This is a genomic window from Aeromonas sp. 19NY04SH05-1, from assembly GCF_040581895.1.
In the GTDB taxonomy this organism is placed as follows: Bacteria; Pseudomonadota; Gammaproteobacteria; order Enterobacterales; family Aeromonadaceae; genus Aeromonas; species Aeromonas enteropelogenes.
On sequence record NZ_CP095328.1, the window covers coordinates 1,947,930 to 2,409,302 of the forward strand.

The 461,373-nt window shown below is 59.4% G+C and carries 385 protein-coding genes, 1 tRNA gene, 1 other RNA gene, 1 pseudogene and 1 other annotated feature (2 of these 389 running past the window's edge); of the genes and pseudogenes, 193 read left to right on the forward strand and 195 right to left on the reverse strand.

Annotated elements, in window-relative coordinates:
• Both trxB and ald read right to left on the reverse strand, forming a co-directional pair.
• Positions 1–59, reverse strand: the 5' portion of a protein-coding gene (gene trxB / locus MRK42_RS09085; protein WP_026456807.1) for a thioredoxin-disulfide reductase. It extends 892 nt beyond the left edge of the window; the window shows 59 of its 951 coding nt (coding positions 1–59); it begins with the start codon at positions 57–59; its stop codon lies off the left edge, out of view.
• 184 nt (positions 60–243) lie between these two features.
• Complete coding sequence (ald, locus tag MRK42_RS09090) at positions 244–1,359, reverse strand: alanine dehydrogenase (RefSeq protein ID WP_042069613.1); 1,116 nt, start codon at positions 1,357–1,359, stop codon at positions 244–246.
• 149 nt (positions 1,360–1,508) lie between these two features.
• Here ald and lrp point away from each other — a divergent pair, with 149 nt between their 5' ends.
• The 15 genes from lrp (at position 1,509) to MRK42_RS09165 (ending at position 18,355) form a co-directional block, all read left to right on the forward strand.
• Complete coding sequence (lrp, locus tag MRK42_RS09095) at positions 1,509–2,000, forward strand: leucine-responsive transcriptional regulator Lrp (RefSeq protein ID WP_005300047.1); 492 nt, start codon at positions 1,509–1,511, stop codon at positions 1,998–2,000.
• Between the two features lie 202 nt (positions 2,001–2,202).
• Entirely contained in the window at positions 2,203–4,707 is a 2,505-nt protein-coding gene (locus MRK42_RS09100) for a DNA translocase FtsK 4TM domain-containing protein (RefSeq protein WP_338612214.1), read from the forward strand.
• Between the two features lie 73 nt (positions 4,708–4,780).
• Positions 4,781–5,389, forward strand: coding sequence for an outer membrane lipoprotein chaperone LolA (lolA, locus tag MRK42_RS09105; RefSeq protein WP_338612215.1), 609 nt, complete (start codon positions 4,781–4,783; stop codon positions 5,387–5,389).
• A complete protein-coding gene (locus tag MRK42_RS09110) occupies positions 5,389–6,726 on the forward strand; it encodes a replication-associated recombination protein A (RefSeq protein WP_042029213.1) in 1,338 nt (445 codons plus the stop codon). The genes lolA and MRK42_RS09110 overlap by 1 nt, the downstream gene beginning before the upstream one ends.
• Positions 6,727–7,030: 304 nt before the next feature.
• Positions 7,031–8,326, forward strand: coding sequence for a serine--tRNA ligase (serS, locus tag MRK42_RS09115; RefSeq protein ID WP_338612216.1), 1,296 nt, complete (start codon positions 7,031–7,033; stop codon positions 8,324–8,326).
• Positions 8,327–8,513: 187 nt separating this feature from the next.
• Positions 8,514–9,002: a CvpA family protein gene (locus MRK42_RS09120; RefSeq protein ID WP_042069609.1), complete on the forward strand. Its 489-nt coding sequence runs from the start codon at positions 8,514–8,516 to the stop codon at positions 9,000–9,002.
• Positions 9,003–9,023: 21 nt separating this feature from the next.
• Positions 9,024–10,544, forward strand: a complete 1,521-nt coding sequence (gene purF / locus MRK42_RS09125; RefSeq protein WP_338612217.1) for an amidophosphoribosyltransferase — start codon at positions 9,024–9,026, stop codon at positions 10,542–10,544.
• A 184-nt stretch (positions 10,545–10,728) separates the two neighbouring features.
• Positions 10,729–11,487, forward strand: coding sequence for a tRNA isopentenyl-2-thiomethyl-A-37 hydroxylase MiaE (miaE, locus tag MRK42_RS09130; protein WP_338612218.1), 759 nt, complete (start codon positions 10,729–10,731; stop codon positions 11,485–11,487).
• Between the two features lie 300 nt (positions 11,488–11,787).
• On the forward strand, positions 11,788–12,432 hold the full coding sequence (gene adk, locus MRK42_RS09135) for an adenylate kinase (protein WP_042029209.1): 645 nt from the start codon (positions 11,788–11,790) through the stop codon (positions 12,430–12,432).
• Between the two features lie 93 nt (positions 12,433–12,525).
• Positions 12,526–13,500: a ferrochelatase gene (gene hemH / locus MRK42_RS09140; protein WP_216992176.1), complete on the forward strand. Its 975-nt coding sequence runs from the start codon at positions 12,526–12,528 to the stop codon at positions 13,498–13,500.
• A 40-nt stretch (positions 13,501–13,540) separates the two neighbouring features.
• A complete protein-coding gene (locus MRK42_RS09145; RefSeq protein WP_042029207.1) occupies positions 13,541–13,927 on the forward strand; it encodes an MAPEG family protein in 387 nt (128 codons plus the stop codon).
• A gap of 186 nt (positions 13,928–14,113) precedes the next feature.
• Positions 14,114–15,418, forward strand: a complete 1,305-nt coding sequence (locus MRK42_RS09150; RefSeq protein WP_026456414.1) for an inosine/guanosine kinase — start codon at positions 14,114–14,116, stop codon at positions 15,416–15,418.
• A gap of 154 nt (positions 15,419–15,572) precedes the next feature.
• Positions 15,573–17,204, forward strand: coding sequence for a methyl-accepting chemotaxis protein (locus MRK42_RS09155; RefSeq protein ID WP_338612219.1), 1,632 nt, complete (start codon positions 15,573–15,575; stop codon positions 17,202–17,204).
• A gap of 112 nt (positions 17,205–17,316) precedes the next feature.
• Positions 17,317–17,679: a DUF2750 domain-containing protein gene (locus MRK42_RS09160; protein WP_026456412.1), complete on the forward strand. Its 363-nt coding sequence runs from the start codon at positions 17,317–17,319 to the stop codon at positions 17,677–17,679.
• Positions 17,680–17,860: 181 nt separating this feature from the next.
• Positions 17,861–18,355: a hypothetical protein gene (locus MRK42_RS09165; protein ID WP_026456411.1), complete on the forward strand. Its 495-nt coding sequence runs from the start codon at positions 17,861–17,863 to the stop codon at positions 18,353–18,355.
• Here the strand turns inward: MRK42_RS09165 and MRK42_RS09170 are convergent.
• Entirely contained in the window at positions 18,318–19,958 is a 1,641-nt protein-coding gene (locus MRK42_RS09170) for a GGDEF domain-containing protein (protein ID WP_042029203.1), read from the reverse strand. The two genes, MRK42_RS09165 and MRK42_RS09170, sit on opposite strands and share 38 nt — an antisense overlap.
• Before the next feature lie 192 nt (positions 19,959–20,150).
• Here MRK42_RS09170 and glgC point away from each other — a divergent pair, with 192 nt between their 5' ends.
• Entirely contained in the window at positions 20,151–21,425 is a 1,275-nt protein-coding gene (gene glgC, locus MRK42_RS09175; protein WP_061475333.1) for a glucose-1-phosphate adenylyltransferase, read from the forward strand.
• Positions 21,426–21,498: 73 nt separating this feature from the next.
• On the opposite strand, the gene MRK42_RS09180 is transcribed toward glgC, so the two are convergent.
• Both MRK42_RS09180 and MRK42_RS09185 read right to left on the reverse strand, forming a co-directional pair.
• Positions 21,499–23,496: a hypothetical protein gene (locus tag MRK42_RS09180; protein WP_338612220.1), complete on the reverse strand. Its 1,998-nt coding sequence runs from the start codon at positions 23,494–23,496 to the stop codon at positions 21,499–21,501.
• 192 nt (positions 23,497–23,688) lie between these two features.
• Positions 23,689–24,240: a lipoprotein gene (locus MRK42_RS09185; RefSeq protein ID WP_026456621.1), complete on the reverse strand. Its 552-nt coding sequence runs from the start codon at positions 24,238–24,240 to the stop codon at positions 23,689–23,691.
• A 197-nt stretch (positions 24,241–24,437) separates the two neighbouring features.
• On the opposite strand from MRK42_RS09185, the gene MRK42_RS09190 reads away from it, so the two are divergent.
• A complete protein-coding gene (locus MRK42_RS09190; RefSeq protein WP_338612462.1) occupies positions 24,438–25,172 on the forward strand; it encodes a hypothetical protein in 735 nt (244 codons plus the stop codon).
• Between the two features lie 14 nt (positions 25,173–25,186).
• Here the strand turns inward: MRK42_RS09190 and MRK42_RS09195 are convergent, their stop codons facing one another.
• The gene (locus MRK42_RS09195; RefSeq protein WP_338612221.1) at positions 25,187–25,648 is read right to left on the reverse strand and encodes a DUF2919 domain-containing protein; all 462 of its coding nucleotides are present in this window, start codon (positions 25,646–25,648) and stop codon (positions 25,187–25,189) included.
• 133 nt (positions 25,649–25,781) lie between these two features.
• On the reverse strand, positions 25,782–26,729 hold the full coding sequence (gene corA / locus MRK42_RS09200) for a magnesium/cobalt transporter CorA (RefSeq protein WP_026456618.1): 948 nt from the start codon (positions 26,727–26,729) through the stop codon (positions 25,782–25,784).
• 81 nt (positions 26,730–26,810) lie between these two features.
• Here corA and MRK42_RS09205 point away from each other — a divergent pair, with 81 nt between their 5' ends.
• Positions 26,811–27,005, forward strand: coding sequence for a hypothetical protein (locus tag MRK42_RS09205; protein ID WP_156130761.1), 195 nt, complete (start codon positions 26,811–26,813; stop codon positions 27,003–27,005).
• Between the two features lie 157 nt (positions 27,006–27,162).
• Here MRK42_RS09205 and MRK42_RS09210 read toward each other — a convergent pair whose 3' ends face one another.
• Positions 27,163–28,821 carry an electron transfer flavoprotein-ubiquinone oxidoreductase gene (locus tag MRK42_RS09210; protein ID WP_338612222.1) on the reverse strand — a complete coding sequence of 553 codons (1,659 nt, stop codon included), beginning with the start codon at positions 28,819–28,821 and terminating at the stop codon, positions 27,163–27,165.
• Positions 28,822–28,958: 137 nt separating this feature from the next.
• Here MRK42_RS09210 and MRK42_RS09215 point away from each other — a divergent pair, with 137 nt between their 5' ends.
• The 5 genes from MRK42_RS09215 (at position 28,959) to aroG (ending at position 34,649) form a co-directional block, all read left to right on the forward strand.
• Positions 28,959–29,711, forward strand: a complete 753-nt coding sequence (locus MRK42_RS09215; protein ID WP_042069597.1) for an electron transfer flavoprotein subunit beta/FixA family protein — start codon at positions 28,959–28,961, stop codon at positions 29,709–29,711.
• The gene (locus MRK42_RS09220; protein WP_042069595.1) at positions 29,708–30,637 is read left to right on the forward strand and encodes an FAD-binding protein; all 930 of its coding nucleotides are present in this window, start codon (positions 29,708–29,710) and stop codon (positions 30,635–30,637) included. Before MRK42_RS09215 ends, MRK42_RS09220 begins: the two co-directional genes overlap by 4 nt.
• A gap of 224 nt (positions 30,638–30,861) precedes the next feature.
• A complete protein-coding gene (gene serC, locus MRK42_RS09225; RefSeq protein WP_338612223.1) occupies positions 30,862–31,950 on the forward strand; it encodes a 3-phosphoserine/phosphohydroxythreonine transaminase in 1,089 nt (362 codons plus the stop codon).
• Positions 31,951–32,115: 165 nt separating this feature from the next.
• Positions 32,116–33,399, forward strand: coding sequence for a 3-phosphoshikimate 1-carboxyvinyltransferase (gene aroA, locus MRK42_RS09230; RefSeq protein ID WP_338612224.1), 1,284 nt, complete (start codon positions 32,116–32,118; stop codon positions 33,397–33,399).
• 194 nt (positions 33,400–33,593) lie between these two features.
• The gene (gene aroG / locus MRK42_RS09235; protein WP_338612225.1) at positions 33,594–34,649 is read left to right on the forward strand and encodes a 3-deoxy-7-phosphoheptulonate synthase AroG; all 1,056 of its coding nucleotides are present in this window, start codon (positions 33,594–33,596) and stop codon (positions 34,647–34,649) included.
• Between the two features lie 95 nt (positions 34,650–34,744).
• Here aroG and MRK42_RS09240 read toward each other — a convergent pair whose 3' ends face one another.
• Positions 34,745–36,340, reverse strand: a complete 1,596-nt coding sequence (locus MRK42_RS09240; RefSeq protein ID WP_338612226.1) for a methyl-accepting chemotaxis protein — start codon at positions 36,338–36,340, stop codon at positions 34,745–34,747.
• 262 nt (positions 36,341–36,602) lie between these two features.
• On the opposite strand from MRK42_RS09240, the gene hutW reads away from it, so the two are divergent.
• Positions 36,603–37,979, forward strand: coding sequence for a heme anaerobic degradation radical SAM methyltransferase ChuW/HutW (gene hutW, locus MRK42_RS09245; protein WP_338612227.1), 1,377 nt, complete (start codon positions 36,603–36,605; stop codon positions 37,977–37,979).
• 86 nt (positions 37,980–38,065) lie between these two features.
• Here hutW and MRK42_RS09250 read toward each other — a convergent pair whose 3' ends face one another.
• Together MRK42_RS09250 and MRK42_RS09255 are read right to left on the reverse strand one after the other, a co-directional pair.
• Complete coding sequence (locus MRK42_RS09250) at positions 38,066–39,457, reverse strand: DEAD/DEAH box helicase (RefSeq protein WP_061475320.1); 1,392 nt, start codon at positions 39,455–39,457, stop codon at positions 38,066–38,068.
• A 162-nt stretch (positions 39,458–39,619) separates the two neighbouring features.
• Complete coding sequence (locus tag MRK42_RS09255) at positions 39,620–40,096, reverse strand: glutathione peroxidase (protein WP_061475318.1); 477 nt, start codon at positions 40,094–40,096, stop codon at positions 39,620–39,622.
• 290 nt (positions 40,097–40,386) lie between these two features.
• On the opposite strand from MRK42_RS09255, the gene MRK42_RS09260 reads away from it, so the two are divergent.
• Both MRK42_RS09260 and MRK42_RS09265 read left to right on the forward strand, forming a co-directional pair.
• The gene (locus MRK42_RS09260; RefSeq protein ID WP_338612228.1) at positions 40,387–40,995 is read left to right on the forward strand and encodes a 2OG-Fe(II) oxygenase; all 609 of its coding nucleotides are present in this window, start codon (positions 40,387–40,389) and stop codon (positions 40,993–40,995) included.
• Between the two features lie 201 nt (positions 40,996–41,196).
• Positions 41,197–42,186, forward strand: coding sequence for a D-alanine--D-alanine ligase (locus MRK42_RS09265; RefSeq protein ID WP_042069586.1), 990 nt, complete (start codon positions 41,197–41,199; stop codon positions 42,184–42,186).
• Between the two features lie 110 nt (positions 42,187–42,296).
• On the opposite strand, the gene xseA is transcribed toward MRK42_RS09265, so the two are convergent.
• Together xseA and MRK42_RS09275 are read right to left on the reverse strand one after the other, a co-directional pair.
• A complete protein-coding gene (gene xseA / locus MRK42_RS09270) occupies positions 42,297–43,664 on the reverse strand; it encodes an exodeoxyribonuclease VII large subunit (protein WP_338612229.1) in 1,368 nt (455 codons plus the stop codon).
• 282 nt (positions 43,665–43,946) lie between these two features.
• Positions 43,947–45,482, reverse strand: coding sequence for an EAL domain-containing protein (locus MRK42_RS09275; protein WP_338612230.1), 1,536 nt, complete (start codon positions 45,480–45,482; stop codon positions 43,947–43,949).
• Positions 45,483–46,015: 533 nt separating this feature from the next.
• Between MRK42_RS09275 and guaB the strand changes: the two genes are divergently transcribed.
• The 3 genes from guaB (at position 46,016) to MRK42_RS09290 (ending at position 49,793) form a co-directional block, all read left to right on the forward strand.
• Positions 46,016–47,479 carry an IMP dehydrogenase gene (gene guaB / locus MRK42_RS09280; protein ID WP_026456761.1) on the forward strand — a complete coding sequence of 488 codons (1,464 nt, stop codon included), beginning with the start codon at positions 46,016–46,018 and terminating at the stop codon, positions 47,477–47,479.
• A 70-nt stretch (positions 47,480–47,549) separates the two neighbouring features.
• Positions 47,550–49,139 carry a glutamine-hydrolyzing GMP synthase gene (gene guaA / locus MRK42_RS09285; protein ID WP_042029181.1) on the forward strand — a complete coding sequence of 530 codons (1,590 nt, stop codon included), beginning with the start codon at positions 47,550–47,552 and terminating at the stop codon, positions 49,137–49,139.
• 381 nt (positions 49,140–49,520) lie between these two features.
• Positions 49,521–49,793, forward strand: coding sequence for a hypothetical protein (locus MRK42_RS09290; protein WP_040099652.1), 273 nt, complete (start codon positions 49,521–49,523; stop codon positions 49,791–49,793).
• A gap of 195 nt (positions 49,794–49,988) precedes the next feature.
• Here MRK42_RS09290 and MRK42_RS09295 read toward each other — a convergent pair whose 3' ends face one another.
• Positions 49,989–51,710: a hypothetical protein gene (locus tag MRK42_RS09295; RefSeq protein WP_354689020.1), complete on the reverse strand. Its 1,722-nt coding sequence runs from the start codon at positions 51,708–51,710 to the stop codon at positions 49,989–49,991.
• The gene (locus MRK42_RS09300) at positions 51,694–53,424 is read right to left on the reverse strand and encodes a hypothetical protein (RefSeq protein WP_338612233.1); all 1,731 of its coding nucleotides are present in this window, start codon (positions 53,422–53,424) and stop codon (positions 51,694–51,696) included. Before MRK42_RS09300 ends, MRK42_RS09295 begins: the two co-directional genes overlap by 17 nt.
• 353 nt (positions 53,425–53,777) lie before the next feature.
• Here MRK42_RS09300 and MRK42_RS09305 point away from each other — a divergent pair, with 353 nt between their 5' ends.
• Both MRK42_RS09305 and MRK42_RS09310 read left to right on the forward strand, forming a co-directional pair.
• Entirely contained in the window at positions 53,778–55,103 is a 1,326-nt protein-coding gene (locus MRK42_RS09305; RefSeq protein WP_338612234.1) for a leucine-rich repeat-containing protein kinase family protein, read from the forward strand.
• Positions 55,104–55,354: 251 nt separating this feature from the next.
• On the forward strand, positions 55,355–56,002 hold the full coding sequence (locus MRK42_RS09310; RefSeq protein ID WP_338612235.1) for a thiopurine S-methyltransferase: 648 nt from the start codon (positions 55,355–55,357) through the stop codon (positions 56,000–56,002).
• A 308-nt stretch (positions 56,003–56,310) separates the two neighbouring features.
• Here the strand turns inward: MRK42_RS09310 and MRK42_RS09315 are convergent, their stop codons facing one another.
• Positions 56,311–59,085 carry an insulinase family protein gene (locus MRK42_RS09315; RefSeq protein ID WP_338612236.1) on the reverse strand — a complete coding sequence of 925 codons (2,775 nt, stop codon included), beginning with the start codon at positions 59,083–59,085 and terminating at the stop codon, positions 56,311–56,313.
• Between the two features lie 161 nt (positions 59,086–59,246).
• On the opposite strand from MRK42_RS09315, the gene sixA reads away from it, so the two are divergent.
• From sixA to MRK42_RS09330, 3 genes are all read left to right on the forward strand, one after another.
• The gene (sixA, locus tag MRK42_RS09320; protein WP_201978845.1) at positions 59,247–59,714 is read left to right on the forward strand and encodes a phosphohistidine phosphatase SixA; all 468 of its coding nucleotides are present in this window, start codon (positions 59,247–59,249) and stop codon (positions 59,712–59,714) included.
• A gap of 133 nt (positions 59,715–59,847) precedes the next feature.
• Positions 59,848–60,054, forward strand: a complete 207-nt coding sequence (locus MRK42_RS09325; protein WP_026457339.1) for a DUF1107 domain-containing protein — start codon at positions 59,848–59,850, stop codon at positions 60,052–60,054.
• A 140-nt stretch (positions 60,055–60,194) separates the two neighbouring features.
• The gene (locus MRK42_RS09330) at positions 60,195–61,115 is read left to right on the forward strand and encodes a DMT family transporter (RefSeq protein ID WP_216992200.1); all 921 of its coding nucleotides are present in this window, start codon (positions 60,195–60,197) and stop codon (positions 61,113–61,115) included.
• Positions 61,116–61,183: 68 nt separating this feature from the next.
• On the opposite strand, the gene MRK42_RS09335 is transcribed toward MRK42_RS09330, so the two are convergent.
• Entirely contained in the window at positions 61,184–62,809 is a 1,626-nt protein-coding gene (locus MRK42_RS09335; RefSeq protein WP_338612237.1) for a peptide ABC transporter substrate-binding protein, read from the reverse strand.
• 384 nt (positions 62,810–63,193) lie between these two features.
• Here MRK42_RS09335 and fbp point away from each other — a divergent pair, with 384 nt between their 5' ends.
• Positions 63,194–64,228 carry a class 1 fructose-bisphosphatase gene (fbp, locus tag MRK42_RS09340; RefSeq protein ID WP_061477330.1) on the forward strand — a complete coding sequence of 345 codons (1,035 nt, stop codon included), beginning with the start codon at positions 63,194–63,196 and terminating at the stop codon, positions 64,226–64,228.
• An 81-nt stretch (positions 64,229–64,309) separates the two neighbouring features.
• On the opposite strand, the gene mfd is transcribed toward fbp, so the two are convergent.
• Positions 64,310–67,771 (reverse strand): transcription-repair coupling factor, encoded by a 3,462-nt coding sequence (gene mfd / locus MRK42_RS09345; protein ID WP_338612238.1) that lies wholly within the window; start codon positions 67,769–67,771, stop codon positions 64,310–64,312.
• A gap of 47 nt (positions 67,772–67,818) precedes the next feature.
• A complete protein-coding gene (locus MRK42_RS09350) occupies positions 67,819–68,394 on the reverse strand; it encodes a PilZ domain-containing protein (RefSeq protein ID WP_026458638.1) in 576 nt (191 codons plus the stop codon).
• Positions 68,395–68,470: 76 nt separating this feature from the next.
• Between MRK42_RS09350 and MRK42_RS09355 the strand changes: the two genes are divergently transcribed.
• The 3 genes from MRK42_RS09355 to lolE are packed head-to-tail and all read left to right on the forward strand — an operon-like array spanning position 68,471 to position 71,701.
• Complete coding sequence (locus MRK42_RS09355) at positions 68,471–69,706, forward strand: lipoprotein-releasing ABC transporter permease subunit (RefSeq protein WP_042029165.1); 1,236 nt, start codon at positions 68,471–68,473, stop codon at positions 69,704–69,706.
• A 55-nt stretch (positions 69,707–69,761) separates the two neighbouring features.
• The gene (lolD, locus tag MRK42_RS09360) at positions 69,762–70,460 is read left to right on the forward strand and encodes a lipoprotein-releasing ABC transporter ATP-binding protein LolD (RefSeq protein ID WP_042069567.1); all 699 of its coding nucleotides are present in this window, start codon (positions 69,762–69,764) and stop codon (positions 70,458–70,460) included.
• The gene (gene lolE / locus MRK42_RS09365) at positions 70,460–71,701 is read left to right on the forward strand and encodes a lipoprotein-releasing ABC transporter permease subunit LolE (RefSeq protein WP_042069566.1); all 1,242 of its coding nucleotides are present in this window, start codon (positions 70,460–70,462) and stop codon (positions 71,699–71,701) included. Before lolD ends, lolE begins: the two co-directional genes overlap by 1 nt.
• A gap of 86 nt (positions 71,702–71,787) precedes the next feature.
• On the opposite strand, the gene yfbR is transcribed toward lolE, so the two are convergent.
• Both yfbR and MRK42_RS09375 read right to left on the reverse strand, forming a co-directional pair.
• Entirely contained in the window at positions 71,788–72,378 is a 591-nt protein-coding gene (gene yfbR / locus MRK42_RS09370) for a 5'-deoxynucleotidase (protein ID WP_026457100.1), read from the reverse strand.
• A 94-nt stretch (positions 72,379–72,472) separates the two neighbouring features.
• The gene (locus MRK42_RS09375) at positions 72,473–72,907 is read right to left on the reverse strand and encodes a YccF domain-containing protein (protein ID WP_026457099.1); all 435 of its coding nucleotides are present in this window, start codon (positions 72,905–72,907) and stop codon (positions 72,473–72,475) included.
• Positions 72,908–73,358: 451 nt separating this feature from the next.
• On the opposite strand from MRK42_RS09375, the gene tig reads away from it, so the two are divergent.
• The 6 genes from tig (at position 73,359) to ppiD (ending at position 81,792) form a co-directional block, all read left to right on the forward strand.
• Complete coding sequence (gene tig / locus MRK42_RS09380; protein ID WP_026457098.1) at positions 73,359–74,669, forward strand: trigger factor; 1,311 nt, start codon at positions 73,359–73,361, stop codon at positions 74,667–74,669.
• 86 nt (positions 74,670–74,755) lie between these two features.
• A complete protein-coding gene (clpP, locus tag MRK42_RS09385; protein ID WP_042069564.1) occupies positions 74,756–75,379 on the forward strand; it encodes an ATP-dependent Clp endopeptidase proteolytic subunit ClpP in 624 nt (207 codons plus the stop codon).
• Positions 75,380–75,444: 65 nt separating this feature from the next.
• The gene (gene clpX / locus MRK42_RS09390; protein WP_354689021.1) at positions 75,445–76,719 is read left to right on the forward strand and encodes an ATP-dependent protease ATP-binding subunit ClpX; all 1,275 of its coding nucleotides are present in this window, start codon (positions 75,445–75,447) and stop codon (positions 76,717–76,719) included.
• A 141-nt stretch (positions 76,720–76,860) separates the two neighbouring features.
• Positions 76,861–79,215 carry an endopeptidase La gene (gene lon, locus MRK42_RS09395; RefSeq protein WP_338612239.1) on the forward strand — a complete coding sequence of 785 codons (2,355 nt, stop codon included), beginning with the start codon at positions 76,861–76,863 and terminating at the stop codon, positions 79,213–79,215.
• A gap of 240 nt (positions 79,216–79,455) precedes the next feature.
• Positions 79,456–79,728, forward strand: coding sequence for a nucleoid-associated protein HU-beta (hupB, locus tag MRK42_RS09400; protein ID WP_005315375.1), 273 nt, complete (start codon positions 79,456–79,458; stop codon positions 79,726–79,728).
• 150 nt (positions 79,729–79,878) lie between these two features.
• Complete coding sequence (gene ppiD / locus MRK42_RS09405; protein WP_338612240.1) at positions 79,879–81,792, forward strand: peptidylprolyl isomerase; 1,914 nt, start codon at positions 79,879–79,881, stop codon at positions 81,790–81,792.
• Positions 81,793–81,946: 154 nt separating this feature from the next.
• On the opposite strand, the gene MRK42_RS09410 is transcribed toward ppiD, so the two are convergent.
• Positions 81,947–83,539, reverse strand: coding sequence for an ABC-F family ATPase (locus tag MRK42_RS09410; protein WP_042029158.1), 1,593 nt, complete (start codon positions 83,537–83,539; stop codon positions 81,947–81,949).
• A 515-nt stretch (positions 83,540–84,054) separates the two neighbouring features.
• Here MRK42_RS09410 and MRK42_RS09415 point away from each other — a divergent pair.
• Positions 84,055–84,211: pseudogene (locus MRK42_RS09415) on the forward strand (transposase); the annotation flags it as partial.
• A gap of 191 nt (positions 84,212–84,402) precedes the next feature.
• On the opposite strand, the gene MRK42_RS09420 reads toward MRK42_RS09415, so the two are convergent.
• Complete coding sequence (locus tag MRK42_RS09420; protein ID WP_338612241.1) at positions 84,403–85,599, reverse strand: MFS transporter; 1,197 nt, start codon at positions 85,597–85,599, stop codon at positions 84,403–84,405.
• Between the two features lie 414 nt (positions 85,600–86,013).
• Here MRK42_RS09420 and MRK42_RS09425 point away from each other — a divergent pair, with 414 nt between their 5' ends.
• Positions 86,014–87,690: a peptide MFS transporter gene (locus MRK42_RS09425; protein WP_338612242.1), complete on the forward strand. Its 1,677-nt coding sequence runs from the start codon at positions 86,014–86,016 to the stop codon at positions 87,688–87,690.
• Positions 87,691–88,118: 428 nt separating this feature from the next.
• On the opposite strand, the gene MRK42_RS09430 is transcribed toward MRK42_RS09425, so the two are convergent.
• Entirely contained in the window at positions 88,119–89,099 is a 981-nt protein-coding gene (locus tag MRK42_RS09430) for an IS5-like element IS5 family transposase (RefSeq protein WP_279458731.1), read from the reverse strand.
• Between the two features lie 894 nt (positions 89,100–89,993).
• Here MRK42_RS09430 and MRK42_RS09435 point away from each other — a divergent pair.
• Entirely contained in the window at positions 89,994–91,220 is a 1,227-nt protein-coding gene (locus MRK42_RS09435) for a glycoside hydrolase family 18 protein (protein WP_338612244.1), read from the forward strand.
• Between the two features lie 87 nt (positions 91,221–91,307).
• Here the strand turns inward: MRK42_RS09435 and MRK42_RS09440 are convergent, their stop codons facing one another.
• The 4 genes from MRK42_RS09440 to MRK42_RS09455 all read right to left on the reverse strand — a co-directional run bounded on the left by MRK42_RS09440 (position 91,308) and on the right by MRK42_RS09455 (position 95,797).
• Positions 91,308–92,963, reverse strand: a complete 1,656-nt coding sequence (locus tag MRK42_RS09440; protein WP_042069558.1) for a cation acetate symporter — start codon at positions 92,961–92,963, stop codon at positions 91,308–91,310.
• Positions 92,960–93,271, reverse strand: coding sequence for a DUF485 domain-containing protein (locus MRK42_RS09445; protein ID WP_026458310.1), 312 nt, complete (start codon positions 93,269–93,271; stop codon positions 92,960–92,962). The genes MRK42_RS09440 and MRK42_RS09445 overlap by 4 nt, the downstream gene beginning before the upstream one ends.
• Before the next feature lie 109 nt (positions 93,272–93,380).
• Positions 93,381–94,007 (reverse strand): 3'-5' exonuclease, encoded by a 627-nt coding sequence (locus tag MRK42_RS09450; RefSeq protein ID WP_338612245.1) that lies wholly within the window; start codon positions 94,005–94,007, stop codon positions 93,381–93,383.
• A 2-nt stretch (positions 94,008–94,009) separates the two neighbouring features.
• Positions 94,010–95,797 carry a putative nucleotidyltransferase substrate binding domain-containing protein gene (locus MRK42_RS09455; protein WP_338612246.1) on the reverse strand — a complete coding sequence of 596 codons (1,788 nt, stop codon included), beginning with the start codon at positions 95,795–95,797 and terminating at the stop codon, positions 94,010–94,012.
• 188 nt (positions 95,798–95,985) lie between these two features.
• On the opposite strand from MRK42_RS09455, the gene MRK42_RS09460 reads away from it, so the two are divergent.
• Positions 95,986–96,792 (forward strand): crotonase/enoyl-CoA hydratase family protein, encoded by an 807-nt coding sequence (locus tag MRK42_RS09460; protein WP_338612247.1) that lies wholly within the window; start codon positions 95,986–95,988, stop codon positions 96,790–96,792.
• Between the two features lie 79 nt (positions 96,793–96,871).
• On the opposite strand, the gene MRK42_RS09465 is transcribed toward MRK42_RS09460, so the two are convergent.
• Positions 96,872–98,371 (reverse strand): alanine/glycine:cation symporter family protein, encoded by a 1,500-nt coding sequence (locus MRK42_RS09465; RefSeq protein WP_216992215.1) that lies wholly within the window; start codon positions 98,369–98,371, stop codon positions 96,872–96,874.
• 323 nt (positions 98,372–98,694) lie between these two features.
• On the opposite strand from MRK42_RS09465, the gene MRK42_RS09470 reads away from it, so the two are divergent.
• Together MRK42_RS09470 and MRK42_RS09475 are read left to right on the forward strand one after the other, a co-directional pair.
• Entirely contained in the window at positions 98,695–99,132 is a 438-nt protein-coding gene (locus tag MRK42_RS09470; protein ID WP_338612248.1) for a GNAT family N-acetyltransferase, read from the forward strand.
• Between the two features lie 20 nt (positions 99,133–99,152).
• Positions 99,153–99,959 (forward strand): M90 family metallopeptidase, encoded by an 807-nt coding sequence (locus MRK42_RS09475; protein ID WP_338612249.1) that lies wholly within the window; start codon positions 99,153–99,155, stop codon positions 99,957–99,959.
• 75 nt (positions 99,960–100,034) lie between these two features.
• Here the strand turns inward: MRK42_RS09475 and MRK42_RS09480 are convergent, their stop codons facing one another.
• The 9 genes from MRK42_RS09480 to MRK42_RS09520 form a co-directional block, all read right to left on the reverse strand.
• Complete coding sequence (locus MRK42_RS09480; protein ID WP_026457598.1) at positions 100,035–100,631, reverse strand: GPR1/FUN34/YaaH family transporter; 597 nt, start codon at positions 100,629–100,631, stop codon at positions 100,035–100,037.
• A 227-nt stretch (positions 100,632–100,858) separates the two neighbouring features.
• Positions 100,859–103,777: a DUF748 domain-containing protein gene (locus MRK42_RS09485; RefSeq protein ID WP_338612250.1), complete on the reverse strand. Its 2,919-nt coding sequence runs from the start codon at positions 103,775–103,777 to the stop codon at positions 100,859–100,861.
• Between the two features lie 48 nt (positions 103,778–103,825).
• Positions 103,826–104,587: an ABC transporter substrate-binding protein gene (locus tag MRK42_RS09490; protein ID WP_225632188.1), complete on the reverse strand. Its 762-nt coding sequence runs from the start codon at positions 104,585–104,587 to the stop codon at positions 103,826–103,828.
• 37 nt (positions 104,588–104,624) lie between these two features.
• The gene (locus MRK42_RS09495; protein ID WP_224209475.1) at positions 104,625–105,035 is read right to left on the reverse strand and encodes a MerR family DNA-binding transcriptional regulator; all 411 of its coding nucleotides are present in this window, start codon (positions 105,033–105,035) and stop codon (positions 104,625–104,627) included.
• A 15-nt stretch (positions 105,036–105,050) separates the two neighbouring features.
• On the reverse strand, positions 105,051–106,007 hold the full coding sequence (locus tag MRK42_RS09500) for a hydroxymethylglutaryl-CoA lyase (protein WP_338612251.1): 957 nt from the start codon (positions 106,005–106,007) through the stop codon (positions 105,051–105,053).
• The gene (locus MRK42_RS09505; protein ID WP_338612252.1) at positions 106,004–107,974 is read right to left on the reverse strand and encodes a biotin carboxylase N-terminal domain-containing protein; all 1,971 of its coding nucleotides are present in this window, start codon (positions 107,972–107,974) and stop codon (positions 106,004–106,006) included. Before MRK42_RS09505 ends, MRK42_RS09500 begins: the two co-directional genes overlap by 4 nt.
• Positions 107,971–108,810, reverse strand: coding sequence for an enoyl-CoA hydratase-related protein (locus MRK42_RS09510; protein WP_042029139.1), 840 nt, complete (start codon positions 108,808–108,810; stop codon positions 107,971–107,973). Before MRK42_RS09510 ends, MRK42_RS09505 begins: the two co-directional genes overlap by 4 nt.
• 10 nt (positions 108,811–108,820) lie before the next feature.
• Positions 108,821–110,455 carry a carboxyl transferase domain-containing protein gene (locus MRK42_RS09515; protein ID WP_338612253.1) on the reverse strand — a complete coding sequence of 545 codons (1,635 nt, stop codon included), beginning with the start codon at positions 110,453–110,455 and terminating at the stop codon, positions 108,821–108,823.
• Positions 110,456–110,510: 55 nt separating this feature from the next.
• Entirely contained in the window at positions 110,511–111,659 is a 1,149-nt protein-coding gene (locus MRK42_RS09520) for an isovaleryl-CoA dehydrogenase (protein WP_338612254.1), read from the reverse strand.
• Positions 111,660–111,920: 261 nt separating this feature from the next.
• Between MRK42_RS09520 and MRK42_RS09525 the strand changes: the two genes are divergently transcribed.
• The 8 genes from MRK42_RS09525 to ffs all read left to right on the forward strand — a co-directional run bounded on the left by MRK42_RS09525 (position 111,921) and on the right by ffs (position 119,762).
• Positions 111,921–113,078 carry an acyl-CoA dehydrogenase family protein gene (locus MRK42_RS09525; protein WP_338612463.1) on the forward strand — a complete coding sequence of 386 codons (1,158 nt, stop codon included), beginning with the start codon at positions 111,921–111,923 and terminating at the stop codon, positions 113,076–113,078.
• A 102-nt stretch (positions 113,079–113,180) separates the two neighbouring features.
• A complete protein-coding gene (locus MRK42_RS09530) occupies positions 113,181–114,002 on the forward strand; it encodes an enoyl-CoA hydratase (RefSeq protein ID WP_338612255.1) in 822 nt (273 codons plus the stop codon).
• On the forward strand, positions 113,995–115,107 hold the full coding sequence (locus MRK42_RS09535) for an enoyl-CoA hydratase/isomerase family protein (protein ID WP_338612256.1): 1,113 nt from the start codon (positions 113,995–113,997) through the stop codon (positions 115,105–115,107). The genes MRK42_RS09530 and MRK42_RS09535 overlap by 8 nt, the downstream gene beginning before the upstream one ends.
• A gap of 47 nt (positions 115,108–115,154) precedes the next feature.
• Positions 115,155–116,075, forward strand: coding sequence for a 3-hydroxyisobutyrate dehydrogenase (mmsB, locus tag MRK42_RS09540; protein ID WP_338612257.1), 921 nt, complete (start codon positions 115,155–115,157; stop codon positions 116,073–116,075).
• Positions 116,076–116,126: 51 nt separating this feature from the next.
• Positions 116,127–116,888, forward strand: a complete 762-nt coding sequence (locus MRK42_RS09545; protein ID WP_338612258.1) for an SDR family oxidoreductase — start codon at positions 116,127–116,129, stop codon at positions 116,886–116,888.
• Between the two features lie 357 nt (positions 116,889–117,245).
• Positions 117,246–118,682: an arginine-ornithine antiporter gene (gene arcD, locus MRK42_RS09550; protein WP_338612259.1), complete on the forward strand. Its 1,437-nt coding sequence runs from the start codon at positions 117,246–117,248 to the stop codon at positions 118,680–118,682.
• A 92-nt stretch (positions 118,683–118,774) separates the two neighbouring features.
• Complete coding sequence (locus MRK42_RS09555; protein ID WP_042029128.1) at positions 118,775–119,563, forward strand: sulfite exporter TauE/SafE family protein; 789 nt, start codon at positions 118,775–118,777, stop codon at positions 119,561–119,563.
• A 102-nt stretch (positions 119,564–119,665) separates the two neighbouring features.
• Positions 119,666–119,762: signal recognition particle sRNA small type (gene ffs / locus MRK42_RS09560), an RNA gene on the forward strand.
• Positions 119,763–120,219: 457 nt separating this feature from the next.
• Here ffs and MRK42_RS09565 read toward each other — a convergent pair.
• From MRK42_RS09565 to MRK42_RS09575, 3 genes are all read right to left on the reverse strand, one after another.
• Entirely contained in the window at positions 120,220–121,137 is a 918-nt protein-coding gene (locus tag MRK42_RS09565; RefSeq protein WP_354689022.1) for an IS5 family transposase, read from the reverse strand.
• Positions 121,138–121,264: 127 nt separating this feature from the next.
• Entirely contained in the window at positions 121,265–123,421 is a 2,157-nt protein-coding gene (locus MRK42_RS09570) for a TonB-dependent receptor (protein ID WP_338612260.1), read from the reverse strand.
• Positions 123,422–124,241: 820 nt separating this feature from the next.
• Complete coding sequence (locus MRK42_RS09575; protein ID WP_338612261.1) at positions 124,242–125,237, reverse strand: LysR family transcriptional regulator; 996 nt, start codon at positions 125,235–125,237, stop codon at positions 124,242–124,244.
• Positions 125,238–125,431: 194 nt separating this feature from the next.
• Here MRK42_RS09575 and MRK42_RS09580 point away from each other — a divergent pair, with 194 nt between their 5' ends.
• A complete protein-coding gene (locus tag MRK42_RS09580) occupies positions 125,432–126,415 on the forward strand; it encodes an aldo/keto reductase (RefSeq protein ID WP_338612262.1) in 984 nt (327 codons plus the stop codon).
• 119 nt (positions 126,416–126,534) lie between these two features.
• Positions 126,535–127,563 carry an MBL fold metallo-hydrolase gene (locus MRK42_RS09585; protein WP_338612263.1) on the forward strand — a complete coding sequence of 343 codons (1,029 nt, stop codon included), beginning with the start codon at positions 126,535–126,537 and terminating at the stop codon, positions 127,561–127,563.
• Between the two features lie 119 nt (positions 127,564–127,682).
• Here MRK42_RS09585 and MRK42_RS09590 read toward each other — a convergent pair whose 3' ends face one another.
• Entirely contained in the window at positions 127,683–129,506 is a 1,824-nt protein-coding gene (locus MRK42_RS09590) for an ATP-binding protein (protein WP_338612264.1), read from the reverse strand.
• Between the two features lie 4 nt (positions 129,507–129,510).
• Positions 129,511–130,002, reverse strand: coding sequence for a molybdopterin-dependent oxidoreductase (locus MRK42_RS09595; RefSeq protein WP_338612265.1), 492 nt, complete (start codon positions 130,000–130,002; stop codon positions 129,511–129,513).
• A gap of 347 nt (positions 130,003–130,349) precedes the next feature.
• Here MRK42_RS09595 and MRK42_RS09600 point away from each other — a divergent pair, with 347 nt between their 5' ends.
• The 6 genes from MRK42_RS09600 (at position 130,350) to MRK42_RS09625 (ending at position 136,489) form a co-directional block, all read left to right on the forward strand.
• Positions 130,350–130,700 (forward strand): STAS domain-containing protein, encoded by a 351-nt coding sequence (locus MRK42_RS09600; protein WP_042029120.1) that lies wholly within the window; start codon positions 130,350–130,352, stop codon positions 130,698–130,700.
• Positions 130,697–131,113, forward strand: coding sequence for a hypothetical protein (locus tag MRK42_RS09605; RefSeq protein WP_042029119.1), 417 nt, complete (start codon positions 130,697–130,699; stop codon positions 131,111–131,113). Before MRK42_RS09600 ends, MRK42_RS09605 begins: the two co-directional genes overlap by 4 nt.
• 18 nt (positions 131,114–131,131) lie before the next feature.
• Positions 131,132–133,237, forward strand: coding sequence for an SLBB domain-containing protein (locus MRK42_RS09610; protein WP_338612266.1), 2,106 nt, complete (start codon positions 131,132–131,134; stop codon positions 133,235–133,237).
• 1 nt (position 133,238) lies between these two features.
• Complete coding sequence (locus tag MRK42_RS09615; protein ID WP_338612267.1) at positions 133,239–133,907, forward strand: CpsD/CapB family tyrosine-protein kinase; 669 nt, start codon at positions 133,239–133,241, stop codon at positions 133,905–133,907.
• 10 nt (positions 133,908–133,917) lie between these two features.
• Positions 133,918–135,405: a SpoIIE family protein phosphatase gene (locus MRK42_RS09620; protein WP_338612268.1), complete on the forward strand. Its 1,488-nt coding sequence runs from the start codon at positions 133,918–133,920 to the stop codon at positions 135,403–135,405.
• Positions 135,406–135,487: 82 nt separating this feature from the next.
• Entirely contained in the window at positions 135,488–136,489 is a 1,002-nt protein-coding gene (locus MRK42_RS09625) for a glycosyltransferase family 4 protein (protein ID WP_225632227.1), read from the forward strand.
• Between the two features lie 507 nt (positions 136,490–136,996).
• Here MRK42_RS09625 and MRK42_RS09630 read toward each other — a convergent pair.
• From MRK42_RS09630 to MRK42_RS09640, 3 genes are read right to left on the reverse strand one after another with little or no spacing between them, the layout of a single operon-like run.
• On the reverse strand, positions 136,997–137,632 hold the full coding sequence (locus MRK42_RS09630; RefSeq protein WP_201979044.1) for a sugar transferase: 636 nt from the start codon (positions 137,630–137,632) through the stop codon (positions 136,997–136,999).
• Positions 137,629–138,822: a glycosyltransferase family 2 protein gene (locus tag MRK42_RS09635; protein ID WP_338612269.1), complete on the reverse strand. Its 1,194-nt coding sequence runs from the start codon at positions 138,820–138,822 to the stop codon at positions 137,629–137,631. Before MRK42_RS09635 ends, MRK42_RS09630 begins: the two co-directional genes overlap by 4 nt.
• Positions 138,823–138,867: 45 nt before the next feature.
• Entirely contained in the window at positions 138,868–139,968 is a 1,101-nt protein-coding gene (locus MRK42_RS09640; protein ID WP_338612270.1) for a glycosyltransferase, read from the reverse strand.
• Between the two features lie 160 nt (positions 139,969–140,128).
• On the opposite strand from MRK42_RS09640, the gene MRK42_RS09645 reads away from it, so the two are divergent.
• From MRK42_RS09645 to MRK42_RS09660, 4 genes are all read left to right on the forward strand, one after another.
• A complete protein-coding gene (locus MRK42_RS09645; protein WP_042069520.1) occupies positions 140,129–141,532 on the forward strand; it encodes a GNVR domain-containing protein in 1,404 nt (467 codons plus the stop codon).
• 381 nt (positions 141,533–141,913) lie between these two features.
• Complete coding sequence (locus MRK42_RS09650; RefSeq protein ID WP_338612271.1) at positions 141,914–142,480, forward strand: hypothetical protein; 567 nt, start codon at positions 141,914–141,916, stop codon at positions 142,478–142,480.
• Between the two features lie 256 nt (positions 142,481–142,736).
• Positions 142,737–143,111 (forward strand): hypothetical protein, encoded by a 375-nt coding sequence (locus MRK42_RS09655; protein WP_338612272.1) that lies wholly within the window; start codon positions 142,737–142,739, stop codon positions 143,109–143,111.
• 68 nt (positions 143,112–143,179) lie between these two features.
• The gene (locus MRK42_RS09660; protein ID WP_338612273.1) at positions 143,180–144,250 is read left to right on the forward strand and encodes a hypothetical protein; all 1,071 of its coding nucleotides are present in this window, start codon (positions 143,180–143,182) and stop codon (positions 144,248–144,250) included.
• A gap of 110 nt (positions 144,251–144,360) precedes the next feature.
• On the opposite strand, the gene MRK42_RS09665 is transcribed toward MRK42_RS09660, so the two are convergent.
• Positions 144,361–145,218 (reverse strand): DUF1194 domain-containing protein, encoded by an 858-nt coding sequence (locus tag MRK42_RS09665; protein ID WP_338612274.1) that lies wholly within the window; start codon positions 145,216–145,218, stop codon positions 144,361–144,363.
• Between the two features lie 94 nt (positions 145,219–145,312).
• Here MRK42_RS09665 and MRK42_RS09670 point away from each other — a divergent pair, with 94 nt between their 5' ends.
• Positions 145,313–146,134 carry a hypothetical protein gene (locus tag MRK42_RS09670; RefSeq protein WP_338612275.1) on the forward strand — a complete coding sequence of 274 codons (822 nt, stop codon included), beginning with the start codon at positions 145,313–145,315 and terminating at the stop codon, positions 146,132–146,134.
• Entirely contained in the window at positions 146,118–146,570 is a 453-nt protein-coding gene (locus MRK42_RS09675; RefSeq protein WP_338612276.1) for a hypothetical protein, read from the forward strand. The genes MRK42_RS09670 and MRK42_RS09675 overlap by 17 nt, the downstream gene beginning before the upstream one ends.
• On the opposite strand, the gene MRK42_RS09680 is transcribed toward MRK42_RS09675, so the two are convergent.
• The 4 genes from MRK42_RS09680 to MRK42_RS09695 form a co-directional block, all read right to left on the reverse strand.
• Entirely contained in the window at positions 146,545–147,072 is a 528-nt protein-coding gene (locus tag MRK42_RS09680) for a hypothetical protein (protein WP_338612277.1), read from the reverse strand. The two genes, MRK42_RS09675 and MRK42_RS09680, sit on opposite strands and share 26 nt — an antisense overlap.
• 11 nt (positions 147,073–147,083) lie before the next feature.
• Positions 147,084–149,573 (reverse strand): hypothetical protein, encoded by a 2,490-nt coding sequence (locus MRK42_RS09685; protein ID WP_338612278.1) that lies wholly within the window; start codon positions 149,571–149,573, stop codon positions 147,084–147,086.
• 89 nt (positions 149,574–149,662) lie between these two features.
• Entirely contained in the window at positions 149,663–150,862 is a 1,200-nt protein-coding gene (locus MRK42_RS09690; protein WP_338612279.1) for a glycosyltransferase, read from the reverse strand.
• Complete coding sequence (locus MRK42_RS09695) at positions 150,859–151,635, reverse strand: acyltransferase (protein ID WP_338612280.1); 777 nt, start codon at positions 151,633–151,635, stop codon at positions 150,859–150,861. Before MRK42_RS09695 ends, MRK42_RS09690 begins: the two co-directional genes overlap by 4 nt.
• A 319-nt stretch (positions 151,636–151,954) precedes the next feature.
• Between MRK42_RS09695 and MRK42_RS09700 the strand changes: the two genes are divergently transcribed.
• The 15 genes from MRK42_RS09700 (at position 151,955) to MRK42_RS09770 (ending at position 168,977) form a co-directional block, all read left to right on the forward strand.
• On the forward strand, positions 151,955–153,274 hold the full coding sequence (locus MRK42_RS09700) for an oligosaccharide flippase family protein (RefSeq protein ID WP_338612281.1): 1,320 nt from the start codon (positions 151,955–151,957) through the stop codon (positions 153,272–153,274).
• Positions 153,262–154,650, forward strand: coding sequence for an O-antigen ligase family protein (locus MRK42_RS09705; RefSeq protein ID WP_338612282.1), 1,389 nt, complete (start codon positions 153,262–153,264; stop codon positions 154,648–154,650). The genes MRK42_RS09700 and MRK42_RS09705 overlap by 13 nt, the downstream gene beginning before the upstream one ends.
• A complete protein-coding gene (locus tag MRK42_RS09710; protein ID WP_338612283.1) occupies positions 154,647–155,912 on the forward strand; it encodes a glycosyltransferase family 4 protein in 1,266 nt (421 codons plus the stop codon). Before MRK42_RS09705 ends, MRK42_RS09710 begins: the two co-directional genes overlap by 4 nt.
• Positions 155,909–157,051, forward strand: a complete 1,143-nt coding sequence (locus MRK42_RS09715) for a glycosyltransferase family 4 protein (RefSeq protein ID WP_338612284.1) — start codon at positions 155,909–155,911, stop codon at positions 157,049–157,051. Before MRK42_RS09710 ends, MRK42_RS09715 begins: the two co-directional genes overlap by 4 nt.
• A gap of 832 nt (positions 157,052–157,883) precedes the next feature.
• Complete coding sequence (gene hybO, locus MRK42_RS09720; RefSeq protein ID WP_042026457.1) at positions 157,884–159,017, forward strand: hydrogenase 2 small subunit; 1,134 nt, start codon at positions 157,884–157,886, stop codon at positions 159,015–159,017.
• Between the two features lie 2 nt (positions 159,018–159,019).
• Positions 159,020–160,045, forward strand: coding sequence for a hydrogenase 2 operon protein HybA (hybA, locus tag MRK42_RS09725; RefSeq protein WP_042026456.1), 1,026 nt, complete (start codon positions 159,020–159,022; stop codon positions 160,043–160,045).
• The gene (hybB, locus tag MRK42_RS09730; RefSeq protein WP_026457707.1) at positions 160,038–161,225 is read left to right on the forward strand and encodes a Ni/Fe-hydrogenase cytochrome b subunit; all 1,188 of its coding nucleotides are present in this window, start codon (positions 160,038–160,040) and stop codon (positions 161,223–161,225) included. The genes hybA and hybB overlap by 8 nt, the downstream gene beginning before the upstream one ends.
• Positions 161,222–162,925, forward strand: a complete 1,704-nt coding sequence (hybC, locus tag MRK42_RS09735; protein ID WP_224209523.1) for a hydrogenase 2 large subunit — start codon at positions 161,222–161,224, stop codon at positions 162,923–162,925. The genes hybB and hybC overlap by 4 nt, the downstream gene beginning before the upstream one ends.
• Positions 162,925–163,455, forward strand: a complete 531-nt coding sequence (locus tag MRK42_RS09740; protein ID WP_338612285.1) for a HyaD/HybD family hydrogenase maturation endopeptidase — start codon at positions 162,925–162,927, stop codon at positions 163,453–163,455. Before hybC ends, MRK42_RS09740 begins: the two co-directional genes overlap by 1 nt.
• On the forward strand, positions 163,437–163,970 hold the full coding sequence (hybE, locus tag MRK42_RS09745; RefSeq protein ID WP_338612286.1) for a hydrogenase-2 assembly chaperone: 534 nt from the start codon (positions 163,437–163,439) through the stop codon (positions 163,968–163,970). The genes MRK42_RS09740 and hybE overlap by 19 nt, the downstream gene beginning before the upstream one ends.
• 108 nt (positions 163,971–164,078) lie before the next feature.
• Positions 164,079–165,689 (forward strand): ABC transporter substrate-binding protein, encoded by a 1,611-nt coding sequence (locus MRK42_RS09750; RefSeq protein WP_338612287.1) that lies wholly within the window; start codon positions 164,079–164,081, stop codon positions 165,687–165,689.
• Positions 165,674–166,678 (forward strand): ABC transporter permease, encoded by a 1,005-nt coding sequence (locus MRK42_RS09755; protein ID WP_338612288.1) that lies wholly within the window; start codon positions 165,674–165,676, stop codon positions 166,676–166,678. Before MRK42_RS09750 ends, MRK42_RS09755 begins: the two co-directional genes overlap by 16 nt.
• Positions 166,668–167,480: an ABC transporter permease gene (locus tag MRK42_RS09760; RefSeq protein WP_338612289.1), complete on the forward strand. Its 813-nt coding sequence runs from the start codon at positions 166,668–166,670 to the stop codon at positions 167,478–167,480. Before MRK42_RS09755 ends, MRK42_RS09760 begins: the two co-directional genes overlap by 11 nt.
• A 70-nt stretch (positions 167,481–167,550) precedes the next feature.
• A complete protein-coding gene (locus MRK42_RS09765) occupies positions 167,551–168,339 on the forward strand; it encodes an ATP-binding cassette domain-containing protein (protein WP_338612290.1) in 789 nt (262 codons plus the stop codon).
• On the forward strand, positions 168,339–168,977 hold the full coding sequence (locus MRK42_RS09770) for an ATP-binding cassette domain-containing protein (protein ID WP_338612291.1): 639 nt from the start codon (positions 168,339–168,341) through the stop codon (positions 168,975–168,977). Before MRK42_RS09765 ends, MRK42_RS09770 begins: the two co-directional genes overlap by 1 nt.
• Before the next feature lie 286 nt (positions 168,978–169,263).
• Here the strand turns inward: MRK42_RS09770 and hypB are convergent, their stop codons facing one another.
• The 20 genes from hypB to MRK42_RS09870 form a co-directional block, all read right to left on the reverse strand.
• The gene (gene hypB / locus MRK42_RS09775) at positions 169,264–170,370 is read right to left on the reverse strand and encodes a hydrogenase nickel incorporation protein HypB (protein WP_338612292.1); all 1,107 of its coding nucleotides are present in this window, start codon (positions 170,368–170,370) and stop codon (positions 169,264–169,266) included.
• A gap of 1 nt (position 170,371) precedes the next feature.
• On the reverse strand, positions 170,372–170,713 hold the full coding sequence (gene hypA / locus MRK42_RS09780; protein ID WP_026458218.1) for a hydrogenase maturation nickel metallochaperone HypA: 342 nt from the start codon (positions 170,711–170,713) through the stop codon (positions 170,372–170,374).
• A gap of 9 nt (positions 170,714–170,722) precedes the next feature.
• A complete protein-coding gene (gene hypE, locus MRK42_RS09785; protein ID WP_338612293.1) occupies positions 170,723–171,727 on the reverse strand; it encodes a hydrogenase expression/formation protein HypE in 1,005 nt (334 codons plus the stop codon).
• Between the two features lie 85 nt (positions 171,728–171,812).
• On the reverse strand, positions 171,813–172,931 hold the full coding sequence (hypD, locus tag MRK42_RS09790; RefSeq protein ID WP_338612294.1) for a hydrogenase formation protein HypD: 1,119 nt from the start codon (positions 172,929–172,931) through the stop codon (positions 171,813–171,815).
• Entirely contained in the window at positions 172,925–173,176 is a 252-nt protein-coding gene (locus tag MRK42_RS09795; protein WP_026458475.1) for a HypC/HybG/HupF family hydrogenase formation chaperone, read from the reverse strand. The genes hypD and MRK42_RS09795 overlap by 7 nt, the downstream gene beginning before the upstream one ends.
• A 143-nt stretch (positions 173,177–173,319) precedes the next feature.
• Positions 173,320–175,740, reverse strand: coding sequence for a carbamoyltransferase HypF (gene hypF / locus MRK42_RS09800; protein ID WP_338612295.1), 2,421 nt, complete (start codon positions 175,738–175,740; stop codon positions 173,320–173,322).
• The gene (gene selB, locus MRK42_RS09805; RefSeq protein ID WP_338612296.1) at positions 175,737–177,635 is read right to left on the reverse strand and encodes a selenocysteine-specific translation elongation factor; all 1,899 of its coding nucleotides are present in this window, start codon (positions 177,633–177,635) and stop codon (positions 175,737–175,739) included. Before selB ends, hypF begins: the two co-directional genes overlap by 4 nt.
• 4 nt (positions 177,636–177,639) lie before the next feature.
• Entirely contained in the window at positions 177,640–179,052 is a 1,413-nt protein-coding gene (gene selA / locus MRK42_RS09810) for an L-seryl-tRNA(Sec) selenium transferase (RefSeq protein WP_338612297.1), read from the reverse strand.
• Between the two features lie 215 nt (positions 179,053–179,267).
• A tRNA-Sec gene (locus MRK42_RS09815) sits at positions 179,268–179,359 on the reverse strand.
• Positions 179,360–179,551: 192 nt separating this feature from the next.
• Positions 179,552–180,043 (reverse strand): hydrogenase maturation peptidase HycI, encoded by a 492-nt coding sequence (hycI, locus tag MRK42_RS09820; protein ID WP_338612298.1) that lies wholly within the window; start codon positions 180,041–180,043, stop codon positions 179,552–179,554.
• Positions 180,043–180,477 (reverse strand): formate hydrogenlyase maturation HycH family protein, encoded by a 435-nt coding sequence (locus tag MRK42_RS09825; RefSeq protein ID WP_338612299.1) that lies wholly within the window; start codon positions 180,475–180,477, stop codon positions 180,043–180,045. The genes hycI and MRK42_RS09825 overlap by 1 nt, the downstream gene beginning before the upstream one ends.
• Positions 180,470–181,285, reverse strand: coding sequence for an NADH-quinone oxidoreductase subunit B family protein (locus MRK42_RS09830; protein ID WP_338612300.1), 816 nt, complete (start codon positions 181,283–181,285; stop codon positions 180,470–180,472). Before MRK42_RS09830 ends, MRK42_RS09825 begins: the two co-directional genes overlap by 8 nt.
• Positions 181,285–181,830, reverse strand: a complete 546-nt coding sequence (locus MRK42_RS09835; protein ID WP_026457491.1) for a formate hydrogenlyase complex iron-sulfur subunit — start codon at positions 181,828–181,830, stop codon at positions 181,285–181,287. The genes MRK42_RS09830 and MRK42_RS09835 overlap by 1 nt, the downstream gene beginning before the upstream one ends.
• A 9-nt stretch (positions 181,831–181,839) precedes the next feature.
• Positions 181,840–183,558 carry a hydrogenase large subunit gene (locus MRK42_RS09840; protein WP_338612301.1) on the reverse strand — a complete coding sequence of 573 codons (1,719 nt, stop codon included), beginning with the start codon at positions 183,556–183,558 and terminating at the stop codon, positions 181,840–181,842.
• Between the two features lie 80 nt (positions 183,559–183,638).
• Positions 183,639–184,592, reverse strand: a complete 954-nt coding sequence (locus MRK42_RS09845) for an NADH-quinone oxidoreductase subunit H (protein ID WP_338612302.1) — start codon at positions 184,590–184,592, stop codon at positions 183,639–183,641.
• Between the two features lies 1 nt (position 184,593).
• Positions 184,594–186,477, reverse strand: a complete 1,884-nt coding sequence (gene hyfB, locus MRK42_RS09850; RefSeq protein WP_338612303.1) for a hydrogenase 4 subunit B — start codon at positions 186,475–186,477, stop codon at positions 184,594–184,596.
• Positions 186,477–187,142, reverse strand: coding sequence for a 4Fe-4S dicluster domain-containing protein (locus MRK42_RS09855; protein ID WP_338612304.1), 666 nt, complete (start codon positions 187,140–187,142; stop codon positions 186,477–186,479). Before MRK42_RS09855 ends, hyfB begins: the two co-directional genes overlap by 1 nt.
• Positions 187,143–187,441: 299 nt before the next feature.
• Entirely contained in the window at positions 187,442–187,573 is a 132-nt protein-coding gene (locus MRK42_RS09860; protein ID WP_268884745.1) for a hypothetical protein, read from the reverse strand.
• A 511-nt stretch (positions 187,574–188,084) separates the two neighbouring features.
• Complete coding sequence (locus tag MRK42_RS09865; protein WP_152545701.1) at positions 188,085–188,879, reverse strand: hypothetical protein; 795 nt, start codon at positions 188,877–188,879, stop codon at positions 188,085–188,087.
• Between the two features lie 93 nt (positions 188,880–188,972).
• Positions 188,973–190,358, reverse strand: coding sequence for a hypothetical protein (locus tag MRK42_RS09870; protein WP_338612305.1), 1,386 nt, complete (start codon positions 190,356–190,358; stop codon positions 188,973–188,975).
• A gap of 811 nt (positions 190,359–191,169) precedes the next feature.
• Between MRK42_RS09870 and MRK42_RS09875 the strand changes: the two genes are divergently transcribed.
• From MRK42_RS09875 to fdhD, 5 genes are all read left to right on the forward strand, one after another.
• The gene (locus tag MRK42_RS09875) at positions 191,170–191,775 is read left to right on the forward strand and encodes a 4Fe-4S binding protein (RefSeq protein WP_338612306.1); all 606 of its coding nucleotides are present in this window, start codon (positions 191,170–191,172) and stop codon (positions 191,773–191,775) included.
• A gap of 44 nt (positions 191,776–191,819) precedes the next feature.
• Positions 191,820–193,964 (forward strand): formate dehydrogenase subunit alpha, encoded by a 2,145-nt coding sequence (gene fdhF / locus MRK42_RS09880; RefSeq protein WP_338612307.1) that lies wholly within the window; start codon positions 191,820–191,822, stop codon positions 193,962–193,964.
• A gap of 99 nt (positions 193,965–194,063) precedes the next feature.
• Complete coding sequence (locus MRK42_RS09885; RefSeq protein ID WP_042026502.1) at positions 194,064–194,480, forward strand: hypothetical protein; 417 nt, start codon at positions 194,064–194,066, stop codon at positions 194,478–194,480.
• Between the two features lie 369 nt (positions 194,481–194,849).
• Entirely contained in the window at positions 194,850–196,946 is a 2,097-nt protein-coding gene (locus tag MRK42_RS09890) for a sigma 54-interacting transcriptional regulator (protein WP_124238171.1), read from the forward strand.
• Positions 196,947–196,958: 12 nt separating this feature from the next.
• The gene (gene fdhD / locus MRK42_RS09895; RefSeq protein WP_216992271.1) at positions 196,959–197,774 is read left to right on the forward strand and encodes a formate dehydrogenase accessory sulfurtransferase FdhD; all 816 of its coding nucleotides are present in this window, start codon (positions 196,959–196,961) and stop codon (positions 197,772–197,774) included.
• Positions 197,775–198,037: 263 nt separating this feature from the next.
• Here fdhD and asd read toward each other — a convergent pair whose 3' ends face one another.
• The 5 genes from asd to MRK42_RS09920 form a co-directional block, all read right to left on the reverse strand.
• Entirely contained in the window at positions 198,038–199,150 is a 1,113-nt protein-coding gene (gene asd, locus MRK42_RS09900; protein WP_338612308.1) for an aspartate-semialdehyde dehydrogenase, read from the reverse strand.
• 308 nt (positions 199,151–199,458) lie between these two features.
• On the reverse strand, positions 199,459–200,736 hold the full coding sequence (locus MRK42_RS09905) for a D-amino acid dehydrogenase (RefSeq protein WP_338612309.1): 1,278 nt from the start codon (positions 200,734–200,736) through the stop codon (positions 199,459–199,461).
• Positions 200,737–201,093: 357 nt separating this feature from the next.
• Positions 201,094–201,987: a cytidine deaminase gene (gene cdd / locus MRK42_RS09910; RefSeq protein ID WP_338612310.1), complete on the reverse strand. Its 894-nt coding sequence runs from the start codon at positions 201,985–201,987 to the stop codon at positions 201,094–201,096.
• 175 nt (positions 201,988–202,162) lie between these two features.
• Positions 202,163–202,849, reverse strand: a complete 687-nt coding sequence (locus MRK42_RS09915; protein ID WP_124238175.1) for an LrgB family protein — start codon at positions 202,847–202,849, stop codon at positions 202,163–202,165.
• Complete coding sequence (locus tag MRK42_RS09920) at positions 202,846–203,202, reverse strand: CidA/LrgA family protein (protein ID WP_026457331.1); 357 nt, start codon at positions 203,200–203,202, stop codon at positions 202,846–202,848. Before MRK42_RS09920 ends, MRK42_RS09915 begins: the two co-directional genes overlap by 4 nt.
• 168 nt (positions 203,203–203,370) lie before the next feature.
• Here MRK42_RS09920 and MRK42_RS09925 point away from each other — a divergent pair, with 168 nt between their 5' ends.
• Entirely contained in the window at positions 203,371–205,080 is a 1,710-nt protein-coding gene (locus MRK42_RS09925) for a glycoside hydrolase family 36 protein (RefSeq protein ID WP_338612311.1), read from the forward strand.
• Between the two features lie 69 nt (positions 205,081–205,149).
• Here MRK42_RS09925 and MRK42_RS09930 read toward each other — a convergent pair whose 3' ends face one another.
• From MRK42_RS09930 to MRK42_RS09950, 5 genes are all read right to left on the reverse strand, one after another.
• Positions 205,150–205,650, reverse strand: a complete 501-nt coding sequence (locus MRK42_RS09930; RefSeq protein ID WP_338612312.1) for a hypothetical protein — start codon at positions 205,648–205,650, stop codon at positions 205,150–205,152.
• A 144-nt stretch (positions 205,651–205,794) separates the two neighbouring features.
• The gene (sbcB, locus tag MRK42_RS09935; RefSeq protein WP_338612464.1) at positions 205,795–207,222 is read right to left on the reverse strand and encodes an exodeoxyribonuclease I; all 1,428 of its coding nucleotides are present in this window, start codon (positions 207,220–207,222) and stop codon (positions 205,795–205,797) included.
• 335 nt (positions 207,223–207,557) lie between these two features.
• A complete protein-coding gene (locus MRK42_RS09940) occupies positions 207,558–208,328 on the reverse strand; it encodes a transporter substrate-binding domain-containing protein (protein ID WP_338612313.1) in 771 nt (256 codons plus the stop codon).
• Between the two features lie 51 nt (positions 208,329–208,379).
• A complete protein-coding gene (locus MRK42_RS09945; RefSeq protein ID WP_338612314.1) occupies positions 208,380–209,195 on the reverse strand; it encodes a carbon-nitrogen hydrolase family protein in 816 nt (271 codons plus the stop codon).
• An 8-nt stretch (positions 209,196–209,203) separates the two neighbouring features.
• Complete coding sequence (locus MRK42_RS09950; RefSeq protein WP_338612315.1) at positions 209,204–210,355, reverse strand: methionine aminotransferase; 1,152 nt, start codon at positions 210,353–210,355, stop codon at positions 209,204–209,206.
• Positions 210,356–210,470: 115 nt separating this feature from the next.
• On the opposite strand from MRK42_RS09950, the gene MRK42_RS09955 reads away from it, so the two are divergent.
• The 5 genes from MRK42_RS09955 to rplY all read left to right on the forward strand — a co-directional run bounded on the left by MRK42_RS09955 (position 210,471) and on the right by rplY (position 217,411).
• On the forward strand, positions 210,471–211,361 hold the full coding sequence (locus MRK42_RS09955; RefSeq protein WP_216992280.1) for a LysR family transcriptional regulator: 891 nt from the start codon (positions 210,471–210,473) through the stop codon (positions 211,359–211,361).
• Between the two features lie 149 nt (positions 211,362–211,510).
• Entirely contained in the window at positions 211,511–211,933 is a 423-nt protein-coding gene (locus tag MRK42_RS09960; RefSeq protein WP_042026485.1) for a CBS domain-containing protein, read from the forward strand.
• A gap of 213 nt (positions 211,934–212,146) precedes the next feature.
• Entirely contained in the window at positions 212,147–216,061 is a 3,915-nt protein-coding gene (hrpA, locus tag MRK42_RS09965; RefSeq protein WP_225632324.1) for an ATP-dependent RNA helicase HrpA, read from the forward strand.
• Positions 216,062–216,157: 96 nt separating this feature from the next.
• Positions 216,158–217,006, forward strand: coding sequence for a hypothetical protein (locus MRK42_RS09970; RefSeq protein WP_026457898.1), 849 nt, complete (start codon positions 216,158–216,160; stop codon positions 217,004–217,006).
• A gap of 117 nt (positions 217,007–217,123) precedes the next feature.
• Complete coding sequence (gene rplY, locus MRK42_RS09975) at positions 217,124–217,411, forward strand: 50S ribosomal protein L25 (protein WP_024945378.1); 288 nt, start codon at positions 217,124–217,126, stop codon at positions 217,409–217,411.
• A 106-nt stretch (positions 217,412–217,517) separates the two neighbouring features.
• Here rplY and MRK42_RS09980 read toward each other — a convergent pair whose 3' ends face one another.
• Positions 217,518–217,913: a MerR family DNA-binding transcriptional regulator gene (locus MRK42_RS09980; RefSeq protein WP_042026319.1), complete on the reverse strand. Its 396-nt coding sequence runs from the start codon at positions 217,911–217,913 to the stop codon at positions 217,518–217,520.
• 120 nt (positions 217,914–218,033) lie between these two features.
• Here MRK42_RS09980 and MRK42_RS09985 point away from each other — a divergent pair, with 120 nt between their 5' ends.
• On the forward strand, positions 218,034–219,197 hold the full coding sequence (locus tag MRK42_RS09985) for an acetyl-CoA C-acyltransferase (protein WP_338612316.1): 1,164 nt from the start codon (positions 218,034–218,036) through the stop codon (positions 219,195–219,197).
• On the opposite strand, the gene MRK42_RS09990 is transcribed toward MRK42_RS09985, so the two are convergent.
• The 11 genes from MRK42_RS09990 to MRK42_RS10040 all read right to left on the reverse strand — a co-directional run bounded on the left by MRK42_RS09990 (position 219,194) and on the right by MRK42_RS10040 (position 231,499).
• Positions 219,194–220,417, reverse strand: a complete 1,224-nt coding sequence (locus MRK42_RS09990; RefSeq protein WP_061477598.1) for an EAL domain-containing protein — start codon at positions 220,415–220,417, stop codon at positions 219,194–219,196. The two genes, MRK42_RS09985 and MRK42_RS09990, sit on opposite strands and share 4 nt — an antisense overlap.
• Before the next feature lie 117 nt (positions 220,418–220,534).
• The gene (locus MRK42_RS09995; RefSeq protein ID WP_338612317.1) at positions 220,535–221,821 is read right to left on the reverse strand and encodes an outer membrane protein transport protein; all 1,287 of its coding nucleotides are present in this window, start codon (positions 221,819–221,821) and stop codon (positions 220,535–220,537) included.
• Between the two features lie 253 nt (positions 221,822–222,074).
• Entirely contained in the window at positions 222,075–223,400 is a 1,326-nt protein-coding gene (locus MRK42_RS10000) for an outer membrane protein transport protein (RefSeq protein ID WP_042026315.1), read from the reverse strand.
• Positions 223,401–223,792: 392 nt separating this feature from the next.
• The gene (locus MRK42_RS10005; protein WP_338612318.1) at positions 223,793–224,569 is read right to left on the reverse strand and encodes a DUF3379 domain-containing protein; all 777 of its coding nucleotides are present in this window, start codon (positions 224,567–224,569) and stop codon (positions 223,793–223,795) included.
• Positions 224,562–225,161, reverse strand: a complete 600-nt coding sequence (locus tag MRK42_RS10010; protein ID WP_338612319.1) for a sigma-70 family RNA polymerase sigma factor — start codon at positions 225,159–225,161, stop codon at positions 224,562–224,564. The genes MRK42_RS10005 and MRK42_RS10010 overlap by 8 nt, the downstream gene beginning before the upstream one ends.
• 13 nt (positions 225,162–225,174) lie before the next feature.
• Positions 225,175–226,713: a hypothetical protein gene (locus tag MRK42_RS10015; protein WP_354689023.1), complete on the reverse strand. Its 1,539-nt coding sequence runs from the start codon at positions 226,711–226,713 to the stop codon at positions 225,175–225,177.
• Positions 226,710–228,158: a VWA domain-containing protein gene (locus MRK42_RS10020; protein ID WP_338612321.1), complete on the reverse strand. Its 1,449-nt coding sequence runs from the start codon at positions 228,156–228,158 to the stop codon at positions 226,710–226,712. The genes MRK42_RS10015 and MRK42_RS10020 overlap by 4 nt, the downstream gene beginning before the upstream one ends.
• Positions 228,149–229,141 carry a VWA domain-containing protein gene (locus MRK42_RS10025; RefSeq protein ID WP_338612322.1) on the reverse strand — a complete coding sequence of 331 codons (993 nt, stop codon included), beginning with the start codon at positions 229,139–229,141 and terminating at the stop codon, positions 228,149–228,151. The genes MRK42_RS10020 and MRK42_RS10025 overlap by 10 nt, the downstream gene beginning before the upstream one ends.
• Entirely contained in the window at positions 229,138–229,677 is a 540-nt protein-coding gene (locus tag MRK42_RS10030) for a DUF4381 domain-containing protein (RefSeq protein ID WP_338612323.1), read from the reverse strand. Before MRK42_RS10030 ends, MRK42_RS10025 begins: the two co-directional genes overlap by 4 nt.
• Positions 229,662–230,558 carry a DUF58 domain-containing protein gene (locus MRK42_RS10035; protein ID WP_338612324.1) on the reverse strand — a complete coding sequence of 299 codons (897 nt, stop codon included), beginning with the start codon at positions 230,556–230,558 and terminating at the stop codon, positions 229,662–229,664. Before MRK42_RS10035 ends, MRK42_RS10030 begins: the two co-directional genes overlap by 16 nt.
• Entirely contained in the window at positions 230,549–231,499 is a 951-nt protein-coding gene (locus MRK42_RS10040) for an AAA family ATPase (RefSeq protein ID WP_338612325.1), read from the reverse strand. The genes MRK42_RS10035 and MRK42_RS10040 overlap by 10 nt, the downstream gene beginning before the upstream one ends.
• 182 nt (positions 231,500–231,681) lie before the next feature.
• Here MRK42_RS10040 and fadI point away from each other — a divergent pair, with 182 nt between their 5' ends.
• The gene (gene fadI / locus MRK42_RS10045; RefSeq protein ID WP_338612326.1) at positions 231,682–232,992 is read left to right on the forward strand and encodes an acetyl-CoA C-acyltransferase FadI; all 1,311 of its coding nucleotides are present in this window, start codon (positions 231,682–231,684) and stop codon (positions 232,990–232,992) included.
• Positions 232,992–235,115: a fatty acid oxidation complex subunit alpha FadJ gene (gene fadJ / locus MRK42_RS10050; protein WP_338612465.1), complete on the forward strand. Its 2,124-nt coding sequence runs from the start codon at positions 232,992–232,994 to the stop codon at positions 235,113–235,115. The genes fadI and fadJ overlap by 1 nt, the downstream gene beginning before the upstream one ends.
• Before the next feature lie 159 nt (positions 235,116–235,274).
• Here fadJ and MRK42_RS10055 read toward each other — a convergent pair whose 3' ends face one another.
• From MRK42_RS10055 to MRK42_RS10070, 4 genes are all read right to left on the reverse strand, one after another.
• Positions 235,275–236,795 carry a SpoVR family protein gene (locus MRK42_RS10055; protein ID WP_201977539.1) on the reverse strand — a complete coding sequence of 507 codons (1,521 nt, stop codon included), beginning with the start codon at positions 236,793–236,795 and terminating at the stop codon, positions 235,275–235,277.
• A gap of 9 nt (positions 236,796–236,804) precedes the next feature.
• Positions 236,805–238,076 (reverse strand): YeaH/YhbH family protein, encoded by a 1,272-nt coding sequence (locus MRK42_RS10060; protein WP_338612327.1) that lies wholly within the window; start codon positions 238,074–238,076, stop codon positions 236,805–236,807.
• A 24-nt stretch (positions 238,077–238,100) separates the two neighbouring features.
• Positions 238,101–240,023, reverse strand: coding sequence for a PrkA family serine protein kinase (locus MRK42_RS10065; protein WP_026457556.1), 1,923 nt, complete (start codon positions 240,021–240,023; stop codon positions 238,101–238,103).
• Between the two features lie 579 nt (positions 240,024–240,602).
• Positions 240,603–242,516, reverse strand: coding sequence for a RecQ family ATP-dependent DNA helicase (locus MRK42_RS10070; RefSeq protein WP_338612328.1), 1,914 nt, complete (start codon positions 242,514–242,516; stop codon positions 240,603–240,605).
• 341 nt (positions 242,517–242,857) lie between these two features.
• Between MRK42_RS10070 and sstT the strand changes: the two genes are divergently transcribed.
• Positions 242,858–244,108: a serine/threonine transporter SstT gene (gene sstT, locus MRK42_RS10075; protein ID WP_338612329.1), complete on the forward strand. Its 1,251-nt coding sequence runs from the start codon at positions 242,858–242,860 to the stop codon at positions 244,106–244,108.
• Between the two features lie 593 nt (positions 244,109–244,701).
• Here the strand turns inward: sstT and MRK42_RS10080 are convergent.
• The 3 genes from MRK42_RS10080 to pabB form a co-directional block, all read right to left on the reverse strand.
• On the reverse strand, positions 244,702–246,003 hold the full coding sequence (locus tag MRK42_RS10080; RefSeq protein WP_026458036.1) for a serine/threonine transporter: 1,302 nt from the start codon (positions 246,001–246,003) through the stop codon (positions 244,702–244,704).
• A 217-nt stretch (positions 246,004–246,220) separates the two neighbouring features.
• Positions 246,221–246,787 (reverse strand): CoA pyrophosphatase, encoded by a 567-nt coding sequence (locus tag MRK42_RS10085; RefSeq protein ID WP_338612330.1) that lies wholly within the window; start codon positions 246,785–246,787, stop codon positions 246,221–246,223.
• A 72-nt stretch (positions 246,788–246,859) separates the two neighbouring features.
• Positions 246,860–248,143: an aminodeoxychorismate synthase component I gene (gene pabB, locus MRK42_RS10090; RefSeq protein WP_338612466.1), complete on the reverse strand. Its 1,284-nt coding sequence runs from the start codon at positions 248,141–248,143 to the stop codon at positions 246,860–246,862.
• 294 nt (positions 248,144–248,437) lie between these two features.
• Between pabB and MRK42_RS10095 the strand changes: the two genes are divergently transcribed.
• Positions 248,438–249,964, forward strand: a complete 1,527-nt coding sequence (locus MRK42_RS10095) for a fumarate hydratase (protein ID WP_338612331.1) — start codon at positions 248,438–248,440, stop codon at positions 249,962–249,964.
• A 172-nt stretch (positions 249,965–250,136) separates the two neighbouring features.
• Here the strand turns inward: MRK42_RS10095 and hisIE are convergent, their stop codons facing one another.
• The 8 genes from hisIE to hisG are packed head-to-tail and all read right to left on the reverse strand — an operon-like array spanning position 250,137 to position 257,390.
• Positions 250,137–250,772 (reverse strand): bifunctional phosphoribosyl-AMP cyclohydrolase/phosphoribosyl-ATP diphosphatase HisIE, encoded by a 636-nt coding sequence (hisIE, locus tag MRK42_RS10100; protein ID WP_338612332.1) that lies wholly within the window; start codon positions 250,770–250,772, stop codon positions 250,137–250,139.
• Complete coding sequence (hisF, locus tag MRK42_RS10105; RefSeq protein WP_338612333.1) at positions 250,765–251,538, reverse strand: imidazole glycerol phosphate synthase subunit HisF; 774 nt, start codon at positions 251,536–251,538, stop codon at positions 250,765–250,767. Before hisF ends, hisIE begins: the two co-directional genes overlap by 8 nt.
• On the reverse strand, positions 251,538–252,308 hold the full coding sequence (gene hisA, locus MRK42_RS10110) for a 1-(5-phosphoribosyl)-5-[(5-phosphoribosylamino)methylideneamino]imidazole-4-carboxamide isomerase (RefSeq protein WP_342009830.1): 771 nt from the start codon (positions 252,306–252,308) through the stop codon (positions 251,538–251,540). The genes hisF and hisA overlap by 1 nt, the downstream gene beginning before the upstream one ends.
• Positions 252,309–252,313: 5 nt before the next feature.
• Positions 252,314–252,943 carry an imidazole glycerol phosphate synthase subunit HisH gene (gene hisH / locus MRK42_RS10115; protein ID WP_338612335.1) on the reverse strand — a complete coding sequence of 210 codons (630 nt, stop codon included), beginning with the start codon at positions 252,941–252,943 and terminating at the stop codon, positions 252,314–252,316.
• A complete protein-coding gene (gene hisB, locus MRK42_RS10120; RefSeq protein WP_338612336.1) occupies positions 252,943–254,073 on the reverse strand; it encodes a bifunctional histidinol-phosphatase/imidazoleglycerol-phosphate dehydratase HisB in 1,131 nt (376 codons plus the stop codon). The genes hisH and hisB overlap by 1 nt, the downstream gene beginning before the upstream one ends.
• A gap of 15 nt (positions 254,074–254,088) precedes the next feature.
• Positions 254,089–255,159, reverse strand: a complete 1,071-nt coding sequence (gene hisC, locus MRK42_RS10125; protein ID WP_338612337.1) for a histidinol-phosphate transaminase — start codon at positions 255,157–255,159, stop codon at positions 254,089–254,091.
• Entirely contained in the window at positions 255,156–256,481 is a 1,326-nt protein-coding gene (hisD, locus tag MRK42_RS10130; RefSeq protein ID WP_338612339.1) for a histidinol dehydrogenase, read from the reverse strand. Before hisD ends, hisC begins: the two co-directional genes overlap by 4 nt.
• Before the next feature lie 12 nt (positions 256,482–256,493).
• Positions 256,494–257,390, reverse strand: a complete 897-nt coding sequence (gene hisG, locus MRK42_RS10135; protein ID WP_124240648.1) for an ATP phosphoribosyltransferase — start codon at positions 257,388–257,390, stop codon at positions 256,494–256,496.
• A gap of 29 nt (positions 257,391–257,419) precedes the next feature.
• Positions 257,420–257,544 (reverse strand) — a sequence feature (His leader region).
• A 187-nt stretch (positions 257,545–257,731) separates the two neighbouring features.
• Between hisG and MRK42_RS10140 the strand changes: the two genes are divergently transcribed.
• From MRK42_RS10140 to rnd, 7 genes are all read left to right on the forward strand, one after another.
• On the forward strand, positions 257,732–257,974 hold the full coding sequence (locus MRK42_RS10140; RefSeq protein ID WP_124240647.1) for a hypothetical protein: 243 nt from the start codon (positions 257,732–257,734) through the stop codon (positions 257,972–257,974).
• A gap of 67 nt (positions 257,975–258,041) precedes the next feature.
• Entirely contained in the window at positions 258,042–259,952 is a 1,911-nt protein-coding gene (locus MRK42_RS10145; protein WP_338612341.1) for an ATP-dependent DNA helicase, read from the forward strand.
• Between the two features lie 191 nt (positions 259,953–260,143).
• Positions 260,144–260,845, forward strand: coding sequence for a tRNA (adenosine(37)-N6)-threonylcarbamoyltransferase complex dimerization subunit type 1 TsaB (gene tsaB / locus MRK42_RS10150; protein WP_338612342.1), 702 nt, complete (start codon positions 260,144–260,146; stop codon positions 260,843–260,845).
• A gap of 119 nt (positions 260,846–260,964) precedes the next feature.
• Complete coding sequence (locus tag MRK42_RS10155) at positions 260,965–261,477, forward strand: Slp family lipoprotein (protein ID WP_223377616.1); 513 nt, start codon at positions 260,965–260,967, stop codon at positions 261,475–261,477.
• A gap of 8 nt (positions 261,478–261,485) precedes the next feature.
• Positions 261,486–262,337 carry an alpha/beta hydrolase gene (locus MRK42_RS10160; RefSeq protein ID WP_026458054.1) on the forward strand — a complete coding sequence of 284 codons (852 nt, stop codon included), beginning with the start codon at positions 261,486–261,488 and terminating at the stop codon, positions 262,335–262,337.
• 198 nt (positions 262,338–262,535) lie between these two features.
• Entirely contained in the window at positions 262,536–264,212 is a 1,677-nt protein-coding gene (gene fadD / locus MRK42_RS10165; protein ID WP_338612467.1) for a long-chain-fatty-acid--CoA ligase FadD, read from the forward strand.
• Between the two features lie 98 nt (positions 264,213–264,310).
• Positions 264,311–265,423, forward strand: coding sequence for a ribonuclease D (rnd, locus tag MRK42_RS10170; RefSeq protein WP_338612344.1), 1,113 nt, complete (start codon positions 264,311–264,313; stop codon positions 265,421–265,423).
• A gap of 231 nt (positions 265,424–265,654) precedes the next feature.
• Here the strand turns inward: rnd and MRK42_RS10175 are convergent, their stop codons facing one another.
• The 3 genes from MRK42_RS10175 to selD are packed head-to-tail and all read right to left on the reverse strand — an operon-like array spanning position 265,655 to position 268,484.
• Positions 265,655–266,299: an MBL fold metallo-hydrolase gene (locus tag MRK42_RS10175; protein WP_338612345.1), complete on the reverse strand. Its 645-nt coding sequence runs from the start codon at positions 266,297–266,299 to the stop codon at positions 265,655–265,657.
• A gap of 38 nt (positions 266,300–266,337) precedes the next feature.
• Entirely contained in the window at positions 266,338–267,450 is a 1,113-nt protein-coding gene (gene mnmH, locus MRK42_RS10180) for a tRNA 2-selenouridine(34) synthase MnmH (RefSeq protein WP_338612346.1), read from the reverse strand.
• Entirely contained in the window at positions 267,447–268,484 is a 1,038-nt protein-coding gene (gene selD / locus MRK42_RS10185; protein ID WP_042026265.1) for a selenide, water dikinase SelD, read from the reverse strand. Before selD ends, mnmH begins: the two co-directional genes overlap by 4 nt.
• A gap of 318 nt (positions 268,485–268,802) precedes the next feature.
• On the opposite strand from selD, the gene MRK42_RS10190 reads away from it, so the two are divergent.
• A complete protein-coding gene (locus MRK42_RS10190) occupies positions 268,803–269,216 on the forward strand; it encodes a GNAT family N-acetyltransferase (RefSeq protein WP_338612348.1) in 414 nt (137 codons plus the stop codon).
• Between the two features lie 27 nt (positions 269,217–269,243).
• Here MRK42_RS10190 and MRK42_RS10195 read toward each other — a convergent pair whose 3' ends face one another.
• From MRK42_RS10195 to MRK42_RS10205, 3 genes are all read right to left on the reverse strand, one after another.
• A complete protein-coding gene (locus tag MRK42_RS10195; protein WP_061477572.1) occupies positions 269,244–270,428 on the reverse strand; it encodes an acyltransferase in 1,185 nt (394 codons plus the stop codon).
• 321 nt (positions 270,429–270,749) lie between these two features.
• Positions 270,750–271,943 carry a class I SAM-dependent methyltransferase gene (locus tag MRK42_RS10200; protein ID WP_124240638.1) on the reverse strand — a complete coding sequence of 398 codons (1,194 nt, stop codon included), beginning with the start codon at positions 271,941–271,943 and terminating at the stop codon, positions 270,750–270,752.
• 113 nt (positions 271,944–272,056) lie between these two features.
• Complete coding sequence (locus MRK42_RS10205) at positions 272,057–273,487, reverse strand: methyl-accepting chemotaxis protein (protein WP_338612349.1); 1,431 nt, start codon at positions 273,485–273,487, stop codon at positions 272,057–272,059.
• Positions 273,488–273,570: 83 nt separating this feature from the next.
• On the opposite strand from MRK42_RS10205, the gene yccX reads away from it, so the two are divergent.
• Positions 273,571–273,843, forward strand: coding sequence for an acylphosphatase (yccX, locus tag MRK42_RS10210; protein ID WP_026457925.1), 273 nt, complete (start codon positions 273,571–273,573; stop codon positions 273,841–273,843).
• A 49-nt stretch (positions 273,844–273,892) separates the two neighbouring features.
• Here yccX and MRK42_RS10215 read toward each other — a convergent pair whose 3' ends face one another.
• Positions 273,893–274,528 carry a glutathione S-transferase family protein gene (locus MRK42_RS10215; RefSeq protein WP_201977585.1) on the reverse strand — a complete coding sequence of 212 codons (636 nt, stop codon included), beginning with the start codon at positions 274,526–274,528 and terminating at the stop codon, positions 273,893–273,895.
• Positions 274,529–274,719: 191 nt separating this feature from the next.
• Complete coding sequence (gene metG / locus MRK42_RS10220; RefSeq protein WP_338612350.1) at positions 274,720–276,753, reverse strand: methionine--tRNA ligase; 2,034 nt, start codon at positions 276,751–276,753, stop codon at positions 274,720–274,722.
• Between the two features lie 186 nt (positions 276,754–276,939).
• Between metG and apbC the strand changes: the two genes are divergently transcribed.
• From apbC to MRK42_RS10240, 4 genes are all read left to right on the forward strand, one after another.
• On the forward strand, positions 276,940–278,022 hold the full coding sequence (apbC, locus tag MRK42_RS10225; RefSeq protein ID WP_338612351.1) for an iron-sulfur cluster carrier protein ApbC: 1,083 nt from the start codon (positions 276,940–276,942) through the stop codon (positions 278,020–278,022).
• Between the two features lie 110 nt (positions 278,023–278,132).
• Positions 278,133–278,777, forward strand: a complete 645-nt coding sequence (gene udk / locus MRK42_RS10230) for a uridine kinase (RefSeq protein WP_026457952.1) — start codon at positions 278,133–278,135, stop codon at positions 278,775–278,777.
• Positions 278,778–278,840: 63 nt separating this feature from the next.
• Complete coding sequence (gene dcd / locus MRK42_RS10235; protein ID WP_041207718.1) at positions 278,841–279,422, forward strand: dCTP deaminase; 582 nt, start codon at positions 278,841–278,843, stop codon at positions 279,420–279,422.
• Positions 279,423–279,809: 387 nt separating this feature from the next.
• Positions 279,810–281,279 carry an inorganic phosphate transporter gene (locus tag MRK42_RS10240; RefSeq protein ID WP_338612352.1) on the forward strand — a complete coding sequence of 490 codons (1,470 nt, stop codon included), beginning with the start codon at positions 279,810–279,812 and terminating at the stop codon, positions 281,277–281,279.
• 870 nt (positions 281,280–282,149) lie between these two features.
• On the opposite strand, the gene rne is transcribed toward MRK42_RS10240, so the two are convergent.
• Positions 282,150–285,200, reverse strand: a complete 3,051-nt coding sequence (gene rne, locus MRK42_RS10245) for a ribonuclease E (protein WP_338612353.1) — start codon at positions 285,198–285,200, stop codon at positions 282,150–282,152.
• A 412-nt stretch (positions 285,201–285,612) separates the two neighbouring features.
• Here rne and rluC point away from each other — a divergent pair, with 412 nt between their 5' ends.
• Entirely contained in the window at positions 285,613–286,557 is a 945-nt protein-coding gene (gene rluC, locus MRK42_RS10250) for a 23S rRNA pseudouridine(955/2504/2580) synthase RluC (RefSeq protein ID WP_201977591.1), read from the forward strand.
• A 99-nt stretch (positions 286,558–286,656) separates the two neighbouring features.
• Here the strand turns inward: rluC and MRK42_RS10255 are convergent, their stop codons facing one another.
• A complete protein-coding gene (locus MRK42_RS10255) occupies positions 286,657–287,238 on the reverse strand; it encodes a Maf family protein (RefSeq protein WP_338612354.1) in 582 nt (193 codons plus the stop codon).
• Between the two features lie 119 nt (positions 287,239–287,357).
• Here MRK42_RS10255 and yceD point away from each other — a divergent pair, with 119 nt between their 5' ends.
• From yceD to MRK42_RS10330, 15 genes are all read left to right on the forward strand, one after another.
• Positions 287,358–287,879 (forward strand): 23S rRNA accumulation protein YceD, encoded by a 522-nt coding sequence (gene yceD / locus MRK42_RS10260; protein ID WP_042026477.1) that lies wholly within the window; start codon positions 287,358–287,360, stop codon positions 287,877–287,879.
• Positions 287,880–287,898: 19 nt separating this feature from the next.
• A complete protein-coding gene (gene rpmF, locus MRK42_RS10265) occupies positions 287,899–288,066 on the forward strand; it encodes a 50S ribosomal protein L32 (protein ID WP_026458762.1) in 168 nt (55 codons plus the stop codon).
• 9 nt (positions 288,067–288,075) lie between these two features.
• Positions 288,076–289,095: a phosphate acyltransferase PlsX gene (gene plsX, locus MRK42_RS10270; RefSeq protein WP_338612355.1), complete on the forward strand. Its 1,020-nt coding sequence runs from the start codon at positions 288,076–288,078 to the stop codon at positions 289,093–289,095.
• 7 nt (positions 289,096–289,102) lie between these two features.
• Positions 289,103–290,062: a beta-ketoacyl-ACP synthase III gene (locus MRK42_RS10275; protein WP_338612356.1), complete on the forward strand. Its 960-nt coding sequence runs from the start codon at positions 289,103–289,105 to the stop codon at positions 290,060–290,062.
• A 69-nt stretch (positions 290,063–290,131) separates the two neighbouring features.
• Positions 290,132–291,067 (forward strand): ACP S-malonyltransferase, encoded by a 936-nt coding sequence (gene fabD, locus MRK42_RS10280; protein ID WP_017788074.1) that lies wholly within the window; start codon positions 290,132–290,134, stop codon positions 291,065–291,067.
• A gap of 13 nt (positions 291,068–291,080) precedes the next feature.
• Positions 291,081–291,815, forward strand: coding sequence for a 3-oxoacyl-ACP reductase FabG (gene fabG, locus MRK42_RS10285; RefSeq protein WP_005300916.1), 735 nt, complete (start codon positions 291,081–291,083; stop codon positions 291,813–291,815).
• Positions 291,816–291,972: 157 nt separating this feature from the next.
• On the forward strand, positions 291,973–292,209 hold the full coding sequence (gene acpP, locus MRK42_RS10290; RefSeq protein ID WP_005300909.1) for an acyl carrier protein: 237 nt from the start codon (positions 291,973–291,975) through the stop codon (positions 292,207–292,209).
• A gap of 82 nt (positions 292,210–292,291) precedes the next feature.
• Positions 292,292–293,533, forward strand: a complete 1,242-nt coding sequence (gene fabF / locus MRK42_RS10295) for a beta-ketoacyl-ACP synthase II (RefSeq protein ID WP_026457724.1) — start codon at positions 292,292–292,294, stop codon at positions 293,531–293,533.
• Between the two features lie 67 nt (positions 293,534–293,600).
• Entirely contained in the window at positions 293,601–294,407 is an 807-nt protein-coding gene (gene pabC / locus MRK42_RS10300; RefSeq protein ID WP_234923345.1) for an aminodeoxychorismate lyase, read from the forward strand.
• On the forward strand, positions 294,397–295,398 hold the full coding sequence (mltG, locus tag MRK42_RS10305; protein WP_026458414.1) for an endolytic transglycosylase MltG: 1,002 nt from the start codon (positions 294,397–294,399) through the stop codon (positions 295,396–295,398). The genes pabC and mltG overlap by 11 nt, the downstream gene beginning before the upstream one ends.
• The gene (gene tmk, locus MRK42_RS10310; protein WP_042069406.1) at positions 295,398–296,024 is read left to right on the forward strand and encodes a dTMP kinase; all 627 of its coding nucleotides are present in this window, start codon (positions 295,398–295,400) and stop codon (positions 296,022–296,024) included. Before mltG ends, tmk begins: the two co-directional genes overlap by 1 nt.
• Complete coding sequence (holB, locus tag MRK42_RS10315) at positions 296,009–296,956, forward strand: DNA polymerase III subunit delta' (RefSeq protein WP_201977598.1); 948 nt, start codon at positions 296,009–296,011, stop codon at positions 296,954–296,956. The genes tmk and holB overlap by 16 nt, the downstream gene beginning before the upstream one ends.
• Before the next feature lie 21 nt (positions 296,957–296,977).
• A complete protein-coding gene (locus tag MRK42_RS10320; protein ID WP_338612359.1) occupies positions 296,978–297,757 on the forward strand; it encodes a YchF/TatD family DNA exonuclease in 780 nt (259 codons plus the stop codon).
• A 371-nt stretch (positions 297,758–298,128) separates the two neighbouring features.
• The gene (locus MRK42_RS10325) at positions 298,129–299,070 is read left to right on the forward strand and encodes a site-specific integrase (protein ID WP_338612468.1); all 942 of its coding nucleotides are present in this window, start codon (positions 298,129–298,131) and stop codon (positions 299,068–299,070) included.
• Positions 299,071–299,250: 180 nt separating this feature from the next.
• A complete protein-coding gene (locus MRK42_RS10330; RefSeq protein WP_338612360.1) occupies positions 299,251–299,511 on the forward strand; it encodes a RepB family protein in 261 nt (86 codons plus the stop codon).
• Positions 299,512–299,731: 220 nt separating this feature from the next.
• Here MRK42_RS10330 and rsmF read toward each other — a convergent pair whose 3' ends face one another.
• The 4 genes from rsmF to MRK42_RS10350 form a co-directional block, all read right to left on the reverse strand.
• Positions 299,732–301,162, reverse strand: a complete 1,431-nt coding sequence (gene rsmF, locus MRK42_RS10335; protein ID WP_338612361.1) for a 16S rRNA (cytosine(1407)-C(5))-methyltransferase RsmF — start codon at positions 301,160–301,162, stop codon at positions 299,732–299,734.
• A 141-nt stretch (positions 301,163–301,303) separates the two neighbouring features.
• Entirely contained in the window at positions 301,304–303,856 is a 2,553-nt protein-coding gene (locus MRK42_RS10340; RefSeq protein WP_338612362.1) for an MlaD family protein, read from the reverse strand.
• Between the two features lie 55 nt (positions 303,857–303,911).
• Positions 303,912–304,514 (reverse strand): paraquat-inducible protein A, encoded by a 603-nt coding sequence (locus MRK42_RS10345; protein WP_026458124.1) that lies wholly within the window; start codon positions 304,512–304,514, stop codon positions 303,912–303,914.
• Positions 304,498–305,124, reverse strand: coding sequence for a paraquat-inducible protein A (locus tag MRK42_RS10350; protein WP_042026236.1), 627 nt, complete (start codon positions 305,122–305,124; stop codon positions 304,498–304,500). The genes MRK42_RS10345 and MRK42_RS10350 overlap by 17 nt, the downstream gene beginning before the upstream one ends.
• 147 nt (positions 305,125–305,271) lie before the next feature.
• Between MRK42_RS10350 and prpB the strand changes: the two genes are divergently transcribed.
• The 3 genes from prpB to MRK42_RS10365 are packed head-to-tail and all read left to right on the forward strand — an operon-like array spanning position 305,272 to position 308,755.
• Positions 305,272–306,159, forward strand: a complete 888-nt coding sequence (gene prpB / locus MRK42_RS10355; RefSeq protein WP_338612470.1) for a methylisocitrate lyase — start codon at positions 305,272–305,274, stop codon at positions 306,157–306,159.
• Positions 306,160–306,171: 12 nt separating this feature from the next.
• Positions 306,172–307,299, forward strand: a complete 1,128-nt coding sequence (gene prpC, locus MRK42_RS10360; RefSeq protein WP_061477555.1) for a 2-methylcitrate synthase — start codon at positions 306,172–306,174, stop codon at positions 307,297–307,299.
• 10 nt (positions 307,300–307,309) lie between these two features.
• Positions 307,310–308,755 carry a bifunctional 2-methylcitrate dehydratase/aconitate hydratase gene (locus tag MRK42_RS10365; RefSeq protein ID WP_338612363.1) on the forward strand — a complete coding sequence of 482 codons (1,446 nt, stop codon included), beginning with the start codon at positions 307,310–307,312 and terminating at the stop codon, positions 308,753–308,755.
• Positions 308,756–308,878: 123 nt separating this feature from the next.
• Here the strand turns inward: MRK42_RS10365 and MRK42_RS10370 are convergent, their stop codons facing one another.
• On the reverse strand, positions 308,879–309,595 hold the full coding sequence (locus tag MRK42_RS10370; protein ID WP_201939508.1) for a hypothetical protein: 717 nt from the start codon (positions 309,593–309,595) through the stop codon (positions 308,879–308,881).
• 184 nt (positions 309,596–309,779) lie between these two features.
• Here MRK42_RS10370 and MRK42_RS10375 point away from each other — a divergent pair, with 184 nt between their 5' ends.
• Together MRK42_RS10375 and MRK42_RS10380 are read left to right on the forward strand one after the other, a co-directional pair.
• Positions 309,780–310,157 (forward strand): polyhydroxyalkanoic acid system family protein, encoded by a 378-nt coding sequence (locus MRK42_RS10375; RefSeq protein ID WP_185378040.1) that lies wholly within the window; start codon positions 309,780–309,782, stop codon positions 310,155–310,157.
• 258 nt (positions 310,158–310,415) lie between these two features.
• Positions 310,416–311,843 carry a wax ester/triacylglycerol synthase family O-acyltransferase gene (locus MRK42_RS10380; RefSeq protein WP_338612364.1) on the forward strand — a complete coding sequence of 476 codons (1,428 nt, stop codon included), beginning with the start codon at positions 310,416–310,418 and terminating at the stop codon, positions 311,841–311,843.
• 82 nt (positions 311,844–311,925) lie between these two features.
• Here MRK42_RS10380 and MRK42_RS10385 read toward each other — a convergent pair whose 3' ends face one another.
• The 4 genes from MRK42_RS10385 to MRK42_RS10400 all read right to left on the reverse strand — a co-directional run bounded on the left by MRK42_RS10385 (position 311,926) and on the right by MRK42_RS10400 (position 315,246).
• The gene (locus tag MRK42_RS10385; RefSeq protein WP_338612365.1) at positions 311,926–312,726 is read right to left on the reverse strand and encodes a hypothetical protein; all 801 of its coding nucleotides are present in this window, start codon (positions 312,724–312,726) and stop codon (positions 311,926–311,928) included.
• 25 nt (positions 312,727–312,751) lie between these two features.
• Positions 312,752–313,393, reverse strand: a complete 642-nt coding sequence (locus MRK42_RS10390) for a TetR/AcrR family transcriptional regulator (RefSeq protein WP_338612366.1) — start codon at positions 313,391–313,393, stop codon at positions 312,752–312,754.
• Position 313,394: 1 nt separating this feature from the next.
• A complete protein-coding gene (locus MRK42_RS10395) occupies positions 313,395–314,582 on the reverse strand; it encodes a patatin-like phospholipase family protein (RefSeq protein ID WP_338612367.1) in 1,188 nt (395 codons plus the stop codon).
• Between the two features lie 91 nt (positions 314,583–314,673).
• The gene (locus MRK42_RS10400; RefSeq protein ID WP_026457568.1) at positions 314,674–315,246 is read right to left on the reverse strand and encodes a phasin family protein; all 573 of its coding nucleotides are present in this window, start codon (positions 315,244–315,246) and stop codon (positions 314,674–314,676) included.
• Between the two features lie 248 nt (positions 315,247–315,494).
• On the opposite strand from MRK42_RS10400, the gene MRK42_RS10405 reads away from it, so the two are divergent.
• A complete protein-coding gene (locus tag MRK42_RS10405; protein WP_338612368.1) occupies positions 315,495–317,468 on the forward strand; it encodes an SDR family oxidoreductase in 1,974 nt (657 codons plus the stop codon).
• 57 nt (positions 317,469–317,525) lie between these two features.
• On the opposite strand, the gene MRK42_RS10410 is transcribed toward MRK42_RS10405, so the two are convergent.
• Complete coding sequence (locus MRK42_RS10410; RefSeq protein ID WP_338612369.1) at positions 317,526–318,401, reverse strand: alpha/beta fold hydrolase; 876 nt, start codon at positions 318,399–318,401, stop codon at positions 317,526–317,528.
• A 159-nt stretch (positions 318,402–318,560) separates the two neighbouring features.
• Between MRK42_RS10410 and MRK42_RS10415 the strand changes: the two genes are divergently transcribed.
• From MRK42_RS10415 to MRK42_RS10430, 4 genes are all read left to right on the forward strand, one after another.
• Positions 318,561–318,866 (forward strand): YebG family protein, encoded by a 306-nt coding sequence (locus MRK42_RS10415; RefSeq protein WP_338612370.1) that lies wholly within the window; start codon positions 318,561–318,563, stop codon positions 318,864–318,866.
• Between the two features lie 361 nt (positions 318,867–319,227).
• Positions 319,228–320,475 (forward strand): site-specific integrase, encoded by a 1,248-nt coding sequence (locus MRK42_RS10420; RefSeq protein WP_197064484.1) that lies wholly within the window; start codon positions 319,228–319,230, stop codon positions 320,473–320,475.
• A gap of 572 nt (positions 320,476–321,047) precedes the next feature.
• Positions 321,048–321,509 carry a DUF2158 domain-containing protein gene (locus MRK42_RS10425; RefSeq protein ID WP_338612371.1) on the forward strand — a complete coding sequence of 154 codons (462 nt, stop codon included), beginning with the start codon at positions 321,048–321,050 and terminating at the stop codon, positions 321,507–321,509.
• Between the two features lie 137 nt (positions 321,510–321,646).
• Positions 321,647–321,997, forward strand: a complete 351-nt coding sequence (locus MRK42_RS10430; protein WP_354689024.1) for a DUF3653 domain-containing protein — start codon at positions 321,647–321,649, stop codon at positions 321,995–321,997.
• Between the two features lie 487 nt (positions 321,998–322,484).
• Here MRK42_RS10430 and MRK42_RS10435 read toward each other — a convergent pair whose 3' ends face one another.
• From MRK42_RS10435 to MRK42_RS10465, 7 genes are all read right to left on the reverse strand, one after another.
• Positions 322,485–323,687 (reverse strand): zonular occludens toxin domain-containing protein, encoded by a 1,203-nt coding sequence (locus MRK42_RS10435; RefSeq protein ID WP_354689025.1) that lies wholly within the window; start codon positions 323,685–323,687, stop codon positions 322,485–322,487.
• Positions 323,688–324,002 carry a DUF2523 family protein gene (locus MRK42_RS10440; RefSeq protein WP_224209627.1) on the reverse strand — a complete coding sequence of 105 codons (315 nt, stop codon included), beginning with the start codon at positions 324,000–324,002 and terminating at the stop codon, positions 323,688–323,690.
• Positions 324,003–324,005: 3 nt separating this feature from the next.
• Positions 324,006–325,265, reverse strand: coding sequence for a hypothetical protein (locus MRK42_RS10445; protein ID WP_354689026.1), 1,260 nt, complete (start codon positions 325,263–325,265; stop codon positions 324,006–324,008).
• A 112-nt stretch (positions 325,266–325,377) separates the two neighbouring features.
• The gene (locus MRK42_RS10450) at positions 325,378–325,602 is read right to left on the reverse strand and encodes a Flexible pilin (RefSeq protein ID WP_354689027.1); all 225 of its coding nucleotides are present in this window, start codon (positions 325,600–325,602) and stop codon (positions 325,378–325,380) included.
• 299 nt (positions 325,603–325,901) lie between these two features.
• The gene (locus tag MRK42_RS10455) at positions 325,902–326,222 is read right to left on the reverse strand and encodes a hypothetical protein (RefSeq protein WP_342009865.1); all 321 of its coding nucleotides are present in this window, start codon (positions 326,220–326,222) and stop codon (positions 325,902–325,904) included.
• A gap of 26 nt (positions 326,223–326,248) precedes the next feature.
• Positions 326,249–327,808, reverse strand: a complete 1,560-nt coding sequence (locus MRK42_RS10460) for a replication initiation factor domain-containing protein (RefSeq protein ID WP_354689028.1) — start codon at positions 327,806–327,808, stop codon at positions 326,249–326,251.
• A complete protein-coding gene (locus MRK42_RS10465; RefSeq protein ID WP_354689029.1) occupies positions 327,795–328,046 on the reverse strand; it encodes a hypothetical protein in 252 nt (83 codons plus the stop codon). Before MRK42_RS10465 ends, MRK42_RS10460 begins: the two co-directional genes overlap by 14 nt.
• A gap of 124 nt (positions 328,047–328,170) precedes the next feature.
• Here MRK42_RS10465 and MRK42_RS10470 point away from each other — a divergent pair, with 124 nt between their 5' ends.
• The 4 genes from MRK42_RS10470 to fabA all read left to right on the forward strand — a co-directional run bounded on the left by MRK42_RS10470 (position 328,171) and on the right by fabA (position 332,854).
• Positions 328,171–328,539 carry a helix-turn-helix domain-containing protein gene (locus tag MRK42_RS10470; RefSeq protein ID WP_354689030.1) on the forward strand — a complete coding sequence of 123 codons (369 nt, stop codon included), beginning with the start codon at positions 328,171–328,173 and terminating at the stop codon, positions 328,537–328,539.
• Positions 328,540–329,054: 515 nt separating this feature from the next.
• Positions 329,055–330,071: an acyltransferase family protein gene (locus tag MRK42_RS10475; RefSeq protein WP_338612372.1), complete on the forward strand. Its 1,017-nt coding sequence runs from the start codon at positions 329,055–329,057 to the stop codon at positions 330,069–330,071.
• A 168-nt stretch (positions 330,072–330,239) separates the two neighbouring features.
• A complete protein-coding gene (locus MRK42_RS10480) occupies positions 330,240–332,216 on the forward strand; it encodes a Lon protease family protein (protein ID WP_061477546.1) in 1,977 nt (658 codons plus the stop codon).
• 98 nt (positions 332,217–332,314) lie between these two features.
• Positions 332,315–332,854, forward strand: coding sequence for a 3-hydroxyacyl-[acyl-carrier-protein] dehydratase FabA (gene fabA, locus MRK42_RS10485; protein ID WP_197460150.1), 540 nt, complete (start codon positions 332,315–332,317; stop codon positions 332,852–332,854).
• Between the two features lie 81 nt (positions 332,855–332,935).
• Here the strand turns inward: fabA and rmf are convergent, their stop codons facing one another.
• The 6 genes from rmf to MRK42_RS10515 form a co-directional block, all read right to left on the reverse strand.
• Positions 332,936–333,112 carry a ribosome modulation factor gene (rmf, locus tag MRK42_RS10490; protein WP_082032589.1) on the reverse strand — a complete coding sequence of 59 codons (177 nt, stop codon included), beginning with the start codon at positions 333,110–333,112 and terminating at the stop codon, positions 332,936–332,938.
• Between the two features lie 161 nt (positions 333,113–333,273).
• Positions 333,274–335,181, reverse strand: a complete 1,908-nt coding sequence (locus tag MRK42_RS10495; RefSeq protein ID WP_338612373.1) for an ABC transporter ATP-binding protein — start codon at positions 335,179–335,181, stop codon at positions 333,274–333,276.
• Positions 335,182–335,253: 72 nt separating this feature from the next.
• On the reverse strand, positions 335,254–335,484 hold the full coding sequence (locus tag MRK42_RS10500; RefSeq protein WP_223377685.1) for a glutaredoxin family protein: 231 nt from the start codon (positions 335,482–335,484) through the stop codon (positions 335,254–335,256).
• Complete coding sequence (rlmKL, locus tag MRK42_RS10505; RefSeq protein WP_338612374.1) at positions 335,484–337,652, reverse strand: bifunctional 23S rRNA (guanine(2069)-N(7))-methyltransferase RlmK/23S rRNA (guanine(2445)-N(2))-methyltransferase RlmL; 2,169 nt, start codon at positions 337,650–337,652, stop codon at positions 335,484–335,486. The genes MRK42_RS10500 and rlmKL overlap by 1 nt, the downstream gene beginning before the upstream one ends.
• Positions 337,653–337,789: 137 nt before the next feature.
• Complete coding sequence (gene ykgO / locus MRK42_RS10510; RefSeq protein WP_005336596.1) at positions 337,790–337,915, reverse strand: type B 50S ribosomal protein L36; 126 nt, start codon at positions 337,913–337,915, stop codon at positions 337,790–337,792.
• A 1-nt stretch (position 337,916) separates the two neighbouring features.
• A complete protein-coding gene (locus tag MRK42_RS10515) occupies positions 337,917–338,180 on the reverse strand; it encodes a type B 50S ribosomal protein L31 (protein ID WP_026457458.1) in 264 nt (87 codons plus the stop codon).
• Between the two features lie 223 nt (positions 338,181–338,403).
• Between MRK42_RS10515 and MRK42_RS10520 the strand changes: the two genes are divergently transcribed.
• The 10 genes from MRK42_RS10520 to MRK42_RS10565 all read left to right on the forward strand — a co-directional run bounded on the left by MRK42_RS10520 (position 338,404) and on the right by MRK42_RS10565 (position 348,006).
• Positions 338,404–338,772 (forward strand): response regulator, encoded by a 369-nt coding sequence (locus MRK42_RS10520; protein WP_042026474.1) that lies wholly within the window; start codon positions 338,404–338,406, stop codon positions 338,770–338,772.
• Positions 338,773–338,785: 13 nt separating this feature from the next.
• A complete protein-coding gene (locus MRK42_RS10525; protein ID WP_042069371.1) occupies positions 338,786–339,106 on the forward strand; it encodes an STAS domain-containing protein in 321 nt (106 codons plus the stop codon).
• A complete protein-coding gene (locus MRK42_RS10530; protein ID WP_354689031.1) occupies positions 339,090–339,323 on the forward strand; it encodes an Hpt domain-containing protein in 234 nt (77 codons plus the stop codon). Before MRK42_RS10525 ends, MRK42_RS10530 begins: the two co-directional genes overlap by 17 nt.
• A 51-nt stretch (positions 339,324–339,374) precedes the next feature.
• Positions 339,375–340,589, forward strand: a complete 1,215-nt coding sequence (locus tag MRK42_RS10535) for an IS256 family transposase (RefSeq protein WP_042657696.1) — start codon at positions 339,375–339,377, stop codon at positions 340,587–340,589.
• 44 nt (positions 340,590–340,633) lie between these two features.
• A complete protein-coding gene (locus MRK42_RS10540) occupies positions 340,634–342,595 on the forward strand; it encodes a chemotaxis protein CheA (RefSeq protein WP_354689032.1) in 1,962 nt (653 codons plus the stop codon).
• Between the two features lie 25 nt (positions 342,596–342,620).
• The gene (locus tag MRK42_RS10545) at positions 342,621–344,297 is read left to right on the forward strand and encodes an MCP four helix bundle domain-containing protein (RefSeq protein WP_338612378.1); all 1,677 of its coding nucleotides are present in this window, start codon (positions 342,621–342,623) and stop codon (positions 344,295–344,297) included.
• Positions 344,298–344,307: 10 nt separating this feature from the next.
• On the forward strand, positions 344,308–344,841 hold the full coding sequence (locus MRK42_RS10550) for a chemotaxis protein CheW (RefSeq protein ID WP_338612379.1): 534 nt from the start codon (positions 344,308–344,310) through the stop codon (positions 344,839–344,841).
• Complete coding sequence (locus tag MRK42_RS10555) at positions 344,841–345,701, forward strand: protein-glutamate O-methyltransferase CheR (protein ID WP_338612380.1); 861 nt, start codon at positions 344,841–344,843, stop codon at positions 345,699–345,701. The genes MRK42_RS10550 and MRK42_RS10555 overlap by 1 nt, the downstream gene beginning before the upstream one ends.
• On the forward strand, positions 345,698–346,777 hold the full coding sequence (locus MRK42_RS10560) for a chemotaxis response regulator protein-glutamate methylesterase (protein WP_338612381.1): 1,080 nt from the start codon (positions 345,698–345,700) through the stop codon (positions 346,775–346,777). Before MRK42_RS10555 ends, MRK42_RS10560 begins: the two co-directional genes overlap by 4 nt.
• Before the next feature lie 83 nt (positions 346,778–346,860).
• The gene (locus tag MRK42_RS10565; RefSeq protein ID WP_231555600.1) at positions 346,861–348,006 is read left to right on the forward strand and encodes an EAL domain-containing response regulator; all 1,146 of its coding nucleotides are present in this window, start codon (positions 346,861–346,863) and stop codon (positions 348,004–348,006) included.
• 117 nt (positions 348,007–348,123) lie between these two features.
• On the opposite strand, the gene MRK42_RS10570 is transcribed toward MRK42_RS10565, so the two are convergent.
• From MRK42_RS10570 to MRK42_RS10610, 9 genes are all read right to left on the reverse strand, one after another.
• Positions 348,124–348,660 (reverse strand): cell division protein ZapC, encoded by a 537-nt coding sequence (locus MRK42_RS10570; RefSeq protein ID WP_042069362.1) that lies wholly within the window; start codon positions 348,658–348,660, stop codon positions 348,124–348,126.
• Between the two features lie 88 nt (positions 348,661–348,748).
• Entirely contained in the window at positions 348,749–349,759 is a 1,011-nt protein-coding gene (pyrD, locus tag MRK42_RS10575; RefSeq protein WP_201977684.1) for a quinone-dependent dihydroorotate dehydrogenase, read from the reverse strand.
• 76 nt (positions 349,760–349,835) lie between these two features.
• Positions 349,836–354,674, reverse strand: a complete 4,839-nt coding sequence (locus MRK42_RS10580) for an NAD-glutamate dehydrogenase (protein WP_338612382.1) — start codon at positions 354,672–354,674, stop codon at positions 349,836–349,838.
• A 278-nt stretch (positions 354,675–354,952) separates the two neighbouring features.
• Complete coding sequence (locus tag MRK42_RS10585) at positions 354,953–355,174, reverse strand: DUF2835 family protein (protein WP_042026198.1); 222 nt, start codon at positions 355,172–355,174, stop codon at positions 354,953–354,955.
• 115 nt (positions 355,175–355,289) lie between these two features.
• Positions 355,290–357,914: an aminopeptidase N gene (pepN, locus tag MRK42_RS10590; RefSeq protein ID WP_338612384.1), complete on the reverse strand. Its 2,625-nt coding sequence runs from the start codon at positions 357,912–357,914 to the stop codon at positions 355,290–355,292.
• A gap of 130 nt (positions 357,915–358,044) precedes the next feature.
• Positions 358,045–360,060, reverse strand: coding sequence for a carboxy terminal-processing peptidase (gene prc, locus MRK42_RS10595; RefSeq protein WP_338612385.1), 2,016 nt, complete (start codon positions 360,058–360,060; stop codon positions 358,045–358,047).
• Between the two features lie 8 nt (positions 360,061–360,068).
• Positions 360,069–360,707, reverse strand: a complete 639-nt coding sequence (gene proQ, locus MRK42_RS10600; RefSeq protein ID WP_026456589.1) for an RNA chaperone ProQ — start codon at positions 360,705–360,707, stop codon at positions 360,069–360,071.
• Positions 360,708–360,810: 103 nt separating this feature from the next.
• The gene (locus MRK42_RS10605; RefSeq protein ID WP_042026193.1) at positions 360,811–361,269 is read right to left on the reverse strand and encodes a GAF domain-containing protein; all 459 of its coding nucleotides are present in this window, start codon (positions 361,267–361,269) and stop codon (positions 360,811–360,813) included.
• A gap of 93 nt (positions 361,270–361,362) precedes the next feature.
• Positions 361,363–361,824 (reverse strand): hypothetical protein, encoded by a 462-nt coding sequence (locus MRK42_RS10610; protein WP_223377706.1) that lies wholly within the window; start codon positions 361,822–361,824, stop codon positions 361,363–361,365.
• 282 nt (positions 361,825–362,106) lie between these two features.
• Here MRK42_RS10610 and ccoN point away from each other — a divergent pair, with 282 nt between their 5' ends.
• The 11 genes from ccoN to ttcA all read left to right on the forward strand — a co-directional run bounded on the left by ccoN (position 362,107) and on the right by ttcA (position 372,227).
• Entirely contained in the window at positions 362,107–363,531 is a 1,425-nt protein-coding gene (gene ccoN / locus MRK42_RS10615; protein ID WP_026456586.1) for a cytochrome-c oxidase, cbb3-type subunit I, read from the forward strand.
• A 16-nt stretch (positions 363,532–363,547) separates the two neighbouring features.
• Positions 363,548–364,162 (forward strand): cytochrome-c oxidase, cbb3-type subunit II, encoded by a 615-nt coding sequence (ccoO, locus tag MRK42_RS10620; RefSeq protein ID WP_042026191.1) that lies wholly within the window; start codon positions 363,548–363,550, stop codon positions 364,160–364,162.
• An 11-nt stretch (positions 364,163–364,173) separates the two neighbouring features.
• On the forward strand, positions 364,174–364,353 hold the full coding sequence (locus MRK42_RS10625) for a CcoQ/FixQ family Cbb3-type cytochrome c oxidase assembly chaperone (RefSeq protein ID WP_026456585.1): 180 nt from the start codon (positions 364,174–364,176) through the stop codon (positions 364,351–364,353).
• Entirely contained in the window at positions 364,353–365,336 is a 984-nt protein-coding gene (gene ccoP / locus MRK42_RS10630) for a cytochrome-c oxidase, cbb3-type subunit III (RefSeq protein ID WP_338612386.1), read from the forward strand. Before MRK42_RS10625 ends, ccoP begins: the two co-directional genes overlap by 1 nt.
• Positions 365,337–365,476: 140 nt before the next feature.
• Positions 365,477–365,965: a FixH family protein gene (locus MRK42_RS10635; RefSeq protein ID WP_338612387.1), complete on the forward strand. Its 489-nt coding sequence runs from the start codon at positions 365,477–365,479 to the stop codon at positions 365,963–365,965.
• Between the two features lie 3 nt (positions 365,966–365,968).
• Positions 365,969–368,353: a heavy metal translocating P-type ATPase gene (locus MRK42_RS10640; RefSeq protein ID WP_338612388.1), complete on the forward strand. Its 2,385-nt coding sequence runs from the start codon at positions 365,969–365,971 to the stop codon at positions 368,351–368,353.
• Between the two features lie 129 nt (positions 368,354–368,482).
• Positions 368,483–368,671, forward strand: coding sequence for a cbb3-type cytochrome oxidase assembly protein CcoS (gene ccoS, locus MRK42_RS10645; protein WP_026457736.1), 189 nt, complete (start codon positions 368,483–368,485; stop codon positions 368,669–368,671).
• Positions 368,655–369,341, forward strand: coding sequence for a sulfite exporter TauE/SafE family protein (locus MRK42_RS10650; RefSeq protein ID WP_061477537.1), 687 nt, complete (start codon positions 368,655–368,657; stop codon positions 369,339–369,341). The genes ccoS and MRK42_RS10650 overlap by 17 nt, the downstream gene beginning before the upstream one ends.
• A gap of 68 nt (positions 369,342–369,409) precedes the next feature.
• Complete coding sequence (locus tag MRK42_RS10655; protein WP_026458105.1) at positions 369,410–370,165, forward strand: FNR family transcription factor; 756 nt, start codon at positions 369,410–369,412, stop codon at positions 370,163–370,165.
• Between the two features lie 138 nt (positions 370,166–370,303).
• Positions 370,304–371,251 carry a universal stress protein UspE gene (gene uspE / locus MRK42_RS10660; protein ID WP_026458104.1) on the forward strand — a complete coding sequence of 316 codons (948 nt, stop codon included), beginning with the start codon at positions 370,304–370,306 and terminating at the stop codon, positions 371,249–371,251.
• A gap of 67 nt (positions 371,252–371,318) precedes the next feature.
• Positions 371,319–372,227 (forward strand): tRNA 2-thiocytidine(32) synthetase TtcA, encoded by a 909-nt coding sequence (ttcA, locus tag MRK42_RS10665; protein ID WP_042026184.1) that lies wholly within the window; start codon positions 371,319–371,321, stop codon positions 372,225–372,227.
• A 93-nt stretch (positions 372,228–372,320) separates the two neighbouring features.
• Here ttcA and MRK42_RS10670 read toward each other — a convergent pair whose 3' ends face one another.
• Together MRK42_RS10670 and MRK42_RS10675 are read right to left on the reverse strand one after the other, a co-directional pair.
• Positions 372,321–373,007, reverse strand: a complete 687-nt coding sequence (locus tag MRK42_RS10670) for a DUF2987 domain-containing protein (RefSeq protein WP_201939541.1) — start codon at positions 373,005–373,007, stop codon at positions 372,321–372,323.
• 16 nt (positions 373,008–373,023) lie between these two features.
• Positions 373,024–373,767, reverse strand: coding sequence for a hypothetical protein (locus MRK42_RS10675; protein ID WP_201939807.1), 744 nt, complete (start codon positions 373,765–373,767; stop codon positions 373,024–373,026).
• A 193-nt stretch (positions 373,768–373,960) separates the two neighbouring features.
• Between MRK42_RS10675 and potA the strand changes: the two genes are divergently transcribed.
• The 11 genes from potA to MRK42_RS10730 all read left to right on the forward strand — a co-directional run bounded on the left by potA (position 373,961) and on the right by MRK42_RS10730 (position 386,068).
• Complete coding sequence (potA, locus tag MRK42_RS10680; RefSeq protein ID WP_338612389.1) at positions 373,961–375,064, forward strand: spermidine/putrescine ABC transporter ATP-binding protein PotA; 1,104 nt, start codon at positions 373,961–373,963, stop codon at positions 375,062–375,064.
• Positions 375,051–375,947, forward strand: a complete 897-nt coding sequence (gene potB, locus MRK42_RS10685) for a spermidine/putrescine ABC transporter permease PotB (protein ID WP_042069341.1) — start codon at positions 375,051–375,053, stop codon at positions 375,945–375,947. The genes potA and potB overlap by 14 nt, the downstream gene beginning before the upstream one ends.
• A complete protein-coding gene (potC, locus tag MRK42_RS10690) occupies positions 375,944–376,714 on the forward strand; it encodes a spermidine/putrescine ABC transporter permease PotC (RefSeq protein WP_042069339.1) in 771 nt (256 codons plus the stop codon). Before potB ends, potC begins: the two co-directional genes overlap by 4 nt.
• Positions 376,715–376,855: 141 nt before the next feature.
• Positions 376,856–377,923 carry an extracellular solute-binding protein gene (locus MRK42_RS10695; protein ID WP_042069337.1) on the forward strand — a complete coding sequence of 356 codons (1,068 nt, stop codon included), beginning with the start codon at positions 376,856–376,858 and terminating at the stop codon, positions 377,921–377,923.
• A gap of 224 nt (positions 377,924–378,147) precedes the next feature.
• Positions 378,148–379,779, forward strand: a complete 1,632-nt coding sequence (locus tag MRK42_RS10700; protein ID WP_042069336.1) for a phosphoethanolamine--lipid A transferase — start codon at positions 378,148–378,150, stop codon at positions 379,777–379,779.
• A 393-nt stretch (positions 379,780–380,172) separates the two neighbouring features.
• On the forward strand, positions 380,173–380,592 hold the full coding sequence (gene rbsD, locus MRK42_RS10705; protein ID WP_042069335.1) for a D-ribose pyranase: 420 nt from the start codon (positions 380,173–380,175) through the stop codon (positions 380,590–380,592).
• Between the two features lie 20 nt (positions 380,593–380,612).
• Positions 380,613–382,136 carry a ribose ABC transporter ATP-binding protein RbsA gene (gene rbsA, locus MRK42_RS10710; protein ID WP_042069334.1) on the forward strand — a complete coding sequence of 508 codons (1,524 nt, stop codon included), beginning with the start codon at positions 380,613–380,615 and terminating at the stop codon, positions 382,134–382,136.
• Complete coding sequence (gene rbsC / locus MRK42_RS10715) at positions 382,133–383,101, forward strand: ribose ABC transporter permease (RefSeq protein ID WP_338612390.1); 969 nt, start codon at positions 382,133–382,135, stop codon at positions 383,099–383,101. The genes rbsA and rbsC overlap by 4 nt, the downstream gene beginning before the upstream one ends.
• Positions 383,102–383,136: 35 nt before the next feature.
• Positions 383,137–384,012: a ribose ABC transporter substrate-binding protein RbsB gene (gene rbsB, locus MRK42_RS10720; protein WP_338612471.1), complete on the forward strand. Its 876-nt coding sequence runs from the start codon at positions 383,137–383,139 to the stop codon at positions 384,010–384,012.
• Between the two features lie 113 nt (positions 384,013–384,125).
• Positions 384,126–385,058, forward strand: a complete 933-nt coding sequence (rbsK, locus tag MRK42_RS10725) for a ribokinase (RefSeq protein ID WP_338612391.1) — start codon at positions 384,126–384,128, stop codon at positions 385,056–385,058.
• Positions 385,058–386,068 (forward strand): substrate-binding domain-containing protein, encoded by a 1,011-nt coding sequence (locus MRK42_RS10730; protein WP_338612392.1) that lies wholly within the window; start codon positions 385,058–385,060, stop codon positions 386,066–386,068. Before rbsK ends, MRK42_RS10730 begins: the two co-directional genes overlap by 1 nt.
• A 49-nt stretch (positions 386,069–386,117) precedes the next feature.
• Here the strand turns inward: MRK42_RS10730 and MRK42_RS10735 are convergent, their stop codons facing one another.
• The 14 genes from MRK42_RS10735 to MRK42_RS10800 all read right to left on the reverse strand — a co-directional run bounded on the left by MRK42_RS10735 (position 386,118) and on the right by MRK42_RS10800 (position 403,040).
• The gene (locus MRK42_RS10735; protein ID WP_338612393.1) at positions 386,118–387,773 is read right to left on the reverse strand and encodes a GGDEF domain-containing protein; all 1,656 of its coding nucleotides are present in this window, start codon (positions 387,771–387,773) and stop codon (positions 386,118–386,120) included.
• The gene (locus MRK42_RS10740; protein ID WP_338612394.1) at positions 387,773–388,249 is read right to left on the reverse strand and encodes a hypothetical protein; all 477 of its coding nucleotides are present in this window, start codon (positions 388,247–388,249) and stop codon (positions 387,773–387,775) included. The genes MRK42_RS10735 and MRK42_RS10740 overlap by 1 nt, the downstream gene beginning before the upstream one ends.
• A 124-nt stretch (positions 388,250–388,373) precedes the next feature.
• A complete protein-coding gene (cobB, locus tag MRK42_RS10745; protein ID WP_061477530.1) occupies positions 388,374–389,147 on the reverse strand; it encodes a Sir2 family NAD+-dependent deacetylase in 774 nt (257 codons plus the stop codon).
• A gap of 60 nt (positions 389,148–389,207) precedes the next feature.
• The gene (locus tag MRK42_RS10750; RefSeq protein ID WP_268854509.1) at positions 389,208–389,840 is read right to left on the reverse strand and encodes a GNAT family N-acetyltransferase; all 633 of its coding nucleotides are present in this window, start codon (positions 389,838–389,840) and stop codon (positions 389,208–389,210) included.
• A 2-nt stretch (positions 389,841–389,842) separates the two neighbouring features.
• Entirely contained in the window at positions 389,843–391,087 is a 1,245-nt protein-coding gene (locus tag MRK42_RS10755; RefSeq protein ID WP_042069323.1) for a response regulator, read from the reverse strand.
• Positions 391,071–395,021, reverse strand: coding sequence for a transporter substrate-binding domain-containing protein (locus MRK42_RS10760; RefSeq protein ID WP_338612395.1), 3,951 nt, complete (start codon positions 395,019–395,021; stop codon positions 391,071–391,073). The genes MRK42_RS10755 and MRK42_RS10760 overlap by 17 nt, the downstream gene beginning before the upstream one ends.
• 53 nt (positions 395,022–395,074) lie before the next feature.
• Positions 395,075–395,371, reverse strand: a complete 297-nt coding sequence (gene ihfA, locus MRK42_RS10765; RefSeq protein WP_005300715.1) for an integration host factor subunit alpha — start codon at positions 395,369–395,371, stop codon at positions 395,075–395,077.
• Between the two features lie 3 nt (positions 395,372–395,374).
• Positions 395,375–397,762, reverse strand: coding sequence for a phenylalanine--tRNA ligase subunit beta (pheT, locus tag MRK42_RS10770; protein ID WP_338612396.1), 2,388 nt, complete (start codon positions 397,760–397,762; stop codon positions 395,375–395,377).
• 12 nt (positions 397,763–397,774) lie between these two features.
• Entirely contained in the window at positions 397,775–398,758 is a 984-nt protein-coding gene (pheS, locus tag MRK42_RS10775; protein WP_026456847.1) for a phenylalanine--tRNA ligase subunit alpha, read from the reverse strand.
• Between the two features lie 323 nt (positions 398,759–399,081).
• The gene (rplT, locus tag MRK42_RS10780; RefSeq protein WP_026456846.1) at positions 399,082–399,438 is read right to left on the reverse strand and encodes a 50S ribosomal protein L20; all 357 of its coding nucleotides are present in this window, start codon (positions 399,436–399,438) and stop codon (positions 399,082–399,084) included.
• 15 nt (positions 399,439–399,453) lie between these two features.
• Entirely contained in the window at positions 399,454–399,651 is a 198-nt protein-coding gene (gene rpmI, locus MRK42_RS10785) for a 50S ribosomal protein L35 (protein ID WP_005300673.1), read from the reverse strand.
• 86 nt (positions 399,652–399,737) lie between these two features.
• Positions 399,738–400,268, reverse strand: a complete 531-nt coding sequence (gene infC, locus MRK42_RS10790) for a translation initiation factor IF-3 (RefSeq protein ID WP_234923365.1) — start codon at positions 400,266–400,268, stop codon at positions 399,738–399,740.
• Between the two features lie 21 nt (positions 400,269–400,289).
• Entirely contained in the window at positions 400,290–402,218 is a 1,929-nt protein-coding gene (gene thrS, locus MRK42_RS10795; protein ID WP_026458172.1) for a threonine--tRNA ligase, read from the reverse strand.
• 234 nt (positions 402,219–402,452) lie between these two features.
• Complete coding sequence (locus MRK42_RS10800; RefSeq protein WP_338612397.1) at positions 402,453–403,040, reverse strand: tetratricopeptide repeat protein; 588 nt, start codon at positions 403,038–403,040, stop codon at positions 402,453–402,455.
• A 172-nt stretch (positions 403,041–403,212) separates the two neighbouring features.
• Between MRK42_RS10800 and MRK42_RS10805 the strand changes: the two genes are divergently transcribed.
• Entirely contained in the window at positions 403,213–404,268 is a 1,056-nt protein-coding gene (locus tag MRK42_RS10805) for a PA0069 family radical SAM protein (RefSeq protein WP_224209670.1), read from the forward strand.
• A 51-nt stretch (positions 404,269–404,319) separates the two neighbouring features.
• On the opposite strand, the gene MRK42_RS10810 is transcribed toward MRK42_RS10805, so the two are convergent.
• Together MRK42_RS10810 and gyrA are read right to left on the reverse strand one after the other, a co-directional pair.
• A complete protein-coding gene (locus tag MRK42_RS10810; protein ID WP_224209671.1) occupies positions 404,320–404,475 on the reverse strand; it encodes a hypothetical protein in 156 nt (51 codons plus the stop codon).
• Between the two features lie 185 nt (positions 404,476–404,660).
• A complete protein-coding gene (gene gyrA, locus MRK42_RS10815; RefSeq protein WP_338612398.1) occupies positions 404,661–407,408 on the reverse strand; it encodes a DNA topoisomerase (ATP-hydrolyzing) subunit A in 2,748 nt (915 codons plus the stop codon).
• A gap of 184 nt (positions 407,409–407,592) precedes the next feature.
• Between gyrA and ubiG the strand changes: the two genes are divergently transcribed.
• The 5 genes from ubiG to yfaE all read left to right on the forward strand — a co-directional run bounded on the left by ubiG (position 407,593) and on the right by yfaE (position 413,405).
• Positions 407,593–408,309 (forward strand): bifunctional 2-polyprenyl-6-hydroxyphenol methylase/3-demethylubiquinol 3-O-methyltransferase UbiG, encoded by a 717-nt coding sequence (gene ubiG, locus MRK42_RS10820; protein ID WP_338612399.1) that lies wholly within the window; start codon positions 407,593–407,595, stop codon positions 408,307–408,309.
• Positions 408,309–408,995 carry an HAD-IA family hydrolase gene (locus tag MRK42_RS10825; protein WP_338612400.1) on the forward strand — a complete coding sequence of 229 codons (687 nt, stop codon included), beginning with the start codon at positions 408,309–408,311 and terminating at the stop codon, positions 408,993–408,995. Before ubiG ends, MRK42_RS10825 begins: the two co-directional genes overlap by 1 nt.
• Positions 408,996–409,611: 616 nt before the next feature.
• Positions 409,612–411,879: a class 1a ribonucleoside-diphosphate reductase subunit alpha gene (gene nrdA / locus MRK42_RS10830; RefSeq protein WP_338612401.1), complete on the forward strand. Its 2,268-nt coding sequence runs from the start codon at positions 409,612–409,614 to the stop codon at positions 411,877–411,879.
• Between the two features lie 63 nt (positions 411,880–411,942).
• The gene (gene nrdB / locus MRK42_RS10835; protein ID WP_026457495.1) at positions 411,943–413,076 is read left to right on the forward strand and encodes a class Ia ribonucleoside-diphosphate reductase subunit beta; all 1,134 of its coding nucleotides are present in this window, start codon (positions 411,943–411,945) and stop codon (positions 413,074–413,076) included.
• A complete protein-coding gene (yfaE, locus tag MRK42_RS10840) occupies positions 413,073–413,405 on the forward strand; it encodes a class I ribonucleotide reductase maintenance protein YfaE (RefSeq protein ID WP_338612402.1) in 333 nt (110 codons plus the stop codon). The genes nrdB and yfaE overlap by 4 nt, the downstream gene beginning before the upstream one ends.
• Before the next feature lie 163 nt (positions 413,406–413,568).
• Here the strand turns inward: yfaE and mltA are convergent, their stop codons facing one another.
• A complete protein-coding gene (mltA, locus tag MRK42_RS10845) occupies positions 413,569–414,720 on the reverse strand; it encodes a murein transglycosylase A (RefSeq protein WP_338612403.1) in 1,152 nt (383 codons plus the stop codon).
• A 150-nt stretch (positions 414,721–414,870) separates the two neighbouring features.
• Here mltA and MRK42_RS10850 point away from each other — a divergent pair, with 150 nt between their 5' ends.
• Positions 414,871–415,122 (forward strand): DUF1289 domain-containing protein, encoded by a 252-nt coding sequence (locus MRK42_RS10850; RefSeq protein WP_216992376.1) that lies wholly within the window; start codon positions 414,871–414,873, stop codon positions 415,120–415,122.
• An 88-nt stretch (positions 415,123–415,210) separates the two neighbouring features.
• Here the strand turns inward: MRK42_RS10850 and fruA are convergent, their stop codons facing one another.
• From fruA to fruB, 3 genes are read right to left on the reverse strand one after another with little or no spacing between them, the layout of a single operon-like run.
• Positions 415,211–416,941: a PTS fructose transporter subunit IIBC gene (fruA, locus tag MRK42_RS10855; protein WP_338612404.1), complete on the reverse strand. Its 1,731-nt coding sequence runs from the start codon at positions 416,939–416,941 to the stop codon at positions 415,211–415,213.
• On the reverse strand, positions 416,938–417,927 hold the full coding sequence (pfkB, locus tag MRK42_RS10860; RefSeq protein ID WP_216992378.1) for a 1-phosphofructokinase: 990 nt from the start codon (positions 417,925–417,927) through the stop codon (positions 416,938–416,940). Before pfkB ends, fruA begins: the two co-directional genes overlap by 4 nt.
• Positions 417,927–419,027: a fused PTS fructose transporter subunit IIA/HPr protein gene (fruB, locus tag MRK42_RS10865; protein ID WP_338612405.1), complete on the reverse strand. Its 1,101-nt coding sequence runs from the start codon at positions 419,025–419,027 to the stop codon at positions 417,927–417,929. The genes pfkB and fruB overlap by 1 nt, the downstream gene beginning before the upstream one ends.
• A gap of 305 nt (positions 419,028–419,332) precedes the next feature.
• On the opposite strand from fruB, the gene cra reads away from it, so the two are divergent.
• Together cra and MRK42_RS10875 are read left to right on the forward strand one after the other, a co-directional pair.
• The gene (cra, locus tag MRK42_RS10870; protein ID WP_338612406.1) at positions 419,333–420,319 is read left to right on the forward strand and encodes a catabolite repressor/activator; all 987 of its coding nucleotides are present in this window, start codon (positions 419,333–419,335) and stop codon (positions 420,317–420,319) included.
• A 327-nt stretch (positions 420,320–420,646) separates the two neighbouring features.
• Complete coding sequence (locus tag MRK42_RS10875; protein ID WP_224209680.1) at positions 420,647–421,840, forward strand: aromatic amino acid transport family protein; 1,194 nt, start codon at positions 420,647–420,649, stop codon at positions 421,838–421,840.
• Positions 421,841–422,037: 197 nt separating this feature from the next.
• On the opposite strand, the gene MRK42_RS10880 is transcribed toward MRK42_RS10875, so the two are convergent.
• The 3 genes from MRK42_RS10880 to prmB all read right to left on the reverse strand — a co-directional run bounded on the left by MRK42_RS10880 (position 422,038) and on the right by prmB (position 425,801).
• Positions 422,038–423,444 (reverse strand): DEAD/DEAH box helicase, encoded by a 1,407-nt coding sequence (locus MRK42_RS10880; protein ID WP_201939597.1) that lies wholly within the window; start codon positions 423,442–423,444, stop codon positions 422,038–422,040.
• Between the two features lie 320 nt (positions 423,445–423,764).
• Positions 423,765–424,853, reverse strand: a complete 1,089-nt coding sequence (gene aroC, locus MRK42_RS10885; protein ID WP_225632486.1) for a chorismate synthase — start codon at positions 424,851–424,853, stop codon at positions 423,765–423,767.
• A gap of 12 nt (positions 424,854–424,865) precedes the next feature.
• Entirely contained in the window at positions 424,866–425,801 is a 936-nt protein-coding gene (gene prmB / locus MRK42_RS10890; RefSeq protein WP_026457121.1) for a 50S ribosomal protein L3 N(5)-glutamine methyltransferase, read from the reverse strand.
• Between the two features lie 65 nt (positions 425,802–425,866).
• Between prmB and smrB the strand changes: the two genes are divergently transcribed.
• Positions 425,867–426,391 (forward strand): endonuclease SmrB, encoded by a 525-nt coding sequence (smrB, locus tag MRK42_RS10895; RefSeq protein WP_338612407.1) that lies wholly within the window; start codon positions 425,867–425,869, stop codon positions 426,389–426,391.
• A 99-nt stretch (positions 426,392–426,490) separates the two neighbouring features.
• On the opposite strand, the gene MRK42_RS10900 is transcribed toward smrB, so the two are convergent.
• Positions 426,491–426,901: an SRPBCC domain-containing protein gene (locus MRK42_RS10900; RefSeq protein ID WP_338612408.1), complete on the reverse strand. Its 411-nt coding sequence runs from the start codon at positions 426,899–426,901 to the stop codon at positions 426,491–426,493.
• A gap of 281 nt (positions 426,902–427,182) precedes the next feature.
• Between MRK42_RS10900 and MRK42_RS10905 the strand changes: the two genes are divergently transcribed.
• A complete protein-coding gene (locus tag MRK42_RS10905) occupies positions 427,183–428,472 on the forward strand; it encodes a diguanylate cyclase (protein ID WP_338612409.1) in 1,290 nt (429 codons plus the stop codon).
• Positions 428,473–428,612: 140 nt separating this feature from the next.
• Here MRK42_RS10905 and MRK42_RS10910 read toward each other — a convergent pair whose 3' ends face one another.
• The 7 genes from MRK42_RS10910 to MRK42_RS10940 form a co-directional block, all read right to left on the reverse strand.
• The gene (locus MRK42_RS10910) at positions 428,613–429,740 is read right to left on the reverse strand and encodes a YbdK family carboxylate-amine ligase (protein ID WP_338612410.1); all 1,128 of its coding nucleotides are present in this window, start codon (positions 429,738–429,740) and stop codon (positions 428,613–428,615) included.
• Between the two features lies 1 nt (position 429,741).
• Positions 429,742–430,731, reverse strand: coding sequence for a cation:proton antiporter (locus tag MRK42_RS10915; RefSeq protein WP_354688262.1), 990 nt, complete (start codon positions 430,729–430,731; stop codon positions 429,742–429,744).
• Between the two features lie 4 nt (positions 430,732–430,735).
• Positions 430,736–431,950 carry an IS256 family transposase gene (locus tag MRK42_RS10920; protein ID WP_042657696.1) on the reverse strand — a complete coding sequence of 405 codons (1,215 nt, stop codon included), beginning with the start codon at positions 431,948–431,950 and terminating at the stop codon, positions 430,736–430,738.
• Positions 431,951–431,987: 37 nt separating this feature from the next.
• Positions 431,988–432,263 carry a cation:proton antiporter gene (locus tag MRK42_RS10925; protein WP_354688263.1) on the reverse strand — a complete coding sequence of 92 codons (276 nt, stop codon included), beginning with the start codon at positions 432,261–432,263 and terminating at the stop codon, positions 431,988–431,990.
• 210 nt (positions 432,264–432,473) lie between these two features.
• The gene (locus tag MRK42_RS10930; RefSeq protein ID WP_338612412.1) at positions 432,474–434,183 is read right to left on the reverse strand and encodes a beta-N-acetylhexosaminidase; all 1,710 of its coding nucleotides are present in this window, start codon (positions 434,181–434,183) and stop codon (positions 432,474–432,476) included.
• Positions 434,184–434,944: 761 nt separating this feature from the next.
• Positions 434,945–436,393: a chitinase gene (locus MRK42_RS10935; protein ID WP_338612413.1), complete on the reverse strand. Its 1,449-nt coding sequence runs from the start codon at positions 436,391–436,393 to the stop codon at positions 434,945–434,947.
• 324 nt (positions 436,394–436,717) lie between these two features.
• Positions 436,718–437,902: a methyltransferase gene (locus MRK42_RS10940; RefSeq protein WP_338609823.1), complete on the reverse strand. Its 1,185-nt coding sequence runs from the start codon at positions 437,900–437,902 to the stop codon at positions 436,718–436,720.
• Positions 437,903–438,131: 229 nt separating this feature from the next.
• Between MRK42_RS10940 and MRK42_RS10945 the strand changes: the two genes are divergently transcribed.
• The gene (locus MRK42_RS10945; RefSeq protein WP_042069286.1) at positions 438,132–438,710 is read left to right on the forward strand and encodes an alkylphosphonate utilization protein; all 579 of its coding nucleotides are present in this window, start codon (positions 438,132–438,134) and stop codon (positions 438,708–438,710) included.
• A gap of 493 nt (positions 438,711–439,203) precedes the next feature.
• Positions 439,204–440,487 (forward strand): GGDEF domain-containing protein, encoded by a 1,284-nt coding sequence (locus tag MRK42_RS10950; RefSeq protein ID WP_338609826.1) that lies wholly within the window; start codon positions 439,204–439,206, stop codon positions 440,485–440,487.
• 45 nt (positions 440,488–440,532) lie between these two features.
• Here the strand turns inward: MRK42_RS10950 and MRK42_RS10955 are convergent, their stop codons facing one another.
• Complete coding sequence (locus MRK42_RS10955) at positions 440,533–442,152, reverse strand: acyl-CoA synthetase (RefSeq protein ID WP_338609828.1); 1,620 nt, start codon at positions 442,150–442,152, stop codon at positions 440,533–440,535.
• Between the two features lie 658 nt (positions 442,153–442,810).
• Here MRK42_RS10955 and MRK42_RS10960 point away from each other — a divergent pair.
• A complete protein-coding gene (locus MRK42_RS10960) occupies positions 442,811–444,337 on the forward strand; it encodes a YfcC family protein (protein ID WP_338609830.1) in 1,527 nt (508 codons plus the stop codon).
• A gap of 53 nt (positions 444,338–444,390) precedes the next feature.
• Here the strand turns inward: MRK42_RS10960 and MRK42_RS10965 are convergent, their stop codons facing one another.
• Positions 444,391–444,579 (reverse strand): hypothetical protein, encoded by a 189-nt coding sequence (locus MRK42_RS10965; RefSeq protein ID WP_224209690.1) that lies wholly within the window; start codon positions 444,577–444,579, stop codon positions 444,391–444,393.
• Positions 444,580–445,024: 445 nt separating this feature from the next.
• On the opposite strand from MRK42_RS10965, the gene MRK42_RS10970 reads away from it, so the two are divergent.
• Complete coding sequence (locus MRK42_RS10970) at positions 445,025–445,564, forward strand: glycine zipper 2TM domain-containing protein (RefSeq protein WP_042069279.1); 540 nt, start codon at positions 445,025–445,027, stop codon at positions 445,562–445,564.
• Between the two features lie 80 nt (positions 445,565–445,644).
• On the opposite strand, the gene xdhC is transcribed toward MRK42_RS10970, so the two are convergent.
• The 10 genes from xdhC to ygfK form a co-directional block, all read right to left on the reverse strand.
• On the reverse strand, positions 445,645–446,133 hold the full coding sequence (gene xdhC / locus MRK42_RS10975) for a xanthine dehydrogenase iron sulfur-binding subunit XdhC (protein ID WP_042026115.1): 489 nt from the start codon (positions 446,131–446,133) through the stop codon (positions 445,645–445,647).
• Positions 446,130–447,008 carry a xanthine dehydrogenase FAD-binding subunit XdhB gene (gene xdhB, locus MRK42_RS10980; protein ID WP_338609836.1) on the reverse strand — a complete coding sequence of 293 codons (879 nt, stop codon included), beginning with the start codon at positions 447,006–447,008 and terminating at the stop codon, positions 446,130–446,132. Before xdhB ends, xdhC begins: the two co-directional genes overlap by 4 nt.
• Positions 447,001–449,319 (reverse strand): xanthine dehydrogenase molybdenum-binding subunit XdhA, encoded by a 2,319-nt coding sequence (gene xdhA, locus MRK42_RS10985; RefSeq protein ID WP_338609838.1) that lies wholly within the window; start codon positions 449,317–449,319, stop codon positions 447,001–447,003. Before xdhA ends, xdhB begins: the two co-directional genes overlap by 8 nt.
• A gap of 401 nt (positions 449,320–449,720) precedes the next feature.
• Entirely contained in the window at positions 449,721–451,046 is a 1,326-nt protein-coding gene (locus tag MRK42_RS10990) for an NCS2 family permease (RefSeq protein WP_338612472.1), read from the reverse strand.
• Between the two features lie 359 nt (positions 451,047–451,405).
• The gene (gene guaD / locus MRK42_RS10995) at positions 451,406–452,722 is read right to left on the reverse strand and encodes a guanine deaminase (RefSeq protein WP_338609840.1); all 1,317 of its coding nucleotides are present in this window, start codon (positions 452,720–452,722) and stop codon (positions 451,406–451,408) included.
• A 36-nt stretch (positions 452,723–452,758) separates the two neighbouring features.
• Entirely contained in the window at positions 452,759–454,261 is a 1,503-nt protein-coding gene (locus tag MRK42_RS11000; protein WP_338609842.1) for a nucleobase:cation symporter-2 family protein, read from the reverse strand.
• Between the two features lie 94 nt (positions 454,262–454,355).
• The gene (locus MRK42_RS11005) at positions 454,356–457,253 is read right to left on the reverse strand and encodes a molybdopterin-dependent oxidoreductase Mo/Fe-S-binding subunit (RefSeq protein WP_338609844.1); all 2,898 of its coding nucleotides are present in this window, start codon (positions 457,251–457,253) and stop codon (positions 454,356–454,358) included.
• The gene (ygfM, locus tag MRK42_RS11010) at positions 457,250–458,026 is read right to left on the reverse strand and encodes a molybdopterin-dependent oxidoreductase FAD-binding subunit (RefSeq protein ID WP_225632509.1); all 777 of its coding nucleotides are present in this window, start codon (positions 458,024–458,026) and stop codon (positions 457,250–457,252) included. The genes MRK42_RS11005 and ygfM overlap by 4 nt, the downstream gene beginning before the upstream one ends.
• An 80-nt stretch (positions 458,027–458,106) precedes the next feature.
• Positions 458,107–459,435 carry a putative aminohydrolase SsnA gene (ssnA, locus tag MRK42_RS11015; protein WP_338609849.1) on the reverse strand — a complete coding sequence of 443 codons (1,329 nt, stop codon included), beginning with the start codon at positions 459,433–459,435 and terminating at the stop codon, positions 458,107–458,109.
• Between the two features lie 30 nt (positions 459,436–459,465).
• Positions 459,466–461,373 carry the 3' portion of a putative selenate reductase subunit YgfK gene (ygfK, locus tag MRK42_RS11020; protein WP_338609851.1) on the reverse strand. It continues 1,215 nt past the right edge of the window, so the window shows 1,908 of its 3,123 coding nt (coding positions 1,216–3,123); its start codon lies off the right edge, out of view; it ends in the stop codon at positions 459,466–459,468.

Below are 461,373 nucleotides of genomic sequence, written 5' to 3' on the forward strand. Positions count from 1 at the left end.
GTGTAACCGGCCGGGCCGGAGCCCAGGATCAGCAGTTTGCTGTGAGTGACTTGGCTCATGATGTAGTTTCCGAGACGTAATGAGTTTGCGCGATTGTAGGTAATTCGTGATAAGGGGTCAAAGGCCAGTGAGTCGATTGTTTTAATCGTGTACGTATGAGCGGCGGGGTGGGTTTGGGAAATAAAAAAAACCGCCCATCGCGGGCGGATTCTCACTCATCGTCTCTTGGGAAAATCGAGCAGATCAGTTCAGCAGGGTCAGGGGATCCGTGTAGACAAGTCCATGGGCCACGGCGACCTCCTTGCAGGTCAGCTTGCCTTCCATCACGTTGAGACCATGCAGCAGATTGGAGTCTGCCAGCAGCGCCTGACGATACCCTTGTTGCGCCAGTTTGATGATGAAGGGCAGGGTGGCATTGTTGAGAGCCACGGTCGAAGTACGCGCCACGGCGCCCGGCATGTTGGCCACGCAGTAGTGCACCACGTCATCGACGATAAAGGTGGGATCTTCGTGAGTGGTGGGGTGGGAGGTCTCCACGCAGCCGCCCTGATCGATGGCCACGTCGACGATGGCTGAGCCAGGCTTCATGCGCGCAATGTGGTCACGGTTGACAAGTTTTGGCGCAGTGGCACCCGGCACCAGCACGCCGCCAATGACCAGATCGGCTGCCAGCAGGTGACGTTCCAGGGTTTCGCTGTTGGAGTAGACCACCTTGGCTGATCCCTGGAACTCGTTGTCGAGTCGGCGCAGGGCATCAATGTTGTTGTCAAGAATGGTGACATCCGCGCGCAGGCCGATGGCCATACGGGCCGCGTTGGAACCCACTACACCGCCCCCGATGATCACCACCTTGGCCGGTTCGACGCCGGGCACGCCACCGAGCAGCACGCCGCTACCACCGCGGGATTTCTCCAGTGCCTGGGCGCCCGCCTGAATGGACATGCGACCCGCGACTTCCGACATGGGGGCCAGCAGGGGCAAGCCACCACGACCATCGGTGACCGTCTCGTAAGCGATGCAGATGGCACCACTTTTCAGCAAGGCTTCGGTCTGTGGCAGATCCGGCGCCAGATGCAGGTAGGTAAAGAGGGTCTGACCCGGGCGCAACATGGCGCACTCGATTGGCTGGGGCTCCTTGACCTTGACGATCATCTCGGCCTTGGCGAAAACCTCGGCGGCGGTGGCCAAAATATCGGCGCCGGCAGCCATATAATCTGCATCGCTGAAGCCAATGCCGTTTCCGGCACCGCTTTGGACGAAAACAGTGTGGTTTCGTGCTGTCAGTTCACGTACACTGGCCGGAACCATGCCTACGCGATATTCATGGTTTTTTATCTCTTTCGGTACACCGATAATCATGCTATCCCTCGTCTATCGATTGGTGTTTTATGTTGCTTAAATGTTAATAACATTTGCGCCTAGTATATTCAGGTATTGACAGGATTTGTGACCATAATTATAAAATGACTGGTGATTCTTACCAAAAAATAGCCAAAGGATGGAATAAAATGATGGAAGCTAAGAGTCGGCTAAAGGATTTGGACAGGATTGACCGCAACATTCTGAATGAACTGCAAAAGGATGGCAGGATTTCGAACGTTGAGTTGTCCAAACGAGTTGGCCTGAGTCCCACACCGTGTCTGGAACGGGTTCGTCGCCTCGAGCGACAGGGTTATATCGAAGGATATGCCGCCATTCTGAACCCTCACTACCTGGATGCCTCTTTGCTGGTCTTCGTCGAGATCACCCTTAACCGTGGGGCGCCCGATGTGTTCGAACAGTTCAACAAGGCCGTTCAGGTGCTCGAAGAGATCCAGGAGTGTCACCTGGTATCCGGTGATTTCGATTATCTGCTCAAGACCCGGGTGAGCGACATGTCGGCTTACCGCCGGCTGCTGGGGGAGACCCTGCTGCGCTTGCCCGGTGTCAACGACACCCGCACCTACGTGGTGATGGAAGAGGTCAAACAGAGCAGTCGTCTGGTGATCAGCACCCGATAAAGCAGGTTATGCTATGGTGTCTTATCCATATGAGACACCATAACAGTCAGAAACGAGCGGCCGGTCCGCTCGTTTCTTCTTGTTGCACGGCGTGCAAAGATGGCATGCCCATAGCAGACACGGGCTGACAATCGGTGGGCTTTTCGGGGATACTAGCCCCCCTTATTTCCTGCATTACATGTTTTCAGAAAGGAGCCGGAGTTTGGCCGATAAAAAGCTGTTTACTCCTTTATCAGGTACACAACGGATCTTCGAAGCCGTCTTGATCGCCATCACCCTGATGGCTGCCTATCTTCTGCTTGCCCTGTTGTCCTACCACCCCGCCGATCCCGGCTGGTCCCAAACCTCCTGGCAAGGGGAGGTGAAAAACCTCGCCGGTAGCGCCGGGGCCTGGCTGGCCGATATCACCATGTTCACCTTCGGGGCCTTCTCCTACCTGGTTCCTCCTCTGGTTGTGCTGCTGGGCTGGAGCCTGTTGTGGCGCCCGAGTCGTCTGCTCGATGTGGATTACCTCACCCTGGGGGTGCGAGTCATAGGTTTCATCCTCACCGTGCTCGGCATGTCAGCCATTGCCAGCATGAATTTCAATGACATGCAGAATTTCTCCGCCGGTGGTCTGGTGGGGGATGTGATCGCCACCGCCGTGGTGCCGCTGTTTGGCGGCGTCGGGGCCAACCTGCTGTTGCTCTGTTTCGTGGCGACCGGCATCACCCTGTTTACCGGCTGGTCCTGGCTCACCATCGTGGAGCGGATCGGTGCCGCCTGCACCGGGTCAGTCGGCGCCATCTATCACTTCCCGACGACCCTGGGTCGCTGGTTGACCGGCGGCTGGCGCCAGCCTCGCAACGAGGGGCCGGATCCCTTGCTGGAAGGGAATGTCGGCAACATCGCCTTTGATGAAGAGGACGACGCCGAGCCGCACAGCAACTGGGGTCATCGTCCCAAGGGGAAACACCAGAAGGCGTCACAGGAAGAGTGGTTGCCGGAGCTCGATGACGACACCTTCGAGTTCGACCCCCGGTTTGATGATGAAGATGAACCGGCACCCAAGCCCAAGCGCAGCGTCGCCGCCAATGCCCGTCGTCAGCCCGCGCTGGCAATGGCCGATGGCGACGATGATCTCGACCTGCCCTGGGCGGAAGGGGATGACGAGGAGCCGGCCGCGCCGGTTGCCGCCACGCCCGGCAAGCCCAAGCGCCGCGTGCAGGCCAACCTGCCGCCGCTGCCGAGTCTCGAGCTGCTGGATCGTCCCCCGGCCAGAACCCAGATGATGAGCAAGGACGAGCTGGAGCGCATGGGTCGTCTGGTGGAGGCGAAACTCGCCGACTACAACGTGCAGGCCAAGGTGGTCGGCGTTTATCCGGGCCCCGTCATCACCCGTTTCGAACTGGATCTGGCCCCTGGCATGAAGGCGAGCAAGATCACCAACCTGTCCCGCGATCTGGCCCGCTCTCTGTCGGCCAGCAGCGTGCGGGTGGTGGAGGTGATCCCGGGCAAGACCTATGTGGGGATCGAGCTGCCCAACCGGGTACGCCAGACCGTCTACCTGCGCGAGACCCTCGACTGCGAAGCCTTCCGCGACAGCCACAATCCGTTGACCATGGGTCTGGGCCAGGACATTGCCGGCTCCCCCGTGGTGGTGAACCTCGCCAAGATGCCGCACCTGCTGGTGGCCGGTACCACCGGCTCGGGTAAATCGGTGGGGGTGAACACCATGATCATCTCCATGCTCTACAAGTCATCGCCTGAAGATCTGCGTTTCATCATGATCGACCCCAAGATGCTGGAGCTGTCGGTCTACGAAGGCATTCCCCATCTGTTGACCGAAGTGGTCACCGACATGAAGGACGCTGCCAATGCCCTGCGCTGGTGCGTGGGCGAGATGGAGCGTCGCTACAAGCTGATGTCGGCGGTCGGGGTGCGCAACCTCAAGGGTTACAATGACAAGGTACTGGCGGCCATCGAGGCGGGCGATCCCCTGCTGGATCCGCTGTGGCGCCCGGGTGACTCCATGGACGAAACCCCGCCCGAGCTTGAAAAACTGCCCCATATCGTGGTGGTGGTGGACGAGTTTGCCGACATGATGATGATCGTCGGCAAGAAGGTGGAAGAGCTCATTGCCCGTATTGCCCAGAAGGCGCGGGCGGCCGGTATTCACCTCATCCTCGCGACCCAGCGTCCGTCGGTGGATGTGATCACCGGTCTTATCAAGGCCAACATTCCGACCCGCATCTCGTTCCAGGTATCGAGCAAGATCGATTCGCGTACCATTTTGGATCAGGGGGGCGCCGAATCCCTGCTGGGCATGGGCGACATGCTCTACATGCCGGCCGGCACCTCCAACCCGACCCGTGTTCACGGTGCCTTCGTCGATGACCACGAGGTGCACAAGGTGGTGGCGGATTGGAAACTGCGCGGCGAGCCGGATTATATCGACGAGATCCTCTCCGGAGAGTCGGGCGGCGAAGGTGGCAGCGGCGAATATGGCGGTGGTGGCGACGAAGAGCTCGATCCCCTGTTCGACGAGGCGGTGGCCTTCGTGGTGGAGTCGCGTCGCGGTTCCACCTCCAGCGTGCAGCGCAAGTTCAAGATCGGTTACAACCGGGCGGCCCGTCTCATCGAGCAGATGGAGAACCAGGGCATCGTCAGCTCGCCGGGTGGCAATGGCCAGCGCGACGTGTTGGCGCCACCACCGGTGCGTGACTGAGTCTCATCCTACTATCCTGGCCATGCCCTCACCGGGCGTGGCCTTTTATCGAGAGCGTTTTATGAAAAGCCTGATGAAAAAACAACTGTTGATGGGAACCGTGCTGCTGGTGGCCAGCAGCCAGGCGTGGGCCGATGCGGCCAGCGATCTCAAGCAGAAACTGGCGGGGGTGAGCCTCTTCTCCGCCAAGTTTGCCCAGACCGTCTACGACAGCAAGGGCAAGGAGCTGCAAAAGGCCAGCGGTACCCTGCTGGTGCAGCGCCCCAATCGCTTCAACTGGCACACCACCTCACCGGACGAGAGCCTGATCGTGGCTGACGGCAAGGATGTGTGGGTCTATGACCCCTTCGTCGAGCAGGTCACCGCCCTTAAATTGCAAGATGCGGTGCTCAATACCCCCTTCATCCTGATCGCGGGCAATGACGACAAATTCTGGAAGAACTATGACGTGACCCGGCAGGGGGATGTCTATACCGTCACCAGCCGCAACCAGGATGAGCTGATCGCCTCCTTCCGCGTTACCTTCGATCGGCAGGACAACATCAGCCGCTTCGACGTGAAAGAGGCACAGGGGCAGTGGAGCGAGTTCACTTTGAGCCAGTTCAACCGCAAGCCGGTGCTCAAGGGCAACGAGTTCGTGTTCAAGATCCCGAAGGGGGTCGAGCTGGACGATCAACGCTGATGAGCAATCTGTCGCTGGATTTCTCGTCGGATTTTCGTCCGCTGGCGGCCCGGATGCGGCCACAAAACCTTGACCAGTATATTGGCCAGCAGCATATCCTCGGGCCCGACAAGCCCCTGCGCAAGGCGATCCTGGCGGGCCACTGCCACTCCATGATCCTGTGGGGGCCGCCCGGAACCGGCAAGACCACGCTGGCGGAGCTGGTGGCCCACTACTGCCAGGCCGAGGTGGAGCGGGTTTCGGCTGTCACCTCCGGCATCAAGGAGATCCGCGCCGCCATCGACAAGGCCAAAGAAAACAGCTGGCGTGGCGTGCGTACCATCCTGTTTGTGGACGAGGTGCACCGCTTCAACAAGAGCCAGCAGGATGTGTTCCTGCCTCATATTGAAGATGGCACCATCACCTTCATCGGTGCCACCACCGAAAACCCCTCGTTCGAACTCAACAACGCACTGCTCTCCCGGGCCCGGGTCTATCTGCTCAAAAGGCTGGAAGAGGATGACATCCTCGCCATGATCGATCAGGCGATGACGGATCCCCGTGGTCTCAATGATCCGGCGCTCACCTTCGCCCCCGGGGTGAAGGAGGCACTGGCCAAGGCTGTGGATGGGGACGGGCGCAAGTCCCTCAACTATCTGGAGCTGTTGGCCGACATGGCCGAACAGGACGCTGGCGGCCACAAGCAGATCGACAGCGCTCTGCTCGCCGCCGTGGTGGGGGAGCACGTAGCGCGCTTTGACAACAAGGGCGACCACTTCTATGACCTCATCTCGGCGGTGCACAAATCGATTCGCGGTTCGGCCCCCGATGCGGCGCTTTACTGGTATGCCCGCATGGTGAGCGCCGGTTGCGATCCCCTCTACATCGCCCGTCGCCTGCTGGCGATTGCCTCGGAAGACGTGGGCAATGCCGATCCGCGCGCCATGCAGGTGGCCCTGTCCGCCTGGGATTGTTTTCATCGCGTGGGACCGGCGGAAGGGGAGCGGGCCATCGCCCAGGCGATCGTCTACCTCGCCTGCGCGCCCAAGAGCAATGCGGTCTACACCGCCTGGAAGGCGGCGCTGGTGGATGCCAGGAATCTGCCCGATTTCGAGGTGCCGGTGCACCTTCGCAACGCCCCGACCAGGCTGATGAGCGAGCTCGGCTATGGCGCCGAGTACCGTTATGCCCACGACGAGCCCGGTGCCTATGCCGCCGGCGAGGAGTATTTCCCGCCCGAGCTTGCCGGCAAACGGTACTATCAGCCCACCGATCGCGGCCTTGAGAAGCAGATCGCCCAGAAGCTCGATTATCTCCATGATCTGGACCGACAGAGTCCCAATAAACGGCGCCCCTGACCCCTGCGGGAGCATATTGCCTGAAAATTGGCCAACCCCTTGAATAATCTGGGTCCCTTGGCGTGATCCGTCGCGAAAACGAGGCAAATAGTCCCTGTTCGGGCAGGGGGGCGGTCTGCTACACTGCCCCTCTGACCCCGTTTGTCTTGGCCTGGTGCCATCTTCCTGATTTCGACGGCCCGATCCTCCGGGTCCGATTCTGAAGACGATTGGGGTATGCCAACCGATGTTAACTTCCGGATCTGTTTCCAAGCCCGTCATGATGACCCAGGCCCAGATCCCATTTTAAAAAAGTAGGTAAACCATGCTGGATCCCAAATATCTGCGCAGCGACATTGAAGAAGCTGCCGCTCGTCTGGCGACACGTGGCTACGTTCTGGACGTAGCGGCTGTCAATGCTCTGGAAGAGAAACGCAAGGATCTGCAGTCCCGTACCCAGGAGCTGCAGGCCGAGCGCAATGCCCGCTCCAAATCCATCGGTGAAGCTGCCCGTCGTGGTGAAGATGTTGCCCCCCTCAAGGCCGAAGTGACCAAGATCAATGAGGAGCTGGAAACCAGCAAGGTCGAGCTGGAGGCCCTGCTGGCCGAGCTCAAGACCATCGCCGACATGATCCCCAACCTGCCGAGCGAGACCACCCCGGTCGGTCGCGACGAGAATGACAACGTGGAAGTGCGCCGTTGGGGCACCCCGCGCGAGTTTGATTTCCCGGTGCGCGATCACGTGGATCTGGGTGAAGCGGCCAAGGGCGTTGACTTCAAGAACGGCGTCAAGCTCTCCGGTGCCCGTTTCGTGGTGATGAAGGGCCAGATTGCCCGTCTGCACCGCGCCCTGGCCCAGTTCATGCTGGACTTGCACACCCAGCAGCACGGTTACACCGAGTGCTACGTGCCTTATCTGGTCAACCCGGACAGCCTGTACGGCACCGGTCAGCTGCCCAAGTTCTCCGAAGATCTGTTCAACACCGGCATCGGTGGGGAAGGGGAAGACGAGGGCAAGCTGCGCAAGTTCTCCCTGATCCCGACCTCCGAAGTACCGCTCACCAACATGGCCCGCGACGAGATCTTCGACGAGCAGGAACTGCCCATCAAGATGACCGCCCACAGCCCCTGCTTCCGCTCCGAAGCGGGCTCCTACGGCCGTGACACCCGCGGCCTCATCCGCATGCACCAGTTCGACAAGGTCGAGATGGTCCAGCTGGTTCACCCGGAAAAATCCTGGGACGCACTGGAAGAGATGGTCGGCCACGCCGAGAAGGTGTTGCAGCTGCTGGAGCTGCCGTATCGCGTGATGGCTCTTTCCACCGGAGACATGGGTTTCTGCGCCGCCAAGACTTACGATCTGGAAGTGTGGCTGCCGGCCCAGAATACCTACCGTGAGATCTCCTCCGTCTCCAACTGCACCGACTTCCAGGCGCGCCGCATGCAGGCTCGCGTGCGTGTCGATGGCAAGCCGCAGCTGATCCACACCCTGAACGGCTCCGGCCTCGCGGTGGGCCGTACCCTGGTGGCGGTGCTCGAGAACTACCAGCAGGAAGATGGTCGCATCGCCATCCCGGCTGCGCTGCAATCCTACATGGGCGGTCTGACCCACATAGGTTAAGTTCGCGCTGGTAACGACAACGCCATGGCCATGCCATGGCGTTGTGCATTTTGGCGCCGGTCAACCGTTTTTATCGTGAATAAATCTGCGCAACCGGCGCTTCTTTGAACATGTAACACAATTTTATCAAGCATTGCGCAATCGTTTTTGTTAGACTGCGCCGCAATTTCGCAGGACATCTTTTTCTATGGTCTGGATTGATTACGCCATCGTCGGTATCGTCGGTTTCTCTGCCCTCATCAGCCTGGTGCGCGGCTTCGTCAAGGAAGCCATGTCACTCGTCACCTGGTTTGTCGCCTTCTTCATTGCCAGCCATTTCTATCCTGATCTCGCCGTTTATTTCACCTCCTTTTCCGATGCCCTGGTGCGCAACGGCCTGGCCATCGCCGCCCTGTTCGTGGCGACCCTGATCCTCGGCAGCGTGGTGAACTATGTGGTGGGCCTGCTGGTGGACAAGACCGGCCTCTCGGGTACCGATCGGGTGCTGGGGGTCTGCTTCGGTGCAATTCGCGGGGTACTGATTGTCAGTGCCCTGCTTTTTTTCATGGATACCTTCACCAGCCTCTCCCAGAGCGACTGGTGGCAGGCCTCCAAACTGGTGCCCGAGTTCAAGCCGGTCATCCAGTGGTTTTTCGGGTTCATGCTGAACTCATCGAGTTTTCTTAAACAGGTATAGTGACTTCGAGGTAGCAAAGACATGTGTGGTATTGTCGGTATAGTAGGCACCACTCCGGTCAATCAGGCCCTCTACGACGCCTTGACGGTGTTGCAGCACAGGGGACAGGATGCCGCCGGGATCGTAACCATTGACAGTGGAAACTTCCGGCAACGCAAGGCCAATGGCCTGGTGAAGGACGTGTTTGAAGTGCGCCACATGCAGCGTCTGCAAGGGAACATCGGCATCGGTCATGTCAGATATCCCACCGCAGGCAGCTCCAGTGCGGCAGAAGCCCAACCTTTCTATGTGAACTCCCCCTACGGCATGGTGCTGGCCCACAACGGCAACCTCACCAATGCCAAGGTGCTCAAGGAGCAGCAGTTCAAGGTGGCCCGTCGCCACATCAACACCACCTCGGATTCCGAAGTGCTGCTGAACGTGCTGGCCCACGAGCTGGATCTGTGTGACAAGATGGCGCTGGCCCCGGCGGACATCTTCGCCGCAGTGCGCAAGACCCATCAGCAGATCCGTGGCGCCTATGCGGTGGTCTCCCTGGTGATCGGCCACGGTCTCATCGGTTTTCGTGACCCGAACGGTATCCGCCCGCTGATCCTCGGCCGTCGTCAGGACGAACAGGGTCAGGTGGAGTACATGCTCGCCTCCGAGAGTGTGGCGCTCGACGCCATCGGTTTTGAAACCGTGCGTGACGTCGCCCCGGGCGAAGCCATCTACATCACCGAACAGGGTCAGCTCTTCTCCGAGCAGTGCGCCGACAACCCGCAGATGAGCTCCTGCATCTTCGAATATGTCTACTTCGCCCGTCCCGACTCCTTCATCGACAAGGTCTCGGTCTACGCCGCCCGCCTCAACATGGGTCGCAAGCTGGGCCAGAAGATCGCCCGCGAGTGGGAAGATCTCGATATCGATGTGGTCATCCCCATCCCCGAGACCTCCTGCGACGTGGCGCTGGAGATCGCCCACACCCTGGATCTGCCGTACCGTCAGGGCTTCGTGAAGAACCGCTATATCGGCCGTACCTTCATCATGCCGGGCCAGACCCAGCGCAAGAAGTCGGTGCGTCGCAAGCTCAACGCCATCAGCTCCGAATTCAAGAGCAAGAAGGTGTTGCTGGTGGACGACAGCATAGTGCGCGGTACCACCTCCGAGCAGATCATCCAGATGGCGCGAGAAGCCGGTGCCGCCAAGGTCTACTTCGCCTCCGCCGCCCCCGAGATCCGCTTCCCCAACGTCTATGGCATCGACATGCCCACCGCCAACGAACTGATCGCCCACGGTCGGGAAGTGGAAGAGGTGTGTGCCCTGATCGGCGCTGACGGTCTGATTTTCCAGGATCTGGAAGATCTGGAAGCCGCGGTACGGGAGATCAACCCGGAGCTGCGCCACTTCGAGACCTCGGTGTTCAATGGCCACTATGTCACCGCCGACGTGGATCAATCCTATCTGGATCACCTGAACGCCCTGCGCAACGATGACAGCAAGGCGGTACGCGAGTGGCACGAAGGCACCAGCAACCTGGAAATTTTTAACGAAGGCAGTTAAACGTTTTCTCCGTTGCTAAAGATGATGATATGGGGGCCCTGGCCCCCATTGTTGTTTCTGCAACTTGGGAGGGCAGGGGATATCTGTTTGAAAAAGCGGCTCTTATGCGTGCAGGGGTGGGCTGTGACGGCGGGATCCGCTAGCATAGGCGCCTGCCATGTTTTCCGATCAGATGAGAGTTCAGATGGATGATCTGCTAGCCCCCGTGCGCCAGTTTTTGCACTGTGAGACCCCGGATGAGTGGGTGGAGATGGCGCGGGATCCCGCCCACCTGCCGACCCTGCTCATCGATCACGCCAACTGCGAGAACAAGGCTGCGCTCACCGCTCACAGCCTGGTGCGCCGCTACTGCCTGCCCAAGGGCAAGCGCCACCTGCTGCCCAAGCTGGAATTCTATCGCGAGCTGGACGCCATCCCCGAGAAGGCGGAGATCCTTGGCAAGCGGACCATGGGAGAGACCGATCGCACCGTGTTCGAGGAGCTCTCTCGCAATCCGCTGCTGTTTCCCATGGTGCGGCTCATTCAGGAGGAGCTGCACCACTTCGAGCAGGTGCTGGAGCTGATGGCCGCCCGCGACATCCCCTACGGCCCGGTGACCGCCTCCCGCTACGCGCGCAACCTGATGCAGCACGTGCGCACCCACGAGCCCGCCACCATAGTCGACAAGCTGATCATCGGCGCCTATATCGAGGCGCGCTCCTGCGAGCGTTTTGCCAAGCTGGCACCCCATCTGGACGAGGAGCTGGGTCGCTTCTACGTCTCCCTGCTGCGCTCAGAGGCGCGCCACTATCAGGATTATCTGGCGCTGGCCGAGCTCTATGCAGGGGAGGATATCAGCGAGCGGGTGGCCTTTTTCGGCAGGCTGGAGGCCGAGCTTATCTGCTCGCCGGATCCCCAGTTCCGGTTTCATAGCGGTCTTCCTGTCACTTCTGACAGTTGTTGACGCAACGGGGGCCAACTACTATTGCCTCGTTCCTACTACGAGCGACAAGTAGTATTCTTTGAGCGCAATTCCCGGCCCCCTAGCCGGGATTTTTTTATCTGTTTTTTTCCTCTCCATCCAGCACCCATGGTGAATGTTTAATCACTTACCTTTTGGCCTACGATTCAGCCTGGCGGCGTATGCCCTGCATTTTTAAGGCGATTAATTACTCATTCAGGCGGGGCACCCTTGTAGAAGCGGGCGAAACCGTGTACTTTTTTGCCTTCGCAAGATTTGAATAACCAATCAATAGGAGCGTGTATGCGCATTGTTCTGTTGGGGGCTCCGGGCGCCGGCAAAGGTACCCAGGCTCAATTCATCATGGAAAAACACGGTATTCCGCAGATCTCCACTGGCGACATGCTGCGTGCCGCAATCAAGGCGGGCACCGAGCTCGGCTTGAAAGCCAAGGCTGTGATGGATGCAGGTCAACTGGTCTCTGACGACATCATCATCGGTCTGGTCAAAGAGCGTATCGCCCAGGCCGATTGTGCCAAAGGCTTCCTGTTGGACGGTTTCCCGCGCACTATTCCCCAGGCGCAAGCCATGAAGGATGCCGGTGTGTCCGTTGATTTCGTGCTGGAGTTCGACGTACCGGACGAAGAGATCGTCAAGCGCATGAGCGGTCGTCGCGTTCACTCCGGCTCCGGCCGTACCTACCACGTGGTGTTCAACCCGCCGAAAGTGGAAGGCAAGGATGACGTGACCGGCGAAGATCTGGTGATCCGTGCCGACGATGAAGAGACCACAGTGCGCAAGCGTCTGGATGTATACCATCAGCAGACTGCACCGCTCATCGGTTTCTACGGCAAGGAAGCGGAAGCGGGCAACACCCGTTACGTCAAGATCGACGGCACTCAGCCGGTGGATCTGGTGAGCCAGCAGCTCGCCGCCATCCTGGGCTGAGCCCGGTCGATGACACCCTGTACCATCAGGTAATTTAAGAGAAGGGCCCTGATGGGCCCTTTTTGCATCACGACAGATAGACAGGAAGCCAATGTGACCACGAAAACAGGCATCTTGCTGGTCAATCTGGGCACCCCAGCCGCCCCCACTACCGCCGCCGTCAAAGCTTTTCTGAGCCAGTTTCTCCATGATCCCAGGGTTGTCGATCTGCCTCGCTACCTCTGGTGCCCGCTGCTTCACTGCATCATCTTGCCGACCCGTTCGCCCAAGGTGGCCAAGTTGTACCAGCAGGTGTGGACCGATCAGGGCTCACCCCTGATGGTCATCAGCCAGCAGCAGCGCACCGCGCTGGAACAGGAGCTCAAGCGGGAAGGGGTGGACGTGCCGGTGGAGCTGGCCATGACCTATGGCTCGCCCTCCATGACGGATGGCTGGCAGGCGCTCAAGGCCAAGGGGGTCAACCGGGTGATCCTGTTGCCGCTCTATCCGCAATATTCGGTGAGCACCACGGCTTCCGTGTTCGATGCCTGGGCCAAGGCGATGAAAAAAGAGCGCAACCTGCCGGTGGTGCGGCTCATTCGTGATTACCATGCTCACCCGGAATACATCCAGGCGCTGGCCATGAGCGTGCGCCGTCACTGGGAGCAGCACGGTCAGGGGGAGCATCTACTGATGTCCTTCCACGGTATCCCCGAGCGCTACGAGCAGGAAGGGGACCCTTACGGCCAGCAGTGCCGCACCACGGCCGCCCTGCTGGCGGAGGCGCTCGGGTTGGAGCAGGGGCAGTGGACGGCCAGCTTCCAGTCCCGTTTTGGCAAGGAGGAGTGGCTCAAGCCCTACACGGACGAAACCGTCGCCGGCCTGCCGGGTCGCGGCATCAAGCGGCTCGATGTGATCTGTCCGGCCTTTGCCGCCGACTGTCTCGAAACCCTGGAGGAGATCCAGGTACAAAACCATGAGGCCTTCATGGAAGCCGGTGGCGAACAGTTTGCCTATATTCCTGCCCTCAACAGCGATCAGGCTCATATCCGCATGATGGTCTCTCTCATCTGTCGCGAGCTGGCGTGAGGAGGGTAGGCAGTATGATGTATCAACGAGGAGCGATCGCATGATCCATATCACCCTGCTCTATGCAGGCTTGCTGGGGCTATTGTTTCTGCTGCTCTCCTTCTGGGTGGTCAAACGCCGGGCCCAGTTTAAGGTGATGATAGGGGAAGGGGAGGCGCCAGAGCTCCTGGCGGCGATCCGTACCCACGGCAATTTTGCCGAGTATGTTCCTTTGACCCTGCTGTTGATGGCCCTCTGCGAGCTGGCCGGGGCGGGGGCCTTGTGGCTTCATCTTGGCGGCGGCATGCTGCTGGCGGGTCGGGTGCTCCATGCCATCGGCATGCAGATCCCCAAGGCCCCCAATCTGCCGCGGTTGTTTGGCACCCTGCTGTTCTGGCTGTCCCTGGGACTCTTTTCGGTGCTGGCACTGCTGCTGTCGGCGAGTTGAAAATAGCTTCCTTGGGTACACAAAAACCACCTCCCGGCGAGGTGGTTTTTTGTTGGGCGAAGAATAAACGTTTTCCCCTGCAGCCCTTGTCTATACTGACCCCATAATTTAATCAGGGCGACTTTTCGGGACGGCTGATTGTGTTAAAATCCCGCCCCTCTTTTCCCCAGAGCACAGAACATTGCCATGAAATTTCCCGGTCAGCGCAAGTCCAAACACTACTTCCCTGTCGATCGCCGTGATCCCCTGATCTCGCAAAGCGCCCAACTCACCGAACTGGGCAAAGCCTATGTCGTGGGTATCGATCAGACCCTGGTTGACATCGAAGCCCATGTGGATGATGACTTTCTGGCTCGCTATGGTCTGAGCAAGGGCCACTCTGTGGTGATCACCGACGAGGTGGCCGAGCGCATCTACGACGAGCTCAAGGCCAACAACATGGTGGTGAGCGAATTTGCCGGCGGCACCATCGGCAACACGGTCCACAACTACTCAGTACTGGCCGACTCCCACTCCATCCTGCTGGGAGTAATGAGCCAGGATATCCGGATCGGTTGCTATGCCTACCGTTATCTGTGCAACACCTCTTCTCGCGTCAACCTCGACTATCTGCAGCCGGTGGATGGCCCCATCGGTCGCTGCTTCACCTTCATCACCGAGTGTGGCGAGCGCAGCTTCGGCATCAATGCCGGCAAGATGAATCAGCTGGACGTGCGCCACATCCCCGAAGAGGTGATCAAGGGAGCCTCCGCTCTGGTGATCACCGCCTATCTGGTACGCGGTGATGACGGTGACCCCATGAAGGAAGCGGCCATGACGGCGGTGCGTTATGCCCGTGAGGCCGACATCCCCGTGGTACTGACCCTGGGTACCCGCTTCGTCATCGACGAGAATCCCCAGTGGTGGCGCGAATTCATCGCCGAGAACGTGACCGTGCTGGCGATGAACGAGGACGAGGGCGAGGCCCTGACCGGCATCGCCGATCCCCTTGGTGCCGCCGACAAGGCCCTCGACTGGGCTGACATGGTGCTCTGCACCGCCGGCCCCATCGGCCTCTACATGGCGAGCTACACCGACGAGGATTACAAGCGCGAGACCACTCATACCCTGCTGCCGGGGGTGATCCCCGAGTTCAACATGTATGAGTTCAGCCGCCCGATGGCACGCAGCAAATGCCGCAAGCCGATGCGGATCTACTCCCACATCTCCCCCTACATGGGTGGCCCGGAGAAGATCAAGAACACCAACGGGGCGGGGGACGGTGCCCTTTCCGCCGTGCTGCACGACATGGTAGCCAACTCCTACCACCGGATGAACGTGCCCAACTCCGCCAAGCACATCTCCGAGTTCCTCACCTACTCCTCCCTGGCCCAGGTGTGCAAATACGCCAACCGGGTCAGCTACGAGGTGCTTGCCCAGAGCAGCCCCCGTCTCTCCCGCGGTCTGCCGGAGAAAGAGGACAGCCTGGAAGAGGTGTACTGGGAGCGTTGATTTTCCCACTGTATTGAATGCAAAGGCGCCATCAGGCGCCTTTTGTTTTTTCGAGATGGATCAAGTTTTTAGATGTCGTTTGCTGATGACCATGGACATGGATGAAGCCGTCAGCATACCTTGTTAACAAAATGTATTTTGTCAGGATGACGGTATGTTGAGGCAATGGAGTATTGGCCATCGCTTGATGCTGATGGTGTTGATGGTGGTCGCCGTGCTGGGCTTGTTGCTGTTCGCTTGCCTGCGCGTCTATTACCAGGGGCTGATGGCGGAGAAGAGCAACCAGGCGCGTTCACAGGTGGAGACGGCCTATAGCCTGGTCGCCAGCTATGAAGAGCAGGTACGCCAGGGCAGGCTGGACGAACAGAACGCCAAGGTACTGGCGCTGACCGCCGTGCAAAAACTGCGTTATGGCCAGAACGACTATTTCTGGATCAATGACAGCCATCCCACCATGGTGATGCACCCCATGAAGCCCGAGCTCGATGGTCAGGATCTCTCGGGGGTGGAGGACAAGCAGGGGCTCAAGCTGTTCGTCGCCTTCGTCGAGCGGGTCAAGCAGCAAAACGGGAGCGGCGAAGTGGCCTACTACTGGCCCAAACCCGGCGTCGATGAGCCGGTGCGCAAGATCTCCTACGTCAAGCAGTTTACCCCCTGGGACTGGATCATCGGCACCGGCATCTATGTGGATGATGTGGAGGCGCAATACCAGCAGGTACTGCGTACCCTGATGGGCATAGGCGCCCTGCTGGCTGTGCTGCTGCTCGCGGCTGCGACCCTGATCCGGCGCAGCATAGTGATGCCCCTGTCCCAGTCGGTGTCTGCCCTGGGTGACATGGCTAGGGGAGAGGGGGACCTGCGTTTTCGCCTGCCCGAGAGCGGCCGTGATGAACTCAGCCTGCTTTCGGCCAATTTCAATCAGTTTGCCAACCAGATGGCCCAGCTGATCGGTCGTGCCCAGCAGATCACCAGCCACAACAAGGATGCAGCCCGGCAGCTCGAGCAAGTAGTGGCACGCACCAGTGCCATCGTGACCGATCAGGAACAGGACACCCAGCGGGTGGCGGCGGCCATGGTGCAGATCACCGGAAGCAGCCGCGCCATCGGCCTCAATGCCGAGCAAGCAGCCCAGGCGGCAGAATCGGCACGCCTGCTGGCCCAGCATGGCCGCGAGATTGTGGCCCAGACCATCACCACCATAGGACAGCTGGCGGACGAGATGGAGGAGACGGTACAGGCCGTAGCCCGCCTTGAGCAGGACTCGCAGCAGATTGGCTCCGTGCTTGACGTGATCCGCGGGGTGGCCGAGCAGACCAATCTGCTGGCCCTCAACGCGGCCATCGAGGCGGCCCGCGCCGGTGAGCAGGGAAGGGGGTTTGCGGTGGTGGCCGATGAGGTGCGTACCCTGGCCACTCGCACCCACAGCTCTACCGACGAGATCCGGCAGATGATCCAGCGCTTGCAGGAGGGCGCCGGCAAGGTGGCGACCGGCATCGAACAGTTGCAGCGACTGTCGCGCTCGACGGCGCAGAAAGCCGGGGATGCGGAAGGAGCCATCGGCAATATTGACGAGGCAGTGAGCACCATATTGGCGATGAACAGCGAAATTGCCGGGGCGGCCGGTGAGCAGAGCAGTTCGACCGAGGAGATCACCCAGCGCCTGTCAGCCATTACCCAACTGGCCAGAGAGGCCCTGGTGGAGAACCGGCGTACCGGTCAGGCGGCCGGCTCCTTGTCGCAAACCAGCGATGAGTTGAGTACCCTGGTGGTGCGATATCGTACTTGATGGGGGTATCCCCCGTCTTTTTAGGGATTTGACTTGAGTCTGGGGGGCTTTTGCGACACCATCTGCCCCATTCTTGGTCCGTATTGGCCAGCCGCCTGTAAGAGAGAGCCCCATGAGCAAATTAACTGACAATCTTGACGCCAATTTCCAGCTGTTTGTTGAACAAGTCCGCGAGTCGGGTCAGGTCTGGGGTCTGCGCTACGGTGAAGACTGGGTGGTCTGCCGCTCTGCCGAATTTGAAGATGCCGATGTGATGCCGCTCTGGTCCGCCGAGGAAGATGCCCGTCTGCACTGTGTGGACGAGTGGGCCGACTATGAGCCGGAAGTGATCGACCTGGAAGAGTTTCTCGACATCTGGATCAACGATCTGGATGATGACGATGTGCTGGTTGGCCCGAACTGGAATGCCGATCTGGAAGGCCAGGAGCTGGAGCCCATCGAACTGGCCAAGGCGCTGGTTGAACTGGACGCCTGAAGGCGCCTCCATTGACGACGCCGACATCCGGTGTCGTAGCAAAGCAATGATGAGACCGGTATCCGCGAGGATGCCGGTCTTTTTTATGATCCTGTGGGCATAATGAGGGCCAAAGGGGGATTTGCCTTTGCACCCGCGCAGGCGATGGTCCATCATCAACCTTTTGCCAGGGGGGATAGCCATGTTTTTGTTCGACGTCACAGGCATAGAGGGTGGGCGGGCCAGCATCCGGATACAGGCGCTGGACTGGACACAGACCGGGCCGGTGACGTTCCAGTGCGATGACGATCAGCTGGCACTGGTGCTGCTGAGAGATTGCCGCTGCGATGCAGTGGGCTTCTTTACCCTGCTCTCCGGATGCAAGCCCCTTCATCTCGAACAATGGCTCAGCTATTTGCAGGAGAGCGGCCGCATCGGCAAGTGGAGTCATCAGATTGAGAGCCCGGCCGATGACGACTATCTTGCCCGGGCCGGGCTACCCAGCGAGGAGCTCAATGCCCTGCTGGGCCAGGTCTATCATGTGGCGGGTTTCAACCGGTTGCAGATCAACCGGTACCTCAAGCACCGCCATAACCCCTCCAGTCTGGCGACCCGTTATGATCAGAAGGAGCTGGAGCGCTACCGCCAGCTCAACGACATCATTCTGACCCTTCTGAAGCTGAAGCATCCTCACTGAACAGGCCCAACTGGCTGATATCCGGTCGTAAAGGCTGCGGCCGGGCGATCAGATAACCCTGCAGGCCATCCACATACATCCCTTGCAACAGCTGCTTCTGGCCCAGTTGTTCCACCCCTTCCGCGATCACCTGGCACCCCATCCGGTGTGACACGTCGACAATCATCCGCACAAACTGCTGGTTGGTCTGATCCTGCTCCAGCCCGGTGATGAGGGCGGGATCGAGCTTGATGTAATCGGGTTTGAGCTCGCGAAACAGGCTGAAGGAGCCGATGCCCTTGCCAAAGTTGGCGATGGCAGAGCGGCTGCCATTGCGGCGCAGCAGCTCGAACACCCGCTTGGCACCGGTCGGATTGCGCTCCAGATGCTCCTCGTCCAGCTCGAACACCAGGTTGGCGCTGGTGTTGGGATCCTTGAGCAGCTGCCTGTCCAGCCAGATCAGCAGGGCGCTGTTTTGCAGCAGATTGGGTGAGAGGTTGATCCCCCAGCGACTCTGGTTGGAGCCAAATGCCCGGTACTGGCGCATCACGTGGACGATCACCAGCTGCTCCAGCCGCATCACCATATCGAGCCGCTGGGCCATGGCAAACAGGGTGTCGGTCGGCAGGGCCGTACCATCGCTGCCGCAAAAGCGGGTGTAGATCTCGTTGTAGGCCATCATGCTGCGATGCAGAGGCTGGATGGGTTGATAGGTAAAGGTGAGACGCTCCTGGGCCAGCACTTCCCCCAGCACCTCGCGCCAGTGGTGTTGGCCCTGCAGATCGGTGATGTTGTCCTCATGCTGGATGGCCCAGCCATTGATGGTTTCGGTCTGGGCCCGCGCCAGCGCCAGATCGGCTCTGGCAAGCACGGTTTCGATCTTCTGGCCGCTGCTAAGCCGGGTAAGGCCCGAGTAGGCGGCACTCTCCAGCTCGTGCTGCTCCTGGTAATTGTCGAAGGCCACCTTCAAATCCTGCCCCAGCAGGTGAGGCGGAATATTGACCACGGGTTGCACCAGTACGGCAAAGTCGGCCCCCGAGATGCGATAGACCTGGTTCCCCGGAAAGCGGCTCACCACCTGCTTGATGAGGTTTGCCATGTCCTTGATGTAGGCATCACCGGACTGGAAGCCGCGCTGGGTATTGATCTTGCCTAGTTCGGTGGCACGGATCAGCACCAGGGTGGCGGTCTGGGTGTCCTGATCCCGCTGCAGCAGCTCCGTCACGTCACGGCGAAAGGCGTGGCGATTGAGCAACTGGGTCAGCTCATCCGTGGTGGCCAGATTGCTCAGCTCGGTCAGCTGGCGATGGGCATGCTGCGAATCACTCTCAAACTGGAGCAGTAACTGTTGCAGGGCTTCCCGGGAGGCGGGATCGTCCAGCTGTTCGGGGTCCCGCTCCGTGAGTGCCTTGACCCAGACCAGCTCCTGGTGTTGTTGCATGCCGGTCAGGGTGCGCAATGCCAGCAGCAACAGCAGCCCCATGCCAAGCAGGGTGGTCGACAAAATGATGACCAGAGTCACCGGTGTGCTTTGAAGTGCCAACCAAAACCCTTGCAGGAGCAGCAAGGGTATGCTCACTATGGTGGCAATGAGAAAGAGGGAGCGTCCAAGCTTTTGAACCATCTTGTCATCCTTGAGGTGGCTGCGGTCACTTGGGGATTCTAACCGACCCCGTTCGGCAAACCATGCTGTTCCTCGCAACTTGGTGCAAATGTGTCGTTCGGGATTGAATAAATTGTGAGTGAAACCACTTTCACGGGCTTGAAATCCGGCGAAGATGAATTCGAAATAGATCAAACGAGGCAGAGGTGAATCATGTTGTTAGAGCCAGGGAATAGTGCCAAAGCACGGCAGTTGTTGAATCAGAGTATGGCGCTGGTACTGGCGGGAGGACGTGGCAGCCGCCTGAAGCAGCTGACCGACAACCGGGCCAAGCCTGCGGTGCATTTCGGAGGAAAGTTCCGGATCATCGATTTTGTGCTTTCCAACTGCATCAATTCGGGGATCCGTCGGGTAGGGGTGGTGACGCAATACAAATCCCACAGCCTGCTGCGACATCTGCAATCGGGTTGGTCTTTTTTGCGCTACCAGATGAACGAGTTCATCGACTTGCTGCCAGCTCAGCAGCGGGTGGACGAGGTGCACTGGTATCGCGGTACTGCCGACGCCATCTATCAGAACGTCGACATCATTCGTGACTATGGTCCCAAGTACATAGTGGTGCTGGCGGGGGATCACATCTACAAGATGGACTATGCCGCCATGTTGCTCGATCACGTGCGCCTTGGCGCCAAGGTGACGGTAGCCTGTATCGAGGTGCCCCGCTCGGAGGCCTCGGCCTTCGGCGTCATGGACATCGACGAACAGCGCAAGATCCGCGCCTTCGTGGAGAAACCCGCCAATCCGCCGGCCATGCCGGGCTGCGAAGACAAGTCCCTTGCATCCATGGGCATCTATATCTTCGAGGCGGAGTATCTCTATCAGCTGCTGGAAGAGGACATCCTCAACCAGGAGTCCAAACATGACTTCGGCATGGACGTCATTCCCCGCATCGTGGGGGAGGGCAAGGCGTTTGCCCACCCCTTCAGCATGTCCTGCGTCGGGGCCAAGGAGGGGCAGAAACCTTACTGGCGTGATGTGGGGACCCTCGACTCCTTCTGGGAGGCCAACATGGATCTCGCCTCCGTGGTACCGGAGCTCGACATCTATGACGAAAACTGGCCCATCTGGACCAGCCAGACCCTGACACCGCCCGCCAAGTTCGTGCAGGACCGAAACGGCCAGCATGGCATGACCATCAACTCCATGTTTTCCGGCGGAACCATCGTCAGCGGGTCGTTTGTGCTCAACTCTGTGCTGTTTACCAATGTGCGGGTTCACTCCTTCTGCACCCTGGATCAGGCTGTGATCTTCCCCGGGGTGGAAGTGGGGGCGGGCTGCCGTTTGCGCCGGGTGGTGGTGGACAAGGGGTGTGTGCTGCCCGATGGGCTGGTGGTGGGAGAGAATGCCGACGAGGATAGCCGTCGCTTCTACCGCTCGGAACAGGGCATAGTGCTGGTCACCAAGGGAATGCTGGAGAAGCTGGCGTAAGCCCGTACCTTGCCTGACGTAATAATGAAAAGGGAGCCGTTGAGGCTCCCTTTTGCATGATGTGACCTGCGGCTTATTCGCTGATCGCGGCCTTGCTTGCCATCACCATGGCGGTACCGTGCTTGCCACCGGCGGCGGTGACCTGCGGGACGCCATCTTCATCGGTGTCACTGCCGGCGCCGGCGATGATGTTCTCACCGGAGTCACCGATCCACTCGGCCATCTGCATGCCGCCGTTGACGGTGCCACGGAACCAGCTGACGTACTGGGTGGTCAGCTTGGCCAGCTCCAGCTCGGGCGCCTTCTCGGCCCCTTCGTTGCGCAGGTTCAGCATGGCAGAGCGCAGGGCGCCGGAGATGGCGGCCTGGGTCCAGGGGGTGTATTCACCCTGCTTGCCGGCAAGCCAGGTACCTGCCTTCTGGTTGAAGTAGGCCTTGTCAGTGGCGATGAAGAGCTCACGCGCCGCGGTGCGGTACTTCACATCCTGAGTCGCCAGGAAGGCGGCGGTCAGGCCGCGAATGGCGGCAAACTGGGTCTCGACAGACTGGCCAGCGTCAACGGATCCACCCAGGGTCAGACCGTCGTGCACCAGACCATTGCTGCCTTTGAGTTTGGCGAGAATGAAGTCGGCCTGTTTGGTGATAAGCGTGAGCGCCTCCTGCCCTTGTTTGGTCTTGAGGTTCAGCTCGCCGTTGTCACCGGCGGCGTAGCCTACCGGCAGGGCATCCTGGGCGCGCTGGAAGATCTGCAGAGCAACCAGGGTGTAGGCGGCGTCGAAGGTGGTGACGTGCTTGGTCTGTTTGCCATCCTGCCAGCTGTCGACAAGGGTGCCGGCCTTGGGCTCGAAGTGCAGGGCGGCCAGGTTCTTGAAGGTCAGATTGGAGAGGTTCAGGGCCAGGGAGAAGGCGTCGTCGCCTGCCACTGCCTTGGCCAAATCATTGGTCTTGTTGGCAGCCGGCGCGGCGGCAAACGGCGCACCGTCAAACACGGCGTGGAAGGCCGGGTTCTGGTTGGTGTTGGCGCTACGCTGATCGCTGAAGGCGTAGAACTCGGAGAGCGGCCACAGCATCATCCAGGCATCGCGCAGCTGGGCGGAACCGTCGACCACTTCCAGCTTGCCGATGGCACCGACTTCGTTCTTGCTGGTCTCGGTCACCTTCACCTGATGGGGGAAGTAAATCACGCCCTTGGCCGGATCGTATTGCGGGGTGATCTTGGCGCCCAGGGCCTTGCCATCAAAGCCGAGCTGGCTTTGCAGGATGGCCAGCTTGTCGATGGACTGTTCGGTTAGCATCATGCCATTGAAGCCATCGGCGGCGGAGACCCCCAGCTTGTGCTTGCCGTCCTGATCCATGGTGGCGGAGGCGGCCTCCACCTCTTCATCGCTCTCGGCCACGTGCATGCCGCCGAGGAAGTCCTGGGACCACATCACCTCTTTGAGCAGGATGCCGCCCACGGCAGCCGGTACCAGCAGGTTGTCACTGCCGCTCCAGCGCAGGGTAGCGTAGTCGCGGAAGTAGGCCGGCACCTGGGTCTTGACGGTTTTCTCGTTGTCCTTGGCGGTCTTGATGGTGATCTGGTCACCGTTGACCGGGGTAGTGTTGACGGCCTGGGCAAACTCCGGATTGGCAGAGGCATAGGGGAAGGAGAGGGGATACATGCCCTGGGGCACTTCATCGGCCGGGAAGCCGACGGCGTCGGCCATGGCCAGCACTCGCTTGCCGAGATCTGCCAGGGTGCCGCCACGAGCCAGGTTTTGCGGCCCGTTCACCAGGTGCGGACCCATACCGGACTGGTAGTTGAGGGCGTACATCGCCTCTTCGGAGTACTCATAGGATTCGATGCCGGCGGCGAAGTCGAACGGAGTTGGCTCGTCGGCGCGGTTGGCGTCGAGCACGTCCAGATCCAGACCCAGGGCCTCGGCCAGCGGCTCGCCGGAGAGCTCGAATTCGGTGTAGGCCAGCATGTTGGCGGCGGTGTTGAATGTCTTGTCTTCCACCTTGACGGCAGCGTGCGCGGCGCTACCCAGCAGTGCGCAGGCGATCGCCTGTACCAGTACGGTTTTTCTCATGTCCCTTCTCACCATTGGTTTTATTATCAGGTTTATTGTGACGCTTCTCATGACGAATCTAAATGAGAATGGTGCGCATTATGTGTGATTTGGACGGCGTTGAGAAGTGAAAACCGCCCCGACCAGTGCAAACGACACAAGGCGGGGCGGTGATCGCGGCTATCGCGCAGAGGGCGATGGCAAGGAGCGGGCTTAGAACACCTTGAAGGGGATCACCAGGCGGCCAGGTTCTACCTTGAGGGCCTCGACCTTCTCCTTGATCCTCGCCTCATTCTGGCGGCTTGCATCGAGCCGGTAGACGGGGGTCTGGGACAGGAACAGGGAGAGCGACTGGTTGAAGGTGGGCAGCAGCGGCGTGAGCGCCGCGCCTATGTCGGCAGGTTCGGTCTTGACCGAGAGCAGCTCCAGATCGCGCAGATAGATGGCACCCTGATCCGCCAGGTATTCCGGACGGGCCCGCAGAGCAAAGCGAACCTTCATCTGCTGGTTGCCAAGGGGGCTCAGCACCTGCAGATCGCCGGCGGCATCCAGCTCGATGCGATCCGGCTGGCTGCGGCCGATGCGGCTTTGCATGTCATCGAGGCGGATCTTGCTCGACATGATGCCGGGGATCCCCAGCTGTTTTTCAAAGGAGACCTGATCCTTGAGGTATTGGTTGATTTCGGCCTCGCTGACGTTGTATTGGGTGAGCGAGCAGGCACCCAGCAGCAGGACGAGGGGGAGTAACAACAACTGTTTCAACATGAAGGGATCCGCTTGATAAAAAGATGTCGCTATCTTACGCGATAATCCGTGCTGGGCGGGAGCCCTGCTTACCCATGTATTCGGGTGGGGCGAGGGGCCATCATCAGCAAGGAGCAGGCTGCCATAGTGAAAGCGATAGATGCGGGAGCGAGGAGAGTGCGATGAACAAGATGGACAAAGGCGGTCGCTGGCTGGGGATGGTGCTCTGCGCTCTGGTCTGGCTCTGGAGTGGGTTGCTTCGCGCCGAGGTGAAGGTGATCCCGGTCTTTGATGCCGGCGCTGCGGTGCAGACTCTCAGGGAGATCTACCCGGATCTCGGGGTAAGCGCCATGGGCAACCAGCTGGTGCTGAGTGGTACCCCGGCCCAGTTGCAGGAGGCCGAGACGACCCTGGCCCAGCTCAACAAGCCGCCCCAGAGCCTGCTCATCGAATGGCGGGTCGATGGCGCGTCCAGCGGTCAGCAGCTGGGTGTCGGGGTTGGCCGCGATGAGGCCAAACGGCAATGGCTGCTGGATGGCAACGCCCAACAATACCAGCAGAGCCAAAACGACAGCTGGCAGGTGCGAGGCTTGTCGGGGCGACCCGTATTGCTGCAGATGGGATCCTATCAACCAGTGACTTTCTATCAGTGGCGCGGCGGCCAGGTGGTGGGGCTGATGCCGCTGGTCAACGGCCTCTATGCCACCGCTACCCTGATTGGCGACAGGGTACAGATAGCGCTCAGCAGCGAGCAGGCCAGGCTGGAGCAGGGCACCATCAACAGAGGGCAGAGCGCCACCGAGGTGAGCGGTGCCCCGGGCCAATGGCTGACGGTGGGAGAGCTTTCGACCAGCTCGGCCCGGCAAGGCAGTAGCCTGGGTACCCAACTGCAGGCCGGGGGTGGCAACCAGAGCGAGCGCCAGACCCTGCAGATCAGGGTCACCCGCCAATAGCCAGGAGCACTCCCTTAATGGGGCTGGTCGGCGGCGTATTCACGCAGCTGGCGACTGCGCAGCAGATACCAGAGGCTCCACAGGCTGGCGATCAGCACCAGGGCGGTGGGCCAGCTGAAGCTCCACTTCTGCAGATTGAGGCTGTGCAGCTGCATCATCAGGCCGCTTGCGGCAGAGCAGAGCAAGAGGCCCTGGCTGTGGCGCCTGAGCCATGCCCGTGCACTCTTGGTCTGTTGGTAGGTACCGCCACAGGCGAGCAGCGCCAGCATGGCGGGCACGTCGGTCAGCAGACTGAGATAGAGGCTGATCTTGTCCGGATAGAAGAGGGTGAGAATGTCGCTGCCGCTCTCCCGGCTGACCCCCGCCATCAGAAACAGCCAAACCGAGCGGGTCAGCAACAGGGCAACGGGCCAAAACCAGAGTGGGGGGCGCAGCTGGCCGTGATCGTCATATCTGTGTTCGGGGTAGAGGGTCATAAGGCCCGTGATCCGCTTGGATGAAGGATGTGGCAGATATGGGGCGGGACAGGGCCCTTTGCAAGGTGCGGGGGAGAGAGGAATTAATCGGGGGGCCATGCCCCCCAATCCGCGTTTGTCATTCAAGGTGGCGTTACAGCCAGCCCTTGCGCTTGAAGAAGAGGCCGGTGCCGAGCGATGACATCACCATCAGCACCAGGGAGAGGGGATAGCCGTACTCCCAGGCGAGCTCCGGCATGCGGCCGAAGTTCATGCCGTAGATGCTGGCGATAAGCGTCGGCGGCAGGAAGATGACCGCGGCGACCGAGAAGATTTTGATCACCTTGTTCTGCTCCAGATTGGTCACCCCCATGGAGGCCTCCAGCTGGAAGTTGATCTTGTCGAACAGGAACTGGGTGTGGGGCAGCAGGGATTCCACGTCGTGCAGCATCTCGTCGATCCACTTGTTCTGCTCCAGGCTCATGCGCTGGCGCAGGCTGCGCTTCAAAAAACGCAAGGCGCGCCGGGTATCGTGCAGGGAGAGACGGATCTGGCCGTTGGCCTCTTCCTGGGCCATCAACTCTTTAAGCATGGGGTTGATCTGATCCGGCTCGAAGATCTGGTCGGCGGTGTTTTCCAAGGTTTTGTAACCATCCTCGATAAGGTCGGAGAGGTATTCAACTTTCAGGTTCTGCACCTCCAGCAGGATGTCGAGGGCATCCTCCACCTCCAGCCTGTCCTGGCGCATATAGTGGCGCAGCAGGCGCACCAGACCGATATCATCCTCGCGGATGCTGATCAGCAGGTTGTTGCGCAGGGTAAAGGAGACGTGGACACCCTTGGTGTCACGACCGATCCGCTGGGGAAACAGGGAGTGAATGTGCAGACCGTCGGTGTCCCAGTAGAAACGGGCCGACGCCTCGATGTCGTCCAGCTCCTCCTTGTCGGGCACCTCTTCCAAGAACAGGCCCGTCAACCATTCTCGCTCCGCCGTGTCCGGTTTGTAGGCATCCAGCCAGACCGTGTTGTCAGGCACTATGTCGTCAGGCCCGAGCGTGACTATGTCCAGTACCTTGTTATTGAGAATGTAGGCGGTGATCATCTGTCCCCCCTTAAAAAGTCATGGGTAATCAGGGATGGTTGCACAGGTCATGCGGCCTTAGAGCGCGTAGAAAGCGATCCCGTGGACAAGCTGAACGGGCCGATGGAAAACCTGAATGCGGCGAACTATACAGGGGCGGGCCGCGCTTGTCAGGGCTTATTCATGCTGGGTTCAGCCTGTTCGCTCAAAAAAACAGCGAGGTCGGATCATCGGATCTGGCTGGAAAGTGGTCAGCCCGGAGGCATCTGCTTTGCCGCTTTCCGGGATGAGGGATAAGCCTCTTTCACCTTATGGGCAGTTGGGGCCATCTCCCCCTTGGGCAACAGCCGGGGGAGATGTTGAGGGGCTGGTTAGCCATGCCATCTCGGATCTGCATGCAAATGCTCCTCAACACAATATTCCACAACATTAGGCCCTGTCGTATAAGACCCTGTCACATATTGGGGTAGTTGGGCCCACTGCCCCCCTGCGGCGGTGTCCAGGTGATGTTCTGGCTGGGATCCTTGATGTCGCAGGTCTTGCAGTGAATGCAGTTGGCGGCGTTGATCTGCAGCCGTGGCTCGCGTTCAGCCTCAATGATCTCAAAGACGCCGGCCGGACAGTAACGCTGGGCGGGTTCGGCCCAGGTGGCCAAGTTGACCTCGACCGGGATCTGTTCATCCTGCAATTTGAGGTGACAGGGCTGATCCTCGTCGTGGCTGGTGTTGGCCAGATAGACGGAAGAGAGCTTGTCGAAACTGAGCTTGCCATCCGGCTTGGGATAGTCGATAGGCTCACAACGACTGGCCATGCGCAGCTGACGGTAGTCGGGCTCCCTGTCCAGCAGGGTAAAGGGCGAACCTTCCCTGAAGAGGCGGGAGTGAAAGAGTCGCTGTTCCAGCCAGTTGAAGGCGCCACCGAGCCAGGGGCCATAGCGATGCAGGGCTGCGCCGAAATTGCGCGCCGTTTTCAGCTCATGGGCCAGCCAGCTTTGCTGCAACGCATCGCCAAACTCGGCCAGATCCCGTCCCCCTTCATCCCCGCCCTTGAGACTCATGGCGACGGTCTTGGCCGCCAGCATGCCCGACTTCATGGCGGTGTGGATGCCCTTGATGCGGGAGAAATCCAGGGTGCCGGCATCGCAGCCAATCAGCAGACCGCCGGGGAAATGCATGTGGGGCAGGGAGTGCCAGCCCCCCTTGGTGATGGCACGGGCGCCATAACTGATGCGCTCGCCTCCCTTGAGTACTTCAGCGATCAGCGGGTGGTGCTTGAGACGTTGGAACTCGTCAAACGGGCTGAGCCAGGGGTTCTGGTAGTTGAGATCGACGATAAGGCCGACTGCCACCTGATCCCCTTCCATGTGGTAGAGGTAGAAGCCACCATGGCTGTGATTGCTCCCTTCCTTGCCAAGGGGCCAGCCGCTGCCATGCAACACCCGGCCTGCACGGCTCTGGCCTGACGGCAGTTGCCACAGCTCCTTGAAGCCGATGGCGTAGTGTTGCGGCTGGGCGCTGTTTTCCAGCCCGAACTGGGTGATGAGCTGCTTGCCAAGATGGCCGCGAGCCCCTTCGGCAAACAGGGTGTAGCGGCCGAGCAGAGCCATGCCGGGCACGTGATCCGCCTTGGGGTTACCGGCCCGATCCAGCCCGAGATCGCCGGTGAGCACGCCCTTGACCCGGCCATTTTCCATGATAAGTTCACTGGCGGTGAAGCCCGGGTATATTTCGACTCCCAGTGCTTCCGCCTGCCGGGCGAGCCAGCGGCAGAGGTTGCCAAGACTCAGGATATGGCAACCCGCGTTGTGCATCCGTGGCGGCACCGCCCAGTGGGGCAGTTGCAGTGCCCGGCTGTCATTTTGCAGCAGGTGCACCTGATCGTCGCTGACCGGTATGCCGAGGGGAGCCTCCTGCCAGCTATCCGGCAGCAACTCCTTGAGGGCAACGGGATCGAACAGGGCGCCGGAGAGCAGGTGGGCGCCAATTTCGGCTCCCTTCTCCAACAAACAGACCGACAGGTCGGCGTTGTGCTGCTTCAGGGCGATGGCTGCGCTGAGCCCCGCCGGGCCGCCACCCACGATGACGACATCAAATTCCATTGCTTCCCGTTCCATCTTGCCTCTGCGCTCTAGTTGGCCTAGGGTAGTGCTGGTAGTTTACGTAAACGTAAAGCTCTTGTAAGTAAAAAATCAAACAAAAAAGTGCAAGGACTGGTCAATGAATTCAACCCAAACAGATGAGGCATGACCCCATGAAGCTGCTGGTCGCGATCAAACGGGTAGTAGATTACAACGTCAAGATCCGGGTCAAGGGAGACGGCTCGGATGTTGAGCTCGCCAACGTGAAGATGGGTATCAACCCGTTTTGTGAAATTGCGGTGGAGGAGGGCGTCAGGCTGCGGGAAGCCGGGGTGGCAAGCGAACTGGTGGTAGTGACCTTCGGGCCAGAGGCAGCTGCCGAACAGCTGCGCCATACCCTGGCGCTGGGGGCGGATCGGGCCCGCCACTACGTGACGGACGAGACGCTCACGCCGCTCACCGTGGCCCGCGCCCTGCAACAGGTGTGCGAGCTGGAGCAACCGGATCTGGTACTCCTTGGCAAGCAGTCCATCGATTCGGACAACAACCAGGTAGCCCAGATGCTGGCGGCCCTCAATGACTGGCCGCTGGCCACCTGTGCCAGCGCGATCAAGCTTGAGGGGGGGGAGCTGCTGGTGACCCGCGAGATAGACAGCGGTCTTGAGACCCTCGGCATGCCGTTGCCCGCTGTCGTCAGTGTCGATCTGCGGCTCAACGAACCGCGCTTTGCTTCGCTGCCCAACATTATGAAGGCCAAGCGCAAACCGCTCGATAGCGCACCGTTTGCCGCCCTTGTCGTCGAGCCTGCCGGTCAGACCCGGCTGCTCGGGGTGATGGCGCCCCCTGCGCGCGCCGTCGGGATCCGGGTCGGCTCGGTGGACGAGCTGGTAGACAAACTCAAGAACGAAGCGAAGGTGCTGCCATGAGCGTGCTGATCATTGCCGAACATCATCAGGGCCACTTGGCCGACAACGCCGCGCAGCTGGTCACGGCCGCAGGGCAACTGGGGGGCGACATCCATCTGCTGCTCTTCGGGCAGGGGCTGAGCGAGGCGGCGGCGCAGGCCGCGCAACTGGAAGGGGTCGACAAGGTATTGCTGGCCGAGCATCCCATGCTGGCAGACGGCTTGCTGGATGGGGTCGACAAGCTGCTGGCCACTCATGCCCGAGGGTATGAACACTGCCTGATGGCGGCCAGCAGCACGGGCAAGGCGCTGCTGCCCCAGGTGGCGGCCCGGCTCGGGGTGGAGATGATTGCCGAGGTGATCGGCATCGAGAGCCGCGATACCTTCCTGCGTCCCATCTATGCCGGCAATGCCATCGCCAGGGTGGCAAGCTCGGCCCCCGTCAAGGTGATGACGGTCCGTCCGACCGCCTTTGCCAAGGCGGGGCAGCAGGGGGCGTCCGCGCCCGTCGAAGCCTTGTCGGTGCCCGAGTTCAAGTGCCGTACCCGTCTGGTCGAGCGCCAGGCCATTCGTTCGGCCAGGCCCGATCTCGCGGCGGCGCGAGTGGTGGTCTCCGGCGGGCGGGCGCTCGGCTCCAAGGCGCAGTTTGCCCTCATCGAGGCGCTGGCGGACAAGCTGGGTGGCGCTGTCGGAGCATCGCGCGCCGCGGTGGATGCGGGGTTTGTGGCCAACGATCTGCAAGTGGGGCAGACCGGCAAGGTGGTCGCCCCCGAGCTTTACATCGCGGTCGGCATTTCGGGGGCCATCCAGCATCTGGCCGGCATGAAGGAGTCGAAGGTGATCGTCGCCATCAACAAGGATAGCGAGGCCCCCATCTTCCAGGTGGCGGACTATGGTCTGGTGGGGGATCTCTTCACCCTGCTGCCGGAGCTCACCGCCAAGGTGTAAATTTGTCAGAAAAGGCAGTGACTCGCGTTTTATGCGGACTCGCGACCATTTCTGCGCATGTTCTCAGCAAGCCCTGACCCGTTCAGGGCTTTTTCTCTTCTGCCCGACGCTGCATCATGACTGAAAAGAGTGCGCCAGATCCCAAAAAGCCTTTGATCAGCAAGCCTCTCTTGTGTAAAACCTGACAAGTCATCGATCACTCTCATCCATTCACGGAAAGCGTCATGAGCAAACAGATTTACAACTTCTGCGCCGGCCCCGCCATGTTGCCGGTCGAAGTCATGGAGCGCGCCCAGCGCGAATTTTGTAATTTTCAGGGGCTGGGAGCCTCGGTCATGGAGCTGTCCCACCGCGGCAAGCCCTACATGGCAGTCGCCGAGAAAGCCGAAGCAGACTTGCGCGAGCTGCTGGCGGTACCGGACAACTACAAGGTGCTGTTCATGCACGGCGGCGGTCGCGGCCAGTTCTCCGCGGTGCCCATGAACCTCTTGGGGGGTGCCAACAAGAAGGCTGACTTTCTGCTGACCGGCGTCTGGTCCCAGAGCGCCGTGGATGAGGCCAAAAAGTATGGCGACATCCAGACCTATCAAGGGGTTGCCAAGAATGGGCAGGGCATCTCCCACCTGCTGCCAACCCCGGCGTTTCGCGCCGATGCGGCCTATGTGCACTACTGCCCGAACGAAACCATCGACGGCATCGAGATGTTCGACATCCCGGCCACCGGCGACGTGCCCCTGGTGGCGGATCTCTCCTCCACCATCCTCTCTCGTCCTCTCGATGTGAGCCGTTTTGGCATCATCTATGCCGGCGCCCAGAAAAATATTGGCCCCTCGGGCCTGGCGATTGCCATCGTGCGCGACGATCTGCTGAGCCAGGCCCGCGCCGATGTGCCTTCGATTTTCGATTACCAGCTCACCGCCAAGAACGACTCCATGTTCAACACCCCGCCCACCTATGCCTGGTATCTGGCTGGTCTGGTGTTCGAGTGGCTGAAAGAGCAGGGCGGCCTGGCAGCCATGGAAGCACGCAACAAGGAGAAGGCCGATTTCCTCTACGACTATCTCGATCAGTCGAGCTTCTATGGCAACCAGGTGGATGCCAGCTGCCGCTCCCGTATGAACATCCCGTTCCAGCTGAAAAATGCCGAGTTGGACAAGCTGTTCCTGGCCGAATCGGAAGCGGCTGGCCTGCTGGCGCTCAAGGGCCATCGCATTGTCGGTGGCATGCGTGCCAGCCTCTACAACGCCATGCCGCTGGAAGGGGTCAAGGCGCTGGTCAGCTTCATGGACGGCTTTGCCAAGCGCCACGTCTGAGTTTTTCCCTGCTGATGTCAGACGCCGGGCTGAGCCCGGCGTCTTTTTCTGCTTGTCCTGAATGCGGCGCCCGCCGCCATATTTACCCCGAAAGTACCCTTGCCGAGCTGGGCGCGGGCTGTTAACGTCCGGACAGGTGTTTTTTTGAGATAGTACAGGAAGTCTATGAATTCGTTGCGTCTGGAACCCATTTCCCGTGTGGCTGGCGAGGTTAATCTGCCCGGCTCCAAGAGTGTCTCCAACCGGGCCCTGCTGCTGGCGGCGCTGGCTCGCGGCACCACCCGTCTGACCAATCTGCTCGACAGCGATGATATCCGCCACATGCTGGCGGCGCTGACCCAGCTCGGCGTCAAATACAAGCTCTCTGCCGACAAGACCGAGTGCACCGTACATGGTTTGGGTCGCAGCTTTGCGGTGAAGGAGCCGGTCAATCTGTTCCTCGGCAATGCAGGCACCGCCATGCGTCCCTTGTGTGCGGCCTTGTGCCTCGGTTCCGGGGAGTACACCCTGGGGGGCGAGCCGCGCATGGAAGAGCGTCCCATCGGCCATCTGGTGGATGCCCTGCGCGAGGCGGGCGCCCATATCCAGTACCTGAAAAAAGATGGCTATCCGCCCCTGGTGGTGGATGCCAAGGGACTCTGGGGTGGTGACGTGCACGTGGATGGCTCCGTCTCCAGCCAGTTTCTGACCGCCTTTTTGATGGCGGCGCCCATGGCGGCCGGCGACACCCGCATCCACATCAAGGGGGAGCTGGTCTCCAAACCCTACATCGACATCACCCTGCACATCATGAAGCAGTTTGGGGTGGTCATCGAACACGACAATTACAAGGTGTTCTACATCAAGGGCAACCAGACCTATGTCAGCCCGGGCGATTTCCTGGTGGAAGGGGATGCCTCCAGCGCCTCCTACTTCCTCGCGGCGGGGGCCATCAAGGGCAAGGTGCGGGTCACAGGCATCGGCAAGCACAGCATCCAGGGGGACATCCACTTCGCAGACGTGCTGGAGAAGATGGGCGCCCGTATCACCTGGGGTGACGACTTCATCGAGGCCGAGCAGGGCGAGCTGCAGGGCATCGACATGGACATGAACCACATCCCGGATGCGGCCATGACCATCGCCGTGGCGGCGCTGTTTGCCGAGGGGCCCACCTCCATTCGCAACATCTACAACTGGCGGGTGAAGGAGACCGACCGTCTGCACGCCATGGCGACCGAGCTGCGCAAGCTGGGAGTCCTGGTGGAGGAGGGGCACGACTTTATCACGGTGACCCCGGCGGCCCAACTCAGCCATGCGGCGATCGATACCTACAACGATCACCGCATCGCCATGTGCTTCTCCTTGGTGGCGCTGTCGGATACGCCGGTGACCATCAATGATCCCAAGTGCACCTCAAAGACCTTCCCGGATTACTTCGACAAGCTGGCCAGCATCAGTCAGCGTGACTGATTGATTTGTACCCGTGAGGCCCGCCATTGTGCGGGCCTTGTTGTCTTTGGTATTCTCGATAGCATCATTTCACTAACTTGCAAGATTGCTTGGTGAAATAGTTTTGCTGTCTATGTAATTTTCTATTTACACCGCCTCTGCCGAGGGCTAGATTGAAGTTTCATTATCGCAGTCATCTAGCAGGAAGCCTTGTCATGCAGCATCAAACCGACGACGTTCGTATCAGTGAAATCAAAGAGTTATTGCCCCCGGTTGCGGTGCTTGAGAAGTTTCCGGCCACCGAGACCGCATCAAATACGGTGTTTGAATCCCGCCAGGCCATTCACCGCATTCTGACCGGTGACGATGATCGCCTGCTGGTGGTGATTGGCCCATGCTCCATCCACGATCCGGCCGCGGCGCTGGAATACGGCAAGCGCCTCAAGGCGCTGCGCGACGAGCTCAAAGATCAGCTTGAGATCGTGATGCGGGTCTATTTCGAGAAGCCGCGCACCACTGTGGGCTGGAAGGGGCTGATCAACGACCCCTACCTAGACAACAGCTGCCAGATCAACGACGGCCTGCGCTTGGGGCGCAAGCTGCTGCTGGATCTCAACGACATGGGGCTGCCGACCGCCTCCGAGTTCCTCGACATGATCACTCCGCAATACGTGGCGGATCTGATGAGCTGGGGCGCCATCGGGGCGCGCACCACCGAATCCCAGGTGCACCGCGAGCTGGCCTCCGGGCTCTCCTGCCCGGTGGGCTTCAAGAACGGCACCGACGGCACCATCAAGGTGGCTATCGACGCCATCGGCGCCGCCAGCGCGCCGCACCACTTCCTGTCGGTGACCAAGTACGGCCACTCCGCCATCGTGGCGACTGCCGGGAACCCCGATTGCCACATCATCTTGCGCGGTGGCCGCGAACCGAACTACAGCGCCGCTCACGTCAGCGAGGTGGTGAAGGGGCTGGAAAAGGCCGGTCTGCCGCAGAAGGTGATGATCGATTTCAGCCACGCCAACAGCAGCAAGCAGTTCAAGAACCAGATGCTGGTAGCCGAGGACGTGGCCGGTCAGCTGCGTGCCGGTAGCAAGGCGGTGTTCGGCGTCATGGTGGAGAGCCATCTGGTGGAAGGGCGCCAGGATCTGGTGGACGGGTGCGAGCTCACCTTCGGCCAGAGCATCACGGACGCCTGTATCGGCTGGGCCGACACCGAGAGCCTGCTGCGCAACCTGGCCGATGCGGTAGCCACCCGCAATGCAGGCTGATCTGTACCTCTGGCGCTTGCCGGCTCTATCCTGGCAAGCACCAAGGCAATAAAAAAGCGCGACCCGGGTCGCGCTTTTTGCTGCCTTCCATCGGGCTACCAGCGGTAGGTCTTGAGCAACTGCTCCAGCATCTTGCACTGCTCGACCAGCTGGCGGCTGGCCAGGTTGGCGGCATGGGCCTGGCCCAGGGTGTCGTTGGCGCTGTTGCGAATGTCGCTCACCGAGCGATCGACCTCGCTGCAGACCCTGTCCTGCTCTTCGGCGGATTGCGCCATCTGGGCATTGAGATCATTGATGCTGGCGATGCGTCCAATGATGTTCTGCATGGCCGCCAGGGTGGCCTCGGTCTTGTGAATGCTCTCGTCTGCCTTGGCTTTTGCATCCCCGATCACCACAACGGCGCTCTGCGCCTCTTTTTGCAAGGCGGCGATCATCTGGGAGATCTCCTCGCTGGCGGCGCGGCTGCGGTTGGAGAGGGCCCGCACCTCGTCCGCTACCACCGCAAAGCCGCGTCCCTGCTCGCCGGCACGGGCCGCCTCGATGGCGGCGTTGAGGGCCAGCAGATTGGTCTGATCGGCAATCCCCTTGATCACTTCCAGCACGCCGTCGACGGCGAGGCAGCGGTTATCGAGCTGCTGGATCACTTTGTCGACCCGCTCTATCTCCTCCGACATCTCGTCCATATCGGTGATGGATCGCTGGGCGAGGCGGCTGGTCTCGGCGGCATCCTTATTGGTGAGGGCGGATAGCTCGGCGCTCTTGCGGGCATGTTCGCGTACCTCGTGGGAGCTGGCGGCCAGCTCACTCACGGCGGCGGCCACCTGGGTGGTCATGCTCTCCTGCTGACGGGCCGCGCCTTCGGTGCGGGTCGCGACCTCGCTAATCTGGTTTGACTCCTGATAGAGCTGATGGGTGGCACTCTCGACGGATTGCAGGCTGTGACGAAACCCCTGCACCATGTCGCTGACGGCACGGGTCATCTGGCCCAGCTCATCCTGGCTGCGATTGATGAGGGGGAGGGAGAGATCCCGCTCCTTGGCCATGCGGGTCATATTGAGCTGCAGATGACGAACCGGGCGCTTGATGTAGCGCTGCAGCACCCACCAGAGCAGGCCAAAGCCGAGACTGAACACGGCGGCCAGGCTGCCGCTCAGGATCAGGTTGTTGCGATGGATTTCACTGAAGGTATGACTGAGATCGTAACTGATCCGCACCGCCCCCATGACGGTTCCCTCCGCCACCTGGTGGCAGGTGGTGCACTGGGTACCGCGATACTCCTTGTAGGCCTTGAAGGGTTTTATCAGGGTGAGCTGGTTGCCCTGTTGCTCGAAGATGACCTCGCCCTGCTTGATGGCGCGATCGTCCAACGCATCCGCGATTTTCTGATCCGGATGACCCGCCCCGAACAGATCGCTCACGGCGGGGGCGCGAATGACCCTGGCCTCGACGATACCCTGTTCACTCTTGAGCTTGGTCTGCACTATCTGTCGATTGGCCATGCCTCCCGTCATCATCAGGACGTTGAGCTGGTCCATGTAGGTGTTGGCGGCGCTCTCCACCTTTTCGCCCGCCAGCCGGATGGCGAGATCCCGCTGCAACCAGGCGGAGAGTTCAAAACTGAGGGCAAATGTGCAGCCGATGACCAGGGTGAGGGGGAGGAACATTTTCCAGTTGAGAGACAGGTTTTGCATCGTTGGCAGAGTCCATGCACAGGTAAGCGATCGTCAATGATTGGCATCTTTCCCCGATGAATCATGGTCGAGAGGGGGAGATGACTTTCTATCGGCACACCCTACCTCATCTTGAGTAACTTATCTGTTAATTGGATCGACATTAGCAGTTAATGACAGGTAGCAAATCAGGGCTCTCTGACCCTGAGTTGATCCAGCACAAACTTGAAGTTAATTGATATTGGTTATCATTTGTATTATTTCAGATGGTAATCCTGCAACGATGACAAGCGATCTGACGCCGACCATGATCGGCATGGCGACTCCCGATCCCCTTAAATTTGCCTTCAGTGGCAAAACCTCGGCCCATGCCAGCCGGGGCGGTGTGCGCCCCCTGTCCCTCGACGAAGCCGCCTGGCAAGCCTGGTGGCAGCAAGAGAGTGAAGCCGACGAGCGGGCCCTTTACATCCACATCCCCTTTTGTCGCAAGCGCTGCAGTTTTTGCAATTTCTTTGAAAATGGCGCCAATCCGGCGCGCATGAGCCGTTATATGGTGGCCCTGTGTGCCAGTCTGAACGCGGCTGCCGAGACCCCGTTGGGCCAAAGCAAACCTTTCTCTGCCGTCTATGTGGGCGGGGGCACCCCCACCGATATGGCGGTAGAGGATCTGGCCCGGCTGGCCAATGCCATTGGGCGCTTTCCGTTGACCCCGGATGCGGAGGTGACCCTGGAGGGGCGTCTCAACGGGTTTGACGAGGCCAAGTGGCAGACCGCTCTGGCAGGGGGCTTCAACCGTTTCTCGTTTGGCGTACAGAGTTTTGATACCGGCGTGCGCCAGCAGGCGGCCCGTTTTGATGACAGGGAGACCCTGCTGCGCCGACTCGGCGAGCTGACCCGGGACGATGCGGCCGTGATCGTGGCCGACCTTATCTTCGGTCTGCCCGGGCAGGATGACGAGGTATGGCGCCAGGACATCAGCGACGTGATGGCAAGCGGGGTGCACGGGGTGGATCTCTACCAGCTCATCGCCATGACGGGCACCAATCTCGAGCGGGCCGAGGCGAAGGGCAAGCTGGGCTGGTCGGCCGATGGTCAGCAGCGAGCCGCCATGTACGCCTATGGTGCCAGCCAGCTGGAGCAGCAGGGGTGGGAGCGCCTCTCCTGCAGCCACTGGCGACGCAGTAACGCAGAGCAGAGCCGCTACAACCAGATGGCCAAGCGCGGGGCCGAAATCCTCCCCTTTGGCGCGGGTGCGGGGGGCAGCATTCATGGTCACGGGGTGATGAATGGCCGCGATCTTGACGGTTGGCACGACGCACTGGCCAAGGGTGAGCGGGCCCCCGGCATGGTGATAAGCCGCAACCCCGACGCCCGGATAGACGGACTGCTGCGAGGCGCCCTCGATCGCGGTTGGCTGGCCCTGGCGAGCCTGCCTGCGCTGCTGCGTGCACATCTGCAGCCGCTGTTTGATGGGTGGCAGCGAAACGGGCTGGCCAGCTTGACTGACGAGCGGCTGGCGCTGACCCTGGCCGGGCGCTTCTGGAACGTCAATTTGCAGGCGGGGATGTTCGAGTTTTTGCAGCATCGCCCGCTCGATGGTAGCCAGATTGCACGTCATCCTGGCAAGCATCCCGGCGGCGTGCGCCATTCCCTGGTGTAGGGGCTTTTGCCCGATCGTCAAAAAGCACAAAGGGAGCCGAACTGGCTCCCTTTGTTTGACTCAGCAGCATGGCAACGCGGGACGAATTACTCGTCGTCGCTCTCCTGATAGCTGTCCCGCTGGGCTTTGGGCAGGCGGCGCATGGGGGCAAACCCGACGTCCTCGCCCACCACTTCCCGCTTGCGAGACTTGTTTTGAGGAGACTGAGCCGGCTTCTTGGCGCCATCGCCCTTGGCTTTGCCTGCGGCGGGTTTGCCCTTGCCACCCTTGGCATTGGCGCCGCCACGGGCACGCGGCGGGTTTTGTACCGGCTTGCTGCCGGGCAGGGTCTGGCGGCTCGGCTTGCCACTGGGCTCATACCCGTCGAGGATCTCCACCGGCAGGGACTGGCCAATCAGGGATTCGATGGCCTTGAGCTGGCCCAGTTCGTCCTGGCTCACCAGGGAGATGGCCTCGCCGCCGCGACCGGCGCGACCGGTACGACCGATGCGGTGGATGTAGTCCTCCGCCATCTGGGGCAATTCAAAGTTGATCACATGGGGCAGTTGATCGATGTCGAGGCCACGGGCGGCGATGTCGGTGGCGACCAGCACCCGCACCTTGCCTTCACGAAAATCGGCCAGCGCCCGGTTGCGGGCACCCTGGCTCTTGTCGCCGTGGATGGCGACCGTATCCAGGCCATCTTTTTGCATCTGGTGGGCGAGCCTGTCGGCAATCTGCTTGGTGCGTACGAACACCAATACCCGTTGCCAGTTGCCGCGGCCGATCATGTGGGAGAGCAGCTCGCGGCGCCGTTCCCGGTCGACCTGGATAATGCGCTGGGTCACCTGCTCGGCGGCGGTGTTGCTGGGGTCGACCTCGATCAGGGTGGGGTCGTTCAGCAGATCGTCTGCCAGCGCCTTGATGTCATCCGAGAAGGTGGCGGAGAAGAGCAGAGTCTGCCGCTCGGCGGGCAGCGCCTTCATGATGCGGCGGATGTCGTGGATAAAGCCCATATCGAGCATGCGATCCGCCTCATCCAGCACCAGCACTTCCAGCTCGTTCAGAGTCAGAGCGCCCTGGGTCAGCAGATCCAGCAAACGGCCCGGGGTAGCTACCAGGATATCGATGCCAAGCTTGATGGCGTCCAGATTGGGCTTGATGCTGACACCGCCGTAGGCGATCAGAGTACGAAACGGCAGGTGATGGGCATATTTGATGATGCTCTCGCCCACCTGGGCGGCGAGCTCGCGAGTCGGGGTGAGCACCAGGGCGCGTACCTGACGGCGGCCACGACCATGATTGGCCAGCAGGCGCTGGAGCATGGGCAGGGTGAAGCCGGCCGTTTTGCCTGTGCCTGTCTGGGCGCCGCCGAGCACATCCTGACCGGCCAGAATGGCCGGAATGGCTTGCTGCTGGATGGGGGTTGGCTGTTCGTAACCCAGCTCCTTGACGGCCCGCAGGATGTGCGGAGACAGACCCAGTTCATTGAATGACATGTTCGAGAGAAACTCCTCTGGTGAGCACCTGGCTCAACGGATGGCCGGTGCCTTGGCACCCGCCACAAGATAGAAACGATAACGGGGGCGCAATATAGCAGAAGTGCGGCCGCTGCGCAGTAGCTGTCGCACCGGCCGTCATGCCAAGCAGGCAGGTAGGCGTCAGAGCAGAGCGCGGATTTGCTCGGTCAGGCTCTCCGGCTTGGTGGTGGGGGCGAATCGGTCCACCACGTTTCCATTCCGGTCGATCAGAAACTTGGTGAAGTTCCACTTGATGTTTTCCAGCCCGAGCAAGCCCGGCTTTTCTTTCTTTAACCACTGGTAGAAGGGGTGGGCCTGCTCGCCGTTGACCTCGCACTTGGCCATGATGGGGAAGGTGACCGGATAGTCGAGGGAACAGAAGCGGGCGATCTCTTCGGCATCCCCTGGCTCCTGCTGGCCAAACTGGTTGCAGGGAAAGCCCAGGATCTCCAGCCCGGCCGGGCCCAGATCCAGATAGAGGGCCTCGAGCCCGGTGTACTGGGGGGTAAAGCCGCAGCGACTGGCGACATTGACCACCAGGATCACCTTGCCCGCCAGCTGTGCCAGCGGGTAGGGGCTGCCGTCGAGGCGTTGCAGAGTAAGGTCGGGCAGGGGCATGGCATCTTCCTTGTGTGGATTGCAAACCGGAATGGGGATTACGGTATCGGGCGACTCTGTCTGGGGCAAGTGGCTGCACCGGGCGGCGCCGAGGCATGCGGCCGTTATCACATTTTTGGCACTGGCCTTGAGTCGATGCGGGGCGGGATCACAACCGGCGCGAAAAAGGCGCGCGAAATCCGGCAGATCACGTATTGATGATGGGACTTCTCAAGATAAGCAAACCGGTTTGTGCGCCAGCTGGGAAGTCGCTAAAAAGCGCTCTCTTTTCCACTTGTTGCGAGTCAATCTTGGACTATCAAGCCGTCATGGATGCCATTTACACCCGGGGGTGGGTGATAGTGGATGATTTTTTAACCGCCACCGAGGTGGATGCCCTCAGGGCCTGTCTGCCAGACGAGTGGCAACCGGCGGGCATAGGGCGCGAAGCGCAGCATCAGGGCAACCGGGACATTCGCCGGGATCAGATCCACTGGCTGGAGCCTTCCCTCGGCGCGCCCGTGGCCGATTACCTCGCCCGGATGGAGTCCTTGCGTCTGGCTGCCAATCGCATGCTGATGCTGGGGTTGTTCGATTACGAGGCCCACTTTGCCCGCTATCGCAGCGGCGACTTTTATGCCACCCATCGCGACGCCTTCGCCGGTCGCTCCAACCGGCGGCTCACCTCCGTCTTCTATCTCAACAACGATTGGCAGCCAGAGGCGGGCGGGATGCTGCGAATGTATGACAACGACGAGCAGTTGCTGATGGATGTCTCACCCAAGGGGGGGCGGCTGGTGCTGTTTTTATCCGAAGAGTTCCCCCACGAGGTGCTGCCCGCCAATCGCGAGCGCTTCAGCATCGCCGGCTGGTTTCGGGTCAATGGCAACGGCGTGGGCCGGGTCGACCCGCCGCGCTGAGCTCTTTTTCCCCATTTTTGACACATGGTCGCTTTTTTGCGGCCAGAAAGGAGGCCGTGGTGGCCCCATCAGCTGACAAGGCTTTGTCTCCCTTGCTACACTGGCGCGCACTTATGTTCGTATCTGGCTTCGTCCGTTTTTTAATGCGACTGGATTTTAAATGGTGATGGCGAAGCCGCTTTTCCCAAGGGATCACATCTAATGAAGAACATGCATGTCTTGCTGCTGTGCGGCGGCGGTGGCTCAGAGCACGAAGTCTCTCTGCGCAGCGCCAATTTCCTCGAAAAACAACTCGGCCTGTTGCCCGGTGTCGAAGTGACCCGGGTCGAGATGTTTGCCGACCGCTGGCTCAGCGCCGATGGTCGCGAGTGCAAGCTGGGGCTGGACAAGCTGCTCTCGTTTGACAGCGTGGCCCGTCCGGTGGACTACGTAGTGCCCTGCATTCACGGCTACCCGGGCGAGACCGGTGATCTGCAATCCTTCCTGGAGCTGGCCGGTCTGCCCTACCTCGGTTGCGATGCCGAGGCGAGCAAGATCTGCTTCAACAAGATCAGCACCAAGCTGTGGCTCTCCGCTCTCGGTATCCCCAATACCCCCTATCTGTTCCTGACCGAACAGAACGAGGCGAGCCTGGCCGAGGCCAAGGCAGCCCTGGCCAAGTGGGGCAAGGTCTTTATCAAGGCCGCTTCCCAAGGCTCTTCCGTGGGGTGCTACTCCGCCAGCAACGAAGCCGACCTGGTGCAGGGCATCAAGGACGCCTTCGGTTACTCCGAGCAGGTATTGATTGAAAAAGCGGTCAAGCCGCGGGAGTTGGAAGTGGCGGTGTACCAGTACGGTGACGAGCTGGTGGCCACCTATCCTGGCGAGATCTGCGTGCCGCAGGACAAGTTCTACACCTATGAAGAGAAGTACAGCAACGCGAGCCACACCGAGACGGCCCTGCGTGCCGAAGGGTTGACCCAGGCGCAGGCTGACGCCATCCACGAGTACGCCCTCAAGGCATTCCGTCAGCTCAACCTGACCCACCTCTCTCGCGTCGACTTCTTCCTGACCGAAGAGGGGGAGATCCTGCTCAACGAGATCAACACCTTCCCGGGCATGACCTCCATCTCCATGTTCCCGAAACTGCTGGAGCATCACGGTCACAATTTTGCCCACTACCTTGAGCAGATCCTGCGCAAGGCCGGCTAAGGCAAACGCCACGCTTTACCAAAATAAAAATCCCCGCCAACCGGCGGGGATTTTTTTATCTGATAACTGACGGCGCAAGCTTCGCGCGTAAATCTCGTCAGTGGCGGGGATTACCCCTCTATCTTCTCGACCCGCACCTGCAGGCTGCCTTGTGCCAGGGTGGTGACCAGGCTATCCCCTGCGCTCACCTGGGCGGCGTTGCTAATCACCTCGCCGCGTGGGGTGCGGGTGATGGAGTAGCCGCGCCCCAGGGTGGCGAGCGGGCTCACCCCGTCGAGACGGGCAGTGAGCATGGCGAGGCGATGGCTCGCAAGATCCTGGCGCTTGGCGATCAGCGCATGGAGGCGCTCCTCGGCCAACTGGTGGCGGCGTTTGCCGGCGGCTAGCAGCCGCTCCGGACTCTTGCCCTGCAGGCGCAGCTCGAGGCTGGCGAGGCGCCGCTCCCCCTGATGCAGGCGCTGGCGCAGCAGTTGTTGCAAACGGGCAGAGAGCTCGTCGAGGCGTTGGGATTGCTGTTCCAGCCGCCGCTTGGGATCCTGATGGTCGAGCCGCTTTTGCAGCAACACAAAACCGTGGCGGGCCGCAGTCTGATGGCGGTTCATTGCCTGCACCAGCCGCTGCCTGAGATGAACGAGGCGCTGGGCGCGGGCACTTTGGTCGGGCGCCACCAGTTCGGCGGCGGCCGACGGGGTGGGGGCGCGCAGGTCGGCGGCAAAGTCGCTGATGGTGACATCTACCTCATGACCCACGGCGCTCACCACCGGAATGGCAGAGTTGGCAATGGCGCGTGCCACCGCCTCTTCGTTGAAGCACCAGAGATCTTCAAGGGAGCCGCCACCGCGACCGACGATCAGCACATCTACCTCGGCGCGGCGATTGGCCAGGGCAATCGCAGAGACGATCTGACTGGTGGCGGCGCTCCCCTGAACCTGGGTCGGGTAGATAAAGACCGGCAGATCCGGCGCGCGGCGCTTCAAGACCGTCAGCATGTCGTGCAGGGCGGCGCCGGTGGCGGAGGTAACCAGCCCCACGGCGCGCGGCTCGCGGGGGAGTGGCTGTTTGCGGCCCTCGTCAAACAGCCCCTCGGCGCCAAGGCGGCGCTTGAGCTCTTCAAAGCGCAGTGCCAGCACGCCATCTCCGGCGGGTTGCATCGATTCGATGATGAGCTGGTAGTCGCCGCGCGGTTCATAGAGGGAGACCCGCGCCTGCACCAGCACCTGCATGCCGTCTTGCGGACGAAACGCCACCCGGCGGTTGTTGCCCTTGAACATGGCGCAGCGCACCTGGGCACTGAGATCCTTCAATGAAAAATACCAGTGGCCCGAGCTTGGCATCGCCAGGTTGGAGAGCTCCCCAGTCAGCCACACCAGCCCCAGATCCTGCTCCAGGATCATGCGCACGGCGCTGTTGAGGCGGGTAACGGTAAAGACCTGCTGCTCGCGGCCATTGGCCGCACTGGATGGGCTAAATCGGTTCAAGGGGGATCCTGTGATTGTCTCAGGCCGGGCCAGAGGGAAAACAATGGTGGCTATCTTAACCTGAAACGGCCGCCGGGAGGAGCAAGAGGGGCCTGGTGCCGTGCAAATCAAGGGGGATTGGTCGCCTGTTTGCCACTTGTTGAGCAAGGGGCATCGTGAACCATATTGGTAAACACGGCGCTGCGGAAGGTGGGAACAGGGTTTACCTCAGTGGGGGAGGGGGCAGAAGAGTTGAAGCGGCGTGTCAGCAGAGGCTGGCCACGCCGCCGGGTCTGGTGGCTCTTATATCTCCTCTGCAGTTTCACCCTGATGGTCGGGTACGCGCCATTTCAGCACTTCGTCCAGCGACATGGGCTTGGCAAACACATAACCCTGGATCAGATAGACTCCATGCTCGGTGAGATAGTCCAGTTGCGCCTGATTCTCGACCCCCTCGGCGATCATCTCCATTTTGGATTGATGGCCAAAGGCGATGATGGCGTCGAGCACATTGCGCTTGAGGTCCGAGGTGCCGATGGTATCGATAAACATCTTGTCTATCTTGATGCTGCGGATACCCAGTTGCTGCAAATAGGCAAAGCCGCCATAACCGGTGCCGAAATCATCGATCTTGAAGTGATACCCCCGCAGCCCCAGATTGGCCATTTCACGAGCCGCATGCTTGACGTCCGAAATGGGCAGGCGTTCGGTGAGCTCGAAGGTCAGGCGGTCTGGATCGGGCCAGCGCAATTGTTTGAGCATGTCCTGCAGATGGGTCTGCTGCTCGACATGAGCGGCAACCAGATTGACGCTGACCCAGTGGGAGTCGGGCAGTTTTTTGAGATCCTCCACGATCTGGCGCACCATCTGGGTCGTCATCGGCAGGATCAGCCCCTGGTTTTCCGAATATTCGATAAACATCCCGGGGGAAATAAAGGTATCGCCCCGGCGCCAGCGCAATAATGCCTCATAACCCACAACTTCATTATTCAGGCTATCGACGATGGGTTGATAGAAAGGAATAAATTCTCCTCTGGTCAGCCCCATTTTCAGCAATCCGTCGAGAGAGTTTCGATAATTTCTCAGGGTCCAGTAGCCACCTACCAGCAGAAGGCCAAAGAGCAACGAAAATATCAGGCCATAATAGTAAACCTGCTGGCTGGCATAATAACGAAGTTCGTTGCCTCCCCAGATAGTCTGTTTGACTTTGTTGTATTCGTCGTAATCGGTCAGCGAGAGCGGATTGGGCTGCTGGGTGATGGCTTTATTACCGCGAGGCAATAACAGCTGCTCCATTATTGCGTCATTATCGCGGCGAAATTCCACATAGAAGCAATCCTCGCAGGGGATTGCCAATAATTCATTGGCCCAGCTGTTGTTCAATACCCAATAAGCCAGATTGCCGGCCTGCCTGGAATAGATCAGCACCTCGGGTTCACTGTTGGCAGAATGTTGGGTCGTTGCAAAATGAAGCGTTGCAGCCTGATCACTCTCCTGGACGTTGGTCAGCACGGGCAAATCAAACCCCAGGGTCGAACAGCCACCTCCCTGGCTCGGATGCAGGCCGGCGAGGCGGATATGGCGACTGTAATAATCGGGATTGCGCAGCAGGGCGACATCTTCCGGTCCGCAGTCAAACTTGAAGTGGGAAAGCTGGGCCAGAATGTTCTGCTCCAGGTTCTTGTTGCGCTCCAGCTGGTATTCCAATAGCTCCTGGCTCTTGGTCTTCAGCAGATGATAGGAGACGAAGGAGGTCAACAGGGGATTGAGCAGCAATACGAGCAGGACCGGGGTGAGCAAGAGTCCAAGGCATATCCAGACAGACGTGAATCGCGACATACATAACCTTCCTGGTAATCGAGCCAAAACGAGATGGCACAGCTGTCATCACAGACCTAGTTGTATCACGTTGGATCATCGCCCGGCAGCGAATTTTTCCTGTGAATGTGATGCCGGGCGAAGAGAGAGTGGAACCGCCGTAACGTAACACTTTTTACCGCATGTTTATGTTGGTCCAACGAGGCTTAAAGGCCATCAAACCCATCATTATTATGTTTATTATCATATAGCGTCGTCGCCTATTTACTGCCTGACGAGCGCCATCTCGTTGAATGAAGTGATGTTGTGTCATTGAGGTTGGGAAGGAGGGGAGGGGCAACAATGGCAATTTGCATAAAACAGCAAACTGATCGCTCTTTTGTCCCAGAATGGTCATTTCCAGAGTGATAATCTTGGTTTTTTGGCCTCTTGGCGCACCAAAAGAGGGCTACGCCATAAAAAATTCAAAAAACTTCTTTACCAGTGACCAATCCGTGAGTAAACTTCGTCGGCAATATTTTACACCCCCACTTCCCTAACGGTGAGATATTGCCATGCTCAGGATTGCCAAAGAAGCGTTAACCTTCGACGATGTATTGTTGGTTCCCGCCCACTCCGAAGTTCTTCCCAATACTGCCGATCTGCGTACCAAGCTGACCTCTTCCATCAGCTTGAACATTCCCATGATCTCCGCTGCCATGGACACAGTGACCGAAGCCCGTTTGGCTATCGCACTGGCCCAGGAAGGCGGTATCGGCTTTATCCACAAGAACATGTCCATCGAGCAGCAGGCTGCCGAAGTACGCAAGGTCAAGAAATACGAGAGCGGTGTGGTCTCCGACCCCGTGACCGTGCGCCCCGACATGACCATCGCCCAGATCAAGGAGCTAAGCCACAAGAACGGTTTCGCCGGTTACCCCGTGGTGACTGATGGTAACCAGCTAGTGGGTATCATCACCGGTCGTGACGTGCGTTTCGTCACCGATCTCTCCCTGACCGTCGAACAGATCATGACCCAGAAAGAGCGCCTGGTGACCGTGCGTGAAGGGGCCCCTCGCGAAGAGGTGGTTGCCCTGATGCAAAAGCACCGTATCGAGAAGGTGCTGGTGGTCAACGCCGATTTCAAACTCAAGGGCATGATCACCGTCAAAGACTTCCAGAAAGCCGAGCGCAAGCCCAACGCCTGTAAAGACGACAAGGGTCGCCTGCGGGTCGGTGCCGCCGTCGGTGCCGGTGCCGGCAACGAAGAGCGTGTCGCCGCCCTGGTGGAAGCCGGTGTCGACGTGCTGCTGATCGACTCCTCCCACGGTCACTCGCAAGGTGTGCTTGAGCGCATCAAGGCGACCCGTGAAGCCTACCCTGATCTGCAAATCATCGGTGGCAACGTAGCGACCGCCGCTGGCGCCAAGGCGCTTGTCGCCGCCGGCGTCAACGCCGTCAAGGTCGGTATCGGCCCGGGCTCCATCTGTACTACCCGTATCGTGACCGGTGTGGGTGTGCCCCAGATCACTGCCATCTCCGACGCCGTTGACGCGCTGGAAGGCACTGGCGTACCCGTGATTGCCGATGGCGGTATCCGTTTCTCCGGCGATATCGCCAAGGCCATCGCCGCTGGCGCCAGCTGCGTCATGGTGGGCTCCATGTTCGCCGGTACCGAAGAGGCGCCGGGCGAGATCGAGCTCTATCAGGGCCGCTCCTTCAAATCCTACCGTGGCATGGGCTCCCTCGGTGCCATGTCCAAGGGCTCCAGCGATCGCTACTTCCAGACCGACAACGCCGCTGACAAGCTGGTGCCGGAAGGGATCGAAGGGCGCGTACCTTACAAGGGCCGCCTCAAAGAGATCATTCACCAGCAGATGGGCGGTCTGCGTTCCTCCATGGGCCTGACCGGCAGCGCCACCATCGACGATATGCGCACCAAGGCTGAATTCGTGCGCATCTCCGGCGCCGGGATGAAAGAGTCCCACGTCCACGACGTGACCATTACCAAAGAAGCCCCCAACTACCGGATGGGCTGATGAAAGACGGGGCTGCGGCCCCGTTTTGTCACCGTTTTTTATCCCCACACCAGCATGATGCAGGAATAAAATGACTAAAAATATTCACGCTCACCGTATCCTTATCCTGGATTTCGGTTCCCAGTACACCCAGCTGATCGCCCGCCGCGTGCGCGAAATCGGTGTCTACTGCGAACTGTGGGCCTGGGATGTGACCGAAGAGCAGATCCGCGAATTCAATCCGAACGGCATCATCCTCTCCGGCGGTCCCGAGTCCGTGACCGAAGCGGGCAGCCCGCGCGCCCCCGAGTACGTGTTCAATGCCGGCGTGCCGGTATTCGGTATCTGCTACGGCATGCAGACCATGGCCGAGCAGCTGGGTGGCAAGGTGCAATCCTCCAACCTGCGTGAATTCGGTTATGCCAAGGTGGAAGTGCTGGGCAACGCCGGCAAGACCAGCGCCCTGCTGCGCAACATTGAAGATGCCATTGCCGACAACGGCAACGCCCTGCTGGATGTCTGGATGAGCCACGGCGACAAGGTCAGCGAGATCCCGGCGGATTTCGTTACCATCGCCCAGACCGCGACCTGCCCCCACGCCGCCATGGCCAACGAGGCCAAGCGTTTCTACGGCGTGCAGTTCCACCCGGAAGTGACCCACACCCGTCAGGGTGCTCGCATGCTGGAACACTTCGTCAAAGACATCTGTGGCTGCGAGTGCCTGTGGACCCCGGCCACCATCATCGACGACGCCGTTGCCCGCATCCGCGAGCAGGTAGGTGACGACGAGGTGATCCTGGGCCTCTCCGGCGGTGTCGACTCCTCCGTGGTGGCCATGCTGGTCCACCGCGCCATCGGCGATCGCCTGACCTGCGTCTTCGTTGACAACGGCCTGTTGCGCCTGAACGAAGGCGAGCAGGTGATGGAGATGTTTGGCGATCACTTTGGTCTGAACATCATCAAGGTGGATGCCGAAGAGCGCTTCCTCTCCGCCCTGGCCGGTGAAGACGAGCCGGAAGCCAAGCGCAAGATCATCGGCCGTGTCTTCGTCGAGGTGTTTGACGATGAAGCCAAGAAGCTGAAAAACGCCAAGTGGCTGGCGCAAGGCACCATCTACCCGGATGTGATCGAATCTGCCGCCAGCAAGACCGGCAAGGCCCACGTCATCAAGTCCCACCACAACGTCGGCGGCCTGCCGGAAGAGATGAAGATGGGTCTGGTCGAGCCGCTGCGCGAACTGTTCAAAGACGAAGTGCGCCGCGTTGGCCTCGAGCTGGGTCTGCCCTACGACATGCTCTACCGTCACCCGTTCCCGGGCCCGGGTCTGGGTGTGCGTGTGCTTGGCGAAGTGAAGAAAGAGTACTGCGATCTGCTGCGCAAGGCCGATGCCATCTTTATCGAAGAGCTGCGCAAGGCCGATCTCTACAACCAGGTCAGCCAGGCATTCGCCGTCTTCCTGCCGGTGCGCTCTGTCGGCGTGATGGGCGATGGTCGCAAATATGACTGGGTCATTGCGCTGCGCGCCGTCGAAACCATCGACTTTATGACCGCCCACTGGGCCCATCTGCCGTACGACTTCCTCGGCCATGTGTCGAATCGCATCATCAACGAGATCAACGGTATCTCCCGCGTGGTGTACGACGTCTCCGGCAAGCCGCCTGCAACCATCGAATGGGAATAAGCGGCGCGCGCCCTTCTGCCCATCGAGCATAAAAATGCAAAAAAGACGCCCTTGCGGCGTCTTTTCTTTTTTTAATCGTTTGCGCTGCAATTTTCTGCCGCTAGCAGCTTTGGCCGGGCTCGCTCCTGTCACATCTAACAGGAGGCGATTTCTGGCATCGGCACTAGGCTCTTTCATGCCCATTGCGACCGGCCTCTAAGTGATAAAGCGCTAGCAAGCCTTATCAGACAATGCGGGCCTCAACAGGGCCGCGATTCGGCAAAGGGGAATCAGCGTGCCAACCGGCTGCTGCCCCCGGTGGAGACCGGAAACCACTTGAATCAACGGGGCGCAGCCCGAACAGCCAAACGAGTCGGGACCATAGAGCACGGAGAGTTTGATATGTCAGAACAAGCAGTGTTGGTGGGTGGATGGACCGCATATCACAAGCTGACCGCCGAGGATCAGGCGGTATTTGACCAGGCGCTGAAAGGATTTGTCGGGGTGCAGTATGTACCCTTTGAAGTCTCCACCCAGGTGGTGGCTGGCACCAATTACCGCTTCAAGTGCAAGAGCACTGTGCCGCTCGCCCAGCCGATCCATGGCGAAGCCGTGGTGCAGATCTTCCAGTCTCTGGATGGCTCGGCCCATATTACCTCCATCACCCCGATCTGATCGGATTGCGGGGCAAGGCGGGGAGGGGGAATAGCCTCCAACCTGTTTGCTCCAAAGCCTGAAAATATGAAAGACGCCTTAGGGCGTCTTTTCTACGTTATTTTCGGAAGTGTTTCCCTAAAGGTTCGAAGCCTTGATGTTGTTGTCAACTAAAGCCTACCCATTGATTGATTCTGTCTGGGATGTTGGATGTCCTTATTTTGGTTGTTGCGCTTGTAAAAAATCTATTAACCAACTCTCAATATAATGGAAAGGAACTGGGTAACGGTAGTAGCGGCAAGCAGTTAGTAACAATGGTGATTTATTTTTTGTTACGGCGGACATTTCTCTAAAAGAATCAGAATGTTTGCACTCTTGGGCTATGTGCTCTAACGCCGCATTTCCATTCGTGGGGAAGTTAGTTGATGCAGAGCCATGTGTATCAATGTTTGAATACATACATTGTTTACTGTCTTGGTTTGGATACCAATACTGTAGCGTGCAGTGTTTTAATTCATTATTGGTAAACTGTTCCAGTTCTTGACTTATTGGATCTAATTTATACAGAGCACAAAACATGGTTAACAATGGATATAAAACACTTGCTTCCGTAGATTTATATTTATAGCTATCATCTGACTTATCTTTTTTCTTATGTTCAAGAAGTTTTTCATAAGAGTTATATATTGTTGGGTACATACCATTACTCTGGAAAGAAAATATGCACCGATGAACAATTTCAGATAGCCAACTTTGCACAAAATTATCATGCTCGGAGTTATTTGAAAGTAATATTAAAGTAAGACCTATATCAATAGCTTGTGAGTCTTTATATGGTGACAGTAGTATAGGATTGTTAATAATTAATTGTTTAATTGATTTTGTTATTGCTTTAAGGCGAGAGCGTAACGGTTCCTGTTCTCCACTCTCTCCATCGATTGGAGGGGTTTTATCATAGCTCTTTGCTAATGAGTCTAAAATCCAGAGGCCTTTGACAGACAAACGTCCTAGTACATCAAAAAGTTTAATGTTTACATCAATTGAGCAAGGTGATTTAACTGCATGGGAGAGAGCATATTTAAACTCAACATGTGGAATTAAACAGTGGTCTATATAACAATCAGTAATCTGCTGGTAAGTATCTAACATACTATCAAATGCAGTTGAAACCTTATTCCTTCCAGTGTAATAATCCTTGGCTTTATCCCATGATAAAAGCAATGCTTGTTCCGATGAAATATATGCGGACTCTAAGTTTTCACTATCTCGGCACCATGCAAAAAGAACCCATAAGCAAATGTTTACTCGAATGATACATGACATAGTAGAATCTGCATCAAGGGCATGTAACAGTATACTATCCAGCAACTGTGAGAAGTGTTTGATAGAACTATCCGGTTCTTCAAGTAATGCTAGAGATTTCCGCAATAATGCTTGATTAGAACTCGGTAATAGTTCTTCTTTTAGCAAGTGCCCTTGTATAAATTCTGAGAGTTTATCACCATTCCATTCTTCAAAGGAGATATTGTTCTTCGTATTTCGTTGTTCATAACCTGATACCTCTTGTCTAATTCCTGAGTTAACATCGCCACCAAAGCACAAGCAAATTACTATTTGTTTATCTCTATGTTGAGGTGGTAGGCGACTAGGTATAAATGAGTCTTGAATTTCATCTAGAGAAGGTCTCAGAGCTTGATCTGTATTTCCGTTCCAAGTTTCACGCGTAAGGTTGCCAGATTTAACTGAGAATAAATAAACTTTCTCTTCCTCACCATTTATCCGTCCAACGGCGGCGATATCGACACCATACTCCTTAACTCCACGTGTGGGAGAAATGAATACATTTAGCCCCATACTGCTCAGCAAATCTGGTAGTACAGCATCTAATTCAGCTCGCTCTTTTAATGAAGCTAAATATTGCTTAAGAATTAATTTCATTCTTCATTCTCTCACAACGGAAAACTCTCAAAGAATAATCCAAGGATTCAGGATCTAAAATGTTTAGTGTTGGCAGCTCAGAAGAATGGGAGAAGGAATGCATTTGCATTTCCTGTCGTGAAGACTGCTCATCCATCTGATGAACATAATAAATTGAACTGTTGCCGTACAACAATCTTTTTGGAGTGGCAATCAGCCTGAAAAAGGAATTTTTTGATGCTTCCTCGTAGGATTTTTGCATATCTTTTTCAAAATCATTCCAATATAAGTCTATGTTTTTGCTTGGGGCTGTCAGCTCTTTTAACCCAGACACTTTTAATATGTCTAAATTATGTGCCTCAAGCTTGTCAAGCAAAGGTTTGCATATATACTCTTGTTCATTATTATCTATGTATGTTTGGAAGAGTTTTTTAAGTTCACTAGGATAACTAAGAAGTAATGGATCGTATAAAATTTCTTCGAGAGTTTCGATGGTATATTGATGAGCTGATCTTGATATAGACATAATGAAACTTGCCGTAGCTACAGGTCGTGTAAATAACCAACCTATAGCCTTACGACTAACAAATACTTTCTTCTCTTCATTGTCTAGCAGTGTCATGTCTGCATGTAGTTCAAAGTCTTTTTCAGCAATGTTATGGAGTAAAATTGAAATGTTGTGACAGAGGGCTTTTTCTCCATGTAAAAACCACTTTGTAATAATATGATTGCGAAGGTTTGTATATTCACCTAGTAATTCTCTGGAGAAATAACTCAGTGATGTAATCTCTACACCGTATGATAAAATAGACTCCAAGAGCTCTATAGCAGTATCGTAGAGCTCTTTTTTTATCAAATTAACTAATAAGTAATCAATATCGCTTATTATGTGGCTCTGTTCTGGTGATATGGTGTGTAGCTGCTTAATCAGTAGTTTTTGAATGCTATCAGGGATGCTTATTTGCTGGAAGGCAATTGTGTTGGAAATTGCATGAAGAATATTTAGTGATGCTCCTTCAACAAACGAAGCTAACAGACTCTCTATATGAGGCCAGTATGATGGAAATATATTCCCGAAGTGAACTATTGACCTAAATATTGATGCTCGACAGCTATCGGCATGCTCATTGATAGCACTACTTTTTATTATGTCCCAGACACTGCTAGCCCAGTTCTCCGTGATATTTTGTCTTCCGAGTACACTATATGCTTGATTCCTTACCACTTCATTGTCGTTAGCAATCAAAGCCTTTACAATCTGTATGCGTTCAGCTATCTGCCCTGATTCATAAGCCATAATTGCGTAATAAATAAAAGGGGCATAAGAATCAAGTTCAGTTTGTTTTAGTATGAAATCTACGCTATCTTTTGGACGACTATTATCCACGCGACAAAAACATTCAAATGCCCCGTAGACTATATGGCCACTGGCTAAGTCTGTTAGTTTGGTTAAGCATGGTAAAATGTCTTCAACTTTTGCCTTAAGTGAAGGTAATGTAGTTTCAACTACACGCATAATCACATAAGGATTATTTTTGTAAGATGTATCATTAACTGCTTCAAATATTTTTAAAAGATCGATCTCACCTGTATTGTGAAGTTCAGATAGAGCCTCTGTCAAAAATATGCCTTCTGATTTTATTTGTTTTCTGTATATCTCGTTAATTAGAATGAGTAGGTTTTCTACATTTCCTCTTTCATTTAGCAATGTACATCTGGTTTCTTCTAACGACATTATTCTTTTACCTCACTACATCACTATTAAGTAAGTGGTTACTTTGTAATATATGGGAAGGTAGGTCAAATGGGAATTTCTATATTTATGAGGTGGTTCGGTAAATTTTTTGACTTTTATATCTTGTAAAAAGGTGCTCTGCAAATGGTGCAATGCGCTGCGCTTATTGCACCCAACCTGTTTCGTCAATCCGCTGGGGTGGCTGAGCGTCATGCCTTGCCAAAGCAACAAAAGGGGCGATCTGCGCCTCGAATTCTTTATAATGCCCCCCTTTAAAATCGCCGGACCCGGGTTCGGCGCGCGCTGATGGCTGGCTACGTCATCAGGCAGATCACCAGGATTGAGAAACGGTTATGCATACTCTGGAACAGCTGCGCGCGGGTGAACTGCGCGGTGCCCGCCATCTGAAGCTCTCTGAAAATCTCGCGGAGTTCCCACCCGAGATCCTGAGCCTTAAAGAGACGCTGGAGGTGCTGGATCTCACCGGCAACCAGCTAAGTACACTTCCGGACGAGCTGGCCGGGTTCAGCAAGCTGCGCATCATTTTCTGCTCCGAGAACCGCTTTACCGAGTTGCCCGAGGTGTTGGGGCGCTGCCCGGCGCTCACTATGGTGGGGTTCAAGGCCAACCGGATTGCTCGCGTGTCGGCCAAATCGCTGCCCGCGGGTTTGCGCTGGTTGATCTTGACCGACAACGCAATTGAAAGCCTGCCCGATGAGCTGGGTCAGTGCGACGGTCTGCAAAAGCTGATGCTGGCGGGTAATCGCCTTACTGCGCTCCCCGAGACCCTTGCCAACTGCCGTCGTCTGGAGTTGCTGCGTATCGCAGCCAATCGGCTAGAGGCGTTTCCCGAATGGCTGCTGTCGCTACCGCGCCTCACCTGGCTCGCCTATTCCGGCAACCCCTTTAGCGATGCGCTGGAGTCGCGCATGGCGGCGAGTGCGCAGGTGGCAGATATCCGCTGGCATGAGCTGGCGCTGGGTGAGCCATTGGGGCAGGGCGCCTCCGGCGTCATCCATGGTGCGAGCTGGAACGGGGGCGAGCGTCAGGCGGTGGCGGTCAAGCTCTTCAAGGGGGCCGTGACCAGCGATGGTTTGCCGCGCTGCGAGATGACGGCATCTCTGGCGGCGGGCAATCATCCCAACCTGGTCGAGGTGGTGGGGCGGGTGGCGGATCACCCCTCCGGCATTCCGGCGCTGGTGATGGGGCTGATAGATCCCGCGTTTGCCAATCTGGCGGGGCCGCCGAGCCTGGAATCCTGTACTCGCGATATCTATGCCGCCGACTTGCGCTTTACCTTGCCCGGGATGATGGCACTGCTGCGGGGGATAGCCTCGGTGGCGCGCCATCTGCACGGCATCGGCATCATGCACGGGGACCTCTATGGCCACAATATGCTTTATGCCACAAGGCCATGTGAGGAGGTGCGGGTGTTGCTCTCCGATTTTGGCGCGGCCTCTTTTTATGAGCGTGCCGATCAGACGCGGGCCTTCGGGCAGGAGCGGCTCGAGGTGCGGGCCTTTGGTTGCCTGCTCGAAGAGCTGCTCGCGCGCTGCGAGGCCGATGAGGCGAAGCTCGCCTCCTTGCATCGCCTCAAGGCCGCCTGTCTGGCAGAGCTGCCCGAGACCAGGCCGGATTTTGCCCACATTTGTACCGTGCTGGATGAGATCGAGCTCTAACGGGAAAAGGCGAGAGGATAAGCGCTGCGCCGACGGGAATATCGCCCCAGGCGCTGTGCTTGTCATCTTCTCCCGGGTTTGTATTCCGGCGCCGCCAAACATCATGAAAACGTTGAAAAAGAGGCCTTGTTGCCTCTTTTTGTTTGGCAGCCGGCTATCAGGCAAAAAGGGGCGGGCAACCGTGCCCGGGCTTGCACCGCGCCGGTTAAGTTGTGATATTGAAGCATCTTTAAGTAATAAGGGTAATGACGATGGAAGCTGCGTTTTGGCATCAACGTTGGGAAGAGAACCGGATTGGCTTTCATCAGGCAGATTTCAACCGCTGGCTGCAATCCTGGTGGTCGGCCCAACAACCGGATGAACTCGTGCTGGTTCCTTTGTGCGGCAAGTCCCGCGACATGCTCTGGCTCAAGGGGCAGGGGCACCCGGTCGATGGTTTCGAGCTCTCGGAGCTCGCCATCAGCCAGTTTTTCAGCGAAAACGGGCTTGTCGAAACGGTGAGTGAGGTGGGGCCCTATCAGTGCCATCAGCACGATAACCTGCGCATCTATCAGGGGGATTTTTTCGCCGCTCCGGAGCTCGGTCGCCGCTATCGGCTGGTCTATGACAGGGCGGCGCTGATCGCCCTGCCGACGGCCATGCGCCGCCAATATGCGGCCATGATGAGCCGACTGGTGGAGGCAGGGGGCCAGATCCTGCTGGTGACCTTGGAGTATCAGCCCGAGCAGCAGGTGCAGCCACCCTTCTCGGTGGGGGAGCTGGAAGTGCGCTCCCTCTTTGAGCGGGACTTCAGGGTTGAGGTGCTGGGGCGGACTGCCGAGCTGGATCACCCGCGGGTGCTCAGTGGCCAGCTCTCTTACTTCGATGAGGTGGCTTACCGGTTGATCCGTCGCGATTGAGGGTAAAAAAGAGGGGATGTGCGCCAACAAGGGAGACTGAGTTGGACTCTTTGATACCTCCTTTGACGTAGATCAACGTGAGCATGAGGGTGAGTGCCTAATATGAGGCTGTTTCTCAATCACTGTTGGCATTGCAAGGCGAGCCGAGGTTGATCCCGCTTGCCGACCATCAACTCAGTGTCTGATTTTCACGCTCATGTTCACTTTTGGCGGCTTTGGTCGCAATTGTTATGGTTTTTCCAGCCGACCCTGATGGGTCGGCTTTTTATTGCCCGCGATCTTGTCTGCAGGTGGGGGAGGAGGCCTGCTCAGGCCTCGAAGGTGGCGGCGTTGAGGCGAAATGCCTTGGGGTCGTCGATGAACTGGCCCGTGATGCGCTCGTCATGTTCGTGCCCCTGGCCATAGCTGCAGAGGATCAGTCGATCCGAGGTACGAGAGCGCAGCTGGGTGATAAAGCGCATCAGATCGGCGCGGCTTAACCTTCCCACCTCCTGACAGACCCGCTCCCGCTGATCAAAGCCGAGATCTTTGTTGCCGATGCTGACCCAGAGCCGCTGGCCGCGGCTGCGCAGATTCGCATCTCGCTCGCTGAGTTGGGCCTGCAACCCCACCTTGCTGTCCTGCCACTGTTGCTCGGTGAGTTCGAGCATGGCGAGCGGGAAGAGATCGATAAACTCCTCCACCGCATCGAGCAGGATCTGCGGCCCCGCCACCGGCGACTGGATATAGAAGATGAGGCCGGGATGACGGTTGAGAGGCAGGTTGCCGGCGCCCACCACATAGCCCAGTTGCTGGCGGGTGCGCAGCTCGTGGAAGAAGGTGGAGGACATGATGTGGTTGGCCAGGGTAAAGCAGGCGAGATCCTGCGCCCGGGTGGTGCGGGACTGGTAGTAAACCAGCAGCGCCGAGTCTTCGTGTTCACACCCCTGCTCGCGAATGAGGGTGCCCCTGTCTTGGATGGAGATAAGCGGGCGGCGGGTCTCGCTGCCGGGCTGACTGTGGGGCGCCAGGTGACGTTCCAGCAGCGCTGCCAGCGCCAAGGCTTCGGCCGCAGTCCAGTCACCGTGTACCAGGGTCTCCACATGGACTTCGCCAAACAGCCGGGCCACGAAATCCGGCATCTCGGTAAGCTCCACCGTGCGCAGATGGCGCAACAGTTGCTCGAACGGCGGGTTGTTGGGCTGCAGCAAGCTGGTGAGCTGGTTGAACAGCTGGGAGATGGGGCGCGCCTTGGACTGGTTCTCCCAGTTGCGGATGAGCTGCTCTTTTATCTCGGCAAAGCGGCGCGGATCCGGGTACCCCAGGGTGCGGTTGCCGAGGATCATGTCGAGCAGCAGGGGCTGCTTGTCGGCAAAGCCGCTCAGGTTGATGGTAAAGCCCCCCTGATGGGCATAAATCTGATAACCGAGCCCCGCCAGCTCTGTCGGGTAGGTGAGTGCGTTGAGGTGATCCGTGAGCAGCTCTACCGCGAGGCGCGCCATGGCGATGTTGCGCGGGTTTTTCACCGCATGTTCGCTGTCGATGGAGATATAGATGTTGCCCTTGGGCACACTGAACTGGTGCTCATGCAGGTGCCAGAGGCGAAAACCCGGCCGATCGATGAGGCAGGCCGGCATGTCGGCGGCAAGCTCGGGCGTGCGGGGATCGAGCCGCTCTGTGATAAAGGGGTTCGGTTTGGGCAGGGCCAGGGCCGGATCCGGCTCGCTCTGCTGCCAGTGCACTTTTTCTGATTCCGTAATGGTGGTGACGCTGTAAGGGGTCTGATACCAGCGGGCCAGCCGATCGGTGGACTGCTCCGGCGCCGTGATGGTGATGCGCAGATTGTGGGGGGTGAGCTTGGCCAGCAGACGGCGGATCAGCCCCTCGTCATACTCGCGCATCATGTAATCGCCGTAGAGCAGATCCTCCGGGGCATAACTGAACAGGTTCAACACCAGCCCGGAGACGGTATCGAGCGCCCGGCCTCGCTCCTGAAAGCGAAACGCCGATTCGAGCACTGTGCGCTTCTCGTCGTAGCGCCAGGCCTCCAGCCCCTCCCGTGCGATCAGCTTGAGGTAGCCAAACAGGGCGGCGACTATCTCGTCCACATGGGCCAGCCCGAGAGGCGTCAGGCCGAAGTTGACCCCGAAATCCTTGAAGTTGGCGCCACTGATGCCACCGCCGGCGGAGAGCTGATTGACCCAGCCCTTGCCCTTGAGCAGGGAGAGCAGGCTGCCATCCCCCTCATAACCGATGAGGTGGCTCAGGAAGGTGAGGGGCTTTTTGTCGTAGAACTCGTCCACATTGGGCAAGGGGAAGGTGAGCGCCAGTTTGCGCGTCTCCTTGACCGGCTTGATGCGGATGCGGATCCCCAGATCGTCGAGCCGGTAGAGGGGGGCCTCTAGGGTCGGTGTTCCCAGATTGCGATTCAAAATGGGAGCGAAATAGCGACGGCACCAGGCCAGCTGGGTGTCGATGGATTCGGGCGACATCATGACCAGAGCCATGCGATCTGCACTGTAATGGCTTTCGTAGAACTGGATAAGGTCGGAGCGCAGATCCCGGCCGGGCAGGTCGGCCAGGGTATCCAGGTTGCCCACCGAGAATTTGGAGAAGGGGTGCGTCTGGTTGACTGTCTCCTTGTGCACCTGATAGCTGCGCCTGATATCGTCTTGCAGCTTGAGCCGGTATTCGGAGTCGACCGCGTTGCGCTCCTTGTCCACCCATTCGGGATCGAAGGTGGGGCAGATGAAAAACTGGGAGAAGCGATCCAGCCCGGCTTCAAAGAAACCGTTGTCGATCTCGAAGAAGAAGTTGGTGAATTCGGTGCCGGTCCAGGCGTTGTTGCTGCCGCCGTGACGGCTCATGAACTGCTGGTACTCACCGGGTCTTGGGTAGGTACAGGTACCAAGGAACAGCATGTGTTCGAGGAAGTGAGCCATCCCCTGCCGGTCCACCGGATCGTCAAAATGACCGGTGTTGACCGCCAGCGATGCCGCCGATTTGTCGGTTTCGGGATCGCAAATCAACAAGACCCTGAGCCGGTTTTCCAGCTCCAGATAGTGGTATTGCCGGTGGTCGTTGGGACTGGCATATGGGCTCATTGGGGTCGACTCTTGTAGGATTTATTTGAATTTAAACATGATTATCGACCTCGCTATCCCGTCAGGCAAACCCTTTTCTGAGAGGTCGCGCAATTGTTTCCCCCGGCACGGCGGGGTAAGATCCTCCGGCTATTAAAACAGGCCCGTTGGGCGAGGTAGTAATGAAGATCTATATCATGCGTCATGGCCAGGCTGGCATGAATGCGAAAACAGATGAACAGCGTCCATTGACCGAGCAGGGGATCGAAGAGTCACTTCAGATGGCTCGTTGGTTGTCGCCTCAGCTGGCCGGTCCGTTCGATCGGGTGATCCACAGCAACTACCTGCGTGCTCGTCAAACTTGGCAGACCATATGCAGTGAATTACCAGACGCCAAGGTGGTGGAAGAGAGTGGCGATATCACCCCCTACGGGGATCCCGCTTTCGTCGCCAGCTACCTGACCGCGCTGGCCGAACAGCATGAGCAAATCTTGCTGGTCAGCCACCTGCCGCTGGTGGGGTATCTGGTGCAGAGTCTTTGTCCGGCCGCGGGGGCGCCCATGTTCGCCACTTCGGGCATTGCCTGTATTGAATGGCGCGAGGGCAAAGGAAACTTGCTCTGGCTCGAAGGGCCGCATACAATACGCTAAAAGTTAACAAATAATTAACGAATGAATTTTTAGGGAAGAGAGAAGCGATTTTTCCGGATTTTTATAGTTAGTTAACGGAATTATTTCGCAGAAGCTGCTGTCATACGGATACAACTGCAAGAGGTTGCAAACGATGAGAGTGTTCAAGAAGTACCTGCCACTGATGGTGGCAAAGCACGTCAAAACCTTCTTTAAAGGTCGGATTTACATCCATGGTCGGGGGCGGTTTGATTTCCAGTCGGGGTTGTTGTTGATGCCGAGCCAGGCTGACATCCCCCATCGCCAGACGGTGACTGAAGTCAACGAGCTCATCTCCAGACTTCACATGGATGCGGCGTGACCCGCTTCTGAATAGGTTTCTGTGATCCCATGCCCGCACTCCTGCGGGCATGTTCGTTTTCGGGCCTTGCTTATCCCCTGTCGCACCCTATACTCCACACCCGACTTATCATCTCCATCCCGCCATTTCTGGATATTGTGATGCCCCTTGCCTTTGTGTTTCCGTTCTCCTGCATTGCCATCTGGGCTGGCAATGGCATTGTCAGCAAACTGGCGGTTGGCGTGCTCTCGCCGGCTGCACTTGCCTGGTCCCGCTGGGTGGTGGCCGCCTGCATTTTGACGCCTTTTCTGGCGCGTCGGGTGTGGCGTGTACGGGACCGCCTGCGCGCTGGTTGGCTGCAACTGGCGACGTTGGCGCTGCTTGGCATGGTGCTCAACCAGACCTTCGGCTACTACGCAGCGCAGACCCTGGGGGCCACCGAGATCGGCCTGATGATGGGACTGACCCCCTTGCTCACCGTATTGCTCAGCATCTGGCTGCTGCGCGAGCGTCCAACCTGGGGCGCCGTACTGGGGGGAGTGCTCTCCCTCCTGGGCCTGGCAATCCTGCTGGGACACGGGGATCCTGCCCGGCTGTTTACCCAGGGCATCCATATCGGTTCCCTCTATATGTTGCTCTCGGCGGGCACTTATGCCCTTTACAGCGTGCTGCTGAAGAAGTGGGATCTGGGACTCGACAACTGGTCCATGCTTTACGGCCAGGTGCTCTGCAGCGTGGCGCTCCTGACGCCTTTCTATCTGCTGGTGGATGGCCAGTGGCCGGACAGTCAGGCCCTGTGGCTCATTCTCTACGCCGGTATCCCCACTTCGGCACTCTCGCCCTGGCTCTGGATGCAGGGGATCTCCCTGCTGGGGGCTAGCCGTACCGCCATCTTCATGAACCTGTTGCCCGTGATGACCGCGGGGCTTGCCATCACTCTGCTGGGGGAACACCTGACCAGTTATCACCTGATCGGCGGAGGTCTCACCCTGCTCGGTGTCTTGCTGGCGCAATTGTTGCTCAAACCCGTGGTGTTGAGGCGACGTGCTCCGCTGGCTATGGCGGCCTGTCAGGAAGATTGATCGTCAGGGCAAACACAGACTAAAAAGGAACGCCTGCACAGCTGCAGGCGTTTTTGTCAGAAGAGAGATTACTGGGCTACCAGGTAGATATCCTTGCTGTAGACGATATCTTGCGGGTTCTGGTAGGGGTAGCCCTTGACGAACGGCTTGAGCAGCCGGGATTTGACGTAGAAGTAGACGGGCGCCAAGGGGGCCTCTGCCTCGATCAGGGCTTCTGCCTGCTGATAGAGACGGTTACGCTCTGCGCCATCCTGGGAGTCGTGCGCCTTGGCCAGCAGGGCGTCATACTCCTTGTTGACCCACTTGCCGCTGTTGGCACTGCTGCTGGACGTCATGATGTCGAGGAAGGTTGAGGCATCGTTGTAATCCCCGTTCCACGAATAGCGGCTGACCCCGAAATCCCCCTCATTGAGCACCGACACCATGGTCTTCCACTCCATGTTGTTGAGCTTGGCCGTGACTCCCAGATTGTGTTTCCACATGGAGGAGATGGCCAGGGCAATCTTTTTGTGTCCCTCGTTGGTGTTGTAGAGGATATCCACCTCCAGCGGTTTGTCCGGTCCATAACCCGCTTCGGTCAGCAGTGTCTTGGCCTGCTTGATCCGCTCTTCCTTGCTCATCAGCTCGCTGGCCGGTTTTTTCAGCTCGAAGCCATCGACGATGGGGGGCGTCAGGCTAAAAGCCGGCAGCTGGCCCTGACCCAGGATCTTGTCGGTGATAGTCTCCCGATCTATGGCAAGGGACAGCGCCTTGCGCACCTTGGGGTTATCAAACGGTTTGCGCTGGGTATTGAACACATAGTAATAGGTCGCGAGGATCGGGACGTTGACCAGCTCCTCTGGGCTTTGGCTCTTGATGTGCTTGTACTGCTCCAGCGGGTAGGTGGTGTAGTGCAGCTCGCCGGTGCGATAGCGGTTGTAGGCGGCGGTCTCCGAGACGATCTCCAGATAGATCACCTTGTTAAGGACAGTGTGCTGGTTGTCCCAGTAGTGGGGATTGCGCTCGGCGGTCAGGCGCTCGTTGGGGGTCCACTCCTTGAGCACGAAGGCGCCGTTGGAGACGACATTGCCCGGTTTGACCCACTCCTTGCCATATTTGTCGATGGTGGCCCTGGGAGCCGGGAAGGTGGTGTAGTGGGAGAGGGTCTTCAGGAAGAAGGGGACCGGATTTTTCAGGGTAATTTGCAGGGTATGGGGATCCAGGGCCTTGATCCCCAGGGCGTCTGGCGTCTTCTTGCCCTGGATCACTTCGCTGGCGTTGGTGACACCGGTCAGCTCGATAAACCAGGCGTAGTTGGAGGCGGTCTTGGGATCCGCCGCCCGTTGCCAACCATAGACGTAGTCGGCCGCGGTGACGGGCTCGCCGTTTGACCATTTGGCTTCGGGTCTTAGCTTGAAGGTGTAGACGGTCCCCGTGCTGTCGAGCTCGTAGCCGAGCGCACCCGCAGGCAGGGGTTTACCGTCGCCATCCAGGGTGTAGAGCCCCTCGAACAGATCGTTGACGATGGCACTGCCCGCACTCTCTTCCACTAGTTGGGGGTCGATGGTGGTGGGTTCGGTGCCGATATTGGTCACGTAGATCTGCTGGGCATCGGGCAGCAGTTTGGTGCCGGCCGGGACGTGTGCAGCCAGCACAGGCTGGGCCGCCAGGGTGAACAAACCGGCAACCATGCCGGCAATGAGAGTCCTTTTCATTGAATATCCTTATGTTTTTTTGCTTCCAAAGCGCAGCCAGTGTGCGGGATTGAAGGCGGGATCTCAAGAGGTAGGCCGATACGGGGCCGTCATGATGGGAGTGAGTCAAAAGAGCCCTGCTTTATCGCGCCTGTGGCACGCATACTGACGGTTTTCTATCACGAATTAAGAGGCCGAAATTGGTCAGTTGACCTGGCTTTTTCGCACTCTCGACACCACTTCCTGTCAAGTTCTGGCGTTTTAATAGCCCGCTTAATTCGCTGCAAAAACAAAAAACAGACGTTACATTAGGTTACAAAACAACACGGCCGAGGATCGGCTTCTTTTTTTCTGATCTTTGCAAACGTTTTCAAAGCCAACGAGAACGACCTTAAAGGACCAACAATGCGAAACATGATCACCATGGGCGAGTTCATCGTCAAAAAGCAGGCGGATTACCCAACCGCAACCGGCGAGCTGACGTCATTGCTCAGTTCCATCCGCCTGGCGGCCAAGGTGGTGAACCGGGAGATCAACAAGGCGGGGCTGGCGGATATCATCGGCTCCGTGGGTTCCGAGAACGTGCAGGGCGAGGTACAGCAGAAGCTGGACGTGTATGCCAACGAGCGCTTCAAGGCTGCCCTCGAAGCCCGTGGCGAGGTGTGCGGCATGGCGTCGGAAGAAGAAGAGGACTTCGTCGCCTTCGATTCTCCGCTCTCCAGGAACTCCAAATATGTGGTGCTGATCGACCCGCTCGACGGCTCTTCCAACATCGATGTCAACGTCTCGGTCGGGACCATCTTCTCCATCTACCGTCGCGTCAGCCCGCAGGGGGGCCCGGTGACCCTGGAAGATTTCCTGCAGCCGGGCAACCGTCAAGTCGCTGCCGGTTACGTGGTCTACGGCTCCTCCACCATGCTGGTCTACACCACCGGCTTTGGCGTCAACGGCTTTACCTATGATCCTTCCATCGGTTGCTTCTGCCTCTCCCATGAGAACATCCGCATCCCGCAAGAGGGCAAGATCTACTCCATCAACGAGGGCAACTACATCAAGTTCCCGGACGGGGTGAAGAAGTACCTCAAATATTGTCAGGAGCGGGACGAGGCGACCCACAGACCCTACACCTCCCGCTACATCGGCTCCCTGGTTTCCGATTTTCATCGCAACCTGCTCAAGGGCGGCATCTACATCTATCCGTCCGGCACCAACTCCCCGAACGGCAAGCTGCGCCTGCTCTATGAGTGCAACCCCATGGCGTTTCTGGTGGAGCAGGCCGGCGGCAAGGCCTCCGACGGGTTTGGCCGGATCATGGACATCAAACCTACCGAGCTGCACCAGCGCACCCCTTACTTCGTCGGGTCGACCAAGATGGTTGAGCGGGCCGAGGCCTTCATGCGGGAGTTTTCCGCCCACGAGGATCCTGCCAATCAGGGCTGATGCGAGGCAAAGCGCAGCCAACTGCAAATAATAAAAACGGGAGCCGCAAGGGCTCCCGTTTTTATTGGCCAAGTGGCCAGGTTACTGGCTGTGGTTGGCGAGATCCGCCAGCAAGCCATCCACCAGTTTGAGCCGCATGGCGCGATCCTGGGTCGGTACCTGGAAGCGCAGCCGGGTCGGTCCATCCATCTTGTAGATGCGTGGTTGCTCGGAGAGGAGTTTGACCAGATAGGTCGGGTTGACCTTGGTCTCCTGGGTGAAGTCGAGATAACCACCGCGCTCGCTCATCTCCACCCGGCGAATGCCCAGCGCCGTGGCGCGCTGGCGGAAGGCGGCCAACTCCATCAGGGTTTTGGTCGCCTCCGGCAAGAGGCCAAAGCGGTCGATGAGTTCCACCTTCAACTCCCGCAGCTCCTGCTCGTCCGCCGCGCTGGCGATGCGCTTGTACATGGAGAGGCGCATGTTGACGTCCGGGATGTAGTCGTCCGGCAACAGCGCGGGCAGGCGCAGCTCCACCTCGGTGTGCTGGCTCATCAGCTGCTCGAGGGACGGCTCCTTGCCATTTTTCAGTGCCTCGACCGCCTGCTCCAGCATCTCCATGTAGAGGGTAAAGCCCACCGATTCGATCTGGCCGCTCTGATCGTCCCCCAAGAGCTCGCCGGCGCCGCGGATCTCCAGATCGTGGGTGGCCAGGGCAAAGCCGGCGCCGAGATCTTCCAGCGACGCGATGGCTTCGAGCCGCTTGGCCGCATCCTTGGTCATCAGCTTGGGATGGGGGGTGAGCAGATAGGCATAAGCCTGGTGGTGGGAACGGCCGACCCGGCCGCGCAGCTGGTGCAACTGGGCAAGCCCCAGATGGTCGGCTCTGTCCATGATGATGGTGTTGGCGCTCGGCACGTCGATGCCGGTCTCTATAATGGTGGTGCACACCAGCAGGTTGAAACGCTGGTGGTAGAAATCTGACATGATCCGCTCGAGTTCGCGCTCGCGCATCTGGCCGTGGGCGATGCCGATGCGCGCCTCCGGCACCAGCTCGGCGAGATCCGCTGCGCACTTCTCGATGCTCTCCACGTCGTTGTGCAGGTAGTAGACCTGACCGCCGCGTTTGAGTTCCCGCAGCACTGCCTCACGCACCACCGCCGGCTCGTGCTGGCGCACGAAGGTCTTGATGGCGAGGCGCTTGGCGGGCGGAGTGGCGATGATCGAGAGATCCCGCATGCCGGACATCGCCATGTTGAGGGTGCGCGGAATGGGGGTCGCGGTGAGGGTGAGGATATCCACGTCCGCGCGCAGCGCCTTGATCTTCTCCTTCTGGCGTACCCCGAATCTGTGCTCCTCGTCGACGATGAGCAGCCCCAGATCCTTGAAGGTGAGATCGGAGCCCAGCAGCTTGTGGGTGCCGATGATGATGTCCACCTTGCCCTCGGCCAGCTCCTTCATGACGGCGTTTTGCTCCTTGGCGGAACGAAAGCGGCTCAGCACCTCGACCCGCACCGGCCAGTTGGCGAAGCGATCGCGGAAGTTGTCGTAGTGCTGCTGAGCGAGCAGGGTGGTGGGCACCAGCACCGCCACCTGCTTGCCACCGTGCACGGCGACAAAGGCGGCGCGCATTGCCACCTCTGTCTTGCCAAAACCCACGTCGCCGCACACCAGCCTGTCCATGCTCTTGGCCTGGCACATGTCGCCAAGCACCGCATTGATGGCATTGAGCTGATCCTCGGTCTCCTCGAACGGGAAACCGGCAGCAAACTGGCGGTAGGCTTCCTTGTCGTGCTTGAAGGCAAAACCGGCGCGAGCGGCGCGATGGGCATAGACGTCGAGCAGTTCGGCGGCGACGTCACGCACTTTTTCGGCTGCCTTGCGTCGCGCCTTGCTCCAGGCCTCGCCCCCCAATTTATGGCTGGGCGGGTTATCCGATCCGGTATAACGGCTGATAAGGTGCAGGCTGGTGACCGGCACGAACAGCTTGTCGCCGCCGGCGTACTCCAGGGTCAAAAACTCGGTGGGCAGACCGCCGGCATCGATGGTCTCGAGCCCCAGATAGCGGCCGACACCGTGATCAAGATGCACCACCGGTTGGCCCTGGGTCAGCTCGCCCAGGTTTCGGATCACCGCATCCGAGCTTAAATTCTTGTTCTTCTCCCGCGCCCGTTTGCTGCGCACCTTGCCGCCCAGCAGCTCGCTCTCGGTGATAAGGGCCAGCTCTTCCTGGCCAGCTTCGCTGAGCAGGAAGCCACGCTCGAGCGGGGCCACCAACAGGCCGTGGCGATCCCGGCTCGCCACGAAGGCATCCAGAGACGCAAACTCTTTGGGCTGCACATTGATGCGGGCCAGCAAGTCCCCCAGCACCTCACGCCGTCCCTCGGACTCCACCGCAAACAGGGTGCGACCGGCAAACCCTTGCAGGAACTGGCTGAGCGCCAGCAGGGGCTGCTCCTTGCTGTGATCGAGTTGCAGGTCGGGCAGGGGGGCGATGGGCAGATCCCGCTGGCCGGCTTCCCCGCCGGTGGCGGCCTCCTGCAGCCGCACCGCGCCATATTGCCCCAGCTCGGCGAACAGCTGCTCCACCGGCAGATAGATCTGCTGGGGGGGCAACAGGGGCCGGGTGTTGTCCCAGCGTCGCTCCTCATAACGCTGGCCGATGTCGTTCCAGAAGCGCTGGGCGGCGGGGTAAATATCTCCCACGGTGAGCAGCAAGGTGCTCTGTGGCAGGTAATCGAACAGGCTGGCGGTTTCCTGGAAAAAGAGCGGCAGATAGTATTCGATGCCGGCCGGCCAGCGTCCTTTGCTCACCTCCTGATAGACGGAGCCCTCGGCGCGGGAGATCTCGAACTGTTCGCGATAGTGGCCGCGAAAGAGCTCGATGGCGCTCTCGTCGGTGGGGAACTCTCGGGCCGGCAACAGGCTGACCGATTTGACCGGCTCGCTGGAGCGCTGGGTCTCGGGATCAAACGGGCGGATGGAGTCCACCTCGTCATCGAAAAAGTCGATGCGATAGGGGGTGTTGCTGCCCATGGGGAAGAGATCGAGCAAGGAGCCGCGGGCGGCAAACTCGCCGTGTTCCAGCACCTGATCCACCGCCACGTAGCCCGCCTCGGCAAGACGTCCGCGCAGCTGCTGCAGGTTGAGGCGCTGGCCGCTTGTCACCATCAGGCTGTACTTGTCGAGATAGGCGCGGGGGGCGCAGCGCAGCATCAGGGTCGAGATGGGCACGATCAGCACCCCTTTGCTCATCTGCGGCAGCTTGTAGAGGGTCTCGAGGCGCTGGGAAATGATGTCCTGATGGGGAGAGAAGGTGTCGTAGGGCAGGGTTTCCCAGTCGGGAAACAGCAGCACGGGACATCCCTCATCTGCCAGCAGGTATTGCAGTTCCTGTTCGAGGCGCAGGGCGCTCGGGGTATCGGCGGTGACCAGCAGGACGGGACGGTCTGCCGCCCCCGTGATGCGGGCGGCGAACAGCGAGAGGCTGCTGCCGACCAGCTGGCCAAGCGTGATTTTTTGGCCCGCTTTGGCGGGCAAGGCGGGGAGAGTCATTGGCATCATTCGATTCTTTTAACGTTGGCGGTTGTTAGCGCTGACGTTCGTTGTGGTTAACGCTGACGCTCCTGAGCGCGCAGCTTGAGTTGTTTTGATTGCACATGCAGGCTGGCGCGTACCAGCAGCTCACGGTCATCTTCACGGATCCGCACATAGTCGAGCACCACGTGATTGCCGTGCTCGCCCCCCTCGACCTGCTTGACCTGGCCATAGCAGTAGATGGCGGCCGCCTCGTCGCGCAAGAAGATCTTGAGGCGCACTATCTGGTGTGGCTGAGGGACATCGCCATGGCCGTGGTAGGGGTGCAGATAGGTGAGTTGGCCGGCACCGAAACGCAGGGTGTGGAAGCGCTGCTCGGGATGATCCTGCAAGGAGAGGACATAGCTCATGATCATGTCGATCTTGCGGGATTGCTGATTGACGATCTCGAGGAGGTCGTGCATCGAATCATTCTGGTTGCGCAGCAAGCGGGTGGTCACCAGATCGATGGAGGTGATGGCCGAGGCGATCCGAAAGGGCTCCGGCAGCTCAGCGTCCAGCTCCTCCAGTGAAGGCAGCTGAAAGTCGGCCGGCATGGGGATCACATTGACCGGCGTGGCATGAGTGACGCTGAAGAACTGTTCCTGCATGGAGGCTATCCCTTGTTGTCATAGACGGTTTCCCTTTATTATCCGGTATCTTATTTTGTTGGCAACGTACATATCCTTGAAGACCGGACTTTTTCAGCCCCTTTCGCTGGCCATCGGCCTGCGCTATGCGGGCTCGAAGCGCAGCAACCGCTTCGTCTCATTTATCTCCCTGTTTTCCACCTTTGGCATCGCCATCGGAGTCGCGGCTCTGATGGTGGTCATTTCGGTGATGAACGGATTCGAAGGCCAGCTCAAGGGGCGCATCCTCGGGGTGATCCCTCATGTGGTGGTGACCAATCAGGCCGGCCGCATCGATGCAGCGCCCCAGGGCCTACCGGATCTCGCCAAGCTGCCCCATGTGGTGGCCACGGCCCCCATGCTCGACAGCGAGGGGATGCTGCAAAGCCCCGGCCAGTTGACCGGGGTGAGCGTGCAGGGGATCGATCCCGCCCGCTGGCCCAAGGGGGATATCCTTCACAGTCAGATGCTGGGGGGGCGCCTCGATACCCTGCAGGCCGGTCAATACCGGATCGTGCTGGGGCAGGGGGTGGCTCGTCGCCTCAACGTCTCCATCGGGGACCAGGTTCGCCTGATCCTGACCGAGGGAACCCGCTTCACCCCGTTCGGTCGTGTCCCGGCCCAGCGCCTCTTCACCGTCTCCGGTATCTTCGGGGTCGGGGCCGACGTGGACAACCAGATCGCCCTGATCGCGCTGGGGGATGCCCAGCGCCTGCTGCGGCTGCCGACAGAAACGGTCGGTGGCATTCGCCTTTGGCTCGATGATCCTTTCGCCGCCGATCAGGTGATCAAGACCCCGCTGCCCGACGGTCTGCAGTGGCAGGATTGGCGCCGTGAGCGGGGCGAGCTGTTCCAGGCGGTAGCTATGGAAAAACGGATGATGGGGCTGATGCTGGTGCTGATCATCGCGGTCGCCACCTTCAACATCCTCTCCGCCCTGGTGATGGTGGTCACCGACAAGGAAGGGGAGGTGGCCATTTTGCGCACCATGGGCATGAGCGAGGCAGGGATAGTCAAGATCTTCATGGTGCTTGGCGCCTCCAGCGGGGTGATCGGCGCCCTGTTCGGCGCGCTGGCTGGATTGGCCCTGACCCTGGGACTCAACCCCCTGCTCAATGCCCTCGGGCTCAACCTCTATATGGCGGCGGGCGGCAGTGGCCTGCCGGTGATCGTGGAGCCTGCCCAGGTCATCACCATTTTGCTTGGGGCTGTACTGCTCAGTTTCAGCGCCACCCTCTATCCTGCAGCCCGTGCGGCCAGAGTGAAGCCGGCCGAGGCGCTGCGTTATGAATGATTCATCTTCTGTTGTTACTGCCGGTGTGGTCACTGGTGTAAGTGGAGCCCCGTTTATGAATGAAGCCCTGTCCTGTGAGCCTCTGCTGCGTTGCCAGGCCCTCAACCATGTCTATAAAGAGGGCGAGCTGGAGACCCAGGTCCTCAAGGGGATTGATCTCTGTGTTGCACCCGGCGAGATGCTGGCGGTGGTGGGCAGCTCGGGGTCGGGCAAGACCACCTTGCTGCATCTGATGGGCGCGCTCGACAATCCCTCCAGCGGTGCCGTGTTGTTCAAGGGGGAGGATATCCACCGCTGGAACAGCCGTACCCAGGCGAGATTTCGCAACCGCGAGCTGGGGTTCGTCTATCAGTTCCACCACCTGCTCTCCGAATTCAGCGCGCTGGAAAATGCCGCCATGCCACTGCTCATCGCCGGTGAATCGGTGGCGGTGGCCACCGAAAAAGCGACCCGCATGCTGAGTCGGGTGGGGCTCTCCCACCGCCTGCACCATCGCCCCTCCGAGCTCTCCGGCGGCGAGCGCCAGCGGGTGGCCATCGCCCGCGCCCTGGTCAACGAGCCGAGCCTGGTGTTGGCGGACGAACCCACCGGCAACCTGGATCACGCCAGTGCCACCGCCGTTTATGAGTTGCTCTGTGAACTCAACCGCGAGCTTGGCACCGCGTTTGTGGTGGTGACCCACGATTTGAGCCTGGCGGCCAAACTCCATCGCCGGGTGACCTTGGTGAGCGGCGTGATGGCGGAGGTTGCCTGATGTTCAAACCGCTGCCCCTGTTTCTGGGCCTGCGCTACAGTCGCTCCCGTCGTCGCAACGGGTTTATCGCCTTTATTTCGGCCTCATCCCTCATCGGGATCGCCCTCGGGGTGATGGCGCTGATCCTGGGGCTCTCCGCCATGAACGGTTTCGAGCGCGAGCTCAAGAACCGGGTGCTTTCCGTGGTGCCGCAAGGGGAGCTGGATGCTGTCGAGCGGCCGTTGCCGGACTGGCCCCGCCTGCGCGATTACCTGCTGGCTCAGCCTGGTGTCGAGGCTGCGGCACCGGTGATCCGCCTCAACGGCCTGTTGGAGCACGGCACAGCCCTTAAAGGGGTGCAACTGCGCGCCGTGCTGCCGGAGCTTGAGGCCAATTTGTCGGATGCGGGCAAATACATGACGGGACGAGGCCTTCGCGATCTGCAGCCCGGCGAGCGAGGGGTCATTCTCGGCAAGACCATCGCCGACAAGCTGGGGGTTAACATTGGTGACTCGGTCGCCCTGCTGTTGCCTCAGGGCGGGGATGATGCGGGCATCAAGAATCCCAGACGGGAAGCCCTGACGGTGGTGGGGCTGCTAGAGATAGGCGGCCAGCTTGATGGCCTGCTCGGTTTCATGCATCTGGAAGATGCCCAGGCCATCACCGACATGGGTAGCGGCGTGGAGGGGTTCAGCCTGCGGGTGAGCGACGTGCTCAAGGCGCAGTCCATCACGGTGGCCGCCGCCCAGCAGTTCCCCTACCACGTCTACATTCGCAGCTGGATGAACAGCCAGGGTTACCTCTATCAGGACATCCAGATGGTGCGTACCGTCATGTATGTGGTGATGTTGATGGTAGTGGCGGTGGCCTGCTTCAATATCGTCTCCACCCTGGTGATGGCGGTGAACGAGAAGCGCAGCGAAATCGCCATCCTGAAGACCATGGGGGCAAGTCCCGGTCAGATCCGGCTCACCTTCGTGATTCAGGGCATGGTCAATGGGGTGGCGGGGGCCTTGCTGGGGGCACTGCTTGGCGGCCTGCTCTCCAGCAAGCTGACCCAGATCATGAGGGTCATCGAGAGCGTGATCGGTCATCGTTTCCTCAACCCCGACATCTACTTCATCGACTTCCTGCCCACCGAGCTGCATATGCAGGATCTGGTGATCGTGACCAGTGCCGCCATCCTGATGAGCCTGGTAGCGACCCTCTATCCCGCCTGGCGGGCGAGCGGACTGGTGCCGTCCCGCGAGCTGGGCCACTGATCCCCAGCCTGTGTGAACGAAAGTGAAAAGAGAAGGGCCCGCCGGTGCAAACCGGCGGGCCCTTTGTCTATCGGGATGCCTGATGCTCAGTGGGCGTTCAGCTCATCGAGCGGCAGGGAAAAGCTGGCCACGAAGGTGTCGATAAAGTAGCGCATCTCCTCGCTCATCCGCGCTTCCAGCATGGCCTCGAGGCGTTTTCTGGCCGGTTCGAACTCCCGGTTGCCAGCGTTGATCTCCTCCAGACACTTGGTATAGGCGCAGAGGGTATCGGCATCTTTCACCAGTCTGGCCAGTTCGCCGTCCTGGGCACCCGAGTCCAGCAGGGGGCGAAAATCCTCCACCAGTTCCGGGGGCAGCATGGCGAGCAGGCGCTGTTCGGCGGCCAGTTCTATCTTCTTGTATTCGCGGGCGATCTCGGGATTGAAATATTTGACCGGGGTGGGCAGATCGCCGGTCAGCACCTCGCTGCTATCGTGATAGAGCGCCATCACGGCGGCGCGATCCGCATCCACCTGGCCGCCAAAAAGGCGATTTTTGATGAGCCCCAGGGCGTGGGCCACCATGGCCACCTGCAGGCTGTGCTCGGCGATATTTTCGGACTGGATATTGCGCATCAATGGCCAGCGGTAGATGAGCTTCATGCGGGCGAGATTGGCGAAAAAATGGCTGGGTAACATGATGAGCCTCGGCAACGGACAATGAAAAAGGGCAGACCCTAGTCTGCCCTTTTTTTCGCTGGCAGGCATCGCCTGCTCCCGCTTTTTACCAGCTTCAGCGGATATAACGGCCCGATTCGGCCTCCTGGTTGGTCACTATCATCTGGCCGATGGGGGCCAGGCTGATCAGGGCCAGCTTGAGGTGCTGGATCCCGAACGGGATGCCGATGATGGTGACGAAACAGGCCAGCGCCGAGGCGATGTGGCCGATGGCCAACCAGACACCGATCAGCACGAACCAGAGGATGTTGCCAATCAGGCCCATGGTCCCGGTACCGATGTCACTTAGCCCCGTCATGGTCTTGCGGTTCACCGCCTGCTTGCCAAACGGGAAGAAGGTGAAGGTGCCGATGACGAAACAGGCGCGTCCCCAGGGGATACCGATGAGGGACACGAAACAGAGCAATCCGGCCAGCCACCAGGCCAGTCCCATAAAGATGCCCCCCAGTACAAACCAGAGCAGATTGAACAAGAAGCGGAAAAAGGCCATGTGGTAACTCCAGATACATCGATTTGGCAGCCACCATAGCGAGGGAGGGCAGGGGACGCAATCATTGATTGGTTTCCCCCCGGTTTGACCGGACAATTCGGGTCGTGACCGTGACAATCATCGGTTGGCGGTCTTCTATTTCCTGGAAAATGAGCAACAAATCGGCATTCGAATGAAAAAAGGTGAGCAAACGCAAAATTATTGCTCCTTGCCGGTTGAAGTCGGGCCAGGTTCTCCCCATATAAAGGACAGTTTTGCACGAATTGTGCTTGCACTCAGCCCAATCCGGGGGATGTGTGGCTCGACTCGACCAAAGTGCGCCGCTATAATGCCGCGTCATATTTTCTCATCACAAAGACATATCGTTGTCTTTATAAACAGGAAGACTCCGGGCTTTGCCCAGGGGTAATAAAGGGTCAGCACACAGTGCTGAGTTGAACGAGGTAGAAGAATGCAAGTTTCTGTAGAGACAACCCAGGGTCTGGAACGCCGTCTTACCATCACCGTACCGGCCGCTACCGTTGACGCCGCCGTGCGCAAAGAATTGAATGGCCTGGCCAAAACCCGTCGCATCGACGGTTTCCGTCCTGGCAAGGCTCCGGTTGCCATCATCAAGAAGATGTTCGGCGCCATGGCTAACGCCCGCGTTGCCGATGAAATGATGCAGAGCAACTTCATCAAGGCCATCATCGAGAACAAACTGAGCCCGGCCGGTGCCCCGACCATGGATCCGAAAGAGATCAAAGAAGGTCAGGATTTCGAGTTCACCGCCACTTTCGAAGTGTACCCGGAGTTTGAAGTTGCAGGCCTCGAGTCCATCAAGGTAGAGAAGCCGGTTGCCTCCGTGAAGGATGAAGATCTGGCCAACATGATCGACACCCTGCGCAAGCAGCACGCCACCTGGTCCGAGGTTGATGCCGCAGCCGCCAACGGCATGCGTGTCACCATGGACTTCGTAGGCTCCATCGACGGTGAAGAGTTCGACGGCGGCAAGGCCGAAGGCTTCAACCTGGTACTGGGCGCCGGTCGCATGATCCCTGGCTTCGAAGACGCCATCATGGGCAAGAAAGCGGGCGACGAGTTCACCATCGACGTGACCTTCCCGGCTGATTACCACGCCGAAAACCTGAAAGGCAAGGCCGCCAAGTTCGCGTCCAAGCTGCACAAGGTTGAAGAGCAGATCCTGCCCGAGCTGACCGAAGAGTTCGTGAAGCGTTTCGGCATCGAAAGCGGCAACGTTGAAGAGCTGAAAGCCGAAGTGCGCAAGAACATGGAGCGCGAACTGGCTCAGGCTCTGAAAAACAGCGTGAAAGAGCAGGTACTGAACGGTCTGGTTGAAGCCAACCAAATCGATCTGCCGAAAGCTGCCGTTGCCCAGGAAATCGACACCCTGCGTCAACAAGCTCTGCAGCGTTTCGGTGGCTTCCAGGGCGGCAATGCGCCGGAACTGCCGGCCGAGCTGTTCCAGGCTCAGGCCGAGCGTCGTGTACGCGTAGGTCTGCTGCTGGGTGACGTGATCCGCACCAACGAGATCAAGGCTGACGACGCTCGCGTCAACAGCATCATCGAATCCATGGCAACCGCTTACGAAGATCCGAAGGAAGTGATCGAGTACTACCAGAAGAACGAGCAGATGCTGAACGGTGTTCGTAACCTGGCTATCGAAGATCAAGCCATCGACCTGATCCTGTCCAAAGCGCAAGTGACCGAGAAAGAAGTTGCCTTTGACGAAGTGATCAACAAGTCTGGTGCCGCTGCCTAAGAACATTTGACTTAAGGTCAAGACTGTTAAGTATAATGGCTCGTGTGATCTCCACTCGGGCCATTTTATTTTAGGGACAATGCCTTATGTACAAGAACTATAACGATGTGACCGATTCTCCCAACAATGCGCTGGTGCCCATCGTGGTCGAACAGACCGCCAAGGGTGAACGTTCCTACGATATTTACTCCCGTCTGTTGAAAGAGCGGGTGATCTTCCTGACCGGTCAGGTCGAAGATCAGATGGCCAATCTGGTGGTGGCGCAGTTGTTGTTCCTTGAGTCCGAAAATCCGGACAAGGATATCTACATCTACATCAACTCTCCGGGTGGCTCGGTGACTGCCGGCATGTCCATCTATGACACCATGCAGTTCATCAAACCGGACGTCAGCACCGTCTGCATGGGCCAGGCCTGCTCCATGGGGGCCTTCCTGCTGGCCGGTGGTGCCAAGGGCAAACGCTTCTGTCTGCCCAACGCCCGCGTGATGATCCACCAACCGCTCGGCGGCTTCCAGGGCCAGGCGTCTGACATTCAGATCCATGCCCAGGAGATCCTGAAGATCAAGAATACCCTGAACGAACGACTGGCCTTCCATACCGGTCAGGACATGGCTACCATCGAACGTGACACCGATCGTGACAACTTCATGTCTGCCGAGCAGGCGGTGGCCTACGGTCTGGTTGACGGTGTCCTGAGCCAGCGCGGCTGAGCAGGGAATTCCGGTATGTTGTAAACTCAACAGGCCGTCCTCTATTGATAAAACGAGGTTGCTGAATGACAGAGAAACGCAAGGGTGAGGGTGATAAGCTGCTCTACTGCTCTTTTTGCGGCAAAAGCCAGCATGAAGTGCGCAAGCTGATCGCTGGCCCTTCCGTCTATATATGTGATGAGTGTGTCGAGTTGTGCAACGACATCATCCGCGAGGAGATCCGCGAGATCTCTCCCAAGCGCGATGGTAACGAGCTGCCGACCCCTCATCAGATCCGTGCTCATCTCGATGACTATGTGATCGGGCAGGAGTACGCCAAGAAGGTGTTGGCCGTTGCCGTCTACAACCACTACAAGCGTCTGCGCAACAGCGGCGAAAACAGTGGTGTGGAGCTTGGCAAGTCCAACATCCTGCTGATCGGCCCGACCGGCAGCGGCAAGACCCTGCTGGCCGAAACCCTGGCTCGTCTGCTGGATGTCCCCTTCACCATGGCCGATGCCACCACCCTGACCGAAGCCGGTTACGTGGGTGAGGACGTGGAGAACATCATCCAGAAGCTGCTGCAAAAGTGCGACTACGATGTGGAGAAAGCCCAGCGTGGCATCGTCTACATCGACGAGATCGACAAGATCTCCCGCAAGTCAGACAACCCCTCCATTACCCGCGACGTGTCCGGGGAAGGGGTACAGCAGGCCCTGCTCAAGCTGATCGAAGGTACCATCGCTTCCGTGCCGCCGCAGGGTGGTCGCAAGCATCCGCAGCAGGAGTTCTTGCAGGTCGATACCTCCAAGATCCTCTTCATCTGCGGCGGAGCCTTTGCCGGTCTGGACAAGGTGATCGAGCAGCGCTCCGTCAAGGGAACCGGGATCGGTTTTGGCGCCGAGGTCAAACCCAAGGATGCCAAGGCTACCCTGAGCGAGACCTTTGCCAAGGTGGAGCCGGAAGATCTGATCAAATATGGTCTGATCCCCGAGTTCATCGGTCGTCTGCCGGTGGTCGCGACCCTGACCGAGCTGGACGAGGCTGCCCTCATCCAGATCCTGCAAGAGCCGAAGAACGCGCTGACCAAGCAGTACGCAGCCCTGTTCGATCTGGAAGGGGTCGAGCTCGAGTTCCGTGAAGATGCACTCCACGCCATTGCCCGCAAGGCGATGGAGCGCAAAACCGGTGCCCGTGGTCTGCGTTCCATCGTGGAAGCCGTGCTGCTCGATACCATGTATGACCTGCCTTCCCTGGAAGGGGTCAGCAAGGTGGTCATCGACGAGACCGTGATCAAGGGGGACTCCGCGCCCCTGATGATTTACGAAAATCCCGAGACCCAGGCAGCCGCATCAGAATAACTGTCTGATTTTTAATCAAATGAAAGGGGCTTTTTGCCCCTTTCATGCTTTTTACGGTTTCGGCGATTGAATCTCGTCTAAGCGCCCCCATATACTCAGCCAAGCGCTTTGCCAACGGTATAACAAGCCGAGAGGACATATATGAACCTAGAGCGTTCAGAACGCATCGAGATTCCCGTCCTGCCTCTTCGTGACGTGGTGGTTTACCCCCACATGGTCATTCCACTCTTTGTGGGGCGGGAAAAATCCATTCGCTGTCTGGAAGCGGCCATGGAGCAGGACAAGAAAGTCCTGCTGGTGGCCCAGAAGGATGCGTCAACCGATGAGCCGACGGTGGAGGAGATCTTCTCCGTCGGGACAGTGGCCAATATTCTGCAGATGCTCAAGCTGCCCGACGGCACCGTCAAGGTGCTGGTAGAGGGGGGCCAGCGTGCTCGCCTGGAGCGGATGATCGACGACAAGGATTTCTTTGTCTGCGAGGCCCAGTACATTCCCTCAAAAGCCATTGACGACAAGGATCAGGAAGTCCTGGTTCGCTCTGCCATCGGTCAGTTTGAAGGTTATATCAAGCTCAACAAGAAGATCCCGCCCGAGGTGCTCACCTCGATTTCGGCGATCGAAGATGCGGCGCGCCTGGCTGATACCATGGCCGCCCACATGCCGCTCAAGCTCGAAGACAAGCAGAAGGTGCTGGAAATTGTCTCCGTCTCCGAGCGAATCGAATTCCTGATGGCGATGATGGAGTCGGAGATTGACCTCTTGCAGGTCGAGAAACGCATCCGTACCCGCGTCAAGAAGCAGATGGAGAAGAGCCAGCGCGAGTACTATCTCAACGAGCAGATGAAGGCCATCCAGAAAGAGCTGGGTGAGCTGGAAGACAGCCCGGATGAATTCGAAGCCCTCAATCGCAAGATTGAAGAGGCCGGCATGCCCGCCGACGCCCGCGAGAAGGCTCAGGCCGAGCTTGCCAAGCTGAAGATGATGTCACCCATGTCGGCGGAAGCCACCGTCGTGCGTAGCTACGTCGACTGGATGGTGCAGGTGCCCTGGAAGGCGCGCTCCAAGGTCAAAAAAGATCTTGGCAAGGCGCAGGAGGTGCTGGATGCCGATCACTATGGCCTTGAGAAGGTCAAGGATCGGATCCTCGAGTATCTGGCAGTACAGGCGCGGGTGAACAAGCTCAAGGGCCCGATCCTCTGTCTGGTTGGCCCTCCCGGTGTTGGCAAGACCTCCCTGGGTCAGTCCATCGCCAAGGCTACCGGCCGCAAATATGTGCGGATGGCCCTCGGTGGGGTGCGTGATGAAGCGGAGATCCGCGGTCACCGTCGTACCTACATCGGCTCCATGCCCGGCAAGCTCATCCAGAAGATGGCAAAAGTTGGCGTGAAGAACCCGCTGTTCCTGCTCGACGAGATCGACAAGATGAGCTCGGACATGCGCGGCGATCCCGCCTCTGCGCTGCTGGAAGTGCTGGATCCGGAGCAGAACAACAGCTTCAACGATCACTATCTGGAAGTGGATTATGACCTGTCGGACGTGATGTTCGTGGCCACCTCCAACTCCATGAACATCCCGGGGCCGCTGTTGGATCGGATGGAGGTGATCCGTCTCTCCGGTTACACCGAAGACGAGAAGCTCAACATCGCCAAGCAGCACCTGGTGGCCAAGCAGATCCAGCGCAACGGCCTGAAAGAGTCCGAGATCACCATCGAGGATTCCGCCCTGATTGGCGTTATTCGTTATTACACCCGCGAGGCGGGGGTACGTAGCCTGGAGCGCGAAATCTCCAAGATCTGTCGCAAGGCGGTCAAACGCATCCTGCTGGACAAGAGCATCAAACATGTTCTGGTCAACCAGGAGAACCTCAAGGAGTTCCTCGGGGTTCAGCGCTTTGACTACGGCAAGGCGACCGATCAGAACCAGATTGGTCAAGTCTGTGGCTTGGCGTGGACTGAAGTGGGGGGCGATCTGCTCACCATCGAAACCACCAATATGCCGGGCAAGGGCAAGCTCACCTACACGGGGTCTCTCGGGGACGTGATGCAGGAGTCCATTCAGGCGGCCATGACGGTGGTGCGGGCTCGCGCCGAGAAGCTTCGCATCAATGCAGACTTCTACGAGAAGCGCGACATCCACGTGCACGTGCCGGAAGGGGCGACCCCGAAAGATGGCCCGAGCGCAGGTATCGCCATGTGTACCGCCCTGGTCTCCAGCTTGACCGGCAATCCGGTTCGTGCTGATGTGGCCATGACTGGGGAGATCACCCTGCGGGGTGAGGTACTGCCTATCGGTGGTCTCAAGGAGAAGCTGCTGGCGGCCCATCGTGGTGGCATCAAGCGCGTGCTGATCCCCAAAGAGAACGAACGGGACCTCGAGGAGATCCCGGCAAACGTCAAACAAGACCTTGAAATTTATCCGGTTCGCTGGATTGACGAGGTGTTGGAACTGGCATTGCAGGACAATCCGCAAGGGTTTGAACGGGTTTCTACCCTGTAAATGTTGATGCGCCGCAAATTTGGCGCATTCAGGCGGTGGTTAAGGCTTGCATGCGTCCGGCAACGGAAGTAGCCTTGACCACCGATCGGGTACTCGTGATGAGTCGCAATGCGTTATGTGGCGCGGGTTTGCGCCAGATTGTCACTTGCAACTGGTCAGGAGGCTTGCTATAAAACCTCCACTTGTTGTGGCCAGGGAAATCAGCGCCGCAGCGGTGTTCGATAATAGGGGAAAATAAGAGTGAATAAATCTCAACTGATTGACAAGATTGCAGACGGTGCCGATATCTCCAAAGCTGCTGCTGGCCGTGCGTTGGATGCCTTCATTGATGCTGTTGGTGAAGCCCTGAAAGAGGGTGACCAGGTTGCTCTGGTTGGCTTCGGTACTTTTGCTGTTCGCGAGCGTGCTGCCCGTTCCGGCCGTAACCCGCAAACTGGCGCGACCATCGAAATCGCTGCTGGTAAAGTTCCTGCCTTCAAAGCCGGTAAGGCACTGAAAGACGCTGTTAACTAAGCCGGACGCTGATATACGTCGGCTACCGTCCTTGGTCGCAGACCAGACAAGTTAGAGAGTCTTCTCTCATACTGATTGACCAAGGCGCATCGCAATCGGTGCGCCTTTTTATTATTTACGCCCATCGAGTTCGGGAGCATAAGTACAAACATGATGTTGGATAAACTACGCGAAGGGGCGCAGGGCAAGGTAGCCAAGGTTATCTTGGGCCTGATCATTCTCTCCTTTGCCTTGGCTGGTGTAGGCAGCTACCTGAACGGCCCGGCCCGTACCGCCCCCGCTACCGTCAATGGCACGGATATCAGTGCTGCCGCACTGGAAAATGCCTACCGCAACGAGCGCGCCCGCATGGAATCCCAGATGGGAGAAGCCTTCAGCCAGCTGGCCGCCAACCCCGAGTACATGAAACAGTTCCGCCGCGGCGTGCTGGACCGTCTGATCGATCAGGCGCTGCTGGACAGCAAAGCCCATGAACTGGGTCTGCGAGTCAGTGACGAGCAGATCAAGCAGGCTATCGTCGCCATGCCCGAGTTTGCCGAAGAAGGCAAGTTCAACAACGACCGCTACCTGCAGCTCATCCGCCGCGCCGGCATGACCCCGGAGATGTTCAGCGAATCCCTGCGCCAGGACATGGTTCGCCAACAGTTGATGGGGGCCTTGGTCGGGACCGAATTTACCCTCAAGGGGGAAGCCGAGCAGATCGACAAGCTCTACAACCAGACTCGTGATCTGCGTCTGGTGCGTCTGGCTGCCGCCAACTACATGGGTGATGTCCAGGTCTCCGACAACGAGCTGGAGCAGTTCTACAAGACCAATAGCGCCCGTTTCATGAACGATGAGCAGGTCAAGGTGGACTATCTGCTGCTGGATGCTGCCAACCTCGGCAAAAACATCAAAGTGTCCGAGCAGGATGCCCAGGATTACTACGATCAGCACCAGGATCTGTTCCAGCGTCCCGAGCGTCGCCAGGTTGCCCACATCCTGATCCCGTTTGGCAAGGATGAGAAGGCTGCCGAGAAGCAGGCCGACGAACTCCTGTCCAAGGCCAAGAGTGGAGAAGACTTTGCCGAGCTGGCCAAGGCCAACTCCTCCGACACCTTCTCTGCCAAGAAGGGCGGCGAACTGGACTGGTTCGAGAAAGGGGTGATGGATCCGGCGTTTGAACAGGCTGCTTTTGCGCTGACCAAGGCTGGCGATCTCTCCAGCGTGGTGAAGAGCCCGTTCGGTTTCCACATCATCAAGCTGCTGGCGGTTGAACCGGCTCAGACCAAGCCGTTTGCCGATGTGAAAGAAGAGACCATCGCCCGTCTGCAAACCGACAAGGCCAAGGAGCAGTTCTTCGCCGAGCAGCAGAAGATGGCTGACAGCAGCTTCGAGAACCCGGACTCGCTGGATCTGACCGCCGACGCCATGGGCATGAAGGTGGTGTCTTCCGACTATTTCAGCCAGGCCACTGCCCCGGCTCCGTTGAACGATCCCAAGGTGCTCTCCGTGGCCTTCTCTGAACAGCTGCGCGATGACAACACCAACTCCGACGTGATCGAGCTCTCCGATGGCAAGGCGCTGGTGCTGCACATCACCGGTTACCAGCCGAAAGCGGCCAAGCCGCTGGCCGAGGTGAAAGATCAGGTGATTGCTGCTATCAAGCACGACAAGGCGAGCGAAGTGGCTCGCGGCAAGGCACAGGGCCTCTTGGAGAAACTGAAAGCCGGCGACGACATCAAGGCTGATCTGGCGGCGCTGGATCTGAAGGTCGAGACCCACAAGGGGATTGCTCGCTTCGATCGCCAGCTGGATCAGAACCTGGTTGCCCAGGTGTTCATGCTGCCCCATCCGAAAGATGGCAAGCCGAGCGTGGAGCTGGTTACCGAGACCAACGGCGATCGCGTGGTCGTCGCACTGGACAAGGTGAATGTCCCGGCGGCACCGTCCCAGATGGTCAGTCTGCTGCAAGGCCAGCTGGGTCAGGGTCGGGCACAGGCCGATTACAAGTCCCTGATCGAAGAGCTGCGCAAATCAGCCAAGATCGAGTACTTCACCAGCGTGGAAGCGACCGTCGAGTAATCGACAAGATACTCCCCATATTGCAAACGGCTCCTTGATGGAGCCGTTTTGTTATCTGCCATTCACCAATTGATGCAATCGGCCTACAGGCCAGCATAAAAAAACCGGCATCGAGTGCCGGTTTTGACTTTTATCTGCCGAGCAGAGGAGGGGATTATTGTACGCCCTGAGTGCGCAGGTAATCCTCATAGGTACCGCCGAAGTCGCGGATGCCGTTCTCGGTCAGCTCCAGGATGCGAGTCGCCAGGGAGGATACGAACTCACGGTCGTGGGAGACGAAGATGAGAGTCCCTTGATAGAGCTCCAGCGCCATGTTCAGCGATTCGATGGATTCCATGTCCAGGTGGTTGGTCGGCTCATCCATGATCAGGATGTTGGGGCGCTGCATCATCAGCTTGCCGAACAACATGCGACCCTGCTCACCACCGGAGAGTACCTTGACCGGCTTCTTGATGTCGTCCTGGGAGAACAGCAGACGACCGAGCACGGAGCGCACCGCCTGCTCGTCTTCGTTCTCCTGTTTCCACTGGGCCATCCAGTCGAACACGTTGAGATCGGTGTCGAAGTCTTCAGCGTGATCCTGGGCGTAGTAACCGATCTGGGCGTTTTCGGACCATTTGACGGTGCCGCTGTCCGGTGCCAGATCGCCCACCAGGGTTTTGATCAGGGTGGATTTACCGATACCGTTGGTACCCAGGATGGCGACCTTCTCGCCCACTTCCAGCATCATGTTGAGGCCCTTGAACAGGGGACCCTCGCCATAACCCTTGGAGACGCCTTCCACTTCCAGGATGTTGCGATAGAGCTTCTTGTCCTGCTCGAAGCGGATGAAGGGGTTCTGACGGCTGGAGACCTTGACGTCCTCAATCTTGATCTTGTCGATCTGCTTGAGACGGGAGGTGGCCTGACGGGACTTGGAGGCGTTGGCGCTGAAGCGTGACACGAAGGACTGCAGATCGGCGATCTGGGCTTTCTTCTTGGCGTTGTCGGCCAGCAGGCGCTCGCGCGCCTGGGTGGCGGCCAACATGTAGTCGTCGTAGTTGCCCGGGTAGACCCGCAGCTCGCCGTAGTCCAGATCCGCCATGTGGGTGCAGACGGAGTTCAGGAAGTGACGGTCGTGAGAGATGATGATCATGGTGCTCTCGCGCTCGTTCAGTACCTGCTCCAGCCAGCGGATAGTGTTGATGTCCAGGTTGTTGGTCGGTTCGTCCAGCAGCAGGATATCAGGGTTGGAGAAGAGGGCCTGCGCCAGCAGCACCCGCAGCTTCCAGCCCGGCGCCACGGCGCTCATGGGGCCGTTGTGCTGCTCCAGCGGAATGCCGACACCCAGCAGCAGCTCGCCGGCGCGGGCTTCGGCGGTGTAGCCGTCATATTCGGCGACCAGCCCTTCCAGCTCGGCAGCCTTCATGTAGTCTTCGTCGGTGGCCTCCAGGTTGGCGTAGATGGCATCGCGCTCGGCGATGGCGGCCCACAGCTCGGTGTGGCCCATCATGACCACGTCCAGTACGCGCATCTCTTCGTAGGCGAACTGATCCTGACGCAGCTTACCGATACGCTCGTTGACGTCCAGGCTCACATTACCGCCGCTGGGCTCCAGATCGCCGCCGAGGATCTTCATAAAGGTGGACTTGCCACAGCCGTTGGCGCCGATAAGGCCATAGCGGTTGCCGCCGCCAAACTTGACGTTGATGTTCTCAAACAGCGGCTTGGCGCCGAATTGCATGGTGATGTTATTGCTGCTAAGCATAGTGTGTTTGGAAATTCCTTAGTAATCAGTGCATTATTGCACTTAATGAAAATTCGGTGGTGCTATTGGGGCAAGTGTCCATTCTTTGCATTGCACTCCAGATCGAATCAACCCCATTCTGACCAGCTGATTCAATCCACTTTCCATAAACCTTCTGCAACATCTCTGCAGAATTGTGGCCCATTTGTTCGGCAATGAATGCCAAATCCCCGTGGGCAGTCATATTCCAACTGACAAAAGCACGCCGAAGTTGGTAGACCCGTCGATAGCGAACCCCCGACTGTTGGATTGCAGCCCGCCGTGGTGCCACCAGGAATACTGCGGGCTAGAAAGGTGGCTCCCCGGCACTACGTTGGTTGGGCGAAATACTGGGTGCAATGTTTGGCGCACGATCATGCCACCTGATATGTGCATGTCAATCTCTGCGTCAGAAAGTGCGCCTTTGACAGTAGTGGTCTAATCATCCTGGACACCGTTTTAGGTGGTACAGTCGTTACCCTGACCTGAGGTGTTCAATGACAAGATTGCGGTCGCTCATTTATTGCCGAATTCAAATTGGAAGCCGCATCTCTGGCGCTCGACTAGGAATATTGAGTTCCCGAAGCCAGCCGTTCACTGGATGTCGGTGAAACCGTACTTCGCCGCTGGGTTCAGCAGCTTCAATCCGAACGCCGTGTCACACTGCGGGAAGCGAAGCGGGATTTTGCTATTACCTGATGGATGACTACAACTGGTGGCGTGGTGCGGTTGCATGGAATGTTTAATAGTTGCCGTTCCGGGATTGTTGCTTTTGACTCATCTGCTGACTACTGAAGATGGGTAACATCCTCAGTGCTGCAAGAGTTATGGGCTGACAATGCCACTCATTTTCCTTTCATTGCCAAAGCTGTTTGAAGAGTGGGTTGACCGATCATCGCGACGACAACCATAGCTAGTCCTGCTGCAACGGCTACTCCGAAACCTGCCCGTGCACCATAGGTATCGATGATAAGACCCGTTATTGCTCCACCGAGCGCGATACCAAGGCTAATACCAGTTGTTATCCAGGTCAGCCCTTCGGTGAGTTTTGCCGATGGTAAAATAATGGTACTTAGATTCATTACAATGATCATGGTGGGGGCAAAAGACATACCTGCCACAAAAATTGCCCCCATCATCGTGTAAACGCTTGAAGAAAGGGCGGGTAATATAATTGTCGCTGCAGTTATTATGACGCCTACCAGAAACTGTCTTTCTAAAGGTGCGGTAATTCTAACCAAGCCGAATACTAACCCAACAATCATGGAGCCGAGTGCGTAGATGGCCAAAATAAAACTGGCAGAAGCAGGCCAGTTTTGCTCATTGGCAAAAGCAATAACTGCGACATCAAGTGCTCCCCCAATAATACCCATGCCAAGGAAAATCAAACAGACAATCTGTAGGCTGGGTATTTTTAAGGTGGAGCTGCCTTGGTGATGGACACTATCCATAACCTCTGGCTCAGTCCGGCGTTGCAGAAGAAATGCACTCATACCGAGAGTCAGCAATAATACCGCAGACAATGGCCCTGCTTCGGCGAATAGGCTAGTACTCAAGCCGATCGCCAGTGGAGGGCCAATAATATATGACAATTCATTAAGAACTGCATCGAGCGAGTAAGCAGTATGTAGTAATGGATTGTTACGATAAAGCTTTGCCCACCTCGCTCGTACCAAAGCGGTAATATTAGGTATTGAACCAGATAACATTGCAAGAATGAAAAGAAATGGTGCAGGTGCTTTCACATAAGCAGCAAATACCAGTACCAACAGCATGATCAGACTGAAGGTGGTAATAATTGGCAGTACCTTGCGTTGACCATATTGGTCAACTAATTTTGACACCTGTGGACTTATAACAGCATTCGCTAATGTAAACGTGCCTGCGATCGCACCGGCTAGCCAATAGAGGCTACCTTGCTGTAACAGCATGGTAATGATGCCTATGCTGAGCATTGCCTGTGGTAGGCGTGCTACTGAACTTGTGATGACTAATACTATGGCGTCAGAATTTGTCAGAAGTACACGATAGGGGTTGGCCATATATATTCCGCGTTATTTCTTGTTGTTCTGCCGCTCTTTGTTGCGTGATTTGTCATTTTATATGACGCACTCCCATTTTTCTTCTGATGATAGCTAAATGCTTGCCATCGGCAGGGCAGGGGGATATTTGTTTATTTGAGCCTATACAATCACCTATGAGCGTGTTTTACCAGGCATTTATTTACTGTGTTGGTGGTTAATAAAGAGGGGGAGTGATTTGTTAGACTTATTTGAAATAAGAAAAATGATAGTTAATTCTCATGTCTATATATCGTCATGCATGTGCACGCATATATAAGGCGTTGTTTTTTAGATTAATATGGCATTGATGGAGCCTATTTGCTCTGTGTTTTCAGGTCGTTTCACCCGACAAAATTAATGATGAATTATCAATCCATAATCTGATGTTACGACTTGGGTATTGAAAAAATTGACGCTTGTCACAGCTACCAGAACATACCCCAGTATAGTTGGCAAAATATCGATGAATCAAACAGTGTCAAGCAGTCCTCTACTCGTCTGAAATTATTTCAAATCAAGATGGAAGTAAGCAAAATGACATTAGAACCTCTTAAGGTAAGCAAGACACATTCATTTATGACAGTGTCACTTATCGAGTTATGGGAACGTTTCGGTTATTACGGTATGCAGGCGCTTATCGTGTACTTCATGGTACAGCGTCTTGGCTTTGGAGACAGTCGGGCCAACCTGGTGTGGAGCGCCTGTGCCGCATTGATATATGTATCGCCGGCGATCGGCGGTTGGGTCGGGGATAGGATTCTCGGTACCAAGCGCACCATGTTGCTCGGTGCCGGCATTTTGTCACTCGGTTATGCGTTGATGACAGTACCGACAGAAAACACCTGGTTTCTGTTCTTGGCCCTCGGGGTTGTCGTTGTCGGTAACGGCTTGTTCAAACCCAATGCCGGTAACCTGGTACGCAAGATCTATGAAGGGGACGACTCCAAGATAGACAGCGCCTTTACCATCTACTATATGGCGGTGAACGTCGGTTCAACCTTCTCCATGTTGCTCACTCCTTGGATTAAAGACTACGTCAATGCCAACTATGGCAACGAGCTCGGCTGGCATGCCGCCTTCGCTGTTTGCTTCGTTGGCTTGTTGGTGGGGTTGGGTAATTACGCCATGATGCGTAAAACGCTGGTCAATTATGGTTCAGAGCCGGATACCCGCCCCGTCGAGATGAACAAGCTGCTGATCATATTGTTACTGATTGTGCTGTCTGTGGTAGCGTCGGCCTTTATCCTCGAATATGAAGATGTGGCTCGCGCCTTCGTATATACAGCGGGCGTTGCGGGACTCGGAGTCTTCTTCTACCTTATCCGCAACAGTGAAACCAGTGAGCGGGCCGGTTTGATTGCCGCCTTGGTGCTGACGCTGCAAACAGTCTTCTTCTTTATTTTCTATCAGCAGATGTCTACCTCGTTGGCGCTGTTTGCCTTGCGTAACGTCGATTGGAACTTCCAGGCCCTCGGTGTACCGCTGTGGACTTGGTCACCGGCCCAGTTCCAGGCTTTGAACCCTATCTGGATTATGTTGCTAAGTCCGCTGCTGGCCTGGGTCTATGCTGCTGCCGGACGCAATAACAAGGATATTTCTATTGCCGCCAAATTCGCATTGGGCTTTGCCGTCGTGGCGCTGGGATTTTTTATCTACAGCTTTGCCGGCATGTTTGCCATCAATGGCAAGACCTCTTCCTGGGTGATGATATGGGGTTACGGTGCTTACTCGCTTGGCGAGCTGCTGGTCAGTGGTCTGGGCCTGGCAATGATCTCCCGTTATGTTCCCGAGCGCATGGGGGGCTTTATGATGGGAGTCTACTTTGTGGCTTTGGGTATTTCTCAGTATCTGGGTGGAGTGGTTGCCAACTTTGCCAGTGTGCCGGAGAACATTACAAATCCGCTTGAAACCCTGCCTATTTACACCAACCTGTTCTTCAACCTGGGAATTGCAGCACTGGTTTGTACCGTTATTGCGCTGACAGTATTACCGCTGATGCGCCGTCTGACGGAAATCCACCATTCCCACAATACCAATAACGATGTCGACAACGCTTCGGGGGAGAGTTAGCTCAGGGCAGTAAGATACAGGCGGGTGACTCTATACGCTCAAATGCTGACAATTGTCACAAGGTAGCAATACACAAGTTAACTGTGCTAATGCTGTGATTGTAATAAAGGTATTTATGGAGGTGCTGAATGAATTATGAGGTCCCCTTTACCATCCATACTATATTACTCTCAGCAACTATATTGTTTGTTGCTCCTATTGTGCTTACTTGTGGCGCTGAGTATCTTTTCACAAAGAAACTGACGCTTGGTGTGACATCTTTTGTCGTTATTATAGGTTTAGGGAAAGTGCGAATAAGCAGGTCATTTCTTCCCAAGCTGGCTCGCTGATTAAAATTTCGCGGATCCGGGCCGATTGTTCTCCCGTAAACACCTCGAATTAGCCTATTTAGGCCGTTTTTTCGCCATTCCTGGCGTTATTTCCGGTTTTTAGTGAGATCTCTCCCACTGACGTATCATCTGGTCCACCCGAAACAGGTTGGCCAGGGTGAATAACATCGCCAGTTGGTTATCGTTTTTCTGTAGCCCCTTGTATCTGGCTTTCACGAAGCCGAACTGCCGCTTGATGATGCGAAACGGGTGCTCCACTTTGGCCCGGATGCGGGCTTTCATGTATTCGATGTTGATGGCCGTTTTGTTCTTGCGTGGATGCTGTTTCAAGGTTCTTACCTTGCCGGGGCGCTCGGCGATCAGCCAGTCCACATCCACCTCGGCCAGCTCCTCGCGCTGTGGCGCCCCTTGGTAGCCGGCATCGGCTGAGACAAATTGCTCCTCTCCATGCAGCAGATTACCCAGCTGATTGAGGTCATGCTCGTTGGCCGCGGTGGTGACTAGGCTGTGGGTCAGGCCACTCTTGGCATCGACACCAATGTGGGCCTTCATGCCAAAGTGCCACTGATTGCCTTTCTTGGTCTGATGCATCTCCGGATCGCGTTGCTGCTCTTTGTTCTTGGTCGAGCTGGGTGCCTCAATGATGGTGGCATCGACCAAGGTGCCTTGAGTCATCATGACGCCTGCTTCGGCCAGCCAGCGATTGATGGTCTTGAACAATTGGCGGGCCAGTTGATGCTGCTCCAGCAGGTGGCGGAAATTCATGATGGTGGTGCGGTCCGGCAAGGCGCTATCCAGGGATAACCGGGCAAACAGACGCATGGAGGCGATTTCGTACAGAGCATCTTCCATCGCGCCATCGCTCAGGTTGTACCAATGCTGCATGCAGTGAATGCGTAGCATGGTTTCCAGCGGATAAGGTCGCCGGCCATTACCAGCCTTGGGGTAAAACGGCTCGATGACTTCCACCATGTTTTGCCATGGCAGAATCTGCTCCATGCGGGACAAGAAAATCTCTTTTCTGGTCTGACGGCGCTTACTGCTGAATTCACTGTCGGCGAAGGTGAGTTGATGACTCATGATGGCCCTCGGAAATGCGGCTCCGGATGAACATTATGATCTCATATCACAGACTTGTTCGCACCTTCCTTAGTGTTCCTCACTCTTGGTGTCATACAAATTACCACGTCGAAAGTCGTTCTTAATGATGACTCCCTGATACTGAAAAGCCTTGTTTATACCAATAAGACAATGCTTAAAGATGTTGAACTAACCTCTGGTTTACATGAGGCCTCTTTGCCAGCTAGTTTCAGGCCTGTTCTTAGATAAAATGGTGTTGGCTTGTTTGGATATAACGCAGGGACATTCACGCTAAACGATGGGACGTCGGGATTTGTTATGTTATCAAAGCCACCTTATCTTGTGCTGGGATTAAAAGGACATAGTGGAAAACTGATTTTTTCTGCTAATGCACATTTATATGAGGCACTTAAATCTCACCTTGTTAAGTTGACTTATGAAAAAAATCCCTAATGTGAAATAGGGAATGAGAATGGTTCTTTATATGAAACGTACGTCATTCATTATGCTTGAATGATAATGTTAGGGCGCTTTCCTGCTGATTAAGATGTTTTACATTACACCAGTTGCGAGCCAAGGAAGGCATGGATCTCAACAGAGGCACTCGTTGAAGAGGCAGTGTCTTGGGCGTCGCAGTAAATTGAAATTCAATGATACAGAGAGTTAGTGACAGTATATGAACTGCATGGCTAATAACCTGATCGATATATTAATGATCTTCTGTCTGTATGGACAGGAAGGACGATGCAACAAGAGCTGCGATCCTGATATTCAGGAAGACTACTTTTGTGTCGGATCATGATGACGCGAGTTTGGATAGCGATAGTGCCGTCGTGTCTGGTTTGGCGATAGCGCATTTTTAGGAGTGATGAAGAGAACAAAGGAGATAGGGAGATGCGTGATATGTCAACAATATGGTTATTATTCATTATCGTTATAGGCCTGCTTTCTGGTTGCAAGACGGACATCAGGTATGTCGATGAAAAACCGAGTTCGATTGAACTACCAGAGGCTGTTGCCGGGCCTGATGTGATAACAACACCGCGTAATATTGTGTACCTGTCAATTGGTCGTTATGAAAAGACATTTATGCAGAATATACAGGCCAGAGGAAAGGAGATAACTGATTATGTGGTCGCCTTTGTTAATCCACGAGATGCTGCTACGGGTGAGTTGGAGTCATTGACGCCAGCCCAGAAACAAGATCTGGATAAGCTGGTTGCCTATAGAAAGGAATCCAATCCGAATGCCAGGATATATATCGCGATAGGCGGTTGGAGAGGAGATGATGACGGTTTCGATCTGGTGTTTGAAGAGATAGCGCGCAATATTGAAAAACGAAAGTTATTTATCTCTGACATAATGGAACTGGTTGAAGAGTATGGTGTTGATGGTATTGATATTGACTGGGAATACCCTAGGGTGCAATTTGCAGACGAATACGCTTTATTTGTCAGAGAACTTGCCAATGAATTACATAAACGGAATAAGTATTTGTCGTCAGCAGTCATTGGTACCAGAGATAAAATGACAGATAGCGGGAATGCCGACGCATATCTGGATTCAACGTTAAGAGATTTTGATAGTATTAATCTCATGGCATACGACATGGAATTTGAAAATCACAGTACCTTTCAACATGCGATAGACAGTATTGATTACTGGGTGAACAAAAGAAAAGTACCACCGCAGAAAGTGATGTTGGGGTTGCCCGTCTATAGCCGAAACAATTGGCAAGATTGGAGCTACATCACATTACAACATCCGGATCAGGAAAATGAAGATACGTCGAGTTGGAACCAGAATGAATTTGGTGAGTTTGTCTCTCCGCAGGGCTACAGCGTTGTGAATGCATGCAGAAATAGCTTTGAATTTATACCTGATGTGGCCAAGCCAGCCGAAAACAAAACCAATTATTATAATGGGCTCCCCCTTATTATTAAGAAAACCGAGCTTGCATTATCAACGAAACTGGGTGGCGTCATGTTTTGGGAGGCGCCTCTCGATGCGGCGAAACCTGAGTATTCGCTGATCCATGCGGCCTATCAGGTCATGAGCGGCATGACGGTTGATAATATTTGCACGCAAAATCCAGCCTGGGTTGCCGACCAGGCGCAGTGAGGGTTGGGAAAACGAGTTTATGAACGGCAATGACAAGAGGAAAAGAAAAAGCCGGCACTGGGCCGGCTTGTCTCAAGACCTTGACTGTTAGTGAGAGGTCGCACCGGAGGCGCCGAGCCCGGTCTGGGAGCGGACGAACTGCGGCAGGAACTTGGCGTGTTCGTCGGCGGCAGCCTGGGACTTGTCGGTAACAGAGAAGAACCAGATCCCGACAAATGCCAGCCCCATGGAGAAGAGCGCCGGGTACTCGTAGGGGAAGATGGCCTGGGCATGACCCAACACCTTCACCCACACGGTCGGGCCCAGCACCATCAGGGTGACTGCGCTCGCCAGACCCAGCCAGCCACCGTAGACGGCGCCACGGGTGGTCAGACGGGACCAGAACATGGAGAGGAACAGCACCGGGAAGTTGCAGCTCGCCGCGATGGAGAAGGCCAGACCCACCATGAAGGCGATGTTCTGCTTCTCGAACAGGATGCCAAGACCAATGGCAACCACGCCCAGCACCAGGGTCGTCATCTTGGAGACGCGCAGCTCGTCGGCTTCATTGGCCTTGCCCTTCTTCAGCACGCTGGCATAGAGGTCATGGGAGACCGCAGAGGCACCCGCCAGTGTCAGGCCTGCCACAACCGCCAGGATGGTGGCAAAGGCGACGGCAGAGATGAAGCCCAGGAACAGGCTGCCACCCACGGCGTCGGCCAGGTGGACTGCGGCCATGTTGGTGCCGCCGAGCAGTGCGCCGGTAGCGTCCTTGAAGGCCGGGTTGGTGCTGACCAGCAGGATGGCACCAAAGCCGATGATAAAGGTCAGGATGTAGAAGTAGCCGATGAAGCCGGTGGCGTAGAACACGGATTTACGTGCTTCCTTGGCGTCACTCACGGTGAAGAAACGCATCAGGATATGGGGCAGACCGGCGGTACCGAACATCAATGCCAATCCGAGCGAGATGGCGGAGACGGGGTCGGAGACCAGACCACCCGGGCTCATGATGGCGGCGCCATTGGCGTGCACCTTGACCGCCTCGGAGAACAGGGTGCCGAAATCGAAGTTGACCGACTTCATCACCATCAGCGCCATAAAGCTGGCACCGGAGAGCAGCATCACCGCCTTGATGATCTGTACCCAGGTGGTAGCCAGCATGCCGCCAAACAGCACGTAGAGCACCATCAGGATGCCGACCAGCACCACGGCGATGTGGTATTGCAGGCCGAACAGCAGCTCGATGAGCTTACCGGCACCCACCATCTGGGCGATCAGGTAGAGGGAGACCACCACCAGAGAGCCGCAGGCGGAGAGGGTTCGCACCTCGGTCTGCTTGAGGCGGTAGGAGGCCACATCGGCAAAGGTGTATTTGCCAAGGTTGCGCAGCCGCTCCGCGATCAGGAACAGGATGATGGGCCAGCCCACCAGGAAGCCGATGGAGTAGATGAGGCCATCATAGCCCGAGGTGTAGACCAGGGCGGAGATGCCGAGGAAAGAGGCGGCGGACATATAGTCACCGGCGATGGCCAGACCGTTCTGGAAGCCGGTGATACGCCCGCCTGCTGCATAGTAATCGGAGGCCGAGCGGTTGCGTTTGGAGGCCCAGTAGGTAATGAACAGGGTCGCCGCCACGAACGCCACAAACATCACGATGGCCGGGATGTTGAGGGGCTGGCGCTGGACGTCGCCGGTCAGCGCATCGGCTGCCAGCAGGGGGGAAGAGGCCAGAGAGGCCAACAGCAGCAAAGACTTGCCTTTCATGATTGCACTCCCTTGAGGATCTTCTGGTTCAGCTCGTCAAACTCGCCGTTGGCACGGAACACATAGATGCCGGTCAGCAGGAAGGAGGCGAGGATCAGCCCCACCCCGACCGGGATGCCGCGGGTAATATTGGAGCCTTCGCTCAGCGGGGTGCCGAGCCAGGCAGGGTCAAAGGCGATGAGCAGGATAAACGCCAGGTAGAGCCCCAGCATCAAGGCCGAGAGGGCCCAGGCAAAACGCTGGCGTTTGGCGACCAGCTCCTGGAAGTTGGGATCTTGCTGGATCCTCAGATAGCTTTGCTGTTCCATTGCAGTTCTCCATGACATGAGTGTCAGCGGTGGATAAAGGGGGTTGCCCTGACGAGCAGCTTGGCTGCCCATGTAATCAAAATGTGAATTAAATGTTATTTGTGGACAATTAGACTTTGGGATAAGCCAGTGGCCCGCCCCGGATGAGGCGCAGGTAGATGAGCGCCGCCGTGATGGCGTCGGCAAGGGCATCGTGGGCGGGCAGGGCAGGCAGGGCCAGATGATGGCAGATGGCGGCCAGGTGCAGATCGATGACTGCATCCGGGTAACGCCGATAGAGGCTGTCGTGATAGAGACGGCTCACCTCTATGCCCCGTTGGGGCAGGGTCAAGCCCCATTGTTTCTGGCAGGCCAGGTTGAGGATGCGCAGATCATAGGCGATGTGATAACCCACCAGTTCGCGTGGCCCGATAAAGGCCAGCAGCTGGCGCAGCGCGGCTTCCAGCGGCATGCCCTGTTGCAGATCCTGGTGGCGCAAGCCGTGGATGGTCACGGACTGGGCGGTCAGGCTGGCGGGGGGAAGCACCTTGATGGCAAGCGCCTCGCCGGTCAGCAGCCGGTTACCCTGGAGCCGTACTGCGCCGATGGCAACGATCTCGGCGCGGGCGGGATCCAGGCTGGTGGTCTCGAAATCGAGGGCAACCAGCTCATCTTGCGGCGGCGCGGCAAAGAGCGGGGCAAACTCCCCATCCCGAAAAGCGCGGCCATACCAGTAGCGTCGCAGGCAGTCCAGCATGCTCATTGTCTCAGACGAAAGTGCAAGGTGAGCCACTGCTGGAACTTCTTCACCTGATGCAGGGCATGGCGCAGCAGATCCCGCTCGCTGTGGCTGAGCTCATTGACCTGCACCCGGCTGTCGCCATTTTTGAGCTGGCAGCGCAGGCGCAGGCGGATAAACAGCCGGAATGCCTCCGCCAGGTTGTTGCCATACTCGGCGCTGATGCGCTCGGCCGCCACCAGGGCATCGATGCGGGCCAGGGTGGCGGTTTCCAGTATGCCGGCCTCCAGCGCCAGCATGCGGATCCCGTGCACCAGCGGGAAGAGTCCGCCCCGCTTGAGATCCAACCCCTCGGCCGAACGCTCCAGCCGGCCAAACAGGGTGAGGGGAGCATGAAAGGCTACCGCCGGCCTCACCATCTCCGCCAACAGATCCCGCCTGTCTCCCAGTTGCTCCCGCAAGGTGCGGGCAATGGGGGAGAGCAGAGTGCGATCCCCGGCAATGGGATGGGCATCGGCCAGGGTGGCAAGCCAGAGCAGCTCTGCCTCACTGGCCATGGTGCAGGCGCGGGTGATGGCGCTTTGCCACTGCTCCCCCGTTTTGACCCACTCCGGGTTGTTGACCATCACCTGGCCGGGGCAGAGAGGATAGCCGAGGCGCTCCAGCAGGGCGCTGAAGGCGGCCAGATCTGCTTCTTGGCCGGGCCAGTGCAGATCGGCGGGCAGGATCAGCGCATTGTCCTGATCTGTTTTGAGGATCTGCTCGCCGCGCCCCTCCGAGCCCAGCATCAGCAGGCACACCTTCTCCTGCACTTCGGGCGGGATCACCAGGGCGAAGGCCTTGGCGATCAGCTGCTCGTTGACGGTGGCGATGAGCTTCATCAAAAAGGCGGTGTGAATGCCCTGAGCAAACAGGGAGCGGATCAGTTGCAGCTGCTCACGGGCTACCGCCTCCAGCGCAGGGAGTGTATCGGCGCGGGCGATGCGCAGGGTCAATACGTGTGAGTGGGTGGAGAAGAGCCCCAGCACCTGGGTGAGTTGCAGGATCCCGGCGACCTCTCCCTGATGCCAGATCACCAGCCGCTTGATGCGATGACGGGTCATCAGCAGCAGGGCATCGAACAGATAGCTCTCCTGCGGCAGGCCGATCAGGGGGGCTGGCGTCAGCAGGGAGAGCGGCGCCGTCAGGGGCAGCCCTTTGAGGGTCAGGGCATGCAACAGGGTCTTGCGGGTGGCAAGGCTCAGGCTGCCGTCCCGGGCGGGATAGATGAGGCAGTCGCTGCTCTTGGCCACCATGGCTTCGGTAGCTGCCAGCAGCGACAGGCGATTGTCGACGACAAGAGGCGGCTGCAGGTGTTCGGGGGCGATCCGGGTCAGGATAAACTCCGCCAGGTTCTTCTGGCCCAGTTGCTCACGCTGCTCCTGCTGGCGCTGACGCTCTGCCAGGTTGGCGGTGAAGTAGCTGGCAAAGGCGGGATCCTGCTCGCACAGGGCCAGAAAGGTCTGCCTAGGGATCAGCTGGCAGAGGGTATCTTCCAGAGCGGTGAAGGTGTGGCGGCAGTGGCCATCAAACTGGGCCCGCACATCGAACAGATCATCGCAACCATAGTCACCAAATTGATGATGGGGGGCGGACTCCTCCACCGCACCCTTGATGATGAGATAGAGACCGGGGGGCGTGTCGCCTGCGCTGAGTACCGTCTCGCCGGCGCGAAAGTAACAGATTGATAGGCTCTGCTCGAGCCGCTGGCGGGCGTCGGCGGCCAGATTGTCAAACGGTGGGCGGGCGAAGTTGAAGAGTGTTGTCATGGCGATCCCTGGCCAGTGATATGGACTCAGTCTGACAAAGTGACCGGGGGGGCAGCCAGCCGACTTTAGTCGCACTGGGCGCTCGCATGCACTCCCGGGCAGGAAAATGGCGGGCTCCCTGTACCTGATGGTAACACTCTGATAACGTTGTGGTATGACCAGTTGATACTCAGGAGAGGCAGAGGGAAATGGAGAAACCAAGGGTCAAGTGCGAGATCCGGGACGGCATCGCCGAGGTGATGTTGACGCGAGGAGACAAACTCAATGCGCTGGACAGGGCCATGTTCAGTGCCATCGACGAGACGCTCGGCCAGTTACAGCGGCACAAGGGCTTGCGGGCGGTGATCCTCCATGGTGAGGGGCGGGCATTTTGTGCCGGGCTTGATGTGAAGTCCATGCTCAAGCAGCCGGTGGCGGCCCTCGAGATCCTCAGGCGCGAGGCGGACGAAGCCACCAACCTGGCCCAGCGGGTGGCCTATGGCTGGCATCAGTTACCTGTGCCTGTCATCGCGGTGACTAAGGGGGTCTGTTTCGGTGGCGGCCTGCAGATCGCGCTCGGTGCCGATTTTCGCTTCAGCACGCCGGATTGCCGCTTCTCGGTGATGGAGATCAAGTGGGGCATCATCCCCGACATGAGCGGCAGCGTCACCATGCGTAACCTGATGGGAGTGGACAGCGCCATGGAGCTGGCCATGACGGGCCGCGAGCTGCTAGCCCCGGAGGCGAAAGGCCTCGGTCTGGTCAGCCGGGTCTGCCCGGATCCGCTGGGGGAGGCGCGGGAGTTTGCCAGAACGCTCATCACCAAGTCCCCCGATGCGCTCGCGGGGATCAAGCAGCTCTACAGCCAGGCGTGGGCGCGCAGCGACGAGGCGATGCTCAAGGAGGAGACCCGCTTGCAAAAGCAGATCCTGGGGCGCCCCAACCAGTGGCGCGCCACCCTCAACAGCCTGTTTCGCTGGCGCTTGCCGTTCGGGCCCAGACGCAATGCCCTGTGACGCAGCGACTTTCGAATAGCAAAATGTACAAAAGAAAAATGGCAGCCTGGGCTGCCATTTTGTTGTGTCATGTCTGCGTTTACTTGGCGACGGTATCCACGTCCGCTTCGAACGGGTGGCCGGTATTCTCGCGCATCAGGTTGACTTCGGCGCGGTTGTCGATCCAGTAGTCGGCATTCTTGATCCCCAGTTTTTCGGGGTGGAATACCGGGTCGAGCCCTTGTGCCAGCTGGGCTTCATAGTCCTTCAGGCAGATGAAGGCGGTTTTTTGCAGCAGCAGGATGGCGATGATGTTGAGCCAGGCCATCAGACCCACACCGATATCACCCAGACCCCAGGCGAGATCCGCCGTCTTGACGGTGCCGTAGACGGTCGCCGCCATCAGGCCGATCTTCAACAGGAAGGTGAGCCAGGGACGGTTAATCTTGCGATTGACGAACGCGATGTTGGTCTCGGCGATGTAGTAGTAGGCGACGATGGTGGTAAATGCGAAGAAGAACAGTGCGATGGCGACAAAGTAGTTGCCAAAGCCCGGCATCATGCTCTCCATGGCGGTCTGTACGTAACCCGGGCCTGCGGCCACGCCGGCGATACCGGTGTAGAGGGCGGCACCTTCCGGACCCTGTACGTTATACAGGCCGGTGATGAGCAGCATGAAGCCGGTGGCGGAGCAGACGAACAGGGTATCGATGTAGACGGAGAACGCCTGCACCAGACCCTGCTTGGCCGGGTGGCTTACCGCGGCAGCGGAGGAGGCGTGCGGGCCTGTTCCCTGGGCGGCTTCGTTGGAGTAGACACCACGTTTTACCCCCCACATGATGGCCAGACCCAGGATGGCGCCGAAGCCGGCGTCCAGACCGAAGGCGCTCTTCCAGATCAGCAGGATGATAGAGGGCAGTTGGCCGATGTTGAGGGCGATGATGACGCAGGCAACGATGATGTAGCCGAGCGCCATGAAGGGCACCACGGTACTGGCAAAGTTGGCGATCCGCTTCACGCCGCCGAAGATAATGAAACCGAGCAGCAGCGCCAGCGCGGCAGCCGTCACGTTCGGATCGATGGCGAAGGCGGTCTGCAGGCTGGAGCCGATGGAGTTGGCCTGTACGCCCGGCAGCAGGACACCACAGGCAAAGATGGTAGCGATGGCAAAGATCCAGGCGAACCAGCTCATGCCAAGCCCTTTATCGATGTAGAAGGCCGGACCACCGCGATACTCGCCGTTGAGCTTCTCTTTGTAGACCTGACCCAGGGTGGACTCCACGAAGGCGGAGCTGGCGCCGAGGAAGGCCACCATCCACATCCAGAACAGGGCACCCGGACCACCGAAGGTGATGGCGGTGGCGACACCGGCGATGTTACCGGTACCGACCCGACCTGCCAGGGTCATGGAGAGCGCCTGGAAGGAGGAGACGCCCGCTTCGTTGCCCTTGCCTTGGAACATCAGGCGGATCATGCCTTTGATGTGACGCACTTGCAAAAAACGGCTGCGCAGGGAGAAGTAGAGGCCGACCCCGAGGCACAGATAGATGAGCGCAGGGCTCCAGATTACGCCATTGATGGCATTGACGATTTCATTCATGTACAACAACTCCTTTGTTGCGCTGTCTTGGCGAGGTCTCTGCCTCGCTCCCTGTCGTTATTATGTCCAGTTTGTTAACAAGCTAGTTAGCAAACGGGATAGAGTGACACTCTGTCAGACGGTGGAAAAACCACGGTCTGCGTGGGATGTAACATATCTATTTGTCGCATTTCTGCCCAGCAAAAAAATCTGCCTTGTTGCAAATTTGTGAATTGACACCGGTGGCCGGATGATGGCAGGCAGTGATTTATGTGAGTAAAGATGACGCTCTCCTTGTTGATATGTGTAGTGAAAGCCAGACATAAGCAAACATAAGGCCAACCATGACAAATCATGTTGAAAACCTGCAATTTCGCTCGGCGCAGCCCGCTGATGGCGCAGCCCTTGCCCCCTTGTTCGTGCAATTGGGGTATCCTGCCGACGGTGATCAGCTGGTGGCGCGTCTGCTGCATCCGGACTCGGCCACTTCTGTCCTGTTGGCCATCCTGGCAGACAGTGTGGTCGGTGTGTTGGTGTGGCACCGGCTGCAACCCCTGCATGTTGCACCAGCATGGGGCCTGATCTCGGCGCTGGTTGTCGAAGAGAGGGCAAGGGGAGAGGGGGTTGGGGCCGGCTTGCTAGCGTACGCCGAGGCCCAGGCCCGGGTGGCGGGATGCAGCCAGCTGGAGCTATCCAGCAGTCTGAAACGGGAGGGGGCTCACCGTTTCTATCTGGCGCAGAATTATCAGGAACGACCCAAGCGGTTCGTCAAGCAGTTGTAACGCAAAGAGAAGGAGCAGGCGTGCTGGGATTGTTCAAATGGTTGCGTCGCCCGGCAGGGGCGCAACACCATGAAGATGCGGAGATTTGGGAGCAGGCGCTGGCAGCCGTCCCCATCTTGCAAGGGTTGCATGATGAGGAACAGGCGAGGCTCATCCGGCTGGGGCGCCAGTTGCTCAAGCGCAAGACCCTGACCCAGCTCGGGGTTGAGCTCACGGCGCGCCAGCAGGCGGTGCTGGCGCTGCAGGCGGTGCTGCCCATCCTCCATCTGGGCCTTGACTGGTATCGCGGCTTTCACGAAATCATCCTGATCCCGGAACCGGTCACCCGCCGCCAGGAGGTGCAGGACGAGTTTGGTCTGGTGAGTGAGGTGGAAGAAGAGAACGCTGGCGAGTCCTGGCCCCAGGGGCCGCTGGTACTGGCCTGGAGCGAGCTGCAGCAGGATGGGGACTGGGATGGCTTCAACCTCGTTATTCACGAGCTGGCCCACAAAATCGACATGCTGGGTGGGGAGGCCGACGGGGCGCCGCCATTGCCGGGCAAGATGAGTCATCAGCAGTGGCAGCAGGCCTTTCAGGGGGCGTTTGATGCATTGAACAGGCAGCTGGACGCGGGGGAAGAGGCGGCTATCGATCCCTATGCCGCCGAGCATCCGGCCGAATTTTTCGCCGTCTGCTGCGAGAGCTTCTTTACCGATCCGCTGTGCTTGCGCAGCGTCTATCCGGCCGTCTATCAACAGCTGGAACAGCTCTTTGGCCAAGATCCCGCGGCGCGCTTTCCGGCCACGCGCCTGTTGGCGGGAAGCCACGAAGGGGAATCGCCCGTCTGAGCCAGGCAAATACGAGAATGTACAGATAGCAAAAAGGCACCCGAAGGTGCCTTTTTCAATTCAAGCAGCGCGCAATCAGGCGGCGGCTTTGAGCTGCACGGCAGCGGCTTTCTTGTGATCGCCGATGGGCAGGATGGTGCGGCCATACTGTTCGTTCAGTACGGTGGCCATGGCCAGGTAGATGGCGCTGGCGCCGCAGATGATGCCTTCGAAACCGGCGATGGTGCCGATCAGCTCGCTGCCGGTGAAGTCACGGGCGGCCAGCAGGAAGAACAGCACGGTCAGGGAGGCGAACACGAACTGCTTCACGCGCGGGTAGTTGACGGTGCCGATCAGCATGAACAGGGTGAACACACCCCACATCAGCAGGTACCAGCCCATGTAGGCGTGCGGAGTGGCTTCGGCCAGACCCATGGTCGGCATCACCATCAGGAACACCAGGCTCCACCAGAAGGTGCCGTAGGAGATGAAAGCGGTGACACCGAAGGTGTTGCCACGCTTGTACTCCATGATGCCGGCAATGATCTGGGCCAGACCGCCATAGCACAGGCCCATGGCCAGGATCATGGCGCTGATGGGGAAGAAACCTGCGTTATGGATGTTCAGCAGAATGGTGGTCATACCGAAACCCATCAGACCCAGGGGGGCAGGGTTGGCCAATTTTTCGCTCACGTAGCGTTCTCCAAAAAATAGAGGTGGGGGTTAACAAAAGACGCGCGATTTTAGGCAGGCTGGCAGCCCATCGCAAGGGGGAAAAGAAGATAAACAGTAAAAAAATTACGTGTTTTTTTGCATGCCGGCACAATTGCTCACCAAGCTAGCCCGTTTTGTGAGCAAAAGGTGTCAAAATAGTTGATTGGCTGTATTTTTATTACGCACTGATCTCTTGCATGCCCGGCTTACTCATCCAGGGTCAGCACCACCTTGGCTTCCTTATCCTCCTCCTTGACCTGACTGTCGAGTACGAACAACCGCTCCGGTGCTATGCCCTGGTTATCGACCAGATACTCCTTGGTATTCTGGGCGCGGCGCATGGCCAGATTGCGCAGGGATTTGGCGGTGATCAGTTGCTGATCCCGCAGCAGGATCACCGCCTGGGCCCGCAGGGGAGCACTCTCTTCATCCATATGAAGGCGATCGGCCAGCTCCCCCAGATCTTCGTCAAAGCGCGCCTCGTAGGCATCGGCCAGCGCGGCCTGCATGGCGGGGTCTTGCTCCAGCAGATTGAGGTCGACCGGGTTGCCGGTGATCTTGGCCAGCACCCGCTCCAGCTTCTGGCGCTGCAATATGGGACGCTCTTCATTGAAATTGACCCTGCCACGAATGTTCAGGCTGAGCTTGGGACGCTCCTTGAGGGCCTGGGCCAGTTTGGCCAGCTTCGCCTGCTGGGTGGGGGTCAGCTCGGGGCTGCCGGGCAGGAAGGGAAGCTCGTCCAGATCTTTCGTGCCCCCAGCCAGGGAAGCCAGCAGGGAGAAGGGGGAGGTAATGGCCTTGCTCAGGGTGTTGCCGAGCACGTTCCAGAAGATGTTGCCGAGGCTGAAGTCGGGCTGATCCAGATCCCCTTTGACTTTCAGGTTCATCTGAATGACGCCGTTGGCGTCGCTCAGCAGGGCGACGGCCAGCCCCAGCGGCAGATCCTTGGCCTGCTCGCTTTTCACCTTCTCTCCCAGCTGCAACTTCTTGATGATGATGTCGTTGTCACCTTCCAGCTTGCTGCCCTGCAACTTGTAGTTGAGCTTCATGGAGAGCTGACCCTTGTCGATGGCGTAACCGGCATAGGTGGTGGAGTAGGGGCTGAAGGTGGTGAGTTCCAGATTGGTGAAGGTGACGGCCACATCCATCACCGGGTGCTCGATGAGCAGGTTGGTACCCCCGCGAATGGTGACAGGTGCGTAGCGATCCACCTTGCCGTTGAAAGAGAGCTCCGAACGTTGGCCCGGGATATTGCTGATATGGCGGCTCTGGCCGTTGAGGGAGGCAATATCTGCCACAAAATCCGAGCTCAGGCTGCGATCGGCAAAGCGCAGGTTGCCCTGCTCGGTGCGGATCTGGCCTATGGTGACGCGGGGGGCCGGGCCGCTGGCGGGCTTGTCGCCGGCAGGCTGTGGCAGCAACAGTTGCTGGAGGTTGGTGACGCGATCCTCGTTGATCTCGATGCGAGCGAAGGGCTTGCGCAGCAGGATATCCTCAATATTCACCTGCTGGCGGATGCCGTCATAGTGCAGGTCGCTCAGTTGCAGGCGCTCAATCTGCAGCAGGCGCTGGTTGTCGGCCCGATCCAGCACGTTGAGCCTCTCGATGTCGAGCCCGCCGCTCACCTCAAGTTTGCTGAGATCTCCCTTGGCATCGGTGGCCAGGGCAAGCTTGGTGTGACTGGCGAGCAGGCCGTCACGCACGCTGATGCGCAGCAGATCCTGCAGATAAGGCTGGGCCCATTTGAGGGGCAGTCCTTGTTGCTTGAGCTCCCCGTCGAGGCTGAAGGGGTCAAGGACCAGGGCGCCGTTAAACCCCAGCGAGCTCGGTTTTTTGGTGCCCTGGCTATTGAGGGTTGCCTGCAGGGTGAGGGGGCTGCGCTGAGCACGCTCGCTGCCCAGCGGGCCGAGAGTGAGATCAAGGTTTGCGAGCTCCCGCTGCAAGGGCTTGCCGCTGCTCGATTCGGTCAGCTTGAAGTTGCCCTGGGTGATCTTGCTCTGTTTGAGCGTCCACTGCCAGGGCTTGCCACCTTCGGCCTGCTTGCTTGCTTTTTTGCCTGCCGGTTTGGCGGCAGGCTGCGGGATTAGCAACGCGGCCAGATCCAGCTCCTGTTTGGCATTGAGATTGGCGGTGAGGGACGGGGCGCTCAAGGCAAGCCGCTCGGCCTTGAACGACTGTGTGGTGCCATCAAGCGCGATCCCGCTCAGGGCCAGCCGCTTGAAGCGGGCAAATTCGGCCCCTTTCGGGTGTTGCAACTGCCAGTTGTCCAGCTGCAGCTTGCCCTTGCTCAGCTGCCAGCCCAGCCCCTGTTTGCTCTGGTCGAGGCGGTAGTCAAATTCGGCACTGGCGCTCCCTTTGGCCAGATTGACCTTGAGGTAGGGAGCCCAGAGCGGGGCGAAGGGGGCCAGCGCCAGCTTGCCGAGGCTGACGCTCCCCTTGCCGGCCCCGGTCAAGAGATCGAACTGGCCGCTCGCCTTGAGCGGGCTCTGTTTGTTGAGGGTAGCGCTCAGCTGAAAGTGGTTGGAGCCCCCCGTTGCCGTCGTGAAGCCTGGCAATTGCAAGTCAATGTCACTAAGCGCAAGGGTGGGCACCCAGCCTGGCGCGCTGGACTTGCGGCTGTCCAGGTAAACGACATCTCCCTCGTGCGCCGCCAACTTATTTATTTGCAGGACGAGCGGAGTGTCACCACTGTCAGCGGTCGTTTCGCTGGGGCTCAGGACCCGGGTGAGGGCCTCGGTCAGGTTGAAGCGGACTCCCTCCTTGTTGTCGGCAAGGCGCACCAGGGTGATGGTTGGCTTGGTGAGGGTGGCATCGCTCAGGATGATGGCGCGCTGGCGCCAGCTTTCGCCGAAGGCCGGTATGACCTGCAATTGCTCGAAGGTGACGATGGGGTGTTGCTTGTCATCAAGCAGGGTCGAGGGGCCTATGGTGAGTGACGGGGAGCGCAGGGTGACGTCAATTTCCCCCAGGGTGAGGTTCAGGCCGTAGTGGGTGGCCAGCCAGTCAGGCAAGTAACGCTGGGTGAGGGTCGGCGCCTGCCAAACCAGGATGCCAAGGGCGATGAACAGGGCGGCGCACAGATAGAGGGCGTAGCGTAGAAGGCGGGTGCGCAGGGGCTTGAGCATGGGGGTCTCCAATTGATGCGCACAGGATAACAAATTGTCGAGGCACAATCATGGTGCCACTTGATGCTGCACGCCGTACTTTGTCCAGAGTTGGGTCAATTGTCCATTTTTCTCGAGTTTGTTCAGCCAGGTTTCCAGTTGATCCGTAGTGATGCTCGCCGTGGGGCTCAGCAGGGCCCTGAGCAGGTAGTGCTGATCCCATTTGTCAGAGTAAAAAAGCTGCGCCGCCTGCTCCGGGAACTGGATTCGGAACTGGTTCAGGTAGGAAAAATTGAGAATGACCACTTCACCGCGCCCCTTGAAGAGCCCTTGCAGGGCGCTGATGTTGTCCTTGACCAGGGTGATGTTGAAGCGGCGTTTGAGCTCTTCCGGAGAGGCATTCCAATCGGCGATGCCGTAGTGATAACCGCTGACGCCGATCAGTTGGCGCCTGGCGATATCCTTGAAAAAGGATTGATCCCGGTTGGGTTCCCTCAGGGCGACATACTTCTCGCCGCCCAGCAGCAGTGGCCGGGTCATGCGCACCGCGCCGGCATCCCAACCCCAGCGGATCTCTTCAAACAGGATGAGGGAGTAGCGACCAAGGGCCATGGCCCTGCTGCGGTGAACGGCGGAGGTGGGGACGAAAACAAAACGCACCTCCTGCTGGGCCTTGTTGAGCAGTGCGATGAGATCCAGCGTCAGTCCGCTATAGCGGTTTTCTCCCTCCTTGACCACGAAGGGCGCGTAGGGGTAGCCACCGACCCGGATCAGGGGATGGCCCCATGCCGTAGAGCAGAGCAACAGCAGTAACCAGCACCAGCGTGTCATGGGATGTCCCGAAAGGGGGAAATGATCCCAGATTCGGTTAATCTGCGCTGGTTTTCAAGCCGTTAAGGGAATTAACGCAGCGCTGCTCGGCCGCGTCCAGCTCGGCCATCACCATCTGGATATCTTCGAGCTGCTGGCGCAGTACCTGGCGCCTGGAATCGATCAGCTGGATCATGGAATGGAGCTGGTTTTTGCTCGAGCGGTCGGTGTCATACATGTCGAACAGCTCGCGGATCTCCGCCAGCGTAAAGCCCAGCCGCTTGCCACGCAGGGTCAACTTCAGGCGGATCTTGTCCTTGTGGCGGTAGATGCGGGATTGCCCCTCCCGGGTCGGGGTGAGCAGCCCTTCATCTTCGTAGTAGCGGATGGTGCGCGGCGTAATGTCAAATTCGTGGGCCAGCTCGGAGATGCTGTAGGTGATCTCCTTGCCGGGCAGGGCATTGGCCATGGTGATGGACTCCAGTTAGTGAGGGGATGGCTGGCAAAGCCGTGCTCGCAACCGCTCGGCATTGGCATGGAGGGCCTGACCGACCCGGGAGCCGTTGGGGCGACCGAGCCGCTCGCTCACCCACTGACCGGTGGCGGCCAGCTTGTCGAGATCCACCCCGGTACTCATGCCAAGGCCGTGCAGCAGGTAGACCACCTCCTCCGAGGCGACATTGCCGGAGGCGCCGGGGGCATAGGGGCAGCCGCCGAGCCCGGCTACCGAGCAGTCGATGGTGCGGATGCCGCGCTCCAGCGCTGGTAGCAGGTTAGCCAGCCCCTGGCCATAGGTGTCGTGAAAATGCACCGCGAGCCGGCCAGCCGGGATCTCGTGCAGTACCGCATCCAGCATGGTGGCGACCGTGCCCGGGGTGCCGACGCCTATGGTGTCGCCCAGGGATATCTCGTGACAGCCGAGATCCAGCAGGCGTTCGGCCATGGCCGAGACCCGCTTTGGTCGGGTGGGGCCGTCGAACGGGCAGGCGATCACGGTGGAGAGATAACCGCGCACCTTGATGCCAAGCTGGCGCGCCTCCTGCACCAAAGGTGCGAAGCGCACCAGCGACTCCTCGACGCTGATGCCGATATTGGCCCGGGTAAATCCATCCGAGCAGGCAGTGAAGAGGCCAATCTCGTCGGCGCGGGCGGCAATGGCCGCCTGCAATCCCTGCAGGTTGGGCACCAGGGCACCATAGCGGGTCGGGCCCTTGCGGGGCAGTGCCGCAAACAGGGCGGCGGAATCCGCCATCTGGGGCACCTTCTTCGGGGAGACGAAGGCCCCCACCTCGATCCGTTGCAGGCCGCTCTCGGCCAGCCGCTGGATAAGCTCCAGCCGCTGCACCAGGGACAGGGTATTGGCTTCATTCTGCAGGCCGTCCCGCGGCCCCATCTCCACCAGGCTGACCCTGTCGTCCCTCACGTCATGTTCCCTCGTCATCGACTGCTCTCCTGACTGTCCGTCGACTGATCCCCGGCAAATCGCACCAGCATGGCTCCCTGGCTCACCTGCTCCCCCTGCCTGCACTGCAGGGCCTCGATTATCCCGTCCCTATCTGCCCGCAAGACATGTTCCATCTTCATCGCCTCCAGCACCAGCAGGGGTTGCCCCTTATTGACGTGCTGGCCTGCCTCGACTTGCAGCGCCACCACGATGCCGTGCATGGGGGCAATCGCGCCCCTGGCGGCATCCGCACCCTGATCATGGTGGTGCTGATGGCGTTGATCATCGGCCGAGAAGCGAATGCGTTGACCGGCCAGCTGCAGCACATAATCGCCCCCGGTCAGCGAGTGGATGGGGTAGCGCTGCCAGCTCCCCGCCTGCTGCAGACGGATATGATCGGCGCCCAGCTCATAGGCGTGTGGCTCCTCTTGCCAGAACAAGGTGCCCGCACGCTCATGCAGGGTCACGACCTTGGCCTCCTCGCCAATTCGCACCGCCGCCGCAAAGCTTTTGGTCTGTCCCAGACGAAAGCCGACGGCCTGTTGCCAGGGAGAGGAGCCGGTGGGGCGACTGGCGAGCCAGAGAGCGGCGAGCGGCCAGGCGAGCTCTGGAATGACCCGTGACTCGGTCGGAATGGGCCACTGGGTGTGGTGGCGCATTGCCAGCACCTCGGGCTCTTCACACAGGCGCAGCAGCAGAGATCCATTGTGCACCAGAGGACCCAGCTCCAGCGCCGCCAGCGCGTCGGCCAGGCTGGCAAAAGCCTCGGCGCGGCTCTGGCCGTGGGCGATCAGCTTGGCGATCATGGGGTCGTAATAGGGGCTCACCGCATCGCCGGCGGCAACGCCGGTGTCGATGCGTACCCCGTTCGGCCAGTTGAGCCACTCGATGGGGCCGCTGGCGGGCAAAAAACCGGCTGCCACATCCTCGGCGTAGAGGCGCGCCTCCACCGCGTGGCCTTGCAAGCGCACCTCCTCCTGGGTGAGCGGCAGCGCTTTCCCCTCGGCTACCGCCAGTTGCCAGGCCACCAGATCCTGGCCGGTGATGCACTCGGTCACCGGATGCTCTACCTGCAATCGGGTGTTCATTTCCATAAAGAAGAACTCCTCCCCGCACAGCAGAAACTCGATGGTGCCGGCGCCCCGGTAATCGATGGCCCGGGCGGCAGCCACGGCCGCCTCGCCCATGGCGCGGCGCAGGGAAGGGGAAATGTCGGGGGCGGGAGCCTCTTCAATGACTTTTTGGTGGCGGCGCTGCAAGGAGCAGTCCCTGTCCCCCAGATAGATGGCATTGCCAAGGCTGTCGGCAAACACCTGCACCTCCACATGGCGGGCCTTGGCCAGATAGCGCTCAAGGAGCACGGTATCATCGCCGAAGGCGGCCAATGCTTCCCGTTTCACCGCCGCCAGCGACTCGTCAAAGGTCTCTATCTGCTCGACCCGACGCATCCCCTTGCCGCCGCCGCCGCTGGCCGCCTTGATAAGGAGCGGAAAGCCGGTCAGTCGCGCCTGCTCGCGCAACACCTCGGGTGACTGGTCCGCGCCGTGGTAGCCCGGCAGCACGGGCACGCCTGCCGCCTGCATCAGCGCCTTGGCGCCGGATTTGTCGCCCATGGCGAGGATGGCGTCGCCGCTTGGCCCAATAAAGCGCAGGTTTTGCTGCTCGCAGGCGTGGGCAAAGTCGCTGTTCTCCGACAAAAAACCGTAGCCCGGATGAATGGCATCAGTGTTGGCCTCTTTGGCGATGCGCAGCACCTTGGCTGTGTCGAGGTAGCTTTCGCGCGCAGGGGCGGGCCCCAGATGCCAGGCTTCGTCGGCTTCGCGCACATGCATGGCGCGGGCGTCCGCATCCGAGTAAAGGGCGATGGTATGGATGCCGAGCCGGCGGGCTGTCTTGATGATGCGCACCGCGATTTCACCGCGATTGGCGATGAGCAGTCGTTTGATGGGGCTTATATGAGTCATGTTTCATCCTTGAAACGGGGACGCCAGGCGGGGGGCCGTTTGTCGAAGAAGGCCTGCATCCCCTCCTGGGCTTCGAGACCGACCCGCACCCGGGCGATGGTCTCGACGGTTCTCTCTTCATGAAGCGCGGGCGCGTGGTGTTCGATGGCGGCCAGCAGTCGCTTGGTCTCCTTCATCGCCTCCGGGCCGTTGCGACACAGCCGCAGGGCCAGGGCCCGCCCGTCGTGCAGCAGTTGTTCCGGTTTGCTGAGCCGGTGCACCACATTGAGCCGGCAGGCGGTGATGGCATCGAACGGTTCGGCGCTCAGCATGTAGGCGCGGGCCTGGCGCATCCCCATGGCGCGTACCACGTAGGGGCTGATCACCGCAGGCACCAGCCCCAGGCTTACCTCGGAGAGGCAGAAGCGGGCATCGTCGCTCGCCAGCACCAGATCGCAGGCGCAGATAAGGCCGAGCGCCCCGCCGTAGGCGGCGCCCTGCACCAGGGCAATGGTGGGGAAGGGGAGCTCGTCCAGGGTTTGCATCAGCCGCGCCAGCACCCGGGCATCCTCCCGGTTGTGCTCGAAATCCGCGTGGGCCAGATTGCGCATCCAGTTGAGATCGGCGCCGGCGCAAAAATGTTTGCCCTCCGCCCGCAGGATCAGGGCGTGAGGTCGCTCGGCGAGGGATTGCCCGTGGCGATGGGCCAGATCGTCGAGGCAATCGAGCAGCCCCAGCATGAGATCGTCATCGAAGGCGTTGTGGCGGGCCGGACGCGCCAGGATCAGCTCGATCAGCGGGCCGTGCCGCTCCAGGCGAAAACCGGCCAGGGGGTCATTGCAGATTGGGTCGGACATGTCGAACTCCTTACATCCGGAAGATGCCGTACTGTTCCGGGCCCATCCCGGCCCCCTGGCAGGCAGCCAGTGCCAGCGCCAGCACGGTGCGGCTCTGGGCGGGGTCGATGACGCCGTCATCCCACAGGCGGGCGCTGGCGTAATAGGGGTGGCCCTGTCGTTCATACTGGTCGATCACCGGGGCGCGGATGGCGGCAGCCTCCTGCTCGCTCAACATTTTTCCTTCCGCGGCCAGCTTGTCCCGGCGCACCTGCACCAGCACCCCGGCGGCCTGCTCGCCCCCCATCACCGAGATGCGACTGTTGGGCCAGCTAAAGAGAAAGTCTGGCTCATAGGCGCGACCACACATGCCGTAGTTGCCGGCGCCAAAGCTGCCGCCGACGATCAGGGTGATCTTGGGCACCCGGCTGCAGGCCACGGCGGTAACCAGCTTGGCGCCATGTTTGGCGATCCCCTCTTTTTCCGCTGTGCTCCCTACCATAAACCCGGTGATGTTCTGCAGGAAGAGCAGCGGGATGGTGCGCCGGTTGCAAAGCTGGATGAAGTGGGCTCCTTTCTGGGCGCTATCGCTGTGCAAGACTCCGTTGTTGGCGAGGATCCCCACCTTCATGCCCGCAATCCGGGCGAAGCCGGTCACCAGGGTAGTGCCGAACAGTGCCTTGAACTCGTCAAACTCCGAGCCATCCACCAGGCGGGCGACGAGCTCGCGGGCATCGTAAGGACGCTTGAGGCTGGTACCTACCAGGCCGTATAGCTCCTCAACCGGATAGCAGGGTTCCTCGTAGGTAGGGGAGCGCGAAGCGACACCCGACACCGGGAACGGGTCTTCGCCCGGATCGCTCGCCCCCAGGTTGCGAACCAGAGTGCGGGCGATGGCCAAGGCATGGGCATCATCGCGGGCCAGGTGATCGGCGACGCCTGAGTGGGCGCAGTGCACCTCGGCGCCGCCGAGGGCTTCTGCGCTGATCTCCTCGCCGGTCGCTGCCTTGACCAGCGGCGGGCCAGCCAGAAAGATGGTGGCCTGTTCCTTGACCATGATGGACTCGTCCGCCATGGCGGGTACATAGGCGCCGCCTGCGGTGCAGAGCCCCATCACCACCGCCAGCTGGGGGATGTTCTGGGCCGACATGCGGGCCTGGTTGTAGAAGATGCGACCAAAATGATCGCGGTCGGGAAAGACCTCGTCCTGCATCGGCAGAAAGGCGCCGCCGGAATCCACCAGATAGAGGCAGGGTAGGCGCAGCCGCTCGGCGATCGCCTGGGCCCTCAGGTGCTTTTTCACCGTGAGCGGGTAGTAGGTGCCCCCCTTCACGGTGGCATCGTTCACTACCAGCATGCAGAGCCTGTCCGAGATGAGCCCGATGCCGGTGATGATGCCGGCGGCGGGCACCGGCTCGTCATAGACCTGCCAGCCCGCCAGCGCCGAGAGTTCGAGAAAGGGGGAGCCCGGGTCCAGCAACTGGTTGATGCGCTCGCGGGGCAGCAGCTTGCCGCGGGCCTGATGGCGGGCGTTGTTGGTGGCGCCGCCACCCTGGGCTATCTCCTCCAGACGGGCATTGAGATCGTCGACCAGCGCCTGCATGGCGGCTCGATTGGTCGCATATTCCGGGCTTGCGGTATCGAGGCGGGAGTGAAGTCTGCTCATGCGTCTGTTCCCAGTTGCAAATGACTGCCGATGGCTGTGACTGGATCGAGGCGGTTCATGCGTTGTCTCCCATCAGCTCGCGGCCAATGAGCCAGCGGCGAATTTCCGAGGTGCCAGCGCCAATTTCATAAAGCTTGGCGTCCCGCAGCAGGCGGCCGGTGGGGTATTCGTTGATGTAGCCGTTGCCCCCCAGCAGCTGAATGGCATCGAGCGCCATCTGGGTGGCGTTTTCAGCGGCAAACAGGATGGCGGCGGCGCAATCCTTGCGACTGGTGTGACCGGCGTCGCAGGCGCTTGCCACCGAGTAGACCAGGGCCCGGCTGCTGGCCAGACGAGTGTACATATCGGCCAATTTTCCCTGCACCAGCTGAAATTCGCCGATGGCCTGGCCGAATTGCTTGCGCTCGCGCACATAGGGCAGCACCACGTCCATGCAGGCCTGCATGATGCCAAGGGGGCCGGCCGCCAGCACCACCCGCTCGTAATCGAGGCCGCTCATCAGCACCTTGACCCCGCCATGCAATGGGCCGAGCAGGCCCTCTTGCGGAATGCGGCAGTTGTCGAATACCAGCTCACAGGTGCTGGAGCCGCGCATGCCGAGCTTGTCGAGCTTCTGGGCGGTAGTGAAGCCCTTTGTGCCCGCTTCGACGATAAAGGCGGAGATCCCCTTGGGCCCGGCGCTGGCATCCGTTTTGGCATAGATGACGAAGGTGTCGGCATCCGGACCGTTGGTGATCCACATCTTGTTGCCATTGAGTACGAAGTGATCGCCATCGCGCTCGGCCGTGAGGCGCATGCTGACCACGTCGGAGCCGGCTCCCGGCTCGCTCATGGCCAGCGCCCCCACATGCTTGCCGCTGACCAGATCAGGCAGGTAGCGCGCCTTCTGATCAGGGGTGCCGTGGCGGTGGATCTGGTTGATGCAGAGGTTGGAGTGAGCGCCGTAGGAGAGGCCGACCGAGGCGCTGGCGCGGCTCACCTGCTCCATCACCAGCACATGGGCAAGATAGCCGAGGTTCACCCCGTCATACTCCTCTGCCACCGTGATGCCGTGCAGCCCCAGCTCCCCCATCAGGGGCCAGAGATCGCGTGGAAAGGCGTTGCTCTGATCGATCTCGCCGGCCCGCGGCGCGATCACTTTCTGGCAGAAGGCCGCGACCTGCTCGGTCAGGGCGCAGAGGGTCTCATCCATCACTGCATGCATCCTTGCTCTCCTTCGGTGGGACAACTGACCTGCTGGTGTGGCTCCCCGGGAGTGGCAGCGCCAGACTGGTCAGTCCATTCGTGCCTAAGTTTACGTTAGCGTAAACGTAAATCAATTGTTAGTCTAAGGTAAAATCCAATCCGGGCGACGGCAAACCTGCTGGCCTTTCTGGTCAGGAGCGCGTGCCGGATGGATGAACGGATAGTGGCGGGCCATGCTGGTCGTGCCCATCAAGAACGTGAAAGGGAGTGCAAACAGCAGATGGACTTTACCCTGACAGACGATCAGCAGGCCTATGTCGAGGCGGCGACCGCCTTTGCCAACGAGGCGCTCAAACCCCATGCCGCCTGCTGGGATCGGGAGCACGAATTCCCCATCCCCACCATCAAGCAGGCGGCGGAGCTGGGTTTTTGCGGCCTCTACACTCAGGAGCAATATGGCGGTCTCGCGCTCTCACGGCTCGATGCCAGCCTTATTTTCGAGCGTCTCGCCATGGGGTGCACCTCCACCACGGCTTATCTCACCATCCACAACATGGTGAGCTGGATGCTGGGCAGCTGGCTACCAGCCGATGTCGCCGAGGTGTGGGTACCCAGGCTCGCCAGCGGCGAGTTGCTGGGCTCTTATTGTCTCACCGAACCGGGGGCGGGCTCCGATGCTGCGGCTCTCAAGACCCGCGCCGTGCGCGATGGGGATAGCTATCTCATTGAGGGCAACAAGGTGTTTATCTCGGGGGCAGGCAGCACGGATGTGCTGGTGGTGATGGCGCGCACCGGTGGCGAGGGGGCGGGGGGGATCTCCGCCTTTATGGTGCCGGCGGACACGCCTGGCGTGAGTTATGGCAAGGCAGAAGAGAAGATGGGCTGGAACAGCCAGCCGACCCGTGAGGTGGCCTTCAACGGCGTGCGCATCCCCGCCAGCTACCGGCTGGGCCAAGAGGGGGAAGGCTTCAGGTTTGCCATGCAGGCCCTCGATGGCGGGCGTATCAATATCGCCACCTGTTCGGTGGGCACCGCCCAGCAGGCCCTCGATGACGCGCTGGCCTATGTCCAGCAGCGCCAGCAATTCGGGCGCCCGATCAGCGAATTTCAGAGCGTGCAGTTTCGTCTGGCCGACATGGCCACCGAACTGGCCGCCGCCCGCTTGATGGTGCGCCAGGCCGCTGACAAGCTGGATCGGGGCAGTCCGGACAAGAGCGCCTGGTGCGCCATGGCCAAGCGCTTTGCCACCGATGTGGGCTACCGGGGCTGCGACGAGGCTCTGCAACTCTTTGGCGGCTATGGTTATATCCGCGAGTATCCGCTGGAACGCTACCTGCGCGATACCCGGGTACACCGTATTCTGGAAGGGACCAACGAGGTGATGCGGCTCATCATCGCCCGCCGTCTGCTGGCGGACGCCGGTCTGGCGCTGGGGTGACGGGCATGCTCCCGGTGTGCGGGATCGCTTTGTGAGCCAGACCCGGTTTGGTGCCATGCAACCCTGTCATCATGGGACAGGTTTTTTGACAAGGACAACGCAATGACAAGGATCAGGCTCGAATATCATGGCCACGTCGCCTATATCACCCTGGATCACCCCCCCGCCAACACCTGGACCCTCGCCAGCCTGCAGGCCTTCTTGCAGATGATGGTGGAGCTCGACAGTCGTCCCGATGTGGTGGCCCTGGTGATCCGCGGGGCGGGAGACAAGTTTTTCTGCGCCGGCGCCGATCTCAAGATGTTTGCCGATGGCAATGTGGAGCATGCCCGCGAGGTGGCCGAGGCGTTTGGCAAGGCGTTCGAGGCACTGACCCGGTTCCACGGCGTCAGCATCGCCGCTATCAATGGCTATGCCATGGGAGGTGGGTTGGAAGTGGCGCTGGCCTGCGACATCCGCATCGCCGAGCAGCAGGCCCTGCTGGGGTTGCCGGAGGCCTCGGTGGGTTTGCTCCCCTGCGCCGGTGGCACCCAGCGGCTCACCGAGCTGGTGGGGCCGGGTTGGGCCAAGCGGATGATCCTGTGCGGCGAAAAGGTCAATGCCACCCTGGCCTACGAGATGGGGCTGGTGGAGGAGGTGGTGAAAACCGGCCACGCCTGGGAAGCCGCCCACCAGATGGCGCAGCTGGTGGAACGTCAGAGCCCGAGCGCCCTGCGCGCCTGCAAGACCCTCATCAATCAGGGGCGCAGCGGCCCCCGAGATGCAGCCCTGCCCCTTGAGCGCAGCCTGTTTCTCGAGCTGTTTGCCGACGCCAACCAGCGTGAGGGGGTCGTTGCCTTCCTGGAGAAACGGCCGCCCCGTTGGCACTACGGTGCCTCTACCAACGTTTCACCCAATGCCCAAGATGGAGCCCCTCATGAGTGAACCGGTCAAGGTCAGTTGTTATCCCACTAGCGATGGCCGGCAGATTGGTGTGTTGACCCTCGACAGTCCCGCCTCGCTCAATGCGTTAAGCCTTGAGATGATCCAGATCCTGCAGCGCACTCTCGTAGAGTGGCAGCAGGATCCCTCCATCGTCTGCGTCTTGCTGCAAGGGGCCGGTGAGAAGGCCTTCTGCTCCGGCGGCGATATCCGCTCTTTTTATTACCGCAAGCAGGAGGCGAGCGAGTCGGCACTGTTTGGCTATGCCCGCGATTTTTTTGAGCAGGAGTATCGGCTCGATCACCTGATCCACTGCTATGACAAGCCACTTGTCTGCGTGGCGGATGGCATCTGCATGGGGGGCGGCATTGGCCTCTTTGCCGGTGCCGATTTTCGGGTAGTGACCGAGAAGAGCCTGTTCGCCATGCCGGAGGTGACCATCGGCCTCTATCCGGATGTGGGGGCCAGCTGGTTCTTGAGCCGGATGCCGGGGCGCCTCGGGCTCTGGCTCGGCCTCACCGGCGCCCGCTTCAATGGCCAGGATGCCATTGCTCTGGGGCTCGCGGATCACGCCATCGCCAGCCGTGAGCGGGAGGCGCTGCTGCCTCGGCTCGCGGCGCTCGACTGGTCCCAAGCCAGGGATCCCCGCGATCAGGTCGATCAACTGCTGCAAGGGCTATATCGCGAGGTGCTTGCCGCACTGCCCGAGCCAGTGGTTTTGCCCCATCAAGCCAGAATTGATGCCCTGCTGGCGGGGCGTACCTTGCAAGGGGTACTGGATCGCCTGTTCGATGCCCGCTTCGATCTCGAGTCCGGTGAGGGGAGTCTGGCGCAGGCACGCGATACCTGTCGCAGCGGCAGCCCCATCAGCCGCGCCATCCTGTGGCGCCAATACTGGCAGGCCCGCCGCCAGTCGCTCGCCGAGGTGTTTGCCGATGAGTTGATCCTCTCGGTCAACTGCGTGCTCAAGGGGGATTTTGTGGAAGGGGTGCGGGCGCTGCTTATCGACAAGGACAAGTCTCCCCGCTGGCAGCCAGCCCAAACGGGGGAGGTATGGCTGGATGCCTTCTATCGCTGGCCAGATGGGACCAATCCCCTGCTGCCTTAAGAGAGTGGGAAGGTGCGCCGGACAAGGGACAACGCAAGGAGCAAAGGATGACAAGAATAGGATTTATCGGACTTGGCAACATGGGGGGCCCCATGGCTGCCAACCTGGCCCGGGCGGGTCACAGGGTGCAGGTGTTTGATCTGGTGCACGAAAGCGTGAATCGGGCGATCGCCGCCGGTTGCATCGCTGCCGCAGATGCCCGGGAGGCGGTGAGCGACTGTGAGGTGGTCATCAGCATGCTGCCCGCAGGGGAACATGTGCGGGCCCTCTGGCTTGGCGAAGATGCCGGAAAGGGGGGCGGTCAGGATCTGCTGGCGGCCTTGCCGGTGGGCACCCTGGTCATCGACTGCTCCACCATAGATGTGGCCTCGGCTCGTCAGGTGGGGGAGGCAGCCAGGGCACGCGGCATCCGCTTTATCGATGCCCCTGTATCGGGGGGCGTGGCTGGGGCGGCGGCCGGAACGCTGACCTTTATCGTGGGGGGCGAGCCTGCCGATTTTGAGGCCGCCAAACCCGTGCTCGCCCACATGGGGCAGAACCTGTTTCATGCCGGTGCCCTCGGGGCGGGGCAGATCGCCAAGATGTGCAACAACATGCTGCTCGCCATCCACATGGCGGGCACCGCAGAAGCGCTGGCCCTCGGGGTGAAGGAGGGGCTGGACCCTAGCGTGCTTTCCACCATCATGGGCAAGAGTTCTGGCAACAACTGGAGTCTGGAGCGCTACAACCCCTGGCCCGGGGTGATGGAGAACGCACCGGCCTCCCGCAACTATCAGGGGGGCTTTATGACCCGGCTGATGGTGAAGGACCTGGGGCTGGCCATGGCCCTGGCCGAACATGCCCATAGCGCCGTGCCCATGGGAGCGCTCGCTCGCAACTTGTTCAACCTGCATGCGACGCAGGGGCAGGATACGCGAGATTTTTCCAGCATCGTCGAGCTTTATCTGGACAAAAAACAAGACAGCTAGCGGCGCCGTTGCCATCACCCGAATAACCCAGTGACAACACAAGGAGCATGCATGGACATCAAGCAGAAGGTCATCACCATCACGGGGGCAGGACGGGGACTTGGCCGGGCCATCGCCCTGAGTCTGGCAGAGCAAGGTGCCCAGTTGGCGCTTATCGACGTCAACCGCGCCGATCTGGAGGTGACCGAGGCCGAACTGCGCAGCCGGGATGGCCAGTGTGGCCTGTTCGTCTGCAATGTGGCGAGCGAACCCGAGGTAGAGGCGACCTTTGCCGCGATCAAGGAGCAATACGGCGCCTTGCATGGCCTCATCAACTGCGCCGGCATCCTGCGGGACGGCATGCTGATCAAGGTAAAGGAGGGAGTACTGCAAGAGAAGATGAGTCTGAGCCAGTGGCAGAGCGTCATCGACGTCAACCTGACCGGCACCTTCCTGTGCGGGCGAGAGGGGGCAGCCTTGATGGCGCAAAGGGGGCAGGGGGGCGTCATCATCAACGTCTCGTCCATCGCCCGCGCCGGCAATATCGGCCAGAGCAACTATGCCGCCAGCAAGGCGGGGGTGGCCTCGCTGGTGGTGACCTGGGCACGGGAACTCTCCCGTCACGGCATCCGGGTGATGGGGATCGCCCCTGGGGTATTTGCCACCGACATGACGGCTGCGATGAAACCGGAGGCGATGGCCCGCATGCAGCAGGCCATACCTGTTGGTGTGCTGGGGGAGGCGCGCCAGCTGGCCGAGACGGTGCAGTTCATCCTCGCCAATGACTACTTGTCGGGGCGGATGATTGAGCTCGACGGCGGCCTGCGTTTGTAACGGCGAGCAGAAAAATCCCCGGTCTGGTAGCCGGGGATTTTTTATGCAGCCAGGTCGAAACCGAGGCGACTGCATACCGCTGAATAGATAAGTTCGAGTCCCTTTTGTTTTGCCAAATTATCATAAATATCAATGGGTCTTGCTTAATTTGACTCAGCTCACAGGCACTCATGGTCAGTGCTGTAAAATTGCGCGCGGTCAAGGTGGCGCATGATTGATGGCACGAAGGATTGCGGCCGGAATAATCATGCAATATAGTTGCCGCCTTTTTCACGGGGTATGGATTTCTCGCCCCTCCCATATCGCGTGCAGTATGAATAGGGACGCTCTGCCGCCGCCTAATTAAACAGGATTGAGATGGACAAGAAACTAGGGCTGGGCGCCCTCATTTCGCTGGTGATCGGCTCCATGGTCGGCGCCGGGGTTTTCAGTCTGCCACAAAACATCGCCGCCCACGCCAGTGCCGGGGCCGTCGCCCTGGGTTGGACCATCACGGGCATCGGCATGATCTGTCTTGCGCTGGTCTATCAGAACCTCTCCATGCGCCGCCCGGATCTCGATGGCGGTATCTTCAGCTACGCCAAGGCGGGTTTCGGTGACTTCATCGGCTTCAACGCAGCCTGGGGCTACTGGCTCTGCCAGCTGCTGGCCAACGTCTCCTACGCCATCGTGGTATTCAGTGCGCTCGGCTACTTCTTCGATACGCCGGACAACGTCATCTTCGGTGACGGCAACACACCGCTGGCCATCACGCTCGCCTCCATCCTGATCTGGTCGGTGCATGCTCTGGTGCTGCGCGGGATCCAGGTTGCCGCGCTGGTCAATATCGTGACCACCATCGCCAAGATGGTGCCCCTCATCGTGTTCTGCGTCGCCATTTTGCTGGCTTTCAATCTGGATACCTTCAACCTGGATATCTGGGGGCAGGGCAATCCCGAGCTGGGTTCAGTGATGGAGCAGGTCAAATCGACCATGAAGGTCACCCTCTGGGTCTTCATCGGGATCGAGGGGGCCGTGGTGGTCTCTGCCCGTGCCCGCCATCGCAAGGATGTGGGGCGCGCCACCGTGCTGGCGCTGCTTGGTGCCCTGGCGCTCTACGTGATGGTGACCCTGTTCTCCCTGGGGGTGATGAACCAGCCCCAACTGGCCCAGCTCAAGAACCCGTCCACCGCCATGATCCTGGAAGCAGTTGTCGGTCCCTGGGGGGCCTGGCTCATCAACATCGGCTTGGTGATCTCCGTGATGGGGGCGCTGCTGAGCTGGACCGTGCTGGCGGCCGAAGTGCCCTACATCGCGGGCAAGACCGGCGTGTTCCCGGCCTGGTTCGCCAAGGAGAACAAAAACGGCTCACCCCAGGTGTCGCTCTGGTGCTCCACCTGTCTGGTGCAGATCTTCCTCATCATCATCTACTTCCAGAGCAGTACCTATCTGGCGCTGGTCAACATCGCCACGTCGGCCGCTCTGGTGCCTTATGTCTTCTCCGGTGCTTATGGCCTCAAGCTGGCACTCAAGGGCGAGACCTACGAGGGCCAGCCTCATCAGCGTAAGCGTGACATGCTGCTGGCCCTGGTCGCTACCGTATACGGCTGCTGGCTGGTCTATGCCGCCGGGGTGGAGTACCTGTTGCTGGTGGCGCTGCTCTACAGCCCGGGTATCTTCATCTACTGGAAAGCCCGTCAACACCATGCCCTGCGCCGCCTCAACCGGCTGGAGCAGGGGATGACGGCTGCCCTGCTCGGGTTTGCCGTGCTGGCCTTCTACAAGGTGATGGACGGTACCATTCCCCTCAATTAAACGGCACAATGAAGAGATGGCCTGATGGCCATCTCTTTTTTTATGCGCAGCATGAGCCAGTGCGTGGCTGCGCCGTTTCGTAAGGAATCTTTATGCTGTTTATGGGTTATCTGCTGCTGGGGGCCTTCGCCGGCATGCTGGCGGGGCTGTTCGGGATCGGCGGCGGTCTCATCATAGTGCCCGTGCTGGTACTCAGTTTTCATGCCCAGGGGGTGGCGCCCGACATCGTGACCCACCTGGCCCTCGGTACCTCGCTGCCCACCATGATTTTCACCGGCTTCAGTTCGCTTCGGGCACACCAGGAGGCGGGCGCAGTGGACTGGGTGATGATCCGCCGCCTCGCTGTCGGCATGCTGCTGGGGGCCTGGCTTGGTGGCATGACCGCCAATCTGCTGAGCGCCAGCACCCTCAACATCATCATCGGCTGCTTCGCCTGGACCATGGCGCTACAGATGGGGCTCAATCTAAAGCCCAAAGCGGAGCGTCAAATGCCGGGGCCGGTGGGCACCGGCATTGCGGGCTCCATTATCGGCTGGATGTCAGCGCTGTTTGGCATCGGTGGCGGCTCGCTCACCGTGCCTTATCTGAGCTGGAACTCGGTGCCGATGCGCAACGCAGTGGCAGCGTCTGCGGCTTGCAGCATGCCCATCGCCTTTGCAGGCAGTCTCAGTTATCTCTATGCCGGTTGGGGCAACCCGGATCTGCCCGAGTGGAGTCTGGGTTACATCTATCTGCCGGCCCTCGTCGGCATCGTGCTCACCAGCACCCAGTTTGCCCGGGTGGGGGCCAGATTGGCGCACCGCCTCTCGCCCCAGCGCCTCAAGCAGGCATTTGCCCTGTTGATGCTGCTGGTGGGGGCGAAATTTATGCTGTTTAGCTGATCTGTTCGGCAGATTGTTGAAAAATAAGGCAAACGAACTGCCGAGGTGCAGAAAGCCGTTGCATTGATACGCCAGTTTGCCTATTCTCCTCGCCGGTGGTCCTATTGGTCCTCTCGCATTGATAACCCGTCGACCTGGTCAGGACCGGAAGGTAGCAGCCAAGGCGGGGGACTCGAGTGCCGGGATGTGGCTGGTAGGGCCACCACTTGTTTCTGCAATTCAATAAGTTACAGCTAATCACCCCCTTCAGACCTCTTGGTAATCCACTTTGTGTGGATAGTTAAGCACGCTTCCTGGCGACTCTACCGTTCCCTTTGCATGATCTCTGGCAACTACCGCAAGCTGATCCAGTGGCTTCATTGTGCTCGTCGTGGTGCGAATTTGTACTTATCCAGCCGTCATTCTCCTCATTGCCCATTGCCCATTGCCGCGGTCAGTAGCACCCGCTCAACCTGGATAGTAGTCAGAACTCTGCGCTCCCTGGTTAAAAGAGAAAGCGTTGCTCAGGGGACCGATAGCTCCTGACAATCAAAAAAGCCATCGACTTGGCAAAGTACCCGGATTGAATGGCACGCGAAGATGCAAAAAAGAGTAAAACCGGGCGTTGTTTCCCAAATCAGCCAGCAAGTCATGACTTCGCCAGCCCCAGGTGACCGCTACACTCGGGGCTGTCTGACAGGTAGTTCCAGGGTATTCAGTTTGTTTATGGCGCTGACATACGCCATGACTTCTCCCACCTGGCCATTGTAGTTACGCAGACTGATTTTCCCCGTCAGCAACTGCTTGAACCGATACATCGCCGTCTCTGCCAGTGAGCGACGGTGATACCCCGATATCTTCTTCCAGTGCGCCAGCCCTTCCTTGCGTATCACCAGCACAGCGTCATTTCTTGGATGTCCTTTTTTCCATAACCCCGCGCTCTTGCGAGGCGGGATACGGGCTGTCGCCCCTTTGCGCGAGATAAGCTGATGGCTGGCCTTGCTGTCATAGGCGCCATCTGCATAAACTCGTCCCAGCTTGCGCCGTAGTGGATTGAGCAAGGTCGGCAACACCTCGGCATCATGGACATTTTCCAATGACACCTCCGCCGCCACGATATCGTGGGTTACCGGGTCTACCGCCAGATGCAACTTGCGCCAGACTCGCCGCTTCTCAGCGCCGTGTTTTCTGACCTTCCACTCGCCTTCACCAAACACCTTCAGCCCGGTTGAGTCGATAACCAAGTCGGTAATGCATCCCTTTGGGGGCTGTCGATAGGCCACTGTCACCGTACTTGCTCGCTTGCTGACACAGCTATAGTCCGGTGCGCACAACGGCACATTCATCAATTCGAACAGGGAGTCTAGTAGTCCCTGGGTTGCTCGCAAAGTGAGGTTGAAAATCCCCTTGAGCATCAGGAAGGTGGCGATGGTTTGGTCGGTGTAGAGCTGGTTACGGCCCCGCCGTCCATGATGGTCGTGGTGAAACCAGTTGCTCATGGCCTCGGCATCAACCCAGAAGGTGAGTGAACCACGATTAATCAAAGACTTGTTGTATTTAGGCCAGTTGGTGATGGGGTGAAGCGACGTGCCCATAATGCAGACTTGAAGAGGATGGTGGTGATCAGATCACCAAGTCCTCAGTTAGTTCCATTCAAGCTGTATCGATTTGGGCAACAACGCCGTAAAACCGCCCATCGGGGCGGTTTTATATGTGTGAGGTTTAGAACTTCACTTGATAGTTCAATGTGTAGGTTCGGCCACGACCCTTGTAGTCGTAGGCGGCCGGTTCATAGTGAGCCGAATAGACAATCTGGGCGCGTTGTCCCCAGATGGTGGTGTAGTCCCGGTCAAACAGGTTCTGGACGCCAAAACCCAGGCTCCCGATCGGAAGTTGGTAGCTGCCCAACAAGTCAAACACAGTGTAACCATTCAACTTGTTCTGTTCGCTGTCTTCGTAGTCAAACATGGTTTGGCTCTGCACCTTGAGCGAGAGGGCTGAACCATACCAGCCTGCCCAGGCGCTGGCTTTTGAGGTACTGGCTTCACCGGCGGTCATATCTTGCCAGTCGTTATCTCCCTTGATTTCAGAGACAACATAGTGGCCAGCTGCCCCCAACTGGATGTTGTCATGAACCCAGTAGGAAGCCATGCCTTCCAGGCCATACACGCGTTTCTTGTCTGCCAGCTCTTCGATAAGCAGGGTCTTTTTGTTGTACTCCACTGACTTGTCCGAGTTAGAGTAGTAGGCAGCAGTCTGGAAATTGAAACCACCCTGATCAAGGCGATAGCCAAGTTCAACGCTATTGGTCTTTATGCCGGACATTTTGGAGTCGTTGACGTTGATGCTCTTGTTGAGCTTCCAGTGATCGCCGACCCGGGTATATTCCCCCTGACCATAGTACTTGGCCGGATCGGCAAGATCGAAACCTTGCGAGAAGTTTGCCCATACCTGCGAGCTATCGTTCAGATGATAAATGGTGCCGAGGTTGAACAAGCCAACACTGTAGTCTGTCTCGCCCCCGGGCACGGCGTCTGCGGAAGAGCCTTTACCTGCGGCGATCCTCTGCTGCTGCTGATAACCGACAAAATCATCGATTTTATTGGTCATGTATTGATAGCGAAAGCCGCCTTCCACGATCCAGTCATCAGTGATGGCGTAGTCTGCCTGCACAAAACCGGCCACCGAGCCCACTTCAATGCCCGGATAGCGGCCGACTTGTGCATAGGTGCGGTTGAGAAGGTTCCCCGTATTATTTGCAAGGACAGGGTCATAGAGCGCCTGATTGCTTTCCAGTTTGTCCTGGTATGCATCAAGGCCATATACCAGGTTGAGTTTGTCAAATTTTTTCGCCAGTGCAGTCTTTACCGAAAAAACGTCGCTAATTTGCTGGCCCGATGAGCTGAAATAAGGGGTATAGGTCTGATCTTCCTTGCGATAGGAGGCTTCGGTGATCAGCTGGTGACCCAAAAACTTATCATCAATATAAGATGTGCTGAGCATTACCCGCGTCGTGCCATGTTCGCGATCCGAGTCGAAGCCTTTTCTTACGTCAATAAAGTCGCCATTTTCAATATATAGACCATAAGGGGAGTCCTGTTGGCTGTCATAGTATTGGGCCAGCAGGTTGAGGTGTTTGGTATCTGACAGGTTGATACCCACAGTTGTCAAGAAATCAACGGTCTGATTGAACTGCAGTGAACCTTGCGAAATATCCGGCGTAATGATCTCGCCATCGGCATCAAAAAAGCCTTGTGATTCCGAGTAAACGACGGAGGTGCGTGCTTTTACCTTGTCATTTCCTCCAGAAATAGATTGGGCGAGCTTGTAGTCAAGGTCTTCACCCGAGTTAAAGCCGGAGGTGGTGCCGACATAGGATTCAAACTCGAGTTCTTCATTCGTTGCTTTTTTAGTGACGATGTTGATCACCCCGCCAGACGCGCCGGCACCATAGATAGAGGTGGCTCCTGACAACACTTCAATGCGCTCAATGTTGAATGGATCAATAGAGTCCATATAACGGCTGATTTGACGGGATGATTGCAGGGAAATGCCATCAATCATCACCAGCATCTTGCGCCCGCGCAGGTTTTGCCCGTAATTGGTTCGTGCTCCGCTGCTGATATCCAGGGAAGGAATCGATGATGCCAGAATTTCTCCTAAGGATTTACCACCACGGTACTCCTGTTCGATTCGTTCTGAATCGATATACCAGACTGTACCGGGAATATCGCTGATGGCTTTTGGCGTGCGACTTGAGACGACGACCATTTCATCGAACGAAGTGGACTCTGATGCTAGAGCAGGGGTCGTTAGGAGTGCACTTGCTACCGCTAATGCGGCTGTGGATAAGCGCAATTTTTCATTATTGACTTTCATTTCCTTCCCTATTTTATAGTAATAAATCCGTAAAAATCAGTTTTACAATGATGATAAGCAGTGTGTTTATCTAAAAATAATTTTTGGCAGTGCCAACTCAGAGCCGTTTAAATTACCCATTCGGTTGTATTTTTAAGTTCAGGCGTTAGGTAAATAACAGACTCTATATAGGCAATGGATACCCACCTGTTTTGCAAAGTGATTATTCACAAATACGTAATTTATAAATATCCTTCCATGTCATTTGTAGGTGATTCAAAGCAAGCACATCAAATTGATTTCGAGTGAGCACTAATGCATATGAAGAGTCTTCATGAGTGCCAAATACCGGGCAGCCACTCGGTGGAATATGAATATCTCGAGCGCTCGGCAAACACACATGGATAAAAGTGACAGCCATCATTGCTGCGCATAACCGGTGCCGACTGGCGCTCCATAACTAAAATGGAGAGCAGGTGCAATCACAGATAAGGCGGAGCTAACCACATGGGTGCATGATCCGTGTCGAGCCAGTTGCTATCAGGATCCATCCTCTTTCTCATTCTCTTGCAAACGAACAAATGATATTAATTATCATTTGAGCTTTCAACGGTTTTTTGCAATTTGGTGAACGCCGTCAACAAAGCATTAACTGCTCTATCTATCAGCAAGCTGGAGAGATCCCGCTGCCAGCAGGAAATGGGCGCTGTTTGATTTCAGTCCTTCTGAAAGGGGCGCTGGCGGTGGGATAGATCCTGCTCTCGAGGGCACAAAAGCCGTGTGCTTCGCAGGAAGGGGATCACGGTTATCCATCGCAGCCATCGAAGCACCGGTCATCTCGTTAATCCCTTGTCGGCGACTCTTCGTATGGCAAGGCCGTGCCGACCCGGTGGGCCTGCTCCAGTTCATCCATGTCGAGCACATATTCCCGGTTGTCCGCGAGGCTGGCTATTGCGAGATCGATGAAATGGCGCACCCGGGCGGGCTGGGCGGCGCGACTGCCGTAGTAGAGAAACAGGCCGTGCATCTGGGCCATGTGCTTGAGCAGCAAGGGCACCAGGCGGCCAGCGCGGATATGCGCCGCCGCCGTCGGCCCGGCCAGCTGGCCGATGACGTCGCCGGCCAGCACGGCCCCCAGCTCCACCATCTCGTCGTTGGTGGAGAGTGCCGGGCGCACCGGATGCTCCTGCAGTTCGTCCCCCATCTTGACGTACCAGGGGATCAGGCGTCCGTTGCCGGCGTGGCGAAAGGCACTGCAGCGATGCAGGGCAAGATCGTGCAGGGTGAGGGGCACGCCATATTTGCGCAGATACGCGGGGGCGGCGCAGATGATGAGCTGCATGGGGAACAGGCGGCGCGCGATCAGCCCCTCCTGGGGCGAGATGCCGATGCGCAGCCCCACATCGACCCGCTCCTCCACCCAGTTGCCGACCCTGTCATCGAGCTGGATATCCGGCTGCACATCGGGATAGCGCCGGCAGTACTCTTCCAGCAGCGGCCCTATGACCGTCTGCACCACGGAGCGCGGGCCCACTATTCGCAGCGGGCCGGCGAACTCCTCACGGGTCTGGCGCGCCGCCGTCAGGGCTTGCTGCAGGCCGAGCAGGGCAGGTTGCGCCGCCTCCAGAAATCGTTGCCCCTCTTCGGTCAGCGACATGCTGCGGGTGGTGCGATGAAACAGGCGCACCCCCAGATAGCTTTCCAGCTGCCCGAGCGCCTTGCTGGCGGCCTGGGGAGAGATCTGCTGGGCCTCGGCCGCCTTGCTAAGGCTGCCCAGCTCGGCCGTGTGCACGAAGGTGGTGATGGAGCGCAATTCGTTGATCATGGTCTGGCTCATGGATTTACATCATTTGGTTGTAACTGATTCCACCATTTACCGTCTAGTTCGATGTTTATCCCATCTCTATAGTGCGTCCATCGACCGCGCCAGCCTTTAGCGCTTGACTCCCCCTTTAGTTTGGTTGAGACAAGGGGCTGTGCATCCATGGTTACCAGGGCAGTTCCGGCTGCATTGTTAGAAAAGGAGCAAGCATGCAAACACGTCAATTGGGTAACAGCGGACTGACGGTGTCCGCCATCGGTCTGGGCTGCATGGGCTTGAGCTTTGGCTATGGTCCCGCCACCGACAAGGCGGAGGCGATCGCCCTGATCCGGCGCGCCTATGAGCTCGGGGTCACCTTTTTCGATACCGCCGAGGCCTATGGCCCGGGCGACAACGAGTTGCTGCTGGGGGAGGCGCTGGCCCCGTTTCGCGACAAGGTGGTGATCGCCACCAAGTTCGGCTTCAAGCACGGCAAGGTACCCGATGGGCTGGACAGCCGGCCGGAGAATATCCGCGCCGTGGCCGAGGCCTCCCTGCGCCGGCTCAACACCGATGTCATCGATCTCTTCTATCAGCACCGCGTCGATCCCGAGGTGCCGATGGAGGAGGTGGCCGGCACCGTACAGGATCTGATCCGCGAGGGGAAAGTGCGCCACTTCGGTCTGTCCGAGGCCGGCGTAGATTCCATCCGCCGTGCCCACAAGGTGCAGCCGGTGGCGGCGCTGCAGAGCGAATATTCCCTCTGGTGGCGTGAGCCCGAGCAGACGATCCTGCCGCTGCTCGACGAGCTGGGGATAGGTTTTGTGCCATTCAGCCCGCTCGGCAAGGGCTTTCTGACGGGGGCCATCAAGGCCGATACCCGCTTCGAGGCGAATGATTTTCGCAGCATAGTGCCGCGTTTTGCCGAGGAGGCCCGCGCGGCCAACCTGCGCCTGGTGGAGGTGCTGGGGGATCTGGCCGCCAGCAAGGGGGTGACGCCGGCCCAGATTGCGCTTGCCTGGCTGCTGGCCCAGCGGCCCTGGATCGTGCCCATTCCGGGCACCACCAAGCTGCACCGGCTGGAAGAGAACCTGGGGGCCGCCGCCATCAGGATCGGCAGCCGCGAGCTGGCCGACATTGACGCCGCCGTGGCAGGCATCGAGCTGGAAGGGGGGCGCTACCCGGCGCACCTGGGAAAACTGGTGGGGCGCTAAGGGGCCCTGTTTAAAAGCGAGCCGAGCAAGGCACCCGGCCACTGCCGCGTGTCTTGGCAACGCTCGCGTCGCCCCGGTTCGCCGGGGCCCTTATGTTGTTATGACTCACAGGAGCCGCGATGGCCGGTATTATCTCGTCTGTATTGCAATCGGGTCTGCCCGAACACCAGGACTCAACCCAGTATCGGGCGGGCCGGTTTCACAATCTGGTGGCGCCTCCGGAGCGCAGTTTCTGGGAAGGGGTCGGGATTTGGCGTGACTTCCTGTTTGGCAAGCCTGCCGGCACCCTGCCTGATCGCGCCATCCCGGTGCAGGCGATGACCCTTGCAGGTGTCATGGCGGCTCCAGATTTCAGCGTCTGGCGGCTGGGCCACTCCAGCCTGCTGCTCAAATTGCGCGGCAAGTTCTGGTTGACCGATCCTGTCTTCAGCGAGCGCGCATCACCACTCTCATGGCTCGGCCCCAGGCGTTGGCACGCACCGCCCATTGCCTTGGCCGATCTGCCGCCTCTTGAAGGGGTGATCCTCTCCCACGATCACTATGACCACCTGGATCACGCCACCATAGTGGCACTGCAGGGCCGGGTGGCGCACTTCATCACCCCGCTCGGCGTCGGGGCCAGGCTCCGCGCCTGGGGCGTGCCGGCGCACAAGCTCAGGGAGCTGGACTGGTGGCAGCAGACCCGGGTCGATGGCATTGAGCTCATCGCCACGCCGGCCCAGCACTTCTCCGGCCGCGGCCTGAGCGATGGCAACCAGACCCTGTGGGCCTCCTGGGTCATTCGCAGCGATGAGTGCAAGCTGTTCTTCAGCGGCGACAGCGGCTATTTCGCCGGCTTCAAGGAGATAGGGCAGCGCCATGGCCCGTTTGACATGGCCTTCCTCGAGACGGGGGCCTACAACGAGCGCTGGGCCCATGTGCACATGTTTCCGGCCCAGACCGCACAGGCGTTTCACGATCTGCGCGCAACCTGGCTCTATCCCATCCACAATGGCACCTTCGATCTTGCCATGCACCCATGGGATGAGCCGCTGGAGCAGATCACCCGGCTGGCGGCCGAGCAGCAGATCCCGCTGACCACCCCCATGATGGGCGAGCCTCTGTCCTTCCTGTCTCCCCATGGTGGCAGCCCCTGGTGGCGGGATTGAGGCATGGCCGGCTCAAGAGTGAAAACGGGCGCCCCAGCAAGGCGCCCGTCTTGTCGAACCAAATACTGAACCATCAAGCCGCTGAGCACCGGTGCTGAATCTGGCGCAGCGGCGCTTCCTCAGGCTGGGTTGCCGATGGACATGGCGCGCTGGCGCTGGTCGCGCGCCACATATTTGTTTATCTCACCCAGCAGCGTCTCTTTGTTGATGGGCTTGGTGATATAGCCGTTCATCCCGTGGGACAAATAGTACTGCTTCGATTCGGGCATGGCGTCAGCGGTCAGGGCGATGATGGGAATGTTGGCCCAGTGCTGGCGTGAGGCACGAATATGGGTGGTGGCCGCCAGCCCGTCCATGACCGGCATCTGCACATCCATCAGCACCAGATCGAAGGTGGCTTGCGCCAGTTTGGCCAGGGCCTCTTCCCCCTGAACCGCCAGGGTGACCTGATGGCCGACGGAGTTGAGCATGGCGCCGATCACCTTGCGATTGGTGGCGTTGTCATCCACCAGCAAGATGCGATAGCTCTCCTGCACCACGGGTTTGGCGGGGAGGCAGACGATGGACGGGGTGGTGGCCTGAGCGGGCCAGGTATAGGTAAAGGTGCTGCCGCATCCCTCCCGGCTCTCGACCGAGATGTCTCCTCCCATCAGGCGGGCGAGGTTGCGGGAGATCTCGAGGCCAAGGCCCGAGCCGCCATATTGGCGGGTGATGGAGACATCGGCCTGGGAGAAGCGTTGAAACAGATTCTCTATCTGGTGCTGGCTCATGCCGATCCCCGTGTCTTGAATGGCGATGCGGATAGCGTGGCGATCCTTGTCCAGCGGCTGGCTGTCCACCCTGACATTGACCTCGCCCTGGTGGGTGAACTTGATGGCATTGCTCAGCAGGTTGAACAGGATCTGGCGCACCCGCAGGGGATCAATCATCAGCCACTCCGGTGTATCCGGGGACAGGGTCAGATTGAGGCGGATCCCTTTCTCGTCACAACTGCTCTGCATCAGTGCCCGGCTGTCTTCCAGCAGTTGGGGCAGATGGTGGGGCGCCAGCAACAGCTCAATTCGCCCCTCTTCGAGCTTGGAGATATCCAGAATGTCGTTGAGCAGCCCCAGCAGGTGGTTGGCCGATTCACGGGCCGTGTCCAGATAGTCACGCTCCCTGGGATCCATCTCGCGATCGGCCAACAGGGAGAGCATGCCGAGGATGCCGTTCATCGGGGTGCGGATCTCGTGGCTCATGTTGGCCAAAAAGCTGCTTTTCGCCCGCTTGCCCGCTTCGGCCTCGCGGTTGGCCCGGATCAGCTTCTCGTTGAGCTGCTGCATCATCTTGTGCTGCAGGAACGAAATGTTCATCTGCCGCCAGATGAGCAGGGCAAGCACGAACAATAAGGCAAATTGCAGGGTGGCGATCAGGGTGGTGGTGATGATCTGCTTGCGCACTCCATCGCGGCGGGCAACGTCGAACAGGGTTGCCTGCTCGTTGACCTCCAGGGTCAGCTGATGGAGCTGCGGGATCAGCTGTTCCAGTTGCTGGTTCAGCTGCAGACGTGCGGCCTGATCCAGCGGTTTGACCTGACCAGGTCCGAGCCAGAGATCGGCCAGGGCGATATAACGGCGGATCCTCTTGCTGGCTTGCTGGTAAATCGGGGTCTGCTGCAACAGGTTGCGATCCTTGCTCTCCAGCACCAGCTCCATCCGGCTGACCAGGATGTCGTATCTGAGCTGGAATTTGGCTTGCGAGTCATGCCGCAGCGCGTTTTGAAAGCGCAGCGCCTCGTTGTAGAGCTGGAAATAGTTCCACATGACGTTGTCTTCACCCTGGCTGGTGCTGCGCTGCAGATCCTGGAATTGCCGGTACTGGATGGTACCGATACCGGCAAAGGCCAACAGCAGGACGCAGAGCACCACGAACAGGGAGCGCTGGCTCGCAGCCATGGATCGCATGGGGTTATTCCACCTTGATCTGGCTGATCTGCCAGATGGCCCGGCCGTAGTAGAGCTTGTTGCGAAGCTCCGGGTACTGATCGAACGGATAGATCAGAAACAGCGGCCCCTTGTCACGCACCGACAGCGGCTTGCCATCTATGCTGCGGGCCAGGATCACCTCGTATTGCCTGGCATCGCTGGTGGGGACCTGGACCGAGTAGTCGTTGAGGGCGGTGATGGTCAGCAGCTTGCCGCTGGCGCCGACTTTGGCCAGCAGATCGCTCAGGCGCGGGCCGCGGAAGGTCTTCTCTTCGTCATACCAGGGGGTGTGGGTCTTGATCTCGTATTCGGGCAGTTGATCCAGCATGGCGCTGTCCCACAGGGCCAGCTGCTGGTAGTTGGGTTGGGTGATGGCGCCTTCCACCTTGAGCAGGGCGCTGTCGGGAGAGGGGGTGGCCTGCGCGGCCCCGCAGAGGGCGACCAGAAGTGGTGCCACATACAAAGTGAATCTCATACCTTCCTCCATGAATCCGTTCGAAGCTGACACCAGGGCAACGGCAAGCACCGGCAGAGAGGGTAAAGCAAGAAGCGGGCCGAACGGTCAGATCCCCTATTGGCGGGCCTTGCGAGCGAAAAGGGCGCTCATCAAACCCATTTTCATTGCACTTTGCAATGGGCCGGTCGGGTCAAGTTGCAAATTGGCAACGAAATCCGGTGCAAGGTGCTTCAAATGGAGAGGCTAACGAGGGATAACTGGGAATCTTATGGGGCCGATTTGTCCAGGCATGGCCCTTGCATTGTCCCCACTGTCGTGACAAGTGAGCCGTCCCGGCATATCTGGCAGAGACAAGGAGCGTAACCATGGAAAGCATGACCTACACCATCAACGATACCCAGGTCGTCGTTCTGGAGAGTGAACTCGATGCGATGGCCGTCACCGAACTGCGTCCCCTGTTCGAGAAACTGTCGCTGCACGGGGGCAATGTGCTCGCCGACATCAGCGATGTCCACTTCATCGATTCGTCCGGGATCGGGGCGCTGGTCTTTCTCTACAAGCGATTGATCATGAATGGGCATCAGCTGGCGCTGATTTGTGGGCCGGGTCAACCCCATGATCTGCTGGAAATGTTACATATAGACAAGGTTATCCCCTGCCATGATAGCGTGAAAGCCTATATGCGCACTCGCGGCATGATGGCGGCCGCATCATGAAGGGGTGGGGCCTGTTGCTGACCTGCCTGCTGCTCGCCGGTTGTACCCAGTGGCCGCCACAAGGGTATGGCGGGCTGGCCGAGGTCAGGCCCACCCGTTTGCCGGTGAACGAGGATGAACGTCGCCTCTGGTCAGGGTATGATGAGCGTCAACAGGAGCTCGATCAGCAACTGGCTACCCTGCAGCAAGCCCATTTGCGCGACTGTATGCCTGCCGGGCTGAAACTACTACAATCTCAACGAGTTGACATCGTACGGGATATGCATGGTCGGCTCTGGTCAGAGGTCGCCTGGCGTCAGGCCATGCTGGCACAATCATTACAACAGGTACGTTTGCAGCTGGAGCAGACAAGCCGTGAGGGCTGTCGCGCCGACTGGTCGGGACTCCCCTTGCGCCAGTGGGGGCAAACGTAGCGAACAAAAAGGATCTCTATGAATCGGGGCGCTATCAAAGGATTGATTGGTCTTGTTTTCTTGCTGTTTACCTGCCCTCTGCTGGCCAGTACCCTGCTGGCGCCCGGGGATCGACTGGCGATAGTGCAACCGGGGGAGGCGGCCTTCGATCAGCCCTTCCAGATCAACAAGCAGGGGGAGATCAAACTGCCCGAGGTGGGGGACGTGGTGGTCGGGGGCAAGACGCTCCCACAGGCTGACGCCATCATCCGTACCGCCCTCAAACCCGTCTACAACAACCTCTCCCAACTGACGGTCACGCTCCTGGAAAAACGCCTGCTCATCAGCGTCATGGGGTATGTGAAAAAGCCCGGCAGCTATGATCTCGCCCCCGACGGCAACATCCAGATGGCGCTCGATGCCGCCGGCGGCCTGGTGCCGGGGGCCCAGCTCAACAACATGCAGGTGCGCCGTGGCGACCGCGTCTCCAGTTTTGACTACAAGCGCTATCTCGATACCGGCGACGCCAGCCTGCTGCCCCCGCTGCAATCCCTTGATGTGGTGTTCGTACCCGCATCCCCCCTCATCGGCAACGTCCAGATTGATTTCGATGCGGCCACTCTGGCGGCCGGGGGCGATGGCGACACCGGCAAGGCGATCAAGGTGTTTGGTGAGGTGAACAGCCCGGGGGCCTTCAGCTTCAAGAGCGGCAACTCCATCGTGGATCTGTTGATGCGGGCCGGTGGCGTGACCCGTTTTGCCGGGGTGGAGCGGATCCGGGTGATCAACGGGGATGCCCCCGAGCTGTTCGATCTCAAGGCCTACCTCGATTCTGGCAACAACAAGCTGCTGCCCACCCTGGCTCCCGGGGCCACCATCTTTGTGCCCAAGGACGAGGAGCAGATCAAACGGGGGGCGCGCACCATCTACATCATGGGGGAAGTGTTCAAACCCGGCGCCTACGAGGGACGAGAGGGGGACTCCTTCCTCGACATCCTGGCCAACGCCGGCGGTCCGACTCGTTATGCCGAGAGCCGCCAGATCCGCTTGCTGCGCACCGATGGCACCGTCGAACCCATCGATCTGCAGGCCTATACCGAGGGGATGCAGAAGGCGCTGCCCCAGATAAGGCCGGGGGATGCCATCTTCATCCCGGAGAAGACCGACATCAACGAGAAGTCCTGGCTCAAGGTCGCGCCGGGGCGTGCCGTGATGGTGATGGGGGCGGTGCGCATTCCCGGGCGCTATGAATGGTCTGACGAGATGTCCCTGCTCGATCTCATCGCCCACGCCGGCGGCCCGAGCGAGCGGGCCGACATCGCCAAGGTGCAGATCCTGACCTCGGACGGGGGAATGGCGACGCCCACACTCTTCGATCTCGACAAGTTCCTCCATCAGGGGGGGGCCCTTGGCAGTCTGCCGAAGATCCACGCCGGTTTCACCATCATGATCCCCGAGCTGCCCACCGATCCCAGCGACAACAAATCCCAGTGGGTGCGTCAGTCACCGGAGAGCTCCATCTACATCTTCGGCCAGGTCGGTGCCCCGGGTCGCTATGCCTTCAACGATCAGATGGGCTTTATCGACATCCTCTCCGCCGCCGATGGCCCCACCGCCGCGGCGGATTTGCGCAACGTGCGCATCGCCCATCGCAACGGCAGCACGGCGCGGGTAAGCAAGCTGGATCTGGCTCTCTACTTCGAGACCGGCGACGAGACACTCTTGCCAAAAGTGTTGCCGGGGGACTCCATCTACCTGCCGGAGAAGAACCGCCCCTGGCTCGATGAACCCAAGGAGAACACCATAAGGGTGCTGGGCGCCATCGCCCGGCCCGGCCGCTATCGCTTCAACTCCTCCATGACGTTGCTGGATCTGCTGGCTGAAGCCGGCGGGCCGACCAGTTCGGCCTACATCAAGAAAATCGTGGTGATCAACATGGCGGCCAGCGGGCAGGGGGATCAGGCGCGCACCTTCGATCTGGACGGTTTTGCCAAGGAGCCCGATTTCAGCCAGCTGCCGGTGCTCAGGGCAGGGGACACCGTCTTTATCCCCGACAGCAAGAGCAGCAACTGGGCCATCTTCATGGACGGGATGCGGGACATTCTTACCACCATTTCGGTGGTCGCCCTGATAGGAACCCTGTGAGATGAGCATCCCAATCCAGTACCTGGAACTGGAGTCGCTCTACGCCTCGACCCTGGCGCGGGGGATCCGCTCCCTGGCGGTGACCTCGGCCGAGGGGGGCGAGGGGGTCAGCACCATCTGCGAGGCGCTGGCCAGGCGCGCCGAGGCGGACGGCCTCAAGACCCTGCTGGTGGATCTCAATCTCTACCATCCAGGTCGGCCCGCCCCCCTGGCCTGGGGGCCAAATGATGTGCCCGAGCCCCTGAGCCAAGGCCATGCCCTGGCAGTGCTGCCGGCGCCCGGCAAGGATCTGATGGCCTTTCGCAACAAGGAGACCCTGCGCCAGTTGTTGGTGCGCTGGCTCGAGCATTATGACGTTGTGCTGTTCGATACCTCCCCCCTCAATGCCCTCAACCGGGGCAATATCCCGGCGGATCTGGTGTGCGCCGCCTGCGAGGGGGCCCTGCTGGTGGTGCTGGCCGGGGTGACGCCGACCACCATGGTGCAAAGCGCCGTGGAGAAGTTGACCCGGGCCGAGGCCAACCTGCTGGGGGCCGTGTTCAACGACAGAGTCAATCCGGGGCTGGCCAGCGAGATCCTGCGCGAACTCAACCGGCTGCCGAGCAATCGACTGACCGAGTGGCTCAAGCGCTGGTGCCGGCGCAGCGCCCTGCTCAATTTCCGGATCTGAAGGAGACGCGATGGAAGAGTGGTTGCGATCTGCCCCCGCCACCCTGCAGTCGGTGCGCGACTTGCGCGCCCGCCTGGCGCAAGGGTTGGCGCTGTTTCAGGTGCCTCCCCGGGAGCAGGCCAACTGGCTGCTCTGCTTCAGCGAGCTGGCCACCAATATCGTGCGCCATGGCTCGCCGCCGGCGAGCCACCTCTGGCTCACCCTGCAGCAGGATGAATCCGGTCTGAGCCTGCTGCTCGATGACGACGGCGGGCCCCAGCCTGCACTGGCTGCCACGCCCCTGCCGGACGAGCCGCAGGAGGGGGGCTATGGCCTGGCGCTGGTGCACCAGCTGTTCGACGAAGTGCGCTTCAGCCGTGAGGGGGATCGCAATCGGGTGAGGCTACGGGCCCGCGGCTGTGCTAGGCAGGCGCCCGTGGTGGCGGTGATCGACGATGACAAGGTGATGCGCACCCTGCTCACCGGCTATCTGCACGACAACTATCGAGTCGAGAGCTATGCCGACCCTTGCGCCGCCCTGCAGGCGCTCGGTCGCCAGCCGCCGGCCCTGGTGCTCTCCGACATCGAGATGGAGGGGATCGACGGCTTCGCCCTGCGCCAGCAGCTGATGAAGGATCCCAAGATGCGCGGCGTCCCCTTTATCTTCCTGACCGGCCATCAGGATCAATGGACCCAGAGCCGGGCCGGCGCCCTCGGTATCGATGATTTTCTGGTCAAACCCATCACCAAGCAGGCGCTGCAGCTGGCGGTCTCCCGGGTGCTGCAACGCTCGGCCCAGCTCAAGGCCCAGTGGGGGGATCAGCTGGATCAGCGGATGACCTCGGCCTTGCGCCCCCTGCTGCCAGCCGACCGGTTGCACGGCTATCAGCTGGCGCTGCAGACCCGCGCCGCCGCCGTGGGCGGGGGGGATTTTCTGCTGGTAAGGGATCGGGTGCTCTGGCTCGGGGACGTGATGGGGCACGACGCCGAGGCCAAATTCTTCGCCCACGCCTACGCGGGGTATCTACGCGGTCTGCTGACCGCCCAGAGCGAGCAGCGATCGCCTGCCAGTCTGCTGACCACCCTCTCCACCGCCGTGCACAGCGATCCCCTGCTGGGGGCGACCCTGCTCACTACCCTCTGCATCGAGCTGGGGGAGGGCGGACGGATCCGCTGGGCCAGCGCGGGGCATCCGGCACCCTGGCTTATCGGGGTGGACGGGATGCACCAAGTGGGCGTCACCGGCCCCTTGCCCGGCCTGCGACCGGATCCCCAATTCGAAACCTGCGAGCATCTGCTTCAACCGGGTGAGCGCCTGCTGTTCTGGACCGATGGCCTGCTGGAGAGCCGGGAGCCCGCCGAGCGCCAGTTGTGGGAGGCGCAATTGCAGCAGATCTGCCTGGCCCCCGAGCCCGACCTTGCCCGGTTGGCCCAGCGCATTGCCAACTGGTTTGATGACAGGGCCGACAGCGCTCCGGACGACATGACCCTGTTGCTGGTGGCCTTTCCCGCCTCCTGAGAGTGCGCAGCCATGCCCTGTCTGGCCCGCTCTATGCAACATCCCGCTGCACCTGGTCCGGTGCCACGAGAGGAGGTTGCCCATGTTGCCCACACATCAGGTCTGGCTCGCCATCGATGCCCGCCAGGTCGGCGGGATCGAGGTTCACATCACCCACCTCGCCAGCGATCTGCTGGCAAGGGGGCTGGAGGTCACCATAGTGCTGGTGGCCGATCACGGCATGACCCCCTTTGTCGCCCTGCTAAAGCAGCAGGGGCTGCCGTATCGGGTCTGTCGCAACAGCCGGGACTTTGTGCGAGTGCTGGCGCGCCAGCCCGGCTTCGTGCTGCTGCACACCCACGGCTACAAGGCCGGGATCCTGGGGCGTCTCACCGCCTGGTGCAGCGGCAAGCCGGTGGTCTCGACCTTTCATAGCGGTGACGAGGGGGAGGGGTGGCTGAAGTTCTACAGCTGGCTCGACCGGATCACGGCGCGTTTTGCGAAGTGCATTGCAGTGAGCGAGCCCATCGCTCGCAGATTGCCTGTGCCGAGCACCGTCATCAGCAACTTCGTGCCCCTGCCCGCCGCCCCCGCAGCGGTGGCGGGCAACCGCATCGCCTTCGTCGGCCGCCTCTCTCCCGAGAAGGGGCCGCAGGCGTTCTGCCAGCTGGCTGCCCTCTGCCCCGGGGGGGATTTTCACCTCTATGGCGAAGGCCCCCTCATGGGGGAACTCAGCGTGCAATACGGGGACAGGGTGGCATTTCATGGCTTTCGCAAGATGGCCGATGAGTGGCAGCAGATCGATCTGCTCTGTATCACCTCCCGCTTCGAAGGCTTGCCTCTGGTGGCCCTCGAGGCCATGGCCCACGGCATCCCGGTCTGCACCTTCGCGGTAGGGGGGCTGGTCTCTCTTATCGACAACAAGTCCAACGGCTGGCTGGTGGCACCTGGCCAGGTGCACGACATGGCGGATATCGTCAATTACTGGCTGCGCAGTGACGAGCGGGTGCGCGGGGCCATGAGCCGGGCGGCCCGCCAGACCATAGCCCGGGGCTATAGCGTCAACCACAGGGTGAGCGATATCCTGGCGGTCTATACCGCCTGAATCTCCATCCTCTGCCAAGCAAGCAAGCAAGCAAGCGAGTGGCCTGGCCACTCGCTTTTTTATGGGCTTGGGGCAGTTATCCAGGTGCGAGCCTTGCCACGAATCACCCTCGTCCCCGGTATTTGGCAATAGCCTGAGCAGTCAGGCTGCCGGATATGCCCCGTCTTGTCCGCGATGGGCCTGACGGTTTGTGGCCGTATCGGGCAGCCGCGAAAGGATCACAGAAGAGAGCCTTGGAAAAGAAGGGGTCTGCGAAGCGTTGCTATCTGCTTGGTCTGGGGCAAACAGAGCTTGCCTATCTGTTGATATCAGCAGCAGCACCCTGATACAGACGGAGACCTGGTGAAGGGGTAATTTCTGCAAGGCCCCCTGTTGGCCAGCATTATGGGCGGCATATTTGCGGCAATTGAAACAAGGGGAGGGCGCTTTGGTGCGGGATCAACAGAGGGAAGAAAAGCATCGGGCCGCTGCCCTGGCAGTGGCCCGAGAGACGGCAGAAGGTGAGGATCAGCGTCCCTTCTTGCCCACCATGATGGCGACCGTCTTGCCGATGATGTGCACGTCCTGCAGCAGCCAGCGCCAGGGGTGGAGCAGGGCGACCGAGTAGGCCAGATCGAAGGCGAGCTTGCTGCGCACATCGTCAAGCGACTCGTCATAGCCCTGATTGACCTGGGCCAGCCCTGTGATGCCGGGGGCAATCTCATAGGTGCGCTCGATAAAGAAGGGCACCGCATCCTCCAGCCGGTTGGCGATGCCGGGGCGCTCCGGCCGCGGCCCGATGAGCGACATCTCCCCCTTCAGTACATTGAGGAACTGGGGCAGCTCGTCGAGCCGGGTCTTGCGCAAAAAGTTGCCGCAGCGGGTGATCCGGCTGTCGGCCTTGCCGCACCAGACAGGCCCGGTACCCGCCTCGGCATCGGATCGCATGGTGCGAAACTTGATCATGAAGAAGAGCTCGGTGTGGCTCGCGTGGCTGCGGCCAATGCGCAGCTGGCGAAAGAACACCGGGCCCGGACTGTCGAGGCGAATAGCCAGCATGATAAACGGCCACAGGGGCAGGGTCAGCAGCAGGCCGAGGCTGGCGCCGACCAGATCCATGGTGCGTTTAATCACCAAGGTTACTTTGGGGATGGGGTGTTTCATGCTGCTCTCTCCTGTGCGGTGGGGCGCGCCAGCATCCGCAGGCCGTAGCGCAGGGTGCCGATGCCGTTGTACCAGTGTCCGAGGACCAGATAGTGGATCTTGCGAAACAGACCGGGCCAGTTGTGCAGCGGGGTGAACTGGATCAGCATCACCAGGGCATAGCCCAGCAGTTGACCGGCCAGCAGCGCCACGAACAGGGGCGAGTGGATGGCCAGCGGAATGGCGCACAGCCAGAGCAGGGTCAGGCAGAGGGGCATCAGTACCCTCAAGCCCTTGCCACTGGCAAAGTTGAACGCCACCCAACCAAATTTGGGATGGAGCAGGGGCAGCAGGCGCAGCAGCTGCTGGGTGTTGCCCGCGCCGATGCGCTGGCGCCGCTTCGCTTCCAGCAGGGCATCGGAGACTTCCAGCTCCAGCGCGGCGCAGCGGTTGTCATAGACCGCCTTGTAGCCCTTGGCGATGGCCTGCATCGGCAGGATGAAGTCATCGTTGATGGTGTCTGATGGTAGCGGAGCCAGGCAGTCGCGGCGCATCACGTAGAAGGCGCCATGGGCCCCCAGCATGCTGCCAAGAGCGGATTCGCACAGCTTGATCTGGCTCTGGTAGTGCCAGTAGCTCTCTTCCCCCTGGGAGCCCGGCTGCCAGAAGCGATAGGCCTCGCCCACCACACCGACCTCGGGATCCTGAAAATGGGCGGCGGCCAGCAGCAGGCTGTCGATGGGCAGCAGGGCGGAGACATCGGTCAGGGCCACCAGATCGCTCTCAACACGGGCCATCGCCTCGTTGAGCACCGCCACCTTGCCGCGATTGCGCGGGTGGTCGAACAGCTGGATCTGCAGTTGTTGCAGGGCCGGATCCCCCAGTTGGCACAGCGCAATGGGGTAGCTGTCATCGGTGCAGCCATCGAAATGGAGATGCACCGCCAGCCGGTCGGCCGGGTAGTCGAGACTGGCCAGATTCTGCAGCTTGGCCGCCAGGGTCGCCGCCTCGTTGTAGATGGGCATCACCAGGGTGATGGTGGGAAGCTGGACGTCGCCGGCCTCCTCCCGAAACCCGCGCTGGCGCGGCGCCGGCTGGTGAAGCTGTGCGCGCACCCGCTTGCCGAAGTACTTGAGCAGCAGGGGGTAGCCGACATGGTGGTACACCACCAGGGCTGCGCACAACCAGAACACGATCATGATCCATTCCATGGGAGGCTCCTTTTTGCTGTCTCTTCGCGTGTCGGTGGCATCGCCTCAGCGGGCGTACAGCGCCTGATAGGCTTGAGCCATCTGGCTCAGGCTGCCCTGCTCGCAGACAAAGGCTCGGGTAACGGCGCGCAGGCCATGAGACTTGAGCAACCCCTGTGCCAGAAGTTGCGCCAGGAGGGCGGGATCTCGCGCCTCAAGCAGCTGGCCGCTGGCCGGACAGACTACTTCAGCGGCAGCCCCCACGGCGCTCATCACCACGGGCACGCCGCAGGCCTGGGCCTCCAGCACGCACAATGGCATCCCCTCCGCCAGTGACGGCAGGCAGAAGAGATCCAGCCCCTGATAGAAGCGGGGCATCTGCTCCACCAGACCGAGAAAGTGGACCCGATGGGCAATCCCCAGCTGCTGACACTGCTGCTGCAATGCATTTTGCAAACTGCCCACCCCGGCCAGTGCAAGATGCACCCCGGGAGAGAGCCGCGCCATGGCTTCCAGTAGCAGGCTGTGCCCCTTGACTGTCTCAAGGCGTGCGGCGCAGCCGATGAGCCTGACTCCGAGGGGCAAGCCCAGCGCCTGGCGCGCCAGCTCGACTGGGCCGGGGACGAAGCGCCCCTCGTCGATGCCGTTGGGAATGACTTTGGCCGAGAGGGCGCCGAGCCTCACCTGCAGCTGGTTCGCCACCGGCGCGGCATCCGCCACCAGGGTCGGTTTGAAGGTGCGCAGTCCCAGTCCCGCCAGCTTGCGTTGGCGGGGATCGTCGAGATACCAGGCATCATGCTCCGTGTGCACCAGGGTGTGCACCCGGGCCAGCCGGGCGGCGAGTCCGCCATAGAGCAGCGGGCCCAGATGATGGGTGTGCACCGCCGCCGGGCGCAGTTGGCGCAGCAGCCTTATCAGGCGATAGAGGGTGGCCAGTGACCAGCCGGCGGGCTTGTCCAGACAGTGGATCCGCGAGGCGAACGGCCTCAGGGCGGGCCAGGCGGCGAGCAGCGCCTCCTTGCTCCCCTCCAGCGAGACGATGTGCATGGGCTGGTGGCACTCGTTGGCCTGGCTGAGGTTGAGCACCATGGTCTCCAGCCCCCCGGGCTGCAGGTGCTGGACGATTTGCACGATGGCGGTGCTGGCTGACCGGGCGGTGGTGGGCATGGCGCTCTCCTCACTGTTGTCGGCCCTTCCCGGGCCCCTTGGCGGGACTATGCGAATCCTGTACCACAACGTCTGCCATGTTGGCCCGCTTGCTGGCATTACCCTTGCATTTCCCCCTCCATTCGTGGAATGCCATACCTGTCTTGAGGGGAGTGACGCCATGCCGGTCCAGTTCTACTACAACCTCTACATCATCCTCTTCGCCGCCTGGCGGCGCCGTTATCTCATCCTGATGCCGGCCCTGGTCATGCCGCTGGTGGGGGTGGGGATTGGCGTCTTGAGCCCCAAGGTGTACGAGAGCCGTACCACCTTCATGGTGCCGCAGGATTCCAACCAGACGCCGACCCTCAAGGATCTGATCACCCAGGAGAGCCTCAAGGATCGCTTCGCGGTGCTGGAGGCCATGCTGCGCAGTCGCTACGTGATGGACGGGGTGGCGCGGGACCGCAAGCTGGTGGATGACAACACCCCGCCGGCCAAGCGCGACGCCATCATGGACTGGCTCTCGGCGTCCGTCTCCATCCGTCTTATCGGGGACGAGGTGATCGAGCTGAAGGTGAAAGCCGATTCGGCCGAGAGCAGCGCCGGCCTGCTGGAGGCCGTCTCGCGCCGCTTCTTCTTCAATCTCCTGAACAAGGGGCGCCAGTCGGCCGAGTCCTCCGAGCGCTTCCTGCAAAGCCAGCTCGACAGCCGGCGCAGCGAGCTGCAGGGGGCCGAACAGCTGCTGGCAGATTTCAAGCGCGAGCATGCCAGCGCCCTGCCGGATCAGCAAAATGCCAACGCCGCCCGGCTCTACGGCCTGAAAGATCGCCACGCCGAGAGCCTGCTTCAGTTGCAGCAGGCCAAGACCCGGGTCGAGCAGCTCTCCCACGGCCAGGAGGGGGCCACGACCCGCAGCCTGGAGGAGAAGTTGCAGCAGATGCAAACCGAGCTGGCCCTGCTGCGGGTGCGCTACAGCGATCAGCACAGCGAGGTGCAGAGCCTGCGCTACCAGATTGAACAGTTGCAACAGGAGCTGGAACAGCAGAAGAGCCAACCCGGCGTGGCGGTCGGGCCAGAATGGGATCAGGCCAGGGCCCAGCTGGCCGAGGCCGAGCAGAATGCCGCCGCGCTGCAGGCCCAACTCGACGACCTGAACAAGGTGGTGGCCTCCCAGGGCGAAACGGAGAGCCAGCTGGCGGAGCTGGAGCGGGATCTCGAGGTCAAGCGCTCCCTCTATCAGGATCTGCTGCTGCGCTACGAGAAGGCCAAGGTGACCGGGGCGCTCGGCAGTTTTGAGCCCGGCGAGCGGATCAAGGTGATCGACAGGCCCTTCGCCCCGAGCAAGCCCAGCAACTACCCGCTCTGGCTGTTTCTGATCGCCGGCATGGTGGGGGGCTTCGGGCTCGGCTGCGGCCTGGCGCTGCTGATTGAACTGGCGGATACCAGCCTGCGCCGCACCGATCAGCTGGCAGCGCTTATCAAGGCGCCTGTGCTCAGTCGCATTCCCTATTGCGAACCGGTGCATGCACACAGCGGCCAGGCGGCCCATGCCCAGCCGCCACTGGTGGAGGTGCCGGGTTGATATTTGCCCATGGCCATCAAGGAAGGCCACCACTATGAACCCGAATATTTCTGATAAGGCCTCGTAATGAGGCCTTTTTTTATGTCACTCAGATAGCGCCTTGGCCAACGACTATGGTCTGCGTTCAATTTGGATGTGATTGCAAGGCTAAGGTCTGGTGGCAGTTTCTTATTTCGCTTATTGACTGTGGTTTTATCCAGTGGTACAAGTGGATCTTGTATAGGGTGTTGATAACAAGGATATAAATCAGTTGCCAACACAATGGTTTTAAAATGATTTATTGGTTGTGATGACGAGCGCTAGGGCGGATTTAGATGGAAGACTATATTAAAGCGTTAGTTATGTCTTTCAACTAATTAATGTTGGCTCTCAAGGAGATGCATGGATAATTATAAGTATTTCGTAGATGCATTATCTTCTACAGCAGCATTAATCGCAATAATTACTGTCTTGTGGAGTTGGTTTAAGAATTCTCAAATGCCTTTAACAATTGACAGATTAGTTGTCCACAATAAAGAAAGTGAAAGTACATATATTATTGTTATAAAAAACAGGAAAGCATACCCGGTAAAAATAAAGTCGACATCTTGTTATGTTAAAGCTTCATACAAAGTTGAGAAAAAGAATAATCAAAAACCAGAATATATGGATACATTATCCCTTTCAGATAGCTTAATTATTAACAATGATACTTTTGAGATAGGCGCAAATGGTCATACCGATATTCGTATTTCTGGGAAGAATTTATCCAAGGAGATAACAAAGCTGTTGTTCTCTATCCAAACTTCGCATGGTTATCATCGAACTTGGTGTAACAAAATTATAATAGTGGATATGACTGGTAAAACACAAACTTTTGGCATGGAGAAAATGTATGATTTTGACTCTAAAATTAAGGCTAAAATAAAATACTATTGGTTAAGGCTTTTATACTTATTTCAGAAGTGAGAGCTTGTAGGTTCGATTAGCCGATAGGTGTAATTGGTGCTCACGATGAAACTAACTATTAATGTAGTAAGTACGTTCTGTCAAGTTCTTTTAATTTCCTGTTAGTTAAAGTGTTTTTTTTTTGGGGGGGGGGGGGGGAGTGGTTGGATGGTGGCGAGTTAAAGGAATATTTTACAGAGAGATTGCGAATGTCTGCTTACGCTTCGTTAATCGAAACTATGGCCCTAACTTTCACGCTTAATATTAAAGGTAAGTCATGAAAAAAAGTCTCAGGAAAGGATATTTTCACTTAGAGCTAAACCATGAATACGGTTTGGACACGATCGGGGCCGAAGCGGCAGAAGTAGAACTTAAAGAGGGTGTGGCTATTTTTAGAGCAAAGCTAAAGCCTGCAAGTGAAAATCAGATTTTAGATGTTGTTGATTGTAAGAAGCAAAGTTTTAAAAATGTAGAATGTTTTTCCTTTATAGATGAACACATTCGGAAAGGTATATCATCTTTCGTAAAGACTAATAAGGCCAAAATTAAAAGTTGGTGCATAGAAATTGACTATGAAAAAAAGTATAACTTCTCTTGTGAGATTCAGCCTATGAATCCTGATGGGGTAATATTCCATGTTGTAAGTTCGTAGGTTATATTACGATTTCGCTAGTCGATCCTACGGCTCTGGGTATTATTTGATTAAGTGGATGTGTGAGAATGAAAGTTTTATATACTTTCCCTGAATATTTAGAAAGCATCATCAATAATTTGATTGATAGAGACTGGGTTGTTCATAATTTCAACTTGGTTGATGACTCAGATGTATATAACGTCTCTAACTATCTATATAATAAGCAAGTTAATTCTGTTACTTACACTATACATCTTGATTTAAATGTCTACCAATTCATTTTGAATGCATTTAAGAAAAATAAGCCTAAGCAAGAGTTTCGTGACGCAATTGCACTTGTTGCTTTTTGTCAGTGTGCCGAGATAGAATTAGACCCGACTTATGCCGTATATGAAAAAATAAACTATAGAAATGATGATGAAGTTCTTGATGAAGTTTTATCTGACTTGGAATTGTTTCACCGCATCAACAATATAAATAACTCATCAATAATAGATTTTGCATTGGGTGAGATAGACACAATAACTCCTGCAGATTATTATGCTATGGATGCACCCTTTATCAGGAGCAATCTCATTAAATATAGGCGCCTACGTGAGTGGGATTCACTATATTTAATTGTTTTGTATATTATCTATGTATCTCATATTCCAAATATTAGCCGACTGGATAAGCTAAAAAAAGTGGTTGAGTGGATGATTACCGAGTTTATGTTATCTCTTGTGGGTATTACTTTTGCGGCTATTTATTTCAGTGAAACACCCATGAAGCGAATGATGAAATATAAAGTGTCAGATGACCCATATTCAAAACAACGCAGTGCATTTAATATGACATGGGACTTATATAATTTAAATCGTTACTTCAGAATGTGGACTGAGCGAGAATCCGAGCAAGAGGGTATGTTTGCCAGTGGTGATAAAGTATTCAATTCAGTGCTAAGAAACTCAATTAAGGTACAACAAACGGGTTGCTTAGATAGTTTTATGAATTTCCTCCCACAAGATATAGTTCTTTATTTGGAGAAAATTACTCTTCAGCCAAATAAATATTTTGAAAGAGCCTGTCATTCGAAGGAGTGGTCTCCTTCATATAGAGATGAGTTAATCAGAAAATATGAATCACTAACTGATATAAAATACAGTGGAGAAAAATGAGTCAATTAAACGATCAAATCTGATGCTGTAGGAAATATATACGTACAGATAAAAAATCAGGGAGCCATGGCTCCCTGTGTGAGGAAAGTTATTCAACAAGGAATAACAAACTAACCGATGACCGGCATTCGTTGCCATCCAGCGTTCTGCTGGTTCCCCTGATTAAGGCCTTGAGTGCGGCGCTGATAACGCCAGGCCAGCAGCAAGGGCATGCCAAGCAGCAGCTGGGCTACCAGCGGGATCTCCTCGATGGGGGCCGCCAGTGCACCCTCCGGGATAATCCCCCCCTCAATCTCGGCCGCGAGTTTCAGCTCGAGGGCGCTGCCAAAATCGGCGAAGGTGGTGGCGTTGATGACAAAAGCATCCTCGCCGCCGGCGATATTGTTCAGATACCAATCCTGCAGCACCCCATCAGGGTAGTCCTGGCCTATGGTGATGCCGTTGATGGTATCGATGCCGGAGGCGAGCAGCTGATCCCGCACCGTCGAGGTATCGAGCCCTGCGTTCTGGATCCCGTCACCGGAGACATCCATCACCTGACGCGTCGCGGTGAAATCGTTGGTATCGAACTGCAGGGCACCGAATTCCATGGCCGAGCCCGGCGCCGTCATCCCCGAGTAGGGGCGTGTCAGGGCGTCCAGGGTGGCGGCAAACTCGTTGATGGAGGTCATGTCATAGAGATAGAACCAGTCGGTCATCACCGCCTGCTGGGTCGAGCCGCTCCACATCACCATCTGCACGGCGATGGTGCCCAGCTTGCCATCGCTGGTATCCAGGATGGCGTCTTGCACCGCCTGGCTGTAAAACGCATCCACATACCCCTGCAACTGCAGGTTGAACTCTGACGCGCTGACGCTGCCCGACACATCCATCAGCAGTTGCAGCTCGGTATCCACTTCGGTCAAAGCGTAGGCGGGGGCGCTGACCAGCAGCATCCCCACCAACCCTGCCAACGGTTTTAGTCTCATAACTCACTCCTTCTCCTTGGGGCCTGGCCCTGATCCTCAGTGCCGATGGGGAGAATGAATAAAGCGTGCCACTTTGCAGGGATCAGCAGCAGGCATGAAATTTGCGGTCTTCGCACAGGATGAAAACGAACAAGTGCGGGGTGAGGCGATGGAGATCCGTCCCTGGCAGTGGGCGCCCAATTGGTTGCTGTTGGGCCTGGTCAATCAGTGGGCCATGGTGTGGCTCAATACGGGCCACTTCAACCTGCTGGTGGTGTTGCTGATTGCCATCTGGTGGCAAATTGCATCGCGGGTTGCGCCAACGTGGCAACCTGGCCGCGCCGCTCTGCTGCTCTTCTCGCTGCAGCTGTTGATCCCGAGCGCCAGTTGCAAGGCGCTGGCCTGCCTGCTGCTGGCCGCGAGCCTGTGGCGGCGTCAGCAGCCTTGGGACGAGCGCGCCGCGCTGCACATAGTGGTGGCCTTCACCCTGGCCGTGCTGTGGGGGCAGCAACTCTTTGCCCTCTGCTCCGGCCCCGTGCTGGCGCTTGATGCCTGGGGAGTGGGTCAGTGGCTGCAACTGCTGGGGTGGGAGACGGTGCAAAGCGGCAATCGCATCGAGCGGGTGGGGGGCCATGCCCTGATCGTGCTCAAGGGCTGCTCCTCGTTCTCCCAGCTCTATCTGGTGGCGCTGGCCTGGCTGGTCTCCTCCTGTTGGCTCGCCCCCGGGCGGGCGCTGCACCGTCAGCTGCCCCTGCTGGGGCTGGTCTTGCTGCTCTATATCGGCAGCAACCAGTTGCGGCTGGTGCTGATGAGCCTGGATCTGCGCTGGTACGGCTGGCTGCATACCGGCACGCTCGCCCAGCTCTACCAGTGGCTGGTGCTGTTGCTGCTAATGACACTGCTGTTTCGAAGGGGGCGCCATGTCACCACCGATTAGGGGCTATCTCTGGCTGGTGCTGCTGGCACTGGCCTCCACCGGCGCCATGGGGTGGCGCTATCAGCACCGCCAGCCTGTGGATGGCACGCGCCAGATGCTGCAGGAGCTCCGCCAGCTCGGCTGGCAGCGGCAGGGGGCCAGCCCCTTGCTGGGGGGCACCTATGTGGGCTACCGACTGCGCCACCCAGATTGTGACGGGGTCTTGCAGGCGATGGCGGTGGCCCCGGATCGGGAGGCCATGTCGGTAAGACTCGCAGGCGCTGGCCAGCTGCAGGGGGTGATGTTTCAGGGTCAGTGGCACCCGGAGCCGCCACTGCTGGCCTATCGGCTCAATCAGGGCTGGCACAAGCTGTGGGGCGACGCGCCGGCCCCCCTCTATCGGGTGGCGCTACCTGCGGCCTGTCTTGCCCTTATTGCGCCTGGCGAGCCTCGCTGAGGGGGCTCGCCGCATTGGCCGGCAACACCCGGATCAGCAGGCTGTTCGGGGCCAGCATGGGGTCGTAGCGCGGTTCGAGCTCGATGGCGCGGGCACTGAGCAGGCTGGCCAGCTTGCCAAGACGGCTGCTGGCAAGGCGCGCACTCTCCAGCATGTCGGTCTGCGGCCCGGGGCCGCTGATAAGGGCTATCTTCGCCGGATCCCGCTGGCCGAGAAACTGGTGCAACTGCTGCTCCTGATCCGCCGCCAACATCACCGCTTCCTCCTGATAAGTCAGCGACAGCTGGACCTGCTCGGCCAGCTGCTGCTGGCGCAGTTGCGCCAGCATGGGGAAGGGATCCTCGGTGGGCGTCTGGCGGGCACAACCACTGAGTAGCAAAGAGGGTAGCAAAGAGGGCAGCAAGGAGAGCAGCAAGCCTGCGGCAAGCTTGATGTGGCGGGGGCGACGCCCGGCACTCTGGCGCCCGGAAGCCTTTATGTTGGTGACGTTCTGATGCGGCATAAGCTGGCCAGTCAGGGGGATGAATTGGCTCCAGTTTGCAATGTTTTCAAGCGCTTGGCCAGTTGTTCAATCTCGCCGCGAAAGCTGGCCCAGCGGTTGGCGGGGAGTGCTTCGGCCTGCTGCCAGCGGCTGGGCACCGCCTCGCGCAGTCGCTGCAGCAGCAGGGCCGCCTCCACCTGTTGGCGCGCCGCCTGCTCGAGCCAGGCGAGCCAGCGCAGATCCTCGATGCCCTGTTGCAGCAGCAGCAGATCGTAGGAGAGGCGATGAGCCTCGCAGGCCTGCGGGCCCAGCAGCAGAAAGTCGCTCTCGCGCCCGTCGGTGGGGTCGTAGGGCAGGGCGGTGGGCATGCGCCCGTGCCACTGCAGATAGCCCTCGGCCCCGCTCTGCCAGAGGTAGAAGCCGGCGGCGCGCGGGGTGCCGAGGTTGTAAAACCAGGGGGTGGCCCCGGCGGCCCTCACCCGTTCCACATCGGCCTTGTCGGCGCCAAAGCCTGCGTTGACCAGGGCTATCTCCACCTCGCCAAGCAAGGGCGCCTGGGCTGGATGGTTGAAGTGACCGGCCCGCACCACGGCGGGATCCCGCCGCTTCATCTCGCTGGCCATGGCTTGAATGGCGGGCAGGGCGCCGAGATCGGGCTCGTCAAACAGGCTCCAGGCCAGGGGCGGCAGCCCCTGGGCGCGAAAGGCGGCCTGGCGCTGCTGCCAGGCATCGAGCCGGCTGTTGGTGTCGCTGCCCCAGCGCTTAAGCGAAGCGTAGGCCAGCAGCGGCATGTGAAAACCAAGGCCGATGGCCTCCTCCTGGGTGGTGCGCATCCCGGCTTCATCCTGGGGTAGGGCGGGGGCCACGCCGCTTATCCCAAGCCCGGCGAGCCGCGCCAGATCGCAGCGACTGGCGGCCAGCTGGGCGCTGGCCAGCTCCGGGCCCTGGTTGAACCAGCCAAGGTAGGGGGGCGCGTCGAGGTAGATGCCGACCGGCTTGCTGGCGGCGGGCAGGATCAGGGGCAGCACCTCGACGTCCAATGGCAACTGCACCAGCTGCTGGTGGCTGAGCAGCTGGATGTTGCCCTGATAGCGCCCCGCCGGTGCATCTCGTGGAATGGGAAGATGCAGCACCAGGCGCCTTGGCACCCAGCGCTTGAGGGTGAGCCCCGCCCCCCCCTCCACCAGCTCCTGATCCGAGGGGAGCAGCAGGGTGCCGCTCGCCTGGGGGCGCACCAGATGCCACTGGCCGTGGTAGGGGGTCAGCGGCAGGGTAACGCCATTGGCCGCCGGCGGCTGGATCACCAGCAGCGGGGCGGCGTCATCCTCGGGCGTCTCGATGACAAACTCCAGCAGCAGCTGGCTGCCTTGGGCGGCCAGTACGGGAGTGGCGGGGGGGGCCGAGCTGGCCCTGGCACTCAAGGTCGGTTGCCCCTGGGCGATAGGGGTCAGGGTGAGGCGAGCGGGGGATTCTGGCAGCGAATAGGGAGCCAGGGCCCACTTCTCCGTAAAGAGCTGGCGCTGCTTGGCCAGCACCCGTCGGGTGGCTTCGGCCAGCGGGTGAGGGCTAGCCTTGGCGTCAGCCTGCTTGTCCGCCGCCGGATAGGGGGCCAGCAGCAGGCCGGCGAGGAATTTTGCATCCGGCGAGTTGCCCCCCAGAGTGAGGGTGAGCGGGCCGCCCGGGTGCTCGAGCACCAGGCTGACCGGCCCCCCCTGGCGGGCACCAAACAGCTGCCAGGGGTCGGGATTGGGCAGCGCCTCCTGCTGCTGGCCGGCGAGATAGCGCTGGGCCAGCCACTCGCCCGGCTGCCACCGCTCGGCCCAGACCGGCTCGCCATCGATCAACACGCTGCGCTCGAGGGGGTGGGGCAGGTACTCCCACTCGCCCGGATCGTCGAGCCAGAGGGTGAGCTGGTAGCGCCCCTTGGGAACCTTCAGCCTGACGCCGTCGAGGTTGCGCAGCCCGTCGCGGATCAGCGCATCGCCGGAGGGGCGCAAGACGGGGCTGGGGTGGCCAAGCAGACGCGGATCCCCCGGTGCCAGGGGCTCGAAACCGGTGAAGCGGGGGGCGTCGCTCGCCCCCAAATCGAGGGCAATGGTGCTGGCGGGCAAGGTCAGCCCGGGGGACCAGTACCAGCGTGTCAGGGTGAGCGGCGCCGCCCCGTCAGCCATGAAGAGATAGAGCTTGGTGAGCTGGTCGAGGGCCAGGGCCCTGGGCTGGGCGGTGCGCCAGTCGCTTAACGAAAAGCGCAGGGTAAAAGGGCCCGGGGGGATGATCCGCTCCAGATTGACCCGGCTGCGGTAGTTGACCGAGGCGGCGTCATCGACCCGCAGGATCAGGGTCTGGGGGCCTGCCGCGGGATTGTGACCCTCGATCACCAGTTCATCATCCGCCCCGACGGCCCAAGGCAGGCGCTCGAAGGTGAGCCGCTGGGGCGTCTGCTCGCCGCTCAGCGGCAAGGGGGTGGGGCCATCAAGGCGGCTCGCCGCCAGAACAGTGCTTCCTATTGCCAAACTTCCCATTGTCAAACAGAGGGCCGGCAGGCTGAGGGTGAGCAGGCCGAGTATCCGTAGCCAGCATGTTCTGTGTAAACGCGCCGCCAGCCAGATCATCAGAGCAGCCCCGCCAGCCAGTTTTTCAGCTCATAGGCCCTGTGATCCCAGCTCTGCTGCGCCACTGCCTGCTGGCGACTCTGGCGCCCTTCGCTGCGAGTCAGTGCTTCCCACTCGTAGCGCTGGAACCAGTCCTGGGCGGGAGCGTCGAGGGCGGCACGCTGGATGGCCTGGGCCAGGCTGTCGCCCGGGCGGGGCAGATGGACCAGCGCCCGATAGCCGTCCAGCGCCGGAAAATCGGTGCTGACCACGGGCCGGCCGGTCGCCAGATACTCGCGCAGTTTAAGCGGGTTGCAGGCCCTGATCTGGGCATTGTCGACGAAGGGCAGCAGGCTCACCTGCCAGTGCTGGGCGTAGGCGGCCAGGGTGTGGTGCGGTCTCGGGCCGAGCAGGTGCACGTTCGGCAATCCGGCGAGCGGGCTCAGATCGGTTTGCTTGGGCCCTATCAGCACCAGATCCCAGTGGGGCAGGGCGCGGGCGGTGTCGGCCAGCAGGGGGACGTCAATCCAGTCGCTCAGGCTGCCGTAAAACCCGGCGATGGGGCGCCCGCTCGGCAGGTCCGCCGGCCGTGGTTGGGGTGGCATAAAGAGCCCGAGATCCACCCCGTGGCTCAGCAGCCGGGTCTTGTGGGGGGGAAAGCGGCTGGCCAGCGCCGGACTGGCGGCCAGGATAAGGTCTGCCTTTTCTACCAGCCTGGCCTCGCAGCGGGCGATGGCTTCGTGATCCACCCCAGCGAGCGCCGAGAAGTCGTCGCCGCAGTAGTAGATCACCGCCCGCTCGCCGAGCTTGCCCACCAGATCCACCGCGCTTGGCAAGGAGATCCAGAGCAGCGGCTTGTCGAGCTCGGGCAGCTGGCGGCGGATCTGGGCCGCCAGCCAGTGGCCGTTGATCCGCCCCGCCAGCGGGCTGCCGGGCAGAGGCAGCGCCAGCGGCGGCATCACCTGGGGGGTCGGCCCGCTCTGGATGGCGGTTGACTGGGCCTGGCCCTTGGCCGGGCGGCGCAGCACGGCCCCCAGCTTGCGACCGAGCCGGCCGAGGTCGCGCACATTGAGGCGGGGGCGGCGCAGGCCAATGGAGTTGACCCAGAGCACCCGATAGTCCGGCAGCAGGCGCTTGATGAGGTGCTGGGTGCTGGAGGGGTGCTGACCCCAATCCTCCCCCAGTACCACCAGTTGGGGCTGTGCGCTCGACGGTTTCATGGCTGCTTCTCCTCACTCGGGCGGCTGGCGGCACTCTCTGCCAGCGCGTCGCGGCAATCTTGTGCATCTAGGGGGCGCAGCACCCGGGCCGGCACCCCGGCGGCCAGCACCCCGGCGGGCAGGCTATGGGTCACGATACTGCCGGCGGCGACCACGGTCCCCGCGCCTATGGTCACCCCCGCCATCACCATGGCGCCGGTGCCGAGCCAGACGTCATGCTCGAGCACGATATCGCCGACCTGCTCGTCCCGATCCGGCAGCCCCCGGGCCCGCTCCTGGGCATCCAGCGGGTGGCCAGGATAGCCCGCGAGAAAGGCGCGCCCGGCGATGCGCACGTTGTCGCCGAGCACTACTTTGCTGCCCACGGCGATGGTGGTCTGCCAGCCGATGCCGACGTTGTTGCCAATCCTGAGAGCGGGCCCCTTGCTCGAGGGGCGGCCGCTGATGGTCATGGCGGCGCTGAGGCGACAATCCGCCCCCACCTCGATTGACACGGGGCCGCTGATAAAGGGGATGCCGCCGTAAAGGTAGAGGCGGGGGGCGGGGGTGCGCAGGCGGGACTGGAACAGCGGCGTCCACCAGAGGGTGCGGGTCAGGGTGGCGAGTGTCTGGCTTGCCAGCCGATAGAGGCGATAGAGCAGGCCGTGCAGGGGCGGGATGAGCGGGAAGCTCCAGCAGCGGGCCCCCTTGGCGAGGCGCCACAGCAGGCGGGCCAGCGGCGTCTCTCCCTGCTTGGCCCAGGTTTTCATCCGGTACAGGCTGATGCTGTTCATGGTGTGCTCTCCCTTGGCTCTGTTGCCGTCATGGCCGACCAGTCAGGCACTAGCAGGGATCGGGCCAACTGACGCTCAGCATGCTGCCGGCTCACGCCGGCCGCCTGCCAGGGGGTTGGATGGCAAGGCGCTGTGCAAATTGCGCCGGCCGGGCTGCAAAACGCAAAAATCAGATTCATTTTGGGCCTGATGTGCGTTGCTGTGAAGGTCGAGAGCGCGACATGCAGGGCTCCGCGGGGAATTGCACCGGCTGGCGTGCCCCTTGCATTGGCTGACCACAGATGACCCAAGATCCGTTGCCTGGTGGCTGGGAGGCCCTATGAGACTCGGAGTAAACCAGATAGCCATGCTCTATTACGCCGCCGGCCTCTTGTTGATGAAGGGGATCTCCCTGCTGATGCTGCCGGTGCTGACCCATCTGCTGGCGCCGCGGGAGTATGGTCAGCTGGAGGTGCTCTTGACCATCATCAACCTGGGCTCCCTCATCCTGGGGTTCGGGCTGGTTGACGCCCTCTACCGCTTCGCCGGGATGGCGGCAGATGAGGGCGAGCGCAAGCAGGTGGTGGCGCGGGTGTTTGGCCTGGTCTGGATCATCGCCCTGGCCAGCCTGGTGCTGCTCTGGTGGCTGGCGCCCCTGGTGCAGCGACTGCTGCCAACCGAAACCCGCCTTGCCGATGTGCGCTGGGTGCTCAGCGCCCTGCCGTTCGAGGGGGTGATCGGGGTGCCGCTGGCCTGGCTGCGGATGCGCAATCAGGCCCGTCTCTTCTTCGTGGCCACCGCCGGCAAGGCGGTGATCCAGTCCCTGCTGACCGCCTGGTGGCTCTGGCTTGGCTGGGGAGTGAGCGGAGTGCTCGCCTCCGGCACCCTTACCTGTGTCGGATTGGCGCTGCTGCTGAGCCTCTGGCAGTGGCGCGATGGCGGTATCCGCTTTGACTGGCAACACTACCGCCCCCTGCTGCGCTACGGCCTGCCGCTGGTGGTGAGCGGGCTGGCGGGCTTTGCCTTGAGCGGGCTGGATCGCTGGCTGCTGGCCGAGCACGTCGGCGAGGCGCTGCTGGCCTACTACGCGGTGGCGGGCAAGCTGGCACTGGCGGTGGGGCTTCTGCTGCAGCCCTTCGCCCTCTGGTGGTATCCGCGCCGCTTCATGCTGCTCAAGGAGCCGGACGGCCTGCGCCTCAACGCCCACTACAGCGTGCTGGGCTCCGTGCTGGGGTTCGCCACCGCCGGGGTGGTGGGGCTCACCGCCCCCCTGCTCATTCGCTGGCTCACCCCGGAGAGCTACCACGGGGCCATCGCCTATATTCCGCTGCTGGTGCTGGGGATGGCGGTGCGCAACGTCTCTGACCTGCTCAATGTCGGTTGCTTCAGCGGGGAGGAGAGCAAGGCCCAGATGGTTATCAATCTGGGATGCAGTTTGCTCGGCGTCATTGGCTTTTTGCTCGCCATTCCGCGCTTCGGGGTGGCCGGGGTGATCTGGACCCTGCTGCTGGTCTACCTGGTGCGCGCGCTCGCCTTCTATCTGGTGAGCCAGCGGTTGCTGCCCTTGCCATATCGCCTCTCGGCGCTGTGGGCGAGCGGTGCCGGTTCCCTTGCCATGATGTGGCTCGGCCAGTGGTGGGCAGGGCAATGGGCCGCCTGAGCCACGCCCTCTGGGGGCTGACTGCCACCCTGCTGGTGGCCGGACTCTGGTGGCGGCTGCCGCACCCGCTGCTGCTGCCGGTGCTGGGGCTGGCCATTCCCGCCATCTGGTTTGCCCTGCGCTGGCCGTTTCTGATGGTGCTGGGGTTCGTCACCTTCTCGTTTTTCCGCCTGCACGAGGTGTTTCCCCAGCTCTATCCCCTCAAGATCCCGCTGCTCTTCTCGCTGGCGGCCATCGGCGCCCTGGTTTGGCACACCCTGCTCACCGGCCGCATCACCCCCTACTGGAGTCAGCCCCTCAGCTGGTTGACCGCCTTCTTCGTGATGGTCTCCATCGGGGTGCTGTTTGCCAGCAACCGGGGGGAGGCGATCGCCACCTGGACCGGCAGCTACAGCAAGATCTACCTGATGACGCTGGCCACCGCCTGGCTGGTGCGCAGGCCGGAGGACTTCGCCCTGGCGGTGCGGGCCTTCGTGGTGGCCGGCTGCATGGTGGCGCTGGTGGCGCTCTACAACAAGAGCAGCGGCATCGGGCTGGTGGAGGGGACCCGGGTCACCATAGGACGCGAGCTCGGTTCTGTGCTGGGGGATCCCAACGATCTGGCGCTGGTGCTGCTGTTTCCCGCCGGCTTCTCCTTGAGCCTGCTGCTCAACCGGGGCAACGGCCTGGCCGGGCGCATCCTGGGGGCGGTGGGGTTCGTGCTGGTGGCCGCCGCCATCATCGCCACCCAGAGTCGCGGCGGCCTGCTCGGGATCTGCGCGGTGAGCGGCATTTTTGCCTGGCAGCGGGTGCAGTCGAAAACCGTGCTGATCCTGTGCGGCACCCTGGCGCTGCTGGTGCTGTTTGCCGCCGCCGGGATAAGCGACAGGGCCTCCGGCGGGGCGGCGGAGAGCGGGGTGGATGCCTCGGCCATGGGGCGGCTTTATGCCTGGCAGGCAGCCTGGGGCATGGCGCTGGCCCATCCGCTCATCGGGGTGGGACTCTCCAACTTCTACTACAACTACTTCTTCTTCAGCCCCCACTGGGATGGCCTCAACCACGCGGTGCACTCCACCTGGTTCGGGGTGCTGGCGGAAACCGGCTTCGTGGGGCTGTTCATCTTCATCGGCATGGTGGTGGTCACCCTCTACCGGACCTGGCGCTGCTCACTGGATGGCATGCCTCCTGCAGTAGTGACTGCCATGCAGGGGGTGATGGCGAGCATGGTGGGGTTCGTCATCTCGGGATCCTTCCTGACCCAGGGCTTTACCTGGCCCATCTATCTGGAGCTGTCGCTGGCGGTGGCAGCCATCAAATATGTCCGGCAGGCCAGAGAAGTGGAAATGGCCATGGCCGAGACAGAGCGGGATAAACAGGAAAAGGGAGCAGAGTCATGAGCGCAACCCCCATTTTGCTGGTGCATTACGGCGAGAACTGGATCCGTGGCAGCGAGCGCTGCCTGCTGGATCTGCTGGCTCACCTGGATCGCAGCCGCTTTGCCCCCCTGCTCTGGTGCAACAGCCAGTTGCTGGCGGAGGAGGCGGAGTGCCTCGGAGTGAAGGCGGTGGTCGAGCCTTTCTCTCTGTTGCTGGGCTGGCAGGCTCCCCGCTTCGATCTGGCCGCCCACCGGGCCCTGTGCCAGCGGGCGCAGGCGCTGATAAGTGAGCATGGCATCACTCTGGTGCACGCCAACAGCGCCGCCCCCTGCCAGTGGCTGGCCGGGGTGTGCCGCAAGATGAAGGTGCCGCTGGTGTGCCATCTGCACGCCCGTTATCAGCCCAGAGACAGGTTCACCCTGCGGGTACACCAGGCCAACGTGCTGATCGGGGTGAGCCAGCCGGTGCTGGCCCCCTGGCGGGAGGATGGTTGTGAGCACAGCCGGCTGGTTCGTATCGCCAACGGGGTGGACGGCGCGCGCCTGAGCGAAGGGCGCCACTGGCCCGTGCTCGGCATGCTGGATTTGCCGCCGGGGGAGCTGATCCTGGCCACCATAGGGTCGCTGATCAAGCGCAAGGGGGTGGACCTGCTGATCCGCTCCCTGGCCGAACTGACCCGACAGGGGGAGGAGGCGCAGCTGCTGGTGATTGGCAGCGGCCCCGAGCTGGCCGCGCTCACTGCATTGGCAGCAGACCTGGGAGTGGCCGAGCGGGTGCACTTTCTCGGGGAGCGGCCCGACAGCGCCGCCATCCTGAGGGGCGGGGTGGATCTGCTGGTTTCCGGCGCCCGCGAGGAGGTGTTTGGTTTGACGTTGGCCGAGGCGGGCATGCTGGGGTTGCCGGTCAGCGCCTATCGGGTGGGGGGGATCCCCGAGGTGGTGGAACACACGGTGACCGGTCTTCTGGCCGATCCTGGCGACTGGCGCCAGATGGCGGCTCATTGGCAGCGATTGGGCGATCCGGCCCTGCGCAGCCGATTGGGGCGGGCAGGGCAGAAGCGGGCTAACCAGCTGTTCACTGTCCGGCGTTATGTGGAGAAGGTGAGCGAGCTCTGGTCGGCGGCGCTGGCGGGGCGCTGGGACAATCCCGAGCGCCCTCCCTATGGACGCATGCTGCGCTGGCTCGGCCAGCGGCTGCTGGCCAGGGTGGGTCTCGCGGGGGAAGGCCTGCTGGCCGGGGGCCGGGCCGCGGTCATCCAATCGGACGAAGGAGTGCAATCATGACTCAGAACCATGAGCCGGCTGCCGGGAAGGCAGAGCAAAAAGGCGGGGCTCGGAAGGGGGGAAAGCTGGTGCTGGTGGATCCCATCTCCTTTCGCGGTGGCTCCAAGGTGGCCACCGAGGTGATGCTGGAGGAGCTGGCCGGGCGATTTTCTGAGCTGGCCTGCCATGTGTTGACCCAGGATCCCGACTCCTGGCCCCGTTGCCGGCACCACAGGCTCTGGCTCCCTTCCTGGCTGCGGGGTCGCGAATCCGGGGCCGGTTATCTGCTCAAGCAGGGTTGGCAGACTCTGATGATCCTGGCGCTCTGTTGGCGATTGGGGCAGGTGCGCTGCCTGCTGGCTGCCTCCGGCCCCGGCGTGGATCTCTGCAGCTACTGGGCGGCCAGGGTGCTCGGCATTCCCGTGGTGCAGCTTATCCACGGGCCGGTTGGCTGCTCCGGCCTCTCGGCGCGCGCGTTGCGACGAGCCAGCCAGGTCTGTTATCTCGAGAGCTGCCGCCCCTCCCTCGGGGCGCTGTTGAACCGGCTCGGCGAGTCGGCGTTTCCCGCCCACTGGCAACCTTTCACCAATGGTCTCGGTGATGAGCAGTGGCCAACGGCCACCCGGGGCGGTACCCGTATCCTGTGGGCGGCCTCTTTGCTGCGCTGGAAGGGATTGGAAACCATGCTGGCGGCCCATCAGGCCATGAGCGGGCCACGTCCCGAACTGGAGGTCTGCTACCTGCAGCCCAGGGGAACCTTGCAGCCCTGCAGCCAGCCGAGACCGGATCTGCCCGATACCCGCTGGCATGCCAATCCCGCCAATCTGGACGAGATCCGCGCCCGCTGCGGCATCTTCGTCTCGACCAGCCATCAGGAGCCGTTCGGTCTCTCCATTCTGGAGGCGATGGCTGCCGGCCTGTGCGTGGTGATCCCTGCCGACGGGGCCTGGTGGGACAGGCAGCTTGGCGATGGCATCCATTGCTGCAAATACCTGCCGGGAGATGCGGAGGATCTGGCCCGGGTTCTTGGTGCCCTGCAGGCGGATCCGGCGCGGGTCAGCGCGCTTGGCGCCAACGCTCGCCAGCTGGCAGGTGCCGGGTACCGAGCGGGGCAGACCTATGCCGGTGTGGTGGACGGTTGGGAGAGGCTGCTTCGCTGATAAAAAGCAATCAGCGTGCTGTTGCGCAACATATTTAAAGGGGGCGAAAGTGCAACTCGCTAATAGTGTACGCCTCCATGAAACAAGAATTATTATCAATATCGCGAAGGCGTTCTATCTATTTACGTCTTGGTCAATCCGGCAAGGTGACGTGAAGGTAAATGTTTCTGTTTCAGGTGTTAACATCAGTGTTTTTCAATGGTTAACGACCAGGTTATAAATCAGTTTAAATGATTGTCTGCTCTCCTGAAGGCCAGCCTTTATTCACACTGAAAATTTGAATGCTGATGCATTTTATTGCCGATGAGATCCCCTATAGCTGCCTCTTAATATCTACTATTCATGGTTGTCGCCCTCATCTGGAGCAGTTTGTTAGAGGGAGGGAAGTCGTGCCAGGATACTCTGAACGCCAGGTTTGGCAAGGTCTGCGGCGCTGTCCGTCAGCCATGGAGTTAGGAGGCGTAAGCCCTGGCTGGGGGCGGTGGCATATATGCAGCATAATGGCTAAAGGTATATATCATTAGCCAGTTATGGCAAGAAAACAGTCTGTTAAATAAGCCTGTTTGAACCACTTTACGATGTGTTAAATAAAATAAAAAAGAACAAGCTTTGCCTCTTTGATTAATTAATTAATATCCAATTAAAATTATAAAAACCACGGGGCATTAAGTATCCCTTTGGGGGTAAATGAGGTTATTTGTGATGTAACTCGCCCGGAATATATGGGTAACCCCAAGGGAATTGATGGAGATCAATATAGCAGGGGGAGTGAATCCTTAGCATTTCCGTTACTAAGCATTTAAACAAGTGCTCACAAACGGGAATAAGAAGAATGGTCGAGGATAATTTTTTATCGGCTCATGGAATTAGTCGCCGTGATTTTATGAAATTGTGCGCCGGGATGGCCGCAACCCTGGGATTAAGTCAACATGCGGTGGCCCAGATGGCCACGGCACTCACCAGCCCCGAGCGGCCTCCGGTGATCTGGATCGGCGCGCAGGAGTGTACCGGTTGTACCGAATCGCTGCTCCGTGCCACTCACCCCACCATAGAGAACCTGATCCTCAACACCATTTCGCTCGAGTATCACGAGGTGCTCTCGGCGGCCTTTGGCCATCAGGCGGAACAGAACAAGCACAACGCCATCGAGCGTTACAAGGGCAAGTACGTGCTGGTGGTGGATGGCTCCATTCCGCTCAAAGATGGCGGCATCTACTGCATGGTGGCCGGTGAACCCATCGTCGATCACATTCGCCGCGCCGCAGCCGACGCGGCCGCAGTCATCGCCATCGGCTCCTGCTCCGCCTGGGGCGGGGTACCCGCCAGCGGTGGCAACCCCACCGGGGCCGTGAGCCTGGAAGAGGCCCTCGGCAATATCGGCACTCCCATCATCAATATTCCGGGTTGCCCGCCCAACCCCCACAACTTCCTCACCACGGTGGCCTACTACATCACCTACGGCAAGCTGCCGGCGCTGGATGCCAAGAAGCGCCCGTTGTTTGCCTACGAACGGCTCATCCACGAAAACTGCGAGCGTCGCCCCCACTTCGATGCCGGCCGCTTTGCCAAGGAGTTTGGCGACGAGGGCCACCGTCAGGGCTGGTGCCTCTATCACCTGGGTTGCAAGGGCCCCGAAACTTACGGCAACTGCTCGACTCTGGAGTTCTGCGACATCGGCGGCGGCATCTGGCCGGTGGGTATTGGCCATCCCTGCTACGGCTGCAACGAGCAGGGGGTGGGTTTTAGCAAGGGGATCTTCCAGCTCGCCAAGGTGGAAAATCCCACCCCGCGGGCAGAAAAGCCCGACGTGGCCATCCAGGAAGGGGGACACATCACCCCGACGGCCAGCGGTCTCATCGGTGGCGCCCTCGGGGTGCTGGTCGGGGTGAGTCTGATGACGGTGCGTGAACTCGGTCGCCAGCAGAAGCGCCACGAAGCCGGGCAGCACCCATCACGGGAGGAGTAACCGTGAACAGACGCAATTTCCTCAAATTCGCCTCCGTCGGTGCACTGGCGGCGGGCACCACCGTTTCCGGCAACGCCCTCGCGGGCGCCCAGAACAACCCGCCCATACCCGGGGCGCTGGGCATGCTGTACGACTCCACCCTCTGCGTCGGTTGTCAGGCCTGCGTGGCGGAGTGTCAGCGCCTGAACGGCAACCCGGCCAATCCGGCCGGCGATCAGATCTGGTCCAACAACGACAAGCTGACCCCCTACACCAACAACATCATCCAGGTGTGGCGAAGCGGCACCGGGGAGCACAAGGATCAGCTGGTGGATGGCTACGCCTACATCAAGAAGCAGTGCATGCACTGCGTCGATCCCAACTGTGTCTCCGTCTGCCCGGTGCAGGCCCTGAAAAAGGATCCCAAGACCGGCATCGTCCACTACGACCCGGACGTCTGTACCGGTTGCCGCTACTGCATGGTGGGCTGCCCCTACGACGTACCCAAATACGAGTACGACAACCCCCTGGGCGCCATTCACAAGTGCGAGCTGTGCAACCAGAAGGGGCTTGAGCGGATCGATCAGGGCAAACTGCCCGGTTGTGTCGAGGTGTGCCCCACCGGCGCCGTTATCTTCGGTACCCGTGAAGAGCTGCTGGCCGAGGCCAAGCGCCGTCTGCTGGCGCCCCCCGGCAGCGAATACGCCTATCCACGCCAGACCCTGCAGGCCAATGACCCTTACCTGCACCAAGTGCCCAACTACCAGCCCTACGTCTATGGCGAGAAAGAGGGCGGCGGCACCCAGGTGCTGGTGCTGGCCGGCGTGCCCTACACCAAGCTCGACATGCCCGATCTGCCGGAGCTCTCTTCCGGCGCCCGCTCCGAGCATATCCAGCACACCCTCTACAAGGGGATGGTGCTGCCCATGGTGGTGCTGACCGGCCTCTCGGTGCTGATCCGCCGCAATACCAAGAAGAACGGCCACGATCACCACCATGATGCAGGCCACGATCAGGGTAGTGACAAGGGAGGCAAGGATCATGAGTAATCACAAGGCGCATCCGCTCGGCGGCAAGCTGGTCAGCTGGCCGGTGCTGGTGCTCGCGCCCTTCGCCGTGCTGTGCGGCATGCTGATCTTGAAGCGACTGTTTTTCGGGCTGGGCTCGGTCACCGATCTCAACGGGGGCTACCCCTGGGGTCTGTGGATCTCCTTTGATCTGCTGATCGGTACCGGTTTCGCCTGCGGTGGCTGGGCACTGGCCTGGGCCGTCTACGTCTTCAACCGGGGCGAGTATCACCCCCTGGTGCGTCCGGCGCTGCTGGCGAGCCTCTTTGGTTATTCCCTGGGGGGGCTCTCCATCACCATCGACGTGGGTCGTTACTGGAACCTGCCGTACTTCTACCTGCCGGGTCACTTCAACACCTCCTCGGTGCTGTTCGAGACGGCGGTCTGCATGACCATCTACATCGGTGTGATGGCCTTGGAGTTCGCACCCGTGCTGCTGGAGAAGTTCGGCTGGAAGACCTCCATGGCGCGGCTCAACAAGATCATGTTCTTCATCCTGGCGCTCGGGGCCCTGCTGCCCACCATGCACCAGTCCTCCATGGGGTCATTGATGATAGTGGCGGGGGAGAAGATCCATCCGCTCTGGCAAAGCTACGAGCTGCTGCCGGTCTTCTCCTTGTTGACCGCCTTCATCATGGGCTTCTCCATCGTCGTGTTTGAGGGATCCCTGGTGCAGGCGGGACTGGCGGGGCGCGGCCCCAACGAGAAGCCGCTCTTCTACAAACTGACCCAGGTGATCGACATCTTCCTGATCCTGTTTGTGGCCCTGCGCTTTGCGGAGATCGTCATCCACGACAAGTCGGAGTACCTCTCAGAGTGGAGTCGCTACTCCATCATGTTCTGGAGCGAGATTGCGCTGATGATCTTCCCGCTGCTGGTGTTCCACTGGGACAAGAGCCGCCGCGACTCGCGCATGTTGTTCCTGGGGGCACTCAGCATGTTGCTGGGCTCGGCCCTCTGGCGACTGGATTACTCCCTGCTCGCCTTCAACCCCGGCAATGGCTATCACTACTTCCCCAGCACCGAGGAGGTGCTGATCTCCCTTGGCTTCGTTGCCATCGAAGTGTGTGCCTATTTGCTGCTGATCCGGCTGTTGCCGGTACTGCCATCACTTGAACGTGTTCACCAAGATTATCAGGCCCGAGGGAAAGCCAACGTATGAGCCAACGTATCACCATAGACCCCATCACCCGCATCGAGGGGCACCTGCGTATCGACTGTGAAATCGAAGGCGGAAAAGTGACCAAAGCCTGGTCATCCGGCACCATGTGGCGCGGGATGGAAGAGATCGTCAAGGGCAACGACCCGCGCGATGCCTGGATGATAGTGCAGCGCATTTGCGGGGTCTGTACCTCGATCCACGCCATCGCCTCGGTGCGGGCGGTGGAGAATGCCATCGGCGCCAAGGTGCCGGTCAATGCCCAGTACATCCGCAACCTCATCATCGCGGCTCACAACATTCACGATCACATCGTTCACTTCTACCAGCTCTCCGCGCTGGACTGGGTGGACATCACCGCGGCCCTGCAGGCCAACCCGCAGAAGGCGGCGGACATGCTCAAGGGGGTATCGACCTGGTCCCTCAACAGCGCCGATGAGCTGACCAAGGTGCAGGACAAGATCCGCGCCCTGGTGGCGAGCGGCCAGCTCGGCATCTTTGCCAACGGCTACTGGGGTCACAAGGAGATGAAGCTGAGCCCGGAGGTGAACCTCATCGCCGTGGCCCACTACCTGCAAGCCCTGGAGTGCCAGCGCGATGCCAACCGCATTGTCGCCATCCTGGGGGGCAAATCCCCCCACATCCAGAACCTGGCGGTGGGCGGTGTCGCCAACCCCATCAACCTGGATGCGCCGAGTGTGCTCAACCTCGAGCGCCTCATGTATGTGAAGAGCTTCATCGATCGCCTCGGCGAGTTTATCGAGCAGGTCTACAAGGTGGACGCCGCCATCATCGCCGCCCACTATCCCGAGTGGCTGACCCTGGGGCAGGGGGCCAAACACTACCTGAGCGTGCCTGAGCTCCCCACCGACGGCAACGGCGGCAGCTTCCTGATGCCGGGCGGCTACATCGAGAACGGCGATCTGGCGAACTATCGTCCCATCGAGAGTCACCAGGATGCCTGGCTGATGGATGGCATCGCCGAGAGCAACAAGCACGCCTGGTACAAGGATGACGAACCCCTCAAGCCCTGGGAGGGCAAGACCGAGCCGAACTACACCGGCTGGCAGGATGACGGCAAGTACTCCTGGGTCAAATCCCCCACCTTCTACGGCAAGGTGGTGGAAGTAGGGCCGCTCGCAGACCTCTTGGTGAAACTCGCGGCCAAGCACCCGGACACAGTGGCCCATTTTGATCAGCTCAATGGGGTCTACAAGACCCTCACCGGGGCGGCCATCAAGCCCGAGCAACTGCACTCCACCATGGGCCGCATCATAGGCCGGGCGGTGCGCTGCTGCGTGCTCAAAGACACCCTGGCGCACCAGTGGCAGGCGCTGGTGGAGAACATTGGCAAGGGGGACACCACCGCCTATATCAAGGCGGAAATCCCGGCGGACAAGGAGTTTCGTGGCGTGGGCTTTGAAGAGGCCCCGCGTGGCATGCTTTCCCACTGGGTGGTCATCAAGGAGGGCAAGATCGCCAACTATCAGGCGGTGGTGCCTTCGACCTGGAACTCGGGTCCGCGCAACTTCAACGATGAGCCCGGCCCCTACGAGCAGTCCCTGGTGGGCACCCCGGTGGCCGATCCCGCCAAGCCTCTCGAGGTGGTGCGCACCATCCACTCCTTTGACCCCTGCATGTCCTGCGCGGTCCACGTAGTGGATACCCAAAATGGCGACGTGACCCAGGTGAAGGTGCTGTGATGAATACCCTGATCCTGGGAGTGGGCAACCTGCTGTTGAGCGACGAGGCGGTGGGGGTGCGCATCCTCGAGGCGCTGGGGCGCGAATACCGCTTCGCCCCCGGCATCGAGCTGCTCGACGGCGGCACCGCCGGCATGGAGCTGCTGGAGGCCATGGCGAGCCGCGATCACATCATACTGGCGGACGCGGTGCGAAGCGGCAATCCCCCCGGCACCGTGGTGACCCTGAAGGATGAGGAGATCCCGACCCTGTTTGGCCGCAAGATCTCCCCCCATCAGCTGGGGCTGGCGGATGTGCTCTCGGCACTGCACATGACGGGGGAGTCGCCCAAGCGGCTCACCCTGATCGGGGTCGAACCCGAGTCCCTCGAACCCCATATCGGCCTCACCCCCGTGGTGGCGGCGGCGATGGAGGAGGCCAAGGGGCGGATTTTGACCCTGCTGGCCGAGCTCGGTACTCCGGCCATTGCGCTCTCTGAAGAGGAGCGGGCAGAGATGCACAAGGAGGGCCTATGGCGCAGTCCCATTTAAGCGAGGCACCCGCCGGCGTGGCCGAGTTTGCCGGTCTTGCCGAAAACCCGGCTCCCTTGCTGGTGGCCCAGTACCAGCGCATCGCCCGGGACGAGATGCAGACACTGCCCTTTTATCGCCAGGGCATACCGGTTGTGGCCGAGTGCGTGGCGTTTGAGGGGCAGTGGCTCGGCTGCGTGCTCACCCCCTGGATGCTGAGCGTGGTGGTATTGCCCGGGCCGGATCAGCTCTGGCCGCTGCGCCCCGTCGCCTCGCGCCTGGCGCTGCAACTGCCCTGCGGCAACATGACCTTTATGGTGGGGGAGTTGCCGGAGACGGGGCAGCTGCTGGCCTGCTCGCTCATGTCTCCCCTCGATCCCCACCTTGGGGCCGAGGAGGGGCGGGCGCTGGTGAGCAGCACCCTCAAGATGCTGCTCTCGCTGCCGGTACAACAGGGCGGTGGCGCCGTGGATCTGGGGCGCCGACGGCTGTTTGGTTGCCGGCGCCTGCCGGGTGCCGCTGGCGCCGAGCGTTAGGTTTCATCCGTCATCAGGTTTAGAATAGGGGCCGTTTTGGCCCCTCACTCGCATCTTTCGCCGGCGAATTGTTGCCCGCGATGAGTGACAAAACAGAGAAGGGATCACATGACAATGCAAGGTTATGGTCAGGTCAGCGGTTTGCGTCGCGGCGCAGCCGCCCTGTTGGCCCTGTTGCTGGGGGTTGGCTCTCAGGCCGTCCTGGCTGCCTCACAACCCGTCCCCGCCGAGCTCAAACTCGCCATCGGTAGCGAACCCACCGAAGGGTTTGACCCCCTGCTTGGCTGGAGTCACGGCAGCTACCTGCTGCTGCACAGCCCACTGCTCAAGCAGAATGCAGACTTGAGCTGGCAGGGTGTGCTGACCGAGTCGGTGATCCCGAGCAAGGATGGCAAGGGGTGGCTCGTCACCTTGAAACCCAACTTGAAATTCTCCAACGGCGCGCCGCTCACCGCCGAGGACGTGGCATTCACTTACAACAGCGCGGCCAAAGGCGGCGGCAAGATCGACATGGGCAACTTCGTCTCGGCCAAAGTGGTGTCGCCCACCCAGGTGGAGATTGCCTTGAGCGCCCCCCAGAGTACCTTCGTCAACGTCTTGGGCTCTTTGGGTATCGTCTCGAAGAAGGATTACGATCCCAAGGCTTACGCCCGCCATCCCGTCGGCGCCGGTCCCTACCGGCTGGTGAGCTTTTTGCCCGGCCAGCAGCTGGTGGTGGAGGCGAACCCCTATTACGCCGGTGGCAACAACGACTTCAAACGGCTGGTGTTCGTCTTTATCGATGAAGAGAGCGCCTATGCCGCCGCCCGGAGCAGTCAGCTTGACCTGGTGCGCATCGCCCCTTCGCTGGCGCCCACCGTGCCCGACACCCTCAAGCTCTGGGTGCGCCCGAGCGTGGAGAACCGCGGCATCGTCTTCCCCATTCCGCCTGCGGGTAGCAAGGATGCCAATGGCAACCCCGTCGGCAACGACGTGACCTCGGATGTGGCGGTGCGCAGGGCCATCAACTATGCCATCGATCGTAAGCTGCTCGCCGACCAGTTGCTGGAAGGGCACGCCATCCCTGCCTACAGCGCGGTGGAGGGGCTGCCCTGGCAGGGCAAGGCGACCGCCTTCAAGGACGGGGATGTCGCCCGTGCCAACGCCCTGCTGGATGAGGCGGGCTGGCAGGTAGGGGAAGATGGCATTCGCCGCAAGGGCGACCAGCGCGCCGCCTTCACCCTCTGGTATACCAGCGGCGACAGCACCCGGCGGGATCTGGCCGAGGCGGTGCGGGCCATGCTCAAACCCATCGGCCTTGAGGTGAGCCTCAAGTCCGGCAGCTGGGAGCAGGTGGAGCGCGAGATGCACGCCAATCCTGTGCTGATGGGGTGGGGGAGCCTGGATCCCATGGAGCTCTATCACCACTACCAGAGCGCCTCTGCCGGGGTGGAGTTCTACAACCCGGGTTATTACCAAAATCCGGTGGTGGATGCTTATCTCAAGCAGGCGCTGGATGCCCCCGATTGGCAGGCGGCGGTGCCGTTCTGGCAGCAGGTGGAGTGGGATGGCAAAACCGGTGCCGGAGTGCAGGGGGATGCCGCCTGGGCCTGGCTGCTCAATGTGCAGCACACCTATCTCGCCAATAGTTGCATCGACCTTGGCAAGGGGGCGCCGGAGATCCACGGCAGCTGGTCTTTGCTGGGCAACCTGCAAGATTGGCGGTGGACGTGCCGCTAAGTTCGTCCACTATGATGACTGCAACTCTGAAAGCCCTGCTGCGTCTGGCAGGGCTCCTGTGTCTGGTATCGCTCGGGACCTTCGTGCTCCTGAGCTATTCCCCCATCGATCCCGTCAAGGCCTATATCGGCAACGATCTGTTGCACGTGCCCCCCGAGCAGTACGCCCGCATCGCCGCCCGCTGGGGGCTGGATCAGCCCCTGTGGCAGCGCTACTGGCACTGGTTTACCCAGGTGCTCAAGGGGGATCTGGGCTACTCCATGCTCTACAACGCGCCTGTGGGTGAGGTGATCGGCAGTCGCTTTGCCGCCTCTTTCCTGCTGCTGGGGGGGGCCTGGTTGCTGTCGGGCTCGCTGGGCATATTGCTGGGCCTGTGCGCCGGTCGTTACCTCAACCGCTGGCCGGATCGCCTCATCTGCCGTTTTGCTTACCTGCTTGCCTCCCTGCCCACCTTCTGGGTCGGCCTCTTGCTGCTGGCGCTGTTTGCGGTGCACTGGCCTTGGCTGCCGGTCTGCTGCGCCTGGTCGCCGGGTCTGTCGGCTAATGAGGCGGACTGGGCCATGCGAGCCCGGCATCTGGTGCTGCCGGTGACAACGCTCGCCCTGCTGGGGATGGGCAACATCGCCTTGCACACCCGGGGGCGGGTGGCCGAGGTGCTGGAGAGCGACTTTATTCGCTACGCCCGCGCGCAGGGGGATGGCGGCTGGCCCATGCTGCGCTTTCACGTGCTGCGCCACGCCCTGACCCCGGCCCTCTGCCTGCAGTTTGCCTCGCTCGGCGAGCTGATTGGCGGGTCGCTGCTGGCGGAGAAGGTTTTCGCCTACCCGGGGCTCGGTCAGGCCACAGTGGATGCGGGGCTTAAGGGGGATATCCCCCTGCTGATGGGGATAGTGCTCTTTTGCACCCTGCTGGTTTTTTTGGGCAACAGTGCCGCCCGCCTGCTGGTGGCACGCATGAATGTTGGCTGGGAGGGGGAGCATGCTGTTTAATCCGCTTCCCTCCCTGCTGCGTCTTGGGTTTGCGCTGGTCGCCCTGGCGCTGCTGGCCGGCTACGGCTGGGGGCTTTCGGCCCACGAGGTGCCCATGGATCTGCTGGCCCGCCATCAGCCGCCGTCGCTGGCTCACTGGTTCGGGACTGATCAGATGGGGCGGGATCTCTGGCAGCGTGCCTTTCAGGGTACCCTCACCAGTCTCGAACTTGGCCTCGGCACGGCCCTGTGCAGCGGCCTGCTGGCCATGGTGGCGGCGAGTGTCTCGCTGGTTCATCCGCGCTGTGATGTGGCGGTGCGGCTGATCATCGACGCCATGCTGGCATTGCCCCATATGCTGCTCTTGATCCTTATCTGCTTCACCGTGGGGGGCGGCATGCGCGGGGTGATCCTGGCGGTGGCGCTGACCCACTGGCCCAAGCTGGCACTCATTCTTTGCGCCGAGGCACGGCGCATCGCCAGCAGCGAATATATGATCCTGGCCCGTTGCCAGGGGATGGGGTCCTGGCGCCGCTGGCGGGCCCACCTGCTGCCTGGGCTCTTGCCCCAGTGGTTTATCGGCACCCTGTTGATGTTCCCCCACGCCGTGCTGCACAGCGCCGCCCTGAGTTTTCTCGGGTTTGGCCTCTCGGCTCACGAGGCCTCGCTGGGTCTGCTGCTGGCCGATGCCCTGCGTTATCTCGCCGGGGGCGGTTGGTGGCTGGCCCTCTTCCCCGGTCTGATGCTGCTGTTGCTGGTGCTGCTGTTTGATCAAGCCACCCGCGCCCTGCAGCGGCTCTGGTTCGGAGGGGAGGGATGCTGATCCCGTTGTGCGACCTCATTCTGATCACGTGGCGGCAGAGCAATCATCCAACTGTTTTTGGGAGTAAACGATGCTGACCTTCGACAAGGTGACCATAGAGGCGGCCCACTACTCCTGGTGGGGGCGGCGCCAGTGGCGGCCGCTGCTGACCGATATCAGCCTGCAACTGGCCCCCGGCGAAATCGTCGCGCTGGTGGGGGGAAGCGGCGAGGGCAAGAGCCTGCTGCTGCAAAGCGCGCTCACCCTGCTGCCGGACAACCTGCGCATGCGCGGCACCATTGCCCTCGACGGCGATCCCCTGTGCGACGAGAGTCGGGCCCGCCTGCGCGGTCACACCCTCTGCTATGTACCGCAGGGGGTGAGTGCCCTCAATCCGCTGCTGACGGTGGAGCGCCAGCTGGGCCGTGCGGCCAGGTTGTGCGGCCAGCGCAGTTCCCGTGAGCAACTTGGTGCGCAGCTTGCGCGCTACCAGCTACCCCCCGCGACCCTGGCGCGCTATCCGCGCCAGCTCTCCGGCGGCATGGCCAAGCGCATCCTGGCCTGCACCGCGGCCTTGAGCGGCGCCCGCTTTATCCTGGCGGACGAGATCACCGCCTGGCTCGACGAGGAGCTGGCCTGTCAGCTGCTGGCCCAGTTGCGGGAGATCGCCAGCCAGGGCAGCGGCATCCTCTGGGTTACCCACGATCTGGCGCTGGCCTCGCGCTTTGCCGATCGCATCGTGGCGCTCCATCGGGGGCGGGTGAGCGATACCTTGAGCAGCCACCACCTGCGCCAGGGGCTGGGGAGCGAGATGCTGCGGGATCACTGGCAGGCATTGCCGGAGTTCAACGCGCTCTTTTCTGCGCCGGAGGCATCCTGATGTTTGAAGTACGAGACCTGACTGTGCGTCAGGGAGATCGCGCGCTCTGGCAGGCGATGAGCTTTTCCATCCGAGCCGGGGAGAGAGTGGGGATTTCCGCCCCGAGCGGCCATGGCAAGACCACCCTCGGGCGGGTGCTGGCGGGCTGGCAGCCGGCGAGCGAGGGGACCCTGCTGCTCGATGGCAAGGTGCTTCCCCGGCAATGGAAGGGCTACCACCCCATCCAGCTGGTGCCCCAGCACCCCGAGCTCACCTTCAATCCCCACCGCAGTACGGGCCAGGCGCTGTGGGATGTGTGGCGCCCCGACGAGGCCATGTTGGCCCGTTTTCTGGTCAACCCCGAATGGCTTGGCCGAAAACCCGGCCAGCTCTCCGGCGGCGAGCTGGCCCGCATCGCCCTGCTGCGTGCTCTCGATCCCCTCACCCGGCTGCTGATCGCCGACGAGGTGACCGCCCAGCTCGACCCCAGACTGCAACGCCAGATCTGGCGCGAGCTGATACGCGAGTGCGAGAACCGGGGGCTTGGCATGCTGATCTTCAGCCATCAGCAGGCGCTGCTGCGCCAGATCTGCCATCGCATCATCCGGGTTGGCGAGGAGCCGCCGCTGGCAGAGCAAAGAGCCCATCAGGCAGCCTGAGTGGCCGTGTTCCCCCCTCATCCCCGACCCTTCTCCCGCCAGGGGAGAAAGGGGGGGAATGTGCCTCGACGCCGAGCTCGGGGTTTGGGAAACATGGCTGGCCATTGTGCCTGGAGACTCTCCCGGGATCTGTGCCTATTTCGAGCATGTTGCCGGGATCCACGAACCGGTTCCCTCTCCTCGGGGAGAGGGGTAGGGTGAGGGGAGACTACTGACAGCGCGGTAAAAAAGAGGGAGGCATCAGCCTCCCTCTTTTTTTTATCAGCGGATTTTAACCGGTATGCACTCAGGCGTTGGCCAGCCAGCTTAACCAGGCTTCCATCCCTTCGCCCGTGGTGGCGCTCACCTGGATCACCTGGATATAGGGGTTGACTCGCTTGGCGTTCTCGATGCAGCGGGCCACATCGAAGCTCACGTAGGGCAGCAGGTCAATCTTGTTGATCACCATCAGCTGGGCGGCGGCGAACATGTCCGGGTACTTGAGGGGCTTCTCTTCCCCCTCGGTGACGGAGAGGATCGCTACCTTGTACTTCTCGCCGAGATCGAAGCTGGCGGGGCAGACCAGGTTGCCCACGTTCTCGATAAAGAGGAGGCCGCCATCCTGGGTCGGCAGCTGGTGGCAGGCGTCGTGCACCATCTTGGCATCCAGGTGGCAACCCTTGCCGGTGTTGATCTGGATGGCGGGCACACCGGTGGCACGGATGCGATCGGCATCCGCGCTTGTCTGCTGATCCCCCTCGATCACGGCGCAGGGGCGCTTGTCTGCCAGCTGGCGCAGGGTCTCGCACAGCAAGGTGGTCTTGCCCGAGCCCGGGCTCGACACCAGATTCAGCACCAGCTGGTTGGCGGCCTCGAAGTGTTCGCGGTTGTGGGCCGCCAGCAGGTTGTTCTTGGCCAGCACATCCATCTCGATGGCGATCAGCTGGCGCTGTCCCATGCCGGGCACCGACAGTCCCGCTTCCCCCTTGCCGTAGTGCAGATCACCCTGCTCATGCTCATGCTCATGCTCATGCTCATGCTCATGCTCATGTTCGTGAGAGTGACTGTGATGTTGATGGGGGTGAGCATGATGGTGCAGATGGGCATGATCATGGTGATGGTCGTGAGGGTGATCATGGGTGTGCCCGTGGCCATGATCATAAGGCACCGGCTCCATGGGGAAGTGCACACCGTGGTAGTGGTGATGGACATCCCCCTGATGGTGGTAGTGGTGGTGAACGATCAGGGTGCGCGGTGCATCTTGTCCGTGATCATGCTCGTGATGGTCGCCGTGGGCAGGGTGATGATCGTGCTCATGGTGGTGGGAGTGAGCATGGTCGTGATGGTGCTCATGGTCGTGTTCATGTTCGTGACCGGCGATCCGCGCCTGGCCGCATCCGCATACGCTACACATTTCAACTTACCTCGATATCGGTGATGCGCAGGCTATCGCCCTGCGCGACGCGTAATTTGTATCCGCCACAGTCGGGGCAGGGCTGGCCCCGCTCGGTGAGCTGCACCGTCTTGCTGCAGTCGTAGCACCAGCCTTCGGCCGTCTTGTGCTGAAAATGCAGGCGGGCACCCTCGACGACGGTCCCCTTGGCGGCGGCCTCGAAGCAGAAGGCGATGGTGCTCTGATCGACACAGGAGAAGCTGCCGATCTCGAGCCAGAGGGCGGTGACCTTGTGAAAGCCCCGTTGGGTGGCCTGCTCGGCCGCCAGATCGATGGCGGCCATGGCCAGAGACATTTCGTGCATAGGGATTCCTTAACAGATCCGCGGGAGCAGTTCCCCTTGCGGCAGCTCCAGATAACGGCGGCTGCCCCAGGGGTTGCTCAGGATCACCTTGTGCTGCTCGCTTGCTTGAACCACACCAATCTGGCTGGCGGAGGGGTTGAATTGCTGCAAGATGGCCAGGGCGTCTTGTGCCTGCTCGGCGGGTAGTGCCAGCACCATGGTTCCCTCGTTGGCGAGATCATAGGGTTCGAAGCCGTAGAGCTCGCACAGACCGCGCACCGGATCGCACACCGGAATGGCGGACTCTTCCAGCTCGATGGCCACCTGGGAGGCGCTGCTCCATTCGTTGAGCACGGCGGCGAGGCCGCCCCGGGTGGCATCGCGCAGGGCGTGGGGGGTGAGGCCCGCGTTTAGCAGCGCCTCTACTTGCGGCCAGAGGGTGGTGCAGTCGCTTTGCAAATCCGATCCCAGCTGCAGGGCGTCGCGGGCCATCAGGATGCAGGCGCCGTGGTTGCCGATATCCCGCGACACCAGGATGGCGTCACCGGCCTTGATATTGCGCACCGAGATGCCCCGGCTCTGTTCTGGCAGCGGGAAGCTGCCGACCCCGCTGGTGTTGATGAAGATCTTGTCCGCCGCCCCCTTGGGCACCACCTTGGTGTCGCCGCAGACGATGCGGGCACCGCTCTTGGCAAGCTCCCGGGCCATGGATTCGACGATGCGGGTGAGGTCGGCGTAAGGGAGGCCCTCCTCGATGATAAAGCTGCAACTGAGGTATTCCGGCTTGGCCCCCATCATGGCGAGATCGTTGACCGTGCCGGCGATGGCCAGCTTGCCGATATCGCCCCCTTCAAAGAAGATCGGCGAGACGGTGAAGCTGTCGGTGGTGAAGGCCACGGGGCCCTCCACCGGCAGCAGGGCGGCATCTTCGCCGCGCAGCAGGATCTCATTGCCAAAGTGGTGGAAGAAGAGCTGGTTTATCAGCTGATTCATCTCCACTCCGCCACCGCCGTGGCTAAGTTGAATTTCTCTCATCGGGGCTGGCTCTCCACAAGATTGACGAAACAGACGGGTTCATCTCGACCGCTCACACGACCGCCGTGGCTTAACTGACTCTCTCTCATCGTGATTGGATCCCCATATATCGGTAATAGGCATTGCAGGCCCCCTCCGAGCTCACCATGCAGCTGCCCATGGGTTGGGTCGGGGTACAGCCACGACCAAAGACCTTGCACTGGCTTGGCTTGGCAAGCCCGCGCAGGATATCGGCGCACTGGCACGCCTTGTGATCGTCGATGGGGGTCTGATCAAGCTGGAAATGACGCTCCGCATCACGCCTGGCGAAGTCATCGCGCAGACGCAGGGCGGAGGCGTTGATATCCCCAAGACCGCGCCAGCGAAAGTGCTCACGGGTCTCGAAATAGCGCTCGACCAGCCGCTGGGCCGCCTGATTGCCGCTGGCGGTGACGGCGCGGCTGTACTGCACCTCCAGGGCGCAGCGTCCCTCCACCTTCTGGCGCACCATCATCAAGAGCGCCTCCATCACGTCCACCGGCTCAAAACCGCTCACCACTACCGGTACCTGATAGCGCTCCACGATGGGCAGATAGATATCGGCACCGGTGATGACGCTGACATGGGAGGGGCCAATAAAGGCGTTGACCCGGGCCACCCCGTCGGCCATCACGGCGTGGATGGCGGGGGGCACCAGCACATGGTTGATATGAAACAAGAGGTTCTCCACTCCTTGCGATTCGGCGGCCGCCAGCAAGGCGGCGGTCATGGGGGTGGAGGTCTCGAAACCGATGGCGAAGAAGACCACGGTCTTGTCCGGGTTCTCCTTGGCGATGCGCAGGGCATCGAGGGGGTCGTAGACGGGGCGGATATCGCTCCCCTTGGCCCGTTGCTGGGCCAAGGAACCCCTGGAGCCCGGTACCCGGATCATGTCCCCCAGGGTGACCAGGATGACATTGGGTTCGCGGGCCAGCGCCATGGCCTGATCGATGCGCTCCTTGGGCATGATGCAGACCGGGCAGCCGGGGCCGTGAACGAACTCGATGTTCGCTGGCAAGAGCTCGTGCAGGCCGTACTTCATGATGGTGTGGGTATGGCCGCCGCACACCTCCATCACCCGCAGCGGCTCGGGCAGATCTTTTGCAAGCTCGGTGATTTGGGTTGCGAGGGCGCGGATCACCTGGGGCTGACGAAAGCCCTGGAACAGATCATTCAAGGTCAGCATGGCAGCGTCTCTTGCTCAGGCATCAGGGCCACCATCTGGCGGAAACTCTCGAGGCTCGCCTGCGCCTCTTCTTCATCAATCTTGCTCATCACAAAACCGATGTGGAGCAGCACATAGTCCCCGATCCCGAGGGGCTCATCGAGCAGCATGCAGCTGACCCGGCGTTGTACCCCCAGGGTGTCGACGGTGACACAGTTGTCTTCGGGGTGCAGTTGCACCACCTGGGAGGGAATGGAAAGGCACATATCAGGACTCCGAAATGCAACGGGTGAAGGCAAGGCGACGGGCCCGCGGCACGGCGATGCGGGCCGTGCGCGCGTCGGGCTCGCGCTTGTCGTGAAGAGGGGGGGAACATGGAAAAGGCGCATCGGGTGCTCGTTCTCGGCTCTCACTCATCAAGGCTGGCGGCGCCTTCGGCAGGGCTGGCAACACCGGTTTGCGCGGCCCTGTGGTGGATGGCGAACCAGAGTTGTCCGGCGGCGATGCCACCGTCGTTGAGCGGCAGGATCTCGCTGGTCAATACCTCGCATCCGGCCTCTTCGAGACGGGGAATGAGGGCATCCATCAGCACCCGGTTTTGAAACACGCCGCCGCCAAGCGCCACCGGGTAGCCTGAAAAGCGCTTAGCAAGAGCGACGACAAGCTCGCTGATGGCGCGGATAAAGCCGGCGGCCAGGCTGGCAACCGGGGCGCGGTCCCGGGCCTTGATCAGCGCATCGATCAAGGGGGCCCAGTCGATCAGAAGTGGGCCATCGGGTTGTTCCGTCAGCTTAAAATGGAGCTGCCAGGGCTGCTCGTGCGGCGAAAGCTGTAGCGCCGCCGCCTCCAGCAGGAGTCCCGCTTCCCCCTCGTAATCCGGGGTATCGACAAGGCCGAGCAGCGCCGCGACGGCATCGAACAGCCGACCGATGGAGCTGGTGTGGGGCGCGTTGCGACCGAGGCGCCAGAGCTGGTGCAGGTTGCTGATCCGCTCTATGGGCAGTTTGTTGATCAGCGGAATATCGAGCTGTCTGATCTCCTCGACGCCATACGACTCAAACAGCAGCCCCAGCAGCTGGCGCACCGGCTCGCGGATGGCAGCCTCACCGCCGATCAGCCGAAATGGCTTGAGGTGTGCCACCCGTTCAAATCCCTGCACGTCTGCGATCAGCAACTCGCCACCCCAGAGCGCCCCCTCATCACCAAGGCCGGTGCCATCGAAGGCAAAGCCCAGTACGGGGCCGGTCAGGTTGTGCTCGGCCATTACCCCTAGCAGGTGGGCATGATGGTGCTGCACCTCAAGGTGAGTGGCGTTGTGCTCGCGGCAATAGCCCTTGGCCCACTGGTGGCTGAGATAACCGGGGTGGCGATCCGAGACCAGCAGTTCGGGTTTGAGATCGTAGAGCCCCCGGAAAGTGGCGAGGGTCTGTTCGAAGTGAGCCTGCATCGGCAGGCTGTGCAGATCGCCAATATAGGGGCTGTAGATACGCTGGCGACCGAAGGCCAACGCCAGCTGGTTTTTCTGCTGGGCCCCGACCGCCAGCAGCGGTGCCTTGACCGCCTCTTTCAGGCTGGGGGTGCAGGGGGCATAGCCCCGGGCGAGGCGCAGGGTCTGGCGCCGTCCGCCCGCCCACTGCACCAGGCTGTCATCGCAGGGGTGCAGGATGGGGCGGTTGTGATCCAGGATGCCGTCGATCTGATGACCCAGCTCGCGCACCACCGCCTCGCATTCGACAAGGATGGGGCTGCCACGGCCATTGGCGCTGGTGGCCACCAGCGGGATGGCGCACGCGTCCAGCAACAGCTGGTGGAGCGGGGTATAGGGGAGCATGACACCGAGATAGGGGATGCCGGGGGCTATCCCCTCGGCCAGCGGCACCGCTGGTTGTTGGGATGGCCGATCATCCTTGGTGCGCTTGCGCAGCAGGGTAATGGGCCTGGCCTGGGAGGCGAGCAGGTTCCACTCAGCCTCACAGCCAGTAACATGCAATTGGGCCTCTGCAAGGGAGCCCATCATCACCGCCAGGGGCTTGCGCTCGCGCCGCTTGAGCCGGCGAAGCCGTGCCACGGCGCCTTCATCGCGAGCATCACATATCAGGTGATAGCCGCCCATCCCCTTGACTGCGATAAGCGCCCCCGTTTGCAGGGCGCGGGCGGCGGCTTGCAAGGCATCCTCGCGCTCGGCCAGGGCATCCCCCGTGCCGGTGCGCCAGGTCAGGTGCGGGCCGCACTCGGGGCAGCTCACCGGCTGGGCGTGGTAGCGCCGGTCCAGTGGATCTTCGTAGGCTGCCGCGCAGCGCGGGCACATGGCAAAGCCCGCCATGGCGGTATGGGGCCTGTCGTAGGGGAGGCGACGAATGATGGTGTAGCGCGGGCCGCAGTGGGTGCAGTTGGTAAAGGGGTAGCGGTGGTGGCGATCAAGGGGGTTGGCCACATCCCGGGCACACGCCTCGCACATCCCCTGATCCGGCGAGATGGCGACCGTGGCCGCGCTCTGCTGCTCGCTCGCTTTAATTCGAAACTGGCCATGGAATTGGCCGTCAAAGTCAGGGTCAGCGTCAAGGGGCAGCGCCCGCTCGCTGAAATAATCGATTCGACTCAGCGGTGGCGCCAACTCCCGCAGTTCGCGGGCAAAGGCGGCCAGCTGCTCGGGCGACCCTTCGGCGCCAATGGTGACGCCGCTTGCGTCATTCAAGACATAGCCGGTGAGGCGGTGGCGCAGGGCCAGGCCATAGACGAAGGGACGAAAACCGACCCCCTGCACGATACCGTCGAGATGAAACTCAAGGCGCTGGCGGGTGGTGGTCTGAGTGTCGGGTTGTGCCGTCATGCCGGCACCTCGTGAGCGCGCGCTGGCATGCGCAATACCCGGCGATCGTTCTCTTCCCGGCGCACCCAGCCGTCCATCTCCATGCGCAGGCAAAACGGGATGGCGTATTTGCGCGACAATCCGGTGACTTGTTTGAGTGACGCCATGTCGATCAGATCTCCCACCTGCTGGCCAGCCAGCACGGTTTCTACCATTTGGTTGTAAAGCGCAGCGTCGTAGTAGATGGGTCCTTCCAGCTGCACCAGATACTTGAGTCTGGCCAGATTGCGCAGCTGTTTTTGCAGCGCTCCCTTTTGTTGCAGGCGCTGGCGCAAACTGGCTGGCAGGGAGAGCAGTGGATCCACCGTCACGCCGCCGGGGCCCAGTTTACCTGGCTCATACCCCTCCTTGCCTTGATCTCGCACCAGTTTGAGCACCAACTGTGCCTCTTCTTCCAGATCATCTTCCGACTCGCCGCTGCCCGGCTGCCACTTGTCGTGATGAAGGCGCACAAGCTGCCCGGTTTTGAGTTGCTGCAACAGGGCCTGGATAACCGGCAGGGCAATGCCAAGGCGGGCGACAAGCTCGGCGGCGCTCAAGGGCTCGCTTGCCAGAGTGCCAAGAAGCTCGTCACGGCGCTGGGCCAGCCAGGTGCGCTCCAGTACCCAGTCGCCCAGTTGCACAAGATGGGCAGGAAGCTCGGTAGCAAGGGTGCCAAAACGGTTTGCTGCCACATAGCCGTTGAGCCCGAGCTCAAGGTTGGCGGAGTGGTAGTTGGTGAGATCATCCGGCAGATTGCCCAGCAGGGCGTGCAGTGCCTTGCGTCTGGCGGGGTGAATATCACCGCACCAGAGGATGCGGCCGCCGTGCAGCAACTCGCTGCTGCCGTGGCGGATGATGGCGAGCGGCTGGCCAAAGAAGCAGGGGATGGGGTCGTTGAAGATAAGCCGCGCCAGCCGGGTATCCTTGATTGGAACGAAACGGGCCCGGCCATGCCAGCTGCCGAGAGCCACTTCCACCTCTTTGTTGTGCAGAGGGGAGCGCTGCTCGCGGATGCCGGTGCCAACTTCTTCAAGTCGCACGATAAGATGAGTGGCCGCCTCGCACTGGCTATCGGCGCGGGTGAGGCAGTGACCGCGAGCCACCTCCTTGTGGGGCACCTTTTTAAGGCCCACCGCCACCCGGCAGACGGCGCCGATCTCATCAAGGTTTTGGTGATAGGCCTGCAGGGAACGGATCTGCACCTCGCGGCCGGCGGGCTGGAGCAGGAGCTTGTCCCCCACCTTGAGGCTGCCCTGCTGCAGGGTGCCGGTAAGCACAGTGCCGGTGCCGCTGGCGGTAAAGACCCGGTCTACATACAGACGCGGGGCATCCTGATCGTGAGCCGCGTGCGATGCTGGCAGATCGGCAAGCTGGCGCAGGATGGCGGCGTGCAGGGCAGCCATGTTCGCACCGGTTTTGGCGCTGACGCTGACGATATCGGGCACCATGCCGCTCTCGTCCATCACCCGTTCCAGCAGGTGCTCTTCCAGCAGCGCCAGTTCATCGGCGCTCACCAGATCGCACTTGTTGATGCAGACAACAAGGCGTGGCACCCCCATGGCCTTGAGCAGGCGCAGGTGTTCGCCGGTCATCGGCATCCACCCCTCGTCGGCGGCGATCACCAGCAGCACCAGATCCAGGCTCCAGAGCCCCGCCACCATGTTGCGGATATAGCGCTCATGACCCGGCACATCGATAACGCCGATGGTGTTGCCCTGGCCGTCGTCAAAATGGGCAAAACCGAGATCCTGAGTCATGCCGATGGCCTGCTCGTGGGCGCGGGCCGTGGTGATGCCGGTGAGGGCCTTGATAAGCTGGGTCTTGCCGTGATCCACGTGACCGGCGAGGCCGATAACGGCGCGATAGGAGGTCATGGGATCAGGACTCCCGTGGTGCAGGGGTGAGCAGATCGGTCAGCTGGGCAATCAGGGGGGACATGTCCTCTTCGAGCAGGGTGGCCATATTGAGCAGCACCTTCTGCTGGCGCACGGTGGCAATCACCGGCACCGGGAGTTCCCGCAGGGCATTGAGCAGCTGCTGGGCTGGACGGGGATCCCGGCAGGCCAGCGCAGGGGCGGGGTAGAACTCGTCCGGCAGTGTGCCGCCTCCCACCACCAGCTGGGCGGGCAGGGCGTCAAAACAATCTGGCAGGGCGGCCATCAGCCGATCGGATCGAACCTGCATGGCGGCAGGATCGGCAAGGGAGCGTTGGGCTATCCCTTCGCCAAGGGGAGACTTGTTGAGCTTGTGGATGAGCAGGCGTTCCAGCAGGGAGTGGATGATGCGACTCGGGCGGAAGGTGCGCATCATGGGGTGTTTTTCCAGCCGCTTGATTAGGTCTGCACGGCCGCTGATGATGCCGCACTGGGGCCCGCCCATCAGCTTGTCGCCGGAGTAGCAGACCAGATCCGCCCCCGCCTTGAGGTATTGACGCACCGGGGTTTCATCCGGCGCAAACTCCTCGCAGGTCAAGCCCGAGCCCTGATCCACCGCCAGCACCACATGATCCGGCAGGGCGCGAGCCAGCTCGCCGATATCGGGGGATTCGGTGAAGCCGCGAATGGCGAAATTCGATCTGTGCACCATCAGCACCATGGCCGTCTCATCGGTGATGGCGTCGAGGTAATCCCTGGCCGTCGTGATATTGGTGGTGCCCACCTCCACCAGTTTGGCACCCGAGAGCGCCAGAATATCGGGGATGCGAAAGCCGCCGCCAATCTGGATCTGCTCGCCACGGGAGACGATCACCTCGCGTCCCTTGGCCACTTCTTGCAACAGCAAGAAGAGGGAGGCGGCGTTGTTGTTGACCACCAGCGAATCCTCGGCCTGGGTGAGGCAGGTGAGCAAAGTGGCGATCAGCCCCTTGCGCCCGCCGCGCTTGCCGGTAGCGAGCTCCAGTTCCAGATTGTTGTAACCGGTGTTGAGATCGCGCACCTCGTCCCACAGCCCGGCACTCAAGGGGGAGCGCCCCAGATTGGTGTGTATCAGGGTGCCGGTGGCGTTGATCACCCGGGTCTGGCGCCGGCGCACTTGCTGCTGGCAGCGTTTGGCAATGAGTGCCTCAAGGTGGGCGGGAGTCACTCCGTGTTGGCGAAATGCCTCGCTCTGGCGCACTTCGCTCAAAGTATCGCGCACCACCCGGGTCACCAGCGGCCGGCTCAAGCAGGCGATATGGGGGACGAGGAAGGCTTGCTGCAGCAGTTGCTCCACCTGGGGCAGGCGATGGGTCGGCTGCTGATGGCGTGGTAACGGATCGTCGAAGGCGGCATGAGTCAAAGCATGGTCTAGCATGGGAGTCCCCGAAGAGTGCGTGGCTGGGATACACACGCTTCACCGATAGGGGAACCAGGCAAGATGGATATATTGACGCAGCCAAATGATTCAGAATATTAATGATGCGACATATTCTGACAAATTAATGGGTGGTCAAATTGAAGCTGCCCGGAATGATATTGGCAAGCGGTGTTGATTCGATTTATCTAATATATGATTTTAATATATGAAAGTGGCGGAAGAGGCAGGAATCGAACCTGCCAGAGCCTTCTCGGCTCACATCGGTTTTGAAGACCGAGGGGGCCACCAGACCCCATCAACTTCCGCGTTGGCCGCCATTCTGTGCCAATCTGTACGTGCTGGCAATGCTTTTCTGGTCGTGTTGAGACAATATTTTGCAAATTTCAGATTGAATTGTTTTATATCAAAATCAGGACAGTTAGCCCGATGTCATTCATTTAACATCGGGCATTGATTAAATATTGTGGCAGGTGTCTTTTAACACTCCGTTAAATATTCAGGTGGTATCCTGCGCCATATTCCACTGGGCCAGTTTATTTATTAACAAACCGCTATCCCGGGCGCAATCAAGATGCTGATGCAAATAATCCATGGCGCGGCTCACCATCCCGGTCATCGGGAAGGAGAACGCCACGATGGCCGGTTGTACCCCGACAAAGATCACCTCTGGGACAAAGGTCTTGAGCTCGTCGATCAGGAAATTGAGCGGCATATTGTGGGTCGAGAAGATAAACATCTCGGCGATGGTCTCGGGGGGGATCACCTGCAGGGTGCCCGCCTTCTCGCCGATCTCGGCGGCATCCACCAGCACCACCCGCGCCGGTTGCAGCTCCCGCACCTTGTGGACCACATTTTCCGGCGCGATGCCGCCGTCGATATGAACCCAGCCGGGCAGGGGGGCTGCCTGCAGCTTGTCGGCGAGATAAGGGCCGGCACCGTCGTCCCCCATCATGGCATTGCCCACGGTCAACACGAGATTGCAGCCCATCAGCGGCTCCTTACCATCAGGTACATATGGGGGTCGTTATAGAGGGCGGTGAGCTGATCCATAAAGATGTTGGTCCAGCCCAGCTCCTGCTCATCGAGCACATTGTCGGCTTTGCGCAGTCGGTCGAAGGCGCAGGCCAGCATATGACAGTGCTCGCGATAGATGGTGATCTCGCCAAAGGTGAGAAACCCCTCCATCTTGCGGCGCGCCTCGCTCCCTGCGGGCAGTTTGGCTACCCAGTTGCGATAGCCATCCTGCGAGCAGACCAGGTCTGCTCGCAGGCAATCGACGATGCCGAGGTGATGGCCGATGGCGAGGCTGTAGTAGATCACCTCTTTGGCCTGCTCCATCTCCTTTGCCGGGGCGGGGGGCACATCGAACTGCTCGTCCACGAACTTGCGCGAGAGTCGATAGAAGAAAACCTCGTCAGCCATGCACCGCCTCTCCCTTGCCGACCGCCCGGTTGAGGCAGGCGTTTGCCAGGTTGTTGACGATCTCCGAGAGGCGCGGATCGTCGCGCTGATCGAGGTAGCTCTGGATGCGCAGATCCACATCCTGCTGGGTCGCCCCTTCGAGCAGGGCCATAAACTCGTCGGCGATGATCCGCCCCTGCCGGTAACCGGCCATGCGGCGCGCTTCGCGCTCGATCATCACCCGGATTTCGTTGGGGATGCCGGTGTGGCGCAGTTCGACCCGCTCACCCGGTTGCACCTCGTGGCTGGTGGCTTTGAGTTTCTGCTCAAGCAGACCCAGCGCTACGGCAAAGCCGTAGATGGTAGCCGCTGGTGTCGGAGGGCAGCCGGGAATATAGACATCTACCGGCACGATTTTGTCGGTGCCGCCCCAGACGCAATAGAGGTCGTGGAAGATGCCGCCGTCACAGCCGCAGGCGCCGTAGGCGATGCAGATCTTGGGATCGGGCGCTGCCTCGTAGGCGCGCAGGGCCGGCACCCGCATCGCCCGGGTCACCGCGCCGGTAAAGAGCAGGATGTCGGCGTGGCGGGGGGAGGCGACCACCTTGATGCCGAAACGCTCGGCATCGAACAGCGGGGTGATGGTGGCGAAAATCTCGATCTCGCAGGCGTTGCAGCCGCCACAATCGACCCGGTAGACATAGGCCGAGCGGCGAATGTCCTTGAGCAGGGTCTTCTTGAGTTTGGTGATCTCGGGATCCTGTGCCAGCTGCACGGCTCGGGTATGGGCATGGCCGACAACCGGTTCTATGCCTTTGATCTTGCTCATCACATCCACTCCTGTTGTGTGGCTATTGGTGTGATCAGGGCCGAGTCAGGCTGGCTCAGCATGCTCTGTTTTCGTTTGCAGTCGGGGCAGTGGTGCAGCCGCTCCGGGGTCGCCAGCGGCGTGCCCGCCTGCTTGAGGGTGTCCTCCACCAGCGCCACCAGCTTGCTCGGGGCAAAGTAGGTGCCGCACAGGGTGCAGGGGGCCAGCGCGAAGCGGGCCTCCTCATAAAGGTCGGCCTTGTTGGTCACCGCCAGCTCGAACTCGGGGGAGAGGGCGATGGCATGGGTCGGGCAGACCTCCTCGCAGCGGCCGCAGAAGATGCAGCGCGCCATGGAGATCTCCCAGCGCCGTTCGCCGGTCTCCATGTCCACTTCCATCACCAGCGCGTTGGCCGGGCAGGCCTTGGTGCAGGCGGCGCAGGCGATGCACTGATCCGCCTGATATTGGGGTTTGCCGCGAAAATCCCGGTTCACCTCATAAGGGGCAAAGGGGTACTTGGCGGTCGGGGTGCCAGCCTTGAGGATGGTCTTGAACAGCTTGATCATGATGACCCCTTATTTCAGCGGAGAGTTTTTGCGATCGATGCCGTAGCGCTCGATCTCCTTGTAGGAGACCACGGTGGATTTGCCCTTCCTGGGGTCGACCAGGGTGACCCGGTCGGTACAGGAGTAGCAGGGATCCAGGCTGCCGATGATGAGCGGCGCATCTGCCACGGTATTGCCGCGCAGCATGTAGCGCAGGGCGGGCCAGTTGGCGTAGGTGGCGGCGCGGCAGCGCCAGCGGAACAGCTTCTGGTTGTCCCCGGTCATGCTCCAGTGGACGTTCTCGCCGCGGGGCGCTTCGGTAAAGCCCAGCGCAAACTTGCCCGGCTGGTAGGTGAACCCTTCGGTCAAAAGCGGCCCTTCTGGCAGGTGCTCAAGGCCGAACTCAATCATGTCGAGGGAGTCGTAGAGCTCGTGGATGCGCACCAGCACCCGGGATTGCACGTCGCAACCCGCCTTGGTCTGGATCTCCATCGGCAGCTCGCGGTAGCCGGCAAAGTCGTGGACCCGGCGCACGTCGCGCTTGAAGCCGCTCGCCCGCACCATGGGGCCGACGCAGCTGAAATCGCGGGCAATCTGCGGCTCGAGCTTGCCGATACCGATGAGGCGGGAAGAGATGTTGGCGGTATCCAGCAGCATGGCCACCAGGGGTTTGAGCTCATCACGCAGTTCCCGCACCAGCTGGGCACCCTTGATGCGATCTTCCTTGAAGATGTCGCGGCGCACCCCGCCGATCAGGTTGAGGCCATAGGTCTTGCGCGCGCCGGTCAGCAGCTCGGCCAGGGTCATGGATTTCTCCCGCACCCGGAAGAACTGCATAAAGCCGGTGTCGAAACCGGTGAAGTGGCTCGACAGACCGATGTTGAGGATATGGCTGTGCAGGCGCTCCACCTCCAGCAGCACGGCGCGGATCATCTTGGCCCGCTCGGGCACCGCAATGCCCATGGCGTTCTCCACCGAGGTGGTGTAGGCGACGCTGTGGGTAAAACCGCAGATGCCGCAGACCCGGTCGGTCAGAAACGCCACTTCGTTGTAGCCCATGCGGGTTTCCGCCAGCTTCTCCATGCCGCGATGGACATAGAAGAGGCGGTAGTCGGCATCGATGATGTCTTCCCCGTCGACGAACAGCCGGAAGTGCCCCGGTTCGTCCGAGGTGATGTGCAGCGGGCCGACCGGCACGATGCGGTTGGCATCACTGCCGAGCTCGTTGACGAAGGGGTAGGTCTCGGTGTCGGTGGTGGGCATCGGGCGCTGGCGATAATCCATGGCGTCCTTGCGCAGGGGATGGATATCCTCCGGCCAGTCGTCCGGCAGTACCAAACGGCGTTCGTCCGGCAGACCGATGGCGCGCAGGCCGTACATGTCGCGGATCTCCCGCTCGCCCCACACCGCCGCCGGAATGGTCGGGGTGATGGAGGGGTACTCCTGGGTATCGGCATCCACCAGCACCCGGACTGTGATCCAGCACTTGGTATCGCCCTCCATGGAGAAGACGTGGTAGACGGCGAAGTGGCCGTTGAGGCTGCGCTCGTCATTGGCAAAGGAGAGCGGAAGCCAGCCCCCCAGCTGATGGAAGATCAGACTGGCCGTCTCGACCAGACTGGTGGGCTTGACGGTGATGGTGGCCTGATCGGCGGTTTGCCACTCCTCGTCGACGATGGCGTGGGGCAGTTGGGCTCGCACCTGCTGGATGTAGTCGCAGCCGATGCGATCCGAAATGGCGATGGTCATGCAGTTCTCACTTTAATGTTCGGGAATGAGCATTCACAAATGATGAAATCGGAAAAAGTTGCTGTGCTGGCGGGCATGGCTCAGACCCCGACCAGATAGGCGAGCAGCGCCAGCAGGGCCAGCCCCAGCCCGTAACGGGTGAGCTTGTGGGTGCGCACGAACTGGGTACGGGCCATGGCGTTTTCGATGATGCCGGCAAGCCCAAAGGCCACCAGCAGCTTGCAGGCGAGGATCAGCGCCGCGCCGATGAGCGCAGGCAGACTCCAGTTGGCCGCCTTGCCGAAGGGGAGGAAAATCACCAGAAAGAGCTGCACCACCACCAGCTGCTTGAGGCCGATGGAGAGCTTGAGCAGGGCCAGGCCCGCACCGGAATACTCGGTGAGCGGCCCTTCCTGCAGCTCCTGCTCGGCTTCGGCGCAGTCAAAGGGCAGCTTGCCCATCTCGACAAACACCGCGAAGGCGCAGGCGGCGCCGGCTAGCAGGGTGGCAACCGGCGCGGTCAGTGGCTGGGTCGCCACATAGCTGCTGATGTTGCCGAGATCCGAGCTGCCCACCATCATCGCCATGATGAAGCAGGCGAGCACCAGAATGGGCTCCACCAGAATGCCGAGGGTCAGTTCGCGGCGGGCACCGATCCCTGCAAACATGCTGCCGCTGTCGAGCCCCGCCAGCGAGAAGAAGAAGCGGAAGATGGCGAACAGATAGATGTCGGTGATGAGATCCCCGGCGATGGGGAAGGGGGACTCGTGAGTCAGGGTTGGCAGCGCCATCCCTACCAGCAAGAGGGCGGCGATCAGCAGCGCAGGCATCAGGTTGAAGAGGATGCCGGCAGGCTCGGGGGTCACCTCCTGACGGCGCAGGAGCTTGGCGATATCCCGGTAATCCTGCAGCAGGCCCGGCCCTTGACGGGAGTGCATCCTGGCTCGCAGCACCCGGTTGAAACCGGTGGCGAGCGGCGCCAGCGCCAGCATGGCGATGGCCTGGGTCAGGGCGAGGGCAACCATGCCCCAGCTCGGCATTTCAAGAACAGGCATATCAGACTCCTACAGCCATCAGGATAAAGAGCACCAGCACAATGCCATTTATTAAAGAGAGCAGCGGCCAGCCGGTGTTGCCGTTGGCATCGCTCACCCCGTGCAGGGCGCTGGCCAGATCGAGCTGCGGCTGCTTGCGATAGAGCGGCGCGCAGAGTTGGCGCAAGGTATGGGTGACACCGCCGGAGGTGAGGCTCATGCGCTCCTCATAGGCGTAACCGCAGGCCCACGGGGTGCCGGCGTGACGACGACTCAGCTTGGGCCCCTTGAAGATGGCCAGTACCAGCAGCGGAATGAGGAACAGCCCCAGCAATGTGATGGCAATAACGGGCGGGGAGAGGATCGCTTGTGAGCTGTCGAGTGGCAGCAGGGTGGCGCCAGTGGCCACGTTCATTTGGCCGCTTACCAAGGCTTGGCCATAGCTGGCGATATGGGGGGCAATCCAGGGGGCGCCCAGACCCAGTACCAGACAGACCGCGGCCAGCAGCAGGGTGCCTGCTACCATGGCGCCCGGCACTTCGCGGGCATGGCTCGCCTTCTCACTGCGCGGGGCGCCGCAGAAGCAGATGCCGTACACCTTGACGAAACACATCACCGCCATGGCGCCGGTCACCGCCAGCATCACAACCGCGAGCGGCGCGACGACGGAGGTGCCGAGTTTGGTCATGGAAAGCAGCGCCTGATAGATAAACCACTCGCTGACAAAGCCGTTGAGCGGCGGCAGCGCCGAGATGGCCATGGCACCGATGAGGAACGCCAGCGCGGTCCAGGGCATCAGCTTGGCCAGGCCCCCCATCTTGTCCATGTCACGAGTGTGCAGGCGGAACATCACAGAGCCGGTGCCCATAAAGAGCAGGCTCTTGAAGATGGCATGGTTGAGCAGGTGATAGAGGGCACCGAGCAGCCCCAGCACCACCAGTGCCGGTTGCTGGTTGGCGATACCGATCATGCCGATCCCCATCCCCATCAGGATGATGCCGATGTTCTCCACCGTGTGGTAGGCGAGCAGCCGCTTGAGATCGTGCTCGGCCAGCGCAAACAGCACCCCGAGCACCGCCGAGCAGGCGCCGAAGATCAGCACCACATAGCCCCACCAGAGCTGGCTGGCGCCGAGAAAATCGATGCTGACCCGCAGGATGCCAAACAGACCCAGCTTCACCATCACGCCGGACATCAGCGCCGAGATATGGGACGGCGCGACGGGCTCGGCCACCGGCAACCAGCCGTGCAGCGGCACGAAACCGGCGCGCAGGCCAAAGCCGCAGAAGCTGAGCAGGAACACCAGGGAGGCCAAGCCGCCCGCCAGATGGTGCTCGCGCAGTGCGGCGAACTCCAGCGAGCCGCTGTCGCGGCAGAGCAGCCAGAAGGCGATCAGCACCAGCGCCATGCCGATATGGTTCATCACCAAGTAAAGCCGGCTCTGTTTGGCGGCTTCCGGGTTGGTCTTGACCAACCAGTAGGTGGTGAGGGTCACCAGCTCGTAGCAGAGCAAGAAACCGAGTGCGTTGTCGGCCAGTACCATGCCCACCATGGCAAAGAGGAAGAGGTTCATCAGCGCGCCGATGGCCACATCCCCCTGGCCCTGATATTCGCGGATATAGGCAAAGGAGTAGAGGGCGACGGCGACGCCGACGGTACTAATCACCAGCAGCATCAGCGCGGCAAGCATGTCGAGATGAACCGAGCCCAGCAGCCAGAGCTGGCCATCGACGGGGGCGCCTTGGGCAAAGATCTGGATGGCGGCGGCAAGGCCCGCGAGCGAGCCCAGCAGGGCAAAGCCGCTGTTGAGACGGTTGGCCAGTGCGGGCAGCTTTTGCAGCAGCAAACCGGCGGCAGCGCCCAGCAAAAAGAGCAGGAGCGTGGCCATAACAAGGGGGGACAACATCAGCACGCTCCCTCTGTGGTGGATAAATCGGATGCAGGGATCGCCTTGGCGGGCGCCGAGAAGGCAGAGGCCCCTTGCGGGTTGGTGTCGGCCGCTTGCTGGCGACGGATACGGGCGGCGCGTTCGGTGTCGCCGTCATTGACCAGCTTCAATGCCTGGGAGGGGCAGGCATCGACACAGGCCGGGCCATCGGTGCGAAATTCGCACAGGTCGCACTTGATAGCTATGCTGCGCACGCCTGGCTCCCAGCTCAGCAGATCCTCGCCAAAGCAGCCGAGGCCCGCAGAGGTGGAGGGGTTGCTGGAGCGGATGGAGCTGGGAATATAGGTGTCATAACTGGTGGCCACGGCCACCGGACGGCTGCCACCGCTCTGGATGGCGCCAAAGGGGCAGGCCACGGCGCAGAGATTGCAGCCGATGCAGAGTGACTCGTTGAGTTGCACGCAATCGCCGGTCTGGCGAATTGCCTCGACCGGACACACCTTGCTGCAGGGGGCATCGTCACAGTGACGGCACTGAACCGGCATGGTCGCCTGTTCGTGTCGCATAACGGTTAAACGGGGGGCTTGTTGCAAACCTTGCGCTTTGTGTACCTCGCTGCAGGCCGCCATACAGGTGCCACAGCCGATACAAAGCTTGGGGTCAGCGATAACGAAGCGGTTCATAGCCTACCTTGTCGTGTCGCGAAGGAATGGAGTAGGCGCTGGATGGCAAAATGCGGGCCAATATGGATTTGGCGCAAAATCCCACTATAAGATTATGTTTTTAAATAAATTTATTTTTTATGTAAGAGTGCAGCAAGAGGACTGGTAGATGTCGAACTGTGACGTTCGTCACTTGTGACGAGGGGAAAGAACCGTGATCGACACAGAGAGTCTCAATAGGAAGGGGTCTGCGCGTGGGACTGATAGCGAAACGGGAGATAAGGGTAGGGTGCAATGAACGAAGTGAATTGCACCCTTTCTCAAAAGATCTTCAAGCGGTGCAATGCGCTGCGCTTATTGTACCCTACGGCACTGGTGCCGATGTCGCCATAGACCACGCCGATCGCCGCCAGCGTAACGCCGGACAGGGCTTGTTTGTGATTACCGTTCATGAAGTTGTCTGTCAGTTTGATGGTGACGATTGGCCAGCACGGGCCGCCCCCGTCTATCGGGCGTGCGGCAGGTGCCGCAGGAACGCATTAATGGATTGCGATGGGAAAGGGAGCTAACTGGATATAAAGAGGCTCATCATGGGACACAGTCTGTTCATCTGCCGTTAAGGGTATAATGACACACCCGTCGTGGGTTTATGCTCAGGTATAAATAATCAAAAAGGGGTGGCTAACGAAATTATTAATTGGCCGCTGATTGAAATACCCCGTCCAGCCCCTGGCAAGTGATTGTTTTAGCTGGCTATCCATTTTTGCCAGCGTTTTGCATCAAGCTGGCTAAGAAATAAACGATAAAATGCTGGCTATTAAATAAGCGAAGAGGTAAGTAAAGAAGCAGGTGCTGGGAAAATGATAAAACAAGAAAGAAAATATACACATAGGGCGCAATTCACAAAGTGAATCGCGCCGCCAATTGTAAAACGTAAATCGGTGTTATATCAGAGTATATAATTCACATCTCTAAATCTAATTTGCTTTTATAATACTTATAAAACTCCTGCTTTTCTCGCATCCTTTTTATTACAATTCGAAGGTAGGTTAGTGTTAACATTAGTACGAATTGAATGCCTAAAAGCATGAACATAAAGTCTTTATCAAATATTTTCAATATAGATAAAAAATCATATGAATTTCGTTCTTTGGCTTCTGTTATATCTTTGTTTAACAAGTCTAAAAGACTATTTAGAGTAGTTATTGCAGTTTGACTATCTCCACCTCTAATAGACTTAGCTAGCTCGTTGGCAACATTAGCATGTAAGCCATCATAACCATCTAAACCATCAAAATTCATCTGAGAATAAATGTTGTCAAATATTTTTTTATATTCATTCTTCTTGTTAAACTCCAAGTAATCACTGTTTATTATATTAAACTCTGCCTTTTGTATAATCTGTAAAACACTTATTTTATTTTGTATTTTTTCCTCTTTAGATCTCAAGTCTATTAATCTCGCCAAGCGTGGAATATCAACTGAGTTGTTGTTTATAACATGTTCTTCAACAATTTTTACAACATTTTGAATGACGGCCTTCTCGCGTTCTATTGCAGCTTCAAATGCCTGCTCTTCACCTATTTTCATCTGGTACCAAGCAACAATTATCGTTGCGATAATTCCAATGAAAGTCGTAACTAAGGGGATACCCCACTTCCTCATTAGACTTTCTTTCCTTTCAGAGGGCTGTTGTATATTATTAATAATAACACGGTCGTTGATAGAGTGATGTTGGTCATCTTTTATAGAACTCATATTATTTTTACACTCTTACGGTTAGTAGGAATAATAATGTGCCATTGCATAGTTTTCGGGGGCAGTAAGTAAAGATAAATTTATCAGAAATTATCAGAGTCCAATTTGGTTTTCAATATATGACTGAAGAATGCCAGTGGTCACGTCACCAATTCGATTCCCAACTGCAACCACAAACCCTTTTAGTCGGTGCTTCGCGGTTATTCGCTCTTCAATTTTAGCGCTTTTGTCGGACAGTTCGTGTACTGAAGATGTAAGGATCGCTTTATCTTTCCCTGCATATTGATCAATTATTTCTAACAGCTGTCTTGCATCAGAACCTAGGTGCTGGTCACCGATTATTTTTTTTGCAATAACGCCATTTACAGTGTCAATTATTTGTGGGTTAATGTTTATTGTTAGATTGTGTTCCTGTATTAGTTGCCCTTTTCTATCGATTGATAATGCAGAAGAAATGCCACTGGCAGGTGGAACGCTTGCCTCTACTATTCTTCCAATTATTTCCCAATCATGCTTGGTTCTTACATGTTCAGAAAGCTCGCTCTCTAAACCGTGTCTGATGGCAAGAATTTTCCTTTCTCTTTCTTGCTTTATATCTATATGTAGTCTTCTAGCTTCCTTGCTATATTTTTCTACAAGATCAATTATCTCAATCTTATTTAAATCTGTAGATTCTAAAATAGCTTTGGCAGAGTCAGGGTTAGATACGCAAGATTCCATAAATCCGGAAAACTCATCAAATTTTCGCGGTAATATATTTGGGTCAATGTCATCGCTACCAAAAAATTCGTAAATAACCCCTTGGTTTGTTGTATATTGGTCCTGTCTGACACTCAAACCAGAAACTTTATGTAGATAATCTCTGAACAACTGTAGTAGTTTTTCTGCTTCACTTGCCCACATCCTCTCTGAAGGAACGTAGATACGAAATATTAAGTTGTTTTCATTCTTTTCTATAAAAGATGATGCAATAAGGCTAAGTTCTACATTTTTTTTATAAGGTGTTATCGTCATGTCGTAGCTAGATAATACTTCAATCACTTCTTCAATGATTTCTTTTTCTGGTGATCGAAACATATTGTCATATTCTGATCTTAAAAACTGGTACTCTTCATCTAAGTCCGGATCATAATCATTTAATTTTGCGAGATAATCAACATTGTAGTTACCTGTTTCTCCTGTAATGAGTGCTTCATGAGCTAAGATCAAATTAGGCTTAGAGGCGATAAGCCTTAGTAATTCCGCTCTTAATTCCTTGTATTCCTCTAGGCACAAAATATTAAAGCTAGAGTTCGTTAACTTAACAACAACAGAAGTAACCTTACACTCATTAAAAACATCTATAATCTTACGCCAATTATCTGGTCTGGATTCGAGCATTTTTCTTCTATAAAAGCTTCCTACAGCTTTTAGCTTAGCTGTGACACCCTCTCTATCTGCATTCCCAAGGAAAAGAACAACTTTTTGTTTTTCTAACATAATATTTCCAAAGAGTATTTTCTGACTTTTGGGTATAACCATCTATATGCTTGAAATTCAGAGTGGTAACGAGTCCGTGATATTATATACACAGTCAAAAACCTTACTGGTATTTAATTCACTATATATAGAAACATTTATGGAGAAAACCAAGCATTCCATCATTCTAAATAGCCCTTTGTTTGTTTTTAGTTGTCATTTCTACCCAATTTTTAAGCCCCATTTTCCCAGTCTGCAGCCTTTACCTTGTACCCTCGTACCTTGATGGAAACGACGCTGTCGGAGGCGGTTACCATCCGGGACATGCTAACCAGCCGGATAAAAAATTGAAGGGGGATACGTTGGAAACCAGATCTGGCTCAACAAATGGGTCAGTAAGGGGGCTTTTTTGTTCTTTTTTCTTTGTTGTTTGCGCATTTCAAGTAGGTAAATTAAACGACTTTGTCGCCGATCTGTCCTCTCCAGGGCCTGGCGGCGCTGTTTTCAGCCCCGCTGCCGCCATGCCACCAATGGGTCGTCGATATGTCGTCGAGAGGTCGGCTCATCCGATGGGGTCGGGGTTGTTATTGGGGTGTCGACCTCGTCACTTTTGTCATGTCGAGAGGGGGCAGGCCCCTTCGTCACCCTCGTCAGTTGCGGCAAATACCGCCTTCACCATCCAGATTATTTCTTTATTTTCATTGGCTTGTGATTTTATGACGGCCATCTGCCAGTGTTGGTCTGATAAATGCTTTGTGGGGGCAGACCGTGTTGTCGCCTGCCAGGCGGGTGAGGGCGGTCGGGTGTAACGAACCATTTAGGATCCCTCTCTATGAACAGCTTCGTGATTGCAGATCCCAGTCTCTGTATTGGGTGTCGTACCTGTGAGGTGGCGTGCGCCGTTTCACACCAGTCAGGGTCCTGCAGCGGGACCCTTGAGCGGGAGGGCGGCCTGCATCTTGCCATCGAGGATGGACATCTGGTCTCCAAAGACAGCCATTTTCAGCCGCGCCTGAAGGTGATCGTGGGCAGCAAGGTGACCACGCCGGTGCTCTGCCGCCAGTGTGAAGACAAGCCCTGTGCCATGGCCTGCCCCAACAACGCCATCGTGACCGAGGATGGCTGCGTCAAGGTGCTGCAGGCGCGCTGCATCGGCTGCAAGTCCTGCGTGGTGGCCTGTCCTTACGGCGCCATGGCGGTGGTGGTCAAAGAGGTGGCCCCCACGGCCGATTCGCTCTTCAAGCGGCCGCAGACCAAGGCGCAGGCGCTCAAGTGCGATCTCTGCCAGCACCGCGAGGCGGGCCCGGCCTGTGTCGAGGTGTGCCCGACCCAGGCACTACGACTGGTTACCCCGGAGAGCCTTGAGACCCTGAACCGGCAAAAGCAGCTGGCCAGTGCCGAGGCGCTGCTGGCAGGCCATGTCCCGGCGCAGGTCTGAGCGGGCTTTACCGAACATTTTTCGTTAATAAAAGAGTGTGAGTCATGAAAAAAGTCATTACCGTGTGCCCCTATTGCGGCACCGGTTGCAAAATCAACCTGCTGGTTGAAAACGACAAGGTGGTGGGGGCCGAAGGCGCCAACGGCCGGACCAACGAGGGGCAGCTCTGCCTCAAGGGCTATTACGGTTGGGATTTCTTGAACGACACCAACCTGCTGACCCCCCGTCTCAAGAGCCCGATGATCCGCCGCGAGCGTGGTGGCAAGCTCGAAGCCGTCTCCTGGGACGAGGCCATCGAGTTTGCCAGCAGCCGCCTCTCTGCCATCAAGGCAAAATATGGCCCGGACGCCATCATGACCACCGGCTCTGCCCGTGGCCCCGGCAATGAAGCCAACTATGTGATGCAGAAATTTGCCCGCGCCGTGCTTGGAACGAACAACGTCGACCACTGCGCGAGGGTGTGACACGCACCCTCAGTCTCCGGTCTGGAGACAACTGTAGGCAATGGCGCCATGAGCAACGCCATTCCCGAAATTCAAGAGACCCAATGCCTGCTGGTGTTTGGTTACAACGCTGCTGACTCTCACCCCATCGTCGCCCGCCATATCCTCAAGGCGAAGGCAAACGGGGCCAAGGTGATTGTGTGTGATCCCCGCATGGTGGAGACCGCCCGCATCGCCGATCAGTGGCTGCCGCTCAAAAACGGTTCCAATATGGCGCTGGTCAACGCCTTCGCCAACGTATTGATCAATGAAGGGCTCTACAACAAAGAGTTCGTCGCCAACTACACCGAAGGGTTCGACACCTTCAAGGCCACGGTGGCCAAGTACACCCCGGAATATGTCGAGGGGATCACCGGCCTCAAAGCCGCCGATATCCGTGCCGCCATTCGCACCTATGCCGCATCGCCTGCTTCCATGATCCTGTGGGGCATGGGGGTGACCCAGTACGGTCAGGCGGTGGACGTGGTCAAGGGGCTGGCGGGTATTGCGCTGCTGACCGGCAACTTCGGTCGCCGTGGCACCGGCTGCGGGCCGGTACGCGGCCAGAACAACGTGCAGGGCACCTGCGACATGGGGATGCTGCCGCACCAGTTCCCGGGTTATCAGTCGGTGAGCGACCCTGCCATCAGCGCCAAGTTTGCCAAGGCGTGGGGCGTGGAATCCCTCTCCCAGAAACCGGGTTACCGCCTAACCGAGCTTGGCCACAAGGTGGAGGAGGGCAAGTGCAAGGCCTTCTACATCTTTGGGGAAGATCCGGCCCAGACCGAGGCAGATCTCGGTCAGTTCCGCCGTACCCTGGCGGGAATGGATCTGGTGATCGTACAGGATATCTTCATGACCCAGACTGCCGAGATGGCAGATGTGATCCTGCCCGCCACCAGCTGGGGCGAGCACGAGGGGGTCTACAGCTCGGCGGATCGCGGCTTCCAGCGTTTCTACAAGGCGGTGACACCGCCAGACAACGTGAAGCCGGACTGGGCGATCTTCTCGCTGATGGCCACCGCCATGGGGTATCCCATGGAGTACCACAACACCGAAGAGATCTGGGACGAGATGCGTGCGCTCTGCCCGCTCTACGCCGGGGTCAGCTATGACAAGATGGCGGATCTCAAGTGTGTGCAGTGGCCCTGCCCGACCGAGGATCACCCGGGCACCAGCACCCTTTTCGAGGGGAATGTGTTCAGCACCCCGAGTGGCAAAGGTCAGCTGATTGCCTCCGAGTGGCGCGCGCCGCTGGAGCAGCCCTGCGCCGAGTATCCGCTGGTGCTCTCCACCGTGCGCGAAGTCGGCCACTACTCCTGCCGCTCCATGACCGGCAACTGCTCGGCGCTGCAGACCCTGGCCGATGAGCCCGGTTATGTGCAGATCCACCCGAGCGATGCCCAAAAACTCGGGGTCAAGGATCAGGCGCTGGTCTGGATCTCGTCGCGGCGCGGCAAGGTCATTACCCGGGCCAACTACAACGAGCGGGTCAACGCCGGGGTGGTCTACATGACCTACCAGTGGTGGATCGGGGCCTGCAACGAGCTCACCATCGAGCACGTGGACCCCGTCTCCTACACGCCGGAGTACAAGTACTGCGCGGTGAAAATTGAGCGCATCGCGGATCAAGCCGAGGCAGAAGTCTACGTCCAGACCGAGTACAGCGCGCTCAAGGCAAAATTGCGCAGCGCCGCCAAGGGGTAATAGGCAACCACTCTCTTCGGAGAGATAAAAAATAAGGGACCGACTCATCTTGTGAGTCGGTTACCCTTGTCTTGGTTAAATTTCGATATGGGTGAGATCATGCAACATGATATCAACCGGTTATTCGGTATCTTTTATATTTGCGGCTATTTTGTCGCAATATTGCTGGGTATTGGCTGTTATATCTGGCAAGACGAGATGATATTTCTGTTGGGCTTTGGCTTTTTCGGCTGTTTCATGGCGGCGCGGCTGGCCATGCGCGGGGTATTTTCCGCACTGAGTACCACTATCGCCTGGCTGATCGCCTTCGTCTCGACCACCTTGATCAACGCCCTGTTGTTGGGGCTGATCACTTTGCTGGTCTACCTTACGCACCGGACGGTGGCGCAGGAGCTGGCCGACAACGCCAGCTGGCTGCTGATGGCCTTTCAGGGCTGTTCGGCGCTCTTTATCCTGGGTGGGCTGAAAAGCGGACATCTGCAGTGGCAGCAGGGCCAGGGTGATCAGTGCCAGTGAGCCAGATTGTTCTGCGTCAAATAATTCGGGCGGCACTCTTGAATTAATTATCAGTTATTTAATCGTGGGCTTGATTAAATGTGCACAAATGCGCGGGAAAATATTCAGCCTGATTTGTAATGAACCCGCCGCTTCATTATGATGGCACGCCAGCTTTGAATATATCGACGCTGACGATGTTATCTTTTGTTATTGTTCGTTACGTGCCCGTTTTGAATTGCAACATTTGATAAAGCATCATGCCATTCAATATTTGTCAGCAGCATGAGGGTGACCCCTTGTTGTTATATCCGGTCGCTATGGTGAATCAGTATGCCACGGCATGGCAGGCCGGCTATGTGACTGACACTGATCCAATGTGAGGCCGTAATGCTGAATGTGAGTGCCATCCCGCTGGACGAGATCTCCCCCATCTGGGATGACGGTTTCCTCCTGCTCTCAAAAAGCCTGCTGTCGGCCGTGACGCTCGATGACTTCATCAAGAAACTCAACAAGATAGACGTCTGTTTCGATGGCGTGATCCGGGTCAACCTGATCCTCAACCAGGGGACGGGGGAGGAGGCCATCTTCTGCTACATGGGGGAGAGGGGCCCAAGGCACCTCGTCTGCCGCAAGGCCGATCTGCACTTTTCCAGGGAGCAGGCGATCATCCTGCCCGCTGCCCGCTTTGAAAACCGCTGTGCCCTGTTGGCGAGCACCCCCGTCTATGATGACCTGCAATCCTACTGCCAACTGCCCATCACCACCGCTCGCAGCCACCTGGGCGGGGTGGAGTTCATCAGCCGCGAGGCTCGCGCCTTTCCCATGGAGGTGCTGGCCAAACTGACCCAGCTGGCGGCCATCATCGCCATTGCGCTGGAGAACGTGCAGGACAAGGAGCGCACCCTGGAGCAGGCCCACTCCCTGCGCCTTGAGCGCGACAGCTGCAAGATTTTGGTGGATGTGACCAATGCGGTGATCAAACTGGTGCGCATCGCCGAGCTGCCAAGAAGCCTGTTTGCCATCCTGCAGCACCATTTTGCCATCAGCAGCCTCTGTCTTGCCGAATACAACGCCACTTCCGACAGCTTCAAGAGCTATCTGGTGAACGAAAGCCAGAGCGAGCAGCCCGGCATCATCGATCACTCCTGTTTCGAGAAGAACTGCCTGCAGGGGGCCCTGGGTCACAGCGAACCCTATTTCATCTATCGCGAGCATGGCCACGGCTGCAACGCCCACTGCCGCTTCGCCACCCAGATCCTGCCCCCCGAGGCCAACAGCTCCTGCATCTTGCCACTGCGTTACCGGGGCAACCTGCTGGGGGTGCTGATCCTCTCTCACCCGGAGGTGGATTTCTTCGTCGATATCGACATCTCCCTGCTCGAACAGGTGGCGGCGCGCACGGCGATCGCCATGAACAACGTGCAGGCGCAGCAGGAGATCTCCAACACCAATGGTGCGAAAGAGAAGACCCTTCGCATTGGCGAACCCGCCGTGCGGGGAGAGTTCTCCCACATCATCTACCAGAGCCCCGTGATGGAGAGCGTAATGGAGAAGGTGCGGCTGGTGGCCGAGAGCGACTGCACCGTGTTGATTTTGGGGGAGACGGGCACCGGCAAGGAGCTGATCGCCCAGGCTATTCATCAACTCAGTGCCCGCAGCAGCCGGGAGATGGTGAAGGTGAACTGCGCCGCCATTCCCACCGGCCTTATCGAGAGCGATCTGTTCGGCCACGAGAAGGGGGCTTTCACCGGCGCCCTGACCCAGCGCATCGGCCGCTTCGAGCGGGCCCACAAGGGCACCCTGTTCCTCGACGAGGTGGGGGACATGCCCATCGATCTGCAACCCAAGTTGTTGCGGGTGTTGCAAGAGCACGAGCTGGAGCGGGTGGGCAACAGCAATCCGATCGCCGTGGATGTGCGGTTGGTGGCAGCCACCAACTGCGATCTGCTCTCCATGGTCAAGAACAAGCGCTTTCGAAGCGACCTTTACTACCGGCTCAACGTCTTTCCCATCGAGTTGCCGCCCCTGCGCGAGCGGCGCGAAGACATACCGCTTTTGGTCAACTTCTTTATCAAGAAGATTGCCAAGCGGATGCGCCGAACCATCACCGCTATTCCGGCAGATGCCATGAAGATGCTGGTGTCGCTCCCCTGGTACGGCAATATTCGCGAGCTGGAGAACATCATAGAGCGGGCCGTGGTAATGACCCGCGGCCAGGTGCTCAATCTCTCCCCCGACGAGCTGCTGCCTCTCAAGGGCTATCACAAGATTGAGACTCTGGTTTATGACGAGCCCGATGCCCCCCTGTTCCGGCAGGGGCCGGAGGATGAGCGCGAGGCGATCATCGCGGCGCTCAAGGAGAGCAACGGTATTGTCGCCGGTGCCCGGGGGGCGGCCCAGCGCCTTGGCATGAAGCGCACCACCCTGCTCTCAAAGATGAAGCGGCTCGGTATTTCGGCAAAGGATCCCAGGATCATCGAATAAGGCGGCAACAAGATGTGGCAAGAGAGTGACGTGTTCCGGTGCGCCGCGCCGCGCGAGGTGGTGCACTATCAAGGGCGTGAGGTGACCACCGACAGCGCCATGCAGCTGCCCTGCGAAACCCCGGTGGCGCTGGTCTACAACGGCATCGCCCACAGCGTGATGATGTGCTCGGCCGCCGATCTGGAGGATTTTGCCATCGGCTTCTCCCTCTCCGAGGGGATCATCGACGGCCTGCACGACATTCACGACATCGAGCAGGTCAATGGCTGTCAGGGCATCGAGCTGCACATCACCCTGGCCAATCGCTGCATCTATCGCCTGAAAGAGAAGCGGCGCACCCTGGCGGGGCGCACCGGTTGCGGCATCTGCGGCAGCGAGAGCCTGGAGCAGGTGGTGCGCACCTTGCCCCCCTTGCCGGACAGCCAGCGCTTTGCGATAGGTCTTATCGACAAGGTGCTGGATGGGCTGCGCCCCCTGCAGTTGCTGGGGCAGTGTACCGGCGCCACTCACGCCGCCGTCCATGTGGACGGGGCGGGCAACATCCTCGCCATTCGCGAGGACGTGGGACGCCATATTGCGCTCGACAAGCTAGTGGGCCACCTGTGTCGCACCGGCCGGCGCGATGGCGCCATCCTGGTGACCAGCCGCGCCAGTTTCGAGATGGTGCAAAAGGCCGCCAGCGCCGGGGTGGAGATCCTGCTCGCCATCTCGGCTGCCACCGAACTGGCGGTAGCGCGGGCCGAGCAGACCGGTCTCACCCTGGTGGGGTTTTGTCGCCCGGGGCGCGCCGAGATCTACAGCGGCTGCCAGCGTATCGTGCTGGCATAAGTGCTGGATTGGAGCCGGACCACTTCGCCGGGATGGGCACTGGCATCAGTAGTGACATTCAGTGCTGACATTGGCGTTGAGTGGGCGTAACAGGGCAGGGGTAAGCTCACAGTGATGGGGCTGAGCAACAACGTTAAGGCGTGATGGGCGCGGCTTGCCCTGTGCCATCAGGTGCGACTGACAGACAAAGAAACCACCAGCAAGAGGCCGTAAAAAAGGGCGGGGAGTGTGACTCCCCGCCCTTGTGGTATTGGCGCGGCGAATTAGCGGGCCAGCAGGATGCGCAGCATGCGGCGCAGGGGCTCGGCGGCGCCCCACAGCAGCTGATCACCCACGGTGAAGGCGGCCAGGTACTCGGGGCCCATGTTGAGTTTGCGCAGACGACCCACAGGGATGCTGAGGGTGCCGGTGACGGCGGCCGGGGTCAGCTCGCGGGCGGTGATGTCGCGATCGTTGGGGATCACCTTGACCCAGTCGTTGTGGGAGGCCAGCAGGGATTCGATCTCTGCCAGCGGCACATCCTTCTTCAGCTTGATGGTGAACGCCTGGCTGTGGCAGCGCAGGGCGCCGATCCGCACGCACAGACCATCCACCGGGATGGCGGCATCCTGGATCCCCAGGATCTTGTTGGTCTCGGCCTGGCCTTTCCACTCTTCACGGCTCTGGCCGTTGTCGAGCTTGGTGTCGATCCAGGGGATGAGGCCACCGGCCAGCGGCACGCCGAAGTTGTCCACCGGCAGGGTGCCGGAGCGGGTCTTCTCGGTGATCTTGCGCTCGATATCGAGGATGGCGGAGGCGGGATCTGCCAGCTCTACCGCCACTTCGTCGCGCAGGATCCCCATCTGGGTCACCAGCTCGCGCATGTGGCGGGCACCGCCACCGGAGGCGGCCTGATAGGTGGCCACGCTCACCCACTCCACCAGTTCGGCCTTGAACAGGCCGCCCAGGGCCAGCAGCATCAGGCTGACGGTGCAGTTGCCACCAACGAAGGTCTTGATGCCATCGTTCAGCGCCTGCTCGATGACGTCACCGTTGACCGGATCCAGGATGATGACGGCGTCCTGCTCCATGCGCAGGGAAGAGGCGGCGTCAATCCAGTAACCCTGCCAGCCGGCGGCCTTCAGGCGCGGATAGACATCCTTGGTGTAATCGCCGCCCTGGGCGGTGATGATGATCTCCTGCCTGGCCAGTGCCTCGATGTTGAAGGCATCCTGCAGGGTGCCGGCATCGACGCCGAAGTTGGGGGCGGCCTCACCGGCCTGGGAAGTGGTGAAGAAGGTAGGTTGAATATGGGCGAAATCCTGCTCTTCCTGCATCCGGCTCATCAGAACCGATCCCACCATGCCACGCCAACCGACCAAACCTACTTTTTTCATAATGTCCTACCCTGGATAGCTGCTTAATAATGCGTTGTGGATCCCGTGACCCCTTGTATGGCGCCGGCCATTTACAAGCTGGTTACAAAATACGAGTTGCGAAAAATGTGTCTGTCCACATTACGGATTGTGGCGGCGGGCGCAAGTCGAATTGCGCAATATTCTGTGTCGTTCGCTGCAATATCCAGCGGTGTGAACACCGTAGGGAGGCGGAAAAAGAGGCGCAGAAAAGAGGTGGGGAGAGGCGGGGGTGAAAAAACAGGCAGGCCACCTGCATATGGTGGCCTGCCGATGGAGCCTGGGGCTACTCAGGCGTAGCGAGCCAGGGTCAGCCCTTCGTCGCTGATGGCGGTTGCACTGCCACTGATCAGATCGCAGAGCAGTTGGCCAGAACCTGCCGCCATGGTCCAGCCCAGGGTGCCGTGGCCCGTGTTGAGCCAGAGCCCGGGGATGGGGCTTGGACCCACCAGCGGGGTGCCGTCCGGCGTCATGGGGCGCAGGCCGGTCCAGAACTCGGCGCGGCTGATGTCCCCCCCTTCGGGGAAGAGATCCCCCACCACCATGGCCAGGGTGTCGTGGCGTTTGGGGTTGAGCACCAGGTTGTAGCCCGAGAGCTCAGCCATGCCGCCGACCCGGATCCGCTCGTCAAAACGGGTGATGGCCACCTTGTAGGTTTCATCCAGCACTGTGCTGCGGGGGGCCGCATCCGGATTGGTCATCGGCAGGGTGAGGGAGTAGCCCTTGACCGGATAGACCGGCAGCTCCAGCCCGAGCGGGCGCAGCAGCGGACGCAGGAAGCCGGTGCCGTAGCTACCAAGGGCGCAGACGATGGCATCGGCACGGTAGCGCTGTTCGCCCGCCCGCACTGCCACGGCACGGCCACTCTCACGACCACGGCCCAGCTCAATCTCGTCGATATCGCAGTTGAAGACGAATTTGACCCCGAGTTTCTGTGCTTCCAGCGCCAGCGCTTTGGTAAAGCGGAAGCAGTCGCCGGTCTCGTCGCCAGGCAGGCGCAGGCCGCCCACTATCTTGCCGCGCACCCGTGCCAGGGCCGGTTCGGCCTCCTCGCAGCCGCTGTCATCCAACGACTGGTAGGGGACGCCATACTCTTCCAATACCTCGATGTCGCGCTTGCTGGCATCCAGCTGGGCCTGGCTTCGAAACAGTTGCAGGGTGCCGAGCTGGCGCCCCTCGTAGTCGAGGGCCAGTTCATCGCGCAGCACCTTCATGCAGTCGCGGCTGTACTCGGCCAGGCGCACCATGCGCCCCTTGTTGGTGGCATAGGCCGCCGGGGTGCAGTTGGCCAGCATCTTCAGCATCCAGCGCAGCTGGAAAGGGTCGGCGGTGGGGCGCACCGTGAAGGGCGCATGCTTTTGCAACATCCATTTGGCCGCCTTGAGGGGAATGCCGGGGGCCGCCCAGGGGGCAGCGTAACCGGGGGAGATCTGGCCGGCATTGGCGTGGCTGGTTTCAAGCGCCACCCCCTCTCGCCGCTCCAGCAGGGTCACCTGATGGCCCGCTTTTGCCAGATACCAGGCGCTGGTTACACCAATGACGCCACCCCCGAGTACCACTATCTCCATACGTCTTTCCTTGACTGATGCCTTGATAAGGCCCCCACCTTAATCAGCCGCCACAGTATATTCAACTGGGTAAGATATAATTGGTATAAATATCTATTTACATTTATTTAACTGGTTTTCAATGTTGTTGATGATTGGTTTTATGGCATTAAGTGCGACAGGTTGGACGCCTTTGCATGGCGTGACTTGCAAGTGGCCGGAACAGGCGTGCGATACCCGCCGTGGCGGCGATTCAGTTGAACTCCGGGCATGAGGGGCAACGGAGTTCGTTGAGTATCAAAGGGGGCGGATCCAGATAAAAAAGGCCCCCGCATCCTGGATGCGGGGGCCTTGGTGATAGAGAGGCAAAGTGGCCGGTTAGACAGCCAGGTACTCCAGCTCGACCGATCCCAGTGCCTTGAGGGTTGACTGGGCAGCATCGCGCTGGCTGATCTGGCCGTTTTTGCTCTCCAGCAGCACGGCGCGACGGATGGTGGCGAGATCTGCGCCGTTCAGCACCGCATGGGCGCAGGCCATCTGCATTGGCGGCAGACTGGGGTTGAAGGCGGCGTTCTCGGCGTAGCGGCCACAGAAGAGGCGGCCATCGGCAAATTGCAGTGCCACCGCGGCATAACCCTGGCTGTAGGGAGCATAGCTTTGGCGAGCAGCAGCCAGAGCGGCCTGCCAGAGCGGATCTTCACTCTCCAGGGTCAGCTCGTCGTGGGACTGCGGGCTCATCAGGGCATCTGTGATGTCGAGATCTGCCGGCCCGAAGGAGTGGGGCAGGAAGGATTGCAGGGCACTGAGATCATCGGGCAGGGAAACCTGCAGGGTCTTGGCGGTGCTCAGCTCGTTCATGAACTGGCGGCAGTGGCCGCAGGGGGTGTAATTGACGGTGATTTCAGAGATCCCGGTCTCGCCACCCAGCCAGGCGTTGGAGATGGCAGACTGCTCGGCGTGCACCGAGTGGAACAGCCCCTGGCCTGCGAACTCCATGTTGGCGCCGAAATACCAGGTGCCACTCAGGCCACAGGCGATGGCGCCGACAAAGAACTTGGAGATGGGGGCGACCGAGCAGGCGGCGGCCAGCGGCAGCAGAACCAGGCGCATGGCGCGATCATCAAGGCCGCTGGCGGCTTTCAGGGTAGCGACCTGATCCGGGGTAAAACGGGCATTGAACGCACTGCCGTCGGCAGGGTCGAGCATGGGCAGCAGCGCCGCTTTGAGCGGGGCGGGCAGGGTATCGAGTGGCTTGGCAAAACGGGGATGCATAGTGTGTCCTCAAAGGCCAATTGGGGTGCCATTGTAGGGAGCAAGCGCGGTGAATTGTGTGAGCTTGCTCACGCCCTGACGGGCAAACGGAGCGGGATAGTAATGGAAACGTTTGTCTTGTGCAAATTGTGCGGCAGGTCGCACGGGCGGGCCCGCAGGCCCGCCTGACGAAGGCTTAGCTCAGCCAGTGATAGAGGGTGAACAGGAGTGGCGCGACGGCAGCGGTGAGAATGCCGCACACCACCATGGCGAGCGACGAGAAGGCCCCCTGGACTATGCCCTGTTCGGCGGAGGTGGCGGTGCCGATGGCGTGGGCACAGGCACCCACAGCCAGCCCCTGGGCCTCGGGGTCAGTGACCCGCATCAGCTTGAGCAGCGGATAACCAATCAGGGCGCCGATGATCCCGACCACCACCACCACGGCGGCGGCGATGGCGGGAATGCCGCCGAGGGATTGGCTCACGCTCATGGCCAGCGGCGTGGTGATGGATTTTGTGATCAGGGACGCAAGTAGTGCCGGGTCGGCGCCCATAAAATGACCGATCAGCAAAGTAGTACATACCGAGATCAATACCGAGGCCAGGGTGCAGACTAGGATGGGCTTGAGCCTGGCCCGGATCTGGCGTGCCTGCTGATAGAGCGGCAGGGCCAGCGCCACCACTGCGGGCTCCAGCAGCGCCGTGATGGGGCGGGTGCCGCTTTCGTACTGCTCAAGGGGCAGGTCAAGCCAGAGCAGCAGGCCGATGATGACGGTGGTGGGCACCAGCACCGGATTGATGATGGGCCAGGGCAGACGGCGATGGAGCGCCCGGGTGGCAAAATAGAGCGCCAGGGTCAGGGGAATGGCGAGCCAGAAGATCATTTGTTCATCCTCTGGTAAAGGTGCCCGACGGTACCGAGGATCAGCACTATGCCCACCACGATGCAGAGCATGATGAGGCCAAGGGATTGGCGCAGGGGTTCCAGCCAGGCCACCAGGCCCACGGCCACCGGCACGAACAGGACCCCCATATGGCGCAGCAGCAGACCGGCGCCGAGCTCGACCCACTGCAGCTTCACCAGTTGCAGCGAGAGCAGCACGAACAGCAGCAGCATGCCGATGATGCTGCCGGGGAAGGCGAAGGGCAGGATGGCTGCCACGGTTTTACCTGCCAGCAGGCAGGCGACGATGACCATAAAGTCACGAAGGTATAGCAAGGCACGTTGCGCGATCACGTGAGCCCCTTCCTGATAACTGTGAAGAAAAGCGCAGTTTACCAGAGAGGCCGGGTCGCGGCATTAAAACAATAACAGCTGAAATCAGTTCATTTGAAGCTGATTTAATTGAAGTTTCGTTTTTGAAAATTGTCTGATAGAACCCTTTTCGAACTACAAGGAGTAGTGATGACATCCCTCTTGTCCCGTATCCGCCAGCTGGCGACCGATAATGATATGCCCGCGAACTTGTTGCAAACCCGCCAATGGGATGGCCCCCTGTGCCGGGTGCGCCTCGACAACACGGGGCGTGACGATACCCCGGTGGGGCGTTGGGTGCTGTTTGACGGCAAGCTCGGCCTCTCGCCTGATGCGCCCGTCTATGGGGAGGGGTTCCAGATGCTGGCCCAGACCATGGGCAGCTGGCAATCTCCGCAGCCGGTGGGGCGTTGCCCCGATGCTAGCGTCTATCGCATCACGGGTGACGAAGGTTTTCACACTGTGCACAACCTGCTGCTGGTAGAGCACGGCAAGGGCTGGCTGCTACTCGCCTTTGCCAGCTGCCACCGCTTTGGCGGCGAGTTTCGCCTCTATCCCGATGGTCGCCTGCAGATCCTGATGAACTGCGAGGATCGTCTGCTGCCTGCCGGCCAGCACTGGCAGAGCGAGGCGCTGATCTGCCTGGAAGGGCCGGAGCGTGAGGATCTGCTGGCCGAGCTGGCGACTCTGATCGAGGCTGAGCATGGCTCGTTGATCGACCAGGTCACCACTCGCCCCAGCGGCTGGTGCTCCTGGTATCACTACTACAGCGATGTGAGCGCCGCCGACATTCGCGAGAACCTGGCGGTGCGCGCCGAGCGCTTCCCGGCCCTGCGCTACGTGCAGATAGACGATGGCTATCAGGCCAAAATGGGAGACTGGCTCACCCCTTCTGCGAAATTCGAGCAAGGGGTGGCGGCGCTGGCCGCAGAGATCCGCGCCGCTGGCTGCGAGCCCGCCCTCTGGGTCGCCCCCTTTATCGCCGAGCCCACCTCGCAGGTCTTTCTGGAGCATCCCGACTGGTTCGTGAAAGGAGATGACGGCTTGCCGCTGCCTTCCGAACGGGTTACCTACGGCGGTTGGCGCTGCACTCCCTGGTATGTGCTGGACGGTACCCACCCCGAGGTGCAGGCCCATCTCGAACGAGTGTTTCGTACCCTGCGCGAGCAGTGGGGCATCCACTACTTCAAGCTCGATGCGAACTTCTGGGGCGCCATTCACGGCGGCCAGTTCCACGACCCGTCAGCCACCCGGGTCGAGGCCTATCGGCGCGGCATGGCCGCCATCTTGTGCGGGGCGGGCGAGGGGGCCTTCCTGCTCGGCTGCAACGCCCCCATCTGGCCGAGCCTGGGGCTGGTGCACGGCATGCGGGTGAGCGATGACGTGGAGCGCCACGGCCCCCGTTTTCGCCAGATCGCCCGCGAGGCGTTCTGCCGTGCCTGGCAAAACGATCGGTTGTGGGCGCTGGATCCCGACTGCGTTTGCCTGCGGGATCTGCCGAGTCAACAGGCCAGCGCCACCGATTACCACTTCCATCTGGCGGCGCTGGTGGCGAGCGGCGGCATGATGCTGGCGGGAGACAGGCTGCAGGATCTTGACGAGTCGCAGTCGGCGCAGCTCAAGCGGTTGCTGGCCCTGTGTGCGGCCCGCGCCCCTTCCGCCCGTTTCGAGGCGATGGACTTTGCTTGCGGCGAGGTGAGCCTGCCAGGTGGCGAGACCCTGCTCTGCCTGTTCAACTGGGAGGCGCTGCCCCAGGAGTTTTTGCTACCAGAAGGCGGGGTGGATTTTTGGGATGAACAGCCGGTTGGCACTTCACTCACCCTGCAAGGGGGCGAGGGGCGGGTGATCCGCTACCTCTGATCAAGACGCAGTGACAAACAAATCAGGCTCCGTGAGGAGCCTGATTTGCCTATGAGGGTTGCAATGTGGTCAGTAATGCCACTCAAAGCCGACGGCGTAGTTGGCGGAGCCATAGCCCGGAATATCGTTGTTGGAGACGATGGCCTTGAGGGTCAGTTGCGAACTTAATGGCACGCCGAGACCAAAGCCGATGGCCAGCTGATCGTTGGGGTTGCCGATAAGATCCACCCGCATCACCCGATAGAGGGACATGTCCTCACTCAGGTGCACATAGGCTTGGGAAGCGCGGTTGTAGGCCTGCCCGAACACCTCCAGCTGGAAGCCCGAGTGGGCGCTGATGGCCAGCGGCACCCCGACAAATTTGTAGAGGGGGGAGTCGTTGAAATAGCTGTTGGTGATCTGGGGGGTAAAGTCGGTCTTCTCGTAGAGGGTGTTGAAGCTGTGGGCCACGATTTGGTAGGTCTGCTCCGGCAGTCGGGCAAGGTAGTCCGGGACATCGAAACGATAGGCGCCCTGGGCAAACAGGGGCAGCAGAGCCAGTAATCCAGACAGCGTGCGCAAATAAGGCATAGGCAGACAAGTATCCGGTTGACCGTGCCTCGCCATCAAGGCGAGACGTTCACAAGATATTGGTACTTGAGGAAAATTCCCCTTCGTCATTATTGCGCGATGAAGGGGAATCGTGGGGGAGATTTATGTGAAATCACTCACAACTCATAACTCTTCCAGATAGCGATAGAGACTCTTGAGAATCGCAAAGTTCCGTTCGTTACCCTGGTTTTGTTCTGCCAGCGCTTCGAGGCGAGGGGCGTAATCAGGCAGATGATGGCTGAAGTAGTCGCTGCAGTGCAGACGCCAGCGCTTCTGTTCCGCTTCGCTCAAGGTATGGGGCCAGTTGCGGGCGCGGTAGCGGAACAGCATCTCCGGCAGGCGGGCGTCGCTGAAGGCGAACTCCCGTTCCCCCAGCAGATCCGGCGGGGTGGCGCGCACCAGATCCATGGTGGATTTGTCTCCATGGCCGAAGAAACCGGCGTAGAGCTGGGTATCGGGGTCGCTCTCGCTGCTGCCGGCAAATTCCTGATTGAACACCTCCACCAGCTTTTCCCGCACCTCGGGGTGGGCGCGCAGCAGATCCAGGCTCTTGCGGCACTGCTCCCGATCGATGCCCAACTCGTCGGCGCGCTCTGCCGTCAGGGTGGCGGCCGGCGCCAACACAGGGCACTTGTTGATGTGCACCAGCTTCACCGGAATGCCCGCCAGATCCCCCAGCTCCTCTTTTTTGGTATAGAGGCGCTCTCTGATCTCCTCGCTCGACAGCTCGATGAGCGGGGTGGGGTCACGGGTGAGATCCACCATGATCACCGCGTTCTGGTTAGTGGGGTGCCAGGCCAGTGGCGACACCCAGCTCGCGCACCCCTGCCAGGGGGAGAACATGCCGGAGACGTGCACCAGGGGCTTCATGGTCACCACGTCGATGAGCGCCTTCACCTTGTTCTTGTTGCGAAGATCAAAGAGATAACTAAACAGCTTGGGCTGAGCCTGTTTCACCAGTTTGGCCATCTCTATGGTGGCCAGGACGTCTGAGAGCGCGTCGTGGGCGTTGGCGTGGGCCACGCCGTTGGCCACCGTCAGCTTTTCGAGTCGGAAACTCGGCTTGCCCTCCTCGTCAAAGGCCCACTCGATCCCCTCCGGGCGCAGGGCATAGCAGGCCCGCAGCATGTCGAGGATGTCCCAGCGGGAGTTGCCGTTCTGCCAGCTGTAGGCATAGGGGTCGTAGAAGTTGCGATAGAGGGTGTAGCGGGTCACCTCGTCATCGAAACGGATACTGTTGTAGCCCAGCACGCAGGTGCCCGGGGTGGCAAACTGCTCGTGGATCTGGCGGATGAAGTCCGCCTCGCAGAGCCCATCCTTCATCGCCTTTTGCGGCGTGATGCCGGTGATAAGACACGCTTCCGGCTGCGGCAGATAGTCCGCTGGTGGCTTGCAATAAATCACCAGCGGCTCGCCGATGAGGTTGAAATCCGCATCGGTGCGAATGCCGGCAAACTGCGCCGGTCTGTCCTTGGCCGGACTGATGCCGAAGGTTTCGTAATCATGAAAGTAGAAGGTGGGCTCGCTGCCCGGGTGCGCTGTCTTGCTCATGTTGTTCGAGATGGGGTATCCGGTGACGGCGGCGCCTGGCGCCAGGGTGGGGGTGCCAGGCACCACAATTGCCTGCATGGTAAACCATAGTGCCACCAGAGCGAAGCCTGGAGGAATTGTCCGCTGGTTTAATCGGCAGGGGGAAAATGGGGGAGGTACTTGGGAGAGTCGGCAGGCAGGGCATCCTGACCATCTGCGACGGCGAATGTTGCCTGCGGGCATGCCTCGCGCTTGCCACGGCATTGAGGGGCGGTGAGCACTCCCCAAAAGACCATGCCAGTCGGGTTGCCCGACCGGCATGGCAAGTTGAGGCCGAGGGCCTGCCAGTTGAGCGTTTAGAGCAGATCTTCGAGCTGGTACTTCTTGAGCAGTTGTTCGAAGGTGCCGTCGGCCTTGACGCTCGCGATGGCGGCATCGAACTGGCTCTTGAGCTGGTCGTTGTTCTTGCGCAGCGCCACCGCCACCCCTTCGCCCAGGATCTTGTCCTGGGTGCCGTTGAACTGGGGACCGACGAAGGCGAACTGCTTGCCCATCTCCTTGTCGAGGAAGCCCACCTTCAACTGCACCATGTTGCCGAAGGTGTAGTCGGCGCGACCGGACTGCAGATCCAGCATGGGGGACTGGGCGTTGACGTAGCGCTTGATCTTGGCCACGTCGCCGTAGCGGGCGGTGACGAAGTTGTCCTGGGGCGTGCCCTCCTGCACCGCGATCACCTTGTCCTTGAAGTGCGCCGGCTCGTCGGCGAAGTCGGCGGCCTTGTCGCTGCGCCCCACGAAGCGGTTCTGCATCATGTAGTAGACCTGGCTGAAGTCCACCTTCTGGCGCCGCTCGTCGGTGATGTTCATGGAGGACATGATGGCGTCGTACTTGCGCACCTGCAGGCCGGGGAGCAGGGCATCCCAGGGCTGGTTGATCACCTCGCACTCGGTCTTCATGGCCTCGCACAGGGCGTAGGCCAGCTCGACCTCGAAGCCGCCGAGCTTGCCGCTGCTGTCGACCATTTCGAAGGGGGGATAGGTGGCGTCGGTGGCGATCACCAGGGGTTTGGCGGCGGCCTGGCCTGTGGTGGCCAGGGCCACCAGCATCATTGCGGTGTTGAGTTTCATAGTCAGTCCCTTGAGTGTGGCGTCGTGTCGATGGTCGTAACGGGTGTCGGCCTAGGGGCCGACGGCTATCTTGCGATGGGCGAGGGCCGGCAGCTGGCTGCGCACCGTGCGCTGGGCTGCCAGATCCAGGGTGGCGATGGCCATGCCCTGACCCTCCTCGACCCGGGCCAGTACCCGGCCCCAGGGGTCGATGATCATGCTGTGGCCGAAGGTGCGGCGCCCGCCGGGGTGGTGTCCCCCCTGGGCCGAGGCCAACACGAAGGCCAGGTTCTCCACCGCCCGGGCCCGCAGCAGCAGCTCCCAGTGCGCGAGCCCAGTGGTGTGGGTGAAGGCGGCGGGCAGGGCGATGACGTCGGGGGCCGGCCCCAGCCGGAACAGCTCCGGGAAGCGCAGGTCGTAGCAGATCCCGAGGCGCAGCAGTCCCCAGGGCAGGGGATGGCTCACCACCGTCTCCCCCGGGGTCATGGTCGCGGCCTCGTCATACTGCTCCTGCCCGGTGCAAAAGCCAAACAGATGCAGCTTGTCGTAGCGGCAGGCCAGGTGGCCCTCGGGGTCGACGAGCAGGCTGCTGTTGTGCATCTTGCCGGGCTCGTGGCTGGCCAGCGGCAGGGTGCCGGCCAGGATCCAGATCCCGAGCTCCCGGGCCAGCCCCTGTACCCAGGCCAGCAGGGGGTGATCGCCGACGGGGGCGGCCAGGGCGACCCGTGCCCGCTCATCTTCTGGCATCAGGTAGAAGTATTCGGGCAACTGGGCGAACTCGGCCCCCTCGGCCGCCGCCTGGCGCAGCAGCGCCTCGGCCTGGGTCAGGTTGTGGTCGAGGTCATCCCCGGAGACCATCTGCAGCACGGCGACGCGTACGCTCTCCATGTGGCCTCCTAGACGCGACACAGGCGCTCGGCGCCCGCCAGCAGGGTGTCGTCATCCTTGGAGAAGGAGAGGCGGATGACCCGTTGATCCGTGCCGTCGTGATAGAAGGCGGAGACGGGGATGGTGGCGACCCCGTGATCGCGGATCAGCCGCTGCACGAACAGGCTGTCGGACTCGTCGCTGATGCGCTCGTAGCTGGCCAGCATGAAGAAGCTGCCCGCCGAGGGGAGCAGGGTCAGCCGCGACTCTGCTAGGGCCGAGGTCAGCAAGTCGCGCTTGCGCTGGTAGAAGGCCGCCAGCTCCTGGTAGTGGGCCGGTTGCTGCAACAGGTGGGCGAAGCCGTACTGCATGGGGGTGTCGGCGGCGAACATGGCGAACTGGTGCACCTTGCGGATCTCCTCCATCAGGGAACGGGGGGCCACGCAGTAGCCCACGCGCCAGCCGGTGACGTGGAAGGTCTTGCCGAAGGAGAAGACGGCGACCGAGCGCTCCACCAGCTCCGGGTAACGGATGACGCTCTGGTGCAGGGCGCCGTCGAACACCACGTGCTCATACACCTCGTCCGAGAGGATCAGGATGTCGGTACCGCGCACCAGGCGGGCGAGGTGCTCCTGATCCGCCGCCTGCCAGACGGTGCCGGTCGGGTTGTGGGGGGTGTTGAGCACTATCATGCGGGTGCGTGGGGTGATGCGGGCGGCCACCTCCTCCCAGGGGATGGCAAAGTCCGGCGCCTTGAGGGCGATCACCACGGGGGTGGCCCCCTGCAGCTGGATCATGGGGCGGTAGCTGTCGAACGCCGGCTCGAACATGATCACCTCGTCACCGGGGTGAACCAGGGCGGTGATGGCACAGAACAGGGCCTCGCTGGCGCTGGCGGTGATGGTGATCTCCTCGCCGGCGTCATAGTGGTGGCCATAGCTGGTCGCAATCTTGGCCACCAGCTGCTCGCGCAGGGCGGGCAGCCCGGTCATGGGGGCGTACTGGTTCTCGCCGGCCAGCATGGCCTCGTGGGTCACCCGGATGAGCTCGGGATCGCAGGGGAAGCTCGGCGCCCCCTGGGAGAGGTTGATGCTGGGGTGGCGGGCGGCCAGATCCCCGATCACGGTGAAGATGGTGGTGCCCACCTGGGGCAGTTTGCTGAGAACCTGGGGGGAAGACATGGCGCCGTCACCTGAGTGTGGGAATGAGCCCCTGTTTTAGCCCCCGGGGCGCTTGCCGGACAACGGATTATTCGGCATGGTATGCATGAGTTTTTCTCAAGCATGGAGGCTTGTCATGTTGTTCACCCCGCCGCGCACCCAGCTGCCCCTCTACGGTTTGCAGGTCTTCGAGTGCGCCGCCCGTCACCTGAGCTTCACCCTGGCCGCCGACGAGCTGTGCGTCAGCCAGGGGGCCGTGAGCAAGCAGATCGCCCAGCTGGAGGCGCGCCTAGGGCACCTGCTGTTCGTGCGCGGCACCCGCAGCCTGACCCTGACTCCGGCCGCCGAGCGCCTGCTGCCCTTCATCCGGGAGGGGCTGGTGCGCATGGGGGAGGGGCTCAGCGCGCTGCAGGCCCTGCCCCACGAGCAGGCCATCAGCATCAAGGTGCCCTCCTGCGCCAGCCGCTGGGTGCTGCGGCGGCTGCAGGCGTTCGAGGGGGAGGCGGTGGAGGTACGCGGCAGCCACCACCACGGCATCGACTTCTCCCGGGAGCCGTTCGATCTCGCCATCGTCTACCAGCCCTGCCTGGGGCGCTATCCCAACAGCCAGCCCCTGTTCCGGGAGCAGCTGACCCCGGTCTGCGCCCCGGCGTTTGCCGCCAAGCACCGCCTGTTCGAGCGCTCCCTGGAGGAGCTCCCCTTGCTCCCCCTGATCCATGCCAGCGTCGATCGGCGGGATTGGCGCAACTGGTTTGCCGCCTTCATCGCGACCCCCTGGCAACCCCAGGGGGGACAGTTGTTCGATACCCTGGACTTGGCGATGAATGCCGCGTTGCAGGGGTTTGGCCTCTCCCTCGGGGATCCCACCATAGTGGCCGAGGAGCTGGAGAGCGGTGCCCTGGTAGCCCCCTTCGTCCCGGTGCTGGAGACGGATCACGAATACGCCCTGCTTGTCTGTCCAGGCAACCCGCCTCCCGGCGTAACCCGGGTCTGCCAGTGGTTGCTGGGCGAGCGCCCCTCTTTCTGACAAACATAATTCTGATTCTACATACGTGATGTAATGCTGCCTTGGTACAAGGTGGCGACAAGACCATACTGCGGTGAGCGGGCTATGCTTGGTATAAGCCGTGCATAGTGCCGGTATCTGCGCGCAAGGCGCCGATTGGGGGAATGGATATGGAATCGCTAAAAGCCAGGGACTATATGCAAAACAGGCCGATCACCTTCAAGGCGGACATGATGGTGCAAGCGGCCGTGGAGAAATTCTTGAACAGCCACCAGTTGGGAGGGCCGGTTGTCGATGACAAGGGGCACCTGATCGGCTGGATCTCCGAGCAGGATTGCATCGCCGTCATGCTCAGGGAAGCCTATCACTGCGAGCAGGTAGCCCAGGTCAAGGATGTGATGCGCAAGGAGGTGCTGACGGTTGGGCCGGATACCAGCATTCTGGCGCTGGCAGAGATGATGATGGGGCAAAAACCCAAGATCTATCCGGTGGTGGAGGAGGGGCATCTGGTGGGGGTGATCAACCGCCACAACGTGATGCAGGCTATCCATGCCCAGCTGACAACCTGCTTCGTTCATCATGCGCACGGCTAAGCCGCTGCACGTGACTATCTCAAAAGCAGGCCGCTGGCCTGCTTTTTTGTCTCTGATATGGATTGCCCTTGGCTTGCGGCCATTTTTGGGCAGTTAGCCTTGAACCATTAACGCCAGATACTGAAAGGCTTGCACCACTCATTCCCGCTCTTTAGGATCACCCCCAGCTATCGATATGGCCCTTGATGGGCACTCTTTTAAGGAATTCGTACCTTGTCTCTCTCTATCGAGGCGCTGCGCCGCCGTCTATCTGCCTGCATGAACCTCGACGCCCGCCGTCTCTCCAGCCGTCTGCACGGGGCCAAGAAGCTGCCGGAAGCCAAGCAGGCCGCCGTGCTCGAGACCATTGCCGCCGACCTGGATGTGGCCGAGGCGCGTTATCAATCCCGTCTGGCCGGTGTGCCCAGGGTCACCTACCCGGACAACCTGCCGGTCAGCCAGAAGCAGGCGGAGATCGCCAAAGCCATTGAAGAGCATCAAGTGGTGATCATCGCCGGCGAAACCGGCTCGGGCAAAACCACCCAGATCCCCAAGATCTGCCTGGCGCTGGGGCGCGGGGTGAAAGGCTTTATCGGCCACACCCAGCCGCGGCGTCTGGCGGCCCGCACCGTGGCGGCCCGCATCGCCGAGGAGATGGAGTCCGAGCTTGGCCACTACGTGGGCTACAAGGTGCGTTTTACCGATCAGGTGAGCGAGCAGACCCACATCAAGCTGATGACCGACGGTATCCTGCTGGCGGAGATCCAGAACGACCGGATGCTCACCCAGTACGACACCATCATCATCGACGAGGCCCACGAGCGCAGCCTCAACATCGACTTCATCCTGGGTTACTTGAAGCAGCTGCTGCCGAGGCGCCCCGATCTGAAGGTCATCATCACTTCGGCCACCATAGACCCACAGCGTTTCTCCCGCCACTTCAACAAGGCGCCGGTGATCGAGGTGTCAGGGCGCACCTACCCGGTGGAGGTGCGCTACCGCCCACTGTTTGTTGATAAAAAGAGCAGTGACAAGAGCGAAGGGCTTGAAGAGCGCGACGAGCTGCAGGGGATCTTCGATGCAGTGGAGGAGCTGGCTCGCGAAGGGCTGGGGGACATCCTCATCTTCATGAACGGCGAGCGGGAGATCCGCGATACCGCCGATGCCCTGCGCAAGCTCAACTTGCGCGATACCGAGGTGCTGCCGCTCTACGCCCGCCTCTCCAACGCCGAGCAGAACAAGGTGTTCCAGCCCCACGCCGGGCGGCGCATCGTGCTCGCCACCAACGTGGCGGAGACCTCTCTCACCGTGCCAGGCATCCGTTACGTGATTGATCCGGGTACTGCCCGTATCAGCCGCTACTCCTGGCGCACCAAGGTACAGCGTCTGCCCATCGAGCCGGTCTCCCAGGCCAGCGCCAACCAGCGTAAAGGCCGCTGCGGCCGGGTGGCGGACGGCATCTGTATCCGCCTCTACTCCGAGGAGGATTTCAACGGCCGTCCGGCCTTTACCGACCCCGAGATCCTGCGCACCAACCTGGCTTCCGTCATCCTGCAGATGCTGGCGCTCGGCCTTGGCAACATGGAAGCCTTCCCCTTCGTCGAGCCGCCGGAGTCGCGCCATATCAAGGACGGTTTGACCCTCTTGAAAGAGCTGGAGGCGGTGCGCGAGCTGCCTGCCACCGGCGATCGTGAGGCAAAATTGCAGCTGACCGAGACCGGTCGCCAGCTCTCGCGCATTCCTCTTGATCCGCGCCTGGCGAAGATGGTGATCAGCGCCGCGCAAACAGGCTGTCTGAGCGAGGTGATGGTGATCACCGCCGCCCTCAGCATTCAGGATCCCCGCGAGCGGCCCATGGAGAAAAAACAGGCCGCCGACGAGCAGCACAGACGCTTTGAAGACAAGGATTCCGACTTCCTCGCCTTTGTGAATCTCTGGAATTACCTGAAAGAGCAGCAGGATGCCCTTGGCAGCAATCCGTTCCGCCGCATGTGCCAGAAGGAGTTTCTCTCCTACCTGCGGGTGCGTGAGTGGCAGGACATCCACTTCCAGCTGCGCCAGACGGTCAAAGAGCTTGGCTTCAAGGCCAATGCAGAGCCGGCGGATTTCAAGACGGTGCACTGTGCCCTGTTGACCGGTCTCTTGAGCCATATCGGCAACAAGGATCTGGAGAAGCCGGAGTTTCTCGGGGCCCGTAACGGCCGCTTCCACCTGTTCCCGGCCTCGGGTCTGTTCAAGAAGCCGCCCAAGTGGGTGATGGCCGCAGAATTGGTTGAGACCTCGCGTCTCTACGCCCGCATCAACGCCAAGATTGAACCCGAGTGGGTGGAGCCGCTGGCGGGCCACCTCATCAAGTTGCACCACAGCGATCCCCACTGGTCGAAGAAAAACGGCGCCGTCATGGCCAAGGAGAAGGTGACTCTCTATGGTCTGACCCTGGTCAACGAGCGCACCATCAACTTCAGCCGCATCGATCCGGCGCTGTGCCGCGAGCTCTTTATCCGCCGCGCCCTGGTGGAAGGGGATTTCGAGACTCGCCATCGCTTCTTCAGCGACAATCGCAAGCTGCTGGCGGAGGTGGAGGCGCTGGAGCACAAGTCGCGCCGGCGCGACATCCTGGTGGATGACGAGGATCTGTTCCGCTTCTACGATGCCCGCCTGCCGGAAGAAATTATCTCTGCCCGTCACTTTGACAAGTGGTGGAAGGAGGCGCAAAAGCAGGATCCCGAGCTGCTCAACTTCGAAAAAGAGATGCTGATGAAGGGGGATGCGGCCCACATCAGCGATCTCGACTACCCCAACTTCTGGCAGCAGGGGCGCCTCAAGCTCAAACTGACCTACCAGTTCGAACCGGGGGAGGCCGCCGATGGCGTGACCCTGCATATCCCGCTGCCGCTCTTGAACCAGGTGGAGGTGAAAGGGTTCGAGTGGTTGATCCCGGGGCTTCGTCATGAGCTCTTGGTGGCCCTCATCAAGTCGATGCCAAAGCCGATGCGCAAGAACTTCGTACCAGCCCCCAACTATGCCGATGCGCTGCTTGCCAGCATCAACCCCGAGCAGGGGCCGCTGCTGGATGAGATGGAGCGCCAGCTGCGCCGCATGACCGGCGTGACCGTGCCTCGCGAATCCTGGGACTGGGCTGCGGTACCCGATCACCTGAAACTCACCTTCCGGGTGGTGGACGACAAGCACAAGAAGGTGGCGGAAGGCAAAGACCTGGAGGCATTGAAAGAGTCCCTGCGCGGCAAGGTGCAGGAGACGCTATCGCAAGTGGCGGACGATGATATCGAGCAGTCCGGCCTCACCCTCTGGAGCTTTGGCGAATTGCCGAAGGAGTACAGCCAAAAGCGCAGCGGCTTCGAGGTGAAGGCTTATCCGGCGTTGGTTGATCAGAAAGATTCCGTCGCCATCCAGCTGGTGGAGAGCCCGGTGGTGCAACAGCAGCTGATGTGGGCCGGTCAGCGCCGGCTGGTGCTGCTCAACGTGCCATCTCCCATCAAGTACCTGCAGGAGAAGCTGCCCAACAAGGCCAAGCTGGGGCTCTATTTCAACCCCTTTGGCAAGGTGGCGGAGCTGATTGACGACTGCATCGCCTGCGGCTGCGACAAGCTCATCGAGCAGCACGGCGGCATGGCCTGGGACGAGGCCGGCTTCGAGGCGCTCAAGGAGTATGTCCGCGCCGAGCTCAACGACGCCGTAGTGGAGGTAGCCAAACAGGTGGAAGCCGTGCTGACCCTCTCCCATGAGATCAAGAAGCGGCTCAAGGGCAAGATGCAGCTCGACACCGCCTTTGCCATGTCCGACATCCAGCAGCAGCTCGGCAACCTCATTCACAAGGGGTTCGTGACCGAGACCGGCTGGCAGCGGCTGCCGGATCTCTTGCGCTACCTGCGTGCCATCGAGCGGCGCCTGGAGAAGTTGGCGATCGATCCCAACCGGGATCGGGTCTACATGCTCAAGGTGCACAGCGTTGAGTCGGAATACAAGGCGCTGCTGGCCAAGATCCCGAAATCCCAGCTGGTGCCCACCGAGGTGGCCAACATCCGCTGGATGATCGAGGAGCTGCGGGTGTCATTCTTTGCCCAGAATCTGGGGACCCCCTATCCGGTCTCCGATAAACGGGTGCTAAACGCCATCGCCCAGTGCTAAGCTGCTATTTGTTTGAATTAACAAGATGATATGTGTCGTTGACAAGGGGAGGGTCAGGGTTGACTGCCCCGTTGCCAAGCCAGTCTGGGAGGCAGGATGCTGGGAATCTGGTTGAGTGTGGCGCAGGTGGTGATCAGCGGTTACCAACCTATTGCCGAACAAACCTGGGTACAGTTGAACCCGGAATATTATCCGCTGGGGCGCACGCCCCCCGCCATGTTCGTGGCCTGGCATGGCAACCAGTTTCCACCGCTGGCGCAAAGGCAGAAAAACGGGCGCTGGCAGATCCTCTTTCCTGCCAGGCTGGTGCCGCCGTTCGATCTGTTCGAAGGGGAGGCCGAACTATCCAAGGCTTATCTGGCGAGGCTCAGGCGCATCGACGAAATGGCCTACGGGGTTGCCCCCAATCAGGGCGTGATCACGGCGCCTGCGACCACCCTGGTAGCTGCGTCACCGCGTGAGGTTGATGCCCTGGTTCCCTTTATCGCCGAGTTCAGCATGCCGGAGCTGGCGCGCAATGAACGGGCGCTGCGTGGGCGGGACGAGGGGGCTGAGCCTCTGCTGGCACAACTGGGGATGAACGTCCGGACGATGGCAGGAGCCGGCATGGTGTTGGCCGAAGGGATGTCACCGCCTTCCTATTCATACGATGAGCTGACGGAACTCGAACCGGCAGCTGGGGAGGGGCGGGCTCTGTGTCACAGGGTGGCTGCCGGTGAGACCCTGTGGCGTATCGCCAATCAGCTCGCCAATCGCATCGGGGCGGACACTTACAGCTACCTGTTGGCGCTGGCTGCGGACAATCGCTCCCGACTGAGCAACGGCATTCGGGTCAAGACCGGGGATGCGCTCTATTGCCCCCGCGCCGAGACGTTGGCGCAGTTTGATGCCCTGAGTCCGGGCCAGCGTCAGCAGCAGTTTGCCAGGCTGGAGCAGGGCAATTAAATAGAGAAGTACGCGCCTTGTATCCGATATTGGCCCGTGGTAGTATTCGCGCTCGTTTTGCGAGGTGCTGACCGGTCGCAGTCAACACCATACATTCATCTAAAAGAGATACTTACTATGTCTTTCGTATTCCAAGCTGAAGTCCGTTCTGACCTGGGGAAAGGTGCGAGCCGCCGCCTGCGTCATGCTGACCAAGTTCCTGCCATCGTTTACGGTGCAGGCAAAGAAGCTCAGTCCATCACTGTTGACCACAAGAAATTCATCCTGGCCCAAGAAAAGCCGGAATTCTATGAGTCCGTACTGACTCTGGTGATCAACGGCGAAGAAGTTAACGTAAAAGTGAAAGCTATCCAGCGTCACCCGGTACGTTACAAGCTGGTTCACCTGGACTTCGTTCGCGTTTAATCGCTAACTGTCCGGTTGAAGAAAAAGCCACTCTCAGGAGTGGCTTTTTGCTATCCGGGGTTCCCCGGTTGGCACTTGCCAGTGCGTGTTCAGGAGAACGCCCTTGTTATTTCATCTGGTTCAGCGCCTGCTGGCAGCGCTGCTCGGCGGCCTCCAGCTCCAGCAGCACGACTCGGATGTCTTCCATCTGCTGCTGCAAGGTTTCCCTTCTCTCCGCCACCAGTTCGAGCATGGTCTGTAACTGGGTCCGGCTGCTCTTGTCGGCATCATAGAGATCAAACAGTTCGCGGATCTCTGCCAGGCTGAACCCCAGCCGTTTACCGCGTAGAGTGAGTTTGAGGCGTACCCTGTCCTGTTTGCTGTAGATACGGGTCTGCCCCTCTCTGGCGGGGTTAAGCAAGCCCTGATCTTCATAGAAGCGGATACTGCGAGTCGTTACATCAAATTCCCGGGCCAGCTCACTGATGCTGTAACGCCGGCTCTCATCCTTGGTTTTATTCATATGGCTATCTTGGCAAACGATCCTGAGGGCACCTTACCTAAACGTAAACTGCACTGCAACTCTTGTTCCATAGCGCCAGAGCACATATGTTAGGACCATCCAACAAGGAGAGAGCAGCAAATGGATATTGCAATCGTAGCGGCAAAACGAACGCCCATGGGAGCCTTTCAAGGAGCATTGGCAGAGGTGTCGGCCCCGGAGCTGGGGGCTTGTGCCATTCAGGCGGCCCTGGTGCAGAGTGGCTTGTCCCCGGAGCAGGTCGATGAGGTGTATCTTGGCAATGTGCTCGGAGGCGGTGTCGGCCAAGCGCCGGCGAGGCAGGCGACGCTCAAGGCCGGTCTGCCTCTTGCGGTCCCCGCCACGACCATCAACAAGGTGTGTGGCTCCGGCATGAAGGCGGTGATGCTGGCCGCAGACAGCATCCGGCTCGGGGATAACCGGGTCGTGGTAGCTGGCGGCATGGAGAGCATGAGTCGTGCCCCCTATCTGCTGGACAAAGCGCGCAGCGGCTTTCGCATGGGACATCAAACCGTGCTCGATCACCTGTTCCTTGATGGGCTGCAGGATGCCTATGATGGCCAGTTGATGGGGATCCACGCCCAGCACAGCGCCGATCAGGCGGGACTGACCCGGGTGGCCATGGATGAATTTGCTCTTGCCTCGCTGCAACGAGCGCGTCAGGCCCAGCAGGAAGGACTTTTTGCCGCCGAGCTGGCCCCCGTCTATCGGTGCGAGCAGTTGTTGCTTGCCGAAGACGAGCAGCCCGGTAAGGGGCGACCTGACAAGATCCCCACGCTCAAGCCGGCCTTCGGCAAGGAGGGAACCATCACGGCAGCCAACGCCAGTTCCATTTCCGATGGGGCCGCCGTCTTGATCCTGATGGCGCCCGAGCTGGCGCAAACGCACCAGATCCCGGTGCTGGCCCGGATCGTGGGTTATCAGAGCCATGCCGCGTTGCCGGCGGAGTTTACCTCGGCACCCATCGGCGCCATCTCTCGTCTGCTGGCTAAACTTGACTGGTCGGTGGAGGAGGTCGACCTGTTCGAGATCAACGAGGCTTTCGCCATGGTCACCATGCTGGCGATGGCCGGATGCAGTATTCCCCATCACAAGGTCAATGTGCACGGTGGCGCCTGCGCCCTGGGTCACCCGCTGGGAGCGAGCGGTGCCCGTGTGCTGGTGACCCTGATCGCGGCGCTTCGCCAACGGGGTTTGCGACGCGGGGTGGCTGCGCTCTGTATCGGGGGCGGGGAGGCGACCGCGATGGCGGTCGAGATCGACTAGTCGGTTGCCGTCATCGCCTGGAACTGTTCGTTGACCCAGGTGGTGGCGGCCAGATAGAGGTGGCTGATTTTGTCTTCGCTCAGCCCCAGTCTGGCCGTTCTGGCTGAGACTTGTGTCCAGTTGGCGCTTTCGTACTCTTCACAAAATGCGAGGTAGAAACCCAGATTGCCCTTGCGCTCCAGCAGGGCCAACCGGATTTCTTCGGCGAGCGGAATGGTACCCAGCAGCTTGTCCATCGGTTGTTCCATCAACACATCCAGCAGCGAGAAGAGCCCGGTGATGAAGGCCTGTGGTTCCTGCTGGGCGGGAGCATGGACATGGGCAAGCAATTCGCAGAAACGGGCCCGGATCAGGGACATCTGATAGAGCTCGGCACTCTTGCCTTTACCTGCGCTGGTGGCAGCGACCAGGGAGACAAAGCGCTTTAGCTGGGTGTTGCCAAGGTAGATGGCCGCCTGGCGAAAGGAAGAGATGGGATTGGTACGCCCCTTGAGATGATTGACATAACGCAGCAACTTGAGGGAGAGGGCCACGTCCTGACTCAGCAGCTGTTCAATCCGGTTGATGTCGGGCTCTGCCTGATTGACCACGTTGAGCAGCTGCATGACCACTACCTGGGTCGGCTCCATGGTCGCCTGCTTGACCAGTTCGGGGCGGCTGAAGAAAAACCCCTGAAACAGTTGGATGCCCAGTTTCTTCATCCGTTCGAATTCGGCCTTGTCCTCCACCTTTTCCGCCAGATAGGTGAGGTTGAGGCTTTTGTGACGTTGAATGAACACCTTGATCTGGAACAGGGAGGTGGCCCTGAGATCAAATTTGATGATGTGGATAAAGGGAAGGAAACGCTCCCACTCCGGCGACAGGGTGAAGTCATCCAGTGCCAGCTGGTAGCCCTGTGTATGCAGCTGTTTGACCTTCTCCAGCAGAGCATCATCCGGCGCCGCATCTTCCAGAATTTCAATCACCACCTTATCGGGAGGGAGGCATTCCGCCAGACCATCCAGCAACAGGGAGTGAGGGAAGTTGATGAAGCAGGGTCGGCCTCCCAGCAATTGATCGATGTTTTGCTGCAAAAATTGCTCCACCACCAGGCGTGATGTGGCCTGCTGGGAGGAGATGCTGGGGAAGACATTGTTCAGGCTATCGCGAAAGAGCAATTCATAGGCATGGGTATTGAGATCCTTGTCGAGGATCGGCTGTCTAGCTACGTAGGAATACATGCCTGGCTCCGATATGGGTACTGGCTTGATTCTATGGTGTAGCGCGGCACTATGCCAGTATTGACCCGGCTCGCTGAGTCAATGACTGGCATAGTGTTTTTTTGCAAGAAGAACGAGTTAGAAGAGATAGCTCAGCTGGGCACCGGCCAGCCAGGCATCCCCTTCCGAAGTGCCGTCAAAATTGGACTGGTAGTGGGCCGGGATGCCGTTGGGCAGGCGAACCGGTTGCGTGAAGGATTCATGTACCCCCACTTTTTTGCCATCGATCAGGGTGACGCCCACATCGACCGAGAGCGCTTTGCTGTACTGATATCCCACTCCCAGGCTGTACCAGATGCGATCCGAGTCGGGGATGGAAATGGTGCGGTTGGCCGCGGGGACCGGACTCTCATCGTAGGCAATGCCTGAGCGCAGTTGCCACTTGGGCGCCACTTGATAGGTCATGCCGAGCGCATAGCGCCAGCTGTCCTGCCAGTTTTCATCTTTGATGTGCATCGGCCCCTGATGATCCAGGCTGGCATCCAGACCGACAAACTTGCTCCAGTTAGTCCAGTTGACGCTGCCATGGAGCGCGAGCTTGTCTGTGAGCTGCTGGAAGAGGGCAAGTTCGGCGGTGGCAGGCAGTGGCAGTACCAGATTGCCGGTATCTTTGAACGTCTGTCCCTGGCCATCGACCCCGACGGCATCCCCCTTGAGCTTGAGATCGACCCCGTTGCGATAGGTGAGACCGATACGGGTCCGCTCGCTTGGGGTGAGCAGCACACCGATATTCCAGCCAAGCTCGTTCCCAGTGCCTTCGAGATGCTTGGCGATCTTGTCCTGGTGGGGGAAAGTGCCACCTACTTCCCCCTCGCCACGAATAAGGGAAAGTCCCATGCCTGCGGAGAAGAAGGGGGTGAACTGATAGGCCAGGGCCGTGCCGAGCTCGACTGTCTTGATATCGGACACATTGCCAAAGTGGCCGGCGCTGTACCCTTTGGGCATCTCGATCCCGAGCCCGTATTGGGAGGAGAGGGAGAGCCCCAGGCTGAGTCGTTCATTCAGGGGGGTGACGACATAGAGGTTGGGCACCCAGGCATCGCCCGCCACGTCGCTGGCGTCGGCGGACTTGTTGCCGGTGGGCAGGCTACCCACTGGGGTCACGAACTTATCGCTCACACGCCCTTCGATATCGACCTGGGGGCGAATATAGATGAAGCCGCCGGAGAAGGCGGTCTGTTTGAAGCGGGTAATGGCACCCGGGTTGCGGCCCAATACGGAGGCGTTGTCGGCAATGGCGGCTTCACCGGCAAATGCGCGGCCGAGGCCGGTGGCAGATTGCTCGGCCAGCTGGAATCCGGCGGCATGGGTTTGACCCGCGATCACCAACAGGGCGATGGCGGACGGTTTGATGATGGATTGCATGACAAAATCCTTGGGTATGAACCGAATGTTCAGTAGGCCATATGAATGGAGGCAGGATTTTATATGGTATGACCAGTAAGGCAACCACGGAGGCACACAGAGGATGAAAACGGGATTAAATACTGGGAGAGAGCGCTCTAATAGTTTGATTAAAAAAGAAAAGTGAACATGTGTGTGCTACAGCTGTACGCCGAGAAGCAGATGTTGCATAAAAAAAGAGCGCCTTGCGGCGCTCTTTTATGTTGCTCAACAATCAGAACTTCATGTTGAACTGGGCAGATGCCAGGAAGGCGTTGCCGTGGGAGGTACCTTGCCAGCGAGGGTTGTTGACAGTGCCACTGTGGGTGACCAAACCTTCGTTAACATCAACTTCTTTCCCGTCCAGATAGGCCATGCCGAAGTCGACGCTCATGTCCGGGTTGATGTGGTAGGTAGCACCGGCGCTGTACCAGACACGGTCAGAGTCAGGGATGCTCAGGCTGCGGTATTCAGGTTCGATCGGGCTGTTGTCGTAGGCGAAGCCCAGACGCGCTTCCCAAGCCGGGTTGATATACCAGGTACCGCCGATGGAGTAACGAGTGGAGTCCTTGAACTTCTCGTCTTTTTGCAGGCAGACACCGCCAGCACACTGGTTGCTGGTGGCTTTCAGCTCCTGGAAGGCGCTCCAGTCGGTCCAGTTGACGGAGTAGTGAACGGCAAACTGCTGGTTAAGGCGGTGGTAGCCGGCGAACTCGGCCTGTGCCGGCAGATCCAGCTTCAGGTTGCCGTCAACAGTCTTGTAATTAGAGCTGGTACCATTGAAATCGCCATCAAAGCTGAGATCGACCTGGGAACGATAAGTCAGTGCGAAACGATGGTCATCGTTGACTTCATAAAGGGCGCCTACGTTCCAGCCAAAACCCCATGTGTCACCTTTAAGTCCCGCAATTTTGGTGTCGGCGGAGTGTACTTTCCCTGTTTTTTGAGACAAAACAGGTGCCAGTACACCGGCATAGCGGTTTAGCTCGGCTTCTGCATACACGGCATTGATGCCGGCACCAATGCTGAACTGCTCGTTGATGCGGTAGGCGATATTCGGGTTGATATTGAGGGTCAACAGCTCGGTATCACCGGCACCTGAACCCGCGGCAAAGTTCTTCTCATATTCGGTAGAGAGGCCGTAGTTGGAGAAGAGGCCGATACCCCAGGCCCACTGATCATTCAGTGGCTGAATAAAGTAGGAGGCCGGAACAAAAGCGGCGGGCGCGATATTTGATTCAGAGGCGCTACGGTTGAAGTAGTTGGGAACCGACGTGCCAGTTGGCAAAGTCAAATTGCCGGAGGTTTGCCCCTCTACATCCACATCCGGCTTGATATAGGTGCCGGAGACGGAAACGGCCATCTTGTCGAAGGTGGTCATGGCTGCCGGGTTGCGGGCCAGCACGGCGGCGTTGTCGGCAATGGCCGCTTCACCGGCATAGGCACGGCCCAGACCGGAGGCGGAGTGCTCGTTCAGCTGGAACGCAGCAGCATGAACCTGGCTGGTGGCCAGGGCAATAGTGGCTGCAATCAGGCTCTTCTTGAAAACTGTTGTGGTCATGGTGTTCTCTCTTGTAGGCAGATTTTTTTGCCGATACTTGGCTGCATGTTCACTGCAGACCTCGACAAAATCCGTTGTTATTTCAGCTTCTTCCCAATCAATGCTGGCGTGATTCTATGGATCTGGTAGGAGGTAAGAAATCAGACCAGTGACAGCAGAATACATAAAAGTGACCAAGGTGTTAATCATTTGTTTTATTTGGCTGTTTAATTCATCAATTTCGGGGGTAGAAGGCCATTTTTAGAGCAAATTAACCGATCTGGCTCACAAAAATATTTTTTTGAAAAATGGGATAACGTGCGACATCTGGCGGAAAAAGAGGGGGGAACTTGAGTTGAACAGGCAGCTGGGCGAGCCAGACTGCCTGTGAATATGGGTATCGACCGGTTTTGTTAAATGGACCAGTGCAGACGTGACTCCAGGGTGTCGGCAACTGGCGCAAGGGGCTCTTGCATGTCACCAATCAGCACCATGTTGGCACCCCGCAGCGGCACTATTTCACCCTTGAGGGTGCCATCCTCAAAGTTGGGTTGCAGGGTCAAGGGCACGTGTTTGGGTACCAAAAACAGGGTGACCGGTCCCATCTTGCCCTGGATCACCATGTGCAGCGCGGGCCCCTGATAAAAAGAGCAATGGTTGACATAGGTCACCTTGAGCCCGTCCATCCCGCTTAAGGTGGCGCCATATTTCTCCATCTTGGCGTTGATGTTTTGCAGGTTGACCCGCTCGTCGACTCCCTTGATAAAAGGTGCTTCCCCATAGACATGGGCCATCGCCACCTGGGCGAGGGACTGGGTCGTGGCCGGAGCCTGGGGCAGGGTTATCCAGCGTGTGCTGAGTCCAAGCAGGAAGGCGACGGAGGCGGCCATGGCTAGCTGGCGCCAATTGGTCTTGGCAGTACCTGATGTTGCCGTGGGCAGGTTCCCCACGGGATGAGCCGGTTGCAGGGCTTCATCTTCTTCTCTCAGCAAGGCTTGTTTTAGCAGGATCCGCTGGGCGAGTCCGGCTGGGACGTCGACCTCCATGGCCTGATGGAGCGAACGATCGAGCCGCTTCATCTCGTCCAGATATTGGCGATTGGCCGGATTGGCATTGGCCGCCTCGAGAAAATCCGGTTGCTGATCATGGGGCTGGATCATGGCGTTGCGGCGAAATTCGAGTTCATCCATGTCCGTGTCCTCTTGCTGGTTTCTTCTGTTCCATCGCCTCTTTGATCTGGTTGCGGGCTCGAAACAATCTGGTCATGACGGTGTTTTTGTTGAGGCCGAGCATCTCGGCAATTTCGTCACCACTGAATCCCCCCACCACTTGCAGCAGCAGGGGTTCCTGGTACTCCTCGGGCAGGCGGCCGATATGGCGGCGCAGCCACTCGTGTTCCATCTCCTGTTCGCTATGCAGGGCATCCGGGTGACTTTGGGGATGTTCATCCAGATCCACCAGATCGAACTGTTTACGCTCGAAACGGCGGGCGTTCTCTCGCCTCAGTATGGTGATCAGCCAGCTCTTGGCTGCCTTGTCATCGAGCAAGGTGTCGATGGCCTTCCAGGCGCGCAGGAAGGTCTCTTGCACCAAGTCTTCCGCCACCGTCGGATCCCGGGTCAGCCAGTAGGCGTAACGGTAGAGATCCCCGTGCAGGGCATGGACCAGTGCTTCAAATTTGGTTTGTTTGTCAGCCATATAGTCATAGACCGGCGTACTGGCCGGATCATTTCCTCCAATATGGTGCTGAGCGTGTTTTTTTCTGAAAAACAGCAATGCCATTAAGCACTCCTTGTCAGGGGGCCGATGCGCGGGAGCGAGCACTCAGGTGCGCCAGCAGGCAGATGAGGTGTGCGATCCCGATGGTTTCATGGGGCCTTAGCGTGTCGCCGAGCTGTTGCCAGCGGGGGAGCGGATCAGTTGGCTGGCTGGAAAAACAGACTCGCTCGAGATCTTCTAGATGCGCGCCGACATGATTATGCCGAGCTCGCTGCAACTGGCCTAATTCATAATAGGTGCCCTGCCAGCGTAGGGAGGCCCAATGGATGAGCGCTTTTCGGCTGGCATCGGGCCGGTGCAGGCAGAGTGCCCGCTGCAGGTAATAGAAAGCCCGCCAGCGTGGCCAGCGACGCCAGACCATGCGCAGCCCCAACGCCAGCAACACCCACCAGAGGCTGTCTGCGGCGACTTCCCGTGATGCGCTCTGCTCTGTTTCATGGCCCGTCGCGGGCTGGAAGCTGAGGCGGGTGGCTGGCAGGGATAGTTGCTCAATTTTGCCCGTTTGAGTGTTGAACCAGCTCAACTCGATGGGGGGCAGCAGATAGGTACCGGCCTCTTGGACTGACAGAGTTTGCCGCCACTCTCGCTTGATGTGCAGGACATTGTCGCGGTAGCGTTCATCTTGCCGCTCCCCGTCGGGATGGGCCTGCAAACCGTCAGGGAGGCGACTTGCCATGAGAGGAGCCAGCTGCACCTGACTGCTGTCGCCATTTTCCAGCGTCAGGGTCAGGATGCGGATCAGCGGTTCTCCCAGAGGCCCTTCGCTGGCGGGCTCGATGCGCTGGCGCAAGGTCAGGGCGCTGGCCACGGGCGTGGCGGGAGCCTTGTCCACCCGAACCTGAAGCGGCGCCGCTCTGGCGGAGAGCCGATCCGGCCCGTCCCCTTGCCGGAGCAACTGGCCCTGCAAGCGGGGAGACTCCAATTGCCAGTTCCCCGGCTCCCTGGCCTGGATCAGCCAGCTGCGGGTGAGCCTGCCGGGCAATCCCTCCTGTGCGGGGGCTATCCACTCGTCATCGCCAAGGCGGCGAATGATGAAATGGGGAGAGGTCAGTTCGCTCAACCCCGGATGTTGCAGATTGGCGGGGAGCCAGAGGGTGAGTTGGTAAATGACCGGCTGACCGGGATAGAGGGGTCCTTGATGCAGCAGGCGGGCCTGCATTTCCATCGGTGCTGGTGCTGGTGCTGGTGCTGGTGCTGGTGCGATTTTTGTCACCTGCTGCGGGCGAAAATGGAGGGGGTGGGTCATCTCATCACCCAGCTTGAGGGAGGGAATGATGAGGTCAGCCGTTCCATCGTGCCCCTGGCCGAGGTGCAGGGGGATCTGCCAGCGGGTCAACTGCTGCACCGGCGTCGTGACCCGGCTCATGGTGACCCTGCCCACTGCAAACTGGCGCAGCAGCGGGGCTATCTCCAGCTCGCGGCTGTCGCGCTCGCCATCAGCTTCAATGATCAATAGCCAGTCCGCAGGATCGGTGCCCGGCAACAACTCGGCCCGAGGTGGCAAGGTCCAGCCAGGGGAGGCCAACAGCAACAGGGCCAGTATGAGGTATCTCACCAGGGAGCCTCCACCTTGATAAGCTCCCGTCTGAGCGCCTCCTTGCGAAGACGCTGTTCAAGCAGTACCACCGGCGGGGCGGGGGGCAAGGGGGCCGGTTCGCTTTGGGGAGAAGAGGGCGACGGGAGAGGCGCCGTGTCGGTCTTCTCAGGCGCGGATGCCGCCTGGCCCTGCAGCAAAGAGAGGTTATAGAGGGCATCTTCATGGCCAGGTTCTTGCGCAAGAGCAGCCAGATAGGCCTCTTTGGCGCTGTCCAGTTCCCCGAGCTGTACCAGCGCATTGCCCCGGTTGTAGTAGGCGGTGGCGCTGTCATCTTCCTGATAGGCCGCGATCGCCTGACGGAACTTGCCTGCCCGATACAAGGCGTTGCCGCGCCAGATGGGGTTATCGAAGGCCAGGGCCGCGTCCTCAAAATCTCCTCGCTGATAGGCGGCAAGAGCTTGTTGTTCGGTGAGCTCGTTCGCCTGTGCCGGCGGTGACTGCAACAGTGGCCAGCCAAGGATCAGCGGCACCATCAGATAGGCCCCCACTCTGGCGAGCAGGGCGAGCAGCAGCAGCGGGATCAGTAACCAGGGACCGAGATCGAGGGGGGCTGGCGTCAGGGCCGAGCTGGTGGCCGGCAGCGGCGCAAAACGGGGAGGGGCGCCGTCAAGCCATTGCAGTGAACCGCCAAGGCGGCTCGCCAGGGCCTCGATGGCGTGGCCGTCCGGTGCCGGCAAACGGGGGGGCTGGCGCGCAAAACCAAGTTCACCGGCCGGGATGGGAGGCATATTTGCCGCCTGGCCGCTGCTGGCGAGCAGGATATCGAGCCGCGCTGGGGCATTGTCGTGGCAAAACAGGCTCTGCTGGCAGGGCCACAGCTTGCCAATCTGCGCTATCTGTTTGGCGCTTAGATCATCGGTGATGAGCAGCAGCCGGGCCTGTTCGCCGGGGGCAATCTGTTTCATGGCCAGGGCGACGGCCCGTGCCGGGTTGCTGCCCTGCAGCGGCATGATGGCGGGGCGCAAGTCGGGCAGCAGCAGGGAGAGCGCCTGATGATCCCGGGTCGGCGGCATGGCGAGATAGGCATCCCCGGCATAGAGGATGAGGGCGATACGCGCGCCTTGGGCGCTGGCGAGCAGCTGTTGCAACTGCCACCTGACCCGGGTGGCCCGATCCGGCTTGAGATCGGTGGCCTCCATGGAGCGGGAGAGATCGAGCAGCCAGATATCGAGGGGGGCGGCGGGTTGTTGTTGCAGCTCACCGCGCAGAGCCGGCCCGCTCAGTGCCAGGATGACGGGCAAGGTTGCCAGCCAGCGCCAGGGGCGAGAGGGCCTGGTGGCAGGCAGCAGATAGGCCTGCATGGCGGGCGCCAGCAGGGGGGGCTGGCGATGGCGTCGCCACCCTTGCCAGAGCCAGGGGATCAGGGCAAGCAGCCACCATGGTCGCAGCAGGATCAGCTCCATCGGCGAACCCTTCTTGCCAGCAGGGCGCGCCAGCCACCAGGAAGCGCGCCTTTGCCGTTGGTGGGGAGCAGCAAGAGGGCGCATACCAGCGCCAGTGGCCAGGGATAAAGTTCGGTGATTGGTTGATGGTGCGCACTTGGCCGGGCGGTGGGCTCCAGTTGATTGAGGGCGTCGTTGATAGCCTCAAGATCGGCCTGGGTGCGTGCCCGAAAGTAGCGCCCGTGGCCCACCTCGGCTAGCGCCTTGAGCAGGGGCTCATCCAGCTCACTGCTGGGATCGGCCTGGCCGGTGCCCAGCGGATCGTAAGGCAGGACGAAGGTATCCGGATCGGCGCCAACCCCCAGGGTGTAGATCCGCATGCCGCTCGCAGCGGCGAGGCGGGCCTCCTGCAGAGGATCGGCGCTGCCTGCGGTATTGCGCCCATCGGTCACCAGCAGCAGGGCGCCGGGGTGGGCTGGGTCGGCGTGCTGGCGAGCCAGCAGGATAGCTTCACCGAGCGCCGTAGTACGCCCCACCAGATCAAAGTCGAGCTCGTCACTCAAGGTCAGCAGGGCGGGGATCTCCCGGGTCAGGGGAGAGAGCAGGTAGGCGTGATCCGCAAAGACGATAAGCCCGATCCTGTCTCCGGCGCGGGCGGCGATCAGTTGCTTGATCTGCTGGCGCACCGCCGTCAGGCGCGCCAGCTGTTCGCCGCGATCGAGCATGTCGGGGGTGCGCATGCTGTCGGAGAGATCCACCGCCAGCAGCAGATCGCGGCTCTCCTGATAACGCACGATAGGCTCTCCCCACCATTGGGGGCGGCAGAGGGCGAGGATCAGGGTGCACCAGATAAAGAGGGCGCGCCACAAGGGCAAGCCACCGTGGGGACGCAGCAGGGGAAAGCCGGGATGGTGCAGATGACCCCTCTTCAGGGAAGGCAGGCCAAAGCGCACCAGCAGGGGCAGCACCAGTGCCAGGGCAAACCAGGGCCAAGCGAGGATCATGACTGCCTCCGGCGAGCGCGTCTTGTTGCCAGCAGTGGTTGGCGCAAAAAAACGGTGCGCCCCCAGCGGCGATAGGCATGCTCAAGCCGGGCGCGCTGCTCGCGGGTGGGTGACTGGTTGCCATAGAGCCAGCCGCTCCATTGATCGGCAAACTGGCAAAAATCGCTCCCGCCATGACGATCGACAAAGGCGAGCCACGCCTCTCCATGGAGCTGGCGAGCCTCGGGCCAGCGCTGCAGCGCCTCATGGCGCAGGGCCTCCTGAAGTCGGGGCACCAGTTGCTGGGGGTCCCCATCAAACTGGCGACACCAGCGCCGGTATCCCAGCACCATCAGAGTGAAACGGATGATCAGCCAGAGCAATGTTGCACCGATCAGTAGCCACAATAGCCCTTGAAGCCTGGGATCCAGGCTCTGCTCGGCGATCTCGGGGCCCGGGTGTATGTCCCTCATCAGCGAGCTTAGCGGCGGCGTGATGACATCCGAAGCGGGGCTGGCCAACTCCAGCTTTGCTGTCGCATTTATCCCTGATGACATAACCCCTCCTGCCACTGTTGCTGCAGCGTCTGGCCGTTGTCAAGCAGATAAAGGCGCTGCACCAGCGGTAACAGTTGTTGCCTGCCATGGGCAAGCTGTTGCTGGGCCGTCTGTTGGTAGCGCCTGACAAAGCCGGCATGCTGGCCATCCAGCCAGCCCTGATAGTGCCGGGGCGGGCGCTCGATGGCGACAGGCAGTTGACCGTGAGTGGGCAGGTTGGCCTCCAGAGGGTCGCGGATCTGCCAGTAGTGGATATCGTGGCGACGGGACAAGAGCTGCAACTGTTGGCACAGGGCGCCATCACAGGGTCTGTGATCCGTGATCAGGGTCAGTCTGGCGCCGTGGGGAAGGGTCAGCCTGGACAGGGTCTGGGCGAGGGAGGACGCCGGGTCGCGGCGTGTCAGGCCGAGACGATAGTGATGACAGAGGGATTCGAGCAAGGGGATGACGCTGCCGCGCTGGCTCAGGCGATGGGGTTCGGCGCCGTGGCAGATCAAGGTGTTGTGTTGCTGTTCCCCTTGCCAGATCAGGGCGGCGGCCAGCTCGCATCCCAGACGTGCCTTGAGTTGCAATGTGGAGCCGAAATACATGGCGGGGGAGAGATCGAGCAGCAGCCAGTGGGCCTGATCCAGCTCTTCACTATAGAGGCGGGTATAGGGTCGCCCGAGCCGGGCGGTGACCCGCCAGTCGATGTGGCGTACCTCGTCACCGGCCTGATAGGCGCGCAGCTCCCTGAAAGTGAGGCCCGGAGAGCGGCCCGGCTTGCCTCGCTCGGCACTGCTTCTACCAGCCTTGCGCTGCGCTTTCGCCCACAGCCGGATATTGATCAGGCGAGGTAGCTCCAGCGCGATATCGGGATGCTGGCAAGGATCTAGGGGCATGGCACCAGATCCAGCAGGCGGTCGATCAGGGTGTCGTTGTCCAGGTTATCCGCCAGGGCCTGATAGCTGGGAATGAGGCGATGGCGCAGTACCGGATAGGCCTGCAGCTGGATATCTTCCGGCACCACATAGTCTCGCCCCGCGAGCCAGGCCCGTGCGCGGGCCGAGCGGGCCAGGGCCAGCGAGGCTCTGGGGCTCGCACCGACGGCGATGAGGGGCTCGAGAGCTGGGCACAGGCCGCTGCCCGGGCGAGTGGCACACACCAGCGCCACCAGATAGTGGGCGAGGCGCTCTTGCATCGTCACGGCCAGCACCTCGCTGCGGGCACTCTGCAAGGTGGCCTGACTCAGGGTCACGGGGGCGGCGGCCAGCTGCTCGCCTTTGGCGTTGAGCTGCAAAATGGCGAGCTCCATGGTGGGGCTCGGGTAATCAACCATCAGCTTGAGCAGGAAACGATCGAGCTGGGCCTCCGGCAGAGGGTAGGTGCCCTCCTGCTCGATGGGGTTTTGGGTTGCTGCCACCATAAAGAGGGGCGGCAGGCGCCAGCTCTTCTTGCCCACCGTGATCTGGTGTTCGGCCATCGCCTCCAGCAACGCGGACTGCACCTTGGCCGGGGCCCGGTTGATCTCGTCGGCGAGAATAAGGTGGTTGAAGAGGGGGCCGGGTTGGAACACGAAGCTGGCATCCTGGGGATGAAACACCTCGCTACCGGTGAGATCGGCCGGCAGCAGATCCGGGGTGAACTGGATGCGAGCGAAGCGCCCCTCGACGGCGCCGGCCAGCGCCTTGACCGCCCGGGTCTTGGCAAGGCCGGGTGCCCCTTCGATTAACACATGTCCTTCACATAGCAGGGCGATCAGCAAGCCTTCAATCAGCTCATCCTGTCCCAGGATCTGGCTGCTCAAATAGTTCCTCAATTGTCTGAATTCGGCCACAGCCATGCGATAAACCCGTTGTTTTTATGGAAGTTGATCTGTTTATACTCCAGTTGACCCGCGAGGGCGAGCCAGGGGGCCGAGTTGCGCTCAATTTAGTTTCAATCAGCTGTATGAAACTTGTGATTGGATTGTTAAGATGTGGCGCAATGAGGTCAGACCTCTGTCTTATAACCCAAGGAGCCAGGATGAAACAGCCATTGAAACTGACGACTCGCCAGGGCGAACGGATTGCCGTCGTGGCGGGTCTGCGAACCCCTTTTGCCAAGCAGGCGACTGCCTATCACGGCGTGCCTGCGGTGGATCTCGGCAAACTGGTGGTGAGCGAGATGCTCGCCCGTACCGATCTCGATCCCAAGCTTATCGATCAGCTGGTGTTCGGCCAGGTGGTGCAGATGCCGGAAGCCCCCAACATCGCTCGCGAGATCGTGCTTGGTACCGGCATGAGCGTGACCACGGATGCCTATAGCGTCTCCCGTGCCTGCGCCACCAGTTTCCAGGCGGTGGCCAATGTCACCGAGTCCATCATGGCGGGCATGGCCGATATCGCCATTGCCGGCGGCGCTGACTCCTCCTCCGTGCTGCCCATCGGGGTGAGCAAGAAGCTGGCTCGCGCCCTGGTGGATCTCAACAAGGCGCGCAATCTGCAGCAGCGCTTCAACATTCTGCGCCAGTTGCGGGTCAAGGATCTGCTGCCGGTGCCCCCCGCAGTGGCCGAATACTCCACCGGCCTTTCCATGGGGCAGACTGCCGAGCAGATGGCCAAGACCCACGGCATCAGCCGCGAGGCGCAGGATGCGCTGGCCCATCGTTCCCATACCCTGGCCGCGCAGGCATGGGCCGACGGCAAGCTGAACAGCGAGGTGTTCACCGCTCACGTGCCGCCCTACAAGTCACCGCTGGAGCGGGACAACAACATCCGCGAGGCGTCCGATCTGGCGAGTTACGCCAAGCTCAAACCTGTGTTTGATCGGGTGCACGGCTCTGTCACTGCCGCCAACGCCACCCCGCTCACCGATGGCGCCGCCGCCGTGCTGCTGATGCGCGAAGGGCGGGCCAAGGAGCTCGGCCTGGAGCCGCTTGGGTTTATTCGCAGTTTCGCGTTTTCTGCCATCGACGTTTGGCAGGACATGCTGATGGGCCCCTCCTATGCTACGCCGCTGGCGCTGGACCGCGCCGGCATCACTTTGGCCGATCTGACTCTTATCGACATGCACGAGGCATTCGCTGCCCAGACCCTGGCCAACCTCAAGATTTTTGCAAGCAAAGAGTTTGCCCGTGACAAGCTGGGCCGCGATCAGGCCATCGGTGAGGTGGACATGGAGAAGTTCAACGTGCTCGGCGGTTCCCTGGCCTATGGTCACCCCTTTGCCGCCACCGGCGCGCGGATGATCACTCAGACGCTGCACGAGCTGCGTCGTCGGGGTGGGGGATTGGGGCTCAACACCGCCTGCGCGGCAGGCGGATTGGGTGCGGCCATGGTGCTGGAGGTTGAATGATGAGCGCGAAGACTTTTTCACTGGACGTACGCAAAGATGGCATCGGCATCCTCACCATGGATGTGCCGGGCGAGAGCATGAATACCCTGAAGGCCTCTTTTGCAGAGGAGATCCGCAACCTGCTGGCCGAGGTGAAAGGCAATCGGGATTTGATCGGCCTGGTGATCACCTCAGGCAAGCAGGATTCCTTCATCGCCGGGGCCGACATCAGCATGCTGGCGGCCTGTGCCAGCGCCCAGGATGCCGAGACGCTCTCTCGCGAGGGGCAGATCATCTTCGCCGAGATCGAGTCCCTGACCATTCCGGTGATCGCCGCCATCCACGGCCCCTGCCTTGGCGGTGGGCTGGAGTTGGCGCTGGCCTGTCATGGCCGGGTGGTAACTGAGCATGGTAAAACCGTACTCGGTCTGCCCGAAGTGCAACTGGGCTTGCTGCCGGGCTCTGGTGGAACCCAGCGTCTGCCCCGTCTCATCGGGGTGGCCAAGGCGCTGGATCTGATGCTGACCGGCAAGCAGGTGCGGGCCAAACAGGCCAAAAAACTGGGACTGGTGGACGATGTGGTGCCGCCTTCCATTTTGCTTGAGGCCGCCATCAAGCTTGCCAAGAAGGGCAAGCCGCGCCACCAGCTGAAACGGGATCTGCAGGGTAAGCTGCTGGAAACCAACAAGCTGGGTCGCAAGGTGCTGTTCGATCAGGCGCGCAAAGGGGTGAAGGCCAAGACCCGTGGCAACTATCCGGCCCCCGAGCGGATCATCGAGGTGGTACGCATCGGCGTGGAGGAGGGGATGCAGGCAGGTCTCGCCGCAGAGTCCCGCCACTTTGGCGAGCTGGTGATGACCCGTGAATCTGCCGCTCTGCGCTCTATCTTCTTCGCCACTACCGAGATGAAGAAAGAGGTCACCTATCAGGGGGCCGAGCCGCGCAAGGTGGGTCATGCCGCCGTGCTGGGTGGCGGCCTGATGGGGGGCGGCATCGCCTTTGTCACCGCCACCAAGGCGGGTGTACCGGTGCGGATTAAGGACGTGGCCAACGCCGGCATCGGCAATGCCATGCGCTACAGCTACGATATCTTGGCCAAGAAGCTCAAGCGCCGCCAACTCCTGCGCAGCGAGCTGGAAAAACAGATGAGCCTGCTGACCGGCACCTTGGACTACTCCGGTTTCCACCGGGTCGACATGGTGGTGGAAGCGGTGTTTGAAGATCTCTCCCTCAAACACCAGATGGTGAAAGATGTGGAGCGCGAGTGTGGCGAGCATACCGTGTTTGCCTCCAATACCTCGTCGCTTCCCATAAACCAGATTGCGGCGGCCGCCGCGCACCCTGAGCGGGTGGTGGGGCTGCACTACTTCAGCCCGGTGGACAAGATGCCGCTGGCCGAGATCATTCCCCATGCCACGACCAGCCCCGAGACGGTGGCCACCACTCTGGCCTTCGCCCGTGCCCAGGGCAAGACCCCGATCGTGGTAAAAGACGAGGCGGGATTCTACGTCAACCGCATCCTGGCTCCCTATATGAACGAGGCGGCTCGTCTGGTGCTGGAAGGGGAACCGGTGGAGGTACTGGACGGCGCCCTGCTCGACTTTGGTTTCCCAGTGGGCCCCATCACTTTGCTCGATGAGGTGGGGATTGACGTGGGGGCCAAGATCTCGCCCATCCTTGAAAAAGAGCTGGGGGGCGAGCAGTTCCAGGCGCCCAAGGCCTTTGACAAGTTGCTGGAGAACGATCGCAAGGGTCGCAAGAACGGCAAGGGATTCTACCTCTACGGCAAGGCTGCCAAGGGCAAGAAGAAGGTGGACGAGAGCGTCTATGGAGTGTTGGGGATCAAGCCGGTGGCCAAACTGGCCAAACAGGAGATCGCCGAGCGCTGCGTGCTGCTGATGCTCAACGAAGCGGCCATGGCACTCGATGGCGGCGTGGTGGCCTCGGCCCGTGATGGCGACATCGGCGCCATCTTCGGCATCGGTTTCCCGCCCTTCCTGGGGGGGCCTTTCCGTTATATGGACGCTCTTGGCATCGACCATCTGGTCGGCAGGCTGGAGTATTACCAGAAGCGCCACGGCGATCGCTTTGCACCCTGTGAGCGCCTCAAGGCGATGGCCGCGGAGCAGCAGACCTTCTACTGATAGCGCCCCGCGATGATAACCAGACAAGAGGCCCGCACCCGAAGGTGCGGGCCTCTTTTTATGCCGGTGCTGATGGTATGCAGGGGCGGGTACGACGCGGAGAAAAAAGGGGGCAAAAAAATGGCCCACCTAAGTGGGCCATTGGGGAGGGGCGATGAGTCAGATCCCCGGTTTGCGTTCCGGACAGCGCCCTATGATGTCTGGCGGCATGTCGCCGTTGTCCTGCTCCAGCACCACATCGAATCCCCACAGCTGGTGGAGATGCTTGAGCACCTCGTGGCGGGAATCGCCGAGGGGGATGCGGTTGTGGGGCACATAGCGCAGGGTGAGGGAGCGATCCCCTTTCACTGCCACGTTGTAGACCTGAATGTTGGGTTCCAGGTTGCTCAGGTTGTACTGGGCCGACAGGGTGTTGCGCACCTGGCGGTAGCCTTCGTCATTGTGGATGGCTGAGATCTTGAGGTAGTTCTTCAGATCGTCGTCATCAATGGCAAAGAGCTTCATGTCCCGCATCACCTTGGGACTCAGGAACTGGCTGATGAAGCTTTCGTCCTTGAAGTTTTGCATGGCGAAATGCAGGGTCTCGACCCAGTTGCTGCCGGCGTAGTCCGGAAACCAGTACCTGTCCTCCTCGGTCGGGTGCTCGCAGATGCGGCGTAGATCTGTGAACATGGCAAACCCCAGCGCATAGGGATTGATGCCCGAGTAGTAGCGGCTGTTGTAGGCCGGTTGATAGACCACGTTGGTGTGGCTGTGCAGCACTTCCATCATGAAGCGATCGCTGATCTTGCCCTCGTCATAGAGGTGGTTGAGGATGGTGTAGTGCCAGAAGGTGGCCCACCCCTCGTTCATCACTTGGGTCTGCTTTTGCGGGTAGAAGTATTGGCTGATCTTGCGCACGATGCGCACGATTTCGCGCTGCCAGGGCTCGAGCAGGGGGGCATTTTTCTCGATGAAGTAGAGAATGTTCTCCTGGGGCTCAGCGGGGTAGCGTTTGTCCTCCACCCCGGCACTCTTGTGCTGCTTGGGCAGAGTACGCCACAGCTCGTTGACCTGGGTCTGCAGATAATCTTCCCGTGCCTTCTGGCGCCGTTTCTCCTCCGCCATCGAGATCTTCTGGGGGCGTTTGTAGCGATCCACCCCGAAGTTCATCAGGGCATGACAGGAGTCGAGCAGCTGCTCCACCGCATCGATACCGTGCTTCTCCTCGCACTGGGTGATGTAGTTCTTGGCAAACAGCAGGTAGTCGATGATGGAGGAGGCATCGGTCCACGCCTTGAACAGGTAGTTGTTCTTGAAAAAGGAGTTGTGGCCGTAGCAGGCGTGGGCCATCACCAGCGCCTGCATCGGCATGGTGTTCTCCTCCATCAGGTAGGCGATGCAAGGGTCTGAATTGATGACGATCTCGTAGGCCAGCCCCATCTGGCCACGCTTGTAGTTGCGCTCGGTGTGAATGAAGCGTTTGCCGAATGACCAGTGCTGGTAGCCGATGGGCATGCCGACACTGGAGTAGGCATCCATCATCTGCTCGGCGGTGATCACCTCGATCTGGTTGGGGTAGGTGTCCAGCTTGTAGAACCTGGCGACCCGGGCGATCTCCTGGTGGTAGGTCTCCAGCAGATCAAAGTTCCAGTCCGGTCCGTCATCCAGTGGCGTCACTCGTTTTTCGGTTTCGATCATGTGACCTCCTTACGCCGCTTGCTTCTTGAACAGCTCCCGGAATACCGGATAGATATCCTCGACCTTGCGGATATGCTCCATGGCAAAGTGGGGGAACTGGCTGGCCACCGATTCATACTCGTGCCACAGGGTCTGGTGGGCACGGGTGGTTATCTCTATGTAGGAGTAGTATCGCACCCGCGGCATGATGTCCCGCACCAGGATCTCCCGGCACTGGGGGGAATCATCGGCCCAGTTGTCGCCATCTGAAGCTTGCGCCGCATAGATGTTCCACTGGTTGGCCGGATAGCGATCGTTGATGATATCGTTCATCATCTTGAGCGCGCTGGAGACGATGGTGCCCCCCGTCTCCTGGGAGTAGAAGAACTCGTGTTCGTCCACCTCCTTGGCCTGGGTGTGGTGGCGGATATAGACCACCTCGACATTCTTGTAAGTCCGGCTCAGGAACAGATAGAGCAGGATGTAGAAGCGCTTGGCCATCTCCTTGGTGGCCTGATCCATGGAGCCCGAGACGTCCATCAGGCAGAACATCACCGCCTGGCTGGAAGGAACCGGTCGCTTGACGAAGTTGTTGAATTTGAGATCGAAGGTGTCGATGAAGGGCACCGCATCGATCCGCCGTTTCAGCTCGCGGATCTCCTTTTCGAGCTGGGCCATCTCGGCAAAGTGCTCGTTGGGATCGGCGGCCAGCAGGGCGAGGCGATCCTCCAGCTCGTGCAGCTGGCGTTTCTTGCCCGCCTGCAGCGCCATGCGCCGTGCCAGCGAGTTTTGCAGGGATCGCACCACGTTGATGTTGGCGGGCACCCCGTTGGAGGTGTAGCCCGCCCGGTAGGTTTTCATCTCCATCAGCTGGTTGAGCTGGGTCTTTTGCAGGCGGGGCAGCTCGAGATCCTCGAACAACAGATCCAGATACTCGTCTTTGGAGATCTGGAACACGAAGTCGTCCGAACCTTCCCCCTGATTGGAGGCCTGTCCCTCACCGGAACCCTGACCGCCACCCCCTCCCTTGGGGCGTTCAATCTTGTCGCCGGTGACAAACTGATCGTTGCCAGGATGCACCATCTCCCGTTTGCCCCCCTGTCCCTGATGGAAATGGGGTTCGCCGATATCCTTGGTCGGGATGCTGATGCTCTCGCCCTTGTCTACGTCCTGAATGCTGCGCTTGGAGACAGCATCCGAGACCGCTTGTTTGATCTGCTTCTTGTAGCGGCGGATGAAGCGCTGCCGATTGACAGCGCTTTTGTTTTTGCCGTTGAGCCTGCGGTCGATAAAATGCGCCATAACTCCCCCTTGAACAGGTCAGGGTCAGGATGACTTGCGGACCCTGAGATACCATTCGGAGAGCAGTCGCACCTGTTTGCGGGTGTAGCCTTTCTCCATCATCCGTTCGACAAAGTTATCGTGCTTCTTCTGCTCCTCGGCCGAGGTTTTGCTGTTGAAGGAGATAACCGGCAGCAGCTCTTCCGTGTTGGAGAACATCTTCTTCTCGATCACGGTACGCAGCTTCTCGTAACTGGTCCAGTTGGGGTTACGGCCTGCATTGTTGGCCCGGGCACGCAGCACGAAGTTGACGATTTCGTTACGGAAATCCTTCGGGTTGCTGATCCCGGCAGGTTTTTCGATCTTCTCCAGCTCGCTGTTGAGCGAGGCGCGGTCAAACAGCTGGCCGGTCTCGGGGTCACGGTACTCCTGATCCTGGATCCAGAAGTCGGCGTAGGTGACGTAGCGATCGAAGATGTTCTGGCCGTACTCGGAGTAAGACTCGAGGTAGGCGGTCTGGATCTCCTTGCCGATGAACTCTACGTAGCGCGGGGTCAGGTAGCCCTTGATGAACTCCAGATAGCGGTCGTGCAGCTCTTGTGGGAACTGCTCGCGCTCAATCTGCTGCTCCAGCACGTAGAAGAGGTGGACCGGGTTGGCCGCCACTTCCGCGTGGTCGAAGTTGAAGACGCGGGAGAGGATCTTGAACGCAAAGCGGGTAGAGAGACCATTCATCCCCTCATCCACCCCGGCGTAGTCGCGGTACTCCTGATAGCTCTTGGCCTTGGGGTCCGTGTCTTTGAGGCTTTCTCCGTCATAGACCCGCATCTTGGAGTAGATGCTGGAGTTTTCCGGCTCCTTGAGGCGCGACAGCACGGAGAATTGGCCCAGCAGCTCGAGGGTGCCCGGGGCGCATTTGGCCTCGGTCAGCTCGCTGTTGACCAGCAGTTTTTCGTAGATCTTCACCTCTTCCGAAACGCGCAGGCAGTAGGGCACCTTGACGATGTAAACCCGGTCGAGGAAGGCTTCGTTGTTCTTGTTGTTGCGGAACTGCTGCCACTCGGATTCGTTGGAGTGGGCCAGCAGGATGCCGTCGAAGGGGAGGGCGGAGAGCCCCTCGGTGCCGTTGTAGTTCCCCTCTTGGGTGGCGGTCAGCAGTGGGTGCAGCACCTTGATGGGGGCTTTGAACATCTCGACGAACTCCATGATCCCCTGGTTCGCCTTGCACAGCGCGCCCGAGTAGGAGTAGGCATCGGCGTCATCCTGGGCAAAATGCTCCAGCATGCGGATGTCCACCTTGCCGACCAGGGAGGAGATGTCCTGGTTGTTGTCATCGCCAGGCTCGGTCTTGGCGATGGCGATCTGGTCGAGGATGGAGGGATTGACCTTCTCCACCTTGAACTTGGTGATGTCGCCCCCGAACTCGTGCAGTCGCTTGGCAACCCAGGGGGACATGATGGGACGCAGGTAACGGCGCGGAATGCCGTACTCCTTCTCCAGCAGCTCGCCATCTTCCTCGATGTCGAACAGGCAGAAGGGGTGATCGTTGACCGGTGAGCCCTTGATGCGATAAATGGGCACCTTTTGCATCAGGGATTTGAGTTTCTCCGCGAGAGAGGATTTACCACCCCCGACCGGACCCAGCAGATAGAGGATCTGTTTCTTCTCTTCCAGCCCCTGGGCGGAGTGTTTGAGGTAGGAGACGATCTGTTCGATGGCCTCTTCCATCCCGTAGAAGTCCTTGAAGGCGGGATAGCGGGCCACGACCCGGTTGGAGAAGAGCCGGCTCAGTCTGGGATTGGCGGAGGTATCGACCATCTCCGGCTCGCCAATGGCGGTCAGCAGGCGTTCGGCGGCAGAGGCGTAGCAGGATTTGTCCTGCTTACACATGTCCAAAAACTCCTGGATGCTGTATTCCTCTTCCCTGGCTTTCTCATATCGCTGTTGGTAATGCTCGAAGATGCCCATAACTTTGCCCTCGTTATAGTCGCTTACCCTGAAAATGAGCGGATCACTATTTGTTTGGTCTTGCATTTAAAGCCTAGTCAACAGGCCCCAGTAATCCATCCCTATTTGATTGATGACACAGTGACGAAACCGGCCGGCTTACCGAGTGGGCCGGTCAGCCAGCAACACAGCTATGTTACTGACTGTTAAATTATTTTTGCCATGATAGTGAGGTAAATGTCAAAGACATAAAAAATAAATGTTTCTTTGCTTGCGGGCAGGTCCGGGCGAGTCGATGCAGGTGAAACGGGAAGCCAGACGTGGCGCCCGTTGGCGGGAATATCAATAAATCTATCATTACGCTAACGTCAACGTAATGTGGTTTGTTTGAAGTTACAGCTCTAATTTTTACATTGACGCTACAATTCCACTCCTCTAGATTGGCCATGTGCAGGTGGCAAGGCGCTTTAGCAAGAGAGCGGCTTGTCGTGGCACTAAGCTCTGTTTAAGCACGTTTCCGTTGGCTTGACCCTCGCAAAGGCGAGGGTCTTCTTTTTTTGTCTGCTGAAAAATTGTAGCGGTGCGCAGCCTGCTTTGTATTCAGGAGTAGGCCTGCTTTAAGGCCTGCAACACGTTGGCAAAGGGATGGGCTGCCAGTTGGCCAAACCCGGCCAGGGATCTGGCCTTGACCCGGGTGGTGAGCGGTGTGGCGATGCCACACAGGAAACGGGCCAGGACGCGTTCATCCTGTGTGCCTGTCTTGGCGATGAGGGGCTCGCACCAGGCGCGGATGCCCGCCTCGTTTGGCATGAACAGTTGGGGCAAGGGCGGGAGCACGGCAACCTGGCCGCGACAGACAGAGCAGTGGCCGCACCGGGCGGGGGCGGCCTCATCGGCAAAATAGCGGGCCAGGCGGTGGCTCAGGCAATCGTCGGCGGTGAAAAAGTCCAGCATGGCCTGCAGTCTGGCAAGCTCGCTCTGCTCTTTTTGCAAAAAAAGACCGTGCAGCCGCAGCGCCTCTTCTTCTTTGTTCCACCCCTGTTGATTGACCCGGTAGACCTCGGTCATCTGTTTGCTCTCGAGTTCAATCCAGCCCTGCTGTTGCAGATAGTCGAGGGCCGCAACCGCCCGCTGGCGTTCTCCCTGATAACCCTGCCAGAGCGCCTCGAAATCCATGGTGCACCAGCTGCGTGCCAAGGGCGCGCAGGCAAACAATTGTTCCAGAAACTGGCGCCGATCCGGGTTGAAGCGGGCGAGGATGTCGCTTTTATCCAGCACGAACTTGAAGCGGTAGTCGGCAAAATAGCTATAGGCCGGCGTGATGATGCCCGCCATTTCCAGATAAACCAGCAGGGTCTTGAGAGGCAGCTGGCGGATATTTATTTCGTTTGAGAGGCGCAGCAGAGTGAATTCCCACTGCGGGCCGCTGCCTGCAATGATGTCAAGCAACTGGCGGATGGCCGCCAGATCCGGGGTATCGCCATAGACGAAATTTTCCAGCACCGGCAGCTGGCTCTGGTTGGCCAGCACGGTGCAGTGCGAGAGTTGTCCATCGCGACCGGCCCGGCCAATTTCCTGGCTGTAGTTCTCGATGGATTTGGGCAGATCGTAATGAATCACCCGGCGGATATCCGCCTTGTCGACCCCCATGCCAAAGGCGATGGTGGCGACGATGCAATCCACCCGACCGGTCATGAAATCCCGCTGGATCCGGCTGCGCACCTCAGCATCAAGCCCGGCGTGATAGGCACGTACACTGAGCCCCTGCTGCTGCAACATCCCGGCGCACTGCTCGGCGGTGTGTTGCAGGGTGACATAGATGATGGTGGGTAGGCCGGGGTCTGCGCGCAAGGTTTGGGCGAGCCAGCTATCGCGCTCCTCGGGGGGAAGCGGCACCACGGCGAGATCGAGATTGGGGCGATAGAAGCCGGTCACGATCACATTATCGGGCTCGATGGCAAATTTGGCCTGCATATCCTTGATGACCGCCCGGGTGGCGGTGGCGGTCAGCAGCAATACCTGGGGGATCTTCAGCTCATCGCGATAGTGCGGCAACTTGAGATAGTCGGGGCGAAAGTTGTGACCCCACTCCGAGATGCAGTGCGCCTCATCCACCACCAGCAGCGACAGCGGCACCTGCTGGATAAAGCGGCGAAAGCGCTCGTTCTTGAGTCGCTCCACCGAGATCATCAGGATCTTCAGCTGGCCATCCAGGGCTTGCTGCATCACCTGACGGCTCTCTTCCGGACTCTGGCTGGAATCGAGGGTCGCGGCGCTGATCCCCTTGCTTTTGAGAAAGGCGAGCTGATCGTGCATCAAGGCCAGCAGGGGCGAGATCACCAGGGTGAGATGGGGCATGGCGAGGGCGGGCAACTGATAACAAAGGGATTTGCCTGAGCCGGTGGGGAAGATGGCGGCCGCGCTTTGGCCTGCCAGCACCCGGTTGATCACTCCCTCCTGGCCGGGTCTGAGTCCGGAAAAACCAAAGTGTCGGGTCAGCAGGGTCGGGATCATGGCAGGGCTCCAGCGCAAATCGGCGATGATAACACAGCGACCCCTTGAGAACGGGAGTGAGTAAGTCGGTAAAGATTGGTTGAAATGCGTACAAAAACGGGTGGTTGCCTTGTGGTTAAGAGTTTGTTGCGGAATTTTGTGATAAAAGCCGGATATTTTTTGGTGATTCTCTGGAAAAAAAAGGTGGCGAGTGGGATATTCCATCAAGCAATCCTGATAACCGCCGGATCGGCCCGACAGAAGGCTGGCCGCGGTTATCTCATATGAGGGCAGGCGCTTCTCAATGCGGGATTGCAGACAGGACTCATGAATCATGCACTACGGTGCCTAGGGACTTTTTGATGACACAACAACACCCTTTTATCCGGCTGGTCAATAGCACCAGTCTTGTCAGCCAGATCCTGGTTGGTCTGGTATTTGGTATCCTGCTGGCCATGTTTGCCCCCGAGTGGGCCAGGGCAGCCGGCCTGCTCGGCAGCCTGTTTGTCGGCGCATTGAAGGCGGTCGCACCACTGCTGGTCTTTGTGCTGGTGATGGCGGCCATCATAGGCCACAAGCAGGGGCAGAAAACCAACATCCGCCCCTTGCTGGTACTCTATCTGTTTGGCACTTTCGCGGCGGCCGTCGTCGCTGTCATGGCCAGCTTCCTGTTCCCCTCCAACCTGCATCTGGTAGCCAACACCGCCGAGATCACTCCGCCGGGCGGCATCACAGAAGTGCTGCAAACCCTGCTGTTCAACATCGTGACCAACCCGATCAAGGCGTTGATGGATGCCAACTACATCGGGATCCTGGCCTGGGCCATTGGCCTTGGCATCGCCATGCGTCATGCCAATGAGAGCACCAAGGCGCTGATCTCCGATCTCTCCCACGGTGTCTCCACCATCGTCAAGGCGGTGATCCGTTGTGCCCCGCTCGGTATTCTGGGCCTGGTCGCCTCCACCTTGGCCGAGACCGGCTTCGATGCCCTGTTCGGCTATGCCCAGCTGCTGGTGGTGCTGATCGGCTGCATGCTGTTCATCGCTTTCGTGGTCAACCCGCTGATCGTGTTCTGGAAGATCAAGCGCAACCCCTATCCGCTGGTGCTGACCTGCCTCAAAGAGAGCGGCGTGACCGCCTTCTTTACCCGCAGCTCCGCTGCCAACATCCCGGTCAACATGGCCCTGTGTGAAAAACTGCGTCTGCCGGAAGATACCTATGCGGTCTCCATCCCGCTGGGCGCCACCATCAACATGGCCGGAGCTGCCATCACCATTACCGTGCTGGCCATGGCGGCAGTGCATACCCTGGGGGTGGAAGTGGATCTGGCCACGGCTCTGCTGCTCTCCGTGGTTGCCACCGTCAGTGCTTGCGGCGCCTCCGGTGTGGCCGGTGGTTCCCTGCTGCTGATCCCGCTGGCATGCAGCCTGTTCGGGATCAGCAACGACATCGCCATGCAGGTGGTGGCCGTCGGCTTCATCATCGGGGTACTGCAGGATTCCGCCGAAACGGCCCTCAACAGCTCCACCGACGTGCTGTTTACCGCCGCGGCCTGCATGGCCGAAGACGAGAGCCTGATGGACGCCGAGGCGATCCCAAGCCGCGAAGCTTGATCTCGTTACCCACCTTCTCTGTTATTTGGCGCCCTCTTCGGAGGGCGCTTTTTTATGCCTGCAAATATGGTGTTGGCGGGGCATTGGCATCGCATCAGGTTGAGCCAGTCGCTTGCTGGCCTGTCATGCCTGAACGCCATGTCTGGTTCAGAGCACGAGTGAGGGGCTGGATACAAAGATGAGAAACTCATGGCGGGAAGGGCAAGCTACGACTGCACTACACCTTATTGCAACGTCCGGGGCTTTACCGTGGATTGGCAACGCCATGGCGGCAGGGTGGCATCTTTAGCCATGGCTTTAGTCAATGTCTGGCGGGCTACGGGAAAGGTGCGACGATGTGTTTCTTATACAACACAGATGTGCGGCAGGAGGTTGATGCAAGCAACAGGGTGGTTGAGCGTGTTGTGCCCGGTGCTTTCCCACCCGATGGGAGAGGTCGATTATTCGGGAAACAGGACAGGGTTAATGGAACTTAGGGGAAACAGGGGATGTTAGATGGGATATGTCGGCAAGAGAGGAGGGATTGGCGCAGCGCGCCCATAAAAAATGCCAGCCGGATAACGGCTGGCATTTTGGTTCGGCAGCGGGAGGGATTAACCAACCAGCTGATAGAAGATGGCGGAGATGGCAATCAGACCCATGGTGGCAACGAACACGTTGCTGATCTGGCCCTGGTACTTCGCCATGGCCGGTACACGCTTGATGGCGTACATCGGCATCAGGAACAGGATGGTGGCGATGATGGGGCCGCCCAGCGATTCAATCATGCCCAGGATGGAGGGGTTGGCCACGGCGGTGCCCCACAGGGTCAGGATGAAGAAACCGATGATGAACAGCTCAACCTTCTTTTGATCCGGCTCTTTGCCAGCCTTGGTCATGTTCTGGACGATCATCCCTTTCAGACCTTCACGGGCACCCAGATAGTGGCCGAAGAAGGAGGAGACGATGGCGACGAACGCAACCAGCGGACCGAAGTAGGAGATGATCGGGCTCGCATGCTGGTTGGCCAGGTAGGAGAGCACGGCGATGTTCTGGGCCTTGGCTTCGGCCAGCTGGGCCGGAGTCAGGCTCATCACGCAGGAGAAGACGAAGAACATCACGAAGCCCAGCAGCACCATGGCGGTTCGCTTGAGGATGGCATCGGATTTCTCGACGGCGCGATCACCGTAGTCACGACGCTGGGCCAGGGCGAAGCTGGAGATGGCCGGGCTGTGGTTGAAGGCGAACACCAGCACAGGGATGGTCAGCCACAGGGTGGTGGCGAAATCCTTGGCAGACGGCACCTGCGCCAGAGCGGCACCGGTCCAGTCCGGGATCAGGTAGAGGGAGATACCGGCCAGGATGGCGATGAGCGGGTAGACCAGGAACTCGGTCACTTTCAGCATCAGCTTCTCACCGGCCAGCATCACGGACATCATGCCCATGATCAGCACGATGGAGAGGATCCAGCGCGGCGGGGCGGCCATCTGCAGCTGGTTGACCATGAAGCTTTCAACCGTGTTGGTGATGCCCACGCCGTAGATCAGCACGATGGGGTAGATGGCGAAGAAGTAGAGCAGGGTGATGAGCTTGCCTGCGCCGACGCCGAAGTGCTCTTCCACCACCTTGGTGATGTCTGCATCTTTCTGCTTGGAGGAGAGGACGAAACGGGCCAGGCCGCGGTGCGCCAGGTAAGTCATGGGGCCGACCAGCAGCGCCATCACGACCAGCGGCCAGAAGCCGCCCATGCCGGCGTTGATCGGCAGGAACAGAATGCCGGCGCCGACGGCGGTACCGAACAGACTGATCACCCAGGTGGTGTCTTGTTTCGCCCAACCCTTGGTGGTCTGGACGGAGCTGAATCCTTGCTCCTGTGCGGTCGCAACATCCTGTGCGCCAATGACAGTTTTAGACATCTATCTCACCCCGAATGTGTGGTTTTTTATTGAGTCGGCGCAAGGATACTTTTTTTTCGATTAAAAATGTTGATCAAATTCACCTTACTAACGTGAAAAACCGCACTTTCTTATAGAAACGTGATCAAAATACTAAAAAATCAATTTTTGTTTATCATTTGCCACGTTAGTTTAATGTTAAAGCGCAAATTCTGTACGCCAAAATGTATCCAGATTGTTATTTTGCGGTGTGCTGTGAGAGTTGGCGGATCATGCTGGCGGTGGCACCCCAGATGAAATGATCTTGCCAGGGTATCCAGTAGACGGTGTGCCACTGTTGCTTGCGGGGAAAGGTGAGGGCGATGTGGTTGGCGGGATTGAGCAGGTGGGCAAGGGGCACTTCGAATGCCTGAGCCACCTCATCCTGGCTGAGGGTGAGCTGGTAATCCCCCTCGACCAGCCCGAGCACCGGCAGCACATCGTACTGGGAGACGGTATTGAGCGGACTCAGGGTACCGATGACGCGGATCTGGCGGGGGCTGATGCCGAGCTCCTCCTCGGTTTCGCGCAGGGCGGTCTGGATCAGATCCCTGTCTTGCGGATCCTGGCGCCCCCCGGGAAAGCTTATCTGGCCCGCATGGTGGCGCAGATGGGGGCTGCGACGGGTCAGCAGCAGCTGCAACCCCTGCTCGCGTTCTACCACCGGCAGCAGTACGGCCGCCGGTTTGAGTCCGGCGATGGCCAGCCGATGGGCTGGCGCCGGCAGTTGAAGTTGAAAGCGGGTCAGCAGTTCATTGCTATCCATGTCGTGGCTATCCATGTTCATCGTTAGCCACTGTGCCGTGGCTCCATGCCGGGTTAAAGAAAAAGATTTTTATCACAAGGCCGAGAGGTGGGGGAGGATCCGGGCCACCTTGTCGTAGGTCTCCTGATATTCGCTGTCGGCATCGGAGTCGGCGATGATGCCGCCACCGGCCCAGCAGGAGAGATGGCCGTTCTCGGCGATCAGAGTGCGAATGCAGATGCTGGTGTCCATCCGTCCGTGCTGGCTGAGATAGCCGATGCTGCCGCAATAGGCATTGCGTCGCTGCGGTTCCAGCTCCTCGATGATCTCCATGGCGCGGATCTTGGGGGCGCCGGTGATAGAGCCGCCCGGGAAGCAGGCCCGCAGCAGATCGACCCCCTGCCAGCGCTCGTCGAGCTCGCCGTGAATGGTGGAAACCAAGTGATGCACGGCCGGGAAGGATTCCACCGCAAACAGATGAGGCACGCTGACCGAGCCGGGTCGGCTCACCCGACCGATGTCGTTGCGCAGCAGATCCACGATCATCAAATTTTCCGATCTGTCCTTGTCCGCCTGGGCCAACTCCTGGGCTATCTGGCGATCCATCTCTGGATCAGAGTGGCGGGCCCGGGTGCCCTTGATGGGTTTGGTCTCGATATGGCGGCCATCGAGGAGCAGAAAGCGCTCGGGGGAGAGGCTCAAAATGGCGCTGTGCGGCAATCGGACAAAGGCGGAGAAGGGAGCCTTGTTGGCGACGGCGAGGGCGCAGTAGGCGTGCCACTCGTCCCCCTGATAGGAGGCCTGGAAACGCTGGGTCAGGTTGATCTGGTAGCAATCCCCGGCGGCGAGATAGGCCTGGATGCGGGCAAACTTCTCGCCATACTCGGCGCGGCTCATATTGCTCTGCCATTCACCTTGCAAGGAGAAGGCCGGCGCCGGTTTGCACTGTTGCTGCTCAAGCCAGGCCAGGCGCTTCGCCAGCCCCGCCTCGTTGCCCCAGTGCACCAGTTGCCACTGGCCGCTGGCCACATCGCGCAGCAGCGCCCAGTCGTAGATCCCCACCGCCATATCCGGCACGTCGATATCGGCGGCGGCCTGCTCCGGCAATCGCTCGAAGCGGCGACCCAGATCATAGCCAAAGAGCCCCAGTGCCCCACCGATAAACGGGAGCCTGGTTGGCTGCTCTGAAAGTTCCCCCAGCAGCGCGCGCTGGGTGCGGGCCAGCAGGGCGAGGGGATCGTCATGGTACTCGCTCTGTTGATCACCCTGGCGCAGGGTGGTGAGGGGCCCCCGGGTCTCCAGGGTGGCCAGCGGATCGGCGGTGATGATGTCAAAACCGTTGTCGGCGCCGAGTGGCCCGGCTGACTCCAGTAACATGGCCCAGGGCTGGTGTTGCAACAGGGCAAACTGATCGTGCAGGCGCGGGTGATGATCGAAGTGATAAATATGAAGTGTTGGCGTCATTTTTTGTTACACAGGCAACAGTTTAGTTTGTGGCCCCTAGTCGGTGCGGGACGGCAAGCGTATCATAGGTGTCGGTGACTAAAGAAAAAACTGCTGTGCCGTTCGTTTTTTGCTGGCTGATAGTTTTTGGTCAGCACGACTGCATAGCCAATCATATGGAAGCCCTTGTTTTGCCCTGTGGCACGGACAAGGACCAGTGAGGAAGATATGAGCATTATAAAAAAACAGGACTTTATCGATTCCATCGCCGACGCCCTTCAGTACATCTCCTATTACCACCCCCTCGATTTCGTTCAGGCTGCCAAGGCCGCCTATGATCGGGAAGCCAACCCGGCGGCCAAAGACGCCCTGGCCCAGATCCTGATCAACTCCCGCATGTCTGCCGAGGGCCACCGTCCGCTCTGTCAGGACACCGGCATCGTCACCTGTTTTGTGAAGATCGGCATGCAGGTGCAGTGGGACAGCGACATGACGGTGCAGGAGATGGTGGACGAAGGCACCCGCCGCGCTTACACCAACCCGGACAACCCGCTGCGCGCCTCCGTGCTGGCCGATCCGGCCGGCAGCCGCAAGAACACCAAAGACAATGCGCCGGCCGTGGTGCACATCGACATGATCCCGGGCAACAAGGTCGAGGTGAGCATCGCCGCCAAGGGCGGTGGCTCCGAGAACAAATCCAAGATGGTGATGCTCAACCCCTCCGACGACATCGTCGAGTGGGTCGTTAAAACAGTGCCCACCATGGGGGCTGGCTGGTGCCCGCCGGGCATGCTCGGCATCGGCATTGGCGGCACCGCCGAGAAGGCGGCCGTGCTGGCCAAAGAGGCCCTGATGGAGCATATCGACATTCAGGAGCTGATCGCCCGCGGCCCCGAAACCACCGAAGAGAAGCTGCGCGTCGAGCTCTATGACAAGGTCAACAAGCTCGGTATCGGCGCCCAGGGCCTTGGCGGCCTCACGACCGTGCTGGATGTGAAGGTCAAATCCGCTCCGACCCACGCCGCCTCCAAGCCGGTGGTGATGATCCCAAACTGCGCGGCCACCCGTCACGTGCATTTTGAACTCGACGGTTCCGGCCCGGCCGAACTGACCCCGCCGAAACTGGAAGATTGGCCCGAGATCACCCGCGAGGCGGGCAGCAACGTACGCCGCGTCAACGTCGACGGTATCACCAAGGCCGAGCTCGCCAGCTGGAAGAGCGGCGATACAGTGCTGCTGTCGGGCAAGATCCTCACCGGCCGTGACGCCGCCCACAAGCGCATCGCTGACATGCTGGCGCGTGGTGAAGGGCTGCCGGAAGGGGTCGATTTCACCAACCGCTTCATCTATTACGTTGGCCCGGTCGATGCGGTACGCGACGAAGTGGTTGGTCCCGCTGGCCCCACCACCTCCACCCGGATGGACAAGTTCACCGACATGATGCTGGGTGAAACCGGCCTTATCGGCATGATCGGCAAGTCCGAGCGCGGCCCGAAAACCGTCGAGAGCATCAAGCAACACCAGGCCGTCTATCTGATGGCCGTCGGCGGCGCCGCCTATCTGGTGGCCAAGGCCATCAAGAAGGCTCGCGTGGTCGCCTTTGCCGATCTCGGCATGGAAGCCATCTACGAGTTTGAAGTGGAAGATATGCCGGTGACCGTGGCGGTCGACTCCCAGGGTAACAATATCCACGAGACAGGCCCGGCCTACTGGTCGGCCAAGATTGCCGAGCTGGACGGCAAGCTGGCCTCCTAAGGTTGGTTGTCACCACGAAGTGGTGAGTCTCTATCGCAAGGCGTATCTGCGGATACGCCTTTTTTATGCTTATTGCTGCCCGATCAGCTCATTTAACCGGGATTTAAACGCGAGGATTTTTGGTACCCCATAAAGCAAATGTGCGGGCAAGCCCACACATTTGAACAGCCTCTTATTTGTTATGCCGCTCATAAAGCCGCTGCACCACATCCTTCAACGCCAGCCCCTCGTTTTGCAGTAGCACGGTCAGGTGGTAGAGCAGATCGGCGGATTCGTTAATCAGCTCCTCCCGATCCTTGGCCATGGCGGCCAGGGCCACTTCCACCCCCTCTTCACCCACCTTCTGGGCGATGCGCTTGGTGCCCTTGGCGTACAGGCTGGCGGTGTAGCTGGTGGCCGGGTCGGCCCCCTTGCGGGCGGCCAGGATCTGCTCCAGCTCGGCGAGGAAACCGAGCGGTGGCAGCGGGTGGCCGTCGAAGCAGGAGGGGGTACCCAGGTGGCAGGTGGGACCCACGGGATCGGCGGCAACCAGCAGGGAGTCCTGATCGCAGTCGGTGCTGATGGCGACGAGTTTCAGCACATGGCCCGAGCTCTCCCCCTTGGTCCACAGACGCTGCTTGCTGCGGCTAAAGAAGGTGACCTGGCCGGTAGCCAGGGTTTTGTCCAGGGCTTCCTTCGTCATAAAGCCCTGCATCAGCACCTCGCCGCTTAGCGAATGCTGGACGATGGCGGGGATCATGCCGTCGCACTTGGCCCAGTCCAGGCGCTCGACCAGGGACACGTCGTTGTTTACAGCTTGATTATTCACGGATGGCGACTCCTTCGGTTTTCAGCCAGCGTTTCAATTCGGGAATGGGGATGAGGCCCTTGTGGAACACGGAGGCGGCCAGGGCCCCGTCCACGTCGGCGAGGGTGAAGGCATCGCGAAAGTGTTCCATGGCGCCGGCGCCGCCGGAGGCAATCAGCGGCACCTTGCAGACGGCCCGCACCAGCTTGAGCTGCTCGAGATCATAGCCCTGGCGCATGCCATCCTGGTTCATCACGTTCAGCACAATTTCGCCCGCGCCGCGTTTTTGTACCTCCTGCACCCAGTCAAGGGTGTGCCAGGCGGTGGTGCGGGTGCGGCTCTCGTCGCCGGTAAACTGCTTGACCTGATAGTGGCCGGTTTGGGCATCAAAATAGGAGTCGATGCCCACTACCACGCACTGCACGCCAAATCGCTCGGCCAGCCGGGTGATAAGGCGGGGATCCGCCAGGGCCGGGGAGTTGATGGAGACCTTGTCGGCACCAAACTCCAGGATCTGGCGGGCATCCTCGACGCTCTTGATGCCGCCGGCGACGCAGAAGGGGATATCGATCACCTCTGCCACCCGGCTCACCCAGCTCTTGTCCACCACCCGGGCATCGCTTGAGGCGGTGATGTCATAGAACACCAGCTCGTCGGCGCCTTCCTCGGCGTAGCGGCGGGCCAGTTCGACAATGCCGCCCATCACTTCGTGGTTGCGAAACTGCACACCCTTGACCACCACGCCATCCTTGACGTCGAGGCAGGGGATAATTCGTCTTGCCAGCATCAGTTGCCTCCTGTTTCTGTCGGGGTAGATGCAGCGGGCGCTGCCCAGCAGGCGATGGCGTCACCTACCGAGAACTTGCCCTCCAGCAGGGCGCGGCCGAGGATGATCCCCTTGACCCCGGAGCCCTTGAGCGCCTCGATATCCTCGATGCCGCCAATGCCGCCGGAGGCCTGAAAGGCGACGCCCGGGTAGCGGGCGCAAAGATCCCGGTAGAGTTCGACGTTGGTGCCAGCCAGGGTGCCGTCACGGCTGATATCGGTGCAGAGCACGTGCTTGAGCCCGGCGGGGAGGAAGCGCTCGATCAGCGCCTCTATGGTCACACCGCTGTTCTCCTGCCAGCCAGCCACCGCGATATGGCGATTGCCCTCCTCATCGATATTGACGTCCAGCGCCAGCACGATACGCTCGGGGCCATATTTCTCCATCCAGCTGGCCACCAGATCCGGGGATTTGACGGCGGTGGAGCCGATCACCACCCGGCTGGCGCCGGCGGCCAGCAGGTCTGCTACATCCTGCTCGCTGCGCACGCCGCCTCCCACCTGCACCGGCGCCTCGGTAGCCGACAGCAGCTGGGCGAGAAGGGGGAGCTGGCGCGCCTTGGCATCCTTGGCACCGTCCAGATCCACCAGGTGCAGCTGCACCGCCCCTTGGGAGACATATTCGTCGAAGCGGGCCTGCGGGCTGTCGCTGTAAGCGGTCTTCTGGCCGTAGTCACCCTGATAGAGTCGCACCACCTGGCCGTTGATAAGATCGATTGCGGGAATAATCATGGCAGTCACAGCTCCAGAAAGTTTTGCAGCAAACGGGCACCGGCCGCGCCGGATCGCTCCGGGTGGAATTGGGCGCCAAAGAAGTTGTCACGACCGACGATGGCGGTAAACGGCTGGCCATAGTCGCAGATGGCGATGGTGGCGCCGGTCACTTCCAGGGCGTAGGAGTGGACGAAGTAGAAGTAACTGCCGCTTGGAATGCCCTTGAGCAGCGGGTGGCTCTCGTCGTGCTCCACTTGGTTCCAGCCCATGTGGGGCAGGCGCAAGTTGCCCACCTCCATCAGTCGGATCTTGCCCGGTACTATGCCGAGGCAGTCGATAAGTCCGCCCTTGCCCTCGTCTCCACTCATGTTCTCTTCGGAGGCCTCCGCCAGCATCTGCATGCCGAGGCAAAAACCGAGCAGCGGTTGTTTGGCGGCGCGAATAAGCGGCACCAGATTGCGCTCGTTGAGGTTCTTCATGGCGGCCACGGCGGTGCCGACCCCGGGCAGGATCAGCTTGTCAGCCGCTTCGATGTCGGCCGCTTCGCGGGAGACCCGAGGCGCCGCGCCGAGGCGCTCGAACGCCATCCTGACCGAGGCGAGGTTTGCACACCCCGTGTCGATAATAACCAGCTTCTGTTTGCTCACCCCCATCACAGCACCCCCTTGCTGGAGGGGAGCTCGCTCCCTTCCACCCGGATCGCCTGGCGCAGGGCGCGGCCAAAGCCCTTGAACAGCGCCTCTACCTGGTGATGGGTGTTGCCGCTGCCCACCTTCATCTGCAGGGTGATGGCCATGGCGTCCGAGAGGGAGCGAAAGAAGTGGGGCACCATCTCGGTGGCCATCTCGCCCACGCTGTCGCGGCCAAAACCGCTCGGGCAGTCGAACACGAAGTAGGGACGACCACTTAAATCCAGCGCGGTGGCGACCTCCTGCTCGGTGAGCGGGGTCTCTTCATCCGCACGGGGGCGGCCATCGATGACCGCCTGTACCTCGTCCATCGCCAGCACGAAGCCGAAGCGGCCAATACCGCGCTTGTTGCCAAGGGCCTGGCGCAGCACCTGACCGAGGGCGAGGCCGACGTCTTCTACCGTGTGGTGATCGTCGATGTGCAGATCGCCGCTCACCTTGAGCTTGAGCCTGAAACCTGCGTGGGTTGCTATCTGATCCAGCATGTGATCAAAAAAGCCAATGCCGGTTTCGATCTGGTTGCCGCCGCTCTTGTCCAAATCCACTGCCACCTGGATGCGGGTCTCCTTGGTGTAGCGCTCTACCTCGGCAACTCGTCCTTTGGAGAGCAGCTGATCACGAATGGCGAGCCAGTTGTGATCTTGCGGGTGGTAGCGAATACCGCGAATACCCATGTTCTCGGCGAGCTGCAGATCGGTTTGGCGATCGCCAATCACGAAGGAGTTGGCAAAGTCGATGCGACCCGAGGCGAGATACTCCTTCACCAGGCCAAGGTGGGGCTTGCGGCAACTGCAGCCGTCGGTGGGGAAGTGGGGGCAGATCAACACTTTTTCCCAGCTCACTCCTTGCGATTCAAAGAGGTGCATCATCAGGTCGTGAGGCGGCTGGAAGTTCTCCAGCGGCAGGCTGGCGGTGCCCAGCCCATCCTGGTTGGTCACCATCACCAGCACGTAACCGGCGGCCTGCAGCTCGCGCAGCACCGGGATCACCATGGGCTCGAAGCGTAGCTTGGCGAGGCTGTCCACCTGCTTGTCGGTCACCGGCTCTTCAATCAGGGTACCGTCGCGGTCGATAAACAAAAACGGGGTCTTCATCGCTACATCCTTGTCTTACAAAGTGGGAGAGGGCAGGTCACGCAGCACGGCCAGCACGGCGTCCATCTCGCCCTGATAGCCGATGGTGATGCGAATGCTGTTATCAAGGCCGGGTTTGGTCGAGAAATCCCGCAGTATGATGCCGGCGGCCTTCATGGCGGCAAACACGCTGGCGCCATCCACAAAGCGCACCAGCACGAAGTTGCCCTTGTCCTCGAACACCTCTTTTACGCATGACAAAGTGGCAAGCTCGGTTTTGAGCTGTGCCTTTTGCTTGTTGAGCTCCAATACCCGCTCCGACATCAGTGTCAGCCCCATGGGGGAGAGAGCCTGAACCGCAATCTGGGCGATGGGCTCCGGGATGGGATAGGGGGCGATCACCTTGGCCAGCATGGCGATCACCTCGGGGCTTGCCAGCGTAAAGCCGCAGCGGATCCCCGCCAGGGCAAAGGCCTTGGAGAGGGTGCGGGCCACCACCAGGTTGGGGAAACGGGCCAGCAAGTCCACCACGCTCGCCTCGGGGCAGAACTCGATATAGGCCTCGTCCACCACCACGATGGCGCGATCCCGGGCCTTCTCCAGCAGGGCGATAAGCCCATCGCGGCCTACCAGATCCCCGGTGGGGTTGTTGGGGGAGCAGAGAAACATCAGCTTCACGTCGCCGAGACGATCGGCGATGGCGGGCCAGTCCGGCTGGCGCGCAGGCGTCAAGGGCTGCTCGACGATGCCCACGCCACAGGTCTCGGCGCTGATGGCGTACATGCCGTAGGTGGGCGGGCAGATGAGGATCTGATCTTCACCCGCTTCGCAGAAGGTGCGGATCAAGAGCTCTATGGCCTCATCGGCGCCGCGGCTTACCAGCACCTGATCGGGGTTCACACCCGCATACGTGGCGTACCCATTGACCACTTCGGTTGGTTGGGGCTCGGGATAGCGGTTGAGACGGCTCCCCTCGACGGTAAAGGGGTAGGCCTGTGGTGCCTCGTTGGCGTTGAGCCAGACATGACCCTTGCCACCGATGCGACGGGCGGATTGGTAAGGGGTGAGGGCGCGCACCACGCGGCGCGCCAGATTGGCAATGCTCATGACAAATCCTTTTGCTGTGAACCGGTTTGGGCGGCGCCCGCGAGGGCCTGCAATCTCAGGGTGACGGCATTTTTGTGGCCATCGAGCCCCTCGGCCTGGGCGATGCGCTCGACGATGGGGCCAAGGCCGCGGATGCCGCTCTCGCTTAGCTCCTGCACCGTGTAGCGGCGCTGGTAGTCCGCCAGTCCCAGGCTGGAGCAGGTGCGGGCATAGCCGTAGGTGGGCAGGGTGTGGTTGGTGCCGCTGGCGTAATCCCCGACGGATTCCGGTGTCCATGCCCCAAGGAAGATGGAGCCGGCATTCTCGAGTCGGTCCAGCAGCTCGCGGGGGGCACGGGTCTGCACGATGAGGTGCTCCGGTGCATAGGCGTTGGAGATGGCGCAGGCTTCATCCAGGTTATCGCAGAGGATCACCAGGCTTGAACCCAACGCCTTGGCGGCGATGTCGCGGCGAGTGAGCTTGGCCAGTTGGCCCTTGATCTCGGCGCCGATGGCATCGGCCAGCAGGGGCGAGGTGGTCACCAGCACCACCTGGCTGTCCGGGCCGTGCTCGGCCTGGGAGAGCAGATCCGCCGCCACGAAGGCCGGGTTGGCGCTCTCGTCGGCGATCACCAGCACCTCGGAGGGGCCGGCGGGCATGTCGATGGCGGCGCCGCGCCAGTCGCGGGACACCTGCCCCTTGGCTTCGGTCACATAGGCGTTGCCCGGGCCGAAGATCTTGTCCACCTTGGGAATGCTTTCGGTGCCGTAAGCCATGGCGGCGATGGCCTGGGCACCGCCGATGGCGAACATCTTCTCGACCCCGCAGGCACGGGCGGCAAACAGGATCTCGTCGCTGGCCGGGGACGGGGTGCAGAGCACCACTTCACGGCAACCGGCGATCGCTGCCGGAATGGCCAGCATCATCACGGTGGAGGGGAGCGGCGCGCTGCCACCCGGCACGTAGAGGCCGACCCGGCTGATGGGCTGGGTGCGCAGCTCGCACACCACCCCGGGCTGGGTTTCCACCCGCACCACGGGTTGCGCTTGCGCGGCGTGGAAGGTGCGAATGTTGGCGATGGCCGCCTCGATGGCGCCCTTGATGTCGTCATCGAGGCGCTCGCAGGCGGCCTCGATTTCGGCGTTGCTTACCTGCAGTTGCTGGCGCGGGGCACGTTCGAAGCGCTGGCTCAGCTCGCGCAGGGCTTCATCGCCCCGGCTGCGTACCGAGCCGATGATCTCCCGTACCACGGCGCCGATATCGGCTTCGTCACTCAGGGCGGGCCGGGTCAGCACGTCGGCCTGCTGGGCGGGGGAGAGGGTCTTCCAGATCAGGGTCTGCATGATATCCCTTCCTTATTCCATCATCTTCTCGATGGGCAGCACTAGAATGGAGCTGGCACCCAGGGCCTTGAGCTGTTCCATGGTTTCCCAGAACAGGGTCTCGCTGGAGACGACGTGCAGCGCCACCTGATTGGTCTCGCCCGCCAGCTGCATGATGGTGGGGCGCTCGGCCCCCGGCAGCAGGCTGGTGATGGCATCGAGCTTCTCTTTGGGGGCGTGCAGCATGATGTACTTGCTCTCGCGGGCCTGCTGCATCCCCTGAATGCGGGGCAGCAGCTTGTCGATAAGCTTCTGTTTGGCATCAGACAAGGGGTTAGGGGCCTGTACCAGTACCGCCTTGGAGCGGTAGATCACCTCCACCTCTTTCAGACCGTTGGCCTCCAGGGTCGCGCCGGTGGAGACCAGATCGCAGATGGCATCGGCCAGGCCTGCGCGCGGCGCCACTTCCACCGAGCCGCCCAGCATCACGCTCTTGAAGGGAATATCTCGTTCGGCGAAGAAGCGACCGAGCAGCCCCGGGTAGGAGGTGGCGATGCGCTTGCCGGCGAGGCTCTGTGGTCCGGTGTAGTTGACGTCATCCGGCACCGCCAGCGAGAGACGGCAGCCGCCGAAGTCGAGCTGCTTGAGGGTCTTGACCGCAAAGGGCTGGCCCTGGGAGGCGCGGATGAGCTGCACCTCTTCCAGCACGTTCTCGCCAATGATGCCAAGGTCGACCACCCCTTCCATCACCAGCCCCGGGATATCGTCATCACGCACCCGCAGGATGTCGATGGGCATGTTTTCGACATGGGCGATAAGGCGTTGCTCGCGCAGGTTAATCTTGAGGCCGCAGCTCTTGAACAGGGCCTGGGAGTCCTGGCTCAGACGACCGGACTTTTGCATGGCGATACGTAGACGTTGTGTTTCCATTTGCTCGATTTCCTTCTAGTCAAAAACGAAAAAACCCTCGGAAGTGGGTGCTTCCGAGGGTTTATGAATCTTGCGGTCCTTTTGGAAGTCACCAGTTAAGTGTCTTCCAGCAGTCAACCTCCTGAAAGACTATTCGGGATGATGATGGTGGTGATGAGTCTTCAGGGTGGTGAACTGCATGTAATCAATCCTTTACAAATAAGATGTCGTAATTGACGCCTGATTTAAACTACCTGCCTTGACAGAAAAAGCAACCCGAAATTGTGATTTGATCGATTAAAATTGAGAAAACGGTTTTCTGGTCGATAACTAGACAATAACCCCTAGCAGGAGTCGACATCATGCCCAGCCAGGACCTCTTGTTCCCCATCTTGCCCCGGGCGCCCGCCACGCCTGGCAGCGAAGAGATCAAGCGGGAAGTGACCCAGATCAGCCAAAAGCATCAGTTGCGCAAGACCGGCACTGATAACAGCGACTCCCAGCAGCGCCAGCAGCCGTACCCCTCGGCCAAGCATGATCAGCCAATGCCGGAGGAGGGCGATCACAAGCCCGATCCCGAGCATCAGATCGATCTCTTCGTCTGAGCGCAGAATCAGTCCCGCTTTCGCCGCGCTTTTGGCATAATGCCCCCTTTTGCTGCGGGACGCCCCTTTGACCATCCAGACCCTGTTCAAGCCAGACGGCCCTCTGGCCAGCCATATCGACGGTTTCAAAGCCCGCGCTCCACAACTGGAGATGGCCGAGGCGGTGGCCCGTGCCATCAAGAGTGGTGGCCGTCTGCTGGTGGAGGCGGGGACAGGCACCGGCAAAACCTACGCCTATCTGGTGCCGGCGCTGGAATCCGGCAAGCGGGTGGTGATCAGTACGGGCTCCAAAAACCTGCAGGAGCAGCTCTTCTATCGAGACTTGCCTACCATCACTGAGGCGCTCTCCTACACCTCGCCGGTGGCCCTGCTCAAGGGGCGCAGCAACTACCTGTGCATCGAGCGGATGAACCGGCTCTTGAGCGAATCCCATCTGCAAAAGCCCGAGATCCTCAATGACCTAGTCAAGGTGAAGTCCTGGTCCACCGCCACCGACAACGGCGATGTGGGGGATATTCCGGGGCTGCAAGAGAACGCCGAGATCCTCGCCCACGTCACCAGCACCAACGACAACTGCCTGGGGCGAGATTGTCCCTATTACGACGATTGCCACCTGGTCATCGCTCGGCGCCGCGCCATGGACGCCCAGGTGGTGGTGATCAACCATCACCTCTTCTTCGCCGATCTGGCGGTGAAAGACACGGGATTTGGCGAGCTGGTGCCACAGGCGCAAGTCTATGTGTTTGACGAGGCGCACCAGTTGCCCGAGATCGCCATCAACTACTTCGGCAAGTCGGTGGGCAGCCGCACCATCCAGGATCTGGCGCAGGATATCCAGCTTGCCTATCGGGCCGAAGCCCACGATATGGCCCAGCTTGGCAAGGCGGCGGACAGGCTCGCCATCGCGAGCCAGGACTTGCGCCTCGCCTTCGGGGTGGATGGCGGGCGCGGCAATACCCGCGACATGTTGCGCCAGCCCCTCTGGGGCCAGGCGCTGGCTCGCCTCAACGATGCCATCGGGCTCTGTTATGAGGTGTTGAAACTGGCGCTGGGGCGGGGCGAGCAGCTGGATCACGCCTTCGAGCGGATCTGCGAGCTGCGCACTCGCCTTGGCGAGGTGCTGGCGGTGAACCAGACCGGTTTTTCCTACTGGTATGACTGCTCGCGGCTGCATTTTTCCCTCAACCTGACCCCGCTCTCGGTGGCCGAGCGTTTCGGGGCCGAGGTGCAAAGGCCCGAGGTGGCCTGGGTGTTTACCTCCGCCACCCTGACGGTAGATCAGCGCTTCGATCACTTCATGGCCGAGCTGGGCCTGGCCGGCAGCGCCGAGCTGATTCTGGACAGTCCGTTCGATTACGGTGAGCAGGCGCGCCTGTGCGTGCCCCGCTATCTGCCCGAGCCCAACGCCTTTGGTCGGGGCGAACAGTTGGCCAACCTGATGATCCCCCTTATCAACAAGACCCCGGGGGGCTGTTTCTTTCTTTGCACCAGTCATCAGGTGATGCGTCAGGTGGCCGAGGTGCTGCGCCGGGAGATCGGCCGCACCGTGCTGTTGCAGGGGGAGGACAACAAGCAGCGGCTGCTCAAGGAGTTCGTGGAAAATGGCCGCGCCGTGCTGGTGGCTACCAGCAGCTTTTGGGAGGGGATCGACGTGCGAGGGGCTGCGCTCTCCTGTGTTATCATCGACAAGCTGCCGTTTGCCAGCCCCGATGATCCGCTGCTCAAGGCACGGGTCGATGATTGCAAGCTCAAGGGGGGCGATCCCTTTGCCGAACTCCAGCTGCCCAAGGCGGTGATTGCCCTGAAACAGGGGGTGGGGCGGCTTATTCGTGATCGCAGTGATCATGGGGTACTGGTGATCTGTGATCCGCGCATGGTCAACAAGCCCTACGGCGCCACTTTTATCAAGAGTCTGCCCGCCATTCCCCGTACTCGGGAGTTGGCCATGCTGGGGGATTTCTTTGGCGCCAAGGCATGACGCAGCCGAGACGAACTCGTTGTGCTGAGTTGGGCTGAGGCCTCGCGCTCGGGGTATATCCCTTGGGCGCTTGCTGGCAGCGCGTCGGGTCTGCGGGCCCTGTTAGCGTGATTGAACCTGTTTGAACAACAGATCGGCACTGTTTGCCGGTCGGTAATGACATTGACTGAATGTAATCGAGATTGGAACGCATGAACGAGTTGAAGATCCTGGCCGTTGATACCGCCACCGAAGCCTGCTCTGCCGCCTTGCTGGTGGGCGACAAGGTGTTTTCCCGTTGGGAAGAGGCGCCGCGGGATCACACCCGCAAGATTTTGCCCATGGTTCAGGCTCTGTTGGAGGAAGCAGGGATAAGTTTGAGCGAGCTGGATGCCATCGCTTTCGGCCGTGGCCCTGGCTCCTTTACCGGTGTGCGGATCGGCATCGGGGTCGCCCAGGGGCTGGCCTTTGGCGCCGGTGTGCCGCTTATCGGCATCTCCACCCTGGCGGCCATGGCGCAGGGGGCTCATCGTCTGGACGGGGCCGAGCATGTGCTGACTGCCATCGATGCGCGGATGAACGAGGTTTACTTCGGTCACTATGAATGGCGCGATGGTCGCATGCAGCTGGTGGGTGAAGAAGTAGTGAGCGATCCCGCCGCTCTGGTGGCCAGTCGTGGCAAGCAGGCAGGCCGCGTTACCTGCGTCGGCACCGGCTTTGAAACCTATGGTGACACCCTCGCAGGGCTTGCCGACGAGCGGATGGGGAGCCAGGTGCGCTTCCCGGCGGCAGAAGACATGCTGCCCCTGGCACGCACCGCCTGGCTGGCCGGCGAGGCGGTGGCTGTGGAGAAGGCGACCCCGGTTTACTTGCGCGACAAGGTGACCTGGAAGAAGCTGCCGGGTCGCGAGTAAGGGCAGGGTAGGCAATGGCCGTGGCGCCACCCTTGCTACCAATCGATGAACATCCCCTGTCGGCCGGTGCAGTTGACACTGGTCGGCGCGGGAACTGACGATCTGAAAAGGAGAGTGACATGTTCAAGCGTGCGATGGTGATGGGGGCGGCCGTGTTGCTGCTCGGAGCCTGCAGCTCTGTGCCCAAAGAGCTGGCCTATGAGCCTGAAAACCAGCTGGTGGCCTATCAGCCCGCGCTGGCACTGGAGGGCAAGCCTGCCCGCTGGAGCGGGGTGATTGCCGCGGTGCACAACAAGGCGGATCAGAGCGTTATCGAGGTGGTCTATCTGCCGCTCAAATCCAACGGAGTACCGGAGCAGACCGAGCAGAGTCCGGGGCGTTTTTTGGCAGTCATGAAGGGCTTTGTCGATCCGACTCTCTACGCCAAGGGGCGCAGTCTGACGGTGCTGGGGACCACGGACAAGCCGGTGGACGGCCAGATTGGCGAACACAAGTATCGCTTCCCGGTGCTCAAGGTGACGGGCAGCAAGCTGTGGCCGCCGGTCAAGGAGGTGGAGATCCGCTATATGGACCCTTACTTCTACGACCCCTTCTATGATCCCTTCTGGCCGAGACGGCCGCTGCGCCGCTAGAGGTGAACATGATTGACAGCCTGCAGGAGCGTTTTCTCACCTTGGCAGACGGTCGCCGGGTGGCCCTGCTCGACAATGGCCAGCAGAGCAAGCCGCTGCTGGTGGCCCTGCATGGCTGGCTCGACAACAGTGCCAGCTTTCTGCCTCTCGCCCCTCATCTTGATGCTTTTCACCTGATCTGCGTCGATCTGCCGGGGCATGGTCACTCGGATCACAAGCAGACCCCCTATGTCTTCGTCGATTGGCTGGACGATCTCTACCAGATCACCCAGGCTGCTGGCTGGACCAGGTTCACCTTGCTTGGTCACTCCCTCGGGGCGCTGATCGCCTCGGCCTATGCCGGGGTGTTTCCCGAACAGGTGACGCGCCTCATCATGCTGGAGGGATTGGGGCCGCTGAGTCAGCCTGATGAAGAGGTGCCAGCCCAGCTCAAACGCGCCATTGTCAACCGCAGCCGTACCCGCGAGCGTGCCTCCCAGGGTTTTGCGTCCATCGACGATGCGGTGGCCGCCCGCTGCAAGGTGGCGGATATCTCTTCGGCCGCGGCGCGCCTTATCTGCGAGCGCCAGCTGGTTGAGCAAGATGGCCGCTGGTACTGGCGCAGCGACCCCAGATTGCGGGATCTCTCACCCCTTCGCATGAGCGAGGGGCAGGCGAGGGCGCTGATGGGGGCAATCCGCGCGCCCGTGCTTTTCATTCAGGGAGGGCAGGGCTTTGCCAGCCTGCAGGCACAATGGCAGTCGCGCCAGGATGCGTTCAGAGAGATAGAGAGGATTCTGGTGGCGGGAAATCATCATTTTCATATGGAAAATTGTGCCAAGACCGCTGTTTGTATCGAAAATTTCTGCAAAATTCGGTAGAATCAGCGGCTTTCAATAATTTCAGGTTTGTTTTCCCCCTCACACTTTTTCATTGTTAATGTGCTGTTAATTGATGTTGCCCTATGTAAATATGGGCGGCGTTAGAGTATGAGCTTAAAACAGCTGATTGAAATTGCAGTGAACAGGGACGGAGGCAACACAGTGAGCGCACAGGTGCTAGTTATGCAGGAGAAGTTCGTGGAAAAAGTCTGGCTGAAGCGTTATCCGGAAGGGGTTCCGGCCGAGATCAATCCAGACCAATACAGCTCCCTGGTCGATATGTTTGAAGAGTCGGTAAACCAGTTCGCCGACCAGCCCGCCTTCGTCAACATGGGGCAGACCATTACCTACCGCCGACTGGAAGAGCAGTCCCGCGCCTTTGCCGCCTATCTGCAAAACGAGCTCAAGCTGAGCCGTGGCGATCGGGTGGCGGTGATGATGCCGAACTTGCTGCAGTACCCCATCGCCGTGTTCGGCATCCTGCGTGCCGGCATGATAGTGGTCAACGTCAACCCGCTCTACACCCCGCGGGAGCTGGAGCACCAGCTCAATGACTCGGGCGCCAAGGCCATCGTCATCGTCTCCAACTTCGCCCATACTCTGGAAAAAGTGGTCTATGACACCCCGATCAAGCACGTCATCCTGACCCGGATGGGGGACAACCTGGGGCTGGCCAAGGGGACCCTGGTCAACTTCGTGGTGAAATACGTCAAGAAGCTGGTGCCCAAATACAATCTGCCCCACGCCAGCACCATGCGCCAGGCCCTCTCCAAGGGGCGTTACCTGCAGTACATCAAACCCGAGATAACCAACGACGATCTTGCCTTCCTGCAGTACACCGGCGGCACCACAGGCCTCTCCAAGGGGGCCATGTTGACCCACCGCAACATGATTGCCAACGTCGAGCAGTGCCTCGGCGTCTATGGCCCCATGCTGGAGCGGGGCAAGGAGTTCGTGGTCACCGCACTGCCGCTCTACCACGTCTTCGCGCTCACCGTGAACTGCCTGCTGTTTATGCGCCTTGGTGGTTACAACCTGCTGATCAGCAACCCGCGCGACATCCCGGGCTTTGTCAAAGAGATCAAGAAGTACCCCTTCACCTGCATCACCGGGGTGAACACCCTGTTCAATGCACTGGTCAACAACGACGAGTTCCAGGGCATGGACTTTACCAAGCTCAAGCTGACCATTGGCGGCGGCATGGCGGTACAGCGGGCGGTGGCCGAGAAGTGGAAGACGCTGACCGACACTCCGTTGCTGGAAGGTTATGGCCTGACCGAGTGTTCGCCGCTGGTGAGCGTCTGCCCGTATGATCTGAGCGATTACAACGGCTCTATCGGTCTGCCGGTCTGCTCCACCGATATCCGTCTGGTGGATGACAACGGTCAGGTGATCACCGAATTTGGCACGCCGGGCGAGATGCAGGTGCGCGGCCCGCAGGTGATGGTCGGTTATTGGCAGCGTCCCGAAGCCACCGCCGAGGTGATGCAGGATGGCTGGCTCTGTACCGGCGATATCGCCGTGTGCGACGAGCAAGGCTTCTTCAAGATCGTCGATCGCAAGAAGGATATGATCCTCGTCTCCGGTTTCAACGTCTACCCGAATGAAATTGAAGACGTGGTGGCGCTGCACCCGAAAGTGCTGGAAGTGGCGGCCGTCGGTGTGCCGCACAAGGTCTCCGGCGAGCTGGTGAAGATCTTCGTGGTCAGGAAAGATGCAAAACTGCAGGAAGACGAGATTATTGCCCACTGCCGCAAACATCTGACTGCCTATAAGGTGCCGAAACTGGTAGAATTTCGCGACGAACTTCCCAAGACCAATGTGGGCAAGATCCTGCGCCGCGTGCTGCGCGACGAAGAGATTGCCAAGCAGTAACCGGCGTCGCCAGGCCCCTTGGCCAGGCAGCGCAGTGATGCAAAACCGTGGGACATCCCACGGTTTTTTCTTTTGGCCCTGAAAACTTGCAGGCAAAGATGCACTATCAATTCATTTCACAGCAAGCCGAACTGGAGCAGTATCTCGCTTCTCTGGCCGACGTTCCCCTGGCCATCGATACTGAATTCGTTCGCACCCGCACCTATTACCCTCAACTGGGCCTGTTTCAAATCTACGATGGCAAGCAGCTGGCGCTGCTCGATCCGCTCACTCTGGATCTCGCCCCGCTCTGGCGACGGCTTGGTCGGGAAGGGCAGATCGCCATCCTGCATGCCTCCGGCGAGGATCTCGAGCTTATCCAGCACGAGGCCGGTCATTTGCCGAACCTGATGCACGATACCCAGCTGGCGGCCGCCTTTCTGGGCCATGGTGTTTCGGTGGGCTTTGGTGCCCTGGTCAATGAATTTCTCGGCGTGGCCCTTGAGAAGGATCAGGCCCGCACCGACTGGCTGGCTCGCCCGCTCACAGACCGCCAGCTCGAATACGCGGCGGCAGATGTGTTCTACCTGATGCCCCTCTACGACAAGGTGATGAGCAAGCTGCGTGAAAGTGGCAAATTCCCCTGGTTTGAGCAGGAGTGCCAGAACCACTCCGCCCGCAAGACCCAGGGTAACGATCCTCGTCAGGCTTATCTCGAGATAGTCAACGCCTGGCAACTGGGTCGCCGCGAGCTGGCGATCCTGCGCGAGCTGGCCGCCTGGCGCCAGCAGGAAGCGGTCCGCCGGGATCTCGCCCTCAACTTCGTGGTCAAAGAGCTGCACCTGTTCAAGGTGGCGGAACGCCGTCCCGCGTCCCTTCGCGATCTCAACGAACTGGGACTCTCGCCCATCGAGATCAAGATCCACGGCAAGCGGATGCTGGATATCGTCGCCAAGGCCCAGCAGAGCGATCCCGACAGCTGGCCCGAGCCCATTCGCCGTCTGGTGGACTTCCCCAAATACAAGGCCGAGCTCAAGCGCATCAAGGCCCTGGTGGACGAGAAGGCCAAGGTCAGCAATATTCCGCCCGAGCTGATCGCCAGCAAGAAGATCATCCACCAGTACTTCACCTGGAGCTGGCGGATGAGCGACGAAGAGCGGGCCCGCGCCGACAAGCCCATGCTGCTGCAAGGGTGGCGTCATGAGCTGGTAGGTCATCTGCTGGAGCAGTAAGCCAACGCTTGGCGGCCTGAAAAATCCTCACCCCCGGGTGGGGATTTTTGTTTTCTGCTCTTGAAGGCAGAGTTGAGCTCGTGGTTGACCCGCCCGGATAGCGGCCTCACTTGGCGGCAATCGGTGGTGGCAGTGGGCAAAGAGCAGTGCAGTGCCGGAAAAGGCGCCAGTTAGTGGATAAGGCAGAAGAGAAAGGGAAGAGAGGCAGCGGCTGATGCCGCTGCCTTTTGATCACCAGATGGGTTGGGTCAGGTAGGGGTTGCTCACCTTCTCGCGGCCGAAGGTGGAGCTGGGGCCGTGACCCGGAATGAAGACGATCTCGTCGCCCAGCGGCAGCAGGGTCTCGATGATCGACTTGATCAGCGTCCCGTGATCCCCGCGCGGGAAGTCGGTACGGCCGATGCTGCCGGCAAAGAGCACGTCACCGACCCAGGCGAGCCGCTCGGTTTGGCTGAGCAGCACGATATGGCCAGGGGTGTGGCCGGGGCAGAAGTAGACGTCCAACTCGCACTTGCCCACCTGCACCTTGTCACCCTGTTCGAGCCAGCGCTCGGGGGCGAAGGCAGGGGTATGGGCGAAGCCGAACATCTGGCTCTGCTGGGGCAACATGTCGAGCCAGAAGGCATCTTCCTGGTGGGGGCCGGTGATGGTGACGCCGGTTCTCTCCCGCAACTCAGCGGCGGCGCCCACGTGATCCAGATGACCGTGGGTCAGCAGGATGTGAGTCAGGGTCAACCCCCGCTTGGCGATAGCGGCCAGCAGTTTGTCCGCTTCGCCACCTGGATCGACAAGGGCCGCCTCATGGGTCTCGTCACACCAGATGAGGGAGCAGTTCTGGGCGAACTGGGTGACCGGGATCACCTCGAATTTCAACATGGGAATTCCTCTTGCAGCGCTTGCTGATAAGGGCCGGATCAGATCGCCTGGCTGGCGTGCTGCTCGGCAAAATAGTCGAGACAGGCCTGCTTGTCGCCCCGAAACACGATGCGCTCCTGCTTGTTGCCAAGCTGGTAGAGATACATGGGGTCGTAGTAGCGGGTCAGCAGCAGGGTGATCCAGGCCAGATGCAGCGAGGTATCACCGCTGCGGCCTTGTTCTTCTAGAGCCGTTTGCATCAGCTGATCCAGCTCGCGGTGGGCCTGATCCCCCAGGCGGCGCTTGAGGCGGGCCAGGGCGTCGGTCAGGTAGGCGGCAAACAGGGGCCAGCCGGCTTCATTGCCATACATGGCCTGATAACGCAGCCAGAGATCGTGCACATAATCCTCGCGGATCTGCTCGGCGCGCTCGTGTTGCGGCACATCCACCACCACCAGCGGTGCCTGGCACATGGTCTCGTAGAGGGAGAGCGGCAGGCAGCAGCGCCCGATAAGGCGGCTCTCGTCTTCCACCACGAACGCCTGCTCGCCGTGGTGACGGCGCTTGAGCAGCTCGATGGCCAGGTTGTTTTCAAAGTTGATGTTGCTGGGCTGGCCCCCCGGCAGTTGGCCAAACGACGACCCCCTGTGGTGGGCATGGCCCTCCAGATCCACCGCCTGGGTCACCTGATCCAGCATATGGGTCTTGCCGGAGCCGGTCATGCCGGTCAGCACGCTCCAGTGACACTCGGCAGAGGCCTTGTCCTGGGTGTCGATCAGGAAGCGGCGCAGCTCCTTGTAGCCTCCGGCGATGCGCGGACGGGTGACCCCGGCCTCATGGAGCCACTGTTGTACGGTTTGCGAGCGCAGGCCGCCGCGAAAGCAGTAGAGCAGGGCATCTGGCTGCTGGCGCAATTGCGCCAGCCAGCCTTCGATGCGCTCGGCGCGTACCGCTCCCCCCACCAGCTTGTGACCAAGCTCGATGGCGGCGGCCTGACCCTGCTTCTTGTAGCAGGTCCCCACCTGGGCGCGCTCATCGTCCGTCATCAAGGGCAGGTTGGTGGCACAGGGGAAAGCCCCCTCCTTGAACTCGATGGGGGCGCGCAGGTCAATCAGGGGGACGTCGTCCAGAAAGACCCGGGCGTAGTCGGTGATCAGCGGCAATCCGCTCATTGGATAACCTCGATAAAGCGGTTGCCTTCCAGAGCCTTGATCTCGCCGATGGGCGAGAGGGAGAGGCCGGCGTCACGGGCGATGGCGAGCAGGGCTTCCTCGCTCTCCTTGCCCACGGCTACCAGCAGGCCGCCACTGGTCTGCGGATCGCACAGGATGTTGCGGGTGCGATCGTCCATGGCATCGAGCTTGTGGCCGTAAGAGTCGTGGTTGCGCAGGGTACCGCCCGGCACGCAACCCTCACTCAGGTAGTAATCTACTTCGTCCAGCAGCGGTAGCGCCTTGAAGTCGAGGCGGGCGCTGACCCCTGAGCCTTCGCACATCTCCAGCAGGTGGCCGGCCAGACCAAAACCGGTCACGTCAGTCATGGCGTGAACCCCCGGCAGTGCGGCGAATTGCTGGCCAATCTTGTTGAGGGTGCACATGGCGTTGGGGGCCAGCTGCTCGTGCTCGGGCTTGAGCTTGCTCTTCTTCTGGGCGGTGGTGAGAATGCCGATGCCAAGGGGCTTGGTCAGATAGAGGGTGTCACCCACTTTGGCGGTGTCGTTCTGCTTGATGGCATCGAGCGGCACGATACCGGTCACCGCCAGGCCAAAGATGGGCTCGGGGGCATCGATGCTGTGGCCGCCTGCCAGCGAAATACCGGCTTCGTGACACACCTGACGACCGCCGTCGATCACCTGTTGGGCCACTTCGGCGGGCAGGGTGTTGATGGGCCAGCCGAGGATGGCGATGGCGACGATGGGCTTGCCGCCCATGGCGTAGATGTCGCTGATGGCGTTGGTCGCGGCGATGCGGCCAAAGGTGAAAGGATCATCGACGATGGGCATGAAGAAGTCGGTGGTGGAGACAATGCCCTGACCGTTGCCGATATCGACCACGGCCGCGTCATCCTTGCTGCTGTTGCCGACGATAAGGGTCGGATCGTTGAACCCCGGGATCTGGCTCTTGAGAATGGTATCGAGCACCTTGGGAGAGATTTTGCAGCCACAGCCAGCGCCATGGCTGTATTGGGTCAGACGAATGGAAGACATACTTACCCCCTTGCTTGTGCAGGCGCTCCGGTGGGGCGCCTTGATAAACGGGCGGAATGAACCGCAAAAAACGGGTGGCCTTGGCTGCCATCAAAGGCGGCGCCGCAGGCAGTCACGCAGGGCTGCCAAGCCGGACGGGGAAAGGGGGCGACCAGATGCGCCAGCGTAGCCCCGTCAAGGGCCACAGGACGGGGTATTATGCCACAATCGGCCCCGCAGGTTCGAACAGGAATTCATGGCCAAAACGACCAATTGCTGGACAATTGGCCCCGTTATCGGGAGAAATGGGTCATAAACGGCACATTACAAGGAGTTCAGGTGAACACGACACTGCGAGTCAACCATCCCATCACGCCAGAAGCCTTCGTCCAGTTGCTGGCGAATACCACATTGGGGGCCAGGCGCCCCACGGAGAATTTGTCGACCATTCAGGGCATGCTGGATAACGCCGGTTTGCTGGTAACCGCCTGGCAGGGGGAGGAACTGGTAGGGGTGGCCCGCTCGGTGACCGATTTCTGTTACTGTTGCTATCTCTCTGATCTGGCGGTGGCCGAGGCGGTGCAGGGGCTGGGGATTGGCAAGGCATTGATCCGCGAGACCTTCCTGCAGCTGCAACCGGGCTGCAAGCTGATCCTGCTGGCCGCTCCCCAGGCAGTGGATTACTACCCCCGCCTCGGGTTTGGCCAGCACCCCAGTGCCTGGGTCATGAACAGTCTGGATGAGCTGAACTAACTGGCCTGGCTCTTTTGGAGCAGGCCATCATCCTGCCTGTTCCAATGCCGGTTGGCGCGCCTGACCAACGCGGCGCAGGCGCCGCTGCAGCGGCCGCTCAAAGAGGTGATAGCTCACCGCCGAGAGCGCGATCAACACCGCCAGCATCAACAGGATCGCCACCACTCCCAGCAGTGGATTGGTCTGGGCATACCACCACTCGGTCAATTCTGGCGCCAGGTAGTGGATCAGCTCACAACCGGTCAGCAACACCAAGGCATGGAGCAGATAGATGGAGTAGGAGAGATCCCCCAGCCAGTTGGTGAAGCGGTTGTCGAGCAGGCGTAGCAGCGGGCTTTGGCGCTTCCCTTGAGAGGCGGCAATCCAGATAAGCAGCACGTAGGCGCAGATCAGCAGCAGGGTCAGTTGCGGCGTCATGGTGAACTGCAGCAGCACGAAGGGCAGCAGGAAGGCGATAAGCAGTGGCAGATCCCGTTGCATCATGGGCAAACTCCGCGCTGCCTTGACCCTGGGCAGCAACCAGAGGCCGAGCACGAATTCACTCACTCCACGACCGACCGCCAGTGCCCCGCTGGTGACATCCAGCGTCCCCCGGCTATGCACGATAAAGGCCAGCACCGTCAGGGCAAGCAAGGGGGAGAGGTGACTCCAGCGGCTGCGGGTGACCGCGAGCGGAATGAGCAGCGGGAACAACAGATAGCTTATCCACTCCACGCTCAGGGACCAGGCGGCGAAGTTCCAGGTCAGCCCCTGATCCGTCACTACCTGCAGCAGCAAGAGTGCACTTGGCAGCGCCTCGGCTGGGGTAAAGGGGGAACCAAACGGAGGCATTCCTTCCCACTCCCACATCTTGAACAGGGGGCCGCCGTAGAAGCCCACTCCGTGCTGCGCTTTGTAAAGCTCCCAGCCTACCAGCAGCACCAGGGTCACAACATAGAGGGGGTAGACCCGGGTCAGTCGCAGCCAGAGAAAGCGGCCATAGCTGACGGTGCGGCGGGGGGCGGTGAAGGCCTCACCGTAGACATGGGCCAGCACCAGTCCGCTCAGGATAAAGAAGAGATCGACCCAGAGATAGCCATTCTCGATGAGTTGGGTGACCCCAGCTATCGACTCCATCCACTGGGGAAAGAGCAACAGACGGGCGTGGAACAGCACCACCATCAGGGCAGCGATGCCCCGCAGCGGCGTTAACAGCGGCAATGATTGATTCATGACGTTATCCCTTGTGATGTTCAGCTTGGCCTGACATCGATTTTTGTTGTTGTGCCGACCCCTCAGTCCTGATGGGGCAGCTCCCGGACGCAGGATCGCCTCAGGCTGGCTTACGTTACGAAAAAGAGAGTCATACGAGTGTGATTAAAGTCATAAATGTGCACTTATTGTGCAAAAACACGCAGTAAAGGATGACAGGGGCCAAGCGGGCCGAGAAGGTGAAAGGAGAGGGGGCGGGTACGGCACAAACGACAAGGGCGCGGCAAAAAAATCAGGCCCGCAATGGGGCCTGATTGATCAAAAAGAGAGGGCGCTTGCCGATCAGCGGGCGCGCACCACCAGCCCCTTGAGGTAGAAACCTTCCGGATAGGCGGTACCGATGGGGTGATCGGAGGCCTGGGAGAGCAGCTCCAGGATCTGGGCATCGCGACCGGCATCGAGGGCCGCATCGGCGACGATCTTCTGGAACAGGCTCTGCTCCATCAGGCCGGAGCAGGAGTAGGTGAGCAGCACGCCGCCCGGCGCCAGCAGCTGGAACGCCAACATGTTGATGTCCTTGTAGCCGCGGCAGGCACCCAGCAGCTGGGCCTTGCTCTCGGCAAACTTGGGGGGATCCAGCACGATGACGTCGAACTTCTCGCCTTTCTCGCGGTATTCGCGCAGCAGCTTGAACACGTCGTGACGCACGAACTGGGTATTGCTGGTGTCCAGGCCGTTCAGCTCGGCGTTCTGGCGGGCGATGTCCAGTGCGTTCTGGGAGAGATCGACGTTGACCACCTCCTTGGCGCCGCCCTTGAGGGCATAGACGCCAAAACCGCCGGTGTAGCAGAAGCAGTTGAGCACCCGCTTGCCTTCGGTGTATTTGGCGGCTGCCTGACGGTTATCACGCTGATCCAGATAGAAGCCGGTCTTGTGGCCGTTGCGGATGTCCACCAGGATCTTGACTCCGCCGTTTTCCTCGATCATCACGGGTTCGTTCGGGGTCTCGCCGTAAATCACGCCGGTGCGCTCTTTCAGACCTTCCTTCTTGCGTACCGCCACGTCGGAGCGCTCATAGATGCTGCACTCTGGGTAGAGGGTGCGCAGGGCCTGGGTGATGAGGTCCCGCTGGAACTCGGCACCGGCAGAGAGGATCTGGCACACCAGAAAATCGGCGTAACGGTCGATGGTCAGACCCGGCAGACCGTCGGACTCGGCGGCGCACAGGCGATAGCCGGTGAGACCCTGGCGCTTGATCAGCGGATCGCGGGACTCTTGGGCATAGGAGAGGCGGCGGATAAAGAAGTCGAGATCGATGGTCTCGTCCTTGTCGAAGGTCCAGACCCGGGCGCGGATCTGGGAGCTGCCGGACCAGGCGCCACGGGCGAGCCACTTGCCATCGTTTGAGTAGATCTCGACGGTGTCGCCGTCGATGGGGTTGCCCTGAACCCGCTCGATCCCCTTGGAGAAGATCCAGGGGTGGCGACGCAGCAGGGATTTTTCGCGGCCTTTGACGAGATAGATGGAAGCGCTCATGGGTAGTTGCCGATGGTAGAAAGAAAAGGGGCCACATTCTATGTGGCCCGCAGGTAAAACTCAAACGACCCGGCGCATTTACGCCCTCCGGCCTGATCTGGCGAAATGCGCGATTAGATCTTGATCCCCTTGAGGGCCTGGGTCAGTTCGCTGGCGGTGGCTTTCAGTCCCTGGGTGCCGGCCACCGAGGCGCTGGCGGACTCTTCCACCTGCGCCGCCTCGTGGCGCACCTGATCCAGGTTGTGGGTGATCTCGGCGGCCACCGAGCTCTGCTCCTCGCTAGAGGTGGCGATCTGGGTGCTCATCTCCAGCACCGCATCGCTGTGGTTGCTCAATTTTTCGATATCCAGCCCCACTTCGCTGATCAGCTGCTGGCTGCTGGCGGCGCGACCGACGGTCTTCTCCATGATGTCGTTCAGCGCCCCGGTGCCGGCCTGCAGCTCTTCAATCATCTGCTGGATCTCCACTGTCGCCTGCTGGGTGCGGCTGGCGAGGGTGCGCACCTCGTCGGCGACCACCGCAAAACCGCGCCCCTGCTCGCCGGCGCGGGCGGCCTCGATGGCGGCATTGAGCGCCAGCAGGTTGGTCTGCTGGGAGATGGCATTGATGACGTTGACCACTTCGTTGATGCGATTGGCGTTGTGAGTCAGCCGCTCCACCGCGCCGGAGGCGTTGCCTATCTCGTCGGCCAGGGTGCGTATAGCCTCTATGGTACGGGCCACCCGCTCGGCACCGTTGGCCGCCTCCTCGCTGGACTGGCGAGTCTGTTGCAGGGTGTCGTTGGCGTTGCGAGCCACTTCCCGGATGGCGGCGGACATCTGCTCCATGGCGGTGGCGAGAGAATCCATGTGCAGGCGCTGGGCGCGGGCCATGGCTTCTCCTTCGCCGGCGTGCTCGCGAAACTCGTCGGCAGCCAGAGTGAGCGCCTCGGCGGACTCTTCCACCAGTTTGACTATCTTGTGTTGACGGTCGGTGAAGCGGTCTATGCTGCCCGCCAGCACCGAGAATTCGTCCCGCACCGGGAAGAAGTTGAGACGAAAAGTGAGGTCCCCGTCGGCGACGGTCTGCAACGCCTTGTTGGTGGAGTAGAGGGCGCCGGAAACAAAGGTCATCATATAGTGGATGACCAGGGCCATCAGGACTGCGAGGATGGCGATGAGGATCAGAGTTGAGCCCTGATCATCCCACATGGATAGATTGCTGACATCGAGCTGGCCGGTGACGTAGCCCGCCTGGCCCGCTGCGGCGCTAAACCGGTAGTGCTCCCCCTGTTGCTGCAGGCCGGCGCTGCCTTGCGCCTCCAGACGCAGATTGGCGGGCAGGACGAGGCCGGGTTGCTGGCTCACCAGCTGGGCCACCGTTTCGACCTGCTCTTGCAACTGCTGGACTCTGAGCTGGATCTCCTGTTCATGACTGCTGGCCAGCATGTACCAGCTGAGAAAGGCAATGATCAGCAGAGGGAGCCAGAACGAAACGTAGAATTTTTCACCAATGGTCAGGTGAATGAGATAGCGGTCAACCCAACGGAATTTAACTTCTTTCATAATGGAGCTGCATCCTGCAGAAGAGAGAGTGTCGCGCACATTATCGTCTTGGCAGCCAATTCCTTAAGCAGAAGGTGTGAGAAATGGGAGAGCAATCGTTTGTCATTCGGGTGTGGGGACAGGTTCAGGGCGTCGGGTTTCGCTATTTCACTCGCGAGCGAGCCCTGCAACTGGGCCTGCGAGGGCATGCCTACAACCTGGAAGATGGCTCGGTGGAGATCCTGATCTGCGGTCCAACGCAGGGGGTACAGATGATGCTGGGCTGGCTGGAGCATGGCCCGCGTACCGCCAGGGTGACCCGGATGGAGTATGAAGAGGCGCCGCCGCCCAAGGGACAGGGTTTTCATACCAATTGAGATCGACGAAAGGAAGCGGGAGCCCCGTGGGCTCCCGCTTTTGTTTGCATTATTTGGCCTGTGCGGCGTCGGCGATGGCCTGGGTCTTGGCGAGCACCGCCTGCAGGGCCGGGCGCTTGGCCAGGCGATCCCGATAGGCTGCGAGTTTCGGCGGTATGCTCTGTTCGAAGCGGGTCGCCCACATCAGGGTATGGGCCAGCAGCAGATCGGCGATGGTGATCTGCTCCCCCAGCAGGTATCCGCTCTCGGGCACCCAGGATTCGGCAATGGCAGCCGCCTTGTCAAACTCCCACTTGGCGGTGGGGAAGATGGCCGTCAGGCGCTGGGCTTCGGGCAGGGCGAAGCGGTGCTTGCCGATAGTCCAGAGCGGCTGCTCCAGCTCGCAGGTGATGAAACTGACCCACTGGGCGTGCAGCGCCGAGGCCTGCGTCCCTCTCTCTGGCAGCCACTCTGGTCCGTATACCTCGGCCAGGTACTGCATGATGGCGGCAGATTCGGTCAGAACGAACTCCCCATCCTTGATCACCGGCATCTTGCCGCTCGGGTTGAGGGCCAAAAACCAGTCGCTGCGGTTTTCCCCCTTGGCAAAATCGAGAAACTGGAACTGCCACTCGATACCCAGCTCTTCCAGCAACCAGGAGACGCGCAGTGCCCGGCTGACAGGGGTTCCATATAAGGTGATCATGCTTACTCCTTGCCGTGATGAATGTCGGATCGGCGACCCGACGAGAACCGCCAGTCTAGGCAAATTGCACGATGGCGACAACCATCCGCGAGGGAGGAGGGCAAGTCTTCTTGTTAGCCCTTGGCGCAGTGGGGCGGGCATGAAAAAAGAGAGGCCAGGGGCCTCTCTTGAGATGGGATGTGAAATCGCGTTTACTTGACGCGCATGCCGGGTTGGGCGCCTTCCTGGGGCTCCAGGATCCAGAGATCCTTGCCGCCGGGGCCGGCAGCCAGCACCATGCCTTCGGACATGCCAAAGCGCATCTTGCGCGGGGCCAGGTTGGCCACCATCACGGTCAGCTTGCCTTCCAGATCTTCGGGGTTGTAGGCGGACTTGATGCCGGCGAACACCTGGCGGGTTTCGCCGCCGATGTCGAGCTGCAGTTTCAGCAGCTTGTCTGCTTCCGGCACCGCTTCGGCCTTCTTGATCAGCGCCACGCGCAGGTCCACCTTGGCGAAGTCGTCATAGGTGATGGTCTCGCTGATGGGGTCATCAACCAGCGGGCCGGTCACTTTCGGCGCCTGCTCCTTGGCCAGATCCTCCTTGGAGGCTTCGATCATGGCTTCAATCTTGGCCGGCTCGATGCGGGAGAACAGCGCCTTGAACGGAGCGACGGTGTGGTCGACCAGCGGGGCGGCGATGCCATCCCAGGTCAGGGTCTCACCCAGGAAAGCTTCGGCGCGCTCGGCCAGCTGCGGCATGACGGGCTTCAAGTAAGCCATCAGCACGCGGAACAGGTTGATACCGACGGAGCAGACCGCTTGCAGCTCGGCATCTGCCCCTTCCTGCTTGGCGATGACCCAGGGGGCCTTGTCGTCCACATAGCGGTTGGCCTTGTCGGCCAGGGCCATGATCTCGCGGATGGCGCGGCTGAATTCGCGGCTCTCGTAGGCTTCACTGATGGCGGCGCGGGCGTTGGCGAACTCGGCATAGAGCTCAGGCTCGGCGCAGGTCGCCGCGAGCTTGCCGTCGAAGCGTTTGGCGATAAAGCCGGCGTTACGGGAGGCGAGGTTGACCAGCTTATTGACCACGTCGGCGTTGACGCGCTGCACGAAGTCTTCAAGGTTCAAGTCCAGATCGTCGATGCGGCTGTTGAGCTTGGCTGCGTAGTAGTAGCGCAGGCACTCCGGATCCAGGTGGTTCAGGTAGGTGGAAGCCTTGATGAAGGTGCCCTTGGACTTGGACATTTTGGCGCCGTTGACGGTCACATAGCCGTGTACGTTGACCTTGGTCGGCTTGCGGAAACCCGCCCCTTCCAGCATGGATGGCCAGAACAGGCAGTGGAAGTAGGCGATGTCCTTGCCGATGAAGTGGTAGAGCTCGGCGTCGGAATCCGCTTTCCAGTAGCTGTCAAAATCGATATCGCCGCGCTTGTTGCACAGATTCTTGAACGACGCCATATAGCCGATGGGGGCATCCAGCCAAACGTAGAAGTATTTGCCAGGGGCGCCCGGGATCTCGAAGCCGAAGTAGGGGGCGTCGCGGGTGATGTCCCACTGCTGCAGGCCGCTTTCGAACCACTCTTGCATCTTGTTGGCCATCTCTTCCTGGATGGCGCCGGAGCCACGTACCCAGCCGGCCAGCCAGGCTTCGAACTGGGGCAGGTCGAAGAAGAAGTGCTCGGAATCCTTCATTACCGGGGTCGCGCCGGAGACGGCTGATTTCGGGTCAATCAGTTCGGTCGGGCTGTAGGTGGCGCCGCAACTGTCGCAGTTGTCACCGTACTGATCCGGGGACTTGCACTTGGGGCAGGTGCCCTTGACGAAGCGGTCCGGCAGGAACATGGCCTTTTCCGGATCGAACAGCTGGGAGATGGTGCGGCTGCTGATCTTGCCGGCCTCTTTGAGGCGGGTGTAGATGAGGCTCGCCAGCTCGCGGTTCTCTTCGCTGTGGGTGGAGTGGTAGTTGTCGAAGCTGATGTTGAAGCCGGCGAAATCTGCCTGGTGCTCCTGGGAAACTGCCGCAATCATCTCTTCCGGGGTGATCCCCATCTGCTGCGCCTTGAGCATGATCGGGGTGCCGTGGGCATCATCGGCACAGATGAAGTGGACCTGATGACCGCGCATTCGCTGATAACGAACCCAGATATCGGCCTGGATGTGTTCCAGCATGTGGCCGAGGTGGATGGAGCCATTGGCATAGGGAAGGGCGCAGGTTACCAGCATTGTACGAGGATCAGTTGCCATAATACGTTCTTGATGTGCTTGTTGGGATGATACAGTGCCGTGCATGTTACCCGAATTGGGGGTAGCCTGCCTAGGGTTGTGGCGCTGCCCCGCCCGGTGGACGCCGTGTTGAGTGCGGCAGGCAAGCCACTGATTTGTGTGCGGTAACCGTTCACCTCAAGATAATGACGAGATAATGAGGAGTTAATGGTGATTGATTCAGTAAAACAGATCCTCGCCGAATTTAAGCCTGCCGGCTGGCACAAGGATCTGGTCGATGCCGGCTTCGTGCGCGAGATCATCCATGAAGATCAGGGGCTCACCATTCGGCTGGTGCTGCCCTTTGCCGGCCTCTCGCTGCTTGAGCAGCTCAAGGATGACTTCGACGCCAGGCTGCGCACGGCGACCGGGGTCTCCCGCATCGACTGGCAGCTTGAAATAGACGTCGCCAGCATGCCGCGGGCCCAGGGTCTGGCGGCGGTGCAGGGCATTCGCAACATCATCGTTGTCGCCTCCGGCAAGGGGGGGGTGGGCAAATCCACCACTGCCGTCAACCTGGCGCTGGCGCTGCAAAAGGAGGGGGCGCGGGTCGCCATTCTGGATGCGGATATCTATGGCCCCTCCATCCCAACCATGATGGGTACCCTCAAGGAGCGCCCCGTCAGCCATGATGGCAAGATGATGGAGCCGGTCATGGCGTGCGGCCTCAAGAGCAACAGCATCGGCTATCTGGTTGCCGAGCAGGACGCCACCATCTGGCGTGGTCCCATGGCAAGCAAGGCGCTGGCGCAGATCCTGGGTGAAACCCGCTGGGGCGAAGTGGATTATCTGGTGGTGGACATGCCGCCAGGCACTGGCGACATCCAGCTCACCATGGCCCAGCAGGTGCCCACCTCGGGAGCGGTGATCGTCACCACGCCGCAGGATGTGGCGCTGGCCGATGCGCGCAAGGGGGTGGCCATGTTCAACAAAGTCGATGTGCCCGTGCTCGGCATCATAGAGAACATGAGCTACCACGTCTGCAGCGCTTGCGGTCATCACGAACCGCTGTTTGGCACCGGCGGTGGCCAGAAGATGGCGGAGCAGTATCATGTGGCGCTGCTTGGCCAGATGCCGCTGCACATCGACATTCGCCAGCACATGGATGATGGCTGTCCGACCGTGTTCGGTGCGCCGGAAGGCACCCTGGCTCAGGCCTATCTGAAGCTGGCCCGCAGGGTAGGGGCTGAACTCTTTTTCAGCGCAAAACCGATTGCGACCCCCCTCTACACCCGGGCGCTGGGTGATTAATCGGCTGTCGATAGCTTGAAAAGGAATTGAGGGTGGGCATGGCCCACCCTTTTTCATATAATGGATCGGTTTAAATCATCCCCACAGCTCTTCTCTTTTAGGTATTTGTCATGTCTGATACTCAACATTCGTGTGTGATCATCGGTATTGCGGGCGCGTCTGCGTCCGGTAAAAGTCTTATCGCCCAGACCATTTATGAAGAGCTGGTGGCTGAGCTGGGGGCTGGGGAAATCGGTGTCATCTCCGAGGATTGCTACTACAAGGATCAATCCCACCTGACCATGGAAGAGCGGGTCAAAACCAACTATGACCATCCCAGCTCCATGGATCACAGCCTGCTGGTAGAGCACCTGGGTTCTCTGCTCAAGGGGGAGGGAGTCGAGATCCCGCAATACTCCTACTCCGAGCACACACGGATGAGTGAAGTGACCCGCTTTGCGCCGCGCAAGGTGATCATTCTGGAAGGGATCCTGCTGCTGACCGACAGCCGTCTGCGCGATTTGATGGATGCCTCCATTTTCATGGATACCCCGCTCGACATCTGCCTGCTGCGCCGTCTGGTGCGCGACGTGCAGGAGCGTGGCCGAACCATGGATTCCGTACTCAAGCAGTACCAGAAAACCGTGCGCCCCATGTTCCTGCAGTTTATCGAGCCTTCCAAGCAGTATGCCGATGTGATCGTGCCCCGTGGCGGCAAGAACCGTATCGCGATCGACATGCTCAAGGCGCGTATCCGCCACATGTTGATTGGTTAAGATGAAACAAGCCGGGTGATGCCCGGCTTTTTTAAATGAATAATTTGTCAGGAGAGTCGCCCAATGCGTCTTTGTGATACCGATATCGAACGTCATCTGGATGAAGGCAAGATCGTCATCGAACCCAGACCCGGTGTGGAGCGGATCAGTGGCGTCAGCGTCGATGTGCTGCTCGGCAACGAGTTTCGGGTATTTCGCGATCACACCGCCCCCTATATCGATTTGAGCGGCCCGAGCAGTGAAATGGCCGACGCCATCGATCGGGTGATGAGCGACGAGATCCACATTCCGGATGGCGAAGCCTTCTATCTGCACCCGGGCCAGCTGGCACTGGCTGTGACTTATGAATCCGTTACCCTGCCTGCGGATATCGTCGGCTGGCTGGATGGTCGCTCTTCGCTGGCGCGCCTTGGTCTCATGGTGCACGTTACCGCACACCGTATCGACCCGGGCTGGTCCGGCCGCATCGTGCTGGAGTTCTACAACGGCGGCAAGCTGCCGCTGGCGCTGCGTCCCAAGATGAAGATCGGCGCGCTGAACTTCGAGATGCTCTCGGGGACTGCGGCACGTCCCTACAACAAACGGGAAAACGCCAAGTACAAGAGCCAGCAGGGCGCCGTCGCGAGCCGTATCAACCAGGATTGAGGTGGCGGCAGATAACACGAAAAGGAGCACTCAGTGCTCCTTTTTTGTATCCGTCTGTCGGCAACCATGGGAATTAGGGGTCATCAAAGGAGACACGGCCAGCGACAAAAGATGTTTTGCTGTGCGTTTTATGACCTTGATTAGGTCGTTTTGGGGTTTATAAATAGTAAAAAGAGCGTTTTTGTAATTAGAAAGCACATGAAATAACGCGTTTTAAGCAATGAATGGTTGATTTAATTAATCCTCGACAGGCCGCATGGAACCTGTACCTAAGCTGTACTGATGAAAAATGCTCTTTTTTTTTATGGCTGAAATATTTCATGGGTGGCTATGGCGTTGGCCGCCATCTGGCATAATCCGCCGCAACTCATAAACAGGCTTTTTTTTATGTTTGAAATGTTCAGTGGTTTGGGTTTGTGGTGGTCAATCGGTTTGGTATTGGCCGTTTTTTTTGTGCTGGCCTATGAATTCATCAACGGCTTTCACGATACCGCCAATGCGGTAGCAACGGTGATCTATACCAAGGCAATGCCCGCTCATCTGGCGGTTGTGGCTTCCGGGATCTTCAACTTTTTTGGTGTCATGTTTGGTGGCCTGGGGGTGGCTTACGCCATCGTTCACTTGCTGCCCATCGATCTGCTGCTCGGGATGGATTCCACCCAGGGATTGATCATGGTGTTTTCCTTGCTGTTTTCCGCCATCGTGTGGAACCTAGGCACCTGGTTCTTCGGGATCCCGGCATCCAGCTCCCACACCTTGATTGGCTCCATTCTTGGGGTTGGCGGCGCCTATGCCTGGATCAGCCATAAACCGGTGACCCAGGGGATCAACGTGGGCAAGGCCATCGACATCATGCTCTCCCTCATCATCTCTCCTACCATCGGTTTTATCGTTGCGGCCCTGTTGCTGCTGGCGATGAAGCGTATCTGGACCAGCAACAAGATCCATAAAACGCCGGAAGAGCGTCAGCTGGTCGATGGCAAAAAGCACCCGCCGTTCTGGGCTCGTCTCACTCTGGTTGCGTCGGCCATGGGGGTGAGCTTTGTACATGGCTCCAACGATGGTCAGAAAGGGATCGGTCTGGTGATGCTGGTGCTCATCTGCATGGCGCCGGCCTACTTCGCGCTGGACATGAACAGCCGCGCCTACGACCTCGATCGCACCCAGGATGCCAATCATCGCATCATGGAGATCTATCAGCGTAACCAGGCTGCTTTGGGTGAGGTGATCAATTTCTCGGCTCCGGCGGCTACCAAGGAAGAGCTGTTGACTCACTGCTCTGCCGACAGTGCCTTGCAGGCGATGGCGACGCTGGATACTCGCCTAGACGCCGTGCGTACTTACGATCAACTGAGTCCGAGTGATCGCCGTGAAGTGCGCCGTCTGCTGCTTTGTATCGACGATACTGCTCGCAAGGTCTCCAAATTGCCGCTGCCGGCCAAGGAGCTGACCGATCTGGCCAAGTGGCGCAAGGATCTGACCGCGACCGCCGAATACGCGCCGACCTGGGTCATCGTCTCCATCGCGCTGGCGCTGGGGTGCGGCACCATGGTGGGCTGGCGCCGCATCGTTCACACCGTGGGGGAGAAGATTGGTTCTTCCGGTATGACCTACAGCCAGGGTATTGCGGCCCAGATCACTGCAGCCAGCTCCATCGGGGTCGCCAGCTTGACCGGCATGCCGGTATCCACTACGCATATCCTTTCTTCTGCGGTTGCGGGCACCATGGTGGCGAACAAGTCCGGCCTGCAGAGCCAGACCATCAAGACCATCCTGATGGCCTGGGTACTGACCCTACCGCTGACTATGTTGCTCTCCGGTGGCCTGTTCATCATCAGCAATCATTTGTTTGGTTGAACAGCAACGTAATTTATAAAAGGGCCTGCGGGCCCTTTTTTCTTGTCCGCAGCTTGAGAGCAGTCGATGCCTTGACCTTCTAAAAAGCGCAGACTGCTTTTAATGGACTTGGTTGTCAGATTGCTTTTACTTGGCGACAAGAGGGGACTCCTAATTTCCAGGCTTTTCACGATGGTGATAAGGCAAGGGGGACGAAATCATAGGATAAGACTTGAATGGCTACAGAAGTGTTGTGAGGGGAGAGCAGAGGTGAGTTGGTTAGCGGCGAAAATAGATTGCCTTGTCGGCAGAGGCTGAACGAGCGGCACAGTTCGTTCTGTATGCGTGACGGCGGTATGTAACGAAGAGTCGATACTTGAAGGGCTAGATGATGTTCCTGCCGAGCCATCTCCGTGTTTGTTATCTCATATCAATGGCCCAAATTCATCGATAGGAGATGCACTGGACTACTCATTGAAACTCGCCACTAGTTATCATCCATCATCAGCCATGTTGTTGATTTGAAAGGGGGGCCGAGAACAGAGATGTGTCGATAAGAACCTCTATATATGCCAACAAACTAAATGTTGATGACAATATCTTAAACCCAGATCTGAAACCTCAATACTCTCTAACAAGGCCAGGCAGTAAAGAGTCGGAGGCAATTGGCAAGATGATGAGGGTAATAGTGAAGATCTGAGGGATGGAAAAGGGGAGCCTTGTGCCGAAGGCACTGGCTCAGTAGTACTTGGATGATCAAGTCAAAGCAAGTAGCAGATACCTGTATCCAACAGGACAAAACTGATATTTTGCCAAAGTTAACTGTGCGACAAATAAAAAGAGCCACTCCTGGGAGTGGCTCTTTGCAAATCAGGCTTGCTGATTAAGCGATTACGGACGACCAGCCGGGCAGGAAGCCGCGTTGACGGCAGCGGTGCTGCCACCATGGCGACCTGAGCTGCTGACCTCACTGCGTACCAGCGGCGGGTAATCAACCGGCTCGCGGGCAGGCAGGGCAGGGGCTTCGGCCGGAGTAGCCATCGGCGCAGATGCCTTGCGGGCGCGCGCCAGCAAACCAGCACCGTGCATAACCTGCTTGGTGATGGTCGTAGCAGGTTCCGCTGCTTCCACAGCAACCTCTTCGGTTGTGGTGACAACAGGTGCGACAACTTCGTTCACCACAGGAGCCACTGGCTCGGCTGCGATAACCGGCTCTGCAACCTCTGCGGTTTCTACAGCCTCAACCACGCTTACGCTCTCGACCTCGGGGGAGGCTTCGATGGCGATGGTCGCAGGGGCTGCATCTACAACAACTTCAGTTGTTTCTGCTTCTGCTTGAGTGTCAGCAACAGTGGCTTCCACCTTGTCGGCAGCTTCTTCCGCGATGGTTTCAACGACCACATGCTCGGTCAGCGCGGCAGAGGCCTGAAGGGCTGCGGCAACAGCTTCGGCGCTCGGAATAGTGATCACCGGTACTGCAGGCTCTTCCACTTTGACCTGGGCTGCATCGGATTGAGCCGCTGCAGTCATTGTCACTTCGGCCTGCGGCTCTTCATCACGCTGGCTACGAGCCTCTTCGTTGATGCGCTTGCGACGCTGGCCTTCGATGCGTTGGTTGCGCGGAGTGCGGCGGGAACGGCGCTGGCCTTCGGCCTGCTCATCCTGCTCGTGGGCAACATTTGTTTCCACGGCGGCAGTTTGAACGTCCTCAACCGGCAGGGCAGGGGTGTCAGCGGCAGCAACATCGACACGGATCTGCTTGCGCAGTTGACGACGTTCGCGGCGCTCGGCCACTTTCTGCTCTTTTTCCTGACGCGGTTCTGCGGCAACGGCAGCGGTCTCTACGGCGTCAACCATCACTTCCGCGCGAGGTTCGCGGGGGGCACGAGGCTGGCGCGGGGCACGAGGTTCACGCTGTTCGCGTTCCTGACGAGGCTCGCGAGGTTCACGTTCCATACGCTGTTCAGTGCGTACTTCACGATCCTGACGCGGTTCACGCTCCTTGCGAGGACGACGGTTGCGGTTTTCGCTTCCTTCGCGATTATCACGGCCGGCGTTATCACGCTTCTCGGACGCATCGGCATTGTTGCGGTTACCGCGATTGTCATCACGACGACCACGTTGACCACGGCCACGGCCCTCTTCACGCTGGTGACGATGACCCTCTTCCTTGTTGCGCGTCTCACGACCTGCGGCCGCTTTCTCGGCAGGCGCTTTCACATCAGCAGATGCGGGTTCGCTACCAAACAGACCAGCGATCCCTTTGAACAGTTTGCTGAAGAAGCCACTGCCCTGTGCCGGAGTTGCCACGGTCGCGGCCGCTTGCGGCTGGGCGACAGGCGCTGGCGGAGTCGGCTGGGCAAAGCCTTGCAGCAGCGGCTGCTCGCGTTCGATCACCTGAGCCTGTTTGGGCTGATAGACCGGCTTGGCAATTTCGGTTTTCAGCTCGTAGCTGGCCCCTTCCGGGATCTCGCTCTGGCGGATGCGTGTCACTTCATAGTGCGGTGTTTCCAGATGCTGATTCGGAATGATGTAGACGCGAACATCATTACGCTGCTCCAGGCTGGCGATGGAGGAACGTTTTTCGTTCAGCAGATAGGCGGCGACATCGACCGGTACCTGAGCATGCACCTGTTCGGTGTTGTCCTTCATGGCCTCTTCTTCGATGAGACGCAGGATGGACAGAGCCAGCGACTCGTTGTCGCGGATCACACCCTGGCCCTGGCAACGAGGGCAGATATGGCTGCTGGACTCGTTGAGGGAGGGGCGCAGGCGCTGGCGAGACATCTCGAGCAGACCGAAACGGGAGATACGGCCCAGCTGGATGCGGGCACGATCCTGATGCACGGCTTCACGCAGACGATTCTCCACTTCGCGCTGATGGCGAACCGGGGTCATGTCGATGAAGTCGATGACGATGAGGCCACCCAGGTCACGCAGGCGCAGCTGGCGAGCGATCTCGTCGGCTGCTTCCAGGTTGGTCTGTAACGCGGTTTCTTCGATATCACCGCCCTTGGTGGCGCGGGAGGAGTTGATATCGATGGAGGTCAGTGCCTCGGTTGGATCGATGACGATGCTGCCACCGGAGGGCAGACGCACTTCACGCTGGAAGGCAGACTCGATTTGGCTCTCGATCTGGAAGTGGTTGAACAGGGCAACTTCACCCTTGTACAGCTTCACACGATTGAGGAAATCGGGGCGAACCAGCTCGATGTGAGCCTTGGCACGCTCGAAAATCACCGGGTTGTCGATCAGGATCTCGCCCACATCGCGACGCAGGTAGTCACGAATGGCGCGCACAATCACGTTGCTTTCCTGGTGGATCAGCACGGGAGCGGCACGCTGTTGTGAGGCCTTGTGAATGGAATCCCAGTGGTTGAGCAGAACGTTCAGATCCCACTCCAGCTCTTCCGGAGACTTGCCCACACCTGCGGTGCGCACGATGAGGCCCATGCCGTCCGGCACGGTCAGTCCGCTCAGGGCTTCTTTCAGCTCGGTCCGCTCGTCACCCTCGATGCGGCGGGAGATACCACCGGCGCGGGGGTTGTTCGGCATCAGTACCAGGTAGCTACCGGCCAGGCTGATGAAAGTAGTGAGGGCTGCACCCTTGGTACCGCGCTCTTCCTTGTCGATCTGGACGATAACTTCCTGACCTTCACGGACCACTTCTTTGATGTTGGGACGACCCTGATAGGAGTAACCGGAGGGGAAGTAATTGCGGGCGATTTCCTTGAGAGGCAGGAAACCGTGGCGCTCGGCGCCGTAGTCGACAAAAGCAGCTTCGAGACTGGGTTCTACGCGGGTGATCTTGCCCTTGTAAATGTTCGCTTTCTTCTGCTCGTGTCCCGGACTTTCAATATCCAAATCGTAGAGCTGTTGTCCGTCAACCAGCGCTACGCGCAACTCCTCTTCTTGAGTTGCGTTGATCAGCATTCTTTTCATTGAGTTCTCATTATTGTGTCATTTTGATTTCCTCCACCTGGGTCCTGCCGGCGCCGGCCTCGGGTCTTCAGCATACTGGGGCAACCTCCCGGTTGGGGTATGCATGAGGCGCAAACTGAGGGCGCTCTGGTCATCACTTCTCGAGAAGGGACGTTACGGATGCCGCAGTGGAGACAAATTAAAGGTGATGTTTGTGTTCTCCATGCGTTGTACCTCGCACCCGGGAACCGACATGTTCTTGTATACACGGTGTTTCGGGATTGGGTGGCATACTTTTTGGCCACTTAGTACAAGGCTTGAACACAATGACAAAACCTTGTTTATTATCCCATTTAAACCTCTTTTATAGCAAGGCGCCATTTTTCAACAAACCATGCAGCCAAGGGGCTCAGGCAGTGTTAAAATCCGCGCCATGACACAGATACATCAACAAGTGCAGCTGCTCACCATCGAAGCTGAGCATGACGGGCAGCGCATCGACAATTTTCTCAAGACTCAGCTAAAGGGCGTCCCCAAGAGCCTGATCTATCGCATCCTTCGCAAAGGCGAAGTGCGGGTAAACAAAAAGCGCATCAAACCGGAGTACAAACTCTGCGCGGGCGACGAAGTGCGGGTGCCCCCCGTGCGTGTGGCCGAAAAAAATGAGCTGCCCTCGGCCAACCTTGGGGTTATCCAGCGCCTCGAGAGTCAGATCCTGTTTGAAGACGATGCCATGATCGTACTGAACAAGCCTTCCGGTATGGCGGTGCATGGCGGCAGTGGCCTCAGTTTCGGCGTGATTGAAGGGCTGCGCGCGCTGCGCCCCGAAGCCCGTTTCCTCGAGCTGGTGCATCGTCTCGATCGCGATACCTCAGGTGTGCTCCTGGTCGCCAAGAAGCGCAGTGCCCTGCGCAGTCTGCACGAGCAGCTGCGGGTCAAGACCATGCGCAAACAGTATCTGGCGCTGGTACGTGGCCAGTGGCAGTCACATGTCAGGGTGGTGAATGCGCCGCTGCGCAAAAATGAGTTGCAATCTGGCGAGCGGGTGGTGCGGGTCAGTGCCGATGGCAAGCCGTCGGAAACCCGTTTTCGGATCGTGCGTCAATTCGCCGAGGCGACCCTGGTCGAGTGCAGTCCGATCACCGGTCGTACCCACCAGATCCGTGTCCATACCCTGCATGCCGGTCACCCGATCGCCTGTGATGATAAGTATGGAGAAGCCGCGTTTGACGAGAAAATGCGCAGCCAAGGGCTGAAACGACTCTTTTTGCATGCCTGGAAGCTGACCTTTACCCATCCGGCCGATGGCCGCGAGATGCAAGTCGAGGCGCCGCTTTCCCCCGAGCTCGACACCTTCCTGAACGGGTTGCCTCGCTGATGCCAATATCCGGCGCGCTCTTTTCGAGTCGTTGCTGATCAAAAAACGGGAGCCTGGGCTCCCGTTTTATTTTGTGGCATTTTATGCCGAGTCATGAGGTCAGGGGAGAGCAAGACCGTGACGCTCTAGCAGCTCGATCAGGCCGATCAGCGGCAGGCCGATCAGCGCATTGGGATCGCGTCCCTCCAGCCCTTTGAACAGCACTATTCCCATTCCTTCGCACTTGAAGCTGCCGGCACAGTCGAGTGGCATCTCGGCCTCCACATAACGCCGGATGGCATCCTCGCCCAGAGTACGAAAATGGACGGTAAAGGGCTCTACCAATTGCTCGGCACGACCGGAAACGGCATCCAGTACGCAGAGTCCGGTGTAGAAGGTAACACTGCGTCCCTGCGCCGCCATCAGTTGGGCAACGGCGCTGTCAACTGTACCCGGTTTACCGAGGATACGACCATCGCATACACACACCTGATCAGAACCGATGATCAAGCCATGATCAACTCGATTGGCGATGGCTGCGGCCTTGGTGTGGGCAAGGCGAGCCACCAGCGCTTCGGCGGTTTCACGGGGCAGGGGGGATTCATCCACCTCGGGGGCAATACATTCGAAGGGGAGGCCGAGCTTCTCCAGCAAGGCTTTGCGGTAACGAGAAGTTGAGGCGAGGATCAGATTCTGTGGCATAATTCAGGTACCGATGAGAACGAGTACCGGCATTCTAGGGACTTGTGAGGTTAAAATCATCGGCGGTAAGGACTTTTTCCTTTGACTATCAGTTGTTAGACCTATATTATTCGCGCCCTATGCAAAAGGTGAAGTTGCCCGTTAAGGTTGATCCAGTCCGTAGTGCCTCGAAGCTGCTCGATTATGTCGGGATGGTGGAAAAGTCGCAGATGCCCAGGCTGGAGGAATCAACCGCTGGCTTGCAGAGTGATATCGAGGTATCACTGCACTTTGGCAAAGATGTCCAGAAGTTGACCGTTATGAAAGGCACTGCCCATGCCAAGGTTGACCTGGTTTGCCAACGCTGCGGAGAGATTTTCGAACATCTCTGTGAAGCTGAATTTATCTACACTCCGCTGTTCGAAAGAACAAACGAGGAAGAACTGCCGGAAGCTTATGAGCCCATTGAGTTGGACGAAAACGGCGAGATAGATCTTCATCAAATCCTGGAGGATGAACTCATCCTCTCGTTGCCTCAAGTGGCCATGCATTCTCTGGATGCGTGCCCGCGAGGCAACATGGAGATGACCTGGGGTGAAATCGAACCTGCTGATGAGCGGCCGAATCCCTTTGCAGTTCTTGAAGAGCTTAAACGTAAGTGAATTTAGGAGTTAGCCTACAATGGCCGTACAACAGAACCGTAAAACCCGTGCCAAGCGTGGCATGCGTCGTTCCCACGATGCGCTGACCACCGCTGCCCTGACTGTTGATCAGACCAGTGGCGAAACCCATCGTCGTCACCACGTGACTGCCGATGGTTTCTACCGCGGTAAAAAGGTAATCGCTTAAGGATTGCCTTTGTCTACGCAAACTGTCGCGCTAGACATCATGGGGGGAGATATTGGCCCCTCGGAAACAGTGCCTGCCGCCGTGCAGGCACTGTCTCTTTTACCCCAACTAAAACTTATTCTGGTCGGTGAGCAACACCAGACCTCCTCACTGCTGCAGCAACATGGCTTGCTCAATCACCCCCGCGTTCGTTTCGTGCATGCCTCCCAGGTCGTGGGAATGGGCGACAAGCCGATCGTGGCGCTGCGTACCCTGAAAGACTCCTCCATGCGGGTAGTGCTCAACTTGGTGAAATCCGGCGAAGCCGATGCCTGCGTCAGTGCCGGCAATACCGGTGCCCTGATGGCCATGGCCAAGTGCGTGCTCAAATCCCTGCCCGGCGTCGACCGTCCAGCTCTTATCAAGGCGCTGCCCACCTTGAGTGGCAAACGTACCGTGATGCTGGATCTGGGGGCCAACGTCAGTTGCGATGCCGATACCTTGCTGCAATTCGCGGTGATGGGGTCTGTGGTGGCTGAGAAGGTCGAGGGCATTGCTGACCCCCGGGTTGCCTTGCTCAATATTGGCGAGGAGGAGATCAAGGGGAACGATCTGGTACGCCACAGCGCCGAGTTGCTTCGTCAGTGCTCCGCCCTCAACTATGTTGGCTTTGTCGAGGGAGATTGCATCTTCAGCGGCGATAGCGACGTCATTGTATGCGACGGGTTTGTCGGCAATGTTGCCCTCAAAACGGCGGAAGGGGTAGTGAGGATGATGGCCGAACTGGCCGGATATCCCCGCAAGAAGCGTACTTTTCTTGGCCGGATCGCAGGATTTCTGTTCAAACGGCGTTTTTCTTACCTGAACCCCGACCAGTATAACGGCGCAAGTCTGTTAGGATTGCGCGGCATTGTGGTAAAAAGTCATGGGCGGGCCGAACGACGCGCCCTGTGTAATGCGATCCTGCTGGCCGCACAAGAGGCCAAACATCAACTCCCACTGCAAATAGCAGATCGCCTTGAAACTGTCTTCTCCGACAGGGACCTATAAGAACTCTATGCATAGCAAAATTTTGGGTACTGGCAGCTATCTGCCGCACTCAGTACGTACCAACGCCGACCTCGAACAGATGGTAGAGACCAGTGACGAATGGATTGTGGAGCGAACTGGGATCCGTGAACGCCGTATTGCCGGTGCCGATGAAACCGTTGCAACCCTGTCTCACCAAGCAGCCCTGCGCGCACTGGAGGCCGCGGGCCTGACGGCCGCCGATCTCGACATGATAGTGCTGGCCACCACCAGCGCCGAAAACGCCTTTCCGGCCGCCGCCTGTGAACTGCAGGGGCTGCTCGGGGTGCAAGGGATCCCGGCCTTCGACGTGGCGGCCGCCTGCGCCGGCTTTACCTACGCGCTTTCCATTGCCGATCAGTTCGTCAAATCCGGTGCCGCCCGCCACGTGCTGGTCGTCGGCGCCGATGTGCTGTCGCGCATGTGCGATCCCGGGGATCGTGGCACCATCATCCTGTTCGGGGATGGGGCAGGGGCCGTGGTGATCGGTGCGAGCGACACCCCCGGCATCCTCTCCACCCATCTGCATGCGGATGGCCGTTACGGCGAGCTGCTCAAGCTGCCGCAGCCCCGTCGCGGCATGCCGGGGGCCGAGCTCGAAGCCTACATGTACATGAAGGGCAATGATGTCTTCAAAGTCGCGGTCACCCGTCTGAGCGAGATCGTCACCGAAACCCTGGCCGCCGCCGGCACCGAGCCGAGCGAGCTGGACTGGCTGGTGCCCCATCAGGCCAACTTCCGCATCATCAGCGCCACCGCCAAGAAACTTGGCATGGGGCTGGACAAGGTGGTGCTGACCCTCGACAAACACGGCAACACCTCTGCCGCCTCCGTGCCCATCGCCTTTGATGAAGGGGTGCGTGACGGCCGGATCAAACCGGGCCAGCTGGTCTTGCTGGAAGCCTTCGGCGGCGGTTTTGCCTGGGGCTCGGCGCTGGTTCGCCTCTGATCGTCAGCGGGATGGGACGAGCGTCTCATCCTGCCGTTCTCATTTTTCTCTTATTTAAAGGAATCAATGATGACCCAATTTGCCATTGCCTTCCCGGGACAGGGCTCCCAAACCGTCGGCATGCTGGCCGAGCTGGCCGAACAACATGCCGTGATCAAGGAGACCTTCGCCGAGGCGAGCCAGGTGCTGGGTTATGACCTGTTTGCCCTGGTCATGGAAGGTCCGGCCGAAGAGCTGAACAAGACTTGGCGTACCCAGCCTGCACTGCTGACCGCTTCTGTCGCGCTGTGGCGCCTGTGGCAACAGCAGGGTGGAGCGACCCCCGCCGTGATGGCAGGCCACAGTCTGGGTGAGTATTCCGCCCTGGTCTGCAGCGGCGCGCTGGCCTTTACCGATGCGGTCAAACTGGTTGAGCTGCGTGGTCTGGCCATGCAGGAAGCCGTGCCGGAAGGCACCGGTGCCATGGCCGCCATCATCGGCCTGGACAACGACGCCATCGCCGCCAACTGCGAGAAGGCGGCTGAAGGGCAGGTGGTCTCTCCGGTCAACTTCAACTCCCCGGGCCAGGTGGTCATCGCCGGTCACAAAGAGGCCGTCGAGCGCGCCAACGTGCTGATGAAAGAGTCCGGTGCCAAGCGTGCGCTGCCGCTGCCGGTCTCTGTGCCCTCCCACTGCGCGCTGATGAAACCTGCCGCCGAAAAACTGGCAGCTGCGCTGGACGGGATCGAGATCAAGGTTCCTGCCATCGCCGTCATCAATAATGTCGACGTATCCTGTGAGCAGGATCCGGCCGCCATCAAGCAGGCATTGGTGCGTCAGTTGTTCAGCCCGGTTCGTTGGACCGAGACTGTCGAGCGGATGGCCAACGAGGGAGTCATCCTCGAGATCGAAATGGGACCGGGCAAGGTACTGACCGGGCTCGCCAAGCGCATCGACAAGCGCGTGGAAGGTATTCATGCCAACGATGCCGCCTCTTTCGAGCAGGCGCTGGCCCAGATCAAGTAAACAGGAGCAATGAATGAGCTTTACCGATAAGGTTGTGTTGGTGACCGGTGCCAGTCGTGGCATCGGCCGTGCGATTGCTGAAACTTTTGCTGCCCGTGGCGCCAAGGTAGTCGGCACTGCGACCAGCGAGAGCGGCGCCGAGGCGATCAGCGCCTATCTGGGTGAACAGGGTTGCGGCATGGCGCTGAACGTGACCAGCCAGGAATCCATCGAAGCCGTCTTCGCCGCCATCAAGGCGCGTTTTGGCGACATCGACATCCTGATCAACAACGCCGGGATCACCCGTGACAACCTGCTGATGCGGATGAAGGATGATGAGTGGAACGAGATCATCGACACCAACCTCACCTCCCTGTACCGTCTGAGCAAGCCGGTGCTGCGCGCCATGATGAAGAAGCGCAATGGCCGCATCATCAGCATCGGTTCCGTGGTCGGCACCATGGGCAACGCCGGTCAGGTCAACTACGCGGCCGCCAAGGCGGGCCTGGTGGGGTTCACCAAGTCGCTGGCCCGTGAAGTGGCCTCCCGCGGCATTACCGTGAACGCGGTTGCCCCCGGTTTCATCGAGACCGATATGACCAAGGCGCTCAATGAAGAGCAGCGTGCCGGCATCATGAGCCAGGTACCTGCCGCTCGTCTGGGCGATCCAAAAGAAATTGCCGCTGCTGTGGTATTCTTGGCATCGGATGATGCCGCCTACATCACTGGCGAAACCCTGCATGTTAATGGCGGGATGTACATGGTGTAATCAATTTGTCGTGAGATCTGTTCAAATTTGCGATAGTACGCCGAAGTTTGGCGAATTTCGTGGTTTGACCAGCAGCAAGCTACTTGCAAACTCACGTCAATTGAATAAACTACCCCAACCAGACGCAATAGCGTATTTTTAAAGGAAAATTCAGGTCATGAGCAACATCGAAGAACGCGTAAAGAAAATCATCATCGAACAACTGGGTGTTAAAGAGGAAGACGTTAAGAACGCTGCCTCCTTCGTCGACGACCTGGGCGCTGACTCTTTGGATACCGTTGAACTGGTAATGGCGCTGGAAGAAGAATTCGATACCGAAATTCCTGATGAAGAAGCCGAGAAGATCACCACTGTTCAAGCGGCTATCGACTACATCACCGCTAATCAGGAATAATTTCCTGTTCTGAAGGAAGCGGCCCAAGGGCCGCTTCTTTTATATTTGTTCCCTTTCAAAATACCTCTCGGAGACTACCTCAGTGTCAAAACGCAGAGTCGTGGTGACCGGCTTGGGGATGCTTTCCCCGGTGGGCAACACTGCTGAATCCAGCTGGCAAGCCCTGCTCAACGGGCAGAGCGGCATTTCCCCCATCGAACACTTTGATGCCAGCGAGTTTGCAACCCGTTTCGCCGGCCAGGTCAAAGATTTTGATCCCGAGCAGTACGGTATTAACCGTAAAGAAGCTCGCAAGATGGATCTCTTCATTCAATACGGCGTGGCAGCCGGTATCCAGGCACTGGATGATTCTGGCCTTGTTATCAACGAAGAGAATGCCGAGCGTGTCGGCGTGGCCATCGGCTCCGGCATCGGTGGCCTGGGTCTGATTGAACAGAACCACAGCAGCCTGGTTAACGGCGGCCCCCGCAAGCTGAGCCCCTTCTTCGTGCCGTCCACCATCATCAATATGGTGTCCGGTCATCTCTCCATCATGAAAGGCATGCAGGGCCCCAACATCGCCGTGACCACCGCTTGTACCACGGGCACTCATGCCATCGGCATGGCCGGCCGGATGATCGCCTATGGCGATGCGGACGTAATGGTCGCCGGTGGTGCCGAGAAGGCTTCCACCCCGATGGGGATGGGCGGCTTTGCCGCAGCCAAGGCGCTCTCCAACCGCAACGACGAACCGCAGAAGGCGAGCCGTCCATGGGACAAGGATCGCGATGGTTTCGTGCTGGGTGACGGTGCCGGTGTACTGGTGCTGGAAGAGTACGAACATGCCAAGGCCCGTGGTGCCAAGATCTATGGCGAGCTGGTTGGCTTTGGCATGAGTGGCGATGCCTATCACATGACAGCGCCTCCCGCCGATGGCAATGGTGGTGCTCGCGCCATGAAGAACGCCATCAAGGATGCCGGGATCGCGCCCGAGCAGATCGGTTACATCAACGCGCACGGCACCTCCACTCCGCTGGGCGATGTTGCCGAATTGCGTGGCATGAAAGAGGTATTTGGCGAGCATGCCAAGTCCCTGATGATCAGCTCCACCAAGTCCATGACCGGTCACCTGTTGGGTGCTGCGGGCGCCATTGAGGCCATCATTACCGTTCTGGCCCTGCGCGATCAGATCGCGCCGCCGACCATCAACCTGGATAACCCGGATGAGGAGTGTGACCTGGATCTGGTTCCTCACGTGGCCAAGCCGGGGAACTTCGAGTACGCCCTCTCCAACTCCTTCGGTTTTGGCGGTACTAATGGTTCACTGATCTTCAAACGCGTATAATTTGCCGAAGGGCAATGACAGGGGCCCGATACTGACGGTATCGGGCCTTTTTTATCGGAGGGATCCCTTGCTTATCAATGGAATGAATGTCGATGCCATCTCGGCCAAGGATCGCGGTCTTGCCTATGGAGATGGCCATTTCACTACCATGGCGGTCAGGAATGGTCGAGTGCTGGAGTGGCCTGCTCATCTGGCCAGACTGCAGCAAGCTAACCTCCGTCTGGGGATCACAGACCCGGATTGGGAGCTGCTGGCAGAGGAACTCGATTCGCTCGTGGCCGAACAAGCAGAGTGTGTGGCCAAAGTTGTCCTGACACGTGGCGAAGGTGGGCGTGGTTATGATGGCAGTGACTGCCGGCATCCCACCCGGATCCTCTCCCTTGCGCCTTTCCCGCAACATTACAGCGAATGGCAACAAAGCGGGATCGAGATGCTGGTATGCCGGCAACGGATTGGCGATGCTCCCATGCTGGCCGGTCTCAAGACCTTGAATAGACTGGAACAAGTGTTGCTTAAAAGCGAACTAGTCAGTCGCGGTGCAGTCGAAGGAGTAGTGCTGAACAGCAGGGATTGTCTGGTGGAAGGGGTCAGTGCCAATCTGTTTTGGCGTCGGGGTAAGACGGTGTTCACGCCCGATCTGGCCCGTGGCGGTGTCGATGGCATCATGCGGCGCAAGATCATGATGATGTTGAAACAGATGAGTATTGAGTTGCGTGTGGTAGAGGCTCCGCTGGAGTCACTGCGACAAGCGGAAGAAGTGTGGCTCACCAACACCCTGATGGGAGTGGTGCCGGTCAACGGCATTGAAGAGTTTCGCTATCCCGCAGCAGTATTGAGTCGTCGTTTACAGGAGCGTTTGGTCATTGAAGTTTAATCGGCTTTACACCCTGCTCGCGGGGGCGGCCCTGACAGTGGCCGCCGCCGGGGGTTATGTGCACTACAAGTGGCAACAAGTGGAGACGCTTACCAACAAGGGGCCGACCCGGCTCTTTACGGTGGAGAAAGGGGCCCATGCCGCTCGTCTGATCGCCGAATTGGGGGAGGGGGAAACCAGCCCCTGGGCGGTGCGGCTCTGGTTGCGGGGTCATCCCGAACTGGTCGCAATCAAATCAGGTACCTATGAAATCAAGGAGGGAGCCCCGCTCAAGGAGACCCTCTCCCTGTTTGCCTCGGGCAAAGAGTTTCATTTCAGCCTGACCTTTGTCGAAGGCTCCCGTTTTGAGGACTGGCAAAAGCAGCTCTCTAGCGCCCCTTATCTGGAGCGCCTGACGGTGGAGCAATCCGAGGACGAACTGGCCCGCGAGCTTGGCATTGAAAATGGCAAGCTGGAAGGGTGGTTCCTGCCGGAAACCTATGCCTATACCACCCATGCCAGCGATCTCTCCATCTTGCGGCGGGCGCATCAGGATATGGAAGCCTTCCTGCAACAGAGCTGGGAAAAACGTCAGGCCAACCTACCTTACAAAACCCCTTATGAAGCGCTGATCATGGCCTCCATCATCGAGAAGGAGACCGGCAAACCAGAGGAGCGGGCACAAATTGCCTCTGTCTTCGTCAACCGGTTGCGTCTTGGCATGAAGCTGCAGACCGATCCCACCGTGATCTACGGGGTGAAGGATCGCTACGATGGCAATATCCGCCGCAGCGATCTGACCGACAAGAACCCGTACAACACCTATGTGATCGACGGCTTGCCGCCCACCCCCATCGCCATGCCTGGCAAGGCCTCCATTGAGGCAGCCCTTAATCCCAAGTCGACCGATTATCTCTATTTTGTCGCCAAAGGGGGCGGTGCCCACCATTTTTCCAAGACCCTCGATGAACACAATCGGGCGGTTCGTGAATACATATTGAAGAAGTCCTAATGTCTAAATTTATCGTGATCGAAGGATTGGAAGGGGCAGGGAAGAGCTCCGCGGTGCGTTATGTCACCGATTATCTGCATAACCACGGCATCGACCGCATCGAGTGCACCCGCGAACCGGGTGGCACGCCGCTGGCCGAGCGGATGCGCAGCATCGTCAAGGAGGTGCACGACGAGCGGCTCACCATCGAGGCCGAGCTGCTGTTGATGTATGCCTCCCGGGTACAACTGGTGGAAACCCGCATCAAGCCGGCGCTGGCCGAGGGGATCTGGGTAGTGGGGGATCGCCACGATCTCTCCTCCCAGGCCTATCAGGGGGGCGGCCGCGGCATCGACGCCCACTTGATTGGTGCCATCAAGCAGGCGGTGCTCGGTGACTTCAAACCGGATCTGACTCTCTATCTCGATATCGATCCTGCCGTTGGTTTACAGCGGGCCCGTCATCGCGGTGAGCTGGATCGCATCGAGCTCGAACAGCTCTGTTTTTTTGAACGTACCCGCCACCGTTACCTTGAGCTCGCGGCCAAAGATGATTCCATTGTGGTGATCGATGCAGAGCAGACTCCGGATCAGGTAAAAGCCGCCATCGAAAGCGCGCTGGATACGCATTTATGTATCCCTGGTTGATCCCCGACTGGCAGGCCCTGAGCCAGACAGCCGCCAGTGGGCGGCTGGGCCATGCCTGGTTGTTGCTGGGCGATCCCGGTCTTGGCAAGGAGCAGCTGGCGGAACGCCTGGCCCGCCTTCACCTCTGTCAGCAACCGGATCGGGGAGAGCCCTGCGGTCATTGTCACTCCTGCCAACTGTTTGACAAGGGCAATCACCCGGATCTGGGTCAGCTATCCCGTGAGGGGAAAACCATCGGGGTCGAGGCCATTCGCGATATTTGCAACCGGCTGCAGGGGTCTGCCCAGCTGGGGCGTGGCAAGGTGGTGATCATTCCCGATGCGGAGCGGATGACGGAATCGGCGGCCAATGCGCTGCTGAAGACGCTGGAAGAGCCGGCTGGCGACAGCTTGCTGCTGCTCATTGCTTCCCAGGTTTCCCGATTGTTGCCCACCATATTGAGTCGTTGCCACAAGCATGTCTGTCAATTACCCGCTGAAGGGGAGACGGTTCGTTGGTTGGCGGAGCAGGGGCATCAGGCGACCCTGGCTCAGGTGCGGATTTGTCAGGGGGCACCGTTGCGGGTACTCGACTATATCGAGCAGCAACAGGATGGCGCCCGTCGCGAATTGTTGGAGCACTTCGTGGCCCTCGGCAAGGCGCCGAGCAAGGCAACCGTACTCTGCTCACAACTGGGTCAGGAGACACAGGTCCGCTTACACTGGTTGCAGCTCTTTATATGTGATGCTCTAAAAATCCAGGCTGGCTGTGGCCATCATCAATTGGCGATGCCGGATCTGGCGGCGCTCAGTGGACAGCTGGCCGAGCAACACTCCAGCGAAAAACTGCTCGACGCGGAGCAGCAGCTGCTCGCCCTCAAGGCTGCTTGTCAGCCGGGACAGCTTTCCAATCCCACCATCCATCTGATGAACTGGCTCAGCCGCTGGTTATAGATCTGAAAAGAAAGGTTGTTTATGTTACTCGTCGATTCCCACTGTCATCTTGACCGCCTCAGCTATGGCAGCAAGCAAACCGATATGGCAGATGTCCTGGCCAAGGCGGCGAAGCTGGATGTGGGATATTTTTTGTGTGTGAGCGTCACCCAGGCGCAGTTTCCAACCATGATGGCAGCGATTTCGCCTTATCCCCAGGTGTTTGCGTCCTGTGGGGTGCATCCGCTTAATCAAGAGCCGGGTGTCGATGCCGATCTCCTGCTGCGCCAGGCCGCCGATCCTCGTGTCGTTGCCATCGGTGAAACCGGACTCGACTATTTTTATTCGCCGGAAAACAAGGCGGTGCAGCAAGCTTCGTTCCGTGAACATATCCGGGTAGCGCGCGCCCTGAACAAGCCACTCATCATCCATACCCGTGATGCCCAAGAAGATACGCTGAAGATCATGCGTGAAGAGGGGGCCGATCAGGTGGGCGGCGTGCTGCACTGTTTCACCGAATCCCTGGAAATGGCCGAGGCCGCCATGGCGATGGGTTTTTATATCTCCATATCGGGTATTGCGACCTTCAAGAATGCATCTGCCTTGCAAGCCGTGGTCAAAGCGCTGCCTCTGGAGCGACTGCTGGTCGAAACGGACTCACCCTATCTTGCCCCCGTGCCTCATCGGGGGAGGGAGAACGAACCCGCGTTTGTACGAGATGTCGCCCAGTTTATTGCAGATTTGCGTCAGATCCCCCTGGCCGAATTGGCAGAAGCCACTAGCCGGAATTTCTTCGAATTGTTCAAACTGGCCAAACCTTAGTCACAAAATGCCCCGCAAAAGTGGGGCATTTTCTTTAAACTTCAGAAACCTTGATATTCAAATTTTCATGTGCTCCATGCGTTATCTCTCACAAAAGATATTTCTTCATGCCAATGTTGTTGCTAAACGAGTTAACGAGTGTCTTAAAAAATAAAGGATTGCCCTCGGGGTTTGTTTCGTTAAATGAAGTCTCTTAAGTATCGATAATATTCATTATCGATACTTGAAGGATCTTGAAGATCCTGTAAGATCTTTCGAAACTTCACATAGAATCATAGTGTTACGTGGCTTACCCTACTTTTTCAAACCCCGCACATCAGTCACTGCAAACCGTCTTTGATGCCCAGTTAAATAGCCGGGCCAGGCGATTTCTGCGCAGTGCGAAAGCTGATTCCACACTCAATGCCTATCAGGCGGATACCCGTATCTTCGTATTCTGGTGCCAGTTACATGGGCTCGATCCACTGCAAACAACCCATCACGACATCATGAACTTTCTGGCGGATCAGGCCGATGGGGTATTGGCCGACTGGGTATGGCTGGATAAGGAAGAGGGCAAGGGGGAGCTACGTAATGGCGAACCGCGCAAGCCGGCTACTCTGGTGAGACGACTTGCAGGGATCCGCTACGCCTTCAAGCAAAAAGGCATTCACCCCATGCCAACCGAACATCCCGAAATCAAGGAGATGATGCGCGGCATAGTGCGGCTCGGTGACAACCGAAAGCGCAAAACTGGTGCCCTGACACTGCAACCTCTGGCCAGAGTGTTGAGCGGGATCGATACCTCAACCCTGGCGGGCCTTCGTGACCATACCTTGTTGCTGCTGATGTTCAGTGGCGCATTGCGCCGATCGGAAGCTGCACGAATTGAAGTCAACGACCTGGATTTTGTGGGGCAGGGGATAAGGCTTCGTCTCAAACCCAGCAAACATCAGCTGCACGAAACCGAAATAGCTTTGGTGCCTGGCAAGCAATATTGTCCGGTTCAGGGACTACAGCGCTGGTTGGAAAAAAGCCGTATCAAGGAGGGGGCACTGTTTCGCCGTATGAACCGTTGGGGGCAACTCACGGAGGAACCGCTCGGCCCGCAAGGCATCAACCTGATGATCAAGCGTCGTACCGGCCAGGCCATCGATGATCTCTATGTCAGTGGTCACAGTTTGCGCCGAGGCTTTATTACCTCGGCGGTGACCGCAGGCAAACCCATGAACAAGATCATCGAAGTGACTCGCCACAAAGACATGCGTACCTTGCAGGAGTACTTCGACGATGCAAACAAGTTCTCCGACCATGCGCTTGATGGATTGCTGTAATCATTACCGCGTCACTCACTTTTTTATGTTAAATGATATCTCTCTGATCTGGTGGTATATTTATCGCGCTTATACAAGGCCCCCATTTCGAGCGGGGGAGCGGGGAGTTTCTCTTGTCCATACCTTGTCGGCATTGAAGGTGAGAGATAACAAGGTTGGTAATTAAAATTTGCAGTACTTATGAGCCAGGAAACGAAAGAGAATTCGGCCCTCGATAATGCAGAGCGCCAGCGCCAACATGTGAAGCGCAAACAGGAAAGCCATACCCGGCTGCAGTGTTGGATCAGCAATCGCCACGCCGCACGTTTGCATGAATTGGGCATTCATCTTGAAGACAGTCAGGCTTCCCTGATAGAGCAGGCGATCGATCTGCTTTATCAGCATGAGATCTTGTCATCGCCATCCCCGGTCGAGGAAACCTTGCCCGAACCTGTCGAGTAGCTGGGAAGGGGAAACATCAGATATAAAAAAAGCCAGGTACCAATTCCTTGTACCTGGCATAGGGGAATTGGCTCCTTGCAGAGCCGTGCGCTAACTGGTGTTCGGATTGCCTTAAGCTTAGACAATGAACCCGGCTTTTCAAGATCCGACGAAAAGTTCAACCGAAGTGTGGGTTTTCCAGACTCGAACAGAGGCGGAGCCCAACACTTTTAACCAGTGGTCATTCGGCAAACAGATTGGTATCTCGCACCAGCTCGCGGGGCAGGGCATTCTTGACCCGGCTGCCGACCCATTTCCCCATCCCCAGGGTATGTCCCTGGTAACGGACGATCACCTCGCCGGCGCCAGCCTCCTGCTCGGGCCAGACATCCCGTCCCATCATGAACTCCCGTGCATTGGTACTGTCGAGCTCGACAAATCCCCGAGTTGCCAGGTCACCATGGGCCAGGGCCCATTCGTGGGTGAGGCGATAGCCTTTTTTGAAGGTCTCTGCCAATTTGAAGCCAATGCGATCGAAGCGCAGCTTGCCCTGAACCTGTTCGAACAGCGCGGGGAAGCACCATATCTCGTCATTGCGGCCAAATAACTGTCCCTGCAGCGCCACACCAAACGTGGCTGCGATGTCGCGTGCCATGGGATCCACCTCCTTGGCCGGCAGCGGCGAGAAGGGGAATTTGCCGAGTTTGCCCGGCTTGAACATGGTGTTGGGCACTGAGTGGTGCTTGCGCAATCTGGCGACGAAAAAACCTTCACTATCGAAGATTTGGGGCCAAACGTGCAGGTATCCTTCCGCTGTGCATGCCTGCTCGGCCCCGGGGAAGAGGCTAGCCAGCGAGTCAAAGCTCAAGGCATCGCCAAACTTGTCCAGCAGGGATTGGCAGATGGCCTGGTTCTCCTGCTGGCTCAATGTGCAGGTGGAGTAAACCAGTACACCACCGGGCTTGAGGGCATGGAAGGCGCTCTCCAGCAAGCCGGCTTGCACCGCCGCGATCTCCTCAATGCTCTCCAGGCTCCAGTTGCGCAGAGCATCCTCGTCTTTGCGCACCGTCCCTTCGCCGGAGCAGGGGGCATCGAGCAAAATGGCGTCGAAGGTCTCCGGCAACCATTGGCCAAATACCTTGGCATCGAAATGGGTCATGCCCACATTGGTGACGCCGCAGCGCTGGATGTTGGCACTCAATACTTTGAGCCGACTGCTGGAGTACTCATTGGCAACCAGCATCCCCTGGTTGTTCATCAGCGCAGCGATCTGGGTGGTCTTGGAGCCTGGAGCGGCGGCGGCATCGAGCAGCATGCCGTCGGTTTTGATCTTGTCACTGGCAAAGAGCGCCGTCACCGGCAGCATGGAACTCGCTTCCTGGATATAGAAGAGACCGCTCAGATGTTCCGCCGTGTTGCCAAGAGGAACGGTTTCATCGGCCCGGGTCAGCCAGAAACCTGTGTCACACCAGGGCACTGCATCGAGTTGCCAGCCAAGGGGGGCCATTTTGGCCACAAAGTCAGACACGGAGATCTTCAGGGTATTGACCCGGATACTGCGCCGCAGTGGCCGCCGACAGCTGGCTACGAACTCCTCCATGGCGAGGTGAGCCGGCATGATGGCCGCGATATGACGTAAAAAATGATCGGGAAGGTAGGTATTGTCGTGCACGGCGCCGTCTCGTCAGACCTGAAAAAGGGGCGCATTTTACCACATGCCCAGTGAGATCCTGAACGCTGGTGCCGGGAAAAATAACAAGCCCGGCGCAGAGCCGGGCTTGTGGTCAGGTTTGTGGTTAAAAAGAGGAGGCGATCAGGGTTGGATCCGGGGGCTCCACTCAAGCCACTCTTTTTCCGCCTTGGCATAGAGCGGATAGCGGTGGCCTGCCTTGACGGTCGGCCCCATGTCCCGCTCCGGGGTGTTGAAGGCAATGCCACCGGCCAGCAGGCTCTGCACCGTTTCCACCTCTATGGTGCCGCCGGTCAGACCGATGTCAGCCTTGACGCCGGAGACGTTCCAGAAGCGGGAGTGGGCTCGTACTAAATGGGCATACTCCTTATTGACGTTCACATCGATCAGCACCTCGCTGCCATCACGGGCCAGAGCGACCTTGGTCACGCTACCGACCACCATCTTGCGAAACAGCAGGGGACTGCCGACGCTCAAGCCATTGACTGACGGGCTTTTGAGGGTCAAGGCCAGCCCCACGGGATCAGTCTGACTCAGCGGGAAACGTTCTTTACCTGCCCCTTTGCCGGGCAAGGCCTCCACGAAGGCGCCCTTGATCAGAGTATCGAGATGATTCACCCCACCCAGACCCAGCTTGGCCTGTACCAGAGTGAAACGAGCCCCGGATTGCAGGAAGCGTTCGGCATACTGACCATCCAGCTGCGCCTTGAAGATCACCTGACCCAGCGCAGGTTCCAGTTCGATCTGTTCAATCTTGCCGATCTCGACACCGCGATAGCGGATCGGGCTGCCCACCCCAAGGCCAGGATTGCTCTCGGCAACCAGGGTGAGTGGCCGCACCCTGGCGGTGGCCTGCTCCTTGCTGTCAAACAACTGATGGCTGCTGCGACCTGTGCCCAGCAGATCAAACTCGATGGCACCGCGCAGCAGGGTCGCGAGATTGCCGACCTTCACCTTGACGCCATCGACCCCAACCCTGGCATCGACCGCTGCCTTTTTCCAAAATTGCGGCTGCTTCGCCAGCAGGGGCGCATAGACACCGTCGATCTCGAGTGCTATTTCGACTCCTTCGTCGATGGCCCGCAACTGTGTGACCTTGCCTGCTTCCAGCCCCAGATAGTGCACGGGCGTGCCGATGCCGATGCCATCTGCCTGGGCGGCCTTGAGCAACCAGCGCTGCGGCTTGGCATCCTGGCTGCCGAGCAGCGCCAGCTCCTGGCTGGGATAGAGGCGGTTGATCCGCTCGCCACTGGCAGCCTTCACCAGCTTGATGCCGCCACCGAGCCAGGCACTGGCCGGACTGGTTTCGACCTTGATGCCACTCAAGTCAGCATCGATCTGCAACGGCGCCGCCCGGTAGAAGCGGGCGCGAGCCAGCAGGTGCTGGTACTCGGGCTGGATCATCAGCTCGACGCTGGCATTGCCTTGCTTGTCGAGGATGAGCTGGTTGATGTGGCCCACCTGCAACCCTTTGTACCAGATAGGTGCATCCTGATTGAGCCCGGCCAGATCGTCGGCCTGCAGGGTGACACGGGTCCCCGTCTGGGGGGCTCGGTCGGTGAGCGTCATCTGCTCGACCTGGTTGCCCGCTACATAGTCCAGACGAATCGCCGGGCCCGCCAGCAGGCGATCCGCATGCTTGACCCCGGTGGGAGAGAGCGCCGCACTCTCCCAGACCAGCTGGCTCTTGTCGGTGATCCGCCAGGCCTGCTCCGGGTTGATCAGCGCCGTCACGTCCCGCCCCTTGTCGGTCAGGACAATCGGGTCGATGCGGCCAATCTCGATTCCTTCGAAGAGAATGGGCATTCCCTCCTTGACTGGCAGGTCCCCCGCATTGATGGCGATGCGTGTCCCCCGGGCTGCTTCATTCAGTCCCTTGAAGAGGGTGAAGATTTGTCCCGCTTCAGCCTCAGGTGAGGTTTTGGGTGAATCAAAAGCGATACCGCCGCTCAGGATGGAAGTCAGGCTGCCAGCCTCGACGTTGACGCCGGCCAGGCTGAAGGAGCCCTTGATGCCGCTGATGTTCCAAAAGCGGGTATCGGCCTTGATGAGGTGCTCAAAACGGGGCTCGATCACCAGATCCAGCAGCACATTCTGGTTGTCCTGGCCGAGGCGGGTGTTGATGACGCTGCCCACCTCAATACCACGAAAATAGAGCTTGGAGCCAATGCCTACCGAGCCGAGCGAATCCGCGGTCAGGTGCAGCATGCGTCCCTGCGCCTGATACCCCGGGGGAGGGCCTTCCAGAGCATCGAAGGTATCTTCAAACGGGTTGCTCTCACGCCCCGGTTGCAAGTTGATGTAGTTGCCGGAGACCAGGGTATCGAGGCCCGAGATCTCGGTAAGGGACGCCTTCGGGCTCACCAGCCAGAAATCGGAGCCCTTGCGGATTAGCGAGCGGGCGCTGCTCTCTATCTTGGCCATGACTGCAATCTTGCGACCATCTTCGGCCAGCTCCAGCTCCTGCACCACGCCGACGGCAACCCCCTGATAGCGGATCTGGGTCTTGCCGGGCAGGATGCCGTTGCCCTGGGCAAAGTTGATCTGGATAAGCTGGCCCCGGCTCGCTATCTGCTGATAGAGAAAGCCGCCTGCCAGCAGCAGGGCAATGAGGGGTAACAACCAGACCGGCGATAACCAGCGACGCTTTTCAATGACGGGTTCAGCCCCGATCATAGTGACTCCTTATTGGCTGCCTTCGACAGCGCATCGACTAAACACAGAGAATGATTCAACGGGCCGCTTTGTCCCACAGCAAGCGGGTATCGAGCATGCGGGCCGACATCATGGTCAGTACCACCACCCCGGCAAAGGCCGTGGCACCGGGGCCGGCTCGTACGCTAAGCATGACGCCGCGATCCACCAGAGCGACCATCAGGGAGATGACGAACAGATCCAGCATCGACCAGCGGCCGATGAAATCGATCACCCGGTACATCAACAGCTGCCGCTTGCGACGCACCGGCTTGCTGCGTTGCAACTGCCAGCAGATCCAGCCCAGCCCCAGGATCTTGCCCACCGGCACCAGGATACTGGCGGTCAGCACTATGGTGGCAATGCCCCCCATCTTGCTGCGATAGAGGGCCATAATGCCGCTGAAGATGGTGTCGGACTGCAGCAACCCCTTGTTGTAAAAATGGGTGATGGGTAAGAGGTTGGCGGGCAGCAACATGAAGGTGGCGAGCGCCAGAAAGCCCCATGACCAGGCCAGGGAACGGGGTATCCGCACCTGCAATTTGCTGGCGCAACGTGGGCAAACGCTACCGACCTGATAGCGCACCAGCAGGCCGCAGGTGTGGCAGCGGCACAGTCCCAGTTCACGGGCGCTGGTCACGTTGCGGCTCCTTGAGAGGAATACGTTCCCAGTAGGGGGCGGGATCAAACAGGATAAGCAGGGTCATGTTGAGCAGCATCAGGATGCCAAGGCTCAGCAAACCGCCGCCGAGGCGCACATCGGCGATATCGACCAGTTTGAACAGGGCCACCAGGAGGCTGACGATGTAGACCTCCAGCATGGCCCAATGGCGAAACACCTCCACTGCCTTCAAGGTCGGCGCCAGGAGATGCCAGCGCTTGGCGAGCCCGGAGGCGAGAGCAAAGATCCCCCCAAGCAACCCCACCGGCGCCAGCACGGCGCACCAGAGCACCAGACTGGCGACCCAGAGCTCTCCCTCTTCAAACAGCACCATGATCCCCCGCAGCAGGTTGGCGTCCGAATTGACGCCTGCGAGGCGCAGGTAGAGCAGGGGTTCAAAAAAAGCGGAGGGAAGCAGCATGAAACCCGTGATGGTGAGCGCCATCAGTTGCGAGGGGCGAAAGGCGTAACGGCCGTAGAGATGCTGGTGACAGCGCGGGCAGTGGGCATGGCGACGCAGCGGCAGTGCCTTGCGCTGAATGAGCAAGTCACACGCCGGGCAAACGATCACGGAACCGGGCTCCATCATACGATTCAACCTGTTGAAGGAATTGGTGAAATTTACCTTAAAAGCCGTCATCTGTCTTGCCTGGCGCGGGTCTGCCACGAAAGTATGATTGACGTTAACGTAAACGTGATATTAGATGAGTTAACCAGACAGATGAAAGGAGTCATGATGTCCAGTTTGCCCCCCTCGGCGGGCCTGCGTTTTCGCACTGCCCTCGCCAATGAACGCCCCCTGCAGATCGTCGGAACCATCAATGCCTACATGGCGCTGATGGCCGAGCGTAGCGGTTTTCAGGCCCTCTATCTCTCCGGTGCCGGGGTGGCCAATGCCTCCTACGGCCTGCCGGATCTTGGCATGACCAGCCTGAACGACGTCTTGACCGATGCTGAAAGGATCACGGCGGCGACCCGAGTTCCACTGCTGGTGGACATCGACACCGGCTGGGGCGGCGCCTTCAACATCGCCCGCACGGTGCGGGCCTTCGAGCGGGCAGGGGTGGCTGCCGTCCATATGGAAGATCAGGTCGCCCAGAAGCGCTGTGGTCACAGACCCAACAAGGCGGTGGTCTCGCTGGAGGAGATGTGCGATCGCATCAAGGCGGCGGTGGATGCCCGCGAGGATCAACACTTCGTCATCATGGCGCGCACCGATGCACTGGCAGTGGAGGGGATTGGCTCGGCGCTGGAGCGCGCCGCCGCCTACGTGGCCGCCGGGGCCGACATGATCTTCGCCGAGGCGGTGACAGAGCTTGGCCAGTACGATCTCTTCAAGCAGGCGGCCGGGGTACCGATCCTGGCCAACATGACCGAATTCGGCAAAACCGAGCTGTTTGATAAAGCGCAGCTCGCCACCCACGGGGTCGACATGGTGCTCTACCCCTTGAGTGCCAATCGCGCCGCCAATCAGGCGGCTCTCAACGTCTATCAACACATTCGCCAGGATGGCCATCAACGCGCCGTCGTGGAGACCATGCAGACCCGGGAGTCGCTCTACGACTTCCTCGGTTATCACCATTACGAACAGACACTGGATCGTCTGTTCACATCCAGGGACTAGGAGGAAGAGGCAATGGGACAGCAAAAACCGTTGGGTGGCGCCGGCCTGCGCGGACAGAGTGCGGGGGAGACCAGCATCTGTACCGTGGGCAAGAGCGGCACCGGGCTCACCTATCGCGGTTACGACATCAAGGAGCTGGCCGACAACGCCCAGTTCGAGGAGGTCGCCTACCTGCTGCTCAAGGGCGAACTGCCGAGCAAGCAGCAACTGCAGGAATACAAACGCGAACTGCGCCGCCTTCGCACCCTGCCGGCCGCGCTGCTGGAGGTGCTTGAGCGTATTCCCGCCGATGCCCATCCCATGGACGTGCTGCGCACCGGTTGCTCCATGCTGGGAGATCTGGAGCCGGAAGATGGCTTCGAGCATGAACACGAGGTGGCCGATCGCCTGCTGGCGGCCTTCCCGGGCATTCTCATCTACTGGTACAAGTTCAGCCACGAAGGCGTGCGCATCCCACTGGATACCGACGAGGAGTGCATCGGCGGCCACTTCCTGGCGCTGTTGCACCAGAAAGCCCCGAGCGAGCTGGAGCGGCGCGTCATGCACGTCTCCCTCATCCTCTATGCCGAGCACGAATTCAACGCTTCTACTTTCGCGGCCCGGGTCTGCGCCTCGACCCTCTCCGACATGTTCTCCTGCATCACCGCCGCCATCGGCACCCTGCGTGGGCCCCTGCACGGTGGCGCCAACGAGGCGGCCATGGCAATGATCGAGGATTGGCAGGACGAGGCCCAGGCCAGACGCGAACTGCTGGCCAAACTTGCAGCCAAGGAGAAGATCATGGGCTTTGGCCACGCGGTCTATCGCACCTCGGATCCGCGCAACGTCATCATCAAGGGGTGGGCGGAGCAACTGGCCCAAGCCTTCGGCGATGATCGTCTCTACCGCGTCTCCTGCGAGGCGGAGAAGGTGATGTGGGAAGAAAAAGAGCTCTTTCCCAACGCCGACTTCTTCCATGCCAGCGCCTATCACTACATGGGGATCCCGACCAAGCTGTTCACCCCCATCTTCGTCTGTTCGCGGGTCACCGGCTGGTGCGCCCATGTGATGGAGCAGCGTGAGCACAACCGGATCATCCGCCCGAGCGCCGACTACGTCGGTCCGGCCCCCCGTCATTTTGTCTCTCTACAACAACGATAAGGAAATCACGATGTCCGCCAACGTCGACGTCAACCACAGACCCGATCCTGACCAGGTACTGGTCGATATTGCCGATTACGTCTGCAGCCACCCCATTACCAGCCAGGCGGCCCTCGACACCGCCCGCCACTGCCTGATGGATACCCTGGGCTGTGGCCTGCTGGCCCTGCGCTTTCCCGAGTGTACCAAGCACCTGGGCCCCATCGTGCCCGGTACTGTCGTCCCCTTTGGTGCCCGGGTGCCCGGCACCCAGCTTTGCCTCGATCCGGTCAAGGCGGCCTGGGATATCGGCGCCATCATTCGCTGGCTCGACTACAACGACACCTGGCTCGCTGCCGAGTGGGGACACCCCTCTGACAATCTGGGGGGGATCCTGGCCACCGCCGACTGGCTCTCCCGTACTCGCGTGGCCGAGGGCAAGGCGCCGCTGACCATGGCCGATGTGCTGGTGGCCATGGTGAAGGCCCATGAAATCCAAGGTGTGCTGGCGCTTGAGAACTCCTTCAACCGGGTGGGCTTGGATCACGTGGTGCTGGTCAAGGTAGCCAGCACCGCCGTGGTGACCCACATGCTGGGGGGGACGCGCGATCAGGTGATCGATGCCGTCTCCCAGGCCTGGGTCGATGGCCAGAGCCTGCGCACCTATCGCCACGCGCCGAACGCCGGTTCGCGCAAGAGCTGGGCAGCGGGGGATGCGACGTCCCGCGCGGTGCGCCTGGCCCTCATCACCATGAGCGGCGAGATGGGGTATCCCGGCGTGCTGAGCGCCCCCAAGTGGGGCTTCTACGACGTGCTGTTCAAGGGCAACCAGTTCGCGCTCCATCAGGGGTATGGCAGCTATGTGATGGAGAACGTGCTGTTCAAGATCTCTTACCCCGCCGAGTTCCATGCCCAGACTGCGGTAGAGTGCGCCATGAAGCTCCATGGTGAGGTGAAGGGGCGGCTGGATGAGATCGACCGCATCGAGCTCACCACCCATGAGTCGGCCATTCGCATCATCAGCAAGGTGGGCGCCCTCAACAACCCGGCGGATCGGGATCACTGCCTGCAGTACATGGTGGCGGTACCCCTCATCTTCGGTCGCCTCATCGCCGAGGATTACGAGGACGATATCGCCGCCGATCCCCGCATCGATGCGTTGAGAGACAAGATGGTGGTACAGGAGGACAAACGTTATAGCCGCGAATATCTTGAAGCGGACAAGCGCTCCATTGCCAACGCCATCCAGGTATTCTTCAAGGATGGTACCCACACCGCCAAGGTGGAGGTGGAGTATCCGGTCGGTCACCGCCGCCGCCGTGAGGAGGGGATCCCGCTGTTGGTGGAGAAATTCCGCCACAATCTGGCGACCCGTTTTCCGTCCAAGCGGGTAGGGGAGATCCTCGCCCTCTGCCAGGATGGTAAACAGCTGGCCAACACCCCGGTCCACACCTTCATGGATCTGCTGGTGATCTGATCCGCCGCCATACTGGCCATCTAAAAAACCCAACTACGACAGCGGGCCCATCTGGCCCGCTTTTTCTTGTCCTGGCTATCGGAAAAGAAGCGCAATGCTCTGACTGCCAGCCAATCCCTCCGTTTAGGTCAGCACGTCAGCATCCCCGGCAAACAGGGCGTCCATGATCGCCGTCTCGCGGTTGGCAATGGTGGCCAGAAACTCATCGGCCCGCCCCATCTGGTGGCAGACCCGATAGCCGCGCTCGACGAAGGAGAAGAGCTCGCCAAGCCCCGCCAGATGGGCAGGCCCGGAGACAAGTTTGAGGGTAGTACCGAGCAGGGGCTTTCGGGCCAATCTGTCCAGAGTCGCGCCCAGTTCGCCCACCAGCGCTATCTGCTGCTCCCGCCGCGCCCTTTCTCCCACGGCGCGATAGGCGATGGCGTAATGGGTCGCGCTGATGGGGTCGATGCCATCGATGCGGCGCAGCGCCACTACCATCAGATAGTCGAGCTCCTCCGAGAGGGCATCAAGCTCGATCGCCTGGGCCAGCACCTTGAGGCCGGACTCGGGCAAGAAACGCTCGGCGGTCGGCATCACCCGCATCACGTCCGCATCCCGGCGGGCACAATCCCCGGGGCCATAGAGATCGGTCAGGAAGAATTCGGCGGCCGGGCCATAACGATCGCTTTGCAGCAGATCCTGATGGGTGCGCCCCAGCCGGTCGGCCTGCCACTGGCGCAGCCTGTCCCGGTCCGCCCTGTCTTGCGGGTGGGTGCGGATCTGCTCGCGCAGGGAGGCAACCCGGTTGAGCTGGCTATAGAGCCGCTCCTGGATACTCGCGTCATCCTGATGGGTCATGTCGTGCTCTCTGGCCTGGGGATATACAAAGGGTCGAAAGATCAGTGGCTTTGCCATAGCGTCAGAGAAAGTGTAACGCGCCGGCGGCCGGGAATAAATGGCAAGCCCGGGTGCCCAGTAGCAGACCACCGACTCTGTTAAGTGAGTCCCATTTATCGGCACACCTCTTTCACTTGTCGTGAACATGTGTTTAATATCAATAAACATTTCCCAGCAGGTATTCGCCATGTTCCTCTATGACTCGCGCAGCGGCAGCAACCCACTTTCCACCATTCAGGTCAGCCGCCGGCATGAACTGGGCCTGGCGGCAGCGCGACTGGCCGCCGAAGCCATCGCCCAGGATATGGGGGAGAGCTACCAGCTTGACTGCGAATGGGCGAACGAGGAGGAGACGGAACTGCGCTTTCGCGGCTCCGGGGTACAGGGGCTGCTCACTCTCGACGAAGACTCCCTGCATCTTGAAGTGCATCTGGGATTGATGCTGTTGCCGGTACGCAGCGTGCTGGAGCAGGAGATCCTCGATTATGTGAAACATCGGCTCCCTTGCCCGAAATCTGTTTAAAACTCATTAAAGGCGCCTCGCGGATAATAAATTTTTGCAAGACGCCTTGTTTGAATATCTATTTTTGAAACGCGCCGATTATTTAACCGGGGAATAAATAATCTGCCTCTGGCTGCTTGAATACCACACAACTCTTTTTGTTTTGTTTAATTGAAAGCCGTCTCTTTTTATTGTCATTTCACCGTGCACATACCCCATGCCAATATGCCTTGCGGCATGACTGATGAGCTCGAAAATGCATTTTGTAGGGAAACAAAGATGCCATTGAGTGAATTTATCTCCTGCGTCGATACCGCCTGGCTGCGCATGGACAGACCCAACAACCTGATGCAGATCATCGGGGTATTGATGTTTGACGGACAGCTCGACGAAGCGCGCCTGAGACAAGGTCTTCGTCACACCATTTCCCTGCAACCACGCTTCCGCCAGCGTGCCGTGCTGGAAGGGGGGAGCTACTACTGGCGCCACGACCCCGACTTCGATCTCGATCAGCATCTCAAACGGGTGATCCTGCCGGGCGAGGCGGGCAAGCTGGAGCTCGAAAAGCTGGTGGCCGATCTTGCCTCCACCCCCCTCAACCCGCAGCGTCCCCTGTGGGACATGCACCTGACCGACACCTCGCTTGGCGGTCAGGCGCTGGTGGTGCGCATCCATCACGCCATGGGGGACGGTTTTTCCCTGGTTAAGGCCATGCTCACCATGATGGACAACACCCCCAAACCAGCCGCCATTCCCTTGTCCGAACCCCGCATAGATGAGGATGACGAGGAAGAGGAGGAGTCGCATCAAGGCAGCCGCCTGGTGCGGGCAGGGCTCAAGCTCACCGGCACCCTCTGGTCCAAATACGTCGAGGTACTCACTCACCCGACCAGGGCGGTGGATTATCTCAAGACCGGCCGTGACGTGGCGGGCGAGCTGTGCAACATCGCCACCCTGGCAGACGATTCCCCCTCCCGCCTCAAGGGCAAGACCGGCAGCACCAAACGGGTGGCCTGGTCGCAGCAGATCCCCTTGCCGGACATCAAGGCGGTGGGCAAGGTGCTCGGCTGCTCGGTCAATGATCTGCTTATCGCGGCCACCGCCGGCGCGTTTCGCCACTACCTGCAGGCCCACGGGGAGAATGCTGACAAGATTGAGATCCGCGCCCTGGTGCCGGTCAATATGCGAGCGCCCGACGATGATGGCACCCTTGGCAACCGCTTCGGGCTGGTGGCCCTGGATCTGCCCCTTGATATCGAGCACCCGCTGCAGCGGCTCTTCACGGTGCGCGATCGCATGCAGGCTCTGCGCAGCTCGCTACAACCCGTGGTGGTGCTCAATTTGCTGGAGGTGCTGGGCATGGCCCCGAAGACGGTGCAACAACAGGCAGTCGATCTGCTCTCGGCCAAGGCCAGCGCCGTCATCACCAATGTGCCGGGCCCCCAGCAGACCCTCTATCTGGCGGGGGCCCGTCTGCGCCAGCCGCTATTCTGGGTACCCCAGGCCGGCGATATCGGGGTCGGGGTATCGATCCTCTCCTACGACAACAAGGTGCAGCTCGGCCTTATCACCGACAAGCTGAGAGTGCCGGATCCCGACAGCGTAGTGGAACGCTTCGCGGTGGAATTCGAGCAACTGTTGCTGCTGGTGTTGATGGATCCCGAGCTGTTGTTTGACCCGAATGGGCTGGATGCGCTGCTGAGCTGAGCCGCCACCCCGCATGCCCTTTGCTTAAAAAAACAGAGGCTAACCCGACGGTTGGCCTCCTTGTTTGCGCTAAACGGAATCGTTACTCCTCTTCCAGTTCCTCACGAGCCGCTTCCACATCGAGGCGCTCCATGGCATCGGCCGGCTCGCAGCTGGCCGCTTCGGCATAGAGGGCCTCGGCCGCCTTCAAACGGCTCTTGCCATAGAGCATCACCTGAGCATTGGCGTACTCCATACGGGCGATGGCGGAGTCCGGAATAAGGGCCAGCGCCGCCTGGAAGTGGCGCTCTGACTCCTCCTTTTTCGCCCCGTAGGTGAGGCCGCCTATCATGGCACCGAGCTTGTCGACGATCTCCGCATGCCAGGCCCCGAAGGCGATATGCGCCTCAGCGTGCTCGGGGGCGAGCGAGAGGGCCTTCTCCAGGCTGCTCTTTATCTTGTCGCCGATCCCCTGGGAAAGGGCCTTGGAAATGGAGATCACCTGGCTGTAACGCCCCAGCGCCAGGGCGTGAAAATACCAGGCGTTGGCATTGTCAGGCTGCCGCTTTTGCAGCTTCTCGGCGTTGCTGGCGGCGAGTTCAAAGGCGGCCCGCTTGGCGTACTTGTCCTCCAGCAGGTAACTGGCGTGGATCACCAGCGCCTTGTTCACCACATTGATCCCTGCCTCCCCGGCGTCGTTGCCAAGGGCCACCGCCCGGGCAAAATCTCCGGCGTGGTAGGCGCGCCAGGCATCCTGCACCTTGGGATCTTCGGGCCAGGGTTCGGCATCCCCCTGATGCAGCCTGGCCCATTGCTCGGCCAGCTCGTCGCCCGGGTACTCATAGACCCCGCCTGGAAAGGGGAAAGGGATAAAATCGGAGAGTTGGGACTGTGAGGTTGTCATGCATGTTCTCCCTGTTGCATGTGGTTCACACCTTGCAGGTGTAGTGGTGGGCGAGGGCGTCCAGATGAACACGGGCATCCTCGCGCAGATAGGGGGCCACCAGCTGCATCACCTGAAACACACCGCGGGCGATATCGGCGTCCTCGCCAGGGTGCAGGGCCCGTTGATAGGAAATCCAGAATGTCCCCACCAGCGCGATATTGGCGGCGAGCGACTGCATCTGCTGCAAGGTGCCCGACATCAGCCCCACCGTTTGCAGATGGTGACAAATGGCCGCGGCGGTCTGCTCCTTGCGCCGCAGCAGGGCGGAAAAGTGCCGCTCGACCCGGTGATAGCTGTTCATCAGAGCCGAGATGTCGTAGTAGAAAAAGCGGTATTTCCAGATGATCTCGAACATCAGGTGCAGGAAGAGCCAGATATCCTCCGGCTCGTCGGAGGGGGCGCTGACCGCATCGAGCAGACGGGTCATCTCCTGCTCGAATTCGCCGAACAGGGCGTTGACTATCTCCTCCTTGTTATGGAAGTGGTAGTAGAGGTTGCCCTGGCTTATCTCCACCTCGGCCGCGATGGCGGTGGTGGTGACGGCACTCTCACCCTGCTGGTTGAAGCAGGCAAGGGCGGTGGTCAGGATCCGCTCACGGGTACGCCGCTTGGGTTTGCGCTCCATGCTACTCCTTCGACACGGGGCGCCGCGCCCCCTGGCCATAGCGGCGGGTGAGCCAGTGCTGCAGTTGCTCGAGCGAGCGGTCGAGAGCCGCCACCGCATCCGTGCTGGGGGTGAGCAGGGTGCGCTGTTCATCCGCCAGCGCCGCCAAATTGAGCTCAAGGCCGTGCCGGGCCAGCACAGGGGCCAAGGTCTCGCGCCGCGCCCAGAGATCCCGGCGGGTGTGCTGATAGGCGTGCTCGCACAGACGGCGGCGATCCCGGTAACTGAACACATTGGTAAAAAACATCTCGCCATCGGCGGGGGAGGGTTCAAACAGCAGGACGTCGGCATCGGGGTACTGATGCTGGTAACGGTCCATCCCCACATGCATGCGCGAGTGGATGATGGCGCGAAACGTCTGGGCCAGCACCACCGGCAGGCCACTATCCACCAGATTGGTGGGCTCGCTGGTCGCCATGTCCGCATCGAAGGGCACCAGCGGATTGATGCAGAGGACCAGATCCGCCCCCTCCTGTAGCGCCACCGAGGCGTGCAGCGTCTTGATCAGCGCCCCGTCCACATAGTGACGACCGTTGATAAGCGAAGGGGGAAAGAGGCCGGGCAAGGCGGCCGAGGCCTGTACCGCGGCCGAAATGGGCACATCGTCGTACCCCGGGCTGCCGAAAGCCACCGGGTGACCGGTATCGAGCTCGGTCGCCACCACAAAGAGGCGGCTACTGAGCTCGCGAAAATCGTTGCTGCGACCGGGGCGGGAGAAGAACTGGGTCAGGATGCGATCCACCCCACGGTTGTCAAACAGGCCGGTCGGGATCGCCTTGGCGAGCCCCTGCAGGGATTCAAACAGACTGTGTTTCCAGGGGGCGGCCAGATAGTGGGTCAGGCTCTGCCACGCCAGCGGCGGTATGGTGCCAAGGCGCGCGACATATTCACGAAAGGCAGGGCGCAGCAGGGTGGCGGGGTCGAAGATCTCGCCGGCATCGTCACTGAGCAGGATGCGCACCAGTTTCTCCGGCGAAATGCCGTTGGCCAGGGCCGAAGCGACCACGGCGCCTGAGCTGACCCCCACATAGATATCCGCATGCTCGAGACGCAGCCCACGGATGCTGTCGGAGAGCGCCGCACAGGCACCGACTTCATAGATGCCACCAAGCGGGCCCCCGCCGGCAAGGGCCATCGCGATCGTACTCATAGTCGCCTCCCTCTCCATGACACTTTTCATGACAATACCGGCCCAGCGCAGGGCATGGGCCGGTATCGATTAGCAGTGCACCATCAGGGGATCAGGGGAGGACGCTTTCCGCCTTGGCCTTGACCTCTTTTACCGCCTCTTCGGCGGCGGAGAGCAGATCCGCAGCCTCTTCAGCGACCGCCTCCTTGGCCTTGGCGACCGGCGCTTTCTTTACCGGAGCCTTGCGGGGAGCCGGCTTTTTGGCCGGGGCAGGTTTGGCTTCGGCGGCAGGGGCCTCGCCCTCCTGGGCATCCAGCAGCTGTTGCACCACCTCGGTCAGCTCGGCCATGCGCTTGGAGAGCTTGTCGATGTCCTTGCGGGTCGGGATCCCGAGGCTGGCCACCGCACGGGCGACGCGCTCTTCGAATACTTGCTCCAGACGGCCCCAAGTACCGGCAGTCTTGTCGGCCACGGCGGCGATCTTCTCATCGGCGCTCTGGCGGGTCTTGGCCTGCAGAGCTTCCCCTTCCTGCACCAGGGCGTCAAAGATCTTGCCACCCTCTTCCTGGGCTTTGGAATAGGCACCGAGCCCTGCCAACCAGATCTGCTGGGTCGACTCCTTGATGGTGGAGGCGAGTTGGTTGTCGGTGACCGAACCGGCCAGCGCTTTAAGTTTTTTAGCCATGATATTGCTCCTTGAATAACGGCAGATACATGTAATGGCGACAACGACAACGGCAATCCGGTTGAGGCATTACTGATTTTTCATCTTCAGTCTATGGACAAAAAATAGAGGGTTCTACCTAATAACGAAATAGTCGATTAACTGAATTTAGGGATGGCTCACGAACCGGTAATTGTATTGAAGATTCCCATATGAATCGTGATATACCTAACATCAACTAACAGTAAAATCAGTAGCGGAACCATAACATGAACTATTTCATCACAGGCGGAAGTGGTTTTATCGGGCGCAGGTTGATTAAGAAATTGCTGGCACAATCCCCTGACAATCACGTTTATTTTCTGATGCGCGCCGCCAATCAGGATAAATTACCCGAGCTTTACGACTACTGGCAGGTGGATGAAGGGCGAGCTACTCCGGTATTGGGGGATATGACGCTGCCGCTGCTGGGAGTGACGGAGGCGCTGCAAGGGGAGCTTCACGATCGGATCGATCACTTCTTTCACCTGGCTGCCATCTATGATCTCAACGCCAAGGCGGGCGTCCAGCAACAGGTCAATGTCGACGGCACCCGTCAGGCGGTGCAGCTGGCGGCCCAGCTGGCGGCCCGCCAGTTCCATCACTGCAGCTCCATCGCGGCGGCCGGCCTGTTCGACGGCCTGTTTCGGGAAGACATGTTCGAGGAGGCCGAGCAGCTCGATCTGCCCTATTTCCAGACCAAGCACGAGGCCGAGGGGATCGTGCGCAAGGAGTGCATGGTGCCCTGGCGCATCTACCGGCCCGGGATCGTGGTAGGAGATGCCAACACCGGCGAGATGGACAAGATTGACGGCCCCTATTACTTCTTCAAGACCATCCAGAAGCTGCGTCGCCTGCTCCCCCCCTGGATGCCCGCCATCGGGGTGGAAGGGGGACGCATCAACGTGGTGCCGGTCAACTTCGTGGTCGATGCCATGGCCCACATCTCTCATCAGGCGGGGGAGGAGAACAAGACCTTCCACCTGACGGATCCCAACCCGATGCGGGTCGGCGACATGCTCAGCACCTTCTCCCGCGCCGCCCACGCCCCGGAACCCGCTATCCGCATCAATGCCTCCCTGTTCAGCTTTATCCCGCGCCACCTGATGGCGATGCTGATGACCATGACGCCGGTGCGCCGCATCCGCGATGCCGCCATCGCCGATCTGGGGCTGCCCAAGGATGTGTTCCGCCTCATCAACTATCCGACTCGCTTCGACAGCCGGGAGACCCAGCGCGTACTGAAAGGAGCCGGCATCGAAGTACCGCCGCTGCACAGCTACGCTTGGCGTCTGTGGGACTACTGGGAGCGCCACCTCGATCCCGAGCTCTTCATCGACCGCACCCTGCGCGGCCGGGTCGAGGGCAAGGTGGTGCTGGTCACCGGCGCCACTTCCGGCATTGGTCGGGCCACGGCCCGCAAACTGGCAGGGGCGGGGGCCATCGTCGTGACCATCGCCCGCGATGAGCAGAAGATTGCCGAGACCCGGGCCGAATTTTCCGAGCTCGGCCTGTCACTGCAGGTCTATCAGGGAGACTTGGCCGATCTGGCACAGGGGGAAGCCATCACCCAACAAATCGTCGCGGATCATGGCGGGGTCGATATCCTCATCAACAATGCCGGTCGCTCCATCCGCCGCTCCATCGAGGACTCCTTCGATCGCTTCCACGATCTGGAACGCACCATGCAGCTCAACTACTTCGGGGCGCTCAAGGTGATCATGGGGGTACTGCCAGGGATGATCGAGAAGAAGAAGGGGCACATCATCAACATCTCCTCCATCGGGGTGCTGACCAATGCGCCGCGCTTCTCGGCCTATGTCGCCTCCAAATCGGCCCTCGACGCCTGGGTGCGTACCGCAGCCTCCGAGTTTGCCGACAAGGGGGTGAACTTCTCCATCATCAATATGCCGCTGGTGAAGACCCCCATGGTGGCGCCGACCAAGGTGTATGACCAGGTGCCCATGATGACGCCGGAAGAGGCGGCCGATCTGGTGTGCGACACCATCATCAATAAGCACGTACGGCTGGCAACCCGCCTCGGGGTCTTCGGTCAGGTGGTCCATGCCCTGGCCCCGCGAGTGGCCCAGGTGATCATGAACACGAGTTTTCGCACCTTTGCCGACCCCAAAGATGGCGATCAATCCAAGGCGACCGCCGATCAGGTCGCGGTCTCGACCCTGATCAAGGGAATCCACTTCTAGCAACACGAAAGAAGTCATAAACACAACGGGCCTGAGTGATCAGGCCCGTTTTTTTTTTCAGAAGCGTTTCAAGAGCCCGAGCAGCAGATCCGTGGTGCGACGGGAGTAAAGCAAAGAGAGGTGGCCGAGAGCGGGCAGTTCGATATCTTCCATCCCGTCCAGCCGTTGCCGCTCCTGGGGCATCACCACGTTGTCGTGGCTGGTGCGCACCGACACCCCGGGCACGCACAGGGGCACGCTGGCAAAGCGTTGCAGCCAGCCGGAGCCCGGCTCCATCTCGCGGGCGTTGGCGCCCAGCCCCAGCATCGCCAGCTGGCTGCCCTGATGAGGGGTCGCCAGGGTGATCAGCGCGGCCACCTTGTCACCGCCGGCGACCACCAGATAGTCACGGCATACCAGCCCCCCCATGCTGTGACCGATCAGCAGCAGCTGGCTGGCACCGGTTTGGGCCAGCACATGGTCGATCCGCCGGGCAAGCAGGGGCACCATCTCGTCGATATGCCCAAAGGGAGGAGAGAGGGTGATGGTCGCCACCACATGGCCAGCTGCCTCAAGTCTGGTTCGCTGGGTGCGCCAGATCCCGCGGCTGCAACCATAACCATGCACCAGCAACACGGGACGCCGGCAGGGTGGCAGCCGATCGGGGGCCATCAGCAGCGGCTCGAAGGGGAGCAGCCAGGTGAAAGTGTAGAGGTAGGCAAGCATCTCGCCGGCCATCATTTTGACCCTGGCCCAGAGGCTGATAGCCGGGGAGGGGTAAAAGCGGGTGAACAGCCAGCTGCCCAGCACCACCAGGCAGCGCAACATCAGCAGGGTCAGCGCCACCCACAGCAGGGTCAACAGCCAGGGGAGATCCATCACCAGGCGGCCAATGCCTCCGAGCAGCAGCACCTCCACCATCAGCAGGATAAACAGGTGTTGTACGATCGTCATCAATCCATGCTCCGACCAGTCAGACCTAGAAGCCAAATGACACTTTACTATCTCACGACGTCAATAGCTGCTTCCTCCATCGCACTTTTCCCTTCCCCTGTTTGCAATACTGTATATCCATACATATACTCTACTGACCAACACCAAGAGGAGGCCATCATGGCTGTCGAAATCAAATATGTCGTGGTTCGTGGGGGAGTGGAGAAGATGACCTTTGCCAGCAAGAAAGAGGCTGATGCCTATGACAAACTGCTGGATACGGCGGACGAGCTCATGCTGCTGCTGGAAGAGGCCCCCATCGAGCTGGCCCCGCAGCAGCAAGAGAGCCTGGCATTCTACCTGGCCGAACAGCGTGATCGACTGCAAACCCTGCTGCGTGGCGGCAAGCTGCAAACGACGAGCAACAAGGAAGATGAACAGGCGCCGACCAAATGCAAAGAGAAGCCGCTCAAGCAGGTGGCCTGAGGCCCCCTGGTACGCCGCGCTTGGGGTAAATATCTACCGCATTCACAAAATCAGCATTTTCAGTCATTTCAGTCGATATTTACCCCGAGATTTTTTTAACAACGCCGCATATTAATTGCATAAACCAGAGCCGTATTCAGAGTGCTGTCGCCAGCGCCGTATCGGCTTGATGCCGGGTCTAACAGCATCGACTTATCGATAGTCGCGCCCCGCAGGTCAGGGAGCCTGATTAGCTGGCAACCGAGCGGGCCTTGTATCCACACCCTGAACTTGCCTTTGAATCAACGCACTCTTGCCAAGCCATAGCATCACCATTACAAGCTACACCATGACTCATCCAACTTGTTCTTTGCCCCCCGCCATGCCGCTCTTTGACGGTCTGGCCTACCTGGAAGCCGGCAATACCCAGGTCAATCTCTATCTAGCCAACCTCAGTCTGAACGATGTCCCCGACGCCGGGCTGGTCTACGAACTGGCGGTCGACTGGCTGCTGGAACAGCGCCATAACGAAAACAACTACAAGACCTACCGCAGCGAGCTGACCACCTTTTTCCACTGGTGCTTTCGCGAGGCCGCCATCAGCCCCAAAGATCTGACTCGCCGCATCATGATGCGCTATCTGGACTACTGCCAGTCCCCACCACAGGAGCTGATTGCCTATCGCAATGTGGCGCAGTTCGTGCTGGACAAAGAGTGGGGGGAGCGTCTGCCTAATCCCCATTGGCGACCTTTTCTCGGCAAAAAGGATCTCGGGCGGGCCCTACCATATCGGCTGAGCGAGCAGGCGATGAAGACCAAGCTCGCCATCCTGTCAGCCTTTTTCCAGTACCTTATCCAGGAAGAGTACATGGACAGAAACCCGGTGCTGTTGTTGCAGCGGATGAAACACCCGGTGGAGAAGGAACCGGATGATCAGGTGCAATCTTTCAGCGAGCTGCAATGGTCCTATGTCATGCAGGCCGCCGAGTGGCTGGCCAGCGACAATCCCGAGCAGCACGAACGCAGCCGATTTCTTACCATACTGATGTACGCCTGTTATCTGCGGATCTCGGAAGTGGCCGCCAGACCGGGCTTTACCCCCGTCATGGGGCAATTTCGCCGGGATCGCAAAACCGGCGTCTGGGGCTATTACATTCCCCAGAGCAAGGGTGGCAAACGGCGAACCGTGGCCGTGTCGCAGGCGCTGCTAGAGGCTCTTGGCCGCTACCGCCGTTTTCTGGGCTTGACGCCGTTGCCGGCGCCGGACGAACAGACACCGCTCTTTATCCGGCACAAGGCGGCAGGTCATGGTCGCGAACAGGGGCAACTCAACGCCAATCTGGGGATCCGTCAATTGCGGGATCTCATCATGATGGTGATCGCCAAGGGAGCCGATCATGCCGAGCAGGATGGCTTTGCTCAGGATGCGGCCGAGATGCGCCAACTGTCGCCCCATGCCATCCGCCACACCGGCATCACTCACGATATCAATCTCAACGGCCGACCGCTCTCTCACGTCCAGGCCGATGCCGGCCACGACAGCATAGATACCACCTCGAAATATCTGCATATCAGCAATAGCGAGCGACATGAGAGTGCCCAGAAAAAGCCACTGGATCGACTTGGCTAAAAAGTGAGAGATAACAAATCAGAAAACAATATATTCACCACACTCAACTCTCAGCTTCTTTTATGACGTTAGGTTGATTGACAGGGGCAGGGGAGGGACCCCATGCATGGGGCCTTGGCCAGGGATGGCTATGTGATTTGTTTCCCGCAGACGTCAACATCTTCCCTTCTTATCGCCCACTTCCCGTCTTGCCAAATATCGTGGCTTCACGATGCCGGATCAGGGGGAGGGGGATCTATTGTTATTGCCATAACACCTCACACCAGGAACAGGCTAGAAGCTCATTGAAGTTGGGTTGGAAGAGGCGTCTCGGGTTGTTAAACAAATTGGTCGGTTAACATTTCGCTATCGCCTGATTAAAGGGCATGCTCATATCGAAGAAACGGATAAATTCGGCCAATTGAATTTCTCAAATAATGCCGATAACCCCATTTATCGGCATCGATGACAGCAGCTAACATGTTGACATCATTAAATAAATCCATGTCAACACGTATCTATTGGATTCTGTGTTTGGTACGATCTTTTTAGCTAGCCAGTGTGGTTAGCCCTGTCTAAAGGATCATTTACCAATGAGCGAACGAATCGATTTGATTGCCCCAGGTCAACTGGTTGTATTGCGTAGTGGTAGCTTTGATATGACCATTGATGGTGTTGATCAGGAAAGACAACTAGCCACATGTGTATGGTTTTGTCCTGCTTCAGAACGCGTTCAGATAGAACAGTTTGCAGTGCATTCGCTTAGCCGAGTTGGCAGTGAACCGGACACTCAACAGCGCGAATATTTTGCATTTGGTGAGATAGTTCAGTTGCAAAGTGGCGGCCCATTGATGACGGTTACAACTATTGACGATTCTTGCGGAAGAGAGCCTTCTGTTGGTTGTATTTGGCTTGATCCTTTACAACGTCAATTGACTTCTTTGTATGCCGAGTTTCATCCGGCACCCCTTGCTAAAGCAGGTGATTTTAGTGAAGAGAGAGCCCATCTTGCGTGGGTTCCTTGGGAAAAGGCTCGTGATTCATGGAAGAGTTGAGCATCAGGGGCCTCCGGCCCCTTCGTTCTATCTATAAGCCAGATTGCGCATAATGTCGCGTTAAGTTAAATGCCCATCCGAAACCCGCCGATAAGCCATCCCACGCAATTTTGCTGGTTTATCAGGTATTTAGTTGGATGGAACGAGAGTTGACCAAAAACTTCATTTTTCGTTGGTTTGAGTGCGGTTTATCGATTGAAGAGACGGCCAATCTTTGTTTTGTTTCTGTGAGGCAGGTCACAAATTGGGATAAAGGCAAAGAGATCCCTCCTGTCTGTAAGCGGCTAATGCGCATGGCATCGGGTAGGGAGCTGCCCACGATTTTCAAAGCCTGGGAAGGATGGCGGATGGCGAACGACTGCCTGATTTCTCCTACAGGAGTAAGATTCGACAGGCGAAGGATAGAGGCCCTGGCCATCATCCAGGCTGAACGCTCGGAGAAACAGAAAGAGACGTTCTACTGGAGGAAGAAGCTGGGGATCAATTAGACAGGGGAGGGGGGCGCAAGCCCCCTTTTTTGCTATGTGGAAGTTATGCAGAACCGAGTAGCAGGAGGCAAAGGGATGATCGGCGCAAGCGCCGATAGAGATTCGGCGGCATTGTGCCCAAGGGTGGCACCCAGTGGAATTCCCCCCGTATTACTACACGGGGGGAGGGGAGCCGGAAGCATCCCCGCCGCCAGAAGCCAAAGACAGCGCAAGACCGCCACATGGGCTTGTCTTCGACAGGAGGCGTAGACAGACACCAGCCGTGCCCTACAGCCTTCGGCTGGGCACTCTGACTGGGGCATTAAAGACGGGTTTAGCAGGGAAGGGGGTGATCAGGCCCCTGGTATAGATGGGCATGTTCCGCCGCGAGACTTTCGAGGGCCAAATAGGCATCAAGTGGCGGCTTGTAGGGGCTACCGCCCCTGTTCTTTACAGCATCAAGCCTGGCTATTTAACATAAAGAACGCAGTGACGCTATTACACTTTTTTATGTCCGGTCATCTTCTGGTGCATCCTTGCCACGGTTGGCAGGGTAGAGCGCCGCATTGTATTTACGCCGCAAAGCGTCCCCCTCGGGGTCACAATACACATCAACAGGCTCGCCCTGGTACTTAACCACCGCATGACAGGCACTGATGGGCTCAACCCTGGCCAATTGATCCGGCCAGTCATCGCTTGATACAGGCTGCACGTCATCACCCTTGCGAAGGCCAAAACAATATTCGACCCGATACTCTCCACGGTCATCCTTGATCAGGATATGGCAACTGATAATCAGGCGATGGCCAGCGAAAGGCCCTACAGAAAGAACCCCGCCAGGAGACGCAACAGGAGCGCTGCCAAGACGTACCCCAGCAGAGGGCGCAGCACCCACCGCCCCAGGAGTCGAAACAGCGGCAGGAGAGGGCGCAGGGGCCTTAGCAGGCTTATCAATATATTCCGGCTTAATGAAACCGAAGAATACACAAAGCCCCCACAACGCCAGAATAAAAAGAATTTTAGGATCTCGGAATATCGAGCTACCCGCGATTGTATCCGTGACTTGACCGGTTGTAGTTGAGTCATAAAGTTTGAAAACATAATCAGGCACCTTGTTAAATGGCTTGGCTTGCAATACATCGGACACGGACGACCCGCTATTATCTGCCAGGTGCAGCACCGTTTTATAACGCCTGCCAAAGCCCAGAATTTTCATATTGGTGTGACGAATCGCAGTTTCGGAGGCCGCCCGAATAACGCCGTGCACCTTTTTAATGTTCGGGGTTGTAAATACAAAGTCCCAGTTATGATGGCGGTGCATATCAAATGCCACGTCGATGGTTTCCGGCCGCCCATCTGCTTTGGCCACATCCGGCCCGCCTGGATAATCCAGGCGATCCAAATCACTTTGCCGCCAGGCTGGCGGAAATATCCGCTGTACCTCATCGACCAGGAAGAAAACCCCTTTGGGAGCCCAATGATAGAAGCGGGCGAGACGGTCGCGGCCCTCCTGGGATTCGGTCTCGATATAAGTCACCTGGAACTCGTCAGGCACTGCCTTGCCCAGCACCTCCTTGCACCGTTCGGCAGTGAACCCGCGCACGTTGGTGATGATGTGACGGCCAGCCTTGATGGCGGGCAGTACATCGGTATGAATAGCCCCCGATGACTTGTAGGAGCCAGGGGCACCGTGATGGATCTTGATGGACATTTACCACCCCATGATGTTGAGCATAAAGCGGGTGACAAACGCCTGGGACAATATCGCCAGCCCCTTGTCAAAGTGCAGATATAACAGCATCCCCCGTACACTCCCTGGTAACTGATCAAATGCCAGGGAAAGCATTTCGCTAAATTTGATATTCAGTAATATTTCCCTGGCCACGTCCCAGGTAAACGTCAACATGAATATCTTGAACTCAACCCACTGGACAGCCAACCGCACTGCCAACCAGGCGCTAAACTGCACCGCCAGGTTATAAATATCGTTGAAGAATCCCGAGAAGAAATCACCCAACCATTCCATAACTCACCTCTTAAAAATAACCATGAGCGCGATGAAGTAGAAAATAAACATCATCATGGCCGCCAATGTCTGCCAGTAGTCCTGGGAGGGCGGACATACTTCAAAGCTCTTTCCCTGGTAACTGAATAAGTCCAAACACTTCAACGGGTCGGCAGCTCCCGACAGGTTGAACGAAAACACCTCCTTGGTTTCCCTGGCAATATCATCATATTTATCTGATAACGCTTTACGGGTTTCCTCTAATTTCTTCTCCATGCCTGGTACGTCAAAATAACAATTGTCGCCATTGCATGACGACTTATAAGCAGACCCAGTAACTGACATGGGATTATTTTCAGAGCCAGGCATTTTTGAATAGTCAATGCCATCACCACCCGTACCAGGCTCGGAACCACCACCAGAGCCTGAACCAGTGCCGCCATTTGCAATGGCGGAGCGAATGCCCTCAAGCTGTCCAGAAATACCGGAAAGGGAAGTGGATACCGTTGTACTCAATTGTCGATTACTATCCGCCACCGCCTGTGTCATGCTCTTAATGGCCGCAGTGTCACGCCTAATCCCGTTGGTATTACTCGAAATACCCTTTATATCCGGTACAACATTATCCCCCATATATGAAAGCATCCAGCTTTCATATTTATCAGAGTTATCCGAGCCACCAGAACCACCGGAATCACCAGGATTAAAAAGTTTATCCTGCAACATCTGCTCTATATGACTAAGGGATTGCATCTGCATCCTATTGTTAATATCCGAGTTCTGCTCCAATGATAAACTTTGAGCGGCAAAGTCCTTTAACGCCGCAACATCTTCCTTCATATTGCCGACATAACTAATAAACCCGCCAGAAATAGCGCGGGCCTGATAATAACCGGCACTTTGGATAGTAAGGCCAAAATTATTAAATAAATTGGAAATGTCAGCGGTATTATCTTTGCCTACATAAGTTGGGCCACTATGGAAGGTCTGAATAGTGCCAGGAGTACCACCAATGCCACCATTGCCGCCGCTACCATCCTCACTACCGCCGCCACCAATAGAGCACTCTACGCCAGTGGTTTGAATAGGCCCCTTGCTACCAGAGGCAAACTCTATACAAACTCCCGTGCAATCTACAAAACACCCACCCTTAGAGGAATTTTCAAATTTAACGCAATAAGGCAACGCGGTAGAAATAGGAACGTTAGAAACCTGAACACCTGTAGGGCACGAAGCATATAATTTAAATGGCAATGCCAAAATAAATAAGAAAATAAAGCGCACGATGCCACCTAATGTAAAAAAGGCGACCGGAGCCGCCTTAAATAGAGAAGGATGATCTAAACCCTTCGACAAAGAACAAAAACCAGAGTGTCCCTATAAGTAAGGACATGGTTTAAGCTTTGCGGATAAGGCCGATCATGATGCCGACAGCTACCACGGAAGCCACTACCATCAACACCTTCGGAGAGGTTGCAGTCACATCCGATTGAGCCGCATCCAGTGCCGCCTGGGCAGCAGCAGCAGTGGAAGCAGCTCCCTCAGCATTGGCCGCAGCCGCAGAGATGGAGCCTACCAGCGCAATGCAACCATTGCGAAACATGCCTGACATTTTAGCCATTATATTTATCCTCGTTTTGCACCTACAATTACCCGGGCGATTGCACCGAGCTTCAAACCAACGACCCACATGGTCAAACCAAACCCGAAGGCCATTGATACGGTGGACACATCAAATTGAAACCAATTGGATATATCCGTTAATTTGGCGTGCTCCTGGACTGTCAGGAGCACGTATTGACAAGAATCCCCCTCAGATAATCGGGCATATCCTTCGGAGGTGATATTTAAACAAAGCATTATCGCGCCCTCGTCGTCGCTCGCTGCGCGCTCTCGCTCCTCCTCCTCGTTGCGCGGCGGTTATACCGGCTTTTTAGTGGCTTGATAACCAACCACCACGTTTCGGGTCGGATTCTGGGGATCCGCTTCCAGGATAAGATCTATAGCGACCAATTTCGGACAATCGGCCACCTCCTTAATGGTGGCCGCATCGTTACGCAATGCTAGCTGACGGACTTCATAGCCCCAGGAGGTGATATTGCACTCGGGTTTATTAACGTTATTGGCAGGGGCCAAATATTCCACCTGGGCAAAGTCATAAGGCACAGGGGAGCCGGACTTGCGGGAAACACCAAAGCCATGAGTTACGCGAGTAACCAGAATAGAAGTCAGCAGAGACATAGTATTTATCCTTTGAAGAACCATTATCAGGTCGAAATTAAATGATGCTCACCCGATAAAATCTCAGGTGGAAGCGGCATTCTTAACCGCGCCGGAATATCCAACGGCTCCAGGTGCGCTGTTAATTGGTTAACAATCTTCTCAGGGGCTAGCCCCTCAATGTTTGCTAACCAATTGACAAGGCGGCCCGCCATCCGAGACATATTAAATACGGCATTGTCCCTGGAGGTTTTGAACTTGTTTTTAAAGGTGGTCACTCGCACCGGAGTTACATCCGATTGCTTGACCGCATCCAGCCATTTGGAAAATTGCGGATACATCCCCGCAAAATAAGGGTCTGGATTAATCAGCACATCGAGCGGTATCTCCCTGTCCTTATTGTGTAACTCGCCTTCGGCGCGTACCCAATGCGGATATTCTGCCGACTGCATTTGTTTGCCTTTCTCATATACCCGAGCGCACTTGCCATTTATCCGGCTGCCCACGTAGAAAGAGCAACCCTTGGTCGGCACCATGCCAAAGCGCTTGGCAATCCCTTTGCACACCTCGGCGATCACGAACTCACCCGATTCAATCTTCATCCAGGAGGGAGCGCGGCCCCGCTGCGGGTGAAACGCTCCCGCTTCGGCGCCAGCAATGGCTCCCTGGTAATTGATGTGCTCACCGCTGTAATCATCCAGGGCGAGATCCACCCGAGTGATACGCACCGAGGGAATGTGAGAGATAACAGAGTGCAAAGCCGGCATATCCAGGGCGGCACAACCCACGCCGGAGAAACTGACCATGCAGCCATGGTTAGCCGCCCCCCAACCAATCAGGCCACAGGGGAGGCCATCACACAGCAGATCGGCCGAGTTGGCGTAACCGTGCAGACCGGAGCGGCGAGGGCGCATAGTAAAGCGCGGCTCGGGGATGGGGACGCCAATCCTGGTGTTGAGTTCCTCTAGCCACAGCTCGATCTCGTTGCAACAGAGGGCATCCAGGAACTGGACGCCATAGCAGTCGATCAAGTCGTTGTACGCTTCCCAATACTTGGCACCCTCGACCACCTCGAACTCGGAGAACTTCAGCAGGTCGGCACAGACCGCCTTGAGCTCCTTACGAATGTCGGCACGGGCCTTGTAACCGGAATGCAAAGCACGCTCCATCATTTCGGTCATGGACAGCGTAACGACAGGGGCAGGGGACTTAGGCACCCCCTGGAGGCTTAACCGCTCGGTGGCCTTGTCATATTCAACGGTCGGGGCAGGGGAGACCCCCAGCCGCTTGGCCTTGTTGCACAGGCGTTCTGTCACCTTGTCAAAACGGGCGAGGGGAGCGAAGCCAACCGGACGCTTCCAAAGATAACGCAGCCCCTCGACAGGGGGTTCAGAAATGGCCGCTTGCAGGGCCTTCACCTTGGTATCGAAGCGCGGGATCGCCTTCAAGAGCGCACCTTGCTTGGCAAGCTCCTTCATCTGGATCAACTCAGTCGGTGCCCAGGTAAAGGAGAGATAGTCGATCAGGGTTTTGGGTTCGGCCTTAGCCTGGGCCGCGTTGATGCCGATAACGCTATTTATCGGCATTACGGATTCATGACCAGTCATCGAAAAAGACCCCCTGATCATAAAACCCTTGCCAGGTATCCTCGGTGACTTCGACCAGCTCAAAAACGGTATCGGGATAGGTCATCGACAGATAGACCCGCATCTCGTGCAGGTCGCGGAACATCTCAACCTGACCCGCCACACAGGCAGAGAGATCGCCTGTCGGCTCAGCCTGCCAATAGACCTTGCGCTCGATAAGAGCAGGCGAATCAAGGTTTTGTGGGCTAAAGTGGGTCATGGGTTAATCACTTGAGTTAGTCGGCAAGTGACATTTGATCAATTTCCCAAGTAAGTTTCAACGGGCCTTTTTGATCGAAAAATGGTTATGATACGGCCATTGATAAACTGAGGAGTTAAAGAAAATGGACTCAAAAGCACTGATTCAGGCGTACATGAGAGCCAAAAAGTTCACCCAGTTTCAGGAAGTAGCCGTAGAACTCGGCTTTACACAATCTCACGTCTCACGTCTTACCAAAGGTAAAGCGCAACTCACTGATGAGACTGCAAAAAAGATTGCCGAGGAAATCGGCCTGGACGTGAAAGAAGTACTATTAAACCTTGCAGCCGTCAGAGAGACAAATCCAGAGCTGAAACGTGCCTGGTACGACATCCTGGCCAAGTACACAAAAGCATCTAGCACGGCTGTAGCCCTTGCCATGGCTGTGCTGCTGACCCCAGACCACGGGAAGTTCTTACCGCGCATAATGTATATTATGTTAAATCAAATATAGAGATAAGCTCTAGGCATCCTTATAGAATCAACACCCTACAGCTTGTTTGCTTAGCCAGTCTCGTTCGTATCGAGTGACACACCTAGCCTGATTACTGCGTAAACCCATGACGCGCCGCATGGCTGGATGCATTTCATTGACGCTTGCCCAGGTGTACCGTTTTCGAACTGACGAGAAAATGGGTGTTACGGTAACTACAAGCTTTTGCTTGTTGCTGTGTATTTTCTACCGCAAACGGGATGACTATGGGTAACCGGTGCAAGTCCATTCCTGCTGGCTCTTCTGCAACTGTGGCTTGTCACCCGTCATCCCAGAACCCGACTTTATGTTCCCCTGCACGCTGTGATGGCCGATTCAGGCGTGCACCATTTCGACGATCTCTACTCCGTCGAGCCCTCCATTTTCTCTTCTTGCTCTTATTACACGCCAAGTCAGTCCAATCATGCGGCCAATGGGCACAGGATGATGACATTTGGCCTTCACCCATATCACATCCCCCATAAACAGGAACAGAAATGCAGCAGCGTGTCTTTTTCTTCAGTTTATTGCGAGTGATGGCCGCTGTTGCGGTGATCGCCATCCATGTAGTCGCCACCTATTGCGACTCGCTCGGCACGATACCGTTTAATCAATGGGTGACCGCAGTTGCCATCAACGGCGCGAGCCGTTGGGCCGTGCCCATATTTATTCTGATTAGCGGCGCGCTGATGCTAAGCGATCGGCGCCCGTTTGATCTTCGCTACTATGTGCGGCGTCGACTGGGGAAAGTAGTTATCCCGTTTGTCGTATGGTCGCTGTTCTATGCATGGTTATCGGGATGGAGCACCAGTGGCTTTGAGGGCGGCACGGCCTGGCAAACCCTGCTCGCCAGCCCGCAAGAGGCAACTTATTACCATCTCGGATTTTTCTATTATTTCATCCCGCTTTATCTGGTGATCCCGTTTCTGCAATGGGGCGTCAAGCGCTGGGGTGATCCCCTCCTCTACTGGTTGGTTGTGCCGTGGCTCATCACAACGACCCTGTTCCTGCTTGGTGTTGATGGGCTATGGAGCAACGATTTGTGGCTGTTTTCCGGGTATTTGCCACTGGGTTATCTGTTGTACCACAAGTGGCCGAGCAACGGATGGAGCCTGCTGCTTTTGACACTGTCCGGATTGGGGGCTCTCTATCTCACTGTCAGTGAAGTGGTCGCATTAAGTCTTGTTCAGGGCGAGTACAGCGTGGGGCTATGGTTTTCCTACAAGACCCTCAATGTCGTGGTGATCGCCAGTATGATATTTGTCCTGGCACGAACCTGGGCCACCAGATTGCCCTTGTCTTGGCAGCAAGGCGTGAATGTCATCAGTCAACACAGTCTGGGTATCTATCTGCTACACCCTATCTTCCTGTGGCCGCTAAAAAACTACACCATGCTGCAAGAAGGCAACCCTGTATGGGCGATCCCGCTATGGGTCACCCTAAGCGGTGCGGCCTCCTTGTTGACAAGCTGGATGGTATCACGTCATCGCAGCACCCGCTGGCTGTTGCCATAGCCTTCGAGCACGGTGCCAAGATCTGAATTTTGCGCCTAAAAATCAATTGCATACCCTAATGCAGCAGGAAACAAGGAGCCTATAAACAGGCTCCTTGTTTCCTGTCACCACTAGTTGAACTGTGTATAATGGCAACAATTGATCCTATTTTTCGACCGGATGTCTTAAGTGGCTGAATTAACATCAGAACAACTAAAACCCGCTTTTGCAATTGAACAGTTTTCCATGCTCAGTGAGCTTGAACCCATCCCCTTTGCGGCTCTGCAACCCAGAGCCATTTCGGCGGTCAAACGGTTGGCCAGTTTCGATGGTGATTGTCCGGTTATGCTGCTCAACGGCTTTCCCGGTGCCGATTATGAAGGGGTCTGCCAGACGCTGATTGCCGATTCCAACGGCAAGGATGGCGACCTGTTCGACCTCTGCTATACCGAAAACCTTAACAACCCGTTCAAGCCCATCTGGCTGCGGCTGCAACCGGGAACCGGCATCGAATTCTGTGAGATGGTGGGTGAACTGCTCAAGTTGATGAGCCACCATCTGGACGCCGAGCGTCTGGTGACCCGCATCATGCGCAAGCAGAACAACGATCCCAAGATTGATGACTTCCTGACCGATCTCGCCGCCCACGTCGCCCTGGGGCTGGAGTTCCAGCACCCTGTACTGATCAATCTGCTGATCCATCATGAAGATCAGCAGGCGCCGATCATTTACGGGCGGGATCTCAACTGGGATACCCTGTTCGGCTCCATCAACTACCAGACCGAGCAGGGCTCCGTCTATGCCAACCAGCATCTGCTGGAGCCGGGTCTGCTGCGCCAGGCCAACGGTGGTTATCTCATCCTGCAGCTGGACGAGTTACTCGATCAGCCTCACCTCTGGTTCAAGCTGAAAAATGCCATGCAAAAAGGCGAGCTGGACTGGATTGCCTATCAGGAAGGCAAAACCCTGACCCCCTTCTTCACCCCTGAGGCAACCCCACTCAAGCTCAAGCTGATCCTGGTGGGGGATCGCCTCGATGTGGCGGAATTCCAGATGCTGGACCGGGACATGTCGGAGCGTATCTTCCTGCGCGCCGATCTAGTTTCCGAGGTCAACATAGAGGAACAACTGCCCGAATTCTTGCAATATCTGGCCTGGCTGCGCCAGCGCTGGAACTTGCTGGATTTCACTCCGGCCGCCCTCGCCGCCATTTGCCGTCATGCCAGCCGCCTGTGCGATCATCAGGAGTGGCTCTCCCTGTCCGAGATACAGCTCTCCGCCATCATGCGCATGTCGGACAGCCTGGCTCGGGAGCTGGAGTCGGAAGTAGTCACCGATGCCCATATTCGCGGCGCGCTGGAGGAACAGGATTACCGCCTCAACTACCTGGTTGAACAATCAGATCAAGGGGTTATCGATGGCCAGATCCTGTTGCAAACCGATGGCGAAGAGATAGGCCAGATCAACGGCCTCTCCGTCATCCAGGTCTCGGGCCACCCGTATGATTTCGGTGAACCGGTGCGCCTCACCGCCACAGTGCATCTGGGGGATGGCGATGTGGCAGACATCGAACGCAAGGCTGAACTGGCCGGCCATATCCATGCCAAGGCGATGATGATCATCCACGGTTATCTCTCCAACAAATTTGGTGCCGAGAACCCCTCGCCGCTGTCGGCCAATCTGGTGTTCGAGCAGTCCTATCACGAGATTGACGGCGACAGCGCCTCTCTCACCGGTCTGTGCGCCCTGCTCTCTGCCCTCGCCCGCCAGCCCATCTACCAGCACTTCGCGGTGACCGGCGCCGTCGATCAGTTTGGCAATGTGCAGGCGGTGGGGGGCGTCAACGAGAAGATCGAAGGTTTCTTCCGGGTGTGCCAGATCCACGGTCTCACCGGCAAACAGGGGATCATTCTGCCGGGCACCAATACCCAGCAGCTGAACCTCTCCGATGAGGTGATCGCCGCGGTGGAAGCAGGCCAGTTCCATATCCATCCGGTGGATCATGTGGAGGAGGCCATTGAGCTGCTGACAGGCTGTGTGGCCGGCGAGCCGGATATGCCGGATACCCTGTTTGGCCGCATTCAGGAGCGGCTGGATGAATTGAATGGCACCAGCGTCAAGCCCACTGGGCTGCGCGCCCTGCTGGCACGGCTGCTGGACAGGTAACGAAGTGATCGGAGTTGTTTAGCGCACAACTGTACGCTAAATTGGCCCCGCTTTGACCCACTTGAAGGATATACAGCGTGACCCCAGACAATACCACCATGGAAGCCCGCCTTTCCCTGTGCGAACAGGGCAAAGAGTCTTTTACTCGTGAAGAGCTGCTCGCTTGCAGCCGTGGCGAATTATTTGGTGAGGGTAACAGTCAGCTGCCCGCCCCCAACATGTTGATGATGGATCGCATCGTCAAGATCAACGACCACGGCGGTGAGCATGGCAAGGGCGAGATCCTGGCAGAGCTCGACATTACGCCGGATCTCTGGTTCTTCGACTGCCACTTCCCGGGGGATCCCGTGATGCCTGGCTGCCTGGGCCTGGATGCCATGTGGCAGTTGGTCGGCTTCTTCCTCGGCTGGAAAGGCGGCCCGGGCAAGGGCCGTGCGCTGGGTGTGGGTGAAGTGAAGTTCACCGGCCAGATCCTGCCGACCGCCAAGAAAGTGACCTACAAGATCACCTTCAAGCGCGTGATCAACCGCAAGCTGGTGATGGGTATCGCCGATGGCGTGGTCGAGGTGGATGGTCGCCCGATCTACAGCGCGACCGATCTGAAAGTGGGCCTGTTCAAGGACACCACCGCATTCTGATCTGCAAAAACAGATGATAAACAGCAACGCAAAGGGGCCTCGATGGCCCCTTTCCTTTTGTCATGAGTGATGAAGTACCGGTTACTTCATGAAGAGGCCTGAGCCCCGCCCTTCCATGGCTTCACGCCAACCTCCAAGCCAGTGCCCGCGGGCATCCAGGCATTGATACGGACACGCTTCTTTCTGTTTGCCGACAACGCCAGCCTGATAACCACGAGCACGAGCTCTCTCCAGACGGTCCCGTTTCTGTCTCTTCATCATCTACGACCCTCTTCGTGGAACAAAAAAAGCGACCAATTTTCCATCGGTCGCTTTCATCTTTACCCCAGTGAACAGGGCCGGTCAAACAAAAACTGCCAGACTAACCGGCCTGTGTGACACAAGACACTGAACTGGATTAAGTTTTAATTACAGGGAACTTACTCCTGATTTTTGAGTCCTTCCAGCTCTTCCCAACGGGCAAACGCCTCTTCCAGCGCCACCTCGGCTGCATTCAGAGCATCCAGTTTCGGCTGGGTTTGATCGCTAGGCAGGGAGAAGAATCCGGGCTGGTTAATCTCCCCTTGCAGGGCCTCCAGCTCCGCTTCCAGCTGCTCGAGACGGGCAGGCAAACCATCCAGCTCCAGCTGCAGTTTGTAGGATAGCTTCTTGCTCTTCTTCGGCGTTTCACTCACCGCCACGGGCTCGGGGGCCTTGCTCGGGGCGCTTTTGGCCTGTTGTGCCGCCTGTTGCTGGGCCCGGGTGGCCATCATATCGGCATAGCCTCCGACATAGTCGCTGATGCGGCCATCCCCTTCAAACAGCCAACAGCCGGTGACTGTGTTGTCGATAAAGCGACGGTCGTGACTCACCAGCAGCAGGGTGCCGGGGTAGTCCGCCAGCAGCTCTTCGAGTAACTCCAGGGTCTCCACGTCGAGATCGTTGGTCGGTTCATCGAGGATTAGCAGGTTGCTGGGCTTGAGGAACAGCTTGGCCAGCAGCAGCCGGTTCTTCTCACCACCGGAGAGCGCTTTGACCGGCGTGCGGGCCCGTTTGGGCTCAAACAGGAAGTCCTGCAGGTAACCCAGAATATGGCGAGAGCGGCCGCGCACCATCACCTCCTGCTTACCCTCCCCCACGTTGTCCACCACCGTCTTCTCGGGATCGAGCTGCTCGCGGTACTGATCAAAATAGGCTACTTCCAGGTTGGTGCCTTGGCGTACCGAACCGCGCGTGGCTTCGATCTGGCCGAGCAGCAGCTTGATCAGTGTGGACTTGCCGCAGCCGTTGGGGCCAACCAGGGCAATCTTGTCGCCACGCAGCACCTGCAGATCCAGCCCCTGGAACAGGGTGCGCTCCCCAAAATCGAGACCCAGCCCTTCGGCTTCGAACACCAGCTTGCCGGAACGTCCCGCCTCGTCCAGTTGCAGCTTGGCCTTGCCCTGCAACTCACGGCGCTGGGTCCGCTCCATGCGCATCGCCTTGAGGGCGCGCACGCGGCCTTCGTTGCGGGTCCGGCGCGCCTTGATCCCCTGGCGCACCCACACCTCTTCCTGGGCCAGCTTGCGGTCGAATTCGGCATTTTTCAGCTCTTCGACCCGCAGCCACTCCTCCTTGCCCTGCAGGTACTCGTCGTAGTTGCCGGGCCAGGAGGTGATCACGCCACGATCGAGATCGATGATCCGGGTCGCCAGCTTGTGAATGAACTCACGGTCGTGGGAGATAAAGACGATGGCGCCACGGAAATCTTTCAGAAACTCTTCCAGCCAGTTGATGGCTTCGATGTCCAGGTGGTTGGTCGGCTCGTCCAAGAGCAGCAGATCCGGATCGCAGGCCAGCGCGCGAGCCAGTGCTACCTTGCGCAGCCAACCGCCGGAGAGGCTGTCGAGGGTCACGTCGGGATTGAGCCCAAGCAGGGTCAGCACCTGGTTGATGCGGGTCTCGAACTGCCAGCCATTCTGATAGTCGAGCTGCTCCTGCAGCTGGCTCATCTTGCGGATGTTGGTATCGGAGGGATCGCTCGCCAGCGCCATGGAGACATGGTGATACTGCTTGAGCAGCTCCCCCACCCCGGCCAGCCCTTCGGCGGCATAATCGAAAACGGTCAGTTCGCTGGAGGCGGGCGGATCCTGCTCGAGACGGGTCACTTTCAAGTCTTGCTGCAACACCAGACGGCCGTCATCGAGCGGCAGTTCGCTGGCAATGACCTTCATCAGGGTGGATTTGCCCGCCCCGTTGCGGCCCACCAGACAGAGGCGCTCGCCCCGCTCTATGGTCAGCTCGGCCTTGTCGAGCAATGGAAAATCACTGAACGACAGACAGCCGCCGTGCAATGTCAAAAGAGCCATGTTCGTTCCTTATTTCATATGAAAAAACGGGCGGCAGACTGAGCCTGCCCCCGTTTTATCGTCACATCAAACTCACCCCTGACGCGCGAGCCAGCCCTGCAACTCCACCAGGGTGAAGGGCCAACCCAACTCGCGGCCAGTCTCATCGCGCAGGACCGGAATGCGCACCCGATAGGCATCGAGCCAGGTTGCATCATCCATGATGTCGCACTGGCGGGTCTGGGCGGCGATACCCGCCTGCTCCACCAGCGCCCAGGCCTGTTCGCACAGGTGGCAGCCGTCGGTGTGAAACAGGGTCAGCATCAACCTTGCGCCTCGGCATGAGTGATGATCCAGCAGTTGTGGATATGCTGGTTGCGCTCGAAATCCTTCGGCCGGGTCTTGCCGGTGATGTTCTGGGCCTTGAGACCGATGGCCTCGAGACCGGCCAGATCCATCTTGAAGTGGCGCTTGTTGTTGGAGAAGACCAGGGTGCCACCAGCAGCCAGCAGACGCTTGAGGTGCTGCATCAGCAACAGGTGATCGCGCTGCACGTCGAAGCTCTCGTCCATCCGCTTGGAGTTGGAGAAGGTGGGCGGATCGATAAAGATGAGGTCGTACTGCTCGTCCGCCTCGGAGAGCCACTTCAGGCAGTCCGCCTGCACGAACTTGTGTTCGCGACCCACCAGCGAGTTGAGGCGCATGTTGTCCTGCGCCCAGTTCAGGTAGGTGCGCGACATATCCACCGTGGTGGTTTCGCTGGCGCCGCCCAAGCCCGCATGCACGGTGGCACTGCCGGTGTAGGCAAAGAGGTTCAGGAAGCGCTTTCCTTTGGCCATCTGACCCAGCATGCGGCGGGTCTGACGGTGATCGAGGAACAGACCAGTATCCAGATAGTCGTAGAGGTTGACCCAGAGGCGTGCACCGTACTCCTGCACTTCCATCCGGTGCTGCTCTTCACTGAGTTTCTGGTACTGCTGCTTGCCCTCCTGACGCTCGCGCACCTTCAGGATCACCTTCTCGCCGTCCATGCCGGTCACCTTGATGGCGGCCTGAACCATGTCGAGCAGACGCTGACGGGTCTTCTGGGCGGGGATGTCCTTGGGCGCCGCGTACTCCTGCACCACCAGATAGTCCTGATAGCGGTCGATGGCGGCGTTGTACTCCGGCAGGTCCGCGTCATACAGACGGTAACAGTCGAGGTTCTCTTTCTTCGCCCACTTCTCAAGGGCCTTCAGATTCTTGCGCAGACGGTTGGCAAAGTCCTGCGCCACCTCTTTTTGGGAGGCCACGGAGTCCAGCGCGATCTGGTAGTTGCGCAGCTGACACTCGAGCGCCCCGTTGAACAGACGATACTGCTTGTCGGCGCGCAGGCGCAGACAGCTCAAGAGCTCGGGGGATGCAGAAAGGATCGAGACTTTCCACCCCTGGAAGCTGCGACGCAGGGCATCGCCAAGGGCCTGATGCACTTCCAGCAACGCCGGGAACTCACCAAGACGCTCACCATAGGGCGGGTTGGAGATCAGCATGCCGACCTGACGGGTCTCCCCTTCCGCGGCCATGGGCAACGGATTTTCAAGGGCAGTGACATCAGCCTGTTTGAAGGTAATGAGATGTGCCACACCGGCGCCCTTGGCATTGTCACGAGCTTTGAGCAGCACGCGGGAGTCGGCATCGCAACCAAACAGCTTGGTCTCGCAGCGCTGCATGCCACGCTTGGCTCGCACCTGGGCTTCCATCATCAGGCTCTGCCACAGTTCGCTGTCATGCTGCAGCCAGCGATCGAAACCGAAGCGCTCCCGGCGCAGGGCCGGCGCCATGTCGGCGGCGATAAAGGCCGCTTCAATGAGCAGGGTACCGGAGCCGCACATGGGGTCCATCATGGGCTCGCCGGCCCAACCGCTACGGGCAATCATGGCGGCGGCCAGATTCTCTTTGAGCGGCGCTTCACCAGTCCCCTGACGATAGAAGCGCTGGTGCAGCGCAGGGCCCGACAAGTCCAGCGTGATATTGGCCTTGCCCTTGCCCAGATGCGCCATGATGCGAATGTCGGGGGATTTCTTGTCCACGTCCGGGCGCACATGGCCGCGCTTGGTAAAGCGATCGACGATGGCGTCCTTGATCTTCAGCGCGCCGTACTGGGTATTACGAATGGAAGCATTGGTACCGGTGAAATCCACCGCGATGGTGGCGGTGCCGGAGAAGTGCTCTTCCCAGGGAATGGTGTGGGCACCCAGATAGAGATCCAGATCGTCGTTCATCTGGAATTCGGAGAGCACCAGCACGATGCGGGAGGCAAAACGGCTCCAAAGGCAGGCCTTGTAGCCAATCGCCAGTTCGCCTTTGAAATGGACGCCGGCCACGGTCTCACGGACCTGCTCAGCGCCCAGAGTAGTCAGCTCGTCGGCCAACAGGTTTTCCAGCCCCTTGGGGCAGGTTGCAAAAAATTCTTTCATCACGCTCACGGGAAACCCATAAAAATAGTGCCGCATTATACCTCATAGAGCGGCCTGGAGCATGTAAAAGTCGGGAAAAACAGCAGGATGGCAGACGGGAAAATGGCCATTTGAAAACCGAGAAGACCCCTGTCCACTCGAAATGGGATCAGGGGCCCAAGGTTATGAGGGCATCACTTCATGCGAGCCTTGAAGCGAGGATTGCTTTTGCAAATGACGAACAACTTGCCCCGCCGACGGACCAGCTGGCAATCGGGATGACGCGCTCGCGCAGATTTCAATGAACAAACGACCTGCATGTCAGGACTCCTTCTTGCCGGCGAAAGCGCCAAAGCGCTTGTTGAACCTGGCGACGCTGCCCTCTGCCGAGACCTGCTTCTGCTTGCCGGTGTAGAAAGAGTGGGACTGGCTGGAGACATCGAGCGCGACATAAGGGTACTCCTTGCCATCTTTCCAGACGTAGCGACGGTCGCTCTTGATGGTCGAACCTACCAGAAAGAAGGCATCAGCCGCTGTGTCGTGAAACAGTACCTGACGATATGGGGGATGGATGTGAGGTTTCATTACCGCTCCTTTTGTTACGTTATAACAAATCATAAGTGAGACTTAATCTCATTTCAACAGGAACGCGAAACACATCATCCATTCACCAGGCATGGCGACAACAAACCGAATACAACTAAAAACACTGGTGCTATCACATTAAAAAATCACCGGCTCAGGGTTATTGAACAACAATTATTAAGTCGCAAATCAATACCTTCATCATGAAAGAGCAGATATGCCTATGACCAAAACCGTCCTCGTGGTGGATGACTCAGCAAGCATCAGGGCAACCATCACCATGACACTGGAAAACGCCGGATTTTCTGTGCTTGAGGCCGATGATGGTCACGAGGCGATGACTCGCCTTGAGCAGCAGCGTGTGCACCTCATCATTTCGGATCTCAACATGCCTGGCATGGATGGCATGACTCTGCTCCGACAGGTCAAGGCACAAGAGGCAACTCGCTACCTCCCCTTCATCATGCTGACAACGGAAAACTCGCCGCAAATACGCCAAGAAGGATTCGAGGCTGGCGCCAGGATCTGGTTGACCAAGCCATTTGAACCACTGGCGTTGCTCGATCACATCTACAAGGTGGTGCAACCATGAAAGGGAAGAAGGCATGAGCTTCGAACTTGATATCCTGCACACCCCTCCGCTGGCCACCCTGACTGGTGAACTCACCATCATGACGTTGGAGGATCTGCAAGACGACTTGTTCAGCATGCTCAATTTTACCTCTTCCATACTGGATTTGAGTCAACTGGAGGAACTGGATGGATGCGGTGCCCAGCTCATCGGATTGCTGCAACAGGAGGCCCACCAGCAAGGCAAACAACTGCAGATAAGACTGGCAGAAGAGAGTCTGGCGCTATTGGTCTTGAAACAGCTGGGCTTTCTGCCCTTGCTGAACATTGCGGAGACCGATGATGGACATCAATAAGGCGCGAGCCCTGTTTTTTGAAGAGGCCTATGAGCAGTGCGATAACCTTGAACATGCCCTGCTCGATCGACAAACCTATCCGGATAATGCGGATACCTACAACCTGATGTTTCGCGCCGCCCATACCATAAAGGGATCGGCGGGCATGCTGGGGATGACCATGCTGGTTCGCTTCACCCATGCCATGGAGAACGAGCCTGTAAATCCAATTGTGTAACCGCCCACGAATAAGTAACTTTTTCAAAAGGATACCTTCGTGGGTAAGCAAATGGACCAAGACAAACTCAAAGCACTGGCCGCTGAGCTGGCCAAAGACATCAAGTCTGAAAAAGATCTCGGCACCCTCACCCAACAGCTGATCAAGCTCACCGTCGAGACCGCGCTCAATGCCGAGATGGACGAACATCTGGGCTACGAGAAACACGCCCCACAAGGCCGCGGGACCGGCAACAATCGCAATGGCTATTCCGCCAAACGCCTAAAAGGGCAGCACGGAGAGGTCACTATCCAGGCGCCTCGTGACCGTAACTCGTCCTTCGAACCTCAGTTCGTCCGCAAGGGCCAGTCCCGCCTGACCCAGATGGACGACCAGATCCTCGCCCTCTACGCCAAGGGCTTGAGCACGCGGGATATCGTTGACGCATTCAAAGAGATGTATGACGCCGACATCTCGGCGGGGCTGGTATCGAAGGTGACCGAACGTGTCATCGAGCAGGTCCACGAATGGCAAAACCGGCCGCTGGATCCGCTCTATCCCATCGTTTATCTGGACTGCATTGTGCTGAAGATCCGCGCGAACCAGAGGGTGATCAACAAGTCGCTCTATCTGGCACTGGGCATCAATATGGAGGGGCACAAGGAGCTGCTGGGCCTGTGGCTGGCCGAGACCGAAGGGGCAAAGTTCTGGCTGTCGGTCCTGACCGAGCTGAAGAATCGCGGCTTGGAAGACATCCTGATTGCGTGTGTGGACGGTCTCAAGGGCTTCCCTGATGCGATTGCTGTGGAGTATCCCCAGACCAAGGTGCAACTGTGTATCGTCCACATGGTGCGCAACTCGCTGCGCTATGTCTCCTGGAAGGACTACAAGGCGGTGACGGCGGATCTGAAGCAGATCTACCAGTCTGCGACGGAACGTGAGGCTCAGCAGGCGCTGGCGGCCTTCGGCGAGCGCTGGGATAGCCAGTACCCGCAGATAACGCGCTCCTGGCAGGGCAACTGGGATAATCTGATCACACTGTTCGAGTATCCCCCCGCCATCCGGAAGGTGATCTACACCACCAATGCTATCGAGTCGCTGAACAGCGTGCTGCGCAAGGCGACCAAGCAAAGGAAGCTCTTCCCGACCGACGACTCGGCGCTAAAAGTGGCGTACCTCGCGATACAGCAGGCTTCAAAGAAATGGACCATGCCAATCCAGAATTGGAAGCTTGCCCTGAATCGCTTTATTATCGAGTTCGGTGATCGTCTGAACGGTCACCTGTAATGGAGTGGGCAGTTACACAGAATTATTTACAGGCTCTGGAGAACATGTTGACGCGTTTGCGCAGCGGCGAGCTCAGGCTGGATGAACATCTCATCAACCTGCTACTTGCTTGTAATGACCAGCTGCGCGACCTGCTACAAGGGGCCGAACACAATCCCGAGCTGCCACAGAACGAAACCCAGCAAATCCTGGCACTGCTTTCCCAATTGCAGGGGCATCAGAACCTGCCTACCGAACCACCTACTCTGCCCGCCCCGATTGCGGCGGCAGAGCAAGACTTGCGCAGATGGCATCTCTCCTTGCGCTTCTACCCGGCTCTCTATCAGGATGGGTTCGATCTGCTGGCATTTATCCGCTATCTCGGCAATCTCGGACAAATCGACTTCATTGAGCCAGTCTGGCAGGAATGGCCCCCCTTGCAGCTGCTCGATCCGACCGATTGTTTCCTGGGTTACGAGATTTGCCTGCGCAGTGCCGAGTCCCCCGAACGCATACGCAGCACCTTCGATTTCGTAGCCCATGCCAGCATCATTGCCCTGTTAACACCCCATCAGGATCTGGCGGCATTTGCCAAAGAGGGGGAACGGCTGGCCAAGTGGCGCAATGAGCCACTCGAAAACCAGCTGGCGCGCTGGGAAGCAGCCGATGCCCTGACCCATGAAGAGGTGATTGCCATCTCGGATGGCCTGCCTCTCCAGACACCGCCAATGGCGGTGCAGCCCGGTCCTGATACCTCCCTTGCCCCCACGGCAAGCGACAACCAGCCGCTTGCCGAAGCGCCTGCCGCCACCAAACCGCAACCTCTGCGCGGTGAAGGGCATTACATCCGCATTGAAGCCGCCAAGCTGGATCGTTTGATCAACCGTGTAGGAGAACTGGTGATCGCCACCTCCAGCACGACGCTGGAGGCCAAACAATCAGGTTTGCCCGAGCTGATCGAGTCGGTAGCCACCGTCAACACCCTGGTCGAGGGGATCAGGGATGATGCCCTTGCCCTGCGCATGGTCCCCATCAATGAAATATTCAACCGCTTCCCGCGCCTGGTGCATGAGCTCTCCCAGCAAACCGGCAAGGAACTCGCCCTGCGCATCAACAATGCGGAGACCAATATCGATAAATCCATGGTGGAGAAGCTGACCGATCCACTAATGCATCTGGTGCGCAATGCCGCCGACCATGGCATCGAAGCAGAAGAAAACCGTCTCAGTGCCGGCAAAGCGCCCCGGGGGGTGATCACCCTGAACGCGTTTCACGATGCCGGCGCCGTTGTCGTGGAGGTCAGTGACGATGGTCGCGGCATCGATCGCAACAAGATACTGGCCAAGGCGCAGACTCTGGGCATGCTTCAGGAAGGCAGCGCATTGAGCGAACAGGAGATATTCCAGTTTCTGTTTCAACCCGGTTTTTCGACGGCATCCGGCATCAGCGATATCTCGGGTCGTGGTGTCGGCCTGGACGTGGTCAAACGCAATCTGGAGTCCCTGCGTGGAGAGATCACTATCGAAAGCCAGCCAGGGGCAGGCACCACGTTTCGCCTGAGGCTGCCATTGACGCTGGCCATCATCGACGGTTTTCGTATCGAAGTGGCTCACTCGTCACTGGTGATCCCGCTGGACATGATGGTCGAGTGCATCGAATTGCCATCGGATGCCCTCGCAACCCCGGCACGCCAGCTCAATATCCGCGGACAGTGGGTTCCCTTTATCGTGCTGCGCGAGCTGTTTGGCCTCGTACCGGCAAGCGAGCCCGAATTTGTAGTGATGGTCGACTATGCGGACAACCGCGCCGGTATCGTGGTGGATCGGCTGATCGGGGAAGTACAGGCCGTGATCAAACCGCTGGGCGAGCTGTTCAAGTCTCTGCGTTATGTCAGCGGCTCCACCATTTTGGGTAATGGCCAACCGGCTCTCATTCTGGATGTCCCGCAACTGGTCGGATTGGCCAGACGCAGAGAATACCAGGCCATTCATCAACACAATGACGCCTTGTTAAACATCAGGCATTGAGTATCTACGTTAGGGAGTCAATACCATGGACTGGTTTCACAACTTGCAGGTCAGAACAAAACTGGTGCTGTCCTTTTCCACCCTGATGTTGTTGTTGGTGGGATTGAGCGCCATCAGTTACAACACCACCAACACCATGATGCACCTGATCGACGGCATGTATGCAGACCGGTTGTTGCCCATCAAGGATCTCGCCAACGCCAGAAGATATGCGATTTACCACAACCGCGCGCTCTATCGTTACTTTGGAGAGATTGATACCGAATCAAAAGAAGAGGTATTGGCCAACTTAAACAAATTCGAACAGACAATGCAGGATTCCATGGTTCAGTATCGCAAAAGTGAACTCGACCCGCAGGAAGTCGAACAGCTCTCCCACTTCAATGCAACATGGACGACGTACAAAAGGTATGCGGCCGATGTTCTTCGACTGGCCCAACTTTCCAATACGGATGGACAGGCAGAGCGGGATGCATTGCGATTGATGAGCGATAAAGGTCGTCCCGCATTCGATGACGTTGATGCAATGCTGACCAAACTGGTGGAGATCAATTCAGAGCTTGCCTCCCGTTCACTCGAAGAGAGCCGCAGTGGCTATCATGACAATCTCAAGCTACTCATCGCGATTTCAGGGACGGCACTCCTGGTTTGTCTGGCCTTGGCACTGCTGGTCACTCGCAGTATCTTGCGCCAGCTCGGCGGTGACCCTTCTTACACGGTGCAAATTGTTGCCAGGGTGGCTGAGGGCGATCTCTCAACCCCGGTCAAATTAAGCCCCGATGATACCAGCAGCCTGCTCTACGCCATCAAGAGCATGGCCCATCGCCTCTCCGATACCCTCAGCGAAGTGGGTGCCATGTCACAAGCCATAGGATCAGCCTCAGAACAGGTCTCCGCCACGGCAAACTCCCTTTCCCAGACCTCATCGGAACTTGCTTCCAGCGTGGAGCAAACCAGTGCCTCCGTCGAAGAGATGACAGCAACGGTGAGCCAGAATGCCGACAACGCCAAGGTGACAGAAAACATCTCCACCAAGGCGGCCAGCAGCGCTACCGAAAGCGGCCGGGCGGTAGGCGAAATGGTGCATGCCATGAAAGAGATTGCCTCGCGTATTACGGTGATCAACGACATCGCCAACAAGACCGACTTGCTGGCCATCAATGCCGCCATTGAAGCAGCCCGGGCCGGTGAGCACGGCAAGGGATTTGCTACCGTCGCGGCTGAAGTGCGCAAGCTGGCCGAGCGCTCGCAAAACGCGGCCAAGGAGATCGGGGAATTGGCCAGCCGTTCGGTCGGTGTGGCCGAGCAGGCGGGGATCCTGCTGCGCGAAATGTTGCCCGGTATCGAGCAGACCGCCACCCTGGTGCAGGAGATCGCCTCCGCCTCTCGCGAACAGCGGGCCAACGTCTCCCAGATCAATATCGCCGTCACCCAGATAAGCGATGGCATGCAGGCGTCGGCGGCCTCCGCCGAAGAACTGAGTTCCACTTCGGAGGAGCTCAGTGCAACGGCCCAGCAACTGCAAGAATTGATGCAACAATTTATCTTGCGAAGCGGTTACCGTCAGCCAAGCTATCCCTTGCACGGCACTTACCATGCACCTGGCCGGATGAGCCGCAAAGTGAACCCGCTGGATCTGACGCACTTTCATGAAGAGATGCAAGAGCGCGAACCCGAAGATGGCAAGTTCACCAACTACTAGGAGTCCGTCTATGTGCGCAATGCTTGTCCAGGACGCCGAAGCATCTCATTTTCATTGCGTGACCTTCATGCTCGGGGGGGAACTATACGGCGTCGATATCGGCTGCATTCGCGAGATCATCGAGTTCGAGGGGGTGACTCCGGTGCCCATGATGCCGCGCTTTGTCAGGGGGATCATCAATCTACGGGGGGCCGTGGTGCCGGTCATTGATCTCTCTATCCGATTTGGGCGGGGCCAGACCGAGCTGCAGTCCACCAGCTGCGTGGCCATCTTGTCACTACCCACCAGCAGTGGCGGTACCCAGGAAATCGGTATGCTGCTCGACGCGGTATGCGAAGTACTCGAGATAGCCACAGAGGCCATCGAACCGGCCCCGACCTTTGGCACCCAGATCAGGGGAGACTTCATTCGTGGCGTGGTTACCATCGACCAACGCTTTGCCATCTTGCTCGATATGCCCAAGGCGCTCTCCATCAGCGAACTGAGCGCCATGGCGGAAGCCGCCACCAACCAACTGTTCAATGCAGGAGCGGGAGAGTGCTGATGAGCCCTCCCCCCGGCACTCCGGGCTCAGGTCCTAATCCTACCTTGAGCCAGCAGGAGTTCGAGCTGTTTCGCCGCTTTATTCTGGCGTCCGCCGGTATTGATCTTGCGCCGAGCAAACGGGCGCTGGTGCAATCCAGACTGGCCAAACGCTTGCGAACGCTCCACCTGGGCAGCTACCGCGCCTACTGGGAGCGGATCAATCAACCGCAGGCCCGTCAGGAGCGACAGATCGCCATCAATCTGCTCTCCACCAACGAGACCTATTTTTTTCGTGAAATGCCGCACTTCGGTTGGCTGAAGCACTACGCAGAGCAACGCTTGGCAGAAGATCCCGCCCCGCTGCGCGTCTGGTCTGCCGCCTGTTCTACCGGCGAGGAGGCCTACTCCGCCGCCATGGTGCTGGCAGAACAACTTGGAATCAATGAGCACTGGGACATCCACGCCACCGATATCAACACCCGGGTCATTCCCTTTGCCCAGCGCGCCATCTATACCGTCGAACGGGCCAGGCATGTCCCTCCCCATCTGTGGCTGCGCTATTTTCAGCGTGGCCACGACGAGTACGAAGGCAAGATCCGGGTCAAGCCGGAGCTGGCCAGGAAAGTCTCGTTTTCGAACCTGAACCTGCTCGGATGTCGCGATTTCATCGAGCGGGACTTTGACGTGATTTTTTTGCGAAACGTGCTCATCTATTTCAATGAAGCGACCAAGGTTCATGTTTTGTCACAGTTGTGTGAACTGCTCAAACCGGGTGGTTATCTGCTCATCGGGCATTCGGAGACTATCCGTCAACCGGATCTTCCGCTGGTGCAGGAAGCCACCTCTCGCTATCGCTGCCAATTCACCCGGGATGAATGATGACAATCAAAGTGATGATCGTGGATGACTCTGCGCTGGTGCGCGAAGTGTTGACCCAGATGCTGGGCAAAGCGCCCGATATCGAGGTCATGGGGGCCGCGTTCGATCCCATCTTTGCCATGCGGCAGATGAACAAGATCTGGCCTGACGTCATCATTCTGGATCTCGAAATGCCCAGGATGGATGGCTTGACGTTTCTCAAGAAGATCATGGCCGAGCGGCCGACCCCTGTCATCATCTGCTCGTCGCTGACTGCTGAGGGTGCCAGCATCACTCTGGAGGCCCTCTCTGCCGGAGCCATTGCCATTGTGACCAAGCCCGGAGTAGGAATTAAGGATTTCCTGCAACAGGGGGCCAATGATCTGATCCAGGAGATCCGCTGTGCGGCCCATGCAAAGTTGCGCAATCTCAATCCAGCCGGCAACAAGAGTGGCGGCGCCATCGCGGTTCCTCCGAAAAATACCGCCGATGCCGTGCTCTCTGCCCCTGCGGAACACCCCAGGTTTCGCACCACAGACAAGATCATTGCCATCGGCACCTCGACGGGGGGCACCCAGGCGCTGGAGTATCTGCTGACCCGCTTGCCTGCTTCCTGCCCCGGGATCGCCATCGTGCAGCATATGCCGGCACGATTCACGGCCTCCTTTGCCGAGCGGCTAAACCATCATTCACAGTTGGAGGTCAAAGAAGCCGTGACAGGAGATCGCCTGCTGCCCGGCGTGGCCCTGATAGCGCCAGGGGGCAAGCACCTGTTAATCCAGCGCAGTGGCAACCAGTATCTGGCGGAGGTGAAAGAAGGTCCCCCCGTCTCCCGTCACTGCCCCTCTGTGGATGTCTTGTTTCGCTCGGTCGCCGTGAGCGCGGGCCAGAATGCTACCGGCGTCATCATGACCGGCATGGGTGATGACGGAGCAAGGGGCATGAGAGAGCTGCGCGATGCGGGCGCACGAACCATCGCCCAGGATGAAGCAAGTTGCGTGGTATTTGGTATGCCTAAAGAGGCGATAGCTCATGGTGGGGTGGATCAGGTGATGTCACTCATGCAGATAGCCCAAACCCTCACATTGTCAGATTAACTAGGGGATCAACTATGCCATTAGTGCAATGGAAGGGCCGCTGTGCCCTGGTGGTCGATGACTCTCGCACCCAGCAGTATGAGGTGACCTGCTTGCTTCAGGAGCTGGGCTTTGGCCAGATCCATGTCGCCAGCGACGGTCAGGATGCCCTGAACAAGCTGCGACAGATAGACCATGTGGATCTGCTGCTGACCGACCTCAACATGCCGGGCATGGATGGGGTCGAGCTCATCGGCCATTTGGAAAAAGACACCAACTACCAGATGTTTATCGCCGTGATGAGTGCGGTCGAACGGGATGTACTGGACGTCATTCACTCCATCGCCGATGCCGGCACCCTTGAGGTGATCGGCGTGCTGGCCAAACCACTCAAGAAAAACGACCTGCGCAATATGTTGCGACATTGCGACCCCCAGGTACGACGGGAAAGCAACAAATGGATGCAGCTATCGTTCACCGCAGAGGATGTGCGACAAGCGCTGAACAGTGGTCAACTTGTGCCGTTTTTACAACCCAAGGTCACCATGGTGGACTCGCGGCTGTTTGGTTTCGAGGCGCTGGTACGCTGGCGTCATCCCGAGCATGGCTTACTCCCTCCGATCTGCTTCGTGCATCATCTGGAAGAAGGCCCCCTGGCGCTGGACTTCTTCTATCGCTTTTTACATGACACCTGTGCGGCACTGCGCAATATGACAGTCCTGCCTGATGATCTCAGTTGCTCGGTGAATCTGCCCGTTTCCCTGCTGCTTACCGACAAGCTGGTCGACAACATGGTCGCGATTGCTCAGGAACATCAACTCTCCTGTCAAACACTCATCATCGAGGTTACTGAAACCACCTTCATGTCGAATATTGCCATGTCGCTCGGCACCCTGGCACGTTTGCGGTTGCGCGGTTTTGGCATTGCCATGGACGATTACGGCACCGGTTATTCATCCATGAAGCAGCTCTCTCGCTGCCCCTTCACCGAAATCAAAATAGATAAGGAGTTTGTTCACGATGCTCACACCAGTCCCAAGAAGCTGGCAATATTGACGTCCGCCATCGTGATGAGTCAGAAATTGGGGTTAAAAACCGTCGCAGAAGGGGTGGAAAATCAGGAAGATTGGCAGCAACTGGCCTTGCTTGGGTGCGAATTGGCGCAAGGCTATTACATCAGTCGCCCATTACCCATCGATCAGGTTGAAAACTGGTATCTCGAATGGCAGGAAAAATCCAGCAAGTCATAACATGACACGGCATGAAGAGTATCGCAGCATATCTGCAATAGAGAGATGAAAGATCACGGCTGAACACAGCTAACAGTGCCATTAAATAGCCACCTGGGGCTATTTAATGGCACTGCTTCAACTAACCTGACGGTATTGCTCTGTCATAACGACACGGGGAACCATACGGTTATTCATGACTTTGATCACCCCGAAACGAGGCAATTGCTTGCTGGTGGTCAATATCAAATCATCGGTCAAATTCAGACAGACGCTGGCCTGTTCCCCTGCTTCGATGACCATGAACTCGCCACGTCCGTGAGGGGTACACATCCAGACCAAATCACCATTTATTGGCCAGATGGTTGAATGTTGTTCGTTGAAAAACCAGCTTTGCGGCATCAGTGGTTTATAAAATCGACTGACGGCGATGGCATTGAGTACCAGTTGTACCTGATGAGGAATACTCCACTGCAGTTCGGCAGCTTTATCCATCAGCTGATAATAGAGTGCAGCATCATCGACACAAAAAGGCTGAGTCGTGAATGCATTGGGTACCAATTGCCGCCCCTTATATTCGGTGGCAAATAACATGTTATCAGACAGCTCCAACATCAGACGGTCATTCTGAGCATCGTAGTGCCATTGCCAGCTATCGGTCGGTTGGATAAACATGTGGGAGCCCTTCTTGATATTGCATCTGATGACTTTATTCCATGTAGATAAAATCGGCAACGTCAAATAAAGGGCTCCAGGTTATTTCTTATATATTTTCGACGATTTCTTTAACCAGCCCCGGGCCTTTATAAATAAAACCGCTATAAATTTGCACCAGGCTGGCACCGGCTGCCAGCTTTTCACGGGCGGCCATGGCACTGTCCACCCCCCCTACCCCAATGATGGGCAGGGCGCCATCGAGAGCCTTTGCCAAGTGGCGGATCACCTCAGTGCTCTTGTGCTGCAATGGGCGACCGCTGAGACCACCTGCTTCACCAGCATGGGGCATGTCATAGATCATTCCCCGCTCCAGGGTGGTATTGGTCGCGATAACGCCATCGATGCCATTGCGAACCAGAGAAGCAGCAACCTGATCTATTTCATCAAGACTCAAATCTGGGGCAATTTTTACAGCCAGCGGCACATACTTCTTATATTTGGCCGCCAGCTCTTGCTGGCGAGCCTTGAGAGCAGCCAGCAATTCATCGAGCGCCTCGCCATATTGCAATTGGCGCAACCCCGGGGTATTGGGCGAGGAGATATTGACGGCAATATAACCGGCATGGTCATAAACCTTGTCCATACAGAACAGGTAATCATCCTTGCCCTGCTCAATGGGGGTATCTTTGTTCTTGCCGATATTAATGCCGATCACCCCCTGATATTTCGCCTCTTTGACTCTGGCGACCAGATGGTCAACACCCTTGTTGTTGAAACCCATGCGGTTGATGATCCCCTCTGCCGGAATAACCCGGAACAGGCGGGGTTTGTCGTTGCCGCTCTGGGGTTTGGGGGTAACAGTGCCTACCTCGATAAAGCCAAAGCCCATGGCTCCCAACGCATCAATGCACTCCCCATCTTTATCAAGACCTGCTGCCAATCCCACCGGATTGGCAAAAGAAAGCCCCATGACGGAGACGGGGCGTTTCGGCAAATTCTGACGGAAGAAACAATCGAGTGGCGTACCGAGAAGGCGGGGCAAATATTTCATGGAGAGATCGTGTGCCTGTTCCGGATTGAGCTTGAACAGGAAATGCCTGGCGATGGGGTACAACATCTTTGCTCCTTAAAAAAAGCCCCGGCAACTGGCCGGGGCTTTGGGTGTTATGCCGGTGTTATGCCTTATCTGGCAATTACAGTGCTCGGCAATTCAACTGGAGCAGGTTCAACTCGCGCAAGGCCACCGAGAACTTGGCGAACTCGTGGGTGCTGGTGGTCTTGAAGTCGGCCAACATATGGGTCCAACGGGACAAGAGTTGCTCATGCTCCGAAATCCAGTCGGCCAGTATGGTAGCGCATTCTCCCTGATCTTTGCACCCTTCCAGTACCACGGAAGTGAGGCTGCGTTGCTGCCAGTCCAGATCTTCGCGGAACGAGGCCCGCGCCATCGCCTGCCAGTGGTTGCCCACCGGCTGATGGTTGATCTGATCGAGGAACCAGTGCAGATCCAGCTTAGCACCGAGACGGTAGTAGACATTGGCGACGCGCAGGATGTCGGTCTTGTGCTCCGCGGCAATCTGCGCCAGATCCAGGCTGGAGAAGAGACTGCTCATATGAGCGACCTGACGGGCAATGTGCTCGGGCACCTGGCGCTCCATCCACTTGGCCACCACCTGACGGTGCTCGGTCACTTCGCTCTCGTCCATCACCTCGTAGAGGTGCTCGGTCAGGGTCTCGAAGGCCGGACGGAAGAAGGCGATATTCTCGCTGATGCTCCAGCTGCGGTTACGGGCGCGCAGGAACCAGCGGGTGGCACGGCGCACGATGCGGCGGCTGTAGAACATCAGCTCGAGCTGGGTCTCGGCCCCCACCTGGTTGTCACAGGCTTCGATATCGCGCCACAGGGCGCTGAGACCGAATACCTCGCGGGCCATGGCAAAGCAACAGGCCACTTCGGCCAAAGAGGCGCCGGTCTCGTCCTTCATCCGGCTGGCGAAGTTGAGGCCCATGTCGTTGACCAGCATGTTGGCCACCCGGGTCGCGATGATCTCGCCGCGCAGCGGGTGCTGGGCAAGGGCCGCGCCGAACTGCTGTTGCAACTGGGCCGGGAAGCTGGTCACCAGCATGTTGGCGAGGAAGGGCTCGTCGGTCACCTCGGGGCAATTGAGCTGCTCTTTGAGCACCATCTTGCCGTAGGCTACCAACACCGCCAGTTCGGGTCGGGTCAGCCCCTGCCCGGCCGCCATTCGCTCGGAGAGCTCCTCATCGGAGGGCAGGAATTCCAACGCACGATCCAGCTTGCCTTCACGCTCCAGCCCCTGGATGAAACGCTGCTGCTCTTTGAGCTGCTCGGCACCGCGGAAGCTGGTGACCGAGATGGACTGGGACTGGCGATAGGCGTTGGTGATAACGATTTGCGCCACGTCGTCGGTCATCTCATAGAGCATCTGATTGCGCTGTTTGAGAGTCATATCCCCTGCCGCGACAAGCTGGTTCAGCAGGATCTTGATGTTGACTTCGTTATCAGAGCAATCCACGCCGCCCACGTTGTCGGTGAAGTCGGTGTTGATGCGTCCGCCCTGGCTGGCGTACTCCACCCGGCCAAGCTGGGTAAAGCCCAGGTTGCCGCCCTCACCCACGATGCGGGCACGTAAGGAGCGACCATTGACCCGCAGCACGTCGTTGCTGCGATCACCCACTTCGGCATCGCTCTCGCGGGCGCTCTTCACATAGGTACCGATGCCGCCGTTCCAGAGCAAGTCCACATTCAGGCAGAGCAGCGCCTTGATCAGCTCGTTCGGGGCCATGCTGGCCTTGTCGGTACCGAGCAAAGTCTGGATCTCGGGGCTCAGCTTGATGGACTTGGCCGAGCGCAGGAAGATGCCACCCCCTGCCGAGATAAGTTCGCGGTTGTAGTCATCCCAGCTCGAACCTGGCAGCTCGAACAGGCGCTTACGCTCAACAAAGCTACTGGCCGCATCCGGCGTCGGGTCGATGAAGATGTGCATGTGGTTGAAGGCGCCCACCAGCTGGGTGTGTTCAGAGAGCAACATGCCGTTGCCGAACACGTCCCCCGCCATGTCGCCGATCCCGACACAGGTGAAGTCGGTGGTCTGGCAGTTGACGCCGATTTCGCGAAAATGCCGCTTGACCGACTCCCAGGCACCACGGGCTGTGATGCCCATCTTCTTGTGGTCATAGCCGACCGAGCCGCCGGAGGCAAACGCATCGCCCAGCCAGTGACCGTACTCCAGGCTTATTTCGTTGGCGATGTCGGAGAAGGTGGCGGTGCCCTTGTCGGCGGCGACGACCAGGTAGTAGTCATCCTCGTCGTGACGTACCACGTCTTTTGGCGGGATCACCTCACCACCGATGATGTTGTCGGTGACATCCAGCAGACCGCGAATAAACAGGCGATAGCAGGCCTTGCCCTCTTCCTGGATAACGGCGCGAGGGGCACCAGCCGGCATCTGCTTGCAGTAGAAACCGCCCTTGGCGCCGACCGGCACGATAACGGTGTTCTTCACCTGCTGGGCCTTCACCAGACCCAGTACCTCGGTGCGGAAGTCTTCCTTGCGATCGGACCAGCGCAAGCCACCACGGGCCACCTTGCCCCAGCGCAAGTGAACCCCTTCCACCCGTGGCGAGTAGACGAAGATCTCGAACTTGGGCAGCGGCAGCGGCATGTCGGTAATGCTGGAAGGGGCCAGCTTGAAGGAGATGTAGGGCTTGATGTTGCCCGCCTTGTCCTTCTGGTAATAGTTGGTGCGCAGGGTCGCCTCGATCATCTCCATGAAGCGGCGGATGATGCGATCGTCATCCAGGTTGGCGACCTGATCCAGCTTGGCGGCGAGCTGCTCGTGGATCTTCGCCTGCACCTTGGCATCCTGGGTGATGGCAGGATTGAGGCGCTGCTCGAACAGGGTGAACAGCAACTGGGCGATGTCGGGGTAGCGGGTCAGCGTCTCCTCGATATAGGACTGGCTGAAGGAGACCCCGGTCTGGCGCATGTACTTGGCATAGGCACGCAGCACAGAGACCTGGCGGCCGGTGAGGCCTGCGCCCAGCACCAGACGGTTGAAGCCGTCATCTTCCAGGCTCTTGTTCCAGATGGCGGCAAACGCTTCCTGGAAGCGCTGCTGGCTCTGCTCCAGATCGAACGGCTGCTCGCCGTGCAGCAGCATGGAGAAGTCGAGGATCCAGAACACCTCGTCGGCCGGAGTACGGACCTGATACGGGGTCTCGCCGATAACCCGCAACCCCATGTTTTCCAGCATGGGCAAGACATCGGAGAGATGGATGGGCTCGGCGCGATGGAACAGCTTGAGGCGCACCCGGCGATCGTTCTGCTCTTCCTGGGCGCGGTAGAACAGCATGCCCAGCGGCTCGGCTTCGCTCAGGTTGTCCAGCGCCATGATGTCGGCGACGGCAGAACCCGGCAGCACGTCTTCCTTGTAGGCACGGGGGAAGGCGGCGCTGAAACGGCGACGCAGTTCGTTGCCACGGGCTTCGCCATAGTGGGAGAGCAGCACGGAGTCGAGTCTGTCATCCCAGCTGCGGGCAGCTTCAATCAGGTTGTTCTGTACTTCGTTCACATCCACATCCACGTTGTTGTTGTTGACCCGCACTATGTAGTGGGTCCGCGCCAGCACCCCTTCGGTGAAGTAGACGTTGAACTCCACCTCTTCGTTGCTGCCGAAATATTTCTGCAGGATCTGCTGGGTCTTGACCCGCAGTGCCGTGTTGTAGCGCTCCTTGGTGACATAGACCATGCAGGAGAAGAAACGGCCGTAGACGTCGCGACGCACGAACAGACGCAGCATGTCACGCTCCTGCATCTCCAGCACGCCGAGACCGGTGGCCAGCAACTCCTCTTCACGGGCCTGGATCAACTCGTCACGCGGATAGGTTTCCAGCACGTTCAGCAGCGCCTTGTAGGCATGGGAGCCCTTCTCGAACCCGGAGGCGGCCATGATCCGCTCAAGCCGATGGCTGATGAGGGGGATCTGGGTCGCACTGGTGTTGTAAATGGAAGAGGCGTAGAGGCCGATGAAGCGGTCTTCGCCGATCACCTTGCCATGCTCGTCAAAGCGCTTGATGCCGATGTAATCCACATAGGCCGGACGATGAACCCGGGATTTGCTGTTGGACTTGGTGAGGATCAGCAGATCGGAACTCAATGCCTCGTGACGGGCGCTGGCCGGCATAGTGCCGAGGCGCTGCCCCTCTTCCTTGATGGAGTTCTTCATCAGCCCGAGGCTCGAGCTGGCTTGCGGCAGGATCTCGTGATCCCCCTCCACCGCCTTGACGTCATAGCGGCGGTAGCCCATCAGGGTGAAGTTGTGGGCGGCAACCCATTTCAGGAAGGCGACGCAAGAGTCCACCTCTGCCTTGCTGACCGGGAGCTTGCGCTTGGGCAACTCATCGATGATCTCGTTGAGTTTGGCCAGCATGGGCTGCCAGTCCCCTACCGCCAGCGCCACTTCACCGGCAACCGAGTCGAGCTCGGCGGCCAGGGCCTCCATCTGTGCCTCGCTGGTCAGATGGTCAATCTCGATGAGGAAGGCGGTCTCAACGGAAGTCTGTTCGGCCGTGTTGTCGAGGTCCAGAATGGCGCTGATCTTGCCCTCGCCGTCACGAATAAGGTGCAGCGGCTGGTGCAGCATCATGTGGGCGGTGATATTGAGGCGCTTGAGGGCCATGCGGATGGAGTCCACCAGGAAAGGGGCATCCTGCAGGATGATCTCGACGATGGTATGGGGAGATTGCCAACCGTGGCGGGTCAGCTCCGGGTTGTAGACCCGGATGCAGGGCGCGGTACCGACGCGCTGGTTGAGCGCATTCCACAGACTCAGCGCCGCCCCGTAGAGATCGCTGTCGTTGCGATCATGCAGGTCGCTGCTGGCCATGTTGCCGTAAAACTTGGCAACGAAGCGCTCGACCAGGGAGGCACTGTTTTTGGGCAATTTTTGGTTGATCAGGCTGAGAACGTTTTCGAGCAGAACTGAGGTAGGGGCGTCTTTCAATGCCATTTTTATATTCCTTATCGGACGACATTAACCACCGACGCAGAGGCAATCACCCTGATTGCCCGCTGGTACAGAGTTGTTGCGAAGTGTAATGGCTTGAATAAGGGAAGGCGAGCGATAGTGCTAATAAGTTGTTAAAAACAGGGGGCAGATCACGACTTAAACTGTGAGAAATTTTGCCAATGATAAAAAAAACAGAAATTCTCACTGCCTTTGCGGAAAATTACCGGATAGTTAGTGATAAAAGCGAGATAACTAGTCGGTAATCTGTTCCAAAAATGTTAATTTATGCGTTCCAGGCTGATGAAGCGATAATCGTCCTGGGTTTTCAGGCGAAAATAGCCGTACACCCCGCTGTGGGCGACAAAGGGGCGGATTTTTTCCAACCCTATCTCTATGGTGAGCCCTTGCTCGGTTCCCACCACCAGGCGCCTGACGTGGCCCTGGTACATCAGCATGATCTCGTCGTGGCTCAGAGATAATCGAAAGGTAAACTGCTTCACGTCGGCTCCTTCAAAAAGGGCGAGGGTTCAACCGAACCGCTCGCCTTGTCTTTATCTTCACGAGCATAACGCAGGCAAGAGTGGGCAGAAGAGACCCATCCCCAGCCCTGTTCCCTTACTGCAGCAGCGCCTTGCTCACCTTCTCGAACAGATCCCGCGCCAATCCTTCGAGGCTGGCCAGTCGGGTCAGCTCGGCGCGGATCAGCCCCTTGCGCTCTTCATCGAGCCGTTTGAACTGGATAAGGGGAGTGATGAGGCGTGACGCCACCTGGGGATTGACCTCGTTGAGCTCGATCAGCAGATCGGTCAGGAAGCGGTAGCCGCTGCCATCGCGGGCATGGAACTGCACCTGGTTGTTCATGGCAAAGCTGCCGATCAGCGCCCGCAGCCGGTTCGGGTTGCGAATGCTGAAGGTGGGGTGTGCCATCGCCAGCTTCACATCGGCCAGCACATCGGCGGCCGGCTTGGCACCCACCAGGCGCAGCCAGTTGTCCAGCACCAGACCATCGTGCGCCCACTTGCCCTCGAAATCGGCCAGGAGCTCGGCGCGGCACGGCAACAGATGGCTGTTGGCCACCTGCAGCGCCGCCAGGGTGTCGGTCATGTTGTCGGCGGCCGCATATTGTTGGCGCACCAGTAGATCGGCGCTGTCTGCGTCGAGGGCCGCCAGATAACCGAGTACCACGCCCTTGAGAGCGCGCTTGGCCATGTCGGCATGCACTACCCGATAGGTCGGCAGCTTCAGACTGTCGTACTGGGCGGCCAGCCGCGCCCCGAAGGCCTGCGCCAGCCGCTGCTGGATCTCGTTGCGCACCCGATGGATGGCATCGACATCAGCCACCTCGAACAGTTCGGCCAGGGTCGCCTCCCCCGGCAGCGCCAGGATCTCGGCCTTGAGGGCCGGATCCAGGTCGCTGTCGTCCAAAATAGCGACAAAGGCATCCAGCAAGGTGGCCGATACCGCCACATCCTGCCCTTGTTGTACCCGGGTAACCCCGTCCATCACCGCCTTGTTGATCAGCATTTGGGCGGCATCCCAGCGGGCAAATTCGTTGCGGGCAAAGCGCATCAGGAAAGCCAGCGCCTCGTCGCTGTAGTCATAGTGCAACTTGACCGGGGCTGAGAAGTCCCGCAGCAGGGAGGGAACCGGTTTGGTTGGCACTCGCTCAAAGGTGAAGGTCTGCTCAGACTCCAGCACATCGAGTACGTTGCCTATCGCCTTACCCTGGTATTGCAGCGGGATGACGGCCCCCTGCTCATCATAAAGCTCTATATCGAGGGGAATGTGTAGCGCCAGTTTCTGTGGCTGATCCTGGGTCGGTGGCGTGTGCTGGCGCACGTGCAGGCGATAGATGCCGCTGGCGGCGTCGTATTCGTCGGTTACAGTCAGCTCGGGGGTACCGGACTGGCTGTACCAGCGACGGAAGCGGCCAAGATCCACCCCGGAGGCATCTTCCATCGCCTGTACGAAGTCATCGCAGGTAACAGCCTGACCGTCAAAGCGCTCGAAATAGAGGCGCATGCCGGCCTGGAAATGTTCTTCACCAAGCAGGGTGTGCATCATGCGGATCACTTCAGAACCCTTCTCATAGACGGTCAGGGTGTAGAAGTTGTTCATCTCGATCACCACATCCGGGCGGATGGGGTGCGCCATGGGACCGGCGTCTTCGGCAAACTGCGGGCCGCGCACAGTGCGCACATTGTTGATGCGGTTTACTCCGCGCGAGCCGAGATCGGAGGAAAACTCCTGGTCCCGAAACACCGTCAGCCCCTCTTTCAGGCTTAACTGGAACCAGTCGCGACAGGTGACCCGGTTGCCGGTCCAGTTGTGGAAATATTCGTGACCGATCACCCGTTCGATACCGTGGTAGTCGCTGTCGGTGGCGGTAGCCGGGTTGGCCAGCACGAACTTGGAGTTGAAGATGTTGAGCCCCTTGTTCTCCATGGCGCCCATGTTGAAGAAGTCCACCGCGACGATCATGTAGATATCGAGGTCGTATTCCAGACCGAAACGCTGTTCGTCCCAACGCATGGAGTTGATGAGGCTCTCCATGGCGAAACCTGCCCGATCCAGGTTGCCCTTGTCGACGAAGATCTCGAGGGCCACCTTGCGGCCACTTCGGGCTACGTAACTGCTTCGCTCCACGTCAAAATCCCCGGCGACCAGAGCAAACAGATAGCTGGGTTTGGGGAAGGGATCCTGCCACTGCACGAAGTGGCGACCACCGTCCAGATTGCCGCTGTCGACCTTGTTGCCGTTGGAGAGCAGGAAGGGATACTTGGCCTTGTCTGCGGTAATACGGGTGCTGTAGCGAGCCAGGATATCGGGCCGGTCGAGATAATAGGTGATGCGACGAAACCCTTCGGCTTCGCACTGGGTGCAATAGGCATCACCGGACTTGTAGAGCCCTTCCAGCGCGCTGTTGGCGGCGGGATCCAGCAGAGTGACTATGGTCAGCACGCACTCGGTGGGCAAGTTGAACAGGGTCAGGCTGCTCTCCCCCAGCTCATAATGCTCGCACGGCACACCGTCGATGGCGATGCTCTTGAGCTTCAGCTGTTCGCCATCGAGCACCAAAGGTTCGTTGTGATCGCCGTTGCGTCGAATGCGGGTAATGGCGGTGACCTGGGTGAGGGGTTCCTGCAGCTGGAAATCCAGATCGATGGTATCAATCCAGTAGAGAGGGGCCTGGTAGTCCTGACGATATTTGGCCGTCATGGCCTGGGAGTGATTTGTCATTATTGTCTGCTTCCACGCTTGTTAAAGGCGAGAAAGAGGCTGGCACAACCGGCAGGCGGGGTCAAACGATTTGCGGTCTGATAAAAGAAAGGGCGACTCGCGTCGCCCTTATCGATTCAGATTGGCCAACTCAACTACGTTTGCCGGCCTTGGCCAGATCCGCCGTGATGTTGGCCGCCTCGACGAGATACTCATCGGGCGCCTCAAAATCGGCAGGCAAGTCATCCAGGCTCTTCACCGCTGGCTTGCCAAGGCGGGCCAGACGTTCGTTGGCGCGCTTGAGCGCCTTCTCGTCCTGTTTGGCCTGCTCTGCCAGACGTTCTGCCTCGTTGAGGGAGACAGATTTTTTATCTTTCTCCCCCTGGTACTCGGCGATGTCCTGCATCACGTAGGCAAACTCGGGATCCTTGGCAATCCGTGCATCGTGGGCCACCTGCAACTTGGGCAGCTGGCTGGTGAAATTACCCAGCGTCTGGTAGTTGGCCGAGGCTATCTTGTCCCACGGCAGCGCGTTGAACTCGCGGCTCTCGCCAGTCTCTTCCGGCGCAACCGGCGTCGGGAAGCTGATGTCCGGTGCAACCCCCTTGTTCTGGGTGCTGCCGCCGTTGATCCGGTAGAACTTGGCGATGGTGTACTGCACGTGACCCAGCGGTTGCTCGTAGAAGTCGTAGACCTTGGCCAGGCTGCGATGCTGCTGCACCGTGCCCTTGCCGAACGAGTTTTCCCCGAGGATCAGGGCGCGGCCGTAGTCTTGCATGGCGGCGGCAAAGATCTCGGAGGCCGAGGCGCTGTAGCGATCGATCATCACCGACATGGGGCCACCGTAGTAGACCTGACCATCGTCATCGCCATTGACCGTGATGCGGCCCATGTGATCACGAATTTGCACCACGGGACCGCTGGCAAAGAAGAGACCGCTCAGGGCCGAAGCTTCGGTCAGGGCACCGCCACCATTGCCGCGCAGATCGATGATGAGGCCATCGATCTTCTGCTTGTTGAGGCTGGAGAGCTCCTTGATCACATCTTCATGAAGATTGACGTAGAAGCTGGGGATCTCGATGACCCCGATCTTCTTGCCTTCGGCGGTGATCACCTTGGACTTGGCGGCGCGATCTTCGAGGCGCACCTTGTCCCGCACTAGCTCGATCTGCTCGGTCTTGGCGCTGGCGCCCTTGCCGCGCTGGATCTCCAGCTTCACCTTGCTGCCCTTGGGCCCCTTGATGAGCTCGACCACGTCGTCAAGACGCCAGCCGATCACATCGACGATCTTGCCATCCTCCTGCCCTACCCCGGTGATCTTGTCATCGGGCTTGAGGTTGTTGGACTTGGCAGCAGGACCACCGGGCACCAGGGAACGAATGACGGTGAAATCGTCCTCCGCCTGCAGCACGGCACCAATCCCCTCCAGCGAGAGGTTCATCTCGGTGTTGAAACGATCGGCGCTGCGCGGTGAGAGATAACTGGTGTGCGGTTCGATGGCGCGAGCGAAGGAGTTCATGAAGAGCTGGAACACATCCTCGCTCTCAGTCTGGGACATCCGCTTGATGGCGTTGTTGTAACGCTTGCCAAGCAGCTCCTTGATCTCGGGCCACTCCTTGCCGCTGAGTTTGAGGCTCAGGGCATCGTATTTGACCCGCTGGCGCCACAACTCGTTGAGTTCGGCTTCATCCCTCGGCCAAGCCGCCCCTTCCCGATCGAACACATAGTTGTCGGGCTGGGTAAAATCGAAAGGAGTATCGAGCAGTTTGAGGGCGTATTCGAACCGCTCATAACGCCGCTGCTGACTCAGGTTGAACATCTCGTAGGCGGGCGCCAGACGGCCTCTTTCGAGGTCGGTGTCAAACCCGTTACGGTACTTTTCAAAACGGCTGATGTCAGAGGCCAAAAACAAGTTGCGGCTGTAATCCAGATTCTCCAGATACTTGTCGAAGATCACGGAGGAAAAGGCATCATCCAGCTTGAACTGTTTGTAATGCGAGCGGGTAAACAGATTGGCAATTCGCTTGCTAGCCGTAGCATGTTGGCTCTCTTGAGCCAACACAGGCAAATCACTCTCCTTGAGCACCGGCTCGATGGCCTGTGCGAGCCCGGCAAGCGCCAGGCTACAGGCAACGAGGGAAAAACGAATTACGCCATGCTTCAACATGTCTCTCCTTAGAGAACCAGGTGCTCTGATTTGACCCGCAGGGTCATGCCGGTCTGCAGCTGGACTTGAACGTCGTCCTTGGTCACTTCCTTGATGGTTGCGGGAACCGGAGACTTGCCCATGACCACACGGACGTCCTGACCCACTTTCAGGGTAGCGGCATCCACCTTGACCAGCGGAGCATCGGCAACAGGTGCTTTCTCCTGAGCCTTTGGCTTGGCGGCGACATCCGCCTTCTCGGTTTTGCGAGGAGCCGGACGACGGGGTTTCTTGGCCTTGTCATCCTTCTCTTTGTTGTTGGTACGACGGCTGGCAAAGACGCGTTCTTTACTCTCTTTCAGAGCCTGCTTGGCGTGTTCGATGTGCTCTTCGGTCAGCAGTTCGCCCGGGTTACCGTCCAGATCGACACGAGCCTGGCCAGCCTTGAGGCCATGCAGGTAGCGCCAACTGGAAGTATATTGACGCAGAGCAGAGCGCAGCATGGTCTTGGAGACTCTGGCATCGTCAGCAAGACGCTCGGCCAAATCCTGGAAGATGCCAATCTTGAGCGGCTTGGCCTCTCCTTCAGCAACGAAGCAGGCCGGGAATTTCTCGACCAGGTAGGCAACGATTTCTTTACTGTTCTTCAGCTTCTCAGTGTTTTCCATGTATAACCTTGGCTTTCATATAAACGCACGGGCACTTCCCGAGCACAACAAAGGCCTCATTATAGAGAGCTTGGGGCCTTTTGCGAACCATCTAAGCAATCACTTAGAGCATGCTTTCCAAAATTTGCACCGTTTCTTCCAGGCCAATCCGGTCTTCCTGATCGAAACGGTTAAAAATCGGACTGTCGATGTCGAGCACCCCGATGATCTCGCCGTTGCGGCGCACCGGGATCACGATTTCGGCATTGCTGGCACCGTCACAGGCAATATGCCCATCAAACTGATGCACATCATCTACCAGCTGGGTCTTGCCCTCTGACACGGCGGTGCCACAGACACCACGGCCGACGGGAATGCGGACACAGGCCGGCTTGCCCTGGAAGGGCCCCAATACCAGGGTGTCCCCTTGCAACAGATAAAAACCGACCCAGTTGATATCTGCCAGCTCCTGATTGAGCAGGGCGGAGAGGTTGGCCAGGTTGGCAATCAGGTCGGTTTCTCCCTCCAGCAGGGCTCGCGCCTGTTGATTGAGGGTTCGATAAAATTGATTTTTCTCAGTCATGATTAAATAGATTTCACTCCCTGTAGGCCAAGGGAAGGTAACGCCTGGCATGGAAATTTCAAATATTTTTTCCACTCCTTTGCGGCCAACGACTTATTCCCGGGCAACCGACAACGCCAATTGCTGGCGCTCGCCATTGTTCCATTCGATATTGAGCAGCCAGACCATAGTGGGAGAAGTACAACTGCCCACCAGGGTCGTTCCCTGCCAACCGCCGCTTATTTGTTCAAACTTGACCGGAATGGTTCCCATAAACATGTCCCGCCCTTCCAGCCATGCCTTCACCGGGGTAATGGCCGGATCCCCCCCCGTCATGCGCAGGGCAAAATCCCGTTCGGCGCGTACCGGCAGCTCGGCCACCGCCACCGTAAGGGGTTTTTCGCCGACAGAGACAGTGCAACTGCTGTGGGAAAGATCACAAATCTGATCTTTTATCGGCGCGGGTGCGGCGCTGTTTTCGGTTGAAAACCAGGTACGGTATGCAATGAGCCCCAATAATAGGGCCAGCACCAGTCCGAGGTGCATGACTTTACGGCTAGTGAGTTTTTCTTTCATGAAAAGCGGTCCCAATAAGATGCGGAAAAAATAGTATTTTTGTGATCTCGCACAAGGTAAATCGCGGTTAAAACGAGGCCGGACGGAGCCAAATATATCACTGTTTATACTGTTATTTTACCTGTCACTTCAGTATCATTCCCATGCAGTTTTCATATGGTCATCTTTTGCTTTTCCTTTCGTTAACAGATGTTAACAACTGGTGGGCGGTGACTCGATGAAACAGGTCCGGTTTACCGGACAAAAACCAAACAACAGCAGCATCGGAAGCGGAATATAACGATGAGCCATACAACTAACCATCCTGAGTACAACTACACCGTTGTTCGCCAGTTTACCGTCATGACGATTGTCTGGGGAATTGTCGGCATGTCGGTTGGCGTACTGATCGCAGCCCAGCTGATCTGGCCTGCCCTCAACTTCGAAACCCCCTGGCTGACTTACAGTCGTCTGCGGCCCCTGCACACCAACGCGGTGATCTTCGCCTTCGGGGTGAGCGCCCTGATGGCGACCTCCTTCTACGTGGTGCAGCGTACCTGCCAGACCCGGCTGTTTGGTGGCCCGCTCGCCAGCTTCGTGTTCTGGGGCTGGCAGGCAATCATCCTCTCTGCGGCCATCTCGCTGCCGTTGGGATTCACGACCGCCAAAGAGTATGCCGAGCTGGAGTGGCCGATCGATCTGGCGATCACCGTGGTCTGGGTCGCCTACGCCATCGTCTTCTTCGGCACCCTGATGAAGCGCACCACCTCCCACATCTATGTGGCGAACTGGTTCTTCGGCGCCTTTATCATCACGGTCGCCGTGCTGCACATCGTCAATAACATGGAAGTGCCGCTGTCCGGCATGAAGTCCTACTCCATGTATTCCGGTGCCATGGATGCCATGGTGCAGTGGTGGTACGGTCACAACGCGGTAGGCTTCCTGCTGACCGCAGGTTTCCTTGGCATGATGTACTACTTCGTGCCCAAGCAGGCCGGCCGCCCGGTTTACTCCTACCGTCTCTCCATCGTGCACTTCTGGGCGCTGATCTCCCTCTACATCTGGGCCGGTCCGCACCACCTGCACTATACCGCCCTGCCTGACTGGGCCCAGTCCCTCGGCATGGTGATGTCCCTGATCCTGTTCGTGCCCTCCTGGGGCGGCATGATCAACGGCATCATGACCCTCTCCGGTGCCTGGCACAAACTGCGCTATGACCCCATCCTGCGCTTCCTGATCGTCTCCCTGTCGTTCTACGGCATGTCGACCTTCGAAGGCCCCATGATGGCGATCAAGACCGTCAACGCCCTCTCCCACTACACCGACTGGACCGTAGGTCACGTTCACTCCGGTGCCCTGGGCTGGGTTGCCATGGTTTCCATCGGTGCGGTTTACCACCTGATCCCGAACCTGTTCGGCCAGGGTCGCATGTACAGCATCCGCTTGATCAACGTGCACTTCTGGCTGGCGACCGTCGGTACCGTGCTCTACATCGTCGCCATGTGGATTTCCGGTGTGATGCAGGGTCTGATGTGGCGTGCAGTCAACGAAGACGGCACCCTGACCTACAGCTTCGTGGAAGCCCTGCAGGCCTCCTATCCCTTCTACTTCGTGCGCTTCCTGGGTGGCTGCTTCTTTGTCACCGGTATGTTGCTGATGGCCTACAACGCCTATCGCACCATCACCGCGCCCAAGGGTTCTCTGGAACCCGTCGCCCAGCCAGCATGATTGAAGAGGTCAAAGCATGAGCAACAATAACCGTCACGAGATCTTTGAAAAAAGCGTTCCCATGCTGGTGGTCGGCATCATATTTGCCATCAGCCTGGGTGGCCTGGTCGAAATCACCCCGCTCTTCTTCCAAAAGCAGACTACCGAGCCGGTGGAGGGCCTCAAACCCTACACCGCCCTGCAGATGGAAGGGCGCGATATCTTCATCCGCGAAGGCTGCACCAACTGCCACAGCCAGATGATCCGTCCGTTCCGTGCCGAAACCGAGCGTTACGGTCACTACTCGGTCGCCGGTGAAAGCGTGTGGGAGCACCCCTTCCTGTGGGGCTCCAAGCGTACCGGTCCGGATCTGGCCCGGGTTGGTGGCCGCTACTCCGACGAGTGGCACAAGGTTCACCTGATCAACCCGCGCGACGTGGTACCCGAGTCCAACATGCCCGCCTACCCCTGGCTCGATCGCAACGTGCTGACCGGCGAGATGACAGGCAAGAAACTGGCGCTGTTCCGCGACCACTTCGGCGTGCCCTATACCGATGCCGATATTCAGGGCGCCGGTGATGCCGTCAAGGGCAAGACCGAACTGGAAGCCCTGGTGGCCTATCTGCAATCACTGGGTCATGCCCTGAAATAAGGAGTGTGGAGATGGACTACGGCACTTTTCGCGGTCTGTACACCCTGCTGTTGATGGCCATCATGATCGGCATCTTCGTCTGGGCTTACAGCAAACGCCGCAAGACCGCTTTCGACGAGGCTGCCAATCTGGTTTTCGCCGATGATGAGCAATCCGGTGCTGATAAAAAGAACGCAGGAGCGAAACAATAATGAGCACTCTGTTTAGTATTTTCGTAACCGTCATTACCCTGGGGACCATCTTCGGCTGCTTCCTGCTGCTGATGTGGTGCCGCAAGGACAAGATGGGTGTTGAAGAAGGCAAGTCGATGGGTCACTCCTTCGACGGCATCGAAGAGATCAACAACCCGCTGCCGAAGTGGTGGACCTACATGTTCCTCTTCTTCATCGTCACCGGTCTGGTCTATCTGGTCGCCTTCCCGGGCCTTGGCAACTTCAAGGGTCTGTTGGGCTGGCAAAGTTCCAACCAGGATGTCCGTTCGCTGGCCGAATCCCGCGCCGCGACCGAGTCTGCCAAGTCGGAAGGTCGTGCGGTGGAGTATGACCGCGAGATCGCCAAGGCTGACGAGATCTACGGCGCCAAGTTCCGCGAGCTGGCCTACCAGGCTGACGGCAAGAGCTATCGCCCCATCGAGGAGATCGCCGCCGACCCGGAAGCCCGCAAGGTGGGTCAGCGTCTGTTCCTGCAGAACTGCTCCCAGTGCCACGGCTCCGATGCCCGCGGTGGTCGCGGTTTCCCGAACCTGACCGACAGCGAATGGCAATGGGGCGGCGCCCCGGATCAGATCAAGACCACCATCATGGGCGGTCGTCAGGGGATCATGGCTGCCTGGGGCGAGATCCTGGGCAAGGATGGCGTGCAGGAAGTCGCTTCCTACGTGCTAAGCCTGTCCGGTCGCAAGGTCGATCTGGTGGAAGCCAAAAAGGGTGAAGCCCGCTTTGCGGTCTGCGCCGCCTGTCACGGCCCGGATGCCAAGGGCGGCATCGCCGTCGGTGCACCTGATCTGACCAACAGCACCTGGCTCTACGGTGGTTCCCGCGAAGTGGTGGTCCAGACCATTACCCACGGTCGCCACGGTGTGATGCCGGCCTGGAAAGACATTCTGGGCGAAGACAAGGTGCACCTGCTGGCCTCCTACGTTTACAGCCTGTCTCACCCACAGACTGCCAAATAAGGTCGGCCACACCCGAAGTAACATGTGATAAACACGTGATTACACAGCAAAAAGCCTCGACTACTCGAGGCTTTTTGTTATCTTGTGTTGCGTAAAAGCCATACTCCTCGTTAATCATTCGTTTCACGGTAGTAGCAATCATGACCCGACCCTGGTATCGCCAATTCTGGCCCTGGTTTATCATCGCCCTCCCCACCGCCGCCGTTGTCGGCAGCATCGCCACCGCCATCATCGCCAGCAAGGATGGAGTAAATCTGGTGGCAGAGGACTATTACAAACAAGGGAAAGAGATCAATCAGGATCTGAGCAAGTTTGACCGGGCCGAGGCGCTCAACATCCGCTTTGCGCTGGAGGTCAACGGTCAGGAGCTGACCCTCAACCCGCTCAGTGGCGACATCCCGCCCGGACAGGCGCTGTACCTCTCCCTGTTCCACCCCACCTTGGCCGGTCAGGACAGCGAGCACCTGATCACCGCCGATGGCAGCGGCACCTATCGCTTCCACTTTGAACGCCCCCTGACCGGTAAATGGCACCTCCGGGTCGATGCCTTCAACCACGAATGGCGACTGCAAGAAACGGTTCAACTGCCCACTCAGGCCCCTGTCGAACTCGATCCCAAAGGACGCTAAACCATGACCGGCTGTTTTCACTGTGGCGAGCCGGTTCCCGCCGACAGTCACTATGCCCTCGAGATCAAGGGCATTGTCCGTCCCATGTGCTGTCCGGGTTGCCAGGCGGTGGCGGAAACCATCATGGAGTGCGGCCTGGCCAGTTATTACGATCACCGCACCGCACCGGGTGCCAAGGGGGATCTGGTGCCCGAGGAGCTGGCCGCCCTCACCCACTACGATCTGGCCGAGGTGCAGCAGGAGTTTGTTACCGACAGCGGCAACGTGCGAGAAATCCAGCTGACGGTAGAGGGGCTCAGCTGCGCCGCCTGTGCCTGGCTTATCGAACGCCACCTGATGACCCTCCCCGGACTGCGTTACATCAACGTCAACACCACCACCCACAGGGCCCGCATCAAGTGGGATCCGGACAAGCTCTCTTTAAGCGACATCCTCAAGGGATTCGCCAAGGTTGGCTATCGCGCCTACCCCTTCCAGACCCATCAGCAAGAGGCGCTTTACGCCAAAGAGGTGCGCCGCTACATGTTCCGGATGGCACTGGCCGGGCTCGGCTCCATGCAGGTGATGATGTGCGCCGTGGCCCTTTACATGGACTTCTTCATCAGCGTGGAGGAGGAGTTCATGGTCTACTTCAAGTGGATAAGCCTGCTGCTCTCTACCCCCATCATGATCTATTCGGCCCAACCTTTTTACGTGAACGCCTGGCGCAGCCTGAAGCAGGGTCACCTCTCGATGGATGTGTCGGTATCCCTGGCCCTCATCGGCGCCTTTGTCGCCTCCATGTGGGCCACCGTCTTCAACACGGGCGAGGTCTACTACGACTCCATCACCATGTTCGTCTTCTTCCTGCTGCTGGGGCGGTTCCTAGAGCTCAGAGCCAGACGCAAAGCGTCCGAGTCGAGCTCCAACCTGGCGCGGCTGGTGCCCATCATGGCAACCCGCATCGACGAGGAAGGTGAACATGAGGTCGCCGCCAAGACCCTGCAAATAGGAGACAGAGTGCGTGTGCTGGCGGGCGCCACCCTGCCGGCTGACGGCATCATAGTGCGGGGGGAAGCCAGCCTAAATGAATCCATGCTGACCGGCGAACAGTTGCCGCTGCTCAAGGGGCATGGGGATCAGGTCTATGCCGGTACCATCAATACCGATGCCCCCCTCGAGATCCGGGTCAGCCATCGTATCGAGGAGTCGCGGATCGCCCAGATCATGCGCCTGCAGGATCACGCCCTCGACGACAAGCCCGCCATCGCCCAGATGGCCGATGTGCTGTCGCGCCACTTCATTCTGGTGCTGCTCATCATCGCGGCCCTGGTGTGGACCTTCTGGCATTTTCACCAGCCGGAGCAGGCATTCTGGATCACCCTGGCGGTGCTGGTCGCCACCTGCCCCTGCGCTCTGTCGCTGGCAACGCCAACCGCACTCACCTCGGCCACCGCTCATCTCACCCGCTCCGGCATACTGCTGCGTCGCGGTCACGTGCTGGATGTGCTGACCAAGGCCAACCGGGTGGTGATGGACAAGACGGGCACCCTGACCACAGGGGAAATTCGCCTCTGCCGCACCCAGGTGCTGGGGGATCTCGATGCCGAGCACTGTCTCGCCATCGCCCGCGCCCTGGAGGCACAGTCCGAACACCCCATCGCCCGCGCCTTCCGCCTGCCATCCGATGGCATCGCCCTGCTGCCTCATGCGAGTGACATCACTCCCGTCATCGGCCACGGTGTTACCGGGATTGTCGATGGCGTGCGCTATCGCATCGGCAGCGCTGGCTGGCTGGGACTGAGCGATGACCTCATCAGCCCCCGCGGCCTTTCTATCTATCTGGCCGACGAGCGCCAGGTCCTGGCCCGCTTCGAGCTGGAAGATACCCTGCGCCCCGACGCCAAGGCTCTCATCGCCGCCTTCAAAGCGGCCGGTTTGCAGACCACCATCCTCACCGGCGACAGTTCGGCCCAGGCCGATGAAATGGCCCGTGAGCTTGGCGTGGACGAGCTGATCAAGGGTGTCACCCCCGATGGCAAGCTCGCCTACCTCAAGGGGCGGGAGGCTGACGGGGAGATCAGCATCATGGTGGGCGACGGCATCAACGATGCTCCCGTGCTGGCCGGGGCCCATGCCTCGTTCGCCATGGCGGGCGGCACGGATCTGGCCAAGAACAGCGCCGATGCCATCCTGCTTGCTGATGATCTGAATCGCCTGCTGGACGCCAGGGCGCTGGCCCTGCGCACCCGCAAGATCATCATCGAGAATTTCGCCTGGTCCATCGGCTACAACCTGCTGGTGTTGCCGCTGGCTGCCAGCGGCTGGTTGCCCCCCTATCTGGCGGCGGCCGGTATGTCCTTGAGCTCCCTCATCGTGGTCACCAACTCCATGCGGCTCAATCGCTGACGTGACCATTGACTCGATGGCCTGTCACCGACGCAGGCCACATTTTTGACCCGTGGCGACTGGCCGGCGACCCGAACAGGGTTACCATGGGGCTCAGTCGCCAAGGAGGCATTTGCCAAGGTAGAGACCATGAACATCATTTTTGTCCTGATCCCCATCGCCATCCTGTTTGTGATCATCGCCGGAGTCGTCTTCTTCTGGGCCATTCGCTCCGAGCAGTTTGAGGACCTCGACAGACAGGGCTCCAACATCCTGTTTGATGAAGACCAACCTGCCCAGAAACCAACCAAGCACAGCCCAGATGACGCACAATCTTGATCTTCTTGGGGCCCTGCTGGTGGGACTGGCGGGCTCGGCACACTGCATCGGCATGTGCGGCGGTGTCTCGGCGGCCCTTGCCATGGCTATCCCGGCCGACAAACAGCACTTCTGGGGACGCCTCACTTATCTGCTCAACTACAACCTGGGCCGCATCCTCAGCTATGTGATTGCCGGAGCCCTGGTGGGGGGCTTGCTTGCCACCACCAGCGAGCTTGGGGCAGGCAAACACGCCATCGCCGGACTGCGGCTCATCGCGGCCCTCTTGATGATCGCCCTCGGCCTCTATCTGGCAGGCTGGTGGCAGGGCATTTTGCTACTCGAACGCATCGGCGCCAGACTCTGGCCCCACATCAAACCGCTGGCGGGCAAGTTTCTGCCCTTTACCTCCCCCCTGCAGGCGCTGCCCTTTGGCATGGTCTGGGGCTGGCTGCCCTGCGGGCTGGTCTACTCCATGCTGACCTGGAGCGCGGCGGCGGGCTCGGCCAGCGGCGGCGCTCTCATCATGCTTGCGTTTGGGTTGGGCACCCTGCCCACTCTGTTTGCTCTGGGGGGGCTCGCGGATCGGTTGCGCTACTGGCTGACCTTGCGCAGTTTGCGCCTCGGAGGCGCCCTGTTGCTCATTTTTTATGGGGTTCACACCTTGTGGGTTGGCATTGCATCCTTTTGAAACCCTATCCAAAACGGATGAGTTGATGGTAAACTTGTTTGATATAAATCAATTATTCGTATGAGCCTATGATCCCGGAAAAGAAACCTGGCAGACGTATCCAGAGCGGTGGCTGTGCAATTCATTGCCAGGACTGCAGTATCAGTCAGCTCTGCATTCCCTTTACCCTGAACGACAACGAGCTGGATCAGCTCGACAGCATCATCGAGCGCAAGAAGCCGATCCAGAAGGGTGAAGAGCTGTTCAAGGCCGGCGACGAGTTCAAGTCTCTCTACGCCATCCGTTCCGGGACCATCAAGTCCTACACCATCACAGAGCAAGGGGATGAGCAGATCACAGCCTTCCATCTGGCTGGTGATCTGGTCGGCTTCGATGCCATCCACAAACAGGCTCACCCCTCCTTCGCCCAGGCGCTGGAAACCGCCATGGTGTGCGAGATCCCGTTCGAAGTGCTTGACGATCTCTCCGGCAAGATGCCCAAGCTGCGTCAGCAGATCATGCGACTGATGAGCAACGAAATCATGGGCGATCAGGAGATGATCCTGTTGCTCTCCAAGAAGAATGCCGAAGAGCGCCTGGCAGCCTTCCTGCACAACCTGTCGGTACGCTTCTCCGAGCGCGGTTTCTCCGCCAAGGAGTTCCGTCTCTCCATGACCCGGGGCGACATCGGCAACTATCTGGGCCTCACCGTCGAGACCATCAGCCGTCTGCTTGGACGCTTCCAGAAGTCCGGTCTTATCAGCGTCAAGGGCAAGTACATTACCGTGCTCGATCACGCGGCACTCGGCCAGATGGCTGGCGCCACCCGTCCGACCTGCGGCTGATCTCCCCGCCATTTCCCCTCTCCTCTGCCGGATCCTTTCCTCTGGAATTTGATCCGGCACACGACCGCCACCTACCTCCTGCGCTAAGCTGTAAATGCTAAAGTCCTGCTGACATTGGTATTTTCCAAGGAGGAGAAGATGGTCAAATATCAGAACATTCTGGTGGTTATCAACCCCGAAGAAGAGCGGCAAATCGCCCTCGAACGGGCGGTCAAGATCGCCGAGCTGGACAATAATGCCCATCTGACCCTGCTGCTCACCATCTATGACTTCTCGTACGAGATGACCGCCATGTTGTCGGCGGAGGAGCGGGAAGAGATGCGCCACGGTGTCATTTCCCAGCGCCAGGAGTGGCTGGACGAGATCCTGACTCCCTACCGGGAAAAAGGGATCACCTGCGAAGTGAAAGTCGTCTGGCACAACCGCCCCTTCGAGTGCGTCATTCAGGAGGTGCTGGAGCAGCGCCACGATCTGGTGGTCAAGGCCACCCACCATCACAGTTTCCTGCAAACCTTCATCTTTACTCCCACCGACTGGCACCTGCTGCGCAAATGCCCCTGCCCGGTTCTGCTGGTGAAAGAAGGGCACTGGCAGCGTGGCGGCAACATCATCGCCGCCATCAACTGCTCGAGCGACGACCCCGATCAGAAGGTACTCAACGAGCGGATCACCCAGGAGGGCACAGACATCGCCGAACTGCTGGGGGCCAACCTCTATCTGGTCAACACTTACCCAGGCACGCCGGTCAACGTGGCCATCGAACTGCCGGAGTTTGATCCTAAAGCCTACAACGAGGCGATCCGCAAGCATCACGAAAACCTGCTGCTGAGCCACGCCGACAAATTCGGGATCGGCCACCTCTGGACCCGGGTCGCGGAAGGCCTGCCCGAAGAGGTGTTGCCGGACATGGCAGAAGAGCTCAATGCCAACCTGATGATCATGGGGTGCGTCGGCCGTACCGGCCTCTCGGCCGCCCTGCTTGGCAACACCGCCGAGCATGTGGTGGACAGGCTGCCGTGCGACATCCTGATCCTTAAACCGGCCGATTACAGCTGCCCGGTGGACAGCCGCCGCAATCAGGCATAAGGCACCTTGCCCTCCCCCGGGACATGGCTATAATAACGCGCTTATTTGTGTCCCGGGTTTTACGAGCATGCTAGAAGAGCTGAACGCCAAAGAAAAATACAGTTTCAACAAACTGCAAAAGCGCCTGCGGCGCAACGTGGGTCAGGCCATTGCCGACTTCAACATGATTGAAGAGGGTGACAAGGTGATGGTGTGTCTGTCCGGCGGCAAGGACAGCTTTGGTATGCTCGACATACTGATGAACCTGAAAGCCAGCGCCCCCATCCATTTCGATCTGGTCGCCGTCAACCTGGATCAGAAGCAGCCCGGCTTCCCCGAGCACGTCCTGCCGGAATACCTCGACACCCTCGGCATCGAGTACAAGATCGTCGAAGAGGACACCTACTCCATCGTCAAGGAGAAGGTACCCGAGGGCAAGACCACCTGCTCGCTCTGCTCGCGTCTGCGCCGCGGTATTCTCTACCGCACCGCCCAGGAGCTGGGCTGCACCAAGATTGCCCTGGGCCATCACCGCGACGACATCCTCGAGACCCTGTTCCTCAACATGTTCTACGGCGGCAAGCTCAAGTCCATGCCGCCCAAGCTGGTGAGTGACGATGGCAAGAACGTGGTGATCCGCCCGCTGGCCTACTGCAAGGAAAAAGACCTGATCCGCTATGCAGACGTCAAGGCCTTCCCCATCATCCCCTGCAACCTGTGCGGCTCCCAGGAGAACCTGCAGCGCCAGGCCATCAAGCAGATGATGCAGGATTGGGATCGCCGCTTCCCGGGGCGCATCGAAACCATGTTCACCGCCATTCAGGACGTGATCCCGAGCCACCTGCTCGATCACAAGCTGTTTGACTTCAAGAGCATCAACCGCGACTCCGGCATCATAGATGGCGGCGACAAGGCGTTTGATCCCCCCGAGATGCCGAAGGTGCCCCACCTCGACATCGACGAGATGGACATGCTGGATGTGATTGAGGTGCGCTAAGCCCTCTGCTGCCAAAACAGCAATAATCAACAACAATGAAAAAGGAGCGACCCGTCGCTCCTTTTTTCTATCCCTGTGGCTGGCTCTGCCCCGTTACTCCTTGCGCAGCCAGGGGGTCAGTCGCAGCACCTTCCCCTGCAGGCGCAAGGTGCCGTCCGCAAAATCGGCGAGCTGAGCCCTGTTCAACTGCAGCTGGCCATCTTGCCAGGGCAACGCCTCCTGCCGGGCCCCCTCAACGAGATAGGCCGTCCCGCTCGGTTCGACCAACGCGATGTGCACCCCCTCCATGGACGGCAGGAAATACTTGCCCACCATGCCCGCCATCTTGTCGAGCAACTGCTGCATCTGCTGCTGGCGAGTGGCAATCTCCGCTACCGGAAACTGGCTGCCTGCCGGCGCATCGGCCATCACCTGTACCGCCATGTCACAGCTGGTATGGGGCTCTTGCAGCTCCACCACCACAGTGGCCTTGTCGAGATTGAGATCCCCGTCAAAAGGCAGGCGCAGTTCGCTGTCCACCGTTACCTCGGCGGCTACATCCCTGTCCGGCGTCGACACCCGGGCCGAGGTCAGAGTACAGCGCCGGCCATTTTGCGGATCGGTCAGATAAAATCCCAACCTGGCATGACCGAAATCCCCCTTGGCCACACTCTTCATCTGGCTGTAGAAGGTGCTGTATTGCAGATCCAGCGTAGGTGCCGCCACCGCCAGCCCCGGCAGCAAGAGGCTTGCCAGCAGGGCGCGGCGCAACGCCGAGGTCACTCCATTGCGACAGGTCATTCAATATCCTTATGCATCATGCGTTGAAATGATCGGGCCCTTCCCGTTCGGTCACTTCATTGACCTCTACTGCCACGCCGCACAGATCCCGATAGAGGATCCCCTTGCAGTTGAAGTAGAGAGGGGCCATCCAGATAAGTCCCAACCCCATGGGGAGCAGGGCGAGAAACAGCAGCGCCGCCATGACGCCATGAAACAGCACCAGGCTGGGCCAGCCTCGCACAAACAGCCGCAGGGAAACCACAATGGCCTGCACCGGCGTCAATCCGCGCTCCAGCACCAGGGGCACGGTGAAGATAAGGCCCATGCCGATGAGGGCAGAAGGTACAAAAGAGAACACCACCGGCAAGCCGACCAACTCGAACAGCGGGCCAAACAGGCTGGTGAGCACGCTGCCGAGCAGGCTCAGCATACCGAGACGCACGAAGTGACGAAAAAAGTCGAACACCTGGTTGGCCCTGGCACGTACCCCCACCGACTGCTGCAGCCCCAGCATATCGAGGGCGCTGGTCATGGGAGCCATGATGACGGTAATGAGCAGGCTCAGTACCATGGCCACGTTCATCTGCGTATCGTCACCGATATAGGGCACCAGCAACATGTTGCTGAGCAGGATCCAGATTGCCGTTACCCCGACGATAGCCAGCAGCAGGCCGAATCCGGTGCGGCGGGTCTGTTGCCACCCCTCCTGGATCACCCCTTTCAGATCGAGGCGATAACCCTGGCTCAGGGACTGCTCCAGGGAGCCACCAATACGCATTTTGTTACTCAATTGACTATCCAACATCGAAAACGAACGAATCAGGTGGCACATTATAGCGGTTTGATCCGGTATTCGTAGCCGTTTTTCCTGTCCTGTTCGGGCTAAAAAGCCTTTAATTTCATGTGTCGGCTGCAATAGAATGCGACCCTTCTTTCAACACGATGGCCACTGGCTGGGGTGAGACTGGCGGATGATGAAAAACCAACAGGTAATTGTCGCGCTGAACAAGATCAGCAAACACTACGATGGCAAGGCGATTCTCAATAACCTTGACCTTGATATTTATGACGGGGAATTCCTCACGCTGCTGGGTCCCTCCGGCTGTGGCAAGACTACCTTGCTGCGCCTGCTGGCCGGGCTCGAATCGGTAGACGGTGGCACCATCCACCTGGCCGGTGACGAGATCACCCACATTCCCGCCGAACACAGACACATCAATACCGTGTTTCAGAGCTATGCGCTCTTTCCCCATATGACGGTGTTCGAAAATGTCGCCTTTGGCCTCGAGATGCAGAAGGTGCCGGCAAGCGAAATCCGCCAGCGGGTCGAGGAGACCCTGGCCATGGTGCAGCTCTCCGATCTGGCCAACCGCCGTCCGGATCAGCTCTCGGGCGGTCAGCAGCAACGGGTTGCCATCGCCCGCGCCGTGGTCAACAAGCCACGCCTGCTGCTGCTCGATGAATCTCTCTCGGCGCTGGACTACAAGCTGCGCAAGCAGATGCAGACCGAACTGAAGGCACTGCAGCGCCGCCTCGGTATCACCTTCGTCTTCGTCACCCATGATCAGGAAGAGGCGCTCACCATGTCCGACCGCATCCTGGTGATGGAGGGGGGCAACATCATCCAGCGCGGCACCCCGCGCGACATCTACGAATCTCCGGCCAACCTGTTCGTTGCCCGCTTCATCGGCGAGATCAACGTGATGGATGGCACCCTGATCAGCCAGAGCGAACCCGGCGTCTGGCGCGCCGAGGTGGAAGGACGCGAGTGCCTGCTCCACACAGCCCTGCCCTTCAAACCCGCCGACAAGGTATTGGTGCTGCTGCGCCCCGAAGATCTGCGCATTCTCGACAACGGGGCCGATCAGGCGGGCGCACTGGCGGGCAAGATCTGTGAGCGCAACTACAAGGGCGCAACCCTGGACTCGATGATCGAGCTCGAGAGTGGCAAGCAACTGCTGATCTCGGAGTTCTTCGACGAGGATGACCCGGATTTCGACTATCGGCTGGGCCAGGAGGTGGCCATCCACTGGGTCGACAGCTGGGAGGTAGTGCTGCCCTATGAACCTCACTAATTCACGCCGCGGCCGGGCTCCCCTGAGCTTTGCCCACAACGGTTTTCGCAACGGGGCCATCGCGCTGATCCTCGGCTGGCTGACCCTGTTCGTCTTCTTTCCGAACCTGATGATCCTCGGGGTCAGCTTCCTGACCCGGGACGAGTCGACCCTCATCAGCCCGATCTTCACTTGGGGCAACTATGGCCGACTGCTGGAGCCCCTTTATTTTGAGGTGCTGCTCCACTCCCTGTGGCTGGCGCTGGTGGCCACCGCTATCTGTCTGCTGGTGGGTTACCCCTTTGCCTGGTTGCTGGCCCATCTGCCGAGCCGCATTCGCCCCCTGCTGCTGTTTCTGGTGGTGGTCCCCTTCTGGACCAACTCCCTCATCCGCACCTATGCCCTCAAGGTGCTGCTCAGCACCCGTGGCCTCATCAACGGCTGGTTGCTGGATCTGGGGCTCATTGAGCGGCCACTGCAGATGATGTACACCGAGGTGGCCGTCATCATCGGCCTGGTTTACGTGCTGCTCCCCTTCATGGTGCTGCCCCTCTATTCGAGCATCGAGAAGCTCGATGGCCGACTGCTTGAAGCCGCGCGGGATCTGGGAGCAAACGGCTGGCAGCGGCTGCACCGCATCGTGCTGCCGCTCACCCTGCCCGGTATCATCGCAGGCTGCCTGCTGGTATTTCTGCCCGCCATGGGGATGTTCTATGTCTCCGATCTCTTGGGCGGTGCCAAGCACCTGCTGATCGGCAACCTCATCAAGACCCAGTTCCTCAACAGCCGTGACTGGCCCTTCGGCGCTGCCATCAGCGTGATGCTGACGGTGCTGATGGCCCTGTTGGTCTACTGCTACTGGCGAGCGGGCAAACTCTTGAGCAAGAAGGGGGAACTGGCATGATGCGCGCACTGAAAGCGGGATTTTTGCTGCTGGTGTTCACCTACCTCTATGTCCCCATAGGGGTGCTGATCGCCAACTCCTTCAACCTCTCCAAGTACGGCATCGACTGGCGCGGCTTTACCTGGAGCTGGTACGAGAAGCTCTTCGCCAGCGCCAGCCTGATGCAGGCGGCCCAGCACTCCCTGACCATCGCCGCCCTTAGCGCCACGTCGGCCACCCTGATCGGCACCCTCACCGCAGTGGCGCTGTTTCGCTATCGCTTCCGGGGCAAGCAGTACGTCAGCGGCATGCTGTTCGTGGTGATGATGTCCCCGGACATCGTGATGGCCATCTCGCTGCTCACCCTGTTCGTGGCTACCGGCGTTGCCCTGGGTTTCTGGTCCCTGCTCATCGCTCACATCACCTTCTGCCTGCCCTTCGTGGTCATCACCGTCTACTCGCGGCTGTGCGGCTTCGATGTGCGGATGCTGGAGGCGGCCCGGGATCTGGGAGCTGGCGAGGGGATCATCTTTCGCCGGATCATATTGCCGCTGGCCCTGCCGGCGGTGATGGCGGGCTGGCTGCTCTCCTTCACCCTGTCCCTGGACGATGTGGTGGTGAGCTCCTTTGTCACCGGCCCGGCCTACGAGATCCTGCCCCTCAAGATCTACTCCATGGTCAAGGTGGGGATCTCCCCCGAGGTTAACGCCCTGGCCACCCTGATGCTCATTGCCTCACTGGGAATGGTGCTGGTCGCCCAGTTGTTACTGCGCAAGCGGCAGGCGTAGCCTGCCCGTTTGCTCGGGTTGTTTGCTGCGCCCCGGCGCAGCCCCTTTTCGCCACATGACGGCGTCACGCAGCAACACCGCTGGCGCAGGCGAACTCTGTCACGGTGGGCCGCAAGGCCCCATTACCTCAAGGAGTTTCTGATGACAATCAAGTACAAGGCGGGCGCCATGATGGCCGTCGCCCTCACCCTCTCCGCCCCGCTGCTGAGCACGCCGGTACAGGCCAACGAAGACAAGGTGGTCTACTTCTACAACTGGTCGGAATACGTACCGGACGGTCTGCTGGAGCAGTTCCAGCAAGAGACCGGCATCAAGGTGATCTACTCCACCTATGAATCCAACGAAACCCTCTACGCCAAGCTGAAGACCCATGGTGACGGCTACGATGTGGTGGTGCCGAGCACCTACTTCATCTCCAAGATGGCCAAGGAGGGGATGCTGCAACCCCTCGACCGTGCCCAGCTGCCCAACTTCAAGCACCTGGACCCCACCCTGCTCAACCACGAGTACGATCCGCAAAACCGCTACTCAGTCCCCTATATCTGGGGCGCCACCGGCATCGGCGTCAACAGCGAGATGATTAGCGAACCCGTCACCAGCTGGAAGCAGCTCTGGGCACCGGAGTGGAAAGAGAGCCTGCTGCTGATGGATGACGCCCGCGAGGTGTTCCATATCGCCCTGGTTCAGCTGGGTTACAGCCCCAACACCCAGGACAAGGCCCAGATCACCGAGGCGTTCGAGTACCTGAAAAAGCTGATGCCCAACGTCAAGGCGTTCAACTCCGACAACCCGGCGGACCCCTTCATCGCCGGTGAAGTGAACATCGGCATGCTGTGGAACGGCTCCGCCTACGGCGCCCAGCGCGAATACCCGGCCATCAAGATGACCTATCCGGAGGAAGGGGCCGTGCTGTGGATGGACAACCTGGCCATTCCCGCCAAGGCCAAACACGTGAAAGAGGCCCATGCCCTCATCAACTTCCTGATGCGCCCGGACGTGGCGGCCAAGGTGGCCGAAACCATCGGCTACCCGACCCCGGTCAAGGATGCCATCCCCCTGCTCTCTCCCGAGTTTCGTAACAATGCCATGGTCTTCCCAAGCGACGAGACCAAGCAAAAAGGGGTGTTCCAGTCCGATGTGGGGGACGCCTCCCAGCTCTACGAGCAGTATTTCCTGCAGCTCAAGGCCATGGTGGCCAACGCCAATTAAGTCCATTGCCCCCGGCCACGCCGGGGGTTTTTATGCTGTTTTCCCACCAAATCTGCCATGCCGTGCGCCACAGGCAAGCAATGCCAGCGTTAACGCCACATTCATAAACCACTTCGTATATCGGTAATCCACAGCGTCATTCACTGAAAATTGGCGACCATGCCAAGTGATCCGCTGCCGTTGTCGTGAATGCCATTTTCACCATCTGCGATCAGGATGCCTGTATGCCCTTTGTGATGGAAACAAGAGTTGTCCCCTTCATTGCCCTGCTGGCGGTCGTGTTTGCATGCCTGTTCAACTGGCCCATCTGGCTGCATCTCTATGACATTCTCTCCCAGCTGGAGCGCGTCAAGACGGGCTTTGTCATCTCGCTCCCCATCCTGCTGGTCGCAGCGCTCAACTTCGTGTTTGTGCCATTCTCCATCCGCTATCTGCTCAAGCCCTTCTTCGCGCTCCTCTTCGTCATCAGCGCCATTGCCAGTTACACCATGCTCAAATATGGCGTCCAGTTTGATCAGACCATGATCCAGAACGTCTTCGAGACCAACCAGAGCGAAGCCCTGGCCTATGTCAGTGCGCCCATCGTCGCCTGGGTGACGGTAACCGGCATCCTCCCCGCGATCGGCCTGTTTTTCATCAAGATCAACTATGCCAACCGCTGGTACAAAGGCCTCCTCGCTCGTTCCCTCTCCATGCTGGTCTCCCTGGCCATAGTGACAGCTATTGCCGCACTCTATTATCAGGATTACGTCTCGGTAGGTCGCAACAATTCGAGCCTCAAGCGTGAAATCGTGCCGGCCAACGTCGTCAACAGCACCACCAAATTTATCTACAAGCGCTTTCTGGTCGAGCCCATCCCCTTCACAACCCTGGGAGATGATGCCAAACGGACGGCCAGCTCGGCCAAACCTACCCTGATGTTTCTGGTATTGGGGGAAGCCGCCCGCAGCAAAAACTACTCGATGAATGGCTATGCCAGGGAGACCAATCCCTTTACCAGCAAGGCAGGTGGCGTCATCTCTTTCAGGCAGATGCGCTCTTGTGGCACAGCCACTGCCGTGTCGGTCCCCTGCATGTTCTCCAACATGGGGCGCGAGGAGTTTGACGGCAATCTGGCCCGAAACAGCGAGGGACTGCTGGACGTATTGCAAAAGGCAGGCATCTCCATCTACTGGAAGGACAACAACAGCAACTGCAAAGGGGTCTGTGATCGGGTCCCGAATATCCAGATCCAGCCCACGACCAATCCCACCCTGTGCAAGGGCGGCACCTGTTACGACGAGGTACTGTTGCAGGGGCTGGATGATGAGGTGGCCAACATGAAGGGGGACAAGATGCTCGCCTTTCACCTGCTTGGCAGCCATGGCCCCACCTACTACAAGCGCTACCCCAGTGAGCAGCGCAAGTTTGTGCCGGACTGTCCGCGCAGCGACATCGAGAACTGCACGACCGAGCAGCTGGTTAATACCTATGACAACACCATCCGCTATGCCGACCTGGTGGTTGCCCGGCTGATCGCCAGACTCAAGCAGTATGAAGAGAAGTACAACACGGCGCTGATCTACCTATCGGATCACGGCCAATCCCTCGGTGAAATGGGGCTCTATCTGCACTCGGCCCCGTACCGGATCGCCCCCGATGAACAGACTCGCATACCGATGCAGATCTGGATGTCGCCAGGCTTTATCAAGGAGAAGAAGCTGAACATCCTCTGCCTGCAAAAAAATGCCAACGCCACCCCCTACTCCCATGACAATCTGTTCTCGTCCATGCTGGGGATCTGGGACGTCAAGACGACCGTCTATGACAAGCGTCTCGATATTTTCAGTCCCTGCCGAAGGACGCAGGCGCCCTGATCCTCCCTGCATCTGCACTGCCGCCCTTTCCATCGCTTCGTTCATTTGCAAGAAAGTGAGCGGGAAACCTTGGCGGCACAACACGAGGTCTGACTCGCCTGGCTTGCAAGGCGGTTGGGCACTGTCAGTTCCATAACCATCAGGGCGGGTTAACCTGCACGCCGTTATCCAGCCCCTCGCCAACGGAGTTGCATTCATCTGGAAGCTTGGCCTCTGCTGGCACCCTTGCCGCCCTTTCTGTTGGCACCTTTGAGATCGTTTTCACATTTTTGCCCCATCGGGATGGCTCTTGGCACTCGAAAGGCCTATCTTTGCGCCATCACGCAACCGGTTGCGTAACCGGTTGCTTTAGACAAAAACAGATGGACAGGCCAAGACCTGACGAGGTGCTGTATGAAACGAGGCGTACTGCTCAATGCCCCCCTGAGTGCCCTGGTGGCACAGATGGGGCACACCGACGAGATCACCGTATGCGATGCGGGCCTGCCCATTCCGACGGGCCCCGAGCGCATCGATCTGGCGCTGATGGCGGGCACCCCCAGCCTCGAGACAGTGCTGGGCGCCCTGCTCACCGATCTGGTGGTGGAGAAGGTGATCATGGCGAGCGAGATCAAGCAGATCAGTCCAGAGGCTCACCAGGCACTGCTTGAGCAGATCGAGGCCCACGCCATCAGCCAGGGCAAACCCATCACCATCGAATACTGCCTGCACGAAGCGTTCAAGGCCCGCACTCGCCAGAGCAAGGCCATCGTGCGCAGTGGCGAGGTGACCCCCTACGCCAACCTGATCCTCTGCGCCGGTGTGGCGTTTTAAGCCCTTTCAAGGAATAAGCCATGAGTACAACCCCCTCGCCCATTCTGTCGCTCACCGGGATCGTCAAGACCTTCCCCGGAGTGCGGGCGCTCGATGAGGCAGGCCTCAAGGTCTACCCGGGTCAGGTAATGGCTCTGCTCGGCGAAAACGGCGCCGGCAAGTCCACCCTGATGAAGGTGCTGACCGGCATCTATCAGGCCGACAGCGGCACCATCAGCTATCGCGGTCAGCCGGTTCACTTCAAAGGGCCTCGCGACTCCCAGGATCAGGGGATCAGCATCATCCACCAGGAGCTGAACCTGCTGCCGGAACTCTCCATTGCCGCCAACATCTTCCTTGGCCGCGAACCGCGCACCCGCTTTGGCAATATCGACCACAAGCAGCTGCGCGAACGTGCCGCCAGCCTGCTTGCTCGTCTCGGAGTCAAGCACGGCCCGGATACCCGACTCGGGGATCTCTCCATCGGTGAACAGCAGATGGTGGAGATCGCCAAGGCGCTGTCGTTTGATGCCAGCGTCATCATCATGGACGAGCCCACCGATGCCCTGACCGACACCGAAACCGAGCAGTTGTTCAAGGTCATCCGCGAGCTGCGTGAGCAGGGCTGCGGCATCGTCTACATCTCCCACCGCTTGAAGGAGATCTTCGAAATTTGCGACCGGGTCACAGTGCTGCGCGATGGCAAATGGATCGGCGAGAAGGCGGTAAGCGAGCTCGATGAAGACAAGATCATCGAGATGATGGTGGGCCGCCGACTGGAGGAGCAGTACCCGCGTCTGGTGCGCGAGCTCGGCCCGGTCAGCCTGCAAGTGAAGGATCTTGCCGGCCCCGGGGTGCGCGGGGTGAGTTTCTCCCTGCGCCAGGGGGAGATCCTGGGCTTTAGCGGCCTGATGGGTTCCGGCCGCACCGAGCTGATGAAGCTCATCTATGGCGCCAGCCCCATCCACAATGGCGAGATCCGCATCGATGGCAACCCGCTGCGCCCCAAGAGCCCTGCCGATGGCCTCAAGGCCGGCATCGCCTACATCTCCGAGGATCGCAAAGGTGACGGTCTGGTGCTGGAACTGTCGGTACGCGAGAACATGAGCCTGTGCGCCCTCGACGAGTTCAACAAGGGTGGCCGCATCGACGGCCAGGCCGAGCGTCAGGCGGTGAGCGACTATGTGCGCCTGTTCAACATCAAGACCCCCAGCAGTGAACAGCTCATCAAGCTGCTCTCCGGCGGCAACCAGCAGAAGGTGGCCATTGCCAAGGGGCTGCTGACCCGGCCCAAGGTGCTGATCCTGGACGAGCCGACCCGCGGCGTCGATGTGGGGGCCAAGAAGGAGATTTATCAGCTTATCAACCAGTTCAAGAAGGAGGGGATGAGCATCATTCTGGTCTCTTCCGAGATGCCGGAAGTGCTCGGCATGAGCGATCGCATCATGGTGATGCACGAAGGGCGCATCAGCGCAGAGTTCAACACCGAGGGCGCCAATCAGGAGAAATTGATGGCGGCGGCAGTCGGTAAACAGTGGCAAGCAGAGCAAGAGGCAGCACAATGACAACCCAAACCCTTCCCCGCCGCGGCGTCATGAGCAAGGCATGGTGGATCGAGAACAAATCCCTGGTCGCACTGCTGGTGCTGATCGGCGTGGTCTCCTTCCTGAGCCCCAACTTCTTCACCGCCGACAACTTGCTCAACATACTGCGCCAGACCTCGGTCAACGCCATCATCGCGGTCGGCATGACTCTGGTCATCCTGACCGGGGGTATTGATCTGTCGGTCGGCTCGGTGCTGGCCCTGTGCGGCGCCCTGGCGGCCAGCATGGTGGCCATGGATCTGCCAATCTGGATGGTGATCCCCTTCACCCTGATCGCCGGCACCCTGCTCGGCGGGATCAGCGGTCTCATCATCGCCAAGGGCAAGGTGCAGGCCTTCATCGCCACCCTGGTCACCATGACCGCCCTGCGCGGCGTGACCATGGTCTACACCGAGGGTCGCCCCATCTCCACCGGCTTTAGCGACGGCGCCGATCACTTCGCCTGGCTCGGTACCGGCTACCTGTTCGGCCTGCCGGTCCCCATCTGGTTGATGGCCTTCGTCTTTCTGCTGGCCTGGTTCATGCTCAACCACACACGCCTGGGTCGCTACATCTATGCTCTCGGCGGCAACGAGTCCGCCACCCGCCTCTCCGGCATCAATGTGGACCGGGTGAAGCTCGCGGTATATGGTCTGTGCGGTGCCCTGGCAGCCCTGGCCGGCCTTATCGTCACCTCCCGTCTCTCCTCTGCCCAACCGACCGCCGGCATGGGTTACGAGCTGGATGCCATCGCCGCCGTGGTGCTGGGCGGCACCAGCCTGATGGGAGGCAAGGGGCGCATCATGGGAACGCTGATCGGTGCCCTCATCATCGGTTTCCTCAACAACGCCCTCAACCTGCTCGATGTCAGCTCCTATTACCAGATGATCGCCAAGGCCAGCGTGATCTTGCTTGCCGTGATGATCGATAACAAAAGCAACCGTTGATAACACTAGCCACGCCACACACAAGGAATGAAATGATGAAAAAGCTCAATACCCTGCTCGCTGCCGCCATCATGTCCGTGCTGGGCACCGCCCACGCCGCCGACAACACCCTGGCCATGGTGGTCTCCACCCTTAACAACCCCTTCTTCGTCACCATGAAGGAGGGTGCCGAGGCCAAAGCCAAGGATCTTGGCTACGAGCTGGTGGTGCTGGATTCCCAGAATGACCCGGCCAAGGAGCTCTCCAACATGGAAGATCTCACCGTGCGCAAGGTCAATGCCATCCTGATCAACCCGACCGATTCCGAGGCCGTGGGCAACGCCATCCGTTTGGCCAACCGGGCCAACATCCCGGTGCTGACCCTGGACCGCGGCGCCGCGCAGGGTGAGGTCAAGGCCCACATCGCCTCCGACAACGTGGCCGGTGGCAAGCTGGCCGGCGACTTCATCACCGAGAAACTGGGCCCGGGTGCCAAGGTCATTCAGCTGGAAGGGATCGCCGGTACCTCCGCCGCCCGTGACCGTGGCGAAGGCTTCGCCCTGGCCGTGGCCGCCAACAAGCTGGAGGTACTCGCCTCCCAACCCGCCGATTTTGATCGCACCAAGGGTCTGAACGTCATGGAAAACCTGCTGGCCGCCCACCCGGGTGTACAGGCGGTGTTTGCCCAGAATGACGAGATGGCGCTGGGTGCCATCCGCGCCGTGCAGGCCGCCGGCAAAGAGGTGATGATCGTCGGCTTCGACGGCACCGACGATGGCAAGGCTGCCGTGGCCAAGGGTAAACTGGCCGCTACCGTGGCCCAGCAACCGGCGCTCATCGGTGCCATCGGCGTGGAGACCGCCGACAAGGTGCTCAAGGGCCAGCCGGTGGAGAAATCCATTCCGGTACCGCTGCAGGTGGTCACCAAGTAAGCGCGTCAAGTAAACGGATGGGGGGAGGATCGCCTCCCCCTTCCCTCGGTGTCTCTCGGCCTGGGCTCATCCCCACCTGATCCCCAGGCCAAGATGCATCAGGAGTAGTCAACATGAATCGTCTCGTCGTTCTGGGCAGTGTCAATGCAGACCATGTACTGCGCGTTCCCCACTTTCCCCGCCCCGGTGAAACCCTGACCGGCCACAGCTACCAGGTGGTGCCGGGCGGCAAGGGGGCCAACCAGGCGGTGGCCGCCGCCCGGTTAGGTGCAGAAGTCTCCTTTATCGCCCGCATCGGCGATGACGCCATCGGACGCCAGATGCGTGAGGGCTTTGCGCAGGACGGAATTGACGTCAGTGCGGTGGAGCTCGACGACAAGCTCCCCACCGGCATCGCCATCATCTATGTGAGCGATGAGGGGGAGAACAGCATCGGCATCTCCGCCGAGGCCAACGGTGCCCTCTCCCCGGCTGTGGTAAAACGCAATGAAACCATGATCGCCGATGCCCACACCCTGCTGTTGCAACTGGAAGTGCCGCTCGAGAGCGTATTTGAAGCCGCCCGCCTGGCCCGCGCTCACGGTACCCGGGTGGTGCTCAACCCGGCGCCCGCCCGGCCCCTCGCGGCCGAGCTGCTGGCACTGGTGGATCTCATCACCCCCAACCAGACCGAAGCCGAGCTGCTGACCGGGGTCAAGGTGAGCGATGAAGCGAGCGCCCGCGAGGCGGCCAATCGCTTCCACCAGATGGGTATTGCGGAGGTGATGATCACCTTAGGCTCGCAAGGGGTCTATTGCAGCAACGGCCAGCAGCAACAGCTCATTCCGGGCTTTCGGGTCGAGGCGGTGGACACCACGGCGGCCGGAGATACCTTCAACGGCGCCCTGCTGGCCGCCCAGCTCGCCGGGGCCGATTTCAACGGCGCGGTACGCTTTGCTCACGGCGCGGCGGCGCTTTCCGTCACCAAATTTGGTGCCCAGAGCTCCATCCCCGGCAAGCAGGAGGTCGACACCTTCCTGCAGGCCCAAGCAGCGCAGGGGCACTGATGGCCAATATCAAGGAGGTGGCGGCGCTGGCGGGGGTGTCGACCACCACGGTCTCCCACGTCATCAACGAGACCCGCTTCGTGGCCGAGGAGACCCGGGAGCGGGTCTTTGCCGCCATGCGCGAGCTCAACTATGCCCCGAGCCTGGTGGCCCGCAGCCTCAAGGTGAAAGAGACCAACAGTATCGGCATGCTGGTGACCACCTCCAGCAACCCCTTCTTCGCCGAAGTGGTGCGCGGGGTGGAACGCTACTGCTTCGAACAGGGTTACAACCTGATGCTGGGCAACACCGAAGGACAGGCCGAAACTGCCCTCTCCTACCTCAAGATGATGCTGCGCAAACGGGTGGATGGCCTGCTTATCATGTGCAGCGAGGGGCAGCAGGAGGTGTTCAACCAGCTCGACTGGCTCAAGAGCCTGCCGGTGGTAGTGATGGACTGGGGCATGGATAGCCGGGAGGTGGATCTTATCGCCGACAACTCCCATCGCGGCGGTTACCTGGCAACCCGCCACCTGATCGAACTTGGCCACACTGCCATCGGCTGCATCACGGGCCCCCACAACCGCGCCCCCGCCAACCAGCGTCAGGCGGGGTTCGAGCAGGCGATGCAGGAAGCGGGGCTCACCGTGAACCCGGCCTGGATCCAGGAGGGTGACTTTGACTGTGCCAGCGGCCATCAGGCCATGAGACGTCTGCTGGCGCAACCTTCGCGCCCCACTGCCCTGTTTGTCTGCAACGACATGATGGCGATGGGAGCCATCAGTGCCGCCCATCAGGCTGGACTGCACATTCCCAGTGATCTCTCTATCGTCGGTTATGACAACGTGGCGCTGGCAGAATTTATGTCACCGCCCCTCACCACCATCAACCAACCCAAGGAGGAGCTGGGACGCCTCGCCGTCACTCGCCTGCTGGCGCGGATCAATGGAGAAAAGGTGGAAAACAGGATGATCACGGTCGAGCCGGATCTGGTGATCAGAACCTCCTGCGCCCCTCCCCCCAAGGCCTGAACCGACACGTTCTCAGAGACAACAAGGGCGACCCCGGGGTCGCCCTTTGTCATGGATTTGCCGGGTTGTTCGCCTCGGGCGTCTCGACCGGACGCAGCCACAGCAATCCCAGTCGATTGGCCAGCGGCTGCAACAAATCGCCGTGGGTTGCAGGCTCAGGCAACCAGTAGCGTACCGACCAGCCAGCCGCCAGCATGACGGGCGTGCAGGAGCCCAGTTCTGCGAGGGCCAGCACGCAGCCGCAAGCTTGCACCCGCGCCAGCAGCGCCGCCTCCTGTTGCAGGGTGGGCACTCGCAGCACGAGGGGGTTTGGGAGCACATCCGGCAGATAAGCCAGCACATGGGCCAACTGCACCTGATTATCCAGCGCCACCAGCCGTGACTCGCGCTCACTCGCCGCCGTGTCATCCTCTTGCAGCAACCGGGCCATGACGGGCCCAAGCAGTCCCCCCTCCTGCAACCAGCTCACCTCACAGGGAGCCAGACTCTCCTGCCAGCGAAGGGACCACTGCCACAAACGCTCCCCCTGCTCACTGCACAGCGCCAGCCTGTCGATCAGCAAGGGGCAAGGCGCCTCGTCGGCCAGCCAGTCGCGCAATCGCTGGGTCTGCTGCTGGTTCAGCATCAGCTGTTGCTGCATGCCGGGCTGGTACCAGACTGGCTCGCTGCTGCCATCCCGCTTGGCCTGATTGAGGGCGAGGATGGCCTGATCGAGCAGGCGCACGGGATCTTGTGGTGGCAACACCTCAGACCCTCCCAGCCTGCAGGCGAGATCGAAACGGCTCTCCCGGGTCACGAATTCGAAGTGAAGCAGCGCCATCAGATCGCGGATCTGCACCGCCAGCGGCTGCTTGCCGGCGGTCAAGATCACCGCAAACTCGTCACCGCCCAGCCGGTAGGCATTCCCCTGATGGGCCTGCTGCAGCTTGCTGGCCACCGTTTGCAACAGCCGGTCGCCCACCTGATAACCGAGCAGATCGTTGACCTGCTTGAAGCGCTTGAGATCGAGTACCACCAGCGCCAGTACGCCGGGGGTTTGCAAGGCGCGCGCCAGCTCCTCCTGCAGTGCCCGACGATTGCCGAGCCGGGTCAGGGGATCGCTCAAGGAGAGACGCCGGTTCTGCAAATTGGCCCGGATCAGGGCATAGACCAGCACGCCACCGGTCGCCAGCAGGACGAGCTGCCAGATCTGCAGCCAGAACAGGGTATCGCGGATCTGGTTGACCGACGTCTCCCGCTCCTGGCCGGAGAGAATGTGTTCGCCTATCTGTTCAATCTGGCGGGTCTGCTCGCCCATCTGAGCCAGCAAGATGTCAAACTCCCGCCAAGGCACTGTCCCACCATCCATCAGGGGCTCGAGCTGCTTGAGCTGCTCGAACAGCCGGGCGACATGCCTGCCCAATCCATAGCGCTCCCGAACCTCGGCGGTCTCGCTGCCGATAAGGAAGATATCGAGCCGGTTCCACAGCAGATCGTAATGAAGGCTCAGGGTCTCCATCTCCAGCCGGCCTGCCCGATAGAGGCGCAGATCGAAGAGAAAGCGCTGGGACTCCAGCATCACCTGGCTGATGTTCCAGTGGACATTGCGGTAGTAGGTATCGAGCAGCTGATCCTGTTTGTGCTGCAGATAGAGGCCGCAGCCGGAGGAGATCAGAAACAGCAGAATAATGGCGATCAGCAATCCATTGTGGCGTCGACGCCCCATCAGCGGATCACCTCGATGCGGTTCACCTGCCACACCATGTTGTTGTGGATGGCCGGCACGTCCAGCTTGGGATAGTCGGAAAAGGGGATCAGCAGCCAGAGCGGCCCCTTGTTGCGCCGGGTCAGCGGTTTGTCATCCTCATGGCGGACCAGGGTCAGGGGCACCCCGTCAAACAGGGCGAGATCCACCTCCTGCTGATAACCATTGAGAGCCGATACGGCGATCTTGCGGGCCTGTGGCACTCCTTGCGCCGCCAACACGGTCGTCAGGGTCGGACCGCGATAGCGATGAGTGCCTCGGGTCCAGGGGGTCACGGTCTGAAATTCGGTCTGCGGCAGCATCGCCAGGTCGGTTTCATTGAGCTGACGCTGCTGGCCATCCGGCAACACCAGCGTTATCAGGGGGGAAGCGGCCGATGCACAGGCACTGGCCAGCACCAGGAGGATAAAAGCACTCCATTGCTTCATTCTATTCATGATTATTGCGCCAACTAGATCCCATCATTTGGCTGTCAGTGTGGCGACTTCAATGAGCCATTGCAACTGTAGACATTGTAATCAAGATGGATTTTTCCCTTCCCCTACAAGTAGTTCCGAAGCGTCAGGAGCCACGCATCTCCATCCAGTTGTGTCCATCCACTATCCTGGGCTGATGGATGCCACACGCCTCGAGCAACTCGTCCACATAGGCGGGTACCAGCAGGGATGCCGGGCCATAACGCTTCTCGTCAAACTGACTGCCCACCTCGCTCGGCTCCAGGTTGAGCTCTATGGTATGGGCGCCGTTCAAACCTGCCTCATGCACGAAACCGGCGGCAGGATAGACGGCGCCGGACGTGCCGATGGAGATGAAGAGATCACACTGGGCCAGGGCGCTGTAGATGCGATCCAGCCCCAGCGGCATCTCGCCAAACCAGACTACGTGCGGGCGCAGCGGCTGGGGAAACTGGCAGCAGGAGCAGAGTTCGTGCTGAGACAGATCGCCGCGCCACTCGATCACCTGCCCCGATTCGGGGCAACGCGCCTTGAGCAGCTCGCCATGCATATGGATAAGGTTCTTGCTGCCCGCGCTCTCGTGCAGGTTGTCGATATTCTGGGTCACCAGGGTCACCGACCCCGGGAAGAGGCGCTCGAGTCGAGCCAGGGCATAGTGGGCAGGATTGGGATGAACCTGGGGTTGCTGCAGTTGCTTGCGGCGGGAGTTGTAGAAGTGCTGCACCAGTTCCGGATCCCGGGCATAGCCTTCCGGCGTCGCCACGTCTTCCACCCTGTGCTCCTCCCACAGACCGTCGCAGGCACGGAAGGTCTTGATCCCGGATTCGGCAGAGATCCCGGCACCGGTCAGGATCACTATATGTTTGAACGTCTGTCCCATGACATCTTCCTTTTCATCCCTGCTCATAGCTGTGACCTTAGCACAGGGGAAAATGGGGCTCTATTCGCCCTTGGTATTAAGGGCGTGAACGGGGAGCCACTCATCCAGCACGCTAAGATCCAGCCTGACGAACACCAGCTCGCGCCCCGTAACCAGGGTCAGGGGCAACCCCAATCGCTTGAGCAGGGCCAGCATGGGGCGGTTCTGGGCCAGCACCTCGGCCACCCACTCCCGGATCCCTTCCGACCTGGCAAGCAGGGCCAATGCCAGCAAGATGCGCCTGCCCGCCCCCCTGTGTTGGAAATGATCCGCTACGATGCAGGAAAACTCGGCCCGCTCCGGATGGCGGTGACGACGGATGGATTGGGCCTGGGCCAGCGGACGGCCATCCTGCGCTGTGAGCAGCAGCGAGATCTGGCGGGCCGGATCGTAATGAAGAAACGCCGCGACCTGATCGGGTGGCGGTGCCAGCTTGGGGCGCATGAAACGCAGATAGACGCTCTCTTCGCTAAGGGCATCGTAGGCCGCCAGCATGCTGGCAGGCTCTACGCCCCGCAGCTCACGCAGCTGGCAAGGCTCCTCTGCAATCGTCATCGCGACGGGCAGCTCGGCACGGGAGTGCGGAGTGTGCCATCCCGCCAACCCCTTCTCCAGACGTTCCCTGTGCATCGGCCAGCAAAGATAACGAGCCATGGCTACCAGCGCCCGGCCATGCCGCGATCACGCCACGGCTCGATATCGAGCAGGTTGTAGGGGTCGTCGAGATAGATGGCGATCCCGAGCTCGCGCACCCGCGCCATGAAACGCCCCTGCAGGGAGTCCGGACTCAAGGACTCCAGCTCGGGCAGCATCCCCTGCCCAACCAGCAAGGCCTCAAGGGGTAGGCGTTCCAGCAGATCAAAGGGAAGGTGCTGGCTGTTGTCGAGCACCAGGGCCAGCTTGCAGCCAGCCAGACTGGCCTGCAGCACCAGTGCGAAGCGTTCGGCGTTGGTGAGCAGGTGATCCCGGCGATGGATCAGCAGCGTCAACTCCGCAGGCTGGCGAGCCTGTTCGCCCAGCCACTCCCTCAGGCTCTCCCATCGGGTCGGCAGGCCGCTCACCGTCAACCAGACCGGCGCGGTGGTGGAAGGATGGGAACGCGGGCTGAGTTGCCCCAGCACCTCCCCCCGCCAGGTACGAATGGTGCGGCGATGGCCGCTCAAGCGGCGCTGGCGCAACGGACCAAGATAGAGCGCGCGCAACAATCTGAGCAGTTCATCGGTATCGAGGGGCTTGGCAAGAGCGGCCATGACGTTGAAGCCGGCATCGTGCAACAAGCGGCGCGCCCCGTTGAGCAGGGTCTGCTCATGGGCGGACAGCAGCACAATCGGCAACCCAGCCTCACGCAGCTGGGGCTGCCCCATCAGGACGCTGATGGCATCCTGCTCCACCAGGCTGAGATCGCAGATCAACATGCGGATCTCCCCGTCGGCAAGGGCCGTCAGACAGGCCTGCTCCTCCTGCACCCACTGGCAGGGGATCCCCAGCTCGGCAATGGTCTGTTGCAACTGCTTGCCCTGAAACGGGTGATCTTCGAGCAGCAGGATCCGCTGCGCCGCCAGCCAGTCACCCCAACGGCGATAACTGTCGGCAAGCCCGGCCTGCCACTCTTCGTCAATGGCATAGATCCCCACATGGCCTTGCAGCTGGGCAAGATCGCCGGTTTGCCGGTGAGAGGCGGGATCATAGATGGCGATGGCACCGGCCGTGAAGAGCCCCTCCCACTGCCAGCAGGCGTCGGGCTGGGTACGGTGCAGTGCGACATAGTCGGGCAGTGCGCATCCTTTCACGTGCTCATAGGAGGCACGATCCAGGGTATACAAGGTGATGGGTCTAAAGCTGGCCAAGCCGGGCTCTTCCGAGTTGAGCAACGCCAGTAATTCTTCATCTGTGATGATCATCTTGAGCTCTCTTGGTGAAATGGTGACTGACCTCGTCCAGTGCCCGGGACAACCTGGCCTGGAGGAAAGAGTGGCGAGCACGCTGCCACTCTTCAATCACCGCGACTATGGGGGTAGCTCCCACCATTCTGGCGGCCCCCTTGACCTTGTGTAAAGTGGCTTCCACCCCGGACGTGTCCTTGTTGGCCAGGTGCAGCGCCAATTCGGCGAGATCCCCCCGGGTTGTCTCCAGATAAAGCGCTATCAGCTCATCGGTCAGCATGGGAGAGGGGACCATCTCCCACTGCGCGTTTGTCTTCTCTGACTGCTGCCCGCCTCCCAGCTGCTGCAACAGGGTTGCCAGCTCCCGCAGAGCCACGGGTTTGTCGAGATGTCCATCACAACCGCAGGACTGCAACTCAAGGGCTGCCTGCTCGCTCAGATCGGCGGTGATGATATAGGCAGGCAGATGGCGCCATTGGGGGGAATGACGCAACGCCCGGCACAGTTCGGCCCCGTTCATCACCGGCATCTGCAGATCGGTCAGCACCAGATCGACCTCCTGCTCTGCGAGGATCTGCAGCGCCAGCTGACCGTTGGCCGCTCCCACCACCCAGGCACCCAGTTGTCTTAGCTGAAGGGTGATCAGCTCCCGGTTGACGTCATGATCTTCAACCAGCAGCACCCTGATATTCAACCCAGGCTGGAGGTCGGCCACCGGTTCATCGGGTACCCATTGCGGCTGCAACAGGCTGATCAGGGTGCCTGGCACCCAGGACTCCCCAGCCCACTGCCAATGCCACAAACCGCGCTCGTCCTCTCTGGCCTCCAGCACATCGGCGGCATCCGGGGCCACGTTGACGCCAAGTCGCGCCAGCCAGGGGATGAGAGGCTCAGCTTCATCCGACGGCATCACCAGCGCCAGCTGCCGTACCTCGGGCTGCCAGTGGGGAGTCTGCCGGATCACATCGAGGGGCAACTCGCAGAAGAAGCGGCTGCCGCCTCCCTCTCTGGCCACCACATCGATCAGGCCCCCCATCTGCTCGACCAGCTGCTTGCAGATGGCAAGCCCGAGCCCGGTGCCGGGCGCCCGCAGCTGACCTGCCACGACAAATTGCTCGAAGGGCATGAATAGGGTAGGACGCATCTCGGCGGTAATGCCGGGGCCCTCGTCATCCACCCCGAAGCGGAGCATGTTACCCGCCCGGGTGGCCCAGAGCACCACCTCCCCCCGCTGGCTAAATTTGATGGCATTTGAGAGCAGGTTATGCAGGATTTGGCGGATCCGGTGAGGGTCCAGGGTTTGCAAGGCGGGCAGAGCCGGATCCAGCACCAGGCGCAGTTGCAGGCGCTTGTCGCGCGCCTTGTTCCAGTGCACCGCAGCCACCTGTTCACACAACTCGATGAAGTCGGTCGGCTGGGGTGAGAGAGAGAGTTTGCTGCTCTCGTTGCGGCTGAAATCGAGCACGTCGTTGAGCAGCCCCAACAGCTCGTCCCCCGCCTGTCGCACTCGCCCCAGCGCCGAACTCTGTTCCTGAGTGAGCGGCGTGCTGGCAAGCCACTCCAGCAGGCCGAGGATGGCGTTCATGGGGGTGCGGATCTCATGGCTGACTGCGGCCAGGAAGCGCCCCTTGGCCAGCACAGCCTGCTGCGCCTGCTCGTGGGAACGTTGCAATGCCCGCTCCTGCTCGATGCGCGCGGTCACATCCTGCATCACCGCATAGACGCGCCACCCCTGTCCCTGGCGACGGCCACGGCCATCGAGCTGCAACCAGCGCTCCTGATGCTGCGGATGACGATAGCGCAGGGTATAAACGAAGGGTTTGCCCGCTTGCAGTCGTTCCTGCATGGTATCGCGCAACTGGCGCAGCTCGTGACGGGCCAGCAGGGCAAAGACCTGGCCGGGATCGCGCCGGATCTGCTGGCTGGCTAGCCCAAGCAACCCGTAGCAGCCCCGACTGATGAACTCTATGCCCTGGACCCTGCCATCTTCGAACAAAAACTGCAGTACCACGCCGGGCACCGTATTGGTCAGGGCCCGCAGCCGCCGCTCCGCCTGGCGCAGGATACGCGCCCGCTCCTGCAACGCGCTGATATCAGAGAGGGCGATAAGATCGGTCACCGGAGTCTGCTTGTCCCGCGGCAGTGGATGCTGCACAAAGGCGAACACCTGATCTCCCAGTATCAACTCCCCCTCCTCCTTGTGGGCTTGTACCGGAGGCAACGCCAGCTGATCGCCATATCGAGTGGCCAGGCGCCGCCCAAGCTTGTTCGACTTGATAACCCTGCCCTGGCTGTCACGCATAAACACCGGCAGCGGCAGCGTCTGGAACAGGGTGTCACGCAATTCGCTTTCGATGGCCAGGGCCCGCTCGGCTACCTGGCGCTGAGCCACTTCCCGCGCCAGTTGCTGGCGGGATCGCCAGATCACGCCGATGACGATGGCGCTGATCAACAGTGCCAAACCGACGGAGCCGAACCAGGCGAGATAGCTCACCCCGGGTTGCTGCACGACAACCAAGCGGCGCCAGCGTTGATTGAGCTCATTTATCCGGTTGCGGGTCAGGGTCATCAGGCTGCGATCCAGCACGCTGGCCAGCTCGACCTCGTCTTGGCGAATGGCAAACCCGATGCCAAACCTGTCCTCCATCTCCTTGATCTCGAACCCTTCCAGTAACTGGGTTCGTTGCGGATATTGCAACTGATAGAGCTCGCTCAGCATGGCATCCGCCTCTCCCTGTCGCAGCGCATCAAGCCCCTGCTCCAAAGTGCCGATGCGGATCCACTCCTGCTCCCCCAGCAGCGTCAGCAAAGAGGGATCATAGAGCGATTCGGGCACCAGGATCCGCTGCCGCTTGAGAGCCGAAATATGAGTAGCTGCCAGGGTCCCCTTGCTGATCAGCGCAAAGCGGTTGATGGAGATCATCCGACTGAAAGTGAACTCATCTGCCAGGATCGGAGACTCCGGCAAACCCGTCATCATGTCTGCCTCGCCGCTGCGCAATTTCTCGATGGCATCAGCCTTGCTAAGCGCAGGCACCACCTGGTACTTCAGGCCCGTCTCCTGGGTGATCCAGCGCAGCACGTCGGCGCTCCACCCTTTCGGGTTGCCCTGTTCATCCAAGCCGCTGTAGGGCATCAGCTCCGGGTTGAGCACCAACCGCACGGTACGGCGGCTGCCGGCCAGCCAGGCCTGTTCGACATCGCTGAAACGGGGTTGGTTGAAGGAGAGCGCGCTCTGATCGAGGTAGTGATCAAGATCCGTATAGAGACTGCCGGCAGGCATGTAGCGAATGGCGGTGTCGATGAGGCGAACAAGCTCGGGCTCCTCTCGCATCATCAGACGGTAGCTTATTACCCTGTCATCCCCGAGCAGACGGCGCAGTCGCAACCCCTCCACCGGAAACTCCTTCATCAGATAACGCAGTTGCAGGTAATCGCCAAAGTAGGCATTGCCCTGACCACTCTTCATCGCCTCATACAAGGACTCCCCCGGTGCCAGGGTTCTGATCGCCGCCGCCGGAAAGATGTCATGCAATACCGATACGGCATCGGAGCCTGCATAAGCCAGAAAAGTGGCTTGCTGGAGCGACCCACGGTAGAGCACGGCAGAGTCCGTCTCCATCATGGGGCGACTGAGCCAGGTATTGGGCAGATTGCTCGTCGCCGCCCCGATATGGGGAACCATGTCACACTGCCCCTCCAGCAAGGCGCCGCGCACCGTTTGCCAGTCGGGTAGCTCCTGAAACAGAAGCGGCACCGGCAGCTGCTTGGCCAGACGGGTGATCTGATCCTTGAGCAACCCACCTTGTGCCAGCAGATAGGGTGGCGGCAGCGTCGCCGGGTAACAGAATGTCAGTTGTTTGAGAGAGTTGGCATAAGCCTGGGTGGATGGCGCCAGCGGCAGTATGGTGGCTGACAGCGGCGTTGCAACCAGCGCCGTCAGCAACAACATGGAGGTTCGGATCATAGGGAAAGAAAAAAGCCAGGCGTCAGCCTGGCTCTTTGTTACTCGTTGGGTTCAACATTTTCTACCCTGGCCTTGAGTTTCTGGCCAGGCCGGAAGGTCACCACACGACGGGCGCTGATGGGAATATCTTCACCAGTCTTGGGATTACGTCCGGGACGCTGATTCTTCTCACGAAGGTCAAAATTACCGAAGCCTGAAATCTTGACTTGTTCACCACGCTCAAGCGCTTGTCGGATTTCCTCAAAGAAGGCTTCCACCATGTCTTTGGCTTCACGCTTGCTCATCCCGAGCTGGGTGAACAGGTGCTCTGCGATGTCGGCTTTGGTAAGCGCCATAGATCAATCCCTCAAGGATGCATTCAACTCTTCACCAAGGGCCCGCACGACATTGTCCACGGTCTCGGCAATCTCTTTCTCCTCCAGGGTGCGCTGGGTATCTTGCAGCACCAGGCTGATGGCCAGGCTCTTCTTGTCCTCAGCCATACCAGCGCCCTGGTATACGTCAAACAAGTTTATTCCAACTACCTGATTTCCGCCAACTTTTTTAATTACTGCCAGTACATCGCCTGCCAGAACCTGACGGTCAACCACCACGGCAATGTCACGGCGGTTGGCCGGGAACTTGGAAACTTCGGCTGCAACCGGCACCTTGGCCGGGGTCAGCTTGTCCAGCTCCAGTTCGAACATGACGACGCGGCTCTTGAGACCCAGCTTCTTCTCGAGGCTCGGGTGGATCACGCCGATATGGCCGATGACCTCGCCGCTGCGCAGGATGGCCGCGCTCTGGCCAGGGTGCAGCGCACTGTGTTCGGTACGCTCGAAGGTGAAGGTGGCGCCTTCAGCAGTCAGATCCAGTACCGCTTCCAGATCCCCTTTCAGATCAAAGAAGTCTGCCCCACGGCTCTTGATGTCCCAGTGTTCGTCGCTCTGGTTGCCGGTGATGATACCGGCCAGCATGGGCTCCTGACGGATGCCGTTCTCGGCGCTTTCATCCTTGATGAAACGCAGGCCCTGCTCGAACAGGCGCACACGCGGCTGCTGGCGGTTCTGGTTGTAAACGACTGCTTCCACCAGACCCGGGAACAGGGAGACGCGCATGGCGGACATCTCGACCGAGATGGGATTCGGCAGCACGATGGCATCGCTTTGCGGGAACAGGGTCTGCTGGGTCTTGGGATCCACGAAGCTGTAGGTGATCGCTTCCTGGAAGCCACGGGCGACCAGCAAGTCGCGCACCCGCTTGAGGGTCACCTGCCCTTCCGCCTGTTCCACCATCGCCAGAGAGGCAGCCGGTTTGAGGTTGGGGATGTTGTTGTAGCCGTAGATGCGGGCCACTTCCTCGATGAGATCTTCCTCGATGGCGATATCGAAACGCCAGGAGGGAGCCAGCGCGGTCCAGCCGTCCGCGTCCACGGTCACCTGCATGCCGAGGCGAGTCAGGATCTCGACTACCTGCGCGTCCGCCACGCTGATGCCGATCACCTTGTCGAGCTTGGCACGACGCAGCTTGATAGGAGCAGCCTTGGGCAGATTTTCATCGGATTTGACCTCGATAACCGGGCCCGCTTCGCCGCCGCAGATATCCAGCAGCAGACGGGTGGCACGGTCCATCACCTTGGCTTGCAGCTCGGGATCCACCCCGCGCTCGAAGCGGTGGGAAGAGTCGGTATGCAGACCGTAGGCACGGGCACGACCGGTGATGGAGAGGGGGGCGAAGAAGGCACACTCCAGCAGGATGTCGGTGGTGGTCTCGGACACACCGGTGCGATCACCGCCGAAGATGCCGGCCATGCAGGCAGGGCCTTGGCTATCTGCGATCACCAGGGTGGTTTCTTTGAGCTTCACCTCGGTGCCGTCGAGCAGGGTCATCGGCTCGTCAGCCTTGGCGCGGCGCACCACCAGTTCCCCTTCAAGCGTCGCCAGATCGAAGGCGTGCATCGGCTGGCCGTATTCCAGCAGCAGGTAGTTGGTGATGTCGACGATGGCGTCGATGGAACGGATGCCGCCACGGCGCAGCTTCTCCTGCATCCAGAGCGGACTCTGGGCCCTGAGGTTTAGCCCCTTGATGACGCGGCCCAGATAGCGCGGGCAATCGGCAGGCGCCTCAACCCGGATCGGGAAAGTGGCGTCAATGGTAGCAGCAGCCGGCGTCCAGCTCGGCTCGACCACATCCACACTGTTGAGCACGCCGATTTCACGGGCCAGACCCGCGATACCGAGGCAGTCTGCACGGTTCGGGGTGAGATCCACGTCGATGGCGACGTCGTTGAGGTTCAGATACTCACGGATATCGGTACCGATGGGGGCATCGCTCGGCAGCTCGATGATGCCATCGGCCTCGACCTCGATCCCCAGCTCGCTGAAGGAGCAGAGCATGCCATGGGACGGCTGGCCACGCAGCTTGGCTTTCTTGATGGTGAAATCACCCGGCAGGGTTGCCCCTACCTTGGCCACGCATACTTTGAGGCCCTGGCGGCAGTTCGGCGCACCGCAAACGATGTCCAGCAGCTCTTCTTCACCTACATTGACCTTGGTCACCCGCAGCTTGTCGGCGTCCGGATGCTGGGCACACTCGACCACTTCACCCACCACGACGTTATTAAACTGGCCGGCCACCGCTTCCACAGCGTCCACTTCCAGACCGGCCATGGTGATCTGTTCGGCCAGTGCGTTGTCACTCAACTCGGTGCGGACCCACTCCATCACCCAGGATTTACTGAATTTCATGTTCTCTCGCCCTTACTTGAACTGCTTGAGGAAGCGCAGGTCGTTTTCGAAGAAGGCACGCAGGTCGTTAACCCCGTAGCGCAGCATAGTCAGGCGCTCAACGCCCATGCCGAAGGCAAAGCCGGAGTATTTTTCCGGATCGATGCCGACCGAACGCAGCACGTTCGGGTGCACCATGCCGCAGCCCAGCACTTCCAGCCACTTGCCATTCTTGCCCATCACGTCCACTTCGGCGCTCGGCTCGGTGAACGGGAAGTAGGAAGGACGGAAACGAATGGTCAGATCTTCCTCGAAGTAGTTGCGCAGGAAGTCGTGCAGGATGCCTTTCAGCTCGGTGAAGCTGGCATGCTCGTCTACCAGCAGACCTTCGACCTGATGGAACATGGGGGTGTGGGTCATGTCGTAGTCGTTACGATAGACGCGGCCCGGCGCAATGATGCGGATCGGCGGCTGCTGCTTTTCCATGGTGCGGATCTGCACGCCCGAGGTGTGAGTGCGCAGCATCAGATCAGGATTGAAGTAGAAGGTATCGTGGTCGGTACGCGCCGGGTGATGGGCCGGGATATTCAGCGCATCGAAGTTGTGGAAGCCGTCTTCGATCTCGGGACCACGGGCAACCTTGAAACCCATCTCGCCAAACAGGCGCTCGATACGCTCGATGGTGCGGGTCACCGGGTGCAGACCGCCATTCTCGATGCGACGGCCCGGCAGGCTGACGTCGATGGTCTCGGCGGCCAGCTTCTGGTTCAGCACGGCGATTTCGAGGGCTTCACGACGCGCGTTCAGAGTATCCTGAACCTGCTGCTTGGCCTGGTTGATCACGGCGCCGGCGGCCGGACGCTCTTCGGCGGACAGGGCGCCCAGCCCTTTCATTTGCTCGGTAAAAAAGCCTTTTTTACCCAGATATTTGACCCGGATCTCGTCGAGGGCCGCGATGTCGCTGACGCCCTCAATTTCGGCCTTGGCCTGGCCGACTACTTCTTCAAGCTGTTGCATGTCTTCCTCGTCACCACTCCCGGAACAGGAGCCTTTAGGCTAAATAAGGTCAAGAGGGGAATAATACAAAAAAAGCCCCTTCGCTGACCATACTTAAGGTCCCCTTTTCTCCCTATAAATCATTTTGTTATATCAAGCGAGTCTCACTTTATCCCCCACCCTCTTTAAATAGTTTGTTTGAACATTAGTTTGTTGGCATATAAAGAGTAGAGAACGCTGGCTTAACATCGCCTCTTCTGGACTTCCCATTCCTCTGGCTAGCAGAAATGGGACAACAAAAAAGGAGGCCTGAGCCTCCTTTTATCTTTCATAACAGAACCGGATTAAGCCAGTGCTGCTTTAGCCTTTTCAACCAGGGCGGTGAAAGCCAGCTTGTCGTGAACGGCGATATCGGACAGGATCTTGCGATCGATCTCGATGGAAGCCTTCTTCAGACCGTTGATGAGACGGCTGTAGGACAGACCGTTCTGACGGGCTGCTGCGTTGATACGAGCAATCCACAGTTGACGGAACTGACGCTTTTTCTGACGACGGTCACGGTAGGCATACTGACCGGCTTTGGTTACCGCTTGTACCGCTACGCGGTAAACACGGGAACGGGCGCCGTAGTAACCCTTGGCGGCTTTCATTACTTTCTTGTGACGAGCACGAGCGGTCACACCACGTTTAACTCTTGGCATTTTTCACATCCCCCCTTATGCGTACGGCAGACAAGCGACAACACGTTTGTGGTCGGCAGCGGAAACAAAGAACTTCGGTCCCAGCTGACGCTTACGCTTGCTGCTCTTCTTGGTCAGGATGTGACGCAGGTGGTTGTGCTTGCACTTGAAGCGACCTGAGCCAGTCTTTTTGAAGCGCTTCGCAGCACCCCGGTTGGTTTTCATCTTCGGCATTTCATACTCCGCATTGTGAGTGACAACAAAATCGCAAGGCGAACCGACACATGGAGCGAGCCCCATGTGTCAATTACTTGTGGGCCTTAAGATTTCTTCTTGGGCGCGAGGACCATCACAGCTTGACGGCCTTCGACTTTCGGGAACGACTCGACTACGGCCAACTCTTCCAGATCGTTCTTGACGCGCTCCAGAACCTTGATACCAAGATCTTGGTGGGCCATTTCACGACCACGGAAGCGCAGGGTGACCTTAGCCTTGTCCCCGTCTTCCAGAAAGCGAACCAGGTTGCGTAGTTTTACCTGATAGTCGCCTTCGTCAGTGCCAGGACGGAATTTGATTTCCTTGACCTGGACGACTTTCTGCTTTTTCTTCTGTTCTTTGGTGGTTTTGCTCTTTTCGTAGAGGAATTTGCCGTAATCCATGATCCGGCAAACGGGCGGCTCAGCGTTCGGACTAATCTCGACCAGATCCACTTCGGCCTCAGCGGCCAAGTTCAGAGCTTCCTGGATGGATACGATACCGAGCGCTTCGCCATCCAGACCAGCCAAACGAACTTCTTTCAGTCGGATCTCTTCGTTGATCCGGTGAGCGCGGGCTTGCGGCTGCTTGCCCAGTTTTTTTCCGCCTTTTATAGCTTATTCCTCCACTTTCTTTTGTCCGCGGGTCTGAACTTCCTGGGTCAACAGAGCAATCAGCTCTTCAACAGGATAAGTACCCAGGTCAGCCCCTTTGCGAGTCCGTACTGCAATCTTGCCGGCTTCAACTTCTTTATCGCCGCAGACCAGCATGAAAGGCACTCGCTTCAAAGTATGCTCGCGGATTTTAAAGCCTATCTTCTCATTTCTCAAGTCCGCTTTTGCACGAAGACCCGCATCATTCAATGCTTTGGCTACTTTTACTGCATATTCGGCCTGATTGTCGGTGATATTCATGACCACTGCCTGAACCGGAGCCAACCAGGTCGGGAACAGACCGGCGTACTCTTCAGTCAGAATACCGATGAAGCGCTCCAGCGAGCCCAGAATGGCACGGTGGATCATGACGGGTACGTGACGCTCGTTGTCTTCGCCCACATAGGTGGCGCCAAGACGGCCCGGCAGGGCAAAGTCGAGCTGCACGGTACCACATTGCCAGGCACGATCAAGGCAATCGTGCAGGGTGAATTCAATCTTGGGACCATAGAAAGCCCCCTCGCCCGGCTGCAGATCGTACTTCAGGCCATTCACGTCCAGCGCCTCGGCCAGCGCGGCCTCGGCACGATCCCATGCCTCGTCGGAACCGATGCGCTGCTCCGGACGGGTGGAGAGCTTGACCACGATGTTCTCGAAACCGAAGGTACCGTAAACGTCATAGACCATACGGATACAGGCAGATACCTCTTCCATGATCTGCTCTTCGGTACAGAAGATGTGGGCGTCATCCTGAGTAAAACCACGCACACGCATCAAGCCGTGCAGGGAGCCTGACGGTTCGTTGCGATGGCAAGAGCCGAATTCGGCCATGCGCAGCGGCAAATCGCGGTAGGATTTCAGACCCTGATTGAAGATCTGCACGTGACCCGGGCAGTTCATCGGCTTGATGGCGTACTCGCGGTTCTCTGACTGGGTGGTGAACATGGCCTGGGCATATTTGTCCCAGTGGCCAGAGCGTTCCCACAGCACACGGTCCATCATGAAGGGACCTTTCACTTCCTGATAGTCGTACTCTTTGAGCTTGCCGCGGATGAAGGTTTCCAGCTCGCGGAAGATGGTCCAGCCGTCGTTGTGCCAGAACACCATGCCCGGCGCTTCTTCCTGCATGTGGTACAGGTCGAGCTGCTTGCCGATCTTGCGGTGGTCGCGCTTGGCGGCCTCTTCTAGACGCTGCAGGTAGGCCTTGAGCTGCTTCTTGTCAGCCCAGGCGGTGCCGTAAATGCGCTGCAGCATCTTGTTGTTGGAGTCGCCACGCCAGTAGGCGCCTGACATCTTCTGCAACTTGAAGTGGTGGCAGTGACGCATGTTGGGCACGTGCGGCCCGCGGCACATATCGATGTACTCTTCGTGATGATAAAGACCGGGCTGATCATCACGGGCGATGTTCTGATCCAGGATCTCGACCTTGTAGGTCTCGCCACGGGCTTCGAACACATCGCGTGCTTCCTGCCAGGAGACCTTCTTCTTGATGACGTCGTAATCCTTGGCGGCCAGCGCCATCATGCGCTCTTCCAGGGCAGCCAGATCTTCATCGGTCAGGGTGCGGTCGAGATCGATGTCGTAGTAAAAACCGTTGTCGATGACAGGACCGATGGCCATCTTGGTCTGGGGCCAGAGTTGCTTGATGGCATGACCCAGCAAGTGGGCGCAGGAGTGGCGCAGAATGTCCAGACCTTCTTCGTCTTTGGCGGTGATGATGGCCAGGGAGGCATCGGCTTCGATCAGCTCGCAAGCATCCACCAGTTCACCGTTTACCCGACCGGCAATGCACGCCTTGGCGAGACCGGGACCGATGTCCGCGGCCACATCCATGACGGAAACAGAATGGGCAAATTGACGTTGGCTGCCGTCAGGCAGAGTAATGATTGGCATTATATGTTTCCTTATACAGTGGTGACCCGTACCAAAGGTCACATGCGGGATGGAAAATCGATTCAAAAAAGGGTGATGTTCTGGTTCTCCACAGCACTTTGCGAAGCCGGCCTGTCACGAGAACAGCGAATTTATCGAGGCAAACCAAGCCAAAACGGGGCAATCCTACCAGAAGTTGTTGCAGCTGTATCGGGTTTGTCGAGATTTTCTACAGTCGGCCAGGATCGTGGCGAATTATTGCCCCAAAAGAGGCTGCCAGTTGAAATCGAAGGTGCTGTTCCCCTCCTCTGCCCGCACCAGCTCCTGCAGCACTTTCAACGCCAGCTTGTTGCCCTTCTGCGAGGCCTGATAGAGCCACTGTTTGGCCTGGGAGAGATCAACCTGCCCACTGGCTCCCATCAGGTGAAGCACACCGACTTTGAGCATGGCGGGTACATCACCGTTACGAGCCGCCAGCTCCATCCAGTGAAATGCTTCGCGCAGATCCCGCTTTACCCCGGCTCCGCGCAGATACACTTCCCCCAGCCGATATTGGCCGAAGGCGTCCCCCGCCTGGGCGGCCTGACGATAAAGGTCGATGGCCAGGGTCATGTCCTGCTCGCTGCCCAGCCCCACCTCGTGGCTCCAACCCATCAGGGCTTTGGCACGGGGGAGCCCTTGTTCGGCAAGTGGCAACCAGACCCGGGTCGCCTCTTCAAAATGGCCAGTGCGCCAGGCCCGGTTGGCCGAGGCCATCTCCTGCTCGGTAGTGAGCGGAATGAGACGCCAGATAGCCAGACCGATGACACCGATAAACAACCAGCGAGAAGAGATGGGCTTCATGATGATTTCCGTGATCCGGTTCGCACTTTTCTTATGTAAACGAAATGTAGCGAACGGATCAAGCAAGAGATCCATTTGTCATGCTTTTTTATGCAAAGGAAGGGAGAGGCTTGCACTTTGCCCTGCCGACTTGCATCATGACTGTATATATAAACAGTATTCATGCAAGACGATGGCAGGACGAGGCAGCGCTCACAATATCGATCACCGTTTCAGCGGCCCGCTTATCGAGGTGGTTGACGACGGCTGGCAGCAATCCGAGTGGGAGGCGACCTTCACCCCAAGCCACCCGCAAACCCGGATAACAGAGATTCAGGCCCGCAGCATCATTAGCTACAACGACTCCCCCGACATTCCCTTTGGCCGCTCCATCAATCCCTATCAGGGGTGCGAGCACGGCTGCATCTACTGCTATGCCAGGCCCAGTCACGCCTATCTTGAGCTCTCCCCCGGCCTTGACTTCGAAACCCGACTGTTTGCCAAGCTCAACGCCGCCGATCTGCTGCGTAAGGAGTTCGCCAAACCGGGTTATCAGCCACAAACCATCGTCCTCGGGGCCAATACCGACCCCTATCAGCCCATCGAGCACCACTATCGCCTCACTCGCGAGCTCTTGACGGTGATGCTGGCCCATCGCCACCCGGTGGGGATCATCACCAAGAGCGCCATGATCCTGCGCGACCTCGATCTGCTGACCGAGCTGGCCCGGGAAGGCTTGTGCCAGGTGATGGTATCGGTCACTACCCTCAACGAAACCCTCAGACGACAGCTGGAACCGAGGGCCAGCAGCGGAGCCGGCCGGCTCAAGGTGATCGAGAAGCTGACCCGGGCAGGCGTGCCGGTCGGGGTGCTGGCCGCCCCCATGATCCCGCGGCTCAACGAGCCTGAGCTCGAGCAGATCATCAAGGCCGCTGTCGCGGCTGGCGCCGGCTGCGCCGATTACATCTTGCTGCGCCTTCCTCACGAGCTGACCACCCTGTTCAGCGACTGGCTGGATGAACACTATCCGGGCCAGAAGGAGGCCATTTTGAACCAGTTGCGGGCGAGCCGGGGCGGCGCCCTCAACAGTTCCGCATTCGACACCCGCATGCGCGGTCAGGGTCAGTTTGCCGATCTGCTTGCCCAGCGCTTTCGCCTCATCAGCAAGCGCCTTGCGCTCGGCAAGCGGCACATTCAATTGCGGCGCGATCTCTTTATGCGTCCCGGGGAACAGCTCAGCCTGTTTTAATTCTGATCATGATGGCAGGCCCCTGAACTTGACCCTCTTGCGAGGGGCTGTTCAACCGGGCCGATCTCTCCGCCCCTGCGCCAGCAGTTCGACCGGCAGTCGCGAGGGTTCATGAGCGACCTCGTGCTCTTCCTCCCTTGCATGCAGCATCTCTGGCTCGCCCCATACCCGGTTCCACCAGATCTCCCATGTGATCCAACTGGTCATATGCAGCTCCTTGTAACGGTAATGACACGGATAACTCGCTGGTTGCCGCATCAGGATGACTCTCCCCGATGACAAGGGCATGACAGCCACTCGCTTCGGTTTCACGCCTGGTTGACACCAATCACGCACAAATAAAAAGAGCGACCATGAGGTCGCTCTTTTTTCATCAGACAAAGGGGTAACGATTACTCGTCGCCCGCCTCCCCGGCATCGACAGCACCGGTGTCCGCTGCGGTATCAGTGCCTTCGGACACCTCACCTTCCACGGCCACTGCGTCGTTTTCGTCCTCGTCGCTCTCGGCGATACGCTGCAGACCGACCACGGTTTCGTCCTCACCGGTACGGATCAGACGCACACCGCCGGTGTTGCGACCGATGACGCTCACCTCGGCAACGCGGGTGCGTACCAAGGTGCCGCCATTGGTGATCAGCATGATCTGGTCGGTATCTTCGACCTGGATCGCATCGATCACCTTGCCGTTGCGCTCGTCCACCTTGATGGAGATAACGCCCTGGGTACCGCGGCTCTTGGTCGGGTATTCATCCAGCGCGGTACGCTTGCCGTAGCCGTTCTCGGTGGCGGTGAGGATGGCACCTTCGCCACGGGGCACGATAAGGGAGACCACCTTGTCACCGGCGCCGAGCTTGATGCCGCGCACACCGGCGGCGGTACGCCCCATGGGACGCACGCCCTTGAAGGTGCCCTTGCTCTCGGTGCTTTCGCCGTTGTCGCTGCCATCATCGTCATTGCCGGCATCGTCGTCGTTTTCGACGTCATCGCTGGCATCCGCATCGGCGCGACCGCTGCCTTCCGCAAAGCGAACGACCTTGCCCGCGTCGGAGAACAGCATGATCTCGTTGCTGCCGTCGGTGATGTCCACCCCGATCAGCTCATCGCCCTCTTTGAGGTTGATGGCGCGAATACCGGAGGAGAGCGGACGGCTGAAATCGGACAGGCTGGTCTTCTTCACGGTGCCGTTGGCGGTGGCGAAGAAGACATACTTGTCGGCGTCATATTCTTTAACCGGCAGGATGGCAGTGATGCGCTCACCCTCATCCAGCGGCAGCAGGTTGATGATCGGACGACCGCGGGCGCCACGGGACGCCTCCGGCAGCTGATACACCTTGAGCCAGTAGACCTTGCCACGGGTGGAGAAGCACAGAATGGTGTCGTGGGTGTTGGCCACCAGCAGACGCTCTACAAAGTCCTCTTCCTTGATCCGGGTGGCCGACTTGCCACGACCACCGCGGCGCTGGGCCTCGTAGTCGGAGAGCGGCTGATACTTCACGTAACCCTGGTGAGACAGGGTCACGACCACGTCTTCCGGAGTGATCAGATCTTCGATGTTGATCTCGGCACTGGACATGCTGATCTCGGTGCGACGCTCGTCGCCGTACTGCTCGCGCACGGCCAGCAGTTCGTCGCGGATCACTTCCATCAGGCGAACCGGGCTCGCCAGGATGTGCAGCAACTCGGCGATGAGATCCAGCAGAGATTGGTACTCTTCCAGGATCTTCTCGTGCTCGAGGCCGGTCAGCTTGTGCAGACGCAGGTCAAGGATGGCCTGTGCCTGCTGCTCGGTCAGGTAGTAGTGACCATCGCGAATGCCGAACTCGGGCTCCAGCCACTCGGGGCGGGCCGCGTCGTCACCGGCTTTCTCCAGCATGGCAGCCACGTTGCCGAGCTCCCAGCCTTTGGCAACCAGGCCCGCTTTCGCATCCGCCGGGGTCGCGCTGTGGCGGATAAGTTCGATCACCGGATCGATGTTGGCCAGCGCTACCGCCAGACCTTCCAGGATGTGCGCCCGATCCCGCGCCTTGCGCAGTTCGAACACGGTCCGGCGGGTCACCACTTCACGGCGGTGCAGCAGGAACGCATCCAGGATCTCTTTGAGGTTCATCACCTTGGGCTGGTTGTTATCGAGTGCCACCATGTTGATGCCGAACGTGGTCTGCATCTGGGTGTGCTTGTAGAGATTGTTCAGCACAATCTCGCCGGACTCGCCGCGCTTGATCTCGATGACGATGCGCATGCCGTCCTTGTCGGACTCATCGCGCAGGGCACTGATGCCCTCGATCCTCTTCTCTTTGACCAGCTCGGCGATCTTCTCGATCAGGCGAGCCTTGTTCACCTGATAGGGGATCTCGTGGACGATGATGGTCTCGCGACCACTCTTATCGTCCACTTCCACCTCGGCCTTGGCACGTACGTAGATGGAGCCACGACCGGTACGGTATGCCTGCACGATGCCGGAACGACCGTTGATGATGCCACCGGTGGGGAAATCCGGGCCGGTGATGTAGGTCATCAGCTCGTCGATGGTGAGGTCGCCGTTCTCGATCAACGCCAGACAGCCGTTGACTATCTCGGTGAGGTTGTGAGGCGGAATGTTGGTCGCCATGCCCACCGCGATACCGGAGGAGCCGTTGACCAGCAGGTTGGGAACCTTGGTGGGCATGACAGCCGGGATCATCTCGGTGCCGTCATAGTTCGGCACCCAGTCCACGGTCTCTTTGTCCAGATCGGCCAGCAGCTCGTGGGAGATGCGGGCCATCCGCACTTCGGTATAACGCATGGCCGCGGCGCTGTCGCCGTCGACCGAACCGAAGTTGCCCTGACCGTCGACCAGCATGTAGCGCATGGAGAAATCCTGCGCCATCCGGACGATGGTGTCATACACGGCAATGTCGCCGTGCGGGTGATATTTACCGATTACGTCACCGACCACACGGGCCGATTTTTTATAGGGCTTGTTCCAGTCGTTCCCCAGCTCGTTCATTGCATACAGAACGCGGCGGTGAACCGGTTTCAAGCCATCACGCACATCCGGCAGAGCTCGTCCTACGATCACGCTCATGGCGTAATCAAGATAGGAACTCTTGAGCTCTTCTTCGATGTTGACCGGCGTGATCTCTCTGGCCAGATCGCTCATAGAAAGCCTTAATCCCTAATTAGTTGTTCTTTGGCTTAAACAGCGCGACATGGTAACACACCAAGGCGAATTTCTTAAGCCACAAATCGGGCTGGTTTGACAAAGTCCGTCCGTTATAATGCCCGCTAGGACAATAGATTGCGCGCGACTCCCCCTCGCGCCCTTGCCACAGGATCTTCGAGAAATGAACAGTGACGCCAATGTCGATCTGACCGAAATCGCCAAATTTGAAGCCATCGCCTCCCGCTGGTGGGATATGGAGGGAGAGTTCAAGCCCCTGCACCAGATCAACCCGGTGCGCCTTGACTGGATCACCGACAAGAGCGGCGGCCTGTTTGGCAAGCGCGTGCTCGACATCGGCTGCGGTGGCGGCATCCTCTCCGAGAGCATTGCTCGCCGCGGCGCCCAGGTAACCGGCATCGACATGGGCAAGGAGCCTCTCGGTGTGGCCCGTCTGCACGCCCTGGAGCAGGGGGTGGAGCTTGAATACCGCCAGATCACCGCCGAGGCTCACGCAACCGAAGCCGCCGGCCAGTACGACGTGGTCACCTGCATGGAGATGCTGGAGCACGTGCCGGATCCGGCTTCCGTGCTGCGCGCCATCGCCACCCTGGTGCGCCCGGGTGGCAAGGTGTTCGTCTCCACTATCAACCGCAACCCCAAGTCTTACCTGATGATGATCGTCGGGGCCGAATACCTGATGAAGATGGTGCCCAAGGGGACCCACGACCACAAAAAGTTCATCACCCCGGCCGAACTGTGCCGCATGGGTGAAGCGGCAGGCCTTCTGGTGCGTGACATGAGCGGCGTTCACTACTCTCCGCTCACCAACCACTTCAAGCTCGGCCGCAACGTCGACGTCAACTACATGGTGGAATTCGTCCGCCCGGAGCAGAGCTGATGGCAGATACCCCTCGGGCGCCCCTTCGCTGCGTGCTGTTTGATCTGGACGGCACCCTGCTCGACACGGCGCCGGACCTCGGCGCAGCCGTCAACCATGTGCTGGTGAGTGAGGGCTTTGCTCCCCTCTCTGACGACATCATCCGCCAGACCACCTCCCATGGGGCGCTTGGGTTGCTCAAGGCAGGCCTTGGCGACGAGCTGCTTGAGGCGCTGGGAGCAACCCGCCTGCGTACAGCCCTGCTCGACTACTATGCGGCCAACCTCTGCGTCGGTACCCGCCCCTATGAGGGAATGGAAGATCTCATCGAATGGCTCGATGAGCGGCAGATGCCCTGGGGCATCGTCACCAACAAGCCGGGTTTTCTCACAGAGCCGCTGCTGGCCGCCCTGCCGGCACTGGCCAGCTGTGGCGTCACCGTGAGCGCTGATACCCTGCCGGTGCGCAAACCCGACCCCGCCCCCATGTACTTTGCCTGCGAACAGCTGGGGGTCGATGCCGCCCACTGCCTCTATGTGGGAGATCATGTGCGAGATATAGAAGCGGGTCGCAATGCAGGGATGCGCACCGCCGTCGCTGGCTGGGGTTATCTGAATGACAATGAGGATCCCGCCGACTGGGGCGCGGATCTGCAATTCGATACCGTGCAGGCGCTGCACCACTGGTTACGCTACGAGCTGGGCTGATCCTGCGATCATCCAAAGGCGGGCAACATGTTGTCCGCCTTTTTTATGCCCGGACAATCCCTATACTCTGCCGCGCCGCCATTCCTTATTGATGGATAAAAAAGGCACCTTAGCCCTACCGCCATACTCATATGAAAAACCAGGGCGCCTCGCAGTTCCCGGGTCCACCATACCTGCATCAGCGCCGCGAAGAAGCGCGACCGCAACAACTGGACAGCTTTTGTCCCCTGTTGCATAAGGGATAATCAGTGTTCTGGCGCTAGTAAAATCCCCCCTCTTTCGCAAGCAAAAAAAGTTATTTAAATTTTCCATCTTCGATCTGGATACTTGCATTTGACGAAGCGGACGAATGAAAACCCGCTCACTGTGAGCGATCACTAACAGCGGTCGCAACACTCACAATTTATCCACAGCAAGCCCGTTATCCACACATTGCATTGAGGGGCTGACCTCACTATCTTGTAGCTCGAAATCAAAATAACACTATATCTTGTGATTCATCGCACAATCTCTGCCCAATTCCGCCTCAGGTCGGTGTCAGCACGGCAGCATTGTGCGATGGTTTTTCGGGAATCAACCGATGCCGGCAGGTATCAATGAAAGGGGTCATCAGCCAATGAACTTGTTTGTGACGAAGCGTACCGGACACAAAGAACCCATCGATCTGGATAAAATTCACCGCGTGCTGGACTGGGCCGCCGAAGGGCTCGACAACGTGTCGGTCTCCCAGGTGGAGCTCAAGTCCCATATCCAGTTCTATGACGGCATCCGTACCGCCGACATCCACGAGACCATCATCAAGGCGACCGCTGACCTTATCTCCGAGCAGACCCCTGACTATCAGTACATGGCTGCCCGTCTGGCCATCTTCCACCTGCGCAAGAAGGCCTACGGCCAGTTCGAGCCGCCCCACCTCTATCAGCACGTCGCCAAGCTGGTGGACATGGGCAAGTACGACAAGCACCTGCTGGAAGACTACACCCAGGCCGAATACGAGGAGCTGAACGCCCACCTCGATCACTGGCGCGACATGAATTTCTCCTACGCCGCGGTCAAGCAGCTGGAAGGCAAGTACCTGGTCCAGAACCGCGTCACCGGCGAGATTTACGAGAGCCCGCAGTTCCTCTACATGCTGGTGGCGGCCTGTCTCTTCTCCAAGTACCCGAAAGATACCCGTCTGGACTACATCAAGCGCTTCTATGATGCGGTCTCGACCTTCAAGATCTCCCTGCCGACCCCGATCATGAGCGGCGTGCGCACCCCGACTCGCCAGTTCAGCTCCTGCGTGCTGATCGAGTGCGACGACAGCCTGGACTCCATCAACGCTACCGCCAGCTCCATCGTGCGTTACGTTTCCCAGCGCGCCGGTATCGGCATCAACGCCGGTCGTATTCGCGGTCTGGGCAGCCCCATCCGTGGCGGTGAAGCGTTCCACACCGGCTGCATCCCCTTCTACAAATACTTCCAGACTGCGGTCAAATGCTGCTCCCAGGGCGGCGTGCGCGGCGGTGCGGCCACCCTCTTCTACCCCCTGTGGCACACCGAGGTGGAAAGCCTGCTGGTGCTCAAGAACAACCGCGGCGTGGAAGAGAACCGGGTCCGTCACATGGACTACGGGGTGCAGATCAACAAGCTGATGTATCAGCGACTCATCAAGGGCGGCGATATCACATTGTTCTCCCCGTCTGATGCTCCGGGTCTGTATGACGCCTTCTTTGCGGATCAGGACAAATTTGAAGCGCTCTACGTCAAGTACGAGCAGGATCCGGCCATTCGCAAGAAGACCCTCAAGGCGGTCGATCTCTTCTCCCTGATGATGCAGGAGCGCGCCGGCACCGGTCGCATCTACATCCAGAACGTGGATCACTGCAACACCCACAGCCCGTTCGATCCGAGCGTGGCGCCGGTGCGCCAGTCCAACCTCTGTCTGGAAATCGCGCTGCCCACCAAGCCGCTCAACAACATCGATGACGACAACGGCGAGATCGCCCTGTGCACCCTCTCCGCCTTCAACCTGGGCGCCATCGACAAGCTGGAAGATCTCGAAGAGATGGCCGATCTGGCGGTGCGCGCCCTGGACGCCCTGCTCGACTATCAGGACTACCCGATCGCCGCCGCGAAGAAAGGCAGCATGGGTCGCCGCACCCTGGGTATCGGCGTCATCAACTACGCCTACTACCTGGCGAAAAACGGTGCCCGCTACTCTGACGGCTCCGGTCTGGCCCTGACTCACCGCACCTTCGAGGCGATCCAGTACTACCTGCTGAAAGCCTCCGTGCAGCTGGCCCGCGAGTTCGGTCCCTGCCCGCTGTTTGGCGAGACCACCTATGCCCAGGGGATCCTGCCCATTGATACCTACAAGCGGGATCTGGACACCATCTGCAACGAGCCGTTGCACCTGGATTGGGAAGCCCTGCGCGAAGAGATCAAAACCGTGGGTCTGCGCAACTCCACCCTGACCGCCCTGATGCCGAGCGAGACCTCCAGCCAGATCTCCAACGCCACCAACGGCATCGAGCCGCCGCGCGGCCTGGTCTCCGTCAAGGCGTCCAAAGACGGCATTCTCAAACAGGTGGTGCCCGAGTATGATCGCCTGAAAGATCAGTACGAGCTGCTGTGGAAGCAGCCGAGCGTAGATGGCTACCTGCAGCTGGTCGGTATCATGCAAAAGTTCGTGGATCAGGCCATCTCGGCCAACACCAACTACGATCCGGCCCGTTTCGAAGGCAACAAGGTGCCGATGAAGCAGCTGCTCAAGGATCTGCTGACCGCCTACAAATACGGCCTCAAGACCCTCTACTATCACAACACCCGTGATGGTGCGGACGACACCCAGACCGATCTGCAAGATGACGGTTGCGCGGGTGGGGCCTGCAAGATCTGATAAACCGGGCGGGAGCATTGGCTCCCGCTCTCCCGTTTTCTCTATTCACGTATTCTGGTAACCATGGCCTACTCAACTTTCTGCCAAACCCAAAACGACCAGCTCAAAGAGCCGATGTTTTTTGGCCAATCGGTCAACGTAGCCCGTTATGATCAACAAAAGCACGAGGTGTTCGAGCGCCTGATCGAGAAGCAGCTCTCCTTCTTCTGGCGCCCGGAAGAGGTGGACGTCTCGCGGGATCGCATCGACTACCAGGCTCTGCCTCCCCACGAGCAGCACATCTTCATCTCCAACCTGAAGTATCAGACCCTGCTGGACTCCATCCAGGGCCGCAGCCCCAACGTGGCGCTGCTACCGCTGGTCTCCATCCCGGAGCTGGAAACCTGGATTGAAACCTGGGCCTTCTCGGAGACCATCCACTCGCGCTCCTACACCCACATCATCCGCAACATCGTCAACACCCCCGCCCAGGTGTTCGATGACATCGTCACCAACGAACAGATCCTGAAGCGCGCCGGCTCCATCAGCCACTTCTACGACGATCTGATCGAGGCGACCGCCCTCTACAACCTGCATGGTGAAGGCACTCATCTGGTGGCGGGCCGCGAGGTGACCATCACCCTGCGCGAGCTCAAGAAGAAGCTCTATCTGTGCCTGATGAGCGTCAACGCCCTGGAGGCGATCCGCTTCTACGTGAGCTTTGCCTGCTCCTTTGCCTTCGCCGAGCGCGAGCTGATGGAGGGCAACGCCAAGATCATCAAGATGATCGCCCGCGACGAAGCGCTGCACCTGACCGGCACCCAACACATGCTGAACCTGATGCGCAGCGGCCAGGACGATCCCGAGATGGCAGAGATCGCCATCGAGTGCGAGCAGGCCTGCTTCGATCTGTTCAAGGAAGCCGCCATTCAGGAAAAAGAGTGGGCGGAGTACCTGTTCCAGGACGGCTCCATGATCGGCCTGAACAAGGACATCCTCTGCCAGTACGTGGAGTACATCACCAACCTGCGGATGGCCGCAGTGGGCCTGCAGCCGGCCTTCTCCGGCACCAAGCAGAACCCCATCCCCTGGATCAACACCTGGCTGTCATCCGACAACGTGCAGGTCGCCCCCCAGGAAGTCGAGGTGAGCTCCTATCTGGTGGGCCAGATCGACAGCGAAGTGAATGCCGACGATCTGGGTGACTTCGAGCTGTGAGTGACGCCGTCGGCACTCTGGGCACGTCACCTGCCCCGACCCAGGCCGAAGCAACCTCCCCCCGGGTTCATACCCGGGATGGGGCTGTGCTGCACGCCCATCCGGGCGAGAGCGTATTGGAAACCCTGGAGCGCCACGGCCACAGCGTCGAGTTCCAGTGTCGCAGCGGCTATTGCGGCGCTTGCCGCACACCGCTGTTGGCCGGCAAGGTGCACTACCCCAGCGTGCCGCTGGCCTTTGTCTCCCAGGGCGAGTGCCTGCCCTGCTGCTGCAAGCCGGTGGGTACCATTCGTCTCGATATCCAGACCCTCGATAGCCAGAAAGAGTGACCTCGATCTGCATTCATGAAGTGCTCGACACATAGCCCAAACAAAAAACCGCCGGATTGCTCCGGCGGTTTTTTTATGGTGTTTTCTGCCCGGTTCGAGCAATGGCAAGAGGAAGCCACAGACCTGTATCAGACGGTCCTCTTTTCCACTCTAAAGCAGTAATTTACAACCAGGGCGCAGCAGTCGGCCCGTGGTGCAGACCCAGCTTCCAGACCCGGCCAAAGTGCTTGTAGTGACCGGCCGCAACCCCGGCCTTCTCCCCCATGCCGTGGTAGAGATCGAGGTGCCCCTTCTTGACCGCCCCACCCACATCCAGCGCAATCAACAGCCGCAGCTGATGTTTGCCGGTCCAGTTGCCCGCCTTGTCGAGCAGTGGCACTTCCGCGAGTATAGGGGTGCCCATGGGCAGCAATGTCTTGTCGGCCGCCACTGCCGCCATGGGCAAGAGCGGAATGCCGGCTGCGCCGACCACGTCATTGGTGGGACGGCGTTCGAAGAAGACATAGGAGGGGTTCTGCTCCACCAGTTCCTTCACGTTCTCCTCCGGCTGGCGGTTGGCCCACTCCTTGATGGCCTTCATGGACATCTGCTCCTTGGGCACCTCACCCCGGTCGATCAGCACCCGGCCGATGCTCACATAGCCGTGACCATTCTTGCCGCTGTAGCCCAGATATTGCAGTTGATCGTTGTCCCCGTAGTGGACAAAGCCCGAGCCCTGCACGTCCATCAGGAAGTTGTCGATAAGGGATTTACTGTACCCCAGCTCCAGCCCCCGGTTGGCCAGCGCCCCACGATGGATCTGGGCCCGGGTCGGACAACGGCTGCCGCAGTTGGGCATGGCGTAGATAGGATACTTGTAGTTGGCATCCGGACGGTGGCGCACCTCCAGCACCGGCGAGTAATAGCCGGTGAAGAGCACGTTGCCCATGCGATCGGCACCGCCCAGCTGGGCCAGGCTGATGCCGTAACGGGTGATGTCGGCGGGATGGCCGCCATTGGCGACCCAGCGGGAGAGCTGGTGATAAAGCTCGCCATAGCGGCTCGCCATGCGGCCGGAGCGATCCAGCACCAGCCTGCTCTGCTGAGCGAACCTGCTGTAATCCGCGGGGGCCAGGCTGTTGACCCGCTCCACCCGCACCAGATCATCCGGCAGGAAGCCGTCCAGATACTGCTTGCCCAGATTCTCCGGCACCTCGCAGTTGAGAAAACATCTGTTGTCGGCCTGTGTTTTGGGCGCCTCCGCTTGCTCGGAGTTGCCTGCACAACCGGCCAGCCCCAGCACAGCGGCGGTCAGCCAGTACGCGTGTTTGTTCATATGTCCTCATATAACACCAAGAGCCATGCTCGGCGGGGAAGATGCCAAATTTGCAGGGGGAAAGCAAACGACTTCCCCACCACGACGCAGGATTTCTCCAAAGGGGATCTTCTGGGTTATAACAAGGTAACAAGGTGTGAGAGGCCATGGATGGAACAGCTCGAGATCTTCCCGCTGCAGAGCCCCTGTATCGGGGTCTGCGAAGTGAACAACAAGGGCTACTGCAAGGGATGCCTGCGCAGCCGCGAGGAGCGTTTCAACTGGCAGAAGATGACCCAGGCCCAGCAGCAGGAGGTGATGCGCCTGTGCCGGGATCGCAAGCGCCGGGTCGAGGCGGCGCGGCGCAAGGCCAGAGAAGGGGCCCCCCCCGAACAGATGCCGCAACCCGGCTGGGATTTCTAACCCCCCTTCCCTTCTTTATCAATCATTCCCCTCTATCAAGCATAAAAAAGGCGGCCCGCAGGCCGCCTGGTGAATGTCATTGCTGTTGTCAGGCCGCCGCCAGCTTGGCTGCCGGTTGCTCGGCGCGCTTGAGCATGGCGTATGTGACGCCGGTCACCAGCGACCCCGCCGCAATCGCCACGATATACATCATGACGTGGCTGATGGCGTTTGGAATAAAGAGCACGAACAGGCCACCGTGGGGCGCCACCAGCTCACAGCCAAACAACATGGAGAGCGCACCGGTCAGGGCGCCGCCCACCATGCAGGCCGGGATGACGCGCATCGGATCCTTGGCGGCAAACGGAATGGCCCCTTCGGAGATGAAGCACAGACCCAGCACGAAAGAGGCCTTGCCCGCTTCCTGCTCCGCCTTGATGAACTTCTTGCTGGCGAGGAAGGTGGCGATACCCATCCCCAGTGCCGGCACCATGCCGGCAGCCATCACGGCTGCCATGGGTGCATAGGTCTTGGAGGCAAGCAGGCCCACCCCGAAGGCATAAGCCGCCTTGTTGACCGGACCCCCCATGTCGAAGCACATCATGGCGCCGATGATGATCCCGAGCAGCACAGCGTTGGCCGAGCCCATGTTGTTGAGGAACTCGGTCATGGCACTCATGATGCCGGCGACCGGCCCGCCCACCACGTAGATCATCACCAGGCCGGTGAACAGGCTGGCAAAGAGCGGAATGATGAGGATGGGTTTCAGTGCTTCCAGGGTCACCGGCAGGCGCACCTTGTCGCTCAGAAACTTGGCGCTGTAACCGGCAAGGAAACCGCCGACGATGCCACCGAGGAAACCCGCGCCCAGGGAGCTTGCCAGCATGCCGCCGATCATACCCGGAGCAAGACCCGGGCGATCAGCAATCGAATAGGCGATGTAGCCGGCCAGCACCGGGATCATCAGGGCGAATGCGGAGCCGCCACCGATCTGCATCAGGGCCGCGGCCAGGGTACCTTCCTGCTTGAATGCCTCGATGCCGAAGATGAAGGAGATGGCGATGATGAGGCCACCCGCCACCACCATGGGCAGCATAAAAGAGACGCCGGTCAGCAGGTGCTTGTAAGGGCCTGCCTTTTCCTCTTTCTTCGGCGAGGCGCTACCGCTGTGACGATACACCTTGGCTTCGCTCCAGGCTTTATCCAGCTCGGCACGGGTCTTCTTGAGCGCCGCGCCGGTGCTGGTGCGATAGACAGGCTTGCCATCGAAGCGGGCCATGTCCACTTCAATGTCGGTGGCGAGGAACACCAGATCGGCAGCAGCAATCTCGTCCGCGGTCAGGGCATTCTGTGCACCAACCGAGCCCTGGGTCTCGACACGGATCTGATGGCCCAGCTGTTTGGCCATGGTCTCCAGCGCTTCTGCCGACATAAAGGTGTGGGCCACGCCGGTGGGACAAGCTGTTACCGCCACGATGCGCTTGGCTCCTGTGGTTGCCGGTTTGGCTGTGACCGGGGCAGCCTGATGGCGATAGACACTGGCGCCACTGGTGGCTGCGTCCAGGAGCGCAGCCGGATCCTGCAGAGCAAGATCCATGCTCCCCTGATAGACCCGCTTGCCGTCATAGGCGGCGAGATCCACCTGAGTGCTGGCAACAACAAGCACCAGGTCGGCTGCGGCAATCTGCTCCTTGCCCGGTACCTGACGGGGCTGCACGCTGGAGCCGACATCGAGGGTGAGCTCCCAGCCTGCCAGTTTGGCCTGCTGTTCTATCCGTTTTGCAGCGAGAAAGCTGGTGGCAATGCCCGCCGGGCAAGCCGTAACCAAGATTGCTTTCATTGGGCATCTCCTGAGTTTTCCATTGAGGGAGTATTGCAATGAGCCTGTGCCTGCTCATCCAGACGGGTGAGACGCACCTGCTCGAGTAAGGGGTTCAATACCTTGATATCGCTAAAGCCGACCGCTACCTGGCTGACCGCCAGCGCAGAGACGGCGGTGGCCATACGCAGGGTCTGCTCCGGCGCCCAGCCAAGGCTCAGACCATGAGCCAGCCCGGCCACCAGGGAATCGCCGGCACCCACCGTGCTGACCACCTGCATGCGCGGCGGAGTGGCCTGCCAAGTGGCATCCGGACCAAACCAGATGAGACCATCGGCGCCGTTGGAAATCACCACGTGGGGGATCCCGCTTGCCTGCAGCGCACGGGCACACTCGGCCTGCTCTGCGAGGGTCTTGATGGGACGCTCCGCCCACTGGCCGAGCTCCTCCAGATTGGGTTTGACCAGAGTCGGCGCCGCCTTGATCCCTTCGCTTAAGGCAGCGCCGCTGCAATCGAAGATCACCTGCTTGCCCTTGGCCTTGAGCAGGCTGATCAGGCGCGCGCAGTAGTCAGGTGCCACCCCTTTGGGCAGGCTGCCCGCCAGCACGAACCAGTCAGTGTGCGGGGCCAGCTCGTCGATGACAGCCTCCAGCGCCTGTACCTCTTCTTCGTGAATGGTAAGCCCCGGCAGGTTGAGATCGGTGATCCGACCGGATTGCTCAGAAATCTTGACGTTGATGCGGGTACTGCCCGCCACACGCACGAAGCGGTCGGTCAGGCCCCGCTCGGCAAACAGGGAGACGAAGCTCTGCTGGTTGCCTTCACCAAGCCAGCCGGTCAGCCCCACGTCACGGCCCAGATCTTTCAACACCATGGCGACGTTGATCCCCTTGCCGGCGGCGCGCAAGGAGGCCTCGCTTACCAGATTGACCTCGCCAAGCTGCATGGCGTCGAGGCGGGTGGTGAGATCGAGCGCCGGATTGAGGGTAATGGTGACGATCTCCATCAGTGCGCACCCTCGCCCAGACCCGCGGCGATGGCCGCGCCGATCCCCTTGAGGGCTGCTTCGGCATCCGGCCCTTCGGCGCGAAACGCCAGACGGTGGCCGCACTTGACACCAAGGCCGATCACCTTCATCAGGCTCTTGGCGGAGACCGCCTCGCCGCTGCCATCCAGATTCGCCACCCGAATATCCGATTCATACTCCTTCGCCACCTTGACCAACATGGCGCCCGGACGGGCATGCAAACCGTGGGGGTTGATGATGGTGAAAGTATCTGAGAGACCACTCGCCGGCCCCGCCTGCAGCATGGCAAGCCCCTCGCTGCCCGCAAGCGTCCCGAGCTGACCTGCTGCTACCAGTTTGGCCAGGTTATCCAGTTGTGGCAGGTGGCCCGCATCGGCCGCGCACAGCAGCAACATGGCATTTACCGGCAGATCGCCCGCCGTCAATACACTGCTTGGGGTCGCCAGCAACCAGCCGGTCTGGGCGGCTTGCGCGCGGGCCAACCAGATCCCCTCACCAAGATAAGCAGGTTCGCTTGCCAGCAGCGCGCTCACCATGGCGGCGTCCCCCCAGCCGGCGGATTTGGCGCGGGCGGCGGCGCCCAGCAGCAGCTGGTCGCGATCATCGGCCGGGAAGTCAGCCAGGGTCAGAAACTGCACCTCTTTTGCTGCCGTCGCGCCGGTCAGGATATTGATGATGGTGTCGGCATCGGTAGCCTCTTTCAATTGAGCGGCTGCCTGCTCGTCACCCAGCACGTGGGTGAGCTGGCGCAGGATGCCCAGGTGCTCGTCAGACTTGGCGGCGATGCCGATGGCGACATAGGCGATCTGCCCCTCGTCCCACTCAATCCCCTGCGGGAATTGGGCCACCATGACGCCTGTACTCTTCACCAGATGGCGGGTGTCCGTGGTGCCGTGGGGAATGGCGATGCCGCTGCCAAGATAGGTGGCGTGCTGCGCCTCGCGGGCCAGCATCCCTTCCACGTAGCCCGCCTCCACCAGACCGGCTTCGGTCAGCTTATCTGCCAGCAATGCGATGGCGTCAGCCTTGGTCGCTACCGACTGCCCCAGCAAAATCTGCCGTTGCTCCAACTTCAACATAGGGATCCTCCATCCGATCCTGGCGCCCGAGGGACGCCGGCTCATCACAATTGACAATGCGGGTCATTTATCAGCTGACAATAGACCGGATTGCATCCCTTCGCGGGCCTATCGGGTTTTCATCCCCGTCCATCGATTGTCTGCTGACAAGCTGAATCGTTTCACTTACACTCAGACTGAATCGTTTCAGCGAATTGATCAAGTACCCACAAAGAGTGCTTTTCAATGATATGATCCCGCGCACACTTTTCGCCGCCCTCACCCGGCACAGTGCCCGTGGGCCTTGCAACTCGAACAGAGTCGATATGATGAAACTGGATGAAATCGCCGCCCTCGCCGGTGTCTCGCGCACCACGGCCAGCTATGTGATCAACGGCAAGGCTGATCAATACCGCATCAGCCAGGCGACCCGTGACAAGGTGATGGCGGTGGTGACCGCCCACAACTACCAGCCGGACAGTCGCGCCGCCTCCCTGCGCGGTGGCCAGACCAAAACCTTCGGCTTCATCCTGCCCGACCTCGAGAACGCCAGTTACGCCAAGCTGGCCAAACGCCTCGAACAGGGCAGCCGACCCCATGGCTATCAGCTGCTCATCGTCTGCTCGGAAGATGATCCCGCCACCGAGAAGGAGCTGGCCCAGATGCTGGCCAGCCGCCACGTGGACGCTCTGCTGGTGGCCAGCTGCCTGCCGCCAGACGATCCCTTCTACCCGGGCCTGCAGGCACGCGGCATCCAGGTGCTGGCCATCGACCGGGCCATGACCGCCGACAAGTTCGTGACCGTCGCCAGCGAAAACGAGAAGGCGAGCTTTGATCTCACCGCCTCCCTGCTCACCCCGGCTATCCACCACATCGCCCTGATCACTGCCTTGCCGCACCTTACGATCAGCCAGGAGCGCCGCGCCGGCTTCGAACAGGCCGTTGCCAACCACAGCGCCGAGCGCCATCTGTGCGAGGGGGCCCATTTCTCCCGTACCGAGGGCTATCGCCTGATCAAGACGTTACACCAGCAACTTGGCCAGTTGCCCGAAGCGCTGATCACCACCTCCTACATCCTGATGGAGGGGGTGCTCGACTATTTGATAGAGCAGGAGGCCGACATGAGCCGGCTCGCCATGGCCACTTTCGGCGACGATCGGCTGCTCGACTTCCTCCCCTTTGGCATCAACTCCCTGCCCCAGCAGCACGATGCCCTCGCCAGCCAGGCGCTGGCGCTCGCCATCAAGGCGGTCAACGGTGACTATCAGTGCGGCCTGCACTATGTGAGCCGTACCCTCAAGCGCCGACGCTGACCCCCTCCTCCTCCCTTCCGGCTGGCACAATAAGTTGACGCGCTGATGGCAACGGCATTGCCACAGCGCGTTTTTTCATCAAACTAGTCCCCTTGTCATCATTTATTTCCACCTATCTCAGGACTGCAGTACAAAATCTGCCTTGAAGGGGTTGTTTCCGATATTTTGATCCGTTAACTTGGCAACCATCTTTTACATCCAATGGATTTTTCGTAACGATGGGTTCACTCCGATATTGCTAGCCTCCGGTCTCACTCCCGGAGGCGCCCCGACACCGCCAATGGCACGTATTGTTTACACTTTCACGCTCGATTTCGGATGGACTCCATGAATACCAAAACCCTGGGTTGTACCCTGTTGATTGCTGGCACCACCATAGGCGCCGGCATGCTGGCCCTGCCGCTGGCCTCCTCTTCCCTTGGCGGCCCCGCGACACTGGTGCTGATGATCGGCCTGTGGGCCCTGATGGCCTTCACCGCCATGCTGCAGGTGGAAGCGAGCCTCACCACCGGCAAGTGGTACCTGCACCAGCTGGCAGATCACCTGCTCGGCCCCTGGGGCAAACGCATCGCCTCCTTCTGCATCCTGATGCTGTTCTACTCGCTCGCCTCCGCCTACATCAGTGGCGGCAGCAGCCTGCTGGCCCAGGCACTGGCAGACGCCGAAATTCCTCTCAGCCAGGAGCAGGCCGCCTGGGCCTTCACCCTGCTGTTTGGCGGCATGGTCTGCATCGGTACCCGCTCGGTGGATTACCTCAATCGCCTGATGTTCACCGTGAAACTGGTGATCATGGTGGCGGTGCTGGCGTTGCTGCTGCCGCGCACCGAGGGACAGCACCTGCTCTCCATGCCGTTGGGCCAAGGGCTACTGCTGGCGGGTCTGCCGGTGATCTTCACCTCGTTCGGCTTTCACGGCTCCATCCCGAGCGTGATGCTCTACCTGGGTGATTGCCCCAAGCAGCTGCGCCGGGTCTTTGTCTGGGGCTCCGCCCTGCCGCTCATCCTTTATGTGTTGTGGCAGGTGGCCATTCTGGGGCTGCTGGGACAAGAGGCCCTGCTCACCAACGGCGGCGCACTCGATAGCCTGCTCGCCAGCGTCGGCAAGCTGGTCAGCTGGCCTGCGTTCAACCAGGCCATGCACCTGTTTGCGGATCTGGCGCTGGCTACCTCCTTCCTCGGGGTGACCCTGGGTCTGTTCGACTTCATGGCCAAGGTGACCCGTCGCAAGGACAACTGGCAGGGTCGCACCCAGACCGGCCTCATCACCTTCGTGCCGCCCCTGTTGTTTGCCCTCTACTTCCCGCAGGGCTTCATCATGGCGCTGGGCTACGCGGCCATCGCGCTGGCGGTGCTGGCGGTGCTGCTGCCAGTGGCCCTGGTGTGGCAGAGCCGCAAGCAGGCAGAGACGCACCACTACCGCGCCCCGGGCGGCGTGCTGGCACTGGGACTTGCCGGTGCCATGGGCGTGCTGATCGTCGGAGTACAGGTGAGCGTCAGTATGGGTCTGCTGCCGGCGCTGTAAAAACCCGCCTCCCGCACGACAGAAGTTCAAAAGCCCCGCCAATAAACTTGGCGGGGCTTTTTCTATCCCGTTTTGCATCCAGCAAGTCAGATCCCCAAAACGGAGGGCGGAATCCGGATCGCGGGCACAAAAAAGCCCTGCCAGATTGGCAGGGCTTGTGAGATCAACCGAGCAGAGCGGAAGCGCTCCCGATCCAATTACTGATTGTGGCTTGCGCGACGCGGACGACGGGCCTGGGCCGGTTTGCCGGCGCCTTCGGCCGGACGCTGGCCACCCTGAGGCTTGGGCTTGCCGCCGTTGCCAGTGCGATTGCCACCACCGTTACCACCCGCGCCATTGCCGGAGCGACCGGCGCCCTGACGCTGGCCTTGACCCTGCGGGCGCGGCGCACGGCGCTGCTCGCTCGGATCACGGGGCTCTTTGCGCAGCGGCGCACCGATGCCACGGGCGATATTGTCGAGGGTCTCGCGAGAAGCCTCAAAGCCCGCCACCTGCTCGCAGGGGATGCTCTGCTTGGTCAGACGCTCGATGGCCTTGATAAGCTTGCCCTCATCCGCCGCTACCAGGGAGATGGCGTGACCGGCGGCGCCGGCACGGCCGGTACGGCCAATGCGGTGCACGTAATCTTCCGCCACGTTCGGCAGCTCGAAGTTCACCACCTGCGGCAGCTTGTCGATATCCAGACCACGAGCCGCGATGTCGGTCGCCACCATGACGCGCACGCTGCCATCCTTGAAGCCGGACAGGGCGCGGGTACGGGCCCCCTGGCTCTTGTTGCCGTGGATGGCGGCGGCGCTGATGCCGTCTTTTTCAAGCTTCTCGGCAACCCGGTTGGCGATGTGCTTGGTGCGGGTAAACACCAAGACCTGCTGCCAGTTGTTGCTGGAAATAAGGTGGCTCAACAGGGCAATCTTGTTGGCCTTGTCGCACGGGTGTACCAGCTGCTCGATACGCTCGGCAGTGCTGTTGCGCGGGGCCACTTCGATCACCGCCGGGTTGTCCAGCAAACCGGTGGCCAGCTCGCGAATTTCGTCGGCGAAGGTGGCGGAGAAGAGCAGGTTCTGGCGCTTTTTCGGCAGCAGGGTCAGGATGCGGCGAATGTCGCGGATAAAGCCCATGTCGAGCATGCGATCCGCTTCGTCCAGCACCAGGATCTCCACCTCGTCAAACTTGACGGCATTCTGGTTGTAGAGATCGAGCAGACGGCCCGGGCAGGCCACCAGCACGTCCAGACCACGGCGAGTCGCCATCATCTGCGGGTTGATGCTCACGCCGCCAAAAACCACGTGGCTGCGAATGGGCAGGTGCTTGCCGTAGTTGCGCACGCTCTCGCCCACCTGGGCTGCCAGCTCGCGGGTCGGGGTCAGCACCAGGGCACGAATGCGGTTCGGGGAGACCTTGCGCTTGCTCTCGGTCAGGCGCTGCAGCATCGGCAGGGTGAAGCCTGCGGTCTTGCCGGTCCCGGTCTGGGCCGCTGCCATCAGGTCGCGGCCGGCCAGGACGGCAGGGATCGCTTGTTGCTGGATGGGAGACGGGGTGTCGTAACCTTGTTCGGCAACGGCACGCAACAAGGGTTCGGCCAGACCGAGGGAAGTAAAGCTCATAGTTACCTGCTAGGGATAGGGGCGCCGGGGATCCGTGATGGGGCTCCTCTGCTGAGCCGATGCCATCTCGCAGGATCCGGGCCTTGAGAAAACAACGATTTCCCCGGGGAGCAGAGCAAAGGGGAAAGAATAGAGGCGCAGTCTAGCGGAGTTGCTTCGGATAGACGAGAAAAATGTGACATTCCTCCCAGCACGGAAGGAAAACCACTGACTGATGCCAGCCTTGGGACTTTTCTGGCAAAAATGACGCGCGGCAATAAAAAGGCGACCCCGTGGTCGCCTTGTTGATCATGGCCTCGGCCACGAGCGCATAACACCCTTTAGCGCAGCTGCGGGGTATGAGTCATCACCCCCTGATTCTGGGCGCGGTGGCGCAGCAGGTGATCCATCAACACCAGGGCCAGCATGGCCTCGGCGATGGGCACGGCGCGGATGCCGACGCAAGGATCGTGGCGACCCTTGGTGATCATCTCGGTCGCCTCCCCCTCCGTGGTGATGGTCTTGCCCGGCACTGTGATGCTGGAGGTGGGCTTGAGCGCCATGCTCACCACGATATCCTGACCCGACGAGATGCCGCCCAGAATGCCGCCCGCATGGTTGCTGGCAAAGCCGGTCGGGGTCATCTCGTCACGGTGCTCGGAGCCTTTTTGCTCCACTACCGCAAACCCGTCACCGATCTCCACCCCCTTCACCGCATTGATGCCCATCATGGCGTGGGCGATGTCGGCATCAAGGCGGTCAAACACCGGCTCGCCCAGGCCAACCGGCACGTTGCGGGCCACTACCTGCACCTTGGCACCGATACTGTTGCCCTCTTTCTTCAGATCGCGCATGAATTGATCGAGCTCCTCCAGCTTGCCCGCATCGGGAAAGAAGAAGGGATTCTGCTCGATCTGCGCCCCATCGAATGCCTCGGCCTTGATGGGACCGAGCTGGGAGAGAAAACCGATGATCTCGATGCCGTGCACCTGTTTCAGGTACTTCTTGGCGATAGCCCCCGCCGCCACCCGCATCGCGGTCTCGCGGGCAGAGGAGCGGCCACCGCCGCGATAGTCACGCTGGCCATACTTCTGGTGGTAGGTGTAATCGGCATGGCCAGGGCGGAACAAGTCCTTGATATCGGAGTAATCCTTGGAGCGCTGATCGGTATTTTCGATAAGCAGCCCAATGGAGGTCCCGGTGGTCTTTCCTTCGAACACCCCGGAGAGGATCTTTACCTCGTCCGGCTCGCGGCGTGGCGTGGTATAGCGGGAGGTGCCGGGCTTGCGCCGGTCCAGATCCCCCTGCAGATCCGCTTCGCTTATCTCGAGCCCGGGCGGGCAGCCATCGACCACGGCGCCCAGCGCCAGGCCATGGCTCTCGCCAAAGGTGGTGACCCGAAAGAGTTGGCCAAAACTGTTCCCTGCCATGCTTGCTCCTGCTTAGTTCTTGTAGATGGCGAAATGATCCTGATACTGCACCAGCTCGTCACGGGTCATCACGAACACACCGTGGCCGCCGTTCTCGAACTCCACCCAGGTAAAGGGGATCTCGGGGAACTGGGCCTCCAGGTGGATCATGCTGTTGCCCACCTCGACCACCAGCACGCCGTCCTCTTTGAGGAAATCAGCGGCATGGGCCAGCAGGCGCTTGGTGAGCTTGAGGCCATCGGAACCCGATGCCAGCGCCAGCTCGGGCTCGTGGCGAAACTCGTCCGGCAGATCCGACATGTCTTCGGAGTCCACGTAAGGCGGGTTGGAGACGATGAGATCGTACTTGTCCCCGGCCGGCAGATCGCGGAACAGATCGGAGCGGATCGGAATAACCTGCTGCTCGAGCCCGTGATCATTGATGTTGCGCTCGGCCACGTTGAGGGCATCGACGCTGATGTCGATGGCATCCACTTCCGCCTCGGGGAACTCGTGAGCCATGATGATGGCGATGCAGCCGGAGCCGGTGCAGAGATCCATGATCCGGGTCGGTTCATGTTTGAGGAAGGGCGCGAAGCGGTTGGCCACCATCTCGGCGATGGGAGAGCGCGGGATCAACACCCGTTCGTCCACATAGAACTCCCAACCGGCATACCAGGCCTTGTTGGTGAGATAAGGTGCCGGCACCCGCTCCTGCACACGGCGAATAATGAGTTCGGCGATACGGTGACGTTCGCTGCTGGTCAGGCGGGAGTGGCGCATGGCGGGATCAACGTCCGGCGGCAGATGCAACGCGGGCAGTACCAGTTGCACAGCCTCATCCCAGGCGTTGTCGGTCCCATGTCCGTAGAAGATACCGGCGTCGTTGAAACGACTCATGGCCCAGCGCAACATGTCCTGGATGGTGTGCATCTCGGCAACCACCTCATCGATAAATATCTTGTCCAAATCCACCTCCAAGTCGAGTAATATCCGGCCCGAGAATTTTACAAAGCGAGCAAGACGAGTACCTGATGAAAAAAACGCCCTCACCGACAGACGAGGAAACCCAGCTGTTCCGCGATGCGATAAAAGGTACCCGGAAAATCAAGCAAGATACCATAAGGGCCGAGTTGCGCTCGGTCAAGCAGAAACGCGAACAGCGTGAAAGCCGCGAAAAGCTTGGGGTTGACCACTATTTCAGCGATGAGTACCAGCCCCATCTGGAAGAGGATGGGCCGACCCGTTACGTGCGTGAAGACGTGTCGAAATTCGAGCTGAAAAAGCTCAAGCGCGGCAGCTACCCGCCGGAGATTTATCTGGATCTGCACGGCATGACCCAGCAACAGGCCAAGCAGGAGCTGGCCGCCCTGCTCACCCTGTGCCAAAAAGAGAACATTCACGTCGCCTCCGTGATGCACGGCATCGGCAAACACATCCTCAAGCAGCGTATCCCGAGCTGGCTGGCCCAGCACCCCAATGTGCGCGCATTCCACCAGGCCCCCCGCGAATGGGGCGGTGACAGCGCCATCCTGGTGCTGCTGGATATAGAAGAGTAACGCCCTCGCGACTATCCACGGCCTGCGCCAGAGGCGCACCGCGCAATAAAAAAACCACCGACGTCTTGCGGTGGTTTTTTTATCGGCGCTGACGGGTCACTATCCGGCGGCCTCCACATAACGCTTGAAGTTATCCAGGATGCTCTGCCAACCGGCCTGCTGCGCGGCCGCACTGTGCTCGGTCTCGGCATCGAAGAGTTCATGAACGTGCGTCACGTCCGCCTCTTCGGTGAAACGAACCTCTACCTCTCGCCCGTCATCCATCACATAACAGAGCAGGTTGGGTGCCTCGATGCGGGTGAAGGTGCCGGTAAAATCAAAACCGGCACTGCCATCCCTGGCCGCCATGTGATGACAAAAACGCCCCCCAACCACCAGATCGACCCGACTGCTGGTCGTGTGCCAGTCATCGCTAGCCGCATTCCATCTGGCCACACAATCCGGATCATTCCAGGCCCACCACACCGCTTCTATCTCTTGTTCGACACGCGTCTCGACGCTGATCTTCATCACCCTCTCCCGATTTGTACCAAGGTAAATTCCCGATCGAGCCGCGCCTTCACTGCTGCCATTCATACCTTGCGAAGATGCATGACGTCGATCCACGAGTCCACAGAGTAAAGCTCACCCCTTTATTCACCACCAGCCGCGAAGGAATAGTTGCCAAATCTGATGCAGGCAATACAGGATGAAACTGTTGGTACAAACAGCCCCGATGCCCGACACAAACATAACGCCAAATAAAGCAGCTCTATACTGATTATCAATGAGTTATTCGCAATGGAGGTTACATGTTTACACAGGGAACCCACGCCGATATCAAATCATCACTCAATGCCATCGGTGCCGCTGTGGCCATGTTTGAGCTTGATGAGGATGACCGCTTTATTTTGGTGTCGGCCAATGACACCTTTGCCCAGGCATTCGAGCTGGATGTCGTCGGCAGTATCGGCAAGCGGTTGGGCGAAATGTTCCCCCGTTACATCACTGGTTGCATAGAGCCGCCGATGAACGAGTGCGTCACCCAGCAGACGGGGCTGGAGAGCGAACTGCCCATCGACACCCTGTCACGCACCAGCTGGTGGCGTTTTGTGATCTCCCCCATCATGTCGGAGCACTCCCGCATCAGCCGGATCATGGTCACCGCCATCGATATCACCACCAAGAAACAGCTGGAAGAGGCGCTCAAGATGAGCCGCAAGCGCTTCGAGGCCGTGGTCAACTCCGCCTATGACGGCATCATCAGCGTCAACAGCGAGTCGCGCATCGAACTCATCAATACCGCCGCCTGCGAAATGTTCGGGATCGACGAGAGCTATATTGGCAAGCGCCTGGAAACCCTGTTGCCCCAACGCTTTCGCGCCCATCATGAGGGTTATTTCAAGTCTTTCAGCAACTCCCCCATCAACTCTCGCCCCATGCACGCCCGCTCCGCCGTGATGGGATTGCGGCGTGATGGCAGCGAATTTCCGCTGGAAGTGACCATTGCCAAGATCAATCTGGGGCAAACCACCGAGATGACCGCCATCTTGCGGGATATTTCGGAGCGGGCCCGTCTGGTGGAGGAGCTGAAGGTGGCCGCCACCACGGATCCCTTGACCGGGATCGCCAACCGCCGCCGCATCGACGAAATGCTGCATCTGGAGATGCAGCGCAGCCAACGCTTCAGCCATACCATGAGTCTGCTGCTTATCGACATCGATCACTTCAAGCAGATCAATGACACCTATGGCCATCAGCAAGGGGATCGGGCCATCCTCAGCCTGGTCAATCGCATCGCCAGACAGCTTCGGGAAGTGGACATGCTGGGACGCTGGGGGGGCGAGGAATTTGTCCTGCTACTGCCGGAAACCTCGCAGGAACAAGCCTGGGGCAGCGCGGAGCGGATCCGCTCGATCATCGAATCAGGGCTTCATGAGCTCAATAGCGGCATCGAAGTCCCACTCACCGTCAGCATTGGCATCAGCACCAGCCAGGGTGCCCAGGATACGGTCGAACAACTGGTGCACAGGGCCGATACCGCTCTCTACCTGGCCAAAAAGCAGGGGCGCAACTGCTGCCAGCAGGAGGTAATGAAGTAATCTGCCCGACTCACCCCTTGCATGAGACACAACGCATTGGCAAAGCCCGTGTCAGAGGTTTGCTCATTCAATATGACCGAAAAAGCCACTCTCCATTTTGATGCACTTGATCCGCGAGGCACCCGATCGTCTGCGGTTGACTAGTTCTTGACAGACGCGCGAAACCGCTGCAGGGCAAAATCGACCATGCCTTCGACGCTCCCGTTCAACTCATACTCTCGTCGCAAATAGTGTGCATCATTCCCTTCCCGAACGATCTGCAAGACATGTTCGAGGGCGGCTGAACAATGCAGGGCATCGGCATGGGGCTGAATGCGGGCAACGGTGGCCAAGATATCATCATGTAATGACATCTTTTCATGAGACTTGGGATGTACCAGTATCCCTTCCATGCCAAAACGACACGCCTGAAAGCGATTGTAGTTGTAGACCAGATAGTCATCCTCTACCGGATCGGGTTCACTGCGTTCCAACAGATATTTGCAGAGCGTCTGTAAATATCCGGCTATTGCCGCAGCACGAGTTACCGATAATGGCGTATCACATACTCGCAATTCAATTGTGCCATATTCCGGCTTCGGTCTGATATCCCAATAGAAATCCTTCATGCTGGTGACAATGCCCGTATTTTCCATTTTTGAGAAAAACTTGTGAACAAATTCTTCCCAGCACAGATAAAATGGCGCCCGGCCACTCAGAGGAAATGCAAATACTGAATTAAGACGGGCAGAATTAAACCAGGTATCATATCCCTGCACAAAAGGTGACGAGGCTGACAACGCAATAAAATGGGGAACATAACGGCTCAAGGCATGTAAAAGGAAGAGTGCCTCATTGGCTTCAATACAACCAACATGAACATGTTGACCAAAGATAGTAAACTGTTTTGTCAAATATCCATATAACAGCGACACCTCCTTGAACCTTGTCTTGTTAAAAATACGACGCTCAGGCCACAGTTGAAAAGGATGGGTCCCTCCCCCACAGACGCCGATATTAAGGCGATCACCTGCCTGTACCAGAGCCGTGCTGATTTTTATCAATTGAGACAGTAGCGTGGTGTATTCACTGTGCACATCCGTCATGACTTCCAGCATGCTCTCGGTCACTTCTGGCACGACAAATCCCGGGAAAATATCACGCTCCAATAATTCGAGCATATCGGGGCTGGCTGCAGCCAGGTCAAAATCGCTAAAGCTGACCAGTTGCAACTCCAGTTCAACCCCCAGCGTCAGGGCCTGTGACGATTTGAATGGTTCAAGTGGCATATCAAACCTCCTTATGTGGCTCAGCCACTTCATGAGCCCAACGCAATGCCAGCTGGCTCAAGACAGGTCCCAATATCTCCAGCATCAGGGCTATCGCGATAAGTGGTGAAAGTTGATCGACTAGATCAACCCCACGGTAGCGGGCCTGTTCAAGCATCAAGATAATGGAGACCGACATGGGAGCCGTTGCCAAGCCGACAAGCCACCCCTTATGCCAGGAGATACCACTCAATTTTGCGAAAATGCTTATCACAACCGCTTTTACCAACTGTCGCACGACCAGAATAAAGAGACCAAGCCAGATACCGGCATATACCTGTCCCCATGCCAGCTTGGCCGCAATAAAGACAAATAAAAATATGGAGACAAGTTCACCCAATGAACCAAAACCACGTTGGGATGACGTCAACACGACCCGACGATGGCGCGCTACGATCCCAAATATCAGCACAGCAAAGATGGGAGAGAGCTTGAGGCTATGTGTCAGTGCAACAAGCCCAATAACGGTGATCGTGAATGCCAGGGTATTATCATGGGTGGTTCGGTCTGTCGGCCTTAACAGGGTCGGAATCATCATTCCCAGCACAGCGCCGACACCCGCAGAAGCGAACAACACCATCAGGCTGATATGTATCGCGTCCCATACATTGCCAGACGTATTGAACACAACCAGGCCAAGTATCATTTTGAAGACCAACACGGCCAGCATTGAATTCAGCACCGAGAGATGCAACGCCCGTTCGGTCACCTGGCCGGAACTTCTTTGTTCCAAGATGACCCGTATGATCGTTGCCGGCGAGGATGCCGTTGATAACGCCGCCAGCAACAATGCAATCATTTGCGATTGCGCAAACCAGATCATCACGGCATACACAGCGATAAAAATGAACATGCTTTCCGTGACACTGGTTACCACAATCCAGGGATTAGTACGAAGCCAATGTAAATTAATCCGGTAAGAGCCTGTAAATAATTCTGTGTAACTGCCCACTCCATTACAGGTGACCGTTCAGACGATCACCGAACTCGATAATAAAGCGATTCAGGGCAAGCTTCCAATTCTGGATTGGCATGGTCCATTTCTTTGAAGCCTGCTGTATCGCGAGGTACGCCACTTTTAGCGCCGAGTCGTCGGTCGGGAAGAGCTTCCTTTGCTTGGTCGCCTTGCGCAGCACGCTGTTCAGCGACTCGATAGCATTGGTGGTGTAGATCACCTTCCGGATGGCGGGGGGATACTCGAACAGTGTGATCAGATTATCCCAGTTGCCCTGCCAGGAGCGCGTTATCTGCGGGTACTGGCTATCCCAGCGCTCGCCGAAGGCCGCCAGCGCCTGCTGAGCCTCACGTTCCGTCGCAGACTGGTAGATCTGCTTCAGATCCGCCGTCACCGCCTTGTAGTCCTTCCAGGAGACATAGCGCAGCGAGTTGCGCACCATGTGGACGATACACAGTTGCACCTTGGTCTGGGGATACTCCACAGCAATCGCATCAGGGAAGCCCTTGAGACCGTCCACACACGCAATCAGGATGTCTTCCAAGCCGCGATTCTTCAGCTCGGTCAGGACCGACAGCCAGAACTTTGCCCCTTCGGTCTCGGCCAGCCACAGGCCCAGCAGCTCCTTGTGCCCCTCCATATTGATGCCCAGTGCCAGATAGAGCGACTTGTTGATCACCCTCTGGTTCGCGCGGATCTTCAGCACAATGCAGTCCAGATAAACGATGGGATAGAGCGGATCCAGCGGCCGGTTTTGCCATTCGTGGACCTGCTCGATGACACGTTCGGTCACCTTCGATACCAGCCCCGCCGAGATGTCGGCGTCATACATCTCTTTGAATGCGTCAACGATATCCCGCGTGCTCAAGCCCTTGGCGTAGAGGGCGAGGATCTGGTCGTCCATCTGGGTCAGGCGGGACTGGCCCTTGCGGACGAACTGAGGTTCGAAGGACGAGTTACGGTCACGAGGCGCCTGGATAGTGACCTCTCCGTGCTGCCCTTTTAGGCGTTTGGCGGAATAGCCATTGCGATTGTTGCCGGTCCCGCGGCCTTGTGGGGCGTGTTTCTCGTAGCCCAGATGTTCGTCCATCTCGGCATTGAGCGCGGTCTCGACGGTGAGCTTGATCAGCTGTTGGGTGAGGGTGCCGAGATCTTTTTCAGACTTGATGTCTTTGGCCAGCTCAGCGGCCAGTGCTTTGAGTTTGTCTTGGTCCATTTGCTTACCCACGAAGGTATCCTTTTGAAAAAGTTACTTATTCGTGGGCGGTTACACAATTGGATTTACAGGCTCTCCGGTAACCACATTCGAACAGCAGCAACCCGAATGCAATATTTGCCAGCAATGTGGTGCTCGAGTTTGTTGGCGGCAAAAAACCGCTTTGTGATGAAGCCAGAATGAAACCCACCACTGCATACACACTAATACGTGGCAATTTTGTCCAGCGCTGCGCCAACTCGCCCATATACCATGCTATAAAAATAGTTATCGGCCATGCCCCATCTTTTAATACTGCTATGAGTTCAGCCATGTCGTGTCTCTCTCAGTTGTGCCACATCGGTACACTGCAACAACAAAAATGAGCACTTTTAGTTGTTATTTTAAATTCATCTGCAACAGCATTAAAAATGAAAGCTTTGATGGCTTTTGGGTTTTTCAATGACTCTGTACCGAGAGAGTACAGAGTCATTGCACCACTTTTACAGCCCTTCCAATTTATCAAACAATAACCAACATATTGTTACTGTTTGAGGCCATCGTAAATCTCGCCATAGCGAATATTTTCACGTTCATAATAAGCCAGCATGCTGTTCAAGCGTCCTCTAAAGTCCTCATAGTTTTGCCTTTCTTTCGGTGTCCATAACATTTCGGATAGTGCTGCCATCCTTGGAAACGCTTGATACTCAACCTTGTCCCAACTATGCATATACTCAGACCAGAGCTGACCCTGTGCTCCAAGAATATTCCCCCTGTACTCAATAGCCAATTTGGGAGGAATAGGATCATAGTTGTAGACATCCTGTAATGTTGTCAGGCAACAAATTGCCTCATATTCAACCCCCTTCGCCAACTCCTGCTTCTCTGGTGCTTGATAATGATCAAAATACAGCCCTGAAGCCATCACAACCGGGTTCCCTCTTTCTGCTGCCAGTCTGCCTTTATCTTTATCTCGCCAAGCCATCACAACCATATTCTTCGATATGTCATCCCCTTCCACTCCACGACCTTCCATAACTTCATCCCAACCAACAGCGGTGAATCCTTTGCTGTTGATAGTTTTTTCTACTTCCCGTACAAACCAACGCTGTAGACCATTCTCATCAGAGAGTTTTAGCTCTTTAATCCTGTCTTGTTCTGACTTGGATGTTTTCCATTGCTCTTTAGTCGCCTCATCCCCCCCCAAATGGACATAGCGAGAATTGGGAAACAGCTCGGCTATCTGGGTGAATATTTGGTCAACCCACCTAAATGTTGCCACATCTGTATTCAGCAAATAAGGGTGTACACCCCATGTTGTTTTGACTTCTGGCTTAAAGGGTTCCGTGGTATCCGTCACGCCCAATTCAGGGTAGGCTGCCACGGCCGCCGCCATATGGCCTGGCATATCGATCTCGGGGATCACTTCCACATGCCGACTCTTGGCGTACGCAACGACTTCTTTTATCTCTTCTTGTGTGTAATAGCCACAGGTTGGTTGACCATCTGACCCTGTTCTGTCCCCATAAGGCGGTGTTGATGCCCGACACCCACCCACTTCCGTCAGTTTTGGCCAGTCACGGATCTCAATCCGCCACCCTTGATCATCCGTCAGGTGCCAATGAAATTTATTAAGTTTATGATATGACAGCTGGTCTATGAATTTCTTGATATTGTCAACACTGAAGAAGTTTCGTGCCACATCAAGATGCATACCACGCCAGCTAAATTTTGGATAGTCGATGATGCTGACAATTGGCAACGTATTTTTTTCATATGGCAAGAGTTGCAATAATGTTTGAATGCCGTACAGCACACCCGTCTCTGTATTACCAATAATGTTTGCCTGCCCATCAACAATATTCAGTTTATAACCCTCTTCGGATACGGTGGCTGACGCTTCGACAGAGAGAATGATAGATTTTTCAGTCTTGGTTGAGTCATCAACCGGAGACTCCTTTATATTGAGGCTTAAATTATTATTCTGCTTAAGAATATCAGCAAGATAAGTAGCCTCATCCTTTAACTCCGTATTTTGTTCATAGACAATACTCACCGTATTATCTACCGTCCAGCCACCTTCCGTTTGCTCAAGCTTTACCGGTGCTGGAATAACCGAGACAACTGGAACTTCTGGAGTAACAGGCTTGCCAGTATCAGATGAGTCATTATTGCATCCTGCAAGCACCAGTAGAACAACAATCAGTGCTATTGAAACTGCCAGCAAGTAATAAACTGTTTTAGTTTTAGCCATGATAACCGTCTAACCTCCCTGAAAGAATTGATATCTCTATGAGATTGAATCATTTATGAAATGTCTTACCATTCCACCCTCCGTCATTTTGTCACTCAACCATATACATCGTTTACATTCACTCGACGACAACTCACATTGTCATCAATAACGAAAAGAAAATACTGCTATATCTGAACCATCATTGTCTTATCATCACCCTCCAGCCATTTAATCTCATGAGGTTGGGGAGCATTGTTCATCGCTCGCTATTCTTTATTGTTAATATGATTAACTAGCTTGAATCCAAGGTATATTTAACATGCATAACATGTTGTATCCGGATAATATGTGACACTAATCTCATCTCGCTGATGAGATTGAAGGTGAGTTTAAGAGGTGTTGCTCGATTATCTGGTGGCAGACCGCCGATATAGTGCATTTACACCCCAGTGGTCAGTTACATGAGTATTTATTGCGCATGCGACAGTTTTATACGCACCCTGCACAAACGATTTGATGATGATCACACCGGCTACAACAGTCTCAACATGTTCAGTGTATTGAGAAGTACCGAAGATAAAGAACCTCCCACTATTCCACCACTCATTATCTCTTATCTATGTCGGTCTGGTTTGGCTATGGCGAGATATCTCGTATCTGGCAAACCGGCGGCATAAATAAGGAGGGAGGCACCAGGCCTCCCTCTTGACTTACAGCTGCTCAATTAATTTCATTTAGTCAGCACCAAACTGACGCTCGCGAGTAATATTCATCGCTCATCACTGGCTGACTGGCGCCCAAGGGCCACCCTTAACGGGATCGTCCCCTTGCGTCCACCACTTGGCCTGATAGACGACGCCCTTGTGGCTCACCTTGTCCCCCCCCTGGTAGACCTTGCCAGCATCCCAGGCCGGGATCCCGCCCACAGGTGGCTCACCCGGATCAACTGGCGGTACAGGCAATGTCTCCACGATCCGCACCTTGGGCCAGCTGGCGTGGGAGCCATAGAGGTTGGTCACACACTTCTCGTAGTCTCCGGGCACCAGAGCCGAATAGGCAGTCTGGAAGCCCACCAGCTCGCACTCGAAGGAGTAACCCCCCGGGCGATCCGGGTAGTATTTCCAGTTGCCATCCCAGTTGGTGTAGAGCACGTCAGTGGCGCCATTGAGATTGAGGCTGCCATAGGGCGTCTGCTGCCAGCAGGTGTTTTTCTCGTCACTCTTGAGGGGGATCTGGTAGTGAGCGGAGAGCCCTTCCCAGTAGCGGATCCGGTTGACCGGCTGACCCTTGTCCTTGTTCTGCTCGCCACACTCGATGCCGCCGTTGATGACGTTGATGGTGGTACCAAACCCATAACCAATCCCGGCATTGGTCTCTCGCGTCGAGGGCACCCAGGTACGATCGATCACGTGCAACATGGCCGGTTTGGGGGCCTGGGGCGTCAGGAAGAACCAGATTGCCGAGGCCAGGTTGAGCCAGGAGTCGGCAACCAGGCCCGGGTTGTTGAGCAGCACGCTGGCATCGCCGTCAAACATGGCTTCCGAGAAGGCGCCATAGTTGAAATGGTAGGAAAGTTGCTTCGCCCCGCGGCCAAAGTAGCCCTGTCCGGTGGCACAAGGCCACTTCTTGTTTTGCCAGTCGTTCTGGCCACACCCCGTGGTATAGCCGGTTTGCCCTTCCGACCAGCCCATTTCCCGCACGTGTACCAATGCCTGCTGCCACTCTTCCAGTGCCAGCGGGTTATCGGAGATGTTGTCTTTGGCGATGTGGCCACCCGTCTCCTGGGCGAAGTGAGCGAAGGCGGTCACAATGGATTTTTTGCAGATCTCGTCGGCATTGCGACCGTCGGTGTAATCACCACAGAACGCCGGGAACTTGCCGATGGCCCGCAAGAAACGGACATAGGTATATTCAGGCGCAGCCATCTGGGTCAGAAAATCCCACTCGGCCTGTGGAAAGACCCGCTCCACCCGTTTGACGTTCTCCGGGTTGCTGGCAAGTCCCGGTTCGATAGCATCCACCACCGTATTGGGGCGAGTTGCCAGCGCCTTGGACCAGATGGCGTACATGGGATTGGCGGTCTTCTGTTGCTCTACCGCCTTCACGTCCGCCGCCGAGATAAGGTAGCCCCCCGGATTTTGCGGATCGGGCTGGATATTCATGGCGGCATAACCGGGCGCGGCAAACATGGCTGCGACCAAGCAGGCGCAATATCTGCGTCTTAGCATCACTACACTCCTTTGTCCCTCAATGAATGGCCCCCCGAGCATAGGGACTCGGGCGACTAAATTCACGATGAAAATTAAGAATTAATCAGAAGTGTGAGCGGATTCACTTTGAGCCCATTTGCGTCAAAAGGATCGTCAGATGAGGTGCAGTTCCCTGAAAATGTGCCGCCAAGCAGCCAGAAGAGAGCACATCGCATGCTAAAAAAGAGGCGACGCTGAGCCTGATGCCCCTGTCAGAGAAGATGTACGCCAGTGCCTAATTGTGTCTTCATAGAATGGTGTCTTCATGGAGCAGAGAGGCTCGAAGCCCCTCTCATCACCCCCTCAGGGACGCCAGGCGCGGATCAGAATGTTGCGCGGGGTCATGGGCTTGGCACAAAACTCCCCCACCTCGACCCGATAGCCCTGTTCCTGCAAGAAGAGCGCCCGATCGAGGGCCAACCAGATCTCGAGGGGGCGGCGAAACAAATGGCGCACCAACTCCATACGGGCCACATCGCCAAAACGGCGCTCCCCCTGCGCCACAAAGGCGGAGTAATCGAGGTCCTCAGGCAATACCATTCCCTTGCGTGCAGCTGCCCATTGGCAAAATGCCTCGAAAGAGCCGGCGAGCAGGCTTTTTTGCATATTGGGAACCGGCAGATATGCGTTTACCCCGCGCACCTGGCGCTGCAGGCAGTCGAACGCCAGTCGCCACACCACCTCCTGCTCACGCAGACGGGTGATGCGGGCGCCACCGGTCACCGTCTCCTGCAGCGGCAACTTGAGATCCGCTTTGCTAAGGCGCAGTGCACTTGCCCGGGCCAGCGTCGACAGCGGCCGATAGTCGGCACTGCGGATCAGGTGATAACAGCAAGGGGAGATAGTCACCCCGCGCGCCCCGCGCTCGGCAACCCGTTCCAGCAGATGGGTATGCAGCTCGCCGCAGGCATGCAGGGCCATGGCGTGGTGCTCCGGGGCCAGCAGCAGGGCGGAGTCCGGGGAAAAGGCATCGGCGCAGGTGAAGGTCATGGTCGCCCCGTCGCGCTCGGCCAGCTGACGCCCCTCCTCGCATAGCTGCGGCTGCAGCTCCAGGCTCGACACCCGGGCCTTGCGATGGAGCGATACCAGCCGACCAAGGTGCCCCTTGCCCGCACACCACTCCAGATAAGGCCCCTGATGGAGGGGCAAGCAGGCGGTGAAGGCCTCTATCTGGGCCTGCTTGCGCCCAGGCATGTGGCTCGCCATGCTCTTGCTGCAAGTAATGGGCTCGGGCGTGAAGGGCTCAAGCCGACTGAGTTGTTGCAGTTCCGGGCCCTCCGCAATCCAGGGCGCGAGCAGGCGGGCCAGCGCATCCATGTTCCCATCGAGCGCCTCGAGTTCTTCGCAGGTCAGCTCATTGAGCTGCGCCACCAGCTCGGGGGCCTCCTTTGTAAAGGGCATCGTCAGGTGGTGGTAGGGTTGATATTGCCACCAGCGCCTGTGCCGGGTGAGCAGTCGATCCAGTTGTTGAAAACGTTGAGCCAGCACGGGAGCCCTTATCCAGCAGCAAAAAGGAGGCTCATTCTAGCGATCCCCTTTCAAAATGCACTCCCGCCACGGCGTCAATGGCGCTTTTTACAGACAAAAAATCATCACCCTCACCGCAACGTCCAGGCTCAACCTGACAAAGTACAGGGTTTTATGCTATATTCCGCCCCCTCTTTTACGCGGCAAGCCTGGTGCGGGCCGTTTTACCAATAGCAATGGGACCAAAAACATGACCATCAACGCCATTCTGCAGGCGCGCGCGGGCGCCAAGTGTGAACTGTGCAGCGCCGAGCAGGAGCTGACTGCCTTCGTGGTACCTCACTCCCCCGCCAGCGACGATGATCACAGCGTTGCCCTCTGTGACACCTGCCGTGGTCAGCTGGAACAACCGGACACTCTGGTGGTCAACCACTGGCGTTGCCTGGGTGACAGCATGTGGAGCCAGGTGCCGGCAGTACAGGTGATGGCATGGCGCCAGCTGAAGGCCCTGTCCGGTCAGGGTGAAGTGTGGGCCCAGGATCTGCTGGACATGATGTACATGGAAGACGAGACCAAGGCTTGGGCCGAAGCGGGCATGGCCGATGAGGATGACGACAGCGTACCGACCGTCGATTCCAACGGCGCCGTGCTGCAAGAGGGCGACTCCGTCACCCTGATCAAGGATCTGGACGTGAAGGGCGCCGGCTTCACCGCCAAGCGCGGCACCCTGGTCAAGGGCATCCGCCTGACCAACAACCCGCTGCACATCGAAGGCAAGGTCAACGGCGTGCAGATCGTGCTGGTTGCCGCCTACCTGAAAAAGGCCTGATCCGGCATACAGTATGTCCCCCGGCAACCATGATGCCGGGCTGACACCACAGAAAGGGTGGCTGCTTCGGCGCCATCCTTTTTTATTGCGCCATGTTTGCCTCCCGTGATGCTGCTGGCATTAGCCATGACAGACCTAAGCAGGATTCCGGCTCCCTTGGCTCACCGTCAAACCTCCTTTCCGTTCAGCCCGTTTTTCGCCCCTTAAGTGGCGATTTCACACCACAGACACCAATATCCATAACATGAGTGTGCCTACATGAATGGCGGCGGAAACGGACGCGCCGACAATCGTCTCTTTCGGCAGCACAAACAAAGACTCATATGATGTCTTTTTTGTTTCAACTACTGACAACATTGTGACATAGCTCATAAGGCGCGGAAAATTCACTATTTTTTCCGATAGTGGAGCTTAATTTAGCAGTATTGATGCGCGTTGGTGTGGGTGCCTTTCCACCCATCCCATCGTGTCTTCCAAGGATGGCCATAGACTCATGCAGGAACCTCCCGCTTCACTCATCCAGCTCAAGCAAGAGCTGCAGCAGCTCAAAGCCATCTTCAACGAGATTGGCGCCTATATCTTCACCAAGGATCTGGCCGGACGTTACACCTATGCCAACCAGGCGGTGCTGGATCTGTTTGGCTGTACTCTGGCCCAGTTGCAGGGGCAGGATGACAGTCGCTTTTTCAACCTGAATGACTCGGACGCCCTGCGGCGCAACGATCGCCAGGTGCTGGAGCAGCAGATCACCGTCGCCGACGAGGAGATCAACTACATCAAGGCGACCGGTGAGCCGCGCATTTATCTGAGCGTCAAGAAGCCGATGTACGACGAGGAGGCACGCCTGATCGGCCTGTGCGGCATCGCCACCGACATCACGGAGCGCAAGGCCATCGAGGCCAAACTGGCGGAACAGCACCAACTGCTCGAGATCATCCTCGCCCACGTCGATGCCTACATCTACATGAAGGACACCCAGCATCGTTACCTCTACGTCAACCAGAAGACCTCTGAGCTGTTTGGCATGCCCCCCGAGCAGATGGTCAACATGCGCGACGATGATCTGCTGCCGGCAGAGATCGCCGCCCAGTTGCAGCAGATGGATGGGAAAGTATTTGCGACCGGTGAAACCCAGGCCGGCGAGGAGTGTCTGTTCGACGAACAGGGCATGATGCACTACTACTGGTCGGTGAAAGTGCCCTTTGTCCTGGCCAATGGCACCCCTACCCTGATCGGTTTTTCCTCGGACATCACGGAGTTGCACCACCTCAAGGAGCAGTTGCATGCCCAGTCGGTGCGCGACAGCCTCACCGAGCTCTACAACCGCCGATTTTTCTTCGAGCTGTGCGACAAGCAGCTGAACTTCAATACCCGCCATCACAGTCACTCGGTGCTGATCCTGATGGACGTGGATCAGTTCAAGACCATCAATGATCGCTTCGGCCACCCGCTGGGGGACAGGGCTTTAATCCATCTGAGTCAGGTGATGCAACCCGTGCTGCGCAGTGAAGATGTGCTGGCCCGGATCGGGGGGGACGAATTTGCCATCCTGCTACCCGAGACCCACCTGACGGCCGCCGCCTCCCTGGCGGAGCGGTTACGGCATACTGTCATGAACAAACCGCTGACACTGCCCGATGGCAGCAGCCTCGTCATCACCATCAGCGCAGGTCTGGTACAAAACGAGCACGGGGAGTCGATGGAGAGCTTCTATGCCCGCGCCGATCAGATGCTCTATCGGGCCAAACAGATTGGCCGCAATTGCATCGCCTGCTGAGCAATAACCGGGGGTGAGGGAAAGCCCCCCACCCCGTCACCTTTCTTACAGCTGCTGGCGCAGCATGAATTTTTGCACCTTGCCGGTGGAAGTCTTGGGCAGCGGAGTGAAGATGATCCGCTTGGGCGCCTTGAAGTGGGCCATCTGCTCGCGACAAAACGCGATAAGCTCGGCCTGACTCGCCTCACGCCCCTCCTTGAGCTTGACGAAGGCGCAAGGCACCTCTCCCCACTTTTCGTCCGGCATGGCGATCACCGCCACCTCATCCACATCGGGATGACGGTAGAGCACATCCTCCACCTCCAGACTGGAGATGTTCTCCCCACCCGAGATGATGATGTCCTTGGATCTGTCCTTGATCTCCACGTAACCGTCCGGGTGCCACACCGCCAGATCGCCGCTCCTGAACCACCCCTCCGCCATCGCCTCTGCGGTGGCCGCCGGGTTCTTGAGATAGCCCTTCATCACCACGTTGCCGCGCAGCACTATCTCCCCCATGGTCTTGCCATCTTTGGGGACCACCTCGCCACTAACCGGATTGATGACCCGCATCTCCCCCTGCAGCGGCGATGCCACCCCCTGGCGAGCCTTGAGGCGAGAGAGCGAAGTGGCATCCTGCCCTTGCCAGCTTCGCTGCGGTTCACACAGCACGCAGGGGCCATAGGTTTCGGTCAGACCATAGACATGGGTCACGGCGATCCCCATCGCCTCCATGCCAGCGATCACGGTGGCGGGAGGCGCCGCACCTGCTGTCATCACCTTGATGGGGTGATCCAGCCCCTGCTTGAGGGCCGGATCGGCGTTATTGAGCATGTTGAGCACGATGGGCGCCGCGCAGAAGTGACTTACCTTGTGTTCGTGCAGTGCCTCATAGATGGCCGCCGCCTGCACATGGCGCAGACAGACGCTCACCCCGGCGGTCGCGGCCAGCGTCCAGGGGAAGCACCAGCCGTTGCAATGGAACATCGGCAGGGTCCAGAGATAAACGGGATGCTTGGGCAGCTCCCAGGAAAGCACGTTGTTGACCGCATTGAGGTGAGCGCCGCGATGGTGATAGACCACCCCCTTGGGGTTGCCGGTGGTGCCCGAGGTGTAGTTCAACGAAATCGCCTGCCACTCATCCTTTGGCAGCCAACCGGGCGCTTCGCCATCCCCCATGGCGACAAAGGCCTCATAGGTGAGCTCGCTTATCATCTCCCCCTGCTGATAGAGGGGATCATCAATGGCGACCAGCAGCGGCTTGCTCTCGATAAGTGCCAACGCCCTTTGCACCACGGCGCCAAACTCCCGGTCCACCAGCACCACCTTGCTCTGGGCGTGCAGGAAGATGAACGCCATGGCGTCGGCATCGAGCCGGGTGTTGATGGTGTTGAGCACGGCGCCACTCATGGGCACCCCGAAATGGGCTTCGAACATGGCCGGCGTATTGGGGGCCACGATGGATACCGTATCCCCCTCGCCGATACCGTGCAGGCCGAGGGCCGAGGCCAGCTGACGGCAGCGCCGTTCGGTCTGGGCCCAGGTTTGACGCAAGGGGCCGTGGATCACCGCCGGATAGTCGGGATAGACGCGGGCCGCCCGCGCCAGAAAGCTGATGGGGGTCAGGGGATCGAAATTGGCGGATGTCTGCTCAAGGCCCATCTCATAGATGTTCTGCTTTGTCATCGGGTTCCTTCCTCACATATGGCACAAAGCGGGGACTCATCCGGTCCTTGCACAGACCGGGCACCACACCCGGGCATCATGCTTCGGGTGGGTCTCTTGCGAAAATGGCAGGGTATCAGGGAGGGGGGGAGGCAACCATTAGCAAAACGTCGTATTGGAATCCGTATGAGGCTTTAAAAGCGTGAGTGCGGCATCTTGAGCGGGGCTTTTTTCAAGCTCTCATTCGGGCAACCCCCAAGCCTTTTCCCTGTGCTGAATATTGATATAGCGCGAGCGGTTCGGAGCAATCCGAATACGCACTCCAGATATATTTATTTTCATCCAGTCATCACCCGACAATAAATTCAAAGGCGACATCAGGAATAATTATGAAATAAGTATTGCGATGTACCAAATAACATGAAATTAACGTTTGCGATCGCCATAAATATATTCTGTGAACCAGCCCATAAAGCCGAGTGAGTACCATGTTCATCCCCTTTCCAGCACGTTATGGTTACATCCTGAAACAATCCACCGGATGTTCAATATCAGGCCAGATTTCTCGCCAACGAGTGCGCAGCTGGCAGTCAAACTGCGCACTTCTCTGTCATGACGAAGGAACCCTATCGACCCGATATTCCGCCGAACCTTAACCTGCTTTATCGAGGAGCATTTTATGTGTGCCGAGCCGAATACCAAGACCCGGAGACAATTCCCCACCGCGTTTACCATTCTGTTTCTGATCATGTTGCTGGCTATTGCCCTCACCTGGATTATTCCGGCGGGAGCCTATGCCAAACTCTCTTATAATCCCGCCAGCGCTACCTTGATGGTCAACACACCGCAAGGAGAAACCAGCCGGGTGCCCGCCACCCAGGCCGAGCTTGAAAAATTGAATATCAATATCGACGTTGCCCAGTTCATCAACGGCACTATTCGCAAGCCCATCGCCATTCCCGGCACCTATGAGCGACTGGAGCAGGCCCCCAAGGGGCTCGGTGACGTGGCGGTCAGCATGGTCAAGGGCACCATAGAGGGGGCAGACATCATCGTCTTCATCCTGGTGCTGGGCGGGCTTATCGGCGTCATCAACAAGACGGGCGCCTTCAGTGCGGGTCTGGTGGCACTGTCGCGCAAGACACAAGGCAACGAGTTCCTGTTCGTGGCCCTGGTCTGTCTGGTGATGGCGCTGGGGGGGACCACCTGCGGGCTGGAAGAGGAGGCGGTCGCCTTCTACCCCATCCTGGTGCCCATCTTCCTGGCGCTCGGGTATGACTCCATCGTCTGCGTGGGGGCCATCTTCCTCGCCGCCTCCATGGGCACCACCTTCTCCACCATCAACCCCTTCTCCGTGGTGATCGCCTCCAATGCCGCCGGCATCCCCTTCACCGAGGGGCTCATCTTCCGTGCGGTCGGCTGCCTGGTGGGCACCCTGGTGGTGATCGCCTATCTCTACTGGTACTGCAAGAAGCTCAAGGCCAATCCGGCCTTCTCCTACACCTATGAGGACAGAGAGAGCTTTCGGGCCCGCTTCCTGAAAGAGGGCTCCATGGATGAGGGCGTGCCCTTCACCCTGCGCCGCAAGATCATCCTGACCCTGTTCATCCTCGCTTTCCCGCTGATGGTGTGGGGCGTCTCCATGGCCGGCTGGTGGTTCCCGCAGATGGCCGCCTCCTTCCTCACCATCGCCATCATCATCATCTTCATCTCGGGACTGAAGGAGAAAGAGGCGGTCGAAGCCTTCACCCAGGGAGCCTCCGAGCTGGTGGCCGTTTCCCTCATCATAGGGCTGGCGCGGGGGGTCAACCTGGTACTGGATCAGGGGATGATCTCGGACACCATACTGGCCTATGCCTCCGATCTGGTCTCCGGCATGCACGGCGCCGTGTTCGCGGTGAGCCAGATGCTAGTCTTCACCTTGCTGGGACTGGTGGTGCCCTCCTCCTCGGGGCTCGCGGTGCTCTCCATGCCCATCATGGCGCCGCTGGCGGATACCGTGATGATCCCGCGCTACATAGTGGTGTCGGCCTACAACTGGGGACAATACGCCATGCTGTTCCTGGCCCCCACCGGCCTGGTGCTGGTCACCCTGCAGATGCTCGGCATCCAGTTCAACAAGTGGGTCAAGTTCGTGCTGCCCATGGTGGGCTTCGTGCTGGGCTTTGGCGCCCTGATGCTGGTGCTGCAGGTGATGCTGGCCTGATCGGCCAATGCCGTGACACGCCGCCGCAGGGCGGCGTGTTTTTTATGCCGGCGTTAGTGACGCACCCGTCCCTGCTGGCGAAAACAGTAGAGCTTGAGGCTGATGTCGGCGAGGTCGGCGGGCAACTCTTCCCCGTCTGCCGCCAGCGGCTGATAGAGGGAGGCGAGCAGTCGTTCGGCTTGCTGCATCGTGATGACATTGGCCTGGATGGCCGGGGTGATCCAGCTGGGTAACAGTGACATAAGTCCCCCTTCTCACTCTTTCAGTATCAGGTCCCGGATTGGCTGTGGCTCTGCGTCAACGCGCCATCCATCTCCCCTGACGCCTTTCCGCTTCTTGCCACATACGCTGCAAAAGCCTTGCCGGATTGACTCCTTGCCCCCAATCCCCGCGCCTTAGGCTCTCGAACCGCCCAACAAGCCTCGCCCGAGGCCATCAACATGCCAGATGATTGCAAAATGCGACTCAAAATAGGCCCATGCTCCTCTTGTTCTCTCGACATCGCCATTTCGCGGCGATTTTTTCGCCGTTGTCGCCAAAGCCAGACACTTTTTGAGGTGGCGTTTTTTTGACCTTGTCAGCAGCTGTCGCAGCCAGCCCCGGTTCGCCTTGTCCGACCAGGGCGCTATTGACAAGATGAATACAGGCTAGTCAAGCACCCAGATTGAGATTGCAGGAGAAGAGAAGATGAACAAGTCCATGATGGCGGGGATCGGGATCGGTATTACATCGGCACTGGCGTTGTCGGCTGCGGCCAGCGGTGGTTTCTTCACCCCCGAGCCCACCTTCGCCGAGGTGATCGCCAGCAAGCCGGTGACCGAAACCATCAAGACGCCCCGTCAGGAGTGTCGCAACGTCACCGTCACCCACCGCAAACCGGTGCAGGATGAACACAAGGTGCTGGGCACAGTGGTGGGGGCGGCGCTGGGCGGTGTGCTCGGCCACCAGTTTGGTGGCGGCAGCGGCAAGAAGGTGGCAACCGCCGCCGGTGCAGTCGCGGGTGGCTATGCCGGCAACCAGGTGCAGGGCAACATGCAGGCGGGGGATACCTACACCACCACGGAGCAGCGCTGCAAAACCGTGCAGGAGAGCAGCACCCGCACTCTGGGCTATGACGTCACCTACCGCCTTGCGGGGCAGGAAGGGGTGATCCGGATGGACAAGGCGCCGGGGGCCACCATCCCGGTCAAGGATGGCAAACTGGTGATCGACCAGCAAAAAGGGTGATCCCCCTGCCATCCCCCATAAAAAGGCCCGCCTGATAAAAGCGGGCCTTTTGCTATCCGGCTTGCAGGTACAGCGCCTGGTCATTCACTCCTGCAGCACTTTTTCACCGCCCGCACCACGTTCTGATAGCCGGTGCAACGGCACAGATTCCCCGACAGCCCGCGGCGGATCTCCGCCTCGGTCAACGGGCGGCGCTTGGTCTTGTCGAGCAGGGCGGCGCTCGCCATGACCAATCCCGGGGTGCAAAAGCCGCACTGCACCGCCCCCTCGTCGATAAAGGCCTGCTGCACATCGGAGAGCTCACTCCCTTTACGTTCCCCCTCCACGGTGCGGATGGACTTGCCATCGGCCCATACCGCCAGATAGAGGCAACTGTCGAGGGCCACGCCATCGACCCGCACGGTACAGGCGCCGCACTCGCCGACGCTGCACCCCTCTTTCACGCTGATAAGCCCCAGCCCGCGCAGGAAGTGAAGCAGCGACACACTGGGCGAGACCGCGTAGGAGTAGGGTTTGCCGTTGATCTCGCACTGGATCTCCACGGCGGGACAGCTTTGCGGTTGCATCATAGGATCTGGCCTCCGGCCCGTTCGACGGCGCAGGTGACCACCCGCTGCGCCAGGGTTTTGATAAGGTGCAGGCGGAACTCTTTCTCCGCCCGCCAGGAGGATCGCGGCGCCACGTCGGCCACCACCGCCTCGGCAATGGCTGCCAGCGTCGCCCGGGTCAGGGGTTGCCCCTCGGCCGCCGCTTCCGCGTGAGGGGTACGCACCGGCGTCGGGGCCGCCACCCCGTAAGCCAGCCGCAGGCGCTTGAAGTGACCATCCTCAATCTGGCAGTAGGCAGCGCAGCCGATGGTGGCGATATCCATGGCCCCTCGCATGGCGTACTTGAAGTAGTGGGAACCCACCTGGGGGTGCGAGTCCGGGGCAAAGTGAAACGCCACCAGGATCTCCGCCGGTTGCAGCGCCACCTTGCCTGGGCCGGTGTGAAAACCGGCGATGGGGATGCGGCGCGTACCATCGGGTCCGGCGATTTCCAGCTCGGCCTCAAGCGCCACGGTGGGCGCCGCCGAGTCGGCACTGGTGGCGCCGTTACAGATGTTGCCGCCATAGGTGGCGACGTTGCGGATCTGCGGGCCGGCGATGGTGGCGGCGGCTTCCGCCAGCATCGGCAGGCGGCGCTGCACCAGTTCGTTTTCAATCAGCTCGGTAAAGGTGGTGCCAGAGCCGATCCGGATCGATCCGTCGGCCAACTCGCACACCCCTTTGAGCTCGGGCAAGTCGTGAATATCGACGATATGGCGATAGGCGGCGTTGAGGTGATGAAGCTGGATCATCACATCGGTGCCACCGGCCAAGAGGCGCGCCTCGGGGTCGGCCTGGCGCAGGGCGACGGCCTCGGCCACGCTGTGGGCCTTGTAGTAACGGGCAATATCAAACATGGGGTTGCTCCTCCCTTGTGCCCTCGGTGATCAAACCCGCAGCGACAAACTCCCGAAACAGGGTCTTGGGGGTGATGGGCAGTTCGTTGATGGCCACACCGGTCGCCATCCTGATGGCGTTGCGAATGGCCGGGCCGGGGGAGATGATGGGCGGCTCCCCCAGGGATTTGTGGCCATAGACCGACTGGGGCTCATGGGTCTGCACGAAGTCGCACTCAAGCTCGGGCAAGTCCAGCATGGTGGGGAACTTGTAGTCCAGCAGGTTGGGGTTGCGCACCACTCCGCTCTTGGCATCGATGATCATCTCCTCAAACAGGGACCAGCCGATCCCCATCCCCATCCCGCCGTGCACCTGTCCTTCGGCCAGCTGCGGATTGAGGATCTTGCCCGCATCGTGCAGGTTGAGAATACGGTTGATGGTCACCTTGCAGAGATCGATATCGACACTGAGATCGACGAAGGTGCAGCCAAAGCTCGGCGGGTTGGTGGTGGTCTTGTGGGAGACTTCCGAGGTGATCTGGCCGCCGATAGTGAGGTGGTAGTAGGCGTTGACCGACACCTCGGCCACGCTGATGAGCACCTTGTCCGGCGCACCCGCCAGTACCACGTAACCGTCGTTCAGGGTCAGCGATCCCACATCCTGATGGCAGAGCTGGGCTGCCAGCGACAAAATGCGGGCCCGCAGCTGCAGCGCTGCCTGATGGATGGCGGGGGCCGCCACATAGCTCTGGCGCGAGGCGAACGATCCCGGGTCATAGGCGGTGATGTCGGTATCCTGGGTCGAGATGACTCGGATCTGCTCAAAAGGAATGCCTAAAGTCTGGGCCGCCATCTGGGCAAAGACGGTGTCCGACCCCTGCCCTATCTCGGTGGCGCCGATCTGCAGATTGACGGTGCCATCCTGGTTGAGCAGCATGCGGGCGCCGGCTATCTCCACCCCCACCGGATAGGTGTTGGAGCCGTAGCTAAAGCAGGCCACCCCCACCCCGCGCCGTACCCGGCTCGCCGGATCCTGCGTCAGGCACTCGGCCCGCAGGCGCGCCCATTCGAACTGCTCGCCGCCCCGACGCAGGCACTCGGGCAAGCCCGCACTGTAGATGGTCTTCTGGTTGACCTGATTGACGTCCCCCTCGCGGGCCACGTTGGCGATGCGCACGGCGAGCGGATCCAGACCCAGCTCGGCGCAAGCATCATCCAGCATGCATTCGAGGGCAAACACCACCTGGGGTGCGCCGTAACCGCGCATGGCGCCAGCGGTGGGCAGGTTGCTGTAGAAGGTCTTGGCATCGTAGCCAAAGGCGCTGCGTGGATAGAGGTAGCTGATCTTGTTGGCGCCGGCGCTGGCAATCGAATGGCCGTGGGAGGCATAACCGCCGGTGTTGGAGAGCACGTCCAGCTGATATCCCTTGAGGGTGCCATCCCGGTCGATACCGAGGGTGCCGTCGATGGCAAAGCCGTGGCGGGTGCGGGAAGCAAAGAAGCACTCCTCCCGGCTTAAGGAAACCTTGACCGGCACGCCGCCGAGCTTGTAGCTCAGAAACGCCGCCATCGGCTCTTCCAGCACATCCTGCTTGTTGCCAAAACCGCCCCCCATGTAGGGCTTGATGACCCGCACGCTCGACCAGGGCAGGCCGAGGGACTTGGCCACCCGGCTGCGCACTATCTGGGGGATCTGGGTGCTGGAGACCACCACGATATGATCCGGCTGATCCATGTAGGCGTAGCAGGTGACCGTCTCCAGATGGCAGTGCTGCACCACAGGGGTCTGATAGTGGCCTTTGAACTGAACGTCAGCGGCGGCGATGGCCTGCTCCGGCTCCCCTGCCCGAATTTGGCTTTGCCGCAGCAAGTTGCCGCCGGGGTGGATGGGGTGGGCATCGTCGGCCAGGGCGCTGGCCGCATCCGTCATCACTGGCAGCGGCTCGTAGCTCACCCTGACCAGGGCGGCGGCCTTCTCGGCCACCAGGGGATCACGGGCTACCACGATGGCGACGCCATCGCCAAAGTGGCGCACATGGTCGGTGAGCAGACGCCGGTCTTTGACATCCCGCTTGGCCTCATCGAGGGACCAAGCGTGGCCGGCGGTGCGATAGCAGGTGGCGGGCACATCCTCATGGGTAAACACGGCTTCGACTCCGTGCAGGGCCAGCGCCTCGGAGGCGTCGATGGCGAGCACCCTGCCGTGGGCGATGTTGCTTCGCACGTACTTGGCGTGGCGCATGCCGAGCATGATGTTGTCATCGGTATAGCGGGCGCTGCCGGTCACCTTGGCCTCGGCATCCACCCGCTTGAGGGGTAATCCTATGGACATGATCCAGTCCTTTTTCAGATGGGAAAATTCCAGAACCGGATGAAAAACAGCAAGATATGCGCCCGTTTCCCCATGGGAGCGTGAGGATGGCAAGAAGTGTGAAGGGGATCCCATCTGCCTGAATTTCTCGCCCCCGACGCAGTTGTTCGCAGGCAAGCGGGGTGGCAAACAAGGAGAGCAGAAAAAGCGGGCGTATCAATCTGGTAGCCGGCTTTATCAAAATGGTAGCGGCCAGATCTTTGCAGCCAAAGGGGCTCTGACTCTCTTTTCACATAACAAAAAGAAGCGCCCTGCTCTCTTGCCACACCGGCAAGAAAAGCCAACCACTGTTGCCAAACATTCCCCTCTTCCCACAAAAAAACGGGGCCGCCTGGCGGCGGCCCCGAAACGGGTAGGCATCCCTAGATGGCCCACCCCCCAGCGTAGAAAATCACCAGGGCCAGGGCGATGATGACGGTCCCCGGGTTGAGCTTGCGCCACTCGTTGGAGCAGACGCGTCCGATCACCAGGGCGCTGAAGCCCAGCATGATGCCGGTGACGATATTGCAGGTGAGCACGATGAAGACGGCGCACACCAGGCCGGACATGGCCCCGACGGAGTCACTGAAATCAAGCTTGGTGACATTGCTCAGCATCAGGAGCCCCACGTACATCAGGGCCGGCGCGGTGGCATAGGCCGGCACCAGATAGGAGAGCGGCGAGAGGAACAGCATCAGCAGGAAGAGACATCCCACCACAGTGGCGGTGAGCCCCGTCTTGCCGCCCGCTGCCGTGCCCGCCGCCGACTCGATATAGACGGCAGCCGGCGCCGCCCCAACCAGGCCGGAGAAGATGCTGCTGACCGAGTCGGCACTGAGCGCCTTGCCGCTGTTGATGATGTGGCCATCCTTGTCCAGCAGATTGGCCTGGCCCGCCACCGCCCGTATGGTGCCGGTGGCGTCGAACACCGCCGTCATCACCAGCGCCAGCACGCTGGGCAGCACCAGGGGCGAGAGGGCCCCCATGATATCGAGGCTGAAGATAAGGGAGTTGCCCTGCGCATCCGCCAGGCTCGGCATCGCGAACAGCCCCTGATAGGTCACCGCCGGATCGAAGATGAGACCGAAGATGGAGATGGCAATGATGACCAGCAGGATCCCGCCCGGCACCCGCAGTTTTTCAAGGCCGAAGATCACCGCAAGGCCGATGAGAGACATGATGACCGGCATGGAGGTAAAGGCCCCGAGCGCCACCGGCAAGCCTTCCAGCGGATTCTTGATCACCAGCCCCACCCCGTTGGCGGCGATGAGCAATAAGAAGAGGCCGATACCGATGCCGGTACCGTGTGCGATCCCCATCGGCAGGTTATCCAGGATCCAGCTACGCACTCCGGTCACCGAGATGGCGGTAAAGAGTACCCCCATCAAAAAGACCGCGCCGAGCGCCACCGGGATGGAGATCTGCTGCCCCAGCACCAGGCTGAAGGCGGTAAAGGCGGTGAGCGAGATGGCGCAGCCGATGGCCATGGGCAGCTTGGCCCAAAGCCCCATCAAAAGCGAACCAAAGCCCGCCACCAGACAGGTGGCCACAAAGACGGCGCCGGGGGGAAAGCCCGCCTTGCCGAGCATGCTGGGCACCACGATCACCGAATAGACCATGGCGAGGAAGGTGGTGAGCCCGGCCAGCACCTCCTGGCGCACGTTGCTGCCCCGTTCGCTGATCATGAAGAAGCGATCGAGCGTCCCCATGGGTGTTTGTCCTGATCCGGCCTCGCCAATCTCCTGCCCGGCCTGCTCTTGCACACTGCGTATCCTGCTGTTTGCCTGGGTCATACCCAACTCCTTTCGAAAACACCTGAATGTGTCGTAACGACATGCGTGTCGTGACGAAATGGCGGTATTCACTGCGGGTCTCTCCTGCGGGCCTGTCGCAGCGCCAAGACCAGATAACAGGCAGATTCAAACGTTTGCCTTGCTGGTCAACAAAACCGGACCATTTCCCCTTGTGTCCCGGGGTCTGGCCCCGGTGTTTGCGATGCTGGCGCCCCTTGCAGGTTCGCCAGCCTTCGTGTTCTCTGGGGCAACTTCACGCCGCCCCATTGCCTTCCCTACCCTCGCTCGTGCACCAGCTGGCCATCCACATAGGTGCGGTAGATGGATCTGTCGTCCCCCAGGGTCAACAGCACAAAGAGCTTGTCCCGCAAGGTGGTGGAGTTGTCATAACGCAACTGCTGCAACGGGGTGGCGACCGGGTCGAGCACCACGAAATCCGCCTCCTTGCCCGTGGCAAAGCTGCCGATCTTCTCGTCCAGCCCCAGCGAATGGGCGCCCCCCAGGGTGGCCAGATAGAAGGCCTGATAGGCCGAGAGCCGCTCGCTTTGCAGTTGCATCACCTTGTAGGCCTCGTTCAGCGTCTGCAGCATGTTGAAGGTGGTGCCGGCACCGATGTCGGTACCTATCCCCACCTTCACCTGCTTGTGCCACGCCTTGTGCAGCTTGAAGAGGCCACTGCCGAGATACAGGTTCGAAGTGGGACAAAACGCGATGGTGGAGTCGGTCTCCTTAAGGCAGTCCCACTCCTGCTCTTCCAGGTGGATGCAGTGGGCAAACACGCAGTTATGGCCGGTGAGACCGTGCTGGTGATAGACGTCGAGGTAGCCCTGATGCTCGGGAAAGAGGGATTTCACCCAGGCGATCTCCTCCCTGTTTTCGCACAGATGGGTGTGCAGATAGGTGGTGGGGTACTCCTCACGCAACCGTTTTGCCATCGCCAGCTGCTCGGGTGTCGAGGTGGGGGCAAATCGTGGTGTGATGGCATAAAGCAGGCGACCATTGCCATGCCAGCGCTCGATGAGCGCCTTGCTCTGCTCATAACTGCTCTGCGCAGTATCCAGCAGATAATCGGGGGCGTTGCGATCCATCATCACCTTGCCCGCGATCATCCGCATATTGATGCGACTGGCCGCCTCGAACAGGGCATCCACCGACTCGGGGTGAACGGTGCCGAACACCAGCGCCGTGGTGGTGCCGTTTCGCAGCAGCTGCTTGATAAAGAAGGTGGACATCTCGCGGGCATACTCGCGATCGTTGTAGCGCCGCTCGGCCGGGAAGGTGTGCTGGTTGAGCCACTCCAGCAACTGCTCGCCATAGGCCCCCACCATCTCGCTCTGGGGGTAATGAATGTGAGTGTCGACAAAGCCCGGCACGATGAGCTTGCCGCGATAATCACGCACCCGCACCTCGCTCGGGATGCGCCCCTTGCCCTCCTCCCACTGGCCGAACCAGTCGATGCAGCCGTTGCGGATGATCAGGAGCCCATCCTCGACGAGGCGGGCGTGAGCCTCTATCTCCTCGGGGTGATCCACCACCCGGGTGATGTCAAAAAAGCTGCCACGGATGGCTTTGACTGAGTTGTCGTAGTTCATAACCTTGTCCCTGTTTTTATCGTTCTGTAATGAGATTCAGACCCGCTCTATCCCGGGTTCACTCACCCCTGCTTCCTCTACCCGGGGTACTGCCTCCCGGCTGGCGGAGGCGGTCTGAAAAGCGCTGTCCGGCTTGTCGCTGAGTTGGATCACTTCCACCCCCTCGGCGCCCTTGAGCACCTTGCGCTTGCGGCTCGGGGGCAGCACCAGATTCAGGATGATGGCGGTGATGCCGCCGGCGCAGATGGGGTTCTCCACCAGCATGTAGATGCCGGCGGGCAACACCTTGAAGACGTTAGGGTCGTAGGAGACGCCGAGCCCCAGGCCCAGTGAGGTGGCGACGATCAGGGTCTCGCGGCGGTCGAAGCCGTGACTGATGATGATGCGGCCACCGGCGATGGCGATCATGGAGAACATGATGGTCATGGCGCCCCCCATCACCGGGGACGGAATGGTGGTAAAGAAGCGCCCCACCACGGGGAAGAGCCCCAGCAGCACCAGGATGACGGCGATAAACTTGCCCACGTGGCGCGAGGCCACCCCGGTCATCTGGATGACGCCGTTGTTCTGGGCAAAGGTGGTGAGCGGCAGGGAACCGAGGGCCGAGGCGATCACCGACACCAGGCCGTCCGCCAGTACGCCGCCGGAAAGCCGTTTTTGAAACTCGGGGCCGCGGATCTCCTGGCGCGAGACCATGGCGGTGGCGGTGATGTCCCCCACAGCCTCCAGCACGCTCAACAGATAAATGGTGCCCGCCAAGAGGAAGGCGTGGGCATCGAAGGTAAAGCCGTATTTGAACGGCACCGGAATGGTGACCAGGGGCAGATCATTTAACGGGGAGAAATCCACCATGCCGAGCATCAGGGCCACCACATAGCCCACCAGCAGGCCGATGGCGATGCCGCTCATGCGAAGCAGCGGGCTTTTGCTGCAGTTGAAGGCGACGATGACACAGAGCACCAGCAGCCCCAGGCCGATGTTCTCGTACTTGCCGAAGGTACCGCTGCTCATGGCGGAGAAGCCGCCGCCAAAGTCGATGATCCCCACCTTGATGAGGCTAAGGCCAATCATCAGCACCACCACCCCGCTTACGGTCGGGGTGATCACCCGTTTGAGGTAAGGCAGTACGAAGGAGGAGCCCATCACCAGGAAGGCGCCGACGAAGGAGACCCCGAGCAGGGTCGAGACGATCAGCTCCTCGTGCAGGCCATCTTTTTTCATGGCGCTGCCGAGCGCAATCATCACGGTAACGAAGGAGAAGTTGACCGACTGGATGGAGAGCAGGCCCGAGCCGATGGGGCCGTAGCGGTTCACCTGCAACCAGGTGCCAATGCCGGAGGCGATCATCGCCATGGAGACCAGATAGGCGGTGGTCTCGGTGGAGAGGCCGAGGGCCCCGCCGACGATGAGAGCCGGGGTCACCATGGGCACGAAGATGGCCAGCAGATGGGTCACTGCGCCCATCAGGGTTTGCGAAAAGGGGGGCTGGTCTTCCAGCTCGTAGATCAGATCCGAGTGCTTGCGTGTTGTTTTAGACATCTTGATTGTCCCATCACACAGAATATGGGCGGAGTACTCATTCCGCTGTCAGGTGTCGGGGCGAGCCTGCGCCCGCCCCTCACCTTGGCTGTTGTCATGCCACCGTTTGTTGCTCCAGCTTGCCGAGCTCACGCAGGATCTGCTCCGGCGTGAAGTGCCATTTGCGCAGCCAGATCCCGCAGGCGTCGTGAATGGCGGTGGCGATGGCGGGCGCGGCGCCGTTGACACCGATCTCCGAGATGGACTTGGCGCCGTAAGGGCCGACCTTGTCGTCACTCGGGACCAGGAAGGCCCTGAAGTCGCGCGGGATATCGCCAATCTTGGGCGCACCATAACTCTTGAGATCCCGGGTGAGCGGGATCCCCTTGCCGTCATAGCAGATCTCCTCGGTCAATGAGTGGCCGATGGCCCGCATGGTGGCGCCGTAGATCTGGCCGAGGGCCAGCTCGGGGTTGATGGGAGTGCCGCAGTCGAGCAGGGCGTAGAACTTGTCGAGGCGGATCTCGCCGGTGCGCAGGTTGACCGCCACCTCGGCAAAGTTGGCCCCGTACGGGAAGGCCAGCTCCGAGGTGATATAGCTGGCGGAGCCCACCAGGATGCCAAAGCCGGTGCCGGTCTCCGCCTTGTGGGCTATCTGGCCAAGGGAGACCTCTCCCAGTTTGCCGCGCACCACCCCGGGGTAGACCAGCTCGACATCCGTCACAGGCTCGCCCAGCATGGCGGCGCCATGGAACAGGATCTTCTCCCTGAGGTTCTCGGCCGCCTTCTTGGCCGCATTGCCGGAGAAGCAGGTGCCCGAAGAGGCATAGGCCCCCTTGTCGAACAGGGCGTGGTCGGTGTCGCCAGAAATCACATGCACATCGCCGAGCGGGCAACCCAGCACCTCGGCGGTCAGCTTGGCCACCACGGTGTCGAGGCCAGTGCCGATATCGGCGCCACCGGAGTGGACGATAAAGGTACCGTCAGATTCCAGCTTGACCATGCAGTTGGCCTGATCGATGTCCGGGATCCCCGATTTTTGCATGATGATGGCGACGCCACGACCGATGCGCCAATCCCCGTCCGCGGGTTTGGGGCTGTCCCAGGCGATGAGCTCGCGCCCCTGTTTCAGGATGGGCTCGAGGGCGCAGCTGGCTGCATGGGGCACCGAGGTGGGCATCTTGCCCTCGCCGATGGCCCCCAGCACCTTGAGGATGTCCCCTTCGTGGACCCGGTTGTGCTCCACCATCTCGAGCTGATCGATGCCCAGTTGCTCTGCCAGCTCGGCGATGGCCATGGTCAGCGCGAAGTTGCCCTTGGGCGCGCCGTAACCCTGATAGGCCCCGGTCGGGCAGATGTTGCTGTAGTAGGTGTTGACGGTGAAACGCACGTTGTCGCACGGATAGAGCGGCAGGGAGAGCGCCGGGCCGTTGCTTGGCACCGTCAATGAGTGGTTGCCGTAAGGGCCTGTGTTGGCACGGAAATCCATGTCGATGGCGGTGAGGGTGCCATCTTTTTTGGCTCCTATCTTCACCGTCACCTTGGCTACGTGGCGGGAGGTGTTGCTGATGAACTCCTCTTCACGGGTGTAACGGAAGGTGACCGGACGGCCGGTGACCTTGGTCGCCCAGGCGCACACCTCCTCCAGCAGGATGTCCTGCTTGGAGCCAAAGCCGCCCCCTACCCGCTCCTTGATGACGTGCACCTGGTGCTGCTTCATGCCGACGATGCGCGCCACCTGACGGCGCACGTGCCAAGGCACCTGGGTGGAGGCGTGAATGATGAGACGCTCCCCATCCATGTAGGTAAAGCAGATGTGCGGCTCGGTCGGGCACTGCTGGGCCTGGGTGGATTCGTATGTGCGCTCCAGCACCACATCCGCCTCGGCAAAGCCCTTGGCCACATCGCCAATCTGACCATGGACGCTGGCAGCCAGGTTCTCGTGGGGGCGAGCCCCGATGGGGAAATTGATGATCATGTGCTCGTCATCGCGATAGACGGCGTTGGCGTTCTGGGCCTCCAGATCCGCCGGGGCGCCGGCCATGTAGACGATGGGCTCGTCGTGCACCAACGGCGCATTGGGGGCCATCGCCTCATCGATGTTCATCACTGCCGGCAGCACCTGATACTCGACCTCGATGAGTTTGAGGGCCGCCAGCGCAATGGCCTCGCTCTCGGCCACCACGGCGGCCACCCTGTCCCCCACGTGGCGCAGCTTGCGACCAAACATGCGGCGATCGAGCGGTGACGGCTCGGGGGCGCTCTGGCCACCCGGGGTGTAGTAGACATCCGGGCAGTTGCGGTAGGTGATGACGTGCACCACCCCGGGCATGGCTTCGGCGCGGCTCACGTCAAGCCGGGTGATAAGGGCATGGGGATGGGGGCTTCGCAGCATCTTGATCACCAGCGCATCCTCGGTGACCCTGTCCTCCACGTAGCAGGGCTTGGCCTGCACCATCTTGGCGGCGTCCACCTTCGGGCAGCTCTTGCCGATGTGGCGCAAGTCGCCCCGAAACTCGGGGGCGATCTGGCACAGGTAATCCGGATCCTTCATCCGCGAACAGGCGAGTTCGATGGCCTGGTAGAACTGCTGGTAACCGCCGTCACGGTGGAACAGGCCCGAGAGTGCATCGTCGATTTGATCACGGGTGGGGTTCGGGTGGCGATCAAGCAGATCGGTCACGATCAGGGAGGCGGCCGGATCGTTGTAACCGGACTGCACGACCCCTACGTCCACCATGGCCTGCTGCACCAGACTGAGCTGGTTCCAGCTGCCCAGCGATTCGGCGGTGCGCACCTCGGCCCCCTCCAGTTGTGCGGCAATCAGCAGGGAGGCGTTGACCACCTTGCCATTGAAGAGGATGGCGTCGGAGCCGGCGAAGCCGAAGCCGTCGTCACTGTTGCGCACCGAATGCATCCGGCACTGGTTGAACAGCACCCGCTGGGCATTCTCGCCGGCGGGGCAAATGACGGTGCGCAGGGCACCGTTCAGGGTAAAGTTAAGTTCCATCATGCCTGTACCTCCTGCTGCTGGCACTCCACCAGCAGATCCGCCACTACCACGCCGCTGATATAGCGCTTGTAGGCCACGCTGCCGCCGAGATCCGCGCGCGGAGTGACCAGCTCGCTCACCGCCGCCTCCAGCGCCGCATCGTGCAGATCGCGCCGCTCCACGTCACGCAGGCGCATGGGCTGCGGCGTCACGCCGGCCAGGGCGACCCGCATCTCGCCAAGGGCATCGAGGGCCACCGCCGCCGTCATCACGGCCAGGCCATCAGCGTTACGACTGATGCGACGGGTCGCACAGCGCAGGTCGGGCTCCGGCAGCACCACCCCCAACACCAGCTCCTTGCGCTGGCCCGCCAGATAGGCGTCGATGGGCTGCAGCTGGTTGTTCTCCAGCACCACCACGGCTTCGAGCACCAGCAGCACCGGCAGCAGGGGGGAGTCCTGCTGCTGGCAGGCAAGCTCGCCGCCGACCGTGGCCTGGTTGCGCAGATGGCGGGAGTAGACAAATCCCAGCGCCTCGCCCAACGCGGCCGGGGTGCGGGGATCATCTTTGAGGGTTTGCAGGGTGACGCTGGCGCCGATATGAAGCTGGCCATGCTGCTGTTCAATCTGGCCAAGGCCGAGCCGCTCCAGGGAGATGGCGACCTTCTTGTCGGTGCGGGTCGGGGCGGCGTTGAGCTTGCTGCCGCCCCCCATGTAGACGGCGTCGTTGCCAAACTGGGCCTTGAGGGCCAACGCCTGACCCAGTTGCTCGGGTCGGAAGAATTGTTCAATCATGTGTCGTCCTTACTCTTGCTGCCCGCCGCCGGGACGTTCCACAGGGCGGGCAATCCGGTGCAAATCTGCAAACGGCGGCCCTAAGCCAGCGCGTCCATCCGTTGCCACAGGCGGCTCGCCACCTTGCTGGCCTGCTGATAAATGGGCTCGACGTCAAAGGCGAACTCGCGATCCTGATAGACCATGCGCCCCTCCACCATCACGCTGTTGACCGAGGATGAGCCCATGCCAAAAGCAAGGTGGCCACCGAGGTTGCGCGGCGCCAGCGGGGTCGGTGCGGCGTAGTCGCAGATGGTGAGGTCGGCCTTGTAACCCGCCTCCAGTCGGCCAAACTGGGCGCCGAAGTTGCGCTCGAGCAGGGTGTTGCCGTTCCACAGGAACCTGGCAAAGCTGTCGGGCCACAGCGCCCCGCCGGCATCCCTGTGCTTGAAGTAGGCAAACTTGAGCTCTTCGAACATGTCGGCACCGATGCCGTCGGTGCCAAGGGCCAGGTTGCGAAACTGTGGCAGGTGCATGTTGTAGCCCACGTGGTTGTTCATGTTGGAGCGGGCGTTATGCACCAGGAAGGCATCGCGGCTGTTGAGCAGCTCGATGTCAGAGGGGCTTAAGTAGATGCCGTGGGCAATCAGCGACTTGCTGTCGACAAGATCAAACGCGTCCAGCCGGGCGATGGGTTCATTACCGTAATGGTGGTGACCATGGGCCAGGTCGTAGCGGTCTTCCGCCACATGGATATGCAGACCACGGCCGGTGACCTGCAGCGCTTCGCGCAGCATGGCCAGCCCCTCGTCCGGCACGGTGAAGGGGGCGTGGGCGCCGATGTGCGCCTCCACCAGATAGGGTTCGTCCCCCTTGGCCTTGGCGGCATCGATGGCTTGCGCGAACTGGATGTTCTCCTCCACCCCGGCCTGCAGTTCGGCCAGCCCCCCGTTGCGATCCGTGGTCTCGAAGCAGGTCATGCCGCGCAGCCCAGCCTCCATGAACCCTTTGCGCAGCACATTGAGGGAGCCCTTGATGAAATTGGGCGAGGCGTGGTGGTCGATCACCGCGCTGCAGCCGCTCTTGATCGCCTCGAGCGAACAGATGAGGCCGCTGTAGTAGAGGGACTCCTCATCGAGCGCCCGATCGAGGCGCCACCAGAGGTTTTTCAGGGTGGAGATAAAGTCCGGACAGGGGGCGATGTTGGCCATGATCCCCCGCGACAGGCCGGAGTAGAAGTGGTTGTGGGCACAGACAATGCCCGGCATCACCAGCTTGCCCCCCATCTCCCGGTAGTTGGCCTCCGGGTAGAGGGCCAGCAGATTAGGGCCTACCGCCTTGATAAGGGAACCTTCAATGGCGATATCCACCCCCTCCAGCACCCGGGTCGGCTCCAGCTGGACGGCGGTGACGTTTTTCAGAATAAACATGGTTTGCTCCTTCGCTTATTCGTTATTCGCTCAGGCCGCGACGGCCCCCAGCAGGTAGTGGTGGTGCGCATGGACATGGCTGATGATGCGGCACATGTCACCGAGCGCCTCGGGCACATTTGGGATCCGGCTTTGGGCGTCTATGGTCAGGCGATAGGTCTCGCCGCCCTGGCGTACCCGCAGCTCACCGCCCCCGTCATGGCCCTCGGCCAGATAGAAACCGGGGTTGCGGCTGTTGTCGAAGTCCTCGGACAGGCTGAAGATGGTGACCTTGTCCTGATAGGGCTTGCCCTGCCAGGGGCAGAACTGGGCACAGTTGCCGCACTCGTTGCAGTAGGCATCCAGGTGCAGGGTCTGGAACTGATCCTTGAAGCCCGGCACCGCGATGGCGACGTTGGCCCGGTTGGGGCAGACATCCACGCACTTGCTGCACAGGTAGTTGCACTCGAGGCAACGGTGCGCCTCCTGGGCCACGAAGGCATCCCGCTCCCCCTTGTCCACCAGGGTGACGGCGATATTGCCCTTGCGGCGGTAGATCTCCTCCTTGTCAGACGGCTGGCTGGTCACATCGCACGGCTTGCCGGCAATGTGCTCGCGGGCCAATACCAGATCCGCGGCGCGGCGGGCACCACCGATGGCAGCCACGATGGAGGACGGGCCGCTTTGCACGTCGCCGATGAGGAAGACGTTGCGACGGCGGGTCTCGCCACTTTGGGCATCCACCTCGGGCCAACCATCGCTGCCAAGGGGAATGCCCATGCGCTGCAACACCTCGCAATCGGGCTGCTCGCCGATGGCGGTGATCAACGCATCCATCTGCATCACCTCGGTCTGTTCGGTGGGCACGGGGCGACGGCGGCCCTGCTCGTCAGGATCCCCGAGGGACATCATTCGCACGGTGAGCTTGCCATCTTTATCAAAACGCTCCGGATTGGTGAGGAAGCAAAAACGCACCCCATCCTCCACCGCTTCCAGATACTCCTCGCGATAGGCGGGCATCTCTTTTTCGCTGCGGCGGTAAATCACGGTCACATCGCTCACTCCCGGCACCTTGAGGGCGGCGCGGGCGCAATCCATGGCGGTGTTGCCGGCACCGATCACCGCCACATGGCGGCCGAGCGGCAGCGGCTTGCCCTGATTGAAACTGCGCAGGAAGTGGAAGGATTTGTAGATGCGCTCGTGATCCCCTTCCAGACGCATGCCGCCGTTCTTGTCGGCCCCGATCCCGACGAAGACATAGGTAAAGCCCTGCTCCTGCAGCTTGTCGACGGTGAGCGCCGGATCGCAACCAAACTCGAACTTGACCCCGTGGGCGGCGACAAAGTCGATGTCGTGCTGGATAAGTTCAGCCGGAATACGGAACTCGGGGATGATGTGCTTGACCACACCGCCGGCGTCGGCCTCGCGCTCGAAGATGGTGACCGGATGACCGGCCCGGGCCAGGAAGTAACCGGCGGACAGACCCGCCGGGCCTGCCCCGATCACCGCGACCGGGTGCTTGTCACCGCTGCCGGCCGGCTTGTGCCAGCGCGCCTTGTACCCTTCCCAGCCGCGCTCGAGGGACACTTTTTTCAGCTCGCGGATATTGAGGGGGCTGTCGTAGTCCAGACGGGTGCAGTTGTACTGGCACTGGTGATCGCAGATATGGCCTGTGATGGCCGGCAGGGCGTTGCGCTGGTAAATCAGCTCGAGGGCCGCCACATACTCCCCCTCGCCCATCAGGCGAATGTACTCGGGGATATCCTGATGCACGGCGCAGGCGGTGACGCAGGGCGCCACGTAACAGTCGGTCAGGGGCAGGCCGCCACCCACCTCGATGCGATCCTCGGACTTCCACTCCTTCTGGGTGTAATCCATGGTGAGGGCCTTAGCGGCCAGGGCCTCCAGCTTGGCGACATCCACCCGGGTCATGGCCCAGCTGTCGGACGCATCTATCTC

Excerpts from the sequence above, each read along its gene's own strand:
- ald (WP_042069613.1), bottom strand. The coding sequence starts at position 1,359 with ATGATTATCGGTGTACCGAAAGAGATAAAAAACCATGAATATCGCGTA.
- lrp (WP_005300047.1), top strand. The coding sequence starts at position 1,509 with ATGATGGAAGCTAAGAGTCGGCTAAAGGATTTGGACAGGATTGACCGC.
- lolA (WP_338612215.1), top strand. The coding sequence starts at position 4,781 with ATGAAAAAACAACTGTTGATGGGAACCGTGCTGCTGGTGGCCAGCAGC.
- MRK42_RS09110 (WP_042029213.1), top strand. The coding sequence starts at position 5,389 with ATGAGCAATCTGTCGCTGGATTTCTCGTCGGATTTTCGTCCGCTGGCG.
- serS (WP_338612216.1), top strand. The coding sequence starts at position 7,031 with ATGCTGGATCCCAAATATCTGCGCAGCGACATTGAAGAAGCTGCCGCT.
- MRK42_RS09120 (WP_042069609.1), top strand. The coding sequence starts at position 8,514 with ATGGTCTGGATTGATTACGCCATCGTCGGTATCGTCGGTTTCTCTGCC.
- purF (WP_338612217.1), top strand. The coding sequence starts at position 9,024 with ATGTGTGGTATTGTCGGTATAGTAGGCACCACTCCGGTCAATCAGGCC.
- miaE (WP_338612218.1), top strand. The coding sequence starts at position 10,729 with ATGGATGATCTGCTAGCCCCCGTGCGCCAGTTTTTGCACTGTGAGACC.
- adk (WP_042029209.1), top strand. The coding sequence starts at position 11,788 with ATGCGCATTGTTCTGTTGGGGGCTCCGGGCGCCGGCAAAGGTACCCAG.
- MRK42_RS09145 (WP_042029207.1), top strand. The coding sequence starts at position 13,541 with ATGATCCATATCACCCTGCTCTATGCAGGCTTGCTGGGGCTATTGTTT.
- MRK42_RS09150 (WP_026456414.1), top strand. The coding sequence starts at position 14,114 with ATGAAATTTCCCGGTCAGCGCAAGTCCAAACACTACTTCCCTGTCGAT.
- MRK42_RS09155 (WP_338612219.1), top strand. The coding sequence starts at position 15,573 with ATGTTGAGGCAATGGAGTATTGGCCATCGCTTGATGCTGATGGTGTTG.
- MRK42_RS09160 (WP_026456412.1), top strand. The coding sequence starts at position 17,317 with ATGAGCAAATTAACTGACAATCTTGACGCCAATTTCCAGCTGTTTGTT.
- MRK42_RS09165 (WP_026456411.1), top strand. The coding sequence starts at position 17,861 with ATGTTTTTGTTCGACGTCACAGGCATAGAGGGTGGGCGGGCCAGCATC.
- MRK42_RS09170 (WP_042029203.1), bottom strand. The coding sequence starts at position 19,958 with ATGGTTCAAAAGCTTGGACGCTCCCTCTTTCTCATTGCCACCATAGTG.
- glgC (WP_061475333.1), top strand. The coding sequence starts at position 20,151 with ATGTTGTTAGAGCCAGGGAATAGTGCCAAAGCACGGCAGTTGTTGAAT.
- MRK42_RS09180 (WP_338612220.1), bottom strand. The coding sequence starts at position 23,496 with ATGAGAAAAACCGTACTGGTACAGGCGATCGCCTGCGCACTGCTGGGT.
- MRK42_RS09185 (WP_026456621.1), bottom strand. The coding sequence starts at position 24,240 with ATGTTGAAACAGTTGTTGTTACTCCCCCTCGTCCTGCTGCTGGGTGCC.
- MRK42_RS09190 (WP_338612462.1), top strand. The coding sequence starts at position 24,438 with ATGGTGCTCTGCGCTCTGGTCTGGCTCTGGAGTGGGTTGCTTCGCGCC.
- MRK42_RS09195 (WP_338612221.1), bottom strand. The coding sequence starts at position 25,648 with ATGACCCTCTACCCCGAACACAGATATGACGATCACGGCCAGCTGCGC.
- corA (WP_026456618.1), bottom strand. The coding sequence starts at position 26,729 with ATGATCACCGCCTACATTCTCAATAACAAGGTACTGGACATAGTCACG.
- MRK42_RS09210 (WP_338612222.1), bottom strand. The coding sequence starts at position 28,821 with ATGGAACGGGAAGCAATGGAATTTGATGTCGTCATCGTGGGTGGCGGC.
- MRK42_RS09215 (WP_042069597.1), top strand. The coding sequence starts at position 28,959 with ATGAAGCTGCTGGTCGCGATCAAACGGGTAGTAGATTACAACGTCAAG.
- MRK42_RS09220 (WP_042069595.1), top strand. The coding sequence starts at position 29,708 with ATGAGCGTGCTGATCATTGCCGAACATCATCAGGGCCACTTGGCCGAC.
- serC (WP_338612223.1), top strand. The coding sequence starts at position 30,862 with ATGAGCAAACAGATTTACAACTTCTGCGCCGGCCCCGCCATGTTGCCG.
- aroA (WP_338612224.1), top strand. The coding sequence starts at position 32,116 with ATGAATTCGTTGCGTCTGGAACCCATTTCCCGTGTGGCTGGCGAGGTT.
- aroG (WP_338612225.1), top strand. The coding sequence starts at position 33,594 with ATGCAGCATCAAACCGACGACGTTCGTATCAGTGAAATCAAAGAGTTA.
- MRK42_RS09240 (WP_338612226.1), bottom strand. The coding sequence starts at position 36,340 with ATGCAAAACCTGTCTCTCAACTGGAAAATGTTCCTCCCCCTCACCCTG.
- hutW (WP_338612227.1), top strand. The coding sequence starts at position 36,603 with ATGACAAGCGATCTGACGCCGACCATGATCGGCATGGCGACTCCCGAT.
- MRK42_RS09250 (WP_061475320.1), bottom strand. The coding sequence starts at position 39,457 with ATGTCATTCAATGAACTGGGTCTGTCTCCGCACATCCTGCGGGCCGTC.
- MRK42_RS09255 (WP_061475318.1), bottom strand. The coding sequence starts at position 40,096 with ATGCCCCTGCCCGACCTTACTCTGCAACGCCTCGACGGCAGCCCCTAC.
- MRK42_RS09265 (WP_042069586.1), top strand. The coding sequence starts at position 41,197 with ATGAAGAACATGCATGTCTTGCTGCTGTGCGGCGGCGGTGGCTCAGAG.
- MRK42_RS09275 (WP_338612230.1), bottom strand. The coding sequence starts at position 45,482 with ATGTCGCGATTCACGTCTGTCTGGATATGCCTTGGACTCTTGCTCACC.
- guaB (WP_026456761.1), top strand. The coding sequence starts at position 46,016 with ATGCTCAGGATTGCCAAAGAAGCGTTAACCTTCGACGATGTATTGTTG.
- guaA (WP_042029181.1), top strand. The coding sequence starts at position 47,550 with ATGACTAAAAATATTCACGCTCACCGTATCCTTATCCTGGATTTCGGT.
- MRK42_RS09290 (WP_040099652.1), top strand. The coding sequence starts at position 49,521 with ATGTCAGAACAAGCAGTGTTGGTGGGTGGATGGACCGCATATCACAAG.
- MRK42_RS09295 (WP_354689020.1), bottom strand. The coding sequence starts at position 51,710 with ATGAAATTAATTCTTAAGCAATATTTAGCTTCATTAAAAGAGCGAGCT.
- MRK42_RS09300 (WP_338612233.1), bottom strand. The coding sequence starts at position 53,424 with ATGTCGTTAGAAGAAACCAGATGTACATTGCTAAATGAAAGAGGAAAT.
- MRK42_RS09305 (WP_338612234.1), top strand. The coding sequence starts at position 53,778 with ATGCATACTCTGGAACAGCTGCGCGCGGGTGAACTGCGCGGTGCCCGC.
- MRK42_RS09310 (WP_338612235.1), top strand. The coding sequence starts at position 55,355 with ATGGAAGCTGCGTTTTGGCATCAACGTTGGGAAGAGAACCGGATTGGC.
- MRK42_RS09315 (WP_338612236.1), bottom strand. The coding sequence starts at position 59,085 with ATGAGCCCATATGCCAGTCCCAACGACCACCGGCAATACCACTATCTG.
- sixA (WP_201978845.1), top strand. The coding sequence starts at position 59,247 with ATGAAGATCTATATCATGCGTCATGGCCAGGCTGGCATGAATGCGAAA.
- MRK42_RS09325 (WP_026457339.1), top strand. The coding sequence starts at position 59,848 with ATGAGAGTGTTCAAGAAGTACCTGCCACTGATGGTGGCAAAGCACGTC.
- MRK42_RS09330 (WP_216992200.1), top strand. The coding sequence starts at position 60,195 with ATGCCCCTTGCCTTTGTGTTTCCGTTCTCCTGCATTGCCATCTGGGCT.
- MRK42_RS09335 (WP_338612237.1), bottom strand. The coding sequence starts at position 62,809 with ATGAAAAGGACTCTCATTGCCGGCATGGTTGCCGGTTTGTTCACCCTG.
- fbp (WP_061477330.1), top strand. The coding sequence starts at position 63,194 with ATGCGAAACATGATCACCATGGGCGAGTTCATCGTCAAAAAGCAGGCG.
- mfd (WP_338612238.1), bottom strand. The coding sequence starts at position 67,771 with ATGATGCCAATGACTCTCCCCGCCTTGCCCGCCAAAGCGGGCCAAAAA.
- MRK42_RS09350 (WP_026458638.1), bottom strand. The coding sequence starts at position 68,394 with ATGCAGGAACAGTTCTTCAGCGTCACTCATGCCACGCCGGTCAATGTG.
- lolD (WP_042069567.1), top strand. The coding sequence starts at position 69,762 with ATGAATGAAGCCCTGTCCTGTGAGCCTCTGCTGCGTTGCCAGGCCCTC.
- lolE (WP_042069566.1), top strand. The coding sequence starts at position 70,460 with ATGTTCAAACCGCTGCCCCTGTTTCTGGGCCTGCGCTACAGTCGCTCC.
- yfbR (WP_026457100.1), bottom strand. The coding sequence starts at position 72,378 with ATGTTACCCAGCCATTTTTTCGCCAATCTCGCCCGCATGAAGCTCATC.
- MRK42_RS09375 (WP_026457099.1), bottom strand. The coding sequence starts at position 72,907 with ATGGCCTTTTTCCGCTTCTTGTTCAATCTGCTCTGGTTTGTACTGGGG.
- tig (WP_026457098.1), top strand. The coding sequence starts at position 73,359 with ATGCAAGTTTCTGTAGAGACAACCCAGGGTCTGGAACGCCGTCTTACC.
- clpP (WP_042069564.1), top strand. The coding sequence starts at position 74,756 with ATGTACAAGAACTATAACGATGTGACCGATTCTCCCAACAATGCGCTG.
- clpX (WP_354689021.1), top strand. The coding sequence starts at position 75,445 with ATGACAGAGAAACGCAAGGGTGAGGGTGATAAGCTGCTCTACTGCTCT.
- lon (WP_338612239.1), top strand. The coding sequence starts at position 76,861 with ATGAACCTAGAGCGTTCAGAACGCATCGAGATTCCCGTCCTGCCTCTT.
- ppiD (WP_338612240.1), top strand. The coding sequence starts at position 79,879 with ATGATGTTGGATAAACTACGCGAAGGGGCGCAGGGCAAGGTAGCCAAG.
- MRK42_RS09410 (WP_042029158.1), bottom strand. The coding sequence starts at position 83,539 with ATGCTTAGCAGCAATAACATCACCATGCAATTCGGCGCCAAGCCGCTG.
- MRK42_RS09420 (WP_338612241.1), bottom strand. The coding sequence starts at position 85,599 with ATGGCCAACCCCTATCGTGTACTTCTGACAAATTCTGACGCCATAGTA.
- MRK42_RS09430 (WP_279458731.1), bottom strand. The coding sequence starts at position 89,099 with ATGAGTCATCAACTCACCTTCGCCGACAGTGAATTCAGCAGTAAGCGC.
- MRK42_RS09435 (WP_338612244.1), top strand. The coding sequence starts at position 89,994 with ATGCGTGATATGTCAACAATATGGTTATTATTCATTATCGTTATAGGC.
- MRK42_RS09440 (WP_042069558.1), bottom strand. The coding sequence starts at position 92,963 with ATGAAAGGCAAGTCTTTGCTGCTGTTGGCCTCTCTGGCCTCTTCCCCC.
- MRK42_RS09445 (WP_026458310.1), bottom strand. The coding sequence starts at position 93,271 with ATGGAACAGCAAAGCTATCTGAGGATCCAGCAAGATCCCAACTTCCAG.
- MRK42_RS09450 (WP_338612245.1), bottom strand. The coding sequence starts at position 94,007 with ATGCTGGACTGCCTGCGACGCTACTGGTATGGCCGCGCTTTTCGGGAT.
- MRK42_RS09455 (WP_338612246.1), bottom strand. The coding sequence starts at position 95,797 with ATGACAACACTCTTCAACTTCGCCCGCCCACCGTTTGACAATCTGGCC.
- MRK42_RS09460 (WP_338612247.1), top strand. The coding sequence starts at position 95,986 with ATGGAGAAACCAAGGGTCAAGTGCGAGATCCGGGACGGCATCGCCGAG.
- MRK42_RS09465 (WP_216992215.1), bottom strand. The coding sequence starts at position 98,371 with ATGAATGAAATCGTCAATGCCATCAATGGCGTAATCTGGAGCCCTGCG.
- MRK42_RS09470 (WP_338612248.1), top strand. The coding sequence starts at position 98,695 with ATGACAAATCATGTTGAAAACCTGCAATTTCGCTCGGCGCAGCCCGCT.
- MRK42_RS09485 (WP_338612250.1), bottom strand. The coding sequence starts at position 103,777 with ATGCTCAAGCCCCTGCGCACCCGCCTTCTACGCTACGCCCTCTATCTG.
- MRK42_RS09490 (WP_225632188.1), bottom strand. The coding sequence starts at position 104,587 with ATGACACGCTGGTGCTGGTTACTGCTGTTGCTCTGCTCTACGGCATGG.
- MRK42_RS09495 (WP_224209475.1), bottom strand. The coding sequence starts at position 105,035 with ATGGCCAATGCCCTGCCCGGCAAGGAGATCACCTACAGCATCTCCGAG.
- MRK42_RS09500 (WP_338612251.1), bottom strand. The coding sequence starts at position 106,007 with ATGACGAGGGAACATGACGTGAGGGACGACAGGGTCAGCCTGGTGGAG.
- MRK42_RS09505 (WP_338612252.1), bottom strand. The coding sequence starts at position 107,974 with ATGACTCATATAAGCCCCATCAAACGACTGCTCATCGCCAATCGCGGT.
- MRK42_RS09510 (WP_042029139.1), bottom strand. The coding sequence starts at position 108,810 with ATGTCCGACCCAATCTGCAATGACCCCCTGGCCGGTTTTCGCCTGGAG.
- MRK42_RS09515 (WP_338612253.1), bottom strand. The coding sequence starts at position 110,455 with ATGAGCAGACTTCACTCCCGCCTCGATACCGCAAGCCCGGAATATGCG.
- MRK42_RS09520 (WP_338612254.1), bottom strand. The coding sequence starts at position 111,659 with ATGCATGCAGTGATGGATGAGACCCTCTGCGCCCTGACCGAGCAGGTC.
- MRK42_RS09525 (WP_338612463.1), top strand. The coding sequence starts at position 111,921 with ATGGACTTTACCCTGACAGACGATCAGCAGGCCTATGTCGAGGCGGCG.
- MRK42_RS09530 (WP_338612255.1), top strand. The coding sequence starts at position 113,181 with ATGACAAGGATCAGGCTCGAATATCATGGCCACGTCGCCTATATCACC.
- MRK42_RS09535 (WP_338612256.1), top strand. The coding sequence starts at position 113,995 with ATGAGTGAACCGGTCAAGGTCAGTTGTTATCCCACTAGCGATGGCCGG.
- mmsB (WP_338612257.1), top strand. The coding sequence starts at position 115,155 with ATGACAAGAATAGGATTTATCGGACTTGGCAACATGGGGGGCCCCATG.
- MRK42_RS09545 (WP_338612258.1), top strand. The coding sequence starts at position 116,127 with ATGGACATCAAGCAGAAGGTCATCACCATCACGGGGGCAGGACGGGGA.
- arcD (WP_338612259.1), top strand. The coding sequence starts at position 117,246 with ATGGACAAGAAACTAGGGCTGGGCGCCCTCATTTCGCTGGTGATCGGC.
- MRK42_RS09555 (WP_042029128.1), top strand. The coding sequence starts at position 118,775 with ATGCTGTTTATGGGTTATCTGCTGCTGGGGGCCTTCGCCGGCATGCTG.
- MRK42_RS09565 (WP_354689022.1), bottom strand. The coding sequence starts at position 121,137 with ATGGGCACGTCGCTTCACCCCATCACCAACTGGCCTAAATACAACAAG.
- MRK42_RS09570 (WP_338612260.1), bottom strand. The coding sequence starts at position 123,421 with ATGAAAGTCAATAATGAAAAATTGCGCTTATCCACAGCCGCATTAGCG.
- MRK42_RS09575 (WP_338612261.1), bottom strand. The coding sequence starts at position 125,237 with ATGAGCCAGACCATGATCAACGAATTGCGCTCCATCACCACCTTCGTG.
- MRK42_RS09580 (WP_338612262.1), top strand. The coding sequence starts at position 125,432 with ATGCAAACACGTCAATTGGGTAACAGCGGACTGACGGTGTCCGCCATC.
- MRK42_RS09585 (WP_338612263.1), top strand. The coding sequence starts at position 126,535 with ATGGCCGGTATTATCTCGTCTGTATTGCAATCGGGTCTGCCCGAACAC.
- MRK42_RS09590 (WP_338612264.1), bottom strand. The coding sequence starts at position 129,506 with ATGCGATCCATGGCTGCGAGCCAGCGCTCCCTGTTCGTGGTGCTCTGC.
- MRK42_RS09595 (WP_338612265.1), bottom strand. The coding sequence starts at position 130,002 with ATGAGATTCACTTTGTATGTGGCACCACTTCTGGTCGCCCTCTGCGGG.
- MRK42_RS09600 (WP_042029120.1), top strand. The coding sequence starts at position 130,350 with ATGGAAAGCATGACCTACACCATCAACGATACCCAGGTCGTCGTTCTG.
- MRK42_RS09605 (WP_042029119.1), top strand. The coding sequence starts at position 130,697 with ATGAAGGGGTGGGGCCTGTTGCTGACCTGCCTGCTGCTCGCCGGTTGT.
- MRK42_RS09610 (WP_338612266.1), top strand. The coding sequence starts at position 131,132 with ATGAATCGGGGCGCTATCAAAGGATTGATTGGTCTTGTTTTCTTGCTG.
- MRK42_RS09615 (WP_338612267.1), top strand. The coding sequence starts at position 133,239 with ATGAGCATCCCAATCCAGTACCTGGAACTGGAGTCGCTCTACGCCTCG.
- MRK42_RS09620 (WP_338612268.1), top strand. The coding sequence starts at position 133,918 with ATGGAAGAGTGGTTGCGATCTGCCCCCGCCACCCTGCAGTCGGTGCGC.
- MRK42_RS09625 (WP_225632227.1), top strand. The coding sequence starts at position 135,488 with ATGTTGCCCACACATCAGGTCTGGCTCGCCATCGATGCCCGCCAGGTC.
- MRK42_RS09630 (WP_201979044.1), bottom strand. The coding sequence starts at position 137,632 with ATGAAACACCCCATCCCCAAAGTAACCTTGGTGATTAAACGCACCATG.
- MRK42_RS09635 (WP_338612269.1), bottom strand. The coding sequence starts at position 138,822 with ATGGAATGGATCATGATCGTGTTCTGGTTGTGCGCAGCCCTGGTGGTG.
- MRK42_RS09640 (WP_338612270.1), bottom strand. The coding sequence starts at position 139,968 with ATGCCCACCACCGCCCGGTCAGCCAGCACCGCCATCGTGCAAATCGTC.
- MRK42_RS09645 (WP_042069520.1), top strand. The coding sequence starts at position 140,129 with ATGCCGGTCCAGTTCTACTACAACCTCTACATCATCCTCTTCGCCGCC.
- MRK42_RS09650 (WP_338612271.1), top strand. The coding sequence starts at position 141,914 with ATGGATAATTATAAGTATTTCGTAGATGCATTATCTTCTACAGCAGCA.
- MRK42_RS09655 (WP_338612272.1), top strand. The coding sequence starts at position 142,737 with ATGAAAAAAAGTCTCAGGAAAGGATATTTTCACTTAGAGCTAAACCAT.
- MRK42_RS09660 (WP_338612273.1), top strand. The coding sequence starts at position 143,180 with ATGAAAGTTTTATATACTTTCCCTGAATATTTAGAAAGCATCATCAAT.
- MRK42_RS09665 (WP_338612274.1), bottom strand. The coding sequence starts at position 145,218 with ATGAGACTAAAACCGTTGGCAGGGTTGGTGGGGATGCTGCTGGTCAGC.
- MRK42_RS09670 (WP_338612275.1), top strand. The coding sequence starts at position 145,313 with ATGAAATTTGCGGTCTTCGCACAGGATGAAAACGAACAAGTGCGGGGT.
- MRK42_RS09675 (WP_338612276.1), top strand. The coding sequence starts at position 146,118 with ATGTCACCACCGATTAGGGGCTATCTCTGGCTGGTGCTGCTGGCACTG.
- MRK42_RS09680 (WP_338612277.1), bottom strand. The coding sequence starts at position 147,072 with ATGCCGCATCAGAACGTCACCAACATAAAGGCTTCCGGGCGCCAGAGT.
- MRK42_RS09685 (WP_338612278.1), bottom strand. The coding sequence starts at position 149,573 with ATGGGAAGTTTGGCAATAGGAAGCACTGTTCTGGCGGCGAGCCGCCTT.
- MRK42_RS09690 (WP_338612279.1), bottom strand. The coding sequence starts at position 150,862 with ATGAAACCGTCGAGCGCACAGCCCCAACTGGTGGTACTGGGGGAGGAT.
- MRK42_RS09695 (WP_338612280.1), bottom strand. The coding sequence starts at position 151,635 with ATGAACAGCATCAGCCTGTACCGGATGAAAACCTGGGCCAAGCAGGGA.
- MRK42_RS09700 (WP_338612281.1), top strand. The coding sequence starts at position 151,955 with ATGAGACTCGGAGTAAACCAGATAGCCATGCTCTATTACGCCGCCGGC.
- MRK42_RS09705 (WP_338612282.1), top strand. The coding sequence starts at position 153,262 with ATGGGCCGCCTGAGCCACGCCCTCTGGGGGCTGACTGCCACCCTGCTG.
- MRK42_RS09710 (WP_338612283.1), top strand. The coding sequence starts at position 154,647 with ATGAGCGCAACCCCCATTTTGCTGGTGCATTACGGCGAGAACTGGATC.
- MRK42_RS09715 (WP_338612284.1), top strand. The coding sequence starts at position 155,909 with ATGACTCAGAACCATGAGCCGGCTGCCGGGAAGGCAGAGCAAAAAGGC.
- hybO (WP_042026457.1), top strand. The coding sequence starts at position 157,884 with ATGGTCGAGGATAATTTTTTATCGGCTCATGGAATTAGTCGCCGTGAT.
- hybB (WP_026457707.1), top strand. The coding sequence starts at position 160,038 with ATGAGTAATCACAAGGCGCATCCGCTCGGCGGCAAGCTGGTCAGCTGG.
- hybC (WP_224209523.1), top strand. The coding sequence starts at position 161,222 with ATGAGCCAACGTATCACCATAGACCCCATCACCCGCATCGAGGGGCAC.
- MRK42_RS09740 (WP_338612285.1), top strand. The coding sequence starts at position 162,925 with ATGAATACCCTGATCCTGGGAGTGGGCAACCTGCTGTTGAGCGACGAG.
- hybE (WP_338612286.1), top strand. The coding sequence starts at position 163,437 with ATGGCGCAGTCCCATTTAAGCGAGGCACCCGCCGGCGTGGCCGAGTTT.
- MRK42_RS09750 (WP_338612287.1), top strand. The coding sequence starts at position 164,079 with ATGACAATGCAAGGTTATGGTCAGGTCAGCGGTTTGCGTCGCGGCGCA.
- MRK42_RS09760 (WP_338612289.1), top strand. The coding sequence starts at position 166,668 with ATGCTGTTTAATCCGCTTCCCTCCCTGCTGCGTCTTGGGTTTGCGCTG.
- MRK42_RS09765 (WP_338612290.1), top strand. The coding sequence starts at position 167,551 with ATGCTGACCTTCGACAAGGTGACCATAGAGGCGGCCCACTACTCCTGG.
- MRK42_RS09770 (WP_338612291.1), top strand. The coding sequence starts at position 168,339 with ATGTTTGAAGTACGAGACCTGACTGTGCGTCAGGGAGATCGCGCGCTC.
- hypB (WP_338612292.1), bottom strand. The coding sequence starts at position 170,370 with ATGTGTAGCGTATGCGGATGCGGCCAGGCGCGGATCGCCGGTCACGAA.
- hypA (WP_026458218.1), bottom strand. The coding sequence starts at position 170,713 with ATGCACGAAATGTCTCTGGCCATGGCCGCCATCGATCTGGCGGCCGAG.
- hypE (WP_338612293.1), bottom strand. The coding sequence starts at position 171,727 with ATGAGAGAAATTCAACTTAGCCACGGCGGTGGCGGAGTGGAGATGAAT.
- hypD (WP_338612294.1), bottom strand. The coding sequence starts at position 172,931 with ATGCTGACCTTGAATGATCTGTTCCAGGGCTTTCGTCAGCCCCAGGTG.
- MRK42_RS09795 (WP_026458475.1), bottom strand. The coding sequence starts at position 173,176 with ATGTGCCTTTCCATTCCCTCCCAGGTGGTGCAACTGCACCCCGAAGAC.
- hypF (WP_338612295.1), bottom strand. The coding sequence starts at position 175,740 with ATGACGGCACAACCCGACACTCAGACCACCACCCGCCAGCGCCTTGAG.
- selB (WP_338612296.1), bottom strand. The coding sequence starts at position 177,635 with ATGACCTCCTATCGCGCCGTTATCGGCCTCGCCGGTCACGTGGATCAC.
- selA (WP_338612297.1), bottom strand. The coding sequence starts at position 179,052 with ATGCTAGACCATGCTTTGACTCATGCCGCCTTCGACGATCCGTTACCA.
- hycI (WP_338612298.1), bottom strand. The coding sequence starts at position 180,043 with ATGGGCTGCAATCTCGTGTTGACCGTGGGCAATGCCATGATGGGGGAC.
- MRK42_RS09825 (WP_338612299.1), bottom strand. The coding sequence starts at position 180,477 with ATGGCTGACGAGGTTTTCTTCTATCGACTCTCGCGCAAGTTCGTGGAC.
- MRK42_RS09830 (WP_338612300.1), bottom strand. The coding sequence starts at position 181,285 with ATGAGCAAGATCAAAGGCATAGAACCGGTTGTCGGCCATGCCCATACC.
- MRK42_RS09835 (WP_026457491.1), bottom strand. The coding sequence starts at position 181,830 with ATGATCAAGCTGTTCAAGACCATCCTCAAGGCTGGCACCCCGACCGCC.
- MRK42_RS09840 (WP_338612301.1), bottom strand. The coding sequence starts at position 183,558 with ATGACCATCGCCATTTCGGATCGCATCGGCTGCGACTACATCCAGCAG.
- MRK42_RS09845 (WP_338612302.1), bottom strand. The coding sequence starts at position 184,592 with ATGCCTGTTCTTGAAATGCCGAGCTGGGGCATGGTTGCCCTCGCCCTG.
- hyfB (WP_338612303.1), bottom strand. The coding sequence starts at position 186,477 with ATGTTGTCCCCCCTTGTTATGGCCACGCTCCTGCTCTTTTTGCTGGGC.
- MRK42_RS09855 (WP_338612304.1), bottom strand. The coding sequence starts at position 187,142 with ATGAACCGCTTCGTTATCGCTGACCCCAAGCTTTGTATCGGCTGTGGC.
- MRK42_RS09860 (WP_268884745.1), bottom strand. The coding sequence starts at position 187,573 with ATGAACGGTAATCACAAACAAGCCCTGTCCGGCGTTACGCTGGCGGCG.
- MRK42_RS09865 (WP_152545701.1), bottom strand. The coding sequence starts at position 188,879 with ATGAGTTCTATAAAAGATGACCAACATCACTCTATCAACGACCGTGTT.
- MRK42_RS09870 (WP_338612305.1), bottom strand. The coding sequence starts at position 190,358 with ATGTTAGAAAAACAAAAAGTTGTTCTTTTCCTTGGGAATGCAGATAGA.
- MRK42_RS09875 (WP_338612306.1), top strand. The coding sequence starts at position 191,170 with ATGAACAGCTTCGTGATTGCAGATCCCAGTCTCTGTATTGGGTGTCGT.
- MRK42_RS09885 (WP_042026502.1), top strand. The coding sequence starts at position 194,064 with ATGCAACATGATATCAACCGGTTATTCGGTATCTTTTATATTTGCGGC.
- MRK42_RS09890 (WP_124238171.1), top strand. The coding sequence starts at position 194,850 with ATGCTGAATGTGAGTGCCATCCCGCTGGACGAGATCTCCCCCATCTGG.
- fdhD (WP_216992271.1), top strand. The coding sequence starts at position 196,959 with ATGTGGCAAGAGAGTGACGTGTTCCGGTGCGCCGCGCCGCGCGAGGTG.
- asd (WP_338612308.1), bottom strand. The coding sequence starts at position 199,150 with ATGAAAAAAGTAGGTTTGGTCGGTTGGCGTGGCATGGTGGGATCGGTT.
- MRK42_RS09905 (WP_338612309.1), bottom strand. The coding sequence starts at position 200,736 with ATGGAGATAGTGGTACTCGGGGGTGGCGTCATTGGTGTAACCAGCGCC.
- cdd (WP_338612310.1), bottom strand. The coding sequence starts at position 201,987 with ATGCATCCCCGTTTTGCCAAGCCACTCGATACCCTGCCCGCCCCGCTC.
- MRK42_RS09915 (WP_124238175.1), bottom strand. The coding sequence starts at position 202,849 with ATGATCTTCTGGCTCGCCATTCCCCTGACCCTGGCGCTCTATTTTGCC.
- MRK42_RS09925 (WP_338612311.1), top strand. The coding sequence starts at position 203,371 with ATGACATCCCTCTTGTCCCGTATCCGCCAGCTGGCGACCGATAATGAT.
- MRK42_RS09930 (WP_338612312.1), bottom strand. The coding sequence starts at position 205,650 with ATGCCTTATTTGCGCACGCTGTCTGGATTACTGGCTCTGCTGCCCCTG.
- sbcB (WP_338612464.1), bottom strand. The coding sequence starts at position 207,222 with ATGAGCAAGACAGCGCACCCGGGCAGCGAGCCCACCTTCTACTTTCAT.
- MRK42_RS09940 (WP_338612313.1), bottom strand. The coding sequence starts at position 208,328 with ATGAAACTCAACACCGCAATGATGCTGGTGGCCCTGGCCACCACAGGC.
- MRK42_RS09945 (WP_338612314.1), bottom strand. The coding sequence starts at position 209,195 with ATGGAGAGCGTACGCGTCGCCGTGCTGCAGATGGTCTCCGGGGATGAC.
- MRK42_RS09950 (WP_338612315.1), bottom strand. The coding sequence starts at position 210,355 with ATGTCTTCCCCCCAGGTTCTCAGCAAACTGCCCCAGGTGGGCACCACC.
- MRK42_RS09955 (WP_216992280.1), top strand. The coding sequence starts at position 210,471 with ATGTTGTTCACCCCGCCGCGCACCCAGCTGCCCCTCTACGGTTTGCAG.
- MRK42_RS09960 (WP_042026485.1), top strand. The coding sequence starts at position 211,511 with ATGGAATCGCTAAAAGCCAGGGACTATATGCAAAACAGGCCGATCACC.
- MRK42_RS09970 (WP_026457898.1), top strand. The coding sequence starts at position 216,158 with ATGCTGGGAATCTGGTTGAGTGTGGCGCAGGTGGTGATCAGCGGTTAC.
- rplY (WP_024945378.1), top strand. The coding sequence starts at position 217,124 with ATGTCTTTCGTATTCCAAGCTGAAGTCCGTTCTGACCTGGGGAAAGGT.
- MRK42_RS09980 (WP_042026319.1), bottom strand. The coding sequence starts at position 217,913 with ATGAATAAAACCAAGGATGAGAGCCGGCGTTACAGCATCAGTGAGCTG.
- MRK42_RS09985 (WP_338612316.1), top strand. The coding sequence starts at position 218,034 with ATGGATATTGCAATCGTAGCGGCAAAACGAACGCCCATGGGAGCCTTT.
- MRK42_RS09990 (WP_061477598.1), bottom strand. The coding sequence starts at position 220,417 with ATGTATTCCTACGTAGCTAGACAGCCGATCCTCGACAAGGATCTCAAT.
- MRK42_RS09995 (WP_338612317.1), bottom strand. The coding sequence starts at position 221,821 with ATGCAATCCATCATCAAACCGTCCGCCATCGCCCTGTTGGTGATCGCG.
- MRK42_RS10000 (WP_042026315.1), bottom strand. The coding sequence starts at position 223,400 with ATGACCACAACAGTTTTCAAGAAGAGCCTGATTGCAGCCACTATTGCC.
- MRK42_RS10005 (WP_338612318.1), bottom strand. The coding sequence starts at position 224,569 with ATGGATGAACTCGAATTTCGCCGCAACGCCATGATCCAGCCCCATGAT.
- MRK42_RS10010 (WP_338612319.1), bottom strand. The coding sequence starts at position 225,161 with ATGGCATTGCTGTTTTTCAGAAAAAAACACGCTCAGCACCATATTGGA.
- MRK42_RS10020 (WP_338612321.1), bottom strand. The coding sequence starts at position 228,158 with ATGGAGCTGATCCTGCTGCGACCATGGTGGCTGCTTGCCCTGATCCCC.
- MRK42_RS10025 (WP_338612322.1), bottom strand. The coding sequence starts at position 229,141 with ATGATCCTCGCTTGGCCCTGGTTTGCCCTGGCACTGGTGCTGCCCCTG.
- MRK42_RS10030 (WP_338612323.1), bottom strand. The coding sequence starts at position 229,677 with ATGTCATCAGGGATAAATGCGACAGCAAAGCTGGAGTTGGCCAGCCCC.
- MRK42_RS10035 (WP_338612324.1), bottom strand. The coding sequence starts at position 230,558 with ATGCCCCTAGATCCTTGCCAGCATCCCGATATCGCGCTGGAGCTACCT.
- MRK42_RS10040 (WP_338612325.1), bottom strand. The coding sequence starts at position 231,499 with ATGGCTGTGGCCGAATTCAGACAATTGAGGAACTATTTGAGCAGCCAG.
- fadI (WP_338612326.1), top strand. The coding sequence starts at position 231,682 with ATGAAACAGCCATTGAAACTGACGACTCGCCAGGGCGAACGGATTGCC.
- fadJ (WP_338612465.1), top strand. The coding sequence starts at position 232,992 with ATGAGCGCGAAGACTTTTTCACTGGACGTACGCAAAGATGGCATCGGC.
- MRK42_RS10055 (WP_201977539.1), bottom strand. The coding sequence starts at position 236,795 with ATGATCGAAACCGAAAAACGAGTGACGCCACTGGATGACGGACCGGAC.
- MRK42_RS10060 (WP_338612327.1), bottom strand. The coding sequence starts at position 238,076 with ATGGCGCATTTTATCGACCGCAGGCTCAACGGCAAAAACAAAAGCGCT.
- MRK42_RS10065 (WP_026457556.1), bottom strand. The coding sequence starts at position 240,023 with ATGGGCATCTTCGAGCATTACCAACAGCGATATGAGAAAGCCAGGGAA.
- MRK42_RS10070 (WP_338612328.1), bottom strand. The coding sequence starts at position 242,516 with ATGATCCCGACCCTGCTGACCCGACACTTTGGTTTTTCCGGACTCAGA.
- sstT (WP_338612329.1), top strand. The coding sequence starts at position 242,858 with ATGACACAACAACACCCTTTTATCCGGCTGGTCAATAGCACCAGTCTT.
- MRK42_RS10080 (WP_026458036.1), bottom strand. The coding sequence starts at position 246,003 with ATGTCTAAAACTGTCATTGGCGCACAGGATGTTGCGACCGCACAGGAG.
- MRK42_RS10085 (WP_338612330.1), bottom strand. The coding sequence starts at position 246,787 with ATGGATAGCAATGAACTGCTGACCCGCTTTCAACTTCAACTGCCGGCG.
- pabB (WP_338612466.1), bottom strand. The coding sequence starts at position 248,143 with ATGTTACTGGAGTCAGCCGGGCCACTCGGCGCCGACAACGGTTTTGAC.
- MRK42_RS10095 (WP_338612331.1), top strand. The coding sequence starts at position 248,438 with ATGAGCATTATAAAAAAACAGGACTTTATCGATTCCATCGCCGACGCC.
- hisF (WP_338612333.1), bottom strand. The coding sequence starts at position 251,538 with ATGCTGGCAAGACGAATTATCCCCTGCCTCGACGTCAAGGATGGCGTG.
- hisA (WP_342009830.1), bottom strand. The coding sequence starts at position 252,308 with ATGATTATTCCCGCAATCGATCTTATCAACGGCCAGGTGGTGCGACTC.
- hisH (WP_338612335.1), bottom strand. The coding sequence starts at position 252,943 with ATGGGGGTGAGCAAACAGAAGCTGGTTATTATCGACACGGGGTGTGCA.
- hisB (WP_338612336.1), bottom strand. The coding sequence starts at position 254,073 with ATGAAGACCCCGTTTTTGTTTATCGACCGCGACGGTACCCTGATTGAA.
- hisC (WP_338612337.1), bottom strand. The coding sequence starts at position 255,159 with ATGAGCATTGCCAATCTGGCGCGCCGCGTGGTGCGCGCCCTCACCCCT.
- hisD (WP_338612339.1), bottom strand. The coding sequence starts at position 256,481 with ATGCAGACCCTGATCTGGAAGACCCTCTCCCCCGCCCAGCAGGCCGAC.
- hisG (WP_124240648.1), bottom strand. The coding sequence starts at position 257,390 with ATGGAAACACAACGTCTACGTATCGCCATGCAAAAGTCCGGTCGTCTG.
- MRK42_RS10140 (WP_124240647.1), top strand. The coding sequence starts at position 257,732 with ATGCCCAGCCAGGACCTCTTGTTCCCCATCTTGCCCCGGGCGCCCGCC.
- tsaB (WP_338612342.1), top strand. The coding sequence starts at position 260,144 with ATGAACGAGTTGAAGATCCTGGCCGTTGATACCGCCACCGAAGCCTGC.
- MRK42_RS10155 (WP_223377616.1), top strand. The coding sequence starts at position 260,965 with ATGTTCAAGCGTGCGATGGTGATGGGGGCGGCCGTGTTGCTGCTCGGA.
- MRK42_RS10160 (WP_026458054.1), top strand. The coding sequence starts at position 261,486 with ATGATTGACAGCCTGCAGGAGCGTTTTCTCACCTTGGCAGACGGTCGC.
- rnd (WP_338612344.1), top strand. The coding sequence starts at position 264,311 with ATGCACTATCAATTCATTTCACAGCAAGCCGAACTGGAGCAGTATCTC.
- MRK42_RS10175 (WP_338612345.1), bottom strand. The coding sequence starts at position 266,299 with ATGTTGAAATTCGAGGTGATCCCGGTCACCCAGTTCGCCCAGAACTGC.
- mnmH (WP_338612346.1), bottom strand. The coding sequence starts at position 267,450 with ATGAGCGGATTGCCGCTGATCACCGACTACGCCCGGGTCTTTCTGGAC.
- selD (WP_042026265.1), bottom strand. The coding sequence starts at position 268,484 with ATGTCTTCCATTCGTCTGACCCAATACAGCCATGGCGCTGGCTGTGGC.
- MRK42_RS10195 (WP_061477572.1), bottom strand. The coding sequence starts at position 270,428 with ATGAATCAATCATTGCCGCTGTTAACGCCGCTGCGGGGCATCGCTGCC.
- MRK42_RS10200 (WP_124240638.1), bottom strand. The coding sequence starts at position 271,943 with ATGAGCGCTTCCATCTATCTCGTCAAAGGCCGCGAAAAATCCCTGCTG.
- MRK42_RS10205 (WP_338612349.1), bottom strand. The coding sequence starts at position 273,487 with ATGAAAGAAGTTAAATTCCGTTGGGTTGACCGCTATCTCATTCACCTG.
- yccX (WP_026457925.1), top strand. The coding sequence starts at position 273,571 with ATGGGAGAGCAATCGTTTGTCATTCGGGTGTGGGGACAGGTTCAGGGC.
- MRK42_RS10215 (WP_201977585.1), bottom strand. The coding sequence starts at position 274,528 with ATGATCACCTTATATGGAACCCCTGTCAGCCGGGCACTGCGCGTCTCC.
- metG (WP_338612350.1), bottom strand. The coding sequence starts at position 276,753 with ATGGCAACTGATCCTCGTACAATGCTGGTAACCTGCGCCCTTCCCTAT.
- apbC (WP_338612351.1), top strand. The coding sequence starts at position 276,940 with ATGGTGATTGATTCAGTAAAACAGATCCTCGCCGAATTTAAGCCTGCC.
- udk (WP_026457952.1), top strand. The coding sequence starts at position 278,133 with ATGTCTGATACTCAACATTCGTGTGTGATCATCGGTATTGCGGGCGCG.
- dcd (WP_041207718.1), top strand. The coding sequence starts at position 278,841 with ATGCGTCTTTGTGATACCGATATCGAACGTCATCTGGATGAAGGCAAG.
- MRK42_RS10240 (WP_338612352.1), top strand. The coding sequence starts at position 279,810 with ATGTTTGAAATGTTCAGTGGTTTGGGTTTGTGGTGGTCAATCGGTTTG.
- rne (WP_338612353.1), bottom strand. The coding sequence starts at position 285,200 with ATGAAAAGAATGCTGATCAACGCAACTCAAGAAGAGGAGTTGCGCGTA.
- rluC (WP_201977591.1), top strand. The coding sequence starts at position 285,613 with ATGACACAGATACATCAACAAGTGCAGCTGCTCACCATCGAAGCTGAG.
- MRK42_RS10255 (WP_338612354.1), bottom strand. The coding sequence starts at position 287,238 with ATGCCACAGAATCTGATCCTCGCCTCAACTTCTCGTTACCGCAAAGCC.
- yceD (WP_042026477.1), top strand. The coding sequence starts at position 287,358 with ATGCAAAAGGTGAAGTTGCCCGTTAAGGTTGATCCAGTCCGTAGTGCC.
- rpmF (WP_026458762.1), top strand. The coding sequence starts at position 287,899 with ATGGCCGTACAACAGAACCGTAAAACCCGTGCCAAGCGTGGCATGCGT.
- MRK42_RS10275 (WP_338612356.1), top strand. The coding sequence starts at position 289,103 with ATGCATAGCAAAATTTTGGGTACTGGCAGCTATCTGCCGCACTCAGTA.
- fabD (WP_017788074.1), top strand. The coding sequence starts at position 290,132 with ATGACCCAATTTGCCATTGCCTTCCCGGGACAGGGCTCCCAAACCGTC.
- fabG (WP_005300916.1), top strand. The coding sequence starts at position 291,081 with ATGAGCTTTACCGATAAGGTTGTGTTGGTGACCGGTGCCAGTCGTGGC.
- acpP (WP_005300909.1), top strand. The coding sequence starts at position 291,973 with ATGAGCAACATCGAAGAACGCGTAAAGAAAATCATCATCGAACAACTG.
- tmk (WP_042069406.1), top strand. The coding sequence starts at position 295,398 with ATGTCTAAATTTATCGTGATCGAAGGATTGGAAGGGGCAGGGAAGAGC.
- holB (WP_201977598.1), top strand. The coding sequence starts at position 296,009 with ATGTATCCCTGGTTGATCCCCGACTGGCAGGCCCTGAGCCAGACAGCC.
- MRK42_RS10320 (WP_338612359.1), top strand. The coding sequence starts at position 296,978 with ATGTTACTCGTCGATTCCCACTGTCATCTTGACCGCCTCAGCTATGGC.
- MRK42_RS10330 (WP_338612360.1), top strand. The coding sequence starts at position 299,251 with ATGAGCCAGGAAACGAAAGAGAATTCGGCCCTCGATAATGCAGAGCGC.
- MRK42_RS10340 (WP_338612362.1), bottom strand. The coding sequence starts at position 303,856 with ATGATCGGGGCTGAACCCGTCATTGAAAAGCGTCGCTGGTTATCGCCG.
- MRK42_RS10350 (WP_042026236.1), bottom strand. The coding sequence starts at position 305,124 with ATGATGGAGCCCGGTTCCGTGATCGTTTGCCCGGCGTGTGACTTGCTC.
- prpB (WP_338612470.1), top strand. The coding sequence starts at position 305,272 with ATGTCCAGTTTGCCCCCCTCGGCGGGCCTGCGTTTTCGCACTGCCCTC.
- prpC (WP_061477555.1), top strand. The coding sequence starts at position 306,172 with ATGGGACAGCAAAAACCGTTGGGTGGCGCCGGCCTGCGCGGACAGAGT.
- MRK42_RS10365 (WP_338612363.1), top strand. The coding sequence starts at position 307,310 with ATGTCCGCCAACGTCGACGTCAACCACAGACCCGATCCTGACCAGGTA.
- MRK42_RS10370 (WP_201939508.1), bottom strand. The coding sequence starts at position 309,595 with ATGACCCATCAGGATGACGCGAGTATCCAGGAGCGGCTCTATAGCCAG.
- MRK42_RS10375 (WP_185378040.1), top strand. The coding sequence starts at position 309,780 with ATGTGTTTAATATCAATAAACATTTCCCAGCAGGTATTCGCCATGTTC.
- MRK42_RS10380 (WP_338612364.1), top strand. The coding sequence starts at position 310,416 with ATGCCATTGAGTGAATTTATCTCCTGCGTCGATACCGCCTGGCTGCGC.
- MRK42_RS10385 (WP_338612365.1), bottom strand. The coding sequence starts at position 312,726 with ATGACAACCTCACAGTCCCAACTCTCCGATTTTATCCCTTTCCCCTTT.
- MRK42_RS10390 (WP_338612366.1), bottom strand. The coding sequence starts at position 313,393 with ATGGAGCGCAAACCCAAGCGGCGTACCCGTGAGCGGATCCTGACCACC.
- MRK42_RS10395 (WP_338612367.1), bottom strand. The coding sequence starts at position 314,582 with ATGAGTACGATCGCGATGGCCCTTGCCGGCGGGGGCCCGCTTGGTGGC.
- MRK42_RS10400 (WP_026457568.1), bottom strand. The coding sequence starts at position 315,246 with ATGGCTAAAAAACTTAAAGCGCTGGCCGGTTCGGTCACCGACAACCAA.
- MRK42_RS10405 (WP_338612368.1), top strand. The coding sequence starts at position 315,495 with ATGAACTATTTCATCACAGGCGGAAGTGGTTTTATCGGGCGCAGGTTG.
- MRK42_RS10410 (WP_338612369.1), bottom strand. The coding sequence starts at position 318,401 with ATGACGATCGTACAACACCTGTTTATCCTGCTGATGGTGGAGGTGCTG.
- MRK42_RS10415 (WP_338612370.1), top strand. The coding sequence starts at position 318,561 with ATGGCTGTCGAAATCAAATATGTCGTGGTTCGTGGGGGAGTGGAGAAG.
- MRK42_RS10420 (WP_197064484.1), top strand. The coding sequence starts at position 319,228 with ATGCCGCTCTTTGACGGTCTGGCCTACCTGGAAGCCGGCAATACCCAG.
- MRK42_RS10425 (WP_338612371.1), top strand. The coding sequence starts at position 321,048 with ATGAGCGAACGAATCGATTTGATTGCCCCAGGTCAACTGGTTGTATTG.
- MRK42_RS10430 (WP_354689024.1), top strand. The coding sequence starts at position 321,647 with ATGGAACGAGAGTTGACCAAAAACTTCATTTTTCGTTGGTTTGAGTGC.
- MRK42_RS10435 (WP_354689025.1), bottom strand. The coding sequence starts at position 323,687 with ATGTCCATCAAGATCCATCACGGTGCCCCTGGCTCCTACAAGTCATCG.
- MRK42_RS10440 (WP_224209627.1), bottom strand. The coding sequence starts at position 324,002 with ATGGAATGGTTGGGTGATTTCTTCTCGGGATTCTTCAACGATATTTAT.
- MRK42_RS10450 (WP_354689027.1), bottom strand. The coding sequence starts at position 325,602 with ATGGCTAAAATGTCAGGCATGTTTCGCAATGGTTGCATTGCGCTGGTA.
- MRK42_RS10455 (WP_342009865.1), bottom strand. The coding sequence starts at position 326,222 with ATGTCTCTGCTGACTTCTATTCTGGTTACTCGCGTAACTCATGGCTTT.
- MRK42_RS10460 (WP_354689028.1), bottom strand. The coding sequence starts at position 327,808 with ATGACTGGTCATGAATCCGTAATGCCGATAAATAGCGTTATCGGCATC.
- MRK42_RS10465 (WP_354689029.1), bottom strand. The coding sequence starts at position 328,046 with ATGACCCACTTTAGCCCACAAAACCTTGATTCGCCTGCTCTTATCGAG.
- MRK42_RS10470 (WP_354689030.1), top strand. The coding sequence starts at position 328,171 with ATGGACTCAAAAGCACTGATTCAGGCGTACATGAGAGCCAAAAAGTTC.
- MRK42_RS10475 (WP_338612372.1), top strand. The coding sequence starts at position 329,055 with ATGCAGCAGCGTGTCTTTTTCTTCAGTTTATTGCGAGTGATGGCCGCT.
- fabA (WP_197460150.1), top strand. The coding sequence starts at position 332,315 with ATGGAAGCCCGCCTTTCCCTGTGCGAACAGGGCAAAGAGTCTTTTACT.
- rmf (WP_082032589.1), bottom strand. The coding sequence starts at position 333,112 with ATGAAGAGACAGAAACGGGACCGTCTGGAGAGAGCTCGTGCTCGTGGT.
- MRK42_RS10495 (WP_338612373.1), bottom strand. The coding sequence starts at position 335,181 with ATGGCTCTTTTGACATTGCACGGCGGCTGTCTGTCGTTCAGTGATTTT.
- MRK42_RS10500 (WP_223377685.1), bottom strand. The coding sequence starts at position 335,484 with ATGCTGACCCTGTTTCACACCGACGGCTGCCACCTGTGCGAACAGGCC.
- rlmKL (WP_338612374.1), bottom strand. The coding sequence starts at position 337,652 with ATGCGGCACTATTTTTATGGGTTTCCCGTGAGCGTGATGAAAGAATTT.
- ykgO (WP_005336596.1), bottom strand. The coding sequence starts at position 337,915 with ATGCAGGTCGTTTGTTCATTGAAATCTGCGCGAGCGCGTCATCCCGAT.
- MRK42_RS10515 (WP_026457458.1), bottom strand. The coding sequence starts at position 338,180 with ATGAAACCTCACATCCATCCCCCATATCGTCAGGTACTGTTTCACGAC.
- MRK42_RS10520 (WP_042026474.1), top strand. The coding sequence starts at position 338,404 with ATGACCAAAACCGTCCTCGTGGTGGATGACTCAGCAAGCATCAGGGCA.
- MRK42_RS10525 (WP_042069371.1), top strand. The coding sequence starts at position 338,786 with ATGAGCTTCGAACTTGATATCCTGCACACCCCTCCGCTGGCCACCCTG.
- MRK42_RS10530 (WP_354689031.1), top strand. The coding sequence starts at position 339,090 with ATGATGGACATCAATAAGGCGCGAGCCCTGTTTTTTGAAGAGGCCTAT.
- MRK42_RS10535 (WP_042657696.1), top strand. The coding sequence starts at position 339,375 with ATGGACCAAGACAAACTCAAAGCACTGGCCGCTGAGCTGGCCAAAGAC.
- MRK42_RS10540 (WP_354689032.1), top strand. The coding sequence starts at position 340,634 with ATGTTGACGCGTTTGCGCAGCGGCGAGCTCAGGCTGGATGAACATCTC.
- MRK42_RS10545 (WP_338612378.1), top strand. The coding sequence starts at position 342,621 with ATGGACTGGTTTCACAACTTGCAGGTCAGAACAAAACTGGTGCTGTCC.
- MRK42_RS10550 (WP_338612379.1), top strand. The coding sequence starts at position 344,308 with ATGTGCGCAATGCTTGTCCAGGACGCCGAAGCATCTCATTTTCATTGC.
- MRK42_RS10555 (WP_338612380.1), top strand. The coding sequence starts at position 344,841 with ATGAGCCCTCCCCCCGGCACTCCGGGCTCAGGTCCTAATCCTACCTTG.
- MRK42_RS10560 (WP_338612381.1), top strand. The coding sequence starts at position 345,698 with ATGATGACAATCAAAGTGATGATCGTGGATGACTCTGCGCTGGTGCGC.
- MRK42_RS10570 (WP_042069362.1), bottom strand. The coding sequence starts at position 348,660 with ATGTTTATCCAACCGACCGATAGCTGGCAATGGCACTACGATGCTCAG.
- pyrD (WP_201977684.1), bottom strand. The coding sequence starts at position 349,759 with ATGTTGTACCCCATCGCCAGGCATTTCCTGTTCAAGCTCAATCCGGAA.
- MRK42_RS10580 (WP_338612382.1), bottom strand. The coding sequence starts at position 354,674 with ATGGCATTGAAAGACGCCCCTACCTCAGTTCTGCTCGAAAACGTTCTC.
- pepN (WP_338612384.1), bottom strand. The coding sequence starts at position 357,914 with ATGACAAATCACTCCCAGGCCATGACGGCCAAATATCGTCAGGACTAC.
- prc (WP_338612385.1), bottom strand. The coding sequence starts at position 360,060 with ATGTTGAAGCATGGCGTAATTCGTTTTTCCCTCGTTGCCTGTAGCCTG.
- proQ (WP_026456589.1), bottom strand. The coding sequence starts at position 360,707 with ATGGAAAACACTGAGAAGCTGAAGAACAGTAAAGAAATCGTTGCCTAC.
- MRK42_RS10605 (WP_042026193.1), bottom strand. The coding sequence starts at position 361,269 with ATGACTGAGAAAAATCAATTTTATCGAACCCTCAATCAACAGGCGCGA.
- MRK42_RS10610 (WP_223377706.1), bottom strand. The coding sequence starts at position 361,824 with ATGAAAGAAAAACTCACTAGCCGTAAAGTCATGCACCTCGGACTGGTG.
- ccoN (WP_026456586.1), top strand. The coding sequence starts at position 362,107 with ATGAGCCATACAACTAACCATCCTGAGTACAACTACACCGTTGTTCGC.
- ccoO (WP_042026191.1), top strand. The coding sequence starts at position 363,548 with ATGAGCAACAATAACCGTCACGAGATCTTTGAAAAAAGCGTTCCCATG.
- MRK42_RS10625 (WP_026456585.1), top strand. The coding sequence starts at position 364,174 with ATGGACTACGGCACTTTTCGCGGTCTGTACACCCTGCTGTTGATGGCC.
- ccoP (WP_338612386.1), top strand. The coding sequence starts at position 364,353 with ATGAGCACTCTGTTTAGTATTTTCGTAACCGTCATTACCCTGGGGACC.
- MRK42_RS10635 (WP_338612387.1), top strand. The coding sequence starts at position 365,477 with ATGACCCGACCCTGGTATCGCCAATTCTGGCCCTGGTTTATCATCGCC.
- MRK42_RS10640 (WP_338612388.1), top strand. The coding sequence starts at position 365,969 with ATGACCGGCTGTTTTCACTGTGGCGAGCCGGTTCCCGCCGACAGTCAC.
- ccoS (WP_026457736.1), top strand. The coding sequence starts at position 368,483 with ATGAACATCATTTTTGTCCTGATCCCCATCGCCATCCTGTTTGTGATC.
- MRK42_RS10650 (WP_061477537.1), top strand. The coding sequence starts at position 368,655 with ATGACGCACAATCTTGATCTTCTTGGGGCCCTGCTGGTGGGACTGGCG.
- MRK42_RS10655 (WP_026458105.1), top strand. The coding sequence starts at position 369,410 with ATGATCCCGGAAAAGAAACCTGGCAGACGTATCCAGAGCGGTGGCTGT.
- uspE (WP_026458104.1), top strand. The coding sequence starts at position 370,304 with ATGGTCAAATATCAGAACATTCTGGTGGTTATCAACCCCGAAGAAGAG.
- ttcA (WP_042026184.1), top strand. The coding sequence starts at position 371,319 with ATGCTAGAAGAGCTGAACGCCAAAGAAAAATACAGTTTCAACAAACTG.
- MRK42_RS10670 (WP_201939541.1), bottom strand. The coding sequence starts at position 373,007 with ATGACCTGTCGCAATGGAGTGACCTCGGCGTTGCGCCGCGCCCTGCTG.
- MRK42_RS10675 (WP_201939807.1), bottom strand. The coding sequence starts at position 373,767 with ATGCGTATTGGTGGCTCCCTGGAGCAGTCCCTGAGCCAGGGTTATCGC.
- potA (WP_338612389.1), top strand. The coding sequence starts at position 373,961 with ATGATGAAAAACCAACAGGTAATTGTCGCGCTGAACAAGATCAGCAAA.
- potB (WP_042069341.1), top strand. The coding sequence starts at position 375,051 with ATGAACCTCACTAATTCACGCCGCGGCCGGGCTCCCCTGAGCTTTGCC.
- potC (WP_042069339.1), top strand. The coding sequence starts at position 375,944 with ATGATGCGCGCACTGAAAGCGGGATTTTTGCTGCTGGTGTTCACCTAC.
- MRK42_RS10695 (WP_042069337.1), top strand. The coding sequence starts at position 376,856 with ATGACAATCAAGTACAAGGCGGGCGCCATGATGGCCGTCGCCCTCACC.
- MRK42_RS10700 (WP_042069336.1), top strand. The coding sequence starts at position 378,148 with ATGCCCTTTGTGATGGAAACAAGAGTTGTCCCCTTCATTGCCCTGCTG.
- rbsD (WP_042069335.1), top strand. The coding sequence starts at position 380,173 with ATGAAACGAGGCGTACTGCTCAATGCCCCCCTGAGTGCCCTGGTGGCA.
- rbsA (WP_042069334.1), top strand. The coding sequence starts at position 380,613 with ATGAGTACAACCCCCTCGCCCATTCTGTCGCTCACCGGGATCGTCAAG.
- rbsC (WP_338612390.1), top strand. The coding sequence starts at position 382,133 with ATGACAACCCAAACCCTTCCCCGCCGCGGCGTCATGAGCAAGGCATGG.
- rbsB (WP_338612471.1), top strand. The coding sequence starts at position 383,137 with ATGAAAAAGCTCAATACCCTGCTCGCTGCCGCCATCATGTCCGTGCTG.
- rbsK (WP_338612391.1), top strand. The coding sequence starts at position 384,126 with ATGAATCGTCTCGTCGTTCTGGGCAGTGTCAATGCAGACCATGTACTG.
- MRK42_RS10730 (WP_338612392.1), top strand. The coding sequence starts at position 385,058 with ATGGCCAATATCAAGGAGGTGGCGGCGCTGGCGGGGGTGTCGACCACC.
- MRK42_RS10735 (WP_338612393.1), bottom strand. The coding sequence starts at position 387,773 with ATGGGGCGTCGACGCCACAATGGATTGCTGATCGCCATTATTCTGCTG.
- MRK42_RS10740 (WP_338612394.1), bottom strand. The coding sequence starts at position 388,249 with ATGAATAGAATGAAGCAATGGAGTGCTTTTATCCTCCTGGTGCTGGCC.
- cobB (WP_061477530.1), bottom strand. The coding sequence starts at position 389,147 with ATGGGACAGACGTTCAAACATATAGTGATCCTGACCGGTGCCGGGATC.
- MRK42_RS10750 (WP_268854509.1), bottom strand. The coding sequence starts at position 389,840 with ATGGCTCGTTATCTTTGCTGGCCGATGCACAGGGAACGTCTGGAGAAG.
- MRK42_RS10755 (WP_042069323.1), bottom strand. The coding sequence starts at position 391,087 with ATGATCATCACAGATGAAGAATTACTGGCGTTGCTCAACTCGGAAGAG.
- MRK42_RS10760 (WP_338612395.1), bottom strand. The coding sequence starts at position 395,021 with ATGTTGTTGCTGACGGCGCTGGTTGCAACGCCGCTGTCAGCCACCATA.
- ihfA (WP_005300715.1), bottom strand. The coding sequence starts at position 395,371 with ATGGCGCTTACCAAAGCCGACATCGCAGAGCACCTGTTCACCCAGCTC.
- pheT (WP_338612396.1), bottom strand. The coding sequence starts at position 397,762 with ATGAAATTCAGTAAATCCTGGGTGATGGAGTGGGTCCGCACCGAGTTG.
- pheS (WP_026456847.1), bottom strand. The coding sequence starts at position 398,758 with ATGCAACAGCTTGAAGAAGTAGTCGGCCAGGCCAAGGCCGAAATTGAG.
- rplT (WP_026456846.1), bottom strand. The coding sequence starts at position 399,438 with ATGCCAAGAGTTAAACGTGGTGTGACCGCTCGTGCTCGTCACAAGAAA.
- rpmI (WP_005300673.1), bottom strand. The coding sequence starts at position 399,651 with ATGCCGAAGATGAAAACCAACCGGGGTGCTGCGAAGCGCTTCAAAAAG.
- thrS (WP_026458172.1), bottom strand. The coding sequence starts at position 402,218 with ATGCCAATCATTACTCTGCCTGACGGCAGCCAACGTCAATTTGCCCAT.
- MRK42_RS10800 (WP_338612397.1), bottom strand. The coding sequence starts at position 403,040 with ATGAAGCCCATCTCTTCTCGCTGGTTGTTTATCGGTGTCATCGGTCTG.
- MRK42_RS10805 (WP_224209670.1), top strand. The coding sequence starts at position 403,213 with ATGGCAGGACGAGGCAGCGCTCACAATATCGATCACCGTTTCAGCGGC.
- MRK42_RS10810 (WP_224209671.1), bottom strand. The coding sequence starts at position 404,475 with ATGACCAGTTGGATCACATGGGAGATCTGGTGGAACCGGGTATGGGGC.
- gyrA (WP_338612398.1), bottom strand. The coding sequence starts at position 407,408 with ATGAGCGATCTGGCCAGAGAGATCACGCCGGTCAACATCGAAGAAGAG.
- ubiG (WP_338612399.1), top strand. The coding sequence starts at position 407,593 with ATGAACAGTGACGCCAATGTCGATCTGACCGAAATCGCCAAATTTGAA.
- MRK42_RS10825 (WP_338612400.1), top strand. The coding sequence starts at position 408,309 with ATGGCAGATACCCCTCGGGCGCCCCTTCGCTGCGTGCTGTTTGATCTG.
- nrdA (WP_338612401.1), top strand. The coding sequence starts at position 409,612 with ATGAACTTGTTTGTGACGAAGCGTACCGGACACAAAGAACCCATCGAT.
- nrdB (WP_026457495.1), top strand. The coding sequence starts at position 411,943 with ATGGCCTACTCAACTTTCTGCCAAACCCAAAACGACCAGCTCAAAGAG.
- mltA (WP_338612403.1), bottom strand. The coding sequence starts at position 414,720 with ATGAACAAACACGCGTACTGGCTGACCGCCGCTGTGCTGGGGCTGGCC.
- MRK42_RS10850 (WP_216992376.1), top strand. The coding sequence starts at position 414,871 with ATGGAACAGCTCGAGATCTTCCCGCTGCAGAGCCCCTGTATCGGGGTC.
- fruA (WP_338612404.1), bottom strand. The coding sequence starts at position 416,941 with ATGAAAGCAATCTTGGTTACGGCTTGCCCGGCGGGCATTGCCACCAGC.
- pfkB (WP_216992378.1), bottom strand. The coding sequence starts at position 417,927 with ATGGAGATCGTCACCATTACCCTCAATCCGGCGCTCGATCTCACCACC.
- fruB (WP_338612405.1), bottom strand. The coding sequence starts at position 419,027 with ATGTTGAAGTTGGAGCAACGGCAGATTTTGCTGGGGCAGTCGGTAGCG.
- cra (WP_338612406.1), top strand. The coding sequence starts at position 419,333 with ATGATGAAACTGGATGAAATCGCCGCCCTCGCCGGTGTCTCGCGCACC.
- MRK42_RS10875 (WP_224209680.1), top strand. The coding sequence starts at position 420,647 with ATGAATACCAAAACCCTGGGTTGTACCCTGTTGATTGCTGGCACCACC.
- MRK42_RS10880 (WP_201939597.1), bottom strand. The coding sequence starts at position 423,444 with ATGAGCTTTACTTCCCTCGGTCTGGCCGAACCCTTGTTGCGTGCCGTT.
- aroC (WP_225632486.1), bottom strand. The coding sequence starts at position 424,853 with ATGGCAGGGAACAGTTTTGGCCAACTCTTTCGGGTCACCACCTTTGGC.
- smrB (WP_338612407.1), top strand. The coding sequence starts at position 425,867 with ATGAAAAAAACGCCCTCACCGACAGACGAGGAAACCCAGCTGTTCCGC.
- MRK42_RS10900 (WP_338612408.1), bottom strand. The coding sequence starts at position 426,901 with ATGAAGATCAGCGTCGAGACGCGTGTCGAACAAGAGATAGAAGCGGTG.
- MRK42_RS10905 (WP_338612409.1), top strand. The coding sequence starts at position 427,183 with ATGTTTACACAGGGAACCCACGCCGATATCAAATCATCACTCAATGCC.
- MRK42_RS10910 (WP_338612410.1), bottom strand. The coding sequence starts at position 429,740 with ATGCCACTTGAACCATTCAAATCGTCACAGGCCCTGACGCTGGGGGTT.
- MRK42_RS10920 (WP_042657696.1), bottom strand. The coding sequence starts at position 431,950 with ATGGACCAAGACAAACTCAAAGCACTGGCCGCTGAGCTGGCCAAAGAC.
- MRK42_RS10925 (WP_354688263.1), bottom strand. The coding sequence starts at position 432,263 with ATGGCTGAACTCATAGCAGTATTAAAAGATGGGGCATGGCCGATAACT.
- MRK42_RS10930 (WP_338612412.1), bottom strand. The coding sequence starts at position 434,183 with ATGGCTAAAACTAAAACAGTTTATTACTTGCTGGCAGTTTCAATAGCA.
- MRK42_RS10935 (WP_338612413.1), bottom strand. The coding sequence starts at position 436,393 with ATGCTAAGACGCAGATATTGCGCCTGCTTGGTCGCAGCCATGTTTGCC.
- MRK42_RS10945 (WP_042069286.1), top strand. The coding sequence starts at position 438,132 with ATGACCATCAACGCCATTCTGCAGGCGCGCGCGGGCGCCAAGTGTGAA.
- MRK42_RS10950 (WP_338609826.1), top strand. The coding sequence starts at position 439,204 with ATGCAGGAACCTCCCGCTTCACTCATCCAGCTCAAGCAAGAGCTGCAG.
- MRK42_RS10955 (WP_338609828.1), bottom strand. The coding sequence starts at position 442,152 with ATGACAAAGCAGAACATCTATGAGATGGGCCTTGAGCAGACATCCGCC.
- MRK42_RS10960 (WP_338609830.1), top strand. The coding sequence starts at position 442,811 with ATGTGTGCCGAGCCGAATACCAAGACCCGGAGACAATTCCCCACCGCG.
- MRK42_RS10965 (WP_224209690.1), bottom strand. The coding sequence starts at position 444,579 with ATGTCACTGTTACCCAGCTGGATCACCCCGGCCATCCAGGCCAATGTC.
- MRK42_RS10970 (WP_042069279.1), top strand. The coding sequence starts at position 445,025 with ATGAACAAGTCCATGATGGCGGGGATCGGGATCGGTATTACATCGGCA.
- xdhC (WP_042026115.1), bottom strand. The coding sequence starts at position 446,133 with ATGATGCAACCGCAAAGCTGTCCCGCCGTGGAGATCCAGTGCGAGATC.
- xdhB (WP_338609836.1), bottom strand. The coding sequence starts at position 447,008 with ATGTTTGATATTGCCCGTTACTACAAGGCCCACAGCGTGGCCGAGGCC.
- xdhA (WP_338609838.1), bottom strand. The coding sequence starts at position 449,319 with ATGTCCATAGGATTACCCCTCAAGCGGGTGGATGCCGAGGCCAAGGTG.
- MRK42_RS10990 (WP_338612472.1), bottom strand. The coding sequence starts at position 451,046 with ATGGGGACGCTCGATCGCTTCTTCATGATCAGCGAACGGGGCAGCAAC.
- guaD (WP_338609840.1), bottom strand. The coding sequence starts at position 452,722 with ATGAACTACGACAACTCAGTCAAAGCCATCCGTGGCAGCTTTTTTGAC.
- MRK42_RS11000 (WP_338609842.1), bottom strand. The coding sequence starts at position 454,261 with ATGTCTAAAACAACACGCAAGCACTCGGATCTGATCTACGAGCTGGAA.
- MRK42_RS11005 (WP_338609844.1), bottom strand. The coding sequence starts at position 457,253 with ATGATGGAACTTAACTTTACCCTGAACGGTGCCCTGCGCACCGTCATT.
- ygfM (WP_225632509.1), bottom strand. The coding sequence starts at position 458,026 with ATGATTGAACAATTCTTCCGACCCGAGCAACTGGGTCAGGCGTTGGCC.
- ssnA (WP_338609849.1), bottom strand. The coding sequence starts at position 459,435 with ATGTTTATTCTGAAAAACGTCACCGCCGTCCAGCTGGAGCCGACCCGG.